Origin of the sequence: Stakelama sediminis, assembly GCF_014199335.1 — a bacterium.
GTDB classification, from domain to species: Bacteria; Pseudomonadota; Alphaproteobacteria; order Sphingomonadales; family Sphingomonadaceae; genus Sphingomonas; species Sphingomonas sediminis.
Map to the genome: position 1 here is coordinate 1 of NZ_JACIJI010000002.1, position 461,373 is coordinate 461,373.

Genomic DNA, 461,373 nt, shown 5'->3' on the forward strand with positions numbered 1-461,373 from the left:
GCATGACGCCCCATATCGGCAATTCCACGAAACCACCCGCAGACGATCCACTTATCGAGCGCCGATCCCTGTTCAGACCAACCCGGCCACCTCTGTTCAGCATAGCCACGATACCCAGCAACAGTACCGGGTTGGCGTGTCAGGACTGGTGTACGATTGACTATCGTCTGCTGCACGGTGGCGCGGCTTCGAGGCCGTCGAATACGCGACGCTCGAGTGGGGCGACTGGCTCAACCACCGCCGGCTGCTGGAACCCATCGGCAACATGCTGCCCGCCGAAGCCGAAGAATAATATTATGCTGCCGTGGACAACATCGATATGGCAGCGTCACTCACTTCCAACGGCCTCCGGCAAACCCAAGGCGGTTCATACTGCAAAATGCTGAAAAGCATTTCTCCAATGATTTAATGCGTTTTTGTGTCCTGCGCCGGGGAGTTTCATGGCGCAGGTCGATGAGAACGCAAAACTCCCGACTTCATCGTGACAGATGATGCCGGACAGGGGGCGTCGATCTGTTGGCTGTATGCCCCACAGGGATGCTTCAAAATTAATTTCGTGTTGCGTCAGCAGTCTGGGATTCAAAATAGCCTTTTGCCTGCTGCAGCGAACAGCCGACAGTCGCCGCTCTTTTGGCGGCAGCGACTGCCAACGGTCATGATGATTGCCTTACTCTTCGTCGGGGTAGGGGCCGACGCCGCCATCGGCGATGAACTTGTCGATGCGGGCATTGAGGACGGGAAGCGGGACCGAGCCCATTTGCAGTACCGTGTCGTGAAAGGCGCGGATGTTGAATTTCGGACCCAAGGCTTTTTCCGCTTTGTCCCGATCCTTCAGGATCGCCATCTCGCCGAGATAATAGGACAGCGCCTGTCCCGGCCAGGAGATGTAGCGGTCCACCTCGGTCTCGATCTCATGATCGGCAAGCGCGGTGTTGTCGTGCAGATATTGCTGCGCCTGTTTGCGGGTCCAGCCCATTGAATGGATGCCGGTATCGACGACCAGACGTGCGGCACGCCACATCTGATAGCTCAGCATCCCGAACCGCTGATAGGGCGTTTTATAGATACCCATTTCGTCGCCCAGCTTCTCGCAATAGAGCGCCCAGCCTTCGCCATAGGCGGAGATATAGGTGTCCTGACGGAATTCCGGCAGGCTCTTGTTTTCTGCCGCCAGCGGCATCTGGAACGCATGGCCCGGCGCGCTTTCATGCAGGGTCAGAGCAGGAAGGGCGTAGAGCGGGCGTGAAGGCAGGTCATAGGTGTTGACCAGATAGACCCCCGGTCCGCCGCGCCCGCTGGTGTAATAAGGCGCGATATCGGCGGGAACGGGGATGATCGCGAAGCGCCTGCGCGGTAGATGGCCGAACCATTTGCCTGCGACACCGTCAAATTCCTTGGCGATCCAGGCTGCGTCCTTGAGGAGATCCTGAGGAGTCTTGGCATAGAATTGCGGATCGGTACGCAGGAATTTCAGAAATTCGGGGAACGTGCCCTTGAACCCCGAATCCTTCATCGTCTGAAGCATTTCCGCGTGGATCTTTGCGACCTGTTCCAGCCCGATCTTGTGAATCTGTTCGGGCGTCAGATCAAGCGTGGTGAACTCCTTGATCTTCGCCTGGTAATAGGCCTTGCCGTCGGGAAGGTCATAGGCGTGGATCGAGGGTTGCGCATGCGGGATATAGTCGGTGCGCAAAAAGGTCAGCAACGTCCTGTGCGCCGGGATCACGGAATCTTCGATCGCTTTCACGGCAGCCGCACGTAACTCCGCCTGCGTTGCGGCAGGGATGGTGTCGGGCATCTTTGTGAAAGGTTTGTAGAAGATGCTGTCCTGCGGCTTGGCGATGTCGATCACCGACGTCACGGTATCGTCACGGCCCTTCAGCGTGATCCTGGGCGGCGTGAAACCCCGGGCAAGTCCGGCGCGCATATTGGCGATCTGCTGACCGAAATAACGCGGAAACTCGTTCAACTGGTGGATATAGTTGCGATAATCCTCCTCGCTGCTGAACGTCCCGCGGGCAGTGCCGGCGAGATTGCCCCAGAAGCTGGTGTCGGAATTTACCGGACGCTGATAATCCTTGAACTTCTGCTGATTGATCAGAACCGCAATCTGCGCCTTGTAGACATCGTAATTGACCTGATTGGCAGGCGACAGTTTCGCGCGATCCATGGCATCGAGTTGCTGATCGACGCTTTCCCAGCGCGCCAGCCGCTGCTTCTGCGCCGCTTCGGACACATCGGGCAGATCGGGGCTGATATGCGCCTTGTTGCTGTCTTCGTCATCGGCGAACTGATGCTGTCGCCACTCCCATTCGGACGTGTAGAGCTTTTTGAACCGGACATCTTCCGGGCTATCTGTTCTGGTCTTGGCACATGCGCAGCTTGGTTGGTCTTGCGCCAGAGCAGGCGATGCCCCGGCGAGTGTCATGGCCATAATGACGGCTCCCATGGTTGTTGCGACGATTGTGCGTTTCAAGACTTGCCCCATTTCTTGCGACCCCATCCGTATATCGTATAACCGACGACATCAACCCGGTGCGCGGTTTGGCTCTGCCGTCGTTCAATAGGCACCGACTTTGACACGGATGAGCCGGGATTCCTTGTGGAAATTGATTCCGTAATCGACTTCATCGCCGTTCAGCCAGCGATCGGCCTGCCATGCCCCGTCGTGATAGCCGCCTTCTTCGACGCGCAATAGCTGGCCGTGTTTCCTGTCCTTTGCGGTTCGTTGAAAAGAGACGCGGACATCGGTTCCGCTGACCAGAAAATGCTGTGCATCGGTTCGGATCACGAAGGCACGGCCGTCCATGTCGGGGGAGTTTGGAATGATGGCCGGCGTAGTGCCCCAGGCGGGTGGTCCGAACTCCAGCGTTACTTTCCAGTCGCCGAAATCGAGCGTCTGGCGCGGCTGGCCGGGGGTTTCCACCGCCGCCTGCAATCGCTTCTGCGCCAGGGCTTCGGCGATCCGGGTGTCGATGGAACCTAGCAACTTGTAATTGCGGGCATGGGCGGCGATCGTTTCGGTTTGGGTTTTCGAAGGCGGATTGTCGATGCCGAAGATCGAAAAGCCGATGCCGCCATGTGCCAGAATATAATAGAGTAATTTCGCGGTTTTGGGGTCGAACCCGGTTTCCGATATCCATGCCGGATTGTCGGGCCGGTCATATTGTCCCACGACCTTGCGGAATTCGGCTTCGTCGGTGGTGTAGAGGTCGGTGCCGACGAAATCGATTGCCGGGCTGACCGACCGCCAGACGTCAAAGACATTATAGGTCGCACCGCCGCTGGGATAATCCATGCCGGGATATTTCTTGTCCTTGTAGCGCAGCCAGCAATTCACATACATCGGCAGCGGATAGACGCGCTTTCCGGCCTCGGCGACGGCATTGATATAGCGTGCGGTGGCCCAGGCGTTGAACATTTCCTCGGCATTCGGTCCGAATACTTCTCGCCAGGTGCCGGGAGCGTGTTTGACGCGCCGAAGTACGGCATCCGGCACCTGTCCGTCGAACGCAGCGTCGGCCGCCGGATCATGGTCGCGCACGGTACCGAAAGTGCCGGGCTCGTTTTCCACCTGAACCAGAATGACCGTATGGCGGGTGCCGTCGACTTTCCTGAGATGCGCCATCAGGGCGGCAAAGGCGGTGCTGTCGGCACGAAGATTGGCGGGGGCGAAGGTCGAAAGGTCGTCCATCGGCTTGCCATGCGCATTGCGTTGGCGGCGATAGGTCGCGGGATCGGTTTTGATCCATTCGGGCGCATATTGCATCTGCCCGTTCTTCCATGTGCCGAACCAGAGCAGGACGAGTCGCTTGTCGGTGGCGCGTGCCTTGGCGATCAGGGCGTCGATATTGGTGGTGTCGAACTTTCCCGGCCGGGGTTCGAACTGTTCCCAGTAGATCGGCGCTTCGACGGTATTTGCGTGCAGCGCTTCGACCGCCTGCCAGGCATCGTCGAGCCGTTTCGGCCAGGCGCTCGAATTGTGGAGCTGTGCTGCAAGGATGAAATAAGGCTTGCCGTCGACCATCAGCGAAAAGCGGCCATTATCCTGCCGGACGAAGCGCGGCATCGTGGCGGCACTGGCCGGGGCGGTGGCGGGGTGCGCCGATAGTATCGCGGATGGATGCGCGCTCAGGAACAGGCCGCAGGCCAGCGCTGCAATTGATGGTCTTTTCATGGCAAGCCTCCATGCATTTCGGGCGCTGGAAAAAAGAAGGGGCCGCACAATTGGCGGCCCCCAGTATATCGGCAGGATACCGATGCGCCTCTTAGAAATCGGCGGTCAGGCTGACGAAGATCTTGCGACCCAGCGGATCATACACGCCCGGGAAGGTGTTGCCGTTGCCGAAGGATGACAGCACCGCCGTATACAGGGCGGGCGGATCCTTATCGAAGATATTGTTGATGCCTGCACGCAGCGTGAAGTGTTTCATCACGTTCACGGTCCCGGCCAGATCGAAGTAGCTATATGCCTTGATCCTTGCGCCGTAGACGAAGGTGGTGCCGGAAAGGAACGGGTTGCTCTGATTGTTGGTCAGGTCGACCGGGCCCTTATACCGCCAGTTGAGCGAAAGCGTTGCATGCGACCACGGCATTTCCCAAGTCGTGCGCAGGCTGTGTCGCCAGTGCGGGCTGGGCTGCCCACAGGTGGGACCATACAGGCCCGCGCAGTCATAGGTGCCGAGGCCCGGCAGCGGTTCCGTAATCTGATGGGCCAGATAGGTGCCGACCAGGCTGAAATTCAGCTTGCCCGCATTGCTCATCCCCAGACCAGAGAGATCGAAGGTGTAATTGCCGTTGAAATCGATCCCGTCGGTTTTGAGATAGCCGGTATTCTGCGTCGTTCCGACGACATAACCGTCGGTACCGAACAGAACGCCCGAATTCGGATCGCGATGGAAGAGGTCGCAGAAGAAGGGGTTGCCCGACTGAATGCACTGGCTGATCGTCAGGGCCGCATCGATCGAGCTGATATAGTCCTTCACCTTGATGCTGTAATAGTCGACCGACAGCGACAATGACGGCGCAAAGCTGGGCGTGAATACCGCACCGATCGTATAGGTGTCGGCCTTTTCAGGCTTAACGTCCGGGTTGCCGCCATATTGGCTGACGCAGACATCGGCGGGACATTGCGGGATGCTGCCATATTGCGCCGCCGTAACGCCGCTCGCTTCGCAGGCCGACAGGCTTGCTACAGGGTCGCTTCCTGCACAGGGGTCGTCGGCGCTGACATTGCCGAGCCCTTGCGTGCCGAACAGTTCGCTGATGTTGGGTGAACGTACCGCCCGGTTGTAACTGGCGCGGAAACGAATGTCGCGGACCGGCGCATAGGCGATTTCCGCCTTGTAGGTCGAAGTTTTATACTCCGACTGCTGATCGCCCACTCCTTTGTTGGTATAGCGCGAATAGCGGAAACCACCGTCGATGCCCAGCCGATAGGCGAAGGGCATATCCTGAATGATGGGCAGGTCGAGTTCGGTGAAGACCTCGGTCACGTTGATCGTGCCGTGCGCGTCGCTGGTGCCCTTTGACTGGGCAACGGTATCGGCCTGAAAGTCCAGATACTCGTCACGATGTTCCGCACCGACCGCAAAAGCCAGACCCTGCGTCGCCCAGGGGCTGACGACGCCATAGCTGGTCAGGTCGCCGTTCACCGTGCTGTTGAGTACCAGTTCACGGTTCACGCCGTGCGTGTAGCTCGGGACATAGAGATAGCTATACCCGGCATCGGAAATGGTGCCGTATCCGAATACGTCGACGGGTACGCAGTTCGGGTCGGTGCCGCTGATCACTGCTTCACAAGTCGGCGTGCCGTCGACATTGACGACCTGAAGGCCATTGGCGGCATTATTCTGGTCGATGTCGTTCTTGTAGCTTTCATCGAAGATCACAGCGGACCGAAGCGCGCTGAAATCATAGGTGAAGCCCGGCGCGATCTCGCCCTTAAGGCCGACGGTGAAGCGATAGTCGGTATGGCGCAGATCGTCACGGCGCGGCGCGCTGCCCGGCGAAGTCGGACGATAGCCGATAAACACGTTTTCGGTCTGCGATGTGCCGGCAGAACTTCCGCACAGAAGATTCGCCTGCTGCGCGCTCATCAGCGGATTGTCGCAGTTGATGGTGAAGGTCGTGCCCTGCCATATCGCCGAAGGCGCCACCTGCGACCAGGTGTGATCGTCCATGAACATGAAGCTGCCGTACAGCGTGAACATGTCGGACAGATCGTAATGCGCGAACGCGCCTGCCGTGTAGCGGTTATCCGACCGCTGGAAATAGTTGGTCGGCGCATAGTTATAGGCGAAGGAACTGTCATACGGCACCCAGGTCTTGCTGCCGTCCTTCATATTGTTGAGAGTCATGCCCTTGTTCGGGCCGGTCAGCAGCGTGAACAGACCATATTGGTTGTTGCTCGACCCGCCGCAGGACAGTGTGCTGTTGGCGGCATCGCCTGGGTTCAGTGCGCAGGCGGACACGTCGCGTGACGATTCCAGGATGGGATTGGAATGTCGATTGCCCATGAAGAACGTTACGTTGCCGCGATCGTCGGCAAAATTGGTGCCGATCGCTGCGCCGATTTCATAGGTGCCGCCGTCTGCCACACTTTTCGGAGCATTATCGTATCCGCTGCTCGAAATGAGGTTGCGTAAGGACGTGTCGCTATTGTTGTGCTGAAAGAAGCTGTAGGTGCTGTTGACCCGGACGCCGTTCAGGTCGTCTTTCAGAACGAAGTTGACCACGCCCGAAACGGCATCGGCACCGTACACTGCCGAAGCGCCGCCGGTCAGAACATCCACACGGTCGACGAGAAAGGTCGGGACGAAGTTCAGGTCGACCGCCTGTGTCGGCAGCAGGCGCTTGCCGTTCAGGAGAATAAGAACGCGGTTCGATCCCAGATCGCGCAGATTGATGTTGGCGGTGCCGTCGGAACCGTTCGATACGTTGCTGTTCGCATCCGGCGTGAATTGCGGTAACTGATTGAGGGTATCTTCGACCGCGGTCGATCCCTGATATTTGAATTCTTTGCTGTCGACAGCCGTGATCGGGCTGCTGCTTTCCAGATTGGGACGCCGGATCAGCGATCCGGTAACGACAATGTCCTGCGCCGCTGTGTCTGTAGTGGTGTCACTGGCGGTGGCTGTCCCCACGACGGGCGTCGCGGACGAATCGGTTTGTTGGGCAAAGGCCGGAGCGGCCGATAGTGCGGTGGTAACCAGCGCTAGTCCGGCGCTCGCAAGCAACCTTCCGCGACTGTGGAGAATCCCCTTCATCTGATGTCCCCCTTGATCCTGCTGTTTGGTGACGTGGTAAGAAAAACATGCTTCGAACAGATTATCAAATATTTTATACGATATTCAGATGATATTTTTTACATAAATGTTTCCAGCGGGTTACGAGTTCGGTCATGGACAAAAATCAGACAAAAGGAAGCCTGTGACTGTTTTTTGTGGCAGGATGGACACAGCGAATCGGCTGTATCAGAGGCGGTAAGCAAGCCATTTGCCTGTGATACGTATACCGTATAATGATATGTCCGTTACTAGGATGGAGATGCGGAAATGAGTTTGGCGATGCGGCTTGACCGACGGCGATTGCTGGCTGGAGCGGGAATGCTTGCGGTCAGTGCCGGTTTTCCCGAAATGGCGGCGAAAGCGGCTGAAGCCCGGATTCTGCCCGGCGCCGCTGCGGCGCTGCCGATGGATACTGTACGGTTGCGGCCGTCGGCCTATCTGGATGCGGTAAACGCCAATCGCACCTATCTGATGCGGCTGGAACCGGATCGCCTGCTCCATAATTATCGGCGCTTCGCCGGGCTGAAACCCAAGGGCGCATTATATGGCGGCTGGGAAAGCGAAACGATCGCGGGGGAGGCGCTGGGCCATTATCTTAGCGCGCTGGCGCTTCTCCATGCGCAAACCGGCGATACGGAAGCAGTGACCCGCATCGACTATATCCTGGCTCAGATGGACGAAGTGCAGCAGGCGCAGGGCGACGGTTATGTTGCAGGCTTTATGCGCAAGCGTAAGGACGGGACGATTGTCGACGGGAAGGAGATCTTTCCCGAGATCATGGCGGGCGAGATCCGCTCCACGGGTTTCGACCTCAACGGTGCGTGGTCGCCATTTTATAACCTGCACAAGGTCTTTGCCGGTCTCCTCGACGTGCATAAGCATGTCGGGCGCAAGCAGGCGCTGGAGATTGCGGTCAAATTCGGGGCCTATATCGACCATGTGACCGGTGGCCTGACGCCCGCGCAGATGCAGGAGGTGCTGGCGTGCGAGTTCGGCGGGATCAACGAAAGCTTCGCCGACATGTATGCGCGTACCGGCGACCCGCGCTGGAAGCGGCTGTCGGAACGGTTCTATCACAAGGCAGTGCTCGACCCGCTGACCGCGCGCAAGGATATCCTGCCCAATCTGCATTCGAACACGCAGATCCCGAAGGTCATCGGGGTCGCCCGCTATCATGAGGCAACCGGCGATGCGCGCGCGGGCATCGCACCGCGCTTCTTCTGGGACACGGTGGTCCACCATCACAGTTTCGTGATCGGCGGTAACGGCGACCGCGAATATTTCTTCGAACCCGATGCGATCGCGCAGCACATCACCGAACAGACCTGTGAGGGCTGTTCAAGCTACAATATGCTGAAGCTCAGCCGCCATATCTTTGCCTGGCAGCCCGATGGCGCGGTGTTCGACTATTATGAGCGCACGCACCTCAACCACATCCTCGCCCAGCAGAATCCGGCGACGAGCATGTTCACCTATATGACGCCGATGATGTCGGGAACGAAGCGAGACTGGTCGTCGCCGTTCAATGATTTCTGGTGCTGCGTCTGTACCGGCATGGAAAGCCATTCCAAACATGGCGATTCAATCTTCTGGGAAGGGAAGGGGGGCGATACCTTCTTCGTGAACCTGTTTATTCCCGCAACCGCGCACTGGCGTGCACAGGACGCCGATTTCACACTCGACACCCGCTATCCCTATGACGGTGCGGTGAGCCTGACCGCCAGCAGGATCGGCAGTCGTAAACCCTTTGCGATAGCATTGCGCATTCCTGCCTGGGCACCGCAAACGAAGGTGCTGGTGAACGGCAAGCCTGCATCGATGTTGCGTAACAAGGGCTATGCGGTCATCCGTCGCAGCTGGCGGACGGGTGATGTCGTGACGATGGATATTCCGCTCGATCTGCGGCTGGAGCCGACACAGGGCAATGACGAGGTGATTGCCGCATTGCGCGGGCCGATGGTGCTGGCGGCCGATCTCGGCCCCGCGGACAAGGATTGGGAAGGGGACGCTCCGGCTCTGGTCGGCAGCGATCTGACCGGCGCGTTTCAGTCCGTTTCGACCGCAGAGGTCAGTTATCGGACGCAGGGCATCGGGCGCCCGGCGGACATGACGTTTACGCCCTTTTACGGCCATTATGAGCGACGCAGCGCGGTCTATTTCCGTCGCTTCACCGATGCGGGCTGGGCAAAGGCGCAAATCGCCTATCGTGCGGAGCAGGAGCGGTTACGCGACCTTGCCGCCCGCTCGGTCGATGTCATGCATCTGGGCGAGATGCAGGCCGAACGCGACCATAAGCTACAGGCCGATATTTCCTATCCGGTCGTGTATCGCGGGCGGAACGGACGCGATGCGCGCAGCGGCGGCTATTTCGAGTTCACGATGAAGGTGCGACCCGGTCCGCTGGTGTTGGAAGCGACCTATTGGGGCGGCGAGCGCAAGCGTAAATTCCATATCCTGATCGACGGTACGCCGATCGCGACCCAGACGCTGGAAGCCGACAAACCCGGCGAATTCTTCGATGTCGATTATCCGATTCCGGAGAAACTGACCAGGGGCAAGCAGTCGGTGCAGGTCAAATTCGTGCCCGAACCCGACAAGACGGCGGGGCCGGTCTTCGGCGTGCGTATCTTCACGCCGAAGAAGCCGGACGATCGTCAGGTATAGGTCGCGGCAATCCGGAAGACGGGACCGTCGGCACCCCGCAGCAGCACGGTGTCACGGTCCTTTCCGGTCAGTCGTGCCTTGTCGCCGTTTACAGTTGCGCTGCGCAGGCGGTGTTCTTTCGGCAGACGCAGCCGAACATGGGTTTCGGCCGGAACATTGCCCTTGGACAGGTGCACTTCGGCATGTACGCTTTTGCGCGCCGGGTTTGCCTGAAGCGTGAAGTCCACCCGACCCCAGCGCGTCGGTGCCCCCTCGATCGCGATGGGTTTGCCTGAACCCAGCCAGTCCCGCGGGATCGCCCGGCCGAGATGCAGGCGGTCGGCGTCGGAATCTTCGAACACCAGCATCCAGCGTACCAGCAGCGGAATGGTAAGCTGGGCGGGGATGCAAAATAACGGCAGGTCACCACCGATCCCGGCCACCTCTGCGGCAACCCAGCTACCCGGATTGTGGGCATGATGGCGGTGCGCATAGAGGAACAGCAGATATTCCTCGATCCGGTCGAGCCGCAGCAATTGCTGCGCATAGCCATAGGTGATGAAGCCCAGCAGGTCGCGATGGGTATCGTTGGCGGGGCTGAAATTGGCGACCACGCCCAGCACCGTCCCGCCATGCTGGCGCAGGCAATCGACCGTCAGATTGGCAAGATCGTCGGGCAGCACATCGGCCTGCAGCAATTCGCAATACACACGATGCGCCCAGCCCTGTTCGGTCTCGCGATGTCCTGCCAATGCTTCACGAAAGGTATCGCTCGTCCCCGGCAACGGGCCGATATAAGGCGGTGTCAGGTCGCGGCGGATATTGGCGTTCATGCTCTCGATCAGGCGCGCCTGCAGGCGTATTGCACGGGCTTGCCAGTCTTTCGCCGCTGACGCACCCATCGGATCGATCTGCGTCCACACCGCGGCAATGTCACGCCATCCCCGGACCGCAAAGGCGCTGTTGCCGTAATAGGGTTTCCACCACATCGTCGGGTCGGGGTGAAGGCAGGCGTCGGACTCGCTCCAGCCATGAATCAGGCCATAGCCGCGATCGCTTTTCGGCAGATTCAGGCTTTCATCGTGCAGGTCCGTCAGCACCGCCACCGTCGCGGCGATCCTGTCGCGATATTTGCGTAAGATCGCGGCATCGCCGGTATAGCGCAGATAGCGCGCGAGCAGGCTGAGCGTCAGGCCGTATTGTCCGGTTTCGGGTCCGCGCATATTGACCATGCCGTTGTCGAACACGAACTCGCTGAAATAATTGTCGAGTACCGCGCGGGCCTGCGCAAAGCGGCCCCATTCCAGATTGGCGTAGAGCGAGCTGGTGAAAATGTCCTGAAACCCGTCATATTCCGGGCCGAAATAGTCCCGGTCGACCGCGCCATATTTGGGATAGGTGCCGCCGGGCCGGACGATAAGTTCCTTGGCAAAGGCATGGCGGGCCATATCCGCCCAGTCCTGTCCGGGCAGCGTCACAGGCGCCATGTCGCCCAGCGCCGTCTGCCATGCAGAAACAAAGGCAAGCAGTGCGGTATAGAACTGCTGTGCATCGGGCAGCGTCCGGCGCGGCGGGTAGGGGCTATAGCTGTGCCCGTAAGAGGTTTTCAGCGGCTTGCCGTCCTTCACCTCGATCGTGCGGTGCCAGGTCTGGACGATCAGCGGATCGGTAGCCTCGACATCGGCGAAGACCAGCAGGTCGTACCAGCGTCCGTCCTCCATGGGGATGACCTTGTGAATCGCGGGCAGCCAGCCGCCTAGCAGCCCTTCATTACGCTTCTTCGCGATTTCGTCGCCGCGCAGTTCCGGAAATACATGCGCAGGGCGGAAACACCGGTCCCGGCCATTCGGGAAGATCGGCATGGTGTCGCCTGCCTGTACGGTACCGATCAGCGTGGTCCAGGGAAGGCGCGAGCCGATTTCGCGCGGATCGAAATCGGAGGCGCAGGGAGGGGCGGCAAGGCGCACCTCCTCCTCATCCGGATCGTCACCGTGCGCCAGCAGTTTTTCGGCGAGCAGGTCCGCCCCCGCCTGCGCGATATCCCGCAGCTTCAGCCCCAGATAGGGTGGCTTGGCGGTGGCATAGGTCGGCTCGGTGCGTTTCGACAGGGAGAGTGCCTTGCCGTCGGCCACCAGCGTCATCATGCCGTCGCCGGAACGCAGGTCGTCCCACACGGTCCAGTTCCGGCCGTGCGCGCTGAACCCGGCGACGCGCGCATGGCCGTTCAACGCATTGCCGGGCAGCGGCGACAGCCTCGGCATGGCATCGGCGCCCGGCATCGTGACAATGCCGCTTGCGGCGATGCTCGCACCGAGGGCCGAAGATTTCAGGAAATCGCGGCGGTTCATTGCGCTTCTCCGGGGCGTAGTTCGACAACCGAGCCTTGGTCGGAAAGCGGGATTTTCCAACCACCTGCCTCCTGCGTCAGGGCGGATGCCGGGTGGTAGGGCTTGCCGTCACGGGTAGTCGTCGTCGCGGTCAGGATCGCATCGGCGGTATGACGGTCGCGGGGCACAAGGTGCAGGCGCACAACGCCGGTTCGGGTGTCATATTCCACCTTTTCGAAAGTGCCGGCCCGTAGCGTCAGCCACAATCCGGCGGGCGCGATGAAGATTCGCGACCGGGCGCTGTCGCGCGGTACCATGGTGACGGTATCGCCCTGATGTGACACGATGCCGCCGAAACCGACCCATCCGAAGGTCGGGTGATCGACCAGATAACTTGCCATGCCGAAACTGACGCCAAAGAAATTGGTGCCATAGTCGCCGCTATAGCCATCGAAGCGCATCATGTCGGGAAAGGAGTGGAATGCGGCCGAACCGAACCCGTCCTGCGCGATATTGGTCAGCGGTCCCATCAGTCCGCCATAGGCGACGCGCAACAGGTGGAAATCGGACGGGTTGCGGCGATAAGCGTCGAACAGCGGCAGGGCGTTATTCGACGACCCGTAATGATGAAGCTGTCGCTCGATCCGCCGGGTCTTTCCGGCATAGTTGAAGTCCCAGTATCGCCGCGCACTGCCGTTATAGCCCCAGCTTGGGATCGTCGGGTCGTAGCCCAGGATGACTTCACGCGTCTGATCGGCCTTGGCGGTATCGCCATAATAGTGCATCCACGCATAAACTTCCGGCTGGCCGGTGGAATCCCAGGGCATTTCACTGCCGAACGGATAGGGCTCGTGCGCCCAGCGATCGGCGCGTGCGCGCATGACCCGGTCGACGCGCCCTGCTTCGGCCGTCATTCCTTCGCGTTTCAGGTCGCGGAGGATGTTGACGAAAACATTGCCCTCCATCTGGCCGAACTTCGCATATTCGGGTGCCAGACGTTGCATGGCGACAGCGGTTTCTGCGGCATGGTTCAGATACCAGCGCCAGTCATGGGCATGGACCAGCCCCTGGTGATAGCGCGCCAGCCGGTACAGCACCCAATAGGCCGCCGCGACATGGACGTAGTTGAACGACCGCCCGACCGAATAAGCCTGTTTCCTGTCCCAGGCGGACCATGTGTGCCAGTCGATCGACGGATCGTAACGAAAGCCGGGAAGCGCCTTCGGATCGTAATAGAACAGGCTTTTGCGCACGCCATAGCGTTCTGCGCCCGTATTGACCTGAAGCCGCCCGTCGAGCGTCTGCGTGACGAACTGCTCGAACTTGGCGATCTCTGCCGGGTCGGGATCATCAAGCTGTTTCATGATCGCGGCGAGCCATGATCCGGCGCCGCCTTCGTCGCTCAGCCCCGCGATCCAGACGCGCTGATCCTGCAACACCTGATGCCCGGCATCATGGTCGTAGCTGATGATCGACGGCGCGCGGTGGAACGGGTCGCTCGCCCGGTCGAACCATTGCCGGGTGAACAGGAAATGGCCAAGATCGGCAACTGCCTGCCGTTCGGGTCTGGTGACGAAATAAGAGATCGTCTGCGCTTCGCCATCGGCATAGCGCACGGTCAGGCGGGCACGGCCCCATTGCTTTCCCGCCACTTTGAAATGGGCCCATCCCTTGCGCGGGAGCGCAGGCGTGACCGAAAGCGCGCCGGCCGGGTCGACGTTCATGCCCACAACGCGGTTCGGCGCTTTCAGGAACAGGTCGGCGGGCAGGTCGGTCGGCACGACATAGCCGGGAATGCCTACCGCAACCGGGCGTTTATGCCTGCTCAACGTCGCTTCGATGGCGCGGATCGTCGGCGACAATACGAAGCGCACGCCGATATTCCGGCTTTGCCCCGGCGCAAGGGTGAAGGCGGTGGGACGGTTCCATTCGCGTACACCCTTCCATTCCTTGTCGGCGAACCCGCGCGAAGCGACCATCCAGTCGTAAAAGCCTTCGAACGTCGTGCCGCGCTTTGTCGGATCGTTCAACAGGGTCGGCGCACCGTTGGGCCCGGTCTTGTCAAGGATCGGCTTATAGGCTTCGAACGGGGTATGGCGTTCGGGTAGGACCAGCAGCGCCGGTCCCTTGCCGTTGAGCCGTGTAACCTGAAGATAGCCCGCATCGCGCCCGATATAAGGATCGGCGAAGCTTAGCTGTTCATGCGCCTGCTCCAGCGTATGGCCGGTCAGGATATTGTTGAAGATCATCGGCAGGCCCAGCCCGCCCACTTCGACCGGCTGTCGCGTGCGGTTTGTAAGGCGGAATTGCAGGGCCAGCGTCCCGTCTGACAGCATCCAGCGGCGCTGTACAGTCAGCGGCATGTCGCTGGGGAAGGAGGGGGCAAGATCCGCCGCCGCCAGCACATTGCCGCCGGTCGGCAGGCGGGTGACCGTGCCTTTGCGAAAGGCGCTTGAATAATCGCGCCACGTACCCGTCGCGATGCGCAGGCGCAGATCGATATCGCCGAGATGATAATAGCCGTTACCGCGTCGCTTCGACTCCTGATCGAACGGCGCGAAATCGAAATTCTTCGCCGATTTGGGCACCAGCGACACCAATGTCTGGGTCTGCGGGTCGAGCTGCACCGTGAAGCCGGGCGTGACGATATGTATCGTCGACTCATTGCGGGGAGAGGCAGCGCCGGGCAGCAGGGCGGACGCTGCAACCGCAAAGCCGACTTTTCGAACCGAACGCCAACCAGAATACATGCCCGTCTTCCCCCGATGCCTGTTTGGGCACACTATACAAACGACTCTTGTTTTGTATACCGTATAATCAATGTTGATTTTCAAGGGGGAATGACAACGAATGTCCCGGCGTTCAATCATGTCCGTTGCGCTTGGCGGCGCGCTTACTTTTACGATGGTGCAGGCACCGTCGGCGATCGCTGCGGCACCCGATGCGAAACAATATCATGATGCGCTGACGCTGCGCGATCGATGGGAATATCTGACCCGCGACGTTGCTTTTCCGGCAAGCTGGCTTGCGGATACCCATGACTTCACCTTTCGCAAAACGGTGGCAGGCGGCTTCGCTTTTGTCCGGGAGAATGCCGATACGGGTAAGAGTGAAGCAGCGTTCGACCAGGCGGTGGTCGCGGTCGAACTGAGCAAAGCGACTGATAAGCATTATACGGCATTACGCCTGCCGTTCAGCGATTTTACGTATAGCGACGACGGCAAGGCGATCCTGTTCGACATCCATTACGATCCCTGGCGCTGTTCGCTGACCGGCGGCGGGTGCGCGGCGGTGGAGGAAAAAGACCGGCCGCGCGGTTTCGGGGTTGTGCGCGACCTGCGCGTACCCGCCAACAACACGCCGCATGTATCGCCCGATGGAAAATGGGAAGCGCTGGTACAGGGCTTTAACCTTGTCATCCGTCCGGTCGGCGGCGGCCCCGTAAAAATCCTCAGCCGGGACGGGACACAGGGTGATTTCTACGATCCCGAAACCCTTCACTGGGCACCGGATTCGCGCAAGATCGTCATCGACCGGGTGAGGCCGGGTTTTGCGCGCTATGTGACGCGGGTGCTGTCGTCTCCCAAGGATCGGCTACAGCCCGAAATTCGCAAACAGCTTTATCCCAAGCCCGGCGATGCCATCGATCTTGACCAGCCGGTACTGTTCCATGTCGCCCCTGACGGCACATCGAGTCAGATTGATATTTCCAACGCGCTGTTTCCCAATCCCTATCAGCTCACCGATATGCACTGGCGCGCGGACAGTGCGACCCTGGCATTCGAATATACACGGCGTGGACATCAGCAGGCGCGGATCATCGCGGTGAATGCCGATACCGGCAACGCACGGGCAGTCGTTTCGGAATCGGCAAAGACCTTTATCTGGCAGGATCGCGGCTATTGGCATGACGTCCATAATGACGGCAAGGAACTGATCTGGCTGTCGGAACGCGACGGCTGGGCCCATCTCTACCTTTACAACGGCGTGACCGGGAAGGTCGAAAACAAGATTACGAAGGGCGACTGGCCGGTGCGGCAGGTCATTCGCGTCGATGACGACAAGCGTCAGATCTGGTTCGCAGCCGGTGGTATGAACAAGGGCGAAGACCCTTATTTCGTACATTATTATCGGATCAATTTCGACGGAACCGGACTGACCCCGTTAACCCCCGTCCGGGCCGATCATGACGTCAGCTTCTCCTCCGACGGCAAATATTATGTCGATACCTATTCGCGGGTGGACCTGCCCAATATCGCCGAATTGCACCGCGCCGACGGTTCGCTGGTCCGTACCATCGCAAAGGGGGATATCTCCCGCCTGACCGCAGCAGGCTACAAATTCCCGCAACCGTTTGTGGCAAAGGGACGCGACGGCAAGACGAATATCTGGGGCCTGATCGTCAAGCCGCAGCATTTCGATCCGCACAAGAAGTATCCGGTGATCGAGAATATCTATGCCGGGCCGCATGACAGTTTCGTGCCCAAGACCTTCTGGCCCTTCGGCTATCATTCCGGCGGCGACAAGGTCATCGGCATGCAGGAACTGGCGGACATGGGCTTCATCGTCGTCCAGATCGACGGCATGGGGACCGCCAACCGATCCAAGGCATTTCAGGACGTGGCGTGGAAAAATCTGGAGGATTCGGGTTTTCCCGATCGTATCCTCTGGCACAAGGCGGCGGCTGCGAAATTCCCATGGTATGATATCAGCCATGGCGTCGGCATTTATGGCGGCTCGGCGGGCGGGCAGAGCACGGTATCGGGCCTGTTGTTCCATCCCGATTTCTACAAGGTCGGGGTCGCCTATGCCGGGTGCTACGACAATCGCATGGACAAGATAAGCTGGAACGAACAATGGCTCGGCTGGCCGGTCGATGACAGCTATCTGCGTGCCTCCGACGTGGTCAATGCGTCGCGGCTCAAGGGGCGGCTGCTGATGATTTTCGGGGAACAGGACAGCAATGTCGATCCCTCCTCGTCGCTGCAGCTCGTCAATGCGCTGATCAAGGCGCACAAGGATTTCGACCTGCTGGAAGTGCCCGGCGGAGAACATACGACCGGACGTTCGACCGGGCCGGTCTATTATGCCGAGCGGCGACAATTCGCCTTTTTCGTCCGCTATCTGAAGGGAGAGGCGACGCCGGACTGGAATGCGCTGCCGGACGATGTACCGGCGGACGGGACATTGCCGGGCGAGTAGCCCCGGGCGCCGTCAGTCCGCCGTGGAGGCGAGCTGGCGGCGCAGGTCGACGATGGTTTTCTTGATATGGGCGTGCATGCTCTTGGCGACGCCCTTCTTGTCGCGATCGAGCCAGAGTTTCAGCAGTTCGTCATGTTCCGCATTGGCGCGCTCGTCGCGACCCAGCGGTTCGAGATGCTTGCGCACATAGCGGTCGCTCATCACGTGCAGGCGTTCCAGCAACTGGGTGGTGATCGACTGCCCCGCCGGACGGATCAGTGCAAGGTGAAAGGCGCGGTTCAGCGCGCCGACGCCGTCGCCATTGGGCGACATGGTGTCGATGGCTTCCAGCGCGGCGACCGCCTGTGCGCGTTCCTCATCGGTGGCGTTGGCAGCAGCAAGCGCTGCGGCATCGGGTTCCAGTTTCAGGCGCAGGGCATAGACTTCCTCGGCCTCATCAGAGGACAGGGGGCGTACGAAGAAGCCCCGGTTTGCCTGAGACCGAACCAGCCCTTCCTGTTCCAAACGTGTCAGCGCCTCACGCAGCGGGATCTTGCTGACGCCCAGTTCGGATGCGAGCGCGTCCTGTCGAATAGCCTGATCGACCGGCACTTGCCCTGCGAGAATGCGATCGCGCACCAGATCGACGAGTTGATCCGACAGGTTCCGGATGACGATGCTGTTCATGGTATTTCGAGCCTTGGTGAGTTTGAGCGCCATTATACGGTATCTTTCTTACCAAAAGGCCGATACCCCAGCCATACCGTCGCGTCGAGGGTGCCCTTCATCCGAACCGGCTGAGCGAAAAGGGTTTCAGGTCGAAATCGGGCCTGTCTCCGCAGAGCAGGGCGCCCAGCGCCTGACCGCTGGTGGCGGACAGGGTGAGACCGAGATGCTGATGCCCGAAGGCATAGGCAAGCCAGGGGCGTTCTGCATCCCGTCCGATGGCCGGCAGATAGTCGGGCAGAGTCGGCCGGATGCCCATCCACTCGCTGATCGCAGTCCCGACGGGCAATTCCAGTGCTTTGACATGCGAACGCAGTCGCGCCCATTTGCGAGGGTCGGGCGGGCAGTCTGCACCGGAAAATTCAACGAAACTCGCTGCGCGGACGGAATCGGCGAAACGGGTCACGATCATTGCCCTGTCCTCGAAAACCACTGGCGGCATAGCGGGCGGCCATGCGGTTGCATCGGACTGAATATGATAGCCGCGTTCGGCAATCACCGGCGCATGGATGCCCAGTGGTGCGAGCAGGTCACGACAGGCAGTGCCGGCCGCGACGACAAGGATGTCGGCGCGAAGCACTTCGCCCGTTTCCAGCGTTGCGACGCCCTGACTTCCTTCACCTTCAATTTGCACGACTTTCGCTGAAATACGGGTTCCGCCGCATTGCCTGTAATATCGGTGCAGGTATTCCCCCAGCGCGGTCATGTCGGCGATCTGCCCGCTGCCTTCGACCCGCACAGCGCCGGCCAGTGAAGTGGATGTCAGCGCTTGCAGGTCCGCCATTTCACTGGCGGTGACACGCCGGACATGCGCGGTGCCGACGTCGCTATTCAGCCAGTGCGCCATGCCCTTGGCAGCGCTCGCCTTATCTTCCCAAACAATGAAATGCCCGTCGAGGCGCAGTAGGGATCGCCCCCCCGCCTGTTCAAGCAGCCTTTGCCATGCGGGAATGGCGGTAGCCAATGCTTCGGCAAGGGCTGCCTTGCCAGAGCGGAACCGGCTCGGGGTACTGCGTCGAAGCAGCCGCAGGGAAAAGGGCAGCCAGTATTTGATCGCGCGTCGAGGAAAGGACGCAGCTCCGCCGAAGCTGAACAACCGTCGGGGCAGGCTGTGCAATGTGGCCAGCGATGCCAGCGGGGCCGTCTGTTCGACGGCGAGATGCCCGGCATTACCCCATGATGCACCGCGCCAGGGTTGCTCCGGCGCAATCAACCGCGTCGTGATGCCGCGTTGCTGAAGCTCGATCGCACAGGCAAGTCCGACCAGTCCGTCCCCGATGACGATCGCCGTTGCCGGACAGGAGGATTTCTTTATTCCCTGTCCTGTGCCTGCTTCCGACACCGCTCGCTTATCCCGCCGCGTCGACGATATCGCGCGCAAGTTGACTGCGCGAACGCCCATAAAGGAAATAGAGGATCAGCCCTCCGATATTCCAGATGACGAAGCGTACCAGCGTTTTCTCCGGCAGGCTGATCAGCAGATACAGGCATCCCAGTATCGCCAGCGTGCCGACCACATAGGGGGCCGGACAACGGAACACGCGTTCCAGTTCCGGTGCGTTTCGGCGCAGCGCCATCATGCAGGCCCCGACGGCAATAAAGGCGAGTAGGGTTCCGGCATTGGCGAGTTCCGCAATTTCGCCCAGGCTGAAAAAGCCTGCTACCACCGCAACGAACAGACCGGTCATCGCGGTAATCAGGACAGGCGACCCGGTGCGTTTCGATACCTTTGCCAGACGGCGCGGCAACAGCCCGTCGCGTGCCATCACGAAGAAAATCCGGCTCTGCCCGTACATCATGACAAGGATGACCGAGGGTAGGGCGACCAGCGCGGCGCCCGCGACCAGATAGGCGGCGACCGGATGGTCAAGCACGCGCAGGACGAGCGCCAGCGGTTCCGCCGACCCGCCGAGTTCGACATAGGAAATCGCACCGACTGCGGCAAAGGCGACCAGAATATAGATGGAGGTGCATATCAGCATCGACCCGACAATGCCGATCTTCAGGTCGCGACCGGGATTGCGCGCTTCTTCGGCAGAGGTTGCCACCGCATCGAACCCGTAAAAGGCGAAGAACACAATCGCTGCTGCCGCCATGACGCCGCGCGTCTCTCCGTTAATGACGTGACTGCCGAAGCCATAGGGCATGAAGGGATGGAAATTGGATGCTTTGAACGCGGGCAGGGTCAGCGCCACAAATGCCGCGAGCGCGGTCAGCTTGATGATCACCAGAATGATGTTGAGCGTCGCGCTTTCGCGGGTTCCGGCCATCAGCATGCCGGCGATGGCCAGTGCGACCAGAACGGCGGGCAGGTTGATGATGCCGCCTGCATGTGGTCCGGCGAGCAGGAGATGAGGAAGCGAAATACCCATCTCCTGCAACCAGCCGACCAGATAGCCGGACCAGCCGACCGCGACGGTCGAGCAGGCAAGCGAATATTCGAGGATCAGACTCCAGCCGACGACCCATGCGACCGTTTCTCCGGCTACCGAATAGGTGTAGGTATAGGCGCTGCCCGCTCGTGGGATCAGGGTCGCCAGTTCAGCATAAGCGAGCGCTGCACAGGCGCATACCACGCCTGCGACCAGAAAGGACAGAATGACCGCCGGCCCCGCACGATCGGCGCCGACCCCTGTCAGGGTATAAATACCGGTGCCGACGATGGCGCCGACGCCCAGTGCTATCAGATGTGGCCAGCTCAGCGTGGGACGGAGACGATGTTCGGTATCGACCTGCCCGCCATATTCAATCGGTTTAACCGGACCCAATATCCCCAATGTGTCACCCTCCCTTTGGCGGTGGTATCGTTAATCAGCTTACGGAAAAGCCTTTCCAGAATGCGTCCTCGCGGTCGATCCAGATGGTGTTGAATCCGGTGGCGATTGCAGAACCCTCAATCGACGGAATGATCGCGAATTTGCCGCCCAGTTCGGTTGCTTCTTCCACCCGCCCGGTAAACCGGCTGCCGATATAGCTGGCATGGACGAAGCGATCACCGACCGCGAGCCTGCCGCGTGCCACCAGTTGCGCCATGCGGGCGGAGGTGCCGGTGCCGCACGGGCTGCGGTCGATGGCGTTGTCGCCATAGAAGACGGCATTGCGGCCATCGGCGTCGGCATTGGAGGGGCGGTCGGTCCACATCACATGACTGACGCCGCGAATGCGCGGATCGACAGGGTGTATCGGCTCGACGGCTTCGCGCATGCGTTCGCGAACGACGCGACTGAGTGCGATCAGGTCGGCCGCGCTGAAGGCGTCGAGTCCGGTATAATTGCCCTGCGGTTCGACGATTGCGTAGAAATTCCCGCCATAGGCGACATCGACGGTCAGCGGGCCCAGTCCGGGCACGTCGATTTCCACGTCCTGTTCGGCGAGATAGGACGCGACGTTGCGGAATCGCACGGAGCGCACCCGATTGCCCTCGGTCGTATATTCTGCATCCAGAATGCCTGCTGGCGTCTCAATGCGCAGACGTCCCGGCTCGCGCGGGGAGATCAGTCCGTTTTCCAGGCCGAACGTCACCATACCGATGGTGCCATGCCCGCACATCGGCAGGCAGCCGGAGGTTTCGATGAACAGGATGCCGATATCCGAATCCGGCTCGCTGGGCGGATACAGAAATCCACCCGACATCATGTCATGTCCGCGCGGCTCGAAGCACAGCCCGGTTCGAATCCAGTCGAACCGGGCCATGAAATCCTGCCGTCGCTCGGCCATATTGGCCCCGTGCAGCAACGGCGCACCACCGGCGACCAGCCGAACCGGGTTACCCGCGGTGTGGCCGTCGATGCAGAAAAACAGGTGGCGCATCGGAGTCAGACCATCTCAGTCTGTCTTTTGCTTGGCTGGGTGGCCCGGCATTGCTCGACCATCCGGGTGACTTCGGCGCGACGTTCGCCGGTCAGCGGCATCCGCGGCATGCGCACGCGCTCACTGCCGCGTCCCATGATGGTTTCGGCCAGCTTGATCGATTGCACAAGATCATGCTCGGCATCGAGGTGCAGCAACGGCATGAACCAGCGATAGATTTCGCGCGCCTCTTCCCAGTTACCGGCATCGGCGGCTGCGACCAGACGTACCGATTCCTGCGGGAATGCGCTGGTCAGGCCGGAAACCCAGCCGCTTGCCCCCAACATCAGCCCTTCCAGTGCGACATCATCCAGCCCGGCCATCACCGCATAACGGTCGCCGAACCGGTTGAGGAGGTCTGTGAAGCGGCGCGTATCGGGCGCGCTTTCCTTTACGGCGACGATGTTGCTGACATCGGACAGCGCGTCGAGCGTATCGAAATCGACATTGACGCGATAGGCGGGCGGATTGTTGTAGAGCATGATGGGAAGGCCGGTCGCTTCCGCCACCATGCGGAAATGGGCGGCCAGTTCCTCCGGTTTCGGCACATAAACCATGCCGGGCAGCAGCATTAGCGCATCCACGCCGATTTTTTCGGCGTCGCGGGCATAGGCAATCGCGGATTCGGTCGTAAATTCGGATACGCCGGCGACCAGCGGCGCACGGCCCTTCAGCGCTTCGACCGCACCGCTCAGCACCACGCGCTTTTCCTCAGCACTGAGCGAATTATTCTCGCCACAGGTGCCGAGCAGGATCAGGCCGTCGACGCCGTCATCGACCAGCGCCGTCTGAATTTTCTGGGTCGCATCGGTGTCGATCGAACCATCTTCCGCAAACTGGGTGGTTGCGGCGGGGTATACCCCCGTCCACAATGCCTTTGCCGCACTCATGTAATGATGCCCTCCGTTGAATCTGACTTTCGTATACGATATAAGATTGACCTCGACAATAGGTTTTTGAACGCAATCGTAAAGCCCGCAGAATTTGCGGATATGAGGAGATTGAATGATACACGGGATCGGTGGATCGAGCGCGGAACGCGAACTGTCGGAAATTCGCCCTTGGACGGACTGCGCTCCGGCTCCTGACGAGCAGGAATATGCTGCGCGCATGGAGCGCGCGCGGCAACTGACACGCGATTGCGGGGCTGACGCAGTGCTGGTCGGCGCGGGGGAGAGTCTGCGCTATTTTACCGGGATTCCCTGGGGGGAAACGGAGCGGCTGGTGGCGATGTTGCTGCCGGTGACCGGAACGCCGATCCTGTTCGCACCGAATTTCGAACGCGGCACGCTGGAGGCCGACCTTGCGATCGAAGCGGACTTGCGCCTGTGGGAAGAGGATGAAAATCCCGCTGCGATGATCGCGGCCGCGCTTGGCGATATCGGGGCCGATACGCTGGCGATCGATCCGGCGATGAGCTTTCTGTTCGTGGACAGGATCGCGCGGGCAGCACCCTCCTGTTCGGTATGCGCTGCGGGTCCGGTGATCGACGGATGCCGGATGTTCAAGTCGTCGGTCGAGCTGGCATTGCTGCAACAGGCCAAGTCGATGACGCTGGAGGTGCATCGCCGCGCGGCAAAAATCCTTCGGCCCGGCATTCGTGCGAGCGAGGTCGCGCGGTTTCTGGACGCCGCGCATCGTGCCATCGGTGCGCCGGGCGGCAACAGCTTTGTGATCGTGCAGTTCGGGCGCGCCACCGCCTATCCGCATGGCCTGCCCGGTGACGGGGAACTGGCCGAGGACGATCTGGTGCTGATCGACACCGGCTGCCGGGTGCATGGCTATCACTCGGATATCACCCGCACCTATGCGTTCGGAACGCCGACCGACGAGCAGCGCACGATATGGGAACTGGAGCGCGAGGCCCAATATGCCGCGTTCGAAGCGGTCGAGCCGGGTAAGCCGTGCGAAGCGGTCGATGCCGCCGCGCGTGCGGTGATTGAAAAGGCGGGGCTGGGACCGGATTATCAGCTTCCCGGCCTGCCGCATCGTACCGGCCATGGCATTGGCCTTGCGATTCATGAACCGGCCTATCTGGTGCGCGGAGACACTACGCCACTGGCACCGGGCATGTGCTTTTCCAACGAACCGATGATCGTCGTGCCGGACCGGTTCGGGGTGCGGCTGGAGGACCATTTCCACGTGACGGAGACCGGCGCGCAATGGTTTACCGAGCCGTCTCCGTCGATCGACCGGCCGTTCGGCTGAAGGTCAGTCACGAACTGTCTCAATATGCCTGCCGGATGGTTCCGGCAGGCCAGGCCAGCTTCACGGGATCGGTTGAGGGGAAGGGCCTAACGCCCAGCCTTGCCGTCCTGCGATCTCCACGGTCTGCGCAAAATGACGGCCCGCAACATCGACCGTCAGCGCATAGCGTCCCGGCGGTTCGATCTGGTCGACAATCGGAGGCACCGGCTTGTCGCCATAGGCGGTGCAGTTGCTCTCGTCCGGAGTGGGCGGCGCTTTGCGCATGTCCCAGGCAACGGTGTTGATACCTGCCTTGCCCGGTCCTTTCAGGTTGGCGACCGTTTTACCGTTTGCGTCCTTAATTATCAGCGCTGCGCCGGACGGGGCGGGCACCTTCAGATAATAACGGATCATCATCGCCGAGGGCGGATTCGGCGTGACGAGATGGTTGTCGCCGAACAGATAGTCGTTTGCACCGAAGCACCAGTGGATGCGCTGGGTGGCGGGGCGGGTGTCGAACAGATGGGCATTGCTGGCCGCAACTTCAGGCGTGAGTTGCTCCAGCGCGTCGATATTGGTGATCCAGATGCCGCGGCCATAGGAGCCGAGGACCAGATCGTGGCTGCGATGCTGCACCTTGATGTCGAAAACCGGAATATTCGGCATATTGTTGTTCATCTTCGCCCAATGGCCGCCGCCGGTGCGGGAGACAAACACGCCCTGATCGTTGCCGACGAAGATCAGGTCGGGATTGAACGGGTCTTCATAGACCACATCGATCGGCGCGTCGGGCAGGGTATCGGCGATAGAGCGCCAGGTCTTTCCATAATCGTCGGTGCGGTAGAGATAGGGGTGGAAGTCGTCGAACTTGTACCCGCTTTTCGATACATAGGCGCGCCCGGCGACGAAATGCGATGCCTGAACGCGGGTGACATAGCCGTCGCGGCGCGCGCCGAGCGCGGTCAGCTTCGCCGTCATGTCGATCCAGTGACCACCGTCGTCGGGCGTCATCTGCACATTCCCGTCGGCGGTGCCGGCCCAGATCACCCCTGCCTTCACCGGCGATTCAGAGATGGTGGAAATGGCGAACCACGGAATCCCGCCGGGCAGGCCCGCTTCGGATTCGCGCATGATCCTGTCGGCGGGATGGGTGCTGAGATCGGGGCTGATCGCCTGCCAGCTATTGCCGCGATCGGTCGAGCGCAGCAGCATCTGCCCGCCGGTGTAAAGCGTCTTCGGATCGTGCGGCGACAACACCATCGGCGGTGTCCATAAGAAGCGATAGGGCGGCTGCCCCCTGGGTGCCCTGGGCTGGATATTGGTCTCATAGCCGAGCTTCTGATCGAGCCGGGTGTGGCCGCCATATTCGCGCGTCATATAAACCCAGCGGCTGTCGGTGGGATCGACTGTAATCCATTCGCCGTCCCCGTCGCTCAGCGCCTGCCAGTCGCGCGGGGAAACGCCGAAGCGCATCGGGCTCTGTGACGGCCCGCGCCAGTGCTCATGGTCCTGAATGCCCGCGTAGATATTATAGGGCCGGTCGTTATCGACGCTGATTGTGTAGATCTCGTTCACCGGGATGGTGTTGTACGCCTTGCTGGTCTTGCCGCCGTCATAAGAGACCGCCAGCCCGCCGTCGCTGCCGGTCAGCATATGTTTCGAATTTTCCGGATCGAACCATAGCGTGCGGAAATCGCCGAACATCTTCTCCATGATCGGACCATGCCAGGTTTTGCCGCCGTCGAACGATTGCTTGAACGGCTCGCCGGTGACGATGATGTGATCGGGGTTGTTCGGATCGACGCGGATCTGGGTGAAATAATAGGGGCCTTTCGGCATCACATTGACGTCGGGCGGGTTCATCTTGCGCCAGTGCGCGCCCCCGTCGTCGGTGCGATAGATTTCGCCCATTGTCGAAACCTTGTCGTCTGGGCCGATTGGTTTGGTGGTGTTGGCGTTGTCGATCACCGCATAGACGATGTTCGGATTTTTCGGATAGAGCGACAGGCCGATGCGGCCGATCCTCCCGCCCGGCAGGCCGCCCGCGAGCCGGTGCCAGGTTTTGCCGCCATCGCTGGTTTTATAGATGCCGCTGCCGGGGCCGCCCTCCACCAACTGCCAGGGCAGGCGCGTTTTTTCATAGGTGGCGGCGTAGAGGACGTCCGGGTTCTTCGGGTCCATTATCAGATCGATCACCCCGATGTGATCGTTGATATAGAGCACCTTCTTCCACGTCCTGCCGCCATCGGTGGTGTGGAACACCCCGCGTTCGGCATTATCCGAATAGAGATGCCCCATCGCTGCGACATACACATTGTTCGGATCGCGCGGATCGATGCGGATACGCGCGATATGCTGTGTGTCGGTCAGGCCCATATGCTGCCATGTCCTGCCTGCGTCGAGCGACCTGTAGATGCCGTCGCCCGCGAACGAACTGCGGGAGGTGAAGGCATCGCCGGTGCCGACCCATATGTCGCGAGGATTGGAATGAGCCAGCGCGATGGCACCGATCGTCAGCTTGTTCTGTTTGTCGAATAATGGCGTGAAGGTCGTACCGTGGTCCGTCGTCTTCCACAGCCCGCCGGTCCAGAAGCTGACATAGATGGTGTTGCGATGGGCCTTTGCCGGGCTGTCGGGTACCGCGATGTCGGAGACCCGCGCGCTCATCCGGAACGGCCCGATATTGCGGTATTGGAAAGAGGAGAGGAGGGGTGTGTCGCGCTGCGCCACCGGTTTTTGCGGGGGCGGTGCGGCGATCGCGCACGTCAGGGCGATTACCGTTAGAGACGCTGAACCAGTCAGCAAGGACGCCATGCCCCATTTCATCGTACCATCTCCCCCGAAGATCGTCGCACGCGGGCGAATGCGCCGCATGTTTCAAGATTGATGTATATCGTATACTAATGTCAATGGCGTTATCGGGCGTAGGTGCGACAGGGCGCTGACGGATGATCCTTTTGCTGTCGGGGGAGCCGTTGCAATCGGCTGGTCGAGGTCAGTCGAGCAGCGCCAGCAAGTCTGCATAAAGCGCTTTTGGCAATGTGACACCGCCGCGTTCAAGCGACCTCTCACGCGCTTCGAAGCGGCGTTGCGACGGCAGGCGGGCACCTTGTCCGGTAATGCCCGAGAACAATGCTTCGGCCCGTTGCAAATGGGTGGCGGTGGCGTCACCCAGAAACCCAGCCGGATCGATCGCGATGATCAGTTCGCCGCCGATGGGCGACGAGCCGGCGCCGTCATCAGCCGCGAGCGATTCCGCGCTGGTCATGTCGCCGATAAGCGGCCCCGCAATCAGCTCGATCATCGCCGAAAGCGCGGAACCTTTATGCCCGCCAAAGGTCAGCATTGCGCCCGCCATCGCGGCGGCGGGGTCAGTGGTCGGCTCGCCATTTGTATCGACACCCCATCCTTCGGGAATCGGCTTGCCCGCGCGGCGGTGCAGCTCAATCTCTCCGCGTGCGACGGCGCTGGTCGCGAAATCGAAGACGAACGGCCATGGACCCGGCCTTGGCCAGCCGAACGCAATCGGATTGGTGCCGAACAACGGCCTGGTTCCCCCTGCCGGTGCCACCCAGGCATGGCTGGGCGTGCAGGCCAGCGCAACCAGCCCTTGCGCGACTATCGCTTCGATTTCCGGCCATAGTGCGGCGAAATGCACGCAGTTGCTGATCGCCATCGCGCCGATGCCGCAGGCGCGGGTCTTTTCGATCAGCAGCGGCAGCCCGCGTTCAAAGGCGAGCTGCGCATAGCCGCCGCGCGCATCGACACGCGTCAGGGCGGGGGTAAGGCTGGTTGCCATCGGTTCGGCGTCGGCAACGACCTTGCCGGTAGCAAGAGTCGCCGCACAGACGATCAGTCGATAGGCGCCGTGGCTTGCACAGCCGTCGCGTTCCCCAGCGACGATCGTTCGGGTCACCGCCTCGACATGGTCGGGCGACAAGCCACGGTGACGCAGGATGCTGCGTGAAAGATCCTCAAGTTGTCCGAAGGACAGGAACGGCGACGGGTCATTGATCATCGACAGGCCTCTGATCGTTGGGAAATTGGCTGCGGCAGGTGCGGTCAGGCGTACTGAACCGGTGGCTCCGAAGCCGTGCGGGTTGATGAAATTTCCTCAAAAAAACGCAGTAGGCTTGAGGATTGCTCGATATTAAGTATACGATATACCAACAGGTCGCAAGGGAGGGACTAATGCGGGTACGTGCATTCGGACTGGCCATATTGCTGGCGGGGCAGTTGATCCCGCTGGGCTCGACGGCGCAGGCGCAGGATCATGATGCGAACGCCGGATCGTTCGGTTTTCGCTTTCTGGGGCCGGTGGTCGGCAACCGGGTTGCTTCCTTTGCCGCGGCGCCGGGCGATCATCTTGTCTATTATGCCGGTTCATCCTCGGGCGGCATCTTCAAGTCCGAAGATGGCGGCGCGAGCTGGAAGCCGATTTTCGACAAGCAGAATGTCGCTGCGATCGGCGCGCTGGCGGTGGCACCGTCCAACCCCAGGGTCATCTATGCCGGTACGGGCGAGGCCTGGGCGATCCGTGACATCGATGTGATCGGCAACGGCATGTACAAATCCACCGATGCCGGTAAGACCTGGCAGCATATCGGGTTGGACAATAGCGGGCGGATCGGCCGCATTCTGGTCGATCCGAACAATCCAGACAGTGTCTGGGCCTGCGCACTAGGTCGACTGCCCGCGCCGCAGCAACAGCGGGGTGTGTTCCACAGTTCGGATGGCGGCAAGACCTGGAAACGGCAATTGTTCGTCGATGCCAACACCGGCTGTTCCGGTCTGTCGATGGACGCGCATGACCCAAAGACGATCTTCGCCGGCACCTGGCAGGTGAAGATGAACACCTGGGGCGAATATAGCGGCGGCCCCGGCAGCGGCGTCTATGTAACGCATGACGGCGGTGCGCACTGGCAGCATATTGTCGGCCATGGCTTGCCGACGTCGCCGGTCGGCAAGATCGACGTGGCGGTGGCTCCGACCGATTCCAGCCGCGTCTATGCGCTGATTCAAACCAACGGCCTCGGCTCGTTATGGCGTTCGGACGATGGCGGACGGAATTGGAAAACGGTGTCGTGGGACCGCAAGCTGACCGGGCGCGGCGGCTATTATATCCATTTGATGGTTTCGCCGGCCGATGCCGATCGGATCATTGTCGCCAACAGCTCGGTCAGCGAATCGACCGACGGCGGCAAGACCTTCAAGATCCGCCCCTGGGGCGGGGACTCGCATGACATCTGGTGGGACCCGAAGGATGCGAAACATTTCGTCGTCACCGATGACGGCGGCATCAACCTGACGGTGAACGGCGGCATCAGCACGCGCAAGATCACTTTCCCGATCGGGCAGATGTATCACGTCGCGGTCGATGACCAGATACCCTATGAAGTCTATACCAACATGCAGGACAATTCGACGATGCGGGGGCCGAGTATTCCGGTCAACGGATATCCGTCGGACAAGGGTTGGGACCACCATATGGGCGGATGCGAAAGCGGCTTTACGCTGCCCGCGCCGGGTGACCCGAATACCGTCTGGGCATCCTGCTATGCCAATGAAGTGACGGTGTGGGATGCCAAAACCGATCGCGCGCGGTCGGTCAGCCCGTGGCTGCACACCATGGATGCCGAGCCGGACAAGGTGCCCTATCGCTGTCACTGGACGCCGCCGCTGGCGATCGACCCCTTCGATGCCGACACGGTTTATTATGGCTGTCAGGTGATCTTCAAGACGACCGACAAGGGACAAAGCTGGAAAGTCGTCAGCCCCGACCTGTCGCATCGCGATCCGAAATATATCCACTCGTCGGGCGGTATCGTTGCCGACAATCTGGGCCAGTTTGCACCAGAGGTCGTGTTCGCGATTGCTCCGTCGAAGATCAGGCAGGGGCTGGTCTGGGCAGGCACCGACGACGGCAAAATCTGGTACACGCCCGATGGCGGCGGCAAATGGGTCGACGTGACGGCAGGGCTGAAGGGCACCGGCGTGCCCGAACTCGCCACCGTCACCAGCATCGAGCCATCCCCTTTCGATCCGGGGACGGCCTATGCCAGCTTCGATTCCCATCTCTATAACGACGATGGCAGGCCCTATATCGTCAGGACGACCGATTACGGAAAGACGTGGACGCTGATCAACGGCGACCTGCCGACATCCTCGCCGCTCGACTATGTTCGCAACGTCTCGGAAGATCCGAATGCGAAGGGGCTGCTGTTCGCAGGCACCGGGCATGCTTTCTACTATTCGCTCGACGACGGTGCGCACTGGACACATCTGCGTACCGGCCTGCCGCCGTCACCCGTTACCTGGACGGTCACGCAGAAGCGGTTCCACGATCTTGTGATCTCCACCTATGGCCGGGGCATCTATATCCTCGACGATATTTCGCCGCTGGAAGCGATGGCGAAGAACGGCCGACCGACGGCCGCAACCTTCTTCAAGCCGCGCAACACATATCTGCTGCGCAATGAAAAGGCCTATTTCACCTATTGGCTGCCCAAGGGTGCGAAGGGCGATGCCACGGTGACCATTGCCAAGGCGGACGGTACGCCGGTTCGCACGCTGCACACCGATGTGACGGGCGGCATGAATCGTGTCGACTGGAACATGCATTACGATCCGCTGGTCACCATCCGGTTGCGGACGATCCCGCCCGAAAACCCGCACATCTGGGACGATGCCCGCTTCAAGGGCAAAAAGTGGCGGCCGATCACGCATTGGGGAATGCCGAGCTATCAGCCGGGACCGCTGATCGTACCGGGTCAATACAAGGTATCGGTCAATGTCGACGGCAAGACGTTCGAACAGCCGCTTACCATCCTGCCCGACCCGAGTGCGCCGGGATCGCAGAGCGACCTGCAAAAGTCGCTCGACCTGCAACTGCGCATCCGTAAGGATGTCGACAGCGTCTCGAAAATGGTCAACCTGATCGAGCATCAGCGCCATGAACTTGAGGAATTGCGCGCCAAAGGCGGTGGCGGGCTGTCACCGGCACAAATCGACGCGATGGACGCCAAGCTGAAGTCGGTCGAGTATCAGATGTTCCAGAAGGCGCTCGCCGCCAGCGACGACAAATATTATGTCTCGGTCTGGAAGATCTATTACAACCTGTTGTGGCTCAATGCGGAGATCGGCTCGGGTGCGGGCGATGTCGCGGGCGGAGAGGGCTATGGCCCGACCGACACCACACCGCCGCTTCTCGACGGGCTGGAACAGCAGCTCGCCAAGGCAACGCAACACTATGACACGGTCATGTCGACCGATGTGCCTGCGTTCAACAAGCTGCTCGTCGCCAAAGGGCAGAAGCCTTTGATGACGGTGTTGCCCGCTGCCGATATGCGGGCGCCCGACCGCGAGGAAAGCGAGGGCTTCGATTATGCCGAGGCGGACGCGGATTGATTGACCGGCGCGCGGCCGGCCGTGCCGCGCGCCGTCTGATCGGGGGAAATTTGTGCTTGATCGAACCAGACTGGCGCTTGCAGCCGGTACCGCAATAGCCCTTATGCAGGCACCCGCATTCGCCCAGGATCAGGATGCCGGGCCACCGCCCGGTGCGCCGCAGGGGCCGTATGATATCGTTGTTATCGGCCAGCCGGTCGAGGATGCACCGGCCAAGCTCGACCATATCATGTCGGAGGTGGACGGGACGAAGATCACTGTCACCAAAAAGACGACCGTCACCAAATTGAATCTGCAGCCGACCGTTATCGACAATAACCAGAAACAGTTGTTCGTGCGCTCACCGGGCCTGTTGGTTACGGACCAGCAGACGCCCACCCAGTATAATCTGAACTATCGCGGCCTCGGCAATCCGCAGGAGTCGGAGTTTATTCTGGCGCTGCAGAACGGTCTGCCGATCTCGACCGACTGGATCGGTTTTCCGACGCTTTATTACGAACCCTTGCCGCAGGAAGTCGCCAAAATCGAACTGATCCGGGGCGGGTCCAGCCTGATGTACGGTCCCAATCCGGCACCGGCGGTCAATTTCGTGCTCAAACGGCCGCGCGCCGGTGAACCGATCGGCGCCTATAGCGAGAACAGTTTTGGCAGCGACGACCTGTTTTCAAGCTTCAACGCCATTGAAGGATCGGTCGGCAAGGTCGAATTCCGCGCCAGCTATGGCCACGTTCATGACGGCGGGCAGCGCCAGAATTCCGCGTCCGACCTCGATCAGGTGCGGACCTATCTGGCTTATCGTCCCGATGGCGGTTCTCTGTGGTATGCCGATTTCCAGTACCATAATGTCAGCGCAGGCGATCCCGGCCGGATCGGCTATCCGCAATTCCTGACCGATGCGGACTATTCGCCGACGCCGTTCAATCATGACTGGATCCGGCGCACGTCGATCACGCTTGGAAATGAGAGCGACCTTGGCAACGGCTGGAAGCTGGAGGCGAAGGGCTGGGCGGCATGGCAGACAATCCACACCCGCGCCGCCGCCAATCAGGCGCCTGGTGCTCCGCCGCCGGCCACCACAACGATCGAGGACGAGCAGTTTCACAGTCAGGGTCTGGATGTGCGGGCGGTTAAGCATTGGGGGCGCGGCAATGCGCTCACGATCGGATCGGTCGTCTATCACGACGATGCGCCTTTCCGCGAATGGACCAGTACCGATATCACGGCACCGCGCGACCTTAACGATGGTACGCCGCGGCTCGATCAGCAGCGCTACACCGCGTATCAGGCTGTGTTTGTCGAGAATGTGTTTCGGCTTCCCCATCGGTGGCATGTCGTACCTTCGGTACGGTTGGAGCATGAAGTCATCGACATCGATGAAAGCGTTCGACCACCGTTCCTGACGCGCCCACTGATCAAGGAGCATGCCTCACGCGTGGTGCCGTTGTTCGGGCTGGGGCTCGGCTTCGATTTCGGGCATCAGAACGAGACCTATTTCAGCGTCAGCAACGGCTATCGGCCGCTGCGGTTCTTCGACGTCGCATCGCCCTTCTCCAATGTCGGCCCGGGTAATGTTGCCGATCCCCAGAAATCGCTTTCCTGGGAGGTCGGGGTGCATGGCACTCCGGTAACAGGATTGTTTTATGATATCAGCCTGTTCTGGATCAACTTTCGCAACCGGATTGAGACGGTTGCGCTCAACAATACCGATCTTGTCAACGTCAATAGCGGCGACACCCGCCATCGCGGATTCGAAGGCCAGGTCTCGTATGATTTTCTCGCGCATCGTGGCGGCGATACGCATCTGATCGCTTTCGGCAATCTCAGCCTGCTGGATGCGACCTTCGTCAAAAGCGATATCGCCGGACAGGTCGGCAAGACACCCGCTTACGCGCCCGGCCTGATCGCCAAATACGGGATTACCTTCCGTCGCGATCGCCGTTTCGATGTCAGTGTCACCGGCATCAGTGTCAGTTCGCAATATTGGCAGGACTCGAACGCGCCGACCGGGTCAGGCGACAGCTATATCCCCGCGAGAATCCCCGCCTATGCCGTGTTCGATATCGCCGCCGACGTTTATCTCACAAAGAAACTGCGGCTGCTGGCGGGCGTTTCCAATATCGGCGACCGGAAATATTATGACCGGGTGTTTCTGAACGGTCTCGAACCAGCACGCGACCGCAAAGCGTATGCCGGTTTTGCCGTGGGGTTCTGAATGCAGGGCAAACGGCCTTTGCGCTTATTACTGACTGATCCGCGACCTGTCGCATCTTCACGGCATTAGAGCGGCGGGATCGCAAGGGCGACGCCGCCGCTCCCAGACCGTATTCAGGTCAATGCACGATGACTTCGCGCATGACATAGGTTCCGGAGATGTGGCGAATCTTGTTGTAAAGTTTCAGCACCGTCTCATTGTCCTTGTCGAGACTGGTTTTACCATAGGCGTCGAGGAATTTCATATATTGGGCTTTGTTTCCCGCCCATGCCTCGACCGACGGATACACGATTTCCAGCACCAGATCGAAGCTGTGATCGGTCGGTGCCGTGTTCCAGTAGATATGATAGTCCTGAATAATTCCCAGCTTTTTGGCGATTTCGCTGCTGCCGATCCAGGTTGACTTGAGACCTTGCAGATAGGTTTCGAACTGCCCCTCGTCGACGTTGACGGTGGTCATTTCGATGACCTGCGGCCCCGGTTCATAATCCTTGTAGAGTTCCATTTGGGCCGCCGCCGGGCTGGACAGCGATGTTACGGACACTGCTGCCAGTACCGGCAGGGCCAGATGCTTCCAATTCATGACAATTCCCCTGTTGTCGCGGCCACAGCACTGCGCGCCGCAGCCCTTTTCCTGACAGAGGCAAAAGGATAAATCCTGATGGAAAGGTGATGTAGCTACACCTTATGGAGTGCCACATTGATTATTTGTCATATTCGGGCATAATTTCTGCACAGCATATTGGTTTCTCTTGGGGGGAGAGACAGATGCGGCGGGCAAAATGACTTTTTCGGCAGGAGATGGGGCTCATGAGGCCCGGGCGATGCCGGGCGCTCCCCGAATTCCTCCGGATCGCTTCCGTATCGGGGCATTCGTTGTCGATCCAACTGGCAACCTGCTGGAATGTCTGGGCGTCCGCCACGCCGTCGAGCCCTTGGTGATGGACGTCTTGTGCTTTCTGGCAGGCCGTGCCGGAGAAACGGTTTCCCGCGACGAATTGATTGAGCATGTCTGGTTTTTCAATCCCTATGCCGATGAGAGCCTGACACGCGCGATTTCTCTGCTTCGCCGGATATTCCGGCATGACCCGGAAGCGGGAAACTATATCGAAACAGCGTGGAAACGCGGGTATAGATTAACTGCTCCTGTAGCGCCGCTGGTGCCGAGGCGCCGTCTTCCGGTCTGCTATCAGGCACCGTCGCTTGAAGATGAATTTGCGGTGGCGGTGTTGCCGTTCCGCCGGCAATCAATCGCGGAAGGCGACGGTTTTCTTGCCGATGGTTTAACGCGTGATCTGACAATGTTGCTCTCACGCGTCCCACGGCTGCGGGTTGCGGCGTATAGTTCGGCCCAGACCGTACGCGAAGGGGACATTCGGGCGCCAGCCATTTCCAGCCGTCTTGACGTTCGCTACCTCGTTTCCGGCTCGCTTGCGCGGCAGGGGGAGAATTTCCAGCTTCGCGTGGCGCTGATGGACGGAGTCGATGACGCCCAGCTATGGGCACAGCGGATCGACGCCAGACTGGATCAGTTCTTTTCGGTTCAGGACAGGATCGTGCTCGACGTCTCGACCTCGCTTTCCTCCGCGCTTCACCTGTCGCATGCTGCGGCGCTTCAGCAGCGCAGGCCGTTTCAGCTCAATGCCTATGAACTCGTCCAGCGCGCCGAGGCGTTGCGTCTTCACTATAATCGGGAGGCAGCGCAGGAAATTGTCGGCCTGTTGGAACAGGCGCTGGAAATCGATCCCAATGACGGTGCCGTACATGCCGCACTTGCGGTGCAGCATACGCAGAACGTCACCAGTAAGTTCTGCGACGCGCCGGCGGAGACTTTTTCGCTGGCCAAGCGTCATATCGATACCGGGCTTGCCCTTTCACCGCACGATCCGGACGTCCTGGCGGCTGCGGGAATAACCGCCACGATGATGGGCAATGCACGGCTTGCCGTGCGTCATTTGCGTGCTGCGATGGAGCAGGATCCCAACAACGCACACACGCTGGCCGTGCTGGGCTGGCAACAATGCTGGCTGACCGGCGGGGAAGAAGGCCTGCGGATGATCAAAACCGCAGAGGAACGCGCGCCGAACCATCCGCGCTTTTCGGTATGGGCCCATTATCGCGGGCATTGCGAAATCAGGCTCGGGCATGTCGAGCAGGCGATCCATGCCTATCGGGATGGGGAGCAGCGTAACCCCGGTTACAGCCTTAATCTGGTGACGCTGGCCGCTGCCCAGGCCGTGGCGGGTCAGACCGAAGAGGCGCGTGCCACCCTGATGCGGCTGAGGGCGATCGCCCCGGATTATACGCTGCAAGACTATAACAGCCTGGCCCGTCGAATGGTTTATTGGTTCGGCGACGAGATTACACGCAGGGCTATGATCTCCGCCATGGCCGAAGTCTGGCAAACTTTGCCGCCGGCCGGAGCATAAGCGGGCCTGATTGACGGCATCGTTGTTACTGTACCAGGATATCGATTTCAGCCGGTTTCCCCACGCACCAGTGTCAGTCTTCCTGCCTGCGCCCGGTCAGTACCATCATCAGCGCGGGCAGGAACAGTAGTACCAGCGGCACGGCGGCAGTCAGACCAAAGATGATCGCAGTGGCAAGCGGGCGTTGCAGCCCCGCCCCGCGACTGATGCCGAGTGCCAGCGGGCTGAGCGTCAGGATCGCGATCAGGGCCGACATCAGGATCGGCCTGAGCCGCTTCATTCCCGCTTCTTTCAAGAGGACGAAATCCACCGGGCGAGCGACATCCATTTCGGCAAAGAAGAAAACAATCAGTTCGGTGACCATGCCGACCACCATGGTCAGTCCCATCAGCGCGGAAATATCGAGTTCGATGCCGGTGATCCAAAGTCCGCACAACACCGTCGCCGCCGACAGCAGCACCGTCACCAGCGCGGCAACGGTCCAGATGATCCGTTCGTAGAGGAAGGTCAGCAACAGCGCCGATAGCAGCAGCGCGGCTGCAAAGACGATTGCCAGATCGGTGAAGCTCTTTTGCTGTTGCGCATACATGCCGCCATATTCGACGCGGATCGAACGTGGGAGGTTCAGGCCCGCAACCGTTTTGCGGACGTCTTTCATGCCCGATCCCAGATCGCGCCCTTCCAGCCGCGCGGTCACGTCGATGAACGGGGCCAGATCCTCGCGCGTCAATTGTTTTTGCCCGGCGAGGATCGATACCTTCGCAATCTGGGCGACCCGCACGCTATGCCCGTCAGGCGCGGTAATCGGCAGGTCGGCAATCTCGCTGGCGCGCTGACGCAGATCGCCGGGGCCGCGCACACGCACGTCGATCATCTGTTCGCCCACACGGATGCGCGTCGATTGTGTGCCGCCGACCAGCGCTTCCAACTGGGTCGCGACCGCGTCCGGGTCCAGCCCCTGTTGCAGTGCTGCCCCCGGATCGACCTTTACGCCAATGGCGTCACCCGCAACACGCAACCCGTCGACAACCTCCCCCACGCCGTTGATCTTGCCGATCGCGGCGCCGACTTTCTTTGCAGCATCGGCAAGCTGGGTCGGGTTGTCGCCGAACAGCTTGATCTCGATCGGCTGGGGAACCGCCGTCAGATCGCCGATCAGGTCTTCCATCAACTGTGCGGTTTCGATGTCCAGTCCGGGCACCTTTGCCTGAATCTGGTTGCGGATATCGCTCATCACCTGCCAGATGGGTTTGCGCGAACCGCTTTTCAGACGGATGAAATAATCGCCCTCATCCGCTTCGGTCAGGCCGCCGCCCAGTTGCAGGCCGGTCCGCCGCGAATAGCTTTCCACCGCCGGGTTTGCCTGAATGATCTGTTCGACTTGCTTGAGCAGACGGTTGGTATCGCTGAGCGCAGCACCCGGCTGCGCCCTATAGTCGAGGATGAAGCCGCCCTCATCCATTTTTGGCATGAAACCCGACGGTACATGCCTGTAGGAATAGAAACCGCCGACCGCGAGCACGATGGCGACGATCGCCACGATCAGCGCAGGTCGCCCGAATGTCCGGTCGAAGGCGCGTTCATAGCCATGGGTGAGGCGTCCCATGAACCCGCCCGCATTCTCCGCCGCCTCGGCATCCTTGGGGCGCAGCCAGTATGCGGCCACCAGCGGGATCAGGAAACGCGCATACAGCAGGGATATAGCAAGTGCGGCGACCATGGTAATCGCCAGCGCCTTGAAGAAACCGCCCGTCACCCCGGAAATGAAGGCGAGGGGGAGGAACACCACGATCGTCGCGCCGGTCGACCCGAACAGCGGTTTGCCCATCTCGGCCGCGGCATGGAGCAGACCGGGCGGATCGGTGGCCACGCCCTCCTGCATCCGGCGCATCATATGTTCCAGCATCACCACCGCGTCGTCGATGATCAGGCCGACCGCTGCAGCCATGCCGCCCAGCGTCATCATGTCGAAATGCATCCCCAGCGCGAACAGGATGACGCAGGTGCCCGCCAGGACGGCGGGCAACACCGCTGCCGTAATCGCCATCAGCCGCGCAGAGCGAAGGAATACAAACAGGACCAGCCCGGCCAGCACAGCGCCCAGCAGAATGGCATCGCGCACCGCATTGGCGGCGCCGGTGACCAGTTGCGACTGGTCGTAAAAAGGCGTGACCTTCACGCTGGGCGGCAGGCCGAGCGCTTTCATCTTTGCCGCAACATCGTGCGCGACCTGCACCGTGTCGCCGCTATAGGTCTGACGAACATTGACCAGCACCGCATTCTGCCCGTTCGAGGTGACGAGCGTGTAATTGGGAACGACCGATGACCGCACGGTCGCAACGCCGCCAACGGTTACCAGCCCTCCACCGGCGGAATTACCCGCGCGGATCGGCGTGGCGGCAATGTCCGCGGCGTTTTTCAGCCGGTTCTGCACCAGCAAAAGGTACAGGCGGTGGCGGTCCTGTAACCGCCCTGCACCGCGCACGACATTGGCTTTGCTCAGTGCTGCGCTGACATCGTCGGGGCTGATCCCCAGTGCGTTCAGCTTGCCGGGGTCGATATCGACCTCGAACGTGCGTGGCGATCCGCCGAGAATGTTGACGGCGGCCACCCCGGTAATACCGGTCAGCGCCGGACGGATGCGAAGCGTGGCAAGCTGTCGCAGCGCTTCCTGATCCAGTGTGGGGGAGGTCAGCGCGATGCCATAGACCGGAAAGACGGTTGGGTCGGCGCGCCAGGCGTCATAGCGCGTGCCGCTGGGCAAATCAGGTTGAATCGTCGATAGCGCTCCCTGCACCGCCAGCAGCGCCTGAGGCATGTTATGACCCCAGTCGAAATTAAGCTGGATCTCCGCCGATCCGCGGCTGGTGGTGGAGCGGATGCGGGTGACGCCCGGCACCGCCCGCAGCGCGATTTCCATCGGGCGCGTGATCGCCGCCTCCATTTGCGCGGCATCGCGTTCGCCCGCATCGATCGAAACGATGACGCGCGGATAGGCAATCTGCGGAAACAGGCTGACCGGTAGCTTGAGCGCGCCGAAGACGCCGCCGAGAGTCAGCAGTATCATCGCGAGCCAGAGCGCGCGGGCATGGCGGGACAGGTGCGACTTCATCTGGTGCGCACCTTCATTCCGTCTTCGACGCCTGTACCACCGGCAATCACCACTTTGTCGCCAGCCGCCACGCCGCTCAGGATTGCGACCCGTTTCGGCCCGCTTGCACCGGTTTGTACATCATGGCGATGCGCGATGCCGTTGCGTACGACATAGACATATGCCTGCCCGCCATCGTTGAGCAGCGCGGCATAGGGCACGGTCACGTCGCTGCCTGCCTGGGTAACCGGTACGGTGGCGGTCAGCGTCTGGCCTGGCCCGAAATGCAGGGCTTGCGGAACCCGGATATAGACCGATGCCAACCGGGTTTGCGGGTCGACCGTCGGATCGACCGACAGTATCGGCGCGTCGAAGGGCGGGCTGCCGTCGCTCGCCCGGATCGTGAGTACCGTACCGGGCGACAGCTTGCCCGCGACCGCAGGCGAAACCCCGAACCGCGCACGCAGCGTCCCGCGTCGCGATATCGTTGCAATGGTCGTACCTGCCGAGACGAGATTTCCGGGATTAGCTGTGACCGACTGCACGAACCCGGCCCCCGGCGCGCGCAGTGCGAGACCGTTTGTCTGGCTGGTCAGGCTGGCGAGCATGGCCTGTGCGCTCTGAGCAGCCTTGCGTGCGCTTTCGACATCCGCATCGCTGGCCAGTCCGTCGCTGCGCAGTCGTTGCGCGCGGGCAAGCGCTTCGCTCGCCGTCTGCGCATCGCTGCGTGCCTGAATCAACTGGGCCTGTGTCGTCGGGCTGGGCCGCAGGCGGACGACTAGCTGACCCCGGTGCACCGGCGTACCGACCGGGGCAGCGATAGCGGCGACAATCGCTTCCACCGGGGCGGACAGCGTATATTGCGCCTCGGCCCCGGTTTCGACGCTGCCATACAGCGTCATGCTTTGCGCCACCGCCTGCTTCTGCGCAGTGCCCAGCGACACCAGCGCGACAGGCGTGGGGGAATTGTCCTGCGCACCGCCGCCGGAACAGGCGGACAGGCTAATCAGACAGGCAAACACAAAGGGTCGGATCATTGCGGCCAGGTCTCCCTCGGCGCGCCCGTCAACAGTTCGAGCGCAATCATTTGCTGGACGATGTCGGTGTCGCTCTGCGCGATCAGCATCCGCCGGTCGCGCAGCGCCTGTTCGGCATTGAGCGCGCTTTCCAGCGATAGGTCGCCATGCGCTTCGGCGCGGCGCGATGCCTGCGCATAATGGCGAACCTCGGGAAGCCCCTTTAACGCGTCCGCGCGCTGGCGCATCGCCACCCGGATTCCGGCGACCGCAGCACCGATATCGGCGCGGGTCTGAAACAGCCGGGCGTCATATTCGGCCTTCAGCGCCGCACGCGTGGCGCGAGCGACTGCAATCCCGCCGCGGTTACGGTTCCATAGCGGCAGGGTGAAATCGACGGCAGGACCGACCATGAAGTTGCCCGCCGAATCGCGATTGGCATTGATCGTCAGGGTCAGGTTGGGAAACTGGTCGAGCACCGCCTTGTGCACCGATGCTTCCTGCGACTGATAGCCCGCACGCAATGCGGCAAGGTCGGTGCGATCCTTACGCGCCACCGCGAACAGTGTTGCGACCGCAGGCGGGGCGGGCGGCAGCGCGACCGGCGCCAGCGCGAAACGCGTACCCGGCGGAAAGCCGAGCAGCTTATCCAGTTCCTCGCGTGCGGCGGCGAGGTTGCCCTGCGCCGTTCGCAGCGTTTGCGCGGCATTCAGTTCGGACAGGCGCGCCGCCTGCAACCGGTCATCGGCAACATCGCCGCGTGCAGTGGCCCGCTGGATACGGGTGAGCAGCGATTGCGCAACCGTCTGGCTCTTTTGCGCAAGTGCGACAATTTCGGTCAGCCCTTCGATCCGGGCGGCCTGTATCCGCGCCTGCCCGGCGGTCTGCCATTCCGCCCAGGCGAGGTCGAGCCGGACCTGCCGGGCGTCTGCTTCCGCCCTGGCGCGCGTGACGCCACGGGTGCGCAGCGCATTGATGTCCAGCCCCAGCGCGCTGGCAAGGTCGAGAAAAGGATCGGGACCGGTAATCACCTTGTTCGCGCCCAGACTGACGCTGGGATCGGGCAACAGTCCGGCGGCAAAAACCTGCGCGTCGGTGACACCGGCGCGAACGCGCTGAGCCTTCAGGTCGGGATTATTGATGACCGCAATCGTCGCAATCGCGTCGGGCGTCAGCGGCTTGGAAAGGTCGAGCGTTACCGGCTTTAGCCATGGCCGCTGAATCGCATTTGCCTTTGCTTCGAGAACCGAAGGAACGGGCGGCGTCAGGGCCGTTCCCGCATCGTCCAGCGGACGCGAGGTGTAGGTTGCGCAGCCCGACAGGAGCAACGCCAGCGGGATCGCGCCCTTGCGCAGGATCATAGGGTCTCCTCGGGAAAGAAGATGACGGCTTCCAGTCCCGGCGCGCGATCGCGCAGCGCAAGGCGCGCCCGATGTGCGGCGGCGATGGCCGAAACCAGACTCAGGCCAAGGCCATGGCCGGGGGTCGATCGTGACGTTTCCAGCCGGACGAAACGTTGCACCACCCGATCACGCTGGTCGGCGGGAATGCCGGGGCCGGTATCGGCGACATAGACGGCAGGGCGCCCGCCCTCATGGCCGATACCGATGACGATAGCGCTGCCTTCCGGGGTATGGCGCAAGGCATTTTCAATCAGGTTGATCAGAGCCTGCGCCAGCAATTCGCGGTCGCCCTCTACACGTGCAGGGGCATCGATACGCACGCTCAGCCTCTTGCCCGCATCCTCGGCCAGCGGTTCGTGCGATTCGGCAATGTCGGTGACCAGCGTTTCGAGATCCACCGGGCCGAAATTTCGGCGCAGACTTCCTTCCTCCAGTTCGGAGATGCGCAGGATCGCATCGAACAGACGGAGCACGTCGTCGGCATTGTCGACAGCATCGTCGATCCGTACCGCCCACTGATCATCCGGGGCCGGTTCGTGCAACGCTTCCAGCCGGTTGCGCAGTCGCATCAGCGGCGTGCGCAGGTCGTGGGCGAGGTCGCTCGTCACCTGCCGCAAATTGGCGATCAGGCCGACGATCCGGTCGAGCATGGCATTGAGCGACGCCGCCACGCGGTCGAATTCATCGTCATGCGGCCCGACGATCATGCGGCGGCTGAGATCGCCACCCGCGATAGCGCCTGCGGTCGTTTCGATCCGCGCCAGCCTGCGCCGCAGATAGGCGCCCAGAATCAACGCCCCGGCAACGCCGATACACAGCACGACAATGAAAGCGATGCCGAAGATGGTCAGGATCGTCGCGTCGATCTGTTCCAGCGACTCCTTGTCGGCCGCGACCGTCAGGCGATATCCGCCGGGAAGCCCGACCGTTCTGGCCCGTGCCCTGTCCGGTCCTTCGCGCGGATCGCGAAACACAATATCGTGCCATCCCAGTGGCGGCATCGGTGTATCGAGAGCACCCGCCACGCGTTTGCCGGTCGACGCGAACACGGCATATCCCAGCGCATCCGGGCCGCCGCTTTCCCTGCCTCGAACCGCATCCATCACACCGCGCATCCCTTCGTCATACAGCTCGGCGGTAATTGCACTGCTCGCCTGTTCGATATTGGCGTCCATCTGCCGGGCAAAGGCGACATGGGCGGCGTAGAAAACCGCTATGCCGATCAGCAGCGTCGCCAGCGCAAAGGCCAGCGACGAGGCGAATGCGATGCGATAGGCCGCGCTGTTGACCAGCGTCTTCATGCGGCCCTGATCCGATATCCCACGCCGCGTTCGGTTTCGATCAGGTCGGGCAGACCGCCCTCGTTCAGCTTGGTGCGCAACCGGCTGATATGCGTTTCGACGATCTTGGTCTGCGGATCGAAATGGAAATCCCATACCCGTTCCAGCAGCATGGTGCGCGTCACAAACTCGCCTGCATGACGCATCAGTTCCTCCAGCAGGCGAAACTCCTTGGGCTGCAACAACACCAGTGCGCCGTCGCGACGAACCTCACGTGCCAGCAGATCCATTTCCAGAGACGGCGTGTTCAGGCGCGTTGCGACCGCCTGCGGCGCGCTGCGCCTGCCCAGCGCATGCACGCGCGCGGCAAGCTCGCTGAAAGCGAAGGGCTTGACCAGATAATCATCCGCCCCGGCGTCCAGTCCGGCGACGCGATCCTCAATCCGGCCTAGCGCGGTAAGCATCAGCGCAGGGGTCGTAATATCGGCAGTACGCAGCCGCTTGAGTACCGACAGCCCGTCCAGTCCGGGCATCATACGGTCCAGCACCAGAAGATCGAATTGCTCGGTCAGGCCAAGATGGAGCGCATCTTCACCATCGCGAGCGACAACGACATTATGGCCAAGTTCGCCGAGCCCTCGCTCGACGAACCCGGCCGTTTCCTTGTCATCCTCTGCGATCAGGATGCGCATCGGGCGATATCAGTCCTTCTCACCTGCGGTTTCATAGCTGCTTTCGACAATCTTGCCGCTATTGGCATCGACGCCGATTTCATGAACCCGATTGCCTTGCCTGATGTCGAAGGAATAACGCCATGCGCCATTTTCCTTTTCATAATCGGCTTCGAGCACTTTGCCCGGCGCGGCCTTCAGCGCAATGCGCTCTGCCTGAGCCTTGGTGATTCTGGCCGCGGGATGCGCTTGCGCAGCAAAGGGAAGCGCGGCCGCGATCGCGGCGACGGGAAGGATTTGCATAAACTTGTTCACGAGGGTTCTCCGTTGGAATTTGTGCAGAGCACGTGAACGGGAATAGTGCCCTATAGATTGGGGTACGGTCGCGATGGGGTTACAATTTCCCAACCTTCGCTTTCGCAGTGCGACCGACAGGCCTTCCGATGTCGATTTGCAGGGTGGGGGAATACGGAGACCGTTCCGTTTGCGTAAAAAAATTGGTGACAAGTGACGCGTTGAAACGGGGCGTCTGGAGTCGGCTTTTTCGGTGTTTCGCTTCGAAATATATCGATCCTGTGCGGGAAGTTTTACACGCTTTTAAGGATGTTCCGGATATTAGGCGACGATGCTTCAGGGCCGCGTGGAAAAATCGGATGATCGACAGGGCGGCATATTCGCTATTGCCCGTCAGGCGGTTATCTGGCGCGCGGGCTCCCAGATTGCCGGTCAGATCATCACCTGGAGCGCGACCTTCCTGGTAATCCGGATTCTCGATCCGCATGATTACGGCCTCTTCGCGATGACTCAGGTGGTGATGAGCCTGCTTAACATGCTTAACGGTGCCGGTCTCGCGAGTGGATTGATTCAGAAGCCTGAAGCTGACGAACGCTCTATCCGCCAGCTATATGGTATGCTGATCGTCCTGAATTTCGGGCTGGGTATCGTCCAGTTCGCGACTGCGCCGCTGGTCGCCGCCTATTTCCGTCAGCCGATCGTCGCCGACCTGCTGCGGGTACAATCCTTCCTTTATTTCACCACGCCCTTTGTCGCCTTTCCTTATGCGCTGCTTGCGCGTGCGATCGATTTCAAGCCACAGGCCAAGGTCTATTTCCTTTCTTCGATCACCGGTGCTGTTGCGGCACTGTGCGGCGCGCTTGCGGGATTTGGTGTCTGGACGCTGATTCTCGCGCCCGCAGTGCTGTTCACCACCCGTGCGGTCGGCATGACATGGGCCTCAGGGCACCGATATCGACCGCTGTTCAATTTCCGCGGTGCGGGCGCCCTGGCAAAGTTCGGCGGATTGATGGCGGCAGGGCAGCTTTTCTGGGTGCTGCAAAGTCAGGCCGATGTGTTCATCGCCGGGCGTGTACTGACCCCATCCACGCTGGGGCTATATACGACGGGCTTGTTTCTGACGCAGATTCTGGTTTCCAAGTTCGTCCCCGCGATCAACGACGTCGCCTTTTCCGTCTATGCACGCATGCAGGACGATCGTGAGGCAGTGGCAGTCGGCTTTGCGCGATCATCGCGCATGGTAATGCTGGTGGCGATGCCATTCTATATCGGTCTGGCGGTTACTGCCGACCCGCTGGTCGCGACGGTGCTCGGCCCGAAATGGATTGCGGCCGGACCGATCGTCCGTTTGCTGGCGCTGGCGATGCCGATGATGACGTTGCAGGTGCTGGCAAGTCCCGCGTGCAGCGCGATGGGGCGCCCCGGTCTGGTCGCGAAAATCGGCGGTGTCGGTGCCGTCCTGATGACGATGTGCTTTGCGATTGGCCTGTTCTGGGGCGTTCAGGGGCTCGCTGCCTCCTGGTTCTTCGGATATGCGATTTACCTGATCTATACCGCCATTCGCGCCTTGCCGGTGATCGGCCTTTCGGCGGGAACGCTGGGTCGTGCGATCCTGCCGCCGATTATTGCTGCGGCGGCTATGGGGATCGTGGTTCTTCTGATCGACTCGCTGTTGCCGCCGATGTCTGCGCCGCCCCGGCTTGCCATTCTGGTGACGAGCGGCGCAGCGCTGTATTTTGGCTGGCTGGCCGTGTTTGCACGCGACATTCTGTTCGAAGCGATGGCGATGGTGCGGGGACGCGCTTATGGTGGTGACGCACCGATCCCGGCCACCACCGCCGCCGGATAGTCCGGTGCAGGTTGGGAAAAGAGACAAGCGCCAATCAGGCGGAAGGTTTTTCTGATCAGTCGATTTGCTCGGAACAGTTCGGAGCGAACGGCAGCATGGACAACGCCCCACTCAAACAAACTGCGTCGAACATCGTATGGAAGTCATTTCAGATCATTATAACAATCTGAGACCGGGGATCTCGACCGGACAAAATGACTGTTCCGGGTGAAGAGGTCAAACAACAGGGGAAATGGTGGACGCACTAGGGCTCGAACCTAGGACCCGCTGATTAAGAGTCAGCTGCTCTACCAACTGAGCTATGCGTCCATCCGGGGCGCGGGGACGGTCGTCGATGCCGTTGCCGCGATCAAGAGCGGCGCGGTTAGCACCGGGATGCCGGCCTTGTAAACCCCCGATTTTCGAAAAACTGCACCTATGGCGCTTTGCCTGGTTTGCGGTTCGCCCGGTCGATCGACATCAGCATGCCGAGACACAGCAGAACCGTCATCTGCGCAGACCCGCCATAGCTGAACAGGGGCAGGGGAATACCCACCACCGGTGCCAGCCCCATCACCATGGCCAGGTTGATCGCCACATAGAAGAAGATCGTTGTGGACAACCCCGCTGCGGTCAGCCGCGCGAACTTGCCTTTGGCATTCAGGCTGACATTGATGCCCCAACCGATGATGAGGAAGAAGGCGAGGATCAGCAACCCGCCGCCGATCAACCCCCATTCTTCTGCCATGGTGGCGAACACGAAGTCGGTATGGCCTTCGGGCAGATAATCGAGATGGCTTTGAGTACCGTGCAGGAACCCCTTGCCGAGAATGCCGCCGGAACCGATCGCGATCTTCGACTGGCTGATATGATAGCCCGCGCCCAGCGGATCGCTTTCGGGATTGAGGAAGATCAGCACGCGGTTACGTTGATAGCCATGCAGCAGGAAATTGACGGCAAGCGGGATTGCGACCGCAGCAGCCAGCCCGCCGCCGACAAACAGACGCAGAGGAACGCCCGCCAGAAACATGACGGTCAGCCCGCCAAAGGTAATCATCAACGCAGTGCCGAGATCGGGTTGCAGCATGACCAGCCCGGCCGGTAAGCCGATCAGGATGGCCGCAGGCCATAGGGCATTGAAACTGCGCGTCTGACTGGCAGGAAGATAGTCATAGAAGCGCGCTATCGCGAGGACGATTGCCGGCTTCATCAGTTCCGATGGTTGCAGCCGGATAAAGCCGAGATCGAGCCAGCGCTGCGCACCGCCACGCACCGCGCCCAGCAGTTCGACCAACACCAGCAGGAGGAGCAGTCCGCCATAAACCGGAAGGGCGATATTGGCCCAGAAGCGTACCGGCACCCAGGACAACAGGATTGCCATGAACAGGAATACGCAGAAGGTGAAGCCCTGACGCGCGGCCCAGGGCGTCATGCTGCCCCCCGCGGCCGAATAGAGCACGACCAGTCCGAACCCGCCGATTGCCATCACCAGCAGAATGACGAACCAGGGAAGTTGAGCAATCGGCGCGGGGATAATACCGGGCCGGTTCATTCAGGGCGATCCCGCGATTCCGCCGCATCGGTTTCGGCGGTGCGATCTGCGGTGGCGGCGGCTTCGACCACATTATTCTGCGCGCCTTCCACGTCCAGCGGAGGCGGCGGGACAGGCGTTTTCTGTGCTACCATAAAGGCTTCGCGCTGTGCCTTCATACGGGTTGTGATATCGCCGCCCCAGGTCGGTTCCAGCTCTGCCAGCTTTTTCAGCGCGCGTTCGCGGTCGAACAGATAGGTCATGGTATCGCGTGCAATCGGGGCAGCGTCCTGATCGCGAATAATGTGACCGCCATGTTCCAGCACCACCGAAATCGCATAACGTGGATTATCGGCCGGGGCATAGCAGACGAACAGGGCATGGTCGCGCAGCTTGAACGGCAGCGACGCATTGCTGCGCACCCCCGTTGCGCGTTCGGATCGGGTGATCCTTCGCACCTGGGCTGTGCCGGTCTTCCCGGCAAGCTGAATACCGTCAAGGTTCATGCGCGCCACCCCGCCGGTGCCGCCGCCGTTCACCACCGCCCACATGCCTTCATGAACGATCTGGAGTTTCTCCGGTGAGATATCGAGCATCGCGGCGGGGCGGTGCGGGCTGTCAAGCAGGATGCGTGGCACCACCATCCGTCCGCTGGCGATGCGCGCGGCCATCACCGCGAGCTGCATCGGATTGACCAGTACATAGCCCTGACCGATCGCCGCGTTCATCGAATCGGCCACGGTCCAGCGCTTGTGGTATTTCTTCTCCTTCCACGCGCTGTCGGGCACGGTACCGTAATATTGCGAGAGGAAAGGCAGGTCGTAGCGTGCTCCCAACCCCATTTCGCGCGCAGTCGGTGCAAAGCGGTCATAACCAAGCTCGCGTGCCATTTCGAAGAAATAGATGTCGCAGCTTTGTGCAATCGCCCGGCGCATCGTAATCGGGCCATGGCCGCCGCGTTTCCAGCAGTGGAAGCGCCCTGTACCAACCTGCAATACGCCGCGGCAATCGACCGTATGTTCCGGGTCGACGCCATTTTGCAGCAGCGCCAGCGCGTGCATCGGCTTGACCGTGGAACCGGGAGGATAGAGACCCTGCAGAACCTTGTTCATCAACGGAACATGGTCGTTTTCCGACAGCATCTTCCATTCCAGCTTGCCGATGCCTTCGGAAAAGCTGTTGGGATCATAGGCCGGCATCGACACCATCGCCAGCATGTCGCCGGTCAGCACGTCCAGTGCCACCAGCGATCCTGAATTGGTGGCGAGGCGGCGGGCGGCATATTCCTGCAACCCCGCATCGATGGTCAGGCGCACCGTCTGACCGGGTGTGTCGGGTTTGGTGGCCAGTTCGCGCACCGGCTTGCCGCGCGCCGTCACCTCGACGCGCTTGGCGCCGGGTTTGCCGCGCAGCCGCTTGTCGAGCGCCTTTTCCAGCCCGTCCTTGCCCAGCTTGAAGCCCGGCGTGACGAGCAGGGGATCATGGTCTTTCTGATATTGTTCGGCCGACGCAGTGCCGACATAGCCGGTAAGGTGCGCCACCGCCGCGCCCAGCGGATAATTGCGCGCAAAACCGCGCGTCGGGGCAACGCCGGGTAATTCGGGAATGCGCAGCGACACGGTGGCGAACCGGTTCCAGTCGAGATTTTCGGCGATCTGTACCGGCTGATAGCGCGCGGAGCGTTTCAGGTCGGTATGGATGCGGTCCATATCGTCGGGGGTCAACGCCAGCAGATCGTGCAGCACCCCCAGCTCGCGATCCTTGTCCTGCATCTGGTTCGGTATGACGTCGACACGGAAATCGGTGCGGTTGTCGGCGATCGGCGCGCCGTTCCTGTCGACGATCCAGCCGCGACGGGGCGGGATCAGGGTGGTGTTCACCCGGTTGCTTTCGGACAACAACTTGTAATGCTGGTTTTCCGCAACCGACAGCCAGGCCATGCGACCGACGAGCACCGTACCGATCAGCCCCTGACCTATGCCCAGAAAAGTGGCTCGACGAGAAAAGCTAAAGGATTGAGCTGCTTCCGTAACAATCTTGAAAGGACGCTTCATCGCCGGACACCCCGCCGGTCAAGCCGGACGCAAAGCGAAAAGACAAGCGGAAACAGCAAAATCGACACGACAATCTGGAGCAGCAGTAAAGTGTCAACATGGGTACCCAATGGGGTCGCGACAAGCCTTCCGAAAATAAGGGAGAATGCAATCGCACCGCCCGCGATCATCCAGTCAAGGAGAAAGTCGCGATAGACCAGCCTGTGATCGATCATATCGGCCACCAGAAAACAGATTGTCCAGCAGAACATCGCGCTGCCCATTGGCTGCCCGCTGATCAGATCGTCGAAAAAACCATAGGCCAGCGGCGACCATGGACGAAAGCGTTCGGGTTTGAGCAGGCGCCATGCCATCAGCATCATCAGACCGAATGGCGGCAGCACCGGAAAGCTGGCGACAAAGGGAAGCAACGTCATCGCCGAACCGCCGACAATGCTGACCGGAATTGCCCAGCGCAATTTCCGTGACACATGCGGTGGATTGAGCGTGCTGTTGACCGGGCTGCTCAAGGCACATCCCCGGGCGGTGCTTCCTGATCGGTGGCTGTTTTGGTCATCTGCTGCGGCAGAAACGCCTGCTGCACGAGTGCGAAATCGACTGAGTCGGGGCTGGCAAAGACCCGGCCCTCTACCGTGTCCTTGCCATTTTCCGCTGCGCGCGCGACCGGAATGTCGGGGGGATAGATGCCACCGGTGCCCGAGGTGACGAACGTATCGCCTTTCAGAAACGGTGCATTGGCCACTGAAGCGGACTTGATATCGACAAGCCCGTCGCCGCGCCCGGAAATCAGGACGGGAAGGCCGTCGCGGATACGCCGCGCGGGTACGACGCTTTCCGGGTCGAGGACCAGCATCACCAGAGCGCTATCGGGACCGGTTTCCAGCACGCGCCCGATCAGGCCGCGCGGGCCGCGTACCGGCTGGCGCGGGCGGACGCCCTGCCGTGATCCGGCGTACAGAACGGCATAGCGCCGTGTGCTGGTGGCCGAAGAACTGACAATTCTTGCGGCAACGACCACTTGAGGGTTGCCGTCGCGTAGTTTTAGCAGCATCCGCAGGCGCTGATTTTCGAGCGTCAGCGACCGCGCGCGCTGAATCTGGTCAGCCTGCTTCGCCAGTTCGGCCTTCAACGCGCGGTTTTCCGAAATGGTGTGGAAATGTGCCCCGATTGCACCGGGAATGCCGCCGATTCCACGGCGCACATTGTCGAGCCCGGCCGACACGGGCGTGGTCACTTCGCGGATTGCCCCGCGCGCCACGGCATATGCCGGTGGATTATAGCGGGCGAGCAGGATCAGGACGAGCGCAATGACCGCGCCGACGCCGGCAACGACATAGGAGATAAACAGTCCGTATTGCGCCCGCCGCGAAAATCCCGGGCGCCGGTTGCGTGGCGCCGCCATATGCTATCCGTCCCGATCAGACTGCCAGCAGGACACCGCGATAAATCGGATCCTCCAGCGCACGTCCGGTTCCCAGTGCGACACAGGTTAGCGGATCTTCCGCCACCGTCACCGGCAAACCGGTTTCATCGCGCAAAACTTCATCGATCCCGTGGAGCAGGGCGCCACCGCCGGTCAGGACAATGCCCTGATCGACGATATCCGCCGCGAGTTCGGGAGCGGTGTTTTCCAGCGCAATGCGCACACCTTCGACAATCGTGCCGACCGGTTCGCCCAGCGCTTCGGAAATCTGACCCTGATTGATCTGGATTTCCTTCGGCACGCCGTTCACCAGATCGCGGCCCTTGATGTGGATGGTCTGACCTACGCCGTCTTCCGGCGGCTTGGCGGTGCCGACTTCCTGCTTGATCCTCTCTGCGGTCGATTCGCCGATCAGCAGATTGTGGTTGCGACGGACATAGGAAACAATGGCTTCGTCCATCTTGTCACCGCCGACGCGCACGCTGGTCGAATAAGCGAGACCACGCAGGCTGAGCACCGCGACTTCGGTGGTGCCGCCGCCGATATCGACGACCATCGATCCGATCGGTTCGGTCACCGGCATATCCGCCCCGATTGCGGCCGCCATCGGCTCCTCGATCAGGAACACCTGGCTGGCACCGGCATTGGATGCCGCATCGCGAATCGCGCGACGTTCGACCGAGGTAGAACCCGAGGGCACGCAGATGACGATTTGCGGATGACGCCAGGGCATCGGCTGCTTGCCGCCATTCACCTTGGAGATGAAGTGCTTGATCATCCCTTCGGCGACGTCGATGTCGGCGATTACACCATCGCGCAGGGGACGGATCGCCTCGATCGTGCCGGGGGTCTTGCCCATCATCAGCTTGGCGTCGTCGCCGACCGCACGCACTTTGCGCACGCCGTTCAGCGTTTCGACCGCCACCACTGACGGTTCGTTGAGCACGACACCGCGGCCGCGCAGATAGACCACCGTATTCGCGGTCCCAAGGTCGATTGCCATGTCATGCGACATGAATTTGAAAAGTCGGGAAAACACCATCTACCGTTCCGTCCGTTCCGCGCCAGCGCCCGCGCGCGGTCATTCGCACAAATCCCTTGACCGAACGCAGCCGGGGTCGGGATAGCCGACTTCGGAATTCTGGCGCAAGCGGGTCGCGGGATGGCGTCGCTTGGGCTACAGCGATGTGTATGTCAATACGCCGATTGCCCGAACAGCTCGTCAACCGCATCGCAGCCGGTGAAGTGGTGGAACGCCCCGCCAGTGCGTTGAAGGAACTTGTCGAGAACGCCATTGATGCAGGCGCCACCCGGATTGCCGTCCGTCTGGCGTCGGGCGGTATCGATCTGGTCGAAGTCACCGACGACGGGTGCGGCATGACAACGGAGGATATGGCGCTGGCGCTGGAACGCCACGCCACCTCCAAACTGCCCGATGATGCGATCGAGGCGGTGACGACGCTGGGCTTTCGCGGCGAAGCCTTGCCCTCGATCGCCAGTGTCGCGCGCCTGACCCTGGAAAGCCGCGTGCGCGGCAATGAAGGCTGGCGTCGAGTCGTCGATAATGGCGAAGTGGTGGAGGAAGGGCCCGCCGCGCTGCCGCCGGGCACACGCGTCCGAGTCGAATCGCTGTTCGCCCGCGTGCCCGCGCGTCGCAAATTCCTGCGCACGCCACGCAGCGAATATGCCGCCGCCATGGACGTGATGCGTCGCCTTGCCATGGCGCGTCCCGATATCGGGTTTTCGGTCGAACATGACGGCAGGCGCGCATTGAGTGTCCAGCCGGGTGAAACCGGGCCGGAACGTGTGGCAGGGCTGACCGACCGGGCGCTGGCGGAAAACAGTGTCGGTGTCGATCATGAACGCGAAGGGCACCGGCTGGGTGGGGTGGCCAGCCTGCCGACCTTCAACCGCGGCGTTGCCGACCATCAATATCTGTTCGTCAACGGCCGTCCGGTAAAGGACCGTCTGCTCACCGGTGCGGTGCGCGGCGCCTATGCGGAGATGCTGGCGCGGGACCGGCATGCGGTGGTTGCGCTGTTCCTCGACGTGCCGACCGAGGCGGTGGACGTGAATGTCCATCCGGCCAAGACGGAGGTTCGGTTTCGCGATCCGCAACTGGTTCGCGGCCTGATCGTCGGCGGGTTGCGCCGCGCGCTCGATGCGGCGGGGCATCGCAGCGTCCAGCGCCCTGCGCCTTCCGCGCTTGCCGCCTGGCAGCAGGAACCGATGGACGCGCCGCAACCGGGTTCGGCGGCGCCTGAACTCGGCCTGATGGACCGTCCCGCAGTCTCGTCGGTACAGGACAGGCGACCGACCTTCATGACGCCGCCGCCGCAGGCACGCGCAGAACCTGCGTATCAGCCGCCGCCCGAACATACCGATTTCCCGCTGGGGGTCGCACGCGGGCAGGTGGCCAAAACCTATATCGTTGCGGAAGCGCAGGACGGGCTGGTGATCGTCGATCAGCACGCCGCGCATGAACGGCTGGTGCTGGAGCGGATGCGCGCGGCGATGAGCGGTTCGGGCGTCAGATCTCAGGCGCTGCTGTTGCCCGAAGTGGTCGAACTCGACGAGACGGCGTGCGACCGGCTGGAGGCGCGACTGGAGGAGCTCGCCGAATTCGGGCTGGAACTGGAACGCTTCGGCCCGCGCGCGATGCTGGTGCGCGCCACGCCCGCAATGCTGGGGCAGGGGGATGTAACCGGCCTTGTCACCGATCTGGCCGACGAACTCGCCGCCTATGACGAGGCGCTCAGTCTGAAGGAACGGCTCGATCATGTCGCCGCGACCATGGCGTGCCACGGTTCGGTGCGCGCAGGGCGCATCCTCTCGGTCGCGGAGATGAACGCGTTGCTGCGCGAGATGGAGGCGACGCCGCATTCGGGCCAGTGCAACCATGGTCGTCCGACCTGGGTCAAGCTGGGCATGGCCGATGTCGAAAAGCTGTTCGGGCGGAAATGAGGGAGCGTTGATCCGGTGCCGAAACAGGCCTATATTCCCTACGAGCCGCTCAACGTGCTCAAACCCGTGGCGCCCGATGTGTGGATTGTCGACGGGCCGGAAATACGGATGCGCTATCTGGGGCTGAAACTGCCTTTTCCGACGCGCATGACGCTGGTCCGGCTACCCGATGGCGGTATCTGGGTACATTCGCCGAGTGGTAACGACCCGGCATTGATGGACGCGGTGGCGCAACTGGGGCCGGTAACGGACCTGATCGCGCCCAACAGCCTGCATTACTGGTGGCTGCCCGACTGGTATGAACGCTTTCCCGGTGCGCGGGTGCATGTCGTGGAAGGCTTGGCCAAACGCGCGCGCCGTCCGTTGCCGCCGCACAAGGCACTGACCGCCAGTCCCGACATCGGCTGGGGTGGCGCGATCGACCAGATTCGCGCGCCGGGCAGTCTGCTGACCGAAGTCGATTTCTTCCATCGACCGTCGCGCACGCTGATCCTGACCGACCTTATCGAGAATTTTGAGCCGAAGCGTGTGCGCTCGCCGGTGCTGCGCCGGCTGATGCAGTTGTTCGGCGCAGCCGATCCCGACGGCAAGGCGCCCTATGACATGCAGCTCAGTTTCTGGCGACATCGCAAGGATCTGCGCCGCGCGGTCACACAGATGCTGGCGTGGAAGCCCGAACGTATCCTGATCGCGCACGGCCGGTGGTATCCGGACAATGCGGAAGCGGAACTGCGTCGCGCTTTTCGCTGGGTGTTATAGGGCCGTCTCCGAAACGATTGCCGCAATTGCGCCACACGGTTGCAGAAGGCGTATGCGTGCAATCCGCAATTGCATTCATGGTCGCGCAACCTTTGCGGTGGGTCGCGCATTATTACCGTCAACAGTCCGGTAATAATATTTGAAAGACAGAATGTTGACCCGAAGTGAAACGCAAATTGGCAAGCTTGTTCCGATCGCGCTCGCGCTGATTCCGCTTGCTTTTGTTGTCAGCGCCTGCGTGACCTGCCCTTGAGGTCGGTGGAGCAAGGCGCAGAACGTCAAAAAAGGCCGCCCGGTCGCCCGGACGGCCTTTTTGCTGGGCCGAAGCCGCGAAGCCGGTTCAGGCTTCGCTGGTCTCGGTCGTTTCTTCGTCGGTCGGTTCGGCTTCGATCTCGCCTGCTTCCAGGTTGGGATCGCGCTCTTCGGTGAATCCGGCTTCGTCCTTTTCGAACATCGCTTCCATCACGTCGATGCCCTGCTCCTGAAGCTCGGCTTCTTCCGGCGAACGCGCGACGTTGACCTTCACCGTCACCGCCACTTCGGGGTGCAGCGCAACCTTGACCTCGTACAGGCCGATATCCTTGATCGGCTTTTCGAGAACGACCTGCGACTTCGCGACCTTGTGGCCGTCCTCGACCAGGGCCTCGACGATGTCGCGCACCGCGACCGAGCCGTACAGATGGCCGGTATTCGATGCCTGACGGATCAGCGTGATCTGCGAACCGTCAATGGTCTTGGCCTCGCCCTCGGCCGACTTGCGACGCTCGGCATTTTCAGCCTCGATACGGTCGCGATTGGCTTCGAACACCTTGCGGTTGGCTTCGTTGGCGCGCAGCGCCTTTTTGTTGGGCAGCAGGAAGTTGCGGGCAAAGCCGTCCTTTACGGAAACGACATCGCCGATGGTGCCCAGCTTCTCGATACGTTCGAGCAGAATGACGTCCATGGGTCTTGCTCCTTACTTCACAATATAGGGCAGGAGGCCCAGATGGCGGGCGCGCTTGATGGCCTTGGCCAGCTCACGCTGCTTCTTCGCGCTCACGCTGGTGATGCGCGACGGGACGATCTTGCCGCGTTCGGATACGAAACCCTGCAGCAGGCGAACATCCTTATAATCGATGACCGGCGCATTCTTGCCCGAAAAGGGGCAGCTCTTGCGGCGGCGGAAAAACGGTCGTGCCATGTGCTTGCCTCCCTATCAGTCGTTATCGCGGCCGCGGCGGCGGTCGCTCTTGCGCATCATTACCGACGGACCCTGCTCATGCTCGTCGACGCGGATGGTCATGTAGCGGATGACGTCTTCGTTGATCGCGGTCTGGCGCTCCAGCTCGGCGACGACCGAACCCGGTCCGTCGATTTCGAGCATCACATAATGCGCCTTGCGGTTCTTCGCGATCTTGTAGGCGAGGCTGCGAAGACCCCAGGTCTCGGTCTTGACGACCTTGCCTTCATTGTCCTCGATGATCTTGGTGGCGGTTTCCGCCAGTGCGTCCACCTGCGCCTGTGCCAGATCCTGGCGCGCAAGGAACACATGCTCGTAAAGAGCCATGTCCACGTCCTTCTCTTTTGGCCGATCGCTGACGTGCGCCCCGTGCGCAACGCCCCTCCGGCTGTCGTCTCAATCAAAACAATCAGGGGCGGAGGAACGATGTCCTCCACCCCGGATCGGTGCCCTATGCGTCAGAATGCCTGTTTTGGCAAGTCCTTTGCCGGGTCTTAGTTCAGTGCGTTGGCCAGTACCGCGGCGATAATGCCGCTGGTAACGCCGACCAGTACCGCGTCATTGCCCGAACGAACCCAGTGATAGCCATAGGGTGCGTTATAGAGGCGGTACGCACGCGGGTTGTTCACCACCCGATAGTTGCTGGTATAGCGCGCATCGAACCGTTCGCCGCGTTGCCAGTTGCGGGTCTGATAGCGGACCGTCTGGCTGCGATAGGCAGGCTGACGATAGGTCACCTTCTGCGGCGCACGATAGGTGTTGCGGTTAACCGTGCGGTTGATGGTGACGTTGCGCTGGTCCTTGCCGTGATACTGGCTCGTCTGCTGGGCGCGTCCCCGGTCATTGTCGTGACCGCGGGTTGCGGCGAAAGCGGGCGTCGCGAGCATCGAGGTGGCGACGGCGGCAGCGATGAAAGTCTTCATGATCTTGCTCCTCTTCGCGCCGGTCCTTTCCGGCGATGAGAACAATCTAGGGAGCGGCTGTCCCAACATTTTGTCAGCGATGATGCGAATTGATCGCAAAATGTATCAGCAGAGACGCAAGATTTTGACCTTCCCGTCCAACCGGCCTAGGTGCCGCGCCCATACGCAGCAGGAGACGATCATTGCGTGCATTTATTTTTCCCGGACAGGGCAGTCAGGCCGTCGGCATGGGCAAGGCGCTGGCAGAGGCCAGCCCTGCCGCGCGTGAAGTGTTTGAGGAAGTCGACGAAGCGCTGGGCCAGCATCTTGCGCGTCTGATGGCCGAAGGGCCGGAGGATGCGTTGACGCTGACCGAAAATGCCCAGCCCGCGATCATGGCCAATGCCATTGCCGTATTGCGTGTGCTGGAAAAGGAAGGCGGTATCCGCCTTGCCGACAAGGCCGATTTCGTCGCCGGGCACAGCCTGGGCGAATATACCGCCCTGTGCGCAGCGGGGGCGCTGGATCTTGCCAGCACCGCGAAACTGCTGAAGCAGCGCGGACAGGCGATGCAGGCCGCCGTGCCGGTAGGCGAAGGCGCGATGGCTGCTCTGCTGGGAGCCGACCGCGAAAAGGCTCAGGCGATTGCCGATACCGCTGCCGAGGGCGAAGTTTGCAGCGTCGCCAACGACAACGACCCGACTCAGGTGGTGATTTCGGGTGCGAAGGCGGCGGTCGAGCGGGCGGTGCCGCTGGCGAAGGAAATGGGCGCGCGCCGGGCGGTGCTGCTGCCGGTTTCCGCGCCGTTCCATTGTCCGTTGATGCAGCCTGCCGCCGATGCGATGGAAAAGGCGCTGGCGGCGGTCGATCTGCGCGCGCCGCTGGTGCCCGTCTATGCCAATGTGACCGCCGCGCCGGTGGCGGATGCGGATACCATCCGCACGCTGCTGGTCGAGCAGGTGACGGGCATGGTGCGCTGGCGCGAATCGGTGTTGGCAATGGTCGAGGCGGGTGTGGGCGATTTCGTCGAGCTGGGCGGCAAGGTGCTGAGTTCGATGGTCAAGCGCACCGCACCCGACACGACACAGACCAGCGTGGTGACGATGGACGATATCGAGGCGCTGATAAAGGCGCTCTGAGGAGACAGGAATAATGTTCGATCTTACAGGCATGACCGCGCTGGTGACGGGCGCTTCGGGCGGTATCGGCTCGGCGATTGCGAAGTCGCTGGCGGGGCAGGGCGCGCGGCTGGCGCTGTCAGGTTCCAATATCGACAAACTGGAGGCGTTTCGCACGGAACTGGGCGGCGATCACGTGGCGCTGCCGTGCAACCTTTCCGACGGTGCCGCAGTGGACCAGCTTGTGCCGCAGGCGGTAGAAGCGCTGGGCAAACTCGACATTCTCGTCAACAATGCTGGTGTCACGCGCGACAACCTTGCCATGCGGATGAAGGACGACGAATGGGATCAGGTGATCCGCGTCAATCTGGAAGCCGCGTTCCGGCTTGCGCGTGCCGCCGCCAAACCGATGATGCGTGCGCGGTTCGGCCGTATCATCTCGATCACCTCGGTCGTCGGCGCGACCGGCAATCCCGGTCAGGCCAACTATGCAGCGTCGAAAGCGGGGCTGGTCGGCATGTCGAAAGCGCTGGCACAGGAACTGGCCAGCCGCGGGATTACCGTCAATTGCGTCGCGCCCGGCTTTATCCGCTCGGCGATGACCGACGTACTGCCCGACGCGCAGAAGGAAGCGCTGCTCGGCAGGATTCCGACCGGCGATCTGGGCGACGGCGCCGATATCGGTGCTGCCGTGGTGTATCTCGCCAGTAAGGAAGCGGGATATGTCACCGGGCAGACGCTGCATGTAAATGGCGGGATGGCAATGCTGTAATCGCGTTTTATCGCGGGTTGCAGCATGATTTGACGGCTTTTTATTGCGCTGAAGTGCATGACGGAGAGCAGTGCCCCCCTTGTCAGGGGCTCGGCACCGCTCTAGGTGCGTTTCAGAATCGAAAAACCTTGCCAGAAGAGGAATAGGGAATGAGCGAGACCGCCGATCGGGTACGCAAGATCGTCGTCGAGCATCTGGGCGTAGAAGCCGACAAGGTGACCGAAGACGCAAGCTTCATTGATGATCTGGGCGCTGACAGCCTCGACATCGTTGAGCTGGTGATGGCGTTTGAAGAAGAATTCGGTGTCGAAATCCCCGATGATGCGGCCGAAAAGATCACGACCGTGAAGGACGCGATCACCTATATCGACGAGCATCAGGGCTGATCGAACGATACGATCACCGTCCCATATGGGCCGGGTGACATGAAAACGGCTCCCCGGCCCGGGTGAAACAACCGGGTTAGGGAGCCGTTTCAGTTTCATGGATGGTTTTGGAGAGATGGCAATGCGTCGCGTCGTCGTGACTGGACTTGGCCTTGTCACCCCGCTGGGTGGCGATGTTGAAACGAGCTGGAAGAATATTCTCGCCTCAAAATCCGGGGCGGCGACGATCACACGTTTCGACGCCACCGATTTCCAGAGCAACTATGCCTGCGAAGTAAAGCCCGCCGATCACGAATATGGCTTCGATGCCGGGAGGCGCGTCGATCATAAGATCCAGCGCCAGGTCGATCCGTTCATCGTGTTCGGCATCGATGCCGCGGGGCAGGCGATCGAAGATGCCGGCCTGACCGACATGACCGAGGAAGAGCGCTATCGCGCCGGTTGCTCGATCGGGTCGGGTATCGGCGGTCTGCCGGGCATCGAGAGCGAATCGCTGGTGCTGGAGCATAAGGGGCCGAAGCGGGTCAGTCCGCATTTCGTCCATGGCCGCCTGATCAATCTGATCTCCGGTCAGGTGTCGATCAAATACGGCCTGATGGGGCCGAATCATGCGGTTGTCACCGCCTGTTCCACCGGTGCGCACTCAATCGGTGATGCCGCGCGGATGATCGCGATGGACGATGCCGATGTGATGCTGGCTGGCGGTGCGGAAAGCGCCATCTGTCCGATCGGCATTGCGGGTTTCGGTCAGGCTCGGGCGCTGTCCACCGGCTTTCGCGACGATCCGACCAAGGGCAGCCGCCCCTATGATGCCGATCGCGACGGCTTCGTGATGGGCGAAGGTGCTGGTGTCGTCGTGCTGGAAGAATATGAGCGTGCCAAGGCACGCGGCGCGAAAATCTATGCTGAAGTCATCGGCTATGGCCTGTCGGGCGATGCCTATCACGTGACCGCGCCGCACCCGGAAGGATCGGGTGCGTTCCGCTCGATGGAAATGGCGATGAAGAAGTCCGGCCTGTCGCTGTCCGATATCGATTATGTCAACGCACACGGCACCTCGACGCCGCTGGGCGACGAGCTGGAGCTGGGTGCGGTTCGCCGCCTGTTCGGCGATGCCATCGGCACAATGTCGATGAGCTCGACCAAATCCGCCATCGGTCACTTGCTGGGTGGTGCCGGTGCGGTGGAAAGCATCTTCTGCATCCTTGCCATGCGCGACCAGATCGTGCCGCCGACGCTGAACCTCGACAATCCGAGCGAGAATTGCGCGGGCGTCGACCTCGTTCCGCACACCGCGAAGGAGCGCAAGGTGAAGGCGGTCCTCAACAACAGCTTCGGTTTCGGCGGCACCAACGCTTCGCTGGTGATGAAGGCGCTGTGAGCCGCATCATGATCGCGCGGGCCTGACTCCCATGCGAAAGATCGGCTGCCTTGGTCTGGTCCTTGCGCTTGCGGTGCTGGCCGGGCTGTTCATGGTCGTCCATGCATGGGGTGGGGCGGGGCCGTTGCCGCAGAATACGACGGTGCAGGTAAAGCGCGGAGCGACGCTCAGCGATGCCGCGCAGGCGCTGCAACAGGCGGGCGCAATCCGGTCGGCGCGCCGCTTCACGGTGCTTGCGCGCGTGCTGGGGGCGAGTGCGCCGATCCGTGCCGGGGAATATCGCATCCCCGCGCATCTCAGCCAGTCCGACATTTTGAAGATGATGCAGGGCGGCAAGACGCTGCAGCGCTTTGTCACGATTCCTGAAGGGTTTCCCGCGGTGTTGGTGCAGCAGAAGCTGATGGAAGCGCCGGGACTGACCGGGAAGGTGCCGGTGCCGATCGAGGGTACGGTGCTGCCCGACAGCTACAGCTATCAACGAGGCGATACGCGTGAAGAGGTATTGCAGCGGATGCAAAAGGCGATGGTCGACTATCTGGCCGCCGCGTGGAAAAAGCGCTCGCCGCGCACGGTGGTCAAGACGCCGCGTCAGGCGATTATCCTTGCCTCCATCGTCGAGAAGGAAACTGCCAAGCCGTCCGAACGTCCGATGATCGCTGCCGTCTATTCGAACCGGTTGCGGCTCGGGATGTTGTTACAGGCCGATCCGACTGTCATCTATCCGATTACGCTGGGCAGGCCGCTGGGGCGGCGCATCCTGCGTTCGGAACTGGAAGCGGTGAACGGGTACAATACCTATGCTTCGCCCGGATTGCCGGCGGGTCCGATCGCCAATCCGGGGCGTGCGTCGATCGACGCGGTGCTGCATCCGGCCGACAGCGATGCGCTGTATTTCGTGGCTGACGGCACGGGGGGCCATGTCTTCTCCAATACGCTGGAGCAGCACGACGCCAATGTGCAGAAATGGTATGCCATTCGCCGCAAACGCGGTGAGATGTAGGCTGATCTGACCGTATCCCGGCCTGAATCATTCAGGCCGGTTTTCAGATATTCTGTCGGTTACAGGATTTCAGGCTCCAAGTCGGGATGCCGCCCGGGCCTTCGCCTCGACTGCTTCCATGCCTGCGTCCTTGGGCGTCACCCAGCTTCCGCCGACGCACAGGACGGGATCGAAAGCGAGCCATTCGGGGGCGCTGGCTTCGGTAATGCCCCCGGTCGGGCAGAATTTGCACTGATAGAAGGGCGCGGCGAGTGCCTTGAGCGCCTTCAACCCGCCCGCGGCCTCCGCCGGGAAGAATTTGAAATGCGTCAGGCCGAGGTCAAGCCCGCGCATCAGGTCACCGGCATTGGCGATACCGGGCAGAAACGGCGTGCCCGCTGCCTGAATGGGCTTTACCACCGCTTCGGTCAGGCCTGGAGAGACGATGAATTCGACGCCTGCGTCGATCACCTGTTGCGCCTGTTCGGCATTGATCACCGTGCCCGCTCCGACAATCGCGCCCGGTACCTTTTTCATCTCCGCGATCACATCCATCGCGACCGGGGTACGCAGTGTCACTTCCAGCACGCGCAGACCGCCCGCGACGAGGGCTTCGGCAAGCGGTTTGGCCTGTGCCGCATCATGGACCGCCAGCACGGGGATGACGGGGCTGGTGCGCATGATCGTTTCGATGCTCATTGCGTATGTTCCTGTGCAAAGGCCGCTGCCGCGCCGAACAGGCCGGGTTGCGGATGGGTGATGAGTTTTACGGGGATGGACTGCATCAGCGACTGGAACCGGCCCTTGGCCGCGAACCGCTGACCAAAGCCGGATTCGAGCAGATTGTCTTTGAGGCGAAGGCCAAGCCCACCGGCAATCACCACGGCGGTCGGGCCGTGCGCAAGCGCCAGATCGCCTGCAACCGCACCCAGCGCCAGACAGAAGCGGTCGAGTGCCGCCACCGCCAGCTTGTCTTCCCCCTTGAACGCTGCTTCCCAGATCGCGCGGTCATCCTGAAACGAGACGCGCTCGCCCTCCAGCGCCGCCAGCGTTTCGTATATGCCGACAATTGCCGGGCCGGAGCACACGCGCTCGACGGAAACGCGGGTATAGGTGTTGCGCAGCCGCTTCAGTAGCTGGTCCTCAATCCCGTCGAGCGGCGAAAAGTCCATATGCCCGCCTTCGGTTTCAATGACATGATAGCCGTTCCTGACACGCAGTACCTGCGCAACGCCCAGTCCGGTTCCTGGGCCGCAAATGGTGATCGAGCCATGATCGGGCAGCGGTGCTTCGGCACCGCAGAGGTGAATGAAATAATCGTCGTCTAGTTGCGCAACGGCATGACCCACTGCCCCGAAATCGTTGACCAGCGTCCAGGTGTCGACGTTCAGCCGCGAGTTGATGAGCGGCGGACGAATGATCCAAGGATTGTTGGTCATCTTGATCAGCGTATCGTTGATCGGCGAGGCGATGGCGATGCTGATCGCGCGGGGCAGGTCGCGACCGAATTGCTTTCCCGCCGCCTGCCAGGCGAGTTGCAGGCTGGCATGCTCATGCGTTTTCAGCGTGACCGGATCGCCGAGCGATAGGACTTTGCCGTCCTCCACCTCCGCGATGGCGAAGCGCGCATGGGTTCCGCCAATATCGGCTGCGACCACTTCCATGCCATTTTCTCCTTACAGTTCTGCCGACGCCAATATTGCCGAAGCGCCCTTTTCGGCTTCATCGGCGGCACCACGCATCAGGGCAAACAGTTCACGGCCTGTGCCGGTTGCAGGCGGCGGTGCTTTTGCCAGTTCGCGCTGCGCCCATTCGGCTGGATCGACTTTGGCATCCAGCGTCCCGGCTTCGGCGTCGAGGCGGATGATATCGCCGTCGCGGATCTTCGCGATCGGACCGCCGCCCAGTGCTTCGGGGCTGAGATGAATGGCGCACGGCACCTTGCCGCTGGCACCCGACATCCGGCCGTCGGTGACCAGCGCGACGCGAAAGCCCCGGTTTTGCAGCACACTGAGCGGTGGCGTCAGCTTGTGGAGTTCGGGCATGCCATTGGCTTTCGGTCCCTGAAAGCGGACGACGACCACGACATCGCGGTCGAGCTCTCCCGCCTTGAACGCTGCCTGCACCGATGCCTGATCGGAAAAAACGCGTGCCGGTGCCTCGATCACCCAGCGATCTTCCTCGACCGCGCTTGTCTTGATGCAGGCGCGGCCCAGATTTCCGATCAGGATGCGGAAACCGCCTTCGGCCGAGAAGGGGCGGTCGACGGTGCGTACGATCTTGTCATCGCCGCTTTCCTTCGGATGCGCATTCCAGACCAGCATATCGTCCTTGATCGTCGGCTTGGTCGCATAGGCGGGGAAACCCTTGTCCGCGACCGTCAGGATATCGGAATGGATCAGCCTGCCGTTGATCAGCTCGCGGATGACGAAGGAGGGGCCACCGGCATCTTCGAACATGTTCACGTCGGCCGACCCGTTGGGATAAACGCGGGTAAGCAGCGGTACGACCTTCGACAGCCGGTCGAAATCCTCCCAGTCGAGGACGATGCCTGCCGAACGCGCAATGGCGGGCAGATGGATCAGGTGGTTGGTCGATCCGCCGGTAGCGAGCAGCACGATGGCCGCATTGATGATCGCCTTTTCATCGACGCAATGGCCGACGGGGCGATAGTCATTGCCGTCCCAGCCGATTTCGGCAAGCCGGTGCATCGCCGAACGCGTCAGTTCCTGACGCAGCTTGGTGCCCGGATTGGCGAAGGCCGCACCCGGCATATGCAGGCCCATGGCCTCCATCATCATCTGATTGGAATTGGCGGTGCCGTAAAAAGTGCAGGTGCCTTTCGAATGATAGGCGGCGATTTCGGCTTCGAGCAGTTCCTCGCGCGTCGCCTTGCCCTCGGCATAGCGTTCGCGAACCTGCGCCTTTTCCTTGTTGGGCAGGCCCGAACGCATGGGGCCGCCGGGAATCATCACCATCGGCAGGTGCCCGAACCGGAGCGCGCCGATCAGCAGGCCGGGAACGATCTTGTCGCAAATGCCGAGCAGGGCGGCCCCTTCGAACATACCGTGGCTCAGTGCCACCGCCGTCGACATGGCGATGGTATCGCGGCTGAACAGCGACAATTCCATGCCCGGAAAGCCCTGTGTCACGCCGTCGCACATCGCGGGAACACCGCCCGCCACCTGAGCGGTAATGCCCGCTTCCAGCGCCCAGAGCTTCATCTTTTCCGGGTAGCGGTAATAGGTCGCATGGGCCGACAGCATGTCGTTATAGGCAGTAACGATACCGACATTCATGCGGCGACCGTCCTTCATCGAATCGCGCTGTTCGTCGGTGCCCGCAAAACCATGGGCGAGATTGGCGCAACCGAGACGCGGCCGGTCCACGCCCGATTCACGTTCCCGGCGGATCAGGTCGAGATAGGCCTTGCGGCTTTTCTTCGACGCTTCGATCACGCGGTCGGTGACGGCGGCGATTTCGGCGTGGACGGGCATGTCAGGCACTCCAGTGAATATCGACGGGAAGTTCGGCGGCGGCGAGGACGCGACCGATGGGGTAGGGCGATCCTGCCCCCTGCGCGATCGCTTCCTCGATCACATCGCGTTTCTTCTGGCCGGTGACGGCGATCATCAGCGCGGCGGAAGCGGTGATTGCGGCAAGCGACAGGGTAACGCGGGCGACCGGAGCTTCGGGCGGCAGCGGATCGGGCATGACGCCCAGCGCGCGGCGTTCCTTCGGGCCGTTGATTGCTTCGTCGAAATCGGGGCCGGGGAAGATCGAGGCGGTGTGTCCGTCACCGCCGACACCCAGCAGGCACAGGTCGAGCGGCCAGTGAAAATCCTGCAACCGTGCATCGGCGGCACGGCCCGCGGCCTTGTAATCCTCCGCTGCCTCGCTGATGATCGGGATGACGCGCGCGCCCAGCGGGATGAAGGTCTTTCCCAGCATGGTGACGTTCGACAGGTCGTCGCCCATCGGCACGATCCGGTCGTCGCCGGGGATGATCGTCACATGCTTCCAGTTGATCTTGGCTTCCGCAAGCCGCTCGTAAATGGGGATGGGTGTCTTGCCGCCCGGCAGCGCGATGACGGCACCGCCACGGGCATCCAGAGCGCTTTCGATGATGAAGCGGATATCGCCCGCAACGGCCTCTGCCATTTCGGACGTATCGTCATAGTCCCACCATTCGATTTCGTCGGTCATGCCGGCTCCTTGTCCTATATATGGTGATGCAGGGGCAACGGTTCAGCCCCTGCCATGATCCGCCGCTGCGGGCGGTTTATTCCTGCCAGGTGACGCCGTCGCGTTCGGTCAGCGCGATTGCCGAAGACGGTCCCCAGCTTCCCGAAGGATAGGTTTTGGGCTTTGTCGCATTGGCGCGCCAGCCTTCGCGGATGCCGTCGATCCAGCGCCATTGCGCCTCCACCTCATCGCGGCGGACGAACAGCGTCGGATCGCCTTCGATCAGGTCGAGCAACAGGCGCTCATAAGCAATGCGCCGCCGGGTACCCGCAAAGGCGGTGTCGAGCGACAGGTCGAGCGGCACTTCACGCAGGCGGATACCTTCGCGGTCGAGGCCGGGCTCCTTCGCCATCACCAGCAGGCGGACATATTCCTCCGGCTGAAGGCGTATAACCAGCGTATTGGGTTGCAGCATGCCGCCACGCTCAGCGAAAATCGAATGCGGCACCGGCTTGAACTGAATGACGATTTCGGAATGCCGGACGGGCAGACGCTTGCCGGTGCGCAGGTAAAAGGGCACGCCCTGCCAGCGCCAGTTATCGACATGCGCCTTCAGCGCGACAAAGGTTTCAGTGTCGGAATCGCGGCCCAACTCGTCATCATAGCCGTTGACCAGCTCCCCCGACACCGCGCCTGAACGATATTGGCCGGTGACGGTGAAATGCGGTGCTTCCTGCGGGGTGATCGGACGCAGCGAACGCAGCACCTTCACCTTTTCGTCGCGGATCGACGTGCCGTCGAAGCGGGCGGGCGGTTCCATCGCGATCAGTGCAAGCAGTTGCAGCACATGGTTCTGGACCATGTCGCGCAGCGCGCCGGAATCGTCATAATAGCCCGCACGGCCTTCCAGCCCGACGGTTTCGGAAATGGTGATCTGGACATGATCGATGCCGCCCGCATTCCAGACCGGCTCGAACATCGTATTGCCGAAGCGCAGCGCGAGAATGTTCTGAACGGTTTCCTTGCCGAGATAATGGTCGATGCGGAAAGTGCGCTCCTCCGGAAAGGCTTCCGCGACGATATCGTTGATCTCGCAGCTCGATTCCAGATCGTGGCCCAGCGGCTTTTCCAGGCTGATGCGCACTTCGGGACCGGCAAGCCCCGCCGATTCCAGCCCCTTGATCGTGGGGCCGAACAGCGATGGAGCGGTCGACAGGAAAATGGCAAGTCCGCCGGAAATATCCCCCAGCTTGGTCGCCAGATCGTCAAACCCTTCCAGCGTCGATGCATCAAGCGGCTGGTACTGCAGTCGTTTCAGAAAGGCGGAAATAGCGGCCGCGTCCTTGCGGTCTTCCGGCAAAAACGTGTCGAGCGCTTCCTTCGCGAAATTGCGATAGGCTTCGTCGTCCAGTTCCGATCGCGCCGTACCGGTAATCGTCAGCGTGTCGAGAAGCAGGCCATCGGCATGCAGGCCATAGAGCGAGGGAAGCAACATGCGCCGGGCCAGATCGCCGGTCGCACCGAACAGCAGCAGCTTGCTCGCGGGTTGGCCCATATGCGCGTTTTTCCTTTCGGTTTGCGGATCGCTCCGGCCCTAGGCAAGCTTGCCCCAAATGGCAACGGGGCAGGGCGATGCATTCGATTTCAGCCGTCGCGGACGACTGTATCGAACATATATTATAGCGTCAGGCCGGTAGCCGGATCGAGTCCCGCCATCAGGTTGAGATTTTGCACTGCCGCCCCCGCCGCGCCCTTGCCCAGATTGTCGAGCGTGGCGATCAGGCGTGCCTGACCACGTTCCTCATTCCCGAACACACGTAATGTCATACGATCGGTACCGGCATCGGCCTCGATCATGATGGCGCTCACGCCTTCGGACGGTTCTACGTGGACAAGCGCCGAACCGGCATAGGCGTCGGTCAGTGCCTTTTCGCAGGCAGCGAGCGACGGCTTGCGGGGCAGGGCGTGGAGCGCAAGGGGCACCTCCACCAGCATGCCGCGATACGTGTCGGCGACGGCAGGCTGAAAGATCGGCGGATGTTCCAGCCGCGCATGTTTTTGCATTTCCGGCACATGCTTGTGCGCCAGCGACAGGCCGTAATTGCGAAAAGCGGATGGTGGCCCGCCTTCGCCTTCGAATTCCGCGATCATCGACCGACCGCCGCCCGAATAGCCCGACGTCGCATTAACGCTGAGCGGCCAGTCGGCGGGGATCAGGCCCAAGCGGATCAGCGGGCGCACCAGTGCCAGAAAGCCGGTCGGGTAGCAGCCCGGATTTGCGACCCGCGATGCGCCGGCGATCCGATCCGCCTGATCCGGTTCCAGTTCGGGCAGGCCATAGACCCATCCTTCGGCAACCCGGTGCGCGGTGGAGGCATCGATTACCCGTGTTTTATCGTTGTCGATCATCGTCACCGCCTCACGCGCGGCATCGTCCGGCAGGCAGAGAATGACGAAATCGGCGTCGTTCAGTGCCTCTTTGCGGGCATCGGCGTCCTTGCGCCGCGCCTCATCCAGCCGCACGATTTCGAAGCCGCCATGGCGCGTCAGCCGCTCGACGATTTCCAGCCCGGTGGTACCGACACCGCCATCGATGAAAACGCTCTGCTTCACGCGCCGATCCTCCGCTGCGCGACAACCGGGCCGAACCGCCCTGAACCGATCACCGCATCGATCGATTCGATCGTGACCGGCAAGCTATCCGCAACGGCGTGTATGACGTGATCAGAGTCGGTCAGCATGACGACGTGATTGGCGAAGAAAATCAGGTCACCGCGTTGCAGGGCAGTACCCTCCTCAAGCGGAATGCCCAGTTCCGCCGCTTGTACGTCGCAAAAGCGCGGTGCCGAAATTCCAGCTATTTCGAGCGCGAGGAAAACGAGACCGGTGCAATTCACGCCTTCGCCGGAACGTCCGCCCGTCTTTCCGGAGATGCCGACCAGCGATTCGGCGACGGCAACATAGTCGCCGCTGCGTTTCCCGGTCAGCGAGGTCAGCGCCTTCGACTCCATGACGCCGCCATCCTGCAACATTGCCTGGGCGCCGTTGATTTCGGCGGCAACGCGCGCACCCATCGGCAGAGTATGGATGACGGAGCCATCGGCGGCATTCACATGTGCGTTTGGCTGTATGACGATATGCGTCGCGGCAATTGGGTCCTGCAAAGCGTCGGCGGGAATATAGCCGACGCTGCGATCTACCTGTGCAATGCCCCATGCCTGGTCACCGACCAGTTCCAGCAGTTCAAATCCTTCACCGCAAAGCACTTCGGACAGAATGGGGGCCTCTGCTCCCGTTCCATCCCGCAACGGCGCGGAACGGGAAAGGGTGCGATACACGGCTGCGGCGTAATGCGGGGCGAAAACCCGGCTTGCCAGACGGACATCGGCGAGGTCGCGGCGGGCGGCATCGCGCCGCGCGTCAATGGGCGTCGAGCGCCCGGTCAGTGCGAAACGGTCCGGCGTTGGACCGTCGGATACTGGATTGCTGGACGTCGCCGGCGACGAAATGCCCGAACTCTGCAAGAAACTCTGCCCCTTCCGTGGTGCGTGCAATAAAGATGTTACGCTTATCGGTATCGTCACGCTGGCGGCGGAGATAGCCGAGCGCACCAAGTCTATTCAAGGCACGAGTTACCACGGGCTTGGAAACGTTCAAGGCGCGCGCGAGTCCGCGCACCGTATGGGGGCCGGGTTCAAGGTAGACGAGCATCAGAAGCGCCATCTGGCGATTTGTCAGATCGGGTTCGCCGGAGCGAACATAATCGACCAGCGTAGCCATCCAGTTGAACAGCGGTTTTTCTGCAATTGCAGTCACATTACCTACTCATACCATCATTATTCGGCCATCGTTACAGCAACGCAAAGACCGTCTTATAAAGGCTCAACGCGTGCGAACGGCGGAGGTTTCAGAAAGGGCGCGGATTGTTTGCCGGGACTTTTCGGGCGCAATGGGATTTGGGCGGTTGATTGGGAAGGCAGGCTCGCCTATGTCGCCGCTTTCCGCTGCAAATTGGTTTTGATCGTTCATGCTGTTCACCTTTCTTCTCGTCGTCCAGGCAATTATCGCGGCGCTGCTCGTGACCGTGATCCTGATGCAGAAGTCCGAAGGCGGTGGCCTGACGTCCGGGGGCAGCCCCAGCGGCCTGATGTCGGCACGCGGTGCGGCCGATTTTCTGACGCGGTCGACAGCAGTGCTGGCTACCCTGTTCGTGGCGATGAGCATTTTGCTCGCGGTGCTGGCGGCGACGCGCGAATCAACGACGATCGATACATCGCTTGCCGGTCAGTCGGGTGCCGTGACCAGTGCACCGGCCCCGCAGCAGACGGGCGCGCCTACCGATAACGCGGCTGCGGCAACCCCCGCTAATGCGGCGGCCACCGACTCCAACAGTTCGGTTCCGCTGGCGCAGTAAATCACCGCTTGACGCATTTTTTTGACGGCAGGCGGATTCGGGCGCTTGCCGAACCCTCCCTCTTGAAGCTAGGCATATACTCCCATGGCGCGGTATATATTCATCACCGGCGGCGTGGTCTCCTCGCTCGGTAAAGGTCTTATGGCGGCAAGCCTTGCCGCGTTGTTGCAGGCGCGCGGCTATCGCGTGCGCATCCGCAAGTTCGACCCCTATCTGAACGTCGACCCCGGCACCATGTCCCCCTATCAGCATGGTGAGGTCTATGTGACCGATGACGGGGCGGAAACCGACCTCGATCTCGGCCATTATGAACGCTTCACCGGCGTCTCCGCGCGTCAGTCGGACAATGTGACCTCGGGCAGGATCTACAGCCAGATCATTCAACGCGAACGTCGCGGCGACTATCTGGGCGCGACCGTGCAGGTGATTCCGCACGTGACCGACGCCATCAAGGAATTCGCGACCGCCGATACGGAGGATCTGGATTTCGTGCTGTGCGAAATCGGCGGCACGGTCGGCGATATCGAATCGCTGCCGTTTATCGAGGCGATTCGTCAGCTTCGCAATGAGCTGGGGCGGGGGCAGTCGATCAGCATTCATGTGACGCTGGTGCCGTTTATTTCCGCGGCTGGAGAGCTGAAGACCAAGCCGACCCAGCATTCGGTACGCGAACTCGCCGCGCTGGGTGTGCAGCCGGACGTGCTGGTATGCCGCTGCGAACGGCCGCTGCCGGAAAGCGAACGCGCCAAGATCGCGCTGTTCTGCAACGTGCCCAAGTCCGCGGTGATTCCCGCACTCGACGCATCGAGCATCTATGCGGTGCCGCTGCAATATCATGCGGAGGGAATCGATACGGAGGTGCTGAGCGCCTTTGGCATCGAGCCGGAAGGCTCCCCCGATCTGTCGCGCTGGACGGAGATCGTCGATCGCCAGACTCATCCCGAAGGGGAAGTGACAATCGGTGTCGTCGGCAAATATGTCGGCCTGCCCGATGCCTATAAATCGCTGAACGAAGCGCTGGTCCATGGTGGTATCGCCAACAGGGTGAAGGTCAATATCCGCTGGATCGACGCGGAACTGTTCGAAAAGGACGAAGGCGAAGTCGCGGCCGCGCTGGAGCCGTGCCATGCGATTCTGGTGCCCGGCGCGTTCGGATCGCGCGGGGCGGAGGGCAAGATCGCCAGCGTCCGCTTCGCACGTGAGCGCAACGTGCCCTATTTCGGCATCTGTTTCGGAATGCAGATGGCCTGTATCGAGGGTGCCCGCGATACGGCGGGCATCGCCAAGGCCTCTTCGACCGAGTTCGGCCCCACCGACGAACCGGTGGTCGGCATCATCACCGAATGGATGAGCGAACAGGGGCTGGAGAAGCGCGAAGAGGGCGGCGATCTGGGCGGCACGATGCGGCTGGGCGCCTATCCGGCAACGCTGGATGGCAACAGTGTGGTTTCCTCCATCTACGGCACGACCGAGATTTCGGAACGGCATCGCCATCGCTATGAGGTCAATACCGGCTATCGCGATGCGCTGGAAAAGGGCGGCCTGGTCTTTTCGGGTATGTCCCCGGACGGCACGCTTCCTGAAATCGTCGAGCGGCCTGACCATCCCTGGTTCGTCGGCGTACAGTTCCATCCCGAACTGAAGTCGAAACCGTTCGACCCGCACCCGCTGTTCGCGAGCTTCATCGCCGCAGCAGTGCGCCAGAGCCGGCTGGTTTAGGGCCTCAGCCCCGCCAGCAGAGGCGGCAGTGCGTCACGGAGCTGCGCCTCAATCGACAGGCTCGGATTTACCCAGCGCTGGACGATCAGCCCGTCGATAATGGCCAGCAGGCTGGAGGTGATCGCTTCCAGCGGCTGGTTCTGCGTGACGGTCCCGGCTTGCTGCCCTGATCGCAGAATACCGACGATCTGTGTACTGAACATATCCAGCATCGCACGATAGCGTTCGCCAAACCGCTCACCGGTGGCCTCGACACCGGAAGCCGACCAGAATTCCAGCGTCAGCGGCACGATCAGCGCATCGGCGTCCAGCTTCGCCCCGATGGCGCAGAGGACCTCCACAATCTGTTCAAGTGCGTCAGTATGGCCGGACAGAGCATCCGGTTCCAGAGTCGCCGTATCGGCAAAACTCTCAAACAAGGCGAAGAACAGCGCCTCCTTGCTGTCATAGCTCAGGTACAGCGTTCCCTTGGCAATCCCGGCCGCAGCCGCAATCTCATCCATCGTGGCATTGCGATAGCCGCGTGCGGCAAACACGTTCGCTGACGCCGACAGGATACTGCGCTGACGCTCTGCTCGATCGACCATTTTCGGGCTCACGCCAATAACCATCCTTTATTATGACTGACTGGTCAGTCATAATAGCATGAAAGTCGAGTCGAGCGCCATATCCGATTGGCGCAGCCCATTTATGCAGGAGATCATCGATGCGGATTGCGATCAGTGGCGCCGGGGTGGCAGGACCAACGCTCGCATACTGGCTTCGCAAGGGCGGGCACGAGCCATTCCTGATCGAGAAAGCGTCCGAATTGCGGACCGGCGGTTATGTCATCGATTTTTGGGGACTGGGATACCAGATTGCCGAAAAGATGGGCGTGATCGATGCTGTCCTTGCCCATGGCTATCAGGTGCAGGAGGTGCGCTTCGTCGGCGATGATGGCAGGCGGGTGAGCGGGTTTCCGGTCGACGTCCTCGCCGACATGACGCAGGGCAGGTTCACCAGCCTGCCGCGCGGCGATCTGGCCGGCACGATCTTCGACACCATACGGGCCAACACCGAAACGCGATTCGGCGACAGTATCGCCGCTATGGAAGAACATGCAGACGGCATCCACCTGACGCTGGAGAGCGGAGAAACGCGCGACGTCGATTTGCTGGTGGGTGCGGACGGACTGCATTCGAAGGTTCGGTCGCTCGCATTCGGCCCTCAGTCCGATTTTGAACGCGATCTGGGGTATGTCGTCGCTGCGTTCAATGCGCCGGATTATACGCCCCGCGATGAGGATGTGTATGTCATGCGAGCATGGCCGGGACGCAGTATCTCGCGCTTTGCTCTACGGGACGGCACTACATTGTTGCTGTTCGTGATGGCGCGCGAATGCTTGCAGCAGCCTTTTCCCCAAACGGACACAGCACGGAAACAGGCGATTCGTCAGGTGTTTGAAGGTGCGGGTTGGGAAACGGCAGCGATATTGTCGGCCATGGACCGTGCCGGAGATTTGTATTTCGACCGGGTGAGTCAAATCGAAATGCCGACATGGACAAAGGGCCGGGTGGCGCTGATCGGGGACGCCGCCGCCTGTGCGTCCTTGCTGGCCGGTGAAGGGACGGGGCTGGGCATGACCAAAGCCTATGTGCTCGCCGCCGCTTTGGCGCATGGCGATGACTATCGAAGCGCTTTCAGTCAGTATGATCGCCAGCTTCAGCCGTTTCTGCGTACCAAGCAGCGATCGGCGCGACAGTTTGCGGGCAGCTTTGCTCCCAAAACCCGGCTGGCCTTATGGACGCGCAATCTGGCCGCACGCATGCTGGCTTTGCCGGGAGCTGCAAAATTGTTGCTGGGGAACAGTGTGCAGGACGATTTCACGCTGCCTGATTTTCCGGCCCGGTAGGGATGCCACGCGAAAGGCGCCCGAACCGGTGTCCGGGCGCCCCTGGCGCGACGCGAAAGGGAGCAAGCCGCCGCGTCCAATTCAGTGCGATATCAGGCCGCGTTCGCTGCGCGATGTTCGATCGCGTCGGACGGTTCGCTGGTCTTCACCGCAATCTTTTTGGGCTTCATCGCCTCGGGAATTTCACGAACCAGTTCGACGGTCAGCAGACCATCGGCAAGCGTTGCATCTTCCACGCGGATGAAGTCGGCAAGTTCGAAACGGCGTTCGAAGCTGCGGTTGGCGATGCCGACATGCAGGAAGGAATGGTTTTCGTCCTTCTCGCTTTCGGTTTTCCTGCCGGAGATCACCAAAAGGTTCTGCTGGGCGGTGATATCGATCTCACCGGTTTTGAATCCGGCCACGGCAAGCGTGATGCGGTAGCGGTCTTCGGCAACACGTTCCAGATTGAAGGGCGGATAATTGTCGCCCGCATTCTGGCGTGCGCTGGTTTCCAGCATGTCGAACAGCCGGTCAAAGCCGATGGCCGAACGACGGAAGGGGGTCAGGTCAACTTGACGCATTTCAAAATCCTCCATTGAGCAATAGTGACGTCTTTGTCCGATCATCCGCAGAAGTGCGCGATGCCGGGATCGTAAGCGACCCGCGTTCCTGCGGCACCGCTCACGTCACAGATTTTGGAATGCACGGTTTGTTTTTCAAGGCCAGGTAAGGGCTGAGTCTGACTTCGGGCCGGCGTTTGAAATAAACCGGACATAAAGCCGGTCTATCCGGATCGTCATAATGCTCCCTATCGGGGCTGGCGGGTGATTCTTGAAATGCGAAACGCCCGGGCTGATTTTTCAACCCGGGCGTCCGCGTGACGAATGCTCGTCAGCCCCCTTGGTGGCTCCGCCTCAAAACGCCTGTGTTTGTTTATCTACAGGCGGGGCGATAAGCCTCCCCGAACCACGGCCTTTGCCATCGTTTCGTGATTCTTTTGCTACGCATGTCGCATGGCTTTGTCATGGGGATTCACGGTGTCCGCACCATATTCGCTTAAGCCTGTGTTCATTTGGCAACAGCACAGATTGCAAGCTGACGCACTGCCCTATACAGGACGGCAACCCATTCCTCGGTCCGGGAAAATTTCACGCCCATGTTCCTGACACGCTATGAGCGGATGATCGCCCGCCGCTATCTGCTGCCCGGCAGGGGGGAGGCATTCATCTTCCTCGTCGCCTCGATCAGTCTGGTCGCGGTCATGCTGGGCGTTGCCGCGCTGGTGGTGGTGATGAGCGTGATGAACGGCTTTCGCGTCGACCTGTTCGACAAGATTGTCGGGCTGAACGGACATGCCGTGGTGCAGGGTTATAACGGCCAGTTGCGCGACTGGCAGGAGATTGTGCAGGACGCGCGCAAGACCAGGGGCGTGACGACCGCCATCCCGCTCATCGAAAAGCCCCTTTTTGCGGCATTTCAGGGGCGTACGGAGGCGGTGCTGTTGCGCGGCATGCGAATGGAGGACATCGAAAAAAACGCCACTATTCGCGACAATATCAAGCAGGGCAGCCTTGCCTCCCTGAAGCCCGGCAACAAGACGATCGCCATCGGGTCCCGGCTGGCGGAGGCGCTGGGTGCGACGGTGGGTAGTCAGGTATCGCTGATCAGTGTCGAGGGGCATGCGACGCCGTTCGGGACGGTGCCCAGAATTGTTTCCTACCGGGTGGGCGCGATATTCGAGGTCGGCGTCTATGATTACGACAAGGCGTTCGTGCTGATGCCGATGCAGGATGCCCAGACGCTGCTGCTGATGGGCAATTCGGTCGGCATGGTGGAGGTCAACACCACCAACCCCGACAAGGTGGAGCAGATTCTCGCGCCCCTTGCGCAGAAATATGCCGATGTCGCGCAGGTGACGACCTGGAAGATGATGAACCGGCAATTGTTCGAGGCGCTGAAGGTCGACCGCCTCGTCACCTTTACCGTTCTGTCGATCATCATTCTGGTTGCGGTGTTCAACATCCTGTCGTCGCTCATCATGCTGGTGCGCGCGAAGACGCGGGACATTGCGATCCTGCGAACCATGGGCGCGCCCAGAAAGAGTCTGGTCAAGATTTTCATGACCGTCGGCACGACCATCGGCGCGCTGGGCATCGGCGCGGGACTCGTGCTGGGGTTTGTCTTCATCTATTTCCGGCAGGGGGTGGTGAACTTCATCGGCTTCGTCAGCGGGCAGCAGATATGGGATCCCTCGATGCGCTATCTGACGACGCTGCCTGCCAGGACCGATCCGGTGGAGGTGCTCGGCATCGTGGTGATGGCGATGGTGTTCTCGATCCTTGCCACGCTTTATCCGGCGCTTAAGGCTGCGAGCACCGACCCCGTACAGGTGCTGCGCTATGAGTGAGCCCGTTCTTGCCACCAGCGATCTGTGCCGCACCTTTGTTCAGGGGCGTGCGAGGATCGATGTGCTGCGCGGCGTCAACCTGTCGGTTGCGCCGGGGGAGATTGTCGGACTGCTCGGCCCGTCGGGTTCGGGTAAATCGACGCTGCTTCAGGCGGTAGGGCTGCTTGAAGGCGGCTTCGAAGGCTCGATCCGCATCGAGGGCAAAGAGGCCGCACGGCTGAGCAATTCGGGACGCACCGAATTGCGACGCGATGCGCTGGGCTTCGTCTATCAGTTCCACCATCTGCTGCCCGATTTTAACGCGATCGAGAATGTCGTGCTGCCCCAGCTTATTCAGGGCAAGACCCGGCCCGAATCGGTGGATCGCGCGACCAGCCTGTTGACGGCGCTGGGGCTTGGCGAGCGGCTGGAACACCGGCCCAGCCAGTTGTCGGGCGGCGAGCAGCAGCGCGTGGCGGTGGCGCGTGCGCTGGCCAATCGTCCGGCGATCGTTCTGGCGGACGAGCCCACCGGCAATCTCGATGAAAAGACCGCGGATGTCGTGCTGAATGAGTTTCTGCGCCTGGTCCGTCATGAGGGGTCCGCCGCACTGGTCGCCACCCATAACGAGCGGCTGGCGCGCCAGATGGACCGGGTGGTGCGCCTGCATGAGGGCGTGCTGTAATAAACCCGGCTTGGGAATGGGGCTGTTTTCGCCTTATGCTCCTGTCGCTGGACGATAGGAGCGAGGCATGGCTGGTCTGTTCGATATTCCCGTAACCGCTGCGGACGGCGGCGCTACCGACCTGTCGGCATGGCGGGGACAGGTGCTGCTGATCGTCAACACCGCATCGAAATGCGGGTTCACTCCGCAATATGAAGGGCTGGAGGCGTTGTACCGGGACTATCGGGATCGCGGCTTCGCGGTGCTGGGGTTTCCCTGTAATCAATTTGGAAAACAGGAGCCGGGAAATGCGGAGGAAATCTCGAATTTCTGCTCGCTAAACTATGACGTGACCTTTCCGCTGTTCGCGAAGATCGACGTCAACGGCACGCATGCCGCGCCGCTTTATACCGCTTTGAAGAAAGCGGCGCCGGGGTTGCTGGGGTCGAAGGCGATCAAATGGAATTTCACCAAATTCCTGGTCGATCGCGAGGGGCGGGTGGTCAATCGATACGCACCGAACACGAAGCCGGAAGCGGTCGCTGCCGATATCGAAGCGCTTTTGTAAATCCGTTACCGACGCGGGCGAGGGAGGGGGAAGAAGGCCCGCGCCGGTAACGGCTCACCGGCTCAGTTGCCGGGATTCCAGGGCTCGAACGCCATATCGAACGCTTCGGCAACGGCGGAATGGCGAATCTTGCCTTCCGATACGTTCAGGCCGTTGGCGAGATGGCGGTCGTCGCGCATCGCCTTTTCCGCGCCCTTGTTGGCGAGCTTCAATACGAAGGGCAGGGTGGCGTTGTTGAGCGCGAAGGCGGAGGTGCGGGCGACGGCGCCCGGCATGTTCGCCACGCAATAATGCGTCACGCCGTCGATTTCATAGACCGGATCGTCATGCGTGGTGGCACGTGACGTCTCGAAACAACCGCCCTGATCGATGGCGATATCGACCAGCACGCTGCCGCGCTTCATCAGTTTCAGCATGTCTCGGGTGACGAGCTTGGGCGCTGCTGCGCCGGGAATCAGTACCGCGCCGATGACGAGATGCGCGCGCGACAGCGCCGCTTCGATGGCGGGTTTGGAGGCATAGGCTGTCTTGATCTGGCTACCGAAATGCAGATCCAGTTCGGCCAGCCGATCGTTGTTGATGTCGTAAATGGTGACATCGGCGCGCAGGCCGGTTGCCATCTGCGCGGCGTTGATGCCTGCAACGCCGCCGCCCAGGATCGCGACGCGCGCAGGCGCCACGCCGGGTACGCCGCCCAGCAGGACGCCGCGACCGCCCTGTTCCTTTTCCAGATAGTGCGCACCGACCTGAACCGACATGCGGCCGGCAACCTCGCTCATCGGTTTGAGCAGCGGCAGGTTGCGGGAATCCGACGTTACGGTTTCATAGGCGATACAGGTCGCGCCGGACTTCAGCAAACCTTCGGTCTGCGCGCGGTCGGCGGCAAGGTGGAGATAGGTGAACAGCAGGTGCCGGGGTTCCAGCATCGCAATTTCGGAAGGCTGCGGTTCCTTCACCTTCACGATCATCTCGGCGTCGGCAAACACGCTTTTGGCATCAGGAGCAATGCGGGCGCCCGCGTCGATATAATCCTGATCTTCGAAATCGATGCCGTCGCCTGCATGGGTTTCGACAATCACTTCATGGCCCGCGCGCACCAGTTCCGAAACCGATGGCGGGGTCAGGCCGACGCGATATTCGTGATTCTTGATTTCCTTGGGAACACCGATGCGCATGATTCACCCTCGTCCTTTGAATGTTGTCACGCTGCTATATCATTCGGAGGGCCAACGAATCTGTGCAAACTTTGCTCCGGCGCAGTGAAAATGCGCATGCTTTGCCTGTTATTTTGATATATGGCAGAATAATCATGCATATAGACAAGATAGACCGGAAAATATTGCGAGCGCTTGCCCTGAATGGTCGCGCCAGTGTCAGCGATATCGCTGCCCTGGCCGGCTTGTCGCAATCCGCGTGCACGCGGCGCATTCAGGCACTTGAGTCGTCGGGCCGAATCACCGGCTATGCTGCCCGGCTGGGGCGGCGGGCGCTGGGGTTTCGACTCGTGGCGCTCGTCGATATTTCGCTCAATACGCAGGTGGAGGAGGATCTGGCGGCCTTTGAGCGCGCGATTGCCGAAATCGACGGCGTGATTGAATGCGCACTGGTGTCCGGGGCGCAGGATTACCGGCTGAAATTGCTGTGTCGCGATCTGGACGATTATGAACGTCTGCACCGCGAACATCTGGGCCGTCTGCCGAATGTCGTGACCATCTCCTCCAGCTTCGTGCTCCGCGAAGTGCCCACTCGCAAGGAAGTGGATGCACTGATCGGGGATGTGGGATAAGGGCCGTATATGGGCACGCTCGTTCATCGGGGTTTAAGGCACGCCATTGCGGAGGGCGACGGCCCGTGCTACCGCGCCGCCGGTCGGAAAAATGATGACGAGCATATCGGTCTGATGACCCGTCCAAAAGCATATCGGGCACTGTTCTGCCTGTGACATCTTCTGAAGAAACACCGTTGGAGCCGGCGGACCGCCCGGCCGGCGACCATGGCCATCACGGTCATGGCGACCAGAAGCTGTGGAAACTGTCGATCGCCGCGATCGGCGTGGTGTTCGGCGATATCGGCACCAGCCCGCTTTACGCATTCAAGGAAACCTTTGACGGTCATCACAAGCTGACGCTCGATACCGCCCATATCATGGGCGTTATCAGTCTGATGTTCTGGTCGATGATGGTGGTGGTGACGCTGAAATACGTCACTATCATCATGCGTGCGGACAATAAGGGGGAGGGCGGCAGCCTTGCCCTGCTGGCGCTGGTTTCCGGTAAGACGAAAAGCCAGCGCTGGTCGCGCGGAATCATCCTGCTGGGCGTGTTCGCAACCGCGTTGTTTTACGGCGACTCGATGATTACGCCCGCCGTATCCGTGCTGGGCGCGGTGGAGGGGCTTGCCGTTGCAGCTCCCGGCTTTGGCGGGCTGATCGTGCCGATCGCGGTCGTCATTCTGGTCTTCCTGTTTTCGATTCAGCGTAACGGCACATCGCGGGTCGGCGCCTTTTTCGGGCCGATCATGCTGGTCTATTTTTCCGTGATCGCTGTCCTGGGTGTCATCAGCATCGTCAAAACGCCGCAGGTGCTGGCTGCCCTGTCGCCACATCATGCGATTGAGTTTTTCCTGATCAGCCCGTTGCCGGCCTTTTTCGCGCTGGGTTCGGTGGTGCTGGCAGTAACGGGCGCCGAGGCGCTTTATGCCGATATGGGGCATTTCGGCCGTCCGCCGATCCGCGTTTCCTGGCTGTGGTTCGTGCTGCCCGCGCTGATGTGCAACTATATGGGGCAGGGCGCGCTTTTGATGCGCGACGGCGTGCTGGCGTTGGAAAGTCCCTTCTATCTGCTGGCACCTGATTCCTTTCGCCTCCCGCTGGTGCTGATCGCTACGGCGGCTGCCATTATCGCCAGTCAGGCGGTCATTTCAGGCGCATTCTCGGTCACGCAGCAGGCGATTCAACTCGGCTTCATTCCGCGTCTCCGCATCGATCACACCAGCGCATCAACGGCTGGGCAAATTTATATCCCGCTCGTCAACTGGCTGTTGATGGGCATGGTCATCCTGCTGGTGCTGACCTTCCAGAACACATCGAACCTGACCTCGGCCTATGGCATTGCGGTGACGGGGGCGATGTTGATCGATACCTGTCTGCTGGGGGTTGCGCTGTTCAAGCTGTGGCACTGGAAGAAGCGCTACGCCATTCCGCTGCTGGTGCTCTTCTTCATCGTGGACGGTGCCTATTTCACCGCCAACCTGACGAAGATCCCGGATGGCGGCTGGTTCCCGCTGATGGTCGGCTTCATCATCTTCGCAATGCTGACGACCTGGGCCAAGGGCCGCAAGCTGATGCTCGACCGCATGCGCGAAGCGGCGATGCCGATCAAGGTGTTCATTCAGTCGGCGGCCAATTCCGCAACCCGCGTTCCCGGCACGGCGGTGTTCATGACCTCCACGCCGGAGGGTGTGCCGCATGCGTTGCTGCATAATCTGAAGCATAACAAGGTGCTGCACGAACGTGTGATCCTGCTGACCGTGAAGATCAGCGATGCCCCGTTCGTTTCCGATGATAATCGCGCGAAAGTCGAGGATCTGGGACAGGGTTTCCACCGCATGGTGATCCGCTATGGCTTTATGCAGGATGCGGACGTTCCGGCTGCGCTGAAACGGGTGCATAGCTGTGGCGCGGAGTTCAAGATGATGGACACCAGCTTCTTCCTGGCGCGCCAGACACTGCTTCCTGCCGAGCGACCAGGCATGATGCTCTGGCGGGAAAAGCTGTTCGCCTGGATGCTGCGCAACGCCGAAAGCGCAATGGAGTTCTTCCGTCTGCCCACCAATCGCGTGGTCGAACTGGGTAGTCAGGTCGAGATTTGACCGAATCTGTACCGATCATCGTCACCGCTTTGTTCGGTGGCGAAGATCAGGCGATGTTCGACCGGCTACGGCGCGCGCATTTCCCGCCGGAACGCAATTTTCTCGACGCACATCTGACGCTGTTCCATCATTTACCGCCGACCTTGCTGCCCGAACTCAAACAGCGGCTGAATGCGGAAACGCGTGGGCAGGCGGCACCGCCATGCAGAATTGCGGGATTGCTCAATCTGGGGCGCGGCGTCGCGTTCCGCATCGAATCGGAAGGGCTGGAGGACATACGCGACCGGCTTGCAGATGCCTTCGCGCCGATGCTGACGCCGCAGGACAGCGCCGGATGGCGTCCGCACATTACCATTCAGAACAAGGTCGCCCCGGTCGATGCGCGTAGATTGCTGGCGCAATTGCAGGCCGGTTTCATACCATGGCAGGTGCGTCTTACAGGCCTGGCTGCATGGTATTATCGCGGCGGTCCCTGGGAAGCGATTTCCCGACATATGTTTGCTTGACCGAGGGCGAAACCCGCCCTATGTCGCCCGCTCGCCCACGGCGGTACCCGCCGGCGAATGATGGTGTGGCGGAGTAGCTCAGCTGGTTAGAGCACCGGAATCATAATCCGGGTGTCGGGGGTTCAAGTCCCTCCTCCGCTACCATCGTTACCCCCGATAAGGGTAGCACACGGCAAAGGTCTTTATCCCCGGCCAGATTGAGGATTGCGCAAAGATCACCCTCTAGGGTTACCGAATAGCCATCCTCTTGCGGCTGGACAATCACGCGATCAATCAGCCCTCGAATCACGTCGAATGCCTCCGTGCGATTCTCTTCGCTGGTTAGGCCCGTGTGCAGTTTTTCCAGTTCATCACGATAGCGGATGGCAAGGCTTGGATGGAGCATCGGGACAGGCTCATCCTTTACCGCCAATTCAGCTTCGAGAACCTCCCTACGCGCTTCCAGAGCGACCATTTCATCTTTCATGGGCAATGCGGGCATACCTTCGCAGATCGCATCGACCATCTGCTTGACGCGGCGGCGATTGCGTTCGAGTTCGGCCTCTTTCGAGGCTCGCGCTCGTGTTTTTTCTGTCTGTAGGGCGTTGAAGCTGCGCGTGTATTCGCGGCAAAATTCCTCATACATGGCAGGCTCCATGAGGCGCGTGCGGAGGCCTTCAAGCACCATTTCTTCGACCTCTTGGCGCTTCACCCGCATACTGTTGCGGCATTGGCCCTTGTCGAAATAGTTGGCGCATCCGATTTGCGTCGCATTCTTGACGACATAGGCGGAGCCGCAGCAGCCGCACTTGGCGAGGCCTGTCAGGAGATACTTAGGGCGGCGTGCGCGCTCGCTGGCACGCTCGCGGATGCTATCCTCTGTGAGTAGATCGAGGCTGCCTTGGCGCTCTCTAACCTTCTCCCACTGCTCATCGGTCACAATGCGCAATTCAGGCACATCGTGAATGACCCACTCACTTTGAGGATTATAGCGGGTAATGCGCTTGCCAGTTTTCGGGTCTTTGATGAATTTCTGGCGATTCCAAACAAGCCGACCGACATAGAGTTCATTGTTGATGATGCCTGCCCCACGCAGACGGTTGCCATTGATTGAGCTTGGGGACCACGCATCGCCGCGTGGCGCTTTCACGCCTTCCGCGTTCAGCCGCTTGGCAATCTCGCGAGGCGACATGCCTGCGCCGTATTCATCGAAAATCCGACGAATGATCGCAGCCTCATCTTCCTTGATGGTTCGATCACCACGGATAGGCTCGCCATTCGCATCAAACTGTTTGAGGACGGCATAGCCGTAGCCAATGCCGCCGCCCGATTTCCCGTTCTCAATGCGACCGCGCATCCCGCGTCGGATTTTCAGCTTGAGGTCTTTGAGGAACAGAGCGTTCATCGTGCCTTTGAGGCCGACATGTAATTGGTCGATAGCCCCTTCCGACAATGTATGCAGGCGGATTTCCTGAAAGGTCATATCGCGATAGACTATCGCAATGTCGGCCTGATCGCGGGAAATGCGGTCTAGCGCTTCCGAAAGCACCAACTCGAAACTGCCCGATTGCGCATCTTCAAAAAGCGATTGGATGCCGGGCCGCAGGAGACTTGCCCCAGATTCTTCCTTGTCCGCGTAGGTTTGGACAATCTCCCACCCCTGCTTTTCGGCGTATTCACGGCAAACGCGGAGCTGGTCTTCAATCGAGGATTCTTTTTGAAGTTCGCTTGAATAGCGGGCGTAAATTGCAATGCGGGTCATGGCGCGTCTTTTTCAGGTTGGCGATGGGTTTTGATATATACCTCATAATCGCACCTAGCGGCGTGCCTTGCAAGCATTCTGACCAAGGAAATCAAAGACTTTTCCGCGTTTTTCGCATCAAAATCAGCTTTTAGTCTTCCCTTGTTTTCATCGCGTTTCCGCATGACAATTTGCCTTCGCCCGAATTTGACTTCGAGCCGAAGGAATCATGCTTTGCAGGGTAATCTCGACACCTTGCCATGACCGCATACGAACTACTCTCGGACTTCAATCATCGTTTCTCCAAACCCAGACCGACCAACGCTTGTGAAACGAACTGCATCGAAATTTATGTCACCGCATATCTGGCAACGCTTTCGAGCAAAAAACGCTCACTCTTCAATTAGATCAGAAAAAGGTTAACCAGATTTTAACCTATATTCGCAAACCCGCATGAAAGCTGGCGTCGCGGTCCATCATGCCTTCAGACAAAAAAAGCGGAGCCGCTGGCCCCGCTTTAAGTTCTCGCATTGGTCGCGCCTCTAGCGTCGCGGTATGCACCTTGCCTGATAGTATTCGACCGTTCCCGGCATCTGGCGATTGCAGGTTGCATTTCCTCCGGGCTGACACTGTGCCGATACCACGTAGCCAGCAAACAGGATTGTTCCTGCCTCCATGAGTTGAATGCCAATGAAGCGGCGCCCATCGGGCGCTTCCCAAACACTGCGAGCGGCAGGGCCGTCTTTGGTCTTGGTGTTGAATAGCAGCGGGCTACCCACCGGAATCATGCCTGTGCCATTGACGCTCAAGACCGTGATTGTGCCGCGAACGGTGTCCATGACGGCGGAAAGGCTAATCCGCCCTTCCGCCGCATTGGGTGGGATAGTGCCGTCCGATTGGAGAGGCGCTCCTGCGCAATCCATCGTGACGGTGCGCGCTTGCGCGGGATGAGAAGATATGAGCGCGGCGATCACCAGCGCCGCAATCGCTGATTTTTTCATACGAGCCTCCATTGCGCGCCGACATTTTGTCGGCGCTTGAGGCCTCCCCATTGCTCTTGAATCGCGCTCCATTGCCAAGCCGTTGGAGGGCTACGGATTAGCCAAGCAGGGGCAAAGGCTGGCTAACGCGCTGACATTGCCGTGGCACTTCCATTGCACGGCGCATGACTGGAAAAGTCATGAGGTAAAGCCGCACAGAGGCAGCATGGATACGAAACCAAAGATCGCGGCGACAAAGCCATTCCCACGCGGCACCAACCCATTGCAAGCCATCGAAGGCCAGACAGGCACTTCAGTCTGGCTTCAGGCAGACCAGCACTATGCCCTTGGGCAGTTGTGGCTTGGACGTAACTCTGATGGAGAGGCGGTGGGCGTCGATGACAACAGGCATATCGTCACTGTGGCGGGAAGCCGAGCTGGCAAAGGCACATCGCTCATCATTCCGAACTTATGCCTTTGGCCCGGTAGTGCGGTCGTCATCGACCCCAAGGGGGAAAACGCGGCTTGCACGGCGCGCTATCGCGCCACTTTGCCCGATCATCGCGTTATCGTTCTCGACCCCTTTCAGGAATCCGGCGTCGCAGACGAATTGCACGGCGCTTACAATCCGCTTGATCTGATCGACGCCGCCACCGATGAGGCAATCGACCTTTCAGGCGCGCTTGCGAGTGCGATTGTCATGCGCAGCAATGACAAAGATGCGCATTGGGATGAGTCCGCAAAGCAACTGATCGAGGCGCTTCTACTGCATATTTGCGAAATCGAGCCATGCGGCGAGCGCCGCTCTCTGGCCCGTCTTTATCAGCTTCTTATGCGCGGCGACGCCGAATTTTCAGCGCAGATTGATGAAGAAGCCATATCGGCGGGCGAGGAACCGCCGCAGATGAACGGATTCCAAGCCCTTTGGCTCCACATGGCGACTTCCGAAGCCGAAAATCAGAATGTCAGGGATATCATCATTGGCGCGGCTGAAACCATCCGGGCGATGGGCGAGGCCGAGCGGGGCAGCGTCCTTAGCACGGCACGCAGGAATACCCGCTTTCTTGCAACGCCACGGATTCAGAAGGTGCTTGGCTCCACGAGCTTTGCGCTCGAAGACCTCAAGCTGCACAAGGGCGGCGTTACCCTCTATCTGTGCCTTCCGGCCCGATATCTGGCTAGCCATGCACGTTTCCTTCGCCTGATCGTGAACCAACTTCTATTCCAGATGGAGGCGGTCGGACTCGCTACACCCGCTTGCGGGCATCCCGTTCTTTTCATCTTGGATGAGTTTGCCACCCTTGGGCATATGGAGGCCATTGAAAAAGCCGCTGGCCTCATGGCTGGATACGGCATCAAACTTTGGCCCATTCTGCAAGATCTCACGCAGTTGAAGCGGCATTATCGAGAAAGCTGGGAAACCTTTCTCGGCAACGCGGGCACGCTCACCTTTTTTGGAAACACGGACTTGACCACGCTCGAATGGCTGACCAAACGAATGGGCCAAACCGAAATAACCATCGTCGATACATCGACGAGCCGCACGCACAGCCAAGGCACGTCCACACAAAGCGGAACATCGACCAGCGCCGGGGCAACGTCACAGGAAGGTGCGAGCGAGGGAGCCTCTGACATGGCCCCGATGAGTGAAATGGCGACCGTTCAAGGCGGCAGGAGCATTATGGATATGTTCCTACGGCGCGCATCCAAAACGGTTGCGACAAATTGGGGCCGCAGCTCGTCGCAGTCAACTTCCGAGACAAATGGCACCAGCCAAACGGACTCTGAATCGAACAGCACGGCTGATGGTGAAACGACGAACAGGCGGACTCAGGCCGTGCCGCTGATGAGTGCGCAGGAAATCGCCAGCTATTTTGACCGCTCGGAGGGCAGATTGATCGCGTTTTTGGGCGGTTATGGGCCTTATGCCGTGAGCCGCACCCCCTACTACGAAGACGCCATCTTTCAGGGACGCTACGACTGATAGAGGATGCGGCGCGGAATTTCGGAATAGACGCGCCGATAGGAAAGCGGTGTTGGGAAATCGAAGAAGCCGAGGTGGGTTTCATGCGATGCATAAAGCCCATCGAGCCAATCATTCGCTGCGCCACGTTCCGCAGTCTGAATCTCGGTCAGCGTCATTGTGATCTCGAACGGAAACGTCCAGCCGAACAAATCGGCAGCTCGTTCCGGGCAGAACGCATAAGCATGGTCCCATGCGAAGGAAATGATCGTCTTATCAATGGTCGGATATTGGCTGGCAAGCCAATCGAACCGCGCCCAATATCCGTCATGCATGACGTGGTGGAGACGAGCGCCGTCTGGTAGCTTTATGACGCGCTGACTGTAGCGCTTCTCATACGAATAGACGGGGTTAGCGCTCGCGGGGGTTATCTTTACCGGCTCCATTTTTCGATCTTGCCATATCGAATGCGCGCCTCGCACGGTTTGCCTCTACCTGATTGTTCTGGTTTTGATTTTTCGTCTCTTTTGTCGCGCCCACAAGGCGGGATTGCCTTGCCGCGTGAACCTGTCGATTGACGCTATTTTCGCCCATGCCCTTTGGCTGGGGCGCAAGGCTTCCCGCCGGAGCATGATCGACCTTCGCTGACTCTTTTGCCTTTGGCGTATCCTGCCGTGCGGCGTTTTCAGAAGCTGCCTTTTTGAAATCCGGCGATACGCTCATTTCACTCTTGCCCGGCAATTTCTTCACGGGACGTTCTCCCAAGCTGACAGAAAAAAGCCCCGCACAAGGGATGGCCTCGTGCGGGGCGAAGTTGGGGCAAGGCCATTGGTTTTAGGGATTGCCAAGTTGGGCCTTGAGGGTTGCGGGGTCAGGGATGCCCTGCATCGTTTGCCGGAGAATTGTGCCGTAGCCCGTCTGGCTGGCTTCATTCACCTCATCAATCAGCTCGTAACGCAGATCGTCCGCCGCGCTGCATGATTGGCGATCAAAGGCACAGGCTACGTCCAAAACGTTTGCAAGGATGGTTCGTCCAACCTGCGTGCCGCGAACTGTCTCAGACCGCTGCTGCATCACATAGCCTTCGAGGCTCATTGCCACCTGCTGGATTTGCGTCGCCCGGTCATAGAGATTTTGATATGCCGCGACCGACGAAGTGACTTGTCCTTGCAGGACTTGGAGCTGCGACTGGTATTGGTAGTCGAGCGCCTTGATTTGCTCTTGGTAAGCCAACTCGGCATCGCGCTCACCCTCTGCACGAGCCTGCGCGACGGCCCTTTCAAAGTCTGCCTGTTCGTCCATCTGCGCCTTGGCGGCTTCCGCTTCGACCGTGCCGATTGCGGTGCCGACCAGCGTTGCAGGCTTGTAAGCGTCAGGCGCGAGAACTTGTGCCCCGCCCAAGAGGGCCGCAAGAATGACGCTCTGACCGCCCAGCATGAGCATGAAGCGCACCAGCCCGCTGCCACGCGAACGTGGCAGCGGCAGGGATTGCAGGGGTGGACGTGGAGAAGGTGCCGCAGACGGCGGCATTGGGGCATTTCCGCCCGGTTTTTGGGTCATGTCATGTTCCTCAATGTGCGGAGTTGCACGGAACAGGATATGCCTCGGAGGTTTGCGCACATGATGCACGCCTGCCGGGACACGAGGCGAGCATTCATGTGTAGGTAGCTGGAAAGTTTCTGACCAGGAGCGCCCAAAGGGCGGGCGTGATTTTCTTGAAATTCGACCTGATGCCGTTACAGTGACGTTAAACGATACAGGTTATGGTAATTCAGATGGCCCGAAAGAAAGACTCGTCAGCTTCTCCGAGGAAGCCAAAAGCCTCCACCGAAAAGACTCACGGCGGAATCATCATCCCGGACTCCGCCAAGATCAAGCCGAGTGACGGTGAGACCGTCAAAGCATCGCCAAAACGCTGGCGCAAGCCGACCCTCCCGGAATTGTCCAAGACGAAGCCGGATGACGGCAAGGCAACTGGAAAGCCCGCGAAATCTCCCTCGCCTCAGGACGTGAGGGCGGGCGACCGCGTGCTTTTTGGCAAATGGACTGGTGCAGAGATCAAGCCGGATTCCGCCCTGCTTTCCATGAAGGATGCCGATATCCTTGGGGTGATCGGTGACGGGCCAATGTCCGTCGATGACGCCGAACGTCAGGTGCGTCAGAAATTGTCGGACGCCGTTGCGCCGCTTGCGCGAGAATTGATGAGCCGTCGCATGGCGACGGATGAATTTGCCGCAGAGCTGCGTCAATTCGCGCAGGCCTATTTCGAGCGTCACGACGAGGCCAATCCGCCCCCTGTGCCAGAGCAACGCTTCACGCCACGCAAGGACCAGATTTTGGATTTTCTGAAATCCGTCTGGGGTGAGTGGATTGGCAAGCGCCTGCTGACGAAGCCCCTTCTCAAGGCGCACGACGATAAGGCGTATGACGCCCTAATGAACTGGCAGCGTGCCAACAGGCTGCCAGATGACGTTCACGTGCCGACGCAGAAGGAGGCGAATGATCGCTTCCTCAAGCGCCGCTACTTCACCGTCGATGAGTGCCATCGGGTCGTCGGACTCCTGACCCGACGCGACAAGGACGGAAAACAATAACGCCAAACGTATGACGTTACTGTTGACATAATCTGTAATCGTCCGCATCTTCCATCTGCAACCAAGCAGAAGGAGATTCGGAGGAAATGGCAGAGATTCCCCAAGCCGCCGCGATTGCGATACCGTTTGAATATACGTTGGCAGAGCGTGATGCGATCCGTGCGCGCTTTCTTGACCGCAAGGCCGCTCTTGGGGTCGGAAATCCGACGCTTTCCTACACAATCTGCCGCACCGTCGCAGCCAAGCGCCTTCATGTGAAGTTTCCAGACGGAACGTGCATTCCCGAACCGAACGGACTTTCGGCACGCGATCTTGCGAACTTTGAGAATGGTCGCATGACGACACACGGCAAGCTCGTCGTCATCGACGCCTATCTTCAAATCATCGGGGCCACACCGACTACACTCATCGCGGCCTGACCGCTTAAGCCGAAAACCTATTGCCCGCTGCATGGTAGCCATGCAGCGGGCATTTTGCATCTGTGATGCTTCACACTCCCGGCACAGGTTTATCAGCCCGCGCCTCGGCCTTCCTGCCTCATGTAAGACAAGCCGCATAGCTATCGGCCCGGCAACCAACCTGCGCTTCGCTTGGCCTGCTGCAATGGGCTGCCCGCTCCATTCGGGCGGTTCCCGCCCTCCCGTGTTCCCCATGCACCTTGCCGGTCTTCCGACCGCTTAATGGGCTTGCGTCGGCTGGAAGAGCCAGTCGCGATAAAACTTGAAACCCTCGACACAGGAGATTTCCACATGACCACAGCAACGCAAAATCCCACCGCTAACAAGCGCCCTGAGTTCGCCGTAAAGGTCCGCAAAGGAAGTGGAGAGAAAGCTCGCTTCGAGCAGATCGGAGTTGTCTGGACCCGCGATAACGGCTCGATGTTTTGCCGCCTTGTCGGCAGTCAGGTTGTCACGGACGGCTTCTACATCTTCCCGATCAACCGCGAGGCGGGGCAATAGCCCCGCCGTCCGGCGGCGTCATTCGCCGCCAAGAGCATCTTCGAGGGCTTCCAGATTGGCAGCCCAGCCGCTTGGGTTTTGCTCTTTCAGCTTGCGCAAGTTTTGAAGTTTCCAGCGCGGGCCGGGTAGATCAGCCAGCCCTGCAAGCGGATAAAGGGACCAGTCAGGTTCGCAGGCATCGAAACTACGGAGGAATGAGCGATCATCCGGGGCGAGGCCACGATGGACTGCCCCGATGAGGCGGTCCATCGTGGCCTCGTGATCGTCATAGGTAAATTCTTCGAATGCCATGCCCGCGAATTGCTTTGCGAAGGTTTCGCGTTGATCGAGGCGGTTGGGTTTCAGGAGTTCCGCTATCGGGCGGTTGTGGCTGACCAGCGCTGCGATGAAGCCCAAACGAACATCGTCGCTGAAACCTTCCGTATCGAGCAGGTCGCGCACGTCGAATAGATCGCGTGGGTGCTGGCGATCAAGCGCAGCGCAAATCTTCCCGCCGAAGAGTTCGCCATGCGCAATGACAGGGACTTCGACGAATTTCCCGAATTCGTCCTGAACCCTGTCAGAGCAGGCCATCATGCGCGGGGGTTGCAGATGACCACGGAGAACCGCGTTGACCTCAATTTTGATTTGCGTGCCTTGCCGTTCACAAAGCAGTTTGACTTCGGGCGCGCTCGCGCTGCCGGACGGACGACAGCGCGTGTCAGGATATGTCGCCTCGACCTTTGCCCTGATGCGGTCAAGAGCCGCAGCAATCCCTTGGAGGTCGTCAGCACGTTCACCGGCATTGAGCCATGTGAGGTCAATATCGACCGAAAGGCGCGGCATATCCCGCACGAACAGGTTGATCGCCGTGCCTCCCTTGAGAGCAAGCCCCTCTTCCTGCCCGACCAAGGGCAGGACATCGAGCAACAGATCAACTTGGGAGTGATAGGCCTCACGCATCGGGGTTCACCAGTTCGGATGGGAGGAGAAGGCCATATTTGGCGACATACTTGCCCTTAGGCACAAGACTTCGATCACCTGTGCCAAGGTCGATCACATCGGGATTGAGGTGGCGCGTAACGGGAAGATCGGCCCGTTCCGCCAGATAGAGAAACAGGCGTTTGACCTTGACCGAATTGCAGGCCTCAAGAAGCTCCTGCATAAGCTTTGGGCGCAAAGTGACCAGCCCTTCGGTGAGCTGCGCGGCTTCAACAAGATCGACCGCTTGCGGTGTCAGGTGCAGCGTTTCCAATATCGCCCGTTCGGGGCTGGAAGCGCGCAGCTTGAAGCCCTCAACTGCCTCAAGGTCAGCCAGCCCAAGATCGGGGGGCAGAAATTTCGTTTGCGTATGGCGTATGTCCACCGACCAATCATAGGTCTTGAACCATGCAGGTAGCGCGACCTTAGGCGGAGAAAACAGAAAAACGGTCTGTTCTGCAAAGCGGAGATAGTGCGCTTTGCCCGTCATCTCCAATGCGGTGCGTGCGGCAACATGCACGTCCAGCTTGAGCTGGGTCTGGATAGTCCAGAGAGCGCCCTGCCACGTCACCGTCTCAACAGGACGCTTGTATGCGCCGCGCCCTAACGGCTCCAGCCAGCGGCTGGAGAGGTAATTTTGGGTATCTTGAGGCGATATGCCCAGCTCATTCAGACGCACGGAAGTGACGACCGTGTGCGGTCGCCACTGATCCATAAGACTCTTTATTTTTTCTGATCGAGATATACTCATAATATATCTATGGCATAAAAAACAAAGAAAAGCAAGGGCTGAGCCATCTGCCTCTTTGGAAAATCCATCATACATAAACCAAGGATATATCTACGAACGAAAAATCAAAGATGTAACCTCATGCTGCCTTGAAACCGTGCCTTGAGAGCAATCCGCTCCGCCTCGTATCGGCTAAAGAGACATGCATATGGCTAATTTTCAGGAAATATTAGGGCCATTGCATGGAAACAGAAATCCAATAAAAACAAGCGCCTATTGCAGGTGTTTTGCCACGTCCCAAAGTAGCGTGAGACAATGGGTTATGGACGTTTGCAAGCCATGTTGCGGTTAACCGCAACTGTCTTGGTCAAGGGGGCTTAAGCGCCGCCCCCGTTGACAATCCCCGGCTGGTTGTCCGCCCCGAACATTGAGTTCGTGACGGTCAATCGCACCGTATCCGGCGGTGCATCACGGCCAGAGAACATGCGTCCCTGGACCCGCATTTTTGTTTTCGCGGGGAGGTGTAGAGGAAGTGGCATCGGACAAACGAAAGCGGCAATATCTGATCGGCGTGCGGCTCTCCGAAGAGGAGCGCACCGCACTGGAAGCCTTAGCTGCTTCCCGTCAGACATCGCTTCCCGCTTTCCTTCGCGCTGCTGGCCTTCGCCAGCGCCTCGCCTCTTCCGCCGCCCCGATCACCTTCGCTGACCGGGACGAATTGCGGCGCATCAAGATGGATTTGGGGGAGGTCGCAAGTAGCCTGCAACACCTCGCCAAATCCTTTGCCGCAATCGAAGACCCCGCTTCAAACTTGGTGCTTCAGACCGAGATTGCGCTGCAAGCGGTCTGGCGCACCAACGCTCATATCCGGGAGGTGCTGGGATATGATCGTTAAAGGAAAAAGCCGCTCCAACGGCGTCCAGCTTGGCGCATACCTTCTCTCGATGGAAGTCAACGAGGAGGTCCGCGTGCTGGATATATCCGGCATGGCGACCGATGATTTGACCCAAGCCCTGATCGAAATGCAGGAGATCACCGACCGAGGGCAGCGGGGGGTCAAAGGGCTATATCACGCCGTCATCTCTCCCCAACCGGGATATGCGTTGAACGAGGAGCAATGGCTTTATGCGGCTGATGTTCTGGCGAAGCAGCTTAAGCTGCATGAGCAGCCGCGTGCCATCGTCCTGCATGAAAAAGCAGATGGGCAGGGCGGCACACGCACCCATGCCCATATCGTGTTCCAGCGAACCGACAAGGAACGGCTCATCCTCGTTCCCGATAGCTGGAACTATATCGCCCATGAAAGGGCGGCCCGTCACCTTGAGCAGAAATTCGGTCATGAGCTGGTTCCGGGAAAGCACGTCGAGCCGAAAGAGCAATCCCGCGATAAGCAGACTGCCCCAGATCACGAGCGCCATCAGGAGGCGCGTTCCGGCCTCACCAAGGAAGAGCGGATTGCACAGGTCACGGAGCTATTCCGTCAGTCTGACGGAGCCAAGGGTTTTGCGGCGTCGCTTGCGCACGCCGGCTACACCTTGGCGGTTGGCGACCGCCGCGATTTTGTCATTCTCGACAAATCCGGGCAGGTTTACGCGCTACCCCGCTGCATTGAGGGTGTCCGCACCAAAGAGCTGCGGAAATTCATGGAGCCGCTGAACGCGGGCGAGTTGCCCAACGTCGAGCAGGCCAAGCAGCTCGTCCACGATGCGCGTAGCTCTGAACAGGCGCGCAATGCGCAAAAGGACAAGGTCAAGACCGAATTTGAAAAGGCCGTGCAGCAGCCGGAAACCGCGCAGCGTGCCGAACAGAAGGTGGAAAAACCCGCCAACGGGACCAAGGAATTTGAGCGGGTCGCTCAAAACGCACCATCGCAAGCGGCTGATCGCGTCCGAGGAAAGGCCAAGCGCGACATGACAGAGGCCGCATCGGAAAATGCTGTGCAGCGCTATGCGCGCTCGCTCGCCACGCGATTGGGCAAAACCCGCCATGTGGCGCGTTCCGTCAAAGAGCGACTTGGCACGCTCTTTGGCCCCATGGCTGCGCGCCTGTCAGAGGGGATTGCCCGTATCCGCTCGCGTGTCGGAAAGGGCAAAGCCGGGGCGCGTGGCGTTTCCTTCGCACCGATGCAGGAAACCAAATCTGAAAACCGCGCTGTGTTCAATCGCGCCGCCAAGGCGTTGGACCAAGTGCGGAAGGAAAACGCCGCATCGACGGAACGCTCCGCCTCAGACAAGAAGGGGCCAAGCCATGACCGATGATTTCCTGCACCCAACGCCGGAGTATGACGCAGCGGATTGGGAGCAACGGCAATACGCCGATGGCGACGGTCAGCCGTTGGAAGTGACCCTCGAACGCTTTTATTGGCTGCATCTGGATTGGTATGACGAAAAGGGCTTCCTGTTCAGCGAGGGGGGCTTGAGCAAAATGGTCGTGCGACTCGAACGCGACCGAGGGCCGGAATCGTTGGATGACGCGCTTAGGATGTTTGTCGATCACTGGATGATTCCGACAGCGGTTCGTTCAGGCTTCCCGCCTTTCGATCAGTTGGACGAGGAAGCCCGCCTCGAAATGACCCGCGATGCGGAGATTTTTTCAGACTGACGGGAAGCGTCAAACCACAGGTCCTGATGGCTTTGCAGCTTCATGCCGCTTGGCGCGATGCAGCCCATAGGGCATCCCTTGGGAACGGGCTGTGAATGAATCGCGAGATTTCCTCAGCAAGTAATTGAGAACATTCATCGAACGGGGTATCGTTTTCGCGCTATGAATCTAATTAAATCCAAGAAGCGCGTTGCCGATCACGGGGAAGTGTTCACCCCGCCATGGCTGGTGGAGAAAATGCTCGATCTCGTTCAGGGCGAGACGGAGCGGATTGATGCACGCTTTTTGGAGCCAGCGTGCGGCAGCGGAAATTTCCTTGTTCCGATCTTGCAGCGCAAGCTCGCCGCCGTGGAGGTCAAATTTGGCAAGTCTGATTTCGAGAAGCGGCACTATGCTCTTGCTGGCCTAATGTGTTGCTATGGCATTGAGCTGCTGGACGACAACATAGCCGAATGCCGCGCTAATATGTTGGAGGTGTTTGCCGAGTATCTTGGCTTGAACGAGGCAAGTGACCTTTATCGCGCAGCCTCGTTCGTTCTGTCGCTCAATCTCATTCACGGTGACGCGATGACAATGCGCGACACTGACGGCTCGCCCATCGCCGTGGTCGAATGGGGTTACTTAGGCAAAGGCAAGTTCCAACGCCGAGATTTTCGGCTGGACGTTCTTACTGGCATGGCGAGCTTTAGTGCGGAAGGTTCATTATTTGCTAGCCTTGGGAAGCACGAGATTTTTACACCCACCCGTGTCTATTCACCAGTGACGGTGAATGAATTGGCGCAATTCGCCAACGGTGAGACTGGGGAGGCGGCATGATCGACCAAGCGGGATTTTCGTTGCGGGGTCGGAACCCCGATGTTTTGACCTGCATTGCAAATCTTTCCAACGATGAGGTTTTTACACCGCCAGAGTTCGCAAACAGAATGCTGGATACGTTGGCTGAGACTTGGGCTGCTCGGCACGAAGGTGCAATCATCTGGGCAGACCCATCGGCAAAATTCCTTGATCCCTTCACGAAGTCAGGAGTGTTCCTTCGCGAGATCACAAAGCGATTGATCGCGGGTTTGGCTGATGAAATTCCAGACCTACAAGAGAGGGTTGACCACATCCTGATAAATCAGGTCTTTGGTATTGGCATTACCAGACTCACAAGCCTGTTGGCTCGACGCAGCCTTTATTGCTCGAAACATGCAAACGGAGAACATTCCGTAGCGCAAAACCTTGAGAGCGATGAAGGAAATATTTGGTTTGAGCGCACAGAGCATAGTTGGGAAAATGCCAAATGTTCGTTTTGCGGCGCGCCTCGTGCGCTTTTTGATCGAGAAGATCAGCTTGAAAATTATGCCTATGCATTCATACACACCAACCAAATAAAAGCTCGAATTGGCGAGCTGTTCGGAGCAGATATGCAGTTTGACGTCATCATTGGAAATCCACCATATCAAATGACTGGTGGTGCGGGTGGAACTAGTGACTCTTCGATTTATCATCTGTTCGTGCAGCAGGCTTTCAATCTGGAGCCACGCTTTGTCAGTATGGTTGTGCCATCGCGCTGGATGGCAGGTGGGCGCGGCTTGGATGAGTTTCGAGCCGAGATGCTGAACAGCGGTCATATCCGCAGTTTGACTGACTTCCCAGACTCTAGCACTGCCTTTCCCGGCGTTCAGATCAAGGGTGGAATTTGCTATTTCCTGTGGGACCGCGATCACGAAGGTAGTTGCGAAGTTACGCGAATTGCGGAGGGTGTCGAGTATATCCAAAAAGGTAGAATGCTCGGCGAATTTGATGTTTTCATCCGTGACGAACGCGCTCTTGGTATTTTGCGCAAAGTGATTGCGAAGAAAGAGCCTTCTATTCTTGATCTAATTTCTGGCGACACCCCTTTTGGTATTGCTACGAACTTCCGAGATTGGGATGAAAAGCCGCGTGCAGGCAAAATCCCTCTGCACTTGATAAACAAGAGTAAACGATCTGTTGGTTATATGGACCGCGCAGGTGTTCGGAAGAATGTCACTGCCTTAGACGTTTGGAAAGTCTTGGTTCCCAAAGCCTATGGCGCTGGGGAGTCTTTCCCTCACCAAATCTTAGGCAAAGAGATTGTTGCCCCGCCTCCATCGGCTTGCACACAAACTTATCTCGTGGTTTCACCCTTCGCCTCCGAGCGGGAAGCTCAAAGTTTCGCCAGCTACTATCGCACTCGACTTTTCCGTTTCCTTGTGTCGCTTCGCAAGATCACGCAGGACGCATTGCGCTCGACCTACTCGTGGGTTCCCGCACAATCATGGGATACGACTTGGACAGACGAATTGCTCTACGACAAATACGGCATCACTGACGAAGAGATTGCATTCATCGACAGCATGATTCGTCCGATGGCGGGTGGCAATGATTAAGCCCACCATCGAGCAAATTCTCACGCCGAAGCCCGAAGCTCGCCCGCGAATATACGCTTACGCGATTGCGGACGATGCGCACGCTGGGATGCTCAAGGTCGGACAGACTGCCCGCGACGTAAAGCAGCGCATTGCCGAGCAGCTTAAGACCGCTGCGATCACCAATTATACCATTGAGCTGGACGAATGCGCAGAACGTGATGACGGGGGCATCATCACCGATCATGCTGTGCGTGATGCGCTCAAGCGCAAAGGATTTGCCAATTCCCAGCTCGAATGGATGGAATGCTCCGTCGCGGACGTGAAAACGGTCCTTGCAGAGCTTCGCACGGGGCAGATTTTCACAGGCACGCACCACGAGGATTTTCCCCCGCGTGACGAGCAGGCGCGTGCCGTTCAGCAGACCTACGACTACTATCAATCCCGCTGGCAGGAAGACGACAAGGCCGTTCCGCGCTTTCTTTGGAACGCGAAAATGCGTTTTGGAAAGACCTTCACCAGCTACCAGCTTGCCAAGAAGCTGGACGCAAAGCGGGTTTTGGTCCTGACTTTCAAGCCCGCTGTTGAAGATGCATGGCAGTCGGACCTTGAAAATCACGTCGATTTCGACGGCTGGCGCTACCTGTCGCGGAATGCCGGGGGCGACCCTCGCGACGTTTCCGCCGATACGCCGCTGGTATATTTTGGCTCATTCCAAGACCTTCTAGGCCGCGACAAGGCGGGCAATATCAAGCCGCGCAATGAGTGGATTCATACTATCAACTGGGATTTGGTCGTGTTTGACGAATACCATTTCGGCGCATGGCGTGACACGGCGAAGGAGCTTTTCGAGGGCGAAGATGCGGCAGTCGCCAAGAAGGAGGAAAGCCTCGAATATGCGTCCGATCTTGAGAATGTGAACGAGGATTTGGGCGTTCTCTCCGAAAGCGAAACCGAGTTTCTCCCGATCACGACGCGAGCCTACCTTTACCTGTCCGGCACGCCTTTCAAGGCGCTCGCCACAGGCGAGTTTATCGAAGAGCAGATTTTCAACTGGACCTACACCGACGAGCAAAGGGCAAAGGCCGAGTTTGCAGCAAAGAACCCCGGCAAACGAAATCCATACGGCGCGCTTCCGCAAATGCGCTTGCTTACTTACCAGATGCCCGATGAGCTTCTGGCTATCGCCAGTGCGGGGGAGTTTGATGAGTTCGATCTCAACGCATTCTTCGCGGCGACCGGCACGGAAGACGCGGCAGAGTTCAAGCACAAGACCGATGTGCAAAAATGGTTGGACATTATCCGGGGCGGATATGCCCAGCAGACCGTTGAGAGCCTGAAAACAGGAACACGCCCGCCTTTCCCCTATTCCGATGTGCGGCTGCTACCCTATCTCCAACATTCGTTCTGGTTCTTGCCGAATGTCGCGGCCTGCCATGCGATGGCGAACCTGCTTGCCGAAAAGCACAACGTCTTTTGGCACGACTACAAGGTGATCGTCTCGGCTGGTGCGACAGCAGGCATCGGCTTGGAAGCCTTGCCGCCAGTTCGCAAGGCGGTTGGCAGCGGGTTCGACACCAAGACCATCACTCTATCGTGCGGCAAGCTGACCACTGGCGTGACGGTCGCGCAGTGGTCGTCCATCCTTATGCTGCGCAACCTGAAATCCCCTGAAACATACTTTCAGGCGGCGTTCCGCGTGCAATCGCCGTGGTCGATCAAGAATCCGAACGGCGACAATCCCAACGAGGAAGAAATCCTCAAGCCCGTCTGTTTCGTGTTCGATTTTGCACCGACGCGGGCGCTTCGTCAGTTGTCGGAATATGGGATTGGCCTCTCCCCCGGCGAGCCGAACCCGGAAAATGCGGTGCGCGAGCTAGTCTCGTTCCTACCCGTTCTCGCCTATGATGGTGCGAACATGACGCAGATCGACGCGGGCGGCGTTCTCGACATTGCGATGGCAGGGACTTCCGCGACGCTGCTCGCTCGCAAATGGGAGTCCGCATTGCTTGTCAACGTGGACAACGACACGTTGCGCCGCGTTCTCGACAATGAGGAAGCGATGGCGGCAGTTGGGCGTATCGAGGGGTGGCGCGCACTAGGTGACAACGTCATCGAAACCATCATTAACAAGAGCGAGGCGGTCAAAGACCTCAAGAACAAGGCCAAGGAGAAAGGCGGCGAGCTGACAGCCAAAGAGAAGAAGGAGCTGACTGACGAGGAAAAGGAATACAAATCCAAGCGGAAGCTCGTTCAGGAGAAGCTGATAAAATTCGCCACGCGCATCCCGGCCTTCATGTATCTGACTGATTTTCGCGAGAACACCTTGCAGGACGTTATCACGAAATTGGAGCCTGACCTGTTCCACGCGGTGACAGGCCTAACCGTTGCCGATTTCCACCTTCTCGTGCGGCTCAAGGTTTTCAACACCGAGCGAATGAACGAAGCGGTCTTTGCTTTCCGCCGCTACGAGGACGCATCGCTCCGATACACTGGCATCGAAAGCCATGATGGCCTGACCCATTACGGCCTCTACGATACGGTCGTCGCCAAGGAATAACTCGGCGCGAAAGCTAGACGAATCCGCAACTCTGTACTATTTATGTTCTATGCCGCAAAACCTCAATCAGCCCGACGGCGAAAGGCCTGCACGTAAGCACCCCACACCTTCGGAATATATGCGCAAATTGCGTCCCGAATTGTATTCGGACACAGAAACTCGTGTCATCTACAGCGTTGATGCCCCGACGTTAGATTATTTCCTAGAGTCGCTGACATCTCGGAATGAAACCCATGAATTTGAGGTTTTTTGTCGAAAACTATGCGAGCGCGTGATTTGCCCTCATCTTCGTCCCAACTCCGGCCCAGACGGAGGCGGTGATGGTAAGACAGATACAGAAACAATCGTAGTCGCCGCTGAAGTCGCGAATTTGAGCTATTCTGGTGAGCCAAACGGTAGTGAGCGCTGGGGCTTCGCATTCAGCGCAAAGCAAAAATGGCAGGATAAGGTCCGCTCTGACGTCAAAGGGATTGCAGAGACTGGTCGCCAATATGACCGAGTCTATTGCGTAACCAGCCGCTATGCCAAAGCGAAAACTCGCGCTGACCTAGAGCAGAAGCTAGCCGACGAATACGGTTTTGCAGTGACCATCCTCGACCGATCATGGATCATTGACCAGATAGTAAACAACGATCGTGCCGATCTCGCCTTTCACTATCTGGGAATTGGTCAAGAAAACAATGACCCCCTTCGCTTGGGGTCAACCGATTATTCGCGGTCGAGGGAACTCGACGAGATCGAGAAAAATTTGGCAGACCCTGATGCTTACGCGGGAATTGAGCGGCAGCAGGTGACTGAAGCGTTAGTCGCCGCGAAATTATCGCGCAACCTTGAACGTCCGAGAATTGAGACTGATGGGCGATTTGCTCGCGCCGTGCGTTTGGCCGAGCAGGATGGTGATTATCGACAAGAGCTTTCTGCCAAGTACGAAGCCATCTGGACAGCCTATTGGTACTTCGATGATCTTCCATACCTACTTTCCAAATATGACGAATTTGAGGAATTGGCGCTTCAATCCTCGCATATGCGTAACATGGAGCTGCTAACCAACATCTTGCAGCTTCTTTTCAATAGTGTTCTCTTGGACCACGCTTCCCGCGAAGATTGCCGCTTGGATGAGCGCGCCGAAAAGGTGCGTGCAGCGTTGCAGTCAATGGCAGAAGAGCGTGACCGTCCAAACAACAGCTTGGAAGCACAAAGTTCCCTTCTGTTGCTACGACTCAACTACGTGATGGTCGACGGCGATACGTCAGATTTGCAAGAAATCTGGAAGGGCTATGGGGATATACTCGACCAAGCGGAGGGACTAGGCGAATTTCCAGCTGAACGCCTCGCTCGTCTCATCGAGATGGCGGGCAATGTCGCAGGCAATGACAGCGAATATAACGCTCTTGTCGAGAAGCTCGCGGACTTTATCGGCAAACGGGAAAGTGAGGGGCGGTCCGGCGTCATCCTTCTCAACCGTGCAAACAAGCTCGATCTGGACAGTCACTTTGACATCATCCGGCTTGCTGGCCGCGCTACGACGCGACTGACCAAGAAGGAGTACACTGCCGAGCTAGCACGGGCATTGCAGCTACTTACTATCGCATATCGCAAAGCGGATTTGCTATGGGCTGCGCGTGCGAGCTGCATTTTTGTCGCCGCCGCACTCATAATCGAGGGTGAAGAAGATGGGCAGATTCCCGTCAGCTTCGTACCAACCATGAAGATTCTGGCATGGATTTCTTTGGAACTCGGGCACCTTCCTGACACAATTTATTCTCTTCAAATGTTGAACGCGAGCTTGGCAACTCTGCCGCTCAGTGACCAGTCAAAGGAGAAGTTGAGCAAAGATATTCAGGAGCTAGACATCGCACTAGGTTCTATCCTTCTGAATGCTTCCGACGCCGATTTGGCGCGACTTGAAAATCTCCCTGATCTTCTTGAGGCTCTTGGCCTTATGACGGCGCGAATGAGTCTGCTTTATGTCCTCGGTCACGAGGACACACTTTTGTCAGATGGCAGCGTCCCTGAATCGGAGTCAATCGAGTCCCTTCGCGACATGATGAGCGTCGTGGCGAGCCAGCCTGTAGCGAGGCAGGCAGCGGCAAAGTTCATCTTCAACGATCCTCCCGAAATGATCGCTACCAACGTCATGGGCATAGCTGTTAGGATTGATGTTTCAATCGCAGATGAAGTGTCCATGCAGGTCGGTGAACTCGTCGCTGCGTCGCTTGAAGCCTTTTTTGCGACTGCTCTTCAACAGGATATAATTCCTCATACCGAGGAATTTACCATTCGGGTGTCAGTCAGCGAACAAATCGACGAACCGACCTTCGAGATTTCCAAATTGTCGTCGATAGGGGAACTCGTATGGCCTGCCAGCTTGGAACTTCATGCATACTCCAACCAAGCGATAGGGCGCGAAATACTGATGGAAGTCGCGGTAAAGACGCTCTCGCGGAACTTCATCCTTGATGATCTTTCTGGCTTCGCCGAAGCCCTATTTGCCGACGACGGCGTGCAGGAACGCATGGCGATGGTCTTAGCTGTTGGAAATAGTTACCATCGGTTCACCGATAAGCATCTGGCCCGGTTGGACGACTGGAGCGAACATATGCGCACTAAGTATGAGTGTCGTATCCGGCCAAAAATCAAAATCATACAGTTCGAGGACAAGCCTGATGATAGCGTACCCCGCGAACCGAGGGAGGTGAAATATGAGCGTCCGATTGTCGACAGCCACAAGCAAATTAAGGTTCACTCTGTCATAGATGTTCATGCTTGGGACCAAGCAAAGTGGCGAGGCGCCGGGTACATGCGGTTCGATCCCGAATATCCCCCTGTTATGGCTTTGTTGTTTGAGAATGAAGAGGCGGCACGCGCTATTTTTGCTCGCTGGCATGAGCGCGTTGGTCCAGCAGATCGCGAAAATGAAATTCGTGTCGCGATCATCCGCAGCCATGATGCGAGCAACCCTTCACATTACATCATACAGATTGCTTCTGCGCCTCCTAACCTCGATGCAATGGTTCCCGGTCAATCGTTCGTTTTGGCTAGTCGATGTTTGGAAAACACGCCTGACAACGATGTGAACCTCACTCGCTTTCTTCGCGATTACCAAACGATGGGGGCCTACTATCTCGCAGCAGGTGTTCTCCAAGGTGGGGTTGAGAACGAACCTAAATGGCTTGAAGGCATGATTCTAAAAGGCCACCTTTCTGTGAAGCGTGCCGCTGACATTCAGCCTATGGATGTCGAAATGACTGCGCTCCGCTCCGTACTTGGGGACAACGCTGCGCCGGACGGCGCTGCCGCGTAAGATGCTATCAGACAGCGGTGTTTCATGTAAGCTCATTCTAGCGCGGCGCGATTCCGCGTCTGGCGAGTTCGTCACCGATGATGCGGATTGTGAATGACGCATCGTTGAATGCCGAGCGGCAAGGTGCCTTGGCTTGGCAACGCAGGGCTTGGGCGAACAGATCGCGGAGCTGCGCGTTGGATTTTATGCTTAGATTTTCGCGTGTCAGGTAGAACATCGTCTCCTCCTTCATGTCATTTCGCAGCCCGGCATGGGCCGCGTTCGGGAGGAGCCTCATTTCGCTATGTCAGTCGTGATGCATTCCGCACGCAGTTATCGGAAGCGAAGGTTGCCGGAGCAGGCTTTACGCCTTGCATCCCTATGGCTGGCTACGAAGTAAGGTTCTGGGAGATAAGCGCGCTTTGATGGGCGCTTGAAAAGATATGGGGGAGGAAAGAGGTCTGACTGGCCTTGTGGAAATCGTCCGCCAGAAAATCATCGCCAGTGAAGCGGCATACGTTCGTATGCGGTTTGCCAAATGTTCTGTTTTGCCGTTGCCTACCGGCCTACGCTCTATGCGCATGGGCGCACCGAGCCTTTGAAAGGTCTCGGCCCATTCGGGTGACGATCACGAACGGGTGAAGTCTAGGGCGCTGCCCCCAGCGCGCTTCGGATCACGTTCCGCCCAGCTTCCTACACTGACGTTTTCGTGCAGCAGGTTCCCCGCGAACGTGCCCACTCCGCTTGCCCCCCGATGCTCGCCGCATGGGCAGGGTTTCAGAAACGCAACCTGAAACCCAAACATGACGGAGAATTGAAATGGGAGAAGCAATCGCAATCACGAAAACCGAAAACCCCCGCATCTATGTGGCCTGCCTTGCCGCCTACAATAACGGCTATTTGCATGGGCGCTGGATTGATGCCGCGCAGGATGCTTGGGCCATCTATGACGATGTTAAGGCGATGCTCGCTGCCTCGCCAATCACGGAGGCCGAGGAATGGGCCATCCATGACTATGAGGGGTTCGGCAATGTCCGTATCTCTGAATACGCGGGGTTTGCCTATGTGAGCGAACTTGCCGCCTTTATCGCGGAGCATGGCGAATTGGGCCTTTGCCTACTGGAACACTACAGCGGCGAGATCGAGGAGGCTCGCGAGGCCTTGGAAGATCGCTATATCGGCACCTATTCGAGCCTTGCCGACTATGCGCAGGAGGTAACGGAGGACTCCATCACGATACCGCAGGCGCTTGCCTACTATATCGACTGGCAGGCGATGGCTCGCGACGCGGAAATGAGCGGTGACGTGTTCACAGTTCAGACCGCTTGGGATTCCATCCATGTGTTCGCGGGGTGACGAGCATGGAACCTGACACATTTTCCTTCACATGGCAGGGCATCGAGATCGAAGCGATTTACACGCCCCGCAAATGGAGCGTTGTCGATTGTCTGGAAATCAAGAGCGTCAATCCCGCTCGCGCCCCGCTGCCAATCACCGATACGGGCTATCTGTGCTGCTACCTTGTGCCTGAATCGCAGTCCGAGCCGACTGTACCAGATGGTCGCGAAATCGTGGCGCAGGTCGTCGCCCAGCTAGACGCGCAGGCGCGCTCGCGGAAATGGCAGGCCTACGTTGAAGCCAGCAGGCAAGGCGACTTGTTCAGCTTGTGACCGCCTAAAAAACGCGGAGCGCCGTGCCCATCATCGGCACGGCGCGCTTCATCTGCGAATGGTGAAGCGCAAAGCTAACTAAGCAAATGATATAATGAAGAAAATTGGCAACAATTTTCCATATTGTAAAGGCTTGCTGTATCATTTTCCAAGAAGGTGAAATGATGGCAGTAAGAAATTCAGAGTTCAATTCAGCAAGTTCTTTAATGGCAACAGGCGATGCGGCTTCATCCAACACAATGGCTTTGGTCATTGACGTGCAGGATTTCGCTCGCATGGATGCGGCAGATGCGCGAAACTATGCCGAGCATCTCGCAAGCAACTTAACGGCGCTTCGCGAGAGCGGTGTTCCAGTCACATGGGTCACCATGCGGAAAGACGCTCAACTCTACGAGCCGACCCCTAGCGCATCGGATAGCGCGCCGCAGGTTCGCAATCTCGACCAACTTCGCGAAATGGGTTTTCACGGCATCGACGCAGATCACGAAAACAGCGAGATTTTCCGCGATTTCATCACGAATTTCGGACCGAGAACCGACGAAGCAGTTTCCGTGAAATCGGTCAAAAGCGCTCTTGTCGAGCGTGCGGACGCGGAAGGCAGACCAGATTACCAGAATGCATTGGCGGCTGAATGCGGAGAGGCGTTCGACACCTATTTTACAGGCGGCAAGACGCTTGCGGAATACATGGGAGACGTTGACAACACCATTCTGATGGGAGCTGTGTCCTCGCATTGTATTTCGGAAACGGCTGTCAGCGCCGCCATTAAAGGACGCAACCCGGTTATTGTGACAGATGCGGTTTTGAGCTGGCAAGGCGACGATGCTTTGGTCAATCCACGCAGCTCTGTGCAGCTCTGGCGTGGAACGGGTGGCGACAGCGCTAACTTCGATGCTTTTCATCAGGGAAAAATGAACGCCGCAATTTCAAGCATCGTGTCCGATGACCGCAGAGGATTCACGTCAGATCAGGTTGCGGCGATTTCAAACATTGGTTTTGTCTCGTCGGCAGCGCTAGTGCCTCAACTGCGATCAACCGGTTCAGCGTCGGGCGCTACCTATCAGCCAATTATCTGATAATTCAAATGGGAAGATGATCGCGCCGCGCCCACCATCGGCACGGCGCAATCTATTTTCGGTCCCGCTTTCGGGTTTCAAAACGGCCCAAATCAGCCATATATGCTTGGATAAGTTGGATGGCATCGCTGCCGTCAACGGTGCGGGGGTAACGATGGCAACGCTCCTCCGCTACCACTTGTATAGTCCGGGTGGATTATGTCGGACGTTTTCCAGATGCCGGCTTTAGAACGGTGGCGAGGCTGCCGGTGATTTCGATGCGGGCATGGTCGGGTGCTTGCGGGTCGTTGCTGACGTGAACAGCTTCGATCAGGCTCCGGACGACGGGAGCGATCTTTTTCGCGTGCTTGCCACCAATGATGGCATTGCCGAGCATCTTCACTCGGAGACGATGCTTTAATGTTGGCTGAGTCTGGCGGTTTTTGACTGGGATGGTGGCCGCCGGTGGGGGGGATCACCGGCGGCCGGTTCGGCTGGCCTTGAGGGCTACCAGCCGAAACTGGCGGTGACCCGGCCCGAGACGGCGGCGCGCCCTTGTTGCTGCTCGGCGCCGAGTTCTCCGCCGAGACTGAACTGGTCCTGGCCGCCGGTCAGCCGAATCCGGCCCAGCCAGCCGCTGTCACGCGTGCCGCCGGGAATGGTGAAGCTGTCGCCGGTCGTGAAGGCGGCGGTAGTGTCGGCGATGGCACCGCCGACGATTTCGCGGCGACCGCCCTCGACTTCCAGCCGCAGCCATGTTTCCTGGGGGTTGAGGCTGCCCAGATCGTAGCGCAGGGTCATGGTGCCCGAGGCGGCAAGTTCATCGCTGGTGCGTGCATCCACGCTCAGGTCATACGCATCGCCGCCGCCGCTGTCGCTATGGGCTTCTTCGTGCATCCGGAAATACTGGATGCCGCCGGTGGGACGAATGCCGATTCGCTTCGTCAGTTGCAGGTCATAGGACATCGACCCGATCAACGAATAAAGCATGCCGTGCCATTTGGAGTCGGCGACGCGGCTATAACTGTCGGTATCGAACCGACGCGTGCCGTCGAAATCCAGCCGCGCGATACCGCCACGCGCAGCCAGACCCAGGCCGCCGAACCGCGCGCGCCAGTGGATCGCCGCTTCATATTGCCCGATCGACACTTCGTCGTTTGACGAATTGTCATGATCGAGACCCAGCGCAAAGGAGAGCATACCGCCGATATAGCCCAGCCCGCCGACCTTATGCTCGGCGCCCGCGCTGGCACCCCAGCCGCCGACCGAATAGGTGGCGGTATCGCCAAGCCCCTTAGAGGTGCCCCAGCCGATCGACTGGCCCCATATGTTCCAGTGCCCGGCTTCCTCGTTGGCCGGAACCCTGTCGGTCAGGAACCGGGCACCGGCGCGTGCCGCAAGCGTCACCGATTCGAACAGGCCGCCCGCCTGTTCGGGAAGGAATTGGCGATAGTCATGCAGGAAGGTTTCGCCATCGGTTATCGACAGGAAGGTTCCGGCGATGTTTTGATCCTTGTCCAGCACATTGAATATTGCGTCATAGGCGGCGCTTTCCGCCTTGTTCATGCCCAGTTCGGTCGCGCTTTTCCGCAGGATGGACAAGGTGACGGTGCCGGCATCGGCGTCGGCCGAAACGCTGCTCTTGAACAGATAGGGCAGGACGGCGCCGGTGCTGCTCAGCGCGTCGCCTCCGGTGATCGATCCCGCCTGAACGATCACATGATCGCCCAGCGAATCGGCAATGTTGGTCAGGTGGACGAGCACCTTGGCACCGTCGGAGAAGCCGGCGTTTCCGGTGACATGGTATAGGGTGTTGGTGTCGTTGGCGCCGTCGATGGTGACCCCGATCATGCCGGTCCCGCTGACATTCAGGCTGTTCAGTGCGACGGTGCCGCTGTTCGTGGCGTCCAGCGTCCCCGAAACGGTCGCGTTCAGGCCGCTGCTACCGGTAATCTTGCCCTGCAGCACGGTGCCCTTGCCCAGCATCAGGGTATCGGCCCCGCCGCCGAAATCGACATCGGACTGCATCTGCGCACTGTCGGAAAGTGTAAGCGTATCGGCTCCGCTGCCGAAGGATACGCTGCCGTTGAGTTTGCCGTTACCCGAAAGGGCAAGCTGGTTGTCGCCGCCGCCGAAATCGACGGCGCCGTTGACGCTGCCGGCGGCGATATCGAACGTGTCTGCGCCGCTGCCGAACCGAACCTCGCCGCGGATCACCGGTGCCGACGCGTCGTCTGCATCGGGTGCCACCTGCTGCACCGTCACACCATTGCCGTTGTGGCTGAGGTCGATGGCAATGGCCTGACTGGAATCGCTGTTGCCTCCCTGAGCGGTGATGGCACCGCTGTTGGTGAGACTGGTCAGCGTGCCGGATTCGTCGTTAATCGCGATGGCGGTTGCATCGGTGTCGACGCCGGCCTGAATGGTGCCGCTGTTGGAAAGGTTGCCGGATTGCGCGCCTGCATCGATCAGGATTGCAGTGGCGACGTCGGCGGCATCGCCACCGCCCGATGCCGTGATGGTGCCGCTGTTAGTGATGTCGGGCGCAATCGCTCCATCGCCGAAGTGAATTGCCGTTGCATTGGCCGCACTGCTTGCCTGAACCGTGCCGGAGACGGACAGCCCACCCGAAAGGTCGACATTTCCTCCGGTACCGCCGACCTGAAGTGCCGTTGCGTTGATGCCGTCATATACGCCGCTGGCGGTGATCGAACCACGCACCACCAGTCCATGGCCGCCGTCATCGCCGTCGACCGCGCCGAGGGTGATATCCTTGTTCGCGGCACCGATTTCCAGTGCCGGTGCTGAACCATAGGACACGATTGCAGCGCTGCCTTCGTCCGAATCCGGAATGCCGTCGCCATCCTCGTCATCATTGTCGGAGTCGGTATCGGTCGGAGGAATATCGAGGAGCACGCCGCCGGCGACATTGCCGGCGATCCGGACGGCCGGTCCGCCGATCAGCAGGTCGTCATCGTCAAGCGTGCTGGTATCGGAAGGAGGCGTGGTATAGCGAAAACCGGTCGCCCCGACACTTCCCTGCAGCACGACGGCACCGCCGACGTCGCCGTCCACGGCGACGCCCACCGAGTCCTTGCCCTGAACCGTAACCGCACCGCTGATTTTCACGTCGCCCGATACATCGCCGGTATGGACGCCATAGCCGTTGTCGCCGGTGACGGTGATGGTGCCGCTGCTGTTGATCGAGCCGGTAAGCGGGCCGCCCAGCGCAATTCCGCCGGAGTCATTGCCGTTTACGGTGATCGAGCCGGTGTTTACGATGCTGCCGGTAAAGCCCGTGTCGGTGCGGATACCGAAGCGATCGCTGCCCTCGGCGAACGGGCCGTCCAGATCGCCGTCATCATCATTGTCGGTCGGCGTGTAGCTTTCATCCAGAATGATGTTGCCGCCATTGGTGATCGTTCCCGATCCGGCTGCCGTGGCCTCTATCCCGACGGCGCCATCGGCGTCGGTAATCTGGATCGTACCCTCATTATCGACGTCGTTGTGGCTGTTGAGTGTGACCGCACTGCCGCTGGTCGGTACTACCGATCCATCGGCAGTGATCTTGATATCGTCCTGGGCACCGTCATTGGCCGTGGCGGTTGCGACGGGTGTCGTAACCTTGGTGTCGATCGTTGTCTGCGCGGCCGCGGGCAGCGCCGCGAGCATCAGGACAGAGGTAAGGCTGGTGGTGCAAAGCAGGGTACGCATCTCGCTCCTCGAACATGGTTTCGGGAACGAGACGGAGTGCTGCGTACAAACCCGTAAAAGAAAATCTCAGAAGCTGATGTCGGTGCCGATACGCAGCGTCCGGGGACGCAATGGCGTGATCTGGTCGCCGTCGCGAACCTGAAAGGGGCTGCCCAGTGCAAAGCGGTTGCCCCGCGAATCGAAGAGATTGGTCAGGCTGGCCGACACGCCCCAGCGCTGCGTGCCGAATCGTATATCCACACCGGTGTCGAAATAATTGCCCTGCGGCTGGCTGAGGCCGGGGCCGACGCCCAGTACCGATTTACCCATATACCGGCCATAGCCGCTGACCTGCAGTGTCCGGCCATTGCCCATTGCACGGCTATATTCGATATGTGTCGTGCCACTCACGTCCGCGACATTGGGCAGCGTACTCGAACGGCTGATATCCGTTATCAGCACGCTCATCAGCAGCGGGTCGGGAATCGTTACCTTGCTGTCGTTCAGGTAGAGGGCGCCGCCGACCGTCAGGCCGGATACCGGGCGCCATGATGCGGCAACGCCCAGTGAATGCACCCGTCCGTTTCCGATATTGGCGGTTGCCGGAAATCCCAGGCCGTTGATGATATCCGCCTGAATATCGTCCCACCGCGTCAGGGCGATTGAGGCGGAAATGTCGAACGGTGCGTGGTCGCCGCCCTGCCAGCGCATTCCTGCCTCCCAGGTGCCCACCCGGTCGCCGCGGAAACGCTGAACATAATCGCGATGCAGGGCCAGTCCGCCGGGACGATATCCTTCGGCATAGCGGGCGAAGACCGACATGCCTTGAACGAGCCGGTAGTGCAGGCCGAAAGAGGGCAGGGCACGGGTTTCCGTACGACTTGCCTGCGCGTCCGGATCGATGCGCAGGGCAAAGACAGGCTGAATATCCTGCGCCTGCCCCGACAACCGGGTCCAGGTGAGCCGTCCGCCGCCGGTGATCAGCAGACCGTCGAACGGTGCCGCGCTTGCCTGTGCATAAAGCGTTACTTCATCCACCCGATTGCGGATTCCGGCCAGCGGCGCCACCCGGCTGTCATCGGTGACGTTGCGATGGACACGGCTGATGGCGGTCATGCCGTTGATCCCGACCACCCAGCCGCTACCATCGTCATTGCTGTGCGACAGCCGCGTTTCCGAATTGACCAGATGAATGCGCTGGCTCTCGTCATAGGCGCTCAGCGCCAGCGCGGCGAAGGAGAGATGCGGCGTCTTTAGCGCTTCACCATTGAGCGTGGTCGTCGCGTCGAACCGCTCGGTCAGATACTGATCGACGATGCCGGTGGTGGAGGTCAGTTGCGCCGACCCGATTTCTCCCGAAATCGTGATCGAACCGGACGCATAGTCATTGCGATAGGGCTGGGCGAGGCCGCTGGCACGGCTCAGGCCGTCGCCGTCGCGGTCCGCATATTGCGCATCGCGTCCCCGGATATGCTGGAACGTGCCTTCCAGCGTGATCGACCAGTCAGGCACCGGATCGAAGCGCAGGCTGGCGCGACCGCCGACGGTACGTACCTGATTGACGTCATGCTTTCCGCGCAGGGGGTCGTCGATATAACCGCCGTCGATTCCTGCATACCCAACCGCGCGAACGGCAAGCCGGTCCTCAACGATCGGCAGATTGACGATTGCACCGCCGTCCCCACCCGGGGCGCCATGCTGCGTAAACGAAGCGCCGGTCCAGCCCTGTCCGCCGCTGTGATCTAGGTCGGGCGGCCGGGGCACGATACGCACTATACCGCCCAGTGCTCCAGCGCCGTAAAGCGTGCCCTGCGGCCCTTGCAGCACCTCTACGCGCTTTACATCATACAGCCGCAGATCCGGGTCGGGGGCGCTATAGGTGATGCGCATATCGCCCCAATATTCGCCGACTGTGCTCTGGGTCGGTCCGGTAAAGCTGGAATCCGCAATGCCGCGAATGAACAGCTTGTTGCGACCCGGCCCCAGATGGGTCGAACTCAGGCTGGCGCTCTTCGTCAAAATCGCATCGGTCCCCCGCGCGCTATCGGCAAAGTTCAGCGAGTCGCCCGAAATAATAGTGGCGCTACCGTCATAATCGGACAGCGGGATAGCGCGTTTCGTGGCGGTGACGATGATTTCCCGTGCCGGTTGAACGGGTGCAGGGGAGAGGCGCTGGCGAACAGTCGTCATAGGACGCACCGGCTTCGGCGCAGCCTCTATGAGGAATGTTCCGGGACCGGTTTGTCGAATGCGGGCTCCCGTACCGCGTAGCAGCCGGACAAGCGCCTGATGCGCGCTCAAGTTTCCTGAAAGCGCGTGTACCCGCATTCCGGCAAGCCGCTGGTCGCGCAGTCCGATGCTCGTGCCCGTCTGCCGCCCGATTGCGAGGATCGCCTGATCAAGCCGGGTGGTGGACACTTGCACGGCGGGTTGACGTTCGCGGGCCAGCGCGGGCGATGCCATGGCTAGTGCAGCAATGGCCAGGAGCGTCGGGTCAGGGTGCCGCATGGTCCGCGCGTACCAGATTCCAGCCATTGTCCGTATGCAGCGCCCGCACTCCGAGCAGCGGTGCGACGCGCGGTACGATCGTTGCAGCGTCGCCGTTTATGGCAAGTGTGCCGGTAAAGCGGCTGTCGGCCAGCGTCGGATCGACCTGGATCGGCGTGCCCAGACTGCGTGCCATATCCTGTGCGACGCGTTGCAGCGATGCGTTATTGAAGACCAGCGTGCCATGTCGCCAGCTTCCCACCGAATCGCCGGTGACGCTGCTCAGGATTGCCCGGCTGTCGCTAACGGTGAGCGCATGGCCCGCATCGACGCGGATCGCCTGCCCTCCGGGGTCGTACATCACCGCTCCGCTGGCAACCGACACGCGCAGGGGGCCTTTGTCCTTCACCACGTCGAATACCGTACCGATATCGACAAGGCGGGCATTCCCGGCCTGAACCGTAAAGGGCCGAGCAGCGTCGTGATGCACGCGGAACAGTGCTTCGCCCCGTTCGATCGTCACGGTGCGGGAATCGGCGCTGACCGTCAGCCTTGTTCCGCCGTTGAGCGCAATGCGGGTGCCGTCGGCAAGCTGGACGGTGCGGTGCTTGCCGGGGCCGGTTTCGACGAGGCGGGTTGCGGGAGCCTGTTCGAACCGGCCGATCCCGACGGCCAGCGCAGCGCAGGCCGCGACCGCTCCCGCCGCGCCAATCCAGCGCAGCACGCCGCGTCGCGGGTGCTCTTGCTGATATGGCTGGAGGTCGGGAACCGGTTCGGCCGGAACGGCGAACAGCGCGCCGATATCCTCATCCATGTCGCACGTGGCATCATAAGCAGCGCTGTGCTGAGGATCGCTTTCCAGCCATTCGGTAAAACCGTCCCAGTCCGCGAAATCGGGATCGCGCAGACGGATCGCCCAGTGCCGGGCGGCCTCCAGGGCATCAGGGGAGAAAACGTTGCTCATCGTGGTTGCTCTGACAGGACGAAGCCGTGGCGCCTATTCCGCATCGAATTTCTCCTGAAGCCGGGCAAGCGCGCGATAGGCCTTCTGCAAATCCTTCTCCACGGTACTCACGCTGATACCCAGTTCGCTCGCGATATGCGCCTGGGTAACACCGTCGATCCGGAAGCGGCGAAACACGGTTTCCACGCGCGGCCCCAGCGCAGAAAGCGTGGCTTCCGCCTGACGCAGTCTTTCCCGCGCGATCAGCAATTGCTCGCCCCCGGGCGCTGCATCAGCGGCGCCGGGTCCGTCCTGCCAGTCCTGTTCGCGCCGCACCCGGCTGGTGCGTGCGCGATACCGGTCGCGCATCAGATTTTCGGCGGCACGATAGAGATAGGAAAGGGGTTCCTGTACCGGCCCGCCGGGAAGCGCGTGGATACGTTGCCACAGTTCCTGAACCAGATCTTCGGCTTCATCGCCCGCACCGCGCGCGGTCAGGAAACGGATCAGCCGCATCCTGTTGTCGAGCAATATTCTGCCGAGACCGTCCTGCGCGTCGCGATCCATGGCGGCTCCATCGCCTGTCGGGCGACCAATGGCAATGGCGTGGTATGAAATTAGGATGCGGTTGGAACGGAAGCGGGGATCAGGTCAGCGTTAAAGTTCGGCACCGCTTGGACGTAGCACGATTGCCCACAATCAGAAGGCATCGTTGGCTCCCATAAACGCGGGGATTCCTGACGGTCTTCGGAAAAATACGGTTCATGCCGCATCCGTCGGCTCCAGTGCGACCAGTCTGAAATCCCCGCGTTCGACTTCGCTCACCGTATGCTGCGTAAAACATAGCGGCCCGTCATCGGGGTGTTCGAACCGTCGCAAACCACCTTCGCGCGCAAGCACGGTCTGGCGCTCCCATGCACTGTCAAAATCCTCGCTGTTGGCACGGAGCCATGCCACGATGCCGGTCACGCGCGGATCGTTCAGAACGCGGCCATAGTCGCGGCGGAATTCCGCCAGAACACGGATGCAGCGGTCGGTCCAGTCAGGCAAAAGAGTGCGCGCCTGCGGACGGGTAAAGATGTAGCGCAGCAGATTAGGCTGGTCACCTTCGTCGAACAGCCCGACGAACAGACGTCGCGCTGCCGCATTGGCGCAGCATATCGTCCATGCCGCATCCAGCCCGTAGGCGGGCCAGCTCAGCCCCTGCACCAGCGCGATAATCGCCGGGGGCGCATCGGTCGTCGCTTTCGAAAAGGGATCGGCGGGATCGTGACGCCCGGCCAGAGTGAAAAGATAGGACCGTTCCGCTCGCGTCAGGGTAAGTCCATCGGCAAGCCGCGCGACCGTTTCAGCCGATGGCCGCACCTCTCGTCCCTGCTCGATCCATGCCACCCACGTCGTCCCGATACCGGCGCGTGCCGCCAGTTCCTCGCGACGCAGCCCGGGCGTGCGGCGACGGCGGCCTGGCATATCAGGTGCGATGCTTTCCCTTCGGGCACGCACAAAGCTACCCAGTGTTTTGCGGCGAGACTCATCCAGCATGGAATACATTATAACAGGATAAAAATGTCTATTGTAACAGGGTAAGTGGCGACGCACAGAGTCGGGCAAGGAGAACCCGATGACCCGCAAACACAACAGTATCGTGCGAAGCCAGTTTGGTGCAGGGGCGACCGATTATGTCACCAGCACCGCTCATGCTCAGGGCGCCGACCTTCAGCGGATAGCCGCTGTCGCCGCGATCCATCGACCACGCCATGCGCTTGATCTTGGGTGTGGTGGAGGACATGTCGCCTATGCCATGGCGCCTCATGCGGAGGAGGTAACCGCGACTGATCTGTCCCCTGAAATGCTGGCGGTGGTAGAGACAGAGGCGGCACGGCGCGGCCTGAGCAATATCCGCACCATCTGCGCCCCGGCCGAAGCGTTGCCTTTCGCCGATGCGAGTTTTGATATGGTGGCGTGCCGTTTTTCCGCCCATCACTGGCATGATGTGCCTGCCGGCCTGAATGAAGCACGGCGGGTGTTGCGCCCCGGCGGGCAGGCGATATTTGCCGATGTGATCGCGCCGCCTCCTGCGGCCGCCGATACGCATCTTCAGGCGGTCGAACTGCTGCGCGACCCATCGCATGTACGGGACTATAGCGAAGCGGAATGGAGCGCGATGCTGGAGCGCGCAGGATTTGTCACAGGCGCTGTCGGCAAAGGCCGTCTGCGCATGGAGTTTCGTGACTGGACCGCGCGCATGCGCACGTCCGAAGATCGTGCCGCAGCCATCCGTATCTTACAGAATCTGGCCAGCAGCGACGTCAGCAGCCATTTTGCAATCGAGGAAGATGGCTCGTTCACCATCGATACCATTGTGATCGAAGCAGTCAGCCCTGCTGCCGCCTGAAGGAGGTCGGGATAGGCTGAATCAGGTTGGCCGAGCTTCGTTCAAAATCGATCGGGTTGAGGCAATCCATGATCGATGGGCTATCATGAGCTGATCGCGGTCGAGCGAGTGCGGCGCATCCTGATCGTCATTTTCGCGGCACTTATTTTGGCGATGTCGACTATCATACCCGGACGTCATTCAATATTGCGGCGCTGGGTGTGATTCTGGTTTTGATCGCGCTTTATGCGACATGGTGGTGAGGTAGGATGGCGCAATTGCTGGCGATTGACTGGGGCACCACCAACCGGCGGGTATATGTGCTGGACGCGAACGGGGCTGTACTGGCCACGGATCGCGACGATCGCGGCATGCTGGCCATGGAAGGACGCGATTACGGCGCCGAACTGGATGTGCTGCGGGGGCGGTATGGCGACTTGCCGGTCCTGATCGCGGGCATGGCGGGGGCGAACCGCGGATGGCGGGAGGCGGCCTATCGCAGCTGTCCTGCCGGGATTGCCGAGCTTGCCGAAAGCATTTGCTGGATGGAGCCGGGGCGTACCGGCATCGTGCCGGGGGTTTCTTTCGACAGCGGCGAACGTGCAGATGTGATGCGCGGTGAGGAGGTGCAGGTGCTGGGGGCGGTGCAGGCCGGTATGGCCGAACCCGATGCGCTGCTCTGCCAGCCGGGAACGCATTGCAAATGGGTGGAGATGGCCATGGGGCGCATCGCTGCTTTTACCACTGCCATGACCGGCGAACTGTTCGCGCTGCTGCGTCGTGACAGCATATTGTCCGGCACGATCGCCGGTACGGTCACCGATGGCGAGGCGTTTCGTCATGGTGTCGCGCAGGCACGTCGCGGCGACCTGCTCGCCAATCTGTTCGGCGTGCGCGCGGGCGTATTGCTGGGTAAGCGCGATGCCGAAGAAAGTGCGTCCTATGCCAGCGGCCTGCTGATCGGCGCCGATGTCGCTGCGCGACCGCTGGACCGTCCCGTTACCATCCTTGCCGATCCTGAACTCGGCGGCCTGTATGCCACGGCAATCGAACTGTGCGGCGGCACCGGCAGGATCGCCGACAGCCATACGGCATTCGTGGCGGGCATCACCGCAATATGGAGAGCTTTATGACGACGTCCCGCGATTTTGCGACCGCCTTTGCCCGGTGTCCGCTGGTCGCCATCCTGCGCGGGGTACATCCCGATGAGGTGGTGCAGGTGGGCATGGTGCTGGTCGAGGCGGGATTTACGCTGATCGAGGTGCCGCTCAATTCGCCCGAACCGATCAGGTCCATCGGGCTGCTGGCAGAGGCGGTGGGCGACCGGGCTATGGTCGGCGCAGGCACCGTGCTGAATGTCGAAGAGGTGGAAGCAGTTGCCGGAGCGGGCGGTCGGATCATCGTCTCCCCCAACGTAAATACTGAGGTCATTCGTGCAACCAGGGCGCAGGGCCTGACCTCGCTGCCGGGCTATTTTACGCCGTCCGAGGCGTTTGCGGCACTGGCGGCAGGTGCTGACGCACTGAAGCTGTTCCCCGCGGAAGCGGCAAGCCCGTCCGTGCTGAAAGCCCAGTCGGCGGTGCTGCCAAAGGGTACGCGCAAGCTGGTGGTCGGCGGTATCTCCTCGGACAATATGCAACCCTGGCGCGATGCCGGCGCAGACGGCTTCGGTATCGGTTCCGCCCTCTACAAATCCGGCAAGACTATCGAGGCAATCCGCGATGACGCGAAACGCTTCATCGGCTGAATCAGCTTTATTGAGACGTTGCCACAAGGGGGATGAGGGCTGCCCGCTGGCGCGTAGCGTGATGCTGTGCGCTGCAGCGTGCTCGACCCTGTCGGCGCGTTTGTCCGGTTTTCTGATTCACCGGCAAGTATCGGCTGAAATAGGATTTTTACAGCAGCAGGATGCGCGACGGATGGGGCGTCTGATGTGCGGAGTTACGGCCATTTCGCATCACCGGTGTCCGGTCTTTCGCACATATCAGAGGAAGATTTCATTAAAAATTCAATAAAAACAACGCACTATTGATGATTTTCTCCTGCTCCCAGCGCCATTTAGCGTGAACCGCGACGAGCCCGAACAGGGCTATGTCGATCGGGAGAGGAGTATATGGCGAGCATCAGCGTATCCGGAGACGCAACCCCTGTCAGGCGCATGCCCTGGTACCGGCATTTATATGCCCAGGTGCTGGTCGCAATCGTGCTTGGTGCGCTGATCGGCTATTTCTGGCCCGATACCGGCGCATCGTTGAAGCCGCTGGGCGACGGCTTCATCAAGTTGGTGAAGATGGTGATCGCGCCGATCATTTTCCTGACGGTGGTTACCGGCATCGCGGGGATGGGTGAATTGCGCAGCGTCGGCCGCGTCGCCGCCAAGGCGTTCGGATATTTTCTCTTCTTCTCCACGCTTGCACTCATCATCGGACTGATCGTCGGCGAAGTGATTCAGCCCGGCGCGTCGATGCATATCGACCCTGCGACGCTCGATAGCGGTGCGATCGCGCATTATGCAACGGAAGCGCACAACCAATCGATCACCGGCTTCGTGCTCAACATCATTCCTACCACCCTGCTGAGCGGGCTGACCGAGGGCAGTATTCTGCAAGTGCTGTTCGTCGCCATCCTGTTCGGGATCGCGCTGGCGCTGATCGGCGAGCAGGGCAGGCCGGTGCTGACGGTGCTCGAATCCGCAACCGCCGCCATCTTCCGGCTCGTTCATATTCTGATGAAGGCAGCCCCCATCGGGGCGTTCGGCGCCATTGCCTTCACCATCGGCAAATACGGTATCGGATCGCTGGTCGGCCTCGCCGCACTGGTCGGCACTTTCTACCTGACGGCATTGCTGTTCGTGATCCTTGTGCTGGGCACGGTTGCGCGGCTGGCGGGCTTCTCCATCTTTTCTCTGCTTGCCTATCTGAAGGCGGAACTGTTGCTGGTGCTCGGCACCTCTTCGTCCGAAGCCGCGCTGCCCGCGCTGATGGAGAAGATGGAAGAGGCCGGGTGCAGCCGGTCCGTGGTCGGTCTGGTCGTTCCCACCGGCTATTCGTTCAATCTCGACGGCACCAATATCTACATGACGCTCGCATCGCTGTTCATCGCGCAGGCGACGGGTATCCATCTGTCGCTGGGTGAGGAATTACTGCTGCTGGCGGTGGCGATGCTGAGTTCGAAAGGCGCGGCGGGCGTTACCGGAGCCGGATTCATCACGCTGGCGGCCACCCTGTCGGTGGTCCCCTCGCTGCCGGTTGCGGGCATGGCGCTGATCCTCGGCGTCGACCGGTTCATGAGCGAATGTCGCAGCCTGACCAATTTTGTCGGCAATGCGGTCGCGTGCGTCGTGGTGGCGCGCTGGGAAAATGCGCTCGACCGCGACCGGTTGCGCCTCGCCCTCGCGCGCAAAACCGCCAGCGCCAACGAATAAGCAAAGGAAGGATGAAAGGTGTTCAGGAGACATTTTCTGGCCGGGTGCGCGGCATTGGCCGCGACGGTCGCCGCATCGCCCGTGCTGGCACAGGTCAGGTCCGACAGCGTCGGTACGCCGACGGTCGTCAATCTCTGGCCCGGTTCGCCGCCGGGAAGCGGTAAGCCCAGCGGTCCCGAACGGGTGGGGCGTGAAGGCGCCGGACTGGGCGCGGTGGCGAATATCTCGACCCCGCGCATGAAGATTTACCGGCCTGCCAATCCGAACGGTACGGCGGTGCTGATCATGGGTGGCGGCGGTTATTTCCGTATCCAGATCGGACATGAGTCCGATCCTGCGGCACGCTGGTTGCTGGCACTGGGCGTCACGCCGGTCGTCCTTTATTATCGTATGCCCGCCGACGGCTGGCAACGCGATGCCCCCTTTCAGGATGCGCAGCGCGCCATGCGCCTGTTGCGGTCGCGGGCATCGGAATTCGGGATCGACCCCGACAAGATCGGCGTGATGGGCTTTTCGGCCGGTGGCCATCTGGCCGCGATGACCGAAACGCGCTTTCGCCATGCCTGGTATCAGCCGGTCGATGCAGCGGACAAGCTTTCGTCCCGTCCCGATTTCGCGGCGCTGATCTTTCCGGTCATTACGTTCAAACCGCCCTATGACACCACGCGGTCGAAGCGGGAGATTGTCGGCGACACGACCGATCCGGCAACGCTCAGCGCCTATTCGCCGCAGGACCATGTGACGAAGCGGACACCGCCGACCTTTCTGGCGCAGGCTGCCGACGATCCGATCGCCAATCCGCAGAACAGCATCATCATGTTCAATGCGCTGCAAAAGGCGAAAGTGCCAGCAGAACTGCACATGTTCCAGGCGGGCGGCCATGGCTTTGGCCTGGGCGTGCCGGGAACGCTTCCCGCAGCATGGCCGCGTCTGTTCACCGCATGGGCGAAACATAACGGCTTTGCCGGGGCGCCGGCGCCGAAGCCTGCCGAAAACACACAGGATGATGAGGATAATTAAGATGCGAACCGGGAGGAAATGGGGACTGGCGGGTGCGGTAAGCGCCGTGGCACTGGTGATGAGCGCGGCACCGGCTTCGGCGCAGCAAACGCCGGATACTGCGGAACTGCTCAAGCTGGTCAAGCAACAGGCGAAACAGCTTGCCGAATTGCAGGCGCGGCTGGACAAGCTGGAGGCGCAGCAGCAGCAGACCGCTTCGGCAGCCTCCGCACCGGCACCGTCGCCAGTGCCGCAGACCGCGCAACAAACACAGCAGGCCGCCGTCGACGCGCAGGTGCAAAACGCCATTCAGGACAGCAAGTCGAGCGAGCTTGCCTCGCTTCAGGCGCAGGTCGCGCAGCTTGCCGCCAACAACAAGCGTGGTGTCGATGTGCGCTGGAGGAATGGCGGACCGGAATTCCGCTCGTCGAACGGGTTCTTCACCTTCCGTCCGCGCGGCGACTTCATGCTCGATTTTTCGACTACCAGCGGCTCGCGCTATGATGATCGCAATCTGACCGGGACGGAGGTGCGCGACATCCGGCTGGGCGCGCAGGGCAATGTCGGAAAAGTGGGATACAAGGTCGATATCGGCTTTGAGGACAATTCGGTCCATGTGAAGGAGGCCTATATCTCCTACGACTTTTTCAAGTCGGGGCCGCGCGCAGCCGAACTGTTTCTGGGGCAGAAGCTCGAAGACCGTTCTATCGACGGGTCGACGACCAAGCGCCGCCTGCCGTTCATGGAACGCAATGCCGCTTCAGCGGTCGGTGCGCCGGATATCGGCTATTTCAACCTCGGCCCGCAGTTTAAGCTGTACGGCCCGACCTGGCACGTATCGGTATCCTTCAGCGGCGATTCGATCGGCAATGGCGGCGATTACAGCGACAGCTATGCGGTGTTCGGCCGCGCACACTGGAACCCGATCAAGGGGCAGGGCGGTTTCGTCCATGTCGGCCTGTGGGGCTGGGCGGAGCGCCTTGCCGCCGATGCCGACAGCATCAACGAAGTTCCGCATCTGGTGCAGCATTTCAACGACAATATCCGCGTTTCCGCGACGCGCATCGATGGCACCGTCGGCGATCATGCCTGGGGTGGCGAACTGGGCGGTGTGTTTCACAACCTGTATGCGTTCGGCGAATATGCCAATCGCTATATCAGCGCGACCGACGACCCGAGTGCGCATCAGGTGGGATATTCGGTCTATGGCGGCTGGTTCATCACCGGCGAGCGGCCGGGCTTTTCAACGCGGTCGGGAATCTGGGGGACGACCAAGGTCAATGATCCCGTCACCGACGGCGGCCATGGCGCGATCTCGCTCAACGGGCGCTATGACAAATATGACTTCACCGATTCTCCGCGCGGCGGCTGGGGCGATTCCTGGACGCTGGGCGTGAACTGGTATCTCAACAACTGGGCCCGGCTGATGCTGAACTATGTCCATTGGCGGACCGACAATCATGTGGGTTCTTACAAGGGACGCGATACCGGCGATTCCATCGGCGTCCGCAGCCAGATTTCCTTTTAGGCCTCTCCCGGGTCAAACTCCCTGGGGCGTCGCGTTGGCGGCGCCCCTTTTTTATGCGCTGCCGTTCTTGCGGCGATACGCGTCCGGATCGATGCCATGGCGGCGCATCTTGTCGTACAGGGTTTTGCGCGGCAGCTTCAGCGCCGCCATGACGGTGCGGATATCGCCGTCGCTATGATCGAGCGTTTCGCGGATCAGCGATGCCTCAAACCGTTCCACCCGGTCAGCAAGCGAAAGCTCCGTACTTTCCTGATCCATGCCGCCTTCCGCCCAGAGACCAAGCACCGCGTTAAAGGCAAAGTTGCGCAGCTCGCGTACATTTCCGGGCCAGTCATGTTCGATCAGATAGCGGCGTATCGCGTCGGTCATCTCAAAGCTTTCCTGACCGGTCTGCTCGATCGCCGCTTCGACGAAATGGGCGAACAGCAGCGGGATATCCTCCCGCCGTTCGCGCAGCGGCGGGATACGCAGCCGCGTGACGTTGAGGCGATAGAACAGGTCTTCGCGCAGCCGGCCGGATTCGACCAGCGCCATGCTGTCCCCCTTGGCGGCGGCAACGACCCGCAGGTCGATACTGGTCGGTGCGCCGGCACCCAGCGGCATCACCTCCCGCTCTTCCAGCACGCGCAGCATCTTTGCCTGTACGGCGGGGCTCATACTGTCGATTTCGTCGAGAAACAGCGTCCCGCCGCCGGAGCGTTCGATATGCCCCTTGCGCTCCAGCCTGCCGTGCGGGACCGCGCCCTGTTCATGGCCGAACAGTTCCGCCTCGGCGATGGCTTCGGGCAGTGCGCCGCAATTGACCGCCACGAAAGGGCGGCCGCGCCTGCGTCCCTGACGGTGGAGCAGGATCGCCACCAGTTCCTTGCCGGTGCCGGTTTCGCCCTCGATCAGCACATCGAGATCGGCGCGCGCCAGTTGTCCGATGGTTTCGCGCAGGCGTACCATCTGCGGGCTTTCCCCGATCAGGGGGCTGTCGGTATGATCGACGGTCTGGCGAAGCTGCCGGTTTTCCACCACCAGCCGCCGGGTTTTCAGCGCCCGCCGCGCCGCCGCCGCGAGATGATCTGCGGCGAAGGGTTTGGTCAGAAATTCGAACGCGCCGTTGCGCATCGCGCCGATCGCCATCGGTACATCGGCATGGCCGGTGATCAGGATGACCGGAATTTCCGGGTCGATTTCGCGTACACGACCGAAAAACTCCAGCCCGTCCATACCCGGCATCCGCACATCGGTAACGACGATGCCGGGAAAGTCGATGTCGATCGCGTTCAGTGCGCTTTGGGCGTCGGCAAAGGCGCGGGCAGGCAACCCTTCCAGGTCCAGCGCCTGCACATTGGCTTCGCGCAGTTCGGCATTGTCATCGACGAAAAAGATGATGCCGTCGGTTTCGGTTTCCGTTTCACTCATACCCGTTTCAACCTGAGTTCGAATGCCGCGCCGCCAAGGGGGGAGGCAATGGTGGTTAGTTCGCCGCCGAATTCGCGGGCGATGTCCCGCGCGATGCCCAGCCCCAGTCCCAGCCCGTCCGGCTTGCTGGTGATGAACGGCGTGAACAGGTCGCGCGCAATCGCAGGGTCGATGCCCGGCCCGTTATCGGCGATGACGATGGTTGCCGCGTTGGTCGAGCTGATGCGGATCACCGGCTCATGCGTCCGTTCGAGTGCCTGAATGGCGTTCTGAAGCAGATTGACCAGTATCTGCTCTAGTCTCACCCGGTCCGCGGCCACCTGTATCGGTGCGTCGGCATCAATCCGTTCAAGCCGGATATTGGCGGCATGGATGCGGTCGCCGATCAGCAACAGGGTGCCGTCGATCACCTCGCTCAGTTCCACCGCGCCGATTGCCGGTGTGCCGCGACGGGCGAACGCGCGCAGTTCGGCGGTGATGGCGCCGATCCGTTCTGTCAGGCCGACAATATGGGTCAGATTGGTCCGTGCCTTGTCATCGGCGCCGCGTTCCAGAAACCGTCCGGCATTTTCCGCAAAGGTGCGGATGGCAGCAACCGGCTGGTTGATTTCATGCGCTACGCCTGCGGTGATCTGGCCGATCGAGCCGAGACGATTGGCCTGCGCCAGTTCTTCGCGTGCGCGGCGATAGCGGTTGTCGGCAAGCGCGCGTTCCTGAGACTCAGCCCGCAAGCGTTCGTTGGTGGTGCGCAATTCCGCGGTGCGCAGCGCCACTTCCTCCTCCAGCGCCTTGCGCGCGGCGATCTGCATGGCACGGCGCTCGCGCGCACGAAAGATCAGGCCGAGCACCAGCAGGAACAGGACGAAGGCAATGGCCAGAACCATGCGGACCAGCGCATGTGCAGCCCGGCGATCAGGACCGGCGGGCTGAAAATTGATGAGCCGCGCATGCAGCAGGGGGACCGATGTGGAACTCGCCAGATAATCGGCCTTGCCGATCCGGTATTCGCCCGCCTTCATATGGTTCACATCGAGCGGCTGGACCAGCCCCTGTCCGAATTGCAGGGTGCGTTGCAGCGCCTGCCGGGTGGCCGACGATAATGGTGCGAGAGAATGGAAACGCCAGTCGGGCCTGCTGGTGATGATAATAACGCCATGTTCGTCCGCCACGGCGGTAATGCCCGATTGGGTTGCCCAGACCTGTTCCAGAGAATCGAATTCCACTTTCACGACCAGCACGCCCAGTACCTTGCCGCCTTGTTCGACCCGGCGGGAGATATACAGACCCGGCTTGCCGCTGACGGTTCCCAGCGCGAACAACTGGGCGCTGCCGTTGCGCAATGCCTGCCGGAAATAGGGACGGAAACTGTAATCCTGCCCGATGAAACTGTCCTGTTCCTGCCAGTTGCTTGCCGCGATGGTTTTGCCCTTCCGGTCGATGAGATAGATGGCGGCGGCATCAGTGCGGGCAGCAAGAAAACCGAGCGTGTCGTCCAGCCGGGTAAGGATTTTCGGATCGGGCCGGGCCAGCGCGGCACGCACATCGGGATATTCGGGAAGTACCACCGGCAGGAGCTGGAATTTCTGCAACTCGCTGGTCAGCAATCCGGCACGGGACATGGCTGCCTGTTGCGCGGCGCTGACCGTTTCGCGCCGCGCCCGCTGATCCGCCCACTGGCTGGCCAGTATCGCGAGCACGGCGAACAGCAACAACGCCGTGGCAATCCAGATCATGGTACGGGGACGCGGCCTCCTCATGACGCCACGAAGCACGTTTTCCGAACGACAATCGATGAACGGATGCTAGCCATGCCTGCCTTTCCCCGATCGTCCGGACCGGGGTTTTCTTATTCCCGCTGGCAAGCCCCCGGACAACCCCGAACTGTACGAAAAAGCGTGGAAATCGGGTAATTATGCTGACACTCGCAGCGTCTGCGTCGGGAGCAATTTCAGCGTTCGTGCGGATCGTCGCACAAAGCGCACAACGCATATGTGACAGGTCGCACATGCAGCCATTCGGCAAAGCTTTTATCATATTGATAAATATGGAAATATCGTATTTTTCAATGTTCCTTGCGTCTTCGATCCAGCCTTTTACCCCTGATGGCGACGGATTTGGCCGTCCAAGAGTGAATGGCGATATGCCAGGCTGAATACAGGGGGGAGGGGGTTGCCGGAGAAGCACGGCAAGCACCTGCCCGTCCGAAGGGAGTTGGATGTCGCCGGATTGCCCGGTTTTGCCGCTTCCGGCCTTCGATATCTGCATTTACTGCGCGGGCAGGCCATCCCAACGAACCAATACATCGATCGCCGGGATTATCGGCGACGCAAAGGAGGGATTATGCAGGGCATTCGGACATTCATCCTTGGTACCACCGCTTTGTGCGTGCTGGCAGGAACGGCGAACGCACAGGCGGTTGAACAGCAGCCGGTTCAGACGAAGACCGATCAGGCGCAGGCCGTGACGGTTCCGGCAACGCCCGCGCCTGCCGATGCTCCCGCGACCGATCAGTCGGGCGGGAGCGACATTGTCGTGGTGGGCACGCAAATTCGCGGCAGTCAGGTCACCGAAGCGCTTCCCGTTACCGTCGTCAACGATCAGGATATCGCAGCGACCGGGGCGGTATCGGGCGACGAACTGCTGCGATCGATTCCGCAAATGGGCGCGGTCGATTTCAACTCCTCCAACGGTCCGCAGACGAGCAATACGGCGCGCGGCGACGTAAACTCGATCGACTTGCGCAATCTGGGGCCGGGCAACACGCTCGTTCTCATCAACGGGCGCCGTGTCGTCATGCACCCGGTCAGTCAGGCGGGTATCGGCAATGTGCCGGTTCTGACCTATAACGCCAATGCCCTGCCGGTGGCCGCGATCAAGCGTCTGGAAGTGCTGCGCGATGGCGCTGCGGCAATTTACGGTGCGGATGCCGTGGCCGGTGTGGTCAATGTCGTCCTGAAGGACGATTTTCAGGGTCTGGATCTGAACGCACGCTATGGTCTGGCCGAAGGCACGAACCTGCACCAGTTCAATACCAGCATGCTGGCCGGGACCAATTTCGGCGGCGGCCGCGGCAATATCACGCTGATGGCCGAATATACGCACCGGACCGCCGAACTGGCACAGGATGAGCCGTATACCGCGAGCAACGACCTGCGGCCTCTTTTTGCGGACGTGCCCGGCTATTCGGACAGCACGGCACCGGACAACCGCTCAAGCTATACGTCTTTCGCCAATTTCTCCGTGGTCGGCGGCACGGGCGTCCGGCAGAACGGCAGCACGATTACGTCGGGAGCAGGCTCCTTCCATATCCAGCCGGCGACGGTCGACGGGTGTACCAGCCCTTTACCGAACGGTATGTGCATCGCCAAGGGGTCGCTGTCCTATGGCCGCAACCGTGAGCTTCGGTTCGACAACGCTGTGGGAACCACCGTCAAACCGTCCGTCGACCGCATCAATCTGTATGCGACGGGCCATTATGATTTCACTGATCACCTGACAGGTTTTGTCGAGGCGGGATATTATCGGGCGGTAACCCACGCCATTCAGCCGCCGGTGATCGCGTTGAACGATATCACGGTTCCGGCTTCCAACTACTGGAACCCGTTCGGTGCCACGACCTTGCCCGACGGTTCGCCCAATCCCAACCGCCTTCCGGGTCTTACCAATGTGCCTGCATCGGGACTGCCGGTGACGCTGACGCGCTATCGTTTCCTCGATACCGGGCCGCAATATGTCGATGTGACAGGGCACCAGATGCGGTTCGTCGGCGGTCTGCGCGGCAATCTCGGTAATTTCGACTGGGAAACCGCGATGACCTATTCGGAAGCGAAAACGGTCGATATTTCCGACAATATCAACAGTACCCTGTTGCAGCAGCAACTCGCGCTCGCGACGCCGGATGCCTATGATCCGTTTAACGGCGGTGGATGTGACGGCAATTTCAGCGTCGGGGACTGTACGCCCAGTTCGGCCGCTTCGGTCGCGCCGTTCCTGTTCAAGATGCGGCGCGAGGACCGGACATCTCTGACCACTGCGGATGCGAAGCTTTCCAACTCGCAACTGTTTTTCCTGCCGGGAGGGGCGGTCGGCCTCGCCGTGGGGCTGGGATTCCGTCACGAAACGCAGTCGGACAATCGCGACCCCAATCTGGACGGCACGAACACCTTCACCGACTCCGTGACCGGTGAGACGAACGAAAGCAACGTGATTGCGGTCAGCCCGACGCCGGACACATTTGGTTCGCGCAACGTGATTTCGGCCTATGGCGAATTTGCAGTGCCGGTGATTTCGCCCGATATGCGCGTCCCGCTGGTGCGCAAGGTCGAGCTTCAGCTTGCCGGGAGGTTCGAGCATTACAGCGACTTCGGGTCGATCTTCGTGCCGAAGGTGGCGGGAGCATGGGATGTGATCGACGGCATCCGCCTGCGCGGATCCTGGTCGAAGGGATTCAAGGCGCCCAATCTCGAACAGCTTCATGCCGCCGAATATGGGCGGCTGGCCACCAACAACGACTATATCCGCTGCGAAGCGGATCTGCGCGCGGGGCGGATCGTGAATTTCAACGATTGTTCGGAACCGGTCGGTTATTCGATCCGGGTCGCGGGCAATCCCGACCTGCAGCCCGAACGCAGCACCGACACCTCTTTCGGTATCGTATTGCAGCCGCGGTTCATCCCCTCTCGCCTGGGTCGCCTGACAATTACGGCGGACTATTGGCAGATCAAACAAAGGGGTATCGTCGGACAGTTCGGCGGCAGCAATGCGCTGGTTCAGGATTATCTGTCGCGCCTGCAGGGTACCAGCAACGCAAATGTCGTTCGGGCGGCGCCGACTTCCGACGATGTCGCATTTTTCGCAGGCACCGGCATTACTCCCGTGGGTCAGGTGCTCAGCGTCAACGACCAGTTCGTGAACCTGTTGCCGCAAACGGTGCGCGGCATCGACCTCAACCTGATCTACGCGCTTCACGATACGCCGGTCGGCAACTTCGACCTGAAAGTGAATGTAGCGCATCTGATGAAGTTCGAGCGGGATAACGGGCCTGCGGTCGATGCGCTGTATGCCGCGCGCGATGCGGGGGTCATCGATCCGGCCACGCCGCTGACCAATTCGGAAAACCTGCTTGCCCGTGGCAGCCGCCCGAAATGGGCCGCGTCGGGTACGCTGACCTGGAGCCTGGGTCCGGTACAGGTTGGCGCTTTCGGTAAATATACCGGCGTCATCTATGACAACAGCTTCCTGTCCGATGACGGCGTGCCGTATCGGGTAGGATCGCAGTTCACCGCAAATCTGTACGTTCAGTACACCGTGAAAAATGCGACTCCGATTTCCGGCATGAAATTCCGGGTCGGTGCGCGCAACATCACCAATCAGCAGCCGCTGATTTCGCAGGGCGGATATTATGGCGCGCTGTATCAGCCCTATGGCCGCTATGTGTACGCCTCGGTCGGCCTGTCGTTGTAAGGAGAAGCGTTGAATGACTGCTTTCGGTACCCGTTTCGCCGTTACCGCCGTTGCAACGGCGATGCTGGCGGTCGCTCCCGTCAGTGCGCAGAACACGAAGGCTGCTGCCGGAGACCACCCGCAAACGGTGCTCTTTATCGGCAACAGCTTCACCTATGGCGCGCATTCGCCGGTGTGGAAATATCGCTGGTACACGGTCAACGACCTCAACGGCGGGGATGTCGGCGGCGTACCCGCGCTGTTCAAGCTGTTCACGCAGGAGGCGGGGTTGAACTATGCTGTCAGTCTGGAAACGTCGGGCGGTAAATCGCTGCAATGGCACTGGGACCACAAGCGGCAGCTTGTCGATCGGCCATGGGACCATGTGGTGCTTCAGGAATACAGCACGCTCGACAAGCAAAAGCCCGGCGACCCTGCCAGCCTCGTCACCTATTCCGGCAAGTTCGCGCAGATGTTCAAGGCGAAGAATTCCCATGTCGACGTCAGTCTGACCGCCACCTGGTCGCGTCCCGATCAGACCTATCTGAAAACCGGCGCATGGTACGGAAAGCCGATCACGCAGATGGCACTCGATCTGCGACACGGCTATGACATGGCGGCGGATGCGTCGTCCGATATCGACCGCGTCAATCCGGTGGGGCAGGTATTCAGTTGCGCGATCGCGGCAGGGGTGGGGAACCCCGATCCCTATAACGGCATCGCTTATGGCAAGGTCGATCTGTGGGCCTATGACCATTATCATGCCAGCCGCTTCGGCTATTATCTGGAGGCGCTGACGGTGTTTATCGATATTACCGGGCAGGACCCCCGTCAGTTCGGCAGTCAGGAGCAGGCGGCGCGCGAACTGGGCATATCACCCGATGATGCGGTGCGATTGCAGGACGTCGCATGGGCCCGGACGCACGGGCAGGATTGCGCAACACTGTTCAAGCCGGCGTAGCAGATCGACCCTGTCGCATGAGGGGGAGGTTTCCTGGACCCTCCCGACGCGCGGTTACACGTACATCGCTGACCGGTACATAGGGCTGTGACAGACAGCTGCGCAGGACCGTGAAGAAACTTCCATTCTTCCCATTCTCAAGCGGCGGGTTGGACTGCGGGCGAACAACATCATAGCCTATCGCCCCTGTCTGGGTAGCGTGAACAAAGGGTAGCCAGAGCAATGCTGAGGCGAGGCTGACGAAGACGAGGTAGGAGCTTTTGCTTTTGTCGTAACGGGTGGCGACTCGCCGCCAGTTTTTGAGTATGTTGAACAGTCGCTCGATCTGGTTGCGCAGATGGTATTTCCGCCGATCGTGCAGGGCCAGCGTGCGTCGCCCCTTCTTCGCCGGGATCAAGGCCTGGGTTCCAGCGATGGCGATCTCGGCGCGGATGGCGTCGGCTCAGAAAGCAGCCGTGAATTAATCCAGAACCACCCAGTCAAGCTTTGTCCACAAAATCTGATTTGGACTTCGATTTGAAGTTTACGCCTGCATTCCAATGATTTTGTTATAATTTCGGGATTATATCAGACGATCCCAGGGCTTTCTGCGTCCCAAATTTGTCAGATTACATTCATGTCCGACTTGTAATGGTGCCAGGTGAAGATCGCTGCTGCGCCGCGATGGGGGCGCCAGGGTTCGGCGAGCGCACGCACCTGTTTCTCGCCGGGGCGTTCGGCATGGCCGAGAAGGCGGCCGACCTCGATTTGTACGGCCAGGTCGCCTGCGGGCCAGATGTCGGGCCGCCCTTCCGCGAACAGCAGATAGATTTCCGCCGACCAGCGCCCGATCCCCTTGACGCTGACGAGTTGCGCAATCGCTTCCTCATCTTCCTTTGGAAGGTTGGCGAGGTCGAGCCTGCCGCTGGTCACTTCTTCGGCAAGACTGCGGGCATAGCCCAGCTTCTGTCGCGACAGTCCGGCTCCGCGCAAAGCTTCTTCGCTGGTGCCAAGCAGGCGCTCCGGATCTCCGGCATCGCCGCCGACTGCGGTTTCGAGGCGTGTCCATACTGCATTTGCCGCATGGAAACTCACCTGCTGCCCCACAATGGTGCGCAGCAATGCGGCATAGCCACGATCACGGATGCGGGGTTCGGGATAGCCGACCCGGCCAAGCGCTTCGGCAAAAGCAGGTTCAATTTCGCCAAGCGCGTCTAGCGCGGTGCGGAGCTGTTCGGCAGTCAGGCCCATCACGTTGAGTCCTTGTGTTCGGGGCCGATCATCGGCATGTCGGCGCAGATTGTTTCAGGAGGAATGTATGCCCAAGCTTATCGTCACCACCCGCGAGGGAGAAGTCCGCGAGTTGGAGGGCGAGAAAGGCCTGACGGTCATGGAAGTCATCCGGGATAACGGCGTCGACGAGTTGCTGGCATTATGCGGCGGCTGTTGTTCTTGCGCGACCTGTCATGTCCATGTCGACCCGGAATTTGCGGCCAAACTCCCGAAAATGAGTGAAGATGAGGATGATCTGCTCGACAGTTCGTCCGACCGTAACGAAACATCGCGCCTGTCGTGCCAGATTCCCTTTACCGACGATCTGGACGGGTTGCGGGTGACGATTGCTGAAGAAGACTAAATAGCATCGCCGTTCGCCGTCAGTAGGCGAAGGGCGCCAGCAACCGGACGGTCTGACCGGTCAGGGCAGCGAATCGAGCTTGAGTATCGCCATCGGGGCGTCCTTGGTCAGGGGTGTTGCTTTCCAGCGCATAACCTGTTCGCCGCCTTCTTCCTGCGCACCGGTTTCGGTGTTCTGGCTGAGTATCTGGGCATTGGTGGTCAGAGTGAAGGTGCCGTCCATGGGCGCATGCTTGCCCTTGGTTTTGCCCATGCGACCCATCCGTTTTTCCGTACCCTGATCGGCGAAGGCGGGTGCCTTTACCCGGACCTGATCCTTACCGCGCAACTCGATGGCGATGAAGGGGAACAGGATTTCGGCGTCGATGTTGAACGGATAGATGAAATTATGTGTCAGGCGGCTGGTGATCGCATAATTGATCAGGAACAGACCGGCGCCCTTATACTCGACCGAACGATAACCTGTTTCCTTGCGCAGCGCAGCCGCGACCGCTTCCATTTTCGCGGTGTCGTCCTGCGCGGAGTTGCCAGTGTCATCATCCTTCTTGCCTGCTTCCGCCATACCCTTGGCGAATTCTTTGCCCAGATCGAGCACCGTCACTTCCCCCTGATAGGTGTAGGTGAAGCTGCGGTCGGCATTGATGTTCAGCGTTGAAACGAATTTGCCCGGCGTGACGAAACAACTCGCCAGCAATAGCGGTGCGATCAGTGCGAACGCCACCCGTGTCCAGTGAAACGCCACCCGTGTCCAGTGATAGGCCATGTCATCCCCCGATCAGCCCCGTTCAGTGCCGCACGGCCACCGCATACAGCGCGATTGCGGCGGCGTTCGACACGTTCAGGCTTTCGACCTTAGGCCCGATCGGCAGCTTGGCAAGATCGTCGCAATGCGCTTCGGTATTAGCACGCATGCCTTCGCCCTCCGCGCCCAGAACGAGCGCGACCTTGCCTTCGCCGATGGATTCGGCAAGCGTGCGTGACGCATGGCCGGTAAGGCCGATCCGCCAGAAACCGGCTTCCGCAATTTCATCCATCGCACGGGCCAGATTGACCACGCGTACCCAGGGCACCGTTTCCAGTGCCCCCGATGCCGCGCGCGCCACCGTGCCCGATTCGGGCGGTGCGTGGCGGTCCTGCGTGACGATGCCCAGCGCATCGAAAGCAGCGGCAGAGCGCAGGATCGCACCGACATTGTGCGGGTCCGTCACCTGATCGAGGATCAGCAGCGGTTGTTGCGTTGCTTCGCCCTGTTCAAGCAGATCGCCCAGCCACACATCTTCCAGCGGATCGACCTCGGCCACCAGTCCCTGATGCGGTGCGTCCGACGGAACCAGCCTGGCAAGATCGCTAGGCTCGGCAAAGGTGATCGGCAGCACCGGCGGCAGGTCGAGCGCCGAAAGTGCCGCGCGCGTGCCCCATATCTTGCGCACGGTACGTTCGGGATTGGCGAGCGCCGCCAGTACGGCGTGACGCCCCCAGAACCTCGGGCGACCGGCGGGCGCATGGGACGGGCGATGACCACGCCGCGCCATTAAAACGCCTCCAGGGAACGGCGGGTCGGGAAAGTGCAAAGCGGCATGGCAGGCTCATAAAAACAGGATCGGAACATATTCACCGCCTAGATGGAGGAATTTCTGCATGCAAGTCGGGTTCAGGCGTTGACATGCGCGGCGTCACCCGGCAAGGGTCCGCCCTCGCTGTTTGGCGGCCCATTGGACAGGTGGCCGAGTGGTTAAAGGCAGCAGACTGTAAATCTGCCCGCGTAAGCGTACGCTGGTTCGAATCCAGCCCTGTCCACCACCCTCTTTCGACAGAGCGGTTTTCCCGAAATTTTCTGTCCTTCCCTGTAAGGGGAGAGCGCGCGCAGTGTCGGCGGAATGTCAGCCGTTGAGAGGAATTGCGGGGCGTAGGGCGCAATATCCCTCCGTCAGGCTTTGGCCTGCGACTTCTTTTTACGAGGAAAGGCTGATGGCCGGGTCAGGCTTGTAATGCGGCCTGTTCGGCGTCGGTGAAAACGCGGCCACGAGTGAGGAAGCGCACCTCTCGTCCATTGTCGAGGCTGAACATACCGCCGCGTCCGGGGACGACATCGAGAATGAGTTGCGTATGCGCCCAGGCCTTGCCCTGCGCTTCGCCGATATAGAGGGGGGCGCCGCCCACGGTGCCGAGCAGGATGTCGCGTTCGCTGATGCGGAAATCGTTTGCCGGGTAGCACATGGGGGAGGAGCCGTCGCAGCATCCCCCGGATTGATGAAACAGGATCGGCCCATATTCTGCCGCCAGCTCAGCGATCAGCTTCAGCGCCGCCGGGGTTGCCGTCACCCGTTCGATCGGGTCTGATGTCTGTGCCATCGTCTGCCTCCTATGCGGGAAGTATAGCACGGCGCTTCACGATGCCCGAACCCGGCCCTTCCAATGCTGAGGAGGGCCGGGCAGGGGTAATGCGTCAGCTTGCCATGTCGAGGACGATGCGCCCTTCGATCTGGCCCTTGTGCATCTTGTCGAACACGGTGTTGATGTCCTCGATCTTTGCGGTTTCGACCGTAGCCTTCACCTTGCCGTCGCCGGCGAAGTCGAGGCTTTCCTGAAGGTCGAGCCGGGTACCGACGATCGAACCGCGCACGGTGATACCGTTCAGCACCATGCCGAAGATGTCGAGCGGGAAATTGCCCGGCGGCAGGCCGTTGAGCGCGACGGTGCCACCGCGCGCGACGGTGCCGACAGCCTGCTCGAATGCCTTGGGGCTGACGGCGGTAACGAGTACGCCCTGCACACCGCCGCCGGTTTCCTTCTTGATGACGGTCGCGGGGTCTTCGTTCTTTGCATTGACGGTGATTTTCGCACCCAGCCTGCGGGCAAGATCGAGCTTTTCATCGTCGATGTCGATCGCGGCGACGTTCATGCCCATCGCCACTGCATATTGCACCGCCATATGACCAAGGCCGCCGATGCCGCTGATCGCGACCGTATCGCCGGGCTTGGTATCGGTCATCTTCAGCCCCTTATAGACCGTAACGCCCGCGCACAGCACCGGGGCAATCTCGGTAAAGCTGATATTGTCCGGCAGATGACCGACATAATTGGGATCGGCGATGACATAATCGGCAAAGCCGCCATTGACCGAATAGCCGGTATTTTCCTGACTTTCGCACAGCGTTTCCCAGCCGCCCAGACAATGCACGCAATGGCCGCATGCGGTGTAGAGCCATGGCACGCCGACCCGGTCACCTTCCCTGATATGCGTCACGCCCTTGCCGACGGCGGAAACGAAGCCGACGCCTTCATGGCCAGGAATGAAGGGCGGGTTGGGCTTAACCGGCCAGTCGCCTTCTGCAGCGTGCAAATCGGTGTGACAGACGCCGGACGCCTGTATCGCGACCTGAATCTGGCCCGGTCCGACTTCTGGAACGGGGACTTCGTCGATGGTAAGCGGCTTGCCGAATTCGCGCACGACGGCGGCTTTCATGGTTTTGGCCATGATGTAATCTCCTTACAAAAGGGAGGGGAAGAAAAATGGCGCCCCGCCGCCGGGACGGAGCGCCAGCAGGAGGATCAGAAGAAGCCGAGTTTCCTGGGGCTGTAGCTGACCAGCATATTCTTGGTCTGCTGATAGTGATCGAGCATCATCTTGTGCGTCTCGCGCCCGATGCCCGATTGTTTATAGCCCCCGAAGGCGGCATGGGCGGGATAGGCATGATAGCAGTTGGTCCAGACCCGACCTGCCTTGATTGCACGGCCGAAGCGATAACAGGTATTCGCTTCCCGGCTCCACACACCGGCACCCAGACCGTAAAGCGTGTCGTTGGCGATCTCCAGCGCCTCGTCCTCGTCCTTGAAGGTCGTGACCGACAGGACGGGGCCGAAAATTTCTTCCTGGAAAATCCGCATCTTGTTATGCCCGCGAAATACCGTCGGCTGGACATAATAGCCGTCGGACAACTCGCTGCCGAGATCGGCCGCGCCGCCGCCGATCAGCAGTTCGGCGCCTTCCTGCTTGCCGATATCGATATAGCTCAGGATCTTCTCACGCTGTTCGGAGGAGGCCTGCGCGCCGATCATGGTTTCGGGGTCGAGCGGGCTGCCCTGCTTGATCGCGGCGACGCGTTGCAGCGCACGTTCCATGAAGCGGTCATAGATCGATTCGTGCACCAGCGCGCGGCTGGGACAGGTGCAGACCTCGCCCTGATTGAGCGCGAACATGACGAAGCCCTCGATCGCCTTGTCGAAATAATCGTCGTCGGCGCGCATCACATCTTCAAAGAAGATGTTGGGCGATTTGCCGCCCAGTTCCAGCGTGACGGGGATCAGATTCTCGCTGGCATATTGCATTATCAGGCGCCCGGTCGTCGTCTCCCCGGTAAAGGCGATCTTGGCGATGCGTGGCGACTGCGCCAGCGGCTTGCCCGCTTCCAGCCCGAAACCGTTGACGATGTTGAGCACGCCTGCGGGCAACAGGTCGCCGATCAGCTCGGCCCAGACCATGATGGACGCGGGGGTCTGTTCGGCGGGTTTCAGCACCACGCAATTGCCCGCCGCCAGTGCCGGCGCCAGCTTCCATGCCGCCATCAGGATCGGGAAGTTCCACGGAATGATCTGCCCGACCACACCCAGCGGTTCGTGAAAATGATAGGCGACGGTATCATGGTCGATCTCGCCCACCGATCCTTCCTGCGCGCGGATGCACGAGGCGAAGTAACGGAAATGGTCGATGGCAAGCGGAATGTCGGCGGCCATCGTCTCGCGGATCGGCTTGCCGTTATCCCAGGTTTCGGCGGTCGCGAGCTTTTCGAGATTATCCTCCATCCGGTCGGCGATACGGTTGAGGATGCGCGCGCGGTCGGCGGGTGCGGTGCGGGCCCATGCGTCCTTCGCGGCATGGGCGGCGTCGAGCGCGGCCTCTATATCCGCGGCGTCGGAGCGCGCGATCTGCCCGACCGGCTTGCCGGTGACGGGTGAGATATTATCGAAATAGCGGCCCGATTTGGGGGCGGCCCACTGGCCACCGATAAAATTGTCATAGCGTTCGGCGAACGGCGCTTTCAGCGTGCTGCGTTCTTCCACGAGCATATCCATGCCTAACTCCTCTCCATAGGTGCAATCGACTCAGGCGCCGTAATCCGGCGTCGTGAGAAGGAGTGTCCCGCAAGTGCCGTGTGCGCGAAAGAGGCGGGGAGCTGTGGAGTGCGGCACCTGTCTCATGATTGAGACAGGTCGGGCTGGTTTCAGGGACGCAGGCCGACGCGATCCATACGGCGATAGAGCGTTGCGCGCCCGATACCCAGTAATCGGGCGGCTTCGCTGGCATTGCCCCCGGCACGCGCCAGCGCCTGACGCAGGATCGTGCGGTCGCGATCCTCGAAACTGGGTGGCTTGTCCGCGCCCATGATCTGATCGACGGGGCAGGGGCGGTCGAGCACCGCATCATCGAGACCGAGACGAAGGCGCGCCCCGCGGCTGGCACCGATTACCAGATCGTCGGTATCAACGGCGAGCAGGGCCGTGCCGGTGGGCGTGTCGTCGGCAAGGAAGATAATCCGGGCATCGGCGAAATGGCGGCAGAAATAATCGCGTTCGATCCGCCGCGCGGCATCGCGCACCAGTGCCGCGATCATATCGGCCATGGCCGGGCTATGGTCGTCGCGGCAGCTTGAGACATCCAGCGCTGCGACAAGCCGGCCATGCGGGTCATGGACAGGCGCATCCATGCAGCTCATGCCGGTATTGCGGCTGGCGAAATGCTGGTCGCGATGGATGACCACCGGCTTGCCCTCGAACAGGCAGGTTCCGATGCCGTTGGTCCCTTCGGCATCCTCGCCCCAGCGTCCGCCTTCGGCCAGTCCGACGGCGGTAAAACCGGCTTCGTCGCCATCCGATATACGCCGTTCGAGGATTACGCCGCGCGCATCGCTGAGGATCACACCGCAACCCGACCGGCCTACCGAGTGAAAGGTCTGGTCAAGTACCGGCGCGGCTACGGCCAGCAGGGCCGTATGCGTTTCGCGTAACGCAGCCAGCGTGGCGCTGTCGACGCGTTCGGGCTTGCCGTTTCCTGACGGATCGAGCTTGTGGTGCAGGGCCGAACGGCACCAGGATGCGGCGACATGGGAGGTCGCAGCGCTACTGGCGGACTGTACCGTGTCGAGCACGATATCTTCGTGTCTGGGGTCGGTTCGGTTCATCCTCAACTCCGGCATACAGCATGTGCCGAAGTTCGGAGTTCGTCAAATCCGTTGGATTTGTGCCGACCTCAATGCTGTGCGAACAGCAACCACGGCTTGGGGCCGCCGGTCGGGTGCGGCGTACCGTTCAGCCGGTCGACACGCAGGATTTTGATCGGCTTCAGGATCATCTGCCCCTTCATCACCCCGCGCCCGCCACCGCTGGGCAGGCCGAGAATCTTCTTCACGACATCCATGCCCGCAATGACATGGCCAAAGGCGGCAAAGCCCCGGAAATGCCCCTTGGCATCCAGGCCGGGATTGGCGCCGACCATGATCGAGAAATTGCCCGATGCGGAATTGGGATCAGCCCCGTGCGCCATGGAGATGGTGCCGTTGAGATGATGGATGCCGGTCTTGTCGGTCGGCTCCAGCGGCACGGAAGGCAGGATGCGTCGGGCGTCGGTGCCGATTCCGCCCTGAACGAAACCATGTTTCGGATCGCCCTTGCGGCGTGCGGTGCGATAGAAACGGGTGCCCACAAAACGCCCGTCATCGACATAGTCCATGAAGTTATGAACGGTTTTCGGTGCGCGCTTGCGATCCAGTGCGACGGTGATCGGTCCCAGCGTGGTAACGATCCGTACCTTGATGATGTCGGGTTCCGCAGGGTGCTGCGGGCGGGCCTGCGCGGCGGTGAGGGCAAGGGGTGCCAGCAGGATGGCCAGCATCGACAACAGGAAGATACGCATGGCCATCGTCTATCCGCGCATCGCGGGTACAGCGCAAGAGGGGAAAGAAGACGCCCCGGCACGCATCATGCCGGGGCGTTTGTCATAGTGCTTACTCAGCGACGGGCGCGGTGCCGTCGATGGTGAAGGCGGCACTTGCGGTGGGCGCGTCTGTGCCCGGCTGACCGCCGCCGACCGACAGCGTATAGGCGCCGCCGGCGACCACGCGCTTGCCCGCTTCGGTGACGCTCGACAGATCACGCGGGGTGAGGTCGAAATGCACCTTGCGGCTTTCGCCGGGGTTCAGATGGACGCGGGTGAAACCGCGCAGCGCCCGGATCGGCGCACCCGGCACTTTCGGGAAGCTGATATAGAGCTGGACGATCTCGTCACCCGCCCGTTTGCCCGTGTTACGCACCACCGCATCGACGCCGAGCGGTTTGCCCGCCTGAAGCGTGGAGGCGGAAAGTACCGGCTTGTCATAGGCGAACTGCGTGTAGCTTAGCCCGTATCCGAAGGGATAGAGCGGCTTGCCGGTGAAATAGCGATAGGTGCGGTTCTTCATCGAATAATCGTCGAACGGCGGCAGTTGCGCGACACTGGTGTAGAAAGTGACCGGCAGGCGACCCGACGGATTGTTCACGCCCGACAGTGTCTGGCCGATCGCGGTGCCGCCCTGTTCGCCCGGATACCAGGCGTCGAGGATTGCATCGGCGTTCTTCGCGGCCCAGTTCACCGCCAGCGCGGAGCCGTTCATCAGCACCAGTGCAAGCGGCTTGCCCGTCGCTTTGACCGCCTTGAGCAGATCTTCTTCCTGCGCAGGCATTTTCAGGTTGGTGCGGTCGCCGCCCGAAAATCCGGGAACGTCGACATTCATCTCTTCCCCTTCCAGCGCAGAACTGATCCCGGCGACGGCAATCACCATATCCGCCTTGCGCGCAGCCGCGACTGCGCGTTGTAGCGGCTGTTCGACGACGCGGTTCCATGCGAGCCGGATCACCGGCGTCTTCCCCGTCACCTGTTCGACGCGGATCGAATAGCGTTTGCCCGCATCCATATGAACGGACGCGGTTTTCGGCGTTTTGACGGAATCGGTGACCGCGACAACCTGTTTGCCGTCGATCCACAGCTTTGCGTTGCCGCCGCTCAGGCCGATGTCATAGTCTCCGGTAGCGGGCGCGGTGATGAAGCCGGTCCAGCGGGCGGAGCCTGTCTCCCCCTTGATGACGGGCTTCATGTCGCGGTTGAATTTGACTTCCTTGTCCTGGCGGGTGACGACGGGCGCGCCCTTGAAATCGCCATTGTCCCAATATTCTCCTTGCAGGCCGGGCTGACCGTCGGGACCGCTCAGCGCACTGGCCGGAACCGGTACCGTGGTACGCAGGAAGTTGGTGCCGGGTTCATAGATGATCTTCGCATTGGGGAAGGCGGCGCGAATGCCGTCCAGCGCCGTCACCGGATGCACCGGCTCGCCATTATAGTTGCCGAGCAGCACATCGACCTGATCGGCAAGCGGACCGACCACGGCAATCGTCTTCACCTGATTGGAGATCGGCAGGATGCCGTTATTCTTCAGCAGCACCATCGATTCACTGGCGAGCTTGCGCGCCAGCGCGACATGCGCGGGCGAGTTCAACGCACTGTCCGAAACCTGCGCATAGGGTACTTTCGACGCCGGGTCGAACAGGCCCAGCCGGATGCGCGCCTCGAACAGGCGGACCAGTGCCGCATCGACGACCTGCTGGCTGACCAGCCCCTGTTTCATCGCATCGAGATAGGGCTGGTAATCCTCGCCCTCGTTCTTGGGATGGTTGAACTGCGTGCAATCGACATCGACACCCAGTTTCAGCGAGGCAGCCGCTGCCTCCGCCAGCGTCTTGGTATAGTGGTGGCCGCGCTGGATATCCGCGATCGCGTCGCAGTCGGACACGACATAGCCGTTAAAGCCCCAGCGCTGTTTCAATACGTCATGCAACAGGAAATCGTTGGCACAGGCGGGTTGCCCGTTGACGGCATTATATGCGCACATCAGCGACTGAACCTTGCCGGTCTTCACCAGCGCGCGGAAGGCGGGAAGGTAGGTATCCTCAATATCGTGCTGGCTGACCTTCACGTTGACTTCGTGCCGGGTCGCTTCCGGGCCGCTGTGCACGGCATAGTGTTTGGCGGTGGCGATGGTGTGGAAATAATCGGGATTATCACCCTGCATTCCGGTCACGAAGGCCACGCCCATCTGACCGGTCAGGAACGGATCCTCACCATAGGTTTCCTGACCCCGGCCCCAGCGAGGATCGCGAAAGATGTTGATGTTGGGCGACCAGAAATCGAGGCCCTGATAAATTTTATGCTCACCGCCAGCCTTTTCGACCTGGTTGAACTTGACGCGCGCCTCGGTCGCGATGGCACCACCCATCTGCTTGATGCTCGCAGGGTCGAAAGTAGCGGCAAGGCCGATAGGCTCCGGAAAGACAGTGGCATAGCCGTTACGCGCGACGCCGTGCAGTGCCTCGCTCCACCAGTTATAGGCAGGGATGCCGAGCCGCGGGATGGCGCGCGCATCGTTGACAAGCTGCGATGCCTTTTCTTCGGGCGTCAGGCGACGGACGATATCTTCCGCGCGCTGTTGCACCGATAGCGCGGTGTTGCGGAATGCCGGAACATTGGCGGCGGGTTTCCTGTCCTGCTTGCCAGTGCAGCCCGCCATCAGAACCGATGCCAGTATCGTACTTGCAATCAATGCTCTACGCATTCCTCAACTCCCTGGATTTGGTGATTGTCTGGTATTGGTTTCAGGTGATGGCGGGCACATCGACGACGGCTGCGGGATCGACCGCGCGGCGATAGCCCCAGTCGGTGGCGATGGTCGCACCGTCCTTCGCCACCGATTCGAGCATGGCGTGCATCAGCCGCATGTCCTGCATCCCTTCTTCGCCGGGCGACACCATCGGCGCGGTGCCGCGCACGACATCGCCCATCCAGTCCATTTCACGGGCGAACTGGTCGATTTCGGTAATGTGCGGGGTCGTCAGGTTGCCACCGATCAGTGACAGTTTGTTGCCATTGTAAAAGCAGCCGGGATCAGCAACCAGTCGCGTGGTCTCTCCCACCACCTGATAGGCCATGGTGCCGGGTTGCGAAAAACTGGTCGATCCTTCGCCGATCGCGCCGGAAGGAAAGCGCATCTGCCAGTTGATCAGATCCTCGACCGTTTTGAAGCGCGGATCGTCATGGTCGGTCCGTGCCCAGGCACGTACCTCCACCGGCTCTTCGTTGAGCAGGTAACGCGCCGCGTTGATGCCGTAGATGCCCATATCGGCCAGCGCGCCGCCGCCCGACTTCGCCATGTCGAGCCGCCATGCGTCGGAGGGAATTTGCAGGCTCGTCTGCCTCCCCATATCGGTATGGACGATCCGGGGACGCCCCAGAGCCTGTTCGCGCATCAGGCGCATCGCAGTGAGATTCAGCGGTTCATACTGACAGCGATAGGCGATCATCAGGTGACGCTTGGCTGTTTTGGCGGCAGCAATCATCTGTTCGCATTCATGCACCGTTACCGCCATTGGCTTTTCACACAGCACATGCTTGCCGGCTTTCAGCGCCCGGATGGTATATTCGGCATGCATGAAATTGGGCAGGACGATATAGACGATCTGTACCGAGGGATCGTCGGCGAGACGGTCATAATTGTCGTAATTGTAAATCTGCCTGTGCGGCAGGCCGTATTGATCGGCGTAGCGTTGCGCCTTTTCGGGATGACCGCTGACCAATGCGGCAAGATGTACGCCCTTTGTGCGGGTCAGGCCGGGCAGCAACTGTCCTTCGGTCAGCAGACCGATACCGACCAGCGCGATGCCGAGCGAATCGGACCGCTTTTTCACGGGCTGCTGCAACGGTGCCGCGCGCACCATGGCGCCAGCGGCAAGCGCAGCCCCGGTCCCAATACCGAGTACCGTGCGACGTGAGAAATCTCCGGACATCCCTGCCTCCCAATATTGCGTGGCCACGTCGCAATGCGCGGCTTCTTTATGCTAGCGCTATCATGACACGGGATTTCCTGTTCGCCAAGCGATGCTTGGTGTGGCGATATTCGGCTGATATAAATAAGAAGAATATTCGATTGTTTTGACCATTCAAATCCGTTGGATTGATGATTGGGGGGCGGGTACCATACCCATCGGCAAATCGGTCGAGTGACCGGTCGTCTGAACGATTGGGAATTCATGGCTGACATCCGACACCCGCGCGGCGCGAACGCTGCTCCTTCTCAACAGGCGCTGGGGACACCTCATGCACCCGAAGAGGGCGACGGGGTCGATACCTCGCCCAAAATCGGGGACAGGATCGTCAAATCCACCTGTTACATGTGTGCATGCCGGTGCGGCATCGACGTGCATGTCCGCGACGGCAAAATCCGGTACATCAACGGGAACAAGGATCACCCGGTCAATCGCGGCGTGCTGTGCGGCAAGGGCAGCGCGGGCATCATGACGCAATACAGCCCGGCGCGGCTGAAAAAACCGCTGTTGCGAACCGGCGAACGCGGGTCGGGGGAGTTTCGGGAAATCGAATGGGACGAAGCGCTGGAGATTGCAGCCGACCGCCTGCGCCATATCCGTGCTACCGATCCCAAACGGCTCGCCTTCTTTACCGGGCGCGATCAGTCGCAGTCGCTCACCGGCTGGTGGGCGACACAGTTCGGTACCCCCAATTTCGCCGCGCATGGCGGATTCTGTTCGGTCAACATGGCGGCAGGCGGCCTTTATACGCTTGGCAGCGCCTTTTGGGAGTTCGGCGAAACCGACTGGGATAACACGAAATATTTCATGCTGTTCGGCGTGGCGGAGGATCACGACTCCAACCCGATCAAGATCGGCATCGGCAAGCTGAAGGCGCGCGGCGCGAAGGTTGTGTCGATCAATCCCTGCCGCACCGGCTATAATGCGATTGCCGATGACTGGATCGGTATCCGCCCCGGCACTGACGGGCTGTTCGTACTGGCGATCGTGCATGAACTGCTGAAGGCGGGGAAGGTCGATCTCGACTATCTGGCGCGCTACACCAATGCGCCCGCGCTGGTGATCCATGCCCCCGGCAGTGCCGAACACGGCCTGTTCGCGCGCAATGGGGTTGGCGATATTCTCGCATGGGACCGGGGACAGGGGCGTCCTCTGGCTGCTGACGATCCCGCACTGCAGCCGGCGCTTACAGGCAGCTTTACCGTCGATGGAAAGGTCTGTGTTCCTTCGTTTCAACTGCTTGCGCAACGCTATCTCGACGAACGCTATGCGCCTGACAGCGTGGCGGAACGCTGCGGTATCGCCGCCGATACGATCCGCCGGGTTGCCGCCGAACTCGCCCATGTCGCGTTTGAGGAGGAGATCGAACTGCCGGTCGCCTGGACCGACTGGAGAGGCGTGCGACATGAGACGATGAAGGGCAGGCCGGTGGCGATGCACGCGATGCGTGGCATTTCCGCCCATTCCAACGGTTTTCACACATGCCGCGCGATCCATTTGTTGCAGGTGTTGCTGGGCAGTGTCGAGGTGCCGGGCGGTTTCCGCTTTCGTCCGCCCTATCCCAAGCCGGTGCCGCCGCCCAACAAGCCGCACGGCAAGGACGGCGGCAGGCCGGATACGCCACTGGACGGCTCTCCGCTGGGTTTCGTCACCGATCCCGAAGACCTGATGGTCGATGCTGACGGCACGCCGATCCGCATCGACAAGGCGTTCAGTTGGGAAGCGCCTTTTGCCGCGCATGGGCAGATGCATCGCGTCATCCGCAATGCCTGGGCCGGCGATCCGTACCCGATCGACACGCTGTTCCTCTATATGGCGAACATGGCGTGGAACTCGTCGATGGACACGGAAAAGACCATCGCGATGCTGACCGACAAGGACGAAGACGGCACCTATAAAATCCCCTTCATCCTCTATTCCGACGCCTATAATTCCGAAACCGTGGCCTATGCCGATCTGGTGCTACCCGACACCACCTATCTGGGGCGGCATGACTGTATCAGCCTGCTCGACCGGCCGATCAGCCATGCCGACGGGCCGGGCGATGCCATACGCCAGCCGGTGATCCCGCCCGATCGCGATGTCAGACCGTTTCAGACGGTGCTGATCGATCTCGGTGCGCGTATCGGCCTTCCCGGCTTTGTCGAAGAAGATGGCAGCCCCAAATATCGCGACTATGCCGATTATATCGTCCGGCATGAACGAAAGCCGGGTATCGGCCCGCTTGCCGGGTTTCGCGGGGAAAGGGGCGAAAGTTTTGGCCGTGGTGCGCCCAATCCCGACCAGCTTGAGCGCTATATCGCTAATGGCGGGTTCTGGCATCACCGGCTGGACGCCGACCAGCGCTATTACAAGATGGCGAACCGCAGCTATCTGAATTTCGCGACGGATATGGGGTTTCTGGATGCGCCGGAACCGATCTTCTTTCAGCTTTATTCCGAACCGCTTCAACGGTTCAGGCTCGCGGCGCAGGGGCATGGTGCGATTGCGGTGCCGGAGGCTGAGCGCGAGCGGGTGGAGGACTATTTCGACCCGCTGCCCATCTGGTACCCGCCGCTCGACGAAGCGGCGGTCAATGGTGAAACCTATCCGCTCCACGCGCTGACTCAGCGGCCGATGCACATGTATCATAGCTGGGGCGGGCAGAATGCCTGGCTGCGGCAGATCACCAATCAGAATCATTTGTTCGTCCATCGCGAAACCGCACATGCCGCCGGGCTGACCGATGACGACTGGGTGTGGATCGAAAGCGCCCATGGGCGGGTGAAGGGGCAAATCAGACTGATGGACGGCGTCAATCCGCATACGGTGTGGACATGGAACGCCATCGGCAAGCGGCGGGGCGCCTGGGGCCTGAAGCCCGGTGCGGAAGAGAGCAATAAGGGCTTTCTGCTCAATCATGCGATCGGCGATCAACTGCCGCCTGATGCACGCGGGAAGCGCTATTCCAATTCCGACCCGGTGACGGGGCAGGCGGCATGGTTCGATGTGCGCGTGCGGCTGGTCAAATGTACGGCGGACGAGGCGGGGGAGACTGCGCCCCTGCTCCCGCCCGTGCCGTTACCCCCAGGTTTTTCACCGTCGCCCGACAAGCTCTCGTTCGGCGCGGAATTTGCGGACAAAGGGAAGACGAAATGACCTGCATCCCCGTCAAAACCGACAGGAAGCTGGGGCTGGCCATCGACCTGGATACCTGTGTCGGCTGCCATGCCTGTGTTACGTCCTGCAAGGAATGGAATACCGGTGCGCATAGCGCGCCGCTGACCGATTTGCTGCCCTATGACGCCGATCCCGACGGTGTGTTCTTTAACCGGGTTCATACCTATGAACAGGATACGCCCGATGGCGGGCGTACGGTCAATTTCCCGCGCTCCTGCCTGCATTGTGAGCAGCCCGCCTGTGTCACGGTATGCCCGACCGGCGCGTCGTACAAGCGGACCTCCGACGGGATCGTGCTGGTCGATCAGGACAAGTGCATCGGGTGCAAGCTGTGTAGCTGGGCGTGCCCCTATGGTGCGCGCGAATTCGACGTCGATGTGGGGGTCATGAAGAAATGCACGCTCTGCGTCGACCGTATCTATAACGAAAACCTGCCGGAGGAGGATCGCGTGCCCGCCTGTGTTGCGGCGTGCCCGACCGGTGCGCGGCATTTCGGCGATTTCGGCGACCCGGACTCGGCGATTTCGAAACTGTCCGCCGAACGCGGCGGCGTCGAACTGATGCCCGAACTCGGTTACAAACCGGTCAACCGCTATCTGCCGCCGCGTGAGCGGAAGAACCACCCGGTCAATACCGCTGCGAAACCGCTTGAGGCCGTGAAGGCAGAGGGCGGATTCCTTGGCTGGGTCGATCGTATTCTGTCGGGGAAAGACTGATGCGTCCGGCTTTCTCCGTCATCTTTTTCACAACCGCCAGCGGGGCAGGATACGGCTTGCTGTTCTGGCTGGGGCTGGCGGCACTGGCGGGCATCCTGCCGGGTGGGTTCTGGTTCGGTTTCGTCACGATGGCGCTGGCGGTCGGGCTGATTTCCGCCGGGCTGTTGTCCTCTACCGCGCATCTGGGGCGGCCCGAACGCGCCTGGCGGGCCTTTTCGCAATGGCGCAGTTCCTGGCTGTCGCGCGAAGGCGTCGCATCCGTTCTGACCTATCTGCCGATTGCGGCATTCGGGGTCGGCTGGGTGTTTCTGGGCAGGACGGGCGGCTGGGTTGTCGCTGCCGGAGCGTTGATGGCGCTGGGCGCTGTTGTCACCGTGTGCATGACCGCGATGATCTATGCCTCGTTAAAGCCGGTACGCGAATGGCATAATCCGACCACCCTGCCGGGCTATCTGCTGTTCGCGGCGATGACCGGGGCAGTGCTGCTGAACGGGGTATTGCATTTGTTCGGCCATGGCTCTCAGCCGATGGTGTTGCTCGCACTGGGCACCACCATTCTGGGCTGGATCATGAAGCGGACGATCTGGCGCTATAACGCCACGCACAGGGACGGACCAACGCTGGGTGATGCCACTGGTCTCGGCAATGCGGGCAAGGTGCGGTCTTCGCAATGGCCGCACACCGAACAGAATTATCTGCTCAAGGAAATGGGCTACAAAATCGCGCGCAAACATTCGGCAAGGCTGCGTATTATCGCGCAGGCGCTGGCCTTTGCAGCGCCGATCGCGTTGCTGGCGGTGGCGCTGATCGCGCCGGGATGGCTGTCGGTCGTGGGGTGTGTCCTGGCGGCACTGGTACAGCTTGCCGGGATGCTGGTCGAACGCTGGCTGTTCTTCGCCGAAGCGACGCATACCGTTACGCTCTATTACGGCTATGCCGACAAGGAAGCGGCTGCGTAAACGGCGCTAGAGCCAGCCTTCGAGCACCTGATCGGGCGGGCGATGGCCATCCGCCCAGACGCGGATATTGGCGATTACCTTGTCGCCGGTGGCTTCGCGGCCTTCATGCGTGGCGCTGCCCATATGCGGGGTCAGCACGACATTGGGCAGCGCGAGAAGGCGCGGATTGATCTCCGGCTCATATTTCCAGACATCGAGGCCCGCCCCGGCAAGGCGCCCGTCCTCCAGCGCCTCGACCAGCGCGTCTTCATCGACAATTCCCCCGCGAGAGGCGTTGATGACATGGACATGCGGACGCAGCAGGCCGATCCGTCGCCGGTCGATCAGATTCTCACTGTCGGCATTGAGCGGCGTGTGGATGGTGAGGATGTCGATCGCCGCCAGCATGGCGTCGAGCGATTCATGCCATTGCGCACCCAGTTGCGCCTCCAGCACGGCGGGCAGGCGGTTGCGGTTATGGTAATGGATCGACAGGCCGAAGGCGCGGGCGCGTGCCGCCACTGCGCGGCCGATCCGGCCCATGCCGACAATCCCCAGCGCCTTGCCGCCGATCCGGTGGCCCAGCATCGCGCCGGGACTCCAGCCCTTCCATCCGCCCGAACGCACCAGCTTCTCGCCCTCGGCCAGACGGCGGGGAACCGCAACGATCAGCGCCATCGTCATGTCGGCGGTGTCTTCGGTCAGCACGCCCGGCGTATTGGTGACGACGATGTTGCGCGCGCGTGCCGCCTTCAGGTCGATATGGTTCACGCCCGCGCCGTAATTGGCGATCAGCTTCATACGCTCGCCCGCCGCTTCGATCACGCCCGCGTCGATGTTGTCGGTGACGGTCGGCACCAGCACGTCGCAATCGGCGACCGCGGCGATCAGCGCGCTGCGTTCCAGCCGTTCCTCCGCGCCGGTCAGGGTGACGTCGAACAACTCGCCCATGCGCCGCTCGGTGGCTTCGGGAAGCCGGCGGGTCACGAACACCCGTGGCGGAGACTGATCGAAACGCCGTGCCATATTCGTTCGATTGGCCCGGTCGGCCCCGACAGTCAACGGTTGATAGAAACCCTTTGGGAGGAGTAAGCGCAATATCCGAACCATTGCGGGGAGTTGCTATGCGAGGTTGGATTGGGGCTGCGCCCGCGGCAATAGTGGCGGTGGTCGCGGTTGCGACGATTCCGCCCGCACAGGCGCAAACGCAAAAAGTGCCCTATTACGCCTCGATCTCCGCAGGCAAAGCGCGGATGCGGACCGGGCCGGGCCGCAACTATCCGATAAGCTGGGTGTATGAGCGCGCCGACCTGCCCATCAAGGTGGTCGAACGCTATAAGGACTGGCGCAAGATCGAGGATCCCGACGGCACCGAAGGCTGGATGCAGGTCGGCCTGCTGAGCGCGCGCCGGACGGGCATGGTGCATGGCGGAATTGCCGCGATGCGATCGTCGCCCGGCTTCTCCGCCAGTATCAACTGGCGCGCAGCACCCGGCGTGGTAGGGCGGATCAGCGAATGCAGCCGGGGCTGGTGCTATTTCGACGTACACGGACGCGGCGGATATGTCGAACAGTCGCAGCTATGGGGCGTCGATCCGGGTGAGGAGTTTTAGGGGGTGCGACGGGTCTGGTGGTGCCTGGGCTTACCGGTCAGGTTTCGCCTCAACATAGGTCGTCTCGACCTCCGGTCAGCTTGCCTAATAGCAGACGATAGGTAAGCTAGCAGGATGCTCGCTAAATTAGCCGCTTTCGCTGTGGCAGCTCTGATGTTGAGCAGTTGCTCCTATGGCTATGATGTCTTGGCAGTAGCTCGGAACGGGAAGCTCGCGTTCATCGTGGGTCCTGATTCTTCTAAACAGCCATCGTGTTTTCGGCGCGTCGAAGTCGTTGAGGAAGAGGGGGAGCATGCCACTCTTTGGCAGGAAAGCGTCAGCTATGACGATGCATGTGCAAACAGATTTCCCCTCTTGTATGGCGCAGCACTGAAAGGCCAGCATCAACGCAACAGTGACCAAATCTCCGCGAAACCGCTAAAGCGAGGCGTGGTATACGATGTTTCCGTGACGACGGGTGCTACGGGCTATGGCCGCGGCAGGTTTGTGATCCATGAAGGCGGTCGGCTCGAAAATTTGAAATTTCAAACCAGCGCCGACGAAGGGAACTAAGCAACTGGGAATCTGTAGCGCGGCTATCGCCTTAACGAGACCTGAAACTGCCATTCGCCTAACCACCCATTTGAGACATTTGTACACGCGGTGGTCTGCCTCCTACCCATAGCGCCAGCTAAGTACGGCGGCGGCGGTCAGGACGACCAGGATGACCAATACGCCGCCCATGCGTCCGTAATCGGTGAAGCGATAGCCGCCGGGCGCCATCACCAGCAGGTTGTTCTGGTGGCCGATGGGAGTCAGGAAATCCGACGATGCGCCGATCAGTACTGCCAGCAACGCCGCATCCGCCGGAATGCCGAGCAGGCGCGCCGTTTCTATCGCCAGCGGCCCCATGATGACGGCGGTGGCGACATTGTTGAGGAAGATCGACAGGAGCAGCGTGCCCGCGCACAAGGCGGCGATGGTGACGAACAACGGCTGGCCGTGCAGCACGCGGCCAAGCATATGCGCCACATCGGCCGCAGCACCGGTGGTTTCGAAACTCTGCCCCACCGGGATCATCGCCGCGAGCAGCACGATCACGCTCCAGTCGATCGAGCGATAGGTTTCCTCCGCCGGGATCAGGCGCAAGGCCGCGAGCACGATGGCCGCACCGACAAAAGAGACGGCGGGGCTGGCAAGGCCGCTGACGACCAGCACGATCGACACGGTGAATATCGCGATGATCGTTGCCGCTTTCGACCGCGCGACATTGGGCAGATCCAGCCGGTCGATCTCCAGCAGGCGCGCCTGACTGATAAATTGCGCCAGCGCTTCGGCGGGGCCGCGCAGGAACAACTGGTCGCCGGGGCGGATGGTCATGGCGGACAGCGACTGGCGTTCACGCGCGGCACGTGGCCCGACCGCGACGACACGCAACTGTCCGTCGCTCTGGCTCTTGATATGGTGATGTCCGTGGCCGATCAGGAAGGAACCGTGCGCGACCACGGTCCGCGCGGTGACTTCATTTTCGTCGGCTACATCGGGGGCGGCCAGACCGGTCCGGTCGGCGGCAACCCATTGATTAACGCGCGACAGGAGCAGCAGCCGGTCCTGCGGCTGAAGTGTGCGGCCCGCATATACGGCAAGCTGTTGCCCTGACCGCAGCACTGCCAGCAATCTGGCCGGCACGCGGCGCAGCGCAGGCAGCAGCGGTTGCAGGTCCAGCGTTGTTCCCGCCGGTACGATCAGCTCAAACACACGCCAGGGCGGCCGGGTTTCGCGAACGCCGGATCGTCGCACCGGCAACAGCCGCCAGCCCAGGAATCCCAGATAGGCAAGTCCGATCACCGAGACCGCGACGCCGACCTCCGTCATGGTGAAGAAGCCCAGCGGCGCGCCGAGCTCCTGCTCGCGGACGGAGGACAGGATCAGATTGGCGGGCGTGCCGATCAGCGTCGTCATCCCGCCGAGGATGGTGGCGAAGGCCAGCGGCATCAGCGTTGCCGCAGGCGGCAGTTTCGCCCCGCGCGCGACATCGGCGGCGATGGGCATGGTGATGACCAGCGCGGCGATATTGTTCATGAACGCCGACAGCGTGGCCGCGACGATCAGCAGCATCAGCAGCCGGATGGTGAAGCCTGCGCGGTGCGGGATCACGCGCTTGGCAATCGCCGATGCCACGCCCGACAGTTCGATGGCCCGCCCGATGACGAGGATCGCCGCCACGGTCAGCACTGCCGGGTCGGCGAACCCGACAAAGGCGTCCGCAGGCTTGACGATGCCGAGGATCAGGCACGCGAACAGCGCCAGCAACGCCACCAGATCGTGGCGGACGCGTTCCGACACGAACAGTAACAGGGCTATGCCCAGCACGAGCGCGCTCAGCGCAGCAGGCGTCATGCGGCAACTATGCGGTGGCTAACCGGTGGCGTCACCCCCCAATTCGATATCAGTGCATCAACTCGACGGCCATGGCGGTGGCTTCCCCGCCGCCGATGCACAGCGAGGCAAGGCCGCGCTTCTGTCCCGACCCTTCCAGCGCGGAAAGCAGTGTCGCCATGATCCGCGCCCCGCTGGCGCCGATCGGATGGCCCAGCGCGCAGGCACCGCCATGTACGTTGACGACATCGTGGCTGAGGCTCAGGTCGCGCATCGCGATCATCGACACGCAGGCAAAGGCCTCATTGACTTCGAACAGGTCGACATCGCCGGTGGTCCAGCCAGCCTTTTCCAATGCCTTGCGCATCGCGAATACCGGCGCGGTGGTGAAGCGGGCGGGGGCATGGGCGTGCGCGGCATGGCTGACGACCTTCGCCACCGGTTTCAGCCCCAGCCTTTCGGCAACCGAAAGCCGGGTCATCACCAGCGCCGCCGCACCGTCGGAAATCGACGATGCGTTGGCTGCGGTGATCGTTCCGTCTTTGGCAAAGGCGGGTTTGAGCGTCGGAATTTTGGCAACGTCGCCGCGTGCGGGCTGTTCGTCGAGGCGGATGGTGTTGCTGCCCTTGCGCGTCTGCACCTCGACAGGCACGATCTCGCGATCGAATGCGCCGGATTTCTGTGCCTTTTGCGCGCGCTCCAGCGAGGCGATGGCGAAATTGTCCTGCGCCTCACGCGTAAACTGATATTCCTGCGCGGTTTCCTCGGCAAAGCTGCCCATCAACCGGCCCGGTTCATAGGCGTCTTCCAGCCCGTCGAGAAACATATGGTCCATCATCCGGTCATGGCCCAGCCGCGCGCCGCTGCGATGGTGCATGGAAAGATAGGGGGCGTTGGTCATGCTCTCCATGCCGCCTGCGATCAGCATATCGACCGAGCCGGCGGCGAGCGCGTCGCTGGCCAGAATCGACGCCTGCATTCCCGATCCGCACATCTTGTTGACGGTGGTCGCCTCGACATGCTGCGGCAGTCCGGCGTTGAGCGCTGCCTGACGCGCAGGTGCCTGACCCAGCCCGGCGGGCAGGACGCAGCCCATATAGATGCGCTCGATCGCTTCCCCCGATAGCCCGGCCCGTTCGACCGCCGCACCTACCGCCGTCGCGCCCAGCGCAGTGGCGGAGGCATCCGATAGACAGCCCTGAAAGCTGCCCATCGGCGTGCGGGCATAGGACAGGATGACGACGGGATCGGACATGGCAATTCTCTCCGCTCAGCAGATTTGATTCGTTGCCGCTGACTTAGGGGCGGGCAGAGGCATTTGCAAAACAGCGGCAGCCGTTGTCGTTCGACAACCGGGCTTCCTGCCAGTATCTCTATCCGCATAACGGCAAAAGAAAGCCCGATAGAATGGAGAGGGCGCAATGACCGATACACTTGAGACTGTCCTAGGGACGCAGCGCAGCGCCTTTATGAGCCACTTGCCGGTGCCCGCCGCCGTCCGGCAGGATCGGCTGAAACGCGCCATTGCGATGGTTTCCGAGAATGCCGATGCATTATGCGACGCGCTGAGCGAGGATTTCGGCCATCGCAGCCGCGAACAGTCGATGATGACGGATATTGCTGCTTCAGTCGCGGCATTGAACCATGCGCGCAAACATCTTTCGCGCTGGATGAAGGCGGATCGCCGCCCGGTACAGTTCCCCCTCGGCCTGCTGGGTGCGCGCGGGCGGGTGGAATATCAGCCCAAGGGCGTGGTCGGCGTAATCGCGCCGTGGAATTTCCCGGTCAATCTGGTGATGACGCCGCTTGCGGGGATTCTGGCCGCCGGAAACCGGGCAATGGTCAAGATGTCTGAATATACACCGGTAACGTCCGAACTGATGGCGGAACTCGCGGGACGCTATTTCGATACCGAGGAACTGGCTTTCGTGACGGGCGGCGTGGAGGTGGGGCAGGCCTTTGCCGCCTTGCCATTCGATCACCTGCTGTTCACCGGTGCGACCGGGGTGGGGCGGCATATTCTGCATGCCGCAGCCGATAATCTGATGCCGGTGACGCTTGAACTCGGTGGAAAATCGCCGGTGATCGTCGGACAGTCCGCCGACATCGCGCGGACGACCGAACGGGTGGCGTTGGGAAAGATGCTGAACGCCGGGCAAATCTGCCTCGCGCCCGATTACATGCTGGTGCCGGAAGCTAAGGAGGCGGAGATAGTCGACGGGCTGACGCGTGCTGCCACTGCCATGTATCCGACGCTGCTCGCCAATCCCGATTATACGGCCATCATCAATGACCGGCATTATGCACGACTGACCGACTGGATCGAGGATGCGCGGGCCAGAGGCGCGCAGGTCGTGGAGGTGAACCCCGCCGGGGAGGATTTTGCCGCGTCGAACAGCCGCAAGCTGCCGCTGCATATCATTCGCGACGCCACCGACGATATGCTGGTCATGCAGGAAGAGATATTCGGCCCCGTGCTGCCGATCCGCCGCTACCGGGATATGGAGGGCGCTATAGCGGAGGTGAATGGCCGTCCCCGTCCGCTGGCACTTTATTATTTCGGGAACGACGCGAGCGAGGAGCGACAGGTGCTCGACCGGACGATTTCCGGTGGCGCAACCGTCAACGACGTTATTTTCCACGTTTCGATGGAGGAGTTGCCGTTCGGCGGTATCGGGCCATCGGGAATGGGCGCCTATCATGGGCGAACCGGGTTCGAAACCTTCAGCCATGCGCGCAGTGTCTTTCGCCAGTCGCGACTGGATGTGGCGAAGCTGGCCGGACTGAAACCGCCTTATGGCAGGACCACCAGAAGTTCAATTCGCCGCCAGATGCGATAGACGATAGCGCTACCGCCAAAAAAAAGCCGCCCCGGAGGGCGGCTATGAAAGTTTTTAGGAGAGGATGCCTGAAAGGCAGGTTCTTTTTGCGTTGCATCGAAAAATGTTGCAAGTGCGAAAGGCACGAGTGCAGTTGCAAAATATGCAATCGTGAAAGCGGTTTCTTTGCAACTCAGATTCCGCCGTCTCCATCGGTGCTTGTTCCTTTGGGCTACCGCCTCTAAGGTCCGCGCCGCTTCGCCCACATTATCACAATGAAAAGATTCGATGGCTGTATCCCGCTTTAACCGTATCCTGCTGAAACTTTCCGGCGAAGTCCTGATGGGGCAGGGACAATTCGGTATCGATCCGGCCACCTGCGACCGCGTGGCGGGAGAAGTGGCCGCCGCGAAAGAGGCGGGGCACGAATTGTGCCTGGTGGTCGGTGGAGGCAATATTTTCCGCGGGCTGGCAGGCGCGGCAAAGGGCTTTGACCGCGCGAGCGCCGATTATATGGGGATGCTCGCCACGGTGATGAACGCGCTTGCGGTGCAGAATTCGCTGGAACGCATTGGTGTCGATACGCGGGTGCAGTCCGCGATTCCGATGGCGTCGGTGTGCGAACCCTATATCCGCCGTCGTGCCGAACGGCATCTGGAAAAGGGCCGGGTCGTGATTTTTGCGGCAGGTACCGGCAATCCGTTCTTCACCACCGACACCGGCGCTGCGTTGCGTGCTGCCGAGATGCGGTGCGATGCGCTGTTCAAGGGCACCAGCGTCGACGGCGTTTATGATGCCGACCCTAAAAAAGTGCCGGATGCAACGCGCTATAACACATTGAGCTTCGACCGCGTATTGGGCGATAATCTGAAGGTGATGGACGCGGCTGCCGTTTCGTTGTGCCGCGACAATGATATTCCGATCGTCGTGTTCAATATCCGCGATGAGGGCAATCTGGCCGCGGTCTTGCGCGGTGAAGGAACATCGACAATCGTTCAGAACGACGATTGATTTTTGAGAAGATAGAAGAGGACGCATAGCATGGCCGCTTATGACAAGGCCGATCTGGAACGCCGTATGGCCGGTGCCGTCGAATCGCTGAAGCACGATCTTCAGGGGCTGCGCACCGGGCGCGCCAGCACAACGCTGCTCGATCCCGTCACGGTAGAAGTTTACGGTGCGCAGATGCCGATCAATCAGGTCGGTACGGTGTCGGCGCCCGAGCCGCGCATGTTGTCGGTGCAGGTCTGGGACAAAACGAATGTCGCTGCGGTGGACAAGGCGATCCGCTCGGCAGGTCTGGGTCTTAACCCGATCGTCGACGGCCAGAATGTTCGCCTGCCCATTCCCGATCTGACCGAGGAACGGCGCAAGGAACTGGCAAAGCTCGCCGGGCAATATGCGGAAAAAGCGCGTATTGCCGCGCGCAACGTCCGGCGCGACGGCATGGACAGCCTGAAAACCGACGAGAAGAAGGGCGAGCTGAGCGAGGATGAGCGTAAACGCCTGGAAACAGAGGTGCAGAAACTGACAGACAGCACGATTGCCGATATCGATGCAGCCTCGCAGTCGAAGGAAAAGGAAATCCTGTCTCAGTGATATCGCGTCCCGCACCAGCGCCGCTTGCCGGTGGCGACGGTGGCATTGCCGGGGCGCCCCGGCATGTTGCAATTATCATGGACGGAAACGGGCGCTGGGCAAAGGCGCGCCGTTTGCCGCGCATTGCCGGACATCGTCAGGGTGTGGAGGCGGTGCGCAAGGTATCGCGTGCTGCCCGCGAACTGGGCATCGAGGTTCTGACTCTGTACGCCTTTTCCTCCGAAAACTGGCGGCGTCCACCGGCTGAAGTCAGCGATCTGATGGGCCTGTTGCGGCGGTTCCTGCGCAATGAGGTCGAGGAACTGGTGCGCGAAGGCGTCCGGTTGCGCGTCATTGGCGATTATCGCGCGCTGTCGCCCGATCTGGTCGAGATGGTCGAGGATGTTGTCGAGCGGACCCGCGATGCCGAGGGGGCGACGCTGGTCATCGCGCTCAACTACGGATCGCAGCGCGAGATACTGGCGGCGGCGCGGCGTGTGGCGGAGGCGGCGCGCGATGGCGTGCTCAACCCCGATACACTGGACGAGGCCGTGTTCGAGACGTTTCTCGACACCCATGACCTGCCGCCGCTCGATCTGATGATCCGCACGTCGGGCGAGCAGCGGCTTTCCAATTTCCTGTTGTGGCAGGCGGCCTATGCCGAATTGCTGTTCGTCGATACGCTCTGGCCGGATTTCGACGGCGCGACGCTGGCGGCGGCGCTGTCGAGTTATGGCATGCGGCATCGCCGATTTGGAGGCTTGTGAGCGCGGCCGGCACCCCCCGTTCCGATCTCGCCACGCGTACCGTTGTCGGCGTGGCCCTGATCGCGCTCGCCGCCGCGGCACTGATTCTCGGCGGCTATTTGTTCTGGCTCGTGCTGGTGGTTGCCGGGCTGCTGATGTTGGCGGAGTGGAGCGACCTTCTCGGCGTTTCATACCGGTTCAAAAGGATCGCGCAGTTCAGCCTTTCGGTGCCGCTGGCGATCCTGTGCCCTGCCGCGGCGGGGCCGGGTTTCCTGGCGCTGGGCCTGACGTTCGGGGCGGCGTTTTTCGTTGTTATCGTGACGCAGCGGCCGATTCTGGCTGCTGGCGTGCTGTATGTCGGCCTGCCTGTGCTGGCATTGCTGGTCATTCGTGCACAGCCCGATGGCCTGTTGCTGGCCTTCTGGGCCATGGCGCTGGTCTGGGCATGCGATATCGGTGGTTACTTTGCAGGGCGGTCGATCGGCGGTCCCAAACTTGCACCATCCATCAGCCCTAACAAGACCTGGTCGGGACTGGCCGGCGGGGTGGTGGCAGCGGCGGCCTTTGCATCGGTGCTCTATCGCTTTGGGCTGCCGGTGCAACTGGCCATTGCGACGCCGCTCCTCGCGGTTGTCGCGCAGATGGGTGACCTTTACGAAAGCTGGATGAAACGCAGAGCAGGCGTCAAGGATTCGGGAACGATGCTGCCGGGCCATGGTGGATTTCTCGACAGGCTCGACGGACTGGTGCCGGTGGCGCCGATCGCGGCTCTGCTGGTGGTATTGGTACGATGAACGAACGCAAACGCATTACGATACTCGGGGCCACCGGGTCGGTCGGCACCTCGACGCTCGATTTGATCGAGCGGTCGCCCGACGCGTTCGATGTGGTGGCGCTGACGGCGTACCGCGATGTCGAAGGACTGGCCGCCGCTGCGCGGCGCACCGGCGCGCAATGGGCTGTGATTGGCGATGCGCAGCGACTGGACGCCCTGCGCGAAGCGCTTGCCGGAACTAATGTGCAGGTTGCCGCCGGGGCCGATGCGATTTGCGATGCCGCACGTCTGCCCGTCGACTGGACAATGGCGGCGATTGTCGGGTGCGCCGGGTTGAAACCGACCATGGCGGCGGTGGAGCAGGGGCAGACAGTTGCGCTGGCCAACAAGGAGGCGCTGGTATCGGCGGGCGATGTCATGCTCGCGGCGGTTCAGAAACATGGCGCAACCCTGTTGCCCGTCGATTCGGAGCATAACGCCGTATTCCAGTGTTTTGACCATGAAGCGCCTCGCCGCGTGCGCAAGGTGACGCTGACGGCCAGCGGCGGCCCGTTTCGCGAATGGTCGGCGGATGCGATGCGCGCGATCACGCCGGAGCAGGCGGTGGCCCATCCCAACTGGTCGATGGGCGCCAAGATTTCGGTCGATTCGGCGACGATGATGAACAAGGGGCTGGAACTGATCGAGGCATTCCACCTGTTCCCTGTCGACGTGGCGCAACTCGATATTCTCGTGCATCGCCAGTCAGTGGTGCATTCGATGGTGGAATATGTCGACGGGTCGGTGCTGGCGCAACTCGGCACGCCCGATATGCGCACGCCCATCGCCTATTGTCTGGCCTGGCCCGACCGTATGGCGACGCCGTGCCCGCCGCTTGATCTGGCGACGATCGGGCGCCTTGATTTCGAAGCGCCGGACCCGGCCCGTTTCCCGGCCATTCCGTTGGCCCGTGCCGCGCTGGAGGCTGGTGGCGCTCGCCCGGCAATCCTGAATGCCGCGAATGAGGTGGCCGTGGCAGCATTTTTGGAGCGGCGTATCGGATTCCTCGAAATTGCCGTAATCGTCGCCGATACATTGTCCTGCTATGATCCGGAACCGCCGGTATCGCTCGATTCGGTGCTTGCCATCGATGCCGAGGCAAGGCGGATCGCGGAACAGCGAGTAGAGGACTGCGTATCTTGAGCCAATCGCCGGGTTTCTTTCTGACGATTATCGCCTTTGCCCTGGTGCTGGGGCCGCTGGTGTTCCTGCATGAGCTGGGTCACTATCTCGCCGGACGGCTGTTCGGGGTGAAGGCAGAAGCATTTTCGATCGGATTCGGGCGGGAGATTGCGGGCTTCACCGATCGCAGGGGCACGCGATGGAAATTCGGCTGGTTGCCTTTGGGCGGCTATGTCCGCTTTGCCGGAGACATGAACCCGGCGAGTCAGCCGACGCCCGAATGGCTGGCGCTGCCCGCCGACGAACGGGCAAGAACGTTTCAGGCCAAGTCCTTGTGGCAACGCGCGATTATCGTTGCGGCGGGGCCATTTACGAATTTTCTGATCGCTATCGTTATTCTGGCAACCTTTGCCGGGGTTTACGGCGTCGATCGGACGCCCCCGGTGGTTGGCGCGGTGATGGAAGGCAGTGCCGCGGCGAAGGCCGGGCTGGAACCCGGCGACCGGATTACCGCGATCGGCGGACGCCATGTCTCCACCTACAAGGATCTGGCGCAATATACGGTGATGCGACCGGGTGAACGGGTCTCGCTGGATATTGTGCGTAACGGTAGCCCGCGCGCGATGGAAGTGACGCTGGACGTGCATCGAGAGGTGGACCGGTTCGGCAACGAATATCGCATGGGCCGCCTGGGTGTTGCCAATGGCAGCCCGGTGTTGGAAAAGGTCGGCGCCCTGGGTGCGATCGGTGCCGGAGCGAGCCAGACCGTTGACGTGATTCGCGGAACACTCGACGGGCTGGGTCAGATGATTACCGGCCGTCGTTCGATCGACGAACTCGGCGGTCCGGTTCGGATCGCCGATATGGCGGGCGAACAGCTTACATTGGGCTGGCAACCGCTGATTTTCTTCATTGCGATGATTTCGATTAATCTCGGATTCATCAACCTCTTGCCAGTTCCTGTGCTTGATGGCGGTCATTTGCTTTTCTATGCGGTGGAGGCGGTTCGTCGTCGGCCGGTCGGCCCGGAAGCAATGGAATGGGCGTTCCGGGGAGGTTTGGCTGCAATCCTGGCATTATTCCTGATCGTAACATTCAACGATCTCGACGCTTTTGGCCTCTGGCACGGCTTGGCCGGGTTGATTGGCTGACGCGGTTAGGGCAGGGCAGACGCTTCGCGTAGATGAGTGTATTTTTTTCCGACTGGGGTGGATGGTGACGACAAGCAGGTCTTCCAATTTCGGCGCGCATGCCAAGACATTTGCGCTGGCATGTACAATGCTGTCGGGGCTGGGCGTCGCCCATGCACAGACGGCAGAAACGCCACCAGCCGCAAATGGCGGGCAGCAGCAGGCAGCGCCGCAGCAGCCGGCCCAGCAGCAACCGGCCCAGCCGACCATGACGCAGGTGCCGCCCGCATCGACGCCGGGCGCGCAGCAACAGCCAGTGACGCCCGTGCTGCCCGCGCCGCAGGAGCACGTCGTCAAATCGCTTCAGGTTGAGGGCGAGCAGCGGATCGATCCGTCGACGATCCTGTCTTATACCAAGCTGCGTGTGGGACAGCCCTACACAACGGTTACGATCGATCAGGCAATCAAGGATCTTCTGTCGAGCGACTTCCTTGCCGATGTGTCGATCGAAGGCGTTGAGACGGGCAACCTGATCATTCACGTCAAGGAAAACCCGATCATCAACCGGGTCATTCTTGAAGGCAATAAGCGGCTGAAAAGCGATAAGATCCAGAAAGAGATCAAGCTCGCGCCGCGCCAGATCTTTACCCGCACCGCCGTGCGTGCAGACGTTGCACGGATTATCGAGCTCTATCGCCGTCAGGGGCGCTTCGGCGCCACTGTCGATCCGCAGATGGTCAAGCTGAGCCAGAATCGTGTCGACGTCGTCTTCGACATTCACGAAGGACCGAAGTCCAAGGTTACCGCGATCAACATCATCGGTAACCATGTCTTCTCCGATGCTAAGCTGCGTAGCGAAATGGCGACCAAGCAGGCGAAATGGTTCCGCCTGTTCAGCTCGAACACGAGCTACGATCAGGACCGTATGGCCTATGATCAGCAGAAGCTGCGTCAGTTCTATCTGACCGAAGGCTATGCCGATTTCCGGGTCGTATCGGCGGTTGCCGAACTGACGCCCAACAAGCGCGATTTTATCATCACTTATGTGGTGGAGGAAGGAAAGCGCTACAAGTTCGGGCCGATTACGGTGGACAGCGGTATCCGCACCCTGGACGGCGATAAGCTGCAAAAGGCGCTCTCGATCAAGGAAGGGCAGTGGTATAATGCGAAAGAGGTCGAGGATACCGTCGACCAGTTGACGCAGACGGCAGGGCTGGCAGGCTATGCCTTCGCCAATGTTCGCCCCAGCTTCCAGCCGGATCGCAAAGACCTGACCATGGGGATCGACTTCGTCATCGGCGAAGCCAAGCGTACCTATGTCGAAAACGTCAATATCACCGGAAACACCAATACCAAGGACAAGGTGATCCGGCGCGAGATGCGCCTGGCGGAGGGCGATCCGTTCAACGCGTTCCTCGTCAAGCGATCGGAAAACCGGATCAACTCGCTGGGCTATTTTCAGGACAAGTTCGACATTAAGCAGAAGAAGGGTTCGGCAGATGACCGGATCGACCTCGATGCGAATGTTGAGGAAAAGGCGACGGGCGAATTGTCGCTGTCGGCAGGCTATTCCAGCCTTGAACGCTTTCTGATCCAGGCGTCCATTCGTCAGCGGAACTTCCGCGGCATGGGGCAGACTGCCTATGCTACGGTCAATTATTCCTATTATTCAAAGTCGATCGAGGCAGGATTCACCGAGCCTTATCTGTTCGACAAGCCGATCGCGCTGGGTGGCACCATCTTCCGTCGTGACTATAATTCGTTCAACTATATCGGGGACAGTCGAAACACGGTCTATTCGCAGGTTTCGACTGGCTTCAATATCTTCTCCAGTATTCCTTTGACAGAATACTGGTCGCTGACGGGTCGGTACACGCTGAGCGAGGACGACGTTTCACTTGATCAGGCAACCTATTATACTAACGGTGTCTGTGACCCGTTAAAGGGTGGTCGCTATCTTTGTGAAGCGATCGGAAATCGTCTGACGTCGGCTGTCGGGTTGCAGCTTCGCTATAGCAGCCTGAACAGCTATATGTTCCCGACTGCGGGTCATTATATCCAGTTGGGCGTCGACTTTGCCGGTCTTGGCGGCGACGTGCATTATATACGTGGTCAGGCGCAGGGGCGTAAATACTGGAATCTGGGTAGCGGGTTTATCTTCAATGTGTCGGCAGAGGGCGGATATATTCATTCGCTCGACAAGTCGCCCGGTAACGGCGTCGACCCGGTACGTATTACCGATCGCTTCTATCTGGGAGAGCCGCAATTCGCCGGTTTTGATATTCGCGGTGTCGGTCCGCGCATTCAGCGCATCTATTATAATGGCGAAGACCCGGCGAGCGGCAATCAGTTGCTGGTCACCGGCAAGAACAATATTTCTGACGACCCGCTGGGTGGTAAAGCCTATTATCTGGGTAAGGCGGAATTGCAGATTCCATTGGGTTCGGCCGGATCGTCGCTTGGCTTGCGTCCGTCGATCTTCGTCCAGGTGGGTGCCTTGTTCGGCCTGACCCGACCGAAGCCGACGGCGACGTTCACGCAGGCGACCGATTCCAACGGCAATTTGCTGTACAATGCCGATGGCTCTCCATCGCTTGAACCGCTGCCGCTTACCACGACCGTAAACGGTGCTTCCGTACCTTTGTATATCAATACATATACTACGGATGCCGGAACGGCAGCGACACGCTACACGACCTGCGCCACCGGCTATGCCGACAGCTATGGTGGTACATGTTCGGGGTCGACTGCCAACGTGCTGTCGGTCGGCACGCAGCCCTTTGTCGAGCGCTATCTGGGCGATAGCGCATCGCCACGAGTCGCCATCGGCTTTGGCGTAAACTGGAATTCACCGTTCGGTCCGCTGCGCATCAACGTGGCGAAAGCAATTCTGACCCAGCCGGGCGATGATCCCAAACTGTTCACCTTCAACGTAGGAACGTCCTTCCAATGAGTATTTCCAAGAAATTGATGCTTGCCGCTGCGGCTGTTGCGCCGATGGCGCTGTCTGCCGCGGCCATTCCGGCGCATGCACAGGTGTCCGGCATCGCAACCGCCGAACCGACGGTCGCCATTGCCGATTCGAACGCGTTCAAGACCGCGAATCAGCAGATCGCGACGACCTATAAATCCAATCTGGATCAGGCTCGCGCGAAAGAGCAGACCCGTCAGACCCTGCTCGCACAGCTCGATACCAACCACGACAAGCAGGTCGACAATGCTGAGTTGCAGAAAGCGCAGCAGGAAAAGAGCCCGGTTCTGAAGCAGGTTCAGCAGATTGACGACGAAATCAACAAGCTGAACGATCCGGCAATCAAGGCGCAGGCCTATGCCATCGAGCAGATCGCCCAGAAATATCAGGTCGCTCAGGATGCAGTCGTTGCCGCGAAGAAGGTCAATGTGATCCTCTCTCCCGACTCGCTGCTTTATGCACCGGATTCGGCTAATATTACCGACGATCTGACCAAGCAGCTCAATGCGACGGTGCCGTCGGTTTCGATCGCGGTTCCCGCCAACTGGCAGCCGAGCCGTCAGATCATGAACCTGCAGAAGCAGATCCAGCAGATCCAGCAGATCGCGGCTTTGCGCGCCGCGCAGCAGCAGCAGACCACGCAGCCGGCGAAGACGTCCCCGGCGCCCAAGGGTCGATGAGCGAGGGAACCGAACCCCGCGCCGCCATCGGTCCGCTCGATATCGGGCGGGTCATGGCGGCGCTGCCCCATCGCTATCCGATGTTGCTGGTTGACCGGGTCGAGAGGCTGATCCCCGATCAGTCGATCAGGGCGATCAAGGCGGTCACGATCAATGAGGGCTTTTTTCAGGGGCACTTCCCCGGTCGCCCGATCATGCCCGGTGTCCTGATCGTAGAGGCGCTGGCACAGGCGGCGGGCGTTCTGGCGGTTGAATCGCTGGGCCTCGCCGGTACCGGCAAGCTTGTTTATTTCATGGCGATTGACGGGGCAAAGTTCCGCAAGCCCGTGGAACCGGGCGTATTGCTGACGCTGGAAGCGGAATTCGTGCAGAAGCGCGCCAAGGTGTGCAAATTCGCCGGGCGGGCATCGATCGATGAAGAGCTGGCGGCGGAAGCGAATTTCACTGCCATGATCGCGGATCCGCCAGCGGCCTGAATCATCGCTGGCTTGCAATTCTGAAGCGGTGCCTGTATCGGCGCCGCTTCATCCTTTCCGGCTGGTCGGAAACCAGCCACATGGAGTTTATTTCGATGAAAAAAGATCTTCATCCCGAATATCATACCATCAAGGTGCAGATGACCGACGGCACCGTGTTCGAAACGCGCTCCACCTGGGGCAGCGAGGGCGACACGCTGCAGCTCGACATCGATCCCAAGTCGCATCCGGCATGGACCGGCGGCAACCAGCGTCTGCTTGATGCGGGTGGTCAGGTTGCGCGCTTCAACAAGCGTTTCGGCGGGCTTTCGCTCGGCAAGAAATAATGGTTCGAACGGCGCGCTGATTAACGTGCCGTTAGCCATTGTCCGATTAGGGTTTGCGGGATGATAGAGACCGCGAAACCCGTGCGACTGGCAGCAGAATTCGAACCGGCGGATCCAAAGGACCGGCGACGCTCACGGCGTGCGCCGGTTTCCTTTGATGCCAGGCTGGGGCGTGGTGGGCTGGATCGGGCGCTGTGTCGCGTTACCGACATTTCCATGCATGGCTGCAGGGTGCAGACCTATTCCCCGATGCAGCGTAATTCGCAGATATGGCTCACGCTGCCCGGTCATGCGCCGATCGTCGCAACCGTGCGATGGGCCAATGATTTCGAAGCAGGGTGCGAATTCGAAACCGCGCTGGATGAGGCGTATTTCGATCAGTTGGCCGAGCGCGAATAATCGATCCGGCTGCACGGCAACATAATCGCTCGCCCTGTCTCAGGCCGTCAGTGTTACCGGATAGCCGAGTGCCATGACCGCAGCCGTGCCCAGCAACAGAATAGCCAGTACCGCGGAAGCTGACATCACGCTCCATCCTGCGAGCAACAGTGCAGGCGCATGGTCGCGCTCTTCTTTGCGGTTGCGTTCGACCGACATCAGAACGAACATGGCAGTCAGGCCATAAAGAAACAATGCAATCTGAATCAGCACTTTTTGTCCCCGCAACACCGTTGGCCGCCCGCACCGATACGGCAAAGTCAGTTAACGTCGGCTTGATGGCGTAGCTGTCGGGCTGATTTTTGCTGCGATGCGGCAATATTCCTTTGCCGCGCCGACAAGCAATTGTCCATGCCGTTCATTGTCATCGAACCGTTTCGCTTGAGCAAAACGCGTTGCGCGCTTAAGTCGGCAGGATGATCTCGACCAACGATATTCGCCGCTCGTTCCTCGACTATTTCGCGGGCGAGGGCCATGAAAAGGTGCCCTCGGCGCCGCTGGTGCCGCATAACGACCCGACGCTGATGTTCGTCAATGCCGGGATGGTGCCGTTCAAGAACGTCTTTACCGGGCTGGAACACCGCCCCTACAGCACTGCGACCAGCAGCCAGAAATGTGTGCGCGCGGGCGGCAAGCATAACGACCTCGACAATGTCGGCTACACCGCGCGGCACCATACGTTCTTTGAAATGCTGGGGAATTTCTCCTTCGGTGATTATTTCAAGGATCGCGCGATCGAACTGGCCTGGGGCCTGCTGACGAAGGAATGGGGGATCGATCCGGCCCGGTTGCTCGTCACCATTTATCATGATGACGATCAGGCGGCGGATATCTGGAAAAAGGTTGCGGGACTTTCCGACGACCGGATCATTCGCATCAACAGTTCGGACAATTTCTGGACGATGGGCGATGACGGTCCCTGTGGTCCGTGTTCGGAAATCTTCTACGACCATGGCGAGCATATCGCCGGTGGCCCGCCGGGAAGCCCGGACGAGGACGGCGATCGCTTCATCGAGATCTGGAACCTCGTCTTCATGCAATATGTGCAGGCAGGCGGGAAGATCGTCGGCGACCTGCCGCGGCAATCGATCGATACCGGCATGGGGCTGGAACGCATCGCCGCCCTGCTTCAGGGCAAGCACGACAATTACGACACCGATACCTTTCGGGCGCTGATCGACGAATCGGGTGCGCTCACCGGCACCCCGACCGACGGTGAGTTCAAGGCGAGCCACCGCGTCATTGCCGATCACCTGCGTTCGTCGGGTTTCCTGGTGGCAGATGGGGTGCTGCCGGCGAATGAAGGGCGCGGATATGTGCTGCGACGGATCATGCGCCGCGCGATGCGCCATGCGCATATTCTGGGTGCGAAACAGCCGCTGATGCATCGCATGGTCCCGTCGTTGATTGCGGAAATGGGGGGCGCATATCCCGAACTGCTGCGCGCGCAATCGCTGATTGAGGCGACGCTGCTGCAGGAGGAAACGCGTTTCCGCCAGACGCTCGACAAGGGGCTGAAACTGCTCGACGAAGCGACCATCGACATGGACACGGGCGATACTTTGCCCGGTGCGACGGCGTTCAAACTTTATGATACCTATGGTTTTCCATACGACCTGACCGAGGATGCGCTGCGCGGACGCGGCCTTTCGGTCGATCGCGCAGGCTTCGATGCAGCCATGGCCGAACAGAAGGCGGCGGCACGAGCGGCGTGGAAGGGGTCGGGCGAAAAGGCGTCCGACGATGTCTGGTTCGACATTGCCGACGCGGTAGGATCGACCGAATTTATCGGCTATTCGACCACGAAAAGCGATGGTCAGGTGGTCGCGCTGGTAAAGGACGGCGCGCGCGTGGACCGGGCGGGGCCGGGGGATACGGTCGTCGTACTGACCAACCAGACACCCTTTTACGGGGAGAGCGGTGGTCAGATGGGAGACGCCGGAAAAATCAGCAATGAAAAAGGCTTGGACGCGATTGTTGATGATACGTCGAAGCCGCTGGGGCGCCTCCATGCGCATCATGCGACCATCGAGACCGGTGAGATCGCGGTCGGCGATACGGTACATCTGACCGTCGATGTGGAGCGGCGCAACCGCATTCGCGCCAACCATTCTGCCACGCATCTGTTGCACGCGGCGCTGCGCAACCGGCTGGGTGACCATGTGACGCAGAAGGGGAGCCTTGTTGCACCGGATCGTTTCCGCTTCGACTTTTCGCATCCTTCGGCGCTGACGGCTGAGGAAATTGCGGATATCGAAGCGGAGGTGAACGCGCAGATCCGTCATAATGAAGCCGTGACCACGCGGCTGATGACGCCTGACGACGCCATCGAAGCAGGCGCGATGGCGCTGTTCGGTGAGAAATATGGGGATGAGGTGCGCGTACTGTCGATGGGCAGCGGTGACGGCAAATCCTATTCGGTGGAACTGTGCGGCGGCATCCATGTAAACGCGCTGGGCGATATCGCCTTGTTCAAGATCGTCAGTGAAAGCGCGGTTTCGAGCGGTATACGCCGGATCGAGGCGCTGACCGGCGAAGCGGCGCGGCAATGGCTGACCGAGCGGGAGGACAAGCTGCGCGAAGCGGCAGCGGCGTTGAAAACCGCGCCCGACGATGTGCCCGCGCGGATTACCGCACTGGTCGAGGAACGCCGCAAGCTGGAACGCGAACTGGCCGAGGCGAAAAAGGCGCTGGCGCTGGGCGGCGGCGGTTCCGGACAGGCCGCCGGACCCGAAGACGTTGCCGGTACGAAGTTTATCGGGCAGGTGCTCGACGGGCTGGAGGCAAAGGCGCTGCGCGGTGCCGTCGATGAGGCGAAAGGCCGTGTCGGTTCCGGCGTCGTTGCGCTGGTCGCGGTCAATGACGGGCGCGCTTCGGTCGCGGTCGGTGTCACTGACGACCTGACCGGCCGGTTCAGCGCGGTCGATCTGGTGCGCGCGGCGGTCGAGGCGCTGGGCGGGAAGGGCGGCGGCGGTCGCCCCGACATGGCGCAGGGCGGCGGACCCGACGGCGACAAGGGTGACGCGGCGCTGACCGCAATCCGCGATGCACTGAGCGCGGCGAAGGCACCGGCATAAGGAAGAGTATCGTAGCGGCGGGCGGATTACCCCTCCGCCGCTTCTTCTCCTTCCCCAAGCCGGATGTGCTTCAGCCGCGGCTCCCGCTCCAGTCCGGCGGCGTCCTTGATCGCCTTGCGCATCTGGTCGCGCTTTTCGTGGATCGACGCGATGACCGGGCCGACCGCGACGCCGAGATCGACCAGCACCGCTTCGGAGAGTTGCAGCGAGCTTTCCAGCGTTTCGGGCACCGCGTCGGTGGCGCCCGCCTTGTAAAGTTCGGCGGCATGGTTCCAGTCGCGGGCACGGGCGATGATCGGCAGAGCGGGCACCCAGCCACGCACCCGGCGGCACAGGCGAACCGTCAGCACCGGCTCGTCCATCGTCAAAATCAGGGCATCCGCCCGCCCCAGATTGAGCCGGTCGACCAGCTCCGGGCGCGACACATCGCCGAAGATGATGGGATAGCCGTCGCGCCGCGCTTCGTTGACGCAGTCGATATCGGCCTCGACCGCCACGAATTTGCGGTCGTGCATCCGCAGCATGTCCGCAACCGTGCGACCTACGCGACCGAAGCCGATCACCACCGTTCCCGGTCCTTCCGCCGCGACATCGGCTTCGGGCGGTAAATCCCCGCTCCAATATTCGATGCGGCGTGCGATGATCTGCCCCGCCTTGGCAAGCAGCGGTGTGATGGTCAGGCCGATTGCCGTCACCGTGGTCCAGAACGCGACGGTGGAAGGCAGGATCAGCCCGGCAGCGCCCGCCGTTCCCAGCACGATCAGCGTCGTTTCCGACGGGCTGGCCATCATCACGCCGGTTTCGGCCGCGGTGCCGGTGCGCGCGCCGGTCAGCTTGACCAGCGCCGTCGTCACTGCCGCCTTCACCACCATGACGCCGACAATGGCGATCAGGAGCATTCCCCAGTTTGCACCGATCAGCCGCAGGTCCAGCCGCATCCCGACGGTGATCAGGAACACGCCCAGCGCCAGTCCCTTGAACGGCGCGGTCATTACCTCGACCTCGCTATGATATTCGGTTTCGGCGATCAGCAGCCCTGCGAGCAGCGCACCGACGATGGGCGACAGTCCCGCCGCCGCCGTCGCCAGGCTGGCGATGATGACGACCAGCAGGCTTGCCGCAAGGAACAGTTCCGGGCTTTTCGTGCGCGCTGCCTGTCCGAACATGCGCGGCAATATCAGCCGCCCGCCGATATAGAGCAGGACCACCGTAATGCCGCCCCGGATCGCGACCTGCATTATGTTGTTCCAGCCATCGGCGTCGGCATTGGGGGCAAGCGCGCCGAGCATGAAGATGATCGGCACCAGAGCCACATCCTCGAACAGCAGCATCGCAAAGGCGGAGCGGCCCGATGCGCTCTGCGTCCCCGCCAACGGCAGGACAAGCGCGGTCGATGACAGCGCCAGTGCAAGCCCCAGCCCGATCGCGCCGCCCCATGCCTGTCCGATGAAATGCAACGCCACGCCGATGATGAGCGCAGAACCGAGCAGTTCCGCCGCGCCGACCCCGAACACCAGCGTACGCATCGCCCAGAGGCGCTTGAATGACAATTCAAGGCCGATGGAGAAAAGAAGCAGAATGATGCCGAACTCGGCAAAGGGTTCGATGCCGTGCGGATCGGAAATGGTGAAATAATACAGCCAGGGATACTGGCCCACCAAGGCCCCCAACCCCGCAGGGCCGACCAGCAGGCCGACCAGAATGAACCCGATCACCGGGCTGATCCGGTAGCGTGCAAAGGCGGGGATGACCAGCCCTGCCGCCCCTAGGATCACCAGCGCATCGCTGAGCCCGCTATTGTGGAGATCGAACATTACATGGCATCTAACCAGCGATTTGGACTATTGTCATGCTGCAATGAACGGGATCGACACAGATATCTGCATCGTAGGCGGTGGTCCTGCCGGAATGATGGCCGGATTGTTGTTCGCGCGTGCTGGCGTGAAGACGCTGGTGCTGGAAAAACATGCGGACTTTCTGCGTGATTTTCGTGGCGACACGGTGCATCCGTCGACCCTGACGCTCTTTCATGAACTGGGATTGCTGGATGCGTTGCTGAAGCGCCCGCACCAGCGCGTCGACCGGATCGGCGCACGTATTGCGGGACAGCGCGTCGAAATTGCCGATTTCACGCATTTGCCTGTCCCCGCGCCCTATATCGCGCTGATGCCGCAATGGCATTTCCTCGACTTCATCGCTGATGTGGCCGGAGCGCAGGATTGCTTTACCTTGCGCCAATCGTGCGAAGCGACCGGGCTGGTCGAAGAAAAGGGGCGTGTCAGCGGCGTTCGAACGAAGGATGGCGAAGAGATTCGGGCGAGGCTGGTGCTGGCGGCGGACGGGCGTCATTCGGTTCTCCGGCAGGCCGCGAAGCTGCAATCGACGGAGATCGGTGCACCGATGGATGTTTTCTGGTTCCGCCTGCCGAAGACGCAGGCGCCGGACAATGACTCGATGGGCGTGTTCGATACCGGCCGCATTTTCGTACTCATCGACCGTGGTGATTATTGGCAATGCGCTTTCGTCTTTTCCAAGGGCGCGGCAGAACGGATTCGGAAGGCGGGACTGGACGCGTTTCGTGAGCGGGTTCGCGACATCGGGCCGGAAACGGCGCAGGGTGCCGACCATCTCCGAAGCTGGGACGATGTGAAACTGCTGACGGTTGCGGTCGACCGCCTCGAATGCTGGCATAAGCCCGGACTGCAGATTATCGGCGATGCCGCACATGCCATGTCGCCGATCGGCGGGGTGGGTATCAATCTGGCCGTGCAGGATGCGGTGGCTGCGGCGAACCTGCTTGCCGGGCCGATCGCGGCAGGGAAGGATCCCGATCCGCTCCTCCACAAGATTGCGCAGCGCCGGATGTGGCCGACACGGATGACGCAGGGAATGCAGAGAGCGATTCAGGATCGCGTGATCGCGCCCTTGCTCACGGACGGAAAACCGCTTGAGCGACCACCGCTGGTCGCGCGGGCGTTTGATCGATTTTCGCCGCTGCGCCGTCTGCCTGCACGGATCATCGGACTGGGGTTCCGGCCAGAGCATATCGCCTCTCCGAAAGCCGGATAGGCGGCAACAAAAAAGGCCCCGGCGTTTCCACCGGAGCCTTCGCGATTTCGGCATGGGCCGGTTGGGTGCGTTCAGCCCAGACCCTGCTTTTTCATTTCGGTTTCCAGATTGACGCGGATCGCCTCAAAGAACTGTTCCGTCGTCATCCAGTCCTGATCCGGACCGATCAGAATGGCGAGATCCTTGGTCATCTGGCCACCCTGCACGGTGTCGATGCAGACTTTTTCCAGCGTTTCGGCAAACTTCGTCACGTCGGGCGTGTCGTCGAATTTGCCGCGATATTTCAGGCCGCCGGTCCAGGCGAAGATCGACGCGATGGGGTTGGTCGACGTCGCCTTGCCCGCCTGATGCTGGCGGTAATGGCGGGTGACGGTGCCGTGCGCCGCTTCGGCTTCCACCGTCTTGCCGTCCGGAGTCATCAGCACCGACGTCATCAGGCCAAGGCTGCCGAAGCCCTGTGCGACTTGATCCGACTGCACGTCGCCGTCATAGTTCTTACAGGCCCAGACGAATTCGCCATGCCATTTCAGCGCGCTGGCGACCATGTCGTCGATCAGGCGGTGCTGATATTCGATCCCCGCATCCTTGAACTTGGCTTCGAATTCGGTTTCGAAGATTTCCTGGAAGATGTCCTTGAAGCGGCCGTCATAGGCTTTCAGGATGGTGTTCTTCGTCGACAGATAGACCGGCCATTTACGCTGCAGGCCATAGTTCATCGACGCGCGCGCAAAGTCGCGGATCGATTCGTCGAGATTATACATGCCCATCGCAACGCCAGAGCTGGGGAAGTCGAACACTTCCTCCTCGATCGTCTGGCCGTCGGTGCCTTCCCATTTCATGGTCAGCTTGCCTGCACCCGGCACCTTGAAATCGGTTGCCTTATACTGATCTCCGAACGCGTGACGGCCGACGACGATCGGTTTCGTCCAGCCGGGAACGAGGCGCGGCACGTTGTTCATCACGATCGGTTCGCGGAACACCACGCCGCCCAGGATGTTACGGATCGTGCCGTTGGGCGAACGCCACATCTTTTTCAGGCCGAATTCTTCTACGCGCGCTTCGTCCGGCGTGATCGTCGCGCACTTGACGCCGACACCATGCTTCTGGATCGCCTTGGCAGCGTCGACGGTGATCTTGTCGTCGGTCTCGTCGCGCTTTTCGATGCCGAGGTCGTAATATTCCAGATCGATGTCGAGATAGGGCTGGATCAGCCGCTCCCGGATCCATGCCCAGATGATGCGGGTCATTTCGTCGCCGTCGATTTCGACGACCGGGTTTTTCACCTTGATCTTCGCCATATGCTCGCTTTCTTTGAAACCGTGGAATGTTTGATCGAGCGTCTAGGCAAGAGCCGGGACGGGATCAAGTCGCGGGCGAGCAAAAGCCGGGTATAAGGCCGTATGGATCGCCATTTGGATGATGGGGGCCGCATGATCGCTTTAACTTTCTGCAGGGCGAATGCGCCTTCATCGCGCGGCGAACCACCAGCGTTGTTGCCATGCACGCAGTTCCGGCACCGGCTTTCCGGCGCCATTGACGGCGGGGCGATAGCGAAAGCGCTGTTCGATCAGTCGACAGGTCGTTGTATCCAGTGCGGCGTTGCCACTGGAAACAGCGGTTCGGCATCCATGCGGACGGCCGTCGGTTCCAACCGTGAACTGGACGATGACGTTGCCGCTTGCACCGGCTCGACTGGCGGCGCGCGGATAATCGCGGTTGCGGATTTCACCGGCAATCTTTTCGGCGCGCATAGCGATCCCGCCGCCGTCGCCGTTCCCACCGCCTCCGCTGCCCGTGCCCGAACCCTCGCCACCGCCACCAGTGCCACGATCGGCCATGTCCGATGCGCCCGACACAGGGCTTTCGCCCGAAGCTGCCACCGGCGGTACTGTCTCGATCGGTCTGGGCGGAATCCGGACGATCGGTTTGGGTGCAACCACGGGACTGGCAAGTGCCTTTTTGGCCAGTGGTGCGGCGCGACCGGGATCGGGCTTTGCCCGTATCGGTGCCCGTGTCACAGGCGGCGGTGGCGGCGAAGGCGGAACTTCGAATGTCGCCAGAGAGGGCTGGATATGGCGCAGAATGGATGGCCGCAGACCCGCGAGCAGTACGAAACCCAGCATTGCGACAATAGCGCAGGACAGCAGCGCTGCACCGATTCGTTCTTTCCGCCGGTTCTGCCCGATCTTCATTCCAGCCATTCTATTGCGGGTTGCCTCCACGGGGAAGGAACAGGATATGCCTGACCGGATTGTATTATATCGGCACCACAGCTAGACGAAGAACATGGCATCGCTAGACAAGCCGGAAATCGGCACCACCACCGTAAAATGGCGTTTTCCCGCCATGCATCCCGAAGGACGCAAATATGTCCTGATCGCGCTCGCCCTGACACTGTTGAGCTGGTTTTTATGGGATGTTCTGACCTGGCCGATGCTGGGGCTGACGGTTTGGGTCGCGGCATTTTTTCGCGATCCAGTGCGTGTGACCCCTGCGGGTGACGATCTGGTCGTGGCGCCTGCCGACGGGCTGATCACGATGATTCAGCGCGTGCCCGTGCCGCCCGAGCTGGCCGGTGAAGACGGGCTCGGCAATGGCGAATTGGAACGGGTGTCGATTTTCATGAGCGTGTTTGACGTGCATGTGAACCGCACCGCCATTCCCGGCACGATCAAGCGCGTCGTCTATATCTCCGGCAAGTTCCTCAACGCCGATCTCGACAAGGCGAGCGAGGAAAATGAGCGTCAGCATATTCTGGTCGAGGGCAGTGACGGGCGCCGCGTCGGCTTTACCCAGATTGCAGGGCTGGTTGCGCGCCGGATCGTGACGTTCGTGAAGCCCGGTGACATTGTCGCGACCGGACAGCGGGTCGGTCTGATCCGCTTCGGCAGTCGCGTCGATGTCTATCTGCCGCCCGATGTGACGTGTCAGGTAACGCTTGGCCAGCGCAGTGTCGCGGGCGAAACGGTGATCGGCAGAGTGGGTGGCCGGACGGTCACCGGTATCGAACAGTGAGGCGACCGCGCCGTCGTCCGATGGCAGAGCGCGGGATTCCGCTGCGCGCCGTGGCGCCCAATGCCGTCACGGCGATGGCACTGTGTTCGGGGCTGACGGGAATCCGGTTCGCGATCGCGGCGGATTGGGAACGCGCGGTGCTGATGGTGTTGCTGGCCGGCGTGCTGGATGGCATCGACGGACGCATTGCCCGGCTGGTGCGTGGCGAAAGCCGCTTCGGTGCCGAACTGGATTCGCTGTCCGATGCGATTTCCTTCGGGGTGTCGCCTGCGATCATCCTGTATCTCTGGGCATTGGTGGACGTTCCGAAATTCGGCTGGATCGTTACCCTGTTATATGCGGTGTTCTGCGCGCTGCGTCTGGCCCGGTTCAATGCGCGGATCGATGTCACTGACCAGCCGCATAAATCGGCAGGTTTTCTGACAGGTGTTCCTGCCCCTGCAGGGGCGGCACTCGCGATGTTGCCGCTCTATCTGTGGATATGGACCGGGGAGCCGGTCTTTCATTCGCCGTGGCTGGTAACGCCTTGGGTCGCGTTCTGTGCGTTTCTGATGGTGTCGAGTCTGGCAACCTATTCCTGGTCTTCGCTGAGATTGCGACGGAATATCCGGTTTGAAGCGATCGTGGTGGTGGTCATTGCCGCCGCTGCGTTGATCACTGCGCCATGGCCGACGCTGACGGCACTGACATTGGGGTATCTTATTACCCTGCCGTTCAGCGTCCGTTCCTATCAGCGCATCAGGCGGCAGCGCGCCAGTATGACGAAGTCTGCTGCGCCTTTGCATGGACCGGAACAGTAACAGCTCCCCGCACGCGCATTGCCGGGCGCCGTGGCAGGGGAGGCGTCTCTATGGCACCGAAAGCCTGTTTCAGCAGTGCAATGATACGTGCCCGTTGCGGAGCGACCGTAATTGCAACGCTCCAGACTGCCACGCCAAGAGCTGAGCCAAATACCAGAAATGCGACCACTGAACCCATCTCGATCTCCATCCCGAAGTGCGGAATCCAGCGCTTACAACCTGTTATACGCTGTAACGTTCCCGTGTTCCGTTATGGACACTTTATGTTCCATTAATGTTCCCATGTCAACACTTGAACCAATCAACTTTTTCGGCTACCGGCGCAACTTCAATTCCACATGGGAAGCACCATAACCCGGTGCCCCGGTTTCGGGGTCATCGCTTCCCAGCGGACTAACCGGTAAGGAGATATCCCTATGGCGGCACCTGTCGTCACCATGCAGCAACTGCTCGAATCGGGCGCGCATTTCGGTCACCAGACCCATCGCTGGAACCCCAAGATGAAGCCGTATATTTTCGGCGCGCGCAACGGCGTTCACATCATCGATCTGTCGCAGACCGTGCCGCTGTTCGCGCGCGCGCTCGAATTCGTCAATCAGACCGTTGCCCGTGGCGGCAAGGTGTTGTTCGTCGGCACCAAGCGTCAGGCGCAGGAGCCGATTGCGGACGCGGCGCGTCGTTCGGGTCAGCATTTCGTCAACCATCGCTGGCTGGGTGGAATGCTCACCAACTGGAAGACGATTTCGGGTTCGATCAAGCGGCTGAAGAATCTGGAAGAGACGCTGAACGGTGACACCAGCGGTTTCACCAAGAAGGAAGTGCTCAACCTGACGCGTGAGCGCGACAAGCTGGAACTGTCGCTGGGCGGTATCCGCGACATGGGCGGCATCCCCGACATCATGTTCGTGATCGACGCCAACAAGGAAGAACTGGCGATCAAGGAAGCCAACACGCTTGGCATTCCGGTCGTTGCCGTGCTCGATACCAATGTCTCGCCCGACGGCATCGCCTTCCCGGTTCCGGCGAACGATGACGCCAGCCGCGCTATCCGTCTCTATTGCGAAGCGATCGGCATTGCCGCAACCCGCGGCGGTCAGGACGCCGTGGCGGCGTCGGGCGCCGATATCGGTGCGATGGCTGAGCCGCCGGCGGAAGCTGCTGCGGTTGAGGCCGAAGCAGCCGCTGCTGCAAGCGAACCTGAAACCGCGAAAGAGGGTGAGCGTCAGATCGACGCCTGAACCCCGTCGCAAACCTGAAATATGGGCGGGGTAGGGCGCTTGCCTTACGCCGCCCGAACCCATAGCGGGTATAGCAAGGAAGAATATCATGGCCCAGATCACTGCCGCTGCGGTAAAGGAACTGCGCGAGCGCTCCGGCGCCGGCATGATGGATTGCAAGAAAGCGTTGAACGAAACCGATGGCGACCTGGAAGCCGCGGTCGACTGGCTGCGCACCAAGGGGCTGGCGACGGCTGCCAAGAAGTCCAGCCGCACGGCTGCCGAAGGGCTGGTCGGCGTTGCCGTCGCCGGACCGAAGGGTGCGGCTGTCGAGGTCAATTCCGAAACCGATTTCGTTGCCAAGAACGAGCAGTTCCAGAACTTCGTCAACGAACTGACCCAGATCGCGCTGGCCGAGGGTGATGATGTCGAAGCGCTGAAGGGCGCGAAGATGCCATCGGGCAAGACCGTTGAGGAAGCGCTGACCAACAATATCGCGACGATCGGCGAAAATCAGTCGATCCGCCGCGCGAAGGTGCTGGAAGTGTCGCAGGGCGCGGTCATTCCGTATGTCCACAATGCGGCGGCGCCAGGTCTTGGCAAGATCGGCGTGCTGGTCGCGCTGGAATCGGATGCTGGTGTCGACGTGCTGGAGCCGCTGGGCAAGCAGCTTGCGATGCACATCGCGGCGGCCTTCCCGCTGGCGCTGAACGCCGAAGATCTCGATCCCGAAGTGCTGGAGCGTGAACGCCAGATTGCGACCGAAAAGGCCCAAGACTCCGGTAAGCCTGCTGACATCATCGCTAAGATGGTCGAAGGTGGCATCAAGAAGTTTGCCAAGGAAAATGCGCTTCTGTCGCAGCTCTTCGTCATGGACAACAAGACGCCGGTTGCCGACGTCGTTGCCAAGGCGGGCAAGGATGCCGGTACGACGATCACGCTGAAGGACTATGTCCGCTTCCAGCTTGGTGAAGGCATTGAGAAGGAAGAAAGCGACTTCGCCGCAGAGGTTGCCGCAACCGCCGGTGTGAAAAAGTAAGTCCGGCCTGATCTTCCGCCTTTCAAAAAGGCGGTTCGACAGAATAATACAGCCCGCAAAGAACGGAATAATCCCGTTGTTTGCGGGCTTTTTTGTGTGTTTCAGGTTATCGTGAGGGGCCGTTTGATCGGATAAAAAGCCTTATGCGCTAAGGGCTTCTTTACCACGGGCAGGATAGGACCAACCGCTTCGGGAACGGGAGGTTCATATCCTGAAACGATATCTTTCGGCGGAGCGGTCGCCTGCATTCCTGCTGTCCGTCGCAGCGGTCGCGTTATTGTTCTTTTTTCTGGCCTGGGGCGGGATTGCACTCACCCGCTATCATGCCCGGGTCGCAGCCTTGTGGCTTCCCAACGCTATCCTGCTGGCGGCTATGCTGCGGAGAAAAGGGCCGACGCGCTTCGATTATCTGGTGACATGTTTTTCGGCGAACGTGGTCGCTTCTTTGATCACATCGAGCCACTGGCATGTCGCCATTCTGCTGAGCATGACAAACATGCTGGAAGTTATGCTTGTCTGCGGTACGGTGCGGTGGCTCGGCATCAGTCAGCCAAGAATGCATAAACTGGATGATCTTGGCAAGTTGATTGGCGTTTCGGTACTTGCTTCGTTTGTTTCCGCTACTTGCGCGGCGCTTGTCCTTCACTCGGTTCGAGACGGAGGGTCTTATCAGATATGGTTGTCCTGGCTCGCTGCGGACGGTTTAGGATTATTGCTGGGAACGCCGATTGCCCTTGTTACGATTGATGCCTGGCGGCGCAGGCGTAAACCGACATCTGAAGAAGTGACTCAGGGGCTGATGCTGATCGGCGGAACCTTGGTCGTCAGCCTGACAGTGTTTCTGCAACCCCATTTCCCGTTACTCTTCATTGCTTCTTCGATGGTTGTCCTTGCCGCGTTTCGCAGTGGCATTACCGGAACTGCTCTGGCGGTCACGATCCTGTCCGCAGTGGCGGCTGTTGCGACCATGTTCGATATGGGACCGCTGGTACTTATAAAAGGGGACTTGCAGCGCCTGATAATCCTTCAGATTTTTCTGGCGACGAGTTTTCTTACCGGGTTGCCGGTAGCCGCGGCGCTTGCCGGCAAGGCCGCTATGCGGCGTCAGTTGCGGGAGAGCCGGGATTTTGCTCAGTCTATTCTGAGCAATATGCGGGAGGTTGTTTTTCGCACGGATTCCGTCGGGAGATGGATTTTCCTGAATCCGGCCTGGTCCGCCATGACAGGGTATTCGATCGAGCATAGCCTTGGCCACCAGACTACCGAATTACTTCACATGGACGATTTCCGAGCCGCGAAAAAGATTTATCCGAAAATCGTATCCGGAGAAATTTCCGAGTGTCTGCTGGAACAATGTTTTAAAAATGCCACCGGAGAATGGCGATATATTGAGACAAGCATCAAGCGTCTTGTCGATGATGACGGTCATTTCGCCGGAACCACAGGCAATATCCGCGATGTCACCGACCAGCGACTGGCGAAAGAGGCGTTGCAGGATAGCGAGCGCCGCTATCAGGCGCTGACCAACCTGGCTCCCGCGGGAATCTTTCGAACGGATGCCCACGGTGCCTGCACCTTCGTCAATCCGGCATGGCTGCATCAGTGCGGGCTCCAACAAGAAGAGGCATTGGGCCAAGGCTGGGCGACGGCGTTACACCCGGAAGACAGGGACAGGGTCTTGTCGGAATGGGTAGAGGCAGTTGCAGAATGCCGATCTTATCAGGGCGAATTTCGCTGGATTCGGTCGGGTGGGGAATGCATCTGGGTCGATGCGATTGCTGAACCGGAACTCGATTCCAGCGGGCGGCTGGTTGGTTTTACCGGCGTCACCATGGACATGACCCGGCGCAAGCAGATGACAATGGAACTGGAAGAGGCTCGCCTTTGCGCGGAAGCGGCGACGCGTGCGAAGTCTGAATTTCTGGCGAATATGAGCCATGAAATCCGCACCCCGATGAACGGCGTTATCGGTTTCGCCGATTTGCTGGTCGCAGCGGATCTGGATGAGCGTCAGCATCGCTACGCCACGATGATCGCCGATTCGGGACGGTCGATGATGGAGTTGCTCAACGACATTCTGGATATGTCGAAGATCGAAGCCGGTCAGATGGTCATCGCCGAAGATCGTGTCGATCTGAAGAAAAAACTGCAGTCGTGCATCGAACTGATGGAGCCACAGGCGAAGCAGAAAGATCTGGCGCTGGTGCTTCGCATCGATCCGTCTTTGCCGAGCCATATCAAGGGTGATCCGCTGCGTATTCGGCAGATTGTCCAGAATCTGCTTGGCAATGCCGTCAAGTTCACGGATCTGGGCGAAGTGCGCATCAATGTCCGTGGTGTCGAGACCGATGGCGTCATGAGACTGCGTATCGATGTGAGCGACACCGGTATCGGTATCGCTCCCGAGCGGATTGAAGCGATTTTTCAGCAATTTGCGCAAGCCGATACGTCAACCGCACGACGCTATGGCGGGACCGGCCTGGGGCTGACGATCAGCAACCGTCTCGCCCGGTTAATGGATGGCGAACTGACGGTCGTCAGTCGCGAAGGAGAGGGGTCGACGTTCACACTGACGCTTCCGCTGCGACCGGCTGACGCGTTGGCGATGGATGAAGCTGATAAGGATGCGCTGGATCGTCCGGATGTTTCAGCGAAAACCGCACGCATTCTGGTGGCGGAAGACCATGACATCAATCAGGCACTGATCCTGGCGATGTGCGAGCGGGCAGGGCTGGATGCGGATATCGCGGAAAATGGCAGGCAGGCGATCCGCATGGTCCGGCGGGCGGCCTATATCGGCAAACCCTATGCGCTGGTGTTGATGGACATGCAGATGCCCGATGTCGACGGGATCGAGGCGACCCGGCAGTTACGCAAGACCGGCTTTGATGCAGAGCGGCTGCCGATTGTCGCGCTGACGGCCAATGCGTTTCCTGAGGATGTCGAACGCTGTCTGAAGGCGGGGATGCAGGCCCATCTGACCAAGCCGATTGCGTTTGATCGCCTGTTGTCCACCGTATCGCGCTGGGTGCGTCAGCAACAGCCTGACGCCGCAGAGCAAAGTCGGGTTCAGGGCGGTATCGAGGCATTACGAGCCAGCTTCGTTGAGCGTAAAAAGATTGCGTTTGACCGTATCGATGCAGCATTGCGCGCGGAGCGTTTGCAACAGGCGGATATCCGCGAAATCTGCGAATTACTGCATAAGCTGGCCGGGACTGCCGGATTTTTCGGAGAGGGGGAGCTTGGCGAACGGGCAAGCGTGCTGGAACATGCTTTGCTGAAGCAGGGTGATGCCGAATGGAAAGCAACGCTGGTCGAGGGGGTTGGCAAATTGGGGTTGGCCGCATAAAGAGCATCTCGCTCGATACTGTCCTCAGCAGTTTGACCGCTTTTTGCGCGATCCGGGTTTTTCAGGGGGTGTGTGCGTAATCCGACCGGTATGGCCTGGCGCCATGCCGTCCTGTTCCTGTGACTGGGAGAGTATGTTTGGCACGTATCGTACTGATCGACGATGATCCGATGATTCATGACCTTGTCGGGCTTTCGCTGGACCAAAAGCATAGTGTGAAGGCTGTTGCGGAAGGGGAGGATGCCATTGAGGCTATCCATACCGTGCAACCCGATCTCATCATTCTCGACTGCGCGTTGCCCGACCTGCCGGGGAACGTCATTCTTTCTGATATTCGCGGGTCTGAACTGTTGAAAACCATTCCCGTCCTGGTGCTGACCGCCCGGCGCAGCGAATGGCATCGCCGCGCCATGCTCGATCTTGGTGCCGACGATTATATTTCCAAACCCTTCGATCCCGCGGAATTCGCCGGACGCGTGGACGCACTGCTGCAAAAAGGCAGTGCCGGAACGTCCGGCACCATGTGATCGGTTTTAGGCTGCCGCGCGCCGCCGCTCGGCCATTTCCGCATTCAGCATTTCCGCCAGCAGGAACGCCAGTTCCAGACTCTGCCCGGCATTCAGGCGGGGATCGCAATGGGTGTGATAGCGGTCCGTGAGTGCCTGTTCGGTGACATCGACCGCGCCGCCGGTGCATTCAGTGACGTTCTGACCCGTCATTTCGGCGTGGATGCCGCCTGCGAAGCTTCCTTCGGCCCGATGGACGGCGAAGAATGATCGGACCTCGGCAAGGATACGATCGAACGGACGCGTCTTGATGCCGGCAGCGGTCTTGATGACGTTGCCGTGCATGGGATCGCAACTCCACACCACCGGATGCCCTTCGCGCTGCACCGCGCGGATCAGGGACGGCAGATGTTTCTCCACCTGATCGTGCCCGAAGCGGGTGATGAGGGTCATGCGGCCCGGCGTGCGGTTCGGATTGAGCGTATCGAGCAGCCGGATCAGCACATCGGGTTCGAGGCTCGGTCCGCATTTCAGGCCCAGCGGATTGCCGATGCCGCGCAGGAATTCGACATGCGCCGATCCCTCAAAGCGCGTGCGGTCGCCGATCCACACCATATGCGCTGAGGTGTCGTACCAGTCGCCGGTCAGTGAATCCTGCCGCGTCAGTGCCTGCTCATACGGGAGCAGCAACGCCTCATGGCTGGTATAGAATTGCGTTGCCTGAAGCTGGGGGACGCTGTCCGCGTCGATGCCGCAGGCTTCCATGAACTCCAGCGCCTCACCGATCCGGTCGGCCATCTCGCCATATTTCTTGGTCCACGGGCTGCGTCCCATGAAGTCGTGGGTCCAGCGATGAACCTGATGCAGGTTGGCATAGCCGCCATTGGCAAAGGCGCGCAGCAGGTTGAGCGTCGCCGCCGATTGCGAATAGGCACGGATCATCCGCTCCGGATCGGGCGCACGCCCTTCGGCGGTGAAAGCGATGTCATTGACGATATCGCCACGATAGCTGGGCAATTCCACATCGCCCTGCTTTTCCATGGCCGCAGAGCGGGGCTTGGCGAATTGTCCCGCCATGCGTCCGACCTTCACCGTCGGCAGCTTGGAGGCGAAGGTCAGCACCACCGCCATTTGCAGGATCACGCGAAACGTGTCGCGGATATTGTTGGGGTGAAATTCCGCGAAGGATTCCGCGCAATCGCCCCCCTGCAACAGGAATGCTTTGCCCGCCGCCACCTGTGCCAGATCGGCGGTCAGGTTGCGTGCTTCACCCGCGAAAACCAGTGGTGGGAAGCTGCCGAGCTGAGCGGTCGCGCGGGTGAGGGCGTCAGCATCGGGATAGTCGGGAAGTTGCCGTGCTTCGGCCTGTGTCCAGCTATCGGGGGTCCAGGCGGCCATGTTCTTCTCCAGATTGCGGATATCGAGATACCAGTCCGCGTGATGCGCGATACCGTTCGCCGCGATCTGATTGACCACGGCGGCATGGGCACGCTTGCCATCTTCTTCCCAGCCCTGAACGGTGCTGCCCGGCGTATCGAACCATGCGCCGAACGCCGCGCGAGAAAGTCGGCGTTCTTCGCGGAAGCGTCTGATCTTCGATCCTGCGAGTGTTGTCATACGCGCCCCTTACCCGATCAGGGTAAGGACTTGCAACCCTATTTGGGTAAATCACCGCAATCGCACTATTCGATCAGTATCCCCGACCCAGATCGACGACATTTTCAAGTGTTCGACCGTTCAGAAAAGCATCGAGATTCCTGAGGAAAAGCGCGGCACCGTTCTGGTACATGGTGGACTGGCTGCGGCCCGACAGATGCATCGTCATGATGACGTTATGCGCCGACCACAGCTTGTCCATTTCGGGCAGGGGTTCAGGCGTCACCGTATCGAGAAAGGCACCGCCGATGCGATATTTGTTAAGCGCAGTCACCAGCGCGTTCTGATCGACGAGCGACCCGCGCGCCACATTGACCAGCCAGGCCGTCGGCTTCATCGCCGTGAGTTCGTCCTCACCAATGATGGTTTCGGTTTCCGGTGTGGCGGGGGCCGACAGGATTACCCAGTCGAATTCCGGAAGCCGTTCCCGCCACTGGTCGGGCGTCAAGGTTCCGTCCCGGCCGGAACGGGTTACCCCGGTAACATCCACCCCGAAAACACGCAGTCTTTCAGCGATCAGCCGCCCGATCGTACCGTACCCGATGACCAGCGCGCTGCTGCCCGTAAGTTCCATCGTCCCCGGCGGCTTGGTGGTCCATTCATGCCCGTCCGCCAGCCGCACCACCTCGTCGAAGCGCTTGGCGGCAACCAATATGCCCATGACGGCATATTCCGCTATTGCCGAAGAATTGAAGCCCGTGCCGTTGGTCAGTACGGTTCCGCGTTGCTGCAACAGGTCGGTATCGAACGCGTCGATGCCGGCGCGAATGGTGAACAGCCATTGCAGCTTCTCACCCATCGCAGCGACTTCTCGCGTACTGCTGACGCGCTGAAGGTCGAGCCAGCCGATATCGGCATCACCGACATGTGCTTCGGCTTCTTCCCGGTTCTGAAACCAGACAATGTCCAGACCGTCGGGCAGCTTATCCTCGATCAGCGGACGGGCGAGCGCGGGCAACAAGGCTTTCATGGCGTCATCGCTGCCACGAACCGTGCCCGGTTGCAAATGCAGTTCGGTTAATTCGTCAGGCTATGGCGTCAGCTCAGCGCCGGTTTCCAGTCCCAGCCGAGCGAATCGCCGTCCATCACCTCGACCCCCGACGCGGACAGTTCGTCGCGGATCGCGTCGGACCGGGCGAAATCCTTTGCCGCCCGTGCCTCCTTGCGTTCGGTCAGGCGGGTTTCGATCTGCTCTGCGGTCAGGACGGCATCAACGGGCCGGACGCGCAGATCGCTACGATCAAGCGTGCCCAGGTTCAGACCCAGCACTGCGTCGAATTCGCCGAGCGTCGCCAGTCGATCGGCGGGCGACAGTTTCTTGTCGGCCAGCATGGTGTCGAGCACCGGCAATGCACGCGGCGTGTTGAGATCGTCCGAAACCGCTTCGTCGAGCTGGTCGCGATAATGCTCCGCGACCTGTCCCTCACCATCCGCGCGTGCCTTCAACTGACTGACGGTCATCACCAGCCGCTTCAGCCGGGTCAGGGCCGCCGCCAGATTGTCGGTGCTGAATTCCAGTTCGCTGCGATACTGCGCCGACAGGCACATCAGGCGATAGGCAAGCGGATGTACGCCCGCGTCGATCAGCGATTGCAGCGTCGTGAACCCGCCCTTCGACTTCGACATCTTGCCGCTTCGATCGACGAGGAAATTATTGTGCATCCAGAAATGCGCGCCGGTGAAGCCCTTCGGCATATTCGCGCATCCGCACACCGACTCTTCATAGGCCTGATTCTGCGCGATTTCGTTGGGGTGATGAATCTCGCGATGATCGATGCCGCCCGTATGGATATCGAACGGCAGGCCCAGATATTTGGCGCTCATCACCGAGCATTCGAGGTGCCAGCCGGGCGCGCCCTTGCCCCAGGGGCTGTCCCATTCCATCTGGCGCTGTTCGCCGGGGGAGGATTTGCGCCAGATCGCGAAGTCCTGCGGATGGCGCTTTCCTGCCACCGGGTCGATCCGCCCTTCGGCAGCGTCGTCGGCAGTCCCTGCCAGACGGCCATAATCGGGCACGGTGGTGCTGTCGAAATACAGGCCGCTATCGAGTTCATAGCAATGTTCGGGCGCGATCTGCTTCGCAAAGTCGATCATTTCGGCGATGTGATCGGTCGCCACGGACCAGCGCGACGGTTCGCGGATATTGAGGTCGCGGATATTTTGTTTGAACGCCGCAGTGTAATGGGCGGCAATATCCCAGATGCTTTGCTGTTTCGCGCGTGCGGCGGCTTCCATCTTGTCGTCACCGGCATCGGCGTCGGACGTCAGATGCCCGACATCGGTGATGTTGATGACATGGGTGAGAGCGTAGCCCTTCCAGCTCAGCACGCGGCTCAGCGTGTCGGTAAAGACATAGGCACGCAGATTGCCGAGATGTGCGTAATTATAGACGGTCGGCCCGCAGGAATAGACGCGGACGCCCTTTTGCGCGTCGAGCGGCTCGAAGCGCTCAAGGCTGCGGGTGAGGCTGTTATAGAATGTAAGCGGTGCGCCATGCATGGCCGCGGCCTTTAGCGTGAAGCCGGGCGCGCAGGCAATGCGATAAAGGAAAAACGGGTCGCCCCCGGTTGGGACCGACCCGTTTCCCTGCTCACCCTGTCAAGCGATCAGAAGCGGAAGCGCAGGCCGACACGGCCTCCGCCGCCTTCCATATTGCCGCCATTGGCATACTGGCCTTCGATAAAGCCGCTGACGCCGGTCGCCTTGCCGATATTCACGCCCAGCGTGCCTTCGCCATAATCGCGAATTGCCGGGTTGGTATAGGTCAGCGTCTGGCCGCCGCTGGTGAAGGAGACCTTGTCCATGCCATCGAATTCATGGACATAGTTACCGCCGACATACAGCGTTGCCTTCGTCCCCATCATGTCGAACACGCTGCCGGCGCGTGCGCCCAGCTTACCGCGCAGGCCGTCATCGGGGGCGAAGTTCACGTCGACATTGCCCGACGAGAAATTGTCCAGGTCGGTATGGACATAGGACAGGGTCGCCACCGGCTCGACGAAAATCTTATCCGATCCGAAGCGGGCACCGATTTCACCGCGTGCGCCGTATGAGTCGCCGTCGAGATTCTGGCTGATATAGCCTGCCGGGTTGATCATGTTCGCCCAGTAATGGTCATATTTGCCCAGCACGTTGGCGAACAGGTTGCCGGTCGAATAGCTGGCGTACAGGCCGACATTGGCCGCATTAACCTTCAACCGGTCGGCTGAATTACGCGAATTCAGTTCGGAGAAGGTGTAGCCGCCAGTGATGCCTGCGCTGAACCCGCCACGCTGATTCACGCCGCCTGCGAAGTCGAAACCAAGCTGACCGCCGAAGAAGCTCTGGTTATAGCTGGTATCGACGTTCCGGGTCTGGCCGAAAGCGGTATAGGCATTGTCCTGATCGACGCTGTTGACCGATCCGCGAAGCTGACCCCAGACGCGTCCGCTGGACTGACCGCCGCCATAGGCCCAGTTGGCGTCACGACGTGCGCGCATCTGCGCCGACCATGCATCCGCCGAATTGAGCCAGATGCTGCGCAGCCCTTCGGCATAGCCAAGCGTATTATAGGCTGCGTCGCTCGGGCTGCCGACCAGATTATAGTCGCCCGAGGTGGGGTCATAGGCAACATCGTACCGGACCAGACCCTGTGTCTGGCTGTCGGGTGCGATAGTGAATGCGGTGGACGAAGATCCAGTGCCGCCGGTCGCCAGCGTCGTTCCCGAGGTGAAGGTAGCACCACCGATCGGGTTTACTGCGATTTCGGTGGAGCCGGTCGCAGCGCCACCTACCAGCAGCATGTCGGACGTGTTGCTGGTAGTGTTGACGTCAAGGCCCAGCATCGCGTCGCCGCTGCCGGTATAATTACCCGGCACGGTCAGTGTGTCGCCAGCGCTGTTGTTGCGCAGATCGATCGTGCCGGAGTTGTTGAGCTGTTCAAGTCCGGTCAGTGTCGCATCGCCTGCGCGCGACATGATTGTGCCGGAGTTGTTCAGCGTATCCATGCCTGCCCCGAAATCGGGGTCGGAGGTCAGGTTGAACGTGCCGGAGTTGTTCAGCGTATCGTCGCCACCGGTCAGGGTGAAGTCGGCGTTCAGCGTGCCGCTGTTGTTGATCGTCGCCGGGCCGCCGTTGAACACCAGATTGCTGCCGTTTGCGGCCGTGCCCAGCGTACCTGCATTGTTGAAGGTGCTGCCGTCGGTCGAATTAAACACGATCAGGTCGCCATTGCCGCTGACCGATCCGTTCTTGGCCAGCGTCACCGTCGCGGTATTACCCGTGACGTTGACAGCTTCCGTGCCATCCGATGCCGAGCTAACCGCTCCGTTCAAAGTCGCCGAACCATTGTTGCTGGCGTTGACGACAACGGCGCGCGCGCCGTCGCCGGTGGCGCTGACATTGTTCACTGTGGCGGAAGCATCGCCATTCGTGCCGATGGCGGTCACTGCATCGCCGGAGCCGCCAAACTCGCCATATCCCGTGGTCGTCACATTGCCGGTTGTCGTTACATTAGCAGAAGCCCCGCTGGCATAAATCGCCTCGCGGGAGGTCGGCACGTCGTCGGCAAGCGCGGCAACAGTGCTGACATTATCAGCGTTGACCGTCACTGCGCCACTGTCGGAGAGCGCATAAATTCCATAGCCGCCGCGACCGTCGGCAAGTACATCGCCTGTGGTGTTTACAGAGACATCACCGGTATCCGAAGTCGCATAAACGGCTCCAGATGCCTGACCGCTCGATGTGACGCTGCCGCCATTGACCATAACGTCGCCGCCGGTTGAACTGGCATCCACACCTGTCGCTAGCGACCCTGTCGTGGTGACGTTGCCGAAAGATACGTCCGTTCCGCCAGCACCGGATGTGGCACGGATGCCGTCCGACCCGAAACCATCCGCGCTTACATCTTGGGCATTGACCGTCGCCGCACCATTGCCGGCGGTAGCCAGAATGCCGTCCGAACTGTCGCCGCTGGTTGATACCGGGCCGCTGGCACTTACCATTACGTCACCAGTACCGCTATTGGCGCTGATTCCTGGGGCATTACCGCCTGTTGTCGTCACGCCGCCGGTCGAAACCGAGACATTGCCATCCGCTGCGTTCGCATAGACCCCCGAAGCTCCAAGTCCGGCAGTAGAAACGTCTCCAGAGTTGATCGTCAGGTTTCCGGCGCCGCTTGCGGTCGCATAAATGCCGGTAGAGTTAGGAAGGAAGAAAAAATTACTTCCGGCGGTACCGGTTGTAGTCACCTTCCCGACATTGACCATGACATCGCTGTCCGTTCCGCCCTGGGCGCGAACGCCCTGCGAGTAATCACCTGACGTTGTGACGTTACCAAGCGTCAAATCAAGGGCGCCACCGGTACTGGCAACGTCAACACCATTCGAATTATTGCCGCTGGTGCTAACGTTGGGAGATCCGGTTACGGTAATGTCATCCGTTCCGCGGATATAAATGCCGGGCGTGTTATCGCTTGTCGTGGTGATGTCGCCGGAGATATCCTGATTAACGGGGGTATTTACGCCGGTAATCACGACCGGATTGTCCTGCGCGAATGCGGGGGAAGCGCCGATCATCAATGTTGCGGCTGCTACTGCGCCAAACGCTGCCCCGCTTTTAAGATGCGCCGAAAAATGGCGTGCGCGAACCCCTGCCTCCGACATATTGTCGGAAGCGCGACCATGATTGTTGCTCAAGGATATTCTCCCACTCTTATTACTGGAAACGCCTCATCGCGTTTCTGGCGGCTCAACGTCCGAGGGGTGGTGAATGGTTCCGTGAATCCAACCAGTTGGCCGAAAAATCGGGAAAAAAATCAATACGCTTGCGGTACGAAAAGCCTTTTTCTAAGATCGTTTCGTAAGCAGACTAATCTGGTATCAAGCATAAAATACCATCAGTGCCACGGATAGTGTCACGCCATGGCAGGGCGCTGGGCCACCAGATCGATCAGCGCCGACATGCCGTGATGTCCGGCGCCCTCGCTGATCTCACGATCATATGATTCGAGATGTTCGATAGACCAGTCGCCGAAATGGTGGCGCAGCAGTTCCTCGGTATAGAGATTTTCGAGCTGTTTCGGGCCGCCGGTGGCATAGTCCAGTTGTTTCGGACGATACCCCTCCAGCAGGATCAGGCCACCCGGCCGGGTGGCACGCTTCATGCCTGAAAACATGCGTTTGCGGCCCTCGGGGGCAGTGAACTGGATGAAGATGCCGACCACCGCATCGAACGCGGCGTCGGGATAATCCCATTCGACGACATCTTCGATCCGCAGGTCCAGCGTCACGCCGCGTTCCTGCGCCAGCCGCGCCGCCTTTGCCTGACCGCGTTCGGAAATGTCGACCGATGTGACCCGATGACCCTGTTCCGCCAGCCAGACCCCGTTCCGACCCTCACCATCGGCAATCGCCAGCACTTTCGACCCGGCGGGCAGGCGATGTGCCTGCTGTGTCAGGAAGCGGTTCGGCTGGGTGCCGAATATATATTCATCCGTGTCGAACCTGCTGTTCCAGCGATCGCGACCTTCCATATCGATACTCCAGTTCACCGTGGGCCGTTTTGGGCCCGATTTTCAATGATAACCGTGGGTTCCCACCTTGCCGCGAAACACCCAATAAGCCCAGCCGGTATAGCCCAGAATGACCGGAATGATGATGACGGCACCGACCAGCATGAACAACTGGCTTTGTGCGGGCGCCGCAGCCTGGGCAATGGTGATCGACGGCGGGACGATCTCCGGAAACATGCTGATGCCAAGTCCGATATAGGCAAGCAGGAAGATGCCGAGGACCAGAAAGAACGGTGCGCGGTCACGATGCGTTTTCAGCGCCCAGAAAAACAGGCCGAACCCGATTGCGCTCAGCAACGGAACCTGTGCAGTCAACAATACGCCGGGCATCTTGAACCAGCGCTGCCAGTAATCCTGATGCAGAAAGGGTGTTGCGACACTGACGGCGATAAGCACGAGGAGCGTTGCGATGCCGAGCCGGAACGCCATGCGCCGGGCATGCGCCTGCGCATTGCCTTCGGTCTTGGCGACGAGCCAGGATGCCCCCAATAATGCGTAGCCGATGACCAGCGATATGCCGGTCAGGACACTGAACGGGCTGAGCCAGTCCGACCAGCCGCCGGCATAGGCATTATCGACCACCTTGATCCCTTGCAGGATCGCGCCGAGCATGATGCCCTGCGCCAGCGTGGCGATGAACGAGCCGATGGTGAAGGCGGCGTCCCAGATCGGCCGATGACGCGGATCGCGCCAACGAAACTCGAACGCGACGCCGCGAAAGATCAGTCCCAGCAACATCGCGATCACCAGCGGATAGGTGGCGGGCAGGATGATCGCATAGGCAAGGGGGAATGCCGCCAGCAATCCGCCGCCGCCCATCACCAGCCAGGTTTCATTACCATCCCATACCGGTGCGATCGAGTTCATTGCCTGATCGCGCTCATCCCCGACCGCAAAGCCGGGAAACAGGATGCCGATCCCTAGATCGAAGCCGTCCATGACGACATAGGCGAATACCGCGAAGGCGATAATCATCGCCCAGATGAAGGTCAGATTCAGATCATAGCTCATCGGTTCACTCCGCGGGGATCGGTTCGATGCCTGAGGCGGGCGTGATACCCGCCGCGCGCTGCGGTACGTTGGGCGGTTCCGGCTCATGCCGTTCGGGCGCCCGTTTCATCAGCTTGAGCATGTAATAGACGCCCGCGCCGAAGGTGGCGAAATAGACCAGCATGAATGCCGCCAGTGACGCCGCGACGGCTGGCGTGGCCAGCGGCGAATGCGACTGGGCGGTCAGGAAATGGCCATAGATGGTATAGGGCTGGCGACCCACTTCGGTTGTCACCCAGCCGGCGATCACCGCTACAAAACCGGCTGGTCCCATGACCATTGCCGCACGGTGCAGCCAGGGCGTGCTGTACAGTCGTTTGCGATAGCGTGCGAACAGGCTCCACAGGCCAAGGCCCAGCATCGCGAAGCCCAGCCCCACCATGATCCGGAACGACCAGAATACGATCGGAACCGGCGGCCATTCACTGCGCGGAAAATCGGTCAGGCCGGGCAGGGCGGCGGTCGGGTCATGCTTCAGGATCAGCGACCCGATATGCGGGATTTCGACCTTTGCATGAACCTTCGCATCCTTGTTGCTGGGAAATCCGAACAGCACCAGCGGTGCCCCGTCGGGGCTGGGGCGATAATCGCCCTCCATCGCCAGCACCTTGGCGGGCTGATGCTCCAGCGTGTTCAGGCCGTGCTGGTCGCCTGCAAGAATCTGGATGGGGGCCAGGATAGCGACCATCCACATCGCCATCGAAAACATCTTGCGCACACCAAGATTGGTACGGTCGCGCAACAGATGCCATGCCCCGACGCCGCCGACTGCCAAAGCGGTAGTCAGATAGGCCGCAATCACCGTGTGCACGAGGCGGTAGGGGAAGCTGGGGCTGAAGATGATGTGGAACCAGGAACCCGCGGGCACGAACTGCCCTTGCGCGTTGAGCATGAAACCGCTTGGCGTCTGCATCCAGCTATTCACCGAGATGATCCAGGTCGCCGAAATCAGCGTTCCCAGCGCAACCATGAGGGTTGCGATGAAATGCGCAACCTTGCCTACCTTATTGATGCCGAACAGCATCACGCCCAGAAAACCCGCCTCCAGAAAGAAGGCGGTCAGAACTTCATAGGCGAGCAGCGGCCCGATGATCGGTCCCGCCTTTTCCGAAAAGACCGACCAGTTGGTTCCGAACTGATAGGACATGACGATACCGGAAACCACACCCATGCCGAACACCACGGCAAAGATCTTCATCCAGTACCGATAGAGGTTGGCATAGACGCCCTTGCCGGTTTTCAGCCACAACGCCTCCAGCACCATCAGATAGCTTGCCAGCCCGATGGTGAAGGCAGGAAAGATGAAGTGGAACGACACGGTAAAGGCGAACTGAAACCGTGCCAGCAGGACCGGCAGAATAGTTTCCGACATGATGTTTCCTCAAACTGCGCTGGCGCTTTTCCAGAGCATGTAAATGGCAACGACAAAGATCAGCGTCGCAAAGACGGTGCTGAGCTTGCCCGAACCGGACAGACGACGGGCGATAACGCTTCCGGCGAAACCGCCGAGCACCCCTCCTGCGATGAAAATCCCGGCAAGTGGCCAGTCGACCAGTCCGGAAAAGGCGTAATTGGCGGCGGTCGTAAGGCCGAATGCCGTTACTGCGACCAGACTGGTGCCGACCGCGTTGATCATCGGCATGCGGGTAGAGGCGATCAGGCCGGGGACGATCAGAAACCCGCCGCCGATCCCGAAAAAGCCGGAAAACGCCCCGGTTCCCAGTCCGTAGCTCAGCACTTTCGGAGCGTTTGTACGGTCGCACTCGACACCGGAATTGCCGCTGTTCTTGCGGCCGCGCAGCATCAGAATGCCGACGACGATCATCAGCAGCGCGAAAAGGAACAGTAGCTTCTGCCCGTCAATCGCCTTGCCCAGTGTCGACCCGCCGAGTGCGCCTAGAATACCGGCCGCAGCATACATCCCGCCGCAGCGCCATTTGACGGTGCGCGCACGGGCATGGCTGATCAGTCCGGTTGCCGCATTCGCCGCCACCGCCAGTGCCGAAGTGCCGATGGCCATATGCGGGCTGGGCACGCCGACCAGATAGACCATCAGCGGCACGGCCAGAATCGAGCCGCCTCCGCCGACCAGTCCCAGCGAAAAGCCGACCAGCCCGCCCGACAATGCGCCGAGAAGATATTGGACGGGGTCGAGCATGACGATCAGTCCGCCGCCCGTGCTTCCATGCGCGGTCGCAACGCTTCCAGATCATAGCCCGCGGCCCTGGCCCGTTCGAGCAAATGTCCGACGGGATGTTCGTCGCTCTTTGCCAGCACCCAGAGCGATGCCGAGCGGGTGCCCGTGCGGCAGAAGCACAAAACGGGTTCAGGTAACCCTTTGAGCGTGGACGCAAATTTCTCGACATCATCGTCCGTGATCTGTCCGGAGATAACCGGGACATGCGCAAAGGTCAGGCCGTGCCGCTGCGACGCCTGTTCAATCTGCGCGGCGCTGGGCTGTCCTTCCTCTTCCCCGTCGGGACGATTGCTTACCACGGAGCGATAGCCCTGTCGGGCGGCCGCAGCGACGTCCTCTTCGGAGAGCTGTGCATGGACGGCAACGGACTGGGAGAGCGGCTTCGGGGGCATGAACAGGCCTTTCTCAACATAATGTAGGGTAGGGGATCAGACGGCGTTGATGGGTATCTTGATGTACCGCGTGCCGTTCTCCTCCGGTTCGGGCAGGCGACCGCCGCGCATATTGACCTGCACCGACGGCATCAGCAGCTTCGGCATATCGAGAGTCCGGTCGCGTTCGGTCCGCATGGTTACGAATGCGTCCTCGCTTACGCCGTCATGGGCATGCACATTTTCATCGCGCTCTGCACCGATGGTGGTTTCCCAGACGAATTCGTCGCGCCCATCGGCTTTGTAATCGTGACAGAGGAACAGGCGTGCCTCACGCGGCAGGGAAAGCAATCGACGGATCGAATGGTAGAGTCGGTGCGCGTCGCCGCCCGGAAAATCGGCACGTGCCGTACCAAAGTCCGGCATGAAAATCGTGTCGCCGGGAAAGACCGCGTCACCGATGATATAGGCAAGGTCCGCAGGTGTGTGGCCGGGGACGTGCAGTACGGCAGCGTGAAGATTGCCAATCTCAAAGGTATCGCCGTCATCAAACAGACGATCGAACTGCGAACCGTCGCGTTCGAATTCGGTGCCGGCGTTGAACAGCTTTCCAAAAGTCTGTTGTACGGTGATAATTTCCCGTCCGATGGCGAGCTTGCCGCCCAGTTTTTCCTGAAGATAGGGTGCCGCCGAAAGGTGGTCGGCATGGGCATGCGTTTCCAGCAGCCATTCGATCTTCAGTCCTTCCTGACGGACATAGGCAATGATCTCGTCAGCACTTTCATGCGTAGTACGACCGGAGGCGGCGTCATAGTCCAGCACCGAATCGATGATGGCCGCGTACTGCGTGGCCGGGTCGTGCACGACATGGCTGGCCGTGAAGGTGGCTTCGTCAAAAAAACTTTTCACCACCGGACGAGACAATTCTCCTGCAAGCGCACGCTCAATGAGCGAGGAGGCCTGCTGCAAGGCCGTGTCTTTGGATGATGTCGCTGAAACAGTCATATTCAGCTCCTATATATTACAATTAATGGCTATATATAATTGATTGAAATGTCGTCAAGGCTGAACCAATGCATCGCTATGCAGCTTCAACGAGGCGGCCGTAGATTGGTTTCCGGGAATCCGTCGAGGGCGAGTGACGAAGTTGTGCGAGAAATTCGATATAATTCATTATATTCAGTTATATATAGGGTTTGCACGTCCGTCTATTAGACGCGTGAATCGTGACACGCGACTCTCTGGCGAAGCCATTTGAGAATTTATCGATCACAACAATCGGTGAAATTCGATATACACACTATCGATAACTGATAATATTAGTTCATCGTAAGCGAAAGGAACTTCTGATGAACGATATTACCCGGAACGCCATGCCGCGGATCAATGAACCCGCGCCCGACTTCACGGCAAAGACGACCCACGGCATGCGCTCGCTGTCGGATTATCGCGGTAAATGGCTGATCCTCTTCTCACACCCTGCTGACTTTACACCGGTATGCACCACCGAATTCATGGGCTTCGCAAATGCTGCGGATGAATTCGCAGCGCTGAATTGCGACCTGCTGGGGCTGTCGATTGACTCGATCCACTCGCACATCGCCTGGACGCGCACGATCCGGGAGAAATTCGGTGTCGAAATTCCGTTCCCCATCATCGAGGATCTGTCGATGAACGTGGCGACCGCCTATGGCATGATCCATCCTGGTGCGTCCGACACTTCGGCGGTTCGGGCTACCTTCGTGATCGACCCCGAAGGCATTATTCGCGCCATGGTTTATTATCCGATGGCCAATGGTCGTTCGATTGCCGAATTCCTGCGGCTGGTGAAGGCGCTTCAGGCAGCCGATGAGTATAAAATCGCTACGCCTGAAGGCTGGGAACCCGGTCAAGATGTGATCGTACCGCCGCCGGCAACCACCGACGCCGCTGACGCGCGTGAAAAGGAAGGATTCGAATATACCGACTGGTTCTTCAGCAAGCGTAAGCTCTGATCGAAACCCATTTCAAAAAAAACAGGCCATCTCCGGTAACGATGCCGGGGATGGCCTTTTATGTCGTTGAGATTCGAAGGCAAAGACGCCGGCCGCAGGATGCTCAGCCCAGCGTTGAGCGCGCCCAGTTGACGATGGAGCGCTGGTCCATGGCCCCGGACTGGCGCGATATTTCCCTGCCCCCGTGAAACAGGATGAGTGTCGGGATCGAGCGGATGCCATAGCGTGCGGCGATGGCTTGTGCCGATTCCGTATCGACCTTCAACAGGCGGATCTGCGGTTCCAGTTGCGACGCAGCGGCTTCGAAGGCGGGGGCCATCATCCGGCACGGACCGCACCAGGATGCCCAGAAATCGACCAGAATGGGCAGGCTGTCCGTGCCGACAAGCTGATCGAACAGGGTTGCATCGACGGCGACCGGCTTGCCGGTGAACAGCGGTGCCTTGCACCGGCCGCAGGTGGGGTGATCGCCCAGTCGATCAGCGGGGACACGGTTGATTGCGCCACAGGCCGTGCATCGAATGCGGGCGTCGTTCATGCGGCTTTCTCTCCATCCGCGCAAATGTCGCACAGGGAGTCGAAAATACTGCGTACCTGCGGATCGACGATCGAATAGATTCGCGACTGTTTATCCGCTCTGGCCGCGACGGCACCTGCTTCACGCAGCGTTGCCAGATGTTGCGAAACCGCCGACTGGCCAAGCTGGGTAGCCTCGATCAGTTCGCCGACCGAAGCCTCCCCGGCGGAAAGGCGGCACAGGATAAGAAGCCGCGCGCTGTTTGCCATGGCGCGCAGCATATCCGCCATATGGTCGGCATTCTCCCGCATCTTATCCAGTGGCATCATCATCGGCTTCATCCTGTCACTCCCTCATCGGTTTTCCGTCATCGCGCAGCACGACGTAAATCGCCGGGATCACCAGCACCGTCAGCAAGGTCGACGATGCCAGGCCGAACAACAGCGAAATCGCCAGTCCCTGAAAGATCGGATCGGTCAGGATGACCGCGGCGCCGATCATGGCTGCGGCTGCCGTTAACGCAATCGGCTTGAACCGGATCTGACCGGCCTCCAGCAGGGTATTCCGCAACGGCTTGTCCTCGCTTCTGGCATGTCGGATAAAATCCACAAGCAGAATCGAGTTCCGCACGATGATCCCGGCCAGTGCGATAAAGCCGATCATAGATGTCGCGGTGAACGGGGCGCCGAACAGCATATGCCCCAGTACAATCCCGACCAGCGTCAGCGGCACCGGGGTCAGGATCACCAGCGGCAGTTTGAAATTGCCGAACTGTCCGACCACCAGCACATAGATGCCCAGCAGTGCCACCATGAATGCCGCGCCCATATCGCGGAACGTCACCCAGGTGATTTCCCATTCGCCGTCCCACAACAAGGTGGTGTGCTGTTCGTTATCCGGCTGACCGTGCAGGCTGATTTCCGGTTTTTCCAGACCATGCGCCTTCCAGTCGAAATGGTCGATCGCCCGGTCCACCGCCAGCATGCCGTAAATGGGTGCCTCATAGCGCCCGGCCATTTCGGCGGTCACCATCGTCGCGCCCCGGCCATCGCGGCGGAACATTGCCGGGCTACCCTTAGTCATGTCGGCGTTGACGACTTGTCCCAGGTCGATCAGCTTTGGAGTGCCGCCCTTGCTGGTCACAGCAACCGGTGTGGCGGCCAGTGCCTGCGACCATGTGCGTTGCGACTGATCCAGCGTCACCTGAATGGGCAGAGGGTCGCGTCCACCGCCTTGAGGCGCATAGCCGACCGTCTTGTCGCCAAGCAGCGCACCGATGCTGTCATACACCTGTTTTTCGGACAGGCCGTAATAATCCAGCTTGTCGCGATCGGGGATGATACGCAGTTCCGGCTGCGGCAAGCCGAAGCTGTTGTCGACATCGACGATATAGGGGATGCTTTTGAAGATCTTCTCGACCTGTTTGGCGGTTGCGCGCCGAACCGCTTCGTTCGGGCCGTAGATTTCCGCGAGCAGTGTTGCCAGCACCGGCGGTCCCGGCGGGGTTTCGACCACCTTGATCGACCCATCGGCGGGCAGCTTGATCGCCTTCAGCTTCTTGCGCAGTGCAACCGCAATGTCGTGGCTTTCGCGATGCCGCTCGCCCTTGGGCTTCAGCCGCACCATCAGGTCGCCCATCCATGGTTTGTCACGCAGGAAATAGTGGCGAACCAGACCGTTGAAATTGAACGGTGCGGCGGTCCCGGCATAGGCTTCCATCGACACCACTTCGGGAACGGTGCGGGTGATTGCCGCAGCCTGTTGCAGCACGCCAGAGGTCGCTTCCAGGCTGGTGCCTTCCGGCATGTCGACGACCAGCTCGATCTCCGACTTGTTGTCGAAGGGGAGCAGTTTCACCGTCACCAGTTCGAAATAGAACATCGAGCAGGCAACGACCGTCGCCAGACCGACGCCGATCAGGAAGAATTTTGCACTCCGTCGCGTGGCGATCACACGCCGTGCAACGCGAGCATAGATCGCGCCAAGCTTGCCGCCATGATCGTCCTCATGCTCATGTCCGTCGGCCAGCGCGCTGCGTGCGAAGCGTACCATCAGCCAGGGGGCGATGATCACGGCGACGAAGAAGGAGAACACCATCGCTGCCGAAGCGTTGATGGGGATGGGCGCCATATACGGCCCCATCATGCCCGATACGAACAGCATGGGCAGCAGCGCCGCGACCACGGTCAGCGTGGCGATGATCGTCGGATTGCCGACCTCCGCCACCGCGTCGATGGCGGCCGCGCGTCGGCTCCGCCCGTCCTTCATCGCCCAGTGCCGGGCGATATTCTCGATCATGACGATGGCGTCGTCGACCAGAATGCCGATCGAGAAGATCAGCGCGAACAGGCTGACGCGGTTAATGGTGAAGCCCATGATCTTCGATGCGAACATGGTCAGCAGGATCGTCGTCGGAATGACGATGGCAGTAACGCCCGCTTCGCGCCAGCCGATCGCAAAACCGATCAGGATGACGATCGACACCGTCGCCAGCGCGAGGTGGAACAGCAGTTCATTCGCCTTTTCATTGGCGGTTTCGCCGTAGTTGCGGGTCACATCGACGCGAACGGTGTTGGGGATCAGCGATCCCTGTAGCGAATGGACGCGCTCCAGTATCGCATCGGACACATTGACCGCATTGGCTCCCGCTCGTTTGGCGATGGCCAGGCTGACGGCAGGCGCCATGACCCATTTGCCGTTATCGCGCGACCATTGCCAGGCATGAGCCTGATCCTGCGTTGCCCCCTGCGTCACCTGAGCCACGTCGCGCAGATAGACGGGCGCGCCGGTAATCGAGCGCACGATCAGCGACCCCACCTGTTCGGCGGTGGTCAGCGATTTGCCCGCAACGACGGTGGTGGCATCGCCGTTTTCGCGAACCATGCCCGCAGGGAAGGAGCGGTTGGCCTGAGAGGCGGCACCGATCACGCTGTCCAGCGGCACCTGATAGGCGGCGAGTTTCGCCGGATCGGGGGCGATGCGGATCGCTTCCTGCTGCCCCCCGGTGATGAAGGTCAGGCCGACATTGTCCACCTTCGCCACTTCGGTGCGCAGCTTTGTCGCCAGTTCATGCAGCGATTGCTCGTTCCAGTTGCCCGGCGCCCCCGGTTTTGGGGTCAGGGTTAGCACGACGATCGGTACGTCGTTGATGCCGCGGACCGTCACCTTGGGTGGCGGAATGCCCACGGGAATGCGGTCGATATTGGCGTTTAGTTTCTCGTCGATCCGGGTGATCGCGTCTTCAGGGTCGGAACCGACCTCGAACCGCGCCGTCACCATCACACCGTTATCCTGCGCCTGCGTATAGACATGCTCGACGCCGTTGACGCTCTTGACGATGGTTTCGAGCGGCTTGCCGACAAGCTGTACCGCGTCGCTGGCCGAGAGCCCGGGGGCTGCAACCTGAATATCGACCATCGGCACCTTGATCTGCGGCTCTTCCTCGCGCGCAATCGTCATGGTGGCGATCAGGCCGACCAGAATTGCGGCAAGCAGGAACAGGGGCGTTAGCGGCGAATCGATCGTCGCCCGGGTGATGCGGCCCGAAATGCCGAGTTTCATCGGGCAGCCTCTTTGACCAGCGTGTCACCGGCGGAAACGCCCGACAGGATCTCTACCTTGCCCTTTTCGGCGGCCGGAGCGGTCTGCACCGGTACCATGGCGACTTCGCCGTTCCGGCCGCGGACATAGGTGTAATCGAGGCCGTAGCGGGTGATCACATATTGCTGCGGTACCAGCAGCGCCTTGTGCGTGCCGCTTTCGACCTTTGCCGCGATCCGGCGGCCGACGAGTCGATTGTCGATACCCGGCATCTGCGCATCGGCGCGCACCTGCCCGGCGTTGACCGACGGATATACCTTGACCACTGACCCTCGATATTCACGGTTCTGTCCGTCGATATCGGTGGCAATTACCGGCGAGCCGGGATGCACCTGTGTTGCGAGCGATTCAGGTAGTTCCAGACGCAGCACGACCGGGCCGGAGGTGATGGTGGCGATCGACATACCGGGTGACACGGCCGACCCGGCTGGAATATCCGCCCGCAGCACGCGTCCGCTGGACGGGGCGACAATCGCGCCCTGTCCGGCAACGGCATTGACTGCCGATTGCTGTTGCTGTGCGGCATTGACCTGGGCCCGCGCCGCTGCCGCTGCGGTCTGTGCCTGATCCAGACGTGCCTTTGAATAGACGCCGTTCTGATACAGGAATTTGGTGCGATCCAGTTCCGCCTGCGCCTGCGCGGCCTGTGCCTTTGCTGCCGCGGCCTGTGCACCATAGGCACCGCTTTGGTGGCTGAGCTGGGTATCGACGATCCGGCCGATGATCTGTCCCTTACGGACCATGTCGCCGTCCTTCACCGAGAAACTGGTCAGGATACCCGGAATACGGGCCATCGCCTGCGCCTGATCGACGGTCGCGATTTCAGCGCTGACAGATTTCCAGACCGGAGCGTCAACTTCCTGCACCGTATAGGCAGGGCCGGTCGTTTTAACCGTCGGTTGCGCCGATTCCTGCTCACTGCCGCCACATGCCGCCAGCGGCAACAGAGCAGCAAATGCGGCAAAGCGCCACGCCTTCGCTGGCATCCCCCCGTTCCTCCTTATCGTTCGACCGGCATGCCGGCGCGGACCCAGCCGCTGAACCCGCTTGCCAGGTGCGTTTTAACTGCGACTTGTGCCTGCTCGCAGCGGCCCAGCGCATGTGCAGAGCGTCGGCCGCCTGCGCAACTCAGCACCAGCGTCTTGCCTTTGCCATCAGGCAGGCGGGACGGATCGAAGCGGGACAGGGGCATATTGACGGCGCCGGGAATATGGCCACCGGCGAATTCATCGGGTTCGCGCACATCGACCACCAGCGCACCTTTAGCGTCCAGCATATCTTTCAGCTCTGCGGGAGAGAGTTCATTAAAATCGTGTTTTTTACCGAAACCGAACATGGCAGCCTCATCTAAATTAGCCGCTTGCACATATCGTGATATGCTTATATAAGTCAAGTCATATAGACACGCAGGGGATGTCAAATGAGCACACCGCATATCGTCGTTCTTGGCGCCGGGCTTGGCGGAACGATTGCAGCGTATGAAATTCGCGAGGCGCTGGGTAAAAAGGCGCGCATTACCGTAGTAAACAAAGGTGAAGATTACTGGTTTGCTCCATCGAATCCGTGGGTCGCGGTCGGCTGGCGCGAACCCGAGGCATTGCGCGTGCATCTTCCGCCGGTGATGGCCAAGCATGATATTGCATATAGTGGGGTCGGGGGCCGTAAGGTGCATCCCGATGCCAATCAGCTGGAGCTGAATGACGGCACGAAAATCGATTACGATTATCTCGTAATTGCAACGGGGCCTGATCTGGCTTTCGACGAAATTGAAGGGTTCGGCCCTGACCGGCATACCGTTTCGATCTGCGAAACCGGCCATGCCAAGGTCGCCTATGACAAGTTTGAAGAGCTGTGCGCCAACCCCCGGCCCGTCATCGTCGGCGCGGCGCAGGGGGCGTCCTGCTACGGTCCGGCCTATGAAATGGCGATGGTACTCGACACCGAACTCAAGCGTCGCAAGGTTCGCGACAAGGTGCCGATGACCTTCATCACGCCCGAACCTTATATCGGTCACCTCGGCCTTGACGGAGTAGGCGATACCAAGGGTCTGCTCGAAAGCGAGATGCGCGACCGGCATATCAAGTGGATCACCAATGCCAAGGTGAGCAGCGTTGAGGACGGCATGATGCATGTCGAGGAAATCAACGACGACGGTTCGGTCAGGAAAAAGCACGACATGCCTTTCGGCTGGGGCATGCTGATGCCGCCGTTTCGCGGCGTCGAAGCGGTGATGGGCGTGGAAGGCGTGTCCAATCCGCGCGGCTTCATCCTGACTGACAAGCATCAGCGCAATCCGACCTATTCGAATATCTTCGGTCTGGGCGTATGCATCGCCATTCCGCCGACCGGCCCGACGGCGGTACCCGTCGGCGTGCCGAAAACGGGCTTCATGATCGAAAGCATGGTCACGGCCATCGCCCAGAATCTGAAGGAGGTGATCGCGGGCAAGGAGCCGACTCATCAGGCGACCTGGAATGCCATTTGTCTGGCCGATTTCGGTGACGGTGGCGTTGCATTCGTTGCCAAGCCGCAGATCCCGCCCCGCAACACCAACTGGGCATCGGACGGCAAATGGGTGCATCTCGCCAAGATCGGGTTCGAGAAATATTTCCTGCGTAAAATCCGGAAGGGAGAAAGCGAGCCCTTCTATGAGAAGCTCGCGCTTCATGCACTTGGCATCAAGAAGCTGCATTTCAAATAGGGAGTTCGACCGATGAATCTGGATCGTGCCGTATTGGGCTTTGCGGGTGTGGTTGTGCTGGCCAGCGCCATCTTGTCGGTGACCGTCAATCCCTGGTGGATCGCGCTCACCATTTTCGCCGGTCTGAATATGCTTCAGGCCAGCATCACCGGCTTCTGCCCCGCCGCAATGGTGTTTCGTGCCTTCGGCGTCCGTTCGGGTTGTGCTTTTCGCTGAGGTCCGATGAAACGTCTGGCTATCTTATCGTTGGTGCTGGGCGGGGCGGCAATTGCCGTACCCGTCCATGCCCAAAGCCTCGATCAGGTCATTGCGGCAGCGATCGAGCATTCACCGGCTCTTGAAGCTGCCCGTGCGCAGGCGGACGCAGCACAGGCGGGCGTGGATGCCGCGCGTGCGGAGCGTATGCCCAAGCTTTCGGTTGAAGGACAGGTGGGTACCGGGCGCCTTGATCCGAAAGGTTATTTCGGGCTTCAGGCCGCTGACGTCACGCCGCGCAGCGCGCAGGCGACTCTGGAACTGCCGCTTTATGCCGGTGGCCGGATCGGTGCCGGGTTGCGGGAGGCGAAGGGCAATCGCGACGCTGCAAAGGAACAGGTGCGCGGCAGCGAACTGGCGCTTCGGGTATCGGTGGTTCACGCCTATACCAATGCACTCGCGGCCAGGCGGATGATTGTGCGTTATCAGAAACTGAACGCTGCGCTGGATGAGGTGGTGCGTCAGGCGAAGCTCAAATATCAATCGGGTGCCGGGACGAGCACGGAAGTGGCGCAGGCACAGGCGCGGCAGGCGGAAGCCGTGGCCGGACTTGCCGGAGCGAAAGGGCAACTGGCCGTTGCGGAAACGCAACTCGAAGCGCTTGCCGGGGTGCCGGTCACCGTATCCGACATCTTGCCCGGAGCGCCGACATTGCCGCCTTCTGCCGCAGATGCCGCGAGCCGGGCATTGACCGGTAATCCGCAAGTGCTGGCCGCCGAACGCATGGTGAAGGCAGCGTCCGCAGGCGTCGACGCGGCAAAGGCCGAGCGATTGCCGACGGTCGGTGCCTATGCGCAGGCGTCCACGATCCGCGATCAGTTCTTTCCGGGCTATGCCGCCGATAGTGCGGTGGTAGGCGTTCGCGCCAAATGGGAATTGTTCAGTGGTGGTCGCAATGGCGCAAAACAGCGCGGGGCGTCTGCCAAATTGCGGATGGCTGAAGCCAATATGCGGCAGGCACAGTTACAGGTACGACAGCAGGCGGTGGTCGATTTTCAGGCGGTGCAGACGGCGCGCGCTTTACGCGACGCTGCCGAGGCGCGTGTCACTGCGGCCGACAAGGCCCTCACTGGGACACAGTTGGAGGTCAAGGCGGGAGCCAAGACGCAGCTCGACCTGCTCGATGCCGAGCGTGAGGCGATCGAGGCGGAAAGCAACCGGGTGTCGGCAGAGGGCAATCTGCTGGTCGCCGCCTATCGCCTGCGCGCGATTGCCGGAATGGATTGAGGATGCGGGGCGGGCGTACCATTGCTCATGCCCGTATCCCACGGCGATGATCGATGCCGGTTGCCGACCACGCCCTATATGCACTGGCCTGGTTCAGCTTCGGTATCGGCCATAGCTTGCTCGCAGGCGCAACCCGACATCGCGGCACTCTAAAGCGCTTCGGTGGCGCTCATCGCCTCATGTATAATGGCGTTGCTGCGCTACACCTTGCACTCGTGCTGGGATTCGGCTGGTGGTTGCTTCATTTGTTGCCGCCGTTCCACCTGCCTCAAGCAGTGTACTGGGCTCAGAACGTCATGATCGTGATGGGGGCCGGGATAGGGCTGGCGGCGCTGCGCGGATATCGTGCGGGGCCTTTTCTGGGCTTTTCGCAACTGCGCGGTAAAGGCGATGATGACGAACCGTTGAGCGTAACCGGCATCCATCGTCTGATCCGGCATCCGCTCTATACGGCATCCATGTTGATTCTGTGGGGACTGGCGCGCAGCCAGTTCGGTGTCGCGACGGCCATATGGACGACCCTTTATTTCATCATCGGATCACGGGTTGAGGAGGCGCGGCTGACGGTACGCTACGGCGACGCCTATCGAACCTATCGTCGTACCACTCCTGCATTCATTCCTTCGCTGGGCAGAAATCGATGACGATGCAAAGTCATCCTTTGCGTGAACCGGCTTTGGCGGAAATGCATTTGCGTCAGATGCCGCCGCTGACCGTGCCCTGTCGCGTAATGCAGGTGGTTCGTCTGCCCATCCAGGCTGAAAGGGAGGCTGAACGCGAAGCGGTTTCCCATATTGCGCCGGAGCAGCATCTTGATTTGGACGCGCGTCATATATCGGGCGCGGTGAACGGGTGCTTTGCGGCATGGGAACGGCATAGCGAGGCCAGTACGGCGCTGATCGTATTGCCGGGTGGATATGATGCCACGGCCGAGCAGGGGGCGGTCGCCTGGCTGGAAGGTCTGCCGGGCAAGGTTATGCGGGCAACGCGGCTCGATATCGTTGCAGATATGGATGCTGCTGAACCGCTTGTGCAGGCAGCCCGTTTTTCGCCTTTGGAAATGGTTAGCTGCGATATTCGCGGTGGCCATATCTGGTCTGACTTCCGGCTTGGCCCCGATGAGCGGTATGGCCGGACGGTTTTTGCGGCAAGCTCTGCCCATCCATCTGATTTGGGACGGATCGTTCAGCAGCTTCAGGAGCTCGGTAATTATCGAAATCTGGCGTTGATGGGGCTTGCCACGGCGCAGCAACACGGCGCTGAAGTGACGGCTATTGAAACCGAGCTGGCAAGGGCGGTGGCGCGGTTCGGCGATGCGGACGACCGCGCGCTGCTGAATGACCTGACTTCGCTGGCCGGACGGGTGGCGGCGTTGCGAGCTCAAACCGAATATCGGATGAGTGCGACCGCTGCTTATGGCCGGATCGTGCAGGACCGGCTGGGATCGCTGGCACCCAGGAGCGTGCCGGGATATCAGAACCTTGCCGAATTCACCGAACGTCGCCTGCTGCCCGCGCTCAGAACCTGCGAATCCTTTCGTTGTCGGCTGGAGGCGGTTGCTCTGCGCATCGAACAGGCAACGGGCCTGATGCGTACGCGGGTTGATCTTGCCCTGCAGGATCAGAATGCCGCCCTGCTGCAATCGATGGAGCGCAGCGCCGCGCGTCAGTTGCGCCTGCAACATCTGGTCGAAGGGTTATCTGTGCTGGCGCTCAGCTATTATGCGATCGGTCTGGTCGGACATTTGCTGCTGGGCGCGGAGGCTCTCCACTGGTTGCATGTGAGTAGCGAGATCGTCCTGGGCGTGGCGGTCCTGCCGATCCTGCTGATGCTGGGCATGCTTGTCCGCTGGCGCTCGCATGCAGCGTCCGGTCATATCCATACCGATTAAGGCCACCGAGCCGTCAGCGATAGAGCGTGCTTGACTGCTTGGAAAAACTCCTACAAAATGATAGCGCTCACATCAGATGCGCGTGGTTAAAGACGCCGGAACAACCGGCATATCGCTTTTGGGGAGAGGGGAAATGGCAAAGCGTTTCGGACGTCTGTTGGGTACGGTTGGCATCGTCGCGGGTACGGCGATTGCAGGGGTGGCCTACGCTGCCCCCACACCAACGACGGTGCAAGCAGAAATTCACGTTTCTCAATTGCATAAACCCGTATCTCAATATGAATATGGAATGTTCATAGAGCCGATTGGCTCGCTGGTCGCGCGCACGCTATGGGCTGAAATGCTCGATGACCGGAAATTTTATTTCCCGGTCGTGGCGAAGTCGCAGGATACGAAGCCGGAGAAGCGCGACGATAGCGGACCACCGGCAAGGCCATTGCGTAAATGGCGCCCGGTCGGCGATGCATCGGCGGTTACGATGAACGGGCTGCATCCTTATGTCGGTGCACAGGATGTGCAGGTGGCGCTGGACACTGGGCAGTCGCGGGGAATCGAGCAGAGCGGTATCGGCGTTGCCAAGGGCAAGGCCTATACCGGGCATATCATTATCCGCGGGACGCCCGGCGCTGCGGTCGAAGCCACGTTGATCTGGGGTGACGGTGCGAACGATCGTCAGGTGGTCAGACTGCCGGCATTGACGTCCGAATGGCAGACGGTGCCTCTCCATTACACACCCGACGCCGACAGTAACGACGCCCGATTTGAAATCACCGGCACCGGGTCGGGGGATTTCCGTGTCGGCGTGGTGTCGCTGATGCCGGCCGACAATATCGACGGCTGGCGTGCCGATACGGTTGCGATTTTGAAAGGGCTGCATTCCGGATTCTGGCGGCTGCCGGGCGGTAATTTCCTGTCGAACTGGGACTGGCACGAGGCGATCGGGCCGCGTGACAAGCGCCCGCCGATGTTTGACCATGCATGGGGCGCGATGCAGGCCAACGACTTTGGCATGGACGAGTGGCTGGAACTGACGAAGCTGATCGGTGTCCAGCCGTATATCACGGTCAATGCCGGGCTGGGCGATGCCAACTCAGCGGCTGAGGAAGTCGAGTATATCAATGGTCCCGCCAGCAGCTATTGGGGGGCGAAGCGTGCAACGAACGGCCATCCCGCACCCTATGGCGTGAAATTCTGGAACATCGGCAACGAACCCTATGGCTGGTGGCAGATCGGCAAGACGACGCTCGACTATTTCATGCTCAAGCATAATCGCTTCGCCGTCGCGATGCGGGCAGTCGATCCGTCGATTACGCTGATCGGATCAGGAGCGATGCCCGACCAGTTGCACCCGCGCGACGCCAAGGAAAATGCCTCGCTGCAAAGCATCCAGCACAAATTCGGCACCGACGAAGACTGGACCGGCGGTTTGTTGCGGGAGGCATGGGGCAATTTCGACGGACTGAGCGAGCATTGGTACGACCACACCGAAAAGCGCCCGGATGCCCCGCCGGCCGAGGCACTGATGGAATTTGTGCGTTCGCCGTCCAATCAGGTGCGCATGAAGGCCGATGAGTGGAAAATCTATCAGCAGCGTTTTCCGAAGATGAAGGATAAGGACATATTCCTGTCCATCGACGAATATGCTTATATCGGCGCACCGCAGGATCTGAAGCTGTCGCTGGCCTATTCGATGGTGTTGCAGGAAATGCTGCGCCATACCGACTTTTTGCGTATGAGTGCCTTCACCACCGGCGCATCGACAATGGACATTACGCCGACGGCATCGATGCTCAATTCCACCGGCGAAGTATTTAAACTCTATGGCGAACATTTCGGCGCGGGCATGATCCCGGTCGATGTGACGGGCAATTCGCCGCAACCCGACCCCAAATATCCGGTCGGCTATGACCATCCGAAGGTGAAGGCGGGCAGCCCGACCTATCCGCTGGACATGGTTGCGGCGCTCAGCCCGGATCGCAAGACGCTGACCATCGCGGTGGTCAACGCCACCGAGCAGGCACAACCGGTAGCGATCAGGATCGACGGCGCGCGCGCGCACGGGCGCGGCACGGTGTGGCGCCTGACGGGTAAAAGCCTGACCGCCGCCAACAAGGTTGGGTCGCCATCGGGTGTGACGATCCGCAAGGCGAACGTCCCTGCTTTGGGCTCGACGCTGGTCGTTCCGGCAATCTCCACTTCGATCTACGAATTTCCGCTTGTGAGCGGTCATCAAGCCAACTGACGGAAGGGAAACGGGGTATGAAGGTGAAGCGGATTCTGGGCGCGGTGATCGCATCATTACTGCTGTTGCCCACGGCGGCGCTGGCACAGGCGGATACCAACAGCCCGCCACCGGTCGTCGGTGCGCCGACGGTGACCGTCCAGCATATCAAGGTCTATGCACCCTCCATCGCGGGTAATCTGGAGGGGGAATCGGCAAATCGCGATGTGCTGGTGATGCTGCCGCCGGGATATGCCAGCCACCCCGACCGGCATTATCCGGTGGTGTACGCGCTGCATGGTTATTCGATCGGCGCGGAACAGTGGACCAAGGAAATTCATGTGCCGCAAACTATCGAAAATGCCTATGGCAAGGGCGTGAAGGGCATGATTATCGTCCTTCCCGATTCCAAGACGATCTATGGCGGGTCGATGTATTCTGGCGGGTCGACGGTCGGCGACTTCGAAACCTTCATCTATCGCGATCTGGTCCATTATATCGACACGCATTACCGCACGATCCCGAACCGGGAGAGCCGCGGTCTGGTTGGGCATTCAATGGGCGGATACGGTGCCAGCCGGATCGGCATGAAGCATTCCGATGTCTTTGGCGCGCTGTATATCATGAGTCCCTGTTGTATGTCGCCGCGCGCCGTGCAGCATATGGACTCGAAGACCATCGCGGCGCTGGAAGCGGTGAAATCACCCGCTGATGCGGCAAAACTGCCTTTCATGACAAAGGCGATGCTGGCGACGGCGGCGGCATGGTCGCCGGACCCTAAAAATCCGCCGCTCTATCTCGATCTGCCGGTGAAGGACGGGAAGGATCAGCCCGATGTGCTGGCGAAATGGACGGCGAACGCACCTTTGGCCTTTGTCGATCAGTATATCGGCAATCTACGCCAGTATCGCGCGATTGCCATCGATGTCGGCGATCAGGACGGACTGCGGTTCGATGCGCGGAAGTTGCACGATATCCTTGACAGTTACGGGATCAAAAACAGCTTCGAGATTTATCCCGGCACGCATGTCAGCAACGTCGCCTATCGGTTTCAGGATCATGTTCTGCCGTTCTTCAGCAAAAATCTGAAATTCGAAGGACAGAAATGAAGAAGTGGATATCCCGGCAGTACGCAGCCGGACTGGCGATAGCGGCAATCAGTGTCGCCGGAATGGCTCCGGCAGCGGCAATCGCCGGACCGCTTTCGCCGACCGGGCGGTGGACGGCCAACGCGCAAGGCAATGCACCGGTGCCGCCGATGGGCTGGAGTTCATGGAACGCGTTCAACAGCGATATAGACGAGCAGAAGATTCTCGGCAATGCGAAGGTGCTGGTCGATAGCGGCCTGTCCCGGCTCGGCTATCGCTATGTCGATATTGATGACGGCTGGTGGCTGAAACGACGCCAGCCCGACGGTCGTATGGTTATTCGCACCAGCAGTTTCCCGTCCGCCCGACTGCCGGGCAAGGATAACAGCAGTTTTCGTCCCCTTACCGACCGGCTTCACGCCATGGGTCTGAAGGCCGGTATCTATTCCGATATCGGCCGCAATTCGTGCGGACAGATTTACACCTCTAACTTCGCCAACCAGCCCGAAGGGACGCAGGCCGAGCGTGAAGTAGGCCTGTACGGTCATGTCGCACAGGATATCAGCCTGTATTTCAAGGAATGGGGTTTTGACCTGATCAAGGTTGACGGATGCGGCATTCGCGGCCTGGCGGCGGACACGCCGCTGGTCCGTTCCGGCAGATATCGGGCGTTGAAACCGCTGGTTGACATGGACTCGCTGGGGCGCACCGATATTCCGGCGGTGCGCGCCCTGTATCAGCAGGTCGCCGACGCGCTGGCGCGCGACAATCCTGATCATGACTATGTGTATTCGATCTGCCTTTGGGGGTCGGCCAATGTTCGCGAATGGGCAAAGGATGTCGGCAATATCTCGCGAACGAGCGACGATATTTCGCCAAGCTGGTCCCGTATGCTGTCCAATCTAGATTCGGTTTCCACCCGCGCCCTTTATGCTGAACCGGGGACGTGGAACGACCCCGATATGCTGTATATCGGCAGCGGTGATTTTGATGCCGATCATCTGACCGAGGCGCGTTCGCATTTCGCACTGTGGGCGATGATGGATGCGCCGCTGATGATCGGCATGGATATGCGGAAAGTGTCGCCCGCGCTGATGGCGATACTGGGCAATGCCGATATCGTCGCGCTCGATCAGGATCCTGCCGGGAATCAGGCGGTGCCCGCCTTTATGTCCGGGGACATCCAGACGTTCGTGAAGACGCTGAACACCGGTGAAAAGGCCGTGGCGATCTTCAATCGCAGCCTGAATCCGCGCAAGGTGACATTGACGGCGGAGCAGTTGAAATACCGTCCGGATGCGGATGTTGTCCTGACCGATTTATGGTCAAAGGCGAAGACTCATTTTCGCGGGCAGACAAGCTTCCGGATCAAGCCGCATCAGACGCTGATTTTTACGGCAAAGGGTACAAGGCGCTTGCCGAACGGTCTGTATCTGTCCGAGCAGCCGGGGATGGTGAATCCGGCAGTCGATGGGGTGACGGTCCCGACGCCCGACCCGACGATCCACCGATCGGTGCCCGGCTGGGCGAGTACCACGGGCACAGGCGTCTATCCGCAATATGGCGGTTGGGGCGGCGCTCAGGCCGATCGTGCTCCCTATGGCCAGTCGCTCAGTATCGCCGGTCATGCCTATGATACCGGGATCGGTATTCTCGCCAATTCACGCATGGAGGTGCGCAACAACGGCTTTACGCAGTTTGTTGCGTCGGTCGGGGTCGATGATTCCGCGTTGCCTACCGACAGTCCTGTGGTGTTCGAAGTCTATGGCGACGGCAAGCTGCTCGCGCAGTCGCAGCCGAAGCATTTCGGGGAAGCACCCGACCGGCTGAAGGCTGATGTGCGTGGGGTTTCGATCGTCGAACTGGTAGCGCGAGCAACCGGGAAATCGCCTGCACCGGAACCAATCGCCTGGGCGAATGCGAGGCTGATCCACTGAACAGCCGATGGAATAGGGAGCGGCGCGATGAAATGGCGGTATGTGACGGCACAGGCATCGACGGTTTTTGCTTTGCCCGTTTCGGCGCAGCCCCTGCTGCACCCGATGTTTCAGGACCATGCCGTGCTTCAGCGCGATGTCGCGCTTACGATCTATGGCTCGGCTGCTCCCTACAGCCGGGTAACGGCGTCAATTGTCGGGGAAACGGGGCAGGCGACTGCCGATCCGGTGCAATGAGTGCCGACCTCTCCCAAAAACCGCCGGGGATTTGTCGGCGAGTTGCCATTTCTTCGCGTGCGACCTGAGGCAACATACCCTTGTCACGGTGGGATGGTGGCCGCGACATGGGGGTAGGGGCACATCAGGGTCGCATGATGCAAATCACGCCATTCCGACCGGTGTCCTGCATGCCGTGCCGAATACCATGTCGCCAATATCCTCAGCCCGTTCGACATTATTATCGGGAAATAACGATAAGCGATCAGGCGTGAATCAGACCGGTTGCAGGCCGTGTTCGTGAATTTTGCGGATCAGGTCGCGATGGCGGGGAAGGCCGCCGCGCATCCGTTCGGTCTGGGTCGCGTTCTCCCGCATGGCCCGTTCCGCCATGGCTGAATCGGCGGCAATGGCCTCCGGTTCGATCTCGGTTTTGAAGTTCATCCCGTACAGAACATATTGATAGCTGGCGGACGGAAACACCTCCTCCACGCGATCGAATTCGTCGTGAAACCAGGGCGATTGATATTTCCAGAGCAGCAACAGCTCCTGCAACCGGTCAGGGATGGTTTCGGGCAGGACATTGTCCCGCCAGAAGGCGCTGTCCGTGCGTTTGGTCAGGACATAGTGCAGCTTCAGAAAATCGATGATCCGCCCCCAGCGATAGTCGGTGGTGGCGTTAAAGCGCGATGCAACGATGTCCATCACTTCGCGACAGGCGGGCATTTGCTCGGCAATCAGCTTTGCCGACAATTCGATCAGCACGATTGCCGAGGCTTCGAGCGGTTCGAGGAATCCGGCGGCCAGCCCGACCGCTACGCAATTGCGCTTCCAGAAGGTTTCTCGATGGCCAGCGCGGATGCCGATCTTGCGCACCGGCAAATCCTTGCCCGCCGGGCCCAGATAGGCGCGCAGTTCCCGCTCCGCATCCTCGTCCGAAATATGGCTGCTGGAATAGACATGGCCGATCCCGCGCCGGGTGGGCAGGCCGATGTCCCAGATCCAGCCAGCAGATTGTGCGGTCGAAATCGTTTGCGACGCAATCGGGCTGGTTTCGCTTTCATAGGGAAGCTGCACCGCCAGCGCCGTGTCGCAGAACAGCACGTCGCTACAGTCGCGGAACGGGACATTCAGTGCTTCGCCGAGCAGCAGCGACCGGAATCCGGTACAGTCGATGAACAGATCGCCCGCAACCTCTCCGGCCTGTTCGGTCGTGATGCTGCGGATATCACCGTCTTCGGCGAGATTGACCTGCTGCATATCCGCAAGCACATGCCGCACGCCCAGTTTGTCGCAGCAATGCCGCTGTAGGAAGGCGCCGAGCTTCCCCGCGTCGAGATGATAGGCGTAATTGGCAACCGCGTCATATTCGGGCGTGGCGATAGTTTTCGGGGCAAGCCCGTCGTCGCAAATGCGTCCCTGCGGAGAAACGGCGTCGCAAAAGCTGCGATTGTCCCCGGTTGCAAGCCAGTGCGGGGCCAGATTGATACGCGCGAAACTCTGCGGCAGCATCAGCGGGTGATAATAGGCGTCGTTGTCGGCGCCCGTGGTCCAGCGCGCGAATTTGGCACCCTGTTTGAAGGCGGCGTCGCATTCGCGAAAAAAGTCGGTTTCGGAAACGCCGATCTTCGCCAGCGTCGAGCGTAAGGTCGGCCAGGTGCCTTCGCCTACACCGACGGTCGGAGTATTCGCGGATTCGACCAGTGTGACGGTAAACCCTTTCGCCATGCGACCGCGATGTTTCGCCGCGATCAGCCCGGCAGTCAGCCATCCGGCGGTTCCCCCGCCGACGATAACGATGTTTCGTATCGCGCGCATATTCACACTTCGCCAAAAAAGCGCCGGGGGGTCAACCGAAAGACGCCCCCGGCCCAGGGAGGATCAGAAGTGGAAACGGACACCGGCGGTAAAGCGCCGACCGTAATTATAGACGTCCAGAAGCTGGTTGCTGAACCGGCCATGCGTGCTCTGAACCTGATCAGTCACGTTCGTGATTTCACCGAACACACTGATATGATCGTTGAAATCATAACTGCTGCTCAGGTCCAGTTGCAGGCTGGGGTCGACATAAGTCGGTTCAGAACCGAACAGTCCCGTATTCTGAACCTGACCGAACTGGAGCAGATATTTAGCACGATAGTTCAGCGCAGCACGGAACTGGAAGCCATGCTTTTCATAAAAGCCGACAAAGTTTGCCGAGTTGGCCAGCCCGGTTACCGCAAAGCCGCTGAGAGAAATATCCTTCGGATCGTAAGGCTTGTTGGTGGTGACGAAGGTGGCGTTGGCATTAAAGCCAAAGCCGCTCTGACCGAATACATGTTGCCATGCAAGTTCGACACCCTTTACCGTTGCGTCCGGACCGTTGACCTGTTGCGTTACCGCAAAGACGGCTTTTTGGCCCGTGGTCGGATCGATGACATCATTGATCGTCTGGTTCTGCGTGCCACCGACAATGAAGTTCGACACGTTTTTGATGAAGAAGTCGACCGATGCGTAGGAGTTGGACTGGTAATACCATTCCGCTGCAAAGTCGAAGTTATCAGAGAGATAGGGTTTGAGCGAGGGGTTGCCGCCCGAAGCGGACAGCGCGCCAATGCGTTGTCCGGTTCCAACCGAGAGAACCGGTGAAAGAACGCTAAGGCTGGGTCTTGTAAGCGTCCTTGATGCATCGAAGCGGAGATGGAATTTATCCGTCAGTTCCAGCTTCATATCAATGCTTGGCAACAGATAGGAATAGCTGCTCTTGGTGGTTATGGGTTGCGTAGCGGACGGAACAATCGTCAGCAGCGTTGGGTCAGCCTGGCTGGTGAGGATTTGCACCGGCACCTGGCCCAGACCGCTTGACGAGATATTCGTGCTTTCTTCACGAATACCGGCATTGAAATTAAACGGCATTCCAGCAATTTCAGTCTTGAAATCGGCCCGCATGAAAAGCGACCAAGTCTTTTCAGTAATGTCACGAATGCTGCTGGGATCGAGTGCCAGATCAAACGTACCCGTGAAGGTATTTCCGACAGTTGTTCCCGAATAATTGAAGCCAGGAATGTTCATGGCCTGTGGATTTCCGAGGCTGCTTAGATAGGCCTGATATTGCGCAGGGCTGATGCGCAGCAACACTGGTGGCAATGCTCCGGAGTATCCAGGAATGAAATTATCCGTGCTGATGGTGCCCTGGAACAGGTCCCCCGGAAGCGCAACACCGCCTGCGCTACCGGAAGCCGGCCCGTAGCCAGCATATGCCTGCCAGAAATTGTTGACGAAGGTATTGCGCTGCGATTGTTTGAAATGGTCGTCCACATATTGACCGCCAAACTTCAATTGGAAATCGTCCTGTTTCCATGTCCCAATCAGGTGGAACTGCTTGAGTGAATCGCTGTTCTGCTGAGCTTGGCGAACGGTGACATGGGAGCCGATAAGAGATGTGTCAGCCCACTGATCTGCATTTCCGCCCGGACCATAGCCATGCAATTCTGGGAGAGAGTTTCTGCTATCTCCATTAATGGTAATGCCCATCGTCGGTGCCAGGGAGCCCCCGTAACCGACATCTGCGTCATCGGCAGTCGGTTCGCCGTTGGGATTCTGCGTACTCCGCGCATAGCTGGCGTCGGCATTGAAGCTAAGGTTGTCGTTGACATCCCATTTCAGGTTCAAACCAACCTGATTGGTTTCCCGAATCTGCGTGGACGTTTCCGCAGTAAAGTCGGTCTGGGTATTGGCCTGCGTGAAATCGGTAATTGTGCCGTTGCTGTCCTGAACGATGTTCCGGAAGTTGCCCTGATTAAACCAGATGCCAAATCCTACGTTATTCCGCAACAGTTTCTGGCGGGAGTAATTGTCGTCAAGGGTCACCATGACCGATTCGGAAGGATGCCATTGCAGTGCCAGACGACCGTCGACGCGCTCATCCTTACTATAGATCTGTTGCGCGCCATATTGTTGTTCAAACCATCCGACGATGGATTTGGCGTTATTGGGGTCTACCCCTGGTCCAGCATCTTGCGGGTTACAAACGGTGGCTGTCGTGCCAGCCATTTGACAGGGGGCGAATTTGTTGCCCGGCCAGCCATGCACATAGACATTGTTCGTCTGCGTATCGCGGCGAGTGTAGATCACATCTGCCAGGACACCCAACGTGTCATTGGCAAATGTATCACTTACGAGCGCGCCAATTGTAGGCGTAATTTTTCCGGAAGCGTCCTGAATATTTCCCGACGCTGTAGCCGCAGCACGGAATCCTGGATGGTCGAACGGCTTGGGAAACTCTATATTGATGGTCGCGCCGATCGAATTGCTCGACAATGTCACATCTGGCGTCTTCAAAACGGTGAGGTTTCCGATAAAGTCTGCACCCACTGTGCTGAAATCGACAGACCTGCCACCGGCGGCCGTCGAAATGCGGCGACCGTCATACAACGTCGTATTGAAGTCTCCGCCGAAACCGCGAACCGTGATGCCGGTGGCATCGCCACGGGTACCATCACGCTGAATAGAAATGCCGGGCAAGCGCTGCATTGCGGCCGCGACGTTCGAGTCCGGAAATTTGCCGATATCTTCCGACGAGATCATGTCGATCACACCAGGGGCATCCCGTTTGGCGTCCAGATTGCGCTGCAGCGATCCGATAATGCCGGTCACAACGATGTCGGGCGTGCCCGTCGTCGTTGCTGCTTGTTGCGATTTCTTCGGCAGGGTCGAGTTCTGGTCATCCGTTGTCGGCGTTGCGGCATTCTGACCGGCATCGACTGTGGCGGCGTCTTTAGCGGCGAGCGGTGCTGCCGCGACCGGGCTGGCTGCTACGCACAGGGCCACCAGGCTGGTGGCACCGGCAAGCAGCATCTTGCTGCGCCCGGCGAAACGCTCGGACATACAGTCATGATTATTGATGGTATCGTTAATCATACCCCCTCCTTTCATAAACGCCCCCCCCGAATTTTCCGGGAGTAGCATGGTTTTCGACCCATTCCCTGAGATGAAACCGTTCTTTTACGACGTTTTTGACGTCGCCTGACAGTTGCATATCGCGCTTATTACGATTTAGGTCGGAAGCAGCCATAGCCGACAAAGGTAGCGCTATCAACCATTTTTGCGGGTGTAATGGATTTTATCGATGTAATAGAGTGTAGGTGCTCGGGGGCGTTCTCAAGAGACGTGAAAAAGTCTTGGCGATGTGTCGATCTGAAGGCTGCCGCCGGATACAAAATAAAGAAAGAGGAGACAGGAATGGCCAGTCTGGAACTGCTTAATTTTGAAGACCATGGGGGCTTGCAGCTTCAGCAGCCGACAGTTGGTGATCGGCATTTCATTCAGGTCGTTGCCGATGAATTCTCGGTAGCGGCTGCACACTGCCCGCTCTTTTTTGCGAAAAATCCGGAAACGGGGCGATTTTACACGGCTGCGCTTTTCGGCTTTCACCGAAACGAAAACCTGCTGGCCGCTTCAGGAGATGCTGGCGCAAGCTTTTGTCCGCTCGACATCGTACGTGAAGGGTTTTTCGTTTCGGACGACCAGATCGCGATCGATCCGGCGCATCCGCGCTTTCACAGCGGCGAAACGCTTTTCGACGAACAGGGGGAACCGGGCGAGGAACTGCGCAAGGTCCAGCACATGCTGGGGCGGTTCAAGGCCGGCCTGGAAGAAACGGATAGATTTATCGATACCATGCTTGAGCATAGGCTGATCGAGCCGATCGATATTGCGCTGCGTTTCGACGACGGAGAGAATTTATCTCTCGCCGGATTGTACAGCATTGGACTGGATTCGCTGAACGAGCTTGACGATGCTGCCGTGCTGGCGCTGTTTCGGAAAGGCTATCTGCAACTCGCCTATGCCATGATCGGTTCGCTCAAGCGTATTCCGGTGCTTGCTGCTGTCCGGAACCGTCAGTTGGCTGGGCAGCGATCCTGATCATGACCGGCGAAACGGTGCGTGACCTCGACGCTGGCGGAATAAACGACCCCGGCTGGTTCCGACGGAACGTGGTGGCCGACGTGCAACCGGTGGTGTTGCGCGGGCTATGCCGCGACTGGCCTGTCACCAGAGCGGCAGCACATTCATGGTCTGATCTGGTCAAGTATCTGAAGCAATTCGAGCGGGGGCAGACCGCACAGGCATTCGTCGGCAGACCCGCCATCGACGGACGCTATTATTACGGCGACGGGGCGGATGGTTTCAATTTCGAGCGGGAAGAGATGACGCTCGCGCAAGGGCTGGAGCGGATGGCGCTTGCGGCGCGCGATCCAGAACTATCTTCGGTATATTTGGGGTCGCTTCCCGCCGCCGGGATGTTGCCGGGCTATGCCGAAGCCAATCCCGCCGCGATTTTGGGAACGCCGGTGGAACCACGGCTATGGCTGGGAAACCGGTCGAATGTCGCCTGCCATTTTGATACGTTTGACAATCTGGCCTGCGTTGTTGCGGGGCGGCGACGTTTCACGCTCTATCCACCTGAAGTGACGGGCAGCCTGTATGTCGGCCCACTGGATCACACCATGGCCGGGCAACCGGTTGCGATGGCAGTCGGGAGCACGCCGGGTGATCCGCGCTATCCGCGCTTCGATGCGGTGCGTGATCGGGCGTTGACGGCCGAACTCGAACCGGGCGATGCACTCTATCTGCCAAAATTGTGGTGGCATCAGGTGGAGGCGACCGGACCGCTGAACCTGCTCGTCAACTATTGGTGGGATGCCTTCAGCGCGGGGCCGGATGCGCCCTTCACGACGATGATGCTGGCGATGATCGCAATTGCCGAACGTCCCGCGCGCGAACGGCAGGCATGGCGCGCCTTTTTCGATCATTATGTGTTTCGTCCCAACGGGCATCCGCTTGCGCATCTGCCTGAGGCAAAACACGGGATATTGGGGCCGCTCAAAGCGGGCAATTATCGTCGCGTCAGGACGATGGTCATGCAGTTGTTGCGGGGCGGCTGAGGCAGGCGGGGGCTGCTCCGTTGTTGCGCGTCAAGCCAGGTGGATTGCCATTATCCGGGTCCGGCATCGAGAGTGAAGCTGTCGACATCCAGATAGCCTGAACTGTCTTTCGGATTGTAGCAGAACAGCGCGAACTGCTCGCCCTGAAACGTACCCGTGCGCCATGCAAAGGCCAGCGGAAAGGGATTGCCGATCGCCTGCCAGTGAGTACCGTCCAGGCTGTAGGTGAAATGCCCCTTGTCGGTTTTGAAATCCAGCGCGGTGCGCAGCCACACCGTGTTGCCTTGGATCGCTTTGGGTGTCGTGTGGGCGATGTCCTTCGGCCCTTCAATCGTGTCCTCCGTCAGCGTCATGCCGAGGGTCGGCGCACCAGCGGGAGTGCGACCGACCGCCAGTTGTGCGCTATACTGGCCCAGCGTGCCAAAGCCGCAACGATCGCCGGGCTTCACATGGGTAATGTCAAGTTTGACCGTACCCCTGCTGCGTGGCCCCTGCGCCTTCTGGATCAGGCTGTTGCGAGCATCCCAGAACTGGTCAGCGATGGTGGGATGCAGGCGCAGATAGCCGGGTCGTTCGGTCAGCGACCAGCGGCTGTTGTCGGGATTGTGATTCCACTGCCATTGCAGGCCAAGCGTCGGTTTAGAGAAACTGTCGGACGTTGCCGGCACGGCGATGGGGAAGCCGTCGATCGGCTTTTTCGCATGCTCGGGCACGCGACCCGGCGCGGCAGGCGTGCCCCAGACCGGCCAGCCATCCTTCCAGAATACGGGGCTGATATTCGTCATCCGCCCGATGGCCCCTGAATCGCGCATGACGAAGCCGACCCAGCGCCCGTCGGGCAGGTCTACGACCGCGCCCTGATGTCCGCCGGTCTTGTCCGAAATCTGCTCATGTGTTTTCCAGGGACCGTACAGGCTTCTGGCGCGTGATACGGTCAGCGCCATGCGCGGCGGAATGGCGTTGAACAGATAATACCAGCCCTTACGCTTGACGATCTTCGATCCTTCGGCGCCCTTGATATAATAGATTTTTTTCGCGCCGGTGACGTGACTGAGCGTCTTGTTGAGCGTCAGCAGCGTAATCGTGCCGTCGGCATTATAGGAGCTGGCGATATAGGCGCTGCCGTCGTCATCGATGAACAGGCCGGGATCGAACGCCACCCGGTCGAGTTCGTGATAGCGCCACGGGCCCTTGATGCTTTTCGCATAATAGATCCGGGTATTTTGTCCGACCGGGGTTATCGCGATATAGAAGGTACCGTCGTGCCAGCGCAGACTGGCCGCGAAAAGCCCCTTGCGATAGGCATTGCCCTGCTTGAGGTCATATTGCGGCATCCCGTCGAGATGCGGCACGACATGCGTGGCTATCGTCCAGTTGATCAGATCTTTCGAATGCAGGATCGTGATTCCGGGCACGTCGACAAAGGTGGTGGTGGCGAAATAATAATCGCTGCCGACCCGGATGATGTCGGGGTCCGGATAGTCGGCATACAGCACCGGATTGCGATAGGTGCCATCCCCCTGATCCGAATGCCATAGCTGCGCGGTTGCCGGGGTGGTCAGCATGACGGCACCCAGAAGTGGTGCGACCAGCAGCGAGCGGAACGGAAGCGATATTTTCATAGTCAAACCTCGACGAGTTGCGGGCCGCGCAGCCTTGCGGTGCGATCGGGCGATAGCTGTACCTCAACCCGGTGATCGCCAAGCCAGACAGTGCGCATGCCGGGCAGGTCGCTGGTCAGGTGCGCTTCGATCAGTTGTCCGGCACCCCATGACAGGTCGATTCGGGTACGTCCGGGCGCCCGCAGTCCGGAAATCGAACCACGTGGCCAGATACGGGGCAGGGCGGGTAGCAGCCGGATATGGTCGTCACGCGCCTGTATCAGCATTTCCGCTATTGCGCGCGTACCACCGAAGTTACCGTCGATCTGAAAAGGCGGATGCGCATCGAACATATTGGGATAGGTACGATCGGGGCCCAGCAGGAATGCGAGGATGCGATGTGCGTGATCTCCTTCACGCAGCCGCGCCCACAGGTTGGCACGCCAGGCGGTGGCCCAGCCGGTCGACTCGTCGCCGCGCATGATAAGCGATTTTCGGGCTGCTGCCACCAGCTTCGGCGTGTCTTCCATATTGATCTGATCGCTGGGGAACAGGCCGTAAAGATGGGAGACATGGCGGTGATGCGGTTCCGGTGCCTGCGCGTCCCAGTCGAATTGCCATTCCTGCAACTGCCCCTCGCTGCCGATCTTGTTGGGGGCGAGCTTTTTACGCGTGGTCCAGAGTCGGGTCGCGAAACCGGAATCGGTTTTCAGGATCGATGCGGCCCGCGCCGTCCGGTCGAACAGATCGCGTAGAATCTGCATGTCCATCGTCGGCCCCGCGCATATGGAAGCGTTATGCGGATGCACATTTTCCGGTGAGAGCGAAGGGTTGGTGACCAGATATCCGGTGCGTGGATCGTGCATGAGCGTGTCGAGAAAAAACTGACATGCGCCGCGCAGCAGCGGATAAATCGACTTCAGATATTCGGCGTTTCGACCATAATCGTAATGATACCAAAGATGCATGCACAGCCATGCACCCCCGGTTGGCCACAATCCCCATTGCGCACCGTCGATCGGTGCCGTCGCGCGCCACAAATCGGTGTTGTGGTGTACCACCCAGCCGCGTGCGCCGTACATGGTGCGCGCGGTTCTGGCTCCGGTCACGGCAAGATCACGAACCATCGCGATCAGCGGTTCGACACATTCGCCAAGCGCCAGCGGTTCGGCCGGCCAGTAATTCATCTCCGTATTGATGTTGATCGTATATTTCGATCCCCAGGGGGGATTGGTGCTGTCGTTCCAGATGCCCTGAAGGTTGGCGGGCTGACTGCCAGGACGGGAAGAGCAGATCAGCAGATAGCGCCCATAATCGAAATAAAGGGCGGCAAGGGCCGGGTCATCGCTGCTTTCGCTCATCGCAATGCGCTGATCCGTCGGCCGGTCTGCCGCGGATGTACGTCCCAGATCGAGTTCGATCCGCCGGAACAAGCGGCGGTGCGCTGCGGCGGTATCGGAGGCGATCCGGTCGAAGCTCTTGCCGCATGCCCTTGCGACCTGCCCGGCGGCGATTGCAGCCGGGTTCCCACCGGTATCGTCGAAGCGGCGGTAACTGGTGGCCATGGCGAGCAGTAATGTTACCGAATCGGCACCGCGTACCGAGAGGCGATCGCCATCGGGGTGTATCCTGCCGTTGACCGCTGCCGCTTCGAGATGTGCGACGAAGGTCAGCGCGCCTTTGACGCCCTCCTGATCGCTGTTGCGTCCAGACAGGATGAGGCTTCGCCTGGTGGCGATTGCGTGCGCCTGTGGTTGCGGAGATTTCAGCGACAGGTCGCAATTGATCGATCCGGGCCGGTCGGTCGACAACCGGATCGCTATGACCTGATCCATGGGAGAGGCGACCACTTCACGCAGGAACGTGACGCCGTTGACAGTGAAACGCGTTCTGGCAATCGCTGCGTCGAGATCCAGTTCGCGCAGATAGGCGTCGGTACCGGACGAAATGCCGGGCATGTCGATCAGCAGATCGCCGACCGTCTGATAGTTCATCTGATGAAGCGGGGTCGCCATCACCTTCTTGTTGGCAAGCGCCTGTGCCTCAGCCCAGCGGTCGGCGAAAATCAGACGCCGGACATCGGGCAGATTCGCCTTTGCCTGTGGATTAACCGGATCATAAGGGCCACCGTTCCATAATGTGTCTTCGTTCAGTTGCAGCCGCTCCTGCACGGTGCCGCCGAATATCATTGCACCGATACGGCCGTTACCGACCGGAAGGGCTTCAACCCATTTTTGGGCCGGCTGCCGATACCAGAGTCGCTTGTCGTGCGTCGGAACCGTTTTGGAAAAACTCTCTACTGGAATGGCGATCGCGCCGGTCAACGCAACCGACTCTTTCAGTACCGACCGTCTGGTTTTCAGCATCGCGCCCCTCCCGACCGGACGGGGCATCGTCATTCGGCCCGCGCTTTCGATCTTCGCGGCCTATGCCAAAATATGGTAGCGCAAACAACCGCTTTGAGCAGACGATGATCTGTTAGTTTAGGGAGAGGCCGATGCCGCTCCCACCCTGACGACCGGGGCCGCCTGTACAAGGCTCTCGCATCCGGATGTCTGATGCGGTTGATTGTTGTGCTGGAGGCCCGAGCCGGAATCGAACCGGCGTACACGGATTTGCAGTCCGCTGCGTCACCACTCCGCCATCGGGCCGGAGCAGCGGGCAATGCGTTGGCCGCGCGTCCGTGTCAACCGTTTACGTGCATTTTGCCATTATGTCCGCTTGGCGGAAGCGCATGGGCGCGATACAAGCCAGCCATCCCGATAATGTGTATTGCAACGATAACACAGTTGTGCGAACAAGGATGGCATGATGAATCAGACCCCCGACCTGTCGAGCTTTGAAGCGATGCGCCGCGCGATGGTGGCGAGCCAGCTTCGTACCACCGCTGTCAACGATTCGCGCGTTGTCGAGGCGATGGCTGTGGTTCCGCGCGAACGGTACGTGCCGGAGGCGCTGCGCGCGATCTGTTATCGCGACACGCAACTCGCACTGGCCAATGGCCGCTTTCAGAACGCGCCGATGGTCACCGGGCGCCTGCTCACAGAAGCGCGGATCAATGCTCAGGATACGGTGTTGCTGATCGGTGCGGCGGGCGGATATACTGCGGCTGTGCTGGCACTGCTCGCCAAAAAGGTCGTGGCGCTGGAAGAAGATGCCGATCTGATCGCGGATGCGAAGGCTGCACTTTCGGGTATCGCCAATGTCGAGCTGGTCGAGGGGCCGCTTAACAAGGGCTGGCAGGCCGCTTCTCCCTATGACGTGATCGTGGTCGACGGTGCCGTCGAGGTTCTGCCCGAAGCGATTGTCGCGCAGGCGAAACCCGGTGCCCGTATCACCACCGGTACGGTCGATCGCGGGGTTACGCGCCTGGCCTATGGCACGAAGACCGAAGGCGGATTCGGTCTGTTCGATTTCGCCGACGCCGATTGTGTCGTCCTGCCCGGTTTTGCCCAACCGCGTTCATTCAGGTTCTGAGACCAATGCGGGGGGGGATTTCACCATGGATGCTCGGTGCGGCGCTGGTCGCCATGACGGGCTCGGCACATGCGGAAACGCTGCGCGACGCAATGGCCCGCGCCTATAAGTCGAATCCCGATATCAATGCCGCGCGATCCGATCTGCGCGCCACGGATGAGGGCGTGCCGCTGGCGAAATCACAATCCCTGCCGCAATTGAACGCGACCGGGGGGTATACCGAAAGCATCCTGACGGCAACGAACAGCTATTTGTCCCCGCCGCGTCAGGCCGCTGCGCAGGCGCAGCTTTCCATTCCCATTTATCAGGGTGGAGCGGTCAGGAACGGCATTGCCGCCGCGGAAACCAGGGTGAAGGCGGGGCGTGCAACGTTGCGCGGCAACGAGTCGAACCTTTTTACCAACGTCGTCGCCGCGTATATGGACGTCATTCGCGATTCCGCCATCGTCAAGCTGAACGAGCAGAACGTTCATGTGCTTGAGGTTAATCTAAAGGCGACGAAGGACCGGTTTGAGGTGGGCGACCTGACCCGCACCGATGTCGCCCAGTCGGAAGCCCGGCTGGCGCAGGCGCACGGGCAGCTTCGCAATGCTCAGGCCCAGCTTATTACCAGCCGCGAAAACTATATCGCGGTGGTGGGCGTCGCCCCGGACGATTTGCAGACGCCGCCGCCTTTGCCCAATCTGCCGAACAGCCCGGCAACTGCCGTCGATGTTGCGCTCAAGGAAAATCCAAGCCTGATCGCGGCACGCCGCAACAGGAAGGCAAGCGCCTATGACGTCAGCGCGGCCAAGGCGGCACGCCTGCCCAAGGTTAGCGTAGTGGTCGGCGGAAGCTATTACAATTATCTCAATTCCTTGCCTGATCTGGCTCGCGATGCCGGGGTGGACAATTCCGGCACGGCGGCGCAGGCGGGGGTTCAACTGACCCTGCCGATTTTTCAGGGCGGACGTCCGGCCGCACAGGTGCGTCAGGCGAAGGCGCGCGAGGGCGTGGCACTCGAGCAGGAAACCTCGACCGAGCGCACGGTGATTTCGAAAACGCGTTCGGCCTATGCCGCATGGCAGTCGTCGGAGGATCTGATCAAGACCTCGCAAGTGGCGGTGAAGGCGAACCAGTTGTCGCTAAAGGGCGTGCGGGCGGAAAACAGCGTCGGAACGCGCACGATCCTCGATATCCTCAATGCCGAGCAGGAACTGCTCAACTCGCAGGTCGATCTGGTGACGGCGCAGCGTAACGCCTATGTCGCCGGGTTCGCGCTGCTCGCCTCCATGGGGAAAGCGGAAGCAAAGGATCTTGGGCTGGACGGCGGCGGCCTCTACGATCCGACCGTGCATTACAACAAGGTGCGCGGTTCGTTTTGGGACTGGAATGACGGGCCACCGGTTCAGGCAGTGGGCACCGGGACCGCCGATACCAAGCCGCAAACGGCCGATGTCGAGGGTGGCCTCGACCCGGAAATGCAGACTCCGGCAGCACAAAAACCTGAATGACGTCATTAGGCCGTAAACCCATAAACGGCAGCATCGCGGTTTGAGTCAAAATGGCGTGGTGCAAGGAGGAAAGGCGCAGGAATATGTCAATATTTCCAGACTTTTCGACGCCGTACCGGGCCATTTTGGTCAAATCCCGCAGGGACGCCCAAATGGCTTCCATCTCGAACCGAACGCCGCTTGCAAAGGCAAAGAGCCTTTGCCGCGCGTCGTTCGGCCCGATCTGTTCGCCATTTGGGCGCCTCGACGGTGCCGTTTATGGGTTCACGGCCTAATAGGGCGTTGACACGGGGGCGCTTCATCCCGCACTTGACGTCATGTGAACATTGGTCCGGCTTTTTCCGAGGATACCGGCATGGGGGATATCAGTAACGAAACGTCGATGGAGGATATCCTCTCGTCGATCAAACGCATCATCGCCGAAGAGGGCGGTAGCGTGCGCAAGTCGCGTGGTCGTGCTGCGCCCGCCGTGCAGGATGCCGTTGATGACGATGAGGGCGGCCCGGTCGACGCTCGCGATCCCGCCGACGCCGTGCTGGAACTGCGCGAAGCTGTCGAAGAGGCGGTGGCGAATCAGGATCGTCTGCCACGCCATGCCATTTCAGCGCCGCCGGTCGAAGACTATCCTCCGGTCGCGGAAGAAGAACCTGACCAGCCGGTTGAGGTGCATGAAGAAGTGCATCGTGAGGAACCGGCGAAGCCTGCTTCCCCTGAAACGATCCTGTCGCAACGAACTGCCGAGGCCAGCCGTGGTTCGCTGGAAGCCCTGTCGCGTCTGATCGTGCGTCCTGAAACGCCGGGCAGCGATACGCTGGAAGGACTGGTACGCGAAATGCTGCGGCCGATGCTGCGCGAATGGCTCGACACCAACCTTCCCGCCATGGTGGAGAAAATGGTCGCGCGCGAAATCGCCCGCATCACCGCCCGCGAAGGTGGATGTTAAAGCAACTTTTATAGTCGTTTGCGGGTTATAGACCGCATGAACGACGATCGATACGATCAGGATGCCACCAGCGGTGATATGCCTCCCGCGCCGTTGATCGAGGATTCGACGCCGCCGGCAAAGGCGCATGCCGATATATTTTTTGCGGCGGTGAAAACGACCCGTATGCCGATGATCGTTACAGATCCGGCACGCGAAGATAACCCCATTATCTTCTGCAATGCCGCGTTCGAGCGGATGAGCGGATATCAGCAGGCGGAGATTGTGGGCCGCAATTGTCGATTTCTGCAAGGGCCGGAAACCGACAAGGCAGTCATCGACCAGGTGCGTCAGGCCGTTGCGCGCCGTGAGGAACTGGCCGTCGATATCCTCAATTACCGCAAAAACGGCTCTACCTTCTGGAATGCCTTATTCGTTTCCCCGGTGTTCGGGAAAAATGGCGACCTGTTATATTATTTCGGCAGCCAGCTCGACATTTCCCGGCGCAAGGAAGCCGAAGAGGCGCTCCATCAGGCGCAGAAGATGGAAGCAGTCGGCAAGCTGACCGGCGGCATTGCGCATGATTTCAATAACCTGCTTCAGGTCATCCTCGGCTATGTCGATATGCTGGAATCGCGGATCGACGAAGATAACCGTATTGCCCGACGCGCGGTGGACGCGATCGGCACGGCGGCCAATCGCGGTGCGCAACTGACCCAGCAATTACTGGCCTTCGCTCGAAAGCAGGAATTGCGTGACCGTCTGCTCAACCTCAATACGCTGATCAGCGATTTCGAAGCGGTAGTTGAACGGAATATCGGTGATGGAGTACGGTTGCGCAGGGAGTTTTCGGACGATCTCTGGAATTGCCGGATTGATCCCGTTCAGGCGGAAATGGCGCTCCTCAATATCCTCAGCAACGCGCGCGACGCAATGGACGGCGACGGAGAGGTCGTGATCGCTACCCAGAATGTGGTGGGTAACGAAGACGGGATGCCGTCCGACCTTTCATCGGGCGAATATGTCCGGCTGACCGTCACCGACAATGGTCCGGGTATCGATGAGGCGGTCGCCGACAAGCTGTTCGACCCGTTCTTTTCGACCAAGGAAGTGGGGAAGGGCACCGGGCTGGGCCTGTCCATGGTCTATGGCTTCATGCGGCAGTCCGGCGGACTGGTCACGGCCGAAACCATGCCCGATGGCGGCGCGCGCTTCGCCCTTTATTTCCCGCGCGCACGCGGCATCATCGAACCGACGCGAGAGGCGCAGGATCACACCGTGGGCGGTGGCGAACATATCCTGATGGTCGAGGACCAGCCGCAGGTTGCCGAGATGGGACAGGCGCTGCTGGAAGATCTGGGCTATAGCGTCGTGCATGTCGCCAGCGCATCCAGAGCGCTCGATTTGCTACGCGACCGGTCGGATTTCAAGCTGCTGTTCACCGATATCGTCATGCCAGGCGGGATGAGCGGCGTCGCGCTGGCCCAAATGGTGCGGGAGGAATATCCGAAACTGCCGATCCTGCTGACCACCGGCTATTCGGATCGCGCGCTGGATGAAGACAGCCGCGCGTTCGAATTGGTGCGCAAACCCTATCGCCGCGCCGATCTGGCACAGAAGATCCGGCAACTGATCGACGGACCCACCGGCGTATCCTGATACGGGTGCTTGTCATGGCGCGCAGGCGCGGTATTGCATCGCGCCATGACCGAATTGCCCAAAACTTTCGCCCCGGCTGAAATCGAACAGCGCTGGTATACGCATTGGGAGGAGAACGGCCTGTTTCGGCCCGACCGTCCCGATGCCGATCCGTGGACGCTGGTGAACCCGCCGCCGAACGTGACCGGCAACCTGCATATCGGCCATGCGCTTGACAACACGTTACAGGACATTCTCGCCCGCCATGCCCGGTTACAGGGCAAGGATGCGCGCTGGGTGGTCGGCGTCGATCACGCCGGTATCGCCACGCAGATGGTGGTCGAGCGGCAACTGAATGCGCAACAGCAGAAGCGCACCGACTTCACCCGCGAGGAATTCGTGGAGAAGGTCTGGGCGTGGAAGGAAGAAAGCGGCGGTGCGATCACCGGCCAGTTGCGGCGGCTGGGCTGTTCGATGGACTGGGCCAACGAACGCTTCACCATGGACGAGGGCTTTTCGAAGGCCGTTCTGAAGGTGTTTGTCGACCTGTATAATCAGGGCCTGCTCTATCGCGACAAGCGGCTGGTCAACTGGGACCCCGGCCTGGGCACCGCGATCAGCGATCTGGAGGTCGAGACGAAGGAGGTGCAGGGCAGCTTCTGGCACTTCCGCTATCCGCTGAGTGACGGGTCGGGCCATATCGAGGTGGCGACGACGCGCCCCGAAACCATGCTCGCCGATATGGCGGTGGCGGTGCATCCCGACGACGAACGCTATACCGCGATGGTCGGCAAGACGGTGACGCTGCCGATCACCGGGCGTCAAATTCCGATTGTGGCCGATGAACATGCCGATCCCGAACTTGGGTCGGGTGCGGTGAAGATCACGCCGGGGCACGACTTCAACGATTTTGAGGTGGGCAAGCGTGCCGGGTTCAAGCCGGGTGAAATGCTCAACATGCTCGATGCGAAAGCGAAGGTCATCCAGACGAGCGATGGCCTGATCCCCGACGCTTTTATCGGCCTGTCGCGGGAGGATGCGCGCAAGGCGGTGGTCGCGGCGATGAAGGAAGGCGGCTTCCTGATCCCGCATGTCGATAAGGACGGCGCGGAGCATGATGCGGAGCCGCGCACGATCCAGACGCCGTTCGGGGACCGTTCGGGCGCGGTGATCGAGCCCTGGCTGACCGACCAATGGTACGTCGATGCCGAAACGCTCGCCAAACCGGCGATCGAGGCAGTGCGCTCCGGCAAGGTCGAGGTCGTGCCCAAAAGCTGGGAAAAGACCTATTTCAACTGGATGGAGAATATCCAGCCATGGTGCGTCTCGCGCCAGCTTTGGTGGGGGCATCGGATACCGGCCTGGTATGGGCCATCGCTTGAAGACGATGGTCTCAATGTTTCTGTTCTTGGTGGTTTGGCGACAATGCCTGGTCTCAAGGTTTTTGTTGCAGTGGATGAACGAGAGGTTCTTCGTCAGGCTAAAGAATATTACGGGGCTGATTGTGATGTTCAGATTGCCTCCTCAATGTCCTCAGGCAATCGAGAAATCTTAGCACATCAGACGCCAGCGAATGCAGTCCGGATTTGGCAGGACGAAGACGTCCTCGACACGTGGTTCTCCTCCGCCTTGTGGCCGTTCGCGACGATGGGCTGGCCGGACGAAGGCGAGTGGCAGCAGCGCTATCCCAACGATATCCTGATTTCGGGCTTCGACATTCTGTTCTTCTGGGATGCGCGCATGATGATGCAGGGGCTGCACTTCATGGGCGATGTGCCGTTCAAAAAGCTCTATCTGCACGGCCTTGTCCGCGCTGCCGACGGCGCGAAAATGTCGAAGTCGAAGGGTAATACCGTCGATCCGCTCGGCCTGATCGACCAGTATGGCGCCGATGCGCTGCGCTTTTTCATGGCGTCTATGGAAAGTCAGGGCCGCGACATCAAGATGGATGAAAAGCGCGTCGAGGGTTATCGCAACTTCGCGACGAAGCTGTGGAATGCCGCGCGCTTCTGCCAGTCGAACGGCATCGGGGCGAGCGCGCATATCGAGCCGCCACAGGCCGATCTTGCCGTCAACCGCTGGATCATTGCCGAGACGGTGGAGACGGTGCAGGCGCTGGACCTCGCGCTGGCCGATCTGCGTTTCGACGGTGCCGCGAACGCGATCTATCAGTTCGTGTGGAGCCGCTTTTGCGACTGGTATCTCGAACTCATCAAGCCTGTCCTGAACGAGGATGGGGCAGGGGCCGCCGAAACGCGCGCGGTCGCGGGTTGGGTGCTCGACCAGATTCTCGTCATGCTGCACCCGTTCATGCCCTTCATCACCGAGGAACTGTGGCATGCGCTTGGAGAGCGGCCCTATGACCTGATCGTCGCCAAATGGCCGATGGCGGATGCGCGTGCGCTCAACCCCGAGGCGGCGAAGGAAATCGACTGGCTGATCCGCCTCGTCAGCGAAATCCGCGCCGCACGTACCGAACTCAACGTGCCGCCGAGCGCACGCATGGCGGTGCATGTCCGCGATGCAGCAGAACAGACGACGCAGCGGTTGACGCGTCAGCAATCGGCGCTCGCGCGGCTGGCGCGTGTCGACCTGAATGACGGCGATGCTCCGGCTGGCGGCGCGGTGCAGGTGGTGTTGGATGAGGCGACTTTTGTCCTGCCGCTGGAAGGCGTGATCGACCTTGACGCCGAACGTGCACGCCTGACCAAGGCGATTGCCGCGACGGAGAAGGAGCGCGACAGCCTTGCCAAGCGTCTCGAAAACCCGAACTTCGTTGAACGAGCCAAACCCGAAGCCGTGGAAAAGGCGCGCGCCGACCATGCCGAAAAGGCCGCAGAGGCCGAACGGCTACAGGCTGCGCTGTCCCGGCTGGGATAGCGTAGCCGCTATCCGCTGATCGCGTATATGACCTGCAGCCGGACCGTCGTTTCAATCGGCGCTGGCGTGGTCTTGATCGCGACCGGCGGCGGAGGCGGCGGGGCCGGTGGAGCATGTGCTTCGGTCACGACGATATCGTTATAGGCGATACGTGCCGCGCCATTGCGGACCGACAGGATATCGCCCAGCGTGACGTGCGATCCGCCGGCAATCGCCTGCGCCTGTGCGCGTGCATCATCCATCGCCTTGGCAGTCGCGCGAGTGCGGGCCTCTTCGCTATTGTTCAGTTCATAGGACTGAACCGAGGCGTTTTCCGCCCCCAGCCGTCCCGCAAGCCCGACCGCGGTTGCCGCGTCAGCAACATCCTTGCTGCGCACCGTGGTCGACAGCGTGGCGACATATCCGGTAATCGCGCACGGTCCCGTGGAAAGCGATGCCGTGCTGTTATAGTTGCTGATCCGGCATTCCCCGGCGCGTGTGACGGCGATATTGACGGTTCCGGTTTCGACCTGCGCGCTGTTTTTCAGAACGCCGGTCACGCCATCGACAATCGCCTTCTGCTTTGCAACCAGCGCTTTGGTCGCCGCATCGGCGGTCGTGCCCTCGCCACGCACGGTAAAGCGAATGCTGGTCAGGTCGGGCGGCGTCATCACCTGCCCGGTGCCCTCCACCACGATTGTTCGCTGACGGGCACCTGCTTCCTGTGCCTGTACCGGTGTGGCCAGCATCAGTCCGACTGCCAGCAATCCGCTATATTCGATTATCGCCATCCCCCCTGACTATTGGTGGGGAACATCCTGCGTCGATCAAAGGGCGGGTGCAATGACCTCAATCACGCCTGCCGCGATTCGGGCGCGGACCGGGGTGCGCGCCAGCACTTCCCCGTCGATGGATATCGGCAGGGTAGGATGCGTGGAGACTTCCATATCCTTGCCGCGGAAATCGACGACATCCTCCCGCCGCGCGGGAAGGCGCAGCACGCTCGCCACCCAGTTCTTGACCAGTCGGCTGCGGACATTGCCGCGTACCGCCTCCACGACGATTTCGCCACTGTCCACTGTGGCGGGATCGACCAGCATCGTGCCGCCGTGAAAGGGACCGTTGGAAATCCGCACCTCGACCGCGCGCACGCTTTCTTCCCATCCGTCCCTGCGTACGGTCAGCAGAAAGGGTTTGAACTTCGCATATTGCAGCGCCGCCCAGGACAGATAGCCGACACGGCCGAGATAGCGTTTCAGCCCGTTGGGCACCGTTTCGGCAATTTGCGGGCTGATCCCGATTGCCGCGCAATTGGCGTAATAATCATCGTCGATCATGCCGAGGTCAATCCGGCGCGGTGCACCCTTCGCCAGCACCCCGACCGCGCCTTCGATATCGAGCGGGATTTCCAGTGAACGCGCAAAGCTGTTGGCCGTGCCCAGCGGCAGCACGCCCAGCATGGTGTCGGTGCCGACGAGATGGTCGACCAGCCCGCTGATCGTGCCGTCGCCGCCACCCAGAATCATCAGGTCCGGTTTCTTGTCGAGCAATGCCTGCATCGTTTCATCGAGCTTTTTCGGGTCGCGTACCGCGCGGGCATCGACCGGATAGGGCAGGGCACGCATCGCCTGACACGCCTGTTTAAACTGGGCGCGTCCCTTTCGCGACTGGGCGTTGACGATCATGGCGGCGGAATGAATTGTGCGCATTGCACTCAATAACGCATAAAAAGGAATTAGTGCCCAGTCGTACCGACTTGAAAGCGACACGCGGCAGGCGCAAACGGTCGGGTATGACTGTTTCCTATCCGCATCTTCGCCTTCGCCGTACCCGCACCGCCGACTGGAGCCGCCGGATGCACGCCGAAACCGTGCTGACGCCCGCCGACCTGATCTGGCCGCTGTTCATTACCGATGGTGTCGAGGAAGAGCCGGTCGCCAGCCTGCCGGGTGTATCGCGCTGGCCGATTGCGGGAATCGTCGAACGTGCGAAGGAAGCACGCGACCTTGGCATCCCGTGTATCGCGCTGTTCCCCAATACGCCGCACGCTCTGCGCAGCGATGACGGGCGGGAGGCGTTTAATCCCGACAACCTGATGTGTCGTGCCGTGCGGGCGCTGAAGGATGCGGTGCCGGAGGTCGGTGTGCTGACCGATGTCGCGCTCGATCCCTATACCAGCCACGGTCACGACGGCCTGATCGACGCTGCCGGCTATGTGATGAACGATGCCACCAGCGAGGTCTTGGTACGGCAGGCGCTGGTACAGGCCGAAGCGGGCGCCGACATCATCGCGCCCAGCGACATGATGGATGGCCGGATCGGTGCGATCCGTGCGGCGCTGGAAAGCGACAGTCATATCAACGTCCAGATCATGGCCTATGCCGCCAAATATGCGAGCGCCTTTTACGGGCCGTTCCGCGATGCCGTGGGCAGTCGCGGGCTGCTTCAGGGCGACAAGAAAACCTATCAGATGAACCCGGCGAACAGTGAGGAGGCACTGCGCGAGGTCGAACTCGACCTGGCCGAGGGGGCCGACAGCGTGATGGTGAAGCCGGGGCTGCCGTATCTCGACATCGTCGCGCGTGTGAAACAGGCTTTTGCCGTGCCGGTCTTCGCTTATCAGGTGTCGGGCGAATATGCGATGCTGGAGGCTTCCGTCGCCGCGGGAGCGGGCGAACGCGACGCGCTGGTGATGGAAACGCTGATGGCGTTCAAGCGGGCGGGGTGCTCGGGCGTGCTCACCTATCATGCTGCCCATGCCGCGCGCCTGATGGGCGCGTGATAGAGACCGAGCGCCTGATCCTGCGGGCATGGCGCGATGCGGATCGTGCCCCCTTTCATGCCATCTGTTCCGATCCGCGTGTCATGGTCCATCTCGGGCCGTTGTTGTCGCGGACGGAATCCGATGCGGGTATCGACCGGATGCGCGGACATCTCGCCGCCCATGGCTATTGTTTCTGGGCGGTCGAAAAGCGGGATGACGGTGCGCTTCTCGGCTTTTGCGGGTTGAAGCCCGGAGCCGAGGGAACGCCGCTGGAAGGGGAGGTCGAAATCGGCTGGCGGTTCGGCTTCGGTCATTGGGGATACGGCTATGCACGCGAAGCAGCGCAGGCGAGCCTCGACTGGGGCTGGGCGAACAGCGATGCGCAGCGGATCGGTGCGATCACGGTGCAGGCGAATGCACGAAGCTGGGGGTTGATGGAGCGGCTGGGCATGACGCGTGCGCAAGGTGGGTTTGAATATCCCGGCATGCCCGACGACAGCCCGCTTAAATCCTGTATCGCCTATTGGATCGACCAACCTGCGGGATCGTAAGCGCGGTCAGCTATCTGTAATATTTTCGAGAGTGTCGAGTTCCTGAGTCCGACTGGTGTCCTCCGCTTCGGCGTGGGCAATGGCCTGATCGAGCTTCGGATAGGGCTGATCGCCCGCCTGCGCCCGCGTAATCGCCAGTTGTTCCAGCGCGACAAACGGTTCCAGCATCGCCGCGCGATACGCGTCGAGCGTCGCCAGTGCCTGTTGCGCATTCAGCCACGCCGGAGACCCCTGATCGACATTTTGTCCTGCGGTGATGATCGGGCGGGCGTCGGCCATCGCATTGTCGAATGCGTCGGTGGCCGAATCGAACTGCTTGGTCAGTGCCGCGATCTTGTCGTCCAGCGACATGTCGGGCGTCACCACCGGTGTCGGTTCGGGCTTTGGCGGGGCAAGACTTTGCTGTTCTACCGCCCGGGGCAACAGTGACGGATAGCCCGACCGGGATGCGGCACAGCCGCCGATCAACAGGGCAGGGATCAGGACGATGCACGCGCGTTTCATGATTTCGCTCTATGCAGGTCAGAAACCTTGCGCAATGGGGTTGCATCGTTTGGAAAGCCGCTCTATGTGCCCACTTCCGCTGCGCGCCCGTAGCTCAGCTGGATAGAGCATCAGACTACGAATCTGAGGGTCGGACGTTCGAATCGTTCCGGGCGCGCCAATGAAAGCCCCGCTAAGTCAATCACTTGGCGGGGCTTTTGTTTTTCCAGACATAACGTCATTCCGACTTTTTCGAAGTGGTCTGTGCGCGGCGGTCTATCGCTCCCGCATCCGTTCGACTGAATCGAGGATGCGCACTGCGGCCATGACGACCGCCACCGGGCATGCGGCGAAGAGCAGCTTGCCGCCGATACCCGGATATTGCTGCATGTAGACCAGCCCGCGCTCTACCGCGCCCAGCGCAAGGACATAGATCACCATGAACGCTTCGAACTTGGTCTTGATGGTGAACAGGCGGGCGAGTTTACGGAACATGGCAAAAGGTTAAGCAAGGGCCGGGCCAGCCCTGCTTTTCTGCGGATTTCACATTATCAGTTATGGTTAACTGTCAAATAATCCGACAAGGTCGAGCGTTTCGAGCAGTGCCGCATGGGCGCGTTCGATACTGCCGATCAGCGCCGGGTCGTTGATCGCATCATATGCGATTTCGGCGGGCCAGTGCGCTTCCACCACCGATGTAAGGGCGTCCAGCTTTGCGTCGTCGACAAGGAAGCGCGGATCGACCATCGCGGGATCGGTGACGACCCTCAGACGCAGGCAGGCGGGGCCGCCGCCATTTGCCATGGACTGCCGTACATCGACCACTTCCAGGTGGCGGATCGGACCGTTCCCGGCGACCAGCTTTTGCAGATAGGCCCACACCGCTGGCGTCTCGCGCGCTTCTACGGGAAGGATCAGCGCCATCGCGCCATCCGGCAAAGTCACAAGCTGTGCGTTGAACAGATAGGAAGCGATGGCATCGTTCAGGCTGACCTCGGCGGCAGGCACCTCGACAATCTCGACATCGGGCATCCGTTCACGCAGATCGGTGAAGAACCGGTCGCGATTCTCGAATGCCTGCTCGTGCGCAAACAGCACGCGTTCATTGGCGACCGCGACCACGTCGTTATGGAAGGCACCGGCAGCGATTGCGGCTTCGGATTGCTGCACCAGCAGCACCGATGCCGGATCGAGGCGATGTGCCCGCGCCACCGCTGCGCTCGCCTCGATATGCTGGCGCGCGGGATAGGGGCCGCCCGCGACCCCATAGACGAACACCTCTACGCCGGGATGGTCGTGCGATGGGCACAGGCGCATATGGTTGGCCGCACCTTCGTCCCCGAACGGCGGCGGCACCGGGCCATGGACGGCAAAACCCTCACCAGCGAACGCCATGCGAAGCTGGGCCAGCGTCGAATACCATTCATGGCTGCGGTGCGGCATGGTCATCAGGTTGGCGACGGTCAGGTGACAGCGCCCGTCCACCGTATCGGGCGCGGGCGACACGGTTGCCGCATTGGCCGCCCACATCGCCGATGCCGACAGCGCCTGCGCCTGTAAATGCGGGCTTGCTTCGGCATAGCGGGTAGCCAGCGACTCCAGCCAGCCATGGTCAGGGCGCGGCGGCGGCACGAACAGCCCCTGCGTCAGGCCCAGCGCCAGATTGGCGCGCATCTTGGCGATACCTTCCAATGCGGCGGCACGCGGTTGCGACGTCCGGCCGCGATTGTTCGTGGCCGCCAGATTGCCGGGGCTGAGGCCGGCATAATTATGGCTGGGGCCGATCAGACCGTCGAAGTTGATTTCTACAAGCGCCATAGTCTCTTACCGCGCAACATGGCTGATGGTTGCGCCCGGCTCGACACCCAGTGCCTCGATCCCCGCGGCATCGACGGTCATGCCATCGCCATCATGCCCGATCCGTCCATAGGCGGCGCGGAAATCGGCCAGCTTGCCGGTCGAAAGGATCGCGTCCGCATCGCCGTCACCAACGGCGTGAATGATATCGTCCTGCGCTGCGCGGATCGTCTTCACCTGATCGGTGCGGGCCAGCATCGTCGGTCCGCCGTCGAAAATATCGACATATTGCTCATAGGCGAAACCTTCCTTTTCCAGCATCCGCATCGCCGCGCGACCCGATGGATGGGGCAGGCCGATCACCTGACGCGCGGCATCCGACAGCATGGCGATATAGACCGGGTGTTTGGGCATCAGATCGGCGATGAACTGGTTGCCGTGGATGGCGTTGAATTCGTCCGCTTCCTGAAAGCTCATGCCGAAAAAGCGGCCTGCGACCCCATCCCAGAAAGGCGATCCGCCGCTTTCGTCGATAATCCCGCGCAGTTCCGCCAGCACCCGGTCGGCAAAGCGCGCACGGTGCGCGCGGATGAAAAGATAGCGGCTGCGCGCCAGCAACATGCCCAGTCCGCCCGCGCGTTCATTGGGATGGAGGAAAAGGCCGCCGACTTCCGAACACCCCTCCAGATCATTGGTGAGGTTCAACAGTTCGGCGCGGAACGTGCGGTTCAGCGCCTCGCTATGCTTGGTCAGCGTGCCGATGCGATAGGAGTAGAAGGGCCAGCGCTGTCCGACCTGCGTGAAAATCTGGCAGGTACCGCGCACTTCGCCGGTGGCGACGTTTTCGAGTACCAGCACGAACAATTCGTCGGCCAGCGTATCGTCGGTGCGTTCGAACGCCTGATGGCTGCGCTCCAGCTTTCCGCGCAGTGCGTCGCGGTCGGGCGGCAGGTTGGTGAATCCCCCGCCGGTCAGCTTCGCCATCTCATACAGCGCCTGCAAATCGCTGTCGCGCGCAGATCGGATGCGAAAGCTCATACGTGCCCCCGTTCGGCGATACGGAGAATGGTAAGCGCCGACAGGGCAGCGCGTTCGGGCAGGCTTTCGGGGATCATGAACTCGTCCGATGAATGAATGGCGCCGCCGCGTGCACCCATGGTGTCCACCACGGGCACGCCGCAGGCGGCGATATTGTTGCCGTCGCACACACCGCCGGTGGCGCGCCATGCGATATCGAGCGACAGGTCGGCACCCACTTGTTTCACCAGTCCAAAGAGCTTTTCGGCCCCGGCATCAAGCGGTTTGGGCGGGCGGTTGAAGCCGCCATGCACTTCGATGGCGACGTCGTGTTTTTCGCGCACAGCGGCAACGGCGGTTTCGATGGCCCTGGCTGCCCGATCGATTTCCTCCTGCGCCGCGGGACGGAAGTTGACGCGCAGCACGGCGAGGTCGGGCACGACATTATTCGGGCCGCCACCGTCGATCCGCGCCGGGTTCACCGACAGGCGCGGGCTGCGCGCCTCTGCGAGCCGCAGGGCGATATCGGCGACGGCCAGAATGGCATTTCGGCCGTCATCGGGATTGCGTCCGGCGTGCGCGCTCTTGCCGCGTACCACGATCGAGAAATTGCCGGTGCCGCCGCGCGCACCCGCCAGTGTGCCGTCGGGAAGCGCAGGCTCATAGGTCAGCGCTGCCACTTTACCCTTTGCCGCGCGCGCCAGAAGCGAGGCGGAGGAGAAGGAGCCGGTTTCTTCGTCGGAGTTGATCACGACCTCATAGCCGATGCGCTCCGCAAGCGGCGTCGTCTCCACCGCCTTCAGTGCAGCAAGCAACAGCGCCAGACCGCCCTTCATATCGGCGGCCCCCGGTGCGTTCAGGCTGCCGTCGTCCAGCCAGCGGCTCTCCTGAAACGGATGATCGACCTGAAACACCGTGTCCATATGGCCGGTGAACAGCATCTGCACCGGTGCATCGGGCCGTACCATCAGATGAAGATGCCGGCCATGTTCCAGTGCTTCTACAGTACCGTCGGGCCGCACTGTTTCCACGGCATCCGGTTCAACCAGCGTCAGGGTGCCGGGAAGTGTCGAATAGGCGTCTGATATCAGTCCGGCCATCGTCGCCAGACCCTTCAAATTGCGCGTCCCGCTGTTGACGGCCACCCATTGCCGGACCTCGTCCAGCATCGGCATGTCGCCAATCCTCTCGATCGCGCTTCGTTCATTATGCGATAGCGTCATGCCCACGCTCTAGGGGGCAAACGCAATCAGGACAATGGCTGCATCAGAACTGATAGACCACTGACGCGCGACTGGTGGTATCGGTTGTCTGGCTGCCTGCCGGTGGAAGGCTTTCATACTGGACCTGATAGGAAAGCTGTCCCGATACCGGTCCGAACAATTTGGCGTTTAGCGACGATGTGGTCGCCACTGTGCTGTTGGCCGATTGAAGATAGGCCGACGCATCCTGATGAAAGCTCATCGTCGAAGATAATTTCCAGTCCATCGACAATGACCCGCGCGCGGCGATGTTCGACTGGTTCGTATCGTCGGTAAAGTTGGTGTAGCGATAGGCGGGGCCGAGTTCGAGGTCGAGTTTCAGGGAAGGGCGCTTGATGGCGCTGTAGCCAGCGCCTGAAGAAACCGAGTAGCGGTCATAAAACCCCAGAAAACGGTCGCTTTCATATTGGGTGGCGCCATAGATGTAGAGCCGTGAATTGACCTTGTAGTTCGGTTCATAGGCCACGAGATAATGTTCGCGCGAGACCACGCCGTTACTCTTTTGGTAATCCGCGAGCATATGCAATTTATGCCGCCACTTATACCCGTCGCGCTCCACGTCGATGGTGCCGGTGATGCCGATATTATTGGTGTTGCCGGTGGTCAGATAGCCGCCGAGCGTGATTTTGCCGGTGACCAGGTCGAAAAAATTTGCCTGCTGCAAATGACGCGTTGCCTTGGCAGTGCGTTTTGCGCTCCAGTCGTCAGCCAGCTTCTTCGCCGCAGCAGCTCCTTCGGGATTTACCGAACGGGCATATTTAATGATGGTCGCAACATCGCCCTCTTTTCCTGCCGCCATCGCTGCCTGCAGCATGGAGTAGATGCTGGGCGGAATGCGCGATATCAGGTCATCTTTCTCTTTCTTCCTGTCGTTGGGGCTCGCATCTGAATCACCGGTATCAGCATGGGCCAAAGGCGCCATGGTGCCGGCAAGCAGGAGAGACAAACAGAAGAGGGTCGAAGTGCGCACCGCTATTTTCTATGCCGCAGGGACGGTTTCGCCAACCCTATTCTCGCTGCAATGCGGCAAGCGGTTGCGCAAAAATTTCGAACAGCTCTTTATATAATGCCCGCTTGAAGTTGACGATGGAGACCGGCACTTCATTTGGTTCGGCCCATCGCCACGCCCGGAATTCGGGATGCGGTGTCTGAATGTCGACATCATGGTCGTCACCGAGAAAGCGAAACAGGAACCAGTGCTGGCGCTGGCCGCGATATTTGCCTTTCCAGATTTTGCCGACCAGTTCGTCGGGGAGGTCATAGGTCAGAGGTTCCGGTGCCTGCGCGACCAGTTCGACCTTGTCGGGGGCGATGCCGGTTTCCTCCTGCAATTCACGCAGCGCGGTGGCCTGTGGATCTTCGCCCGTATCGATCCCGCCCTGGGGCATCTGCCAGGCCTCCAGCGTCGAATCGAGCCGCTGGCCGACGAAGATACGTCCCTCACGATTGACCAGCATGACGCCTGCGCAGGGACGATAGGGAAGGGATTTTGGGTCGGTCATGCTGCTGCCTGTACGATTACGCGGTCCGCTTCCGCCTCGACCAGCATGTCCTTCAGTGCCCGGAGCGCGCCTGCAACATCGGCCTGACTCGACGGAATGGCCTTTCGGATGGTGATGAAGCCATGGATATTACCCTTGGCCTCCCGAAATATGGTGGCGACACCGGCCTGCGCCAGTCCGGCTGCATAGGCACGCCCCTGATCGCGGATCGGGTCCAGGCCGGCGGTCAGCACCACGGCAGGCGGCAATCCCGCCAGCGTATCGACCATCGGGGATCCGCGCCGATCGGTGGTGTCTGCCTGATACGCCTCGTCGAACCAGCGCATTGCCTCGCGGGTCAGAACATGACCCTCCGCGAACTGACTGAAAGAGGGGTAGGCGGTATTGAGGTCCGCCGCCGGATAGATCGGGAATTGCGCAATCACCGGCACCGCCGCAGGGGCGTCGCGCAACGCCATGGCGGTACTGATGGTCAGGGCGCCGCCCGCGCTGTCGCCCGCCAGCACCAGACTGGTCACGCCGCGCCCCAGCGTGTCCGATGCCTGTGCGGCCCAGCGTGCCGCCGCCTCGCAATCGTCAGGAGCCGCAGGCCATGGATGTTCGGGTGCCAGCCGATATTCGACCGAGAGCACGGGTATGTCGAGCTGGCGCGCGGCCTCCGCGCAAAAACTTGCATGGCTGTCGATATTGCCGATCACGAAGCCGCCGCCGTGGAAGAAGACCATTATCGGTCCCGGCTCCCGGCTTTCGCGTGCGTCGAACAGCCGAGTCGGAATGTCGCCCGCAGGTCCGGTCGCGATAAAGTCCTGCATCACGGCCAGATCGCCCACCGGCATATCGGCCAGATCGCGCATGGCATTATATTGCGCCCGCGCCGCCGCTGCGTCCATTTCATGCATCCGCGGTCCCGGCATCGCGTTCACATAGTCGAGAAACGCGCGGACATCGGGACGCACATAGGGTTCTGTCATCATTCTCTCCTTGGTCGCAGGCGTGGCGAAACGGATCGCAACCGCTTAGGTAGTGAGGATGATCGCCGTCGTCCATCACCCGGCCTATGTCGCACCGGCGCCCGCACGCAGCACCTATCAGTGGAACAAGAACGGTCTGGTGCGCGACCTGTTGCGCGGACTGGGCGAAACCGTGCTGTGGCATGAACCCGAAGCGATGCCGACGCGCTGGCTGGAGGCAGTGCACGATCCTGAATATGTTGCGGAGGTGCTTGCCGCATTGGTGCCTCCCCCCAAGATGCGCCGCATCGGCTTTCCAGTGACACCGGAGGTTGCCCGACGCGCGGCGATCGTTCCGGGCGGCACCTGGCTTGCCGCAAAGCTGGCGCTCGCACATGGCTATGCCGCGAACAGTGCGGGGGGCAGCCATCATGCGCTGGCCGAAACGGGGGCGGGTTATTACATCTTCAACGATCTGGCGATTGCCGCTGTCCGGCTGGTGGAGGAGGGCGATGCCGCCCGCGTGCTGATCGTCGATTGCGACGTGCATCAGGGGGACGGGACGGCCTCACTGACGGCCGGACGCACCGATATCGCCACCTATTCGATCCATGCCGAAAAGAATTTCCCGGCGCGAAAGGCGCGCTCGACACTGGATGTCCCGCTTGCCGACGGCATGGGGGATGACGCTTATCTCGCCAAACTTGCTGAAACTCTGCCGCCGCTGGTCGATCACTTCGCGCCCGACCTGATCCTGTATCAGGCCGGAGTGGATCCGTTTGAGGGCGACCGGCTGGGGCGGCTGTCGCTTACCCGGCGCGGGCTGTGGCAGCGCGATTACTCGATCGCGGCATTTGCAAAAATGCGGGGTATCCCGCTGGCCAGTGTGCTGGGCGGGGGATATGGCGTCGACGCGATGGAAGTGTCACGTCGCCACGTTGCCTCAATCCGGGCGCTTGCGTTGGGCCATGAAAAACCCGATCTTGATGCCGACAGGATTTTTCTACCTTTAGATGCGAGCGAAGCGGGCGTAGAGGGGGCGCCCATCCTTGCAAAATCATGACAAGCAGGAAGACGTTAAATGGCAACCGCCGTTCACAAGGTGACTGAAGCAGAAGCAAACGCGCATCCCCCGGCAGAAGCGATCGTCGTACGCTTCGCCGGCGATTCCGGCGACGGGATGCAGTTGACCGGTGGGCAGTTCACCCTTTCAACCGCGCTGGCCGGAAACGATCTGGCGACCTTTCCCGACTTTCCGGCGGAAATCCGCGCACCGCAGGGGACGCTGTTCGGTGTTTCGGCGTTTCAGATCAATTTCGGGTCTGCTGCGATCGAGACGGCGGGCGACCAGCCTGACGTGCTGGTGGCGATGAACCCGGCGGCGCTGAAAGTAAATGTCGAGGCGCTGAAGCCCGGCGGCCTGATCATCGCCGATGAAGGTGAATTCGGTGATCGCAACCTTGCCAAGGCGAAGTATGACGCCAATCCGCTGGAGGATGGCAGCCTGGCAAAATGGCAGTTGCTGAAACTCAATATCTCTCAGCTCACGCTCGAAGCGGTGAAGCCGTTCGGTCTCGGCAATAAAGAGGCACTGCGCTGCAAGAATATGTGGACGCTGGGCCTCGCCCTGTGGATGTTCGATCGCGAGCGTCAGCCGATTGTCGACTGGCTCAAGGCGAAGTTCGCCAAGGCACCGGAACTGGCCGAAGCCAATATCGCTGCGCTGAACGCAGGTCATGCCTATGGCGAGACGGCGGAGATGGGCGCGCTCGGCGTGGCGCAGGTGCATGTGCCCGCCGCGCCGGTCGAACCCGGCCTGTACCGTACCGTGACAGGGGCCGAGTCGATCAGCCTGGGTCTCGTTGCGGGTGCGCAGCTTGCGGGTCTGCCGATGTTCTTCGGCGGCTATCCGATTACGCCTGCGTCGGCGATCCTGCATCACCTGTCGCGGCTCAAGGAATATGGCGTCACTACCTTTCAGGCGGAGGATGAGATTGCGGCGGTCGCGGCGTCGATCGGCGCATCCTATGCCGGGTCGCTGGGCGTCACGTCATCCTCCGGTCCCGGTATTGCGCTGAAGACCGAAGCCATCGGTCTGGCGATCATGACCGAACTGCCGCTGGTGGTGGTCAATTCGCAGCGCGGTGGTCCGTCCACCGGTCTGCCGACCAAGACCGAACAGTCCGACCTCTATCAGTCGGTTTACGGCCGCAACGGCGATGCACCGATGCCGGTCGTTGCGGCGCGTTCGGCGGCCGATTGTTTCGATGCTGCGATCGAGGCGGTGCGCATCGCCACCCAATATATGACGCCGGTCATGCTGCTGACCGATGGCTATATCGCCAATGCGGCCGAGCCGTGGAAGGTGCCCGACATGGACGGCTATGAAGCTTTCCCCGTCACCTTCGAGACCGATGCGCCTGCGGAAGGCGAGAAATTCCTGCCCTATGCCCGTGACGAGAAATTGTCGCGTCCGTGGGTCAAGCCGGGAACGCCGGGACTGCTGCATCGCATCGGCGGTATCGAAAAGCAGCAGGGGACCGGCAATATCGATTATGCACCGGCCAACCATCAGGCGATGACCGAAATCCGTCGGGACAAGGTGGCGGGTATCGACGTGCCGGATCAGGAAGTGACGCTGGGCGAAGAAACCGGCAAGCTGGTGCTGGTCGGCTGGGGATCGACCTTTGGACCGGTGCATCAGGCGGTGCGGCGGGCGCGGGCGAAGGGTCTTGACGTCCATCACATCCATCTTCGCCATATCTGGCCGATGCCGAAGAATCTGGGCGACCTGCTCAGGGGCTATGAGCATATTCTGGTGCCGGAGATGAATACCGGCCAGCTCAAGACCGTGTTGCGCGATCAGTTCCTTGTCGATGCCAAACCGCTCAACAAGGTGTCGGGTCAGCCCTTCCGCATTGCCGAGATCGAAGCTGCGATTGAAGAGGCGCTGTCGGATTAACCGTCACCTCAGCGAGAGCTGGGATCTTATGCGGCACAAGAGCCGGCTTTCGCCGGCATGACGGAAATAAAGAGAAGCAACGATGAACGAGATTACCACCATCAAGCCGTCCAGCCCGAAGGACTGGGAAACCGATCAGGAAGTCCGCTGGTGTCCCGGTTGCGGCGATTATGCGATCCTGAAGGCGGTGCAGCGCACGCTGCCGCAAATCGGTGCTACGCCCGAAAACACTGTGTTCATCTCCGGCATCGGCTGCTCCTCGCGCTTTCCCTATTATATGGAAACCTATGGGTTCCACACCATCCACGGCCGTGCTCCGGCAGTGGCGACGGGCGTCAAGCTGGCCAATCCCGAACTGGACGTATGGATCATCACCGGGGACGGCGATGCGCTGTCGATCGGTGGCAACCACACGATGCACTTGTTGCGCCGCAACCTGAATTGTCAGGTGCTGCTGTTCAACAATGAGATTTACGGACTGACCAAGGGGCAATATTCGCCCACCAGCCGCGAAGGCACGCGCAGCCCGTCGACGCCGTTCGGTTCGGTCGACCATCCGGCCAATCCGTGCGCCTTTGCGCTCGGTTCCGGTGCGCGGTTCGTTGCCCGCGGTATTGATGTGCACAAAAAGCTGCCCGATGTGCTGAAGGCAGCGCATGCGCACCGGGGTGCGGCTTTCCTTGAAATCTTCCAGAACTGCATCGTCTACAATGACGATGTTTTCGCGCCCTTCACCGCCAAGCCCAATGCGGCGGCGAACCAGCTCTGGCTGGAGCATGGCGAGCCGATGCTGTTCGACAAGGGAACCAGGGGCCTGTCGTTCGATCGCGATGCACTGGCGCTTAAAGTGGTGGATGTCACCGATGGCGACTGGCAGGCGGCGGGCGTGCTCGTCCATGATCAGGCGAACCGCATGATCGCGCATCTGCTGGTGGAAATGGGTGCCGGTTTCCCCGTCGCACTGGGCGTTCTCTACGATAATCCCGCGCCGACGTTCGACAGTGCCGTCACCGATCAGAACCTGTCGGCGAGTGCAGGGAAAACACCCGACCTGCAAAAGCTAGTCGCCAAGGGCCAGACCTGGATGGTCAACAAGCAACCGCGAGTGGAGTGAGCCGGGGAACTTCCGTCATGATTGCCGCGTAGGGTTCGCATGACCACACCTGTCCTGCTCTGGTTTCGCCGCGATCTGCGCCTGTCCGACCAACATGCCCTGCTTGCGGCGGCGGGGGAGGGGCCGGTGATCCCGGTCTATGTGCTGGACGACGAAACGCCGAAGCATCGCAAGATGGGTGGCGCGTCACGCTGGTGGTTGCACCATTCGCTTGCCAGCCTCGACAAGAGTCTGCGCGACAAAGGCTCTCGACTGATCCTGCGGCGCGGCAAAGCGAATGAGGAACTGGCGAAGCTGGCGGAGGAAACCGGCGCTGGCCGGGTCCATGCGATCCGCCATTACGAACCCTGGTGGCGCAATGCCGAGCGTGCGGTGGCGAAGCAGCTCGATCTGGTTTGCCACGACGGTAATTATCTGGTTCCGCCGGGCGCGATCACCACCGGCAGTGGGACGCCGTACAAAATCTACACGCCGTTCTGGCGTGCGCTGAAAGAGCATATGCCGCCAGCCGATCCGGCCAACCGGCCGCACGACATTCCGGCGCCTTCCAACTGGCCTAAATCGGATCGGCTGGAGGACTGGGGGCTGTTGCCCACCAAACCCAATTGGGCCACCGGGTTCGAAGACTGGCAGCCGGGCGAGGAAGGCGCGCGCAACCGTATCGAGTCCTTTCTGAACCACGCCGCCGAATATGACGCACAACGCAATCTGCCGTCGGTCGAGGGCAGTTCGCGCCTGTCGCCGCACCTGCATTTCGGGGAAGTCTCTCCCGGTTATGTCTGGCACCGCAGCTGGCAAGCGGGCGGGTCGGTCGATGTGTTTCTGGGCGAACTGGGATGGCGCGATTATGCGCAGAACGTCATCCTGCAATATCCCGAATATGGTGTGAAGAACGGGCGGGATAAATATGACGCACTGGAGTGGCGGGATTTCCGCTCCTCGACCGTGCGCGACGAATTCGACGCCTGGACGAAGGGGCAAACCGGCTATCCGATTGTCGATGCCGGAATGCGCCAGCTTTGGGCGACCGGGTGGATGCACAATCGCGTCCGCATGATTGCGGCCAGCTTTCTGGTGAAACATCTGCTGATCGACTGGCGGGAGGGCGAGCGCTGGTTCTGGGATACGCTGGTCGATGCCGATTACGGATCGAATACGACCAACTGGCAATGGGTGGCGGGCACCGGGATCGACGCCAATATGTTCCAGCGGATCATGGCGCCGCTGACCCAGTCGGAAAAATTCGACGCGGCGGACTATATCCGCGAATGGGTGCCGGAACTGGCCGACCTGTCCGACGGCGCGATCCACGATCCCGAAGCGGCGGGATGCAGGCCCAAAGCCTATCCGGAAAAGCTGGTCGCGCACCGTGCGGCCCGCGAACGGGCGCTTTCGGCGGTGAAAGGGCTGTAGGCGTTCAGCCTTCGATGCGTTCGAAATGTCCGGTTGCGAAATCCTCGTTCATAAGCGTGGCGATCCGCTCACCTACAACATCGGGAGTTTTCAGCGTTTCCGGATCTTCACCGGGAAAGGCGCGGGCGCGCATTTTTGTTCGCGTGGCACCCGGATCGATGATCGCTACCCGGATCGGTGCAAGGTTGCGCACTTCTTCGCCATAGGAAAGCAGCAGATTTTCAAACGCGGCTTTCGATCCGCCATACATGCCCCAATAAGCGCGCGGCTTACGCGCCACGCTTGAGGTCAGACCGACGACGCGCGCATTATTCGACTTGCGCAGCATGGCGTCGAACGAGCCGAGCAACGCTGCCTGCGCGCTGACGTTCAGCGTATAGGTATGCGCCAGCATCTTCGGATCATAGGCGTTGACCGCGGCCAGTTCGCCCAGCGTGCCTGCGTTCAGCACCAGCATGTCGAGGGCCTTCCAGCGGCCGGAAATCGCTTCGGCAAGGCGCGCCACGCTGTCGCCTTCGACCAGGTCGAGCGGTGCGATGGTCGCGCTCCCGCCCACCTGATGGATGGCGTCTTCCACTTCCTCTAGCGCACCGGCGGTGCGGGCGGTGAGGATGACATGGGCACCCTGAGCGGCAAGGGCGGTTGCGGTGGCGGCACCGATCCCGCGGCTGGCTCCGGTGACGAGGGCGATCTGGTCGGCAAGCGGCTTTGTCATGCCAGTCGCTTGGGACAAATCGCGCCGCAACTCAAGGGGGTCAGCCGACGCGTTCCTTCAGCATCTCAAGCTGATTGACCGTCGCAACTTCATCCTGATCGGTGAGCGTGGTGGGATAGTCACCGGTGAAACAGGCATCGCAATATTTCGGCCGGATCTGCGCGCGGCCCTCTTCGCCCAGCGCCTTGTAGAGACCGTCGATGGAGATGAAGGCCAGGCTGTCCGCCTTGATATAATCGCGCATCCCGACGGTATTGTGCTTGGCGGCCAGCAGTTTGGCGCGTTCCGGCGTATCGACGCCGTAGAAACAGCTATGCCGGGTCGGCGGGCTGGCGATGCGCATATGCACTTCGGCGGCCCCGGCTTCGCGCATCATCTGCACGATTTTCAGGGATGTGGTGCCGCGCACGATCGAATCGTCGATCAGCACCACGCGCTTGCCCTTGATCAGAGCCGTGTTGGCGTTGTGCTTCAGCTTGACGCCGAGGTGGCGGACCTCATCGCGCGGCTGGATGAAGGTGCGGCCGACATAATGCGAACGGATGATGCCCAGTTCGAAAGGAATGCCGGATTCCTGCGCATAACCTATGGCGGCGGGGGTGCCGGAATCGGGAACGGGGATGACGAGATCGGCATCCACCGGATCTTCGATTGCCAGTTGTGCGCCGATTGCCTTGCGCACTGAATAGATTGACCGGTCGTCGGCAATCGAATCGGGGCGTGAGAAATAGACCCATTCGAAGATGCACGGCCGTGCGGCCTGCGGTGCGAAGGGGCGGATCGAACTGAGCTCTGTCCCCTTGACGATGACCAGTTCGCCCGGATCGACCTCGCGCTCATAGGTGGCGCCGACCACGTCGAGTGCAACCGATTCAGACGCGAAGATCACCGCGTCGCCCAGTCGCCCCATCACCAGCGGACGGATGCCCAGCGGATCGCGACAGGCAATCATGCCTTCGGGCGTCATGCAGATCAGCGAATAGGCGCCCTCAACCTGTTTCAGCGCGTCGATGAACTTGTCGAGCAGCGTGCGATAGCTGGATGTCGCGACCAGATGGATGATGGTTTCGGTGTCGGACGTCGACTGAAAAATCGACCCCGATCGTACCAGATCGCGCCGTAACCGCATGGCGTTCGACAGATTGCCGTTATGCGCCACTGCAAAGCCGCCGCTGGCAAGGTCGGCATAGAGCGGCTGCACATTGCGCAGCGCCGTCTCTCCGGTTGTCGAATAGCGGACATGGCCAACCGCGGCATGGCCGGGCAGCGCGCGAATCACGTCGTCGCGGTCGAAATTGCCCGCCACATGCCCCATCGCCCGATGGGTATGAAAATGCGCGCCGTCGAAACTGGTGATACCGGCGGCCTCCTGCCCGCGATGCTGGAGCGCGTGCAGGCCCAGGGCAGCCAGCGCCGAAGCGTCCTCTGCACCGGAAACACCGAATACGCCGCATTCTTCATGCAGCTTGTCGTCATCAAAAGGGTTGGTGGTCAGCATGCGATCCCGTCGCGTTACGTCCATGCCAGCCATATAGGGTAGCGAACGGCATTTGTCGCCCTTTTGTCATATATTCTTGAACCTCCCGGTTTTCCGAGCGTTTCAAGCCTGAATGGAAAGGAGAATTGCCATGGCAAGGGATCATGGAAGCCAGATCAAGGACGATGCGCTGTACGAAGAACTGCTCGATCGGGGCGAATCGAAAGAGAAGGCCGCCCGAATCGCGAATGCAAAAGCCAATGGCAGCCTGGATCATCGCGCCACCCGACTCGAGGACCGAACCAAAGACGATCTGTATGAAGAAGCGCAGAAGATCGGTATCGACGGCAGATCGACCATGACCAAGGGTGAACTGATCGACGCCATCCGGTCGCATTGACCGCCCGGCGGGATTTTCGTGAGCGTCTAAATACCCTACACCACGCACCATGTCGGATATTCGCGAAACCGGGCTGACGCTCGACCCCAAATATGATGCCGCCGGTCTGATCACTGCGGTCGTGACCCATGCCGAAACCGACGAGGTGCTGATGGTGGCGCATATGAATGCGCAGGCGCTGGCACTGACCCGCGACACGGGTATCGGCCATTTCTGGTCGCGCAGTCGCCAGTCGCTCTGGAAGAAGGGTGAAAGCAGCGGAAACACCCTGAACGTGCAGGAAATACGGATCGATTGCGACCAGGATGCGGTCTGGCTGCGTGTTCTTCCCGCCGGACCCGTTTGTCATACCGGTGCACGAAGCTGTTTCTATCGTCGGGTTGAAAAGGACGGGCTGGTGCGGCTGTCGTGAAAGTCCCGGCACTACTGACGGCGATGGCTATGACGCTTGCTGCCTGTTCGGGTGGCGGAGCCGACAATAAGGACGACGCTACGCCGGGTTCCTCGTCGGCAGGACTTGAGCAGGCGGCGATTGCGCGTGGCGTGATCGCCAACCCGAAAGACGCCACGCTAACCGGTCTGTATCGGCTCGACACCGACAGCGTCTGCATTGTCCCCGACGGACGGCAATACAGGATCGGCGCTTTCGTCGATTACGGTCAGGGAATTCAGTGCAGCGGCTCAGGGTCGCTGAGTCGATCCGGCCCCACGCTGCATATCCGTCTGGAAAACAGTCAGGGATGCCGGTTCGATGCACAGTTTCAGGATCATCGCATCATCTTCCCGGCGGAATTGCCCGAAGGATGCGATTCCCTTTGCAGCGCACGCGCTTCGTTCGCAGCGTTGAAGGTAAAGCAATTGAGCAACTCGCTATCCGAAGCATCGGCTCTGAAGGATGCGCGCGGTCAATCGCTATGCCCGTCCTGAGCGAAGGCTAGCAACAGCATCTTGACGTTAACGTAAAGGGAAGACATGATGGTGCCATGCCTGCCACTGAACCATCGATTCCTACGCTGGCCGCAATCGAGCCGCGACCCGACCGCGAGCATTTCCTGATCTCCGACCTGTGCGCCGAATTCGGCGTGACGGCGCGCGCGCTGCGCTTTTATGAAGATGAGGGGCTGATCGCGCCGAAGCGCAAAGGGCTGGCCCGGATCTATTCACATCGTGACCGTGCCCGGCTTGCATGGATCTTGCGCGGCAAGCGCGTCGGCTTCAGCCTCGCCGAAATCCGCGAGATGATCGACCTGTACGACATCGGCGACGATCGCCGGGTGCAACGGCAGGTGACGATCCTGCGTTGCCGGGAACGTATCGAAAAACTGGAAGAGCAGAAGCAGGATATCGACGCCGCGATCGATGAGTTGCAGCAGTTTGTCGACCTGATCGAAGGCCTGCCGCATTCCGCAACCGACAAGCGAAACTGAGGAAGAGAAGATGCCGCAATATACGCCGCCTGTACGCGATACCCGCTTCATTCTGGAGCGTGTGATCGGACTGGGTTCCCATTCCAATCTGCCGGGCTTTGCCAATGCCTCGCCCGACATTGTCAATGCGGTGCTGGAGGAAGGCGGCAAGTTCGTCGCCGAGATACTGTTCCCGCTCAATCAGAGCGGCGATCAGCAGGGCTGCACGCGTCATGACGACGGTAGCGTGACGACGCCGGAAGGGTTCAAGGCAGCCTATGCTCAGTTCGTCGAATCGGGCTGGGGTACATTGGCCGGACCGGAAGAATTCGGCGGGCAGGGAATGCCGCATGTGGTCGCCACGGCGTTTGAGGAATATCTGATTTCCGCCAATATGGCGTTCGCCATGTATCCCGGACTGACCCAGGGCGCGACCGCGGCGCTGCTCGCCAAGGGATCGGATGAGCAGAAGGCAAAATATGTGCCCAATATGATCGCGGGCAAATGGGGCGGGACGATGAACCTGACCGAGCCGCAATGCGGTACGGACCTCGGCCTCATCAAGACGAAGGCGGAGCCGCAGACCGATGGCAGCTACTCCATCACGGGCACCAAGATTTTCATTTCGTCGGGCGAACATGACCTGACCGAAAACATCATCCATCTGGTGCTTGCCAAAACTCCCGGCGCGCCCGACAGCTCGAAGGGAATTTCGCTGTTCGTGGTACCGAAATTCCTGGTCAAGGACGACGGATCGCTGGGCGAGCGCAACGCGGTGTCGTGCGGTTCGATCGAGCACAAGATGGGCATTCACGCTAACTCCACCTGCGTCATGAACTATGACGGCGCGACCGGCTGGCTGGTCGGGGAAGAGATGAAGGGGCTGGCCGCGATGTTCATCATGATGAACGCGGCGCGCCTTGGTGTCGGGTTGCAGGGGCTGGGTGTCGGCGAAACCGCTTATCAGAACGCGGTGCAATATGCCCATGACCGACGTCAGGGCAGGGCGCTTACGGGGCCGAAAGACCCGGAGGAAAAGGCCGACACGCTGTTCGTTCATCCGGACGTCCGCCGGATGCTGATGGAGGCCAAGGCACTGACCGAAGGGTTGCGTGCGCTGTGCCTGTGGGGCGCGCTTCAGGTGGATCTGTCGCACAAGGCGGAGAGTGAGGAGGAGCGGCAGCTTGCCGACGATCTGATCGGACTGCTGACCCCGGTCATCAAGGGCTATGGCACCGATAAGGGCTATGACATCGCGACCAACGCGCAACAGGTTTATGGCGGGCATGGCTACATCGCCGAATGGGGCATGGAGCAATATGTGCGCGATGCGCGTATTGCGATGATCTATGAAGGCACCAACGGCGTACAGGCGATGGACCTGGTCGGTCGCAAGCTGGCGCGCAACGGCGGCCGGGCGGTGCAGGCGTTCTTCAAGCTGGTGACGGATGAAGTCGCGGCGGCGAAGGAGGACGAGAAGCTTGCCGATTATGCCGCGGCATTGGAGAAGGCACTGGGCCAGCTTCAGGCGGCGACCATGTGGTTCATGGCGAACGGAATGCAGAACCCGAACAATGTCGGTGCCGGTGCGCATAGCTATATGCACCTGATGGGCATCGTCGCGACCGGCCTGATGTGGCTGCGCATGGCGAAGGCCGCCCATACAGCACTCGCCGAAGGAGAGGGCGACAAGGCCTTTTACGAAGCGAAGCTGGTAACGGCGCGCTATTTCGCCGACCGCATCATGCCGGATGCGGGTGCGCTGCGCCGCAAGATCGAAAGCGGCAGCGACAGCATCATGGCACTTGATCCGGAAATGTTCGTAGCGGCCTAAATGTCGGGGTCGACCTGATTGTCCGGCGTCGCCTTCTTAGCGGGAGGCGGCGCCGGTTTTCTATGTACACCGGACAGAGCCGGTACCTCTTGTGCAGCATCGTGATCGGCGCGCTTCGAGCCGGGAATATGATCGAGCGAAAAGCCGGCAGCCTTTCCCGATAAAGGGCGCACGAGGCGGTGCATGCACCGGTCGGATGCGATGGCTGGAAAGAGGGTGCAATTCCATAGCGCCTTGTCGAATCCGCCTGCTGCATCGCGCAGATAACTGAACGCCATACTGGATATAGCGGTCGGACTTACCGGGAGCGTCTTCGGGGTTTGTGCCGCACTATTCCACGCCATGAACTTGCAATATTGCCGGTCGGCACAGGCGCGTTTCGCTAATGCCCCAAGCGTTTTCGGATCATAACGCGGATCGAGTGTGACAAGAAAGACGTCTGGATTACCTGCAACCGGGACAGGAATTGCCGAAGCCGATACCGAGGCAGCATCCACTGTTTCATCATCGGGTGCGGGCGGTTTGTGCGCGTCGAATAACGAAGCCAGTGCCGGAATCCGCGGTTCTCTGCCCGCGTAACGCATCCGGAACGCGGGTGGCGTTCCCCACCATCCGGTCCATCGGAAGAACAAATGCCCGCCGACCGCGACCAGCTTGTCGAGGCTCGCACTCCAATAGGGCACGACCCAGTCGGTGTGATAATGGGTTGCCATGCCCACCGTCTTGTCGACCTTGCCGTCCAGCGCGGCCTTGGCGAGCTTGCGCGCCCTGTCCCACGCGTCGTCGGAATAATGGCGCGCCAGCGATCCGTCGCAGGTGAAGGTGAACTGGCACCCCGTACGCCGGTCGCTGCCTTCGAAGATCACGCCACAGATACTGTTCGGGAATGCGGGATGGCGCACGCGGTTGAGCACGACCTGCGCAATGGCGCGCTCGCCTGTCGGATCGTCCCCTGCTTCGTACAGCATCGCGGCCGAAAGGCAGTCGAGGGCACGCTCCTGATCGTCGCTGGCCCCGCTCAGGTGAAAGGGGGAGGCGGCTCTGATCGGCCCTTTGGCGAAGGGAACGGCAGCATTGGCGGCACGTGCCTGTTCCGGCGTCAAATCCTGAAACAGCACCGGCTCCACCGGTGGAGGAGGTGCCTGCGGGCGGATTTGTATCCGCTTGCGAACAGGCTGTTCCGATGTCGTGGCGAGGGGTTTAGGGGTATGCGTCACCAGCCATAAAGGCACGGCAATCCCGGCAAGCGCGGTTAACGACAGAATAAAGCGCAGCAAAGGAGAAGGGCCGTGTCTGTCCATGCCGGGAAGGGGCGCGGGCGGCATCTTCTCCGGAATTTCAGACGCGCCCATATCGCCGGAACGCAATGGCCTTCACCGGTTCCGTATCAGCTTTCCGGCAGGAAGTCGGGCACCGACAGATAGCGTTCACCGGTATCGTAGTTGAAGCCCAGCACGCGTGATCCCTCCGGCAGATCGGGAAGCTTTTGCAGGATTGCCGCCAGCGTCGCCCCCGAACTGATGCCGACCAGCATTCCTTCCTCGCTGGCCGCGCGGCGGGCCATGTCCTTGGCGATTTCGGGGTCGACCCTGATCGCGCCATCAATCGCCTGAGTATGGAGATTGGTGGGAATGAAGCCTGCGCCGATCCCCTGAATGGGATGCGGGCCGGGCTGACCGCCTGAAATCACCGGCGACCCTTCCGGTTCGACCGCATAGACTTTCAGATCGGGCCACGCCTTTTTCAGCGTTTCAGCGACGCCGGTGATATGGCCGCCGGTACCGACCCCCGTAATGATGACGTCGATCGGCGTATCACGGAAATCGTTCAGAATTTCCTGTGCGGTCGTATGAACATGCGCATCGACATTGGCAGAATTTTCGAACTGTTGCGGCATCCAGGCACCGGGAGTTTGCTCGACCAGTTCCTGCGCCCGTTCGATGGCGCCCTTCATACCCTTTTCGCGCGGCGTCAGGTCGAAGCTTGCGCCATAGGCCAGCATCAGGCGACGACGCTCCACCGACATGCTTTCGGGCATGACGAGGATCAGCTTGTAGCCCTTGACCGCAGCGACCATCGCCAGCCCTACACCGGTATTGCCGCTGGTCGGTTCGATGATCGTGCCGCCGGGTTTCAGCTTGCCGTCGCGTTCCGCCGCTTCGACCATCGCCAGCGCGATCCGGTCCTTGATCGATCCGCCGGGATTGGAACGTTCGGACTTGATCCAGACTTCAGCATCGGGAAACAACCGCTGCACGCGGATATGCGGCGTATTGCCGATCGTCTCCAGGATCGTGTTCGCTTTCATGCTGCCTTCTCCTCAATAGCGGTTTCTTGCAGGGCTTCGGGCGTGTCGAATGTCCGCGCCCGCATCAGTTCGGGAAACAGTTTCGCCCATGCGCCGGTCACCAATATGGCGCCGATGCCGCCGACGACAACCGCCGCCACAGGGCCGATCAGCGCGGCGAGGAAGCCGGATTCAGCTTCGCCCATTTCGTTCGAGCCGGAAATGAAGAGCGTCGATACCGCGCCGACGCGGCCGCGCATCTCATCCGGCGTATAGAGCTGGATCAGCGACTGGCGAATATAGACCGATACCATGTCGGCGGCGCCGAGCACGAACAGCGCCGCCAGTGATACCAGCACCGCGGGGGCAAAATCGCTGCCGGTGGCAGACGGGCCGAGGACCGAGGTCAGCACCGGCGCGGCAAGCCCGAAGACGATGGTGCCGATGCCGAACGCGCCCACACCGATCAGCATTTTCGGTCCCACATTGGTCTTGATCGGCTTCCACGACAAAAGCGCCGCCATTGCCACTGCACCAACGGCTGGAGCCGCGCGCAAATGGCCCAGCCCAGACGCGCCGATATGCAGGATATCGCGGGCATAGACCGGCAGCATCGCCGTCGCGCCACCCAGCAGCACCGCGAACAGATCCAGCGAGATCGCGCCCAGCACCAGCCGGTTGTGACGCACATAGGACAGACCGTCGATCATCTGTTGCCAGGGGTTGCGTTTTGTTGCGCTGGCGGCTCTCGGTACCGGCGTAATCAACATCAGCATTACTAGTGCAAAGGCGAACAATCCTGCCGAAACGGCATAGGCCAGCCAGTGCTCGATGGCATAGAGATACCCGCCCAGCGCCGGGCCGACGATCGAACCGCTTTGCCAGGCGATCGAACTCATCGCGATCGCGGTGGGGAGTACGGCAGCAGGCACCAGATTAGGCGCCAGCGCTTGTAGCGCCGGGCTGGCAAAAGCCCGAGCCACACCCAGCAGGGCTGCGATCGCGAACAGCGCGCCCAACGTGATTGTGTTTGTCCAGGTCAGCCAGGCGAGCGCGGCGGCACAAAATACTTCGAGCAGCAGGGCGCCTCGCGCGACCCAGCGGCGATCGATCCGATCCGCAACCCATCCCGCGAACAGCGTCAGCAACAACAGCGGCAAAAACTGTGCGACGCCGATCAGGCCGAGCTGAAACGCGGCGGCCTTTACGCCCATCGTTTCGCGGGCGATGTCGTACACCTGCCAGCCGATGACGATCACCATTCCCATCTGGCCCAGCGTGGTGGCGAGGCGCGCAAGCCAGTAGGCACGGAAATTGGCTATGGAAAACGGATGGGCCGACATGATTTCGCCATAAGCGCGTTACAGTGAAAAGCACAAACAGAGTTTATTGAGCGACGGCATATCGAACTTTACCGCACGACTGATTTTTCAACAGAAATCAACCCAAAATCCGGTTGAGGGGCTGGCATTGGTCGCGCCGACCTGCCAGAAAGCCAGTGCGCGCTTTTTATGAAGGGGATGGTGACGAATGCGGTTCGGGCTTTTGGCAGCGGCGGCGATGCTGGCTCTGGCGGGCTGCTCGTCACAAAATGATCCGATGTCGGTGGTTGCCAATCAGACTGCGGACAGCAGTGCCGACTGGAACGGGTTCGTCAATCATAGCATCCAGCGCTGGTTCCAGCTCGATCCTGCATTTGCCGTGTATCAGGGCAAACACGAATATGACGGCAAACTGCCCGACTGGAGCGCCAAGGGGCTGGAAGCGAAAGCCGACTTCCTGAAGAGCACCGTGCAACAGGCCCGTGCGTTCAATAATCTGACCCCCGAACAGAAATTTCAGCGCGATTACATCATCTCGGTCGCGGCGGGACAGTTGTTCTGGCTGGAAGATGCGGATCAGCCGCATCGCAATCCGGCTTACTATGTCGGCACGCTTGATCCCAACGTCTATATCGCGCGCAATTATGCCGACAAGGCGACGCGGATGCGCGCGATCATTAGCTTTTTCCAGCAGGTGCCCCAGGCCGCGCAGAATATTCGCGCCAATCTTCAGATGCCGTTGCCTGCGAGCTTCATCAAATACGGCATTGCTGCGTTCGGCGGATTCGCCGATTATTACAGCAACGATGCCAAGGCGGCATTTGCGGATGTGAAGGACCCTGCACTGCAACAGCAGTTCGATCAGGCCTCTGCCGCCGCGTCGAAGGCGATGCTGGGCCTGCAGCAATGGTTTCAGCAAAATCAGGCAACCGCGACGCAGAATTTCGCGCTTGGCCCGGAGCGTTTCGCGCGCATGCTCAAATCGACCGAGATGGTCGATGTACCGCTCGACAAGTTGCAGAAAATCGGTGAGGTCGACCTCAAGCGTAATCAGCAGGCGCTGAAGGCTGCTTGCGATCAATATGATCCGGGCAAGACCATTCAGGAATGTGTCGCCAAGATGCAGGCGGACAAACCCAAGGGCGGACCTGTAGAGGCGGCGCGCAAGCAAATCCCGATGCTGCGCAAGTTCGTTGAAGAAAAGCAACTTGTCAGCATTCCGGGCACCGAAGAGGCAAAGGTCGAGGAAAGCCCGCCCTATAACCGGCAGAATTCGGCCTATATCGATCCGCCGGGGCCGTTCGATAAGGGCGTTCCTTCGGTTTATTACATCTCACCGCCCGACCCGTCCTGGTCGAAGGAAAAGCAGAATGCCTATGTTCCGGGCAAGGACGATCTGCTGTTCACGACCGTGCATGAAGTGATGCCCGGCCATTTCGTCCAGTTCCTGCATTCCAACCGCGACCAGTTTGTGTTTGGCCGGTTGTTTGTCGGCTATGGCTTTGCCGAGGGCTGGGCACATTATGCCGAGGAAATGATGTGGGATGCAGGCCTGGGCAACGGCGACCCGGAAGTGCATATCGGCGAACTGACCAACGCCTTGTTGCGCGATTGCCGTTTTTTGTCGGCGATCGGCCTGCATGCGCAGGGGATGACGCAGGCGCAGTCGCAACAGTTGTTCGAGCAGCAATGCTATATCGATCCCGGCAATGCGGAGCAGCAGGCGGCGCGCGGTACCTATGACCCGGCCTATCTCAACTATACGCTGGGCAAGCTGATGATCCGTCGTCTGCGCGACGACTGGACCGCGACGCGCGGAGGACGCAAGGCATGGGGCGCGTTCCACGACAAGTTCCTCAGCTATGGCGGGCCGCCGATCCCGCTGGTGCGTCAGCAGATGATGGGCGAGGCAACGCCGCGAGCCGTATTCTGATGCGGCCCTGTGTGGCACGGTCTGCATGAAGGAGGATTCTTCGCGTCCGAGCGGGTAACTCCGGTCGTGGAATGGCGGCATTTGCGATTGTATTTTTGGGTGTGGGCGCGTCGATATCGACCGGATAAATTTGGACCTATGTGGATTGCAACCAACCGATACGGTGCATAAAGAGGCGCCAGCGCCGGTTTAGCTCAGTTGGTAGAGCAGCGGTTTTGTAAACCGAAGGTCGCGGGTTCGAATCCTGCAACCGGCACCAGGCGCTGCAATCGAGAATCCGAAAGCTTCGCCCATTATTTCTGGAATGCCGGTGTCGCACGCAGGTGTTTCCGGCTCGCCAATGGGGCCACGGCCCGGCTGCAATATGATATGCCCGGATCGGGAAACCGCGCTGTCGAGATAGATCGGTTCTTTGATGATGTAACCGGTTACATTTTTGCGTACTTCGCTATACGTGTAAGAGTTGAGATGCTTCAGCATGATGAGCAGGAGCATAAAGAACCAAATCGTGATCAGGAGAGTGGAATGAATCGCCTTTCGCGCAATCTGTTACCCGCCGTTGCCGTCATGGGCTGCATGGCCGCTGCACCGGTTGTAGCCCATGCCGGCACGCAAGGGCAGGTTGTGCTGAGTCCGCGTTCGAACGGTGTCGATGCGCGGCTTGGTGGGGTTGTAATGCGTGTGACGGCGCTCACCGATCAGATTGTACGCGTCCGCATGGGTCCGAAAGGTACCTTGCCGGAAAATGCGAGCTGGGCGGTTCCGGCTGCGGTTCGAAAAGAGGCGGTGCCGGTGACGGCGACTGCCGATGGTTTTACGACCGGGGATGTTCAGGTTCATATCGGCCGCGATCTTCAGATGAAGATCACTGATCGGGCAGGCCATGTCATTCTGGCCGACACAAGCCCGATCCGCTTTGACGGGTCGAGTTTTACGATCAGCAAGGCGTTGCCCGATGGCGAGCATATCTATGGCATGGGCGACAAGACGGGCGGTACGCTAGACCGCCGCAGCCATAGCTATGTCGACTGGAACACCGACTCCTACGGTTTCGACAGTTCCACCGACCCGATCTATAAGTCGATTCCGTTTTTCATCGGCACCGGTGGGGCAGGCGGAAGCTATGGTGTGTTTCTCGACAATACCCGTCGTAGCTGGTTCGATTTCGGACATAAGAGCCGCAAGGTTCTGACATTCGGCGCGCCCGATGGTCCGATTGATTATTATGTCATTGCCGGGCCGACGACACGCGACGTTGTGCGCCGCTATACGGATCTGACCGGAAAAGCGCCGCTTACACCGCTCTGGGCACTGGGATATCAGCAGTCGCGCTGGAGCTATATGTCGGCGAAGGAAGTGCGCGATATCGCTGCGACGTTGCGCAAGGACAAGATTCCGACCGACGTCATCTGGCTCGACATCGATTATCAGGACCATGACCGCCCCTTCACGGTCAATAAAAAGACCTTCCCCGACATGAAGGGGCTGGTTTCGGACATGAAGAAAGAGGGCATCCGGCTGGTTGCGATTACCGACCTGCATGTCGCAAAACTGCCGGATCAGGGCTATAAACCCTATGATACCGGAATGGCGGGCAACCATTTCGTGCATAATCCCGACGGGTCCGTTTATGTCGGTGATGTCTGGCCGGGTCCGTCGGTATTTCCGGACTTTACCGACAAATCGGCGCGTGACTGGTGGGGCACCAACTTCAAGCAATTCGTTGCGGACGGTTTTGCCGGTTTCTGGAACGACATGAACGAGCCGGCGATCTTCAACGTGCCGAGCAAGACGATGCCGCTGGATACCGTGCATCATATCGACAGCGACGATTTCAAGACGCGCAACGCTACGCACGCGGAAATTCACAATGTGTTCGGCATGGAAAATACCCGCGCAACCTATGACGGGGTTCGCAAGCTGGCACCGAATGAGCGCGCCTTTGTCATGACCCGCGCCAGCTATGCAGGTGGGCAGCGTTATGCCGCCACCTGGACCGGTGACAACAGTTCGACCTGGAATCAGTTGAAGCTGGCCGTGCATCAGATGATCAATCTGGGCCTATCCGGTTTTTCTTATTCGGGGGCCGATGTCGGCGGATTTACGGGTGGCTCCAGCCCGGACTTGATGACCCGCTGGTTTGAAATCGCGGCGTTCAGCCCGATCTTTCGCGATCATTCGGCCAAGGGGACGCCACGCGCCGAACCATGGGTCGATGGCCCTAAGCAGCTCGATATTCGCCGGAAATACGTGAATGAACGTTATCGCCTGATGCCGTATATCTATGCGGTTGCCGACAATAACGCGCGTACCGGAGATCCGCTGATGCGCCCGGTTTTCTATAACTATCCGCAGTTGCAGGACGCCACATGCGATCAGTCGATGGCATTCACGCTGGGCAGCGCGTTGATGATCGCTCCGCCCCCCAAGCCGGAGTCGCCGGAAACCTATAATGTCTGCCTGCCGGCAGGCGGGTGGTATGATTTGTGGACGGGCAAGCCGGTTACGCCGGTACAGCCTGTGAAGGACAAAGCCAAAATCGATACCATCGAAGAAACGCCGCGGCTCGATCATTTGCCGGTCTATGTTCGCGCGGGCACCATATTGCCCACGCAGCCGCTGGTTCAGAGCACGGCCGATACGCCATCGGGACCGCTGACGCTGAACGTTTATCCGGGTGAGGACTGTCACGGCACGCTGTATCTGGATGACGGGCACAGTATGGCGTTCAAGCAAGGGCATTATTTGCGCCAGCAAATCCGCTGCCGGATGACCTCGACCGGCAGCGTCGAGTTGATGTTTGGTAAGCGCGAGGGGGACTATCAACCCTGGTGGAACCAGATCAGGGTGGTTGTGCACGGTTCGGCGCGACCGCTGGAAAAGATCATTCCCGATATTGCCGAGCAGCAGACGGTCAAAATCTCTTGAGGAGCTGAAGTGCTTCGGCACTGCCGGGCGTCGATGACGGTGTCACGGCGTCCGGCAGTGCATGGCGTTTGAAGCAGACAAAGAGAAAGGGCGCCATCCGTTTGGACGACGCCCCTTCCTGCAACGGTAATCTTTTCAGGCCGAAACCGGCCCGAACAATGATTACATGTTGTCTTCGATGTTGTCGGCCGCCATCTCAGCGTTGTCGGCCTGATTTTCCAGCATCATCTGGTCAGACATGTTCGACGTGTTGTCGGCCATTGCGTCCAGATTGTCAGCGGTAGCTTCCAGATTGTCAGCCATCATCGCTGCGGTGTTGTTGGTGGTATCGGTGTGGCTGTTGCAGGCGGCCAAAGACATCAGGCCGGCGGCAGCCGCGACGAAAACGATCTTCTTCATTGCGTTGCTCCCAAAACGAATCTGTTTCGCGGCCGGCCCGAACGCCGTCGCGAAGTTGTCCCCATACCGTGCCAGCACATGCCGTCAATGGGAAATTCATCTTCGACCCGGCACGGTACACCCTTTTGGGCCTTGGATTTTCGGGTGAAGTCTCGTTTTTGAAAGAGGCCGGTCCCGCAATTGCGAAATGTGAATTCGCGATGGTCGTTTGCCAATGCCGGGTGCCGTCGCTATGTCGCGCGCGTAGTTTTCTCAATCGACAGTTCTGACGGAGTTTCCCGGCAATGGCCGCTCAATACGCCTTCGTGATGAAGGATATGACCAAGACGTTCCCCGGCGCGCAAAAGCCGGTGCTGAGCAATATCAACCTGCAATTCTATCAGGATGCCAAGATCGGCATCGTCGGCCCCAATGGTGCCGGTAAATCGACGCTGATGAAGATCATGGCAGGCATCGACACCGATTTTTCGGGCGAGGCCTGGCCGGGCGAAAATATCACCGTCGGCTATCTTGCGCAGGAACCCGAACTCGACACGTCCAAGACGGTGCTGGAAAACGTCAAGGACGGCGCTCGCGACGTTGCGGACATGGTGGACCGGTTCAACGAAATCTCGATGCTGATGGCGGACCCGCCGGAAGATGCCGATTTCGATGCGCTGATGACCGAAATGGGCGAGTTGCAGGAAAAGATCGACGCGGTCGATGGCTGGACGCTCGATAACCAGCTTGAAATTGCGATGGAGGCATTGCGGTGCCCGCCCGGTGACTGGCCGGTCGAAAATCTTTCAGGCGGTGAAAAACGCCGGATCGCGCTGACCCGGCTATTGATTCAGAAGCCGTCGATCCTGCTTCTCGACGAACCGACCAACCACCTTGACGCGGAAAGCGTCGAATGGCTGGAAAACCATCTGAAGGAATATGCCGGTGCGGTGCTGATGATCACCCACGACCGCTATTTCCTCGACAATGTGGTCGGTTGGATCCTCGAACTCGATCGCGGCAAATATTTCCCGTACGAAGGCAATTATTCGACCTATCTGGAGAAGAAGGCCAAGCGCCTCGAACAGGAATCGCGCGAGGAGTCCGGTCGCCAGAAGGCGATCAAGGATGAGCTGGAATGGATTCGCGCCGGTGTCAAAGGCCGGCAGACCAAGTCCAAGGCACGTATCGCCAAGTTCGACCAGTTGGTCGAGGCGCAGAAGGATCGTGCGCCCGGCAAGGCATCGATCGTCATTCAGGTTCCCGAACGCCTGGGCGGCAAGGTCATCGAGGCCAAAAACATTTCGAAGGCCTATGGCGACAAGCTGCTGTTCGAGGATTTGTCCTTCATGCTGCCGCCGGGCGGGATTGTCGGTGTGATCGGCCCGAACGGTGCCGGTAAGTCGACGCTGTTCAAGATCATCACCGGTCAGGAACAGCCCGACAGCGGGGAGGTCGATATCGGCCCGACCGTGCATCTGGGCTATGTCGATCAGAGCCGCGACCATCTCGATCCCAAGCACAATGTATGGGAAGAGATTTCGGACGGCCTCGACTATGTGAAGGTCAATGGTCACGACATGTCGACGCGCGCTTATGTCGGCGCGTTCAACTTCAAGGGGCAGGACCAGCAGAAGAATGTCGGCAAGCTGTCGGGCGGTGAGCGCAACCGAGTGCACCTTGCCAAGATGCTGAAGGAGGGCGGCAACGTCCTGCTGCTCGACGAACCGACCAACGACCTCGACGTCGAAACGCTGGGCGCGCTGGAAGAGGCGGTGGAGAATTTCGCGGGCTGCGCGGTGGTCATCAGCCACGATCGTTTCTTCCTCGACCGTCTGGCGACCCACATCCTGGCATTCGAAGGCGACAGCCATGTCGAATGGTTCGAAGGCAATTTCGAAGCCTATGAGGAGGACAAGCGCCGTCGTCTGGGCGATGCGGCGGATCGTCCGACACGGCTTGCCTATAAGAAGCTGACGCGCTGATCGGTAGCGCGGGGTGAACGGCCTCCGCCTCGGAATATGGAAAGGGCGTCCTGACCGGTGGCTGGACGCCCTTTTTACTTACTGCCGCTGGTCGGCGGTTTTTGCCCGGATCTTGGCAAAGGCGAAATCGGGCCGCCATTTCGGCCATTGGCGTGAATCGGCGAGCTTTTCACCGACATCGTAGAGCAGGTCGACATCTTGCGCCGCGCCGCGCAGATCCCAGTCCTTGCTCCAGCTATCGCAGGTCTGGTGATAGCATTTCATATAGTCGTCGAGCCATGCCTGACCGGCCTTCAGCCCACCTTGCCTGAGGTCGGGCGGGCCGCCCAGCGCCATGATGAGCAGTGAAGGAACACCGCGTCGGGCGACCGAGAAGTGGTCGGCGCGGAAGAATAGTCCGCGCTCGGTAAAGGTCTCCGGTACGACTGTGCGGCCTTGCGTGGCGGCAGCCTCTTCCAGGTCCTTATCGAGGGTCGAATTGCCCTTGCCGACCAGCACGACATTCTTGGCCGGACCTGCGGTTTGCAGGATATCCATGTTGAGGTCCGCCACGGTCTTGGCGAGCGGGATATAAGGATGCTCGGCATAATATTCCGATCCCAGCAATCCGCGTTCCTCTCCCGTCCATGCCGCAAACAGCAACGTACGGTCCGGCTCCGGTGAAGCCTTGAACATCCGGGCAAGCTCCAGCACGCCCGCAATGCCCAGCCCGTCGTCATTCGCGCCGGGGCGCATTGTGCGGCCTTGCGCATCGGGCTTGCCGATGCCGTATGCGTCCCAGTGCGCGCCGATCATGATGGCTTCGTCGGGATGGGTCTTGCCCGCGATCTTGCCGATGACGTTGCGGCTTTCGATGTGATGCACCGTGACGGGCAAGTCGGCATTGAACCGAAGCCCCTTCAACTCCACCGGATGGAAGGAGGCGGAACGCGCCTCAACGCGCAGCTTTGCCAGGTCCAGCCCGGCCGCCGCGAACATCCGCTTGGCAAGGTCGCCGCGAATCCAGCCCTGAAGCGGGATCGTCCTGGCATCCGGCCCGTGCAGAATGTCGTAATTCTCGCCGTTCGATGCGGATACCGTCTGCCAGCCATAGCCCGCAGCATCGGTGTCATGAATGATGAGCGCAGCCGCGGCGCCGCGACGGGCGGCCTCTTCGAACTTGTAGGTCCAGCGCCCGTAATAGGTCATGCGACGCCCGCCGAAACGGCCATAGGCGTCCTCACCCTTCACCGCCTTGAAATCAGGATCGTTGACCAGAAAGACGACAACCTTCCCGGCGACATCGACATTCTTGAAGTCATCCCAGTTCGCTTCCGGCGCGTCGACGCCATAGCCGACAAAGACCATCGGCGCATTTTTGATCGTCACCAGCTTGTCGGGGCGAACGGTGGTGAGATTGATATTGTCGCCCTGTTTAAGCGCGATTGCCTGCGTGCCCGTAATCGACAGTTTCCCGTCGGGGTTGATCTGGGTGCGGATCATCGGCACCTTCTGTGTCCACTGGCCGTCGGGTCCGGCAGGTTGCAGGCCCAGCGCCTTCATCTGCTTGATCAGATAGTCGACGGTGCGATTTTCACCCTCGGTACCGGGGCTGCGGCCCTGAAAGGGCGGCGATGCGATCGTCTTGACGATTGCCGACATGCGTGCCGGACTCGCTTTGGGCGTCTGGGCGATGGCCGGGGCGGCCAGGGCTAGTCCGGCAACGGCGAGAGAAGGAATAATGGCGCGCATCAACAAGGCTCCCAACGGATGATGCGTCCTGCCTAGCAGGATGAGGCAGGCCAATTCCACCCGATGCGTGAGATTATCTGGCCGGTGGTCGCCAGCGTCCTGACGAAAGCGGCCTCAAGCCGGTGACCGGACGATTATAGACATAGGTCCATACCGCAATGCCCCCGGCGGTGGTTGCCGGTACCCGCAGATATTCGGATAATTTGGGTTGATCTGGGCGATAATCCTCCACCGCATCAATCGCTGCGAGCAGAGTGGGATCGAGAAGCTCGAACACTTCGCCGTGCACACTGCCGTTCGCATTGCGCACCAATGCAGGATATTCCCCACAATCGAACAGCGCGCCCGTCACTGTGTCATCGCACAGATAGCGGGCGCGCTGCGCAAGGTTGCATTGATGATAATAGAAGCCGCCGCGCTGAAGCGTTCCGTAAAAGAAGAAACGCTCCATGCGCAGGGCGCGGCCTTATTCCGCCGCGACCGGCTGGATCGTCTGGGCCTTGTCGCCTTCCAATATGCTGACCAGCCAGATCGAAACCCAGGCGATCACGAAACCGGGGACGATTTCATAAAGCCAGTCGCTCCAGCCAAGCGCAATCCAGATGCCGACGGTGACGGCACCGAGGATCATGCCGACAAGTGCCCCGTTACGGGTAATCTTATCCCAGGTCAGGCTGAGGATCACCAGCGGCCCGAACGCCGCGCCGAATCCGGCCCATGCATAGGACACGATGTTGAGCACCGATGCGCCAGGGTTCCATGCAATCGCGAGCGCGATCAGCGCGACCACCAGCACTGCGATACGCCCGGCCAGCACCAGTTCTTTCTGGCTGGCGTCACGACGCAGGAAACGGCGGTAATAATCCTCCACCAGCGAGCTGGACGACACCAGTAACTGTGAGGAAATGGTCGACATGACCGCCGCCAGAATGGCCGCGAGCAGGAAGCCCGATATCCACGGGTTGAACAGCACGTCGGACAGCACGATGAAGATCGTTTCGGGGTCGTCGATTTTCACATTGTTTTCGGTTGCATAGGCAAGACCGGCAAGACCGACCGAGAGCGAACCGACGAGCGTCACGAACATCCAGCTCATGCCGATATTGCGCGAGGTCGGAATGTCCTTGCGGGAACGGATCGCCATGAAGCGGACGATGATATGCGGTTGCCCGAAATAGCCCAGCCCCCAGGCCAATGAGGATATGAGGCCGAGTGCGCCGACCCCTTTCAGCAAGCTAAGATGTGTGGGGTCCACCGAACGGATGACCTGTCCGGCATGGTCCCATCCGCCCGCGCCCTGCATCGCCACGATCGGCACCATGATCATTGCAACGAACATGATGCAGCCCTGCACGAAGTCGGTCAGGCTGACCGCCAGAAAACCGCCGAACAGCGTATAGGCAACGACGACGCCGCCGGTCAGGAAGAGGCCGAGGCGATAGCTTTCGCCGAACGCGCTGTCGAACAGCTTGCCGCCCGCCACCAGACCGGAGGCGGTATATAGCGTGAAGAAGATGATGATGACGGCTGACGACACCACCTGTACCGAAACGCCGTTGGGAAAGCGCTTGCCGAAATAGTCGGGAATGGTCAGCGCATCGCCGACCTCTACCGTGCGATCGCGCAGGCGAGGGGCGACCACCAGCCAGTTGATGAAGGCGCCGATGAAAAGGCCGACGCCGATCCACGCCTTGGACAGGCCGGCAGCGAACATCGCGCCCGGCAGGCCGAGCATCAGCCAGCCGGACATATCGGCGGCACCCGCCGACAAAGCGGTCACGCCGGGGCCCAGCGAACGACCGCCCAGCACATAGCCGTCAATATCGCTTGTCGATTTGCGCCAGGCATAAAAGCCGATGCCCAGCATCGCGATGAAATAGATCGCGAGACTTACAATTGTTCCTGTTTGCATGGCGCGCCGTGTAACAAACCAAAGCGGCTGCGGCCACCCCCTGCTTTGCGGTCAAACGGTCGGGCGGCGGCTGAACATGTCGAACCTCTCACACACGACGTCTTCGTACTTCACCGATTCGACCTGCGATCTTGGTGGACCGGTCCTGCATTTTTGTATGAGATCATTGAGTTTTTCCTCGGCTGCGGTGGCGAGGATTTCGACGCTGCCGTCGCGTCGATTGCGAACCCAGCCGGTGATTTCCAGCTCGCGTGCGGCCTGTACGGTCCAGTTGCGAAAGAAGACGCCCTGAACCCGTCCGGTGACGGTGATACGGCGCGTGATCATGCCAGCGCTTCTCCCATCTCCCGAATCGCTTCTACCTTTCTGTGAAACGGTTCCCAGTCGTCGGTCAGGTCGATCGCCGACCAGGTGGATTCGACTTCGTCGATCAGCATCGAGCAGGGGGCCTCTCCGCTCCAATAGGCATGGTCGCGGGCTTTGCGGGCGGTATATTCCGCAAGCTGTTCGCGCAGGGTATCGAAATGCTCGCCATAGTGTGACGGTATCACGCCACCGAAGCAGTCGAAAAAGAACCGGTCGATCGGCATTTGGCTGGCGCGGAGGGCTTTTTCCATCGTTTCGATCAGAATGCCGTCCGTCTCGGTTCCGCGCGGGATAACGCCCAGACGCCATAGCAAAGCCCCGCTCACTTCTGCCTGATAGCGCGGTCCGAACTGTTCCAATACGGCGATCAGCGGCTCGGCATCGACCAGCATACGAAGCGAAATGGCGAGTTGCGCCACGTCCCAGTGAATGGCTTCGGGCTGGCGACCGAATGCGTACAGTCCGGCATGATCGAAATAGGCGGCGACAAAAGCCGGATTCCAGGTCGGATTGAACCGCCAGGGCCCGTAATCGAAACTCTCGCCGGTAATGTTGATATTGTCGGAATTGAGCACGCCGTGGATGAAACCTGCCGCCATATAGCGCGCTGCAAGCCGGGCTGTCCGCGCGACCACAAGTTCCAGAAGGCGCACGGGCGGGTTCTCGCCCGGTTCCTCGCCATACAGTTCGCGCAGAACATAGGCGATCAGGCGCTCCATTGCGTCTGTATCCTGATGATAGGCGAGTCGCTGAAACGTGCCGATCCGGATATGGCTGTGGCTCAGCCGGACCAGCACCGCCGAGCGGGTAGGAGAAGGTTCGTCATTGCGTTGCAGTGCTTCGCCCGTTTCTATAAGCGAAAAGCTGCGCGACGTCGGTACCCCCAGCGCCTCCAGCATTTCGGTCGCCAATACTTCGCGCACCCCGCCTTTCAGGGTCAGGCGTCCGTCACCGAACCGGCTCCACGGCGTCTGCCCGGACCCCTTGGTGCCGAGGTCCATTAGCCGATCGTCGTCGTCCCGAAGCTGCGCGAACAGGAAGCCGCGCCCGTCGCCGATTTCAGGATTATACACCCTGAACTGATGCCCGTGATACCGCAGCGCCAACGGTTCACCGAGAGAACCGGAAAGCGGTTTGAACCGACCGAAATGATCGACCCATTCCCTGTCACTCAAGCCATCCAGACCGACCTGCGCCGCCGCCCGGTCATTGCGGAAACGCAATCTGGTTTCGGGAAAGTCGGCAGCGCGGACCATGTCGTAAAACGGATCGCCCAGGCGCATAATGCGGTTTTCGGGACGATAGGATCCCTTTTGCGATGACGATGCAGGAGAAGCTTGCGGTGCGTAGGCCATAAGGCGATATGGGGAACGATGCACGACCAGCGCAACCAACCTGTTTTCACCGATGGCTATTGGTGGTCGAACGACGGCCTTCGCCTGCACTATCGCGACTATCCTGGGAGGAAGGATCGTCCGCCGATTCTGTGTCTGCCGGGGCTGACCCGTAATGTGCGCGATTTCGAAGCGGTGGCCGAACGGCTGTCGGGCGAATGGCGGGTGATCGTGGCGGAGATGCGCGGTCGCGGCGAAAGCGCCTACGCCAAGGATCCGATGAGCTATGTACCGCTTACCTATCTTCAGGATGTGGAGGCGCTGCTCAACACGCTTGAACTGGAGCGGGTGGTGCTGTTCGGAACGTCGCTCGGCGGCATTTTGAGCATGTTGCTGACGTCTGCCGATGGAGACAGGGTTGCGGGAATTCTGCTCAACGATGTCGGGCCGGAGCTGGAAATCGACGGACTGGCGCGGATTCGTACCTATGTCGGCAAGGCGGCGACCTATCCGACCTGGATGCACGCCGCGCGTGCTACGGCGGAGGCGAATGCCGATGTCTATCCGAAATATGAGATCGAGGACTGGCTGCGCATGGCGAAACAGCTCTATCGCCTCAACCCCAATGGCCGGATCACCCTGGATTACGATATGCGGATCGCCGAACCGTTCAATGTGCCCGGCAACGAAGCCGGCCCCGATATGTGGCGCGCCTATGATACGCTGAAAGGACGGCCGGGACTGATCGTGCGTGGTGCCAATTCGGATATTCTGGGGGCCGCCACGGCGGAACGTATGGCGAACCGGTTCGAAGGGGTGGAACTGGTGACGGTTCCGGATACGGGCCATGCTCCGACACTGGACGAACCGGAAGCAGTGGCGGGAATTGATCGCCTGCTGGCACGCATTTAATCGGTACAGTGCAAGTAAAACGGATGACGGCGCGAGGTTTGACCGCTAGGCAGCATTTCCGATGACCATTCGGATTCTTCATCTGTTTTCCAGCTTCAACCTTGGCGGCAAGGAAGCGCGCGCGGTTCGCCTGATGAACGCATTCGGCGACCGGGCCTGGCATATGATCGTGTCGGGGGTGCCGGATGCGCTGAACGCGCGTGAAGCGATTGCTCCGGGTATCCGCCATGAGATTGCGCAGGATCCACCGCCGCTGACCGGCAAGCCTTCGACGAAACGCTATGAAGCGATCGCGCGGCTAATGCAGCGGTTCGATCTGGTGCTCAGCTATAATTGGGGTGCGATCGACGGGGCGATGGCGCGGCGCGTCTTTACCAAGGGGATGCCGCCGCTGATCCATCATGAGGATGGTTTCAATGAGGATGAGGCGAACGGCCTGAAGCCGGTGCGCAATATGTATCGGCGCGTGGCACTGGGGGCGGCACATGCGCTGGTGGTTCCGTCGCACCAACTGGAACAGATCGCGCTCAAAGCGTGGAAACAGCCGCGCGAGCGTATTCACCGCATTTCCAATGGCATTGCACTTGACGGCTTCGATGCCAAACCAAAGCCGTCGGCCATCCCCGGGTTCAAACGCCGTAAGGGCGAGCCGGTGATCGGGACGGTTGCGGGGCTGCGGGCGGTCAAGGATATACCGATGCTGGTGCGCGCGGCGGGCGGTATGCAGCGAGATACGCAGCTTGTGGTGGTGGGCGAGGGGCCGGAACGTCAGAAAGTCCTCGATACCGCCGAGCTGATGGCGATGGAAGACCGGTTGGTGATGCCGGGATTCCTGTCCGATCCGCAAAACTATATGGGCCTGTTCGATATCTTTGCACTGTCGTCGAAAAGCGAGCAGCAGCCGATTGCGGTGATGGAGGCCATGGCAGCCGGTTTACCGATCGTCGCCCCGCCGGTGGGCGATGTGCTGCACATGGTGTCAGAGGCCAATCGCCCTTATATCAGTCCCGACTGGAACGAGGTGCATTTGCGCGACCGGTTGCAGGTGCTTGCCGACAATCCGGACGGTTGCAAGGTCATCGGCAAGGCGAACCGGGAAAAGGCGCTTACCGAATTTGGTGAGGACGCTATGATTGCGGCATATGCCCGGCTTTATGGAGAGGCGCTCGGCAAACCCGATGCGCTGATTTGTGCATAGTATCGGCAATTTCATGCTATATGACGCGATGAAGGCGTATAATTTTCTGGAGGAACTGTGTTCAAAGGCTTGAAGCCCATTGTCTATAACGGTCAGGAAGTCTGGCCGCTGATCGAGGGCGGAAAAGGCGTTGCCGCGACCAACCACGCCAGTGCGGGCGCCTGGGCCGCCGCCGGTGGTATCGGCACCGTATCGGCGGTCAATGCCGATAGCTATGATGCCGACGGCAAGATCATCCCGCAGGTCTATCACGCACTGACACGGCGTGAGCGGCATGAGGAACTGATCGCCTATGCTATCGAAGGCGCGGTGCAGCAGGTCAAGCGCGCCTGGGAAATCGCCGGTGGCAAGGGCGCGATCAACATCAACGTGCTGTGGGAAATGGGTGGCGCGCAACGCGTGCTGCACGGTGTTCTGGAGCGTACCAAGGGATTGGTCGCGGGCGTAACCTGTGGTGCAGGCATGCCATACAAGCTGTCTGAGATCGCAGCATCCTACAATGTCAGCTATCTGCCGATTGTCAGTTCCGCGCGTGCATTCCGGGCGCTGTGGAAACGGGCCTATTCGAAAGCGTCGGAGTGGCTGGCAGCCGTTGTTTACGAAGATCCATGGCTGGCTGGCGGGCATAACGGCCTGTCTAATGCGGAAAACCCGCTGGAACCGCAGGATCCCTATCCGCGCGTGAAAGCATTGCGTGAAACGATGCGCGAAGGCGGTATTTCGGATGATGTGCCGATCGTCATGGCGGGCGGCGTCTGGTACCTGCGCGACTGGAACCACTGGATCGACAATCCCGAACTCGGCACCATCGCATTTCAGTTCGGCACCCGGCCGCTGCTGACGAAGGAAAGCCCCATTCCAGAGGAGTGGAAAGCGAAGTTGATGGAGCTGGAATCGGGGGACGTGCTGCTCCACCGCTTCTCACCGACCGGATTTTATTCCAGTGCGGTACGCAACCCCTTCCTGCGCAATCTGGAAGCGCGCTCCGATCGTCAGATCGCCTTTTCTACGCAGGAAGCGGGGGACCATACCTTCCAGCTCGATGTCGGGGTGAAGGGCAAGAATTTCTGGGTAACGCGCAACGACTTGCTGCGTGCGCGACAATGGTATGGCGAAGGGTTTACTGAAGCGCTCAAAACGCCGGACAATACGCTGGTATTCGTCACGACCGAGGAAAAGAAGACGATTCGCAAGGATCAGGCGGATTGCATGGGGTGTCTCAGTCAGTGCCAGTTTTCGTCCTGGGCGGACACTGAAACCAATTCGACCGGGCGTCTCGCCGATCCGCGCAGCTTCTGCATCCAGAAGACGTTGCAGGACATCGCGCACGGCGGCGACGTTCAGCAGAACCTGATGTTCGCCGGTCATAATGCGTATAACTTCAAAAAAGACCCGTTTTATTCCAATGGCTTTGTGCCATCGGTTAAGCAACTGGTCGATCGCATCCTGACCGGCGATTAAACAGTGGTTGGTTAGTGGGCGACGGTACCGACCACCGCGCCTGCTACACCACCGACTGCAGCGCCTTTTTCGACATTGTGGTGCGTGGCCGCAGCTACTGCGGCGCCGCCGGCACCGCCGATCGCAGCGCCGCCCAGCGTTGCACAGGCGGACAAGGACAGCGCCGAGATTCCCAAGATTCCGAGGGCTGCTATTCTACGCATCATGTCATCTCCCAGATCGGTTCAATGACAAATAATCCATGTTAAGCGATCGGGTTCCCATATGCATTTGCGGCCACGGCCTGACTGATTACAAACTTTGACCTGTCTTCAGGCTGCCTACCGCTTCTTCAAAAGGGCTGGACAAGGTCGCCATGACCAGTTCGAAAAGAAATGTCGCCATAAGCGCGACCACGACTGCAACAGCAATAAATTGCAGTTTGGCCCCCAGGTGCCGATTGCGTTCGGCCGTCCATGCAGTAGCTTTCATGACGGCCTGTCGCGGTTTGGTACGGCGATCTCCGGAACCGGGCGCGGACAGACCGATTGCAGCACCTAATGCTTCGGCTGCATTGGACAGCAGTCGGTTAATATCGATGATATCCTGTGTCCGGACCCCGCAAAACTGGCCTTTGCTCCACACCGCACGTGCGATGATCCTCGTCGTCGATTTTCGGATTTCGAGATAGGTTCCTGGTCGTGGCGCGGTTGCGCTGCGCAACAGCATACCATGTGCCGAAACATTGTGGATCAGCACGTCGGACCAGCCCTCCCGACCACGCATCCGTGCCTGTATCAACACTGTCTGACGCATTTCACGCGGTTTCATATTACCCCCTTGTTCAAGCCTCAATCGTCGGATTGAACAAGTCGGTCTATCGCCCGACCGGATTAAACGATGCGTTGATTCAAGCGCCTAATTCGTCGTTAGGAATCTTCATAACCTTTTGAAATATAATACTATAAGTAGTTATACCTAGACATCCTTCATCCTTTGAAGCGCCGATATGGAGTCACTTTCGATGTCGGCAATTCGTGATCGATGAAAAGGCATCCTAATCAAACCGCATACTGTTAGATGGGGAGGTTCTCATGCGAAATATTCTGTAAAATCATGATGATACCGGAATTCGGTTTCTATGAGGGATTTTTCCCTTTACAGAATATTTTTGTAAACAGACAAAAGGCATGCTGATGTCATCTGCAGAAGCAAAGGTGCGAAGCCCCCGCAAGCATGGCGTTATCGCGCGAAAACTCGCCATGGATATTCTGGCGGGGCGCTATGCACCCGGTCATATTCTGCCCGGTGAAATTGAATTCAGCGAACAGCTGGAAGTTTCCCGTACCGCCTATCGGGAGGCGGTGCGCATTCTCGCTGCGAAGGGACTGGTTGAAAGCCGGCCGAAGCTGGGCACAAGGGTTCTTCCGCGCGGACAGTGGAACGTGCTGGACCCTGATATTCTCGGTTGGATGTTCGAGGGGGAACCCGATGAGAAGTTCATCCACGATCTGTTCGAACTGCGGATGATCATCGAACCTGCTGCGGCCGCACTGGCAGCGGAAAAGCGGTCGGGAACACAACTTGCGATGATGGGCCATGCGCTGGAAAATATGGCCGGTCATGGCCTGGCGACGCTGGCCGGACGGGAAGCCGATCAGATATTTCACCGGATTATTCTGGAGGCGGCCGATAACGAACCGCTGGTGGCGCTGACCAGTTCGATCTCTGCCGCAATCAGTTGGACAACGTCGTTCAAGCAGCGGCATCGCAAATTGCCGCGCGATCCGGTGCCGGAGCATCGCAACGTATATGCAGCCATTGCCGATAGTGATCCGGATGCCGCGCGTGATGCGATGCGTGTGTTAATTGAGCTGGCCCTGCAGGATACCCGCGAAACACTATAGGCGCGAACTTGGGTCTGCCCCTACATTCTCCCTGTCGTTACGAACGCGCCACCGCCATGCGATCCGTGATTGCCTTTGACTGCTCATGCAATTATGTATGAGTTAAAATTGATCCTGAACATTCTCAGGATTGATGTCATTAGGGGAGAGTTGCCGGGTGCGGTTAATCCAGTTTCGCGATGATCAAAACAGAGTGGCGGTTGCTGCTCTTGACGGAAATGACGGGTGGCATGTTCGGGATGCCGGTTCAGTCTATGCACTGGCACTACAGGCGATTCGCGATGCAACCGGACTTGCGGATCTGGCGCACGCTCACCGCGGAAACCCTGTCGATCTTTTGCAACTGGCCGAAGAAGGGCGGTTGCTCGCCCCCATCGCCCATCCCGATCCGGCGCATTGCCATCTGGCGGGAACCGGACTGACGCACCTCGGTTCTGCGGAAGGGCGCGATCAGATGCACAAGGCGGCGTCCGGTGGCCATGTGACCGACTCAATGCGCATGTTCCTGATGGGGGTCGAAGGCGGCAAGACACCGGACGGATCGCCCGGTGTGCAGCCGGAATGGTTCTACAAAGGGGACGGCACGGCGCTCATCGGACCGGATGCGGACCTGCCTTCCCCGGACTTCGCTTTGGACGGCAGCGAAGAGCCGGAGATTGCCGGGATTTATATCATCGGTGATGACGGCACGCCCTATCGGCTGGGCTTTGCTCTGGCGAACGAGTTTTCCGATCACATTACGGAACGCGGCAATTATCTGTGGCTGGCCCATTCAAAGCTGCGACATGCGTCGCTGGGTGCGGAGCTGCTGCTGGGGGACTTGCCCGCAGATATTCAGGGCACCAGCCGGATCGTCCGCGATGGCGAAACGCTGTGGGAGAAGCCGTTTCTGTCCGGTGAAGCCAATATGTCGCACAGCATCGCCAATCTGGAACATCACCATTTCAAATATGGACTGTTCCGTCAGCCCGGCGATGTGCACGTCCACTTTTTTGGAACGGCAACGCTTTCCTTTGCCGACAATGTCGAGACGCGCGAAGGCGATATGTTTGAGGTCAGCGCGCCACCCTTTGCGGTGCCGCTACGCAACAAGCTCAAGCGTATGGCACCGGAAAAGGTTGAGGTAAAAGCGCTGTGAAGACGATTCGTGTTGCCATTGCCGGGATCGGCAAGATCGCCCGCGACCAGCATATACCGACGATCGCTGCCAATGACCGCTTCGAATTCGTTGCTGCCGTTACCGGCCATCAGGCCCCTGAGGGAATTCCAGGTTTTCGTTCGGTTCCCCAAATGATGGAAGCGATGCCGGATATCGATGCGATTGCGATTTGTACGCCGCCGCGTGGAAGGCAGACGCTGATCGCGGACTCGTTTGCGCACGGCCTCGACGTGATGATCGAAAAGCCGCCTGCGGCAACGATTGCAGAGGCGGCATCTTTCCTGCCGATGGCGCAAGCCGCGGGCCGTGTGCTCCATGCTACCTGGCATTCCCGCGAGGCCGCCGGTGTCCATCCTGCGAAGCAATGGCTGAAGGAGCGCACGATCCGACGGGTCGAGTGCAACTGGAAGGAAGACGTTCGTGTCTGGCATCCGGGACAGGAATGGATCTGGGAGCCCGGAATCGGCGTGTTCGATCCCGGCATCAACGCGTTGTCGGTGCTGACCAAGATTTTGCCGGAGCCAATGCAGCTCCGATCCTCTGCACTTCGGTTTCCGGCGAACAAGGCTGCGCCGATCGCAGCCGATCTGGAATATGATCATGCGGGCATTCCCGTGTCGGTGGCGTTCGATTTTGATCAGAAGGGGCCGCAAACCTGGGATATCGATATCGAAACCGATGATGGCAGCCTGAAGCTGTCGATGGGAGCATCGAAGCTGGCTATTAATGGCGAGGATGTCGATGTCGGCGAGGAACCGGAATATGCGCACCTCTATCGACGCTTCGCCGAATTGATCGATTCGCGGACAAGTGACGTCGACCTGACCCCGTTTCGCCATGTCGCGGACGCGTTCTTGCTTGGGAAGCGGACTGTTGTGGGTGCCTTTGAAGAATAATATCAACCCCCGTCATATGGTTTAGGGAGAGGAAGTATGAAATGGACAACGGGTCTGCTGGCTTTTTCGGCGGCATTTGTGATAGCGGTACCAGTAAGCGCGGAAACGCCGGCGCAGGTTTCGGTATCGATTGATACGTCCCATCCCGGCGATGTTATCCAGCCGGCGGTCGAAGGGCAGTTTGCCGAAAATCTCGGTCGCGGCCTGTATCAGGGTATCTGGGTCGGGCCGGGTTCCTCCATCCCCAATACCGATGGCTATCGCAACGATGTGATGGCGGCGCTGAAGAAACTGCACGTCCCCGTCATCCGCTGGCCGGGCGGATGTTTTGCCGACACTTATGACTGGCGTGATGGCATCGGGCCTGCCGCCAAACGACCACGCCGGATCAACGGTAATTGGGGCGGTGTCACCGATGACAACAGCTTCGGTACCAACGAGTTCATGAATTATAGCGAACGCCTGGGGGCCGACGCTTATGTCTCGCTCAACCTTGGATCATTGCCAGCCCACACCTCGGCACAGTGGGTTGAATATATGACGTCGGACAGCGATTCGACGCTGGCGCAGGAGCGGCGGGCCAATGGCCGCGACAAGCCGTGGAAAAACCTGAAATATGTCGGGTTCGGCAATGAACTGTGGGGCTGTGGCGGCGATATGAATGCCACCTATGCCACCGAACTGTTCAAACGCTATGCGGCCTTCGTCAATCCGGCCCCCGGCGCGCCGTCGTTTGTTAAGGTCGCATCCGGACCGCATGATACCCAGTATGACTGGACCGAAACGCTGATGAAAAACGGCGGCAAGCAACTCGGTGCGATCAGCCTCCATTATTACACCATTCCCGGCGACTGGGAGCATAAGGGATCGGCGACCGGATTTACCAGGCAGGAATGGGCCACCACCCTGTCAAAGGCGCGGGCGATCGACGGCATGATCGCCAGGCACAGCGCGATCATGGACAAATACGACCCGGACAAGAAGGTCGCATTATATGTCGATGAATGGGGTACCTGGTACGATCAGGAGCCGGGGTCGCATCCGGGATTCCTCTATCAGCAGAATACCTTGCGCGATGCCGAGGTGGCAGCGCTGACACTCAACATCTTTTTCCGGCACACCGACCGGGTCAAACTCGCCGCGATCGCGCAGATGGTGAACGTGCTGCAGGCGATGATCCTGACCAAGGGCGACAAGATGTTGCTGACGCCCACCTATGACGTTTTTCATATGTATATCCCGTTTCAGGGGGCGACTCCCTATCCGGCGAGCGTGAGCGGACCGGAATACAAGCAGGGCGATGTCGATTTGCCGATGGTCGATGTATCGGCGGCGAAAGGTACGGACGGCAAATTGTACCTGTCGCTCGTCAACCTGGACCCTGACCGTGCAGCGCATGTTGTAACCGGTTTGAAGGGCGCGGCCACCGGCCAGATTTTGACGGGGCCGAAAATGGATACGCACAACACTTTCAACGCGCCGAACACCATTCATCCGATGGCGTATTCGGGCAAGATGTCCGGCGGCAAACTGAGCTTCGATCTGCCGGCGAAGTCGGTGGCGGTGGTAGCCGTCACGCAGCAGTAATGCTGTCGCGGCGAACGTTTCTGGCATCGGCGAGTGCGGTCGCGCTCGCCGGTCCCCTTGCCGCGCGGGCGGCGGTGTCTATCGCGCCGGGGCGTATTCGCGCCCGACCGGTGCCGCTGGCCGATGTCCGCCTGAGTCCTGGGCCGTTTTACGACGCGGTGATGCGTAACCGCGACTATCTGCTGGCACTGGAACCCGATCGCCTGCTCCATAATTTCAGGGCGGGCGCGGGTCTGAAGCCCAAGGCGCCGGTATATGGCGGATGGGAAGCGCGCGGGATCGCGGGACACACGCTGGGCCACTATCTGTCCGCCTGTTCGCTGATGCATGCGCAGACCGGCGATGAGGCGGTGCGCGATCGTATCCGATATATCGTTGGCGAACTCAGCCTGTGTCAAAAGGCGCATGGTGACGGCTATGTCGGCGGCACCACGGTCGAACGCGACGGCAAGACGGTGGACGGCAAGATCGTCTTTGAAGAAGTCCGTCGCGGCAGGATCGAAACGCACGGCTTTGATATCAATGGCGGCTGGGTGCCCCTCTATACCTGGCACAAGGTGCATGCCGGTTTGATCGATGCGTATCAGGTGGGGCGGGTCGACGCCGCTATGCCGGTGATGCTGGGCATGGCCGGTTATCTGGCAACGATCCTGGAAGGTCTGGATGACGCACAGATGCAGAAGTTGCTCGCCTCGGAATATGGGGGCCTGAATGAAAGCTATGCCAACACCTACGCGCTGACCGGCGACGAACGCTGGCTGCGCGTTGCCGAAAAAATCTACGACCGCAAGGTGCTTGATCCGATCGAAGCACAACAGGACAAGCTGGCCGGACTACATGCAAATACCCAGATTCCGAAGATTATCGGGCTGGCGCGCATCCATGAACTGACGGGCGACCGCGCACCGGAGGTCGCGGCGACGTTCTTCCACCGCGCAGTGACGCAGCATCACAGCTATGTCATCGGCGGCAATTCCGAGCGCGAGCATTTCGGTCCGCCCGATGCGATTGCCACCTTCATCACCGACCGGACCTGCGAAGGCTGCAACAGCTATAACATGCTGAAGCTGACCCGGCATCTGTACGGCTGGGCACCCGATGCTGCGCTGTTCGACTATTACGAAAAGGTGCACCTCAACCATATTCTCGGGCAGCAGAATCCGCAGACGGGCATGTTCAATTATTTCATGTCTCTGGCGTCCGGGGCACGGAGACTGTGGTCCACGCCCGACGACAGTTTCTGGTGCTGTGTCGGCACCGGCCTCGAAAGCCATTCCAAACATGGCGATTCAATCTATTGGCACCATGATTCAACGCTGTTTGTGAACCTGTTCATTCCCTCGCGCCTGAACTGGCGCGAACAGGGACTGAAACTGGTGATGGATACCCGCTTCCCATTTTCGGAAACGGTGGAAATGACGGTTGAGCAACCCGCGAAGGGGCCGGTCGATATCGCCGTTCGTATGCCGGGCTGGTCCGAAAACCCGTCGTTGCGGGTAAACGGAGAAACGGTTTCTACAGAACGGAGCGACGGCTACGCCCGGCTTCACCGCCGCTGGCGTGCCGGGGATCGGATAGAGCTGGTTTTGCCCATGGCGCCGCGCGTTGCGCCGACGCCCGATGATCCGTCGGTCGTTGCCTATGTCAACGGGCCACTGGTGCTGGCGGCCGATCTGGGACCGGTGGATACAGAATTCACACAGCTTCCCCCTGCACTCGTGGCGGCAGATGCGCAATCGGCATTGCAGCCGACGGGAAAAGGGCTTCACCAGTTTCGCCTCGTCGGGACGAAGCCACAACCCCTGACATTGCGTCCGTTCTTTGCCGGATATGACCGGCGCTCGGCCGTGTATTTCCCGACCTTCACCCATTCCGAATGGAGCCAAAAAGCAGCGGTTTGGGAAAAGGAACAGCGTGGCCGAGAGGCACTCGCTCGTCGCACGGTTGATCTCATCCATCTGGGTGAGCAGCAACCGGAACAGGACCATCATTTCAAATCAAACAACAGTGATCTGCTTGCCTGGGGCGGACACACAGGACGGCAGGCATGGTGGGGGCAGGGGAACTATCTGGCCTTTGACATGGCAGTGAAGCCGGGACCGATGGTGTTGCGGGCGCTGTACTGGGGAGAGGAAACCGATAAGGATTTCGTCATCTCCATCGACGGGCATCAGATTGCCGTTGAAAAACGCCCCGGCCCGCCCGTGAAGCGATTTGTATCGCGCGATTATCCGATTCCCGAAACATTGACTCGGGGCAAGTCGGTCGTGCGGGTTCGCTTTGAAACGCGCGGTAGCGATGCACCGGTTTACGTGGTGCGGATGCTTCAGCCGGCGGCGGCCGACAGCGACATCTGAATTCCGCAATTGCATGCAATGGTGGTATCGCTATCATCGCAGTCGATAAGATTGCGGGGAAAGGTATTTTTCCTGCGCGAGGCTAAAGGGGAGAGGAAAAGCGATGTTATTGGCAGCCATGGCATTGGCGGCAACTGTGCCGTGCAGCGGAGCGGTTGCGGTATGCGATAGCGGCAGTCCTGCCGCGCTGACGCTCGTCGATGACGGAAGCGTGCCCACCATCGTCACCGATCCGAAAGACTCCCCGGCCGTCCTGCATGCCGCACAGGAAGTGGGTGGCGACCTTGCCTCGGTGGCGGGTAAACAGGCCCATACCGATGCCCATATTGCGGTTATCATCGGGTCGCTGGGGCACAATGCGGTAATCGACCGGCTGGTGCGTGAGAAGCGGATCGACGTCAGCGCCATTCGCGGCCGTTGGGAAGCCTATCTGCAACAGGTTGTCGACAATCCCATGCCGGGGATCAGCCGTGCACTGGTAATCGTCGGCGCGGACCGGCGTGGCGCAGTCTATGGGGCGTATGACCTTTCGCGCAGGGCAGGCGTATCGCCCTGGGTGTGGTGGGCGGATGTGCCCGTCAAAGTCCGCAAGCATCTGGTTGTGTTGCCGGGGGCGCGTACCGATGCACCGGTCGTGCGCTATCGCGGCATTTTCCTGAACGATGAAAATCCGGCGCTGTTCGGCTGGGCAAAGGCGAAATTCGGTGGAGTGAATCATCGCTTCTACGCGCATGTGTTCGACCTGTTGCTGCGGTTGAAGGGCAATTATCTCTGGCCCGCCATGTGGGGCAAATCTCTTTGGGAGGACGACCCCGAAAGCGCGGTACTGGCGCAGAAGGTGGGGGTGGTGCTGGGTACCTCGCACCACGAACCGATGATGCGCGCGCAGGAAGACTGGCATCGCGCCAGGGGCGGTGCATGGGATTATACGACCAACGGTGCCCGGCTGCGGGAGTTCTGGCGCAAGGGGATCGAGCGCAATCTGGGACGCGAGGTGCTGGTCACTGTCGGGATGCGGGGCGACGGCGACAAGCCGATGACGCAGGGGACGGCGATTCCCCTGCTTGAAAAGATCGTTCACGACCAGCGCAAGATCATCGCCGATGTGACGCAGAAACCTGCCAGCGATACGCCGCAGGTCTGGGCGCTCTATAAGGAAGTGCAGGATTATTACGACAAGGGCATGAAGGTGCCCGACGACATCACGCTGCTGTTTTCGGACGATAACTGGGGCAATATCCGCCGTCTGCCGGAACCGGATACGAAACCGCGTTCGGGGGGATATGGCGTCTATTATCATTTTGACTATGTCGGCGGTCCGCGCAACTATAAGTGGCTGAACGTGACCCAGGTCGGGCGCGTCTGGCAGCAGATGGAACTGGCCCATGCGCGTGGTGCCAATCGGATATGGATCGCCAATGTCGGCGACCTGAAGCCGATGGAATTGCCGATCAGCTTTTTCCTCGACCTCGCCTGGAACCCCAGGGCCTGGGGGCCGGATGCCGGGCGAGCCTATCTGGCGCATTGGGCGGCGCAGCAGTTCGGCCCGGAGCATGCGGCCGAAATCGCGGATATTCTGGATCGCGAAACGCGTTTTACGGCGCGACGGACGCCCGAACTCACCAACGCATCGACATGGAACGTCAATACCGAATGGCCGCAAATCATTGCAGCCTATGACAAACTCGTCGCGGACGCCGAGCGGGTGAAGCGCGATATTCCGGCCGATGCGCAGGATGCTTATTTCGAACTGGTGCTGCATCCGGTGCTGGCGACGGCCAATCTGAACCACCTCTATTACACCGTCGCGCTGAACCATCAGGCGGCGGCGCAGGGCAGGGCAGATACCAACGCGCTGGCCGATGCCGCCAAACGCTATTTTGAGCGCGATGCTCTGCTGGCTAAGCAATATGACGATACCGCCAACGGCAAATGGCCGCATATGATGGACCAGACGCATATCGGCTATACGAGCTGGCAGGAGCCGCCGAAAAACATCATGCCCAGGGTCGACCGGATTACGCTTCCCGAGGCCGGAGCGCTGGGCGTGTCGGTCGCGGGGCAGGCACTGACGGCCGGACAGCCCGCTACACCCCTGCGGATCGACCGGTTCGGTACGCTCGGCCGTCATATTACCCTGTTCGACAAGGGGCGGCAGCCGGTCGCGTTCACGGTGCGGTCGTCAACTCCCTGGCTTCACGTCGATACCGCGTCCGGTTCGATTTCGGACGTACGAACCGTCACGCTTCAGGTCGATTGGCAGCAGGCACCGAAGGGCCGGTCCAGTGCCACCTTGGCAATCCGCAGCAAGACAGGTGATTTCACCGTTCCGATTATGGTCGAGAACCCGGCTGTGCCACCTGTGGGAAGCGGTTTTGTCGAAGGGGACGGCCGGGTTGCCGTCAACGCCGACAGCGCCGAAACCGTGAACGGTGCTACCGCCCGCTGGATCAAGGTGGCCGGGCTGGGCAGGACAGGCTCCGCAATGGCGGTATGGCCGCAAACCGCCCAGCTTTCGGCCGGAAATGCGCCCGCGCTGAACTTTCCGGTCATGCTGGAGGGTTCGGGGAATCGCTTCATCACTCTGGTCGCAGCACCCTCGCTTCCGACGACGAAGGGCGGCAAAATACAGGCGCTGGTTTCGGTGGACGGCGCGCCCGGAAAGCTGTTCGACTTCAGCGATCCGTCCGACAAGGCATGGGCGAGCAGCGTGATCGCACATGCCCGCGTCGAATCGGTGCAGTTCCCCCTTTCGCCCGGACACCATATCATCCGGGTAAAGCCGCTTAGTCCCGAACTGGTGCTTGAACGGCTGGAAGTCAGTGGCAAGGCGGTCAGTCCGCTTGCGCTCGACCCGCCGCAAAGCGTCCGCCGCTGAACCGGTCGTGTCCGATGACCGGAGACTCCATCATGTCCGATCCTGTTTTTACGACCCGTCGCACAATCCTGAAAGGCTCGGCAGCCCTGACGCTGCCGCTTTCCGGAATGTCCTTTCCAGCCAGCGCAGAGGCGGTCGAACGCGACGATGAAACCAGCCTGTCGCCGCGTATCCACAGGCGCCTCGACACGGGGTGGCGGTTTCACAAGGGCGATCCCAAAGGCCATGAAGGGCTGGTCTATGACGTGCGCGACAGCCTTCCCGATACCGAAAAGGTCGATCTGGCTCAGTCTCCCGTCCGGCTGAAAAAGGATGCGTCCGGACTGACGATACTGAAACCGTGGATATTGCCCTCGGGAAATCGCTTCCTGAACGATCCTGCGGATCGTCACAAACGTCCGGCGGGGAATGTCGGTGGGGACATTCCGTTCGTGCGTCCGTCATTCAACGACAGCGGCTGGCAGCAGGTGAACCTGCCCCATGACTGGGCGATTGCCGGTCCGTTCCTGCATGACCCGGATAGTGGCGGCATGGGGCGCCTGCCAAGCTGGGGCGTGGGCTGGTATCGGCGGTGCATTGACGTTCCGACGAGCGATCGCGGCAAGTCGGTGTTCCTCGATGTGGACGGGGCGATGTCCTATGCCACGGTATGGCTGAACGGGCGTATCGTGGGCGGCTGGCCCTATGGCTATAATGGCTGGCGACTGGATCTGACGTCGTATGTTCGCCCCGGCGAAACCAATCTGCTGGTTATTCGCCTGAACAACCCACCGGCATCCGCGCGGTGGTACCCCGGCGGCGGTCTGTATCGCGATGTCTGGCTGACCGTGGTCGATCCGGTGCATGTCGGACAATGGGGTACGCATCTTACCACCCCGCTGGTTTCGGAAGGCAGTGCGACGGTCGATCTCACCGTCACCGTCGACAATGACGGGTCTGCGGATGCCGACATAAGCGTCACGACGGAACTGCGACCGGTCGATGAAGATGGAAGGCAGGGGGACGTCGTTGCCCGGATCACGCCTTCCGCAAAACGGATCGTGGCGCGCGGCAGCGCTGTTATCCGCGGTTCGGCTGCCATCGCTGGTCCGCGCTTGTGGGGGCCTTTGCCCGATCAGACACCCCATCGCTATGTTGCCATCACCACGGTTGCGAAGAGCGGCAGGGTAGTCGACCGTTATGTAACCCCCTTCGGTATCCGTGAAATCCGCTGCGATGCCGATACCGGCGTGTGGGTGAACGGAAAGCAGGTGCGTTTGCACGGCACCAACAACCATCACGACCTCGGCCCGCTGGGCGCGGCGTTCAATCGCAGCGCGGCGCGGCGGCAGCTCGAAAAGCTGCGGGAAATGGGCTGCAACGCACTGCGGATGAGCCACAATCCGCCCGATCCGGCGCTGCTCGATCTTGCCGATGAGCTGGGCTTTCTTGTTCTCGATGAGATTTTCGACGTCTGGCAGATGAAGAAGACGCCGCTCGATTTTCACCTGATCTTCGATGACTGGTATGAACAGGATTTGCGGACCATGTTGCGGCGCGATCGCAATCATCCGTCGATTTTCATGTGGAGCGTCGGTAACGAGGTCGGTGAGCAGCATAGCGGAGAAGCAGGCGCGGCCATCGGTCGCAAGCTGGTCGCCATCGCACATCAGGAAGATCCGACGCGGCCCGTCACTTCAGCTATGAACTGGGCCAAACCCGACATGCCGTTTCCGGCGGTCTTCGACACCATAGGCCTGAATTATCAGGGGATCGGCGTGCGCACGATCCCAGGACAGTTCGCGCCATTTCACGAAAAATTTCCGGACAAGATGATCTTCAGTACCGAATCCGCTGCGGCGGTCAGCAGCCGCGGGGAATATCAGTTCCCGGTGCCGGGTACGCGTAGCGCATCGGTCCGCCCCGGTGTCGGCGGCGATCCCGAAACGCATCAGGTCAGCGCGTATGAACTGTTCGCCGCCGATTTCGGAAGTTCGGCGGACATCGTGTTTTCCGCCGATGATCAACATCCCTTCGTCGCAGGTGAATTTGTATGGACGGGATGGGACTATCTCGGCGAACCGACGCCGTATTATTCCTCGCGCAGTTCCTATTTTGGAATCATCGATCTTGCCGGATTCCCAAAAGACCGGTTTTACCTGTATCGGGCACGCTGGCGGCCCGACCTGAAAACGGCGCATATCCTGCCGCACTGGACATGGCCGGGGCGGGAGGGGCAGGTCACGCCGGTTCAAGTCTTCACGGCGGCGGATGAGGCCGAATTGTTCGTCAACGGCAAGTCCCAGGGCAAACAGAAACGGGCGCCGTTCCAGTATCGTTTCCGCTGGGACTATGTGAAATACGAACCGGGCGAGTTGAAGGTCGTAACGTACAAGGACGGCAAGCCCTGGGGAACTGAAATCGTGAAGACGGCGGGTGCTCCGGCCCGGCTGGAGGCAAGCGCCAATCACAAGACAGTGGACCCGCGCGACCGCGAACTGGTGTTTATCGAAGCCCGCATTCTCGACAAGGACGGCAACCCGGTGCCGCAGGCATCGAACCGCGTGCGCTTCACCGCGCACGGGGCGGCGGAGGTGATTGCTACCGCCAATGGCGATCCGACCAGCTTCACGCCCTTTCCTTCACCGGAGCGCGCCGCCTTCAACGGCTGCGTCCTGGGCGTGGTTCGGGCGAAGGACGCTGCAACCGGTCGATTCTCGGTCGCTGTCGATTCGGCCGGGCTGGGCGGCGCGCTCGTGCCGGTGACGATCCGCAGCTAGAAAATTTTGCCCCGGATGGCGATGTTCATTCGAGGCAGGGCTTCATGCCTGCGCCTTCACCCGTTTCCGGTACTGGTGGAGCAACGGCTCGGTATAGCCATTGGGTTGCTCCACCCCTTCGAAAACCAGCGCACGCGCAGCCTGTAGCGCCAGGCTGTCCGGGTTCCCGGCCATCGGTCGATAGGCGGGATCGTCCGCATTTTGTGCATCGACCTTCTTCGCCATGCGATCGAAAGCGGCGTTGACGGCGGCTTCGCTCGCGATGCCGTGCAGCAGCCAGTTGGCCATGTGCTGGGAGGAGATGCGCAGTGTCGCGCGATCTTCCATCAAACCGATATCGTTAATATCAGGCACCTTGGAACAGCCGACCCCCTGATCGACCCAGCGGACGACATAGCCGAGAATACCTTGCGCATTGTTGTCGAGTTCGCGGGTCACTTCCTCCCCGGTCCAGTTACGGCCATCGGCGACCGGAATGGTCAGCAGCCGGTCGAGGGAAGGGATGGCTTCGTCGGCAATCTCCTGCTGGCGCGTAAAGACGTCGAGGCGATGATAATGCGTGGCATGCAGGGTCGCAGCGGTTGGGGAGGGTACCCAGGCGGTATTGGCACCCGATCCGGGGTGGCCTATCTTCTGTTCCAGCATGTCGGCCATGCGATCGGGCGCCGCCCACATCCCCTTGCCGATCTGCGCACGTTCCGACAGGCCATGGGCCAGACCGATACGGACATTGCGGTCTTCATAGGCGATCAGCCAGTCGGCGCTTTTCATTTCGCCCTTGGGGATCATCGGCCCGGCGCGCATCGCGGTGTGCATCTCATCGCCCGTGCGATCCAGAAAGCCGGTGTTGATAAAGACGATCCGGTTTTTCACGGTCTCGATACATGCGGCCAGATTGGTCGAGGTCCGGCGTTCCTCATCCATCACGCCGACCTTGACGGTGTGGCGGTCGAGACCCAGCAAATCCTCTACGGCATTGAACAATCGGTCGGTGAAGGCACATTCCTCCGGCCCGTGCATTTTCGGTTTGACGATATAGATCGAACCGGCCCGGCTGTTGCGATATTCGCCCAGCCCGCGCAGATCGTAGAGCGCAATCGTCGAGGTCAGGATCGCGTCAAGAATCCCTTCGGGCGCTTCCGATCCGTCGGGCAGGTTTACGGCAGGTGTGGTCATCAGATGGCCGACATTGCGCACGAACAGCAGCGAGCGGCCGGGCAGGGAGTAGGGCGTGCCGTCCGGCGCGAGATAATCGCGGTCGGGGTTGAGGCGGCGTGTGATGGTCCTTCCGCCCTTGTCGAAGCTCTCCTCCAGCGTGCCCTGCATCAGGCCCAGCCAGTTGCTATAAGCAGCGACCTTGTCCTCGGCATCGACCGCGGCGACCGAATCTTCCAGATCGACGATTGTGGTGATGGCGGATTCCAGCAGAACGTCGGCAATGCCCGCAGGATCGTCCCGGCCGATGGGATGACTGCGGTCGATCACGACTTCGATATGCAGCCCGTTATGTACGAACAGCAGCGAGTCGTCGCGCGTGCCGACGAATTGGCCCGGATCGGCAAGATCGGGCATGCCGCCGGAAAAATCGCTCCAGCTTCCGCTTGCCAGCGGGATGCAAGTGTCCAGAAACGCCTTTGCCCATGCGATGACCTGCGTACCGCGTTCGGCATCATAGCCGCCGGGCTTCGGGCTGCCGGGTAAGGCGTCGGTACCGTATAGCGCGTCGTACAGACTGCCCCAGCGCGCATTGGCGGCATTGAGCACGAAGCGGGCATTGAGAACCGGCACGACAAGCTGCGGACCGGCCATGGCGGCGATTTCGGGATCGACTTTCGTGGTGCCGATGGTGAACGGCTCCGGCTCCGGCACAAGGTAGCCGATATCGCGCAGAAATGCCTGATACGCGGCCATGTCGCGGATCGGGCCGGGATGCGCGCTGTGCCACTCGTCGATCCGGCCCTGAAGCGCGTCACGTTTTTCCAGCAGTGTCCGGTTTTCGGGAGTAAAGCGGGCAAAGATGTCGGCAACACCGCGCCAGAAGCCGTCGGCTTCAACCCCAAGACCGGGGAGAACCCGATCCTCGACAAATTGCGCGAGAATATCGGCAACCTGCAATCCGGCGCGTTCGACACTATGCGGCATGGGTTCCTCCACCTGAATACGATCAACACGGGTCCGGGGAGGACATATGCCGATTAGCCGCACGCGCCGGAAGAAATCAACCCTGTTGCGGCTCGAACGCGGCAGTTGCCTCTTCCAGCCGTTCCAGCATCGAGCGCAACTGTCGAACCTCCTCCGCAGAAAAGCCCGAAAACAACTGGCGTTCCAGTGCCAGTGCCTTGGGCGATACCTGTTCGTACAGATCCTGCCCCGCCTTGCTGAGCGACAGCAGGTGCGAACGCTGATCGGCGGGGTTGGGTGCGCGTTGTACCAGCCCGCGATCATGCAGTGCGGTTGCCGCGCGGCTGACCATTACCTTGTCCATACGCGTGGCGATGCCCAGCGCCTGCTGGCTCATCCCGTCGCTTTCCGCGAGTACGGCGATCAGTCGCCATTCGGCAATACGCAGGCCGAACAGCGACTGATAGGCGGTGGCGATGACGTTGGAGACGCGGTTCGACGCAATCGACAGCCGATAGGGCAGGAATCCGTCGAGATGCAGCGTCCCCGGCATGGTCTCAATAGCCCTCGGCCAGTCCCGATGGGCGACGACGGTCGTTCGCACCTTCAAGCACGCCATTCTTCCGATCGACCAGAATGGCCTCATCGGCGCCCAGCGCGGAGATGGGGGTGAAGTTATACCCCATCGCTTCCAGTTTCGATCGTGTTTCGGGCGTCAGATAGCCGGGTTCGACAACGACCGTATCGGGCAGCCACTGATGGTGGAAACGCGGTGCGTTTACCGACTGCTGCATGTTCATGCCGAAATCAATGACGTTCAGGATGGACTGCAGCGTCGTCGTGATGATCGTCGAACCGCCGGGGCTGCCCGTCACCATGAACGTCTTGCCTTCGGGATCGAGTACGATGGTCGGCGACATGGAGGATAGCGGCCGCTTGCCCGGCCCGACCGCATTGGCCTTGCCCTGTACCAGCCCGAAGGTATTGGGTACGCCCGGTTTGGACGTGAAATCATCCATCTCGTTGTTCAGGAAAAAGCCCGTGTCGCCGGCAATCTTTCCCACACCGAACAGATAATTGATCGTGTAGGTCACGCCGACCGAATTACCGGCCGCATCGACTACCGAATAATGCGTGGTGTTCGTACCTTCGGTGGCACTGACACCGCCTTTCACTTCGGAGGATGGCGTTGCCTTGTCAGATTCGATCTGCGCCCGAATCGCGTCTGCATGGGCAGGTGAGATCAGCTTGTCGACCGGATTATGGACGAACGCCGGGTCGCCCAGATCAGTATTCCGGTCGGCAAAGGCATGGCGTTCGGCTTCGACGATATAGTGCGTCGCCATGACCGAGCCATAGCCGTATTTGCTGAGCGGATAGGCTTTCAGCACCTGCAGGATTTCGCAGATGGTAGTACCGCCGGAACTGGGTGGCGGGTCGGAAACAACCGTATAACCGCGATAGTCGCAGGTAACCGGCTTGTCCCACTGTACGGTATAGTCGGCAAAATCCTTCATCGACAACAGGCCGCCATTGGCCTTGCTCGCGGCCACGACCTTTTGCGCAATCGCGCCTTTGTAAAAGGCCTGAGTGCCGCCCTTTTCAATTGCCCGAAGCGTGTCGGCAAGCTTGGTCTGCACCAGCCGGTCGCCGATCCCCCAGGGCTTGCCGTGGTTCAGAAAGATCGACGCGACATTCGGTTCGTTCGCGAAGTCCCTGGTACGGCTGTTGAGGATTTTCACATCGCCCGATTCGAGCAGATAGCCCTTGGCGGCGAGCTCGATTGCCGGCTGCATCACCTGCGACAGGGACATGGTGCCATATTTGGCCAGCGCGCTGTTGAGCCCCATCACCGTGCCGGGGACGCCGACCCCCAGATAAGTACCGGTGCTGCGGCCCTTTACGACATTGCCCTTGTCATCCTGAAACAACGTCGCGGTCGCCTTGAGCGGTGCTTTTTCGCGGAAATCGAGGAACAGATTCTGTCCATCGGCTAGATGAATAACCATGAAACCGCCGCCGCCGATATTGCCGCAGCAGGGATGTACCACCGCCAGCGCATAGCCGACCGCCACCGCAGCATCGACGGCATTGCCGCCCTCCCGCAGGATTTTCACGCCGACATCGGTGGCGAGATGCTGGGCCGTCACCACCATGGCGTGTTTGGCGATGACAGGGCGGGCAGCCTTGTAATCGGGAACGTCCGCATCGGCGCTGGTCTGATCGAGCGCGCTCTTGGAAATCTGCGCCCTGGGTGTCGCATGCGCGGTGACTGCACCGGCGGTAGTGGATAACAATATTGCTGCAAGCGCCGTGCGAATGGCCAAGGCGATCTCCTGTCGGGGGTGTTTCGATACAAAGTGCCATAGAACACTCTTGCGGCGCAGCAAAAGCCCCATGCGTAAAAACGTCGCGTCGGGAACCCCCTTCATTTTCCGCCATTGGAGCTTTGACGATGGCAAGCGATACCGATATAGTAACAAATGTAACCAGTTTTCGATGGAGAAGTCCCCATGTCCGCCGAACCTCTTGCAAACCCCATGGGTCTGAACGGTTTTGAATTCGTTGAATTCACCGGCCCCAACCCCGATGCGCTGGCCGATCTGTTCGAGAAGATGGGCTTTACCCATGTGGCGACCCATAAGACCAAGAAGGTGCGCCGCTATACGCAGGGCGACATCAACTTCCTGCTCAACATGGAGCCGTCAGGACAGGTCGCGGGTTTTCGCGAAGCGCATGGGCCGTCCGCCAATGCCATGGCGTTTCGTGTCGCCGATGCGGAAAAGGCGCTGAAACTGGCCGTGGAACGCGGCGCAACCGAGGTGAAGGGCAAGAACGGCCCGGGCGAACTCGACATCCCGGCGATTGAAGGGATTGGCGGCGCCAACCTCTATCTCGTCGATAAATATGGCGAGCAGTCGATTTACGATACCGATTTCGAACCGGTTGGTGGGGCGACGTTGAACAAGAATTCGGTCGGCCTCGAAACGCTCGACCATCTGACCCATAATCTGAAGCGTGGCCGGATGGACCATTGGGCGGGCTATTACGAAAACATCTTCAATTTCCGCGAAATCCGCTACTTCGATATTGAGGGTCAGCAGACAGGCCTGTTGTCACGCGCGATGACTGCGCCCGACGACAAGATCCGCATTCCGCTCAACGAAAGCCGCGACGATCATTCGCAGATCGAAGAATTCATCAAAGACTATAAGGGCGAGGGTATTCAGCATCTGGCACTCACCACCGACGATATCTTCGCGACCGTCGATGCGTTGCGCGCCAATGGCATCCGCTTTCAGGATACGCCCGATACCTATTACGATATGATCGACGAGCGCTTGCCCGGTCACGGTCATGACATTCAGAAGATGCGTGAACGCAAAATCCTGATTGACGGCTCGCCTGAAACAGGTGAGGGGCTTTTGCTGCAGATCTTTACCGAAAATATGGTTGGGCCGATCTTCTTTGAAATTATCCAACGCAAGGGTAATGAAGGGTTCGGTGAGGGCAATTTCAAAGCCCTGTTCGAGTCGATTGAGCTTGACCAGATTCGTCGCGGCGTGATCCCGGCGAAGAAGGAAGATGCGGAGGCCTGAGCCTTTCGCGACGAGTCAGGAGAGGCCGGCCAGGTCGTTCGCAGGAGGAAGCCTGGCAGGAAACGGCCCGTGAGCCGCCATCAACCCATCCCGGCAACGGGGCATAAAACACACAAGGGTGGTGATGGCGGCTCACATCAAAACAGCAATATCGGGAGAGCGGGACGTGTCCGACGGCGCCATGACGGGCTTTGGCAATCATTTTGCGACAGAGGCGGTTGCAGGGGCCTTGCCGGTCGGTCGCAATTCTCCGCAAAAGCCGGCCTTCGGACTGTACGCGGAACAACTGTCGGGCACCGCCTTTACTGCGCCGCGTAGCGAGAACCGCCGATCCTGGCTGTATCGGTTGCGCCCCTCCGCGGCGCATCCTCCCTTTCGTCCTTATACCGGTGCGGGATTGTTCGGGGCCGAAGCCGCGCAAGGCGCAGTCAATCCCAACCGGATGCGCTGGTCGCCACTGGATTTCGAAGGGGAGGGCGCCGACTGGCTCGACGGCCTCGCCACCATGCTGGCTAGCAATCCGCCGGATAGCCAGAGCGGGGCGACGGTCCATATCTACCGCGCGACAAAGGATATGGTCGACCGGGCTTTCGTCTCTGCTGACGGGGAGTTGATCATCGTCCCGGAACTGGGACGACTGGTCCTGTTGACCGAACTGGGGCGGATCGAACTCTCACCGGGTGAAATTGCGCTCATTCCACGCGGTGTGCGGTTTCGTGTGACGCTGCCCGACGGCAAAGCGCGGGGCTATGTCGCGGAAAATCACGGAGCGGCATTTCGCTTGCCCGATCTGGGGCCGATCGGAGCCAACGGGTTGGCCAATCCGCGTGATTTCGAAACGCCGGTCGCCTGGTTCGAAGATGTCGAAGGCAGCTTCCGGCTCGTCCAGAAATTCCTGGGATCGCTATGGGAAACCGATCTCGGCCACAGTCCGATGGATGTAGTGGCATGGCACGGTAACCTCGCTCCGTGCAAATATGATCTGTCGCGGTTCAACACGGTGAATACGGTCAGTTTCGATCACCCCGATCCGTCGATCTTCACCGTGCTGACCTCGCCTAGCGATGTGCCGGGCACAGCCAATGCCGATTTCGTGATCTTCCCCCCGCGCTGGATGGTGGCGGAGGACACGTTCCGCCCACCATGGTTCCACCGCAACGTGATGAGCGAAGCAATGGGACTGATCACCGGTGCCTATGATGCAAAGGCCGAAGGGTTCGCGCCCGGTGCGCTGTCCCTGCATAATCAGATGGCGGGGCATGGTCCCGACGTCGCGAGCTGGAAAACCGCAAGCGAAGCGGAACTGGTTCCCCACAAGATCGAGAACACCATGGCCTTCATGGTCGAGAGCCGCTGGGTGTTTCGGCCGACGCAATTTGCGCTCGATCATGCGCAGGCCGATTATGACACCGCGTGGGAAGGGTTTCCAAAGGCCTCTTTACCGACCCCGTAAGAACGCAAGCAACGGGATCAATAGCGATTCCTTCGCGGCTTCTGCTGATGGCGGCTGGGCAGGGTGTCGGCCATGGTCGCGCCGCGGCGGCCCATCGGCATCTGTTCGCCGCGGATTGAGTCCACGCCGGTCTGACGTTCAGCCTCGGCATTGATTTCGGCACCGATCAACACGGCATAGGCCGAAACATACAGCCACATCAGCAGGACGACGACAGCGCCCAGCGCACCATAGGTCGCGTTATAATTCGCGAAATTGGCAGTATATACGCCAAACAGCAACGTCGCCAGCAGCCACAGAAAGGTCGCCGCCGCCGATCCCACGGACAGCCAGCGCCATTTCGCCCGAGCCCGATCCGGAGCATAACGATAGACGACGGCAAAGCCGCTGCTGGCGATCAGCGCAGCCACCACCCAGGTTGCAATCTTGATGAGGACGACCCCGCTTTCGCCGAGGATGCCGACCCAATTCTGTAAATATCCCAGCACCACCGCCGCAACGAGGCCGACGATTGCGGCAAGTACTGCACCGAGCGTAAGGACGATGGCCAGAAGGTAGACGCGAAAGATCGACCGTTCATCATCTTCTTCATACACTACATTAAGCGCCTGAATCATCGCGCCCGCCGCGCGCATCGCACCGTAAATAGAAAAGAACAGGGCGATGAGGAGGCTGATGCCGGTCTTGCTCGCGGCAGTGGTGGTGACGCTGATCAACTGCTTCTGGATCAGCGATGCCGCATCGCTGGGCATGACGTCGAAAATGATCCGCATATGCTGGGCTACCGTGGCGGGGTCAGCGATCAGACCATAAATCATCACAATCGCGCCCAGCAGGGGAACGAAGGACAGGAATGCGTAAAAGGCAACACCCGCCGCCATCAGCGACAGATTGTGAAATCCGGTCATCATGTAGATACGACCGAATATCGCTTTCCAGGCACGCCATGGATGCTGCCAGGGATGAGTAGATTCAAATCCGGGTATGTTTTCCGTATCCGGCAAAGAAGTTGTTTCATTCATCGCTGACGTTCCCCGTTTATTCCCTGAATATCTATCGTAAATATCAACGTGACAGCGTGGATCGGGATGCATCCTCTTCAAGAAAATGAAAATCGATAATCATTTTAATGCCATGGACCCAAAACGCGATTGATTCGTTATGAACCAAATTCGGGAGGGACTGCGCGACCTCCAGCTATCATGAAACTGCGCCAGATCGGGGAATGTGTGCAAAAGGGTAAAGGGGCTCCTTTCTGGATGACATCCGCAGCATGGGTATGTGCTGCGGTTATTCCTGCAACGCCGGGAACAGCTCACGCGCTTCAATCGCAAAATGCGTCGTCACCAACCCCCACGCCTGCTCCGGCACAGACGAATACATCCGATACGAAACAGACCGTCACCGGCAAGGCTTCGCCTGCCGATCAGAACAAGCCCATTGTTTCCAACCAGGAATTTGAAAGTGCCTTGCCGCCGCTGAGCGACGATATCAATGCGCCGCTGGAAGCGATGCCAACACCCACTCCCACACCGTCTTCGACCCCAGCAGAGACGACCTCTTTAGCACAACCATCGACGACAACCGGATCATCGACGCAATCGCAGCAATCATCGCCGGATGGTCCGATCACGGTTGCCCAGCCGTTGCCCGACGAAGGGGAGCTTGAAAAACCGCTGGAACCGATTGCGACGTTCGATACGCAACCGCCGCCGACCATCGAGGGTGTGAAGCAGGGCAAAAATACCGTCATCCCTTACGATACCGTGATTCACGGACTGGATCAGGTCGGTCTGGAGGGACAATTCAAGGATCTTTCAGCGCTGGAAGACGGCAAAGGGAAGGCGGCCAACGCCACGATGATTTCGGCGCGTGCCCAGTCGGACAAGGATCTTGCCGTCCGGTTGATGCAATCGGTCGGATATTATGACGGCACGGCGATCACGACGATCGAGCCTGCAAGCGACAAGAACGACAATCGCGTGCAGGTAATTTTGACCGCTACGCCGGGCAAACTTTATCATCTCGGCACCATCAAGGTTTCCGGAGACCCCACAGTCCCTGTCGGACTGGTGCGCAAGGCTCTGCCGCTGAAGACAGGCGATCCGATCGATGCGATACGGGTACAGGCGGCGGAAGCGAATGTATCGCTGACCCTGCCGGAGGAAGGGTATCCCTTCTTCAAACTGGGTGAGCGCGATATCCTGCTCGATGACAGCGATTATACCGGCGACTACACACTGCCCTATACGTTGGGAGTGCGCGCATCATTCGGGGGCTTTGAAACCACCGGCAAAGAGGCGTTCAGCGCCAAGCATATCGCCGTTCTGGCGCGTTTCAAAAAGGGTGAATTGTACGACAGCCGCAAAGTGGACGACCTGCGCAAGGCGCTGGTCGCCACGGGGCTGTTTTCCACCGTGTCGGTCGAGCCGAAAAAGACCGGCGAAAAAGGGTCGGACGACACCGAATATGTGAACCTGATGGTCCGGCAGAGGGCAGGGCCGCCACGGACGCTTGCCGGGGAGTTGGGATACAGCACCGGCGAAGGCATCAAGTTGCAGGGGTCGTGGACGAACCGCAATCTGTTCCCGCCGGAAGGCGCGCTGATTCTGGCGGGTACGGCAGGGTCGCAGGAACAGGGGCTTTCCGGCACCTTCCGACGCTCCAATGCGGGTAAGCGGGACCGGACGGTATCGCTGACCCTGTCGGCAGATCACTCCAATTACGACGCTTATGAAGCGTTTACGGGTACGTTGGCGGGGCGTGTTTCCTATGATTCCACGCCCATCTGGCAGAAGCGGTTCACCTATGCCTATGGTTTCGAACTGACCGCGACCAACGAAGATACCTATAATTACAGTGCGGGAGAGCGGCAGCGTAAGACCTACTTCATCGCGGCCCTGCCTTTGTTCGCCGGATGGGATACCTCCGACAGTCTGCTCAATCCGACGCGCGGATTTCGGGTAAAGGCGAATGTCAGCCCCGAATCCGCCGTGAAAGGCGGGTTCCGGCCCTATGTCCGTACCATGCTGGAAACGGACGGATATCTGCACGTTTCCGACAGCCTTGTGCTTGCAGGGCGCGTGCGGGTCGGCAGCATTCTGGGCATCAGCCGCGATGACCTGCCGCCGTCACGGCGCTATTATTCAGGCGGCGGCGGATCGGTGCGCGGCTATGGCTATCAGCAACTGGGCCCGATTGCTCCGGACGGAAAACCCGCGGGTGGTCGCAGCCTGAACGAATTTTCGATCGAGGCGCGCTATCGCTTCGGTAATTTCGGCATCGTGCCCTTCGTCGATGCCGGACAATCCTATGAGAGCGTATATCCCAAACTTTCGGGGCTTCAGTTCGGCGCCGGGATCGGCGGACGCTATTACACCAATTTCGGTCCGCTGCGTATCGACGTGGCGACGCCGCTGAACCCGCGTCCCGGCGATCCTAAGGTCGCGCTGTACATCTCGATCGGGCAGGCTTTCTGATGGCGGAAGAACCTGTGTCCGTACCCGAAAGCCCGGAAGAAGGCGAAACCACCGTCGTATTCGAACGCCGTCCGCTGTGGCAGCGGATCGTAAAGTGGTTCGGGATCGTGCTTGCCGGGCTGGCGCTGCTGATCGTGCTGTTGCTGTTTGCGGTGAACACCGACCCCGGCAAACGCTTTCTGGTGGACAAGATAAACGGGTTCAGCACTGCGTCGGGCCTGCAGGTAAAGGTCGGGCGGATCGACGGCTCGATTTACGGCGCGATGACATTGCGCGACGTCCAGGTGTTGGACACCAAAGGGGTATTCGCCTCCTCGCCGAGCATTGCGCTCGACTGGCGCCCCTTTGCGTTCATCCACAAGCATGTCGATATCCGCAGCCTGACCAGTCCGTTGATCCGGTACAGCCGCAATCCGGTGCTGAAACCGACCCCGCCCAGTACCAAGAATTCACCGATTCTACCCAATATCGATATCGACGTGAACCGGCTGGCGATCCAGCAGATTGATATCGGCGCGGCGGTGACGGGACAACGCCATGTCGCGCGTCTCGCCGGAACGGTGCATATCGCCAACCGGCGCGCGCAGATCGTTACGAATATGGCGACGCTGTCGGCACCCGGTGTAGCGGGGGGCGACCGGCTGGCGCTGAAACTGGATGCGGTTCCTGACGATAATAAACTCGACGTCGATCTGAAACTGCAGGCCCCTGCAAACGGGCTGATCGGCGGGATGGCCGGGCTGAAGAAACCTCTGGCACTGTCCGTCGACGGCAATGGAAGCTGGAAGGCATGGAACGGCACCATGTCCGGTACGCTGGGCGGCTCGTCGCTGGTCGATCTGCGCATTGCCGAACAGAATGGCCGGTTTCAGGTACGCGGCAATGCGCATCCCGGTCTTTATCTGACCGGCCCGGTCGAGCGGCTGACCGCGCCGCAACTCAACATCGCGCTGGATGCCGCCGTCGATCAGCGGGTGGTCGATACGCAGTTGCGTCTGCGTTCCGATGCACTGGCTGTCTCGACTCAGGGGCAGGTCGATCTCGGCAACAGCATCTTCCATAATTTCAAGGTGCAGGCGCTGCTCCTGAAACCCGGTGCGATTGCCAGGAACCTGCGCGGCAACGCCGTGCGTGCGGCGGTGGCGCTGAACGGGCCGTTCAAAACGCCGACGGTGGATTACAAGCTGAGCGCCGCCGCGATCGGGTTCGGCGAAACCGTGGTGCAGCGGGTTGCCGCGGAGGGCAGGGCGACCGTCAATTCGGACCGTATTCTGGTTCCCATCCGGGCCAGTGCAGCGCGTGTGACCGGCGTCAATGCGGCTGCCGGGGGGCTGCTCACCAACGTAACCATCAATGGCGATCTGGCGATCAGCGGCACCACCATTCTGTCGGATAATCTCCATGTTCATTCAGACCATCTCGACGCCACGGCGATCATTGTCGCCGATACCGCAAAGGGACGCTATACTGGTGGCCTGAAAGGACGGATCAACGACTATCGCATCGACAGCGTCGGCATCCTCGACGTGCAGACCAATGCGGACCTCTACGCCGGGCGCAATGGAGGGTTTGGTGTCAGGGGCCGGATCGTCGCCCGGACACGCAAGATATTCAATCAGGGTGCGCGCAACTTCCTGGGCGGTAATGCCTATACGCGGGTGGATCTGGATTATACTCCGCAGGGGATTATCCAGTTTTCCAATCTCAGGCTGAATGCGCCGGATTTCCGGATTACCGGCGGATCGGGGCGCTATGATCCCGCAGGTGCGTTGCTGGTCAACGCCGACGCCTATTCGAAGCAATATGGCCCGCTGCAACTGCGCGCAACCGGCAGTCTGACGAAGCCCGTTATTCTGCTACGCGCGGCCAAGCCGGGTGTCGGCATCGGCCTGGCCAATCTGGAAGCGCGCATTCGCGGCAATAACGGTGCGTATGCCGTGCAGGCAAAGGGCGACACGAATTACGGTCCGTTCAATGCCGATGTTCTGGTGAGTACCGGCGGTCCCCTGACCGTCGATATTCGTAGCGGACGCTTTGCGGGTATGGATCTGGGCGGCCGGATTCGACAGACCGCCGCCGGCCCCTTTGCCGGGACGGTGACATTCAACGGCTCCGGGATCGACGGCAACGCGCAATTGAGCGCGGCAGGCAAGGTACAGCGCGCCGTCATCGCGGCCAATGCCTCCAATGCAAAGATACCGGGGACAAGCGGTATCACCATCGGTCGTGCGATCATCAACGCCACCGCGACGCTCTATCCCAACGGGCCCGAACTGGTCGGCGATGCGCAGATCGGTGCCTTTTCGATGGGGCAGAATTTCGTCATCCAGAAAGCGCGCGCCAAGATCAATTATCGCGGCGGCAGCGGCACGGCACAGCTTTATGCGACAGGGTCGTCCGGCGTACCCTTTGAAATCGCGGCGAATGCACAGCTTCAACCCAACCACTATCTCGTGGCGTTAAAGGGCAGCGGCAACGGCATCGGTTTCCATACGGTCAATCCGGCACGCATCAGCAAGGCAGCGGACGGCTATAAACTGGCGCCCACTACACTCGATTTCGATAAGGGCAGTCTGCGTCTGGCCGGAAAATTCGGCAGCGCGATGTCGGTTCAGGCGCGCTTGCAGTCGATTGATCTGACGGCGATCAACGCCTTTATCCCGGGTCTCGGCGTCGGGGGTACGGCGACCGGCAGCCTCGACTTCAGTCAGGCGAGCAGCGGAGCATTCCCGCAGGCGACGGCGCGGCTGAACATTGCGAATTTCAGCCGGTCGAGCATCGCGACGGTATCCAAGGCAGTCGATATTGAATTCCTCGGCAAGCTGACCGCCAGTGGCGGCGATGCCCGCGCGCTGATCAAGCGCGGCACGACTACGGTGGGCCGCATGGTCGCGACCCTGCAACCGCTGCCGCCGGGTACGGGATCATGGCAGACCCGGTTGATGGCGGCACCGTTGGGCGGCGGCATCCGCTATAACGGTCCGTCCGATGTGCTGTTTTCCTTTGCCGGTCTGGCGGATCAGCAATTGTCGGGACCGATTGCCGTGGCGGCCAATTTTGCCGGACGCGTCCGCTCTCCGCAGTTGAGCGGCGTCATAAAGGCCACCAATCTGATCTATGAAAACGAAACCTATGGCACGCGCCTGACCAATCTCGCGATCGACGGTCGATTCAGCAACGATCGTCTGGTGTTGCAGTCGTTGAACGCCAAGGCGGGTGACGGCACGATATCGGCGCAGGGCAGTGTCGGCCTTGCCGCGGCCAACGGATTCCCGATCGATATTACTGCAAAGCTGGACAATGCTAGGCTTGCCCAAAGCGATTCACTCGGCGCGACGGCGACCGGCCAGCTTCACGTTGTCCATCAGCCGGGGCAAAAGACGACTTCGATCAGCGGCGACATTTCCATACCGCAGGCGCGCTATGCAATTTCGCGGCAGGGTTCCGCGCAGGTGGCGCATCTCGACGGTGTGCGTCGCAAGGGACAAAAACCACCTGAACAAGCGAATGACAGCCAGAGCCTGCCCGGCCTGTTCAAGCTCGATATCCGCATCCATGCCGATAATCAGCTTTATGTTTCCGGCATGGGCCTCGATTCCGAATGGCAGGCAAACATGCATGTCGGCGGCACGTCGGCGAATCCGAACGTTACCGGCACCATGCAGGTCGTGCGCGGCACCTATTCCTTCGCCGGCAAGCGGTTCACGCTGACGCGCGGCGTCATCAGTTTCGAAGGGGGTCCGATCGGCAATCCGCAGCTCAATATTCAGGCGGATACCACCACGGACGATGTAACCGTCACCTTGAACATCACAGGTAGCGCGCAGAATCCGCAGATCAGCTTTACCTCCACGCCAGCATTGCCGCAGGATGAGGTGCTGTCGCGTTTGCTGTTTGGAAGCTCGGTGACCGACCTGTCGGCAACGCAGGCGATCCAGCTCGCGGCGGCGCTCAACTCGTTGCGCGGCGGTGGGGGCGGATTGAACCCGCTGGGCAAGCTGCGTTCGGCGCTCGGGATCGATCAGTTGAAGATTCTCGGCAGCGACAAGACGACCGGGCGCGGTACCGCGCTTGCGGCGGGCAAATACATCACCAACGATATCTATGTCGAAATCATCACCGATGCGCGCGGCTTTACCGCCACCCAGATCGAGATCTCGCTGACCAAGGCGCTCAGCATCCTGTCGCAAACCAGCTCGTTCGGCGGTTCGGGTGCGTCCCTGCGCTATTCGAAGGATTACTAACGCACTTTCCTAATGCGGACGGCTGGCATATCCTTGGACGGGGAGAGGATATGGGTATCGAACATTTCGATGTGGTGGTGGTCGGGGCCGGTCTTTCGGGCGTCGGCGCTGGCTGGCATTTGCAGCATCGGTGTCCGGATCGCAGTTATGTGATCCTGGAATCGCGTGCGGAAATGGGTGGAACCTGGGACTTGTTTCGCTATCCGGGCATCCGCTCGGATTCCGACATGCATACACTGGGCTATTCCTTTCGGCCGTGGACGGAAGAGAAAGCGATTGCCGATGGTCGGTCTATTCTGAACTATATTCGCGATACCGCGCGGGAATACGGCATCGATCGGCATATCCGCTATCAGCATCGCGTGGTGCAGGCCGAATGGTCGAGCGACGAAGCGATATGGCTCGTCGAAACCGAAGCCGGGGAAAGCGGGGAGCGTAAACGTTTCTCCTGCCGCTTTCTCTATATGTGCTCAGGCTATTATAATTACGCAAAGGGGCATGCTCCCGACTTTGCGGGCAGCGAAACCTTCAAGGGCCAGATCATCCATCCGCAATTCTGGCCGGAGCAGTGCGACTATGCGGGCAAGCGCATCGTCGTGATCGGCAGTGGCGCGACGGCGGTGACGCTGGTGCCAGAACTGGCCAGGGACGCAGGCCATGTGACGATGTTGCAGCGATCGCCTACTTATATCGTCGCACGACCTGCTCAGGATAAAGTCGCCAACTGGCTGCGCGGGCATCTGCCGCGCAAACTGGCCTATGGCGTCACCCGCTGGAAAAACGTGCTGTTGCAGCAGTTCTTCTATCGCCTCGCCCGCAAGAAACCCGAAAAAGCCAAAGAGCGCCTGATCGGCATGGTGCGCGATGCGCTGGGCCCCGATCATGATGTCGATACGCATTTCACGCCGAGCTATCACCCATGGGACCAGCGGTTGTGCCTGATCCCCGATGCGGACATGTTCGATGCAATTCGAGAGGGCAGGGCATCGGTAGAAACAGGGCATATTGAACGTTTCACCGAAAACGGCATTCTGCTCAAATCCGGAAAGCTGCTGGAAGCGGACATGATCGTCACGGCGACGGGGCTGGAGCTGCAATTAATGGGCGGGGCCGAAATCAGCGTCGACGGACACCGGGTAAATCCGGCTGAAAGGCTGAATTACAAGGGGCTGATGCTGTCCGACGTTCCCAATATGGCGTTCTGCTTTGGCTATACCAACGCATCATGGACACTGAAGGCCGATCTCAGTTCGGCCTATATGTGCCGGCTGCTCAATACGATGAAGACACGCGGGCTGAGGCAATGCACGCCGCGATTCGAAGGAAAAGTCGATACCGCTCCCCTCATCGATTTCAGCTCAGGCTATGTCCGGCGGGCGCTGGACCGACTGCCGAAACAGGGAACGGTGAAGCCCTGGCGGTTGCATCAGAACTATCTGCTCGACCTGCTGGCGCTGCGATACGGATCGGTGGACGACCATATGGCCTTTTCCAACCCCGTCCCGGAACCGGATGACAGCAATAAGAAGGTAATTGCCGCCTGAGCCTGCACGCAACGGTTTATTCTGCGGCGCAGCAACGCTAACACCGTGCAGGTGGTAGCAAAGGCAATCAGCGCAATGAACGACGCCGCGGGCAATATGCCGCGACAGTCCCGCATGGGACCACTTAATCCGCCGCCCGAAACCTTGTTGGAGGGGGCGAGCCTGTTTCTCGATTTTGACGGTACACTGGTTGAAATCGCCACGCGACCCGACGGGGTTCGCGTCGATGCAGGGTTACGCGACCTGATCCATTCCCTTGCCGGCGCGCTCGACGGTCGGCTGGCGATCGTCAGCGGACGTCCGGTTGACGCGATTGCGGAATTTCTGGGCGAAGGGTTTGCGATCAGCGGCAGTCATGGCATCGAAATGCGCTGGGCGGACGGGCATTGTGAGGCACCGCCGCGTCCCGACAGCCTGCCCCATGTCCGTGCGGAAATGCAGCGCTTTGCCGCGACCAATTCCGGGGTTCTGGTCGAGGATAAGCCGTTCGGCGCTGGACTGCACTATCGCGAGGCTCCCGAGCTTGAACCGCAGGCGCGAGCCCTTGCTGAAAGGCTGGCGCAGGAAACGGGACTTTACCTTCAGGCAGGCAAGATGGTCTTTGAACTTCGCGTCGAAGGGCATGACAAGGGAACAGCGATCACCCGGTTCATGAACAGTGCGCCCTTTCACGGCCACCGGCCGATATTTCTGGGCGATGACGTAACCGACGAGGATGGTTTTGAAGCGGTCGTGGCCATGGGCGGTGCCGGGGTGCTGATCGGTGCCGAACGGCAGACCCATGCCGAATACCGGCTGGAAGATGTAGGCATGACGCTGGCTTGGCTGGCAAAGGCGATGGAGGTGCTGCGTTGAGCCAGCCGAATATGGATTTGTGGCCGATCGGCAATTGTCAGGTGGCGGGCCTGGTCGATCGTCACGCGCGACTGGTCTGGGGATGCGTTCCCCGATTTGACGGCGATCCGGCTTTCTCCTCACTGCTGGACGGCGGCGATCCGGCAGATTCCGATTCCAATGGCCTGTGGGCAATAGAGCTGGAAGAATGTCAAAGCGTGGAGCAGGAGTATATTCGCAATACCCCGATCCTGCGCAGTGTCCTGACCGACGCGCATGGCAGCGCGGTTGAGATCATCGACTTTTGTCCACGCTTTCAGCGGCTGGGCCGGACCTATCGCCCGGTTTCCTTCACCCGGATCGTGCGCCCGGTTTGCGGTAGCCCGCGTATTCGCATGCGTTTGCGGCCCACGCGAGGATGGGGTGATCCGACGGTACGACAAACCAACGGTTCCAATCATATCCGCTATCTGCTCGACGGGCTTCAGCTCCGATTGACCACCAATGCGCCGGTCGGGCTGGTTCAGGAAGAGCGGGTGTTTCGCGTCGAGAAACCGCTCCATTTCTTCCTTGGACCGGACGAGAGTTTCGCTGGCAATATCGCCACCAGTGTCGAAGAGATGCTAAACTACACCATCCATCACTGGCAGGACTGGGCGCGAGGTCTTGCCACGCCGTTTGAGTGGCAGGATGTGGTGATCCGCTGCGCGATTACGCTGAAGCTGTGCCAGTATGAGGAAACCGGCGCGATTGTCGCGGCGCTGACAACCTCTATTCCCGAACATGCCGGGTCCGAACGCAACTGGGACTATCGCTTCTGCTGGATTCGGGACGCCTATTATACCGTTCAGGCGCTGAACCGCGTCGGCGCACTGGATGTGCTGGAGGGCTATCTCGGCTATCTGCGCAACATCGTCGATGAGGCGAAGGGCGGCTATATTCAGCCGCTCTATGGCGTATTGGGGGAATCAACCCTGGTGGAAAATGTCGCCCCCCGGCTGGCGGGCTATCGCGGGCAGGGGCCGGTACGCGTCGGCAATCAGGCATATGAACAGGTACAGCATGATGCCTATGGCCAGATCGTGCTGTCGAATGTTCAGGCGTTTTTCGATCACCGCCTGTTCCGCATGGCAGGGCGAGAGGATTTCGAATCGCTCGAACGTATCGGCGAACGGGCGTGGGAACTTTATAACAAGCCCGACGCAGGCTTGTGGGAATTGCGGACGCGGCAGTCGGTGCATACCTATTCCGCTGCGATGTGCTGGGCCGCCTGCGACCGGCTGGCCAATGCCGCCGAACGCCTGGGCATGCCTGAGCGGCAGAAATTCTGGGACGACCGCGCGTCGACCATGCGCGAAACCATCGAGCGTGAGGCATGGCGCGAAGAGACCAATCGGATGTCAGCCACCTTTTCCGGTGACGATCTGGATGCGAGCTTGCTCCAGCTTTTGGAATTGCGGTTCCTGTCGCCGGACGATCCGCGGTTCAAAGGGACTCTGGAGGCGACCGAAGCCGGGTTGCGGCGTGGATCGCACATGCTGCGCTATGCGACCGAGGACGATTTCGGCCTGCCCGAAACGGCCTTCAACGTCTGCACTTTCTGGCTGATCGAGGCACTGCATTTCACCGGACGGAACGCAGACGCCCGCGAGTTGTTTGAAGAGATGTTGGCGCGAAGGACCGCGGCCGGTTTGCTGTCGGAGGATATCGATCCCGTGACCGGGGAATTGTGGGGCAATTATCCGCAGACCTATTCTCTGGTCGGCATGATCAACTGTGCGGTCCTGCTAAGCAAACCGTGGAGTGCGATCCGATGAACCGACTGATCATTATTTCCAACCGGGTTTCCGCACCAAAGGATTCCAATTCAGGCGCGCAAGGGGGCCTGGCCGTCGCGCTGAGTGCCGCACTGCGGGAGAATGGCGGCATCTGGTTCGGCTGGTCCGGCGACACGGTGGAACAGTTTACCGGCCAGATCAATTTTGAGCGCCGGTCGGGCGTTACCGTCGCGACGGTCGATCTGGAAGAGCATGATATTGAAGAATATTATGAAGGCTATGCCAATCGCACGCTGTGGCCGTTATTTCATTATCGCATCGACCTTGCCGAATATGAGCGGGAGTTTGCCGGGGGTTATCAGCGCGTTAATCATCGCTTTGCCGACACGGTTCGGCCGCTGATCGACCCGGAGGATGTGATCTGGATTCAGGACTATCACATGTTTCCGCTGGGACAGGATTTGCGCGATCGTGGTTGTAACAACCGGATCGGCTTTTTCCTGCATATTCCCTGGCCGCCGCGCCGGTTACTGAATACCCTGCCCGAAGCGGCTGATCTGGCGAAAACCCTGTTCGCCTATGACGTGATCGGCTTCCATACTCAGGAGTGGCTGGAATCGTTCCGTGATTTTGCGACCCAGGATCTGGGGGCCGAACTGCTGGATGGCGGGCGGTTGAAACTGGGCGATCGGGTGGTGCATGCGCTTGCCGCGCCGATCGGTATTGACTGCAAGGAGTTCGTCGAAGGCGCGAACAGTCCGACCGCGCGACTCGCTTATCGCCAGATGCGGGACAGTTCCAACGGTCGCGATCTGATCGTCGGGGTTGACCGTCTTGATTATTCCAAGGGGCTGGAAGAGCGGTTTCGCGGCTATGAGCGGTTTCTGGAAACGCATCCGGAAGAGCGCAAAGAAGTTTTCTTGCTGCAAATTGCACCACCGTCGCGCGCCACGGTGGAAAGCTATCAGAAAATCCGATCGACGCTGGAAGGACTGGCCGGGCATATCAACGGCGCCTATTCGGATGTCGACTGGACGCCGATCCGATATGTCAATCAGGGCTATCCGCGCGATCAGCTTGCCGGCATTTATCGGGCCGCGCGGATCGGACTGGTGACGCCGCTACGCGACGGTATGAATCTGGTGGCGAAGGAATATGTGGCCGCACAGGATCCGGAAGATCCCGGCGTACTGATCCTGTCGCGCTTTGCCGGCGCCGCTGAACAGCTTGGCAACGGCGCGGTGCTGGTCAATCCGTACAGCGCGGAGGAAATGTCCGATGCGATCGTGCAGGCATTGCGGATGAGCCGCGACGAGCGCATCGCGCGCTGGCGCCCGATGATGGACAATGTCGAGCAGGAAGACGTGATCTGGTGGCGCAAGCGCTTTACGGATGCCCTGCTGGATACAGCTAAGGCCGAAACTGCTGCGGCATAAGGCGTTTTCTGCTTTAGACCGACTGTTCGCCGAATGCGCGGCGCAGGGCATTCATCTTGGCATGGGTGAACTGCTTCGCGATTGACGTATCCGCTCCAGCACCGTCGAAGCCGTGAAACGCCCCCGGCACGATATGCAATTCAGTTGCGACGGCATCGTCGATCAGTCGCTTGGCATAGGTGATGTCTTCATCGACGAACAGGTCGATAGAGCCGACGCCGATAAAGGCGGGCGGCAGGCCGGCCAGGCTTTTCGTGCGGGCCGGTACTGCTGTTACGGGGACGGTTGCGGTGCCGGGCTGTTGCCCCAGGAATGACCGCCATCCGAACACATTTGCCGGTACGTCCCAGCCGATGACGCCGATACCGGGCGGCGGCATCCGCGTGCTGCCGGTGCGATCGTCGAGCATCGGATAGATCAGGCACTGGAACATCACCGGCACTTCGCCGCGATCCCGAGCAACAATCGCCAGTAGCGCAGCATGACCGCCCCCGGCGCTTTCGCCCATCACGGCAATGCGTTTGCGGTCGACGCCGAGCGTCGCAGCGTGATCGTACAGCCATTTCAGAGCAGCGTAATTCTGTTCGACCGACACCCGATAGGTTGCTTCTGGCGCAAGCGCGTAATCGACGGTGACGATGGTGCAGTCGAGCGCCTTCGCCATTTCCTGTTTGGGCCTTATCTCGCTGCGGGCACTGCCCAACACGAAACCACCGCCATGGGTATGCAGGATCGCCGGGCGCTTTGTCCCGCCTGCATTGATCACATAGATGATCACGTCGGGAATGCCCTTGCCGACGGGAATGCTGTGCTTGGCAAATGGAATGTCGGGCAGGGGAGGTGCCACCGAACCATCAATCTGTTTGCGGATATTCAGATAGTTTTTGGTAAGCGGCGGGCCGTTTCGCCACGCTGCTTCCTTGCGTGCGATGGACAGAAGTTCGGGATTGACGAGAGCAAGCGCAGCCTTTGTCTTCGCATCAAGCGCTTCTGCAAACAAAGGCGAACCGTCGCCCAGCGTCGCCATCGTTCCCAACAGCGCTACGCCCCTCGCGATGTCGCGACGTGTAAATTCCGGCATTTGACCTCTCCTGTATGCTCGTCAGGGTTCGGCATATCCGACATGTAAAAACGAGCGATCATCCCGGAAACGCCAATGTCGGATGTGGTTCTTAAACCATGCCTATGGTTGCGATAACAAGACCGGAGTCAAGCCATTGAATCGGCGTGTCAAAAAGAAACATCCGACGTGGTATCCGTATGCGATAGTGAAGCCTCAATTTTAGGTGCGCCGAAAGGGTCTGGCGTAGTCTCAGCTCTTTTTAGCCTGCTTCGTCCCGGTGACGACGCGGCCGGTCCGCTGCAGCTTGCCCCAGCCGACCTGCGGGCCGCGTACCGCCTGAGCGATGGCTTTCAGCACGACATAATACATCACCTGTCGATAGCCGATCCGCTGCGGAACGAGCAGCCACAGCAGCCGCCAGCGTTCACGCCGCTCAAGTGCAAAGGCGACCGTCGCAGCGAGCAGGTCGATTGCCGTGAATACCAGCCAGTAGGCGAGCATCTTTTCGACATCGTGCGATGTCTGTGCCCAGCCGTGCGCTTCGACCGCCAGGTAGGTGGTGAAGAAACTGACCAGCAGGGCGAGGTCGATGATCGGCGATATCGCCGCCAGCACGATCTGGAACACGATCGCCTGCGGCAACCCGATCCGGGCGAGGCCGCGTGGCTTGCCGGTGGCCATCACCGCGCGATGTTTCCACAAGCATTGCAGTGTCCCGAATGCCCAGCGGAAGCGCTGCTTGGCCAGCGACCTGAAGCTTTCGGGTGCTTCCGTCCACGCTACCGCGAACTGGTCGTACCGCACCGTCCAGCCCGCGCGCTGGATCGCGATGGTCAGATCCTGATCTTCGGCCAGCGTATCGTGCGGATAACCGCCCACCGCACGGATGGCCTCAAGCCGCCAGGCACCGACTGCACCCGGCACCACGGTGATGGCGTTCAGCCTGCCCAGCGCACGCCGTTCCAGATTTTGTGCAGTGACATATTCCAGCGCCTGCCAGCGGGTGACGAGGTTGACGCGATTGCCGACCTTGGCATTCCCGGCCACCGCGCCCAGGGTTGGGTCTTCGAACCAGCGTGCAAGACGCGCGATGGTGGTCGGCTCGAACTGCGTGTCGGCGTCGAGTGCGATGACGATTTCGGATTCGACCAGCTCAAGCGCCCGGTTGAGTGCCCGGGCCTTGCCGCCATTTTCCAGCGTCAGCAGGCGGACGCGCGGGTTACCCGCAAAAGCCTCCGCAACCACGGCACTTGTACGGTCGGTTGAGCCGTCATCGACAACGATCACATCGACTCTGACCTCGGTTGACGCCAGCACCCCGTTGACGGCCCGTTCGATTACACGTTCCTCATTGAACGCAGGGATCAGAACCGTCACCGAGCGTCGGGGATCAATTTCCGGGAACACCTCGCGATTTTCGCGCCGCGCCTGAATCAATGCCAGCGCCGACAGGGTGATTGCACGCAGGATGCCGATGCTGATCGCAAAGAAGAACAGCCAGCGCAATGCAATAACGATGCCGCCGAGGATCGTAAACAGCGCCAGATCGGCCCCCGCCATCATCCGGTCACTCTGAGAAATCGGCGGCATCACCGTTTCGTGCGACAGGCCAGCCAGGGTGGAAACGGGTACGAACCGATAGCCGTGCGCGCGCAGCTGATCGATAATGATGGGCAGCGCAGCCACGGTTTGCGCGCGATTGCCTCCCCCGTCATGCAACAGAATGATGTTGCGACTGCAAGCCGCGTCGGCGTTCGGACCGCAACTGGGCGCAGCTTTCAGCACTTCATTGATGACGGTCTGGATAATCTGATCCGTGCCCGGCCGTTTCCAGTCGTTCGGATCGACGTGCAGGCCAACCTCGATATAGCCGTGTTTTTGCGCCTGAAGTGCGGGGTCGATTTCGTCGGCGGTCGTGGGTTCAGCATCGCCGAGATACGGTGCGCGGAAGAGACGCAGCGAATGGCCGGTAAAGGCCTGGAACAGGCGCTGATTGGCGTTCAGCTCCAGCATCACCTGGCGATGCGAGACATTGGCGAGGTTGGGGTGGGTATAGGTATGGCTGCCGACCTCATCCCCGTCGCGGATCATTCTTTGCAACAGGCTGCGCTGCGTAAGAGCATTTTCGCCGACGATGAAAAAGGTTGCCGGGACATGCTTTGCTTCGAGGATGGACAGGATTTTGGGCGTCCATTCCGGGTCCGGTCCATCATCGAACGTCAAGGCCAGGTCACCGCGGATATTGCCGGTTCGCTTCACCACATAGGGCGACGGCAGACGTCGAAACACGACATCGTCGATCAAGCCGTTCTTCGATGCCGTTGCCACACGGTCGCCGGATACCGGCGAAGCAGTGATTTTGAGGATTTCGCCGGCGCCTTCAATATCGACATTCGTACCGGCCGGAATGGCATCGATTGCGGATGGTGCAGGCAGTGCCCGGTGGTCGCGACCGAAAATTGACCACAGACCGGGGTCTTCCGACCCCAGTCGCCACAGGGCGACTTCATCAATCCCCGCCTGCTTCAGGAAATGTAGCTGATTATAGGCCGATGCGGCGTCGAGCAGCCAGATCACATGGCGGCTGTCGCCGTCCTGAAACGCGAATCCGGAGTTGCCGCTGGCTTTGTCCCAGCTCGGCATAGCACCCGAATCGGCCGCTTCCTGCCATGCTTCCTCGACGTTCAGAGAATCGCCGCCATGATCGTGCCAATCATAGGCATAGTTGCCGAACGCAACGACCAGTTTCGATCGCGGGATACCGCGAGAAGCGTGTGCGACCTCTTGTGCGAACCATTGCTGCGATGCGATCGGTCCTGCCGGACCGCTCGTTTCATGTTCGTCATAGGTCATCAGGAACAGCTTATCGACGACCCGGGCATAGGCGGGCAGGTTCCAGTCCGGATCGCCGACCGGTGCGGCAATCGCAACCACCCATCCATGAGGCGCGAAACGCCGATGCGCCTCGGCCAGAACATCGCGATAGTCGCGCTGTGCTGAGCGCGGCAGTTGTTCGAAGTCGAAGAATATGCCGCCTGCATGATTGCGGGTGACATAATTGCTCAACGTGTCGAGCAGGGCGTTTCGCGCGTGTGGGTCATGCAGCAGCGCGGCGGTATCCTTGCTGTCCCACTGATCGTTCAGGACATTCTGGATCATCGGAAGGATGACCGGCCTATGGACTGCCTGATTGATGATGGCACGTCCCGAATTGTCGGAAAACTGAGTAATGTGATGATCGGGGCCGGTGATCGACAGCCATCCGGGAATCAGCCAGTCGAGCTGATTGATATGCCGTTGCAGCGAAGCGGTGCTCGACGGATCCCATGGCGCGGAAAAGGCGATGGCCAGCGGAACATCGGTGGCCGCATGTTTTGCCGGACTGCTTCCAAAAATATGCCGGGCGTACCAGTCGATATTGCGTTTGGTGCGCACGAATACACTTTGATGCGGCGGCTGCAGCTTCCGCATCGCCTGCGCTTCCGACCGGAACGGCAGCAATGGCGCGTTCGGTACCGCACCGACGGATACGAAAAAGACCGCGGCTGCCAGAATCAGCAGCGCGATAAAGGCGATAACGGCAATAAGAAAACGGCGTTTTCTACGTCCGGAAGCATCGTAGAAAACCGAAAGATCAGCCATGGGGCGAGCGCCATCTCAAAAGCAACGCGCGCCCATAGCAGGCGTGGTGCCGAATGCTATTAGTTTTTTCAACCTGAATGGCGGCTGCACATGTTTTTCGTCATACCATCGGAGAAACGGGTGCCGGCAGCCAGCCTGAATACGGCTCATCGCGGTTAAAAAGCGACAAGCGGGGGAACCATGCACCCCCTCCACGGGTAGATACCATAGTGTTTTTCCGCAAATTCGAGAGGGGGCCGTCATGGCTGACAAGACCGTTCCGCATACCACCAACGACGCCGGTATTCGCGTTCAGAGCGACGAACATTCGCTGACGATCGGACGCGACGGGCCGATCGTCCTCAACGACCATTATCTGCTCGAGCAGATGGCGAACTTTAACCGGGAGCGCATTCCCGAACGTCAGCCCCATGCCAAGGGCGGCGGTGCGTTCGGCCATTTCGAAGTGACGCAGGATGTGAGCAAATACACCAAGGCAAAGGTGTTTCAGCCCGGCAGGAAAACCGATGCGCTGATCCGTTTTTCGACGGTGGCAGGCGAACGCGGCAGCCCGGACACCTGGCGCGATCCGCGCGGTTTTTCGCTGAAGCTTTATACCGAGGAAGGCAATTTTGACATGGTCGGCAATAACACGCCGATCTTCTTCATTCGCGATCCCATCAAGTTTCAGCAGTTCATCCGCAGTCAGAAACGGCGCGCGGACAATGATATGCGCGACCACGATATGCAGTGGGATTTCTGGACGCTATCCCCCGAAAGCGCGCATCAGGTCGCCTATCTGATGGGGGACCGCGGTATCCCGAAAAACTGGCGGGAGATGAACGGCTATTCCAGCCACACCTACAGCCTCATCAACGCCGATGGGGAGAAGTTCTGGGTGAAGTTCCACTTCCACACGGATCAGGGCGACGGCAACGCCTATCTGAGCCAGGAAGAGGCGGACAGGCTGGCGGGGTCGGATGGCGATTACCATCGTCGCGACCTGTTCGAAAATATCGCCAGGGGGAATTATCCCAGCTGGACGCTCAAATGGCAGGTCATGCCCTATGAGGATGCAAAGACCTATCACATCAACCCGTTCGACCTGACCAAGGTCTGGCCGCACGAGGATTACCCGCTGATAGAGGTCGGCAAGCTGGTGCTCGACCGCAATCCCACCGATTTTCATACCGAGATCGAGCAGGCGGCATTCGAACCGAACAATATGGTGCCGGGCGTCGGCCTGTCGCCGGACAAGATGCTGCTTGCCCGCGGCTTTTCCTATGCCGATGCCCATCGCGCGCGGCTGGGCGTCAATTACAAGCAAATCCCGGTCAACAAGCCGAAAAGTCCCGTTCACAGCTATAGCAAGGACGGTGCGATGCGGGTCGAGAATGTCTCCGATCCCGTCTATGCACCGAACAGCTATGGCGGTCCGGCGGCGCAGCCCGACCTCACCGGCGAGGCGGGGCTGTGGCAGGCCGATGGCGAGATGGTGCGTGAAGCCTATACGCTGCGCGAAGACGACGATGACTGGAGCCAGGCAGGCAAGCTGGTCCGCGATGTCATGGATGATGCGGCGCGCGCACGCCTTGTCGGCAATGTCGTCGGCCATCTTTGCGATGGCGTGAGTGAGAAGGTGCTGCAACGCGCTTTCGAATATTGGCGCAATATCGACGAGGAAACCGGCAAAAACATCGAGAAGGGCGTACGCGACAAGCTGGGCGGCAAGTCGGACCAGCCCGGCATGGCATCCGCCGTCAAAATCCCCGAACCGGCCGAATAAAGGCCGCGTCTCATACCCTGCAAAAGGCTGCGGATTTTTTGAGTCCGCAGCCTTTTTTCTTATCCCGCTGCCTTGGTCAGTCCGCGTGACAGTTGCAGCGCGCCGTTCAACCGTGCCTTCGGATCGCCCCATGCCCGAGTGATCACCAGCTTCATGTCGGGGCGCAGCTTTGCCGTGCCCTTCAGCCGCTCGACATAGCCGAGCAGGCCATCGACATTGGGGAATCTGTCTTCATGGAAGGTGACAAGCGCGCCGCGCGGGCCAACATCTATTTTCGCGATACAGGCGCGTTTGGCATTCAGCTTGGTCTCGATGAGGCGCAAAAGGTTTTCGGTCGGGTCGGGCAGCTTGCCGAACCGGTCGATCATCTCGGCCGCAAACGCCTCGATCCCCTGCTTGTCCTCCACCTCGTTCAGGCGGCGGTACAGACCCATGCGCAGGTCGAGATCGGGAACATAGTCTTCGGGAATCAGGATCGGCGCATCGACGGTGATCTGCGGCGACAGGTCGCGTGGGCGTTCGTCTTTCAGTCCGCCCGATTTGACGTCGAGGATCGCCTCTTCCAGCATCGACTGATAGAGTTCGTAGCCGACTTCCTTGATGTGCCCCGACTGTTCGTCGCCCAGCAGATTGCCCGCACCGCGAATGTCGAGATCGTGGCTGGCAAGCTGGAACCCCGCGCCCAGACTTTCAAGGTCGCTCAGCACCGTCAGGCGCTTGGCCGCAGCCTCCGTCATCTGCCGTTCGGGCGGTGTCGTCATATAGGCATAGGCGCGCGTCTTCGCCCGGCCGACGCGTCCACGTAGCTGGTAGAGTTGGGCCAGTCCGAACTTGTCAGCGCGGTTGATAATCATCGTATTGGCGGACGGAATATCGAGGCCGCTTTCGACGATAGTGGTGGAGACCAGCACCTCGAACTTCTTGTCATAGAAAGCGCTCATACGCTCCTCGACTTCGCTCGGGGCCATCTGGCCATGCGCGACGACATAGCGCACCTCTGGCACTTCCTCGCGCAGGAACTGCTCGATATCGGGCAGGTCGGCAATGCGCGGCGTGACGAAATAGCTCTGCCCGCCGCGATAATGTTCGCGCAGCAACGCTTCGCGCAGCACTACCGGATCCCATGGCATGACATAGGTTCTGACCGCCAGCCGGTCGACCGGCGGCGTCTGGATCACCGACAGCTCGCGCAGACCGCTCATCGCCATCTGCAATGTGCGCGGGATCGGCGTTGCGGTCAGCGTCAGGACGTGGACATCCTCTTTCAGCCCCTTCAGCCGCTCCTTGTGTGTCACGCCGAAACGCTGTTCCTCATCCACCACGACAAGCCCCAGCCGCTTGAACTCGACCGCCTTGGCGAGCAAGGCGTGGGTGCCGACGACGATGTCGATGGTCCCGTCGGCCAGCTTCTCTTTAGTTGCCTTCATCTCGGCAGCGGGCACCAGTCGCGACATGCGGCCGATTTCGATGGGAAAACCTTCGAACCGCTGGGTGAAGTTCTGAAAGTGCTGGCGTGCGAGCAGGGTGGTCGGGCACACCACCGCGACCTGCATCCCCGCCATCGCCGCGACAAAGGCGGCGCGTAACGCCACCTCGGTCTTGCCGAAGCCGACATCGCCGACAATCAGCCGGTCCATCGGCTTGCCCGCGCCAAGATCGTTCAACGCATCGGCAATCGCGCGATCCTGATCGTCGGTTTCTTCATAGGGGAAGCGATCGACGAATGCCGGATAGCCGCCCGCATCGGGTTCCGCGACCTGTGCCTGACGCAGCGCGCGCTTGGCGGCGGTGGCGATCAGTTCGCCCGCGATCTCGCGGATGCGCTCCTTCATGCGCGACTTGCGGCGCTGCCAGGCCTCACCGCCCAGCTTGTCGAGGCTGGTGCCTTCCTCGCTGGAACCGTAGCGTGAGAGCACTTCCAGATTTTCGACCGGGACGTAGAGCTTGTCGCCACCGAGATAGGTCAGTGCCACACAGTCATGCGGGCTTTGGCCGACCGGAATCGACATCAGCCCCTCATACCGCCCGATCCCATGCTCGGCATGGACGACCAGATCGCCGGGCGAAAGTGTCGCAAGCTCGTTCAGAAACGCGTCGGTCGATTTCTTGCGCTTGCGCCGACGCACCAGCCGGTCGCCCAGCATGTCCTGTTCGGTCAGAACCGCAACGTCGGGCGCGGTAAAGCCGTGATCGAGCGGGAGGACAACCAGTGCCACGCCTGCGTCGGCGGCACCCAGCGCATGGTGCCAGTCCTCAGCCTCCCGCATCCCCGTCAGGCCATGATCGGCGAGCAGTCCGGAAAGGCGTTCGCGCGCGCCGGGCGAGTAGCTGGCGAGCACCGGCTTCCTGCCGTCCTTGCGCAGTGATGCGATATGGGCAACGACCGCCTCATACACATTGGCGTTCGCCGCACGCTCCGGAGCGAAGTCGCGTGGCCCGTCCACCCCAAAGTCCAGCACGGTCGCGCTTTCCGGCTCGTGAAAAGGGGTGGTGGTATGCGCTCGTATAGTCTTCAGCCGCTCCGACCATTCATCGGGTAGCAGATAGAGCCGATCCTCACCCAGCGGACGATAGCTGCCGGGATCGCCGGATTGCGCGCGCACGCGGTTGGCGTGATAGTCGGCAATCGCTTCGAACCGGGCATCGGCGGCACCGGAATCATTGGCGTCACGCAACACCACCGCATCGTCGGGCAAGTGGTCGAACAGCGTTTCCAGCCGCTCCTCGAACAGCGGCAGCCAGTGCTCCATGCCTGCCAGTCGACGCCCTTCCGAGATCGCCTGATAGAGCGGATCACCGGTTGCGGTTGCGCCGAACAGATCGCGATAGCGTGAACGGAAGCGCTTGATGCTGTCCTCGTCGAGCAGCGTTTCAGATGCCGGGAGCAGGGTAAAGCCGTCGACCCGGCCCGTGGTACGCTGATCGGCCGGGTCGAAAGTCCGCACGCTTTCAATCTCGTCGCCAAAGAAATCCAGCCGCAACGCCTGCTCCGACCCCGACGGAAACAGGTCGACCAGCCCGCCGCGTACCGCGAACTCGCCCGCGTCATTGACGGTATCGACGCGCGTATAGCCGTTTGCCTGTAACAGCGCGGACAGCTTCTCCAGCGAAATCCGTTCATCGGGCGCCAGGCGTGCCACCAGTTGGCGGATACGAAAACGGGTCAGCGTGCGCTGCGTCGCGGCATTGACGGTGGTGAGGAACAGGCGTGGCCCCTTTGCCTTTTGCTGGAGCGCATGCAGCGCCGCCAGCCGCTCGGCCATGACACGCAGCGTCGGGCTGGCACGGTCATAGGGGAGGCAATCCCATGCCGGATAGGAAATGACTTCAAGCTCCGGCGCGAAATAGGGCGCGGTGGACGCAATCGCGCGCATTGCCGCTTCGTCGGGAGCAATGAACACCGCGCCGCCCGGCGTGGCCCGCGCCAGATCTGCAAGCAACACCGGCTGGAACCCGGCGGGGACGCCCGACAGGGTCAGCGGCTGGTCGGCGGAAAGAAGAGTTTGAAGGTCAGGCATCGGGTTTCTGTTGTCATCCCAGCGAAAGCTGGGATCGTTTTCGGATAAGCAATGCGCTTGAAATTGGGCGACCCCAGCTTGCGCTGGGGTGACGTTAAGTTGACCTATTTCGCGATCGGGACGAAATTCAGCTTGCGCATGGCAGCGATCATGTCGCCGTTAAAGCGCTTCGGCACCGGCTGCGTACCCAGCGCCCATGCCATGATATCGACGTCCTGTTCTTCCAGCAGGGTTTCGAACTGGGCGATCTCGGCATCGTTCCATGCCAGATGATGCGCGTCGAAAAACCCGCCGATCATCAGGTCCGCTTCCTTGGTGCCACGATGCCATGCACGGAATCGCAGGCGTTTAAGGCGGGTTTCGCGGTCCATCACAGCTCCAACAGCAACATGGCCGGCAGCGCAAAAGGACGCAGTCGGCTTCATCAGTGGTGGAAATAGGGAGTCTCTTCGCAAAAGGCCAGTGGCGGAGATGAGCGTCGCGTATGCGCATTTCTGTCGCCCCCGCTTTCCCCGCGCGCATGTCTGTCCTATTCGCACTCTGATGCGTCCCGAACTGCTCAACCCGCTCTTTGCCGAGATCACCGCACTGAAAGGCGTGGGCCCGGCGCTTGCCAAACCGCTGGAGCGGCTGGGGCTGGAGCGTGTGGTGGATGTCGCCTTTCACCTGCCGACCGGCTGGATCGATCGGCTGCCGCGCGACGAGCTCGACATGGCCGACGCCGGACGAGTCATCGCGATCACGCTGACGCCGACGGACTATCGTATCAGTGCCGGGCGCGGGCCGATGCGGGTGCATGCGACGGATGCTGCGGGCAATATGGTCAGCCTTGTCTATTTCGGCGGCTCTTCAGGCTGGGTGAAGAAGCTGCTGCCCCTTGGAGAGGCGCGCCGGGTTTCGGGCAAGCTCGAAACCTATGGGCAGGAACTGCAGATCATCCACCCCGATTATGTCGTCCCGCCCGCGGAAGCAGACGACCATCCGGAGCGGGAGGCGATCTATCCGCTGTCGGAGGGGATGACCTCAAAGCGGTTGGCGCAGCTTGCCGCGCAGGCGATCGAGCGGGCACCCGTCTTGCCCGAATGGATCGAGCCGGGGCTGAAGGAGCGGCATGGCTGGCCCGACTGGCGCGAGGCACTGGCGCGGATCCACGCCGACCCCGCCGATGCCAAGGCACGCGAGCGGCTCGCCTATGACGAGATTTTTGCCAACCAGCTTGCGTTGCTGCTGGTGCGCGGTGCCGCGCGGGCAAAGCGTGGACGGCCGCTGACCGGCGACGGGCGGCTGCGTGCCATGCTGAACCTGCCGTACAGCCCCACCGGCGCACAGGCACGCACGATCAGGGAGATAGAGGGCGACCTTGCCCAGCAACGCCCCATGCTGCGCCTGCTGCAAGGCGATGTCGGATCGGGCAAGACGCTGGTGGCGCTGATGGCGCTGTTGATGGCGGTGGAGGCGGATGCACAGGCGGCGTTTCTGGCCCCCACGGAAATCCTCGCGCGCCAGCATTATGAGACGCTGTCGCAGATGCTCGCCGGACTTCCCGTCAACCTCGCCATCCTGACCGGACGCGACAAGGGGAAGGGACGCGAGTCTACGCTGATGGGCCTTGCCGACGGGACGATCGACATCCTGATCGGCACGCATGCGATTTTCCAGCAGGGCGTGGAGTATCGCAACCTGGGCCTGGCTGTGGTGGATGAGCAGCATCGCTTCGGCGTTGCCCAGCGTATGATGTTGCAGGCCAAGGCAAAGGTGCCGCCGCACCTGCTGGTGATGACGGCGACCCCGATTCCGCGCACGCTGACACTTGCCCAATATGGGGAGATGGATGTCAGTCGCCTCGATGAGATGCCGCCGGGTCGCCAGCCGGTGGAAACCAGCGTCATCTCCGATGAGCGGCTGGCCGAGGTGGTGGAGGCGCTGGGCCGTCATATCGCGGGCGGGGGGCAGGCCTATTGGGTGTGCCCGCTGGTTGAGGAAAGCGCCAAGACCGATCTTGCCGCGGCGGAGGATCGCGCCGCGACGCTGACCTCCCGGTTCGCGGGGAAGGTCGGCCTTGTTCACGGTCGTATGAAGGGGCCGGAAAAGGATGCGGTGATGGCGCGCTTTTCCAGCGGGGAACTCAGCGTGCTGGTTGCAACCACGGTGATCGAGGTGGGCGTTGACGTGCCCAATGCGACGCTGATCGTGATCGAGGGTGCCGACCGGTTCGGCCTTGCCCAGCTTCATCAGTTGCGCGGACGGGTGGGGCGCGGCGGTGGTCGCTCCATCTGTCTGTTGCTGCGCGGCGGCAGCCTTAGTGAGACATCGCGCGCACGGCTTGCCCTGATGCGCGAAACCAATGACGGCTTCCGTATCGCGGAGGAGGATTTGCGGTTGCGTGGGGCCGGAGAATTGCTCGGCACGCGGCAATCGGGCGAGATGCAGTTTCGGCTGGCGACGCCCGAAAGCCTTGAAACGCTGCTGGCGGCCGCGAATGCCGATGCCCGTCTGCTGATTGATCGCGATGGCGGGCTGGAAGGCGAGCGCGGCGCAGCAGCGCGAGTCGCCCTATATCTGTTCGAACGCGACTCAGCAGTGGGCCTGTTGCGATCGGGTTAGGCCGTGAACCCATAAACGGCACTATCGAGGTTTGAGCCAAAATGACGTGGTGCAAGGAGGAAAGGCGCAGGAATATGTCAATATTTTCAGACTTTTCGACGCTGCACCGGGCCATTTGGGCCAAATCCCGCAGGGACGTCCAAATGGCTTCCATCTCGAACCGAACGCCGCTTGCAAAGGCAAAGAGCCTTTGCCGCGCGTCGTTCGGCCCGATCTGTTCGCCATTTGGACGCCTCGATGGTGCCGTTTATGGGTTCACGGCCTAGTTTAGCTCAGGCGGACCAATGCTGACAGCATGTCGAAATATTGCGCGCGATCAATGACCTGACGGAACTGGCATCCCATGCGACCGCCCAGCCACCAGCGCACTTCCGCATCGATATTGCCAAGCTTGGGCAGGCTGATTTCCACGCTATCGCCCTCCGCCAGTTCGGTGTCGCACCGCATCATCAGCCCGCAAGCGGAGATATTGACGATCAACACGGAAATCTGTTGCGCGTCCGGGCCGATCAGACGGGTGCGATACTGTACCGTATCGCGATCCACCGATCGCTCATCATCCAGCGCAAGATTGCCGTAAAACATAGCTGATTAGCCCCTGTACTCGATAGCAGGGATAGGCGGAAAATTCTGAACTGTTTGAGAAAAAACAGGTTTAACGGAAATTTGTTCTTGTTTTCTCACCGTGAATTGAATGCCGGCCGATCGTGTGAGGCGCAGGGTTCCGCAGGCATGATACATCAAAGTGCTAGTGGCACGGCCATGGTATTAAACCTTTTTAGCCATCGAAGGATTAATTCCACGCTGATAATAATATCAACCAATCGGGGCCGCAAACATTATTAGGAAGGGGGACTTCCATGGAGGTGGTTGCGGCCATATTGACATATAATCGTATTGACCTTGTTCAAAGGTGCATTTCGTCAATACTTGATCAAAAAGCGATTAAAACAAAAATTATAGTTGTTGATAATGGAAGTTCCGATGGAACCGAAAACATTATTAGCAAATATGATAGCGAGAAAGTGTATTTTCATCGGATAGATCGTAATATTGGTGCCGCGGGCGGCTTTAATACGGCCTTGAAACTTGGCTACGAAAGCGGCGCAGATTTCGTCTGGATGATGGATGACGATGTTATCTGCGACCCGAACGCACTCGAAAAGCTGCTCGAAGCTTTTTCATTGCTGCGAGAGCAAGGACAGCAAGTGCCGTATCTCGTGTCAAAAGCACACGCCCCTTCCGGCGCAGTGACCAACGTTCCTGATGTGGACCATCGCCTCAATGCTCTTGCTTACCAGCACTGGTCGCAATTTCTGGAGCACGGACTGGTTCCGGTATCGCGCGCCACCTTTGTCTCGGCGCTCTTTCCACGAAAGACGATCCAGCGTTTTGGATTGCCTTTGTCACGCATGTTCATCTGGGGGGAAGATAGCGAATATACGTTGAGGGTCACCCGAGAGGCACCCGGTTTTCTGGTTGGAAGCAGCCATGTCGAGCATGTCCGCGCGGCCGCAGGGGCACCCGATATCGTCACCGAGCAGAATGCGGTGCGCGTTGCCTGGCATCGCCACAGAATTCGGAACGACATCTATATCGACCGAAAATATCGTCGCAAACGCGCAGTTTTGCGACGGATCGTGAACAATCTGAAGCTTGTCATGCAATTGATGGCGCGTCGTGAATTTCACAAGGCGCGTATCGTGCTGACGGGGATCGTTCAGGGGATCTTCTTTAATCCCGAACCGGAACAGGTGGGCGCATGCGGCACGCAGAGGAACAGCGTGCCGACACCACCGGAAACAGCGCCGGAACGGGAAAGGATACTCCTGAAGGGGTGAGCAGCAAAGGGGCCTGACGAAATGCGAATATTGGTCACGGGAAATCTGGGATATGTCGGCCCTGCTGTCGTGCGACAGTTGCGCAGCGAATATCCTCTTGCCGAAATCCACGGCTATGACCTTGGTTTTTTTGCGCATTGCCTGACGAACGCGCAGGAAAACCCGGAACGCTATATCGACCATCAGGTCTATGCTGACGTCCGGGCAATTGATCCCGATTATCTTCGTGGTTTCGATGCGATCGTCCACCTCTCGGCGATATCCAACGATCCGATGGGCGATCGCTTTGCGCAGGTGACGCGCGCGATCAATCAGGATGCCTCCGTGTCTCTGGCGAAAGCGGCAAGTGAAGCGGGGGTCGGTCACTTTGTCTTCGCATCGAGTTGCAGCGTCTATGGGGTCGCCTCCGGTGGCGCGCGGCGGGAGGGGGATCCGCTCAATCCCATGACCGCTTATGCTTCCTCCAAGATCGGGACTGAACAGGCGCTGGCCGAGCTTGACGGCGATATGGTGATTACCTGCCTGCGGTTCGCGACTGCCTGCGGCATGTCGCCGCGGCTGCGTCTGGATCTCGTCCTCAATGATTTCGTGGCGGGCGCAATGGCGACCGGGCGGATCACGGTATTGAGTGACGGGACGCCCTGGCGCCCCCTGATCGATACGCAGGATATGGCGCGTGCCATCGCCTGGGCGTCGGGACGGGCGGCGGACAATGGCGGACGCTTCCTTGTTGTTAACGCAGGCAGCACCAAAAGCAACTATCAGGTCCGGGAACTGGCTGAGGCAGTCGGTCGGGCGCTGCCGGGAACGGCGATTTCGATCAATACCGACGCACCGGTCGACAGCCGGTCCTATCAGGTCGATTTCGGCCTGTTTGAACGGCTCGCCCCCCGACATCAGCCGCTGGTGATGCTCGAACGGTCGATCGCCGAACTTATCGCCGGATTGCGGGGTATGGGTTTTGCCGATGCGGATTTCAGGCACTCCTCCCTGATCCGGCTGCACACGCTTCAGGGGCATTTGTCTTCCGGGCGATTGTCGGAACGTCTGCAATGGCAACAGGGTGAACGAAAGGCAGCGGCATGAAGGTAGCGCTTCTTGCCGGTGGTTTCGGAACGCGGCTGAGCGAGGAAACGCAGGTCCGTCCAAAACCGATGGTGGAAATCGGCGGGCAGCCTATCCTGTGGCATATCATGAAATATTACAGCCATTACGGGCTCACGGACTTCGTGGTGCTCGGTGGCTATCGCGTCGAGTTCATCCGTGACTATTTTCTGAATTACCGGTCGAACCATTGCGACTTTACCATCGATCTGGGATCGGGCGGGGTCGACTGGGTGAGCGCGGTGAGCGAGAATTGGCGCGTGACCGTGCTCGATACGGGGCTGAATACGATGACGGGCGGCCGTATCCGGCGTGCGCGCTCGGTGCTGGGGAATGACAGTTTCTGTCTGACCTATGGCGACGGACTGAGTAATGTCGATCTGCCGCGCCTGATCGACCATCACCGCGAACAAAAGGCATGGTGTACGCTGACCGCAGTGGTGCAGCCGGGACGCTACGGTGCGCTGAAGCTCAGCGATAATTCCGGGCAGGTGCTCGGCTTTCGTGAAAAAGGCGTGGGCGATGGCGGCCTCATCAACGGCGGTTATTTCGTCTGCGAGCCGGAGATGATCGACCTGATCGACGATGACAGTTCGGTGCTGGAAGCGGAGCCGATGGAGCGGCTGATCGAGCGCGGCAAACTCGCCAGTTTCCGGCACGAAGGATACTGGCAGAGCATGGACTCGCTGCGCGACCGGCACCTGCTGGAAGCCGAATGGAAAAACGGGGCGCCCTGGCGCGTGTGGGAGTGACGCGATGATCCTGGTCGATACGGCGCTTGCAAAGCGTGAGGCGGAAGGCAATCCGATACGCGTGGCGGTGGTCGGCGCGGGGTTTCAGGGTGCTGCCATCGTGCGTCAGATCGTCACGTCAACACCGGGTATGCGGGTGGTCGGCGTTGCCAATAGAAATGGCCGGAAAGCGATATCCGCTTTCGCCGATGTGAATATCAAGCCGCTATATTGCGAAGGGCGCGGCGCAATCGAAAACGCGATTGCTGCGGGACAGCCGGTTGCCACGGAAGATGCGATTAGCCTGGCACAGGCGGATGGTGTCGACGTGGTGGTCGAAGTGACCGGCTCAATCGAATATGCTGCTCAGGTTGTCATCGCCGCAATCGATGCCGGCAAGCATGTGGTTCAGATGAACGCCGAACTGGACGGTACGGTCGGGCCGATCCTGAAATCGAGGGCGGATGCGGCCGGTGTGCTCTACAGCTTTTCCGATGGCGATCAGCCGGGGGTTCAGATGAACCTCTATCGCTTCGTGAAGGGGCTGGGTGTGACGCCGGTGCTGTGCGGCAATATCAAGGGACTGCACGATCCCTATCGTGACCCGACCACGCAACGTTCCTTTGCCGAAAAATGGGGGCAGAAGCCCGCAATGGTCGCATCCTTTGCCGATGGTACCAAGATATCGTTCGAGCAGGCGATCGTCGCCAACGGCACCGGTTTTCGGGTTGCGCGCCGGGGGATGCTCGGCCCCGATTTTTCGGGCGGCAATCCGACCGCACCGCTCGTGCCGCTTGAGGAAACGGTTTCGGCCTTTGCCGAAGTGCTGGACGCTGCCGACACAGGACTGGTCGATTATGTCGTCGGCGCGCGACCCGGGCCCGGCGTGTTCGTGCTGGGCACGCATGATGACCCGCGCCAGCAGCATTTCCTCAATCTCTACAAGCTCGGCACCGGTCCTTATTACTGTTTCTACACACCCTATCATCTCTGCCATTTCGAGGTGCCGACCGCCATCGCGCGGGCGGCGCTGTTCGGCGATGCTGTGCTGGCGCCGGCGGGTGCGCCGCAGGTAGGCGTCATCGCGGTGGCGAAGAAGCCGCTGTCTCCAGGGGAGGAGATATCCGAATTCGGCGGCCATGAATGTTATGGGGTTGCGGAGAACAGCGACGTCATGGAGCGCGATGACCTGTTGCCCCTGGGCATTGCCATTGGCGCGACCGTCATCCGTCCTGTGGTCAGGGATCAGCCGCTGCGCTTCAGCGACGTGCAACTGCCCGCCGATCGTCTGGTGGATCGCCTGTATGCCGAACAATGCGCGTTGTTCGGCCGACAGTCGGTTGCGGCCTGAAACGGGGCGGGGGCCATGCATTTTCAGTCCACGTCCTTGTCCGACGCGACGCTGATCGAACTGCAACCATTCGGCGATCAGCGCGGGATGTTCGCCCGCACCTATTGCCGTGATAAATTCATGGCGGCCGGCCTTCCGACCGAATGGGTGCAACAGAACATGTCCACCTCCGCAAACCGCGGCACGATCCGCGGCATGCATTTTCAGCGTGCGCCGCATCGCGAGGGCAAGCTGATCCGGTGCGTGCGCGGAACCATATTGGATGTCATCATCGACCTGCGCGCAGACTCGCCAAGCTATCTGCAGCATGAAGGGTTCGAACTCAGCGACGGCAACAAGCATCAGCTTTTCGTACCCCCCGGCTTCGCCCATGGCTTTCAGACGCTGACCGACGATGTCGAGGTCACGTATCTGGTCACCGAGCGCTACACGCCGTTGGCCGAAGGCGGCGTGCGGTATAACGATCCGCAATTTGCTATCGACTGGCCGCTGCCGGTTTCGACGATTTCGGACAAGGACGCCGCATGGCCCCTGTTCGATTCTCTGCACCCTCTGGCGTTGTAAGGGGGTTTCTATGGGTATCACCCGTTATGAAACGGGGTCTGAGCGGGGGATATTCCCCTGACTCTGAAAGCAGGCATCCTGAAAGGCGCCACCTGGCTGGCCATGTCACGACTGGTGCTTAATGCGCTGAGCCTCGTCAGTACGCTGGTGCTTGCGCGGCTGCTGGTACCGGCGGATTTCGGCATCGTTGCGATCGCCACCGCCGCGCTGGAATTCGTGGTGGCACTCACCGAATTGTCGCTGTCGGCGGCGCTGATCCAGCGGCGCTATCTGCAGCGGTCGCATGTCGACACCGCCTGGACGATGGCGGTGATCCGCTCGCTGGTCGTGCTGGCGGTTTTCACTGCTCTCGCCGTGCCCTTGTCTCATGCGTATGGGGATGACCGGCTGATCCCGGTATTCATCGTAACGGGCCTGACCGCGGCGACGATCGACCTGCTGAACCCGCGCGTATCGCTGCGCATGAAGATGATGGACTTTCGTCCTCAATTCACCTGTCAGATCATCAAGCGCACGGTGACCGTCATCGTGTCGATTACGCTGGCGATCCTGTTCCGCAGCTACTGGGCAATGATCCTGGGCAGTGCGGCAGGTGCGGTCATGACGGTGATCATCTCCTATATCCTGTGGCCGTATATTCCGCGCTTCACGCTGTCGCGCGCACGCGATCTGCTGGGTTTTTCAAGCTGGCTTTTCGCGGAGCAGGTGATGAACGTGCTCAACTGGCGGTTCGATCAGCTCTTGTCGGGACTGGTGCTTTCCAAACGCGAGCTGGGGCTGTTCTCGCTGGCAATCAACCTGTCGGTGATGCCCAGCCGGGAGATTACCGCACCGCTGGTTCAGGCCCTGTTCCCGGGCTTTTCAAACGTCACGGATTCGCCCGCGCGCCTGGCAAGGGGCTATATGACCGCGCAGCGCGCCATTGGCATGGTCACTATCCCGGCAGGAGTAGGGTTTGCACTTGCCGCACAACCGTTCGTCGCGCTCGCACTGGGCAGTAAATGGGCGGTGGCGGTGCCGATCATTCAGGTGCTGGCATGCAGCTTTGCTTTTCAGACGCTGACCATCGGCTTGCGTTCACTGGCGATGGCCATGGGCCATACCAGACTGCTGTTTTTTCGGGAGGCGATCAGCTTTGCCGTGCGGCTGGCATGCGTGCTGGCGGGTGTGCTGCTGGCGGGACTGACGGGGCTGGTCTGGGCCCGTGCAATCAGCGCGGTACTGGGGGTCATGATCGCGCTGGACATGGTGCGCCGGTTGCTGGGATTCGGCATTGTTGCGCAAATGGCGGCGCATTTCCGGACCTTTGTCGGCGCGATCACCATGGTGGCGGTGGTAATGGCGGCCATGCGGCTCCTGGGACAAGGGGAGGGCACCGCGCACTATGCGCTTCAGCTTTGCGTGACCATTGTCGCGGGAGCAGTCGCTTATATCGCCACCGTCGGTGCGCTGTGGATCGCGGCAGGGCGTCCGGGTGGAGCAGAGCGCGAATTGCTGAATGCCGTATCCGGCGTCCTTGGAATATTCCGTCGTCGCGTGGTGAAACCGGCATGATGCCGGATCGCGGCCAGCTTCAGAAATTGAAGTAGAGGAAGGCGCTGACGTTCGACAATTGTGTCATGGTGAACACGAACGTCACCGCGAACGCTCCTGCCCAGGGTAGGCTGGGGCGCCAGCGTACCGGCACCAGTGTTTCGGCGGAGCGAACCCGGTCGATCAGTTGCTGGCTGTTGGGCAGGAAATACAGTACCGGCCATGCGGCCAGCAACAGCAGCAATATGGGTTTTGGCGTACCCAGCCCGTTGCCTCCGCCCATCGCACCGAGAATAGCCAGTGCATCGCCAAAGCTGGTGGCGCGGAAAAAGACCCAGGATATCGTCACTGCCAGAAAGGTGATGCCTGCCGCGGGCATCACCGCCCACCATCGTTTCATCTCGGGAAGTCCCAGTTTTTTGCAGAGCGCCATCCAGACGTGATTGACGATCAGATAGACACCATGCAGCGCTCCCCAGATTACGAACGTCCAGTTGGCGCCGTGCCATAACCCGCCGAGCAGCATAGTGAGGAACAGATTGAGATAGCGCCGTGCCTTTCCCTGTCGATTGCCCCCCAGCGGGATATAGACATAGTCGCGCAGGAACCGAGACAGGGTGATATGCCAGCGCCGCCAGAAATCGACGATGCTGACCGCGCGATAGGGTGAGTTGAAATTATAGGGCAGGCGGATGCCGAACATCAGCGCCAGCCCGATCGCCATGTCGGAATAGCCGGAAAAGTCGAAATATATCTGGAAGGAATAGGCCAGCGCACCCTGCCACGCCTGCATCGCCGTCATGCCGTCAAACGAGGGTGCGTTGAAAATCCGGTCGGCAAACAGCGAGATATTGTCCGCGATCACCACCTTCTTGAACAGGCCGATGATGAAGAAGGTCAGGCCATGTGCCAGACGCCTGCCGGTCTTGCCCTCTGACGGCATGTCCTTGAACTGCGGCATCATTTCCGAATGATGGACGATGGGACCGGCAATAAGCTGCGGAAAGAAGGTGACGAACAGCGCATATTCGGTGAGCGAACTCGTCTTTACCTTGCCCTTCGAGACATCGACCAGATAGGCGATCTGCTGAAAGGTGAAGAAGGAAATACCAAGCGGCAGTGCCACAGCCAGCGCATCGAAATATTCGAACGATCGCATCAGCACGTTCATCGCGATGAACGCCGAATATTTAAAGTACGCGATGACCACCAGATTGAAGGCGATGCCGATGATCAGGATGAAGCGGCAATAGGCCGAATCGGTTCGTCGCGCGTGATGGAGCTGGCGGCTGAGATAATAATTATAGCCGATACTGGCGAGCAGGATCAGCGTGTAGCCGGGCTGCCACATCGTATAGAAAACAAAGCTGGCCGCCAGCAACCAAAGCCGCGCATAGCGTGCGGGCGCATGGTTGCGGATCGTCCAGTATCCAACCAGCGTCAGCGGCAGGAAAATCAGGATGAAGCTATAGGAATTGAACAGCATCGCCGGTCACTCGTGCATTGCAAGCGCGGTCGGAGCGAACGCCCCTTTTTGCGATAGCCATCGCGTAAACCCGGCCGTTTCCGACCAGTGAAAATGGGCAGGGTCAACGAAACGCGGGTCATGGCGATACCGGTTGCCGTCCAGCAATTTAAAGGCACCCTGATCGGCCAGATAGCGTAATTGCGATCTCCAGGCATTACTGCGCACGGCACCGGGGTCGTAGCGGTCGATCCATGCCGGCATATCGGGCATGGTAACCACGACCATGCGGATATGTCGGTGGTGAAGCCAACCGGCGAGGTCGGCGAGTTGACGAAAACATTGCGGGTCGATCACGACATCATGACGAGGGTCGGGTTCCGCTATACGCAATGGGCCGGAGCCATATGGATCCATCACCAGCGGATTTTGAATGTCGCTGCCGTCGCGCATCCCTCGAATGTGCAGAACGTCTTTCAGAAAGTTCTTTGGCCTAAAATTGCGTAAGTATATCAGTGCACTGGGTACCGTGCGGTCGAGATAGCCGCTCAGCAGTCCCCGGCTGAAAAAGCGGTCACCGGTACATTGTTGAAAGTCACGCATCGCGACGACGGTCAGAACGGTGCGTACGTTGTCGTAGCGATCGACCATGAACCGGGTAAGCTGACCCGTCTCCTCGATATCAAGGTAGCACGGTGCCGCATTGACGGGACGAAGCCGTTGTCGCGTCGAGCTATCCAGTGCGGCAAAATTCAGATTGCGCCATGTCACCGAAGACCCGACCGCGATCAGATACGGGTCGAGCGTTTTCTGATCATGCAGAAAGCGGAACTTTTCGTCGATACAGTTGGTCGCGGTGATGGGCGGGGGCGGTAACCTGCCCGCGGCGTGGAGCAATCCCATTCCGACCAGGCCGCACGCCAGGACCGAAAAAACCCCGCACGCAAGAAAAATCAGATAGCGGCTTTCCGCACCCAAGGGTTTCCAGGCGCGTCGCCAGACTGCTATGGCAAAACTGCCTGCACTACGGCTTGATGACGCCGATTTCTCTCCGCCGTTTTGCCGCCCGCCCCATTTCATCGCCCGGCCCCTTACGCAATGGATGTCGCGGCGTGGTCACGCAGTCGACACCCACCCGAATCCTGTTCCATTCGGGTGCAGGCATGGCTTTCCTTTCAATCGCTTATGTATCTTTGGTTTCGACCAACAGAGAAAGCATCCCCAAAATCGCATTGTAGCAACGTTCGCCGCGCCCCAAGGACGAATCGTTACTAAGCCATTAAACTCTAGGCGATGAATGCCGGCTTGTTTACGACGAACAAGGGGTAGCCCCCACGGGTCATGGGGGTGAGTCCGGATCGGGCCGACTCATGCACGACCTCCCCGGATAGAGCTTGTTCATACGGTGCGGCTTTGTTCCGCGGATCGTTCAGATATGCCGTAAGCCATTGTGTTTCCGTCCGCCGGAGCTGCGGTAATATTTCGAACTAGTGCATTAAAACTGTAACATTTTCCAATCAGCTTGACGCCATGGTACGGCATGGCAATAGACGCGCGACGACAGGGTTTTGTGTATGGGCGGTGCCGGGAAATTCGACCGCATATTTGTTCGAAGCGTATCGGAATTGAGTGGAGATGATCGTGCGATTGTGCGCTTGCAAAGGTTTCGCGAAAACTATCTGCGAACCGCTTTGTGCTTCGGATACGCGATTCCTGAAGGGTAAATACGCTCTGCCGACTCGAACCGCGATGCAGGGTACCGGTCCAATCCGGAGCGGTGCGTTGCCCTGATCCGCACGGATGACGTCTTGAGGAACAAATTAGTCCGTTTTGAGATGAAGGACAGGAAGAACATGAAGTTCAGATTTTTTGTCGCTGCGATGTGCGGTCTGGCGGCGCTTTCGGGTTGCAGTTCGCAAAGCGGTACGAGCAACAACGGCCAGGACAGCGCGTCGTCCAGTATTTCAGGCGCGGGTGCAACTTTCCCGGCGCCGCTTTATGCGAAATGGGCTGAAACCTATCGCGGGGCGACCAGTGTTTCCGTGAACTACCAACCGATCGGCTCGGGCGGCGGCATTAAGCAAATTGAAGCGGGTACGGTCGATTTCGGCGCTTCCGACAAGCCGTTAAAGGCCGATGTGCTTGCGCAGAACGGCCTGTATCAGTTTCCTACGGTTGTCGGCGGCGTCGTGCCAGTCGTCAATCTGCCGGGTATCAAAGCAGGACAAATTCATCTGACCGGTGCGGTGCTGGGTGATATCTATCTGGGCAAGGTGAAGAAGTGGAATGCGCCGGAAATCGCATCGCTGAACAACGGCGTGGCGCTCCCCAATCTGCCGATCACGGTGGTGCATAGGTCAGACGGTTCGGGTACGACCTTCCTGTTCACCTCCTATCTGTCGCAGGTCAATCCGGGCTGGAAGTCGAGCGTCGGCGCAAGCGATACGGTTAGCTGGCCGGTGGGCCTGGGCGGCAAGGGGAATGACGGCGTGTCGGCCTTTGTCCAGCAGACCGCAGGTTCGATCGGATATGTCGAATATGCCTATGCCAAACAGAACAAGGCTGCCTACACCTTGCTGCAGAATCAGGCCGGTCAGTATCCGGAACCGACTGCGGATGCTTTTGCTGCGGCCGCGGCGGGTGCCGACTGGTCGAAGGCGCCGGGTAACTATCTGCTGCTCGTCGATCAGCCGGGCGCGAAGAGCTGGCCGATCACGGGTGCGACCTTCATCCTGCTGCACAAACAGATGCCCGACGCTGCGAAGGCGAAGGCCGTGCTCGCCTTCTTTGACTGGGCGTACAAGAATGGCGATCAGGCAGCATCCAATCTCGATTACGTTCCGCTGCCTGCAACGGTGAAGGATATGGTGCGTCAGCAATGGGCATCGACCATTACCGCCGGTGGCAAGCCGGTCTACACGGTCGCCAAGTGATGCCGTGGAGGCGGATCGGAATCTTTCCGGTCCGCCTCGCGCGCGCGAACCAAAGCGTATGAGCCGTCCCTCTCTATTTTCTCGCGGTGCTCCCGGCGGACCGGTCGAGGCAATGTTCCGCATTGCTTGCGCCAGTGCGGCGACCTTGCTGCTTGCGTCGCTCGCCGGACTGATGGTCAGTCTGGTCATCGGTGGCTGGCCAGCGCTGTCGACCTTCGGCTTCTCGTTTCTGACGTCGAGCGTCTGGAACCCGGTCACGGATGTCTATGGCGCCGCCGGGCCGATCAGCGGCACGCTCATCACCGCGTTCCTCAGCCTGATCATCGCATTGCCGCTGGCGCTCGGCATCGCGCTGTTTCTGGTCGAATTCTGTCCGCCGATGCTGTCGCGACCGATCGCCATGGCGGTGGAGCTGCTCGCCGGTATCCCTTCGATCGTCTACGGCATGTGGGGTCTGTTCGTATTCGCACCCTGGTTTGCCCAGCATATTCAGTTGCCGCTGATGATGCATGCCCAGGACGGATCGTGGCTGGCCAGTCTGGTCGCGGGCGTTCCCAACGGCGCCAATATCTTTACCGCCAGCGTCATTCTGGCCGTGATGATCCTGCCCTATATGGCGGCGGTATTCCGTGAACTGTTCCTGACCGTGCCGCCGCATCTGCGCGAAGCCGCTTATGGGCTGGGATGCACGCCGTATGAGACGGTGCGCGCGGTGCTGATCCCCTATGTCCGGCGCGGGATGATTGGTGTGATCATGCTGGGCCTTGGCCGCGCGTTGGGCGAAACCATGGCGGTGACGTTCATCATCGGCAACGCGCACGGCTTTCCGCATTCGCTGTTCGCGTCCGGTTCGACGCTTGCCTCGACCATCGCCAATGAATTTGCCGAAGCGACGGGCGCAATGCATGGTTCCGCGCTGATGGCGCTGGGGCTGGTGCTGTTCTGTATTACCTTTGCCGTGCTGGGCATTGCACGGATGCTGATCGGGGATCAACGCGCATGAACCGCGCTTCTTCGCCACGCGCGCGGCGGCGTCAGGCCGTCAGCAAGATTTTCTCCGTCGCCTGTCTGGGCGCGACCATGGTGGCCGTGATCGCGCTGGCGCTGATCCTGTGGACGCTGGTGACCAAGGGCGCGGCGGCGCTGTCGCCGGGACTGTTTACGCAGGACCAGCCGGCACCGGGATCGGTGGGCGGATTGCGCAACGCGATCGTCGGCTCGCTGATCATGTGCGCGATCGGCATGGTCATCGCACTGGTGGTCGGCATTCTGGCCGGAACCTGGCTGGCGGAATATGGCCGCGGTACGAAGCGGGCCAGCGTGGTGCGCTTCTTCAACGACGTGCTGCTGTCGGCGCCGTCGATCCTGGTCGGCCTGTTCATCTATGAGCTGATGGTACGGCCCTTCCACGGCTTTTCGGGCTATGCCGGTGCGGTTGCGCTGGCGTTTCTGGCAACGCCGATCGTGGTGCGCACGACCGAGGACATTCTGACGCTGCAACCCGATGCACTGAGAGAGGCGGGCATGGCGCTGGGTGCCGGGCACGGCCATGTCATCCGCACGGTGCTGTGGCGCGCGGCGGGGGCGGGCATCGTCACCGGCGGCCTGCTGGGCTTTGCGCGCATTTCGGGGGAGACTGCACCGTTGCTGTTCACCTCGCTGGGCAGCCAGTTCGTACAGGCCGATCCGTCGCAGCCGATGGCCAGCCTGCCCACCACCATCTTCCAGTTTGCGCTGTCGGCATTTCCTGACTGGCAGCGCCTCGCCTGGGCAGGCGCGCTGTTGATCGCCGTCGCCGTCCTTGTCGCCAATATCGCCGGCCGCCTGCTCGGCAACCGGAGCCACCGTCCATGAATTCGCCCCAGATTTCCGGTCTTGAAGAAGACGAAGCCACCAGCATCACCCGTCCCGTGGACGAGGCGCTGCATCTCAACGTGAAGAATCTCGATTTCTTCTACGGCAAGACGCAGGCGCTGTTCGGGGTGGACCTGCCGGTCGAGCGGAAGAAGATCACCGCGCTGATCGGCCCGTCGGGCTGCGGTAAATCGACGCTGTTGCGCACGCTCAACCGGATGCACGAACTCTATCCGGGCCAGCGCGCCGAAGGGGAAGTCGCCTTTGACGGGCAGGACGTGCTGGAAGACCTTGCGGTGGCCGATGTGCGGTCGCGGATCGGCATGGTGTTTCAAAAGCCGACGCCGTTTCCCATGTCGATCTACGACAATATCGCCTATGGCGTGCGCCTGCACCGCCGGACGTCGAAGGCACAGATGAACGAGATCGTCGAAACCTCCCTGACGCGCGCGGCGCTGTGGAACGAGGTCAAGGACAAGCTGCACAGTTCGGGGCTCAGCCTGTCGGGCGGTCAGCAGCAGCGGCTGTGCGTCGCACGCGCGATTGCGGTCGAACCCGAAGTGCTGCTGCTCGACGAACCGGCCTCCGCGCTCGATCCCGTTTCGACCGCAAAGCTGGAAGAAACGCTGCACGTGCTGGCCGACGACATCACCATCGTCATCGTCACCCACAACTTGCAACAGGCGGCGCGCGTCTCCACCCATACCGGCTTCATGTATCTGGGCCGGATGATTGAGTTCGGCCCGACCAACGAACTGTTCGCAGCCCCGCGTCTGCGCCGCACCGGCAACTACATCACCGGCCGCTTCGGGTGAGGTGAGGGGGGCTTTCGCACCGCAGGTGGCTTTTCGTATTTCTCGCATTGTTCGTGAAAGCCGTTGCGGACGCTTCCGCCTTTTTTGAGAGCGCGATACGGACTGTTTTGCGCCCTCATCTCGGTCGTTGAAGCTCCGCCGCCGATCGCCCGAAAGCGGGCGTTTGTTTAGCGTGCTCGACATGGTGCAATGTCGGACTGACCAGAAAGGCAGGTTATGGCCGCGCCTCGCGAATAGCTGTCGTACATATGGCTATTCTGACGAAAACGGGCGTTGACAGCGTCTATAGAAGGATAGATGATATCGCTATCATAGGGTTGGGGAGGTGATATGAAGTCCGCGTTTGCCGTGATTGCAACGTCTTGCTTGGCGCTTGTGAGTTCTCCGTTATTTGCGGGCCAGACATCGGCTGAACATGCCGCAACGCCGACTAATCGTCTCATTGTGCTTTCGGACATTGGAGCCGATCCCGACGATACCGAAAGCATGGTGCGCCTGCTTCTCTATTCAGATGAAATCGACATCGAGGGATTAATCGCAACAACTTCAGTTTGGAAGCAGTCCAGCGTGTCGCCCGACCTGATCCGCGCTGTTGTTCGAGCCTACACAAAGGTTCAACCCAACCTTCTCAAGCACGATCCGCGCTATCCATCTGGCGCATCTATAGAAGCGTTAATCAAACAAGGCCTACCAGACTACGGGATGCGCGGCGTTGGATCGGGCAAGGACTCGCAAGGGTCTGACTGGATCATTCGCGAGCTCAAGAAAGATGATGCCAGGCCATTGTGGGTGACTGCGTGGGGTGGGGTCAACACATTGGCACAGGCACTCTATGAATTACGCAAGACTGAAACTCCGAGCGATCTTGCCCGGTTGGTCGCGAAGCTTAGAGTTTATACCATTTCAGATCAGGACGATGCTGGTCCTTGGATTCGAAAGAATTTTCCTAAGCTGTTTTACATTGTCGACCCGGGCGGCGACTATGGCCGATCGACATGGATTGGGATCAACTCCGTTGTCGACGGAATCGATAACAGCAAGATCAGCAATGCTTGGCTGGCGCACAATATTCAGCAGGGGCATGGGCCGCTCGGTGCGGCCTATCCCGATGTGTCATGGGGAATGGAAGGCGATACGCCTTCTTGGCTCAACCTTATCCCGAACGGCTTGAGCATACCCGATCGACCTGATTGGGGTGGCTGGGGTGGCCGGTACGTACTGAAGACCCCTGTAGTCCCAGTAACGGATCCGAAGACATTCCTCGATGGTAAGCCGATTCCGCAAGAAACTCGACCGATCTGGACCGGAACGACCGACACTTATACACCAGCGGTGCACCCCGACTATGGGCGATCGGCGCGAAATGGCGAGAAGAGCTTTACGGGTCCGAAAGTCACACTCTGGCGCTGGCGCGACGACTTCCAAAACGATTTTGCTGCGAGAATGCTTTGGACTACGCGTAGCTATGACGAGGCAAACCATCCTCCTCATGTGGTTCTCAATGAACCTGACCGGATCACCGTCAAATCGGGCCAGTCCTTTGGAGTCAGCGCTGAGGCGTCGAGTGATCCCGACGGTGACAGCCTGAGCTACTATTGGTTCCAATACCCCGAAGCCGGGACCTACAAAGGCAAACTCGATATCGGCGTCGAGAACGGTGCTGGTATATGGCTGACCGCGCCGAAGGTAGAACGGCCCGAAACTGTTCACCTCATAGTTCGCGTGACCGACAAGGGTTCCCCACCGCTTAGCCGCTATGGCCGCGTCGTAATTACCATATTACCATGAGAACACGCGCTCAGTTGGCTCGAATTCATCTATGCTTGATGTCGGATTTCCACCCTGAAGGAGCCGAACAGACTGGCGGTCGACGGCCTTTGAATCAGGTCGTTCTAGGATCGATTAAGCTCGCTGAACGAATGACCGGTTTCGACGATCAAGATCGAAACACCGGAAGACAGCTATGTTGGCGGCAGCCGCCGCCCGCCCGAAACGTCCAGCAGCGGCAGCTTTCTGCGATCGCCTACCCGAAAGCCGCCAGTCCGTAACCGACCCAATTCCAGCCCTCACTCCACCGTCACAAAGCTGTCCATCACTCTCTTCCGTCCGGCCTGTTCGAATTCGATTTCCAGCTTGTTGCCTTCGATTTCCTCGACGCGGCCATAGCCGAATTTCTGGTGGAAGACGCGCATTCCCACGGCAATGTCGTCGCGGCCCTTGTTGCCGAGGCTGACGGCGCTTTTGCGGCTTTCGACGATACGCTTCGGCTCGGTGGAAAAACCGCCGGTCGACGCCGCGCGCTGCCAGCCGGGGCCGCGCCCGCTGCCGCGCTTCACATTCGCGAACGGATCGGCATGTTCGGACCAGTTGGCGCGCCACAGGCTTTCGCCGCCGGACATGGTGGTTTCTTCCTCGATATGCTCGCGCGGGAGTTCGCCGACGAAGCGGCTGGGCAGGCTGCTCGTCCACTGGCCATAGATGCGGCGATTGGCGGCATGGAGGATAACCGCCTGCCGCCGCGCGCGGGTGATCGCGACATAGGCGAGGCGGCGTTCCTCCTCCAGACTGGCAATGCCGCCTTCGTCGAGCGCGCGTTGCGAGGGGAACAGCCCTTCCTCCCACCCGGCCAGGAACACGGTGTCGAATTCCAGCCCCTTGGCCGCGTGGATGGTCATGATCGTGACCTTCGCATCGTCGGCCTGTGCATCATTGTCCATGACGAGGCTGACATGCTCCAGGAACGCGCCCAGCGTCTCATATTCCTCCATCGCGCGGACAAGCTCGGTCAGGTTTTCGAGCCGTCCAGCGGAATCGGCGCTGCGATCCGCCTGCCACATGGCGGTGTAGCCGGATTCGTCGAGCATCTGCCGCGCCAGTTCGGCATGGGGCAGCTCGCGCGCCATATCGCGCCAGCGGGCAATGTCCCCGACGAATGCGCCAAGCGCGTTGCGGGCGCGGGCCTGTAGCTCATCGGTATCGAGGATGCGCGCGGCGGCGATGCTGAGGGGGATGCCCTCCGCTCGCGCAAGCTGGTGGAGTTTCGCCACCGCCTTGTCGCCCAGCCCGCGTTTGGGCGTGTTGACGATGCGTTCGAAGGCAAGGTCGTCGGCGGGCTGGTTGATGACGCGCAGATAGGCGAGCGCGTCGCGGATTTCCTGCCGCTCATAGAAGCGGAAGCCGCCGATGATGCGATAGGGCATGCCGATGGCGATGAAGCGGTCTTCGAACTCGCGCGTCTGGTGCGAGGCGCGGACGAGGATGGCGATGTCGTTGAGCGATTTGCCGCCGCGCTCGCACGTCTCGATCGCCTCGCCGACGCGGCGCGCCTCTTCGGGGCCGTCCCACACGCCCATCACGCGGACCTTTTCGCCCGCATCGAGTTCGGTCCACAGCGTCTTGCCCAGACGGCCGCTGTTCTGTGCGATGACGCCCGATGCGGCGCCGAGAATGTGCGGGGTGGAACGGTAATTCTGCTCGAGCCGGATGACCTTCGCGCCGGGAAAATCCTTTTCGAACTTCAGGATATTCGCGACCTGTGCGCCGCGCCAGCTATAGATCGACTGATCGTCGTCGCCGACCACGCAGATATTGCGGCGTTCCTGCGCCAGCAGGCGCAGCCACAGATACTGGACGGCGTTGGTATCCTGATACTCGTCGACCATGATGTAGCGGAACCGCTGCTGATACTGTTCCAGCACTTCGCGATTGCTGCGCAGGATGGTGAGGACGTGGAGCAGCAGATCGCCGAAGTCGCAGGCGTTCAGTGCCTTCAGCCGCTCCTGATAGGCGCCATAGAGTTCCTGCCCGCGGCCATTGGCATACTGTTCGGACTCACCCGCATCCAGCGCGTCGGGGGTCATCCCCTTGTTCTTCCAGCTGTCGATCAGGCCGCCGAGCTGTCGCGCGGGCCAGCGCTTGTCATCAATGCCATAGGCCTGAATGAGCTGTTTGAGCAGGCGAAGCTGGTCGTCGGTATCAAGGATCGTGAAATTGGATTGCAGGCCGACCAGCTCGGCATGGCGACGCAGCATCTTTGCGCCGATGGCGTGGAAGGTGCCGAGCCAGGGCATTCCCTCCACCGCATCGCCGACGAGGCGGCCCACGCGCTCCTTCATCTCCCGCGCTGCCTTGTTGGTGAAGGTGACGGCGAGGATTTCGGAGGGCCAGGCGCGGCGCGTGTAAAGGATATGGGCGAGGCGGCGGGTGAGCGCTGCGGTCTTTCCCGTGCCCGCGCCTGCAAGCATGAGGACGGGACCGTCCAGCGTCTCCACGGCTTCGCGCTGTTGCGGGTTCAGTCCGGTGAGATAGGGTGGCTCTTGGGGTACGGATACTGCATCGGGCATAAGTGAACAGGTAGGGAACGCAGATCAGATGGGCAAGCGGAGATGCGGTTGTGCTTGCCGGTGCATGTGCGGGAATGCAGGGGATAGCGCATGGGGCATGCACTGTCCGAAAATTACCAGGAGCGTGATAAAATGGCAGGATTGTTCTTTTGTGACGTTTCACTGACTGATATGCTTGACGGACAGGCAAAGCTGCCGCTAAGCGCGCGGCTTCACGGCGATCGTAGCTCAATTGGTTAGAGCACCGGCTTGTGGTGCCGGGGGTTGCGGGTTCAAGTCCCGTCGATCGCCCCATTACTCCTCCTCGTACCAAGCGGAAGCGAGCCTGTGCTGACCGACTGGGGCTTTCCCGATTTCGACGACCATGAAGGCGTCCATCTCTTCACCGATCCCGAATCCGGATTGCAGGCGGTCATCGCGCTGCATTCGACGCATCTTGGGCCTGCGGCCGGTGGCGTCCGATTCTGGCATTATGCGAACTCGTCCGCCGCGATTACCGATGCGCTGCGCCTTTCGCGCGGAATGAGCTTCAAGAACGCGATGGCGGGGCTGCCGATGGGCGGCGGTAAAGGCGTGGTGCTCGCCGCGAAACCGGGCGACGTCATCAGCGAGGCACAGCTTCGCGCCTTCGGTCGCGCGGTCGAATCGCTGAACGGGCAATATATCACGGCTGAAGACGTCGGCATGTCGGAAGAGCGGATGAAGATCATTCGCACGGAAACGCGCCATGTTTCCGGCCTGCCGGTCGAAGCGGGCAGCGCCGGTGGCGATCCCGGCCCGTTCACGGCATTCGGAATCTATCTGGGCGTCAAGGCAGCGGCAAAGCGTGCGCTGGGTGCTGACAGCATGCAGGGCGTGCGCGTCGCGGTTCAGGGCGTCGGCAGCGTCGGTGGCGGGTTGGCGAAGCGGCTGGCCGCAGACGGCGCGATTCTGACCCTGGCGGACGTGGATACCGCTCGCGCGGACCGTCTGGCCGAGGAACTGGGTGCTGAAACCGTAGCGCCGGATGCGATTCTGGATATCGAATGCGATATCGTCAGCCCCAACGCGCTGGGCGCCATTCTGGATGCGCAGACGATCGCTGCGCTGAAGTGCAGGGCGGTGGCGGGCGGTGCCAACAACCAGCTTGCGACCAAGGGCGACGGCGCGCGCCTGAACGATCGCGGCATCCTCTATGCCCCCGATTATGTCATCAACGCCGGCGGCATCATCAATGTAGGGCTGGAATATCTGGGGCAGGGTGATCAGGCGGAAGTCGAAGCGCGGATTGCAAAGATTCCCGAACGCCTGATCGAGGTATGGGACGAAAGCGACCGTACCGGCGAGCCCGAATCGGAAGTCGCGGACGCTATTGCAAGACGGTTGATCGGGCGCAACTGAGACGCCCTTTCCCGAATGTGCGGCAGCAGGCCGACACGCGCTTTCAAATCATCGCTCAAACCGCATTCGGCCAGGCCGCGGTGCTGTCGAACGGCATCAATACAAGTGCCGGATTCCAGCAATACAAGCTATGGTGACCTAAACTGGTGACCCCTACGGGCAAGATATCGGCGTAGGAAGACGCCCCAAAAAGTCTCAACCTATTGATATTACTGCATAGGACTGCGAATGTCAGTATCAGTGTGTTCCACGGATGTTCGCTAAATCCGATACAAAGTGTGGGACTAAATGTGGGGCTGCGAAAGGGTATCGCCTTGCCGCTTACCGCGCTCAAAGTTCGCCATGCCGGTCCCGGCCGTCACGCAGACATGCACGGGCTCTATCTGATTGTCCGCGATACCGGTACGCGGTCATGGATGCTGCGGATCCAGCATCGCGGACGGCGCAGGGATTTCGGGCTTGGCTCCGTCAATGCGGTATCGCTGGCTGATGCGCGGCTCGCGGTTGCCGATTATCGCCGGATGATCCGCAACGGCCTCGATCCGGTTCAGGAACTGGGACTGCGTCGCAGGGCGGCGCCGGACTTCGAGACAGTTGCACGCGATTGCTATGATGCAATGAAAGGCGGATGGAAGAACGGAAAGCATGCATCATGGATGCGGAGCCTTGAAAACTATGTCTTTCCGGTGATTGGCAGTACCCCAGTCGATGCCATCGACAGCGCAGCGGTATTGCGCGTGCTCGAACCGATCTGGCTGACCATTCCCGATACAGCGCGGCGAATATTGCAGCGGATCGGCACGGCGCTTGATTATGCACATATCAAAGGGCTTGTATCTGAGGAGATATCGCTGCGCTCAGTACCGCGTGGTCTGCCTCGCCAGCACCGGCAGGTAACGCATCTCGCAGCGATGCCCTATGGCGACGTGCCGGCGTTCATGCAGAAGTTAAATGCGTTGGAGAACAGCGTAGGCCGGGATGCTCTGAAGCTGACGGTGCTGACCGCTGCGCGTTCGAATGAAACGCGGTTTGCAACATGGGGCGAGTTCGATCTCGACAAGGGTATATGGTCGATTCCCGGCAGTCGCATGAAGATGCGAGAACCGCATGTCGTGCCGCTTTCGCCAGCGGCGCTTGCGCTCATACACCGTCTGCGTGAGGCGCACATCGCGCTTGAGGGAAAAATCAGCGAAAACACATGGGTGTTTGCCGGTTCCACCGGCAAGCCGATCAGCGATGCCACCATGGTGAAGGCGATACGTGCGATGGGTATCACCGGCGTCACCGTCCACGGTTTCCGGTCGAGTTTTACCGACTGGGCGGCAGAGCAGACCGACTTTCCGAAGGAGGTCGCCGACAAGGCATTGGCGCACAAGATATCGAACGCCGTAGAAGCCGCCTACCGGCGCACCGACTTTTTCGGCAAACGTCGTATTCTCATGGACCAGTGGGCTGCGTTCTTATTTAGGGGGGCGTATGCCCTGATGTGAGAGATTGCGCGCGTTATGGGCTATGATCCGGCCGAAGCGCTAGCCGAGCGCCGGTCCGAGTATCGCCATGCAAGGGCAATACTTTCTACCGCGCCAAGCGCGATGCCCCGCTCGGCCGCCGCGAGCGCGCCATGTGGCAGGCCCGGGCCGCGCGCCGTGGATGACGATCTCAACCGGCGCTACAATGACGCCCTCGACCTACTGCCGCCGCTCAGCCGCACGGTGTTCCTGCTCTCCCGCGTCGACGACCTCGCTTATGCGGATATCGCATGGCGCTGCGGTATTGATGCTGCCGAGGTTCAGCTGCGCCTCGCCGACACCCTGTTCGACATCGGCCGCGCGCTCGACGGCCACGTCACGATCGCCATGCACTTGCGCGGAGAGCTGATGATCTGGCGTGCCGCCGCCGCCCGATACCGCCTGCGCCGTCGCCACTGGCGGCTCGGCCGCTGCTACCGCGAAGCCCAGGCCAGACTCGCCCCGCGAGACCCGTGGCACCGCCGGTTCATCAACAAGATCAAAGGCTTGATGTGAGAACCGGCACCGGTGTCTCTCCACCAGTGCCGCTTATCTCCCTAAAAAACGATGTGCAGACAATGGCTTAACCCGTAGGGGGAGCCACTGCTTTTATCTTGCCTTCGTAACCAAGTCGCTCTCTTTCGCGCTCTTTTCCCTCTGCCGAAGGTAAACTGCCACTGCGACCTGAGCAGGAAGGAGGAGCAGGATTCCTCCGATTACAAGCCGGTCCATCACGCAATGGCCTGTTACCGAACATGAGGCCCAGCCGGTTGTGAGGAGAAAGAACACCGCACATGCCCAACTTAGGAGGCAGAGAATTCCGAAGATGGTCCATTTGAGAAGGCGGTTCATCCTCCCCTCCCGCACTGTGCGGCCGCTTGGCTGTATTCCTTCGCCAGATCGACGGACATCCCCATTGCCTGAGCTTCGAGAGGGCTATTGTGCGGATCACCCGTGAAGAGTGCGCCAGCTATCGATCCAATCACCCAGGCAAAGCCAAAGTTACCTGCCCCCGACTGATCCCACTGCATGGTGTGGATCGTTTCCTCGAAGAACCCCGACGTTCCTTCTCGGAAGCTGTTCCAATGACCTGGAGCAACGTATACGTTGTTTTGAATGGTGATGGCCGGATTGCCGTGAGCGAAGGCGGCCTTCGCAGCGAGACTACCGCCGTCGCCATTGTGGAAGACGACGGACCCAAGGTTAGGCCCGCCCAGCCCCTTGCTCGCCAGAAACTTCTGCATGCACGGAGATATTCTACGCGTCTGCTCCCTTTGCGGCGATGGTGGTCCATGAGTGGTAGTGATACCGATGTTATTATATTCATTAATTGTCAGAGGGTCACCATCTCCACCTATATCAATCATCCCTGTCAAAGTACAATCTGTTACATAGGATCCAGTTTTACTAACTTTTCCAGTTTTTTGATCGCGTTCATACAGAGTAATTTTTGTACATGTATTGAAATAAAACCTTCTTAGCCCGAGCGGATCGACGCCGTTGATGGGATCGCTGCCGACATAGTTATACCAGTTCATGCCGTCGCCGTATCCGATGGGATCGGTCTGCATGAACCGGCCGAGCGTGGGCGAGTAGATGCGGGCCTTATAGTAGTACATGCCAAGCTCCGGTAGCCAGGTCTGGCCGGTATACTGGAACCGCCCGACATTGGTCGAGCCCGGAATGCCGTATTCGTCATAGGTGTTGATGCCGTTGGCGATGGGCGATCCGCTGGAACTGGTCACCGCGATCACCGAACCGCGCTCGTCGGTGAGCAGCCAGCGCCGGTCGCTGGTGCCGGAGCCTTCATACCACACCACCGGCGCGCCTATACCGGGGCCGGGAACATAGCGCCTCAGCAGCGTGCCCGAGCTGTTATATTCACCGATCAGGTTAACCCCGTCATAGAGGAACCGCGTCGCGCTCGTGCTGCTGCTCGACGTCTGATAGAGCCGCAGCAGCGGATCGTAGCTCAGCGCAGCACCGCCGGGACCGGTTTTGAGCAGGTTCTCCGAACTGTAGGTATAGCTGTCGCTGCCTGAGGTGGTCAGGTTGCCGCGTGCATCATAGCCCAGCGCCGTGCTGCCCGAACTGGTATATTGATTGAGGGCGTTGCGCGCATAGTTGCGGTTGACGCTCGCATAGCCCGTCCAGGCATAGGCATCGTTCGAACTCGTCCGGCTCTTGATCTGACCCGCCGGGTTATAGGTGAAGCTTCGCGTCAGATCGTAGCTCGACCCGGCAAGGTTCTGCACCAGCTGCGACAGTCGCGAGACCGCGTCATAGCTGAGGCTGGTGGTGACCCCGTTGCCGCGCGTGATGCTGGTTTGCTGTCCCAGACTGTCATAGCCGTAGCTTGCCAGTACGCCGACGCCCGAGGTCGCACCGTTCTCGCGGATCTTCGACACTTCCCCTGTGACCAGATAATCGTAATCGACATAGAAGCCGTCGGGCCAGGTCATCTTCGTGCGACGACCGGCAGCATCATAGCTGTAATGCACCGTACCCAGCGGGCTAGTCTGGGTCAGATTGCGCCCCAGCGCGTCATAGGTGAACGACAGGGCATTCCCGCTCTGGCTCGCGCTCAGCATATTGCCGGTCAGGTCATAGCTGTAGCTGACGTCGGGCTCGCTGCCCGGCAGGTTCTTCGCCGTCACCCGGTTGAGATGGTCATAGCTATAATCAATCGTCTGCCCGTCGCGCAGCCGCCGGCTCGTCACATTCCCGTTATTGTCATAGCCAAGCTGCTCATAATCGCTCGCCGAGCTCGAGCCCGATCCTACCGAACCGGTCGGATATTGCGTCTTCACCAGACGATCGAACCCGTCATAGCTGTAGATCGTCTTGTTGCCGCTGCCGTCGGTCAACGAGGCAGTCTTTCCGTTCGGCGTGTAGGTGGCATATTCAATCGCAGCATCGGCGGTGCCGACAGCCTGCGTAACGCTGAACACATGGCCAGCAGCATCATATTGCGTCTTGGTAACCCGGTCCGGCCCGTTGCTTCCTGTCGATTGCAGGGAGCAGGCATTGGTTACCGTTCCCCATGCTGAACTGTTCATCCGGATCGCCGTGCATTCGGGGCGTCCGTTCGAGTCGTAACTATAGTCCGTGACACCATAAGTCGTGCTGCCGCCCTTCAGGACGGTGCGTACTTTCCGACCATAGCTGTCGTAGCTGAGCACTTGCGACCGATTGGAGGTGAAGTTGGAAAAGGCTGAAGCGCTTTGGCCGGCCGTCGTTCCCAGTTCGGTCTTGGCGACGCTGCCGTCTGCATTATAGGTAATGCGCTTTGCGCGGTTTGGAAGGCTCCCCGACCCATCCGGATCAGGCGAAATTGTGCCGGTTATCTCACGAGCGCCATTGTAAAAGATCGCGGTCTTATCAGCAGAGCCGGGCAACGGACCATCAATGGAGATGCGATTGCCCATCGCATCATAGCTCGCCGTCGTGACAGCGCTCAGATTATTATCCCCTGCTTTTACCGTGACACTGGTGACGTTGCCGTAGCTATCATAGCCAATTGCCTGCCGGGTTTCATCGGCGGTGCCTGTGCAGCTTGCACTGCTCCGGCATGTGGATACGCCCGTCAGTTCATACACGCCCCCGATCTGAGTATAGCTGTAACGCGTTTGCGGTCGCGTACCACTACCGGAAGGGGCTGGAAGCGTCACTGCCGTCACTCCGCCATGCGTGGCGTCATAACTGTAATTGGTAATACGACCGAGCGCATCCGTCGTACTTGTCGGATTGTTGCAGGTCACATAATTCGAACAGCTCGACGGATAGGAAGCCGACGTTCCGATATTGGACAATCCCGATCCAGGCTTGGCGTGCAGGGTTGTCGCTGTAACATTACCCCGTCCGTCCAATGTATATTCGACGTAATTGCTTTCGTCATATGTCACCCGGGTGAGCCGCTTGTAGCTGTCATAGCCGTACCGCGTTTGCTTGCCCATGCGGTCCGTAACAGAAGTCGGCCTGCCTATACCAAGATCAGATACAATCACTTTCGAGTGGCTGGCCGCGTCGGTTACCGTCATCGTGGCCGTCGAACCCGATACGGAATAGCCATATTGCGTCGTAACGCCGTCCCGGGTGACTGATGTCACATTAGTCGTCCCGCTGACCGTGAAGTTCGGCGTACTGGTGCCCGGCGGCGTAATGCTGGTCGCGGTTATCTGCCAGCTATGGCCCGTCAGGTCGGTGACGTCGACCACTCCGGAAGAGGGATAGCTGTAGGTGATTGTTCCTTCGGTAACACCGTTGCGCCTGAAGTCGGCCTTGGTCCGGTTCGAGCCTGAATAGCTAAAATGGACCGAGTAGCCGAAGCTATTGCTTACCTGCGACAATGTGTCCGGACCGAAACCAAATCCCGCAAGCCAGCTAAGCGTCAGGCTGCTGCCATTTGGATTTCGGACTTGAGTAGGAAGCAGGATGCAACCACCCGATGGGTTGGTCCAGTCACAATAATAGGTACTTGGCGATTCAGCGTCACCGCCGGTTGGATCGGTAAAGGTAATCGCCGTTCCGTCGGCCAGCCGATAAATATAGCTGTGCGTACTCAGATCCTTGGTGAGCGATGTGCCCTGCGGCACTGTCGGAGTCAGGGGGCCCGCTGTTACGCTACCCGTAAAAATATCCTGGATGTAATCTGGGCGTTTGATCTTGACCGTTACACTGGATCCACTGCGCGTCAGTAGCAGTACCAAATGGTCCCATTGTGATCCCATGCCGTTTGCACTGACCCGCATCAGTTTGAGTTCCGCATCCCCTGAACCTATCGACCCTTCAGGAAAGGACAGAATATATTCATCCCTTGTCAGATCGATATTATTCTCATCGAGATTGCGAAACTGTGCCCAGTTTTGCGCCTGCGCGGGCAAGGCCATCGTCCCACCCAAAATCGTGCCAACCACCAGAATGCCACGCATCCAAGTAATTCCACGGCGCGATCGTCTGGCTGCGCCTCTCGTCCGCATCCATGCCCCCCCTCAAATTGATTTATTAACGCCAGAATCTGCCCCAAGGCACGCCGCCTAGGAGCCGGAAGCTCCGTTGACCTTTACGTTGGTCCGGTTGTCGGCCTTGTCGTAGCTGTAATTGGCCATCACGCCGTTATTGACGGTGCCGCTGGCTTCAACCTGTATCAGGCGTCCACGTGCATCATAATGATAGGTGATGGTCTCGCTTGCATAGGCAAGTCCAAGTCCCGCAAGCATGGTCCCCACCACACCTGCGACTAATGCCGCTTTGCGCATCGGCTGCTCCCTGTTCGCGCAATGCAAAGCCCCCTAAGCATTACGTACTACTCACAATAGATGGGCATTGGCCTCTGGCAAGTCGTTTTTAACAATATCTCCATTCCGGATATTTTATTGGGATCGTTACTCTTTTCTACACGATCACAACCCCTGCTTTTCCGCTACACTGGAGATAAAGTCGAACTACGTCGGTCATACCCGCCAACCGCATTTTATCCCCCGTCGCCTGACCCGCATCCTCCAGATCGACAACTTGATCGCCGAATCGCAGACGATCATCGACCTTGATCGAGCCCTGGCAGAGACCGCCCGTCGGGCCCTCAGCGATAGTCCTCGACCTGATAGCTGATGGGATTGCGGGCCCATTGCTCGACCTCATGTTCACGCCAGCCTGCGCAGCGCCGGCTGATCCGGATCTGGCGTGGAAAGGTGCCGTCGGCGATCTTGCGATAGAGCGTCGAGCGGCTCAGCCCGGTGCGATCGAGCACGGTGTTGAGGCGGAGAATACGGTCGGGGTGCGGAGATATCATGGATGCCGGTCCTTTCGATGGCGTGTCATCGCTGCTGAGACCGCATCATCGGCATCCAGATTGGCAGGCTCAACCTCCCCGCTGCCGCCATAGGCCGACTCCAGCACCGCAAAAGTGCCCGAACGGCATTCAACGGCTCGTCTCGGAAGGTGGGCCGATTCGAAATCTCTTTCCTTCATAAAGATCGTGCAGGGCGTCTCGCGCCGGCGGCGCGACCGCGTGCTATGGCATCGGTGCCACCGGGCCGCGTGCGCGTCCCGGCCCATACGGGTAACGCCCGGCTGACGCGATGGTGTCGGGCCGTGGCCCGACCAGCGGACATCGCGCGGGCGCGATGGCGTGGCCGCGCCGGGCGCGGCATGGCACAGGGGAGCGTCGCATGCCCCTGGTCCCGCCGCGGCGGGCCGCAACCGGCTGCGCCGGTCTTCCACATCCGTTCCAGTCCTTGCGGATGCACCCCGCCGCTCCATGCGGGACTGCTGGTCTGCTCCTGCCGCTCCCCCGCGCCATTCCGGCCGGGCTGCGGTGGTAAAGGAGAAAGAACATGGCAGACAGGTCCGATCCGGCAGAACTGGTACGGGTGGAAGCAGCGCTGCGCCGGTTACCCCGTCTTGAACGCGACATCCTGCTGGCGGTCCGGCTCGACGGACTGGGTACAGCGGCAATTGCACGGCGCACGGGATTGTCTCAGGCCGAAGTGCAGCGCCTGCTGGTGCGCGCGATAGAGCATTTCACCCATGCGCTCGAGCATCCGCGCCGCCATGGCCGGTGGTGGCGGTGGCGGCGGTGGTGGCGGCGGCGGCGGTGATGAATCCATTTTGCGGGCCATATGCCGTCTCGCGGTTGGCGCAGGGCGGCAACCGGGTTAGGAACGAGCTTCCATGAAATCCGATCTCGATCATCTTCCCGATATCCAGCGCCGCGAGCTTGCCCGCGTGCGCGAAATACTGCTCGAAGAGTTCGACACCGCGATTGCGCGCGCGACCAGCCCAACCCGCCGAAACGGCAAGGTCTATAAGATCGTTCTGTTCGGTTCCTATGCGCGCAACGACTGGGTCGATGAACCCGAAAACGGCTATCAGTCCGATTATGACCTGCTGATCATCGTCAGCCATGAAGACCTCACCGACATTGCCGGTTACTGGTATGTCGCCGAAGACCGCATCCTTCGCGATGCCGCCATTGGCCGTCCGGTCAATATCATCGTGCATTCGCTCGACGCAGTGAACCAGGCGCTGTCGCGCGGTGAATATTTCTGGGTGGATATCGCGCGCGACGGCATCGCGCTCTACGAACTGCCCTGTCATGCGCTTGCCACGCCCATGCCGCTCACGCCTGCCGATGCGTACCGCATGGCGCGGGAATATTTTGATGGATGGTTTGCGAAAGCTGTTGATGCAATTGAAATTGCGGAGTTCTGCGTAGAGCAGAATAAGCTAAACGATGCCGCCTTTCTCATGCATCAGGCAACCGAGCGTCTCTACATCTGCTTTCTGCTGGTACGTACGCTCTACTTTCCGCGTTCGCATAACATCAAGTTTCTGCGTTCGCTCGCCGAGGACAAGGAACCACGTCTGGTCGCAAGCTGGCCGCGCGAGCAGCGTACCGACCGGCGCCGGTTCGAGTTGCTGAAGCGCGCCTATGTCGAGGCGCGCTACTCGGCACAGTACGCCATTGCCCGCGACGATCTCGACGCGCTCGCCGCTGCGATTGCGCAGCTGCGCGATACCGTTGAGACGCTGTGTCTCGAGCGGCTGGAAGCGCTGAAGCAGGGAGCTGAAGGGTAAGAGCGCTCCTGCTATCACCACCCCTATTCGCCCTTCTCCTTAAAGGCCCTCTGTCCTCGTCGCCGCCACACCACAAGTTGGCGTTGTCCGTCAGCGCTGCGCAAGGTTGCCGCCGCTTCGACCAGCACCCCAAGGATCACCGCCCGATCGTCATCGGTAAGCTCGACCAGCCCGGCCTTGGCGACGAGGCCGCCCAGCTCGATCAGCCGCCGGGTGCGCTCGCGCCGCTTCATCTGCCAGGCGCGACGATCATGGCGTGCCTGTTGTGCCTGAAGCCGGTTGTGCGCTGCGGTCGTCCGGCGCAACGCTGCCCGGCCTGCCGCGAGCGCCGTCGCCAGCGTCTTCGCGCTCTCCGCGAAAAAAGGCAGCGCCGCGCTTGCGCCACGCCTCCCGGGTCGGACGGGGCGCGGTGCCTGCCTCGAGTAGCGCACCGGCCAGTTCCTCGACGCTCAGCCTATCCGCACCGGTGGCCTGGACGAGTTCGCCCAGCTGGTGCTGTCTGCGGTTTTTGAGCTTCCTTGCCTTGTCGGCAAGGGTTCTGAGTTCAGCATCATAGTCCCGGGGTTTACGCATCGCAGTTGTCCTGAGTTGATCGACCACGCCCTCTCATTTATCGAGTGGGTCGATCAGCCCCAACCTTCTGAAATATCCTGACACTTCGGCGTCGCGAGAAAGATGAAATCTTTTGAGGGCGCGCTTATACGTCGTGCCGACATGCGCTTTTAAGAGTAGCTGGTATGTCGCCATGGCGATCTACCACTTCTCCGCCAAAGTCATCAGCCGCGCGTCGGGTTCGTCGGCGCTGGCGTCCGCCGCCTATCGTTCGGCATCGCGGCTGTACGATGAGCGGCTCGATCGCCACCACGACTTTGCGAACAAGGCCGGGGTCGTGCACTCCGAAGTGCTGCTGCCCGACGGTGCGCCCGAAGAATGGCACGACCGCGAGCGGCTGTGGAACAACGTCGAGGCGGCTGAGGTCAGGAAGGATGCGCAGCTTGCGCGTGAGATCGAGGTCGCCATCCCGCGTGAGCTCGATCAGGCAGAAGGTATTCGTCTGGCGCGCGACTTTGTGAACCGCGAATTTGTCGAACGCGGCATGGCCGCCGACCTTAACGTGCACTGGGACATCGGCGCGGATGGCGAGCCGAAGCCGCACGCGCATGTGATGCTGGGCATGCGCGAGGTGTCGCAAGTCGGCTTCGGCGCGAAGGTGCGTGACTGGAACCGCACCGAGCTGCTCACGCACTGGCGCGAAGCCTGGGCGGGCCACGTCAATGTCCGGCTTGCCGAACTGGATATCGATGCACGGATCGACCACCGGTCGCTGGAAGCCCAGGGCATCGATCTCGAGCCGCAGCACAAGATCGGTCCTGCGGCATCGCGGATGGCACAGCAGGGGCTGCACTCCGAACGCCTTGTCGAGCATCAGGCCATTGCTCGCGCCAATGGCGACAAGATCCTTGCGCATCCGGCGATCGCGCTCGACGCGATCACCTATAGCCAGGCGACGTTCACCACGCGCGACCTCGCGCGGTTCGTGCATCGCCATAGCGAAGGGAAAGAGCAGTTCGACCGGGTGATGGCAGCGGTGCGCGCATCGCCCGAACTGGTAAAGCTCGGTAAGGACGGACGCGGCGAAGACCGGTTCACCAGTCGCGAGATGGTCGCGACCGAGCAGCGGCTCGAGCGCGCGACAGGGCGACTGGCCGGGCGCCGCGACTATGGACTTGCCGAACGGACCGTGCAGGGGGCGCTTGCCCGCTCGGCAAGTCGCGGCCTTGTTCCGGGGGGAATGCAGCAGGCCGCGCTCGAGCATATAACCGACGGGCACGGGCTGCGCATCGTCATCGGCTATGCCGGCACCGGCAAATCAGCCATGCTGGGCATTGCACGCGACGGATGGGAACATGGCGGCTATCAGGTGGTCGGTGCGGCGCTGTCGGGGATCGCTGCGGAAAATCTCGAACAGGGTTCGGGCATTGCCTCCCACACGCTGGCAAGCCTCGAACATCGCTGGGGACAAGGCCGCGCCCTGCTCAACGATCAATCCATCCTCGTCATCGACGAAGCCGGGATGATCGGCACGCGCCAGATGGAGCGCGTACTGAGCGAAGCGGCGAAACGCCATGCCAAGGTGGTACTGGTCGGCGATCCCGAGCAACTCCAGGCGATCGAGGCCGGTGCGGCGTTCCGCTCGATCGCTGAGCGCCACGGCAGTGTCGAGATTACCGAGGTCCGCCGCCAGCGGGTCGACTGGCAGCGCGATGCCACGCGGCATCTGGCGACCGGACGGACCGGCGAAGCGCTGACAGCATATGCCGAAGCCGGTCATGTCCATGCCGGTAGGACGCGCGAACAGGCGCGTCGCGCGCTGATCGAACGCTGGGACCGCGATCGTCAGGCCTGTCCCGGGGCCAGCCGCATCATCCTCACCCATAGCAATGACGAAGTACGCGCGCTTAATGATGCCGCGCGTGCCCGCCTGCGCGCAGCCCAGATGCTCGGCGACGCGGTCGGGCTGGAAGTAGAGCGCGGCGAGCGCGTGTTCGCCAGTGGCGATCGGGTGATGTTCCTGAGGAACGAACGGAGCCTTGGCGTGAAGAACGGAACCCTCGGTACCGTCGAGACCGTGACGCCCGTTAACATGCGGGTGCGCACCGATGACGGCCGATCCATAGCGTTCGATCTCAACCACTATGCCCATATCGATCATGGCTATGCCGCTACCATCCACAAGGCACAGGGCATGACCGTCGACCGCGTCCATGTCCTCGCCACTCCCGGGCTCGATCGTCATGGGGCCTATGTCGCCCTGTCGCGGCATCGCGAGAGCGTCGAGCTGCATTATGGCGAGGATGACTTTGCCGACCGGCCGACGCTGGTGCGCATGCTCAGCCGTGAACGCAGCAAGGACATGGCGTCCGATTATGTGCGAGCGCCGGATCAGCCCCTTACACGGTCCACACCGGCGATCGTACCTCCACCACGTCGGTCGCCGACGCCGGCGTCCCGGCTTTCCGATGCGGTTCAGCGCCATGGTCGCATCGTCGAGCTGATGCGATTCACGAACCGTGTCGGCGATCCTTATACAGTAGAGCAGCGCGCCGAACTGATCGGGAGCCGCGCCGCGCTCGACGCCATCCGACCTTACGCTGCGCAGGATCTCGAAAGCGCCATGGCTGTCGACCATGGTTTAATCGGCGAGGCTGCCAGTGGGCAAACCACCAGGGTCATTCGCGCTATGCAACTCGAAATGGAGATGCGCGAAAACCCGCAGGTGCGCGCCGACATGTTTATCGCTCGGTGGCAGGACCTCGAACGACAACGTGTCGCGCTGCGGCGGGACAACGAAGACTCCAGGATCAGGGCAGTCGAGAAGACGATGACAGGCATGGCCAAAAGTCTGGAGCGCGACCCGCAACTGGAATCGATCCTGCGCATTCGCAAGGGTGAACTGGGCATCCACGCAATGCCCGATCGTCGCATTGGTCAGGCGCTCGCCGCCATGATCGGTAAAAGACGCAGTCGAGGCTTGAGCATCGGCATGTAAACGTCCCCGCGCGCGATCCCCAAATAGGGCAGCTTTGCGCCCCAATTTCGGTCATCCAAGTCTGTTCGCTGAGCACCCGAAAGCGGACATCCGTTTCGTGCCGGCGCAATGGCTATAGTGTTGGCCGTGTACGTTGAAGAGGAGCGTGCGATCAGACGCCGCGAGCGTGCCGTTGTAGTTGCCCAATGGAACCTATAGAGAACGATCTCCATCGTCGTTTGAGTAATCGAGCCGTCGCGAAGATATTTTGGGATCAGCGCTACTTTCGAAAGCGAGAAGGACAGGACGAATAGAACCGATCCGGGACAGACGGGCAGGATAGAACAGGTGAGCGATTTTACAGGCGCCCGGGGGTCCAATACCGGCGACGACTTTCATGAACTCTGGGCCGCACGGCATGCGATGCGGCTTCTCGATGATCGCGATCCGCTACAGGCAATGACGGTCGAGGGCATCGTCCCGAGTGACGCGACCGGTGTGGCAGATTCGACTTGGGACGGTGTCGATTGCGCGCTCTACGAAGGCGGACGCAGAGCGTCGGACGCCGATCGCATCGTGATCGAACAGCTCAAATATTCGGCGGCCAATCCTACGTCCAGCTGGACTGTCGCGCGGATTTGGCAAGGCGAAAAGCGCGAGGACAGCGTGCTCCATCGCTTGGCGAAAGCCTGGTCGGGGATCCGGAGATTGAAGCCCAAGGGTCCGATCGAGGTATCGCTGGTAACTAACCAACCCATTGCCGAGGCCTTGGCTGCCGCGGCGGTAAAGATCGCGGCCGGCGATGTCGCGGTGCCTCGCGACCGTCCGAAGGGGCAAGCCACGGACGAAATCAAGCTAGCCTACGCTTCCGGCTTGGCCAAAAAAGATCTGCCGCTCTTCGCCGGCGCGCTCCGCTTCGACGGCAGCACGGGGTCTCGCTTCGCCATTGAGGACAAGCTGCTCGGCGACATGGCCGGCTGGACCGATCTCGAGATGCAAACGGCGGTCGCCAAACTGCGGCAGTTCATCCGGCATCGCATGCGGCCGGAGTTCGCGGGGGAGGTGATCACCAAGGAGAAGATACTCATCGGGTTGGGCGTCGCGGACATGGGCGCGCTGTTTCCATGTCCTGCGGAACTAAAGCCGGTCGCGAACCGGGTGCCGCGGGCAAGCGTAGCCGACGCGGCCTCGAAACTTCTCGCCGGAGAGCAGCGCATCTGCCTTCACGGTGTCGGTGGAATCGGAAAGACGACTGCGCTCCAGCAGATCGAGGCGGCCCTCCCGAACCATTCGGTCATGGTTACCTTCGATTGCTATGGTGGCGGCACCTATCTCGACGCGGCTGCGCTGCGGCATCGCCCGATCGACGCTTTCCTGCAGCTAAGCAACGAGCTTGCGACCCGGCTTCGATTGCCTATCCTGCTCGGCCGGCATCAGTTCAGCGACCCGGCACGGCTGTTCTGGAATCGCCTTTGCCATGCCGCCAGGGCGCATGCGGCCGAATATCCAGATGGCTTGATCGTGATCGCAGTCGACGCGGCCGACAATTCCGTTACCGCCGCCGCCGCCCGCAAGCCGGCGGAACAGAGTTTCATTCGGGATTTTCTGGAACTGGGCGAGCTGCCAGCAAATGTGCGGTTCGTCGTCACCGCGCGCACCGGCCGGTTGCCGGAGATCGCTCTGCCTGGCAATTATGTGCCGATCGAGCTCCAGCCGTTCAGTCGTGCCGAAACCGAAGCCCATGTGCAGTCGGTCTGGAACGCGCCGGCCGAGTGGCTCGATCTTTTCCATGAGCTGACGCACGGCGTGCCGCGCGTCCAGGCCTATGCCTTGGACCTGGGCGGGGCTGCGCCAGAACTCGCCATCGACCGCCTCCTGCCCGGTGGTCGGTCGCTGGACCAGGTATTCCGCGAACAATTCCGGCTGGCGCTCGGCAAGAGCGGCAATCCGGCTGACGTCGCGAAATATTGTGCAGGACTTATTGCGCTTGCCCGCCCCGTACCGCTGACGGACTTGAGCGGCGTCCTCGATATCCCCGTCCCAGCGTTGATCGACATCTGTACCGACATGGCACCGGCGATCCGTTTGCGCGGCGACCAGGTCGGGTTTGCCGACGAGGACTTTGAGGATTTCGTGCGCAAAGAGGGCGCGTCGGCACTTAACGAGATTACGCGCCGAACCGCCGAATGGCTATTCGCGCGGTGCAAGAGCGATGCCTATGCCGCGCAGCACGTCGCGGGCGCGCTCCTGTCTGCGGACCGCGGCGCCGATCTGCTGAACTTGGTCGAGGAAGAACCGTCGCCGCCCGTGATCCTCGATCCCGTGGGACGCCGCGAAGCGGAGCTTACCCGCCTGCGTCTTGCGATTCTCGCTTGTCGCCAGGCGGGCGATGCTGCGCGCGCGATGCGATTCGTGTTGATCGGCGGAGAGGGGTTGAAGACCGAGCGCGCACTCCGTGCGCTGCTCGCAAACAATCCCGATCTTGCCGTGCGCTTTGCGCCGGAGACAGCCGGCCGGCTAATCCTGACCGACCCTGAGCAGATCGCCTATCATGGCGCCTTTCTGATCCAGAAGCAGGTCGTCGATGCCATTGCGGGCGATCACGTCTCGCTCCGCGAAGGCGGGCGCCTGATCCGCGCATGGATGGCCGAGCGCCAGGATAGCACAACCGAGCACGATCGGCGCGACTGGCGAGTCGACGTTTCCGATGTCGCGGCGAACATCGAGACCGTGCTGCGCGTAAAGGGGCCGGCAGAGGCACTGGAAGCACTTGGCACCTGGCGACCGAGGCGGCTGCGGCTGAAGGTCGCAAGGCAGCTCGTGCCCCGCCTTCTTGCGCAGGGCGAGGGCGATCTCCTTCATCGGATTCTCGCAACCGGTGTCCTGAAACCCTGGGAAGAGCCGTTCCTACTCGTGCCGATGACAATAGCCGGCGAGACTGTCGATTCGAAGCGCCTCGCGGCAGGAATCGCCGCGCTGCTGCGGCTTCGGCTCGACATTAGACGCTTCCTGTCGGGTCAGACATCGACAACGGATCTGCGTGGCTGGATTATCGATATCATTATGTCGGGGTGCGAGCTGCTGGCCACCGAGACCGCGGCGAAGACCATGGTGGATGACTTTCTCGACGCCATTTTGCAGCCTGCTAACAGACGGATCGAGAATCAATTCATCAGCGCGACCGCAAGTCTGGACTTGCTGTTTCGTGCGCATGCACTCCGTGCTGCCCGTGCCAAGGCGACGCCGATATCGACAGACCTATATGTCCCGCGTCCCGAGCCGGAAACGAAGGAAGAGAAAGAGCGTCGTGCCTGGCGCGGGGACGATGCGGACCGCAAGCTCAATGAGCTCACGAACGCGATCTTCCCGATCTACGCGGCCACTGCGACCGCGCTGGTCATCGCCTCTGACCCGGCCGCGCTCGCGGAAATGCTGGAAGCGGCAGCCAAGAAGCGCGAAGACAATAGTTGGCGTCTGGCGCGCGATTTGAGCGGAAGCGTGCTCGCCCAGGCGGCGGCGCGCACCATGATGCTTCTGGCCGCGCGCGGCGCCGATTCGAACCTGCTGCTGTCCACGGCGCGGCGCGTGCATGGACGATGGGGAACCGGAGACCTTGCCCCCGATCTCGCATTCGGAGAGCGCATCGCGCTTCGCTCGGAACTGCACGCGGACATGCTCGCCGATATCACCAAATCGGTCGTCGCAATTCGCGGACGCCGTATCGGTGCAGACGAAAAATCAAAGGCGCTGCTCGCTTATGCGCGTCTGTTAGTGCCGATCAGTCCCGACGATGCCAGCGCGATCTTCCAGAGCGCAGTGGAGGCGGCAAGCCAATTGGATCGAGAGATCATTGGACAGCTGAAACTGCTGGCGGTGCTGTTCAAGCAGGGGCGCACCGATGTGGCGGATCGACGCACAGCCGCACGCGAGCTCTCCGAAGTGCTGGCCGACGCCGCGATCCGCCTGGACGGCGAGGGAGAGCTTCCATGGGATTCCGTGATGGACGCCCTTGCCCAGCTCGACCTTCCACTCGCCCTGGCCAATGCCGCCAAATTGGAAGACGCAAACCTCGCAAGTTTTCGAGAGACGCTCGAGCCTGTCCTGAAATCAGGTTTGGCGACCGGCCTGGTTTCGCCGTCTGTCGCTATGGCGCTCGCGCTGATGATGCAGGGCGATCATGGCGTTGTCGAAGCAGCGTTGCAGCATCTCCCCTCCGATGCCCCCCTTGCAACATTTCTGGAAGAAGCGGCCTGGGATGCGCTCATCCGGCACGATCACCGTGACAACGAGAAGCTGATCGCGCGTGTTGAAAAGGTGCAATCGCCGGGATTCATGGGGAACGCGCTGCTCCAACGCGGCGCGTTCCTGGCCAAATTGCCGGAGGTAGAACAGGGTCGTGTCTCCTACGGACCGGGAGGTATCGACAGGACCTCCAAGGCCACAACGCCCCGGCCTGGCTGGGCGCGGGATGTCCTGCTCGACACCGAAAAGCTCGAACAAGAGATCAAAGCGGCGCTCAATGTCGCGCGTGCGAGCAAGAATTATATCTCTGCCTCCGAGGTTGTCGGATGGGCCGCTGGCAATGTTGGCCTGCGGGATCGCATCGCTTTTCTGGACGCCCTGTCCGGCGTGAAGATTGGCGTCGGCGTTGAAGTCGTCGAGCGGCTTTTGACCCTGTTGCCGCAATGGGATTCGCCTGCAGTTCGGCATTGGGCATCGTCGAAACTTCCGGGCGTGATCACCCGCCGGCTCCCGGATTTCATTCGCTACATCGCGCACGGCGAGACGTCGCTCCCCAAGGCGATCGAATGGACCGGGATGCCCTCCGCTTCGGTCGTCGATCTTATGCTCCGCGGGGTGGAACTGCACGGGCAAGCATTCAGCGGTGACCAAGTCTTTGCCCTGGCAGTGCTGATTGCGGGCCATCTCGAATCGCAATCGGCGGCCGGCACGGCGACCTGGTATGCGCGAAGACTGGCAGACCGTATCGATCTCGAAGACCGCGACCAAATCTGGGCGTCGGAAGACGTGCCTGTTGGCATCCCCGAGGCCGTTGCCCGCTTCTTGTATGCATGCATGGGCGATTACGATGTCCGAGTCCGATGGCGTGCCGCACACGCGATGCGGCGTCTGGCGAGGCTCGGCGCAACCGCGGAGCTGCAAGCGCTGACTTGCGAGCATGGCCGCAAGACCGAGACCGTATTTCGTTCGCCCGCTCTCGATTTCTACTGGATCGCCGCGCGGATGTGGTTCGTCATCGCGTTCGATCGCATTGCGGGCGAGGTACCGCAGGTCGCCACGCTCGCCGGCACGGAACTTCTGCGCACAGCATTGGATCAGGATTTCCCGCACATTCTCCTGACAAGCTTCGCGCGCGACGCTTGTCTCAAGCTGGCCGCAGCGAGCGTGCTTCCGCTTGATAAGGACACCCGGCACGCTCTCGAACGCGTGGGCAAATCGGCCCTCGAACCGGTCGAACGTCCGGATTGGTCTGCACGCGGCACGCGAAAACCCCTTTCGATTGACAAGGAACGACGCTTCGATTTCGATCCGATGGACACCATACCCTATTGGTACGATCGCGTGCTCGATGCCTTTGCCGATGTTTCCCAGGCGCAGCTGCTCGCCGAAGCGGAAAACTGGATCATCGACCGCTGGGGCTATGACGGAAAAATCCGCTCCTACAAAGCCGAACGCCGGGGCCACCGGTTCTCGGAGCGGGAATGGTCGCTCGCCAGCAATGGGCATGGGGCGAACCCGACACTGGAAAGGCTCAACACGTATCTCGAGTGGCACGCCCTATGGTGCGCGGTCGGTCAATTGATGAAAACCGAGCCACTCGCGGCAATCCCCGATAGCGATTGGGATGCCATGGCTCGGACGGTGTCGGGCGAAATGCTTACCCAGCCGCCGCACTGGTCCACGGACATTCGGCAACCCGTGCCGCTTCGCGAGGACTTCTGGCGCCAGTCCAGCGAGCCTCTGGGCACGTGGGTCGATCAGGTAACGGAAGCCGAGATGCGTAGTGAGCTGATGCCGGCGGATCGCCCGGAATATCTGCTGGTTGCCGGCGGTTGGCGGATCGCCACCTATGAACGTTCCGAGACAGTTGCGTTTTCGAGCGCGCTTGTGGACCCGGAGCTCGCACCATCGCTGCTGCGCACGCTCCAGACGATGGAGAGTGCCTGGGACTATGGGCTCCCGCGAGACGGAGACGAGTCGGATCATGACGAGGTCGAACACGGCCCATACCAAATGATCCCATGGCTTCGCACGATCTCGGCGGTTGGCGATATCGATGAGCTCGATCCGCTTCGCGGGAATGCCAGCCTGATCGACTGGATGCCTGGCCATCGCGTGTCCGGAGCGCTCGGCCTGGCCCGAAACCATGAAGGTAGAATCTCTTGGTCCGCGCCCGGCAAGCCGCCCATGTTCCTCTACGAGGTTTGGGGAGAGAATGAGCGCGACGAAGAACGCTATCAGGCGCAACGATTCGTGGCCGGCCGTCGGCTTTTGGTCGAGCGTGAGCAATTGCGGGAATTTCTGGCAGCCGAGGGTCTCGAGCTGGTGATCGAAGTGGAGATCAGACGTGAAGGACGTAACAGTCGACGAAGCTATGACGCGGAAGATCAAACCCCCGAGGCGGCGTACGACAGAGTCTACCGCTTCGACGGCGATGGGGGATTCCACGTCGCCGAAGGATATATTGGGCGTTGGGCGGGTGATCGTTCGGCAGCTTGAACTTGATGCGCGCGGCGAGCTTCCGACACGATGGATGGCACATCATCTCGCCGAGCTGATCGAGACCGCCGAGCGAAGCGAGGGGAGCGAACGCCAGTCGGCCGAGGATCGCGCTGTCGATCTCATTCTAAAGCTCTGGACGAATCGCCGAGCTCTCCCAATCCCGGCTGACCCCTTGGCAGGATATGGCCCGGCCATCAAAGTTCTCGCCTCTATGGTGCCCAGTGGCGATCCCTGGCGGATATATGGCCGCAGGGAGACGAGTGACGATCTACTGCGCGAGATGTACGCTGCGCTGGTACATCTGGTGATGAGCGGCCTGCTCCTAACCCGCGGCCCTGAGATCCGCGCGATCGACAATGCGGAATGGCAAGCGCTTACCGATGAAGAGCGTGAGCTTGTCGCCTTTTTTGAGCGCTGGCGGGCGTTCTTTGCGACGCCCGTGCCCAACAAGGTAGATTTGAAGAGACTCTACGAAAAATTGATCAACGGTGACTTCGAGTCATTGAAAGACCAACCAGCACCCTCAGGACAGAGGGAAGAAGTCTCGATCGATCTGGAAGGCGAGCGCCGCGCGATCTTGTCCCATGTCGAAGTTTTTCAGGAGCGCTTGGAGAAGCTCGTTGAAAAATGGCGCGCGACTCTGGCGGATGATATGGTGGGTGAAACTGATAATAGTGCGGATAACGCGTAGCATTTTTCAAACAACGGACGAACGTTTCCTCTGTCGATCAATAGGTCCTAGTGACGGTATCTTCACCGCCGAAAGTCCGCTTCGCTGGGTATCTTCCCGGCATCTGCCTTTCTGCAACCGGCCCAGTTTCAGACCATGCATTGCCTAACTCATCGCCTTAAGACTGGCGCTGAGTCGCTCATGGCCTCTTACAACGGTTCATCAAAGCCAGCACATTGTGTGGGACGAAATGTGGGCGTGGTTTCCGCCGGATCGTCAAAAATCCACGAATCTCGGCGATTTCTGCTTGACGATGGTGACCCCTACGGGACTCGAACCCGTGTTTTCGCCGTGAGAGGGCGACGTCCTAGACCGCTAGACGAAGGGGCCATACGCGATATCGCGTGGAAGCGCGCAATTAGGGCTGCGCACGCTTCCCGTCAAGCGATACGGGCTGGTTTGCTTCCACCTGCTTCAGGGTATTGTCGTCCCAGCCCCCGCCAAGTGCCTTGTAAAGCGAAGCGGTGGCTTCCTGCAGCGTGCCGTTGCTCTGCGCCAGCGCGTCCTGCTGATTCAGCAGCGACCCCCGAGCCTGCAACACCGCTGACAAATCGACGAGGCCAACATTATATTTGGCATCAACGGCATGCAGCGCGCGTTCTGCGCTATCGACGCTGACGCGCAGTTGCTTGTTACGCTGACGCTCGCCCTGAATGCGCACCAGCGCATCATCGACGTCCCTGAGCGCGCCGAGCACCGTCTTGCGATAGGCGATATAGGCCTGCTGACGTTCTTCCTGACGCTCTTTTACCTCGCCCCTGCGCTTGCCGAAATCCAGAATCGGGAAGGCGGCTTTGGCAGCCGCTGTCGCCTGCAGACTGTCGGTTGAGAACAGATTGGACAGAGCGGTCGAAATAAGCTGTGCCGCTCCGGTCAGGCTGATCTTCGGGTAGAGATTGGCAACCGCCACCCCGACGTCGGCCGTCGTCGCCGCCAGCTTGCGTTCAGCCGCCCGTACATCGGGCCGACGACGTAATAGCTCTGACGGCAAACCGGCAGGGATTGCGGGCGGGGTAATCACATCCTGATGCGGAGCACTAAGTTCGGCAATGAGTGCGCCGGGATCTTTACCGAGCAACACGGCAAGCGCGTGCATCTGAATACGTTCCTGAATCAGCAACGGCTGCAGTGAGGCGCGTGTCTGCGCCAGACTGGCCTGATCGCGTACCTGATCGGTTTCCGGGGTCAGTCCGACCTGGACCCGATGCGCCTGAAGCGAATCCATGCGTTCACGGCGGGCGATCTCTGCTCGCAGCACCGTTTCCTGTTGCTGAAGCGTGCGCAGCTTGAGGTAATTGTCGGCGACTTCTGCGGCGAGCGACACTGCGACGTCGCGCGCGTCCCATTCCGCAAGCCCGACCCGCGCAGCCGCGGCCTGGGAACTGCGCCGCCCGCCGCCGAACAGGTCAAGTTCCCAGCTTGCGTCAAATCCCGCAGAGTAGGTCTTGATACCGTCACCGGGCAGGGCAACACCCCCGCTGTTGCCGCTACCCGAGCCGCCACCGCTAAACAGCGAAGCGAGAGAAGAAAAACCGGCATTCTTTGAAAAATGAATATAGTTACCGCCAGCATCCGCGTTGATCTGTGGCAGATATTGCGCATGCGCGATGGCTTCTGCGGCGCGTGCCTGACGCAACCGCGACGCGGCCGTTTGCACATCCAGTCCTTCGGACATGGCTTCATGCACCAGCTTGTTGAGCTCCGGATCGCCGAATGCGGTCCACCAGTGCGCCAGATCGACATCATTGGCAGGAGACGCAGCTGCACCGGCTTCCGCGAATTTTGCGGGAACAGGAAGGTCCGGTGCGTGATAGTCCGGCCCGACCGTACAACCGGCAAGCGCGGTAGCACCAATCATGGCAGCGAGTAGTCTGGGGCGAAACATCAATGGGCTCCCGCAGGCGCCTTGGCACCTTTTGAATTGCGCAAAAAGAGGGCGACCGGGCTGACGACAATGACCACGATCATCATCGAATGGAAGGTGTCGAGGAACGACAACATCGAAATCTGCTGCTGGATTGTACTGTATAGCACACCGAGTTGCAGACCGCCTTCACCAAACAGACTGCCTGCCTTGTTCATCCACTCGGTATAGTTCGGATTGAGCGGGCTGAGGCCGTTTACCATATTGGACTGTTCAATCTGGTGATAATTGGCCAGCATCACCTGCGCGAGTGCAATACCCACCGTGCCGCCAAGGTTGCGCGACACGTTCAGGATGCTCGACGCCTGAGCGGTCTTGCGCTGCGGCAGGCCCATATAGGCGGCGGTGTTGATCGGGATGAACAGGAACGGCAGCGCCATCGACTGGATCATTCGTGCCATTGACGCGTCCATGAAGGTGATGTTCGCGTTGAAGGTCGAAAAATGCCACAGAGCGACTGCCTGGATGATCAAGGCCGGAAAGATCAGCCATCGCACGTCCACCTTGTCGCTCAGGCGTCCTGCGATCGGCACAGCCGCCAATGTTGCGAAACCACCGATAGTCAGCGCCATGCCGGCATCCGTCGCCGAATAGCCAAGCACTTGCTGCAATAGCTGGGGAATAAGCTGCGTTGTGCTGAACAACACCAGTCCGGTGGTGAACATCACGATGTTGGTGATCGCGAAATTACGGTTTTTCAGCAACCGAAGATCGATGATCGGATCGTCATGATTGAGTTCCCAGACCACGAGCGCGATCAAAGACGCAGCAGAAAGCACCGCGGTGATGAAGATGAAGTTGTTGGCGAACCATTCGTGCCGCTCTCCGCGGTCCAGGGTGTATTCCAGAAAACCGAGACCGAATGCGACCAGCGCAAAGCCGAGATAGTCGACCCGCAACCCGCGCTTGAGCATGGCGAGGCGTTCTTTCTGGATAACCTCCGGCTCATCGACGAAAAGCTGGATCAGGAACAGTGCGACGATCCCCACCGGCACGTTAATCAGGAAGATCCAGTGCCAGCTTGCATGATCGGTGATCAGCCCGCCGATGGTCGGACCGAATACAGGACCGACAATTACGACGATGGCAAAGGTCGCAAAGGCCATGCCGCGCTTTTCGGGTGGAAAGGTATCGGCGAGCATCGATTGTTCGACCGGCGCCAGCCCGCCGCCGCCAACGCCCTGAAATAATCGGGCTAGAATAAGCACTTCAATATTCGGCGCGATCCCACATAGGAACGACGATCCGGTGAAAAGCGCCACCGAAATCATATAATAGCGCTTGCGCCCGATCACATCCGACAACCAGCCGGAAATCGGGATAATAATCGCGTTGGCGACCAGATAACTGGTCAGCACCCAGGTAGCCTGATCGACCGAAATCGACAGGCCGCCCGCAATATGATTGAGAGACACGTTGGCGATGGAGGTGTCGAGCACTTCCATAAAGGTCGGCAAACTGATGATCGCAACGATCAGCCAGGGGCTATACGGCCCGGCAACCGATCGTTCCGAGGTCCAGTTGGCCGATTGTGCGCCGGCATCCGCCACGGTTCAGCGCACCTTTACCGTGGGCTCAACGGACATGCCGGGACCAAGCGGATATTTCATCCAGTCCGCGCCATCGTCTTTGCGATCGAAAACAATGCGTACGGGAACGCGCTGTACGACCTTCACGAAGTTGCCCGTGGCGTTCTGCGGAGGCAGAAGGGCAAATGCCTGCCCGGCACCGCGCTGGAAGGAGTCCACATGGCCATGGAATTTCAGGTCCGGAAACGCATCGACCTTGATATCGACCGGATCGCCCCGCTTCATATGGGTGATCTGCGTTTCCTTGAAATTGGCGGTAACCCAGATGTTGTCGGGAACGATCGCCATCATCTGCGTTGCCGGGGAAACGGTGCTGCCGACATTGACGCTGCGATTGACAACCTGCCCGCTGATCGGCGCGCGTATTTCAAGGTCGCCGACCGTCACATTCGCTTCGCGTACCCGCGCTTCGGCAGCGCTTTTCTGGGCCTGTGCGGCAGAAACGCCGCGCTGCGCAACCACCACATCAGCCTTCGCGCTTTCAACCTGACGTCGTGCAGCCTGTGCCTGCGCGGCCGTACTTTGCGCCTTGGCACGCGCCTGATCGAGCTGGGTTGCGGCAACCGCAGAGGAATCGATGCTCTGCAATTTTTCATACCGGGCAAGATCGCGTGCGGCAGTGCGCGCATCCGCTTCCGGCGCGGCGGCATTGGCCTGTGCCTGCCGGACCTGCGCACGCGCAGCCGTCAGGCGGCCCAGAGCCTGCTGAATCGAGGCATCGGCTTCCGATATCCCGGCCTGTGCCTGCGCGAGTTGTGCGGCGGGGCCATAGGGACGAATTTTCGCGAGCAACTGGCCGGCGGTGACATGCTTGTTGTCGGATGGCGCGACCCAGATGAGCTGCCCCGAAATCTGCGGCTGAAGGCGAACGATGTGCGCATCGATGAACGCGTCGTCCGTGGACTCATATTTACGGGCATGCGCATAATATAGCCGCCCCGCGATGAGCAGCACGGCAAGAATACCGATCAGGATGATCCAGAAAAGCGGGCGGCGGAAGAGGGGCCGCTTCTTTTCACCCGCTTCCGTTTCCGACTGCCCGGCGGCATCGTTGCGCTGTTCATGATCCTGCATGTCGTGCGATTGCCCGTTGTCGGCAGTTTGATCGGCTTCACCTGAACTCATCGTAATCCCCGGACTGTCGATATCGGCTCGCGGATAATTACTGGACGCAAGCGTTTTGCAAACGCCGACCAGCTAATGGCGATCCCTGCATTGTGCAAGTGCGTAATGAATATATTTGACCGGAGGTTCCCGTGGCAGTGGCGGACCACTTGTCGTGAAACGCAGGCCAGTCCCGAAAACCGCTTATTATCGCTTCACTTTTTCGAACAGGTCGATCAGCTCGCTGAACTTTACCTGTTGCTCGTGCGCATCACCGGCGGCGATTGCGTCCGCCACGCAACAGGCCGCATGATCCTTTAGTATTTCGCTTTCTACTTTGGCCAGAGCGGACTTCACCGCCTGAATTTGATGCAGAATGTCGATGCAATAGCGATCGTCCTCAACCATCTGCGCGACTCCGCGCACCTGCCCTTCGATCCGGCGCAGGCGATTGATGGTCGGTGTCGTGTTCTTGCTCATGCGTTCCATGCCTTGTCATACCCCATGGGGGTATATAGTGAAGCACTCGTCAGGAGAATTACAGTGAGCGCTTCTTCGAGTTTTTCCCGCCGTAGCCTTTTGCGGGCGGGGGCGATAGGTAGCCTCGCCAGCAGCGTTCCCGCATGGGCGAGGGGACTTCCTATACAGGATACCGTCATACGGCCCGGTTTCGATACCGTCAGGGGCGACGACATTCACCTGCATATAGGGACGGGATCGCGAACGGTGCAGGGGCGGCATGGCAAGGCGATGGCGGTGAACGGCAGCGTACCGGGTCCACTGGTCCGCCTGAAGGAAGGGCAGCATGTCCGTCTGCACATTCGCAACGGCCTGAATACCAGCAGTTCGATCCACTGGCACGGGTTACTGGTGCCGTTTCAATATGATGGCGTTCCCGGTGTCAGCTTTCCCGGCATTCCGGCGGGCGGCAGCTTCGTCGCGGAGTTTCCGGTGCGGCAGTCCGGCACCTATTGGTGGCACAGTCATTCCGGTCTGCAGGAACAATCCGGCCATTACGGCCCTATCGTCATTGACCCTGCCGGCGCCGATCCGGTGCAGGCGGATCGCGACTATGTGCTGATGCTGAGCGAATTCACGCCGATGGACGCGCATAGGATCATGGCGCGGCTGAAACAGGGGGAGGGCTATTTCAACTATCAGCAGACGACCGCCACCGACGACTATCCGTTAAGCGGTAAAAAGCGTCGCATGTGGGCAAAGATGCGCATGTCCGCCACGGACATTTCGGACGTCACCGGTTCCACCTACACCTATCTCGTTAACGGGCGCGGCCCGAAAGAGGGGATGGAATATGCCTTCAGGCCCGGCGAACGCATCAGGCTGCGGGTCATCAACGGCAGTGCGATGACCTTTTTCAATTTGCGCATACCCGGACTGCCGCTCACCGTGGTTGCCGCAGATGGCCAGAATGTCCGCCCGGTGCAGGTCGATGAACTTCAGATCGGCGTCGCGGAAACCTATGACCTGATCGTCGAGCCGTCGACCAGGGCGGCCTATACCATCGTTGCAGAGGCGATGGACCGTTCGGGCATGGCGGTCGCGACATTGGCGTCCTCGCCCGGTCTTCGCGCGCCGGTTCCTGCGCTGCGCGACCCGCCGCTGCTCACCATGGCGGATATGGGCATGGCGATGGGGCATAAGGACATGAAGATGGGTGCGATGTCCGACAGCATGGCGATGCCGGGCACCCCCATGTCCATGCAGGATCATCGCCCCAAAGCCAACGCTGCAAAACCCGGCATGTCGATGGCGAATGGAAGCATGTCGGGCATGGATATGCGCGACACGTCTCGTTTGCCGAAAAATGTGAAAACCGGCCCCGGTCTGGACATGGTGTCGATGCACCCGGCCGATCGGATGGGCGATCCCGGTATCGGTCTGGAACATGTCGGCCACAGCACGCTCAATTATCGCAAACTCGTCGCCCTTGAACCCAATCGGGACGTGCGGACACCGACGCGTTACAAGGAAATTCACCTGACCGGGAATATGGACCGCTATATGTGGTCGTTCGACGGCAGGAAATTCTCCGCCGTCAGCGATGATCCGATCCGCTTCGCTTATAAAGAGCGGGTGCGCGTAAGGCTCGTCAACGACACGATGATGGCGCACCCCATTCATCTGCACGGGCACTTTTTCGAACTGGTGAACGGCGCAGACGTTGCGCATCAGCCGCGCAAGCACACGGTGATTGTGCAGCCCGGCGGCAGTGCGCGGTTCGACCTGACGGCCGATGCGCCGGGTGACTGGGCGTTTCATTGCCATCTGCTGTACCATATGCATGCAGGCATGTTTCAGATCGTCTCCGTCGCCAGCCCGGGGGAGGAGGCATGAAGGCGCTGCTGACGTCTGTCCTGATCGTCTTACCGGTATCGGCGATGGCGCAGGACATGAATCATGCCGGGCATGGCACGATGCAGATGCCGGATCATAAGCCGGCCGAGAGCACGGTTCCCATCGTACAGACGCCGCCTCCGCCGAGCGCGGGCAGTGGCCCGGCCCGTGCGGCCGATGCCGTATGGGGGGCGGATGCCATGCGCGATTCCCGTAAGGCGCTACGCGAAGAGAATGGCGGAATGAAGCTGTTCTGGGTCGATATCGATCGCGCTGAATATCGGATGCGATCCGGTCGGGACGGCTATCTCTGGGATGCCCAGGGCTATTATGGCGGCGATATCGACAAGCTCTGGGTTAAGAGCGAAGGGGAGGGCAGTTTTGGCGACAAGCCCGAACAGGCGGAAGTGCAGGCCTTGTGGAGCCATGCGATCGGCCCGTGGTTCGACTTTCAAAGCGGCGTCCGCCATGACTTCGTACCGCACGGCAGAACCGATGCCGTCATCGGTGTTCAGGGACTCGCGCCCTATCAGTTCGATGTGGAGGCAAGCCTGTTTCTTTCGTCAAAAGGCGAAGTACGCGCCCGAACCGAGGCGGAGCTGGACCAGCGCATTACCCAAAGATTGATCCTGCAACCCCGTACCGAGATTAATTTTTCAGCACAGGACATTCCTGAACTAGGTGTCGGGGCAGGGCTCGACAGGGCAGAATTCGGGCTTCGGCTGCGATACGAATTTGCGCGCGAATTTGCGCCCTATATCGGCGTGTCGCAGGAATGGCGGGCAGGACGCAGCGCCACCTATGCGCGAGCGGCGGGAGACGATCCCAGCGTTACCAATTATCTTGCGGGCATTCGACTCTGGTTCTGAAGACGCTCAACCGACGTTATTGCGCCGGTGTTTTCTCCTCCGTGACCGGCACGGGGCCATTGGCTGTTGCATCGAGCGTCTGATCGCCGCCCAGAACCTGATACAGCGTGACCAGATTGTTGGCGCGCGTCAGTTCCACCTGCACCAGCGAACGCTGGGCACTGTACAGCGAACGCTGCGCGGTCAGGCTCTGCAGGAAAGTGTCAATGCCGCCGCGATAGCGCGCGTCGGAAAGCGTGTAATAATCCTGCGATTCCGATTCCAGCCGTTGCGTCGCCGCAAGCTGACCGTCGATCGTTCCGCGCCGCGCGAGGGCATCGGCAACTTCACGAAAGGCAGTCTGTATGGTCTTTTCATAGGTCGCCAGCGCGGCATCGCGCTCGGCACGTGCTTGCGCTACCCCGGCACGTCCGGCTCCGGCCTGAAAAATCGGATAACTCGCACTCGGACGAACGGACCAGTTGAACCCATCGCCATCAAACAGCCCGCGCAGCGATCCACTGGCAAGCCCGAGAACCGCAGTGAGTGAGATACGCGGGAACAGGGCTGCCCGGGCCACACCGATCTGCGCATTCATGGATTTCAGTTGATATTCGGCCTGCACCACGTCCGGCCGTCGCAAGAGGATGGTAGAGTTCAGCCCGGCAGGCAATTCCCGCAAGGTATCCGAAGCCTTGCCGATATTGTCGGGCAACAGGGACGCGTCGACATCGGTACCGACCAGTAATCGCATCAGATTGGCGTCCTGTGCCAATGCAGTCTGGCTGGCGGCAAGGTCGGCCTGCGCCTGAGAAAGGATAAGCTGTGCCTGTCGCAAATCGGTGCGCGGAGCAATCCCGCCATTGAGTCGCGATTGGGTGAGCGAGACACTTTTCTGCGCGCTTTTGACCGTTTCCTGCGCAATGCCGAGCAGACTGGAGTCTGCGGCATGTTGCAGCCAGGCATTGGCGATACTGGCGACCAGCGCGAGCCGTGTGGCGCGCGCGCCCGCCTCGGTTGCGAAATACTGGTTCAGCGCGGCATCGCTCAAGGATTTCAGGCGTCCGAACAGATCGATCTCAAAGGCGGTCGTGCCGACATCTGCGGTATAATAGGTGTTTGTTCCGCTGCCTCCAGTGATCGCGGTTCCGGTTGTGCTCCCGGTGCCTCCTGTAGCACTCGTCGTCGTCCCGCTGCTGCCATGCGCGACCGTCGCCCCGGCACTGGCATCGATTTCGGGCAGACGGTTCGCGCGCTGAATACGATATTGCGCGCGCGCCGACGCAATATTCGCCGCCGCGACCCGCAGATCGCGGTTATTGGCCAGCGCGAGCTTGATCAGCTTTTGTAGCCTGGGATCGGTGAATATCTCCTGATAGCTGACAGACGGAAGCGATGCTTCCGACTGGTGCAGATAAGCGCTGCCGACCGGCCATGACGGCGGCACTGCCGCTTCCGGACGATGATAGGCCGGCTCCAGCGAACAGGCCGAAAGGCCCACCAGCGCGATCAGGGAAATGCTGCGCCGGATCATGCGCCTGCCTCCGGTTCAGGGTTAGAAGGCGCTTCGTCGTGATGCAGTTTCTTCAGCATATCGCGCGTACCGCGACGGACCATTACGAAGAACAACGGGATATAGAAAACCGCCAGGATCGTCGCGGTCAGCATCCCGCCGATCACCGCCGTCCCGATTTCGATACGGCTATTCGCACCGGCCCCCGTCGACAATGCCAGTGGCAGCACGCCGAAGATAAAGGCAAATGAGGTCATCAGAATCGGACGAAGCCGGATACGGGCAGCCTCCAGCGCGGCATCGATGACACGCTTGCCTTGCTTTTCAGCCTGTTCAGCAAATTCAATCATCAAAATGGCGTTCTTCGCTGCCAGTCCCATGGTCGTTAGCAGACCGATCTGCATGTAAACGTCATTGTCGAGACCGCGCAGCGTCACGGCGAAAACCGCACCCACCAGACCAAGCGGAATGATCAGCAGTACCGCAACCGGGATCGACCAGCTTTCATAGAGCGCCGCAAGGCACAGGAACACCACCAGCAGCGACAGACCGTAGAGGAGCGGTGCCTGCCCGGACGACAGGCGCTCCTGATACGACAGGCCGGACCATGCAACCGAAGTGCCCGGAATTTTCGCGGCCAGGGATGCGATTTGCTGCATAGCCTGTCCGGAACTTACACCCGGTGCGGCCTGGCCTTGTATTTCATAGGAAGAAACCCCCTGAAAGCGCGAAAGCGTTACCGGGCTTTGCGTCCAGGAAGTCGTGGCGAACGAAGAGAACGGTGCCATCTGCCCGGTTGAGGACCGCACATACCATTTGTCGATATCGCTCGGCTTTTCACGAAATGGCGCATCGCCCTGCACATAGACGCGCTTGACCCTGCCGCGATCGACAAAGTCGTTGACATAACGTCCGCCCCAGGCCGCCGAGAGGGTAGTGTTCACATCGCTGGAGGATAGGCCAAGCGCATGAAGCTTCTGCTGATCCAGTGAAACATGCAGAGTGGCTACATCGGGGAGTTCACTGGGGCGCACGGCGACCAGCTTCGGATCCTGCATCGCCATACCGAGCAACTTGTCGCGGGCCGCCTCAAACTGCGCCTGCGACAGCCCGCCGGTATTTTGCAGCTCCATGGTGAAACCGTTTGACTGGCCAAGGCCACGGATCGCGGGGGGGACCAATGCGAAAACCTGTGCATCGCGATAGCCGCTGAGCGCCTTCGCCAGGCGTTGTGTAATGGCGTTGGCGCTGTTCTTTTCACCCTTGCGTTGCGACCAGTCCTTCAGCGCTACAAACCCGGCACCTGTATTCTGTCCGCCCGGCGCACCCGCGCCACCGATACCGCTGACTGTGAACACGGTTTTCACGTTATTCTTCTCATGGTTGAGAAGATAATTCTCGATCGCTTTCTGAATGACGATGGAGCGCGACTGTGTAGCACCCGGCGGAAGCCGGAACTGCACGATGGCGCTACCCTGATCTTCTGTAGGCAAAAAGCTCGTCGGAAGCCGGAAGAAAAGCAGGGCGAGCAGAGCAACGATGAGCAGATAAATCAGCAGGAATGCCCATTTGCGATTCACGATAGTCTGCACGCCATTTTGATAGCGTGCGCTCATGCTGTCGAAACCATGATTGAAGCGGTCTCTCGCGCTGGCAACTCGGGAACTGGCACGGGGGAAACGTCGGGACAGCCAACTGCTTTCGCCCTGCGCACGTTGCTTGAGCAGCGTGGCGGTCAATGCAGGGCTGAGGATCAATGCGACCAGGACGGAAAGCGCCATTGCAGTGATAATCGTCAGCGAAAACTGCTTGTAGATGACCCCTGTTGAACCGCCGAAAAACGCCATCGGCAAGAAAACGGCCGACAATACCAGCGCAATCGCGATCAACGCGGTCTGGATTTCCTTCATCGACTCAATCGTTGCCTGGCGCGGCGTCATATCGGGGTTTTCTTCGAGCAGGCGCTCGACATTCTCCACGACGACGATCGCGTCATCGACCAATAGCCCGATGGCAAGCACCAGCCCGAACAACGTCAATGTATTGATGGAAAATCCAACAATCGCAAAAACGCCGAACGTTCCCAGCAAGACCACCGGCACCGCAATGGTAGGAATGAGTGTCGCCCGCCAGCGCTGAAGAAATACGAACATCACGATCACCACAAGAATGATCGCTTCGATCAGCGTTTTTACGACTTCATCGACCGACAATTTAATGAACGCGGTTGTGTCGAAGGGGAAAGTATATTCCAGTCCCTCAGGGAAATTCTTCGCTTCCTTCCGCACCTCTGCCTTAACGGCCTGAGCCGTAGACAGGGCATCGGCGCCCGGGGCGAGCGATATGGCGATACCGGCGCCGGGATGTCGATTGACGCGCGATAAAATGCCATAGCTTTCGGACCCAAGCTCAACACGCGCAACATCGCTCAGGTGAACCACCGATCCATCGGACTGAGACTTAACGATAATATTGGCGAATTGCTTCGGTGTCTGAAGCCGGGACTGGGATGTCACTGTGGCATTCAGCATCTGGTCTGCCGGCATAGGCTGCCCACCGATTTCACCGGCGGCAACTTCGGTATTCTGCGCCTGAATGGCAGAAATGATGTCGCCGGGCATCAGCGAATAATTCGCCAGCTTTTCCGGGTTCAGCCAGATCCGCATCGCATATTGCGCACCGAAAACACGGGTGTCGCCGACGCCGGGAACCCGTCCCAACGGATCCTGAAGGTTGCTGACGAGATAGTCCGAAACGTCCCGGTTCGTCATCTTGTCGTTCTTGTCGTAAAATCCGACGATCAGCAGAAAGTCGGGGTTGGACTTCGTAACGGTCAACCCCTGTTGCTGAACCTGTTGCGGCAGACGTGACAGAGCCTGCTGAACCTTGTTCTGCACCTGGACCTGCGCGATGTCGGGGTCTGTTCCCTTCTTGAAGGTCGCAGTGATCGTCGCAGATCCCCGCGAATCCGAGCTCGAACTGAAGTATAAAAGGCCATCAATGCCCGTCAGTTGCTGCTCGATAATCTGCGTTACGCTGCTTTCCAGCGTTTCCGCCGACGCCCCCGGATAGGTTGCCCGGATGTTTACCTGCGGCGGCGCAACGTCGGGATATTGCTCGGTAGGCAGCGTCAGGATCGCACCGACGCCCGCAAGCATGATGATGATCGCGATGACCCAGGCAAAGATGGGTCGGTCGATAAATACGCGTGACAACATGGCGGATCAGCCCTCCGCCCCGGCGCCTTCGCCGTTCTTGCCGGAAGGTTGAGGCGGGGTTTGCGGGGCATTCTGCGGCACTGCCTTGATCGGTGCGCCATCCCTAATCTTGCCGGTTCCCTGCGTGATGACCTTGTCGCCGGGCTTGATGCCGCCGGTAACGACCCAATTGGAGCCGACCGCGCGGCTCGTCGTAATGGTCTTCAAGATGGCCTTGTTATTCGGCCCGACGACGAACAGGGTCGCATTCCCCTTGGGATCATGGGTAACTGCCTGCTGCGGAACAAGGATGGCGTCGGTGTCCACCGATTGCGCGAAACGCCCCGTTACGAACATGCCGGGAAGCAACATACCCTGTGGATTGGGGAAACGGGCACGCAGCGTTACCGTTCCTGTCGACTGATCGACGATCGATTCGGTAAACTCGACACGTCCCGTCATGCCGTAATCGCTGCCGTCGGGCAGTTTCAACTGAACGCTCGCCGTAGCCGGCATCACCCCGTTTTTGTCGAGCGATTGCCGCAGTTTCAGCAACGCATCCGCCGATTCCTGCATATCGACATAGACCGGATCGAGTTGCTGGATGGTGGCCAGTGCGTCGCTTTGGTTGGCGGTAACAAGCGCCCCGACGGTCGAATAGGACCGGCTGATCTTGCCGGTAATCGGAGCGGGAACGGTCGTGAATCGCAAATTGATACGCGCGGTCTGCAATGCCGCACGGGCTTGCGCTACCGCTGCCTTTGCCTGATTTGCGGCTGCAACCGCATCCGTATAGTCCTGCTGACTGACGGCCTGAATCTTCGCCAGCGGCTTGTACCGGTCGGCTTTCGCCTGCGCGGCAGCGGAAGCGGCCACGGCGCTTTGTAAATTCGCCTGTGCCTGATTGACGGAAGCCTGATAGAGGCTGGGGTCGATCCGATAGAGCGGCTGACCAGCGCGGACGACCGAGCCTTCCTTGAATAGCCGCCGCTGAATCACCCCGGAAACCTGTGGCCGAACCTGCGAAACCGAATAGGGGGAGATGCGCCCCGGAATATCGGTTTCGACCGGAACCGAACTGGCTTTTACAACGACATAGCCCACTGCAGTGGGAGCCGCCTGTTGCTGCTGCTTTTCGCTGCTGCCGCAGCTCGACAGCAACGTCAGGGCGAGCGGCATCATCAGCAGCATCGCAGTTCTGGACCGAGAAAGGCGTTGTGCAACGATCGGGGGGAGCATGTCGTGCAAATCTGTATTCCCTTTAGCATCCACGGGAGGATGGAGTGGCTGAAGTCGCGAATTGCCCAGCAATCTTAAGCTGGAATTATCGGTCCGATAGCAATGGTGCGGCACAGCATCCCGGCCCGAGTAATACAATACGCGGGTGTTCACAATCTCTCTTTTTCTAAAAACCCTGCACAATGCCGAGGGGGCTTGGCGTCGACCTCAACTCGCGGCTATCCAGCGCATATAATTTTCGGAGAGCCGGACCGATGACCCGCTTTACGGTCAATAATCAACCTGTCGCCTATCATATGGACCCGGATACGCCCCTGTTGTGGGCTCTGCGCGACGCCAGCAATCTGACCGGCACCAAATATGGCTGCGGCACGGGGGATTGTGGCGCATGTACCGTGGAAATCGACGGCAGCGCCGTGCAATCCTGCCAGGTGACGATCGGCGCCATTGAAGGGGCGTTCGTGACCACCATTGAAGGACTGTCGCGTGACCGCAGTAATCCTCTGCAACAGGCGATGATTGCCAATAACGTTTCGCAATGCGGCTTTTGCATGCCCGGAATCATTATGGCAGCGTCGGTCCTGTTGAAAAACAACCCGTCCCCGGACGACAAGGATATCGAAAAAGCCATTACGAACCTGTGTCGTTGCGGTATTTATCCGCGCCTCACTGACGCGATAAAACGTGCGGGAGCCATTATGCGGGGCGACGAACGTATTGCGCCCTCAGCCAGGCCCGGCATTGATGCCTTCCAGGCAGCGAAAAGCGTCCCGGCACTTTCCGACAGGCAGTGATCCTGACGCTATGCTTTCAACGTAATTCAGCCACTGCTCATCCAGCCTGTGCTTTATATGTTCCCATAGGCGGCAGTCTGGAGCCGCGATGGAGGGAAACAGGATGACCCGGAATTTTATATTGGCGCTGGCGGCTGCGACCATGCTGATGCCGGTTTCGGCAATCGCTAAGGATCGCCAGGACAATCGGCGTGATGCACGGTCGGAGCAGCGTCGTGACGCACACCGCAATACGGAACGTGCTCGGGAAAGGGTGCAGCGGGACGTCCAGCGTTCGCAGCGCACGAATGATTATGCGGTTGCCAGGCAACGGACAATCAACAACGCCGAAGTCCGGCGGGAGCAGCGTTTTCGTTCTCCGCAGGTTAATCGGGAACAGCCGCAATCGCGCCCGGACATGCGCGCGAATATTCAGCGTTCCGATCGTAGCTGGCAATCGCGCGATGGCGACCACAATCGTGGTGACCGCCGTGACGGGACCGATCACCGGACGGGAAATCGCGATACGAACCGCGACACGCAACGCGACTGGCGTCAGGACCGCCAACGGGACAATCGTCAGGATGCCCGGCGAGATGATCGCAGCGACTGGAGGCGCGATCAGCGCCGCTGGCAGGATGACCGGGCCGACTGGCGCGACAATGGGCGGCAATGGCAGCGCTATGACAACCGTCGTGGCTGGAATAACGACTGGCGCCGCGACCGGCGCTATGACTGGCGCGACTATCGCGCGGAAAATCGCCGCTTATACCGGCTTCCGCGTTATTATGCCCCGCGGGGATATGATTATGGCTATCGCCGGTTCTCCATTGGGGTGACGATCGGATCATGGTTCTACGGATCCAGCTACTGGATCAGCGACCCCTGGGCCTATCGTCTGCCGCCCGCCTATGGGCCGTATCGCTGGGTGCGCTACTATAACGATGCGCTGCTGGTCGATGTTCGCAGTGGCTATGTCGTCGATGTCGTGTACGACATCTTCTGGTAAGTTCAGACGTCCGTTTGACGAGAGGCTTCGGCGAAAATCCGCCGGAGCCTCTTGCATTTGACGAAACAGGCGGCAGATTGCGCGGCTGTGAGTATCTTTACCCGTCCCGCCCGCCGTACCGGTTCCGCCTCGGCTGTGCGCAAACGTATCGGAGAGAGCGTTGCGCAGCGTCTGGAATCCAATCCCGCCATCAAGAAGGCGCAGATCACCTCTGCGCAGGTATATTATTACAAAGACTATCTGAGCGCCCGCGATTGTGACCTGCTGGTACGGACCATTGATGCGGGTCGGCGGCGCTCTACCTTGCTGTCGGATAGCAGCGACCCTAACTTTCGTACCAGCGACAGTTGCGACCTTGACCGCTGGTCGCCGGAAATCCGGCCGATTGACGAACGGATCTCCAGCCTGCTGGGCATTCCGCCTGAAAATGGGGAGACCCTTCAGGGACAACGCTATGCCCCGGGACAGCAGTTTCGCGCGCACCATGACTGGTTCAGCGAAGACCAGCCTTATTGGAAGGATATGAAGGAACAGGGCGGTCAGCGTACCTGGACCGCGATGATCTATCTCAACGATGTTGAGGAAGGCGGCTCCACCTGGTTTCCCGAAGCCGGCATTCGCGTGAAGCCCAAAAAGGGCCTGTTGCTGATCTGGAATAATATGAAGCCGGACGGCAGCCCCAATCTTTCCACCCTGCATGAAGGGGTGGCGGTGGCGAAGGGCACCAAATATATCGTCACCAAATGGTTTCGTGAGGGCGCCTGGCTGCGCTAAGCCTTCTTCATGAAGGCAGCGGTTCTCAACATCACCGAATCGATACTTGGGCAGCGCTGGGCGTGGCGCGGGCTGTCGGCGGACGCGCGCGACCCGGGCTTCGCGCCCGATGATCTCGTAACGCAATTACTGCTGTCGCGTGGAGCACCGCGTGAGGAGCTTGAGGCGCATCGTTCGCCATCCATTCGGGGGTTCATGCCCGATCCGTCCGTGTTTCGCGACATGGACAAGGCTGCCGCGCGCATTGCCGACGCGGTTCAATCGGGCGAGTCCGTCACCGTCTTCGGCGATTACGATGTCGATGGCGCGACCTCCGCAGCACTGCTGATCCGGTTGCTGCGCGAACTGGAGCTGGAAGTCGGAGCCTATATCCCCGACCGGCTGATGGAGGGCTATGGCCCGTCCGGCGAGGCGCTGGTGCGGTTGAAGCAACAGGGGGCAGATCTGATCGTCACCGTCGATTGCGGTGCGCAGGCGTTCGAGGCGCTGGACATGGCGCGCGAGGCAGAAGTCGATGTGATTGTCGTCGATCACCACAAATGCGCCGCAACGCTGCCCGCCGCATGGGCGCTGGTAAATCCCAATCGTCTCGATGAAGGCGAGGGCAGGGCGCATGGGCACCTTGCGGCCGTGGGAGTTGCTTTCCTGCTTGCCGCAGCGATCGTCCGTGAACTGCGGGGGCGGGGCTATTTCGCGCAACGTAAGGAACCCCGGCTGCTGGACCTGCTCGACCTGGTCGCGCTGGGCACGGTGGCCGATGTCGCCTCGCTGAAGGGGCTGAACCGCGCCTTTGTCGCGCAGGGGCTGAAGGTCATGGCGCAGCGACGCAATATCGGCATGAATGCGCTGATCGAGGCATCTCGGCTGACGCGGGCACCGACCGCCAGTGATCTCGGCTTTGCGCTGGGACCGCGCATCAATGCGGGAGGGCGTGTCGGCCGTTCCGATCTCGGCGTGCGTTTGCTGACCACGCGCGATGCGGACGAGGCGCGCGCCATCGCCGCCGAACTCGACCAATTGAACGAGGAGCGCCGCTCGATCGAGGCGATGGTACAGGAATCAGCCGAAGGGCTTTATGTGCGCGATGCCGGACGGGCGGTGGCCGTGGTAGCCGGACAGGGGTGGCACGCGGGGGTAATCGGCATTGTCGCAGGGCGTTTGAAAGAGAAGTTCGGACGTCCGTCCATTGTCATCGCGTTGGATGAAAACGGCGTAGGAAAGGGGTCCGGGCGGTCAATCCCCGGTGTCGACCTGGGCGCTGCGGTACTTGCCGCCAAGGATAGCGGCCTGCTGATCGCGGGTGGCGGTCATGCAATGGCTGCCGGCATTACCATTGCGGCCGATCGTATCGAGGAATTTTCCGCCTTTCTCGACCAGTGGCTCGCAGATGCCGTCGAGCGCTCCATGGCAGAGCGCGCCCTGCTGCTTGACGCGGTACTCGCTCCCGGCGGGGTAAACCCGATGCTGGTCGAGGCGCTGGAAAGTGGCGGCCCCTATGGGATGGGCTGGCCAGGTCCACGGGTTGCGGCAGGACCGGTACGAGTCATCAGGGCGGATGTCGTCGGTGCCGACCATGTGCGCGCAATCGTGTCGGGCGATGATGGTCGCAGTCTGAAAGCAATGGCGTTTCGACACGCGGAAAGTCCTCTCGGGCTGGCGCTGCTCGGTGCGCCGAAGCACCGCCGTTTGTGGCTGGCAGGACGGGCAAAGCTCGACGATTGGGGCGCTCGTCCCGCGGCGGAACTGCATGTCGATGATGCCGCCTGGGTCGATTGAGGCGGCAATGGTATTTTTATTACGTTCAGTGCTTGACCCCGGCGTCGCATTTATCTAGGTCGCCGCTTCCACGCTTCGGCATGGCCCCTTCGTCTAGCGGTCTAGGACGCGGCCCTTTCACGGCTGAAACACGGGTTCGATTCCCGTAGGGGTCACCATCGTCAAGCCGGAATCGCCGGAATTCTTGGTTTTTTTGACGATCCGGTGGAAACCACGCCCACATTTCGTCCCACACAATGTGCCGGCTTTGATGAGCCGTTGTAAGAGGCCATGAGCGATTCAGTGCCAGTCTTAAGGCGATGAGTTATGGCCTGCTGCCGGTTTGCTGGACACAGAGATAAGGTGTTTTTACCTATCGGAGGTCAGAAGGAAGTTCGCTCGCGAGTTCAAGCTTAAGGCGGTGCGATTGGTCTGCGATTGGTCCGGGAGCGTGGCGTAACGATCGCCCAAGCGGCCCGCGATCTAGATTTACACGAGAACTTGGTTCGCGCAAATGGGTGAAGGAGTTTGCCGCCGATCCGGGGCATGCTTTTCCCGGTCACGGGCAGACGAAGCCGGAGCAGTTGGAGATCGATCAATTGCGCCACGAAGCGGCTTTCATGCCTAGCTCAACCGGGCACCGTCACAGCGTGCCCGCGACGACGAGATGATCGGCGCCAGTGTGCAGACCAGCCATATCGTCAGCTACCGCACATACGGCGCGCGCCGGGGCTGGCGTGATCTGCTCGCCGAAGGCATTTACTGCGGCCTGCGTCGGGTCGAACGGATGATGCGTCAGCAGGGCCTGCGGGCACGGCCACGCCGCCGCGGGCTGCCGAAGGATCAGGACGAACTTTCGGTCATCACCGGCAACGTGCTCGATCGCCAGTTTATGGGGGACGGGGCGAACCAGAAATGGGCGTAGCCTGCCTACAAGGTTCCGGCGATGCGCAGCATCGTTGGAAGGCAGGCGGAGGGGACTGACGTCACTTATATCTGGACCGCTGAAGGGTGGCTCTATGTTGCCGCGCTGATGGACCTGTTCTCGCGCCGGGTGGTTGGCTGGTCGATGAGCGACGCGATGACCGCCCAGTTCGTTACCGACGCACTGCCCGACCGGCTGAGCCACCACGTCTCCATCCTCGAGATGAATGGCGAAAGCTACCGCCTCGCTCACAGCCAGACGCGCAATGCAGCCCAAAACCCATGGCAAAATCGCATTCCGGGTGTTGGTGACCCCCGCTCGGGCTACGCTCTTACGGCGCTCGCCAACACCCGGATTAACAGGCCTGATTTGCTTCGCCCTTTGGAAGAATTTTACTCCGCTGTTGACAGCTAGAATTTGTATTAGTTATTTTTCGGCGCTATTCTTGTATCAAGGTTGATTCCTTCGCCTGATAATAACGCTTAAAATATATCTGGAGGGTAGATGCGCAATTTTTTGGTGTCGGCAGCAATGATAGCGGTAACGCCAATTATTTCGGCGGTTGGAGTTCATGCTCAGACCACGGAAAGAAGTGACTCCGATACCAGAGTAAAGGCGGATCAACTGGCAAAGGCGCTGGTTGCCAAAATGACGGTTGATGAGAAGCTTGGCCAGCTTCTAAACGCCGCGCCGGCAATCCCCCGACTTCATATTCCCGCCTATAACTGGTGGACGGAATCGCTGCATGGCGCTTTGGGGCCGGTGCCGACCACCAATTTCCCCGAACCAATCGGGTTGGGCGCCACGTTCGATACGCCGCTGGTGCATCAGGTTGCCGGTGCGATTAGTATCGAAGTTCGCGGGTTGCATACCTTACAACGGGAAAAGGGAAAGACCGGCAATATGCTGGGCGGGCTGGATACGTGGTCGCCGAATATCAACATCTTTCGCGATCCGCGATGGGGGCGCGGACAGGAGACCTATGGCGAAGATCCGTTCCTGACCGCGCAAATGGGCGTGGCATTCATTACCGGGATGCAAGGCCCCAATCCCGACCTGCCGCATGTCATCGCAACGCCCAAACATTATGACGTGCACAGCGGGCCGGAATCGACCCGGCACGTGGCCAATGTGTTCGTCACACCCCATGACCTTGTCGATACCTATCTGCCCGCATTCCGCGCCGCGATTGTCGATGCCAAGGCCGGTTCGATCATGTGCGCCTATAACAGTATCAATGGACAGCCCGCCTGTGCCAACGACATGTTGTTGAAGCACTATCTGCGCGGGAAATGGCATTTTCAGGGCTATGTAGTGTCGGATTGTGATGCGGTCGTGGATATCAGCGATACCCATCATTACGCTCCAACTGGCGCAGCCGGGGTGGCGATTGCGATGCGTACCGGCGTTGATAATGAATGCAACAACCGGACGCTATCGGGGCAGCCAGGGCTGACCAAACGGTATCAGGAGGCGTTGGATCAGGGCCTGCTGTCGATGACCGATATCGACCGTTCTCTGGTGCGTCTTTTTTCAGCGCGCTATCGCAATGGCGACCTGCCCGGTCTGGCGAACGCTCCGGTGGCGATCTCCCCTTCCGAAATCGGCACTAAGGCACACTGGCAACTTGCGCTGGAAGCCGCTGAAAAGAGCATAGTTCTGCTGAAGAACAACGGCATTCTGCCTTTCAAGCCTGCTATGAAACTCGCTGTAGTAGGCCCGTTCGGCGATGCTATTCGTGTTCTGCGCGGAAATTATTCGTCGCCCAACGCGGTGTCGCCGGTATCGGTGATCGATGGTCTCAAACAGGTTATGGACGCTGGAAAAGTCGAACTGGTGCCTTTTGGTGCGTCGATTACCGATGGCGATCCGATACCGGAATCAGTGCTGCGTACGCCCGACGGTAAACCGGGGCTGAAAACCGCGACCGAACTTAATTCCGATGCCAAGACGCTGGACAAGACTCATACGATCAAAACGGGATTTCTGGTGCCGAAGGTAAGCGGAGTCTATCGTTTTGGGATGGATGGGACTGGCGGTACGCTGGATTTCGATGGTAAGATGCTGGTTGATCGCCGAAAATCGCACTGGAACGATTTGCCGACGCTCAAGACCATAGAGTTGAAGAAGGGGCACCGTTACCCGATCCGCATCGATGCCACAGGAAATGTCGGATTAAGCTGGAAACGCATCTCGACGGATCCGTATGCTGCCCTCCAACGCGCGGTAGCTCATGCCAATGCGATCGTCGCTGTCGTCGGCCTAACCTCAGACCTTGAAGGTGAAGAGAGCGATGTAAAGGCGCCCGGCTTTTCGGGTGGTGACAAGACCAACCTGAAACTGCCCGCCGATCAGATGAAGCTGCTCGAAGTGGCGAAGGCCACCGGCAAGCCGTTAATCGTCGTGTTGATGAACGGCAGTCCTATCAACCTGTCTTGGGAAAAACAGAATGCGGCTGCGATTGTGGAAGCCTGGTATCCGGGACAAGCGGGTGGTTTGGCGATTGCCAATGTGCTTGCCGGCAAGGTCGATCCCGGTGGGCGCCTGCCGCTAACCTTCTATCACAGCATCGACGATCTGCCGCCTTTTGACGATTATTCGATGAAGGGCCGTACCTACCGTTATTATGAAGGCAAACCTGTGTATCCCTTCGGCTATGGGTTGAGCTATACGCATTTCGCCTATTCGCCGCTGACCGTGACGCCGTCCCCGGACGGGGCGGAACATGGTCTGCGCGTGACGACGGAGGTCAGCAATATTGGTGGCCGCAGCGGTGACGATGTCGCGCAGCTTTATCTTAACTTCCCCGACCTTCCCGGTACGCCGAAGATCGCGCTGCGCGGGTTTCAGCGGGTGCATTTGAAGCCCGGTGAAAAACAGAAGGTCAGTTTCGAGCTCTCCTCTCGTGATCTGAGCGCGGTAGCTACCGACGGCACGCGTGAGGTGATGCCGGGAAGCTATCGCATCACCGTTGGCTCCGGACAACCTGATACGGGTGTTCCGGTGCAGCAGGCAACATTCAGCATCAAAACCTCTGTCCTTCTGCCGCAATAAAGCAACTTGGTGTTGATTTTCACTGAGAGTTGACCGGGATTTTCATCGAGAAGTGACCCAGGTTATGGAGGTACTTATTGCCCTTTGGTACCGAGTTTGGTCAAGGGCTGGACGCTCTTCTTTTTCTGTTGGCTGCTGGCGGCGGATGCCTTGAAGCTGAAGCTGGGCACCTCCATTTACGCGCCGGATTTGATGCCGATTGCGGAGTGATTGGCGGATTGGCGCAATGGGGTCTCGATTTCCGGCGCCACTTCCAGGATTTCGTTGCCTGACCTCCAAAGTTGTCGGATTGCCCAGCGTCAAGGCGCACCTATCCTGTGGCTTTCCGGGTTTCGTGGAAGACCAGGCGGTGCATGTTGAAGGCCAGATTGGCGAGCGTGATCTTAGCTTCAGCGCAGGCAATGCCGATGGTGCGGATGAACAGGTCCATCTTCGCTTTCTGATGCGCGAACACATGCTCTACTCGAGCCCGGACCTTTGACCTGGTGGCATTACCTCGCCGGATATTCGCAGGCATCAGCCGCCCCTTGGGCTTCCTGCGGTGAATGCGGCTGGGCCGGCCATGGGATTTCAACCAGCGTTCGTAGCTCTGGCTGCGGTGGGCGGTATCCGCCCAGACATCCGAGGCGGTGTTGTCCTCACTGACAACGTCGCGCAGCATGCGCCCGTCGTAGCGCGCACCGTCGGTGACCTTGCCCTTGCGGATGAAGCCGAAGACCCGGCAGATCGAGATGCTGCTATTGTAGCCAAAGCTCGGGATCGCGGTGTCCGGTTGGGGTCGAAATCCACCTTGACCATCGGCGGTTGGCCTGCCCTTGGCGAACTTGAGAGTCCAGCGCGCGTCAGTATCCTTCTGCCGCGCCTTCGCGGGATCTCCCGGCCATATCTCGGCAGCAGTCTTGCCTTCCTTGACTGCTGCCCTCTCGGCCTCGGTATTACGCTGCTTGGGCGCGGCGACCAGCGTGGCATCGACGATGCGCGACATGGGCGTGGTAGGTTGATGGGGCGATCGGCAGCACCTTGCAGATCGGCTCGACCCCATGAACGGCACGCTGATCATCGATAAACGCGATCATCGCTTGAACGGGCGGTCGAGCTCCGCCTGAGCAAAATATGCTGACGCCCCTTCGGCAGGCTCAGGACAGGTTTGCGCAGAATCTCGTTCGCCTGACGCAACTCGCGGTTCTCGCGCTCCAGTGCCTTCAGCTGCGCCGTGACATCGCTCGGCACGCTGGCGCGGGCGCCGCTACCGACCTCCGCCTTCTTCACCCACTCGTGCAGTGTCTGCGCTGCACAGCCAATCTTCGCTGCGATCGATACCACCGCAGCCCAACGCGACGGATGGTCCTTCTCGTGTTCCAGCACCATCCGCACCGCCCGGGCACGGACCTCAGTTGAAATTTGTTCGTTGTCTTGTTTGTCATGGCCCCTTACTCTCAGGAGTTGTGGCCTCCGAAAAACCCGGCGCGGTTCACAGAAGACTCTAAAATTCGGGGGGCGTGCAGTAGCTCCAAGCTGCCCCTCACTGCGCGAAACGCCAATAATCGAAATTGACCAATGGCCCGCCGCGCGGCCCCTTGAACACGAAAAAGACGTCGTGTCGGCCCACCGCACCATTTATCGGTGTCGATACGGTTCGCCAGTCTTGCCAGCCGCCGGTATTCGGCACGTCGACCGTCCCGATGAGCGGCCCGGAATCGCTGTCGAGATGGATTTCCATTGTCGCGCCGTTCGCGCCGCTGGCCACTCTCGCGAACATGGCCTTGGCGCCTGGCGCACCGAAATCGACACCGGCGACCTTGATGTAATCCAGGTCCGTGACGTTCGTGACGTAAACCGCCGCCGCCTTGCCCTTGGCGGTCTTGATGCCGGGAACCCAGTCGATCGGTCGATCGATCGGTCGCTTCACCTTGGAGGTCCATGCCATGGTTTCGGCCTCGACACGCTTGTAAGGATCGATTGCTTCGATCTGCTCAACGCCGGTGCGGTTCCACCATGGCAGTTTCTGGATCGTGCCGTCCGGATTGTAGTGGAGTTGCGCGACGGTGATCGACCGGCGCTCGTGGTGGATCGGCGTTTCGTCGAAAGTCAGCCGGTAATTGAAGCCGAAGACATAGGATTTGCCCTTATAATCGATGATGCCGGGATGATTGCCGGTTGAGCGCTGATCGCCGTCCATGATCGAACCCTTGTAGGTCCAGGGCCCGGTCGGATGGTCGCTCATCGCGTAGCCGATCCCTTCGGGGCAGCAGGTCGAGGCGAAGGCCATGTAATAATGGGAGTAGCGATGATAGAACCACGGCCCCTCCTGATATGTGGCCGGTTTCGACGCGACCTGATGGATCTCGCCGGAATAGGAAATCATGTCCTTGTTGAGCTTGACGTACCAGAGATTGGGGTTGCCCCAGTATAGATAGGCCTGGCCGTCCGCGTCGATCGACACGGTGGGATCGATGAAGCCGGTTTTCGGTCCGACCAGCGGATGGCCGAGCACATCCTTGAACGGCCCGAACGGGCTGTCCGCGACGGCAACGGCGATCACGTTCTTCGGCGATCCGGGAACGCTGATCGGTACGTAGAGATAGAATTTGCCATTGCGCGGGATCACTTGCGGTGCCCAGGCATCGTTATGCTGGCGCGCCCAGGGGAAGATGGCGAGCGAGGCGACGGCGCCATGATCGGTCCAGTTGACCATGTCGGTCGACGTGTAAAGTCGCCAGTCGACCATCTTGAACCCGTCGGCGTCGTCCTGATCGTGGCTGGTGTAGAGATAAACGGTGCCATCATAGACCATCGGCGCCGGATCGGCGGTGAAGTTCGTCTGGATGATCGGATTTTCCGCATGGCTCGTGATTGGCAAACATGCGCTTCCTGCCGCTGCGCAAAACAGCGCCATGCGGCGTAACACGGTGGCTCTCACTCTTCCCCTCCCAATCCTTTGTCTTGCGATAATGTTAGACATATTACTTTCATCGCCGCCAGACCAAACCGCCTCCAAAGGGGCATTTCGCGACCAAAATTTGCAATTTCTCATGGTTATGTGAGGTCTGAGATATCTGCCTCTTGATTTCAGGTGGGATGAGGGGGAAAAACTCCTACCAGATATCGGCCCGGTAATCCGGCGCCAAAGATAATAAGGGGAGGGTGTATGCGCAGGCTATTGGCCGTTGGGTGCCTTGCGGCGATCTGCTGTTCGTCGGCGGCATGGGCGGACAGCGTGAAGCAGCAATTGCCGTGCGACGACGGGCTCGAGTTGCAGACCGAGGACGGCATTCTGCACATTGAGCTGATGTCGCCGACAATCGCCCATGTGACATTCGGGCGGCCGGAATATGCCGGCAATTACGATCCCGATGTCATCGCCAAGCCGGAAAAAGTGGCATACCGGGTCGCCGATGACGGTGACTCCTTCACGCTCACGACGTCCGCGCTGACGGTGAAGGTGGGCAAGGCAGATGCCGCGATCACCTTTCTCGATTCCAAGGGGCAGGTCATTCTCGCCGAGGGCGACCATAGTGTCGGCCTGGGGGTGACGCAGACGTTCAAGACGCGGGCCACGATCTACGGCCTTGGTCAGCATCAGAACGGGCTGCTCGATTATTCGGGGCATTCGATCCATCTTCAACAGGCCAACGGCGATGTCGGCATTCCGATGATCGTTTCGCCGGACGGGTTCGGTGTGCTCTGGAACAATGCCGCCGCGACCGATGTGAGCGTCAATCAACCCGACGGAAAGGCGCCGCTCGTCATCTCGTCTGAGGCGGGCCACGGGGTGGATTACGATTTCATCCTGGGCGCGAAGATCGACGACGTGATCGGCGGCTATCGATGGCTCACCGGGCAAGTGCCGATGATGGCGCGCTGGACGCTCGGCATGTGGCAATCGAAGGAGCATTACGCCACGCAGGACGAGCTGGAATCGATCCCGCGCCGCTATCGCAGCATGGGCATTCCGATCGACGCTGTGGTGCAGGATTGGCAATATTGGTTGCCCGGCCAGTGGGGCAGCCACCAGTTCGATCCGAAACGCTATCCCGATCCGAAGGCGATGGTCGCCGCCATCCATGCCATGCATGTGCACACGATCATTTCGGTGTGGCCACGCTTCGACCTGGGCACCAAAAATCTTGCCGAGCTGAAACAGGCGGATGCCGTTCTGCCCGGCGTGTTCAAGAACGTCTATCCGCCCGGTTTCGGACGCTGGTACGATGCGTGGAGCGCCAAGGGGCGGCAGATCTACTGGTCGCAGATCATGAAGAATCTGGGCGTGCTTGGTTTCGACGGCTGGTGGCTCGACGGCGACGAGGCCGAACTCGGCGGTGTACCCGGCGAAATCCGGGGGGAATCGACTGCTGCCGGGCCTGGCATCGCGGTCAACAACAGCTTCCCGCTGCTGCACACCACCGCCGTCCACGACGGCATGCGCCGCGATCAGCCGGACAAGCGCGTCTTCATTCTTTCGCGCTCCGCTTATGCGGGGCAGCAGCGCAACGGCGCGATCACCTGGTCGGGCGACACTCATGCCAGCTGGGACACGCTCGCCAAGCAGATCCCCGCCGCGCTCAATTTCTCGATGAGCGGCATTCCCTATTGGTCGGCTGATATCGGCGGATTTTTCAGTCCCGATCCGCGCAAGGACAAAGCCTATGTCGAGCTGTTCGTCAGGTGGCATCAGTTCGGTGTGTTCAGCCCGATGTTCCGCATCCACGGCTCCGGCCAGGGCAAGGAGATCTGGAACTTCGACAAGCCGACCCAGAAAATCCTGATCGACGACGTCAAGCTGCGCTACCGCCTGCTGCCCTATCTCTATTCGATGGCATGGGATGTTACGCATAATCACGGCACGATGATGCGTGCTCTGGCGTTCGATTTCGCGGATGATCCCCAAGCATTGAAGGTCACCGACGAATATATGTTCGGCAAGGCGTTTCTCGTCGCGCCGGTGCTTCAGCCGGGCGTTTCGTCGCGCAGCGTCTATCTGCCCTCGGGCAGCCACTGGTTCGATTTCCAGACCGGCAAGGCCTATGACGGTGGCCAGCGCGTCGATATGCCGACGACACTGGCGTCGATCCCGGTACTGGTCCGCGACGGCAGCATCGTTCCGTTGGGGCCGGTCAAACCCTATGCCGATGCGCCCAGCGACGCGCCGACCAAGCTGACGGTCTATCCTGGTCGCGACGGCGATTACACGCTCTATAACGATAGCGGCGACGGCTATGGCTATCAGCGCGGCGAATATGCCGTGATTGCCATGCATTGGGATGACGAGCGCCATGTTCTTTCCATTGCGGCGAAAAAGGGGCGCTATCCTGGAATGCGCGACAAGATCCGTTTCCGTGTCGTCTGCGGCGCGGCGCAGACTGGCAGTAAGAGCATCGCTATCGCATATGGAGGAACAGCCATGAGGCTGTCGATGCCGAGCTGCCGAATTCGAAATAGAGAGTGAGAAATCGGACAGGGCTGGCGTAACCCCCACGCTTATCTATCGACGGGCGACCAAACTCGCCGCGGCAGCCTTTCTCAAGGTGCTGATCAAGACGGCTCCCTACAAGATCCACACCATCCTGACCGACAATGGCGTGCAGTTCGTTCAGCGCGACCAGGGTAGCGCGCTGGGATGGATCGGCCATATCTTCGGCCGTGTCTGCGCGCAGAACGGCAATATCCCACCCGCCGAAGCCGAGGAGCGCTACTACGCCATGCTGGACGCCACTCCCATGGCAGCATAATTTAAGCCGAATGGCCTCCGGCAATCCCGGGGCGGTTCAGTGAGCGGCATGACAGCGACCCTTCACAGCCCCACATTTAGTCCCACACTTTGCATCGGATTTAGCGAACATTGGTGGAACGACATGATACCGATGTTCGTCGCTCAATGGCGCAATATCAATAGGTTGAGACTTTGTGAGTTGGCTTCCTACAAAGCAAATATGCCCGTAGGGGTCACCACTTTTGGAAGGCGCCGGATTAATCTGTCTTGCGAAGACGGATCAGCCCTTCCTGAGCCACGGATGCCACCAGCTTTCCCTCTCTTGTAAAGATACTGCCGCGGTTAAAGCCGCGTGCGTGACCGGTCCAGGGGCTGTTGCAGCTATAAAGCAACCATTGGTCGGCACGGAAGGGTTCGTGCAGCCATAATGCATGATCCAGGCTGGCGCTTTGAAATCCGGGCGTTGTCCAGGTTAGTCCGTGAGGTAACAGGCTCGTCCCCAACAGCCCCATATCGGAAGCATAGGCAAGCACTGCGCGATGTAAGGCCGGTTCGTCGGAGAGCGGGGCAACGGTGCGCAGCCAGAAATGTTGCACCGGTTCCTGTTTTTGCGGCGGCCATTGCGGATTAACGGGGCGCAGATCGATCGGGCGAGGACGTAAAAGCGCCTTGCGGAGTTTTTCGGGAATCGCTTCCGGGTCCAGCATCCGCAATTCACGCATGGATTTCAGGCTTTCCGGCGGCGGGACATCGGGCATCGTGTCCTGATGCGAAAAGCCGTCTTCCGGTTTTTGAAAAGATGCCGCCATGTTCAGGATCGGCTGCCCGCGCTGCATCGCGATGACCCGGCGGGTGGCGAAACTGCGTCCTTCAAAATCGCGGACTACGCGATAGATAACGGGATAGCGTTCATCGCCGGGCCGCATGAAATAGGCATGCAGCGAATGCGCGATTTTGCCGTCCTCGGTCGAACGCTGTGCGGCCTGAAGCGCCTGTGCCACTACCTGACCGCCAAAGACACGCCCGACACCGCCGGGTTGCCGACTGCCGCGGAACAGATCGATATCGAGTTCCTCGACATCGAGCAGCGTCGTTAGCTGCCCGACCAGTTCCTCAGCTGTGGGTTCGTCCTGCGCGTCGTTCGCTTCCGCCATTAATATCCCGATGCTTCCGCCAATAGGTTGGCATGATAATTGGCGTCGCCGAACAGTTCCGCAAGCACCCGACCACGCTTCATGTAAAATCCGATGTCATATTCATCGGTCATGCCGATACCGCCATGCATCTGGATTCCCTCCTGCACCGCAAGCGTGGTGGCGAGCCCGATCTGCGCCTTGGCGACCGACACAGCCTGCTCGGCGCCTTCCGATCCGCCATCGAGCAGTTGCTGCGCTTTCAGGATCGCAGCACGCGCAACCTCCAGTTCGGAATAGAGATGCGCCGCGCGATGCTGGAGCGCCTGAAAGCTGCCGATATGTACGCCGAACTGCTTACGTTCCCTGAGGTAGTTGACGGTCAGGTCCATCGCGCCCGAACCGACGCCCAGCATTTCGGCGGCAGCCCCCGTGCGCCCTGCGGCAAGCAGGCGGTTGAGCACCGTGCCGCCCTGGTCGACTTCCCCGATCACCGCGTCGGCATCCACCTCTACATTGTCGAAAGTCATGTGGGAGGCGAGACTGGAATCGGCCAGCCTGCGTGGGTCAACAGACATGCCTGTGCTATCCTTTGATACCGCAAAAAGGGTGATGCCCTCCTTGTCCTGCGGCGATCCGGCAGTGCGCGCGGCCACCAGAATCAAATCGGCGACATGGCCATGCGCAACGAACTGTTTGGTGCCCGACAGGCGAAAGCCGTTACCCGATCGCTCCGCCTTCATCGCGATGCAGCCGCCATGTTTGGCATGTTCGTCAATCGCCAGCGCCGCCACGCTGTCGCCCGACAGAATGGCCGGAAACCAGCGGTCGCGCTGCGCCGACCCCTGAAGCGCCGACACGGCAGCAACTGCGGTTGTAAGAAAGGGAGAGGGCGACAGGTTGCGCCCGATCTCCTCCAGCACGATGCCCGCTTCGACATGGCCGAGACCTAGCCCGTTATCGTTTTCCGGAATCAGGATACCGGTAAAGCCCATTTCCGCGAACTGCTTCCAAAGCGCGGGACTAAAGCCGGTTTCGTCGTGATCATCACGCAGCTTGCGCAGATGGCTTACCGGGGCGTGTTCGGCGACGAAATCCTTTGCCGTATCGGCCAGCATCGCCTGTTCGTCATTGAGAAAAAGCGGCATGATGTCATGTCCTCTCATCCCTCTCCCCAAAGGGGGCGAGGGGGGTTATTGATTCGGCAGTTCCAGAATGCGTTTGGCGATAATGTTGAGCTGAATCTCGCTCGTGCCGCCCTCGATCGAATTGGCCTTGGTGCGCAGCCACGCACGCGGCAGCGCGCCATTGCCCGATTCGGCACTTTCCCATTCCAGCGCATCCGAACCGCCGGACGCCATCAGCAATTCGTAGCGCGTCTTGTTCAGCTCGGTGCCGTAATATTTCATCATGCTGGGCTGGGCAGGGTGTGCCTTGCCTGCTTTCAACGCGTCAATGAAGCGTTCCGACATTGCCGCGAATGCCTTGGCCCGCACCTCGAACAGGGCGATCTGGGCGCGCAGGAGTGGATCGGCGAGCCGTCCTTCAGCATCGCGTCCAACCGTGGCAATCGCGCTTTCATGCAACGGCTTGCCGCTGTCGCGCAGACCCATGCCGGAAATCATTTCTCGTTCGTGGCCGAGCAAATATTTCGCGACATCCCAGCCGCGATTAAGTTCGCCGACCAGATTTTCCTTAGGCACCTTCACATTGTCGAAAAACGTCTCGCAAAAGGGTGAATAGCCGGAAATCAGCAAGATCGGTTTCGTCGAGACCCCTTCGGATTCCATGTCGAACAGGACGAAACTGATGCCATTATGTTTGTTCGAGCGATCCGTACGGACGAGGCAGAAAATCCAGTCCGCCTTGTCCGCATAAGAGGTCCAGACCTTTTGTCCGTTGACCAGAAAATGATCTCCCTTGTCTTCCGCCGAGGTGGCGAGACCGGCAAGGTCCGACCCGGCATTGGGTTCGGAATAGCCCTGACACCAGCGGATTTCTCCGCGCGCGATTTTGGGCAGATGTTCCAGCTTCTGCGCTTCATTGCCATATTTGAGCAGCGCCGGTCCGAGCATCGAGATGCCGAAGGAATAGAGCGGGTTTCTGCATTTCAGCCGCGCCATTTCTTCCCGCACGATTTTGGCGCGGGCCGGGTCCAGTCCGCCGCCGCCATATTCTTTCGGCCAGTCGGGCACCGTCCAGCCGCGCTCGGCCATGCGATCGAGCCACAATTTCTGTTCGGGTGATGAAAATTGCGGATTGCGCCCGCCCCAGCAGATATCCTTGTCGCTGCGCATGGGTTTGCGCATTTCCGGCGGGCAATTGGCCTCAAGCCAATCCCGCGTTTCCGCCCGGAACGCTTCCAGATCGTCGCTCATGCATCCTCTCCATTATTGCCGCAGCGCCGTCGTTGCAGCGCTGCGGCCTATCCGTCTCTTGGTTCAGGTGAAGCGTTCGCCCTTTTCGGCTTTTTCCTTCAGCAGCGCCGATATTTTGAACCCATGCTTTTCCAGACCCGCGACGATCTTTTTCAGCCCCTCGGTGTCCGCCCAGAACATCGGGCCGCCGCGATAGGGCGGCCAGCCATAGCCATAGATCCACACCACATCGATGTCGGACGCACGCTGCGCCTTGCCTTCTTCGAGGATACGGGCACCCTCATTGACCATCGGATAGAGCGTCCGTTCGATGATTTCCTCGGTCGTCACTTCATGCTGGGCGGCACCCGATTTCTTGCGGAATTCCTCGATTATTTCGGCCACGCGCGGGGAGGGGCTGGGATTGCGCTTGTCATCATAATCGTACCAGCCGGCCTTTTTCTTCTGGCCCCAGCGTTCTTCGGCACACAGCGCGTCGCGGATATTCTCGATCCGGTTGGGATCGCGGTGCCAGCCGATATCGACCCCTGCCAGATCGGACATCTGGAAGGGGCCCATCGGCATTCCGAAATCGACATGCACCTTGTCGATCTGTTCGGGTGTCGCCCCTTCCATCAGCAGCTTCATCGCCTCGACCTGACGCGGCTCCAGCATTCGGTTGCCGATAAAGCCGTGGCACACGCCCGCGACCACCGCGACCTTGCGGATCTTCTTGGCCAGAGCCATCACGGTCGCCAGTACGTCACCCGCCGTCTTATCGCCACGCACAACCTCCAAAAGCTTCATGACGTTTGCAGGTGAGAAGAAGTGCATCCCCAATACGTCCTCTGGACGCGAGGTACTGGCGGCAATTTCGTTGACGTCGAGGAAGCTGGTGTTGCTCGCCAGAATGGCGCCCGGCTTTGCGATTTTATCGAGCTTTCCGAACACCTCTTTCTTGACGTCCATATTTTCATAGACGGCTTCGATGATGAGGTCGCATTCGGCCAGATCGTTCATGTCCAGCGTGGGCTTCAGCAGGCCCATTGCCTGTTCGACCTGCTCGGCGGTGATCCGGCCCTTGGCGGCGGTCGCTTCATAATTTTTGCGCATGATGGCGGTGCCGCGATCAAGCGCTTCCTGCTGCATTTCGACGATCGTCACCGGGATACCGGCGGACAGGAAGTTCATGGTGATGCCGCCGCCCATCGTGCCGGCACCGATCACGCCGACGCGCTTGATCGGCCGCAGCTTGATGTCGGCGGGCACGTCGTCGATTTTCGACGCCTTGCGTTCTGCGAAGAAGATGTGGCGTTGCGCGGCGGACTGCACGCCCATAATCAGCTTCATGAACTGCATGCGTTCGAACTGAACGCCCTCCTCATAAGGAGTCTGGGTCGCCTTTTCGACACAGGCGATATTGGCTTCGGGCGCTTCATAGCCACGGAAGCGGCGGGCATTGGCCTTACGGAACTGCTCGAACACTGCCGGATCGTGCGTCAGCGGCTTTTCGCTTGATTTGGGTACCGGTCGAATGCCGGAAATTTCGCGGGCAAACGCAATCGCATCTTTTTCCAGCGAGTCTTCCCCGGCCAGACGGTCGATCAAACCGGCATCCCTGGCGCGATTGGCGGGGATCATCGTCCCCTTGGCAGTCATCTCCAGCGCCAGTTCGACGCCCGCGACGCGCGGCAGGCGCTGCGTTCCGCCCGCTCCGGGAAGGATGCCCAGCTTCACCTCCGGCGTGCCGAATTTCGCCGATGGCACGGCGATACGATAATGGCTGGCCAGCGCAACTTCGCAGCCGCCGCCCAGCGCGGTACCGTGCACGGCAGCCACCACCGGCTTACCGGCAGCTTCAATCATGTCGACCAGTATGGGCAGGATCGGTTCCTGCATCGGTTTACCGAATTCGCTGATATCCGCGCCTGCGAAAAAAGTCTTGCCGTCGCAGCGGATGACCATAGCGGCGATGCTGTCGTCAGCGACGCCTTCCTTAATTCCCGCTTCCAGCCCCTGCCGGACAGCGGCGCTGAGCGCGTTGACAGGGGGATTGTCCGATATGATGACGAGGATATCGTCATGGCGTTCGGTGCGGACTACGGACATGTATCTTTCTCCTTTAGGGTGGATCGCCGCTATTGCCGACTGGGCCACGGCCTCCATACCTCTGGTTCGAATCACAGTTCGGCGAACATTCTGCCTTTGCGCCCTTCTATCGCCTTGAGCATGGATTGAATCAATACTAACCTGCCTGAAATCGATCGGGGCGACAAACCCGACATTCAAGAATGGAGACAATGCCCGATGGCCGCCGAAGCTTCCAATCTGTCAAAGATGCAATGGCCAAAGCGTTCCCTAGCCGAGGTGAATGCGATGCTCACCGCGCCGGGTCAGCAGTTCGAGATGGAGACGGTGGCGATCCGCGGTGTGCCGACCCGCGTCTGGAAGAATGCACCGCCGACGCTGGGCGCGCTGATCGAATTTGCGCGCGGACATGGGGAGCGCGTTTTCACTGCGCATGAGCAGGAACGCGTCACCTATGAAGCCTTTTATCGCGCCGTTGCGGCCCTGGCCGTCGAACTGCGTAAAATGGGGGTGGAGAAGGGGGACCGCATCGCGCTGGCGATGCGGAACCTGCCCGAATGGCCGGTAATCTTCTTTGCGGCCGCATCGATCGGTGCGATTGCGGTGCCGCTCAACGCGTGGTGGACAGGGGGCGAACTGGAATATGGGCTGAAGGACAGCGGCGCGCGAATTCTCTTCATCGACGGGCGGCGTGATGAACGCCTGCTCGATCACTATGATGCGGTTCCGGGGCTTGAGAAAATCGTCGTCAATCGTGCCAAGGCGCCGCTCGGCGGTAAGCGCGTGGCATTCGAGGCTCTGATCGGCACCCCCGGTGAATGGGCGCAATTGCCGGATCAGCCGGTACCGCATGCCGATCTGGCTCCCGATGACGATGTCGTGATTTTCTATACCAGTGGCACGACGGGGTCGGCGAAGGGAGCGCTCGGCACGCATCGCAACATGATGACCAACATCTTTTCGAGCGCTTTCGTCGCAGCTCGCGCGGTGCTGCGGCGCGGAGAAATGCCGCAACCGCCGGAGCCGCGCGTTTCCCTGCTGGTCATCCCGCTGTTCCACGTTACCGCGTGCAGTGCGTTCCTGATGGGCAATGTCGCGGCAGGCGGTACGGTGATCTTCATGCGAAAATGGGATCCCGAACAGGCCATGGCGCTGATCGAGCGCGAAGGGGTGCATATGACCGGTGGCGTACCGACAATTGCCTGGCAGTTGATCGAACATCCCGCGCGTTCGCGCTATGACCTCTCGTCGCTGGAAACGATTGCTTATGGCGGTGCGCCCGCCTCCCCTGAACTTGCTCGGAGGATCGAGGAAGAGCTGGGAGCCGCGCCTGGTAACGGCTGGGGCATGACCGAGACCATGGCCACCGTCACCCAGCATTCGGGGGAAGACTATCTCAACCGCCCGGAAAGCTGCGGTCCGCCGGTGCCGGTCGCTGATCTGAAAATCATGGATATGGATGGCGTGCACGAATTGCCGTTGGGAGAAGTCGGCGAACTGTGGGCAAAGGGGCCGATGATCGTCAAAGGCTATTGGAACAAGCCGGAGGCGACGGCGGAAACCTTTGTCGAAGGATGGGTTCGCACCGGTGATCTGGCGCGACTGGATGACGAAGGCTTTTGCTATATCGTCGATCGCGCCAAGGACATCGTCATCCGTGGCGGCGAGAATATCTATTCGTCAGAGGTCGAAAATGTCCTCTATGCCCATCCCGCCGTCACCGACGCAGCGGTGATCGGCATCCCCCATCACCAGCTTGGCGAGGAGCCTGCCGCGGTCGTGCATCTCGCGCCCGGCATGGCAGCAAGCGAGGGCGAATTGCAGGATTGGGTGAAAGAACGTCTGGCGGCGTTCAAGGTGCCGGTGGCGATCCGCTTCATCGATACGGTTTTGCCGCGCAATGCCAACGGCAAAATCCTCAAGCGTGAGTTAAAGGCGCTGTTCGATACCGAAGCTGCGGCCTGAGTCGTAAAACCGGCGCCGCTCAGTCGTGAGCGGCGCCGAGCACGCTCTGCACCGCGTGCTGCCAGCCGTCGAGGCGCTTGCGGCGCTGCGACTTCACCATTTGCGGTTCGAACATATCGACACCGCCGCGCATCGCGCTCGCCTGATACAGATCGTCGAACCAGCCGCAACCGACCCCGGCCAGCATTGCCGCGCCCAGTGCCGTCGTTTCGGCGAAGCGCGGACGCTCCACGGGCAAATCGAGAAGGTCGGAGAGATCCTGCGCCATCCAGTCATTGGCGACCATGCCGCCATCGATTCGCAGGCCGGACCATGCCGCGCCGTCGGCTGCGAACACGCCCATCAGGTCGTGCGTTTGATGCGCAATCGATTCGAGCGCGGCGCGGACAATGTGCGCGCGCGTTGCGGAAAAGCTCAAACCCGAAATCGCCCCACGCGCTTCCGGCTCCCACCAGGGCGCGCCGATCCCGCTGAGCGCGGGTACGCAATAGACGCCGCCATTATCGTCAACGCTGCGCGCCAGTGCTTCGGTTTCTTCGGCGCTTTCGATCATCCCGACCGAATCGCGCAACCATTTGACGAGGCTACCCGCAACGAAGATCGACCCTTCCAGCGCATAGCTGCGCTTGCCGCCGAGTTGCCAGGCGACGGTGGAGAGCAGGCGGTTGCGTGACCGCGGCGGCGTGGTGCCGCTGTTGGTCAGGACAAAGGCGCCGGTGCCATAGGTTGCCTTGCTGTCGCCCTTGTCCAGACAGGACTGACCGATGGCCGCCGCCTGCTGGTCGCCGACGATACTGCAGATGGGCAGGGTGCCGCCCAGCACATCAGTCGTGCCGAATTGCCCGGCCGAATCGACGATTTCGGGCATCATCGACCGATCGACGCCGAACATGGACAGCAAGCCGTCGTCCCAGCTTCCGCTGCCCAGCGCCATCATCGCGGTGCGCGAGGCATTAGTCGCATCGGTGACATGTAGCCCCCCGGTCAGCTTCCAGACCAGCCAGCTTTCAACCGTACCGATGGCCAGCCGCTCCCCCGCTTCCGCCAGTTGCGGCCATTCCTGCATCGCCCAGGCGATTTTGGGGCCGGAAAAATAAGGGTCGAGCAACAAGCCGGTACGCGCCTGCACCGCGCCCTCTTCGCCGGCGGTGCGCAGGCTGCGGCATAGCGGGGCCGCGCGGCGATCCTGCCAGACGATTGCGGGTGCCAGCGGTTCGCCGGTTTCGCGGTCCCAAAACACCACCGTCTCGCGCTGATTGCTGATCCCGATGGCCGCGATCCGGTCGACGCCGCCCGCATGGTCGACCATGCGACGGGCGCACTGAAGGGTCTTGTCCCATATCTCCGCCGCATCATGCTCGACCCAGCCGGGCTGGGGATAATGTTGCGTCAGCATTTCGGCATGACTGCCCCGGCAGGCGCCGGAACGGTCGAACAACATCGCACGGGTGGAGGTCGTGCCCTCATCGAGCACCAGCAGCATTTCCGACATGGCGGCAACCCTAGCCGGGATTACAAGCCAAAGAAAAGCCGCTAGAGTTCGGTTCGGGAGAAAAAGGAACCGCGATTGAACGAACCGCTTGCCCATAAGTCCATGCAGGAAAAGCATTCGAAGCCCGAAGAGGCGGACGAAGAATTTCTGCGCAACCGGCTGCTGGCCGGGCTGACGCTCATCGCCGGGATCGGGCTGGCAATCGCGCTTCCCTTCGCATTGCAGGCGGGGTCTTCCTTTTTCCTGCCGCTGACCGCCGCGATTGTCGTGGCGATCGCATTGGTGCCGGTGCTCGAATGGCTGGAGCGCCGCCGCTTCCCCGCACCGCTGGCGGCGTTCGTCTGTGTCATGCTGTTCCTGATCGCGGTGAATGTGGCGCTGGCGTCGATCGTCGTTCCCGCATGGGGCTGGGCCAGCATTCTGCCGGACCGGATCGAGCAGATTCAGAAGAACATCTCTCCGCTCATCGATTTCTATTCGAACCTGCAGCATTTCGTGAACAAGCTGATCAAGAATGTCGCCACCGTGCCGCAGCGTCAGCCCGAAACCATTACCACGGAGCCACCGCGCTCCCTGCTCGACCTGCTCACCACGTCGGCACCTTCGGCGCTGATCGAAATGTTTTTCGCCATTCTGGTGGTGTTCTTTTTCCTGTCCGGCTGGACCCGGCTGCGGCGCAAGGCGATTACCAGCCGGTCAAGCTTTGACGGCGCACTGGCGACGGCACGGGTAATCCAGAATGTCGTGGACGACACCTCGGCCTATCTCGGCACGATCACGCTGATCAACCTGTCGCTGGGTCTGATTGTCTCGCTCGCACTATGGGCCATCGGGATGCCGACGCCGCTGATGTGGGGCGGGATCGTCGCCCTGCTCAACTACATCCCTTATCTGGGACCGATCATGGCGGCGATGCTGCTCGCGGTCGGTGGGCTGATGACGTACACCGATTTGTGGTGGGCGCTGATGCCGGCTGTGCTGATGATCGGCGCCCATCTGATCGAGGCCAATGCCATCACACCCCTGATCGTCGGCCATCGTCTGACCATCAATCCGATTCTGATTCTGGTTTCGCTCAGCTTCTGGGGCTGGGTATGGGGCACGCCAGGCGCGTTGCTGGCCGTGCCGTTGTTAATTATTATCCAGACCGTGGTGAAGGCGGCGGGCAGCCCGGATATCGCCGGTTTCCTGTTCGAACACGGTACGCTGGTCCACGATCCGCACCCGGAAGAAAAAGATGTTTTGGTTCCGCCTTCGCATTCGGGTTGACAGCCCCGAAAGCCTCCTCTAGGTGCGCCTCCTCACCGCCAAGCGGGTGTAGCTCAGTTGGTTAGAGCGCCGGCCTGTCACGCCGGAGGTCGCGGGTTCAAGTCCCGTCACTCGCGCCACTCTTCACATCGGATTTACGTTGGAGAAGGGTGGCGCCAAGCGCCGGTTCAGGCGCGCCAGCGGCCGGTTTCCATCCAGCGCAGCATCGGCTTCAACGGTGCGATCCAGATGATCCCCGTCACCACATAAACGATCAGTTGCAGTGGCCAGACGAGGCCGCCAATCACATTCGACAGGCTGGCGATCAGCGCCACCCAGATCAGGATCAGGGCAAGGATGGCGAGCACGCCTGCGGGTTTGCGCCAGCTTGGTTCAGACATGGCCTGCACGATAGGTGATCCTCCCTGTCAGGCAACTGTCGTGATACACTTATCGACGTACGACGCCCCGTTCGGTCGCTATGCCATGCAGCGGCACATCCCACGGATCGACGGGCAGTTTCTCCACCTGCTGCACCGACCAGGCGATGCCCAGACGCCATGCATCGGGGAAATCGGCAAAAGCGCGGTCGTAATGGCCGGCTCCCTGTCCCAGCCGGTTGCAGGACAAATCGAATGCGACCAGCGGCGTCAGGATGATGTCAGGGGTGACGACGGCACTATCGGCATGGGGTTGATGCAGTCCGAACGGCCCTTTGGCCAGGCCATGATCGGGATGCCATGCCAGAAAACGAATACGGCCTTCCCGGCTGGTGACATGGGGCAGCGCCAGTTCGGCACCTGCGGCAAGCACTGTTGCGTCAAACAAAACGGGGTCGGCCTCGCTGCCGACTGGGCGATAGCTGGCGACAACGATGCCCGGGCGCAGTCGCTGGAGAAAAGCATCCTGCGGTATAATGGGCGCCGGGTCGGTCGCGACAAAACGGTCGCGCTCCGCCCGCGTCCGGGTGCGAAGGGTTTGCTTGTTCATGGAGCGCTGGGGTGGCGGGACCACCATGGCCGTTGGCTCGATAATCCTCTGACGCCAGTAACGTCAGGTGGGCGCCGTGTGCATCGGGCCAGGGCCCGAACAGGGACAGCTCCCTTGGATGTTTCTATCGCCTCAGGGATAATCGCTAAAGCTCGCACCGGGCAGTTCCCGCCAACACCGATTTAGGATGGCCCCGCTTCATCCTCAAGAGCGGATGCGACCGATTCCAGACGATCGGCGAGCCGGTCGAGCAGGGCAGGGGACAAACCGGTTGCAGGGTTGCGCTCGGCTTCCGCAACCTTGTCGGCCAGAATGAGCGCGATAAGCAGCATCATTCGCTCACCCGCCACGCCCCCGGCGGCGCGCAGCGCGGTTTCGCTGTGATGTTCCAGCATCCGGGCCAGATCGCGCAGGTGCGGCTCCTCTCCGTCACGGCAGGCGATGACGTGGCTGCGCCCTGCAATGGTCAGCGTGACTTCGGCCATCAGCGCTTTGCGTCCTCTCTCGCCAGCAGTTCGTCGAGCGCCTGCACCGCCTCTTCCATGCGCTCGCGTAAGGCTGCGTGCCGCCGCGCGATGCGATCGGCGCTATAGGCGCGCGCGGCAGCCGCCTTTTCAATACGGGCCACGGCGCGCTCGATACGCTCAATCACCGGATGCGAAGCAGGATCGGACATGAATCAGACAGATACGCCGCCAACGGGGTCGCGACAAGCACCGCTCGCCGGTTGACGAAACCGACCTGTCGCCGCAAAGGCGTGGCGTCTGACGATTCGCTCCCGCAACAGTGCCGGGTTGTGATACCGTCACGCCGTTTTGGGAGGGCATATGACCGTTACCGATGTTCAGATGGCGAATGCCATCCGGGCCTTGTCGATGGATGCAGTGGAAGCTGCGAATTCCGGCCATCCGGGCATGCCGATGGGCATGGCGGATGTGGCAACGGTGCTGTTTACCCGTTATCTGAAATATGATCCCGCCGATCCCCGCTGGCCCGACCGTGACCGCTTCATCCTGTCGGCGGGCCACGGGTCGATGCTGCTCTACTCCCTGCTGCACCTGACCGGTTATGCCCAGCCTATGCTGGAGGATATCCGCAATTTCCGGCAGCTTGGCAGCCCGTGCGCGGGGCATCCGGAAAATTTTGAACTTCCCGGTGTCGAATGCACCACCGGACCGCTGGGGCAGGGGCTTGCCATGTCGGTCGGCATGGCGATGGCCGAACGCCATCTGAACGCCGTGTTCGGGGACGACCTGGTCGATCACCGGACCTGGGTGATTGCCGGTGACGGCTGCCTGATGGAAGGCATTAATCATGAGGCGATCGGCCTGGCCGCGCATCAGAAACTCGGACGGCTGACCGTCTTGTGGGACGATAACCGCATCACCATCGACGGCGCGGTGGACCTGTCGTCGAATGAGGATGTGGTTGCGCGCTATGCGGCAACCGGCTGGCATGTCGTCGAGTGCGACGGCCATGACTATGCCGATATCGCGCGTGCGCTGGAGGCCGCGACCGCCGATGACCGGCCTTCGCTGGTGCGGTGCCGCACGATCATCGGCAAGGGTGCACCCAACAAGCAGGGGACGTCAAAGACTCACGGCTCTCCACTGGGAGCTGACGAAGTCGCTGCCGCGCGCAAGGAACTGGGCTGGGACTATCCGCCCTTTGAAATTCCGGACGATATCCGCGCGGCATGGCTGGACGCAGGCAAACGCGCCGCCGCACCACATAGTGACTGGAATATGCGTCTGGCCACAGCGCCGGATCGCGCCGAGTTCGAGCGCCGCATGGCAGGCGACCTGCCCGAAGGGTTTTCGCTCAACGACTATATCAAGGGCCTGCTTGCCGACCCGAAAAAGGTGGCGACACGCAAAGCATCCGAAATGGCGCTGGACGTCATTAACGCGACGCTTCCCGAAACGATGGGCGGCTCGGCGGATCTGACGCCGTCGAACAATACGCTGACCAAGGGATTGGAGACGTTCGATCGCGACAACCGCGCCGGTCGCTATGTCCATTACGGCATTCGCGAATTCGGCATGTCGGCGGCAATGAACGGCATGGCCCTGCATGGCGGCGTCATCCCCTATGGCGGCACCTTTCTGGTATTTTCCGATTATGCCCGTCCGGCAATCCGGTTGTCGGCGCTGCAATATGCGCGCGTCGCCTATGTCATGACGCACGACTCAATCGGGCTGGGAGAAGACGGACCGACGCATCAGCCGGTCGAACATGTCATGAGCCTGCGCCTCATTCCCAATCTCGACACTTATCGCCCGTGCGACGTGGTTGAAACGGCGGAATGCTGGGAACTGGCGGTGTCGCGGGCCGATGGTCCCTCTCTGCTTGCCCTGTCGCGACAGGGATTGCCCCAGTTGCGGGAAGCTGCGGCGGAAAATCGTTGTGCGCGCGGTGCCTATCGTCTGAAAGCGGCGGACGCAGAACGCCGCGTGGTCCTGATCGCAAGCGGATCGGAAGTAGAAACCGCTGTCGGGGTTCGCGAACAACTGGAATCCGCCGGCATCGGCGCGGATGTGGTCTCAATGCCCTGCTGGTCGCGTTTCGATGCGCAGACCGCCGATTATCGCGCCGATACTCTGCCCGATGGCGTCTTGCGCGTCTCCATCGAAGCAGGAACGACAATCGGCTGGGAACGCTATACCGGGCTCGACGGGCTGCGCTTCGGACTCGACGGGTTCGGCGCGTCGGCACCAGCCGGCGACCTTTTCAGGCATTTCGGCCTCACCGTCGATGCCATCACGGCACAAATCCGCGCCAGACTGGCCGTATAAACAGACGACCCTCGCCGGAGCTAATTCGGCATAGCCATGGAACCAGCGCTCATGCGGCCTATATGCCGTTCCGACAGAGCGTTAGACAGGAGATGAGTTGATGACGAAGATTGCAATCAACGGGTTCGGACGTATCGGGCGACTGGTCGCGCGGGCAATATTGGAGCGTTCCGATTGCGGGCTTGAACTCGTGACCATCAACGACCTGTCGGATGCCAAACACAACGCCTGGCTGTTCGAGCGCGATTCGGTGCATGGCCGCTATCCCGGTGAAGTCGGGGTGGACGGGACCGACATCGTCGTGGACGGTAAGAAGATCAAGGTAACGGCGGAACGCGACCCGGCCAACCTGCCGCACGCCGCAAACGGTGTCGAACTGGTACTGGAATGCACCGGTTTCTTCACCGATCGCGCAAGCGCGCAGAAGCATATTGATGCTGGTGCGAAAAAAGTGCTGATTTCCGCGCCGGGCAAGAATGTCGACCTGACCGTTGTTTATGGCGTCAACAATGACAAGCTGACCGCCGAGCACAAGATCGTTTCCAACGCATCTTGCACCACCAACTGCCTGGCCCCTGTCGCCAAGGTCATGAACGACGAAATCGGTATCGAACGCGGCCTGATGACCACGGTTCATGCCTATACCAACGATCAGAAAATCCTCGACCAGATCCATCCGGACATGCGTCGCGCGCGCGCCGCCGCCATGTCGATGATCCCGACCACTACGGGCGCCGCCCGCGCGGTGGGTGAGGTGCTGCCCGAACTGAAGGGAAAGCTCGACGGTTCGGCAATTCGCGTGCCAGTTCCCGACGGCAGCCTGATCGACCTGACCTTCCAGCCGAAGCGCGAAACCACGAAGGAAGAGGTCAACGCGCTGCTGAAGGCAGCGTCGGAAAGCGGCCCGTTAAAGGGCGTGCTGGCCTATACCGACGATCCCATCGTGTCCGCCGATATCGTCCATACCCCGGTCAGTTCGACCGTGGACAGCCTTGAAACCGCGGTGATGGACGGCAAGCTCGTCCGCGTGGTGAGCTGGTACGACAATGAATGGGGCTTCTCCAACCGCATGGTCGACACCGCCAAGGCAATGGCCGAGCTGGGCTGAGCCTGTTTTGGCACGTCTTGCCGGTATCGCCCGCCACGCCCGCCCGCGCGGGCCGATGGAACCGCTGGAAACGGTAGAAGTTACCGTGGAAGGCGGGCTGGAAGGCGATTGCCGGGGACGGGTGAAACCCGGCGGTCGCGGACGGCGGCAGGTCTCGCTGATTGAAGCGAAAGACTGGGCCGCCGCGACCGGTGAAATCGGGGTTCATCTTCCCTGGTGGAGCAGGCGCGCCAATCTGCTGGTCGAGGATTTCGATCTGCCAAAGGAACCGGGCACCCGTATCCGGATCGGCGACGTGCTGATCGAAATTACGATGGAATGCGATCCGTGCAAACGCATGGAGGAAATCGCACCGGGCCTGATGACAACGCTGACTCCGGACTGGCGCGGTGGCGCTCTGGGGCGCGTGATTGAGGGCGGGACGCTGAATATCGGCGATACAATAGGGATTGAAGCATGACGCACGCATTCAAAACGCTCGACGATATGGGCGACATTCGCGGCCAGCGGGTGCTGGTTCGCGAAGACCTGAACGTCCCCATGGCCGATGGTGCGGTGACCGATGCCACCCGGCTGAAGGCTACCCTTCCCACCGTCACCGAACTCGCCGATGCGGGAGCGATCGTGCTGGTGCTCGCCCATTTCGGACGGCCCAAGGGCGAGCGCAAACCGGATATGTCGCTGGCAATGATTACGCGGCCCTATTCGCAGCTTTTGGGTCGTCCGGTGCGGTTCATCGACTGGGACGGTGCCGAAGAGGCGATCGCCACGCTGGAACCCGGCGATATTGCGGTGCTGGAAAATACCCGCTTCTTCGCTGGTGAAGAGAAAAACGATCCGCAACTTGCGGATTCATGGGCGAAACTGGGTGACCTCTATGTCAACGATGCCTTTTCCGCTGCCCATCGCGCGCATGTTTCAACCGAAGGGCTCGCCCACCGTCTTCCGGCCTTTGCCGGGCGCGCGATGCAGGCGGAGCTGGACGCGCTCGACAAGGCGCTGGGAAATCCGGAACATCCGGTAGCAGCCGTGGTCGGCGGAGCGAAGGTCTCGACAAAGCTCGATGTGCTGCGCCATCTGGTGAACAAGGTCGATCACCTCATCATCGGCGGCGGCATGGCGAACACCTTCCTCGCCGCGCGCGGTGTCGATGTCGGAAAAAGCCTGTGCGAACATGACCTGACCGGGACGGCGGAAGCGATCATGGAAGCCGCCGATCAGGCGAACTGCACGGTCCATCTGCCCTATGACGTGGTTGTCGCGAAGGAGTTCAAACCCAATCCGCCGACGCGCACCGTCAACGTGCATGAAGTCGCCGATGACGAGATGATCCTCGATATCGGGCCTGCCGCGACCGAAGCGCTGGGCGATGCGCTCAAGACCTGCCGCACGCTGGTCTGGAACGGTCCGCTGGGTGCATTCGAAACGCCGCCTTTCGATACCGCCACGGTGGTACTTGCCAAAACGGCGGCAGCGCTGACCAAAGAAGGCTCGCTGGTTTCGGTTGCGGGCGGCGGGGATACCGTGGCTGCGCTTAATCAGGCAGGGGTGGCCGACGATTTCACCTTCGTGTCCACCGCAGGCGGAGCCTTCCTCGAATGGATGGAAGGCAAGGAACTGCCCGGTGTAAAAGCGCTCAGCGCCGACTGACGCTCCGTCGGTCGAACAGCAACATGACGATCAGTGCTGCTACGCCGAGACCGGCGCCGATCATGCTGGACAACCTGAAACCGCCGGTTTCGTAACTTGCCGATCCGATCAGCGAACCGCTTGCGCCGATGACGAACATGATCGTCATATAGCTGGCATTGATCCGGCCACGCGCTTCTTTCGACAACGAAAAGATGATCCGCTGACCCGTGATCTGGTTCAGTTGCACCGAAGCATCCAGTGTGAAGGCTGTGATCGCGAACAGGACGACGCTGCCTAAGGCAACCATGGCGTCGGCTATAAGAAACGACACTGCAAGCAACAGAAATGCCGCCAAAGTTACCATGCGTTCCTTGCCTTTGTCGGCTAGCGACCCCGCGAGCGGGGCGGCAAGCGCTCCGCCCGCTCCGGCAAGCGCAAACCATGCCACATCGTCCTGAGACAAATGGAACTGACGCAAGAGAGCCAGCGGTGCGACCGTCCAGAACAGATTGAAGGCCGTAAACAACAACATCTGATAGGTAGCGCGTAGCCGCAGTTGCGGTTCGTCGCGGACCAGACGTGCCATCGATATCAGGATTTCGCCGAAGCCGTGGCGGCTCTCCGGCCTGCGTTCAGGAAGTACTTTCCACAGGCAGAGCAGGATCGCCGTCATGACAATTGCGGAAAAATAGAAAATCGCTCGCCAGCCCAGCCATTCGGCCATGAAACTGGCCGCCGGACGCGCGAGCATGATGCCGGTCAGCAATCCGCTCATCACCAGCCCGATGGTGCTGCCCGTACGTTCGGGACGGCTGAGATGCGTTGCCAGCGGAATCAGTATCTGCGCTCCGGTTGCGCAAATACCGGTCAGCAATGTCGCCGTTAGAAAGGTGATGGCATTCCCCGACAGCGCCGTTCCGATACTGCCGATGACAGTCCCTGCGCAGGTTATCAGGATCAGTCGACGGTTCTCAAAGCGATCCGACAATGGGACGATCAGCGCCAGGCCCACGCCATAGCCCAATTGTGCAATCGTCACGAGCGATCCGGCGAGTTCAGGTGAAATCGACAGATCCGGGCCGATCATATCGAGCAGCGTCTGCGCATAGTATAGATTGGCAACCATCGCTCCGGTTGCGACGGCCATCAGCAAGGTGAGGGCCCGACTGATGTCGCGCCCCTCCGAACGATTGGGCATAGCTGTCCGTTAAAATATATCTGGTTGAACCATCCTAACCAGCATTAGCAGGTACGGGTTCCCTCAAAAGAGGGACGAGGATCTGGTTCAAGGCGTCAAGGTCGAAGGCGGCAGCCTTGGCATAGCGAATCCGGCCATCGCGTCCGATAACATAATTGGTCGGCACCCCGCCCAGCGTCGTATAGGGGCCGCTGATCCGCCGAACAGCCGGGATAGACATGATACTGAACAGCTTGCGCAATGTATACAGTGGAACGGAATCCTCGGTAGTAATCGCAAATACCCGCAGGCCGTGACTTTTTTGAAGCTTATAATAAGTGTCCAGCGTCGGCAGTTCATGACGGCAGGGCGCGCACCAGGTCGCCCAAAAATTCAGTACGACGACCTTGCCGCGTAAATCGGACAGTTTCACCGTTTTTCCGTCGACCAGGCGCAGCTTGAAATCGGGGGCCATCTGCCCAACTTTCAACGTCCGGGCGCTTGCCGTTGTGCCAACCGCCATCAACGCAAACAGTAAAATGATAACGAACTTTTTCATTGAACTACCCCCTTTGGATGGTTCTGGCGACGCCGGACATTCTGGTCAATGGCCTTGGTCATTGCGGCACGGCGCGGGGCTGGTTATGGCCCGGCAAAAGGATGGGCAGGGCCAGCCACCGGTCACCCTGTTCAGAACGAATTCCATTGGGTGTTCAACTGGGGAAGACAGATGCAGCATGCTCAAATGACCGAGAAGATGGCGAATGGTGACGGCTTCATTGCCGCGCTGGATCAGAGCGGCGGTTCCACGCCAAAGGCACTGCGCGGCTATGGCATCGAAGAAAGCGCCTATTCGAATGACGATGAGATGTTCGCGCTGATCCATGCCATGCGCAGCCGGATCATTACGGCCCCCTCCTTCAACGGCGACAAGGTGGTGGGTGCGATCCTGTTCGAGCGCACCATGAACGGCAACGCCGATGGCAAGCCGGTACCGCAGATCCTGCACGATCGTGGCGTGGTACCGTTCCTGAAGATCGACAAGGGGCTGGAGGACGAGTCCGACGGCGTTCAAATGATGAAGCCGATGCCGGGGCTCGACGAATTGCTTGCCCACGCGAAGGAACTGGGCATTTTCGGTACCAAGGAACGTTCGGTGGTGCATGCTGCTTCAAAAAGCGGCATCGCGGCGATTGTCCGTCAGCAGTTTGAGGTGGGAATGCAGGTGGTTCGCGCCGGGCTGATGCCGATTCTCGAACCGGAAGTTTCGCTCAAGAGCCCGGATCGTGACGCAGCGGAAAAAATCCTGCTGGAGGAAATCCGTGCGCAGCTTGATGCGCTTCCCGATGGGACTCAGGTCATGCTGAAGCTGACGATCCCTGCGACGCCCGATCTCTACAAACCGCTGGTCGACCATCCGGCCGTATTGCGGGTGGTGGCGCTTTCAGGCGGCTATAGCCGGGATGAGGCGTGCGACCATCTCAAGCAGAATCACGGCATGATCGCCAGCTTTTCGCGTGCGCTACTCGAAGATTTGCGGGCGCAGATGAGCGACGAAGAGTTCGACGCCGCGCTGGCAAGTGCGATCGATCAAATCTATCAGGCATCGACACAAAAGAGTTGAACGCTCATGTCAGGGCCGCTCGCGCGTAATGGGCGGTCCTGAATTTCTTAAAGGCTTTTCGATGTCCGACGACACTCTCGACCCGCTGTCTCCCGATTTCGCGGAACAGTTCGAACGCGATGACGCGCGAGGTCCATGTCAGCTATACCTGATTTCGCCACCGGATCCGGGTGCCAATTTCGCAGACCGGCTTGATCGTGCGCTGGATGCGGGGCCGGTTGCGGCGTTTCAGTTCCGCGTAAAGGATATCGATCAGCACGCCGCGGCGCGGCTCGCCGAACCGCTTCAGGCGATTTGTTCCAACCACGACGTTGCCTTCATCGTCAATGACAGCGTGGCGCTTGCCAAACGGCTTGGCGCCGATGGCGTGCATCTGGGGCAGGAGGACGGCGACCCGAGAGAGGCACGCGAAATCCTCGGTCCCTCGGCACAGATCGGCGTAACCTGTCATGACAGCCGCCACCTTGCGATGGAGGCCGGGGAAGCCGGGGCTGACTATGTCGCATTCGGCAGTTTCTATCCGACCACGACAAAGGCAGTACGGCATCATCCCGATCCGTCGATCCTGTCCTGGTGGGCGACCCTGTTCGAGCTGCCCTGCGTCGCCATCGGCGGCATTACACCCGACAATGCACAGCCGCTGATTGATGCCGGTGCCGACTTTCTGGCGGTATGCGCAAGCGTCTGGAATACCGACGAGGCGCGTGCAGTAGAGGCGTTCGCTGAACGGTTGGCGCAATCCGGCGGCTGAGGGCACCCCCGCTTGCGGCTTTGGCCAGTCACGGCTAAAGGCGCGCACCAGCACTTTCTCAATTCAGGGTTTTGATCGCTATGAAGATCAGCGGCGTGGACATTCGTCCCGGCAACATTATCGAATATGAAGGCGGCATCTGGCGTGCGGTCAAGATCCAGCACACCCAGCCCGGCAAGGGCGGCGCCTATATGCAGGTCGAGATGAAGAACCTCATCGACGGTCGCAAGACGAACGTCCGTTTCCGTTCGGCCGAAACCGTGGAGCGCGTGCGGCTCGACACCAAGGATTTCCAGTATCTGTTTCAGGACGGCGATATGCTGACCTTCATGGACAAGGATACGTACGAGCAGATCACGCTGCCGACCGACCTGCTGGGCGATGCCGCCGCATTCCTTCAGGACGGCATGGACGTGGTCATGGAACTGTACGAGGAGAAGCCGATCAGCGTGCAGCTTCCCGACCAGATCGAAGCCGAAATCGTCGAAGCCGACGCCGTGGTGAAGGGGCAGACAGCTTCGTCAAGCTATAAGCCCGCGATCCTCGACAACGGCGTGCGCATCATGGTGCCGCCGCATATCACCGCAGGCACGCGCGTGGTCGTCGATGTCTATGAACAGGCTTATGTGAAACGGGCGGACTGATTTTTATGCGTACAACCCTATTTCTTCTCGCCGCATCGGTTGCGCTGGCTTCTCCGGCCGTCGCCAAGGAAGCCACCAAGAAACCCACTACGGCCGAACTTCAGAATGCTCAGCAGACACTGAGCCTACTGGTAAGCGCGCTTAATTCGAAAGAAGTGCCGCAAGAGACGAAAAACGGCCTGTTCGGTTGTTTGTATCAGAATTCGCTGGGAGCCATCGCAGGTGATTCAGCGGCAGTTCTTCAGAAGAACAAGCAGATCGACCGCAAGAATCCCAATGCGCGCCTGCTGATTCTCGCCAAGATTTGCGGTGCGCCGGTTCCTGCGGGAAAAAGCGACGCCCGCGACAAGCCGAAGGGCCGCTGATGGTATCGCATTCCGGTCTGCTGACAGTGATGGAGCGCGCGGTACGCAAAGCCGCACCGCGCCTGCGTCGCGACTTCAACGAAGTTCAGCATCTTCAGGTGAGCCGCAAGGGGCCTGCGGATTTCGTATCCATGGCCGACAAGCGTGCCGAACAGACGATCGTCGAGGAATTGCGCAAGGCACGTCCCGACTGGCGGATGCTGTTGGAAGAGGGCGGCGAACTGGATGGCGATCCCGACAAGCCGCGCTTTATCGTCGATCCGCTCGACGGCACCAGTAACTTCCTGCACGGCATTCCGCATTTCGCGATCTCGATTGCGGTCGAGGACCCGCACGGCGCACAGGGCAAGCCGGAGATCACCACCGGCCTGATCTATCAGCCGCTGACGGATGAAAGCTTCTGGGCGGAAAAGGGCAGGGGGGCCTGGCTGCATGACGGGCGCCTGCGCGTTTCGGCGCGACGTGACCTGTCCGAAGCGCTGATTGCGACCGGCATTCCGTTTCTGGGGCATGGCGATTTCATTACCTGGAACCGTATTTTCGGGGCAGTTGCACCGCAGGTGGCGGGTATCCGCCGATTCGGATCGGCCGCGCTTGACCTTGCATGGGTCGCGGCGGGACGGTTTGACGGGTTCTGGGAATCGGACCTGAAACCGTGGGACGTTGCTGCCGGAATGCTGCTGGTGAAGGAAGCCGGTGGCTTCGTTACCGATTTCCGTGGTGCCGACCGGGCGATGGAGCGCAACGAATATCTGGCAGCCAATGATGTGCTGCATTCAAAGCTTCATAAGCTCGTGGCAGGCGCGTTGCGCAACCGTTGATGGAGGCGTCCGGCCTATGCCGGACGACCTCTCGCGAATCAGTCCGAATTGTCGCTGCCGCTATGACCGTCCGATTCGCTGTTCCAGCCGATATGGTCGCGAAACTGAGCCAGCAGGCGTACCCATAGCTGAAAATCGGCAATGAAATTATCCCGGGCGATGCCGCCATCCGCAAGGTTCAGATCCATTTCGAGACGTGGATCATCCTGATCGTCGATATAGGCCTTCGCGAAACGTTTGGTCTGATTCCAGCGATTGATGAGCTCCAGTGAACGCGGCGTCGATACCGAAAAGCCTGCATAAAACTGGATCGTACGGCACGCTTTTCCGGCGATGCAATTGTTCATGAAGATGGTGAAGGGCAGGCCCTGCATGTCCGATTGCAGGAAGGGCGCGCCATCCTGTTGCTTACCGGCCTGAACCTTATACCCTTCGCCGCGCACGATATTCGCGATGACGATCGGATCGGCTGTTATATTCCGCCCGGCAACCCGTGCCCAGGAGGACGAGGGTTTCGCCATATTCTCGACAGGCACCTGCTGCGCCGATGCAATTGCCGGGAAACCCGCTAGAATCAGGACCAAAGCGTTGCGCAGCACCGGTATCTCCCACACTGGTATATGCGTCGCTTACCGTGTCCGGGAGCGTTTCGCCAAGGGATATCCAGATTTGCCATAGGGTTGATCGTCGAAATTGGCATTCAACTACGAGATTCTGCGTACGCACCCTTGCCCAGCGCGGGGCACCGTCTTAGAAGCGCCTCATCCTTTTTTCCGCAACCGCGAGAAGACGCTTGGTCGACCTGTCGCAATATCTGCCGATCCTCCTGTTTCTGGGGGTGGCGCTTATCCTTTCGGTGGCATTTGTCGTGTTGCCGATGATCGTTGCCCGCCTCACCGGCGCGCATAAGCCCAATCCGGAGAAGCTGTCCGAATATGAATGCGGATTTCCCGCATTTGAAGATCCGCGCAATCAGTTCGACGTGCGTTTCTATCTGGTCGCCATTCTCTTCATCGTCTTCGATCTCGAAGCGGCCTTCCTCTACCCCTGGGCGGTCAGCGTTTTCGATATCGGCTGGACCGCCTGGATTTCGATGATGATCTTCATTGCCGAGCTTGCGCTTGGCCTTGCCTATGCCTGGAAAGTGGGAGCGTTGGAGTGGGAGTAGAACTGAGTCCCCCCGCACCGGGAACCGCGCCCGATCAGCAGTTCTTCAACGACCTGAACGGGGAACTGACGGACAAGGGTTTTCTGGTCACCTCGACCGAGGAACTGTTTCACTGGGCGCGTACCGGCAGTCTGTGGTGGATGACGTTCGGCCTCGCCTGCTGCGCGGTCGAAATGATTCACGTCAATATGCCGCGCTATGACATGGAACGGTTCGGCGCCGCACCGCGCGCATCGCCGCGCCAGTCGGACGTGATGATCGTCGCAGGCACGCTGTGCAACAAGATGGCGCCGGCGCTGCGGCGGGTATACGACCAGATGTCGGACCCGAAATACGTCATCTCGATGGGTAGCTGCGCCAATGGCGGCGGTTATTATCACTACAGCTATTCGGTGGTGCGTGGGTGCGACCGGATCGTGCCGGTCGACATTTATGTGCCGGGCTGTCCGCCGACCGCGGAAGCGCTGCTGTACGGCGTGATGCAGTTGCAGCGGAAAATTCGTCGTTCGGGGAGTATCGAACGGTGAGGGCGCCTGCTCCGAAATATACCGCCAATGACGGCGTAATCGCGACGGCGCAGGCTGCGCTGGGCGATATGCTGGTTGAGGCTGTCGACAAGGTGGGCGAAGTCTCGCTGACCGTCGATCGCGACCGGCTGGTCGAGGCGATGACGGCGCTGCGCGATGATCCCATGCTGCAATATCAGCAGCTTATGGAAATTGCGGGTGTCGATTATCCCGAGCGCGAAGAACGGTTCGACGTTTGCTATCACTTGCTGAGCGTAACGAAGAACCACCGCATCCGCGTGCGCGTGATGACGGACGAGGAAAAGCCGGTGCCGTCGGTGACGGGCATCTGGCCGGTGGCGGGCTGGCTGGAGCGCGAAGTGTACGACATGTACGGCGTGCTGTTTTCCGGCAACCCGGATCTGCGCCGCATCCTGACCGATTACGGCTTTCGCGGCCATCCGCAGCGCAAGGACTTTCCGCTCACCGGCTATGTCGAGCTGCGCTATTCGGAAGAGGCGAAGCGCGTTGTCTATGAGCCGGTCGAACTGGCGCAGGATTTCCGCACCTTTGATTTCATGAGTCCATGGGAAGGTGCGAAATACGTCCTGCCCGGCGATGAAAAGGGGGGCGAACCGGAAGCCAAGGGTGCGCCGACGCCGCTCAAGGCGGATGAGATTAAAAAAACGGACGACGCCAAGGCAGAAGCCGATACATCGAAGCCCAAATCGACCGACAGCCCGAAGGAATCGGGTGCCGGTCAGTCGCATCCGGGCAACCAGCCTGAAGAAAAGCCCGGCAGCCCCGACGTGGCGCCGGGCAAGGGGCAGAATCAATGACCGATTATATCGAAGAGGTTCTGCACAATCGCGAGGCACAGGAAACTGGGTCAGGCGATGTGGAAATTCAGAACTATACGATCAACTTCGGACCGCAGCATCCGGCCGCGCACGGTGTGCTCCGGCTTGTCATGGAGCTGGACGGCGAGATTATCGAGCGGCTCGACCCGCATGTCGGCCTGCTCCATCGCGGCACCGAAAAGCTGATCGAATACAAGACCTATGCGCAGGCGCTCCCCTATATGGATCGCCTCGACTATTGCTCGCCGCTGTGCATGGAGCACAGCTATGTGCTGGCGGTCGAAAAGCTGCTCGATCTGGAAGTGCCGCTGCGTGCGCAATATTTGCGCGTGTTCTTTGCGGAACTGACGCGCATCTGCAATCACATGCTGAACCTGGGTTCGCATGTGATGGATGTGGGCGCGATGACGCCGAACCTGTGGATGTTCGAAATCCGCGAAGACTGTCTGAATTTTTTTGAGCGGGCTTCCGGTGCGCGGATGCACTCCAACTATTTCCGCGTCGGCGGGGTGCATCAGGATGTGCCGCTGAAGCTGCTCACCGACATTGCCGACTGGCTCGATACGCGCCTGCCGAAACTGTTCGGCGATGCAATCAGTCTGGTCGCGGAAAACCGCATCTTCAAACAGCGTAATGTCGATATTGCGGTGGTCAGTCGTGAAGATGCGCTTGCCTGGGGCTTTTCGGGGCCGATGATCCGTGCCGCCGGTATTCCCTGGGATCTGCGTAAGTCGCAGCCATATGACGTCTATGACCGGATGGAATTCGACATTCCCGTCGGCACACGGGGCGATTGCTATGATCGCTTCATGGTTCGTGTCGAGGAAGTCTATCAGTCGGCGCGCATTATGAAACAGTGTCTGGCCGAAATGCCCGAAGGCCCGATCATGACTACCGATCGCAAGGTCGGCCCGCCCAAACGCGGCGAGATGAAACAGTCGATGGAAGCGCTGATCCACCACTTCAAGCTCTATACCGAAGGCTATCATGTGCCCGCCGGGGAAGTGTATGTTGGCACCGAAAGCCCCAAGGGCGAGTTCGGCATCTACATGGTCTCGGACGGGTCGAACAAACCTTATCGCTGCAAGATCCGTCCGACGGCGTTCTCGCATTTGCAGGCCGCCGATTTCATGTCGAAGGGCCATATGCTCGCCGACACCACCGCTATCTTGGGTGCGATGGATATCGTGTTCGGGGAGTGTGACCGGTGAACATATCCAATCGCAAACTGACAATTATCGCTGTGGCGGCATTCGCAGCAACGGCAGGGGCCGCAATGGCAATTCTGTTTCCCTCGCATGGCAGTGACCAGACACATCATGGTCTGGATTTCATCCCGATTGCCGCGGCACTGGTAGCGATTTTCGCAGCCCGCAAACACCGCGCTGCCGGAACGGAGAGGTCAACCAATGGCCGCTAAAACCATCCCCGATACGCCGGAAATCCGCGAGCGCTGGGGCGCTTTTGCGTGGACCGAGGACAATGCCGCCAAGGCGAAGGAAGTGCTGTCGCGCTATCCCGAGGGGCGGCAGCAGTCGTGCACTATTCCCTTTCTCGACCTCGCCCAGCGTCAGGTCGGTGCGGAAACCGATACGCAAGGGTGGCTGCCCATCCCGGTGATCGAATTCGTCGCGCGCGAACTGGATCTGCCCTATGTCCGCGTGCTGGAGGTCGCGACCTTCTACACGATGTTCAACCTGAACCCGGTCGGCAAATATCATGTGCAGGTATGCGGCACGACGCCGTGCTGGCTGCGCGGGTCCGACGATGTGTTCGCGGCGTGCAAGAACAAGGGGCTTTCGAAGGGGCATACGACGCCCGACGGCCTGTTCACGCTGACCGAGGTCGAGTGCATGGGCAATTGCGCCAATGCACCGATGGTGCAGATCAACGACGATAATTACGAAGATCTGGATTACGACACCACAAGCGCGATCCTGCAGGCGCTGGCAGAGGGTAAGCAGCCCAGGCCGGGGCCGCAGGTCGATCGTCAGACCTCTGCACCGGAGGGCGGACCGACCAGCCTGACGGCGATGATCGACGAAAACCACGACTATCGGAAGGAATGGGCATCGTGAATCTGCTGATCGCCCTTGCGATCGGAATTCTCGCGATCGTGCTGCTGGTGCTGGTCATCAAGATCGCACTCGGCCTGATCGTGATCGCTGTCGGCCTTGCGCTGGCGGTGTTTGCCTATTTCATCCTCGAAAAGCTTATTGGGAAAGGGCGCTAGATGCTCGCCGACAAGGACCGCATCTTCACCAATGTCTATGGCTTTCAGCCCTGGACGATCGACGCCGCGATGAAGCGGGGCGACTGGGACAATACCAAGGCGCTGATCGAGATCGGTAACGACACGATCATCGACCGTATCAAGGCTTCGGGCCTGCGCGGGCGCGGCGGTGCGGGTTTCCCCACCGGCGTCAAATGGGGCTTCATGCCCAAGGAGCCGAAGCCCGAACGGCCGAACTTCCTCGTCATCAACGCCGATGAATCCGAACCCGGTTCATGCAAGGACCGCGAGATCATCCGGCACGATCCCCACAAGCTGCTCGAAGGAGCGCTGATTGCGGGTTTCGCGATGCGTGCGCGGGCTGCGTACATCTATATTCGCGGTGAATATATTCGCGAAGCCGAAGTGCTGTTCGCAGCCATTGCCGAAGCCTATGACAAGGGCTTTCTCGGCAAGAATGCCTGCGGTTCAGGTTATGATTTCGATGTCTTCTGCCATCGTGGTGCCGGCGCCTATATCTGCGGCGAAGAAACCGCGATGCTCGAAAGCCTGGAGGGCAAGAAGGGGCAGCCGCGCCTGAAGCCGCCGTTCCCGGCCGGAGCGGGTCTGTATGGCTGCCCGACCACGGTCAACAATGTCGAATCGATTGCGGTGGTGCCGACGATCCTGCGCCGTTCGCCGGAATGGTTTGCAGGCTTCGGGCGCGAAAACAACAAGGGCACCAAGCTCTTCCAGATTTCGGGCCATGTCGAAAAACCGTGCGTCGTCGAAGAGGCGATGAGCATTCCCTTCCGCGAACTGATCGAAAAACATTGCGGTGGGATTCGCGGCGGCTGGGACAATCTGCTTGCGGTCATTCCCGGCGGATCGTCGGTCCCGCTGGTCCCGGCCAAGCAGATCATGGACTGTCCGATGGATTTCGACGGGCTGAAGGAACTCGGCTCGGGGCTGGGCACGGCGGCGGTCATCGTCATGGATAAGTCGACCGACATTGTTCAGGCGATCAGCCGGATCAGCTATTTCTACAAACATGAAAGCTGCGGTCAGTGCACGCCGTGCCGCGAAGGCACCGGCTGGATGTGGCGGGTGATGGAGCGGCTGCGCACCGGCGACGCCGATATTTCCGAAATCGACACGCTGTTCGAAGTCACGAAGCAGGTTGAGGGTCACACCATCTGCGCGCTCGGCGACGCGGCCGCCTGGCCGATCCAGGGCCTGATCCGACATTTCCGTCCCGAACTCGAACGCCGGATCATGGAAAAGAACGGCGGTGGCGACACCCCGATGATGGAGGCCGCGGAGTGAGGTACTCGGTTCTGGTTGTTTCTGCACTATGCGGTTTGTCCGCAACAGCACTTGTTGCGTATCCGGTAAAGGCTGCTGCGCTGGCGACGACACCCGCTGCGTTGAAAGCAATTTATCAGTTCGGTGGCTGCGTGGCCGATCACAGCCGCGAGAAAGCGTCTGCCGCTCTCAAACTTGATTTTCGTACAGGGGCATATTCGCGCGCGTTGCATGTGCTTGCGAAAAACAATGTCGATTGCAGCCGCGATGCAAAGTGGTTCAAGGTTCGGTCCAGTTCGCTTTTCTTCGCCGGTGCGTTGGCGGAAAAGTTACTGAGCGAAGGTCCGGATTCACTCGACTCGCGGTTGACGCACGCCGCCGAAGGGCCACCGACACAGCCGCGCAGTAATTTCGATGCGATGGCGATCTGCATTGTGCGCTCCTCCCCCGATGGCGTGAGCACACTTTTCCGATCTGCCGTCGCTTCGGCCGAAGAAAAGCATGCGTTAGCTGCGCTTCAGCCAACAATTAACGCCTGCCATAAATTTGCCCCCAGAATTGATGCGTCGGATGCAGCAATGCGCGCTGTGCTGGCAACGGCCGCCTATCGCGTCGTCAATGGCGAAGCGCCAAACGGTAAGGCAGCATAGGTCATGCAGACGCAAATGTTTAAGGGTTCGAACAAGAGGGTCGCCGCCCGAAAGACCGGCGCGACGGAGCTTTACCAATATGCCTAAAGTCAAAGTCGATGGTGTGGAGATTGAGGTGCCTCAGGGCGCCACCGTGCTGCAGGCGTGCGAGCTTGCCGGCAAGGAAATCCCGCGCTTCTGCTATCATGAGCGCCTGTCGATCGCGGGCAATTGCCGGATGTGTCTGGTCGAGGTGAAGCCCGGACCGCCCAAGCCGCAGGCTTCGTGCGCGCTTCCGGCCGCCGATAATCAGGAAATCCGCACCGACAGCCCGATGGTCAAGAAGGCGCGCGAGGGGGTGATGGAGTTCCTGCTCATCAACCACCCGCTCGATTGCCCGATCTGCGATCAGGGCGGCGAATGCGACCTGCAGGACCAGTCGATGGCCTATGGCCGCGGCCATTCGCGCTATACCGAGAACAAGCGCGCGGTGACCGAAAAATATATGGGACCGATCGTCAAGACGGTGATGACGCGCTGCATCCAATGCACGCGATGCGTCCGGTTTGCCGAGGAAGTTGCGGGTGTCGAGGAAATCGGCGCGATCTATCGCGGCGAGGACATGCAGATCACCAGCTATCTGGAAGAAGCTGTGACCAGCGAGCTTTCAGGCAATGTCGTCGATCTGTGCCCGGTCGGCGCACTGACCAGCAAACCCTATTCGTTCGAAGCGCGTCCGTGGGAACTCAACAAGACGCTGGCGATCGACGTGATGGATGCCGTCGGCACCAATATCCGGCTCGACAGCCGGGGCCGTCAGGTGCTGCGTGCGCTGCCCCGCATCAATGAGGACGTCAATGAGGAATGGGCGACCGACAAAACCCGCCATGCGGTCGACGGTCTGGTGCGTCGTCGTCTCGACAAGCCCTATGTGCGCCGTGACGGCAAGCTGGTGCCCGCGACCTGGGAAGAAGCGTTCGACGCCATCGCCGCAGTGAATGCCGGTTCGAGCGTTGCTGCGATTGCGGGCGATCTGGTCGATTGCGAGACGATGTTCGCTGCCAAGGCGCTGGTCGGGGCAATGGGATCGTCGCTGCTCGAAGGGCGTCAGACCGGAATGGATTATGACGTCACCAATCTGGCGGCGGTCAATTTCAACACCACTATTGCGGGTGCCGAAGAAGCCGATGTGGTGCTACTGGTTGGCACCAATCTACGCTGGGAAGCGCCGCTGGTGAACACCCGCATTCGCAAGGCGGTGCGCAAGCATGGCGCGAAAGTGTTCGGCATCGGTCCCGAAACCGATCTGACTTACAAGACCGAATGGCTGGGCGACGATCTCGCGCTGCTCGGCAAGCTGCCCAAGGAAGTCGCGGAAGCGTTCGACAAGGCCGAAAAGCCGATGGTGATCGTCGGTGGCGCGGCGCTGAAGGGTGGCCATGGCGCGGCACTCAATCTGGTCAAGTCGCTCAATCTGGTGCGCGACGGCTGGAACGGGTTCAACGTCCTGCATTTCTCTGCCGCACGGATGGGCGGACTGATGCTCGGCTATGCGCAGCCGGGCGGGATTGCCGATATCGTTGCCGCCAGGCCGAAACTGGCCTTCTTCCTGGGCGCCGACGAGGTGGATTTCTCGACCTTTGCCGATACGTTCAAGGTGTTCATCGGCCACCATGGCGACAAGGGCGCGCATGCGGCGGACGTCATCCTGCCGGGCGCGAGCTATGCCGAAAAACCCGGCACCTATGTCAATCTGGAAGGTCGCGTCCAGCGCGGTGACCGTGCGGTGTTCGCTCCGGGCGATGCGCGCGAGGACTGGACGATCCTGCGCGCGCTGTCCGAAAAGCTGGGTCACACCCTGCCGTTCGATACGTTTGCGGAACTACGCGCGGCGATGGCCGGAGACGCACCTGCACTGGCGCACGAAGGTCTGGCGAATTTCGACTGGAATCCACCCGCACTTGATGCCAAGGGGTCGGGTACCGTGACCTATCCGATTTCCGACTTTTACCTCACCAACGCCATTTGCCGCGCCAGCCCGACAATGCAGCGCTGCTCGGCCGAACTGGTGCATGGCCAGGACTTTGCGGAGGCTGCCGAATAATGATCGCATTCTTCCAATCCTGGGGCATGTCCTATGACTGGGCATGGTTCATCGCGACGATCATCGGCATTCTGGTAATCGCGCTGCCGGTAATGCTGGCGGTGGCGATGATCATTTATGCCGACCGCAAGATCTGGGCGGCGATGGCGCTGCGCCGCGGCCCGAACGTCGTTGGCCCTCTGGGCCTGTTGCAGAGCTTTGCTGATGGCCTGAAGGTCTTTTTGCAGGAAACGATCGTCCCGACCAGCGCCAATAAGGGGCTGTTCCTGCTCGCGCCGATCATCACCTTTACGGTGGCGCTGATCGTCTGGGCGGTGATCCCGTTCCAGGCTGGCGTGGTGCTGTCGAACATCAATGTCGGCCTGCTCTACGTGCTCGCGGCGTCGTCGCTGGGCGTGTACGGCATTATCCTCGCTGGCTGGGCATCCAACTCGAAATATCCGTTCTACTCGGCCATTCGCGCGGCCGCGCAGATGGTCAGCTATGAAGTCTCTATCGGTTTCGTGCTGATCTCGGTGGTGTTGTGGGCCGGATCTTTCAACATGACCCACATCGTCGAGATGCAGACCAATGTCTGGAATTTCCGCTGGCTGCCGGTCAACGGGTTTGCGTTCAACCCGCTGCTGTTCCCGATGGCGGTGGTGTTCTTCATCTCCTCGCTGGCGGAGACGCAACGCGCGCCGTTCGACCTGACCGAGGCGGAATCGGAACTGGTCGCAGGCTATCAGACCGAATATTCTTCGATGGCGTTCGCACTCTACTGGCTGGGCGAATATGCCAATGTCATCCTGATGTGTGCGTTGAACGCGATCCTGTTCTGGGGGGGCTATCTGCCGCCGTTCGACTGGGGATGGATGTATCACGTTCCCGGCATTATCTGGCTGCTTGCCAAGATGTGCTTCTTCTTCTTCGTATTCAGTTGGGTGAAGGCCACCGTTCCCCGCTACCGCTACGATCAGCTGATGCGGCTGGGCTGGAAAATCTTCCTGCCGTTGTCGCTGCTGTTCGTGTTCCTGGTGTCGGGCTATCTGATGCTTACCCGTTATGGAGTTGCCGCATGAGTGCAGCGCAATTCGTTCGCACCTGGACCCTGTGGGAGTTCGTCAAGGCGCATTTGCTGACCTTGAAATATTTCTTCAAGGCAAAGGCGACGATCAACTATCCGTTCGAGCATAATCCGGTCAGCCCGCGGTTTCGCGGCGAGCACGCGCTGCGCCGCTATCCCAATGGCGAGGAACGCTGCATCGCGTGCAAGCTGTGTGAGGCAATCTGCCCGGCGCTGGCGATCACCATCGAGGCGGAACCGCGCGATGACGGCTCCCGGCGCACCACGCGGTACGACATCGACATGACCAAGTGCATTTATTGCGGTCTGTGTCAGGAAGCGTGCCCGGTGGATGCGATTGTCGAAGGGCCAAATTACGAATTCGCAACCGAAACGCGTGAGGAGCTGATCTATCACAAGGATAAGCTTCTTGAGAACGGCGACCGCTGGGAACGCGCCATTGCCGCAAACCTTGCCGCCGATGCGCCGTACCGCTAAGCCGCAGCCAACTTCCGGGGACTTCCTGATTCCGTGATCCAAGCAATCGCCTTTTACCTCTTTGCGATCGTCGTGCTGGTATCGGCCGCCATGACGATTTCCTCCCGCAACCCGGTGCACTCCGTGCTCTGGCTGATCCTGGCGTTTTTCAACGCGGCGGGGCTGATGGTGCTGGTCGGCGCCGAGTTCATCGCGATGCTGCTCGTAATCGTCTATGTCGGCGCGGTCGCGGTGCTGTTTCTGTTCGTGGTGATGATGCTCGACATCGACTTTACCGAACTGCGCGCCGGGTTCGTCCGTTATTTCTGGATCGGGTTCGCGCTGGCTCTGGCGCTGGTCAGCGAAATCATCATCGCCGTAAAGGCCTGGTCGGTTGGCGGCATCGACATCGCCAACCGCGTCGCGCCGGTCAATCCGGATGTGCCGAATATTCAGGCGATCGGCCATCTGCTCTACACCCGCTATCTGTTCGTGTTCGAAGGGGCAGGGCTGGTACTGCTGGTCGCGATGATCGGCGCAATCGTGCTGACCATGCGCCATCGTCCGGATGCGCGCAAACAACGCATCCATGCGCAGGTGTCTCGCCGCGCCAAGGATGCCATTCGTAAAGTAGATGCGCCCGTCGGGCAGGGGGTCGAGCTGTGATCGGTCTGGTTCACTATCTGGTCGTATCGGCCATCCTGTTCACCATGGGGGTGCTGGGCATCTTCGCCAATCGCAAGAACCTGATCGTCATTCTGATGGCGATTGAGCTGATCCTGCTTGCGGTCAACCTGAACCTCGTCGCCTTTTCGGCGTATCTGCACGATCTGGTCGGGCAGGTGTTCGCGATGTTCGTATTGACGGTGGCGGCCGGTGAGGCGGCGATCGGGCTGGCGATCCTGGTGATCTATTTCCGTGGCCGGGGTTCAATCTCGGTCGATGATGTCAACCGGATGAAGGGGTGAATGGTGGTTGTCGCGACGCATAGGGAGCGTGGGCTAGCGTGATCCAGCTTATTGTATTCCTGCCACTGCTTGCCGCTGCATTTGCGGGGCTGAGCAACCGGGCCTTTGGCACCACGCTGCCTAAGCTGGTGACGACAGGCGCGTTGTTCATCGCCTGCGTGCTGAGCTGGCTGACCTTCATTCCATTTCTGGAAGGAACGGCGACGTCGCATGTCGCGCCGGTCCTCAACTGGATGCAGTCCGGTTCGCTGGACGTCGCATGGCAGTTGCGTGTCGACACGCTGACGGCGGTGATGCTGGTGGTGGTGACCACCGTTTCCGCGCTCGTTCATCTGTATAGCTGGGGCTATATGGACGAAGACCCGGATCAGCCGCGCTTCTTCGCCTATCTGTCACTGTTCAGCTTTGCGATGCTGATGCTGGTGACGGCTAATAACCTGATCCAGATGTTCTTCGGCTGGGAAGGTGTGGGTCTTGCCTCCTACCTGCTGATCGGTTTCTGGTTCCGCAAGCCCAGCGCCAATGCCGCGGCGATCAAGGCATTCGTCGTCAACCGCGTCGGCGACCTTGGCTTCATGCTCGGCATTTTCGGCACCTTCCTGGTGTTCGGCACGGTGTCGATCCCCGACATTCTGGCGGCCGCACCGCATATGGCTGGGTCGACCATCGGCTTCCTGTGGTTCCGCGCCGATACGACGACCGTGCTCTGCCTGCTGCTGTTCATCGGCGCGATGGGTAAGTCGGCACAGATCGGTCTGCACACCTGGTTGCCGGACGCGATGGAAGGTCCGACCCCGGTTTCCGCGCTGATCCACGCCGCGACCATGGTGACGGCGGGCGTATTCATGGTCTGCCGCCTGTCGCCGCTGTTTGAAACCAGCCATACCGCCATGGCGTTCGTGACCGCGATCGGTGCCATCACCTGCTTCTTCGCCGCGACGATCGGTACGGTGCAGCGCGATATCAAGCGCGTGATCGCGTATTCGACCTGTTCGCAGCTTGGGTACATGTTCTTCGCCGCCGGTGTCGGTGCCTATGGCACGGCGATGTTCCACCTGATGACCCACGCCTTCTTCAAGGCGCTGTTGTTCCTGTCCGCCGGTTCGGTGATCCATGCGATGCATCATGAACAGGACATGCGTTATTATGGCGGTTTGCGGAAGCATATCCCCGTGACCTTCTGGGCGATGATGGCGGGCACGCTGGCGATTACCGGCGTCGGCATCTTCGGCATCGGTTTTGCTGGCTATTATTCCAAGGATGCGATCATCGAGAGCGCCTATGCGGCGGGTCCGGGTGGCTATTTCGCCTATTGGATGGGCGTGATCGCCGCGTTGCTGACCAGCTTCTATTCCTGGCGCCTGATGTTCCTGACCTTCTGGGGCAAGCCGCGCTGGGAACAGTCGGAGCATATTCAGCACGCATTGCACGATGCGCATGGCCACGGCCATGACCATGACCATGCTGGTCACGATCATCATGACGCGCCGGAAGGCACGGGTGGATACAAGCCGCATGAAAGCCCGGTCGTCATGCTGATTCCGCTGATCGTGCTGTCGATCGGTGCGGTGTTCGCGGGTGCCGCGTTCCATCACTTCTTCAGCGATCCGGGCGCAGGGGAGCGCTTCTGGAAGGGTAGCCTCTTCTTCAACGAGCATCTGGCACACGCGACGGAAGAAATTCCGGCCTGGGCGAAATATGGTGCGACGGCGGCGATGCTGCTGGGCCTGATCCCCGCATGGTTCGCCTATATCCGCTCGACCGATCTTCCGGCGAAGTTCGCGGATCAGTGGCGGGTGCTTTACCTGTTCCTGCTCAACAAATGGTATTTCGACGAACTCTATAACTGGCTGTTCGTCCGTCCCGCCTTTGCCATCGGCCGTCTGCTGTGGAAGCGCGGGGACGAGGGCACGATCGATCGCTTCGGACCAAATGGTTCGGCTGCGATCGTCGCGCTGGGCAGCCGGATCGCGGGGCGTCTGCAATCGGGATATGTATATAGCTATGCTTTTGTCATGTTGATCGGGCTTACCGCCGCGATCACCTGGGTCATCGCGGGTTGAGGGCGGGCAGATGAACGGTTTTCCCATCCTCTCGATCATGCTGCTCGTGCCCGCCGTGGCGGCGATCGGCTGTCTGTTCCTCGATGCCAGGGGCGCACGCTGGCTGGCGCTGATCGCAACGCTGATCGATCTCGTGCTGGGCATCGTGCTCTGGACGAATTTCGATATCGGCGGCGCGCAGTGGCAGTTCGTCGAACATTCGAATGCACTGTTTGGCACCTTTACCTGGTCGCTCGGCATCGACGGCTTCGCGCTGATGCTGATTATGCTGTCGGTGTTCCTGATGCCTATCTGTATAGGCGCGAGCTGGGAATCGATTACCGAGCGCGTACCCGAATATATGGCAGCGTTCCTTGCCACCGAAGTATTGATGATCGGCACCTTCGCGGCCCAGGATCTGTTCCTGTTCTACATCTTCTTCGAAGGCGGCCTGATCCCGATGTATCTGATCATCGGCATCTGGGGCGGCCCGAACCGGATTTACGCCAGCTATAAATTCTTCCTCTACACGTTGCTCGGATCGGTGCTGATGCTGATCGCGATGCTGTGGATGGCGCATCAGGCAGGCACGACCTACATTCCGGACCTCATGAACCACAATTTCCCGGTTCATGCGCAAACCTGGCTATGGCTGGCATTCTTCGCTTCGTTTGCGGTGAAGATGCCGATGTGGCCGGTACATACCTGGCTTCCCGACGCGCACGTTCAGGCGCCGACGGCGGGTTCGGTCATTCTGGCAGGTGTGTTGCTGAAACTCGGCGGATACGGGTTCCTGCGCTTTTCGCTGCCGATGTTCCCGGAGGCGTCGTCGCATCTGATCTGGCTGATCTTCGGTCTGTCGGCGGTGGCGGTGATCTACACCTCGCTGGTCGCGCTGGTGCAGCAGGATATGAAAAAGCTGATTGCCTATTCATCCATTGCGCACATGGCCATCGTCACCATCGGTCTGTTCGCCTTCAACCAGCAGGGTATCGAAGGCGGGATGATGGTGATGCTGGGCCATGGTCTGGTGTCAGGCGCGCTGTTTCTGTGCGTCGGCGTGATCTATGACCGGCTGCATACGCGAGAGATTGACCGCTATGGCGGCCTTGCCATCAACATGCCGCGTTATGCCGTGCTGTTCCTGCTGTTCACCATGGCCTCGATCGGCCTGCCGGGCACCAGCAACTTTGTCGGCGAACTGCTCAGCCTGATGGGCACCTATCAGGTATCGACCTGGATCACGCTGCTGTGCACGACCGGGATCATTCTGGGCGCTGCCTATATGCTGTATCTCTATCGCCGTGTCGTGTTCGGCGATCTGACCAAGGACGATGTGAAGGCGATGCCTGATCTGTCGATGCGCGAAATAGCGCTGCTCGTGCCGATCGCGGCTGTTGTATTGTGGATGGGCGTCTATCCCGAAAGCTTCCTTGCGCCGATGCGTCAGGATGCGAAAATTCTGGTGGCTCGCGTCGACCGAGCCAAACCGGTCGGCGACTCACAGCCCACACCGGGTAATCCGCAGGCAATGGCGGACCATGCCATGGCCGCTGCTCATGGGGAGGCGCACTGATGTCTTATGCGTCTCAACTGATGATGACCCTGCCAGAGGTGATCCTGTCGATCGGCGCGATCGTGCTGATGCTGGTCGCCGCGTGGGGCGGTAAGGGCAGCGCGCGCGCAATCGGATGGGTGTCGGTCGCGCTGCTGATCGGCGCGGGCATTTCCCTGATCGGTCCTGCTACCGGTGGTGGTCATGCCTTTTATGGCCTGTACCGTGCGGATGCGTTCAGCGGTTTTGCCAAACTGCTGATCTATATCGGTGCCGCGGTGTCGATCATCATGGCCCCCGATTATTTCCAGCGTACCGCCGGCGATGATATGCGCCCCGAATATCCGGTGCTGATCCTGCTTGCAGCGGTCGGCATGGGCGTGATGGTGTCGGCAAGCGACTTGCTGATGCTCTATGTCGGTCTCGAACTGCAAAGCCTTGCGGCTTATGTGCTTGCGGCATTCATGCGGCAGGACAATCGTTCGGCGGAAGCGGGCCTGAAATATTTTGTGCTGGGTGCACTGGCGAGCGGCATCCTGCTCTATGGCATCAGTCTGGTATACGGCTTTACCGGCACCACGCTGTTTGACGTGATCGCCAGCCGCTATGCCGCAGGGCCATCAATGGGTCTGTTGTTCGGGCTGGTGTTCGTATTCGCCGGACTGGCGTTCAAGATCTCGGCGGTGCCGTTCCACATGTGGACGCCTGACGTCTATGAAGGCGCACCGACGCCGGTCACCGCCTTCTTCGCCACCGCACCGAAGGTCGCCGCGATGGGGCTGGCCGTGCGGGTTGCGATCGAGGCCATGGGTCCGGCTGTGGACCAGTGGCGGCAGATCGTGATCTTTGCCGCGCTTGCTTCGATCATCCTCGGCGCCGTCGGTGCCATCGGTCAGAGCAACATCAAACGCCTGCTTGCCTATTCTTCGATCAACAATGTCGGCTTTATGCTGATCGGGCTGGCCGCCGGAACCGCGCAGGGCGTGGCATCGGTGCTGATCTATCTGACGATTTACGTCGCGATGACGCTGGGCAGCTTCCTGATCGTCCTGCAGATGCGCCGGGAAGACGGCAGTTTCGTCGAAACGATCGAGAGCCTGTCGGGCATGTCGCGGACTCGCCCCGGTCTGGCGCTGGCACTGGCGATGTTCATGTTCAGCCTCGCCGGTGTACCGCCGCTCTTCGGTTTCTATGCCAAGTTCGCGGTATTCTCGGCAGCGGTAAATGCCGGTTTCTATCCCCTGGCCGCAGTCGGTATCGCCGCTTCGGTGATCGGTGCCTATTACTATCTGCGCATCGTCAAGGTGATGTATTTCGACGATCCGGCACCGTCTTTCGTTCCGGTGTCCAATCGATTGGAGGGTGGCCTGATCGCCTTGTCGGCACTGTTCATCTCCCCGCTCGGATATCTGCTGATTCCGGCGATTTCGGGGTGGGCGACGGTCGCGGCAAGGGCGTTGTTCTGACCATCGCTATCCGTTCGGTTGCTGAAACCGGCTCAACCAATGCCGATGTGATTGCGCTGGCCGCAGCAGGAGCCGCCGAAGGCTTCTGGCTGCGGGCCGACCGACAAACGGGAGGCAGAGGTCGTCAGGGACGGCAATGGGAGTCGCCCAGCGGAAATTTGTACGCCAGCACGCTGGTCCGCCTTCGCCCGACCGACCCGCCCGCGCCGACACTGGGATTGATGGCAGCGGTCGCGCTGGAAGAGACGCTGGCGGTGTTTCTCGGAGAAGGCCGTGCGACCATCAAATGGCCGAACGATCTTTTGATTGATGGAGCGAAGCTGTCGGGAATCCTGCTTGAACGCAGCGGCTATGCCGTGGTGATCGGCTTCGGCGTCAACCTTGCCCATTACCCGCAAGGGCTGGAACGCCCGGCAACCAGCCTTTCCGCACAGGGCGTGGCAATCGAGCCGCAACCGTTCCTTGAAGTGCTGGCCGAGATGGTGGAACGCTGGGTTCGGCGGTGGCGTGACGAAGGACTTCCACCGGTTCGCGAGCGCTGGCTTGCCCATGCCCATGCAAAGGGCAGTGCGTTAAACGTGCGCCAGTCGGATGGAAGCATGATCGAGGGGCTGTTTGACGGGCTGGACCATAGCGGTGCGCTGATCCTGCGCTTGGCCGACGGCTCGCGGCATGTCATGCATACCGGTGACGTGTTTCTGATCTGAAGCTTTCAAGAAGGAGAGGGCAGTGCTGCTCGCCATCGATGCCGGCAACACCAATATCGTCTTCGCGCTGATTGATGACTGCGACACGATCCGCACGCGCTGGCGCATCACCACCGATCCGCGCAGAACGGCGGACGAATACGCCGTGTGGCTCAGCCAGTTGCTGGCGCTGGAGGGGTTCTCGCGCTCGGACGTCAGCCATGTGGTCATCGGCACGGTGGTGCCGCGCGCCCTCCACAATCTTCAGGTGCTGGCGCGCAAATATTTCGATTCCGAACCGGTGATAGCGGGCGTGGGCGGATGGGGCTTCTCGCTGGATGTCGACGAGCCGCAGAGTCTGGGCGCCGATCGTGCACTCAACATGATTGCAGCGCATGCCAACCATGCAGGCGACCTGATCATCATCGATTTCGGGACCGCAACAACGTTCGACCTGATCGATTATCACGGTGCCTATAAAGGGGGGATCATCGCGCCCGGCATCAACCTGTCGCTCGATGCGCTGGTCAGTGCGGCCGCGAAACTGCCGCGCATTGCCATCGAAGCTCCAGCCGACCCCAGTGTCGTCGGGCGTAATACCGTCGATCAGATGCACATAGGCATCTATTGGGGCTATATCGGCATGATTGAGGGGCTTGTCGCACGGATGAAGGCAGAGGCCGGCCGTCCGGTCAAGGTGATTGCCACAGGCGGGCTTGCCATCCTGTTCGAAAAGCATACCGATGTGTTCGATACGATAGAGCAGGATCTGACCATTCAGGGGCTGGCCATGTGGTGGAAGAAATTTCGATAAGCGGACCGGCAACGGCGCATAACAAACAGGAAAACAGTGACTCCAGCGAATGAATTGATCTTTGTCGCGCTCGGCGGTTCGGGCGAGATTGGCATGAACGTCAACCTTTATGGTTGTCAGGGCAAATGGGTGATGGTCGATTGCGGCATCACCTTTGCCGACCCCTATTATCCCGGCGTGGATGTCGTACTGCCGGACCTGCGCTTTATCGAGGAGCGTCTCGACGATCTGCTCGGGATCGTGCTGACGCATGGGCATGAGGATCATATCGGCGCGCTGCCCTATTTCGCCGCCGATCTTGGCGTACCTCTCTACGCCACGCCGTTCACTGCCGGACTGATCCGCGGTAAGCTGGAAGAGGAAGGCATTGCCGATCAGGTCGAACTGAACGTTATCGAGAATGAGGGCAGTTTCGATCTGGGGCCGTTCGGCTTTCGCTATGTCCCGCTCGCGCATTCGATTCCTGAGGGCAATGCGCTGATGATCGAAACCCCCTACGGCAATATCTTTCATACCGGCGACTGGAAGCTGGATGAGGAACCGCTATTGGGCGCGCCCTCGACGGCTGAGGAGTTGCGCGCCATCGGCGATGAAGGCGTGCTGGCACTGGTGTGCGATTCCACCAATGTCTTCAATGAAAAGGCGTCCGGGTCGGAAGGCGAAGTCCGAACCGGGCTGGATGAAGTGATTTCCCAGGCCGAAAACCGGGTGCTGGTGACGACTTTCGCTTCCAATGCCGCGCGATTGAAGACGCTTGGAGAGGTCGCGGTCGACACCGGACGGCAACTCTGTGTCGCCGGGCGCTCGCTCGAACGTATCCTTCGCGTGGCAAAGGCGAGCGGTTATCTGCGCGACTTTCCGCAAACCATCGATTTCGACACCGCCATGCGCCTGCCGCGCGGGAAAGTGATGATCGTCGCGACCGGCGGGCAGGGTGAGCCGCGCGCCGCCCTGTCGCGCGTCGCCGACGGGACGCATCCGATCAAGCTGGACGCGGGCGACCTGGTTGTCTTCTCTTCGAAGCAAATCCCCGGCAACGAAATGGCGATTGGCCGTATTCAGAACATGCTGGCATCAAAGGGGGTGCAGATGGTCACCGACCGTCAGGCCTTTGTGCATGTGTCGGGACATCCCGGCAGACCGGAACTGGCGGAAATGTATAGCTGGATTCGGCCTGAGATCCTGCTGCCGGTGCATGGTGAATTCCGCCACATGGCCGAACAGGCCCGGTTTGGACTGGCACAGGGCATCCCCGGTGCAGTGGTGCAGTCGAACGGCGACATCATCCGCCTCGCCCCCGGCACGCCGGAGCGGGTCGGCCATGCGGAGTCCGGAAGGCTGGTGCTTGACGGTGACGTCATCCTGCCCGCCGATGGCGCAACGCTGAACGAACGGCGCAAGCTTTCGATCAACGGACAGATTTCAGTGGCCGTAGCCCTCGATCCCGATGGATCGCTGATCGGAACGCCGCAAATCCGCCTGTCGGGCGTACCGGTGGAGGAAGAACGTCAGGCCTTTATCGACGAAGCTACCGCAGCGGCAGCGCAGGCAGTGGCTGACAAGGACGCTCCCGACGAAGCGATGCGCGAAGCGGTACGCCTTGCCGTGCGGAGAACGGCCACCCGCTGGACGGGTAAAAAGCCGGTGGTCGATGTGCTGATCGTCCCTGTCTGATGCCATGAATATCGCCAGCGCCGTCGCGATATTCTTTCTGTTCTGGGTGCTGTCGGCACTGATCGTCCTGCCGTTCATCAACGCCAGCGAAAAACGTGACGCCGACTCCCCGCTCGTGCCGGGGCAAGCCGACAGTGCGCCCGGACGCTTTCCGGTCGGCCGCATCCTGCTGCGCGCAACGATATTGGCGGTCGTTCTATATGCGATTTTCGCGCTGAATTATGAATTCGGCTGGGTAACGGCCAACATGCTGGACTATTACCACTAAGCGACCTGCATGCGTTAGCTGCGCAGGCGCTCGATCGCCTGAGCCATCGCGACGTACAACTTGCCCATATCCGACGACAGCAATGTCACACCCAGCGGTGATCCGTCCCGCAGTGACAAAATCTGACGCAGCATTGCCTCAAAATCATGAATGTAGCGATTGACCTGCTCGCGGAACTCGCTGTCTTCATTATAAAGGCGTGCGACTTCCCTTGCTTCACCCGGTTCGAGCAAACGTACCGCGCGCCGCGTAAACACGCCGCGATCCCCCTTCAGATAGGCCGCCCAGGCGCTGTCGGACACATCGTGCGAGAAACTCTTGGCAATATCGATTGATGCAGAATTCAGCGCTTCGATCAACAGAGAGACGCGACGCGCGAAATTATCACGGTCGCTGGCTTCGCGTTCGGCACGCGCTTCTTCCAGCCGCGTTTCGACCACGGCGGTCTGTTCGGAAATGGCAGCCATATGCCGGCTGAGGCGCTGGCTGGCCTCGCTCGCGGCCGCAACCGCCTCTTCGGTGCTGCGATGGAGTTCCGCAAGCTGACGCCCCACCGTGACTTCGGTTGCGCGGGTCAGCGCGTCGGCACCCTCCTGTTCCAGCTTGCGTGCGGCCGCCGGAATCACGCTGGCAAGGGTGTTGCGTGCCTGATCGCTGGCGGTTGTCGCGGTTTCACGAATACGCATCAGCGCATCGACCAGTTGCGGTGCCGCTTCATCGGCAAAGCGCTGCGTACTGGCGACCGTGGCGTCGACGATCTGCTGCACGTTGGCGATACGATCATGCCCGACATCCAGATTTTCGAGCAGCGATTTAGTGATCGTCGCCAGCGTATCGCGCTGATTGGCCACCACCTCCGCAATCGCCTCGATCGCGTCATGGGTGCTTTCAGCCGCCGTGACCAGCGCCAGCAGTTCCGGTTTCGATGCGGCGACAACGGTACGGCTCTCACCGATCCGCGCGTCGAGCCTGTCGAGCGCTTCGGGCATGGTTTCGTCCATTTCGCGCGCAGCCGCATCCAATGCGGTCAGCAGGCGTTCGGCCGTATCGATGACGCTGTGCGCAGTCTCGTCGCCGATGCGCATCGACTCCGCCATAGCGTCGGCGGTTCCGGCAAGCGCGCTGATCGACGCCGCCAGTTCCTGCGAACGCTGCGTTCCGGTTTCATGCAGTATGCCGATTTTGCCATCGACGGCATCAATTCCGGTCTCAATCGACGCAAACAGGTCGGCGCTGCGCTGATGCTGTGCACCCAGTTGCTCGGTGACACGCGCGATGGCTTCGTCGACCGCCTCGATCCGGCTGGCGAGTGCAGCGACACCTTCCTGACCGGCGCGTTCGAGCGCGTCCTGATTGGATCGCAACATGGCCACCATCGCTTCGCCCTGCGCGGTGATCCCCTTGCGCGCTTCGTCGACTGCCTGAGCGGTGCGATCAAGTACGGCGTCCACTTCGCCGGACATCTGTTCGGTGACCTGTTCAAGCCGGGCACCGGCGGCTTCGCTGGTTGCCTCCATCCGCGCGATATGCGCGGCCAGCCGTTCCGCGGCACCGCCGGCCATTTCATGCGCCTCGCGTCCACGCTGGGAAAGCGCCGCAAGCTGCGCCTCCAACGCGGCTGCGTGTTGTCCGGCGGACAGCCCGGTGTCGTCGAGCCGCTGCGCCAGTGCGTCGGTTTCGCTCTGCGCTTTGGGAAGCGATGCCAGCAGGATTTCGAGCGATTTCCGACTCTGGTCGGTCGCACTGGTCAGGTTGTTTGCCGAACGGTCGATCAGCTTCGCCTGATCGGCCATGCCGTTGCTGACCGCTTGCAGACGTTCGGCGGCATCGTCGCCCAGTGCCAGCAGCTCATTGGTCTGCTTCGCCAGCTCGGCACGGTTGTTTTCGATTTTTCGGGAAAGGGCGGCAACCATGCGTTCAAGGCTGTTCGCCTCTGCGCGCATAGCGCGGGCGGTTACACCGAAACGGTGGGCTTCTGCACGACTGGTCCGCATGGCGAGCAGCCAGATAATGCCGAGCAGGGCAGGGGGAACGCAAAGTGCGGCGATGAACTCGGCCAGCGTGATCGGGTCGAGCGGCTGCCGCAGGCTGGGCCATGCGAGCATGACCATCCCGACAAGCCATGCCAGTACCGCAACCACCGCCAGGGATGGCAATAACCAGCCGCGGCCGCGCGCATCAGCATCGATATTCGCTTCCAAAAGTTCCCATTCATCGACGAACTCCGAAGGTTGAGCCTGAGTGGTCTCCGCTTCGACATGCGCTTCGTGATTCTGCTCCGCCTGTTCGGCGCCGTGCAGCCCGACGATTTTCGATCCCCCGTTCATGCAACTATGTTTACCATGTTTCCGAAAAGGACAAAGCCCTTTGCGAAACGTTAAGCACCATGGGGTAGTCTTGGAGTCATGGCGTATGATCCCGGAGCAATCGATGCGACGTTGGCGGCAGCAGTCGGGGATGAACCCGGCCTGATCGCCGAACTTCGTGAAGCGTTCATGGACAGCGCCCAGCGGACGCTGGACGTTCTGGATGCGACAGACACGCAAGATAGCTGGCGTGCTGCTGCCCTGCGGCTCAAAGGGCTGGCGGCAAGTTTCGGTGCGGTCCGGCTGATGGCGCTTGCCGAACAGGCCGCAAACGGCCCGGTCGGCGATGAAGCCATGCTGCACAAGCTACACCGGGCGGTTGAGCGCCTCTAAATCCGGCGTTACGCGCGTAATTCAGTGCCAGGCGGGGGCAAACTCGCCATCGTCGCCCATGACGTGCAGCACGCCATCACGAATCGCGAAATAGCTGCCGTGCAGTAGCAGCTTGCCTGCCTCCAGCCGTTCGTTGACGAACGGGAAGCTGCGCAGATTGTTGAGCGAAACGCGTACCGTTTCCAGTTCCAGCGCGCGGGTCGCTTCGGGACCGGTGCCATGCTCGGCGATCACCTTTGCACGGGCTTCGTCGAGCATATCGACCCAATGAGCGATAAAGCCGCCTTCCCCCGGTGCGGCATCGGCAAAAGCGTTGGTCAGCGACGCATGTACGCCGCCACAGGAGCCGTGGCCCATCACGACAATGTGCTTCACTTCAAGTTGCGTGACCGCGAATTCCAGTGCTGATGACACACCATGCCGGCCGCCGCCTTCCTCAAACGGCGGCACCAGATTGGCGACATTGCGCACGACAAAAATCTCGCCGGGAGAGGTGTCGAAAATCTGTGCGGGATCGACTCGGCTGTCGGAACAGGCGATGACCATGACCTGAGGTGACTGGCCTTCGCGCAGTTCGGCCCAGCGTTCGCGCTGGGTACGCCATTCGGAGTCACGAAATCGGCGATAGCCGGCGAGCAAATTCTTAAATCCGTCCATAAGAGTGCTGATACACCGCGCGTCGGGACTGGCAAGACCGGATCAGGATCGCTATCTCGCTTCCCATGACCGAAGTTACCGAACTTGCTCGTCCGCCGCGTCAGCGCAAACCCGACTGGATTCGGGTCAAAGCTCCCACTTCGGAAGGGTTTGCCGAAACGAAACGGCTGATGCGCGAAAAGAATCTCGCAACGGTGTGCGAAGAGGCCGCCTGCCCGAACATCGGGGAGTGCTGGACGAAAAAGCACGCAACCGTGATGATTCTTGGCGATACCTGCACGCGAGCCTGCGCCTTCTGCAATGTGAAGACCGGTATGCCGCGCATGGTCGACCCCATGGAGCCGCAGCATGTCGCCGATGTCGCGGTGCAGATGGGGCTTCAGCATATCGTCATCACTTCGGTGGATCGCGACGATCTGCCCGATGGCGGTGCCAGCCAGTTCGTGAAGGTCATCCGGGCACTGCGCGAACAGGCGCCCGATACCACGATCGAGATTCTGACGCCCGATTTTCGCAATAAGGTCGATCGCGCGCTGGAAATGATCGTTGAGGCACGTCCCGATGTGTTCAATCACAATCTGGAGACGGTACCGCGGCTCTATCCCACCATTCGCCCCGGCGCGCGCTATTATGCGTCGCTGCGCCTGCTGGAAACGGTGAAGAAGCTCGATCCGTCGATCTTCACCAAATCGGGCATCATGCTCGGGCTGGGCGAACAACGGCTGGAAGTGCATCAGGTGATGGACGATATGCGCTCCGCCGATATCGATTTCCTGACCATGGGCCAGTATCTGCAACCCACGCCACGCCATGCAAAAGTGGCTGATTTCGTTACGCCGCAGGCATTCGATGCCTATGCCGCGATTGCCCGGGCAAAGGGCTTTCTGCTGGTGGCGTCCTCACCGCTGACGCGTTCCAGCTATCATGCCGGCGACGATTTCGACCGTTTGCGCGCGGCGCGTGAAGCCAGGCTCGCGAGCGCCAAACCGCAAGCCTGATGCCCAAGCATACCGAAACCCGGCATCTGCCTTATAGCTGCGAACAGATGTTCGATCTGGTCGCGGATGTCGGGCGCTATCCCGAATTTCTGCCCTGGATCAGCGCGATGCGCGTGCGCAGTGACAGCGACACCCAGATGGTCGCCGATATGATCGTCGGGTTCAAAGGGCTGCGTGAAACCTTCACCTCAAAAGTGAACAAGCAGCGTCCTGAACATATTCATGTCGAATATCTCGACGGACCGCTGAAATATCTGCACAATGACTGGAAATTTCGTCCCGCGGACGGCGGTGGCTGCCTGGTGGATTTCTGCGTCGATTTCTCGTTCAAGAACCGGATGTTCGAAATGCTGGCGGGCCAGGTGTTCGACCGTGCACTGCGTAAGATGATCGGTGCGTTCGAAACCCGCGCCAATGCGCTTTACGATTCCTCGCCCGACGGCTCCGATCCGGGCATCAATAAGTCGAGTGCGCATAACGCCGCCTGAAGGCGGATGGAGCCGCGACCTTCATCGTCGAAATTATGGGCATCGGCGACCACCTGTTGCGGGTCCGCCCCGCGTTCGGCGCGCGCGAATACGACCGTTCCGACCGGCTTTTTCTCCGTACCACCGTCCGGACCGGCAATGCCCGTGATCGCCACCGCAACGTCCGCGTGCGAATGCTCCAGCGCGCCCTGCGCCATGCTCCAGGCAACTGCCACCGATACCGAACCGAAGGTTTCGAGCAAATCGAGGCTGACATCCAGAATGCCCAGCTTCGCATCATTCGAATAGGTGATGAAACCGGCTTCCAGCACATCGGACGAACCGGGAATTTCGGTCAGAGCCGCAGCAACCAGCCCGCCGGTGCAGCTTTCGGCAAGCGCGATGCGTCGTCCATCCTTTCGGTTGGCCTCGATTACCCTGCGCGCGGCCTCGACAAGCTTTTCGGGAAGTACCGTATCCACTTTATTCCCCTGTGTTGGTCGGGCAGATCTGAAACGCTGCCTCATCCTTATGTTTGCGTGCGCCTACTTCAATTGCCGTCACAATGACACTGGCAAGATTCGCGGGCGGCAAAGGTTCCAGATTACGCAAAATCTTGCTGGCGGCCGGGCAATCTTCCGGTTGCAGTTCCTTGGTGACCAGACCGCTCATCAACGTCTGTATCATCGGCAGTGCAAAACCCGATTGCGCCAGCACCGCGCCCTGCGGCCCGGCCAGCGCGCCCAGCGCCGTGCGCGCCTTGGGAAGGGCCGCATTCTGTGCTGCGCGAAGCCGGTTCATGTACCCGGCATTCAAATTCGACAGATAGGCATTGCGCGGCAATCCGGGCATGCAAATCCGCTGCGCGGTCGTCAGCATGTCGGGCAGCACCACCGTCACCAGAGCCTGGGCCTGATCCTCCGGAATGCATGCCCCCGCAGCGATTTGCGCCATGCCGGGATTGGGAAAGCTTACCATACCCAACAGCGCGATTGCTGCGGAAATACTCCGCTTCATGCCTGATCCTCCGGAATCCTGACGGTGGCGACTGCCTGTGCGGCGATTCCTTCGCCGCGTCCTGCAAAGCCCAACCGCTCCGTCGTCGTTGCCTTGATGCTAACCTTCGCCGGTTTAACCCGCAACAGGGCAGCGATCCGGTCGCGCATGGCGTCGCGGTACGGGCCGATTTTTGGCGCCTCACAAATCAGGGTCAGGTCGATAAAATCGATCCGTCCGTGCTGTTGCTCGATCAGATTGACGGCATGCTCAACGAATTTGTGAGAAGCAGCGCCTCGCCATTGCGGATCGCTCGGCGGGAAATGCGTGCCGATATCGCCTGCACCGATCGTGCCGAGCAGAGCATCCGTCATCGCATGGAGGGCGACATCGGCATCGCTATGCCCCGACAGGCCCTTATCATGCGGGATTTGCACGCCACCCAGCCACAAATCCTCTCCGTCCACCAGCCGATGAACATCGAACCCCATTGCGGAACGGCTGATCATGGTGATTTCTCCCGTCTTTCCCCGCGCATCCGCCAGATCGCTGGCGAAGGTAATTTTCTCCAGCCGGGAATCGCCTTCAACCATCACGACGTCAGCACCATGGGCACGCACCATCTGCGCATCGTCGGTCGCTTCGCGATCTTCCGGCCAGGTACGATGCGCCGCCAGCACCGTAGCGAAATCGAAAGCCTGCGGGGTTTGTACGCGCACCAGATCGTCACGGGGAACGACGTCGCCCAGCGTACCGGTCGACCGTGCCAGCGTATCGGCCATACGCAGAACCGGCACGCAGCCGGAATGCGTTTCCAGTGCGGCGAGCAACCGATCAATGACCGCGGACGGCAGGAAAGGGCGGGCGGCGTCGTGGATCAGGACTCGCGCACATCCGCCGGTTGATGCGATGTGCTCCAGACCAGCGCGTACCGAATCGCGTCGTGCAGCCCCACCGATGACCGGTTCGATGCCCGGCAAGGCTTCCTGAAACATCGCCTGCTGTCCGTCGCCGATAACAACCACAACCCGGTCCACGCCGGGATGCGCGCAAAAGGCGTCATAGCTGTGGCGCAACATCGGCTGGCCCGCCACCGACGCGAATTGCTTCGGCAGGGTGTCACCGGTGCGCAGTCCCCTTCCGGCGGCGACGATCAGCGCAATGGTTTCGGTTGAAATCATTGCGCTGCGTTAGCGCAAGCCGCGCGTGCCCGCCAGCCTTGCGGAATGCGTGATAGTGCCGTATCTGCTGCCCAAAATTTAGGCACATTTATGCAAAAAATCGCCCCCATCCAGATCGGCTCCGTGCGGATCGACATCCCGGTATTGCTCGCGCCGATGACCGGCGTGACCGACCTGCCGTTTCGGCGTGTCGTGCGTCGTTTCGGCTCTGGGCTGAATGTGACCGAAATGATCGCCAGTCAGGCCGCGATCCGCGAAACCTATCAATCGGTGCGCAAGGCCGCATGGGATCCGATCGAGGAACCCGTGTCGATGCAGCTTGTCGGCTGCGACCCGCAGGCGATGGGCGAAGCGGCGAAACTCAACGAGGATCGCGGCGCGGCGATCATCGACATCAATATGGGCTGTCCGGTGCGCAAGGTCGTCAACGGCTGGGCCGGATCGGCGCTGATGCGCGATCCGAAACTGGCGGCAGAACTGATCGCAGCGACGGTCAAAGCGGTATCGGTGCCGGTGACACTGAAAATGCGCATGGGATGGGATCATGACAGTCTGAATGCCCCTGAACTGGCACGCATTGCCGAGGATCTGGGCGTGCAGATGATTACCGTGCATGGCCGGACTCGCTGCCAGCTGTACAAGGGTACCGCCGACTGGAAATTCATCCGCAAGGTGAAGGATGCGGTATCGGTGCCGGTGATCGTCAATGGCGATATCTGTTCGATCGAGGATGCTCGCACCGCGCTCGAACAATCCGGTGCCGACGGGGTGATGATCGGCCGCGGCGCCTATGGGCGACCATGGCTGTTGCGGCAGATGATGGACGATCTGAGCGAAGGCGCTGCGCGTCCCGATCCGACGCTGGACGAACAGTATCGCGTTATTGTCGATCATTATCACGATATGCTGAACCATTACGGCAAGGAAGTCGGCGTCAATATGGCGCGCAAGCATATCGGCTGGTACACGCGCGGCCTGCACGGATCGGCGGAGTTCCGTAATCGCGTGAATCAGGTGCCGGACCCCGACGATGTGCTGGCAATGCTTGCCGAATTCTATGCGCCCTGGCGAAACCGCGCCGCGGCCTGAAAGCAATGGTGGTCGCCAAGGGCTTAGGGAAGCCCGGTTTTGCAGAATTATTCGCCGGCTTGCCGGTGGCGGTGCTGGTGCTGGATGCGGAACGGTGCGTCGCGCATGCCAATACGGCGTGCGAATTGCTGCTCAACCGTTCCGAGCGCGGAATGCGCGGCAAAAAACTCGAAGCCATCCTGATGCCTCCGGCCGGATATGCCGACCGCCGGCCATCGCTGGGTTTTGCCGCCTTCGATTGCGATATTGCGCTGGCGCGGGGCGGCACGTTGCACGTCGACTTCATCGAGACGCTGATAGCGGAATATCCGGGCTGGAGCACAATCGCCATCCACCACGCCGCTGCCGGAAGGCGGCTGAGCCATGGCATTGATCGCACCGCAGGTGCGCGTGCGGCAATCGGCGCGGCGGCGATGCTGGCGCATGAGATCAAGAATCCGCTGTCGGGCATACGCGGCGCCGCCCAGCTTCTGGCATCCGGTGGTCCTTCAGAGGATCTCACCACCCTGATCACGACCGAAGTGGATCGCATTGCCGCACTGATCGACCGGATGGAGGATTTCACCGACACCCGCCCGCTCGATTTACGGGCCACCAGCATCTATCCGCTGATCGGCCATGCCAGATCGGTTGCGCAAGCAGGCTTCGCCAAGGGCATTCAGGTGCATGAGCAATTTGACCCTTCGCTACCGCCTGTGCTGGTTGATCGCGATGCTCTGCTTCAAATCCTGCTGAACTTGCTGAAAAACGCCACCGAGGCGTGCCGTGACGAACACAGTCCGCAGATCACCATTGCCACCGCCTATCGCCACGGCATGTCGATCAGCGTCGGTCCCGGCCTGCCGCGCCGTCCCTTGCCGATCGAAATTGCGATTTGCGACAACGGACCGGGTGCGCCTGCGGACATTGTGCCGCATCTTTTCGAACCCTTCGTTTCTGGTCGACCGGAGGGGAAGGGGCTTGGCCTGCCGCTTGTCGACAAGCTTGTGCGGGAAATGGGGGGCATCGTCGAATATATGCGGGAAACCGAACCGGAACCGAGAACTGCGTTCCGCCTCTATCTGCCGAGGACAGGAACATGAGCGGCGATCTCCTGCTCGTAGATGATGATGCGGCGATCCGTACCGTCATCGTCACATCCCTGCGCCGTGCCGGTTTCGATATCCGCGTGGCTTCGTCGCTGGCGGAAATGGAGCGCGAACTGAAGCGCGCACGTCCCGACCTTCTGATTACCGATGTTGTCCTGCCGGATGGGGACGGGCTGGACAGGGCGGCAGCGCTGACGGAAAGTGACCCGGGTCTGCCGATCATCGTTCTTTCCGCCAAGAATACCCTTTCAACGGCGGTTCGGGCCAATGAAGTGGGTGCGTTCGAATATCTGCCGAAGCCGTTCGATCTGGATGCGCTGACGGCGGCAGTGCGTGGTGCGCTGGATCGTAGTGTCGGGGATGCCGAAGAACAGGAGACATTCGCCGAAGACGCTGTCCCGCTCATCGGGCGATCGCCGGCGATGCAAGAGGTCTATCGCATCATTGCCCGCATGGTCTCCAACGACCTGACAGTGCTGGTTACCGGCGAATCGGGTACCGGCAAGGAACTGGTCGCCCATGCCATTCACGACCTTGGCCATCGCCGTCGCGAGCCGTTCATCGCCCTCAACATGGCGGCCATCCCCCGCGAATTGATCGAGGCCGAACTGTTCGGGCACGAACGCGGCGCCTTTACCGGTGCACAGGCGCGCGTAGCGGGTAAGTTCGAGCAGGCGTCCGGCGGCACCCTGTTCCTCGATGAAATCGGGGACATGCCGATGGAGGCGCAGACGCGATTATTGCGGGTTCTCCAGTCCGGGGAGTTCACGACCGTCGGGGGAGCACGCACCATTCGGGCGGATGTCCGTATTATCGCCGCAACCAACAAGGACTTGCATCAGCGCGTCGAAGCCGGGCAGTTTCGGGAAGACCTGTTCTATCGACTGAACGTCGTGCCGATCAACCTGCCCGCGCTGCGCGATCGCAGGCAGGACATTGCCTTGCTCGCCCGCCATTTTCTGGACCGCGCGGCAGAAGAAGGTCTTCCGCGCAAGCGCATCGACCCCGCAGCGCTAAGCTTATTGGAAGAGCATGGCTGGCCGGGCAATGTCCGCGAGCTTCAGAATGTGATGCGCCGAATCGCGGTACTCGGCAGAGATGACGTGATCGATGCGGAAGAAATCGCCGCGATGTTGGGTGCAGGCGAGGGGGGAAGTGCAGTCGAGCCCCTGCTTCCCACCAAAAATATTGCAGATGCCGTGCGTGCGCATCTGCGTCATATTGAACGCGAAAATCCGGCGTTGCTGAGCAATGGCGGATTATACGACCATATGATCGCACAGGTGGAACGGCCGCTGATCGAAACCATGCTCGCCCGGCATGACGATAATCAGTTGCGCACCGCGCAAGCGCTGGGAATCAACCGCAACACGCTTCGCAAGCGCCTCGACCTGCTGGGTATCGAGGCCGGAAAACGCGCCGAAACGAAGGACTGAATTGCATTATCCTGCAATTATGTGTTTTCCGCGCAACGCAGTTGTTGTAACCCGGCAACGATGAATTCGGAAAGTTCGATTACTGCCGATCAGAGCGTGCCGCGTCGCGGCCTGCCGATCATGCCCTTGATCGAACTTGCGGTGCTGGCTTTTGCGATCGTTGCTGCCGTCGGCACCTATATCCTGCTATCCGAACAGGATTCACCGAAATTGCTGACGCCGCCACTGGTGGCACTGCTGCTGATCGCCAACATGCTGCCCTGGATGGCGCTGCTCGTGTTGTTCGGGCGGAGGGTGGCGATGCGCCGCGCGGCGGAGTCTGCAATCGGAGGCAATGGGCGGTTGCATGTCCGGCTGGTGGCGATCTTTTCGCTGATCGCCGCAGTGCCGATGGTGCTCGTCACCATCTTTGCCTCGCTGTTGTTTCAATATGGGGTGCAGTTCTTCTTTTCCGATCATGCCCAGGGGATGCTGGAAAACGCCTCTGCGCTGGCCCAGGAAAATTACAGTTGGGAAGTGAGTCGCGTGAACCGCGAAACGCTGACCATGACGAAGGATCTGAACTACTATCTCGAAAGCTACAGCTATGACAGCAAGGAGTTCGTTACCGGCTTTGGCTATCAGATTTACCGGCGCGAACTGAACCAGGGCAGGATTGTCCGCGCCGTACCGGGCAAGGAAATTCAGACACTCGCCATTGCCAACCCTGATGAGAGTGAAGACGAAAACCCGGTGACGCCTGCCATGATCGCGCAACTGCGTGCCGGCAAGCAAAGCGTCATCATCACCCGTCCCGACAGCGTCAATGTCGTCACGACGCTCAACAAGGACGACAATACCTATCTCTATACCCGGCGGATTTTTGAGAAGGAACTGGCGTCGCAAATCCGTCGCGGACGCACCATCGTCCATGATTATCAAACGCTGCGAACCCAGGCACGCAAGCTTCAGATCCGGTTCAATGCCGCACTGTTCGCCGCTTCGCTGCTGATTGTCGGCCTGGCCGTGTTTGTCGCGCTTCAGGTGGCCGACCGGCTTGTGCGTCCCGTCAGCGATCTGGTGGATGCGGCGCGGCGCGTGGCGGGCGGCGATATGGATGCCCGGGTTCCCGCACCGCAATCGGTGGATGAAATCGGCACACTCGCCAATGCGTTCAACCGGATGACCGGACGATTGCAGGAACAGACCAACGCTCTTGTCGCTGCCAATGCTCAGGCGGAAAGTCGGCGTGCATTGATCGAAGCGGTGATGTCGGGTGTACGCGCGGGCGTGATTTCGATCGGTGAGGATCGTAACGTCCGCCTGATCAACCGCTCGGCGATGGAATTGCTGCGAACCGGTGAGGAACCGCCGGTCGGCATGAAGCTGCATAGTATCGCGCCGGAGCTTGATGCCCTGCTCGACGACGATGCCGGAGAGGCAATCGTTCAGATGACGGTCGGCGGGGAGGCAAAGACGCTTGCCGTCAAGATCACCCATGATGAGAGCAACCGTATCCTGACGTTCGACGACATCACCCAGCAACTGCTCGATCAGCGTCGTGCGGCATGGTCGGACGTTGCCCGACGCATTGCGCACGAGATCAAGAACCCACTGACTCCGATCCAATTGGCTGCAGAGCGGCTGCAACGGCGCTATGGCGGCAAGATTGACGCTGACGACACAACTTTCGGCCGGCTGACCGAAACGATTGTCCGTCAGGTCGGTGACTTGCGGCGCATGGTGGACGAATTTTCCTCTTTCGCCCGGATGCCGAAACCGGTGTTCCGCGATGAGCTGATCGGCGATATTGTGCGCCAGACCGTCTTTTTGCACGAAGTTGCGCATCCCGATATTCGCTTCACCGTCGAACAGCAGGAACCGCCGCTGCATCTGATCTGCGACCGTCGTCAGCTTGGACAAGCGATGACCAATGTCGTAAAAAATGCCGTCGAAGCGGTGGGCACGCGGCCCGATACCAGCATTGCGGGAGCAATAGAGGTCAAGATCACGTCCGACGCGCAAAACGGCAAGGTTTGCGTCGCCGTGATCGATAACGGCATCGGCTTGCCGGTCGAACGCGACCGGATCGTCGAACCCTATATGACAACACGCGCGCGTGGCACCGGACTCGGCCTCGCGATCGTCAAGAAGATCGTCGAAGAACATTTTGGAACAATAGAATTTTCTGACCGGCCGGAAGGGGGCACGATTGTGCGGCTGGTCTTTGATGCGCACTTGCTTGCCGGTCTTGCCGAAAGCCGGCGTGACGACCGCAGCGAACCGCAAACCGCGCACCCATCCCTTACCCGTAGCAAGAGTGTTGACCAATGAGCCTTGATATTCTGGTAGTCGATGACGAGCGCGACATTCGTGAGCTGGTCGCTGGCGTCCTGGAGGATGAAGGATATGAAACGCGCAGTGCCGCCGACAGCGATGCCGCGCTGGAGGCGATAGCGCAACGCCGGCCTTCGCTCGTATTGCTCGACGTATGGCTGCATGGATCACGGCTGGACGGACTTGATCTGCTTGATGAAATCAAGCGCCTGGATCCGTCGGTTCCGGTGCTCGTCATCTCCGGACACGGCAATCTGGACACCGCGGTAGCGGCCATCCGAAAAGGCGCGGCCGATTTTATCGAAAAGCCGTTTGAAGCAGAACGGTTGCTGCTGCTCGTTCAGCGGGCAACGGAAACGGAGCGATTGCGGCGTGAAGTCGCATCGCTGCGTGCCACTGCCGGGCATGAAGATGACCTGACGGGCGGTTCGACGGCGATCAACGGCGTTCGCGCCACGCTCAAACGCGTCGCGCAAACCGGCAGCCGCGTATTGATCAGCGGCGGGCCCGGCACCGGCAAGGAGGTCGCCGCACGGCTGCTGCATGGCTGGAGCCAGCGCAATCAGGGGCCCTTCGTGATCGTCAGCGCCGCACGAATGACACCCGAGCGCGTCGAAGAGGAATTGTTCGGGGTAGAGGAGGGCAGTGACCTTGTCCGCCCCGGTCTTCTTGAACAGGCACATGGCGGCACGCTGTTCCTAGACGAAATCGCCGACATGCCGCTGGCTACACAGGGGAGGATTCTGCGTGTCCTGACCGATCAGAGCTTTACGCGGGTCGGCGGTCAGCGCGTGGTAAAGGTCGACGTCCGGGTGGTTTCGGCCACGGCGCGCGATCTGAACGACGAAATCGCGGAAGGACGTTTTCGCGAAGACCTGTTCTACCGGTTGAATGTGGTGCCGGTTACCATTCCTCCCCTTGCCGAAAGACGGGAAGATATCCCCCCGCTGGTTGAGCATTTCACCGCGCAATATGCGGCTTCGCGACGGGTACCTACGCCGGAAATCGCCGATGACGCCATGGTGGCGCTGCAATCCTATGAATGGCCGGGCAATGTCCGGCAACTTCGCAATGTGGTCGAACGCACGATCATTCTGGCGCCCGGCGATCGTATCGGCCGGATTGATGTCGACCTGTTGCCGCCGGAAGTGACCGGGGGGGCGGGGGACAGTAACGGCGGAATTACCGACGCGTCGATCATGGGGGCACCGCTGCGCGAAGCACGCGAAACCTTTGAACGCGAATATCTGCGCGTGCAAATCAGGCGATTTTCCGGAAACATTTCGCGCACTGCGCATTTTATCGGCATGGAACGATCCGCACTCCACCGGAAGTTGAAATTGCTCGGCATCAATGAAACGCGCAAGGACGACTGACCGTCATGGTGGACGTCGGCGCTTGTAATCCCTAAAAAGGGTATGGGCGCCGGACGGGTGCTGACAACCGACGCCGGGTAGCGGCGCACAATCGCGGAAAACCGTTCCGCCAAAAATGAAGGCTGAGAATATGGCCGAAAAACAGACTTCCCTTCAGGATCTTTTTCTCAACGCCCTGCGCCGTTCGAAAACGCCGGTGACCATGTTCCTGGTCAAGGGCGTGAAGTTGCAGGGTATCGTGACATGGTTCGACAATTTTTCGGTGCTGCTGCGCCGGGATGGCCAGTCGCAACTGATCTACAAACATGCAATTTCAACGATCATGCCATCGGGGCAGGTGGATTTCGGCGACATTATCGATCGAGTCGCCGATGCCCAGAAGCGCGGCAATCCGACATTGCAGGAAATCTTCCTCAACGCGGTGCGCAAGGGCGACGAATCCGTCACCATGTTCCTGATCAACGGCGTCATGCTGCAGGGGCAGATTGCCGCCTTTGACCTGTTCTGCATGTTGTTGCAGCGCGATGGTATGTCGCAGCTTGTCTATAAACATGCCGTGTCGACCATTCAGCCGGCCAACCCGCTGAATCTCGCCGAAGAACAGGCGAGCTCGGACGAGGATTGAGCACCGGGTTCGATCGCGAAGCCGACGACTTTGCTCGCGGCGCGCGCGCCGTCATCGTCTATCCCGAACTGGGCGATTCGGCGCGCGATAGCGATGCACGTCTTGAAGAAACCGCAGGCCTTGCCGAAGCCATTGGTATCGAGGTGGTTGAAAAGCGCGCTTTTGCGGTTCGTGCACCCAAGCCGGCTACCCTGCTGGGCAGCGGTCAGGTGGAAAGTCTGCATGAACTGATCGAGGAGCAGGGCGCACAGCTTGCCGTATTCGATGCCTCACTCAGCGCGGTGCAGCAGCGTAATCTGGAAGATGCGCTGGGCTGTAAGGTCATCGACCGGACGGGACTGATCCTCGAAATCTTCGGTGAGCGGGCGCGCACAGCCGAAGGGCGGCTACAGGTGGAACTCGCGCATCTGGATTATCAGGCCGGTCGTCTGGTGCGAAGCTGGACCCATCTCGAACGGCAGCGCGGCGGATTCGGCTTTCTGGGCGGTCCCGGCGAAACCCAGATCGAGGCCGACCGTCGCCTGATCCGCGATCGCATGGCGCGTTTGCGGCGCGAACTCACGCAAGTCAGCCGCACACGCAGCCTGCACCGCGATCGCCGCCAGCGCGCACCCTGGCCGGTGATTGCACTGGTCGGCTATACCAACGCCGGAAAGTCCACGCTTTTCAATCGCCTGACCGGTGCTGACGTCATGGCGGAAAACCTGCTTTTCGCGACGCTGGACCCGACATTACGCCAGATTCAGCTTCCCGGCATCGACAAGGCGATCTTGTCCGACACAGTAGGCTTTGTGTCCGAACTGCCCACTCAGCTTGTCGCCGCGTTCAAGGCGACGCTGGAAGAAGTGGTATCGGCCGACCTGCTGGTCCATGTCCGCGACATTGCCCATCCTGATACCGAGGCACAGCGTGATGACGTCGAATCGGTGCTGAAGGAAATCGGCGTAGCCGAACAGACGCCGCGGATCGAAGCCTGGAATAAACTCGACCTGCTTGACGAAGAGCAGCGAGCGGAAATCCGCGAATTGGCAGCACATCGTCCGGACGTCGCGCTGGTGTCAGCGCTCAGCGGGGAAGGGGTGGATGCCCTGCTTGACCGGATTGCCGACAAGCTGACCGCCGGACATCGTCGATATACGATTACACTGCCCTCCGCAGATGGGGCCGCAGCGGCATGGCTGCACGCGCATGGTGAGGTGTTGTCGCAAGAGATTGCGGGCGACGATGCGCTATACGAGGTGCGTATGGCGCCGATGGACTATGAACGCTTCATCCGCCGGAACGCTTGACTTCCTGCCACAGCGCTTCCTTCGCATCGAGATCGAGGCCCGGAAAATCCTTCCCCGCGCGGGTTTCCATCGCCCGAAAACGCCGTTCGAACTTACCGTTGGCGCTTCGTAGCGCAGCCTCGGCATCAACGCCGAGATGCCGCGCCCAGTTCACCACCGCAAACAACAGATCGCCGACCTCTTCGGTAATATCGTCCGGAGTGGTTGCGTCCTCAACCTCATTCAGTTCTTCAGCGATTTTTGCACGCGCGCCGGAGGCATCGGGCCAGTCAAACCCGGTCCGGGCCGCGCGTTTCTGAAGCTTTTGCGCACGCATCAACGCCGGCAGACCCTGTGCGACACCGTCCAGAGCACCATGCTCTGCCCTGGCGCCCCGCTCTGTGGACTTGATTTGTTCCCATCCGGGGGAGGCGTCCGCATCCCCGAAAATATGCGGATGACGGCGTTCCATCTTATCGCTGATCGCGTTGACGACATCGGCAAAAGCGAATTGTCCGGCTTCCTGCGCCATGCGGGCATGAAACACGACCTGAAGCAGCAGGTCGCCGAGTTCGTCTTTCAGAGCGTCCGGATCATTCCGGTCAATGGCATCGACCACTTCATAGGCTTCTTCGATCGTGTACGGTGCAATCGTCTCGAACGTCTGCACACGGTCCCATTCGCAGCCGGTTTTCGGATCGCGGAGCTTTGCCATGATGCGGAGCAGGCGTTCAGTCATCGCAGGAGCCTCTTCTCACACTTATAAGTCAGTTCGATAATATACATTATGTTAAATTCAATCGCTGTCGGATTTATCGGGTTCAAGGATCAGGACGCCCTTTTCCACCCGCCAGGAACCCAGCCGTGAGAGGAAATTCATGCCGATGACATCCAGTCCCTGAAAGCTTGGCGCGACGACCACATGCAGGTCGTGCATTTTCAGGCTGCCCAGCGTCATGGTTTTGACCGTCGCCCGTCTGGCCGCGACGGTACCGTTCGCGGTCTCGATCAGCACCGGATAGCCGCTGTCGCTGACATCCACTCCGGCGGCCGCAGCAGTTTGCGGCGAAATCGCCGTCATGGTCGCACCGCTGTCGATCAGCATGCGACGCTCCACACCGTTCAACCGGACCTGTGCCCAGAAATGGCCGTCGACGGATTGACGAATGCGCGTTGTATCGCCTTGCACGCTTTGATCGCTCAGGCCGATCCGTCCCGCCAGATCGACAAGCTGCTGCCGGTTATCAACGATAACAAAGATCAACCCGCCGATAATGACCCAGCCAAGCAGATTGCGCACGATCGCTCGGAAGGAAAGCCTGCGCGCGCCAAGCGAGCTCACTACCAATATCAGGACCAGCACATAAAATACGACGTTGAGCGACTGATTATCCGTCACGCCGCCAGTACCAGTCCGTCATAGCCCGGTTCCACCCCATCGGGCAGTTCGGCACATAGCGTGGCATAGTCCATGCTGTTGTCCATGTGCATCAAAGCAACGCGACCGGGACGAAATTCGTCAATCCAGCCCAGCACCTCCGGCAGATTCGGATGGGTTGGATGCGGGCGTCGCCTCAGCGCGTCGACTACCCATATATCCAAATCCTTATAAATTTCTTTCATATCCTCCGTCATGATATTGAAATCAGTGGCATACCCAATCGATTTTCCACCGCATTCAAAACGCAGGCCGGAAGAAAATATAGTACCATGCGGCTGATCCGCGACACGAACTACAATGTCGCCGATCGTGATAATGTCGGGCAACGGCTCCGCGGCAATACTTGGCCGATACCCGTGTCTGCCATTGAACGCATAGCCAAACCGCTGATCCAGCAGTTTCAGCGTTTGCGGGCGGGTCAGCCCACGAACCGGTTCGCCTTTAACGTGCATAACCTGACGCAGATCGTCGATGCCGTGGCAATGGTCGGCATGATCGTGCGTCCAGATCACCGCGTCGAAATCGTCGATTCCGGCGGCGAGCAATTGTTCCCGCATATCCGGGCTGGTGTCGATCAGAATATGCGTGGTATCGGTCGAGACCAGCATCGACGCACGGGTTCGCCGGTTTTTCGGCTCTTGCGGGTCGCAAACACCCCAGTCATTACCGATCCTCGGCACACCGGACGAGGTTCCGGACCCGAGGATACGGATTTTCACGCGACGGTTTTCGCAAATAAAGTGTGGAAGTTACGGCGCGTCGTTTCCGCCAGTTCTTCCGGGTCGTCGCCACGCAATTCGGCAAGAAAGCGACAGGTGTCCGCGACAAAGGCGGGCTCGCCGGTTTTCCCGCGATGCGGCACCGGCGCCAGAAACGGCGCATCGGTTTCGATCAGCAGACGTTCGACGGGCAGCGTCTTCGCCGTTTCCTGCAGGTCTTTGGCGTTCCTGAACGTCACGATGCCGGAAATGGAAATATACATGCCAAGGTCCAGCGCGATCTTCGCAAATGCCGCGCTGGCGGTGAAACAATGGATCACGCCGGGAAAAGCGCCCTTCCCCATCTCTTCGCGCAAAATCAGCGCCGTATCTTCCTCGGCCTCACGCGTGTGGACGATGACCGGCAACTGCGTCTGACGACATGCCGCCAGATGGCTGCGAAAGCTGCTTTGCTGCCTCTCGCGGTCGGAATGATCGTAATAATAGTCGAGGCCGGTTTCCCCGATACCGACGATCCGCGGATGGGCTGCACGCTTTACCAGCTTCGCGGTATCGACATCGGGATGGGCATCGGCTTCATGCGGGTGAATGCCGACCGTAGCCCAGACATCGCCCTCGCGCTCCGCAGTAGCGACCACATCGTCCCATTCGCTTTCGCGCGTGGCGATATTGAGCATCGCGACCACTCCGGCATTACGGGCATTGCCCAGTACCTCGTTCTGCCGGTCGCCAAGACCTTTATAATTCAGATGACAATGACTGTCGGCCAGCCTCATGCCGCCGGTTCCTCCGTCTTTTCCGCAAGCGTCAGTCTGGGGAAGATGGGGGCTGGCGGATCAATCTTGAACCCCGATGCCGCTTTGCGTTCATACCAGCCGTCATCCGCCAGCGCGGCGTGATCGCGTTCGTCCGCCCCGATCTGATCGAGCAGCTTCGCCGCAGATGTCGGTACCACCGGCAGAATGGTAATCGCCAGCAACCGGATTGCCCGGATCAGCGTGCCCAGCACCGCGTGCATCCGGTCGGGATCGGTCTTGCGCAACTTCCACGGTGCCTGCGTATCGATATACTGGTTGCACGCGAACACGCCCGCCATCCAGCTTTCCAGCGCCTGTGACAGCGCCAGATCCCCAAATGCCGAGCAGAAACCGTCACACGCCTTACGCACTTCATCGAGCAGTGCGGCATCGGCCGGATCGCCCTTTCCCGCTTGCGGGAATGCGCCCTCAAGGTTTTTAGCGATGAACGATATCGTCCGCTGGCCCAAATTACCGAAGCTATTGGCCAGATCGGCATTGGCTCGGGTGACTATGGCTTCATCCGAATAGCTACCGTCCTGCCCGAAGCTAACCTCGCGCAGTAAATAATAGCGCAGGGAATCGACGCCATACAGGTGTGCCAGCGCCATCGGATCGATGACGTTACCCGTGGATTTCGACATCTTCTCGCCACGGTTGAGCAAAAAACCGTGCCCGAATACCTGTTTGGGCAGCGGCAGCTTCGCCGACATCAGGAAAGCTGGCCAATATACGGCATGAAACCGGACGATATCCTTCCCGATCAGATGCAGATTCGCCGGCCACCATTTTGAAAATTCTTCTGAATCATTTGGATAGCCGACACCGGTAAGATAGTTTGTGAGCGCGTCGACCCAGACATACATGACATGGCCGGGACTGTCCGGCACCGGCACGCCCCAGTCGAAACTGGTACGCGACACCGACAGATCGACCAGCCCGCCTTCGACGAAACGCAGCACTTCGTTGCGGCGGCTTTCCGGACGGATAAAATCCGGATGGGCGGCATAGAAATCGAGCAGCGGCTGCTGATATTTGGACAGGCGGAAAAACCAGGTTTCCTCCGCGGTCCATTCGACCGGCGTTCCCTGCGGAGAGAGTTTCTGCCCCCCCTCTCCTTCGCTCAGTTCCTTTTCCTCGTAAAAGGCTTCGTCGCGGACCGAATACCAGCCTTCATAGCGGTCAAGATACAGGTCGCCCGCATCCGCCATCGCCTTCCAGATCGTCTGGCTGGCGGTATAATGATCCGCCTCTACCGTCCGAATGAATCGATCACACGAAATATCAAGAGATTGCGCCATCTCATGAAAATATCCTGACATTTCGTCGGCCAGTTCGCGTACCGGTACATTGCGGTCGCGGGCGGTCTGCACCATTTTCAGGCCATGCTCATCGGTGCCGGTCTGGAACCGCACTGCGCGTCCCGTCTGGCGCTGGAAACGCGCAATCGCGTCGGCGGCAATCATTTCATAGGCATGGCCGATATGCGGCCTGCCGTTGGGATAATGGATTGCGGTGGTGATATAATAGGGATCGGCCATGGCCATGCTCCCTAAAGCGGATTGGTGGCCGCGTGAAGCCGCTCCACGCAATTAACCGGTCCTGACCCTGGCCAGTCGGGCGATCACGCCGCCCATTTCGAATACCGTCGCAGTCGCGTCGAGCGACTGGCGCAGCGCGGTATCGGACAGGCTGCGGGCACTGGCATAGGCATCGAGCGCCGATCGCAGCGCCTCCCCGTGCAGCCCCCTGGCCTGCTCCGCCACAAAGGACGGAGCACGCGCCAGAAAGGCTTCATAACGCGGCTGTGCAGCCTTGGCGCCAAGTGCGCTGCCCAATCGCGCGCGGATGGCATTGGACGGATCGCCGCTTGTTGCGATTTCCGCCATTTCCCGGTCGAGGGCAGCGATGTCGAGTCCGGCGAAGGTCAGTGCCCGCCCCGGAGCCCCCTGCCCCGCGCGAACCAGCGCATCGACCTCCTCCGCCGATGTTCCCTCAAGCATCTCACGCAGAACGTCTGTCATCAGCGCGTCGGGCAGCGGATCAAACCGCAACACGCGGCACCGCGACCGGATCGTCGGCAATAACCGCCCCGGCGCATGGCTGATCAACAGGAAGATTGTGCCCGCAGGCGGTTCTTCCAGATTTTTCAGCAGCGCGTTGGCGGCGGCGCGTTCGCAGTCGTCGATCGAATCAATGATGATAATCCGACGCGCCGAATGGCTCGGCCGTGTGGCGAACATCGGTTGCAGCGCCCGCACCTGCGCAATGGGGATGGAACGCGCAATGTCGCGATCCGGCTTGTCCGGGTTCCTGGGCAAGCGATGGAGAATGCGAAAGTCCGGATGACTACCCGCCACGATCTGGCGGGCAATGGGATGCTGACTGACATCCGTGGCAGGGTCCAGCGGCACCGACGGATCGGCGGCATGGACCAGAATATGGGTGGCGGCATCTGTCGCAAAGCTGGCCTTTCCAACCCCCATCGGGCCGGTGAACAACCAGCAATGATGCATGGCTTCACTACGCGCCGCGTTGAAAAAGGCCGTGCGAGCCGCGTCGTTGCCGCGCACTGACGTCATGGCAGCAGGTCGGCAAGCGACTCCATCAGCCGCGCCGTAACGCTTTCCGGCGCGCCGGTTGCGTCGATCCGTCGAACTCGGTGAGGTTCGGCATCGGCAATGCGCTCGAATGCGGCGGCAACGCCCGCATGAAAGGCGTGATCGCGCGCGGCAAAGCGATCATTGTCCGCGCCGTCGCGCTGCGTCGCACGTGCTGCCCCCTCCTCCTGTGGAATGGTCAGGACAAACGTCCGGTCGGGCAATAATCCCTTCGACCCAAAGGCGTGCAGCGCCAGAATGGCCGAGTCATCAATCCCCTGCGCTCCCTGATAGGCGCGCGTCGAATCGACATAGCGATCACAGATCACCCAGCTTCCCGCTTCGACGGCGGGACGGATTTTCTTTTCGACATGATCGGCACGTGCGGCGGCGAACAGCAGGGCTTCCGCATGCGGGCTCCAGCGCGCGACATCGCCCTGCATCAGCAGCGCACGAATAGCCTCCGCGCCTTCGCTGCCGCCGGGTTCGCGGGTGATGATCGTATGCAGCCCTCGCGCTTCCAATGCTTCGGCAAGCCGTACCGCCTGAGTCGACTTGCCGGCACCTTCACCGCCTTCGAGGGAGAGGAAGCGACCCCTCACCCGAACAGCGACATCAATCCTGCCCAGGCGCGTCCGAAAAAGCCTGCCTTACCGACATCTTTTTCAGCCACCAGCGGCAGCGTTTGCGTACCGGTGCCGGGCACGTCGACCACCAGATCGGCGATATGCTGACCCGCCTTGATCGGTGCCTTGACCGGCCCCTGATAGACGACCTTGGCGGTCATGTCGGGGGTCACGCCGTTCGGAATAGTGACGACCAGATTGTCGGGCGCGACCAGTCCGACCGTGCTCGACGAACCCATTTGCACATCCGCATCCGCGACATGCTTACCCTTGGCGACAATCGGCTTGTCTTTCCATGCACGGAAACCCCAGTCCATGAAGCGGACGGATTCCTTGATACGATTATTATAGGTATCGATCCCGGCCATCACCATGACGATACGGCGACCATTCTGTTCGGCTGAACCGGTGACGCCGAAGCCAGCTTCTTCCGTATGCCCGGTCTTCAATCCGTCGGCACCGTCCACATGACCCAGCAGCGGGTCGCGATTGCCCTGGGTGATCGGCTCGCCGCTTGCCGTTTTACCCCAGGTGAAATCCGGCTTCGCGTAAAATTCCTTATACAGCTTGGGATAGTCGCGGATCGTCGCCTCGGCGAGCTTGGCCAGATCGCGCGCAGTGACATAGGTGCGGTCATTGTCGGGCCAGCCGTTTGCGGTACCGAAATAGCTGTTTGTCATGCCCAGCTCTTTCGCCTTTTGATTCATCAGCGATGTGAAGGCATCTTCGGTTCCCGCAATACCCTGCGCCAGTACGACACAGGCGTCGTTACCCGAAACCGTGATGATGCCGGACAGCAGATTGGCAACGCTCACCTTTTCATTGGGCGACAGGAACATGGTCGATCCCGCTTGCGGACCATGCCATTTTTCCCAGGTTTCGGGGCGCACCGTGAATTTCTGATCGAGCTTCAGGTCGCCCTTCTTGATCAGCCCGAACGCGACATAAACGGTCATCATCTTTGCCAGCGACGCGGGCGGCATGCGTTTATCCGGCTGTTTGGCATACAGGATCGCGCCCGAATTCATATCCTGCATGAACGCGATCGGCGCCGGCGTCTGGAACGGCGGAGCAGCCGCATAGGTCGGCATGGAAACCAGGCTGGCGGCAAGGGCGGCGGTAAGCAGTTTCTTCATGGGTATCAGGTTCCGAACGCGAAAGGGGTTACTTACTTGGTGCTCAGGATCGTGGCATCGCGAAAGCCGAGTTGAACAGCCTTGTGCCGGGCTGCGTCGGCCTTCGCCTTATCCGCATACGGCCCCATGCGCACCCTGTGCAAGCCATTCCCGCTAACCACAAAGCCATCGAGCTTTTTGGCGAGGGCATTGGCGCTTTCGACATGCGAGAACGTCGCCGCCTGCACATAAAAGCGTGGCTGCGGAACCGCGGGCGTTGATTTGGCCGGTTTGGTTTCCGTACCATCCTTGCCCCCCATCTCTGAAACGCCCTTCAATACGGGGGCAAGTGCACCATTTGCTGGTTTAGATGCGGGCGACGGCTTGGAAGCGGGCGGCGCGCTTTTTGCGGCTGTAGCTGACCGCGGTTTTTCAGATGGTTTGGGCGTGGCTGGCTCGGCACTGTTCGATTGTAGCGCTGGCTTTGCCGGGGGAACCTTTGAGGGCGAGCCGTCCGTATGATCGCTGTTCCCGGATGCTCCCGGCAGTGTCGGCGTCACGCTGGCCGGGATAGGAACGGTGCGAATGCCGGTATTGGTGCTGACCGCAGAGCCGTGATCGGATGGCAGCTTTTTGCGCAGTACCCGTAAAAGGGCTGCGGGGGCATCCATACGCGCCGAAGCGGCCTGGCCTGAGTTCAGGACAGCGCGCTCCTGTGCCGGTGGCATCACTTTGCGCACGCGTACCGGTTGCGAATCACCCGGCGCAAAGCCAAGCGCATCGGCCGCTGCCGGAGACAGGTCGATCAGGCCGCTGCCTGATGCAGGCCCCTTCGCCATAACCTTGATCAATATCGTCTTACCGCCGCCCAGTTCGGTAACTTCCGCAAAGCTGCCGATGGGCAAGGTGTTGGATGCCGCGTACATGGCCTGATTGCCGAAATTGGCGGCTGTCTGTGACGAGATGGCATAGCCCACCTCGTCATAACGATGCTCACCCGGCACCGCTTCCGAAGATCCGCGCGGCCCCGAACCGGCATCGGCCGGATAATGCGCCGCCGGTGCCGATACAGTCGGTGCAGGATAGCTTGTACCCGCATTCGTTTGTGCATTGGCGAGGGAACAGCAGGCAGCAGAGGCCCAAAAAACGCCCGCTGCTCCTGCCATCTGGCGGCGGCTAATTCTTGACTGCATCGGCTAGCAACCCCACGGATAAGGCATAGAAATTGGAACAGTTGTAATCCAGAATGACGTCGTAATTACCGGTCAGCAGATAGGCGGTTTTGCCGGGGCCGTCAGGCTCCATCAACGTCGCCAGAATATTGTTGGCAGGCCAGCGACCGCTCTCCGGCACCAACCCCATCCGCCGCCACTCCGCCATGGTATGCCAGGCGCTGTGGCGCGCAAATACCCGCGGACAGCGCGGCGAAACCGTTTTGCTCTCCACTGCCGCGCGGTCGAAATCGTCGGGAACGCGTACCGCGATACCCCAGGGCTGCCCCGCGCGCCATCCGGCATTCTTCAGATAATTGGCAATCGACGCCAGCACATCGGCATTGTCGTTCCAGATGTCGACACGCCCGTCGCCGTCACCGTCTTTCGCAAGCCTGAGATAAACGGACGGCAGAAACTGCGGCCCACCGGTCGCCCCCGCCCAGCTTCCTTTCAGCTCGTCACGGGGAAACCCCATATCCATCAGCTTCAGCGTGGCAATGAATTCGCGTTCGAACAGCGGTCGACGGCGCCCCTCATAGGCAAGCGTGGCGAGTGAGCGCAGCAGGTCGAACCCGCCGGTATAGCCGCCGTAATTGGTTTCATGACCCCAGATCGAAACCATGATCGATTCCGGTACGCCGGTTTCCTTTTCGACATGGCGCAGGAAATGACGCTCTTCCTGATAGGCGGCGCGTCCCCGGCGAATACGCGCCGCGTCAACATGCTTTTCACGATAGGGGGCGAAGGGTGGTATCGGCGCGTTCGGGTTACCGCCCGGCTGATCGCGGTCCAGTTCGATCACGCGGGGGTTCATCGTCAGGTCGGGAAAAACACTGGCGATCGTTCGCGCCGAAATTCCCGCAGCCTCGGCTTTTGCCTTCAGACCGGGTAGATATTGCTGAAATCCCTGCTCATCCTGAGCATAGGCCGGGGATGAACATAGCAATGCTGCACACGCAACGATGAGGAAGCGGAGAAGCGGGCGAACGGTTAAGCGAATACGCGGCATGGTGATTCCTTGCCACAGCTACGTGCGCGCATGAACCCCCACATTCAAAGGGCTTGCACAAAATGCGATGAACCCCCTAAGCGCATCCCAGCGGATGGGTGGCCGAGCGGTTTAAGGCACCGGTCTTGAAAACCGGCGTGGGTTCACGCTCACCGTGGGTTCGAATCCCACCCCATCCGCCACTTCAGTCCCTGATTGGGCACCGCCCTGCGTCGGCGGCCTGTCGCTCCCCTGCCCCCGTCCGACGCGCGGATTTGATCGCGGTCAAAGACCCTGACATTCGTCAAAGCCACTGTAGCAGCGCATAAAACTTCTGGAGCGCTGATGTCTCTGCCGGCTTTCCCTTCGCGCACAAACTCCGGTCTTCTGGGCCAGGATCATCGCATTCAGGAGGCGGTTTGCCGGGAGCTGGAGGCGATAGCGGATGCGTTGCCCACGCTACCCGACACTGCTCGTATCGAACGTCTTTCGCAGCTTGTTCAGCAAATCACGACCGAACAATTCGATCGCGCGGAGTCCGCTTTTGAACAATGCGCTGCGGACGGTCTGGTTACGCAAAGCCAGTTAAATCGTTTGCGCGACATGCAATCCCTCGACGCTATGCACGCGCAGGATATGATGGAAACGCTCCGCCACCGCGCGCAGCACCGCATGAAGGGACCGCATACCGATCTGGGCTATATGTTGCGATGCTTTTTCGACGGATGCCGCCGCGCGATCGCGTTCAAGGAGGCGATGCTCTGGCCGAAATGCATGATCAGTCCGATCATTCCGGATCGGCCAGATGCTCCAGTCTCGCACGATCCAGAACCCGGAAATGACGATTGCCCTTCTCAAAGGACACCACCCCATCCCGTCTGAGACCGGTGAGCTGCCGACTGACCGTTTCTATCGTCAGCCCCAGATAATCGGCCATCTCTCCCCTGCTGATCGGAAGGTCGATTTCAACCGGCCCTTCCGCATCGGGCGCCATGCGATCACACAGATCGATCAGAAAGCCCGCGATTTTCTCACCTGCATTACGCCGGCCAAGGGCGAGCAGCCGTTGCTGCGCCTGCGTCAGCGAGGCCATGGTCCGGCGCAGCAGCAGCTTTTCCATACGCGGATGTTCATCCATCGTTCGCTGAAAGGATTCGCGGGGGAACAGGCACAGGTCCGTATCGCTGACCGCGGTAATGGTCAGCGGCGCTTCTTCGGCAAAGGGTTCGCCGACAAAATCGCCCGGATGCAACAACCCGACAATCTGTTCACGGCCGTCGGGTGTGGATGCCGTCACTTTCAGGACGCCGGTGACGATATTGGCGCAAAAGCTGTTCGGATCACCCGACCAGGTCACTACCTGACCGCCGGGATAGATTTTACGGCGACCGATGGCGCTCAGCGCCACCAGTTCCTGATCCTCCATGGCCGAACACAGCGCCGTGTCGCGTACCAGGCAATCCAGACAACGTTCGGGAACAGCAGACATGGTTTGTCTATGCCTTCTCGTCGGGGCGATGTCAGCCGCAAAATGCGCAACCGCAATTTGAGCATCGTCAAACGGAGATTTGCGCAAGCGCAATGAAACGGTTCAGCGACAGGTTCAATCGCGTCTCACAGACACGATGGAGATACCGATGAAAATCCTTCTTTCGCTTGCCGTAGGAGCCGCCCTTCTCGCTCCGGCATCCGCCTTCGCCCAGACCGCATCCGATCATCAGGGCATCGCGGCAGGCGATGTGCTGATCCGGCTACGCGGTATCCTGGTGGCCCCAAATGAAAGCTCTGGCGGCATCAATCCGACCTTTCCCGGCGAGCATGTGAAGGTCGACGATTCCTTCATGCCGGAAGTCGACGTTACCTATATGGCGACCGACAATGTCGGATTTGAACTGATCGCATCGACCACCAAGCATACGGCGTCGGGCACCAGCGGCACCACGGGATCGATCGGCAAGCTTGCTTCGACCTGGGTTTTGCCGCCGACGCTGACGGCGCAATATCATTTCAATCCGCATGGCACGGTGCGGCCCTATGTTGGGGCTGGCGTCAACTATACCATCTTCTGGAACGAAAAAGCTTCGAAAGGTCTGGAAGCCGCGGTCGGACCGACCAGAGTGCATATGTCGGACAGTGCAGGCTGGGCGGCACAGGCAGGTATCGATATCGACCTGAATCCGAAGGTTTTTCTAAACCTCGACGTCAAATATATCGACATCGACACCACCGCACGTCTGGATACGACCGCGCTGGGTACGGAAAAGGTGCGCCTCCACCTTGACCCCCTCGTCTTTGGCGTGGGCGTCGGCATGAAATTCTGACCTTTAAAAATAGCAGTCACCCTCCCCTGGGCCGGTAGAATGCCGGCCCATTTTTTGTGCGCACGGCACTATGGCATGCGCCGAACGGATATGTCAGACCCGATGAAGCGTTGGCACGACGTAACGACGCACAGATAAGAGGGCTGATATGGCGAAAGATGCACTTGGCAAAACCCTGTTCGAAGATCATCCGCTCAGCCGCAATATTCTTTTCTGGACCTCCCTTGTCCTGACCGGCGTATTGCTGGTCCTCGGCATTTATCTCGACGATGGTTTTTTGTGGGGCTGGATCGTCACGCTGCCGGTGCTGGTGCTGACCGTGATCGATCTGTTCCAGCAACAGCATTCGCTGCGCCGTAATTATCCCGGATCGGCGCGATTCCGCTGGTTCTTCGAATGGCTGCGTCCCTATCTGCGATCCTATATCGTCGAAGCCGATCTGGAAGGGCGCCCGTTCAATCTCGATCAGCGCGCGCTGGTCTATGCGCGGGCAAAGGATCAGGTCGATGCCCATCCTTTCGGTACGGAACTCGACGTCTATTCGGGCGAATATGAATGGCTTGCGCATTCGATCGCGCCCAACGACGCCGCGGAAAAGGACAGTCGGGTACAGGTCGGTACCGATCAGTGTTCAAAGCCCTATGCAGCTTCGCGCCTGAACATCTCAGCAATGAGTTTCGGAGCATTGGGTGCGAACGCCATTGAGGCGTTGAATCTCGGCGCGAAACAGGGCGGTTTCTATCACGACACCGGCGAGGGAGGCATTTCCCCCTATCACCGCAAACATGGCGGCGACCTCGTCTGGGAGCTCGGGTCAGGCTATTTCGGTTGCCGCGATAGCGACGGTAAATTCGATGCGGAGCGTTTTCGCGACGCCGCACAGTCGGATCAGATCCGCATGACCGAAATCAAGCTCAGCCAGGGTGCAAAGCCCGGTCATGGCGGCATGTTGCCGGGACCGAAGGTGACGCCCGAAATTGCCAAGACGCGCCATGTCGAACCATGGCAGGATTGCCTCTCACCACCGGGGCATTCAGCCTTTTCCACGCCGGTAGAGATGCTGGAATTTGCAGCACGGATGCGGGATCTGTCCGGCGGCAAGCCGGTCGGCGTGAAATTGTGCGTCGGCTATCCGCACGAACTGTTTGCGGTGATAAAGGCGATGCTGAAAACCGGCATCCTGCTGGACTTCATCGTTATTGACGGCGCCGAAGGCGGCACCGGCGCGGCACCGACCGAACTATCGGATCGGGTGGGAATGCCGCTGCGCGAAGGGCTGGCGCTCGCCCGCAATGCGCTGGTCGGCACCCGCCTGAAGGACAAGGTGAAGCTGGCCGCATCCGGTAAGGTGGTATCGGGGGCGGCGATCGCGATGAATGCGGCCCTTGGCGCCGACTGGTGCAATGCCGCGCGGGGGTTCATGTTCTCACTGGGCTGTGTCCAATCGATGCGCTGCCATACCGGCACCTGTCCCACCGGCATTGCAACGCAGTCCGAAGCACGTCAGCGCGGGCTGGTCGTACCAGACAAGGCGCAGCGCGTGATGCGCTTTCACCGGGCAACACTCAACGCGTTGCACGACATCACGGTTGCTGCGGGCCTGTCTTCTCCGGATGAATTTCAGCCATGGCATCTGCGCCAGCGGGTCAGCGTCGCGGAAATGAAGTCGATGGACCAGATTTACCGCTTCGTTCAGCCGGGAGAACTGCTCGATGATCCCGACTCCACCCCTTATGCAGACTGGTGGCGAATGGCGGATGCCGACAGCTTTCGCGCCACGCGCGAGCATGTCCCCGCGTGACCGCAACCGTCAGCGAACTGCCGCTTGCCGGTGTGGAACTGGGTGGGACCAAATGCATCTGCACGCTGGCTTATGGCCCGGAAGCCATTGTCGATCAGCATAGCATCGCCACGACCACGCCTGACCAAACGCTTCCGGCACTCCGCGCCGTCCTTGACCGATGGTGGAAGGAAAACCGATTTGCCGCGATCGGTATCAACAGCTTCGGCCCCGTGCAGTTACACCCGGATTCGCCCGCCTATGGCCATATCGCCAAAACGCCGAAGCCCGGCTGGTCCGACGCCGATATCGTCGGGAGCCTGACCGGCGCGTATCCGGTACCGTTCGGGTTCGATACCGATGTGAACGGAGCGGCACTTGCCGAAATGCGTTGGGGATGCGCTCAGGATATTGAGGACTTCGCTTATATCACGGTCGGCACCGGAGTCGGGGTCGGACTGATCGTCAACGGCAAACCGACGCGCGGCATGCTGCACTGCGAACTCGGGCATTTGCGTACCCCGCGCCTCCCCGAGGACGATGCGCCGAGCGCATGCCCCTTTCATAGCGATTGCGTGGAGGGATTGGCGTCGGGACCGGGCATCGCTGCGGCGCTGCAAGGGTACCCTATCGACAGTTTAAACGCCAATGCACCGGTCTGGGATCGCGTAGTAAGATCCATTACATGCCTTTGCCACGCACTGGCGACCAGTACCGGGCCTATGCGGATCGCCATCGGCGGCGGCGTGTTCACGCGCCAGCCTCATCTGCTACCGCGCGTCCAGACGGCGTTGATCGAGAGCCTGAACGGCTATCTGCCGCTACCCACCGGCACCGAATATATTGTCTCGCCGGACCTGGGCGATCAGGCCGGGCCGATGGGTGGTATCGCCCTGGCGCTGGATGCGCTGGCAGGATAGCTACAACACTCCGGTAGGAGCGGCATCAGGCTGCCGTCAGATATCTTCGGCGGAAACATATTCTGCGACATCGATTTCACCGACCATTTTCGCCACGGTGGTCGTCACGGTCAGGTCACCGGTAATGTTGGTCGCCGTCCGCATCATGTCCATGATCCGGTCGATGCCCGCGACAAAGGCGATGGTTTCCAGCGGCACGCCGACCACACCGAACACCAGCGTCATCATGATCAGGCCGGCACCCGGAATGCCTGCGGCCCCGACCGATCCCAGCGTCGAGGTGACAGCGATCAGCAGATAATCGGTGAAGGTCAGGTCGATGCCGAAAATCTGCGCGCCGAACATGGTTGCCAGCCCCAGATACATTGCGGTTCCATCCATGTTGATGGTTGCGCCCAGCGACAGAATGAAGCTCGACACACTGCGCGAAACGCCCAGATTTTCCTGCGCACATTGCATGGTAACGGGCAGCGTAGCGCTGGAAGAGGCCGTGGAATAGGCTACCGCCTGCGCGTCGATCACGCCGCGGAAAAAGTCCCCGATCGGCAGCCTGGCGACGAATTTCAACATGCCCGCATAAACGACGCCGATAATGATCAGACAGCCGAGATAATTGGTCAGCACCAGCTTGCCGAGCGGCAACAGCGCATCCAGCCCGTAGCTTCCCGCGACCCACGCGATCAGTGCAAATACCCCGAACGGCGTCAGTTCCATCACGATCATCGTGACATTCTGCATGACGATCGCTCCGGCATCGACACCGCGCTGGATCGGCAAGCCCGCCTCTTTCGCCATGACGATGCCGATCCCGAACAGGATCGAAAAAACGATGAGTTGCAGCACATCGCCACTGGCCATCGCGGCGACCGGATTGTCAGGCACCATCGACAGGATCATGTCGGTCGCGCCCGGCGGTGCCTTATCGGGAACACTGCCCGCCGCTGGACTGAGATGCAGCCCCGCACCCGGCTGGATCACCGCACCCAGCAACAGGCCGAGCGAGACGGAAATCAGGCCGGTAATCAGGAACAGGCCGACCGCACGACCACCGACCCTGCCCAGCTTGCGCAAATCGCCGATCGCGGCAACGCCTGCGACCAGCGAAAAGAAGATCAGCGGCACGACCAGCATCTTGATCGCGCGGATGAAAAGATCGCCGATCCATTTGATCGACTCAGCCCCCGGCCCCCATAGCAGTCCGACAATAACCCCAAGCACCAGCGCGCCGATTACGCGCTGCCACAGCGGAATACGAAACCAGAATTTCATTACGCGAACAGTCCCCCTTGCCCGGCCTTTTCGGTCAGTCGGCTCTAGGCATACGCATAAGGGCCGCCCTTGGCGAGGGCAGCCTGATAGGCCGGTCGGGCATGAATGGTTTTCAGCCATGCAATCGTCGCGGGACGCGTCTCGTCAAGACCCGCTCGGGCATAGGCCGCTTCAAGCGGAAAGCTCATCATGACGTCGGCTGCGGTAAAATGATCGCCGGCAAACCACGGACGGGACGCCAGCTCCGATTCGACATAATCGAGATGGACATCGATCATCGGCTGAATCCGCTTTTGTGCAGCCTTGCCGAACAGAGGAACCCGGCTCAGCACCAGCTTCACCAGCAGCGGCGGCATCAGAGACCCCTCGGCATAATGCAGGAAATGACGGTAGCGCAGCACCGATTCGCGATGTGCGGGCGGCCCCAATTTGCCATCCGCCTTTTCCACCAGATATTCTATGATTGCCCCGGTTTCGGCGATAACATGTGTATCGTCCTGAATGACCGGCGACTTGCCCAACGGATGCACGCGCTTCAATTCGGGCGGTGCCAGCATTGTTTTCCGGTTTCGCTCATACCGCTGGACTGCATAGTCCAGCCCCAGTTCCTCCAGCAGCCAGAGGATGCGCTGGGAACGCGAATTTTCCAGGTGATGGACGATGATGCTCATGGCTTTTACCTATGATCCGATATGGTACCGATACAGGAATAGGAACTGCCGAGAGCATGCGAAAGGCCCGGCATTCAATCGAACGCCGGGCCCTGGTTGTTTCCTTTACCGGACGAGGGAAATATCCCGTCCGAACGCCGTAAAAACGTTCAGTCTTCGGCGTCCGGCCCCGTCATCATTTCCTCAGCCACCTTTTCCTCGCGACCGCGGATTGCCGCTTCCAGCTTGTCGCACAGTTCCGAGTTCTCCTTGAGGAACTTCTTCGCATTCTCCCGACCCTGCCCGATGCGGACGCTGTCGTAGGAGAACCAGGCACCGGCTTTCTCGACCAGTCCCGCCTTGACGCCGAGATCGAGGATTTCGCCGATTTTCGACACGCCCTCGCCATACATGATATCGAATTCGACCTGCTTGAACGGCGGAGCGACCTTGTTCTTGACCACCTTTACGCGCGTCGAGTTGCCGATAATGTCGTCGCGGTCCTTGATCTGGCCGGTACGGCGAATGTCGAGGCGAACCGAAGCATAGAATTTCAGTGCGTTGCCGCCGGTGGTGGTTTCCGGGTTACCGTACATCACCCCGATCTTCATGCGGAGCTGGTTGATGAAGATCACCATACAGCGCGACCGGCTGATCGATCCCGTCAGCTTACGCAGCGATTGCGACATCAGGCGGGCCTGAAGGCCGACATGGCTGTCGCCCATCTCTCCTTCGATTTCGGCACGTGGCGTCAGCGCCGCTACCGAATCGACCACCAGCACGTCGATGGCGTTCGAACGCACCAGCGTATCGGTGATTTCCAGCGCCTGTTCGCCCGTATCGGGCTGCGACACGATCAGTTCGTCGATATCGACGCCCAGCTTCTTGGCATAGACCGGATCGAGTGCATGTTCGGCATCGACGAACGCCGCTGTCCCGCCTGTTTTCTGCGCTTCGGCAATGACATGCAGCGCCAGCGTCGTCTTGCCCGAACTTTCCGGGCCGTAGATTTCAATGACGCGACCACGCGGCAATCCGCCCACACCCAGCGCGATGTCGAGGCCAAGCGAGCCGGTTGAGATCGCCTCCACCTGCATCGTTTCCTTCGACCCCAGCTTCATCGCCGAGCCTTTGCCGAACGCGCGGTCGATCTGCGCCAGTGCGGCGTCCAGCGCCTTTTGCCGGTCCGAATTTCCTGCCATCTTGTTGTCGATTACCTTCAGCTGTGCGGTCATGGAATAAGGCCTCTTCGCTAGAGCAAGTCCGATACGCATTCAACGTCTGTCGAAGCATGTACCGCATTTGTTCCAAAAGAACAAGAGGAGAACTTTATGGCGCGTGCAGGCCTGTGTCAGAGCAGCGCATCAAGCGCCTCTTCAACCGCTTCCAGCGTAAAAGGCTTGGGTAATATGGGCCGATCGCGAAACTCCGGATCGATCATGTCCCCCGCCCCGCCGGTCGCGAGCACGAAAGGAATGTTCTTCTCCGCCAGCGCACTTGCCACCGGCCAGCATTTCTCTCCGCCACGCAGATTGACGTCCAGAATCACGGCATCCATTCCGCCTGCTTCAACGGCATCGAGAGCATCCGCCACGGAATCCACGCTTCCGATTGCCCGCTTACCGAGAATATCAAGGAAATCCTCGATCATCATCGCGATCAGCGGTTCGTCCTCTACGATCAGTATCTTTTCAACGTTCGCCATGCGCGCCGTCAAAGCATAGTTGGCGCGCCCCGCCAAGCAGGATTAGCCCTCCGCCAGAATGTCGCGCGCAGCCTCCGCAAGCTGCTGCACGGAAAAGGGTTTGGGCAGAAAGGCAACATTGTCGATGTCGATCGACTTGCGCAATTGTTCCTCGGCATAGCCTGACATGAACAGAATCGGCAGATCGGGAAAGCGTTTGCGGAAATGCCGGGCCATGGTCGGGCCATCCATCGCGGGCATCACGACGTCGGAGATCAGCAGGTCGATCGCCAGTTCATCGCTCAGCAGCTCGACCGCAGCTTCGCCATTTTCGGCGGTGATGACCGTATAGCCCTGACGCGTCAGCGCGCGTTCGGCGATTGCACGCACCATATCCTCATCCTCGACCACCAGAATGGTGCCGCTACCCCACAGGTCGCCCGCTTTCGGCTTCTGGCTGAGCGGCGTGGCAGCCTTGTCGCCCGACGTCGCGCGATGAACCGGCAGATAGATGGTGAAGATCGCCCCCTGGCCTAGGGGCGATTCGGCGAAGATATAACCGCCCGACTGTTTGACGATGCCATAGACGGTCGAAAGCCCTAGTCCGGTCCCCTTCCCGACCTCCTTGGTCGTGTAGAAGGGTTCGAAAATCTTGCCGAGCGCTTCGGGCGGGATGCCGCTTCCGGTATCGGAGATAACCAGCGCGGTATAATCCGCGACCGGCAGCACGTCATCGCCCATATGACGCACATCGGCGGCGGCAACCGCGCGGGTGCGGATGGTGAGCGTTCCGCCGCCATTGGGGTGTTTCGACAGCATGGCATCGCGTGCATTGACCGCAAGGTTGACGATCACCTGCTCCAACTGGCCGGGATCGGCACGCACCGCGCCCAGATTGCGGCCATGCTGGACCACTAGTTGCACCGTCTCACCCAACAGCCGTTTGAGCAGGTTGGATACTTCCGACACGACATCGGGCAGTTGCAGCACCTGCGGGCGTAGCGTCTGTTGCCGCGAAAAGGCGAGCAATTGCCGGGTCAGGCTGGCGGCGCGGTTCGAATTGGCCCGAATTTGCTGAATATCGTCATAATCGCTGTCGCCCGGCGCATGGCGCATCATCATCAGGTCGCAATGGCCCAGAATGGCGGTCAGGATATTGTTGAAGTCGTGCGCCACTCCGCCGGCAAGTTGCCCCACCGCCTGCATTTTCGTCGCCTGCGCCACCTGACGCTTCAGCCGGTTTTCTTCGCCCGAATCCTTCAGCGTCAACAATACCGCAGCATCGCCCAGCCCGCGCGCGCCCGCCACCGTCATCGCCACCGGCTCTTCGCTGCGCCCCTTCAGGCGGATGGTGATGTCGGTGGCGTGCGATGCCCCATTGGCGAAACGACGAACGAGGTCGGCCAGCGCTGCCTTGTCCTCGCGCACCACCAGATCGCCGGGATAAAGCGGCGGATTGGCGGTGTTGACGTCGGCCGAGCGCGTGAAAGCGTCGTTCATGTAGAGGAAGCGGCCATCGCGATCGATCAGCGCCATACCGACCGGCATCAGCGACACCAGCGCGCGGACATTGGCACCCGCATGCATCGGCTGCGCCTCTACACCCGCATTTTCTTCGTCGATCAGCGCCAGCAGGATCGGCCCGTCCTCCTTCTCGTCAAGGGGAACCTGCAACAACCGCAGAGGCGTACCGTCCATGCCTTCGCGCTCGAAGCGCACAAGACCGCGATGATCGGTAATCAGAAACCGGGCGAAATCCCGGCCTTCGATGGATGCCGTCTCGCTTCCCATCGCGCGCATCCGGAACACGGTATTGGCGGCGCGTATCCGGCCATCTGGCTCGATCGCCACTGCCATGATGCCCGCGACGGCGAGCCGCTGCCCGGCAGCGCCCGCGATCATCGCGTCGAGCTGGCGTGGAACAGCGCCGCTGACACCGCGCTCAAAGCGCCAGACGAGCATCTCGCCAGCTTTTTCCATTCGGACGACCATCGGCGTCCCGTCCGTGAGCGCAATCGTCACCGACTTCTGTCCGTCCTGCCATGTGGAACGGGCTGCGCGGGACAACAGCCGTTCGCCCTCTCCGGCCAATGGCAACGCCGGTGGCGTGGGGCAGCCCTGGAAAACGGCCTCATAGGCACCATTGGCGCATATCAGGCGACCGGCACGATCGGTTACGGCCACCGGGTCGCCGCTTGCTGCGATCAGCGCATGGGTGAGCGTCCAGTCGATGCCCGGTT

At 60.3% G+C, this 461,373-nt stretch carries 368 protein-coding genes, 11 tRNA genes, 1 other RNA gene, 3 pseudogenes and 1 other annotated feature (1 of these 384 only partly in view); of the genes and pseudogenes, 203 read left to right on the top strand and 180 right to left on the bottom strand.

Annotated elements, in window-relative coordinates:
- Positions 1 to 667: 667 nt before the first annotated feature.
- The 3 genes from FHR23_RS06760 to FHR23_RS06770 form a co-directional block, all read right to left on the bottom strand.
- Positions 668 to 2,449 (bottom strand): DUF885 domain-containing protein, encoded by a 1,782-nt coding sequence (locus FHR23_RS06760; RefSeq protein WP_221227441.1) that lies wholly within the window; start codon positions 2,447 to 2,449, stop codon positions 668 to 670.
- 111 nt (positions 2,450 to 2,560) lie between these two features.
- Positions 2,561 to 4,177: a DUF5597 domain-containing protein gene (locus tag FHR23_RS06765; protein ID WP_184002251.1), complete on the bottom strand. Its 1,617-nt coding sequence runs from the start codon at positions 4,175 to 4,177 to the stop codon at positions 2,561 to 2,563.
- Between the two features lie 91 nt (positions 4,178 to 4,268).
- Positions 4,269 to 7,268: a TonB-dependent receptor domain-containing protein gene (locus FHR23_RS06770; RefSeq protein WP_184002253.1), complete on the bottom strand. Its 3,000-nt coding sequence runs from the start codon at positions 7,266 to 7,268 to the stop codon at positions 4,269 to 4,271.
- A gap of 288 nt (positions 7,269 to 7,556) precedes the next feature.
- Here FHR23_RS06770 and FHR23_RS06775 point away from each other — a divergent pair, with 288 nt between their 5' ends.
- Positions 7,557 to 9,953 carry a glycoside hydrolase family 127 protein gene (locus FHR23_RS06775; RefSeq protein WP_246359760.1) on the top strand — a complete coding sequence of 799 codons (2,397 nt, stop codon included), beginning with the start codon at positions 7,557 to 7,559 and terminating at the stop codon, positions 9,951 to 9,953.
- Here the strand turns inward: FHR23_RS06775 and FHR23_RS06780 are convergent.
- Together FHR23_RS06780 and FHR23_RS06785 are read right to left on the bottom strand one after the other, a co-directional pair.
- Positions 9,944 to 12,280, bottom strand: coding sequence for a Tat pathway signal protein (locus tag FHR23_RS06780; RefSeq protein ID WP_184002255.1), 2,337 nt, complete (start codon positions 12,278 to 12,280; stop codon positions 9,944 to 9,946). The genes FHR23_RS06775 and FHR23_RS06780 overlap by 10 nt on opposite strands.
- Entirely contained in the window at positions 12,277 to 15,009 is a 2,733-nt protein-coding gene (locus tag FHR23_RS06785; RefSeq protein WP_184002257.1) for a DUF5695 domain-containing protein, read from the bottom strand. Before FHR23_RS06785 ends, FHR23_RS06780 begins: the two co-directional genes overlap by 4 nt.
- A 118-nt stretch (positions 15,010 to 15,127) precedes the next feature.
- On the opposite strand from FHR23_RS06785, the gene FHR23_RS06790 reads away from it, so the two are divergent.
- Positions 15,128 to 17,461 (top strand): S9 family peptidase, encoded by a 2,334-nt coding sequence (locus tag FHR23_RS06790; RefSeq protein ID WP_246359761.1) that lies wholly within the window; start codon positions 15,128 to 15,130, stop codon positions 17,459 to 17,461.
- A gap of 12 nt (positions 17,462 to 17,473) precedes the next feature.
- On the opposite strand, the gene FHR23_RS06795 is transcribed toward FHR23_RS06790, so the two are convergent.
- From FHR23_RS06795 to FHR23_RS06815, 5 genes are all read right to left on the bottom strand, one after another.
- The gene (locus tag FHR23_RS06795; RefSeq protein WP_246359762.1) at positions 17,474 to 18,160 is read right to left on the bottom strand and encodes a GntR family transcriptional regulator; all 687 of its coding nucleotides are present in this window, start codon (positions 18,158 to 18,160) and stop codon (positions 17,474 to 17,476) included.
- 64 nt (positions 18,161 to 18,224) lie between these two features.
- A complete protein-coding gene (locus tag FHR23_RS06800; protein ID WP_343043050.1) occupies positions 18,225 to 19,508 on the bottom strand; it encodes an NAD(P)/FAD-dependent oxidoreductase in 1,284 nt (427 codons plus the stop codon).
- A 7-nt stretch (positions 19,509 to 19,515) separates the two neighbouring features.
- Positions 19,516 to 20,943, bottom strand: a complete 1,428-nt coding sequence (locus tag FHR23_RS06805) for an amino acid permease (RefSeq protein ID WP_184002263.1) — start codon at positions 20,941 to 20,943, stop codon at positions 19,516 to 19,518.
- 34 nt (positions 20,944 to 20,977) lie between these two features.
- Entirely contained in the window at positions 20,978 to 21,976 is a 999-nt protein-coding gene (locus FHR23_RS06810) for a 4-hydroxyproline epimerase (RefSeq protein WP_184002265.1), read from the bottom strand.
- A 5-nt stretch (positions 21,977 to 21,981) separates the two neighbouring features.
- Positions 21,982 to 22,905 carry a dihydrodipicolinate synthase family protein gene (locus tag FHR23_RS06815; RefSeq protein WP_184002267.1) on the bottom strand — a complete coding sequence of 308 codons (924 nt, stop codon included), beginning with the start codon at positions 22,903 to 22,905 and terminating at the stop codon, positions 21,982 to 21,984.
- 115 nt (positions 22,906 to 23,020) lie between these two features.
- On the opposite strand from FHR23_RS06815, the gene FHR23_RS06820 reads away from it, so the two are divergent.
- The gene (locus tag FHR23_RS06820) at positions 23,021 to 24,223 is read left to right on the top strand and encodes a M24 family metallopeptidase (protein WP_184002269.1); all 1,203 of its coding nucleotides are present in this window, start codon (positions 23,021 to 23,023) and stop codon (positions 24,221 to 24,223) included.
- Between the two features lie 60 nt (positions 24,224 to 24,283).
- Here FHR23_RS06820 and FHR23_RS06825 read toward each other — a convergent pair whose 3' ends face one another.
- Positions 24,284 to 27,016 (bottom strand): WD40/YVTN/BNR-like repeat-containing protein, encoded by a 2,733-nt coding sequence (locus FHR23_RS06825; RefSeq protein ID WP_184002271.1) that lies wholly within the window; start codon positions 27,014 to 27,016, stop codon positions 24,284 to 24,286.
- Between the two features lie 181 nt (positions 27,017 to 27,197).
- Positions 27,198 to 28,220, bottom strand: a complete 1,023-nt coding sequence (locus FHR23_RS06830; RefSeq protein WP_184002272.1) for an Ldh family oxidoreductase — start codon at positions 28,218 to 28,220, stop codon at positions 27,198 to 27,200.
- A 173-nt stretch (positions 28,221 to 28,393) separates the two neighbouring features.
- Between FHR23_RS06830 and FHR23_RS06835 the strand changes: the two genes are divergently transcribed.
- Both FHR23_RS06835 and FHR23_RS06840 read left to right on the top strand, forming a co-directional pair.
- Complete coding sequence (locus FHR23_RS06835) at positions 28,394 to 31,609, top strand: WD40/YVTN/BNR-like repeat-containing protein (protein ID WP_184002274.1); 3,216 nt, start codon at positions 28,394 to 28,396, stop codon at positions 31,607 to 31,609.
- A gap of 52 nt (positions 31,610 to 31,661) precedes the next feature.
- Entirely contained in the window at positions 31,662 to 33,821 is a 2,160-nt protein-coding gene (locus FHR23_RS06840; protein ID WP_184002276.1) for a TonB-dependent receptor domain-containing protein, read from the top strand.
- A gap of 118 nt (positions 33,822 to 33,939) precedes the next feature.
- On the opposite strand, the gene FHR23_RS06845 is transcribed toward FHR23_RS06840, so the two are convergent.
- Entirely contained in the window at positions 33,940 to 34,404 is a 465-nt protein-coding gene (locus tag FHR23_RS06845) for a hypothetical protein (protein WP_184002278.1), read from the bottom strand.
- A gap of 241 nt (positions 34,405 to 34,645) precedes the next feature.
- On the opposite strand from FHR23_RS06845, the gene FHR23_RS06850 reads away from it, so the two are divergent.
- Entirely contained in the window at positions 34,646 to 36,250 is a 1,605-nt protein-coding gene (locus tag FHR23_RS06850; protein WP_184002280.1) for a winged helix-turn-helix domain-containing protein, read from the top strand.
- 73 nt (positions 36,251 to 36,323) lie between these two features.
- Here FHR23_RS06850 and FHR23_RS06855 read toward each other — a convergent pair whose 3' ends face one another.
- Genes FHR23_RS06855 through FHR23_RS06880 form a run of 6 tightly spaced genes read right to left on the bottom strand, consistent with a single transcriptional unit; the run spans position 36,324 to position 44,026 of the window.
- Entirely contained in the window at positions 36,324 to 39,362 is a 3,039-nt protein-coding gene (locus FHR23_RS06855; protein WP_184002282.1) for an efflux RND transporter permease subunit, read from the bottom strand.
- The gene (locus FHR23_RS06860; RefSeq protein ID WP_184002284.1) at positions 39,359 to 40,378 is read right to left on the bottom strand and encodes an efflux RND transporter periplasmic adaptor subunit; all 1,020 of its coding nucleotides are present in this window, start codon (positions 40,376 to 40,378) and stop codon (positions 39,359 to 39,361) included. Before FHR23_RS06860 ends, FHR23_RS06855 begins: the two co-directional genes overlap by 4 nt.
- Entirely contained in the window at positions 40,375 to 41,718 is a 1,344-nt protein-coding gene (locus tag FHR23_RS06865; RefSeq protein ID WP_184002286.1) for a TolC family protein, read from the bottom strand. The genes FHR23_RS06860 and FHR23_RS06865 overlap by 4 nt, the downstream gene beginning before the upstream one ends.
- A complete protein-coding gene (locus FHR23_RS06870) occupies positions 41,715 to 43,061 on the bottom strand; it encodes a sensor histidine kinase (RefSeq protein WP_184002288.1) in 1,347 nt (448 codons plus the stop codon). The genes FHR23_RS06865 and FHR23_RS06870 overlap by 4 nt, the downstream gene beginning before the upstream one ends.
- Positions 43,058 to 43,732 (bottom strand): response regulator transcription factor, encoded by a 675-nt coding sequence (locus FHR23_RS06875; protein WP_184002290.1) that lies wholly within the window; start codon positions 43,730 to 43,732, stop codon positions 43,058 to 43,060. The genes FHR23_RS06870 and FHR23_RS06875 overlap by 4 nt, the downstream gene beginning before the upstream one ends.
- A 9-nt stretch (positions 43,733 to 43,741) precedes the next feature.
- A complete protein-coding gene (locus tag FHR23_RS06880; RefSeq protein ID WP_343043051.1) occupies positions 43,742 to 44,026 on the bottom strand; it encodes a PepSY domain-containing protein in 285 nt (94 codons plus the stop codon).
- Positions 44,027 to 44,336: 310 nt separating this feature from the next.
- Here FHR23_RS06880 and FHR23_RS06885 point away from each other — a divergent pair, with 310 nt between their 5' ends.
- Entirely contained in the window at positions 44,337 to 45,854 is a 1,518-nt protein-coding gene (locus FHR23_RS06885; RefSeq protein WP_184002292.1) for a lipopolysaccharide biosynthesis protein, read from the top strand.
- 233 nt (positions 45,855 to 46,087) lie between these two features.
- Here FHR23_RS06885 and FHR23_RS06890 read toward each other — a convergent pair.
- The 6 genes from FHR23_RS06890 to FHR23_RS06915 form a co-directional block, all read right to left on the bottom strand.
- Positions 46,088 to 46,163, bottom strand: a tRNA-Lys gene (locus FHR23_RS06890).
- Positions 46,164 to 46,269: 106 nt separating this feature from the next.
- Entirely contained in the window at positions 46,270 to 47,385 is a 1,116-nt protein-coding gene (gene rodA, locus FHR23_RS06895) for a rod shape-determining protein RodA (protein WP_184002294.1), read from the bottom strand.
- Positions 47,382 to 49,418 (bottom strand): penicillin-binding protein 2, encoded by a 2,037-nt coding sequence (mrdA, locus tag FHR23_RS06900; protein ID WP_184002295.1) that lies wholly within the window; start codon positions 49,416 to 49,418, stop codon positions 47,382 to 47,384. The genes rodA and mrdA overlap by 4 nt, the downstream gene beginning before the upstream one ends.
- Positions 49,415 to 49,927: a rod shape-determining protein MreD gene (mreD, locus tag FHR23_RS06905; RefSeq protein WP_184002296.1), complete on the bottom strand. Its 513-nt coding sequence runs from the start codon at positions 49,925 to 49,927 to the stop codon at positions 49,415 to 49,417. Before mreD ends, mrdA begins: the two co-directional genes overlap by 4 nt.
- Positions 49,924 to 50,820 carry a rod shape-determining protein MreC gene (locus FHR23_RS06910; RefSeq protein WP_184002297.1) on the bottom strand — a complete coding sequence of 299 codons (897 nt, stop codon included), beginning with the start codon at positions 50,818 to 50,820 and terminating at the stop codon, positions 49,924 to 49,926. The genes mreD and FHR23_RS06910 overlap by 4 nt, the downstream gene beginning before the upstream one ends.
- A gap of 16 nt (positions 50,821 to 50,836) precedes the next feature.
- Positions 50,837 to 51,883: a rod shape-determining protein gene (locus FHR23_RS06915; RefSeq protein ID WP_184002298.1), complete on the bottom strand. Its 1,047-nt coding sequence runs from the start codon at positions 51,881 to 51,883 to the stop codon at positions 50,837 to 50,839.
- 149 nt (positions 51,884 to 52,032) lie between these two features.
- On the opposite strand from FHR23_RS06915, the gene mutL reads away from it, so the two are divergent.
- Together mutL and FHR23_RS06925 are read left to right on the top strand one after the other, a co-directional pair.
- Positions 52,033 to 53,805, top strand: a complete 1,773-nt coding sequence (gene mutL / locus FHR23_RS06920) for a DNA mismatch repair endonuclease MutL (RefSeq protein ID WP_184002299.1) — start codon at positions 52,033 to 52,035, stop codon at positions 53,803 to 53,805.
- A 15-nt stretch (positions 53,806 to 53,820) separates the two neighbouring features.
- Positions 53,821 to 54,564 (top strand): DUF4336 domain-containing protein, encoded by a 744-nt coding sequence (locus FHR23_RS06925; RefSeq protein ID WP_184002300.1) that lies wholly within the window; start codon positions 53,821 to 53,823, stop codon positions 54,562 to 54,564.
- Between the two features lie 340 nt (positions 54,565 to 54,904).
- Here FHR23_RS06925 and rplI read toward each other — a convergent pair whose 3' ends face one another.
- The 4 genes from rplI to FHR23_RS06945 all read right to left on the bottom strand — a co-directional run bounded on the left by rplI (position 54,905) and on the right by FHR23_RS06945 (position 56,706).
- A complete protein-coding gene (rplI, locus tag FHR23_RS06930; RefSeq protein ID WP_184002302.1) occupies positions 54,905 to 55,507 on the bottom strand; it encodes a 50S ribosomal protein L9 in 603 nt (200 codons plus the stop codon).
- A 12-nt stretch (positions 55,508 to 55,519) separates the two neighbouring features.
- The gene (gene rpsR, locus FHR23_RS06935; RefSeq protein WP_184002304.1) at positions 55,520 to 55,744 is read right to left on the bottom strand and encodes a 30S ribosomal protein S18; all 225 of its coding nucleotides are present in this window, start codon (positions 55,742 to 55,744) and stop codon (positions 55,520 to 55,522) included.
- 15 nt (positions 55,745 to 55,759) lie between these two features.
- Positions 55,760 to 56,110, bottom strand: a complete 351-nt coding sequence (gene rpsF, locus FHR23_RS06940) for a 30S ribosomal protein S6 (protein ID WP_184003195.1) — start codon at positions 56,108 to 56,110, stop codon at positions 55,760 to 55,762.
- Positions 56,111 to 56,277: 167 nt separating this feature from the next.
- Positions 56,278 to 56,706: an RcnB family protein gene (locus FHR23_RS06945; protein WP_184002306.1), complete on the bottom strand. Its 429-nt coding sequence runs from the start codon at positions 56,704 to 56,706 to the stop codon at positions 56,278 to 56,280.
- Positions 56,707 to 56,888: 182 nt separating this feature from the next.
- Between FHR23_RS06945 and fabD the strand changes: the two genes are divergently transcribed.
- The 5 genes from fabD (at position 56,889) to mltG (ending at position 61,342) form a co-directional block, all read left to right on the top strand.
- Positions 56,889 to 57,824, top strand: a complete 936-nt coding sequence (fabD, locus tag FHR23_RS06950) for an ACP S-malonyltransferase (RefSeq protein WP_184002308.1) — start codon at positions 56,889 to 56,891, stop codon at positions 57,822 to 57,824.
- Positions 57,825 to 57,837: 13 nt separating this feature from the next.
- A complete protein-coding gene (fabG, locus tag FHR23_RS06955) occupies positions 57,838 to 58,575 on the top strand; it encodes a 3-oxoacyl-[acyl-carrier-protein] reductase (RefSeq protein WP_184002310.1) in 738 nt (245 codons plus the stop codon).
- Positions 58,576 to 58,724: 149 nt separating this feature from the next.
- Complete coding sequence (locus FHR23_RS06960) at positions 58,725 to 58,961, top strand: acyl carrier protein (protein ID WP_184002312.1); 237 nt, start codon at positions 58,725 to 58,727, stop codon at positions 58,959 to 58,961.
- A 121-nt stretch (positions 58,962 to 59,082) separates the two neighbouring features.
- Positions 59,083 to 60,342 (top strand): beta-ketoacyl-ACP synthase II, encoded by a 1,260-nt coding sequence (gene fabF, locus FHR23_RS06965; protein ID WP_184002314.1) that lies wholly within the window; start codon positions 59,083 to 59,085, stop codon positions 60,340 to 60,342.
- Between the two features lie 31 nt (positions 60,343 to 60,373).
- Positions 60,374 to 61,342 carry an endolytic transglycosylase MltG gene (gene mltG / locus FHR23_RS06970; RefSeq protein WP_184002316.1) on the top strand — a complete coding sequence of 323 codons (969 nt, stop codon included), beginning with the start codon at positions 60,374 to 60,376 and terminating at the stop codon, positions 61,340 to 61,342.
- Between the two features lie 69 nt (positions 61,343 to 61,411).
- On the opposite strand, the gene eda is transcribed toward mltG, so the two are convergent.
- From eda to FHR23_RS07015, 9 genes are all read right to left on the bottom strand, one after another.
- Positions 61,412 to 62,020, bottom strand: coding sequence for a bifunctional 4-hydroxy-2-oxoglutarate aldolase/2-dehydro-3-deoxy-phosphogluconate aldolase (eda, locus tag FHR23_RS06975; protein WP_184002318.1), 609 nt, complete (start codon positions 62,018 to 62,020; stop codon positions 61,412 to 61,414).
- Positions 62,017 to 62,985 (bottom strand): glucokinase, encoded by a 969-nt coding sequence (glk, locus tag FHR23_RS06980; protein WP_184002320.1) that lies wholly within the window; start codon positions 62,983 to 62,985, stop codon positions 62,017 to 62,019. The genes eda and glk overlap by 4 nt, the downstream gene beginning before the upstream one ends.
- Before the next feature lie 12 nt (positions 62,986 to 62,997).
- Positions 62,998 to 64,818: a phosphogluconate dehydratase gene (edd, locus tag FHR23_RS06985; RefSeq protein ID WP_184002322.1), complete on the bottom strand. Its 1,821-nt coding sequence runs from the start codon at positions 64,816 to 64,818 to the stop codon at positions 62,998 to 63,000.
- 1 nt (position 64,819) lies between these two features.
- Positions 64,820 to 65,527 carry a 6-phosphogluconolactonase gene (gene pgl / locus FHR23_RS06990; protein ID WP_184002324.1) on the bottom strand — a complete coding sequence of 236 codons (708 nt, stop codon included), beginning with the start codon at positions 65,525 to 65,527 and terminating at the stop codon, positions 64,820 to 64,822.
- Positions 65,528 to 65,603: 76 nt separating this feature from the next.
- Positions 65,604 to 67,061, bottom strand: a complete 1,458-nt coding sequence (zwf, locus tag FHR23_RS06995) for a glucose-6-phosphate dehydrogenase (protein WP_184002326.1) — start codon at positions 67,059 to 67,061, stop codon at positions 65,604 to 65,606.
- 122 nt (positions 67,062 to 67,183) lie between these two features.
- Complete coding sequence (argC, locus tag FHR23_RS07000; RefSeq protein ID WP_184002328.1) at positions 67,184 to 68,119, bottom strand: N-acetyl-gamma-glutamyl-phosphate reductase; 936 nt, start codon at positions 68,117 to 68,119, stop codon at positions 67,184 to 67,186.
- Entirely contained in the window at positions 68,116 to 69,030 is a 915-nt protein-coding gene (locus FHR23_RS16760; RefSeq protein WP_184002330.1) for an NlpC/P60 family protein, read from the bottom strand. Before FHR23_RS16760 ends, argC begins: the two co-directional genes overlap by 4 nt.
- Positions 68,927 to 69,286 (bottom strand): MarR family transcriptional regulator, encoded by a 360-nt coding sequence (locus tag FHR23_RS07010; RefSeq protein ID WP_184003197.1) that lies wholly within the window; start codon positions 69,284 to 69,286, stop codon positions 68,927 to 68,929. The genes FHR23_RS16760 and FHR23_RS07010 overlap by 104 nt, the downstream gene beginning before the upstream one ends.
- Before the next feature lie 102 nt (positions 69,287 to 69,388).
- Positions 69,389 to 69,535 carry a hypothetical protein gene (locus FHR23_RS07015; protein WP_184002332.1) on the bottom strand — a complete coding sequence of 49 codons (147 nt, stop codon included), beginning with the start codon at positions 69,533 to 69,535 and terminating at the stop codon, positions 69,389 to 69,391.
- Position 69,536: 1 nt separating this feature from the next.
- Here FHR23_RS07015 and secG point away from each other — a divergent pair, with 1 nt between their 5' ends.
- Both secG and pyrG read left to right on the top strand, forming a co-directional pair.
- Positions 69,537 to 69,920, top strand: coding sequence for a preprotein translocase subunit SecG (gene secG, locus FHR23_RS07020; RefSeq protein WP_184003199.1), 384 nt, complete (start codon positions 69,537 to 69,539; stop codon positions 69,918 to 69,920).
- Between the two features lie 84 nt (positions 69,921 to 70,004).
- On the top strand, positions 70,005 to 71,639 hold the full coding sequence (gene pyrG / locus FHR23_RS07025) for a CTP synthase (protein ID WP_184002333.1): 1,635 nt from the start codon (positions 70,005 to 70,007) through the stop codon (positions 71,637 to 71,639).
- Here pyrG and FHR23_RS07030 read toward each other — a convergent pair.
- On the bottom strand, positions 71,636 to 72,238 hold the full coding sequence (locus FHR23_RS07030) for a TetR family transcriptional regulator (RefSeq protein ID WP_184002335.1): 603 nt from the start codon (positions 72,236 to 72,238) through the stop codon (positions 71,636 to 71,638). The genes pyrG and FHR23_RS07030 overlap by 4 nt on opposite strands.
- 107 nt (positions 72,239 to 72,345) lie before the next feature.
- On the opposite strand from FHR23_RS07030, the gene FHR23_RS07035 reads away from it, so the two are divergent.
- A complete protein-coding gene (locus FHR23_RS07035; RefSeq protein WP_184002337.1) occupies positions 72,346 to 73,530 on the top strand; it encodes an FAD-binding domain in 1,185 nt (394 codons plus the stop codon).
- A gap of 92 nt (positions 73,531 to 73,622) precedes the next feature.
- Here FHR23_RS07035 and FHR23_RS07040 read toward each other — a convergent pair whose 3' ends face one another.
- Positions 73,623 to 74,093, bottom strand: coding sequence for an Hsp20 family protein (locus FHR23_RS07040; RefSeq protein WP_184002340.1), 471 nt, complete (start codon positions 74,091 to 74,093; stop codon positions 73,623 to 73,625).
- Positions 74,094 to 74,668: 575 nt separating this feature from the next.
- Here FHR23_RS07040 and FHR23_RS07045 point away from each other — a divergent pair.
- The 3 genes from FHR23_RS07045 (at position 74,669) to FHR23_RS07055 (ending at position 77,130) form a co-directional block, all read left to right on the top strand.
- Positions 74,669 to 75,919 carry a lipoprotein-releasing ABC transporter permease subunit gene (locus FHR23_RS07045; RefSeq protein WP_184002342.1) on the top strand — a complete coding sequence of 417 codons (1,251 nt, stop codon included), beginning with the start codon at positions 74,669 to 74,671 and terminating at the stop codon, positions 75,917 to 75,919.
- Complete coding sequence (locus tag FHR23_RS07050) at positions 75,912 to 76,583, top strand: ABC transporter ATP-binding protein (protein WP_184002344.1); 672 nt, start codon at positions 75,912 to 75,914, stop codon at positions 76,581 to 76,583. Before FHR23_RS07045 ends, FHR23_RS07050 begins: the two co-directional genes overlap by 8 nt.
- 67 nt (positions 76,584 to 76,650) lie before the next feature.
- Entirely contained in the window at positions 76,651 to 77,130 is a 480-nt protein-coding gene (locus FHR23_RS07055) for a glutathione peroxidase (protein WP_184002346.1), read from the top strand.
- 62 nt (positions 77,131 to 77,192) lie between these two features.
- Here the strand turns inward: FHR23_RS07055 and ald are convergent, their stop codons facing one another.
- Positions 77,193 to 78,305: an alanine dehydrogenase gene (gene ald / locus FHR23_RS07060; RefSeq protein WP_184002347.1), complete on the bottom strand. Its 1,113-nt coding sequence runs from the start codon at positions 78,303 to 78,305 to the stop codon at positions 77,193 to 77,195.
- Positions 78,306 to 78,439: 134 nt separating this feature from the next.
- On the opposite strand from ald, the gene FHR23_RS07065 reads away from it, so the two are divergent.
- The 4 genes from FHR23_RS07065 (at position 78,440) to FHR23_RS07080 (ending at position 81,650) form a co-directional block, all read left to right on the top strand.
- Positions 78,440 to 78,916: an Lrp/AsnC family transcriptional regulator gene (locus FHR23_RS07065; RefSeq protein ID WP_221227421.1), complete on the top strand. Its 477-nt coding sequence runs from the start codon at positions 78,440 to 78,442 to the stop codon at positions 78,914 to 78,916.
- Positions 78,917 to 79,092: 176 nt separating this feature from the next.
- Positions 79,093 to 81,000, top strand: a complete 1,908-nt coding sequence (locus tag FHR23_RS07070) for a potassium transporter Kup (RefSeq protein ID WP_246359763.1) — start codon at positions 79,093 to 79,095, stop codon at positions 80,998 to 81,000.
- Positions 80,997 to 81,506 (top strand): 2'-5' RNA ligase family protein, encoded by a 510-nt coding sequence (locus tag FHR23_RS07075; protein WP_246359764.1) that lies wholly within the window; start codon positions 80,997 to 80,999, stop codon positions 81,504 to 81,506. Before FHR23_RS07070 ends, FHR23_RS07075 begins: the two co-directional genes overlap by 4 nt.
- Positions 81,507 to 81,573: 67 nt before the next feature.
- Positions 81,574 to 81,650: transfer RNA gene (locus FHR23_RS07080), tRNA-Met, on the top strand.
- Here the strand turns inward: FHR23_RS07080 and FHR23_RS07085 are convergent.
- From FHR23_RS07085 to FHR23_RS07095, 3 genes are all read right to left on the bottom strand, one after another.
- On the bottom strand, positions 81,607 to 83,247 hold the full coding sequence (locus FHR23_RS07085; protein WP_184003205.1) for a recombinase family protein: 1,641 nt from the start codon (positions 83,245 to 83,247) through the stop codon (positions 81,607 to 81,609). The genes FHR23_RS07080 and FHR23_RS07085 overlap by 44 nt on opposite strands.
- Complete coding sequence (locus FHR23_RS07090; RefSeq protein ID WP_184002351.1) at positions 83,244 to 83,411, bottom strand: hypothetical protein; 168 nt, start codon at positions 83,409 to 83,411, stop codon at positions 83,244 to 83,246. Before FHR23_RS07090 ends, FHR23_RS07085 begins: the two co-directional genes overlap by 4 nt.
- Positions 83,412 to 83,768: 357 nt before the next feature.
- On the bottom strand, positions 83,769 to 84,227 hold the full coding sequence (locus FHR23_RS07095) for a hypothetical protein (RefSeq protein ID WP_184002353.1): 459 nt from the start codon (positions 84,225 to 84,227) through the stop codon (positions 83,769 to 83,771).
- Positions 84,228 to 84,432: 205 nt separating this feature from the next.
- Here FHR23_RS07095 and FHR23_RS07100 point away from each other — a divergent pair, with 205 nt between their 5' ends.
- Positions 84,433 to 86,190, top strand: a complete 1,758-nt coding sequence (locus FHR23_RS07100; protein WP_184002355.1) for a type IV secretory system conjugative DNA transfer family protein — start codon at positions 84,433 to 84,435, stop codon at positions 86,188 to 86,190.
- Here FHR23_RS07100 and FHR23_RS07105 read toward each other — a convergent pair.
- The 3 genes from FHR23_RS07105 to FHR23_RS07115 form a co-directional block, all read right to left on the bottom strand.
- Positions 86,181 to 86,615 carry a hypothetical protein gene (locus FHR23_RS07105; protein WP_184002357.1) on the bottom strand — a complete coding sequence of 145 codons (435 nt, stop codon included), beginning with the start codon at positions 86,613 to 86,615 and terminating at the stop codon, positions 86,181 to 86,183. The two genes, FHR23_RS07100 and FHR23_RS07105, sit on opposite strands and share 10 nt — an antisense overlap.
- Entirely contained in the window at positions 86,581 to 86,919 is a 339-nt protein-coding gene (locus FHR23_RS07110) for a hypothetical protein (RefSeq protein WP_184002359.1), read from the bottom strand. Before FHR23_RS07110 ends, FHR23_RS07105 begins: the two co-directional genes overlap by 35 nt.
- An 84-nt stretch (positions 86,920 to 87,003) precedes the next feature.
- Positions 87,004 to 87,729, bottom strand: a complete 726-nt coding sequence (locus tag FHR23_RS07115; protein ID WP_184002361.1) for a hypothetical protein — start codon at positions 87,727 to 87,729, stop codon at positions 87,004 to 87,006.
- 215 nt (positions 87,730 to 87,944) lie between these two features.
- On the opposite strand from FHR23_RS07115, the pseudogene FHR23_RS16575 reads away from it, so the two are divergent.
- From FHR23_RS16575 to FHR23_RS07130, 3 genes and pseudogenes are all read left to right on the top strand, one after another.
- Positions 87,945 to 88,283, top strand: a pseudogene (locus FHR23_RS16575) (hypothetical protein); the annotation flags it as partial.
- 566 nt (positions 88,284 to 88,849) lie between these two features.
- Positions 88,850 to 89,182, top strand: coding sequence for a hypothetical protein (locus tag FHR23_RS07125; protein WP_184002365.1), 333 nt, complete (start codon positions 88,850 to 88,852; stop codon positions 89,180 to 89,182).
- 330 nt (positions 89,183 to 89,512) lie between these two features.
- Positions 89,513 to 89,722, top strand: a complete 210-nt coding sequence (locus FHR23_RS07130) for a hypothetical protein (RefSeq protein WP_184002367.1) — start codon at positions 89,513 to 89,515, stop codon at positions 89,720 to 89,722.
- Positions 89,723 to 89,740: 18 nt separating this feature from the next.
- Here the strand turns inward: FHR23_RS07130 and FHR23_RS07135 are convergent, their stop codons facing one another.
- Together FHR23_RS07135 and FHR23_RS07140 are read right to left on the bottom strand one after the other, a co-directional pair.
- Positions 89,741 to 90,664 carry a nucleotidyl transferase AbiEii/AbiGii toxin family protein gene (locus FHR23_RS07135; protein WP_184002369.1) on the bottom strand — a complete coding sequence of 308 codons (924 nt, stop codon included), beginning with the start codon at positions 90,662 to 90,664 and terminating at the stop codon, positions 89,741 to 89,743.
- Positions 90,657 to 91,433 carry a type IV toxin-antitoxin system AbiEi family antitoxin gene (locus tag FHR23_RS07140; RefSeq protein WP_184002371.1) on the bottom strand — a complete coding sequence of 259 codons (777 nt, stop codon included), beginning with the start codon at positions 91,431 to 91,433 and terminating at the stop codon, positions 90,657 to 90,659. The genes FHR23_RS07135 and FHR23_RS07140 overlap by 8 nt, the downstream gene beginning before the upstream one ends.
- A 511-nt stretch (positions 91,434 to 91,944) precedes the next feature.
- Between FHR23_RS07140 and FHR23_RS07145 the strand changes: the two genes are divergently transcribed.
- From FHR23_RS07145 to FHR23_RS07175, 7 genes are all read left to right on the top strand, one after another.
- On the top strand, positions 91,945 to 92,307 hold the full coding sequence (locus FHR23_RS07145; RefSeq protein WP_184002373.1) for a plasmid mobilization protein: 363 nt from the start codon (positions 91,945 to 91,947) through the stop codon (positions 92,305 to 92,307).
- Positions 92,297 to 93,670 carry a relaxase/mobilization nuclease domain-containing protein gene (locus FHR23_RS07150; protein ID WP_184002375.1) on the top strand — a complete coding sequence of 458 codons (1,374 nt, stop codon included), beginning with the start codon at positions 92,297 to 92,299 and terminating at the stop codon, positions 93,668 to 93,670. Before FHR23_RS07145 ends, FHR23_RS07150 begins: the two co-directional genes overlap by 11 nt.
- Positions 93,660 to 94,013 carry a hypothetical protein gene (locus FHR23_RS07155; protein ID WP_184002377.1) on the top strand — a complete coding sequence of 118 codons (354 nt, stop codon included), beginning with the start codon at positions 93,660 to 93,662 and terminating at the stop codon, positions 94,011 to 94,013. The genes FHR23_RS07150 and FHR23_RS07155 overlap by 11 nt, the downstream gene beginning before the upstream one ends.
- 162 nt (positions 94,014 to 94,175) lie before the next feature.
- Positions 94,176 to 94,829: an N-6 DNA methylase gene (locus FHR23_RS07160; protein ID WP_184002379.1), complete on the top strand. Its 654-nt coding sequence runs from the start codon at positions 94,176 to 94,178 to the stop codon at positions 94,827 to 94,829.
- Positions 94,826 to 96,406: an Eco57I restriction-modification methylase domain-containing protein gene (locus tag FHR23_RS07165; protein WP_184002381.1), complete on the top strand. Its 1,581-nt coding sequence runs from the start codon at positions 94,826 to 94,828 to the stop codon at positions 96,404 to 96,406. The genes FHR23_RS07160 and FHR23_RS07165 overlap by 4 nt, the downstream gene beginning before the upstream one ends.
- The gene (locus FHR23_RS07170) at positions 96,399 to 98,945 is read left to right on the top strand and encodes a GIY-YIG nuclease family protein (protein WP_184002384.1); all 2,547 of its coding nucleotides are present in this window, start codon (positions 96,399 to 96,401) and stop codon (positions 98,943 to 98,945) included. Before FHR23_RS07165 ends, FHR23_RS07170 begins: the two co-directional genes overlap by 8 nt.
- Before the next feature lie 118 nt (positions 98,946 to 99,063).
- The gene (locus FHR23_RS07175; protein ID WP_221227422.1) at positions 99,064 to 102,249 is read left to right on the top strand and encodes a hypothetical protein; all 3,186 of its coding nucleotides are present in this window, start codon (positions 99,064 to 99,066) and stop codon (positions 102,247 to 102,249) included.
- 37 nt (positions 102,250 to 102,286) lie between these two features.
- On the opposite strand, the gene FHR23_RS07180 is transcribed toward FHR23_RS07175, so the two are convergent.
- A complete protein-coding gene (locus tag FHR23_RS07180; protein WP_184002388.1) occupies positions 102,287 to 102,466 on the bottom strand; it encodes a hypothetical protein in 180 nt (59 codons plus the stop codon).
- 581 nt (positions 102,467 to 103,047) lie between these two features.
- Between FHR23_RS07180 and FHR23_RS07185 the strand changes: the two genes are divergently transcribed.
- The 3 genes from FHR23_RS07185 to FHR23_RS07195 all read left to right on the top strand — a co-directional run bounded on the left by FHR23_RS07185 (position 103,048) and on the right by FHR23_RS07195 (position 104,974).
- A complete protein-coding gene (locus FHR23_RS07185; RefSeq protein WP_184002390.1) occupies positions 103,048 to 103,584 on the top strand; it encodes an antirestriction protein ArdA in 537 nt (178 codons plus the stop codon).
- Positions 103,585 to 103,589: 5 nt separating this feature from the next.
- A complete protein-coding gene (locus FHR23_RS07190; protein WP_184002392.1) occupies positions 103,590 to 103,898 on the top strand; it encodes a hypothetical protein in 309 nt (102 codons plus the stop codon).
- Between the two features lie 104 nt (positions 103,899 to 104,002).
- Entirely contained in the window at positions 104,003 to 104,974 is a 972-nt protein-coding gene (locus tag FHR23_RS07195; protein WP_184002394.1) for an isochorismatase family protein, read from the top strand.
- 196 nt (positions 104,975 to 105,170) lie between these two features.
- On the opposite strand, the gene FHR23_RS07200 is transcribed toward FHR23_RS07195, so the two are convergent.
- The 6 genes from FHR23_RS07200 to FHR23_RS07225 all read right to left on the bottom strand — a co-directional run bounded on the left by FHR23_RS07200 (position 105,171) and on the right by FHR23_RS07225 (position 113,546).
- A complete protein-coding gene (locus FHR23_RS07200; protein ID WP_184002396.1) occupies positions 105,171 to 105,356 on the bottom strand; it encodes a hypothetical protein in 186 nt (61 codons plus the stop codon).
- Positions 105,357 to 105,460: 104 nt separating this feature from the next.
- The gene (locus FHR23_RS07205) at positions 105,461 to 108,667 is read right to left on the bottom strand and encodes an autotransporter outer membrane beta-barrel domain-containing protein (protein ID WP_184002398.1); all 3,207 of its coding nucleotides are present in this window, start codon (positions 108,665 to 108,667) and stop codon (positions 105,461 to 105,463) included.
- A gap of 66 nt (positions 108,668 to 108,733) precedes the next feature.
- Positions 108,734 to 111,181: a TonB-dependent receptor gene (locus tag FHR23_RS07210; RefSeq protein WP_221227423.1), complete on the bottom strand. Its 2,448-nt coding sequence runs from the start codon at positions 111,179 to 111,181 to the stop codon at positions 108,734 to 108,736.
- Entirely contained in the window at positions 111,141 to 112,097 is a 957-nt protein-coding gene (locus FHR23_RS07215) for a FecR family protein (RefSeq protein ID WP_184002402.1), read from the bottom strand. The genes FHR23_RS07210 and FHR23_RS07215 overlap by 41 nt, the downstream gene beginning before the upstream one ends.
- A 33-nt stretch (positions 112,098 to 112,130) precedes the next feature.
- Positions 112,131 to 112,643 (bottom strand): RNA polymerase sigma factor, encoded by a 513-nt coding sequence (locus FHR23_RS07220; RefSeq protein WP_184002404.1) that lies wholly within the window; start codon positions 112,641 to 112,643, stop codon positions 112,131 to 112,133.
- A 195-nt stretch (positions 112,644 to 112,838) separates the two neighbouring features.
- Positions 112,839 to 113,546, bottom strand: coding sequence for a helix-turn-helix transcriptional regulator (locus FHR23_RS07225; protein WP_246359766.1), 708 nt, complete (start codon positions 113,544 to 113,546; stop codon positions 112,839 to 112,841).
- A gap of 151 nt (positions 113,547 to 113,697) precedes the next feature.
- On the opposite strand from FHR23_RS07225, the gene FHR23_RS07230 reads away from it, so the two are divergent.
- The 6 genes from FHR23_RS07230 (at position 113,698) to FHR23_RS07255 (ending at position 120,401) form a co-directional block, all read left to right on the top strand.
- The gene (locus FHR23_RS07230; protein WP_184002408.1) at positions 113,698 to 114,471 is read left to right on the top strand and encodes a class I SAM-dependent methyltransferase; all 774 of its coding nucleotides are present in this window, start codon (positions 113,698 to 113,700) and stop codon (positions 114,469 to 114,471) included.
- Positions 114,472 to 114,719: 248 nt separating this feature from the next.
- Positions 114,720 to 115,583, top strand: coding sequence for a 2-dehydro-3-deoxygalactonokinase (locus FHR23_RS07235; protein WP_184002410.1), 864 nt, complete (start codon positions 114,720 to 114,722; stop codon positions 115,581 to 115,583).
- A complete protein-coding gene (locus FHR23_RS07240) occupies positions 115,580 to 116,197 on the top strand; it encodes a 2-dehydro-3-deoxy-6-phosphogalactonate aldolase (protein WP_184002412.1) in 618 nt (205 codons plus the stop codon). Before FHR23_RS07235 ends, FHR23_RS07240 begins: the two co-directional genes overlap by 4 nt.
- 366 nt (positions 116,198 to 116,563) lie before the next feature.
- Entirely contained in the window at positions 116,564 to 117,874 is a 1,311-nt protein-coding gene (locus tag FHR23_RS07245; protein WP_184002414.1) for a dicarboxylate/amino acid:cation symporter, read from the top strand.
- A gap of 18 nt (positions 117,875 to 117,892) precedes the next feature.
- On the top strand, positions 117,893 to 118,894 hold the full coding sequence (locus FHR23_RS07250; RefSeq protein ID WP_184002416.1) for an alpha/beta hydrolase fold domain-containing protein: 1,002 nt from the start codon (positions 117,893 to 117,895) through the stop codon (positions 118,892 to 118,894).
- Between the two features lies 1 nt (position 118,895).
- A complete protein-coding gene (locus FHR23_RS07255) occupies positions 118,896 to 120,401 on the top strand; it encodes an OprO/OprP family phosphate-selective porin (protein ID WP_221227424.1) in 1,506 nt (501 codons plus the stop codon).
- A 51-nt stretch (positions 120,402 to 120,452) separates the two neighbouring features.
- On the opposite strand, the gene FHR23_RS07260 is transcribed toward FHR23_RS07255, so the two are convergent.
- Together FHR23_RS07260 and FHR23_RS07265 are read right to left on the bottom strand one after the other, a co-directional pair.
- On the bottom strand, positions 120,453 to 121,811 hold the full coding sequence (locus FHR23_RS07260) for a sigma-54-dependent transcriptional regulator (protein ID WP_184002419.1): 1,359 nt from the start codon (positions 121,809 to 121,811) through the stop codon (positions 120,453 to 120,455).
- On the bottom strand, positions 121,808 to 123,544 hold the full coding sequence (locus tag FHR23_RS07265; protein WP_184002421.1) for a sensor histidine kinase: 1,737 nt from the start codon (positions 123,542 to 123,544) through the stop codon (positions 121,808 to 121,810). The genes FHR23_RS07260 and FHR23_RS07265 overlap by 4 nt, the downstream gene beginning before the upstream one ends.
- Before the next feature lie 607 nt (positions 123,545 to 124,151).
- On the opposite strand from FHR23_RS07265, the gene FHR23_RS07270 reads away from it, so the two are divergent.
- Positions 124,152 to 127,274 carry a TonB-dependent receptor domain-containing protein gene (locus tag FHR23_RS07270; RefSeq protein ID WP_184002423.1) on the top strand — a complete coding sequence of 1,041 codons (3,123 nt, stop codon included), beginning with the start codon at positions 124,152 to 124,154 and terminating at the stop codon, positions 127,272 to 127,274.
- 13 nt (positions 127,275 to 127,287) lie between these two features.
- Positions 127,288 to 128,214, top strand: a complete 927-nt coding sequence (locus FHR23_RS07275) for a PEP-CTERM sorting domain-containing protein (protein ID WP_184002425.1) — start codon at positions 127,288 to 127,290, stop codon at positions 128,212 to 128,214.
- Between the two features lie 603 nt (positions 128,215 to 128,817).
- Here the strand turns inward: FHR23_RS07275 and FHR23_RS07285 are convergent.
- Positions 128,818 to 129,444 carry a DNA-3-methyladenine glycosylase family protein gene (locus tag FHR23_RS07285; RefSeq protein WP_184003209.1) on the bottom strand — a complete coding sequence of 209 codons (627 nt, stop codon included), beginning with the start codon at positions 129,442 to 129,444 and terminating at the stop codon, positions 128,818 to 128,820.
- 67 nt (positions 129,445 to 129,511) lie between these two features.
- Here FHR23_RS07285 and FHR23_RS07290 point away from each other — a divergent pair, with 67 nt between their 5' ends.
- Positions 129,512 to 129,829 (top strand): 2Fe-2S iron-sulfur cluster-binding protein, encoded by a 318-nt coding sequence (locus tag FHR23_RS07290; protein ID WP_184002429.1) that lies wholly within the window; start codon positions 129,512 to 129,514, stop codon positions 129,827 to 129,829.
- Positions 129,830 to 129,889: 60 nt separating this feature from the next.
- On the opposite strand, the gene FHR23_RS07295 is transcribed toward FHR23_RS07290, so the two are convergent.
- Positions 129,890 to 130,591: a hypothetical protein gene (locus FHR23_RS07295; protein ID WP_184002431.1), complete on the bottom strand. Its 702-nt coding sequence runs from the start codon at positions 130,589 to 130,591 to the stop codon at positions 129,890 to 129,892.
- Between the two features lie 22 nt (positions 130,592 to 130,613).
- Complete coding sequence (gene rlmB, locus FHR23_RS07300; RefSeq protein ID WP_184002433.1) at positions 130,614 to 131,360, bottom strand: 23S rRNA (guanosine(2251)-2'-O)-methyltransferase RlmB; 747 nt, start codon at positions 131,358 to 131,360, stop codon at positions 130,614 to 130,616.
- Between the two features lie 182 nt (positions 131,361 to 131,542).
- Here rlmB and FHR23_RS07305 point away from each other — a divergent pair.
- Positions 131,543 to 131,628 (top strand) — tRNA-Tyr (locus FHR23_RS07305).
- Between the two features lie 177 nt (positions 131,629 to 131,805).
- Here the strand turns inward: FHR23_RS07305 and FHR23_RS07310 are convergent.
- From FHR23_RS07310 to FHR23_RS07340, 7 genes are all read right to left on the bottom strand, one after another.
- Complete coding sequence (locus FHR23_RS07310; RefSeq protein ID WP_184002435.1) at positions 131,806 to 132,180, bottom strand: DUF779 domain-containing protein; 375 nt, start codon at positions 132,178 to 132,180, stop codon at positions 131,806 to 131,808.
- A gap of 94 nt (positions 132,181 to 132,274) precedes the next feature.
- Entirely contained in the window at positions 132,275 to 133,306 is a 1,032-nt protein-coding gene (adhP, locus tag FHR23_RS07315; RefSeq protein ID WP_184002437.1) for an alcohol dehydrogenase AdhP, read from the bottom strand.
- 74 nt (positions 133,307 to 133,380) lie between these two features.
- Complete coding sequence (gene adh / locus FHR23_RS07320; RefSeq protein WP_184002439.1) at positions 133,381 to 134,901, bottom strand: aldehyde dehydrogenase; 1,521 nt, start codon at positions 134,899 to 134,901, stop codon at positions 133,381 to 133,383.
- Between the two features lie 149 nt (positions 134,902 to 135,050).
- Complete coding sequence (locus tag FHR23_RS07325; RefSeq protein ID WP_221227425.1) at positions 135,051 to 136,007, bottom strand: GAF domain-containing protein; 957 nt, start codon at positions 136,005 to 136,007, stop codon at positions 135,051 to 135,053.
- Between the two features lie 68 nt (positions 136,008 to 136,075).
- Positions 136,076 to 136,738: a peptidylprolyl isomerase gene (locus FHR23_RS07330; RefSeq protein WP_184003210.1), complete on the bottom strand. Its 663-nt coding sequence runs from the start codon at positions 136,736 to 136,738 to the stop codon at positions 136,076 to 136,078.
- Between the two features lie 91 nt (positions 136,739 to 136,829).
- A complete protein-coding gene (locus FHR23_RS07335) occupies positions 136,830 to 139,466 on the bottom strand; it encodes a glycoside hydrolase family 3 C-terminal domain-containing protein (protein WP_184002443.1) in 2,637 nt (878 codons plus the stop codon).
- Positions 139,467 to 139,506: 40 nt separating this feature from the next.
- Positions 139,507 to 140,694, bottom strand: a complete 1,188-nt coding sequence (locus FHR23_RS07340) for a Gfo/Idh/MocA family protein (RefSeq protein WP_184002445.1) — start codon at positions 140,692 to 140,694, stop codon at positions 139,507 to 139,509.
- A gap of 243 nt (positions 140,695 to 140,937) precedes the next feature.
- On the opposite strand from FHR23_RS07340, the gene FHR23_RS07345 reads away from it, so the two are divergent.
- From FHR23_RS07345 to FHR23_RS07355, 3 genes are read left to right on the top strand one after another with little or no spacing between them, the layout of a single operon-like run.
- Positions 140,938 to 143,871, top strand: coding sequence for a molybdopterin oxidoreductase family protein (locus FHR23_RS07345; RefSeq protein ID WP_184002447.1), 2,934 nt, complete (start codon positions 140,938 to 140,940; stop codon positions 143,869 to 143,871).
- Complete coding sequence (locus FHR23_RS07350) at positions 143,868 to 144,608, top strand: 4Fe-4S dicluster domain-containing protein (RefSeq protein WP_184002449.1); 741 nt, start codon at positions 143,868 to 143,870, stop codon at positions 144,606 to 144,608. The genes FHR23_RS07345 and FHR23_RS07350 overlap by 4 nt, the downstream gene beginning before the upstream one ends.
- Entirely contained in the window at positions 144,608 to 145,567 is a 960-nt protein-coding gene (locus tag FHR23_RS07355) for a dimethyl sulfoxide reductase anchor subunit family protein (RefSeq protein WP_184002451.1), read from the top strand. Before FHR23_RS07350 ends, FHR23_RS07355 begins: the two co-directional genes overlap by 1 nt.
- Before the next feature lie 6 nt (positions 145,568 to 145,573).
- On the opposite strand, the gene FHR23_RS07360 is transcribed toward FHR23_RS07355, so the two are convergent.
- Positions 145,574 to 146,572 (bottom strand): 2-hydroxyacid dehydrogenase, encoded by a 999-nt coding sequence (locus tag FHR23_RS07360; protein ID WP_184002453.1) that lies wholly within the window; start codon positions 146,570 to 146,572, stop codon positions 145,574 to 145,576.
- A 98-nt stretch (positions 146,573 to 146,670) separates the two neighbouring features.
- Here FHR23_RS07360 and FHR23_RS07365 point away from each other — a divergent pair, with 98 nt between their 5' ends.
- Entirely contained in the window at positions 146,671 to 147,159 is a 489-nt protein-coding gene (locus FHR23_RS07365; protein WP_184002455.1) for an SH3 domain-containing protein, read from the top strand.
- A gap of 654 nt (positions 147,160 to 147,813) precedes the next feature.
- Here FHR23_RS07365 and FHR23_RS07370 read toward each other — a convergent pair.
- Both FHR23_RS07370 and FHR23_RS07375 read right to left on the bottom strand, forming a co-directional pair.
- Positions 147,814 to 149,538 carry an SLC13 family permease gene (locus tag FHR23_RS07370; protein WP_184002457.1) on the bottom strand — a complete coding sequence of 575 codons (1,725 nt, stop codon included), beginning with the start codon at positions 149,536 to 149,538 and terminating at the stop codon, positions 147,814 to 147,816.
- 49 nt (positions 149,539 to 149,587) lie between these two features.
- A complete protein-coding gene (locus FHR23_RS07375; RefSeq protein ID WP_184002460.1) occupies positions 149,588 to 150,772 on the bottom strand; it encodes an acetyl-CoA C-acyltransferase in 1,185 nt (394 codons plus the stop codon).
- 166 nt (positions 150,773 to 150,938) lie between these two features.
- Between FHR23_RS07375 and FHR23_RS07380 the strand changes: the two genes are divergently transcribed.
- The 12 genes from FHR23_RS07380 (at position 150,939) to FHR23_RS07435 (ending at position 162,578) form a co-directional block, all read left to right on the top strand.
- Positions 150,939 to 152,357, top strand: a complete 1,419-nt coding sequence (locus FHR23_RS07380) for a coniferyl aldehyde dehydrogenase (protein ID WP_184002462.1) — start codon at positions 150,939 to 150,941, stop codon at positions 152,355 to 152,357.
- 267 nt (positions 152,358 to 152,624) lie between these two features.
- Positions 152,625 to 153,347, top strand: coding sequence for a UMP kinase (gene pyrH, locus FHR23_RS07385; protein ID WP_184002464.1), 723 nt, complete (start codon positions 152,625 to 152,627; stop codon positions 153,345 to 153,347).
- Positions 153,348 to 153,377: 30 nt separating this feature from the next.
- A complete protein-coding gene (frr, locus tag FHR23_RS07390; RefSeq protein WP_184002466.1) occupies positions 153,378 to 153,935 on the top strand; it encodes a ribosome recycling factor in 558 nt (185 codons plus the stop codon).
- Positions 153,935 to 154,681, top strand: a complete 747-nt coding sequence (locus tag FHR23_RS07395) for an isoprenyl transferase (protein ID WP_343043089.1) — start codon at positions 153,935 to 153,937, stop codon at positions 154,679 to 154,681. The genes frr and FHR23_RS07395 overlap by 1 nt, the downstream gene beginning before the upstream one ends.
- Positions 154,678 to 155,454, top strand: coding sequence for a phosphatidate cytidylyltransferase (locus tag FHR23_RS07400; protein ID WP_184002468.1), 777 nt, complete (start codon positions 154,678 to 154,680; stop codon positions 155,452 to 155,454). The genes FHR23_RS07395 and FHR23_RS07400 overlap by 4 nt, the downstream gene beginning before the upstream one ends.
- Entirely contained in the window at positions 155,451 to 156,617 is a 1,167-nt protein-coding gene (locus FHR23_RS07405) for a 1-deoxy-D-xylulose-5-phosphate reductoisomerase (protein WP_184002470.1), read from the top strand. The genes FHR23_RS07400 and FHR23_RS07405 overlap by 4 nt, the downstream gene beginning before the upstream one ends.
- Complete coding sequence (gene rseP, locus FHR23_RS07410; RefSeq protein ID WP_184002472.1) at positions 156,614 to 157,747, top strand: RIP metalloprotease RseP; 1,134 nt, start codon at positions 156,614 to 156,616, stop codon at positions 157,745 to 157,747. The genes FHR23_RS07405 and rseP overlap by 4 nt, the downstream gene beginning before the upstream one ends.
- A 61-nt stretch (positions 157,748 to 157,808) precedes the next feature.
- Positions 157,809 to 160,679, top strand: coding sequence for an outer membrane protein assembly factor BamA (bamA, locus tag FHR23_RS07415; protein ID WP_184002474.1), 2,871 nt, complete (start codon positions 157,809 to 157,811; stop codon positions 160,677 to 160,679).
- Positions 160,676 to 161,377 (top strand): OmpH family outer membrane protein, encoded by a 702-nt coding sequence (locus FHR23_RS07420; protein WP_184002476.1) that lies wholly within the window; start codon positions 160,676 to 160,678, stop codon positions 161,375 to 161,377. The genes bamA and FHR23_RS07420 overlap by 4 nt, the downstream gene beginning before the upstream one ends.
- A complete protein-coding gene (gene fabZ / locus FHR23_RS07425) occupies positions 161,374 to 161,853 on the top strand; it encodes a 3-hydroxyacyl-ACP dehydratase FabZ (protein ID WP_184002478.1) in 480 nt (159 codons plus the stop codon). Before FHR23_RS07420 ends, fabZ begins: the two co-directional genes overlap by 4 nt.
- A gap of 95 nt (positions 161,854 to 161,948) precedes the next feature.
- Positions 161,949 to 162,179, top strand: coding sequence for a 50S ribosomal protein L31 (gene rpmE, locus FHR23_RS07430; RefSeq protein WP_184002480.1), 231 nt, complete (start codon positions 161,949 to 161,951; stop codon positions 162,177 to 162,179).
- A 60-nt stretch (positions 162,180 to 162,239) separates the two neighbouring features.
- The gene (locus tag FHR23_RS07435; protein ID WP_184002482.1) at positions 162,240 to 162,578 is read left to right on the top strand and encodes a PilZ domain-containing protein; all 339 of its coding nucleotides are present in this window, start codon (positions 162,240 to 162,242) and stop codon (positions 162,576 to 162,578) included.
- A 39-nt stretch (positions 162,579 to 162,617) separates the two neighbouring features.
- On the opposite strand, the gene FHR23_RS07440 is transcribed toward FHR23_RS07435, so the two are convergent.
- Entirely contained in the window at positions 162,618 to 162,830 is a 213-nt protein-coding gene (locus FHR23_RS07440) for a hypothetical protein (RefSeq protein WP_184002484.1), read from the bottom strand.
- Between the two features lie 203 nt (positions 162,831 to 163,033).
- Here FHR23_RS07440 and alaS point away from each other — a divergent pair, with 203 nt between their 5' ends.
- Positions 163,034 to 165,694 (top strand): alanine--tRNA ligase, encoded by a 2,661-nt coding sequence (alaS, locus tag FHR23_RS07445; RefSeq protein WP_184002486.1) that lies wholly within the window; start codon positions 163,034 to 163,036, stop codon positions 165,692 to 165,694.
- 26 nt (positions 165,695 to 165,720) lie between these two features.
- Here the strand turns inward: alaS and FHR23_RS07450 are convergent, their stop codons facing one another.
- Positions 165,721 to 167,508 (bottom strand): cation:proton antiporter domain-containing protein, encoded by a 1,788-nt coding sequence (locus FHR23_RS07450; protein WP_184002488.1) that lies wholly within the window; start codon positions 167,506 to 167,508, stop codon positions 165,721 to 165,723.
- Between the two features lie 43 nt (positions 167,509 to 167,551).
- On the opposite strand from FHR23_RS07450, the gene FHR23_RS07455 reads away from it, so the two are divergent.
- Positions 167,552 to 168,763, top strand: a complete 1,212-nt coding sequence (locus tag FHR23_RS07455) for an FAD-dependent oxidoreductase (RefSeq protein WP_184002490.1) — start codon at positions 167,552 to 167,554, stop codon at positions 168,761 to 168,763.
- A 71-nt stretch (positions 168,764 to 168,834) separates the two neighbouring features.
- On the opposite strand, the gene FHR23_RS07460 is transcribed toward FHR23_RS07455, so the two are convergent.
- The gene (locus FHR23_RS07460; RefSeq protein ID WP_184002492.1) at positions 168,835 to 170,061 is read right to left on the bottom strand and encodes an NADP-dependent isocitrate dehydrogenase; all 1,227 of its coding nucleotides are present in this window, start codon (positions 170,059 to 170,061) and stop codon (positions 168,835 to 168,837) included.
- Positions 170,062 to 170,229: 168 nt separating this feature from the next.
- Positions 170,230 to 170,955 (bottom strand): energy transducer TonB, encoded by a 726-nt coding sequence (locus FHR23_RS07465; RefSeq protein WP_184002494.1) that lies wholly within the window; start codon positions 170,953 to 170,955, stop codon positions 170,230 to 170,232.
- Between the two features lie 94 nt (positions 170,956 to 171,049).
- On the opposite strand from FHR23_RS07465, the gene FHR23_RS07470 reads away from it, so the two are divergent.
- The 6 genes from FHR23_RS07470 to FHR23_RS07495 all read left to right on the top strand — a co-directional run bounded on the left by FHR23_RS07470 (position 171,050) and on the right by FHR23_RS07495 (position 178,710).
- The gene (locus FHR23_RS07470) at positions 171,050 to 171,778 is read left to right on the top strand and encodes a phosphatidylserine decarboxylase (protein WP_184002496.1); all 729 of its coding nucleotides are present in this window, start codon (positions 171,050 to 171,052) and stop codon (positions 171,776 to 171,778) included.
- A 20-nt stretch (positions 171,779 to 171,798) separates the two neighbouring features.
- Positions 171,799 to 172,578, top strand: a complete 780-nt coding sequence (locus FHR23_RS07475; protein ID WP_184002498.1) for a CDP-alcohol phosphatidyltransferase family protein — start codon at positions 171,799 to 171,801, stop codon at positions 172,576 to 172,578.
- A 416-nt stretch (positions 172,579 to 172,994) separates the two neighbouring features.
- Positions 172,995 to 173,816: a 30S ribosomal protein S2 gene (gene rpsB, locus FHR23_RS07480; protein WP_184002500.1), complete on the top strand. Its 822-nt coding sequence runs from the start codon at positions 172,995 to 172,997 to the stop codon at positions 173,814 to 173,816.
- 88 nt (positions 173,817 to 173,904) lie between these two features.
- Positions 173,905 to 174,834 carry a translation elongation factor Ts gene (gene tsf / locus FHR23_RS07485; RefSeq protein WP_184002502.1) on the top strand — a complete coding sequence of 310 codons (930 nt, stop codon included), beginning with the start codon at positions 173,905 to 173,907 and terminating at the stop codon, positions 174,832 to 174,834.
- A 277-nt stretch (positions 174,835 to 175,111) separates the two neighbouring features.
- Positions 175,112 to 178,183: a PAS domain S-box protein gene (locus FHR23_RS07490; RefSeq protein ID WP_184002504.1), complete on the top strand. Its 3,072-nt coding sequence runs from the start codon at positions 175,112 to 175,114 to the stop codon at positions 178,181 to 178,183.
- A gap of 137 nt (positions 178,184 to 178,320) precedes the next feature.
- Positions 178,321 to 178,710, top strand: coding sequence for a response regulator transcription factor (locus tag FHR23_RS07495; protein WP_184002506.1), 390 nt, complete (start codon positions 178,321 to 178,323; stop codon positions 178,708 to 178,710).
- Between the two features lie 6 nt (positions 178,711 to 178,716).
- On the opposite strand, the gene FHR23_RS07500 is transcribed toward FHR23_RS07495, so the two are convergent.
- The 10 genes from FHR23_RS07500 to FHR23_RS07545 form a co-directional block, all read right to left on the bottom strand.
- Positions 178,717 to 180,306, bottom strand: coding sequence for a class II 3-deoxy-7-phosphoheptulonate synthase (locus tag FHR23_RS07500; RefSeq protein ID WP_425506351.1), 1,590 nt, complete (start codon positions 180,304 to 180,306; stop codon positions 178,717 to 178,719).
- A 73-nt stretch (positions 180,307 to 180,379) separates the two neighbouring features.
- The gene (locus FHR23_RS07505) at positions 180,380 to 181,315 is read right to left on the bottom strand and encodes a D-2-hydroxyacid dehydrogenase (protein WP_184002508.1); all 936 of its coding nucleotides are present in this window, start codon (positions 181,313 to 181,315) and stop codon (positions 180,380 to 180,382) included.
- A gap of 68 nt (positions 181,316 to 181,383) precedes the next feature.
- Positions 181,384 to 182,844, bottom strand: coding sequence for a cysteine--tRNA ligase (gene cysS / locus FHR23_RS07510; RefSeq protein ID WP_184002510.1), 1,461 nt, complete (start codon positions 182,842 to 182,844; stop codon positions 181,384 to 181,386).
- Between the two features lie 107 nt (positions 182,845 to 182,951).
- A complete protein-coding gene (locus tag FHR23_RS07515; RefSeq protein ID WP_184002512.1) occupies positions 182,952 to 186,020 on the bottom strand; it encodes an autotransporter outer membrane beta-barrel domain-containing protein in 3,069 nt (1,022 codons plus the stop codon).
- Between the two features lie 218 nt (positions 186,021 to 186,238).
- On the bottom strand, positions 186,239 to 186,874 hold the full coding sequence (locus FHR23_RS07520) for an SAM-dependent methyltransferase (protein WP_343043056.1): 636 nt from the start codon (positions 186,872 to 186,874) through the stop codon (positions 186,239 to 186,241).
- A 24-nt stretch (positions 186,875 to 186,898) separates the two neighbouring features.
- Positions 186,899 to 187,906, bottom strand: a complete 1,008-nt coding sequence (gene cydB / locus FHR23_RS07525; RefSeq protein WP_184002514.1) for a cytochrome d ubiquinol oxidase subunit II — start codon at positions 187,904 to 187,906, stop codon at positions 186,899 to 186,901.
- Between the two features lie 4 nt (positions 187,907 to 187,910).
- Positions 187,911 to 189,317, bottom strand: a complete 1,407-nt coding sequence (locus tag FHR23_RS07530) for a cytochrome ubiquinol oxidase subunit I (protein WP_184002516.1) — start codon at positions 189,315 to 189,317, stop codon at positions 187,911 to 187,913.
- A 9-nt stretch (positions 189,318 to 189,326) separates the two neighbouring features.
- The gene (locus tag FHR23_RS07535) at positions 189,327 to 190,103 is read right to left on the bottom strand and encodes a sulfite exporter TauE/SafE family protein (RefSeq protein WP_184002518.1); all 777 of its coding nucleotides are present in this window, start codon (positions 190,101 to 190,103) and stop codon (positions 189,327 to 189,329) included.
- A gap of 5 nt (positions 190,104 to 190,108) precedes the next feature.
- Positions 190,109 to 190,534, bottom strand: a complete 426-nt coding sequence (locus FHR23_RS07540; RefSeq protein WP_184002520.1) for a protein tyrosine phosphatase family protein — start codon at positions 190,532 to 190,534, stop codon at positions 190,109 to 190,111.
- Between the two features lie 36 nt (positions 190,535 to 190,570).
- A complete protein-coding gene (locus FHR23_RS07545; protein WP_184002522.1) occupies positions 190,571 to 191,518 on the bottom strand; it encodes an MBL fold metallo-hydrolase in 948 nt (315 codons plus the stop codon).
- 344 nt (positions 191,519 to 191,862) lie between these two features.
- Between FHR23_RS07545 and FHR23_RS07550 the strand changes: the two genes are divergently transcribed.
- Positions 191,863 to 192,507: a peroxiredoxin gene (locus FHR23_RS07550; RefSeq protein ID WP_184002524.1), complete on the top strand. Its 645-nt coding sequence runs from the start codon at positions 191,863 to 191,865 to the stop codon at positions 192,505 to 192,507.
- Between the two features lie 103 nt (positions 192,508 to 192,610).
- Here the strand turns inward: FHR23_RS07550 and trxC are convergent, their stop codons facing one another.
- Genes trxC through FHR23_RS07575 form a run of 5 tightly spaced genes read right to left on the bottom strand, consistent with a single transcriptional unit; the run spans position 192,611 to position 197,960 of the window.
- On the bottom strand, positions 192,611 to 193,045 hold the full coding sequence (gene trxC, locus FHR23_RS07555) for a thioredoxin TrxC (RefSeq protein ID WP_184002527.1): 435 nt from the start codon (positions 193,043 to 193,045) through the stop codon (positions 192,611 to 192,613).
- Positions 193,042 to 193,356: an ArsR/SmtB family transcription factor gene (locus FHR23_RS07560; RefSeq protein ID WP_246359767.1), complete on the bottom strand. Its 315-nt coding sequence runs from the start codon at positions 193,354 to 193,356 to the stop codon at positions 193,042 to 193,044. The genes trxC and FHR23_RS07560 overlap by 4 nt, the downstream gene beginning before the upstream one ends.
- 13 nt (positions 193,357 to 193,369) lie before the next feature.
- On the bottom strand, positions 193,370 to 196,585 hold the full coding sequence (locus tag FHR23_RS07565) for an efflux RND transporter permease subunit (protein WP_184002531.1): 3,216 nt from the start codon (positions 196,583 to 196,585) through the stop codon (positions 193,370 to 193,372).
- Positions 196,582 to 197,610 carry an efflux RND transporter periplasmic adaptor subunit gene (locus tag FHR23_RS07570; protein ID WP_184002533.1) on the bottom strand — a complete coding sequence of 343 codons (1,029 nt, stop codon included), beginning with the start codon at positions 197,608 to 197,610 and terminating at the stop codon, positions 196,582 to 196,584. Before FHR23_RS07570 ends, FHR23_RS07565 begins: the two co-directional genes overlap by 4 nt.
- Positions 197,611 to 197,624: 14 nt before the next feature.
- A complete protein-coding gene (locus FHR23_RS07575) occupies positions 197,625 to 197,960 on the bottom strand; it encodes a rhodanese-like domain-containing protein (RefSeq protein ID WP_184002535.1) in 336 nt (111 codons plus the stop codon).
- Between the two features lie 84 nt (positions 197,961 to 198,044).
- On the opposite strand from FHR23_RS07575, the gene FHR23_RS07580 reads away from it, so the two are divergent.
- The 9 genes from FHR23_RS07580 to FHR23_RS07620 all read left to right on the top strand — a co-directional run bounded on the left by FHR23_RS07580 (position 198,045) and on the right by FHR23_RS07620 (position 208,181).
- The gene (locus FHR23_RS07580; RefSeq protein ID WP_184002536.1) at positions 198,045 to 199,325 is read left to right on the top strand and encodes an NAD(P)/FAD-dependent oxidoreductase; all 1,281 of its coding nucleotides are present in this window, start codon (positions 198,045 to 198,047) and stop codon (positions 199,323 to 199,325) included.
- Positions 199,326 to 199,337: 12 nt separating this feature from the next.
- Entirely contained in the window at positions 199,338 to 199,541 is a 204-nt protein-coding gene (locus FHR23_RS07585; protein ID WP_184002538.1) for a YgaP family membrane protein, read from the top strand.
- A gap of 6 nt (positions 199,542 to 199,547) precedes the next feature.
- The gene (locus FHR23_RS07590) at positions 199,548 to 200,807 is read left to right on the top strand and encodes a TolC family protein (protein ID WP_184002540.1); all 1,260 of its coding nucleotides are present in this window, start codon (positions 199,548 to 199,550) and stop codon (positions 200,805 to 200,807) included.
- A 53-nt stretch (positions 200,808 to 200,860) separates the two neighbouring features.
- The gene (locus FHR23_RS07595) at positions 200,861 to 201,451 is read left to right on the top strand and encodes a methyltransferase family protein (protein ID WP_184002542.1); all 591 of its coding nucleotides are present in this window, start codon (positions 200,861 to 200,863) and stop codon (positions 201,449 to 201,451) included.
- Entirely contained in the window at positions 201,448 to 202,698 is a 1,251-nt protein-coding gene (locus FHR23_RS07600; RefSeq protein WP_184002545.1) for a DUF3422 domain-containing protein, read from the top strand. The genes FHR23_RS07595 and FHR23_RS07600 overlap by 4 nt, the downstream gene beginning before the upstream one ends.
- Before the next feature lie 289 nt (positions 202,699 to 202,987).
- Entirely contained in the window at positions 202,988 to 204,940 is a 1,953-nt protein-coding gene (locus FHR23_RS07605; RefSeq protein WP_184003218.1) for an alpha-L-arabinofuranosidase C-terminal domain-containing protein, read from the top strand.
- A 17-nt stretch (positions 204,941 to 204,957) separates the two neighbouring features.
- On the top strand, positions 204,958 to 206,028 hold the full coding sequence (locus FHR23_RS07610; protein ID WP_184002547.1) for an alpha/beta hydrolase: 1,071 nt from the start codon (positions 204,958 to 204,960) through the stop codon (positions 206,026 to 206,028).
- A complete protein-coding gene (locus FHR23_RS07615) occupies positions 206,025 to 207,944 on the top strand; it encodes an NPCBM/NEW2 domain-containing protein (protein WP_184002549.1) in 1,920 nt (639 codons plus the stop codon). The genes FHR23_RS07610 and FHR23_RS07615 overlap by 4 nt, the downstream gene beginning before the upstream one ends.
- Before the next feature lie 27 nt (positions 207,945 to 207,971).
- The gene (locus tag FHR23_RS07620) at positions 207,972 to 208,181 is read left to right on the top strand and encodes a hypothetical protein (RefSeq protein WP_184002551.1); all 210 of its coding nucleotides are present in this window, start codon (positions 207,972 to 207,974) and stop codon (positions 208,179 to 208,181) included.
- Between the two features lie 255 nt (positions 208,182 to 208,436).
- Here FHR23_RS07620 and FHR23_RS07625 read toward each other — a convergent pair whose 3' ends face one another.
- Positions 208,437 to 209,978, bottom strand: coding sequence for a tryptophan halogenase family protein (locus FHR23_RS07625; RefSeq protein WP_184002553.1), 1,542 nt, complete (start codon positions 209,976 to 209,978; stop codon positions 208,437 to 208,439).
- Between the two features lie 63 nt (positions 209,979 to 210,041).
- The gene (locus FHR23_RS07630; RefSeq protein WP_246359768.1) at positions 210,042 to 213,059 is read right to left on the bottom strand and encodes a TonB-dependent receptor; all 3,018 of its coding nucleotides are present in this window, start codon (positions 213,057 to 213,059) and stop codon (positions 210,042 to 210,044) included.
- Between the two features lie 195 nt (positions 213,060 to 213,254).
- On the opposite strand from FHR23_RS07630, the gene FHR23_RS07635 reads away from it, so the two are divergent.
- Together FHR23_RS07635 and FHR23_RS07640 are read left to right on the top strand one after the other, a co-directional pair.
- Positions 213,255 to 214,064: a SapC family protein gene (locus FHR23_RS07635; protein ID WP_246359769.1), complete on the top strand. Its 810-nt coding sequence runs from the start codon at positions 213,255 to 213,257 to the stop codon at positions 214,062 to 214,064.
- Positions 214,065 to 214,066: 2 nt separating this feature from the next.
- On the top strand, positions 214,067 to 215,086 hold the full coding sequence (locus FHR23_RS07640; protein ID WP_184002555.1) for a cupin-like domain-containing protein: 1,020 nt from the start codon (positions 214,067 to 214,069) through the stop codon (positions 215,084 to 215,086).
- Positions 215,087 to 215,136: 50 nt separating this feature from the next.
- Here FHR23_RS07640 and FHR23_RS07645 read toward each other — a convergent pair whose 3' ends face one another.
- The 3 genes from FHR23_RS07645 to FHR23_RS07655 all read right to left on the bottom strand — a co-directional run bounded on the left by FHR23_RS07645 (position 215,137) and on the right by FHR23_RS07655 (position 219,338).
- Complete coding sequence (locus tag FHR23_RS07645; RefSeq protein WP_246359770.1) at positions 215,137 to 216,708, bottom strand: glycoside hydrolase family 43 protein; 1,572 nt, start codon at positions 216,706 to 216,708, stop codon at positions 215,137 to 215,139.
- Positions 216,709 to 216,710: 2 nt separating this feature from the next.
- Positions 216,711 to 219,053 (bottom strand): glycoside hydrolase family 95 protein, encoded by a 2,343-nt coding sequence (locus FHR23_RS07650; protein ID WP_184003226.1) that lies wholly within the window; start codon positions 219,051 to 219,053, stop codon positions 216,711 to 216,713.
- 211 nt (positions 219,054 to 219,264) lie between these two features.
- A tRNA-Cys gene (locus FHR23_RS07655) sits at positions 219,265 to 219,338 on the bottom strand.
- A gap of 157 nt (positions 219,339 to 219,495) precedes the next feature.
- Here FHR23_RS07655 and FHR23_RS07660 point away from each other — a divergent pair.
- The 5 genes from FHR23_RS07660 to FHR23_RS07680 all read left to right on the top strand — a co-directional run bounded on the left by FHR23_RS07660 (position 219,496) and on the right by FHR23_RS07680 (position 227,097).
- Complete coding sequence (locus tag FHR23_RS07660; RefSeq protein WP_184002557.1) at positions 219,496 to 220,164, top strand: protein-L-isoaspartate O-methyltransferase family protein; 669 nt, start codon at positions 219,496 to 219,498, stop codon at positions 220,162 to 220,164.
- A gap of 5 nt (positions 220,165 to 220,169) precedes the next feature.
- On the top strand, positions 220,170 to 221,657 hold the full coding sequence (locus FHR23_RS07665) for a TolC family outer membrane protein (RefSeq protein WP_246359771.1): 1,488 nt from the start codon (positions 220,170 to 220,172) through the stop codon (positions 221,655 to 221,657).
- Between the two features lie 355 nt (positions 221,658 to 222,012).
- Entirely contained in the window at positions 222,013 to 222,600 is a 588-nt protein-coding gene (locus FHR23_RS07670) for a DUF2497 domain-containing protein (RefSeq protein ID WP_184002559.1), read from the top strand.
- A 36-nt stretch (positions 222,601 to 222,636) separates the two neighbouring features.
- On the top strand, positions 222,637 to 224,238 hold the full coding sequence (locus tag FHR23_RS07675) for a histidine kinase famiy protein (protein WP_221227427.1): 1,602 nt from the start codon (positions 222,637 to 222,639) through the stop codon (positions 224,236 to 224,238).
- Between the two features lie 45 nt (positions 224,239 to 224,283).
- Entirely contained in the window at positions 224,284 to 227,097 is a 2,814-nt protein-coding gene (locus tag FHR23_RS07680) for a valine--tRNA ligase (RefSeq protein ID WP_184002564.1), read from the top strand.
- Positions 227,098 to 227,105: 8 nt separating this feature from the next.
- Here the strand turns inward: FHR23_RS07680 and FHR23_RS07685 are convergent, their stop codons facing one another.
- Entirely contained in the window at positions 227,106 to 227,867 is a 762-nt protein-coding gene (locus FHR23_RS07685) for an SIMPL domain-containing protein (protein ID WP_184002567.1), read from the bottom strand.
- Positions 227,868 to 227,903: 36 nt separating this feature from the next.
- Entirely contained in the window at positions 227,904 to 228,785 is an 882-nt protein-coding gene (locus tag FHR23_RS07690) for a diacylglycerol/lipid kinase family protein (RefSeq protein WP_246359772.1), read from the bottom strand.
- Positions 228,786 to 228,868: 83 nt separating this feature from the next.
- On the opposite strand from FHR23_RS07690, the gene hemB reads away from it, so the two are divergent.
- Positions 228,869 to 229,858: a porphobilinogen synthase gene (hemB, locus tag FHR23_RS07695; protein ID WP_184002569.1), complete on the top strand. Its 990-nt coding sequence runs from the start codon at positions 228,869 to 228,871 to the stop codon at positions 229,856 to 229,858.
- Positions 229,855 to 230,391 (top strand): GNAT family N-acetyltransferase, encoded by a 537-nt coding sequence (locus tag FHR23_RS07700; RefSeq protein ID WP_184002571.1) that lies wholly within the window; start codon positions 229,855 to 229,857, stop codon positions 230,389 to 230,391. The genes hemB and FHR23_RS07700 overlap by 4 nt, the downstream gene beginning before the upstream one ends.
- Before the next feature lie 6 nt (positions 230,392 to 230,397).
- On the opposite strand, the gene FHR23_RS07705 is transcribed toward FHR23_RS07700, so the two are convergent.
- Positions 230,398 to 230,895 (bottom strand): hypothetical protein, encoded by a 498-nt coding sequence (locus tag FHR23_RS07705; protein ID WP_184002573.1) that lies wholly within the window; start codon positions 230,893 to 230,895, stop codon positions 230,398 to 230,400.
- An 83-nt stretch (positions 230,896 to 230,978) separates the two neighbouring features.
- Between FHR23_RS07705 and FHR23_RS07710 the strand changes: the two genes are divergently transcribed.
- Positions 230,979 to 231,055 (top strand) — tRNA-Arg (locus FHR23_RS07710).
- A gap of 95 nt (positions 231,056 to 231,150) precedes the next feature.
- Here the strand turns inward: FHR23_RS07710 and FHR23_RS07715 are convergent.
- From FHR23_RS07715 to FHR23_RS07745, 7 genes are all read right to left on the bottom strand, one after another.
- Entirely contained in the window at positions 231,151 to 231,369 is a 219-nt protein-coding gene (locus FHR23_RS07715) for a hypothetical protein (RefSeq protein WP_184002575.1), read from the bottom strand.
- A gap of 66 nt (positions 231,370 to 231,435) precedes the next feature.
- The gene (locus FHR23_RS07720; RefSeq protein ID WP_184002577.1) at positions 231,436 to 232,692 is read right to left on the bottom strand and encodes an N-succinylarginine dihydrolase; all 1,257 of its coding nucleotides are present in this window, start codon (positions 232,690 to 232,692) and stop codon (positions 231,436 to 231,438) included.
- A gap of 6 nt (positions 232,693 to 232,698) precedes the next feature.
- Complete coding sequence (locus FHR23_RS07725) at positions 232,699 to 233,709, bottom strand: arginine N-succinyltransferase (protein WP_184002579.1); 1,011 nt, start codon at positions 233,707 to 233,709, stop codon at positions 232,699 to 232,701.
- Positions 233,706 to 234,911 (bottom strand): hydrolase, encoded by a 1,206-nt coding sequence (locus FHR23_RS07730; protein WP_184002581.1) that lies wholly within the window; start codon positions 234,909 to 234,911, stop codon positions 233,706 to 233,708. Before FHR23_RS07730 ends, FHR23_RS07725 begins: the two co-directional genes overlap by 4 nt.
- A gap of 43 nt (positions 234,912 to 234,954) precedes the next feature.
- Positions 234,955 to 235,920, bottom strand: a complete 966-nt coding sequence (locus FHR23_RS07735) for a DUF481 domain-containing protein (RefSeq protein WP_343043060.1) — start codon at positions 235,918 to 235,920, stop codon at positions 234,955 to 234,957.
- A gap of 37 nt (positions 235,921 to 235,957) precedes the next feature.
- A complete protein-coding gene (locus FHR23_RS07740) occupies positions 235,958 to 236,452 on the bottom strand; it encodes an RNA pyrophosphohydrolase (protein ID WP_184002583.1) in 495 nt (164 codons plus the stop codon).
- Complete coding sequence (locus FHR23_RS07745) at positions 236,449 to 237,423, bottom strand: alpha/beta hydrolase (RefSeq protein ID WP_184003236.1); 975 nt, start codon at positions 237,421 to 237,423, stop codon at positions 236,449 to 236,451. Before FHR23_RS07745 ends, FHR23_RS07740 begins: the two co-directional genes overlap by 4 nt.
- A 58-nt stretch (positions 237,424 to 237,481) precedes the next feature.
- Between FHR23_RS07745 and FHR23_RS07750 the strand changes: the two genes are divergently transcribed.
- The 4 genes from FHR23_RS07750 (at position 237,482) to FHR23_RS07765 (ending at position 242,891) form a co-directional block, all read left to right on the top strand.
- Positions 237,482 to 238,465, top strand: a complete 984-nt coding sequence (locus FHR23_RS07750; protein WP_184002585.1) for a histone deacetylase family protein — start codon at positions 237,482 to 237,484, stop codon at positions 238,463 to 238,465.
- An 18-nt stretch (positions 238,466 to 238,483) separates the two neighbouring features.
- A complete protein-coding gene (locus FHR23_RS07755) occupies positions 238,484 to 240,364 on the top strand; it encodes a 2-oxoacid:acceptor oxidoreductase subunit alpha (protein ID WP_184002587.1) in 1,881 nt (626 codons plus the stop codon).
- 82 nt (positions 240,365 to 240,446) lie between these two features.
- The gene (locus FHR23_RS07760; RefSeq protein WP_184002589.1) at positions 240,447 to 241,478 is read left to right on the top strand and encodes a 2-oxoacid:ferredoxin oxidoreductase subunit beta; all 1,032 of its coding nucleotides are present in this window, start codon (positions 240,447 to 240,449) and stop codon (positions 241,476 to 241,478) included.
- Positions 241,479 to 241,517: 39 nt separating this feature from the next.
- Positions 241,518 to 242,891, top strand: coding sequence for a cryptochrome/photolyase family protein (locus FHR23_RS07765; protein ID WP_184002591.1), 1,374 nt, complete (start codon positions 241,518 to 241,520; stop codon positions 242,889 to 242,891).
- 4 nt (positions 242,892 to 242,895) lie between these two features.
- On the opposite strand, the gene FHR23_RS07770 is transcribed toward FHR23_RS07765, so the two are convergent.
- On the bottom strand, positions 242,896 to 243,606 hold the full coding sequence (locus tag FHR23_RS07770; RefSeq protein WP_184002593.1) for an SDR family NAD(P)-dependent oxidoreductase: 711 nt from the start codon (positions 243,604 to 243,606) through the stop codon (positions 242,896 to 242,898).
- Positions 243,607 to 243,646: 40 nt separating this feature from the next.
- A complete protein-coding gene (gene purF / locus FHR23_RS07775) occupies positions 243,647 to 245,104 on the bottom strand; it encodes an amidophosphoribosyltransferase (protein ID WP_184002595.1) in 1,458 nt (485 codons plus the stop codon).
- Between the two features lie 130 nt (positions 245,105 to 245,234).
- Here purF and FHR23_RS07780 point away from each other — a divergent pair, with 130 nt between their 5' ends.
- The 5 genes from FHR23_RS07780 to FHR23_RS07800 are packed head-to-tail and all read left to right on the top strand — an operon-like array spanning position 245,235 to position 248,723.
- Positions 245,235 to 245,483: a Rho termination factor N-terminal domain-containing protein gene (locus FHR23_RS07780; protein WP_184002597.1), complete on the top strand. Its 249-nt coding sequence runs from the start codon at positions 245,235 to 245,237 to the stop codon at positions 245,481 to 245,483.
- 49 nt (positions 245,484 to 245,532) lie between these two features.
- Positions 245,533 to 245,895: a phosphoribosyl-AMP cyclohydrolase gene (gene hisI, locus FHR23_RS07785; protein WP_184002599.1), complete on the top strand. Its 363-nt coding sequence runs from the start codon at positions 245,533 to 245,535 to the stop codon at positions 245,893 to 245,895.
- Between the two features lie 23 nt (positions 245,896 to 245,918).
- On the top strand, positions 245,919 to 246,410 hold the full coding sequence (locus tag FHR23_RS07790; RefSeq protein ID WP_221227428.1) for a hypothetical protein: 492 nt from the start codon (positions 245,919 to 245,921) through the stop codon (positions 246,408 to 246,410).
- Between the two features lie 56 nt (positions 246,411 to 246,466).
- Entirely contained in the window at positions 246,467 to 246,910 is a 444-nt protein-coding gene (locus FHR23_RS07795) for a MerR family transcriptional regulator (protein WP_184002603.1), read from the top strand.
- 10 nt (positions 246,911 to 246,920) lie between these two features.
- A complete protein-coding gene (locus FHR23_RS07800) occupies positions 246,921 to 248,723 on the top strand; it encodes an acyl-CoA dehydrogenase C-terminal domain-containing protein (RefSeq protein ID WP_184002606.1) in 1,803 nt (600 codons plus the stop codon).
- Here FHR23_RS07800 and FHR23_RS07805 read toward each other — a convergent pair.
- The 3 genes from FHR23_RS07805 to FHR23_RS07815 all read right to left on the bottom strand — a co-directional run bounded on the left by FHR23_RS07805 (position 248,720) and on the right by FHR23_RS07815 (position 252,353).
- Positions 248,720 to 250,048: a cell wall hydrolase gene (locus FHR23_RS07805; RefSeq protein ID WP_246359773.1), complete on the bottom strand. Its 1,329-nt coding sequence runs from the start codon at positions 250,046 to 250,048 to the stop codon at positions 248,720 to 248,722. The two genes, FHR23_RS07800 and FHR23_RS07805, sit on opposite strands and share 4 nt — an antisense overlap.
- Positions 250,049 to 250,110: 62 nt before the next feature.
- Positions 250,111 to 251,031, bottom strand: coding sequence for a cysteine synthase A (gene cysK, locus FHR23_RS07810; protein WP_184002607.1), 921 nt, complete (start codon positions 251,029 to 251,031; stop codon positions 250,111 to 250,113).
- Positions 251,028 to 252,353: an MFS transporter gene (locus tag FHR23_RS07815; RefSeq protein WP_184002609.1), complete on the bottom strand. Its 1,326-nt coding sequence runs from the start codon at positions 252,351 to 252,353 to the stop codon at positions 251,028 to 251,030. Before FHR23_RS07815 ends, cysK begins: the two co-directional genes overlap by 4 nt.
- 187 nt (positions 252,354 to 252,540) lie before the next feature.
- Here FHR23_RS07815 and FHR23_RS07820 point away from each other — a divergent pair, with 187 nt between their 5' ends.
- The 3 genes from FHR23_RS07820 (at position 252,541) to FHR23_RS07830 (ending at position 257,193) form a co-directional block, all read left to right on the top strand.
- Complete coding sequence (locus tag FHR23_RS07820) at positions 252,541 to 254,265, top strand: DUF885 domain-containing protein (protein ID WP_184002611.1); 1,725 nt, start codon at positions 252,541 to 252,543, stop codon at positions 254,263 to 254,265.
- Between the two features lie 183 nt (positions 254,266 to 254,448).
- Positions 254,449 to 254,524 (top strand) — tRNA-Thr (locus tag FHR23_RS07825).
- A gap of 266 nt (positions 254,525 to 254,790) precedes the next feature.
- Positions 254,791 to 257,193 carry a glycoside hydrolase family 31 protein gene (locus FHR23_RS07830; protein ID WP_184002613.1) on the top strand — a complete coding sequence of 801 codons (2,403 nt, stop codon included), beginning with the start codon at positions 254,791 to 254,793 and terminating at the stop codon, positions 257,191 to 257,193.
- 162 nt (positions 257,194 to 257,355) lie between these two features.
- On the opposite strand, the gene FHR23_RS07835 is transcribed toward FHR23_RS07830, so the two are convergent.
- Entirely contained in the window at positions 257,356 to 257,592 is a 237-nt protein-coding gene (locus FHR23_RS07835; protein WP_184002615.1) for a hypothetical protein, read from the bottom strand.
- A gap of 284 nt (positions 257,593 to 257,876) precedes the next feature.
- Between FHR23_RS07835 and ettA the strand changes: the two genes are divergently transcribed.
- Positions 257,877 to 259,556, top strand: coding sequence for an energy-dependent translational throttle protein EttA (ettA, locus tag FHR23_RS07840; RefSeq protein ID WP_184002617.1), 1,680 nt, complete (start codon positions 257,877 to 257,879; stop codon positions 259,554 to 259,556).
- 78 nt (positions 259,557 to 259,634) lie between these two features.
- Here the strand turns inward: ettA and FHR23_RS07845 are convergent, their stop codons facing one another.
- The 5 genes from FHR23_RS07845 to FHR23_RS07865 all read right to left on the bottom strand — a co-directional run bounded on the left by FHR23_RS07845 (position 259,635) and on the right by FHR23_RS07865 (position 264,920).
- The gene (locus FHR23_RS07845; protein ID WP_184002619.1) at positions 259,635 to 261,287 is read right to left on the bottom strand and encodes a M28 family metallopeptidase; all 1,653 of its coding nucleotides are present in this window, start codon (positions 261,285 to 261,287) and stop codon (positions 259,635 to 259,637) included.
- Positions 261,288 to 261,360: 73 nt separating this feature from the next.
- On the bottom strand, positions 261,361 to 261,738 hold the full coding sequence (locus FHR23_RS07850; RefSeq protein WP_184002621.1) for a gamma-glutamylcyclotransferase family protein: 378 nt from the start codon (positions 261,736 to 261,738) through the stop codon (positions 261,361 to 261,363).
- A gap of 15 nt (positions 261,739 to 261,753) precedes the next feature.
- Entirely contained in the window at positions 261,754 to 263,199 is a 1,446-nt protein-coding gene (putP, locus tag FHR23_RS07855; protein WP_184002623.1) for a sodium/proline symporter PutP, read from the bottom strand.
- 51 nt (positions 263,200 to 263,250) lie between these two features.
- The gene (locus FHR23_RS07860) at positions 263,251 to 263,526 is read right to left on the bottom strand and encodes an acylphosphatase (protein WP_184002625.1); all 276 of its coding nucleotides are present in this window, start codon (positions 263,524 to 263,526) and stop codon (positions 263,251 to 263,253) included.
- Positions 263,523 to 264,920, bottom strand: coding sequence for a protein adenylyltransferase SelO family protein (locus FHR23_RS07865; RefSeq protein ID WP_184002627.1), 1,398 nt, complete (start codon positions 264,918 to 264,920; stop codon positions 263,523 to 263,525). Before FHR23_RS07865 ends, FHR23_RS07860 begins: the two co-directional genes overlap by 4 nt.
- A gap of 18 nt (positions 264,921 to 264,938) precedes the next feature.
- Between FHR23_RS07865 and FHR23_RS07870 the strand changes: the two genes are divergently transcribed.
- From FHR23_RS07870 to FHR23_RS07880, 3 genes are all read left to right on the top strand, one after another.
- Positions 264,939 to 265,811, top strand: coding sequence for an alpha/beta fold hydrolase (locus FHR23_RS07870; RefSeq protein WP_184002629.1), 873 nt, complete (start codon positions 264,939 to 264,941; stop codon positions 265,809 to 265,811).
- Positions 265,812 to 265,872: 61 nt separating this feature from the next.
- Complete coding sequence (locus FHR23_RS07875) at positions 265,873 to 267,009, top strand: glycosyltransferase family 4 protein (RefSeq protein WP_184002631.1); 1,137 nt, start codon at positions 265,873 to 265,875, stop codon at positions 267,007 to 267,009.
- Positions 267,010 to 267,066: 57 nt separating this feature from the next.
- Complete coding sequence (locus FHR23_RS07880; protein WP_184002633.1) at positions 267,067 to 268,470, top strand: nitronate monooxygenase; 1,404 nt, start codon at positions 267,067 to 267,069, stop codon at positions 268,468 to 268,470.
- An 11-nt stretch (positions 268,471 to 268,481) separates the two neighbouring features.
- Here FHR23_RS07880 and FHR23_RS07885 read toward each other — a convergent pair whose 3' ends face one another.
- Both FHR23_RS07885 and FHR23_RS07890 read right to left on the bottom strand, forming a co-directional pair.
- A complete protein-coding gene (locus FHR23_RS07885) occupies positions 268,482 to 268,676 on the bottom strand; it encodes a hypothetical protein (protein WP_343043061.1) in 195 nt (64 codons plus the stop codon).
- Between the two features lie 85 nt (positions 268,677 to 268,761).
- Entirely contained in the window at positions 268,762 to 269,280 is a 519-nt protein-coding gene (locus FHR23_RS07890; RefSeq protein ID WP_184002635.1) for a PilZ domain-containing protein, read from the bottom strand.
- Between the two features lie 359 nt (positions 269,281 to 269,639).
- On the opposite strand from FHR23_RS07890, the gene FHR23_RS07895 reads away from it, so the two are divergent.
- The 7 genes from FHR23_RS07895 (at position 269,640) to galB (ending at position 281,992) form a co-directional block, all read left to right on the top strand.
- The gene (locus FHR23_RS07895) at positions 269,640 to 270,356 is read left to right on the top strand and encodes a FadR/GntR family transcriptional regulator (RefSeq protein ID WP_184002638.1); all 717 of its coding nucleotides are present in this window, start codon (positions 269,640 to 269,642) and stop codon (positions 270,354 to 270,356) included.
- 133 nt (positions 270,357 to 270,489) lie between these two features.
- A complete protein-coding gene (araD1, locus tag FHR23_RS07900) occupies positions 270,490 to 271,494 on the top strand; it encodes an AraD1 family protein (RefSeq protein WP_184002640.1) in 1,005 nt (334 codons plus the stop codon).
- Positions 271,491 to 272,411, top strand: coding sequence for a Gfo/Idh/MocA family oxidoreductase (locus FHR23_RS07905; RefSeq protein ID WP_184002641.1), 921 nt, complete (start codon positions 271,491 to 271,493; stop codon positions 272,409 to 272,411). The genes araD1 and FHR23_RS07905 overlap by 4 nt, the downstream gene beginning before the upstream one ends.
- Before the next feature lie 36 nt (positions 272,412 to 272,447).
- Positions 272,448 to 273,998: an alpha-N-arabinofuranosidase gene (locus tag FHR23_RS07910; protein WP_184002643.1), complete on the top strand. Its 1,551-nt coding sequence runs from the start codon at positions 272,448 to 272,450 to the stop codon at positions 273,996 to 273,998.
- A complete protein-coding gene (locus FHR23_RS07915; protein ID WP_184002645.1) occupies positions 273,998 to 276,355 on the top strand; it encodes a glycoside hydrolase family 127 protein in 2,358 nt (785 codons plus the stop codon). Before FHR23_RS07910 ends, FHR23_RS07915 begins: the two co-directional genes overlap by 1 nt.
- 103 nt (positions 276,356 to 276,458) lie before the next feature.
- Positions 276,459 to 279,233 carry a glycosyl hydrolase 115 family protein gene (locus tag FHR23_RS07920; RefSeq protein ID WP_184002648.1) on the top strand — a complete coding sequence of 925 codons (2,775 nt, stop codon included), beginning with the start codon at positions 276,459 to 276,461 and terminating at the stop codon, positions 279,231 to 279,233.
- Between the two features lie 32 nt (positions 279,234 to 279,265).
- Complete coding sequence (gene galB / locus FHR23_RS07925) at positions 279,266 to 281,992, top strand: beta-galactosidase GalB (RefSeq protein WP_184002650.1); 2,727 nt, start codon at positions 279,266 to 279,268, stop codon at positions 281,990 to 281,992.
- Positions 281,993 to 282,034: 42 nt separating this feature from the next.
- Here the strand turns inward: galB and FHR23_RS07930 are convergent, their stop codons facing one another.
- The 3 genes from FHR23_RS07930 to ggt all read right to left on the bottom strand — a co-directional run bounded on the left by FHR23_RS07930 (position 282,035) and on the right by ggt (position 286,440).
- Positions 282,035 to 284,134 carry a malate synthase G gene (locus FHR23_RS07930; protein WP_184002652.1) on the bottom strand — a complete coding sequence of 700 codons (2,100 nt, stop codon included), beginning with the start codon at positions 284,132 to 284,134 and terminating at the stop codon, positions 282,035 to 282,037.
- Positions 284,135 to 284,210: 76 nt separating this feature from the next.
- Positions 284,211 to 284,666 carry a MarR family winged helix-turn-helix transcriptional regulator gene (locus FHR23_RS07935; RefSeq protein WP_184002654.1) on the bottom strand — a complete coding sequence of 152 codons (456 nt, stop codon included), beginning with the start codon at positions 284,664 to 284,666 and terminating at the stop codon, positions 284,211 to 284,213.
- Between the two features lie 4 nt (positions 284,667 to 284,670).
- Entirely contained in the window at positions 284,671 to 286,440 is a 1,770-nt protein-coding gene (gene ggt / locus FHR23_RS07940) for a gamma-glutamyltransferase (protein WP_246359775.1), read from the bottom strand.
- A 186-nt stretch (positions 286,441 to 286,626) separates the two neighbouring features.
- On the opposite strand from ggt, the gene hppD reads away from it, so the two are divergent.
- Positions 286,627 to 287,712 (top strand): 4-hydroxyphenylpyruvate dioxygenase, encoded by a 1,086-nt coding sequence (gene hppD, locus FHR23_RS07945; protein ID WP_184002656.1) that lies wholly within the window; start codon positions 286,627 to 286,629, stop codon positions 287,710 to 287,712.
- 181 nt (positions 287,713 to 287,893) lie between these two features.
- A complete protein-coding gene (gene hmgA, locus FHR23_RS07950; protein ID WP_184003243.1) occupies positions 287,894 to 289,165 on the top strand; it encodes a homogentisate 1,2-dioxygenase in 1,272 nt (423 codons plus the stop codon).
- A 17-nt stretch (positions 289,166 to 289,182) separates the two neighbouring features.
- Here the strand turns inward: hmgA and FHR23_RS07955 are convergent, their stop codons facing one another.
- Positions 289,183 to 290,076, bottom strand: a complete 894-nt coding sequence (locus FHR23_RS07955) for a YihY/virulence factor BrkB family protein (protein ID WP_246359776.1) — start codon at positions 290,074 to 290,076, stop codon at positions 289,183 to 289,185.
- A 348-nt stretch (positions 290,077 to 290,424) separates the two neighbouring features.
- Here FHR23_RS07955 and FHR23_RS07960 point away from each other — a divergent pair, with 348 nt between their 5' ends.
- From FHR23_RS07960 to FHR23_RS07985, 6 genes are all read left to right on the top strand, one after another.
- A complete protein-coding gene (locus FHR23_RS07960) occupies positions 290,425 to 292,644 on the top strand; it encodes an autotransporter assembly complex protein TamA (RefSeq protein ID WP_184002660.1) in 2,220 nt (739 codons plus the stop codon).
- Positions 292,644 to 296,888 (top strand): translocation/assembly module TamB domain-containing protein, encoded by a 4,245-nt coding sequence (locus FHR23_RS07965; protein WP_184002663.1) that lies wholly within the window; start codon positions 292,644 to 292,646, stop codon positions 296,886 to 296,888. The genes FHR23_RS07960 and FHR23_RS07965 overlap by 1 nt, the downstream gene beginning before the upstream one ends.
- Before the next feature lie 50 nt (positions 296,889 to 296,938).
- On the top strand, positions 296,939 to 298,432 hold the full coding sequence (locus FHR23_RS07970) for a flavin-containing monooxygenase (protein ID WP_184002665.1): 1,494 nt from the start codon (positions 296,939 to 296,941) through the stop codon (positions 298,430 to 298,432).
- Between the two features lie 75 nt (positions 298,433 to 298,507).
- The gene (gene otsB, locus FHR23_RS07975) at positions 298,508 to 299,287 is read left to right on the top strand and encodes a trehalose-phosphatase (protein WP_246359777.1); all 780 of its coding nucleotides are present in this window, start codon (positions 298,508 to 298,510) and stop codon (positions 299,285 to 299,287) included.
- An 11-nt stretch (positions 299,288 to 299,298) separates the two neighbouring features.
- Positions 299,299 to 301,083, top strand: a complete 1,785-nt coding sequence (locus tag FHR23_RS07980) for a glycoside hydrolase family 15 protein (RefSeq protein WP_184003246.1) — start codon at positions 299,299 to 299,301, stop codon at positions 301,081 to 301,083.
- Positions 301,080 to 302,480, top strand: a complete 1,401-nt coding sequence (locus FHR23_RS07985; RefSeq protein ID WP_184002667.1) for an alpha,alpha-trehalose-phosphate synthase (UDP-forming) — start codon at positions 301,080 to 301,082, stop codon at positions 302,478 to 302,480. Before FHR23_RS07980 ends, FHR23_RS07985 begins: the two co-directional genes overlap by 4 nt.
- Positions 302,481 to 302,493: 13 nt before the next feature.
- Here FHR23_RS07985 and FHR23_RS07990 read toward each other — a convergent pair whose 3' ends face one another.
- Positions 302,494 to 303,561, bottom strand: a complete 1,068-nt coding sequence (locus FHR23_RS07990; RefSeq protein ID WP_184002669.1) for an alpha/beta hydrolase — start codon at positions 303,559 to 303,561, stop codon at positions 302,494 to 302,496.
- A gap of 231 nt (positions 303,562 to 303,792) precedes the next feature.
- Complete coding sequence (locus FHR23_RS07995) at positions 303,793 to 307,185, bottom strand: glycosyltransferase (protein WP_184002671.1); 3,393 nt, start codon at positions 307,183 to 307,185, stop codon at positions 303,793 to 303,795.
- A gap of 241 nt (positions 307,186 to 307,426) precedes the next feature.
- On the opposite strand from FHR23_RS07995, the gene FHR23_RS08000 reads away from it, so the two are divergent.
- A complete protein-coding gene (locus tag FHR23_RS08000; protein WP_184002673.1) occupies positions 307,427 to 308,950 on the top strand; it encodes a catalase in 1,524 nt (507 codons plus the stop codon).
- Between the two features lie 59 nt (positions 308,951 to 309,009).
- On the opposite strand, the gene mfd is transcribed toward FHR23_RS08000, so the two are convergent.
- Together mfd and FHR23_RS08010 are read right to left on the bottom strand one after the other, a co-directional pair.
- The gene (mfd, locus tag FHR23_RS08005; protein ID WP_184002675.1) at positions 309,010 to 312,468 is read right to left on the bottom strand and encodes a transcription-repair coupling factor; all 3,459 of its coding nucleotides are present in this window, start codon (positions 312,466 to 312,468) and stop codon (positions 309,010 to 309,012) included.
- Between the two features lie 104 nt (positions 312,469 to 312,572).
- Positions 312,573 to 312,839, bottom strand: coding sequence for an FAD assembly factor SdhE (locus tag FHR23_RS08010; protein ID WP_184002677.1), 267 nt, complete (start codon positions 312,837 to 312,839; stop codon positions 312,573 to 312,575).
- A gap of 172 nt (positions 312,840 to 313,011) precedes the next feature.
- On the opposite strand from FHR23_RS08010, the gene recG reads away from it, so the two are divergent.
- Positions 313,012 to 315,072: an ATP-dependent DNA helicase RecG gene (gene recG, locus FHR23_RS08015; protein ID WP_184002679.1), complete on the top strand. Its 2,061-nt coding sequence runs from the start codon at positions 313,012 to 313,014 to the stop codon at positions 315,070 to 315,072.
- A gap of 267 nt (positions 315,073 to 315,339) precedes the next feature.
- Here the strand turns inward: recG and FHR23_RS08020 are convergent, their stop codons facing one another.
- Positions 315,340 to 315,657: a PilZ domain-containing protein gene (locus FHR23_RS08020; protein WP_184002681.1), complete on the bottom strand. Its 318-nt coding sequence runs from the start codon at positions 315,655 to 315,657 to the stop codon at positions 315,340 to 315,342.
- A 275-nt stretch (positions 315,658 to 315,932) separates the two neighbouring features.
- Here FHR23_RS08020 and FHR23_RS08025 point away from each other — a divergent pair, with 275 nt between their 5' ends.
- The 6 genes from FHR23_RS08025 to FHR23_RS08050 all read left to right on the top strand — a co-directional run bounded on the left by FHR23_RS08025 (position 315,933) and on the right by FHR23_RS08050 (position 322,217).
- A complete protein-coding gene (locus FHR23_RS08025) occupies positions 315,933 to 316,913 on the top strand; it encodes a glycosyltransferase (protein ID WP_184002683.1) in 981 nt (326 codons plus the stop codon).
- Between the two features lie 21 nt (positions 316,914 to 316,934).
- Complete coding sequence (locus tag FHR23_RS08030; protein ID WP_184002685.1) at positions 316,935 to 317,999, top strand: NAD-dependent epimerase/dehydratase family protein; 1,065 nt, start codon at positions 316,935 to 316,937, stop codon at positions 317,997 to 317,999.
- Complete coding sequence (rfbF, locus tag FHR23_RS08035) at positions 317,996 to 318,769, top strand: glucose-1-phosphate cytidylyltransferase (RefSeq protein ID WP_184002687.1); 774 nt, start codon at positions 317,996 to 317,998, stop codon at positions 318,767 to 318,769. Before FHR23_RS08030 ends, rfbF begins: the two co-directional genes overlap by 4 nt.
- A gap of 4 nt (positions 318,770 to 318,773) precedes the next feature.
- Positions 318,774 to 320,099: an NAD(P)H-dependent oxidoreductase gene (locus FHR23_RS08040; RefSeq protein ID WP_184002689.1), complete on the top strand. Its 1,326-nt coding sequence runs from the start codon at positions 318,774 to 318,776 to the stop codon at positions 320,097 to 320,099.
- Between the two features lie 15 nt (positions 320,100 to 320,114).
- Positions 320,115 to 320,663 (top strand): dTDP-4-dehydrorhamnose 3,5-epimerase, encoded by a 549-nt coding sequence (rfbC, locus tag FHR23_RS08045; RefSeq protein ID WP_184002691.1) that lies wholly within the window; start codon positions 320,115 to 320,117, stop codon positions 320,661 to 320,663.
- A 78-nt stretch (positions 320,664 to 320,741) separates the two neighbouring features.
- Entirely contained in the window at positions 320,742 to 322,217 is a 1,476-nt protein-coding gene (locus FHR23_RS08050) for a lipopolysaccharide biosynthesis protein (protein ID WP_281377207.1), read from the top strand.
- 19 nt (positions 322,218 to 322,236) lie between these two features.
- Here FHR23_RS08050 and FHR23_RS08055 read toward each other — a convergent pair whose 3' ends face one another.
- Together FHR23_RS08055 and FHR23_RS08060 are read right to left on the bottom strand one after the other, a co-directional pair.
- Positions 322,237 to 323,682, bottom strand: a complete 1,446-nt coding sequence (locus tag FHR23_RS08055) for an MBOAT family O-acyltransferase (RefSeq protein ID WP_184002695.1) — start codon at positions 323,680 to 323,682, stop codon at positions 322,237 to 322,239.
- 6 nt (positions 323,683 to 323,688) lie between these two features.
- The gene (locus FHR23_RS08060) at positions 323,689 to 324,564 is read right to left on the bottom strand and encodes a hypothetical protein (RefSeq protein WP_184002697.1); all 876 of its coding nucleotides are present in this window, start codon (positions 324,562 to 324,564) and stop codon (positions 323,689 to 323,691) included.
- A gap of 950 nt (positions 324,565 to 325,514) precedes the next feature.
- Here FHR23_RS08060 and pstS point away from each other — a divergent pair.
- The 5 genes from pstS (at position 325,515) to FHR23_RS08085 (ending at position 331,051) form a co-directional block, all read left to right on the top strand.
- Positions 325,515 to 326,594, top strand: a complete 1,080-nt coding sequence (gene pstS, locus FHR23_RS08065) for a phosphate ABC transporter substrate-binding protein PstS (RefSeq protein ID WP_246359778.1) — start codon at positions 325,515 to 325,517, stop codon at positions 326,592 to 326,594.
- Between the two features lie 112 nt (positions 326,595 to 326,706).
- Positions 326,707 to 327,597, top strand: a complete 891-nt coding sequence (gene pstC, locus FHR23_RS08070) for a phosphate ABC transporter permease subunit PstC (RefSeq protein WP_246359779.1) — start codon at positions 326,707 to 326,709, stop codon at positions 327,595 to 327,597.
- Complete coding sequence (gene pstA / locus FHR23_RS08075) at positions 327,594 to 328,448, top strand: phosphate ABC transporter permease PstA (protein WP_184002701.1); 855 nt, start codon at positions 327,594 to 327,596, stop codon at positions 328,446 to 328,448. The genes pstC and pstA overlap by 4 nt, the downstream gene beginning before the upstream one ends.
- A complete protein-coding gene (gene pstB, locus FHR23_RS08080) occupies positions 328,445 to 329,263 on the top strand; it encodes a phosphate ABC transporter ATP-binding protein PstB (protein WP_184002703.1) in 819 nt (272 codons plus the stop codon). The genes pstA and pstB overlap by 4 nt, the downstream gene beginning before the upstream one ends.
- Positions 329,264 to 329,593: 330 nt before the next feature.
- Entirely contained in the window at positions 329,594 to 331,051 is a 1,458-nt protein-coding gene (locus tag FHR23_RS08085) for a nucleoside hydrolase-like domain-containing protein (protein ID WP_184002705.1), read from the top strand.
- Positions 331,052 to 331,329: 278 nt separating this feature from the next.
- On the opposite strand, the gene FHR23_RS08090 is transcribed toward FHR23_RS08085, so the two are convergent.
- Entirely contained in the window at positions 331,330 to 333,606 is a 2,277-nt protein-coding gene (locus FHR23_RS08090) for an ATP-dependent helicase (protein WP_184002707.1), read from the bottom strand.
- Positions 333,607 to 333,823: 217 nt separating this feature from the next.
- On the opposite strand from FHR23_RS08090, the gene FHR23_RS08095 reads away from it, so the two are divergent.
- From FHR23_RS08095 to FHR23_RS08110, 4 genes are all read left to right on the top strand, one after another.
- Positions 333,824 to 333,900 (top strand) — tRNA-His (locus FHR23_RS08095).
- A 33-nt stretch (positions 333,901 to 333,933) separates the two neighbouring features.
- Positions 333,934 to 334,986, top strand: coding sequence for a Glu/Leu/Phe/Val dehydrogenase dimerization domain-containing protein (locus tag FHR23_RS08100; protein ID WP_184002709.1), 1,053 nt, complete (start codon positions 333,934 to 333,936; stop codon positions 334,984 to 334,986).
- Positions 334,987 to 335,276: 290 nt separating this feature from the next.
- Entirely contained in the window at positions 335,277 to 336,476 is a 1,200-nt protein-coding gene (locus tag FHR23_RS08105) for a tyrosine-type recombinase/integrase (RefSeq protein ID WP_343043067.1), read from the top strand.
- Between the two features lie 156 nt (positions 336,477 to 336,632).
- Positions 336,633 to 337,010: a sigma-70 region 4 domain-containing protein gene (locus FHR23_RS08110; RefSeq protein WP_221227429.1), complete on the top strand. Its 378-nt coding sequence runs from the start codon at positions 336,633 to 336,635 to the stop codon at positions 337,008 to 337,010.
- A gap of 332 nt (positions 337,011 to 337,342) precedes the next feature.
- Here the strand turns inward: FHR23_RS08110 and FHR23_RS08115 are convergent, their stop codons facing one another.
- From FHR23_RS08115 to FHR23_RS08125, 3 genes are all read right to left on the bottom strand, one after another.
- Positions 337,343 to 341,425, bottom strand: a complete 4,083-nt coding sequence (locus FHR23_RS08115) for an RHS repeat domain-containing protein (RefSeq protein WP_184002713.1) — start codon at positions 341,423 to 341,425, stop codon at positions 337,343 to 337,345.
- A 105-nt stretch (positions 341,426 to 341,530) separates the two neighbouring features.
- A complete protein-coding gene (locus tag FHR23_RS08120; protein ID WP_184002715.1) occupies positions 341,531 to 341,713 on the bottom strand; it encodes a hypothetical protein in 183 nt (60 codons plus the stop codon).
- 362 nt (positions 341,714 to 342,075) lie between these two features.
- Positions 342,076 to 342,285, bottom strand: a complete 210-nt coding sequence (locus FHR23_RS08125) for a helix-turn-helix transcriptional regulator (protein ID WP_184002717.1) — start codon at positions 342,283 to 342,285, stop codon at positions 342,076 to 342,078.
- A gap of 544 nt (positions 342,286 to 342,829) precedes the next feature.
- Here FHR23_RS08125 and FHR23_RS08130 point away from each other — a divergent pair.
- Both FHR23_RS08130 and FHR23_RS08135 read left to right on the top strand, forming a co-directional pair.
- On the top strand, positions 342,830 to 343,093 hold the full coding sequence (locus tag FHR23_RS08130; RefSeq protein WP_184002719.1) for a sigma factor-like helix-turn-helix DNA-binding protein: 264 nt from the start codon (positions 342,830 to 342,832) through the stop codon (positions 343,091 to 343,093).
- Between the two features lie 73 nt (positions 343,094 to 343,166).
- On the top strand, positions 343,167 to 344,072 hold the full coding sequence (locus tag FHR23_RS08135) for a HEPN domain-containing protein (protein ID WP_184002721.1): 906 nt from the start codon (positions 343,167 to 343,169) through the stop codon (positions 344,070 to 344,072).
- Between the two features lie 23 nt (positions 344,073 to 344,095).
- Here FHR23_RS08135 and FHR23_RS08140 read toward each other — a convergent pair whose 3' ends face one another.
- Positions 344,096 to 344,440, bottom strand: a complete 345-nt coding sequence (locus FHR23_RS08140) for a conjugal transfer protein TraD (protein ID WP_425506358.1) — start codon at positions 344,438 to 344,440, stop codon at positions 344,096 to 344,098.
- Positions 344,322 to 344,645, bottom strand: coding sequence for a conjugal transfer protein TraD (locus tag FHR23_RS08145; protein ID WP_184002723.1), 324 nt, complete (start codon positions 344,643 to 344,645; stop codon positions 344,322 to 344,324). The genes FHR23_RS08140 and FHR23_RS08145 overlap by 119 nt, the downstream gene beginning before the upstream one ends.
- Positions 344,646 to 344,817: 172 nt before the next feature.
- Between FHR23_RS08145 and traA the strand changes: the two genes are divergently transcribed.
- The 3 genes from traA (at position 344,818) to FHR23_RS08160 (ending at position 355,036) form a co-directional block, all read left to right on the top strand.
- Entirely contained in the window at positions 344,818 to 347,622 is a 2,805-nt protein-coding gene (traA, locus tag FHR23_RS08150) for a Ti-type conjugative transfer relaxase TraA (protein WP_184002725.1), read from the top strand.
- 327 nt (positions 347,623 to 347,949) lie between these two features.
- On the top strand, positions 347,950 to 354,342 hold the full coding sequence (locus tag FHR23_RS08155; RefSeq protein WP_184002727.1) for a hypothetical protein: 6,393 nt from the start codon (positions 347,950 to 347,952) through the stop codon (positions 354,340 to 354,342).
- The gene (locus tag FHR23_RS08160) at positions 354,323 to 355,036 is read left to right on the top strand and encodes a hypothetical protein (RefSeq protein WP_184002729.1); all 714 of its coding nucleotides are present in this window, start codon (positions 354,323 to 354,325) and stop codon (positions 355,034 to 355,036) included. The genes FHR23_RS08155 and FHR23_RS08160 overlap by 20 nt, the downstream gene beginning before the upstream one ends.
- A 293-nt stretch (positions 355,037 to 355,329) precedes the next feature.
- On the opposite strand, the gene FHR23_RS08165 is transcribed toward FHR23_RS08160, so the two are convergent.
- The 5 genes from FHR23_RS08165 to FHR23_RS08185 form a co-directional block, all read right to left on the bottom strand.
- A tRNA-Glu gene (locus tag FHR23_RS08165) sits at positions 355,330 to 355,405 on the bottom strand.
- Positions 355,406 to 355,433: 28 nt separating this feature from the next.
- The gene (locus tag FHR23_RS08170) at positions 355,434 to 356,960 is read right to left on the bottom strand and encodes an efflux transporter outer membrane subunit (RefSeq protein WP_184002731.1); all 1,527 of its coding nucleotides are present in this window, start codon (positions 356,958 to 356,960) and stop codon (positions 355,434 to 355,436) included.
- Positions 356,960 to 358,549: a DHA2 family efflux MFS transporter permease subunit gene (locus FHR23_RS08175; protein ID WP_184002734.1), complete on the bottom strand. Its 1,590-nt coding sequence runs from the start codon at positions 358,547 to 358,549 to the stop codon at positions 356,960 to 356,962. The genes FHR23_RS08170 and FHR23_RS08175 overlap by 1 nt, the downstream gene beginning before the upstream one ends.
- Positions 358,550 to 358,552: 3 nt before the next feature.
- Complete coding sequence (locus FHR23_RS08180; protein ID WP_184002736.1) at positions 358,553 to 359,713, bottom strand: HlyD family secretion protein; 1,161 nt, start codon at positions 359,711 to 359,713, stop codon at positions 358,553 to 358,555.
- A gap of 186 nt (positions 359,714 to 359,899) precedes the next feature.
- Positions 359,900 to 360,172 carry a metal-sensitive transcriptional regulator gene (locus FHR23_RS08185; RefSeq protein ID WP_184002738.1) on the bottom strand — a complete coding sequence of 91 codons (273 nt, stop codon included), beginning with the start codon at positions 360,170 to 360,172 and terminating at the stop codon, positions 359,900 to 359,902.
- Between the two features lie 24 nt (positions 360,173 to 360,196).
- On the opposite strand from FHR23_RS08185, the gene FHR23_RS08190 reads away from it, so the two are divergent.
- Positions 360,197 to 362,047 (top strand): copper resistance system multicopper oxidase, encoded by a 1,851-nt coding sequence (locus FHR23_RS08190; protein WP_184002739.1) that lies wholly within the window; start codon positions 360,197 to 360,199, stop codon positions 362,045 to 362,047.
- The gene (locus FHR23_RS08195) at positions 362,044 to 362,916 is read left to right on the top strand and encodes a copper resistance protein B (protein WP_184002742.1); all 873 of its coding nucleotides are present in this window, start codon (positions 362,044 to 362,046) and stop codon (positions 362,914 to 362,916) included. Before FHR23_RS08190 ends, FHR23_RS08195 begins: the two co-directional genes overlap by 4 nt.
- Before the next feature lie 16 nt (positions 362,917 to 362,932).
- Here the strand turns inward: FHR23_RS08195 and FHR23_RS08200 are convergent, their stop codons facing one another.
- From FHR23_RS08200 to FHR23_RS08210, 3 genes are read right to left on the bottom strand one after another with little or no spacing between them, the layout of a single operon-like run.
- Positions 362,933 to 364,429 (bottom strand): efflux transporter outer membrane subunit, encoded by a 1,497-nt coding sequence (locus tag FHR23_RS08200; RefSeq protein WP_184002744.1) that lies wholly within the window; start codon positions 364,427 to 364,429, stop codon positions 362,933 to 362,935.
- Positions 364,426 to 367,626, bottom strand: coding sequence for an efflux RND transporter permease subunit (locus FHR23_RS08205; RefSeq protein WP_281377203.1), 3,201 nt, complete (start codon positions 367,624 to 367,626; stop codon positions 364,426 to 364,428). Before FHR23_RS08205 ends, FHR23_RS08200 begins: the two co-directional genes overlap by 4 nt.
- A 6-nt stretch (positions 367,627 to 367,632) precedes the next feature.
- Positions 367,633 to 368,787, bottom strand: coding sequence for an efflux RND transporter periplasmic adaptor subunit (locus FHR23_RS08210; protein ID WP_246359782.1), 1,155 nt, complete (start codon positions 368,785 to 368,787; stop codon positions 367,633 to 367,635).
- Between the two features lie 311 nt (positions 368,788 to 369,098).
- Here FHR23_RS08210 and FHR23_RS08215 point away from each other — a divergent pair, with 311 nt between their 5' ends.
- The 8 genes and pseudogenes from FHR23_RS08215 (at position 369,099) to FHR23_RS08255 (ending at position 377,406) form a co-directional block, all read left to right on the top strand.
- Positions 369,099 to 369,638 (top strand): (2Fe-2S)-binding protein, encoded by a 540-nt coding sequence (locus tag FHR23_RS08215; RefSeq protein ID WP_184002749.1) that lies wholly within the window; start codon positions 369,099 to 369,101, stop codon positions 369,636 to 369,638.
- A 103-nt stretch (positions 369,639 to 369,741) separates the two neighbouring features.
- Positions 369,742 to 370,626 carry an RcnB family protein gene (locus tag FHR23_RS08220; protein WP_184002751.1) on the top strand — a complete coding sequence of 295 codons (885 nt, stop codon included), beginning with the start codon at positions 369,742 to 369,744 and terminating at the stop codon, positions 370,624 to 370,626.
- Positions 370,627 to 370,713: 87 nt separating this feature from the next.
- Entirely contained in the window at positions 370,714 to 371,400 is a 687-nt protein-coding gene (locus FHR23_RS08225; RefSeq protein WP_184002753.1) for a 2OG-Fe(II) oxygenase, read from the top strand.
- 9 nt (positions 371,401 to 371,409) lie between these two features.
- Positions 371,410 to 373,176, top strand: a complete 1,767-nt coding sequence (recJ, locus tag FHR23_RS08230) for a single-stranded-DNA-specific exonuclease RecJ (protein ID WP_184002755.1) — start codon at positions 371,410 to 371,412, stop codon at positions 373,174 to 373,176.
- Between the two features lie 82 nt (positions 373,177 to 373,258).
- Positions 373,259 to 373,334: transfer RNA gene (locus FHR23_RS08235), tRNA-Glu, on the top strand.
- 179 nt (positions 373,335 to 373,513) lie between these two features.
- Positions 373,514 to 374,287 (top strand): annotated as a pseudogene (locus FHR23_RS16585) (IS3 family transposase); the annotation flags it as partial.
- Between the two features lie 297 nt (positions 374,288 to 374,584).
- A complete protein-coding gene (locus FHR23_RS08250; RefSeq protein ID WP_425506352.1) occupies positions 374,585 to 377,134 on the top strand; it encodes a glycoside hydrolase family 3 C-terminal domain-containing protein in 2,550 nt (849 codons plus the stop codon).
- Positions 377,135 to 377,211: 77 nt separating this feature from the next.
- Positions 377,212 to 377,406 (top strand): hypothetical protein, encoded by a 195-nt coding sequence (locus FHR23_RS08255; RefSeq protein WP_184002761.1) that lies wholly within the window; start codon positions 377,212 to 377,214, stop codon positions 377,404 to 377,406.
- A 38-nt stretch (positions 377,407 to 377,444) separates the two neighbouring features.
- Here FHR23_RS08255 and FHR23_RS08260 read toward each other — a convergent pair whose 3' ends face one another.
- From FHR23_RS08260 to FHR23_RS08270, 3 genes and pseudogenes are all read right to left on the bottom strand, one after another.
- The gene (locus FHR23_RS08260) at positions 377,445 to 378,194 is read right to left on the bottom strand and encodes a transposase (protein WP_425506353.1); all 750 of its coding nucleotides are present in this window, start codon (positions 378,192 to 378,194) and stop codon (positions 377,445 to 377,447) included.
- Positions 378,106 to 378,502 (bottom strand): annotated as a pseudogene (locus FHR23_RS08265) (transposase); the annotation flags it as partial. The gene FHR23_RS08260 and the pseudogene FHR23_RS08265, both read right to left, overlap by 89 nt.
- Positions 378,136 to 378,252 (bottom strand) — a sequence feature (AL1L pseudoknot). It overlaps the preceding pseudogene by 117 nt.
- Positions 378,503 to 378,656: 154 nt before the next feature.
- Positions 378,657 to 379,994 (bottom strand): glycoside hydrolase family 43 protein, encoded by a 1,338-nt coding sequence (locus FHR23_RS08270; protein ID WP_246359785.1) that lies wholly within the window; start codon positions 379,992 to 379,994, stop codon positions 378,657 to 378,659.
- A gap of 288 nt (positions 379,995 to 380,282) precedes the next feature.
- Here FHR23_RS08270 and FHR23_RS08275 point away from each other — a divergent pair, with 288 nt between their 5' ends.
- Together FHR23_RS08275 and FHR23_RS08280 are read left to right on the top strand one after the other, a co-directional pair.
- Positions 380,283 to 382,580: a glycoside hydrolase family 31 protein gene (locus tag FHR23_RS08275; RefSeq protein ID WP_184002763.1), complete on the top strand. Its 2,298-nt coding sequence runs from the start codon at positions 380,283 to 380,285 to the stop codon at positions 382,578 to 382,580.
- A gap of 79 nt (positions 382,581 to 382,659) precedes the next feature.
- On the top strand, positions 382,660 to 382,863 hold the full coding sequence (locus tag FHR23_RS08280; RefSeq protein ID WP_246359823.1) for a hypothetical protein: 204 nt from the start codon (positions 382,660 to 382,662) through the stop codon (positions 382,861 to 382,863).
- Between the two features lie 238 nt (positions 382,864 to 383,101).
- Here the strand turns inward: FHR23_RS08280 and FHR23_RS08285 are convergent, their stop codons facing one another.
- The 4 genes from FHR23_RS08285 to FHR23_RS08300 form a co-directional block, all read right to left on the bottom strand.
- Entirely contained in the window at positions 383,102 to 383,998 is an 897-nt protein-coding gene (locus FHR23_RS08285; protein ID WP_184002765.1) for an acyl-CoA thioesterase, read from the bottom strand.
- Complete coding sequence (locus FHR23_RS08290) at positions 383,998 to 385,125, bottom strand: acyl-CoA dehydrogenase family protein (protein WP_184002767.1); 1,128 nt, start codon at positions 385,123 to 385,125, stop codon at positions 383,998 to 384,000. The genes FHR23_RS08285 and FHR23_RS08290 overlap by 1 nt, the downstream gene beginning before the upstream one ends.
- A 45-nt stretch (positions 385,126 to 385,170) precedes the next feature.
- Positions 385,171 to 386,355 (bottom strand): acyl-CoA dehydrogenase family protein, encoded by a 1,185-nt coding sequence (locus tag FHR23_RS08295; protein WP_184002769.1) that lies wholly within the window; start codon positions 386,353 to 386,355, stop codon positions 385,171 to 385,173.
- A gap of 63 nt (positions 386,356 to 386,418) precedes the next feature.
- Complete coding sequence (locus tag FHR23_RS08300) at positions 386,419 to 388,443, bottom strand: 3-hydroxyacyl-CoA dehydrogenase NAD-binding domain-containing protein (RefSeq protein ID WP_184002771.1); 2,025 nt, start codon at positions 388,441 to 388,443, stop codon at positions 386,419 to 386,421.
- A 198-nt stretch (positions 388,444 to 388,641) separates the two neighbouring features.
- Here FHR23_RS08300 and FHR23_RS08305 point away from each other — a divergent pair, with 198 nt between their 5' ends.
- The gene (locus FHR23_RS08305) at positions 388,642 to 390,387 is read left to right on the top strand and encodes a class I adenylate-forming enzyme family protein (protein WP_184002773.1); all 1,746 of its coding nucleotides are present in this window, start codon (positions 388,642 to 388,644) and stop codon (positions 390,385 to 390,387) included.
- Positions 390,388 to 390,406: 19 nt separating this feature from the next.
- Here FHR23_RS08305 and FHR23_RS08310 read toward each other — a convergent pair whose 3' ends face one another.
- Positions 390,407 to 391,879 carry an FGGY family carbohydrate kinase gene (locus FHR23_RS08310; protein WP_184002775.1) on the bottom strand — a complete coding sequence of 491 codons (1,473 nt, stop codon included), beginning with the start codon at positions 391,877 to 391,879 and terminating at the stop codon, positions 390,407 to 390,409.
- Between the two features lie 102 nt (positions 391,880 to 391,981).
- Between FHR23_RS08310 and FHR23_RS08315 the strand changes: the two genes are divergently transcribed.
- Positions 391,982 to 393,148, top strand: a complete 1,167-nt coding sequence (locus tag FHR23_RS08315) for an AI-2E family transporter (RefSeq protein ID WP_184003260.1) — start codon at positions 391,982 to 391,984, stop codon at positions 393,146 to 393,148.
- A 42-nt stretch (positions 393,149 to 393,190) separates the two neighbouring features.
- A tRNA-Asp gene (locus FHR23_RS08320) sits at positions 393,191 to 393,267 on the top strand.
- A gap of 48 nt (positions 393,268 to 393,315) precedes the next feature.
- Here the strand turns inward: FHR23_RS08320 and FHR23_RS08325 are convergent.
- The 5 genes from FHR23_RS08325 to FHR23_RS08340 all read right to left on the bottom strand — a co-directional run bounded on the left by FHR23_RS08325 (position 393,316) and on the right by FHR23_RS08340 (position 394,793).
- Positions 393,316 to 393,528 carry a DUF2842 domain-containing protein gene (locus tag FHR23_RS08325; protein WP_184003262.1) on the bottom strand — a complete coding sequence of 71 codons (213 nt, stop codon included), beginning with the start codon at positions 393,526 to 393,528 and terminating at the stop codon, positions 393,316 to 393,318.
- Between the two features lie 49 nt (positions 393,529 to 393,577).
- Complete coding sequence (locus tag FHR23_RS08330) at positions 393,578 to 394,117, bottom strand: 5-formyltetrahydrofolate cyclo-ligase (protein WP_184002776.1); 540 nt, start codon at positions 394,115 to 394,117, stop codon at positions 393,578 to 393,580.
- 13 nt (positions 394,118 to 394,130) lie between these two features.
- Positions 394,131 to 394,288: non-coding RNA, 6S RNA (ssrS, locus tag FHR23_RS16810), on the bottom strand.
- 11 nt (positions 394,289 to 394,299) lie between these two features.
- Positions 394,300 to 394,602, bottom strand: a complete 303-nt coding sequence (locus tag FHR23_RS08335; RefSeq protein ID WP_184002778.1) for a cell division protein ZapA — start codon at positions 394,600 to 394,602, stop codon at positions 394,300 to 394,302.
- Positions 394,602 to 394,793: a hypothetical protein gene (locus tag FHR23_RS08340; protein WP_184002780.1), complete on the bottom strand. Its 192-nt coding sequence runs from the start codon at positions 394,791 to 394,793 to the stop codon at positions 394,602 to 394,604. The genes FHR23_RS08335 and FHR23_RS08340 overlap by 1 nt, the downstream gene beginning before the upstream one ends.
- Before the next feature lie 151 nt (positions 394,794 to 394,944).
- On the opposite strand from FHR23_RS08340, the gene tkt reads away from it, so the two are divergent.
- The 4 genes from tkt to FHR23_RS08360 all read left to right on the top strand — a co-directional run bounded on the left by tkt (position 394,945) and on the right by FHR23_RS08360 (position 399,670).
- Positions 394,945 to 396,912: a transketolase gene (gene tkt / locus FHR23_RS08345; RefSeq protein WP_184002782.1), complete on the top strand. Its 1,968-nt coding sequence runs from the start codon at positions 394,945 to 394,947 to the stop codon at positions 396,910 to 396,912.
- Between the two features lie 97 nt (positions 396,913 to 397,009).
- Positions 397,010 to 398,020 carry a type I glyceraldehyde-3-phosphate dehydrogenase gene (gene gap, locus FHR23_RS08350; RefSeq protein WP_184002784.1) on the top strand — a complete coding sequence of 337 codons (1,011 nt, stop codon included), beginning with the start codon at positions 397,010 to 397,012 and terminating at the stop codon, positions 398,018 to 398,020.
- 7 nt (positions 398,021 to 398,027) lie between these two features.
- Positions 398,028 to 398,480, top strand: a complete 453-nt coding sequence (locus tag FHR23_RS08355; protein WP_246359786.1) for an MOSC domain-containing protein — start codon at positions 398,028 to 398,030, stop codon at positions 398,478 to 398,480.
- Positions 398,477 to 399,670, top strand: coding sequence for a phosphoglycerate kinase (locus FHR23_RS08360; protein ID WP_184002786.1), 1,194 nt, complete (start codon positions 398,477 to 398,479; stop codon positions 399,668 to 399,670). The genes FHR23_RS08355 and FHR23_RS08360 overlap by 4 nt, the downstream gene beginning before the upstream one ends.
- Here FHR23_RS08360 and FHR23_RS08365 read toward each other — a convergent pair.
- Positions 399,657 to 400,850, bottom strand: coding sequence for an MFS transporter (locus FHR23_RS08365; protein WP_184002788.1), 1,194 nt, complete (start codon positions 400,848 to 400,850; stop codon positions 399,657 to 399,659). The two genes, FHR23_RS08360 and FHR23_RS08365, sit on opposite strands and share 14 nt — an antisense overlap.
- A 34-nt stretch (positions 400,851 to 400,884) precedes the next feature.
- Positions 400,885 to 401,388: a TlpA family protein disulfide reductase gene (locus tag FHR23_RS08370; RefSeq protein ID WP_425506354.1), complete on the bottom strand. Its 504-nt coding sequence runs from the start codon at positions 401,386 to 401,388 to the stop codon at positions 400,885 to 400,887.
- Between the two features lie 171 nt (positions 401,389 to 401,559).
- Here FHR23_RS08370 and FHR23_RS08375 point away from each other — a divergent pair, with 171 nt between their 5' ends.
- The 5 genes from FHR23_RS08375 (at position 401,560) to FHR23_RS08395 (ending at position 405,034) form a co-directional block, all read left to right on the top strand.
- Positions 401,560 to 402,453, top strand: a complete 894-nt coding sequence (locus FHR23_RS08375; protein ID WP_184002790.1) for a fructose bisphosphate aldolase — start codon at positions 401,560 to 401,562, stop codon at positions 402,451 to 402,453.
- A gap of 61 nt (positions 402,454 to 402,514) precedes the next feature.
- Positions 402,515 to 403,204 carry a thiamine phosphate synthase gene (gene thiE / locus FHR23_RS08380; RefSeq protein WP_184002792.1) on the top strand — a complete coding sequence of 230 codons (690 nt, stop codon included), beginning with the start codon at positions 402,515 to 402,517 and terminating at the stop codon, positions 403,202 to 403,204.
- 80 nt (positions 403,205 to 403,284) lie between these two features.
- Complete coding sequence (gene efp / locus FHR23_RS08385; RefSeq protein ID WP_184002794.1) at positions 403,285 to 403,848, top strand: elongation factor P; 564 nt, start codon at positions 403,285 to 403,287, stop codon at positions 403,846 to 403,848.
- A 5-nt stretch (positions 403,849 to 403,853) separates the two neighbouring features.
- Positions 403,854 to 404,213: a hypothetical protein gene (locus FHR23_RS08390; protein ID WP_184002797.1), complete on the top strand. Its 360-nt coding sequence runs from the start codon at positions 403,854 to 403,856 to the stop codon at positions 404,211 to 404,213.
- The gene (locus FHR23_RS08395) at positions 404,213 to 405,034 is read left to right on the top strand and encodes an inositol monophosphatase family protein (RefSeq protein ID WP_184002799.1); all 822 of its coding nucleotides are present in this window, start codon (positions 404,213 to 404,215) and stop codon (positions 405,032 to 405,034) included. Before FHR23_RS08390 ends, FHR23_RS08395 begins: the two co-directional genes overlap by 1 nt.
- Before the next feature lie 38 nt (positions 405,035 to 405,072).
- Here the strand turns inward: FHR23_RS08395 and FHR23_RS08400 are convergent, their stop codons facing one another.
- A complete protein-coding gene (locus FHR23_RS08400; protein WP_184002803.1) occupies positions 405,073 to 405,633 on the bottom strand; it encodes a YbjN domain-containing protein in 561 nt (186 codons plus the stop codon).
- Positions 405,634 to 405,827: 194 nt separating this feature from the next.
- On the opposite strand from FHR23_RS08400, the gene FHR23_RS08405 reads away from it, so the two are divergent.
- From FHR23_RS08405 to FHR23_RS08505, 20 genes are all read left to right on the top strand, one after another.
- Positions 405,828 to 406,202: an NADH-quinone oxidoreductase subunit A gene (locus FHR23_RS08405; protein ID WP_184002805.1), complete on the top strand. Its 375-nt coding sequence runs from the start codon at positions 405,828 to 405,830 to the stop codon at positions 406,200 to 406,202.
- A complete protein-coding gene (locus tag FHR23_RS08410) occupies positions 406,193 to 406,729 on the top strand; it encodes an NADH-quinone oxidoreductase subunit NuoB (RefSeq protein ID WP_184002807.1) in 537 nt (178 codons plus the stop codon). Before FHR23_RS08405 ends, FHR23_RS08410 begins: the two co-directional genes overlap by 10 nt.
- Positions 406,726 to 407,547 carry an NADH-quinone oxidoreductase subunit C gene (locus FHR23_RS08415; RefSeq protein WP_184002809.1) on the top strand — a complete coding sequence of 274 codons (822 nt, stop codon included), beginning with the start codon at positions 406,726 to 406,728 and terminating at the stop codon, positions 407,545 to 407,547. Before FHR23_RS08410 ends, FHR23_RS08415 begins: the two co-directional genes overlap by 4 nt.
- Positions 407,544 to 408,779 carry an NADH-quinone oxidoreductase subunit D gene (locus FHR23_RS08420; RefSeq protein ID WP_184002811.1) on the top strand — a complete coding sequence of 412 codons (1,236 nt, stop codon included), beginning with the start codon at positions 407,544 to 407,546 and terminating at the stop codon, positions 408,777 to 408,779. Before FHR23_RS08415 ends, FHR23_RS08420 begins: the two co-directional genes overlap by 4 nt.
- 198 nt (positions 408,780 to 408,977) lie before the next feature.
- Positions 408,978 to 409,646 (top strand): complex I 24 kDa subunit family protein, encoded by a 669-nt coding sequence (locus tag FHR23_RS08430; RefSeq protein WP_184002815.1) that lies wholly within the window; start codon positions 408,978 to 408,980, stop codon positions 409,644 to 409,646.
- Positions 409,643 to 409,801: a hypothetical protein gene (locus FHR23_RS08435; protein ID WP_184003327.1), complete on the top strand. Its 159-nt coding sequence runs from the start codon at positions 409,643 to 409,645 to the stop codon at positions 409,799 to 409,801. The genes FHR23_RS08430 and FHR23_RS08435 overlap by 4 nt, the downstream gene beginning before the upstream one ends.
- A complete protein-coding gene (gene nuoF / locus FHR23_RS08440) occupies positions 409,802 to 411,106 on the top strand; it encodes an NADH-quinone oxidoreductase subunit NuoF (protein WP_184002817.1) in 1,305 nt (434 codons plus the stop codon).
- A 35-nt stretch (positions 411,107 to 411,141) separates the two neighbouring features.
- On the top strand, positions 411,142 to 411,735 hold the full coding sequence (locus tag FHR23_RS08445) for a hypothetical protein (protein WP_221227431.1): 594 nt from the start codon (positions 411,142 to 411,144) through the stop codon (positions 411,733 to 411,735).
- A 79-nt stretch (positions 411,736 to 411,814) separates the two neighbouring features.
- Complete coding sequence (gene nuoG, locus FHR23_RS08450) at positions 411,815 to 413,818, top strand: NADH-quinone oxidoreductase subunit NuoG (RefSeq protein ID WP_184002821.1); 2,004 nt, start codon at positions 411,815 to 411,817, stop codon at positions 413,816 to 413,818.
- Entirely contained in the window at positions 413,818 to 414,879 is a 1,062-nt protein-coding gene (gene nuoH / locus FHR23_RS08455; protein WP_184002823.1) for an NADH-quinone oxidoreductase subunit NuoH, read from the top strand. The genes nuoG and nuoH overlap by 1 nt, the downstream gene beginning before the upstream one ends.
- A complete protein-coding gene (gene nuoI, locus FHR23_RS08460) occupies positions 414,876 to 415,361 on the top strand; it encodes an NADH-quinone oxidoreductase subunit NuoI (protein ID WP_184002825.1) in 486 nt (161 codons plus the stop codon). Before nuoH ends, nuoI begins: the two co-directional genes overlap by 4 nt.
- Positions 415,362 to 415,394: 33 nt before the next feature.
- Positions 415,395 to 416,006 (top strand): NADH-quinone oxidoreductase subunit J, encoded by a 612-nt coding sequence (locus FHR23_RS08465; RefSeq protein ID WP_184002827.1) that lies wholly within the window; start codon positions 415,395 to 415,397, stop codon positions 416,004 to 416,006.
- Positions 416,003 to 416,308 carry an NADH-quinone oxidoreductase subunit NuoK gene (gene nuoK, locus FHR23_RS08470; RefSeq protein ID WP_184002829.1) on the top strand — a complete coding sequence of 102 codons (306 nt, stop codon included), beginning with the start codon at positions 416,003 to 416,005 and terminating at the stop codon, positions 416,306 to 416,308. The genes FHR23_RS08465 and nuoK overlap by 4 nt, the downstream gene beginning before the upstream one ends.
- A gap of 38 nt (positions 416,309 to 416,346) precedes the next feature.
- A complete protein-coding gene (nuoL, locus tag FHR23_RS08475; protein WP_184002831.1) occupies positions 416,347 to 418,371 on the top strand; it encodes an NADH-quinone oxidoreductase subunit L in 2,025 nt (674 codons plus the stop codon).
- 10 nt (positions 418,372 to 418,381) lie between these two features.
- On the top strand, positions 418,382 to 419,926 hold the full coding sequence (locus FHR23_RS08480) for an NADH-quinone oxidoreductase subunit M (protein WP_184002833.1): 1,545 nt from the start codon (positions 418,382 to 418,384) through the stop codon (positions 419,924 to 419,926).
- The gene (nuoN, locus tag FHR23_RS08485) at positions 419,926 to 421,371 is read left to right on the top strand and encodes an NADH-quinone oxidoreductase subunit NuoN (RefSeq protein WP_184002835.1); all 1,446 of its coding nucleotides are present in this window, start codon (positions 419,926 to 419,928) and stop codon (positions 421,369 to 421,371) included. The genes FHR23_RS08480 and nuoN overlap by 1 nt, the downstream gene beginning before the upstream one ends.
- Positions 421,372 to 421,373: 2 nt before the next feature.
- Positions 421,374 to 422,078, top strand: coding sequence for a biotin--[acetyl-CoA-carboxylase] ligase (locus FHR23_RS08490; protein ID WP_184003268.1), 705 nt, complete (start codon positions 421,374 to 421,376; stop codon positions 422,076 to 422,078).
- Positions 422,079 to 422,100: 22 nt separating this feature from the next.
- Positions 422,101 to 422,871, top strand: coding sequence for a type III pantothenate kinase (locus FHR23_RS08495; protein WP_184002837.1), 771 nt, complete (start codon positions 422,101 to 422,103; stop codon positions 422,869 to 422,871).
- 36 nt (positions 422,872 to 422,907) lie between these two features.
- Complete coding sequence (locus FHR23_RS08500) at positions 422,908 to 424,545, top strand: MBL fold metallo-hydrolase (RefSeq protein ID WP_184002839.1); 1,638 nt, start codon at positions 422,908 to 422,910, stop codon at positions 424,543 to 424,545.
- Between the two features lie 4 nt (positions 424,546 to 424,549).
- Positions 424,550 to 424,813 carry a DUF1467 family protein gene (locus FHR23_RS08505; RefSeq protein WP_184002841.1) on the top strand — a complete coding sequence of 88 codons (264 nt, stop codon included), beginning with the start codon at positions 424,550 to 424,552 and terminating at the stop codon, positions 424,811 to 424,813.
- 14 nt (positions 424,814 to 424,827) lie between these two features.
- Here FHR23_RS08505 and FHR23_RS08510 read toward each other — a convergent pair whose 3' ends face one another.
- Entirely contained in the window at positions 424,828 to 427,140 is a 2,313-nt protein-coding gene (locus tag FHR23_RS08510) for a coiled-coil domain-containing protein (protein WP_184002843.1), read from the bottom strand.
- 78 nt (positions 427,141 to 427,218) lie between these two features.
- On the opposite strand from FHR23_RS08510, the gene FHR23_RS08515 reads away from it, so the two are divergent.
- A complete protein-coding gene (locus FHR23_RS08515; protein ID WP_184002845.1) occupies positions 427,219 to 427,512 on the top strand; it encodes an Hpt domain-containing protein in 294 nt (97 codons plus the stop codon).
- 21 nt (positions 427,513 to 427,533) lie between these two features.
- Here the strand turns inward: FHR23_RS08515 and FHR23_RS08520 are convergent, their stop codons facing one another.
- Positions 427,534 to 428,169, bottom strand: a complete 636-nt coding sequence (locus tag FHR23_RS08520) for a carbonic anhydrase (protein WP_184002847.1) — start codon at positions 428,167 to 428,169, stop codon at positions 427,534 to 427,536.
- Between the two features lie 65 nt (positions 428,170 to 428,234).
- Between FHR23_RS08520 and lipA the strand changes: the two genes are divergently transcribed.
- Both lipA and FHR23_RS08530 read left to right on the top strand, forming a co-directional pair.
- Complete coding sequence (lipA, locus tag FHR23_RS08525) at positions 428,235 to 429,167, top strand: lipoyl synthase (RefSeq protein WP_184002849.1); 933 nt, start codon at positions 428,235 to 428,237, stop codon at positions 429,165 to 429,167.
- The gene (locus FHR23_RS08530; RefSeq protein WP_184002851.1) at positions 429,167 to 429,655 is read left to right on the top strand and encodes a type II toxin-antitoxin system RatA family toxin; all 489 of its coding nucleotides are present in this window, start codon (positions 429,167 to 429,169) and stop codon (positions 429,653 to 429,655) included. The genes lipA and FHR23_RS08530 overlap by 1 nt, the downstream gene beginning before the upstream one ends.
- On the opposite strand, the gene FHR23_RS08535 is transcribed toward FHR23_RS08530, so the two are convergent.
- The 3 genes from FHR23_RS08535 to FHR23_RS08545 are packed head-to-tail and all read right to left on the bottom strand — an operon-like array spanning position 429,589 to position 431,811.
- Positions 429,589 to 430,161: a CinA family protein gene (locus FHR23_RS08535; protein ID WP_184002853.1), complete on the bottom strand. Its 573-nt coding sequence runs from the start codon at positions 430,159 to 430,161 to the stop codon at positions 429,589 to 429,591. The two genes, FHR23_RS08530 and FHR23_RS08535, sit on opposite strands and share 67 nt — an antisense overlap.
- Positions 430,118 to 430,651: a hypothetical protein gene (locus FHR23_RS08540; protein ID WP_184002855.1), complete on the bottom strand. Its 534-nt coding sequence runs from the start codon at positions 430,649 to 430,651 to the stop codon at positions 430,118 to 430,120. Before FHR23_RS08540 ends, FHR23_RS08535 begins: the two co-directional genes overlap by 44 nt.
- Positions 430,648 to 431,811 (bottom strand): bifunctional 2-C-methyl-D-erythritol 4-phosphate cytidylyltransferase/2-C-methyl-D-erythritol 2,4-cyclodiphosphate synthase, encoded by a 1,164-nt coding sequence (locus FHR23_RS08545; protein ID WP_184002857.1) that lies wholly within the window; start codon positions 431,809 to 431,811, stop codon positions 430,648 to 430,650. The genes FHR23_RS08540 and FHR23_RS08545 overlap by 4 nt, the downstream gene beginning before the upstream one ends.
- Before the next feature lie 90 nt (positions 431,812 to 431,901).
- On the opposite strand from FHR23_RS08545, the gene dusB reads away from it, so the two are divergent.
- From dusB to hflX, 7 genes are all read left to right on the top strand, one after another.
- The gene (dusB, locus tag FHR23_RS08550) at positions 431,902 to 432,900 is read left to right on the top strand and encodes a tRNA dihydrouridine synthase DusB (protein ID WP_184002859.1); all 999 of its coding nucleotides are present in this window, start codon (positions 431,902 to 431,904) and stop codon (positions 432,898 to 432,900) included.
- A 5-nt stretch (positions 432,901 to 432,905) separates the two neighbouring features.
- Positions 432,906 to 433,982, top strand: a complete 1,077-nt coding sequence (locus tag FHR23_RS08555; RefSeq protein ID WP_184002861.1) for a two-component system sensor histidine kinase NtrB — start codon at positions 432,906 to 432,908, stop codon at positions 433,980 to 433,982.
- Complete coding sequence (ntrC, locus tag FHR23_RS08560; protein ID WP_184002863.1) at positions 433,979 to 435,424, top strand: nitrogen regulation protein NR(I); 1,446 nt, start codon at positions 433,979 to 433,981, stop codon at positions 435,422 to 435,424. Before FHR23_RS08555 ends, ntrC begins: the two co-directional genes overlap by 4 nt.
- A gap of 60 nt (positions 435,425 to 435,484) precedes the next feature.
- Positions 435,485 to 437,737: a sensor histidine kinase gene (locus FHR23_RS08565; RefSeq protein WP_184002865.1), complete on the top strand. Its 2,253-nt coding sequence runs from the start codon at positions 435,485 to 435,487 to the stop codon at positions 437,735 to 437,737.
- A complete protein-coding gene (gene ntrX / locus FHR23_RS08570) occupies positions 437,734 to 439,116 on the top strand; it encodes a nitrogen assimilation response regulator NtrX (protein ID WP_184002867.1) in 1,383 nt (460 codons plus the stop codon). Before FHR23_RS08565 ends, ntrX begins: the two co-directional genes overlap by 4 nt.
- A gap of 130 nt (positions 439,117 to 439,246) precedes the next feature.
- Positions 439,247 to 439,741 carry an RNA chaperone Hfq gene (hfq, locus tag FHR23_RS08575; RefSeq protein WP_246359787.1) on the top strand — a complete coding sequence of 165 codons (495 nt, stop codon included), beginning with the start codon at positions 439,247 to 439,249 and terminating at the stop codon, positions 439,739 to 439,741.
- Positions 439,738 to 441,030 (top strand): GTPase HflX, encoded by a 1,293-nt coding sequence (gene hflX, locus FHR23_RS08580; RefSeq protein WP_184002871.1) that lies wholly within the window; start codon positions 439,738 to 439,740, stop codon positions 441,028 to 441,030. The genes hfq and hflX overlap by 4 nt, the downstream gene beginning before the upstream one ends.
- Here the strand turns inward: hflX and mazG are convergent.
- Genes mazG through FHR23_RS08630 form a run of 10 tightly spaced genes read right to left on the bottom strand, consistent with a single transcriptional unit; the run spans position 441,011 to position 450,530 of the window.
- Positions 441,011 to 441,748: a nucleoside triphosphate pyrophosphohydrolase gene (mazG, locus tag FHR23_RS08585; protein WP_184002873.1), complete on the bottom strand. Its 738-nt coding sequence runs from the start codon at positions 441,746 to 441,748 to the stop codon at positions 441,011 to 441,013. The genes hflX and mazG overlap by 20 nt on opposite strands.
- Before the next feature lie 57 nt (positions 441,749 to 441,805).
- The gene (locus FHR23_RS08590; RefSeq protein ID WP_184002875.1) at positions 441,806 to 442,408 is read right to left on the bottom strand and encodes a TIGR02281 family clan AA aspartic protease; all 603 of its coding nucleotides are present in this window, start codon (positions 442,406 to 442,408) and stop codon (positions 441,806 to 441,808) included.
- On the bottom strand, positions 442,405 to 443,169 hold the full coding sequence (locus tag FHR23_RS08595) for an MBL fold metallo-hydrolase (protein ID WP_184002877.1): 765 nt from the start codon (positions 443,167 to 443,169) through the stop codon (positions 442,405 to 442,407). The genes FHR23_RS08590 and FHR23_RS08595 overlap by 4 nt, the downstream gene beginning before the upstream one ends.
- Positions 443,166 to 443,945: a TatD family hydrolase gene (locus FHR23_RS08600; RefSeq protein ID WP_184002879.1), complete on the bottom strand. Its 780-nt coding sequence runs from the start codon at positions 443,943 to 443,945 to the stop codon at positions 443,166 to 443,168. Before FHR23_RS08600 ends, FHR23_RS08595 begins: the two co-directional genes overlap by 4 nt.
- On the bottom strand, positions 443,942 to 445,507 hold the full coding sequence (gene metG, locus FHR23_RS08605; RefSeq protein ID WP_184002881.1) for a methionine--tRNA ligase: 1,566 nt from the start codon (positions 445,505 to 445,507) through the stop codon (positions 443,942 to 443,944). Before metG ends, FHR23_RS08600 begins: the two co-directional genes overlap by 4 nt.
- A gap of 51 nt (positions 445,508 to 445,558) precedes the next feature.
- A complete protein-coding gene (locus FHR23_RS08610; protein ID WP_184002883.1) occupies positions 445,559 to 446,548 on the bottom strand; it encodes an AAA family ATPase in 990 nt (329 codons plus the stop codon).
- Entirely contained in the window at positions 446,545 to 447,168 is a 624-nt protein-coding gene (gene tmk / locus FHR23_RS08615; protein ID WP_184002885.1) for a dTMP kinase, read from the bottom strand. The genes FHR23_RS08610 and tmk overlap by 4 nt, the downstream gene beginning before the upstream one ends.
- Positions 447,165 to 448,328, bottom strand: a complete 1,164-nt coding sequence (locus FHR23_RS08620) for a D-alanyl-D-alanine carboxypeptidase family protein (protein ID WP_184002887.1) — start codon at positions 448,326 to 448,328, stop codon at positions 447,165 to 447,167. Before FHR23_RS08620 ends, tmk begins: the two co-directional genes overlap by 4 nt.
- Before the next feature lie 32 nt (positions 448,329 to 448,360).
- Positions 448,361 to 449,500 (bottom strand): SPOR domain-containing protein, encoded by a 1,140-nt coding sequence (locus FHR23_RS08625; RefSeq protein WP_184002889.1) that lies wholly within the window; start codon positions 449,498 to 449,500, stop codon positions 448,361 to 448,363.
- Positions 449,484 to 450,530 (bottom strand): lytic murein transglycosylase, encoded by a 1,047-nt coding sequence (locus tag FHR23_RS08630; protein WP_184002891.1) that lies wholly within the window; start codon positions 450,528 to 450,530, stop codon positions 449,484 to 449,486. Before FHR23_RS08630 ends, FHR23_RS08625 begins: the two co-directional genes overlap by 17 nt.
- 92 nt (positions 450,531 to 450,622) lie before the next feature.
- On the opposite strand from FHR23_RS08630, the gene FHR23_RS08635 reads away from it, so the two are divergent.
- Positions 450,623 to 450,712 (top strand) — tRNA-Ser (locus FHR23_RS08635).
- A 584-nt stretch (positions 450,713 to 451,296) separates the two neighbouring features.
- Here FHR23_RS08635 and FHR23_RS08645 read toward each other — a convergent pair.
- Positions 451,297 to 451,998, bottom strand: a complete 702-nt coding sequence (locus FHR23_RS08645) for a Crp/Fnr family transcriptional regulator (protein ID WP_184002895.1) — start codon at positions 451,996 to 451,998, stop codon at positions 451,297 to 451,299.
- Positions 451,999 to 452,146: 148 nt separating this feature from the next.
- Here FHR23_RS08645 and FHR23_RS08650 point away from each other — a divergent pair, with 148 nt between their 5' ends.
- From FHR23_RS08650 to FHR23_RS08660, 3 genes are all read left to right on the top strand, one after another.
- A complete protein-coding gene (locus tag FHR23_RS08650; protein ID WP_425506355.1) occupies positions 452,147 to 452,830 on the top strand; it encodes an OmpW/AlkL family protein in 684 nt (227 codons plus the stop codon).
- A gap of 148 nt (positions 452,831 to 452,978) precedes the next feature.
- Positions 452,979 to 454,631, top strand: coding sequence for an FMN-binding glutamate synthase family protein (locus FHR23_RS08655; protein WP_184002899.1), 1,653 nt, complete (start codon positions 452,979 to 452,981; stop codon positions 454,629 to 454,631).
- The gene (locus tag FHR23_RS08660; RefSeq protein WP_184002901.1) at positions 454,628 to 455,530 is read left to right on the top strand and encodes an ROK family protein; all 903 of its coding nucleotides are present in this window, start codon (positions 454,628 to 454,630) and stop codon (positions 455,528 to 455,530) included. The genes FHR23_RS08655 and FHR23_RS08660 overlap by 4 nt, the downstream gene beginning before the upstream one ends.
- 36 nt (positions 455,531 to 455,566) lie before the next feature.
- Here FHR23_RS08660 and FHR23_RS08665 read toward each other — a convergent pair whose 3' ends face one another.
- From FHR23_RS08665 to FHR23_RS08685, 5 genes are all read right to left on the bottom strand, one after another.
- Positions 455,567 to 456,799 carry a dicarboxylate/amino acid:cation symporter gene (locus FHR23_RS08665; RefSeq protein ID WP_184002903.1) on the bottom strand — a complete coding sequence of 411 codons (1,233 nt, stop codon included), beginning with the start codon at positions 456,797 to 456,799 and terminating at the stop codon, positions 455,567 to 455,569.
- 44 nt (positions 456,800 to 456,843) lie between these two features.
- Positions 456,844 to 457,470: a glutathione S-transferase family protein gene (locus FHR23_RS08670; RefSeq protein ID WP_184002905.1), complete on the bottom strand. Its 627-nt coding sequence runs from the start codon at positions 457,468 to 457,470 to the stop codon at positions 456,844 to 456,846.
- Between the two features lie 149 nt (positions 457,471 to 457,619).
- Positions 457,620 to 458,684: a recombinase RecA gene (gene recA, locus FHR23_RS08675; protein ID WP_184002908.1), complete on the bottom strand. Its 1,065-nt coding sequence runs from the start codon at positions 458,682 to 458,684 to the stop codon at positions 457,620 to 457,622.
- Positions 458,685 to 458,800: 116 nt separating this feature from the next.
- On the bottom strand, positions 458,801 to 459,154 hold the full coding sequence (locus tag FHR23_RS08680) for a response regulator (protein WP_184002910.1): 354 nt from the start codon (positions 459,152 to 459,154) through the stop codon (positions 458,801 to 458,803).
- Between the two features lie 42 nt (positions 459,155 to 459,196).
- Positions 459,197 to 461,373, bottom strand: the 3' portion of a protein-coding gene (locus FHR23_RS08685) for a hybrid sensor histidine kinase/response regulator (RefSeq protein ID WP_425506356.1). 166 nt of this gene lie beyond the right edge of the window; 2,177 of the gene's 2,343 nt are visible here — the last part of the coding sequence; the start codon falls outside the window, past its right edge; it ends in the stop codon at positions 459,197 to 459,199.

Excerpts from the sequence above, each read along its gene's own strand:
- FHR23_RS07610 (WP_184002547.1), top strand. The coding sequence starts at position 204,958 with ATGAAGGTGAAGCGGATTCTGGGCGCGGTGATCGCATCATTACTGCTG.
- FHR23_RS07935 (WP_184002654.1), bottom strand. The coding sequence starts at position 284,666 with ATGCCGGGGACGCTGCATCTCGACGGATTCCTGCCCTATCGGCTGTCG.
- FHR23_RS06790 (WP_246359761.1), top strand. The coding sequence starts at position 15,128 with ATGTCCGTTGCGCTTGGCGGCGCGCTTACTTTTACGATGGTGCAGGCA.
- FHR23_RS07895 (WP_184002638.1), top strand. The coding sequence starts at position 269,640 with ATGCTGATGTCATCTGCAGAAGCAAAGGTGCGAAGCCCCCGCAAGCAT.
- cysS (WP_184002510.1), bottom strand. The coding sequence starts at position 182,844 with ATGCATGGCGCACCGCTTACATTCTATAACAGCCTCACCCGCAGCCTT.
- FHR23_RS07755 (WP_184002587.1), top strand. The coding sequence starts at position 238,484 with ATGGCAACCGCCGTTCACAAGGTGACTGAAGCAGAAGCAAACGCGCAT.
- mutL (WP_184002299.1), top strand. The coding sequence starts at position 52,033 with ATGTCAATACGCCGATTGCCCGAACAGCTCGTCAACCGCATCGCAGCC.
- FHR23_RS07920 (WP_184002648.1), top strand. The coding sequence starts at position 276,459 with ATGTTATTGGCAGCCATGGCATTGGCGGCAACTGTGCCGTGCAGCGGA.
- recJ (WP_184002755.1), top strand. The coding sequence starts at position 371,410 with ATGAAGGCAGCGGTTCTCAACATCACCGAATCGATACTTGGGCAGCGC.
- FHR23_RS08555 (WP_184002861.1), top strand. The coding sequence starts at position 432,906 with ATGGTGGTCGCCAAGGGCTTAGGGAAGCCCGGTTTTGCAGAATTATTC.
- FHR23_RS07460 (WP_184002492.1), bottom strand. The coding sequence starts at position 170,061 with ATGGCGAAGATCAAGGTGAAAAACCCGGTCGTCGAAATCGACGGCGAC.
- pstB (WP_184002703.1), top strand. The coding sequence starts at position 328,445 with ATGAATTCGCCCCAGATTTCCGGTCTTGAAGAAGACGAAGCCACCAGC.
- FHR23_RS07115 (WP_184002361.1), bottom strand. The coding sequence starts at position 87,729 with ATGACCCAAAAACCGGGCGGAAATGCCCCAATGCCGCCGTCTGCGGCA.
- FHR23_RS07685 (WP_184002567.1), bottom strand. The coding sequence starts at position 227,867 with ATGGCGATAATCGAATATAGCGGATTGCTGGCAGTCGGACTGATGCTG.
- FHR23_RS07185 (WP_184002390.1), top strand. The coding sequence starts at position 103,048 with ATGGGAGAAGCAATCGCAATCACGAAAACCGAAAACCCCCGCATCTAT.
- FHR23_RS08300 (WP_184002771.1), bottom strand. The coding sequence starts at position 388,443 with ATGTCCGTAGTCCGCACCGAACGCCATGACGATATCCTCGTCATCATA.
- FHR23_RS07260 (WP_184002419.1), bottom strand. The coding sequence starts at position 121,811 with ATGAGTGAAACGGAAACCGAAACCGACGGCATCATCTTTTTCGTCGAT.
- FHR23_RS07325 (WP_221227425.1), bottom strand. The coding sequence starts at position 136,007 with ATGAACCGAACCGACCCCAGACACGAAGATATCGTGCTCGACACGGTA.
- FHR23_RS07640 (WP_184002555.1), top strand. The coding sequence starts at position 214,067 with ATGACCGGCGAAACGGTGCGTGACCTCGACGCTGGCGGAATAAACGAC.
- FHR23_RS07125 (WP_184002365.1), top strand. The coding sequence starts at position 88,850 with ATGGCAGAGATTCCCCAAGCCGCCGCGATTGCGATACCGTTTGAATAT.
- fabG (WP_184002310.1), top strand. The coding sequence starts at position 57,838 with ATGTTCGATCTTACAGGCATGACCGCGCTGGTGACGGGCGCTTCGGGC.
- FHR23_RS07830 (WP_184002613.1), top strand. The coding sequence starts at position 254,791 with ATGAATCGCCTTTCGCGCAATCTGTTACCCGCCGTTGCCGTCATGGGC.
- FHR23_RS07040 (WP_184002340.1), bottom strand. The coding sequence starts at position 74,093 with ATGCGTCAAGTTGACCTGACCCCCTTCCGTCGTTCGGCCATCGGCTTT.
- FHR23_RS07055 (WP_184002346.1), top strand. The coding sequence starts at position 76,651 with ATGGCTGGTCTGTTCGATATTCCCGTAACCGCTGCGGACGGCGGCGCT.
- glk (WP_184002320.1), bottom strand. The coding sequence starts at position 62,985 with ATGGAAGTGGTCGCAGCCGATATTGGCGGAACCCATGCGCGCTTCGCC.
- FHR23_RS06910 (WP_184002297.1), bottom strand. The coding sequence starts at position 50,820 with ATGGCGGCGCCACGCAACCGGCGCCCGGGATTTTCGCGGCGGGCGCAA.
- FHR23_RS08680 (WP_184002910.1), bottom strand. The coding sequence starts at position 459,154 with ATGGCGAACGTTGAAAAGATACTGATCGTAGAGGACGAACCGCTGATC.
- fabZ (WP_184002478.1), top strand. The coding sequence starts at position 161,374 with ATGAGCGAGGGAACCGAACCCCGCGCCGCCATCGGTCCGCTCGATATC.
- FHR23_RS07275 (WP_184002425.1), top strand. The coding sequence starts at position 127,288 with ATGACTGCTTTCGGTACCCGTTTCGCCGTTACCGCCGTTGCAACGGCG.
- pyrG (WP_184002333.1), top strand. The coding sequence starts at position 70,005 with ATGGCGCGGTATATATTCATCACCGGCGGCGTGGTCTCCTCGCTCGGT.
- FHR23_RS08650 (WP_425506355.1), top strand. The coding sequence starts at position 452,147 with ATGAAAATCCTTCTTTCGCTTGCCGTAGGAGCCGCCCTTCTCGCTCCG.
- FHR23_RS07760 (WP_184002589.1), top strand. The coding sequence starts at position 240,447 with ATGAACGAGATTACCACCATCAAGCCGTCCAGCCCGAAGGACTGGGAA.
- FHR23_RS07505 (WP_184002508.1), bottom strand. The coding sequence starts at position 181,315 with ATGAAAGCCTTGTTGCCCGCGCTCGCCCGTCCGCTGATCGAGGATAAG.
- FHR23_RS07065 (WP_221227421.1), top strand. The coding sequence starts at position 78,440 with ATGCATATAGACAAGATAGACCGGAAAATATTGCGAGCGCTTGCCCTG.
- FHR23_RS07930 (WP_184002652.1), bottom strand. The coding sequence starts at position 284,134 with ATGCCGCATAGTGTCGAACGCGCCGGATTGCAGGTTGCCGATATTCTC.
- traA (WP_184002725.1), top strand. The coding sequence starts at position 344,818 with ATGGCGATCTACCACTTCTCCGCCAAAGTCATCAGCCGCGCGTCGGGT.
- FHR23_RS08205 (WP_281377203.1), bottom strand. The coding sequence starts at position 367,626 with ATGTTGTCACGCGTATTTATCGACCGACCCATCTTTGCCTGGGTCATC.
- FHR23_RS08375 (WP_184002790.1), top strand. The coding sequence starts at position 401,560 with ATGCAGCATGCTCAAATGACCGAGAAGATGGCGAATGGTGACGGCTTC.
- FHR23_RS07240 (WP_184002412.1), top strand. The coding sequence starts at position 115,580 with ATGACGACGTCCCGCGATTTTGCGACCGCCTTTGCCCGGTGTCCGCTG.
- adhP (WP_184002437.1), bottom strand. The coding sequence starts at position 133,306 with ATGGCCAAAACCATGAAAGCCGCCGTCGTGCGCGAATTCGGCAAGCCG.
- FHR23_RS08360 (WP_184002786.1), top strand. The coding sequence starts at position 398,477 with ATGACGCACGCATTCAAAACGCTCGACGATATGGGCGACATTCGCGGC.
- rfbC (WP_184002691.1), top strand. The coding sequence starts at position 320,115 with ATGCATTTTCAGTCCACGTCCTTGTCCGACGCGACGCTGATCGAACTG.
- FHR23_RS07010 (WP_184003197.1), bottom strand. The coding sequence starts at position 69,286 with ATGGCTACGCTGGTCGATTATGTTCGCTCCGGCGAACCCGATCTGACA.
- FHR23_RS07175 (WP_221227422.1), top strand. The coding sequence starts at position 99,064 with ATGCGCAAATTGCGTCCCGAATTGTATTCGGACACAGAAACTCGTGTC.
- FHR23_RS07995 (WP_184002671.1), bottom strand. The coding sequence starts at position 307,185 with ATGGCTGATCTTTCGGTTTTCTACGATGCTTCCGGACGTAGAAAACGC.
- FHR23_RS07790 (WP_221227428.1), top strand. The coding sequence starts at position 245,919 with ATGGCTATGACGCTTGCTGCCTGTTCGGGTGGCGGAGCCGACAATAAG.
- trxC (WP_184002527.1), bottom strand. The coding sequence starts at position 193,045 with ATGAACGACGCCCGCATTCGATGCACGGCCTGTGGCGCAATCAACCGT.
- FHR23_RS07095 (WP_184002353.1), bottom strand. The coding sequence starts at position 84,227 with ATGAAAAAATCAGCGATTGCGGCGCTGGTGATCGCCGCGCTCATATCT.
- FHR23_RS07455 (WP_184002490.1), top strand. The coding sequence starts at position 167,552 with ATGAACGGGATCGACACAGATATCTGCATCGTAGGCGGTGGTCCTGCC.
- FHR23_RS08000 (WP_184002673.1), top strand. The coding sequence starts at position 307,427 with ATGGCTGACAAGACCGTTCCGCATACCACCAACGACGCCGGTATTCGC.
- FHR23_RS08315 (WP_184003260.1), top strand. The coding sequence starts at position 391,982 with ATGCAGGAAAAGCATTCGAAGCCCGAAGAGGCGGACGAAGAATTTCTG.
- FHR23_RS07690 (WP_246359772.1), bottom strand. The coding sequence starts at position 228,785 with ATGCGCACAATTCATTCCGCCGCCATGATCGTCAACGCCCAGTCGCGA.
- pgl (WP_184002324.1), bottom strand. The coding sequence starts at position 65,527 with ATGACCGACGAAATCGAATGGTGGGACTATGACGATACGTCCGAAATG.
- mfd (WP_184002675.1), bottom strand. The coding sequence starts at position 312,468 with ATGCCTGACCTTCAAACTCTTCTTTCCGCCGACCAGCCGCTGACCCTG.
- FHR23_RS06820 (WP_184002269.1), top strand. The coding sequence starts at position 23,021 with ATGATACACGGGATCGGTGGATCGAGCGCGGAACGCGAACTGTCGGAA.
- ettA (WP_184002617.1), top strand. The coding sequence starts at position 257,877 with ATGGCCGCTCAATACGCCTTCGTGATGAAGGATATGACCAAGACGTTC.
- nuoG (WP_184002821.1), top strand. The coding sequence starts at position 411,815 with ATGCCTAAAGTCAAAGTCGATGGTGTGGAGATTGAGGTGCCTCAGGGC.
- FHR23_RS07795 (WP_184002603.1), top strand. The coding sequence starts at position 246,467 with ATGCCTGCCACTGAACCATCGATTCCTACGCTGGCCGCAATCGAGCCG.
- FHR23_RS06845 (WP_184002278.1), bottom strand. The coding sequence starts at position 34,404 with ATGAATTGGAAGCATCTGGCCCTGCCGGTACTGGCAGCAGTGTCCGTA.
- mrdA (WP_184002295.1), bottom strand. The coding sequence starts at position 49,418 with ATGAAGCGTCCTTTCAAGATTGTTACGGAAGCAGCTCAATCCTTTAGC.
- FHR23_RS08540 (WP_184002855.1), bottom strand. The coding sequence starts at position 430,651 with ATGAAGCGGAGTATTTCCGCAGCAATCGCGCTGTTGGGTATGGTAAGC.
- FHR23_RS07625 (WP_184002553.1), bottom strand. The coding sequence starts at position 209,978 with ATGCGCGCGATACGAAACATCGTTATCGTCGGCGGGGGAACCGCCGGA.
- FHR23_RS07730 (WP_184002581.1), bottom strand. The coding sequence starts at position 234,911 with ATGACGCTATCGCATAATGAACGAAGCGCGATCGAGAGGATTGGCGAC.
- FHR23_RS08335 (WP_184002778.1), bottom strand. The coding sequence starts at position 394,602 with ATGGCCGAAGTCACGCTGACCATTGCAGGGCGCAGCCACGTCATCGCC.
- FHR23_RS07155 (WP_184002377.1), top strand. The coding sequence starts at position 93,660 with ATGACCGATGATTTCCTGCACCCAACGCCGGAGTATGACGCAGCGGAT.
- FHR23_RS07915 (WP_184002645.1), top strand. The coding sequence starts at position 273,998 with ATGCTGTCGCGGCGAACGTTTCTGGCATCGGCGAGTGCGGTCGCGCTC.
- fabF (WP_184002314.1), top strand. The coding sequence starts at position 59,083 with ATGCGTCGCGTCGTCGTGACTGGACTTGGCCTTGTCACCCCGCTGGGT.
- FHR23_RS07130 (WP_184002367.1), top strand. The coding sequence starts at position 89,513 with ATGACCACAGCAACGCAAAATCCCACCGCTAACAAGCGCCCTGAGTTC.
- pstS (WP_246359778.1), top strand. The coding sequence starts at position 325,515 with ATGAAGTTCAGATTTTTTGTCGCTGCGATGTGCGGTCTGGCGGCGCTT.
- FHR23_RS07800 (WP_184002606.1), top strand. The coding sequence starts at position 246,921 with ATGCCGCAATATACGCCGCCTGTACGCGATACCCGCTTCATTCTGGAG.
- FHR23_RS08040 (WP_184002689.1), top strand. The coding sequence starts at position 318,774 with ATGATCCTGGTCGATACGGCGCTTGCAAAGCGTGAGGCGGAAGGCAAT.
- FHR23_RS07535 (WP_184002518.1), bottom strand. The coding sequence starts at position 190,103 with ATGCTCGACCCCGTCCAATATCTTCTCGGCGCATTGTCGGGCGGGCTG.
- FHR23_RS07035 (WP_184002337.1), top strand. The coding sequence starts at position 72,346 with ATGCGGATTGCGATCAGTGGCGCCGGGGTGGCAGGACCAACGCTCGCA.
- araD1 (WP_184002640.1), top strand. The coding sequence starts at position 270,490 with ATGTCATTAGGGGAGAGTTGCCGGGTGCGGTTAATCCAGTTTCGCGAT.
- FHR23_RS07150 (WP_184002375.1), top strand. The coding sequence starts at position 92,297 with ATGATCGTTAAAGGAAAAAGCCGCTCCAACGGCGTCCAGCTTGGCGCA.
- FHR23_RS08145 (WP_184002723.1), bottom strand. The coding sequence starts at position 344,645 with ATGCGTAAACCCCGGGACTATGATGCTGAACTCAGAACCCTTGCCGAC.
- FHR23_RS07745 (WP_184003236.1), bottom strand. The coding sequence starts at position 237,423 with ATGACAGAACCCTATGTGCGTCCCGATGTCCGCGCGTTTCTCGACTAT.
- FHR23_RS06780 (WP_184002255.1), bottom strand. The coding sequence starts at position 12,280 with ATGAACCGCCGCGATTTCCTGAAATCTTCGGCCCTCGGTGCGAGCATC.
- FHR23_RS07590 (WP_184002540.1), top strand. The coding sequence starts at position 199,548 with ATGAAACGTCTGGCTATCTTATCGTTGGTGCTGGGCGGGGCGGCAATT.
- FHR23_RS07090 (WP_184002351.1), bottom strand. The coding sequence starts at position 83,411 with ATGCGGAAACGCGATGAAAACAAGGGAAGACTAAAAGCTGATTTTGAT.
- FHR23_RS08535 (WP_184002853.1), bottom strand. The coding sequence starts at position 430,161 with ATGAGGCAGCGTTTCAGATCTGCCCGACCAACACAGGGGAATAAAGTG.
- rpsF (WP_184003195.1), bottom strand. The coding sequence starts at position 56,110 with ATGGCTCTTTACGAGCATGTGTTCCTTGCGCGCCAGGATCTGGCACAG.
- FHR23_RS06815 (WP_184002267.1), bottom strand. The coding sequence starts at position 22,905 with ATGAGTGCGGCAAAGGCATTGTGGACGGGGGTATACCCCGCCGCAACC.
- nuoH (WP_184002823.1), top strand. The coding sequence starts at position 413,818 with ATGATCGCATTCTTCCAATCCTGGGGCATGTCCTATGACTGGGCATGG.
- FHR23_RS06860 (WP_184002284.1), bottom strand. The coding sequence starts at position 40,378 with ATGATCCGACCCTTTGTGTTTGCCTGTCTGATTAGCCTGTCCGCCTGT.
- eda (WP_184002318.1), bottom strand. The coding sequence starts at position 62,020 with ATGAGCATCGAAACGATCATGCGCACCAGCCCCGTCATCCCCGTGCTG.
- FHR23_RS06885 (WP_184002292.1), top strand. The coding sequence starts at position 44,337 with ATGCTTCAGGGCCGCGTGGAAAAATCGGATGATCGACAGGGCGGCATA.
- FHR23_RS07720 (WP_184002577.1), bottom strand. The coding sequence starts at position 232,692 with ATGGCGCTTGTAGAAATCAACTTCGACGGTCTGATCGGCCCCAGCCAT.
- ntrC (WP_184002863.1), top strand. The coding sequence starts at position 433,979 with ATGAGCGGCGATCTCCTGCTCGTAGATGATGATGCGGCGATCCGTACC.
- FHR23_RS06765 (WP_184002251.1), bottom strand. The coding sequence starts at position 4,177 with ATGAAAAGACCATCAATTGCAGCGCTGGCCTGCGGCCTGTTCCTGAGC.
- FHR23_RS07650 (WP_184003226.1), bottom strand. The coding sequence starts at position 219,053 with ATGCTGAAAACCAGACGGTCGGTACTGAAAGAGTCGGTTGCGTTGACC.
- dusB (WP_184002859.1), top strand. The coding sequence starts at position 431,902 with ATGCAAAAAATCGCCCCCATCCAGATCGGCTCCGTGCGGATCGACATC.
- FHR23_RS06775 (WP_246359760.1), top strand. The coding sequence starts at position 7,557 with ATGAGTTTGGCGATGCGGCTTGACCGACGGCGATTGCTGGCTGGAGCG.
- FHR23_RS07290 (WP_184002429.1), top strand. The coding sequence starts at position 129,512 with ATGCCCAAGCTTATCGTCACCACCCGCGAGGGAGAAGTCCGCGAGTTG.
- FHR23_RS07870 (WP_184002629.1), top strand. The coding sequence starts at position 264,939 with ATGCACGACCAGCGCAACCAACCTGTTTTCACCGATGGCTATTGGTGG.
- edd (WP_184002322.1), bottom strand. The coding sequence starts at position 64,818 with ATGCCCGTCCACGCCGAAATCGCCGCCGTCACCGACCGCGTGATCGAA.
- FHR23_RS08515 (WP_184002845.1), top strand. The coding sequence starts at position 427,219 with ATGGCGTATGATCCCGGAGCAATCGATGCGACGTTGGCGGCAGCAGTC.
- FHR23_RS08250 (WP_425506352.1), top strand. The coding sequence starts at position 374,585 with ATGCGCAATTTTTTGGTGTCGGCAGCAATGATAGCGGTAACGCCAATT.
- FHR23_RS07475 (WP_184002498.1), top strand. The coding sequence starts at position 171,799 with ATGGCAGAGCGCGGGATTCCGCTGCGCGCCGTGGCGCCCAATGCCGTC.
- rpmE (WP_184002480.1), top strand. The coding sequence starts at position 161,949 with ATGAAAAAAGATCTTCATCCCGAATATCATACCATCAAGGTGCAGATG.
- FHR23_RS07740 (WP_184002583.1), bottom strand. The coding sequence starts at position 236,452 with ATGACCGACCCAAAATCCCTTCCCTATCGTCCCTGCGCAGGCGTCATG.
- tsf (WP_184002502.1), top strand. The coding sequence starts at position 173,905 with ATGGCCCAGATCACTGCCGCTGCGGTAAAGGAACTGCGCGAGCGCTCC.
- efp (WP_184002794.1), top strand. The coding sequence starts at position 403,285 with ATGAAGATCAGCGGCGTGGACATTCGTCCCGGCAACATTATCGAATAT.
- FHR23_RS07255 (WP_221227424.1), top strand. The coding sequence starts at position 118,896 with ATGCGAACCGGGAGGAAATGGGGACTGGCGGGTGCGGTAAGCGCCGTG.
- FHR23_RS07725 (WP_184002579.1), bottom strand. The coding sequence starts at position 233,709 with ATGAGCTTTCGCATCCGATCTGCGCGCGACAGCGATTTGCAGGCGCTG.
- FHR23_RS07985 (WP_184002667.1), top strand. The coding sequence starts at position 301,080 with ATGAACCGACTGATCATTATTTCCAACCGGGTTTCCGCACCAAAGGAT.
- FHR23_RS07100 (WP_184002355.1), top strand. The coding sequence starts at position 84,433 with ATGGATACGAAACCAAAGATCGCGGCGACAAAGCCATTCCCACGCGGC.
- FHR23_RS06960 (WP_184002312.1), top strand. The coding sequence starts at position 58,725 with ATGAGCGAGACCGCCGATCGGGTACGCAAGATCGTCGTCGAGCATCTG.
- FHR23_RS08025 (WP_184002683.1), top strand. The coding sequence starts at position 315,933 with ATGGAGGTGGTTGCGGCCATATTGACATATAATCGTATTGACCTTGTT.
- FHR23_RS08085 (WP_184002705.1), top strand. The coding sequence starts at position 329,594 with ATGAAGTCCGCGTTTGCCGTGATTGCAACGTCTTGCTTGGCGCTTGTG.
- cysK (WP_184002607.1), bottom strand. The coding sequence starts at position 251,031 with ATGAAAGCGAACACGATCCTGGAGACGATCGGCAATACGCCGCATATC.
- FHR23_RS07405 (WP_184002470.1), top strand. The coding sequence starts at position 155,451 with ATGAACGAACGCAAACGCATTACGATACTCGGGGCCACCGGGTCGGTC.
- nuoI (WP_184002825.1), top strand. The coding sequence starts at position 414,876 with ATGAGTGCAGCGCAATTCGTTCGCACCTGGACCCTGTGGGAGTTCGTC.
- FHR23_RS07270 (WP_184002423.1), top strand. The coding sequence starts at position 124,152 with ATGCAGGGCATTCGGACATTCATCCTTGGTACCACCGCTTTGTGCGTG.
- FHR23_RS08060 (WP_184002697.1), bottom strand. The coding sequence starts at position 324,564 with ATGGGATTGCTCCACGCCGCGGGCAGGTTACCGCCCCCGCCCATCACC.
- FHR23_RS07105 (WP_184002357.1), bottom strand. The coding sequence starts at position 86,615 with ATGGAGCCGGTAAAGATAACCCCCGCGAGCGCTAACCCCGTCTATTCG.
- FHR23_RS07960 (WP_184002660.1), top strand. The coding sequence starts at position 290,425 with ATGACATCCGCAGCATGGGTATGTGCTGCGGTTATTCCTGCAACGCCG.
- bamA (WP_184002474.1), top strand. The coding sequence starts at position 157,809 with ATGGTGACGACAAGCAGGTCTTCCAATTTCGGCGCGCATGCCAAGACA.
- putP (WP_184002623.1), bottom strand. The coding sequence starts at position 263,199 with ATGCAAACAGGAACAATTGTAAGTCTCGCGATCTATTTCATCGCGATG.
- FHR23_RS08180 (WP_184002736.1), bottom strand. The coding sequence starts at position 359,713 with ATGAGTTCAGGTGAAGCCGATCAAACTGCCGACAACGGGCAATCGCAC.
- FHR23_RS07470 (WP_184002496.1), top strand. The coding sequence starts at position 171,050 with ATGGCATCGCTAGACAAGCCGGAAATCGGCACCACCACCGTAAAATGG.
- hmgA (WP_184003243.1), top strand. The coding sequence starts at position 287,894 with ATGACGGGCTTTGGCAATCATTTTGCGACAGAGGCGGTTGCAGGGGCC.
- FHR23_RS08260 (WP_425506353.1), bottom strand. The coding sequence starts at position 378,194 with ATGATCAGCGTGCCGTTCATGGGGTCGAGCCGATCTGCAAGGTGCTGC.
- FHR23_RS07680 (WP_184002564.1), top strand. The coding sequence starts at position 224,284 with ATGACCGAATTGCCCAAAACTTTCGCCCCGGCTGAAATCGAACAGCGC.
- FHR23_RS07705 (WP_184002573.1), bottom strand. The coding sequence starts at position 230,895 with ATGAAACGCGCGTGCATCGTCCTGATCCCTGCCCTGTTGATCGGCGGC.
- frr (WP_184002466.1), top strand. The coding sequence starts at position 153,378 with ATGGCCGCTTATGACAAGGCCGATCTGGAACGCCGTATGGCCGGTGCC.
- FHR23_RS07595 (WP_184002542.1), top strand. The coding sequence starts at position 200,861 with ATGCCGGTTGCCGACCACGCCCTATATGCACTGGCCTGGTTCAGCTTC.
- FHR23_RS07085 (WP_184003205.1), bottom strand. The coding sequence starts at position 83,247 with ATGACCCGCATTGCAATTTACGCCCGCTATTCAAGCGAACTTCAAAAA.
- FHR23_RS08545 (WP_184002857.1), bottom strand. The coding sequence starts at position 431,811 with ATGATTTCAACCGAAACCATTGCGCTGATCGTCGCCGCCGGAAGGGGA.
- hisI (WP_184002599.1), top strand. The coding sequence starts at position 245,533 with ATGTCGGATATTCGCGAAACCGGGCTGACGCTCGACCCCAAATATGAT.
- FHR23_RS07330 (WP_184003210.1), bottom strand. The coding sequence starts at position 136,738 with ATGCGTATCTTCCTGTTGTCGATGCTGGCCATCCTGCTGGCACCCCTT.
- FHR23_RS07660 (WP_184002557.1), top strand. The coding sequence starts at position 219,496 with ATGATGAATCAGACCCCCGACCTGTCGAGCTTTGAAGCGATGCGCCGC.
- FHR23_RS07765 (WP_184002591.1), top strand. The coding sequence starts at position 241,518 with ATGACCACACCTGTCCTGCTCTGGTTTCGCCGCGATCTGCGCCTGTCC.
- FHR23_RS08020 (WP_184002681.1), bottom strand. The coding sequence starts at position 315,657 with ATGTTTTACGGCAATCTTGCGCTGGATGATGAGCGATCGGTGGATCGC.
- FHR23_RS06945 (WP_184002306.1), bottom strand. The coding sequence starts at position 56,706 with ATGAAGACTTTCATCGCTGCCGCCGTCGCCACCTCGATGCTCGCGACG.
- hemB (WP_184002569.1), top strand. The coding sequence starts at position 228,869 with ATGACTGTTTCCTATCCGCATCTTCGCCTTCGCCGTACCCGCACCGCC.
- FHR23_RS08275 (WP_184002763.1), top strand. The coding sequence starts at position 380,283 with ATGCGCAGGCTATTGGCCGTTGGGTGCCTTGCGGCGATCTGCTGTTCG.
- FHR23_RS08430 (WP_184002815.1), top strand. The coding sequence starts at position 408,978 with ATGGCCGCTAAAACCATCCCCGATACGCCGGAAATCCGCGAGCGCTGG.
- FHR23_RS07575 (WP_184002535.1), bottom strand. The coding sequence starts at position 197,960 with ATGTTCGGTTTCGGTAAAAAACACGATTTTAATGAACTCTCTCCCGCA.
- FHR23_RS07220 (WP_184002404.1), bottom strand. The coding sequence starts at position 112,643 with ATGGATCGCGACGCGCAGGACGGTCTCGGCAGAATATTGCTCGACAAC.
- FHR23_RS08330 (WP_184002776.1), bottom strand. The coding sequence starts at position 394,117 with ATGAACAAGCAAACCCTTCGCACCCGGACGCGGGCGGAGCGCGACCGT.
- FHR23_RS07380 (WP_184002462.1), top strand. The coding sequence starts at position 150,939 with ATGACCGATACACTTGAGACTGTCCTAGGGACGCAGCGCAGCGCCTTT.
- rpsB (WP_184002500.1), top strand. The coding sequence starts at position 172,995 with ATGGCGGCACCTGTCGTCACCATGCAGCAACTGCTCGAATCGGGCGCG.
- FHR23_RS08310 (WP_184002775.1), bottom strand. The coding sequence starts at position 391,879 with ATGTCGGAAATGCTGCTGGTGCTCGATGAGGGCACGACCTCCACCCGT.
- FHR23_RS07970 (WP_184002665.1), top strand. The coding sequence starts at position 296,939 with ATGGGTATCGAACATTTCGATGTGGTGGTGGTCGGGGCCGGTCTTTCG.
- FHR23_RS08130 (WP_184002719.1), top strand. The coding sequence starts at position 342,830 with ATGGCAGACAGGTCCGATCCGGCAGAACTGGTACGGGTGGAAGCAGCG.
- FHR23_RS07540 (WP_184002520.1), bottom strand. The coding sequence starts at position 190,534 with ATGCCCCCGAAGCCGCTCTCCCAGTCCGTTGCCGTCCATGCACAGCTC.
- FHR23_RS07355 (WP_184002451.1), top strand. The coding sequence starts at position 144,608 with ATGCGTCCGGCTTTCTCCGTCATCTTTTTCACAACCGCCAGCGGGGCA.
- FHR23_RS07665 (WP_246359771.1), top strand. The coding sequence starts at position 220,170 with ATGCGGGGGGGGATTTCACCATGGATGCTCGGTGCGGCGCTGGTCGCC.
- FHR23_RS08185 (WP_184002738.1), bottom strand. The coding sequence starts at position 360,172 with ATGAGCAAGAACACGACACCGACCATCAATCGCCTGCGCCGGATCGAA.
- FHR23_RS08665 (WP_184002903.1), bottom strand. The coding sequence starts at position 456,799 with ATGAAATTCTGGTTTCGTATTCCGCTGTGGCAGCGCGTAATCGGCGCG.
- FHR23_RS06835 (WP_184002274.1), top strand. The coding sequence starts at position 28,394 with ATGCGGGTACGTGCATTCGGACTGGCCATATTGCTGGCGGGGCAGTTG.
- FHR23_RS08290 (WP_184002767.1), bottom strand. The coding sequence starts at position 385,125 with ATGCCGCTTTTTCTCAATGACGAACAGGCGATGCTGGCCGATACGGCA.
- tkt (WP_184002782.1), top strand. The coding sequence starts at position 394,945 with ATGACCGTTACCGATGTTCAGATGGCGAATGCCATCCGGGCCTTGTCG.
- FHR23_RS08610 (WP_184002883.1), bottom strand. The coding sequence starts at position 446,548 with ATGACGTCAGTGCGCGGCAACGACGCGGCTCGCACGGCCTTTTTCAAC.
- ald (WP_184002347.1), bottom strand. The coding sequence starts at position 78,305 with ATGCGCATCGGTGTTCCCAAGGAAATCAAGAATCACGAATATCGCGTC.
- alaS (WP_184002486.1), top strand. The coding sequence starts at position 163,034 with ATGATCTCGACCAACGATATTCGCCGCTCGTTCCTCGACTATTTCGCG.
- FHR23_RS08325 (WP_184003262.1), bottom strand. The coding sequence starts at position 393,528 with ATGTCTGAACCAAGCTGGCGCAAACCCGCAGGCGTGCTCGCCATCCTT.
- FHR23_RS07980 (WP_184003246.1), top strand. The coding sequence starts at position 299,299 with ATGGATTTGTGGCCGATCGGCAATTGTCAGGTGGCGGGCCTGGTCGAT.
- FHR23_RS07910 (WP_184002643.1), top strand. The coding sequence starts at position 272,448 with ATGAAATGGACAACGGGTCTGCTGGCTTTTTCGGCGGCATTTGTGATA.
- cydB (WP_184002514.1), bottom strand. The coding sequence starts at position 187,906 with ATGAGCTATGATCTGAATCTGACCTTCATCTGGGCGATGATTATCGCC.
- FHR23_RS08200 (WP_184002744.1), bottom strand. The coding sequence starts at position 364,429 with ATGATCCGGCGCAGCATTTCCCTGATCGCGCTGGTGGGCCTTTCGGCC.
- zwf (WP_184002326.1), bottom strand. The coding sequence starts at position 67,061 with ATGGGCCAACCCGCGAGCAAGCTGCTGCTGTTCGGTGCGACCGGCGAT.
- FHR23_RS07180 (WP_184002388.1), bottom strand. The coding sequence starts at position 102,466 with ATGTTCTACCTGACACGCGAAAATCTAAGCATAAAATCCAACGCGCAG.
- FHR23_RS08480 (WP_184002833.1), top strand. The coding sequence starts at position 418,382 with ATGAACGGTTTTCCCATCCTCTCGATCATGCTGCTCGTGCCCGCCGTG.
- FHR23_RS07245 (WP_184002414.1), top strand. The coding sequence starts at position 116,564 with ATGGCGAGCATCAGCGTATCCGGAGACGCAACCCCTGTCAGGCGCATG.
- FHR23_RS08135 (WP_184002721.1), top strand. The coding sequence starts at position 343,167 with ATGAAATCCGATCTCGATCATCTTCCCGATATCCAGCGCCGCGAGCTT.
- FHR23_RS07235 (WP_184002410.1), top strand. The coding sequence starts at position 114,720 with ATGGCGCAATTGCTGGCGATTGACTGGGGCACCACCAACCGGCGGGTA.
- FHR23_RS08390 (WP_184002797.1), top strand. The coding sequence starts at position 403,854 with ATGCGTACAACCCTATTTCTTCTCGCCGCATCGGTTGCGCTGGCTTCT.
- FHR23_RS07675 (WP_221227427.1), top strand. The coding sequence starts at position 222,637 with ATGAACGACGATCGATACGATCAGGATGCCACCAGCGGTGATATGCCT.
- FHR23_RS08210 (WP_246359782.1), bottom strand. The coding sequence starts at position 368,787 with ATGATGCCGCTCGCCCTGACGTTGCTGTCGAGCTGCGGCAGCAGCGAA.
- FHR23_RS07875 (WP_184002631.1), top strand. The coding sequence starts at position 265,873 with ATGACCATTCGGATTCTTCATCTGTTTTCCAGCTTCAACCTTGGCGGC.
- pyrH (WP_184002464.1), top strand. The coding sequence starts at position 152,625 with ATGGCTGTATCCCGCTTTAACCGTATCCTGCTGAAACTTTCCGGCGAA.
- FHR23_RS06785 (WP_184002257.1), bottom strand. The coding sequence starts at position 15,009 with ATGTATTCTGGTTGGCGTTCGGTTCGAAAAGTCGGCTTTGCGGTTGCA.
- FHR23_RS07805 (WP_246359773.1), bottom strand. The coding sequence starts at position 250,048 with ATGCCGCCCGCGCCCCTTCCCGGCATGGACAGACACGGCCCTTCTCCT.
- pstC (WP_246359779.1), top strand. The coding sequence starts at position 326,707 with ATGTTCCGCATTGCTTGCGCCAGTGCGGCGACCTTGCTGCTTGCGTCG.
- rfbF (WP_184002687.1), top strand. The coding sequence starts at position 317,996 with ATGAAGGTAGCGCTTCTTGCCGGTGGTTTCGGAACGCGGCTGAGCGAG.
- FHR23_RS07350 (WP_184002449.1), top strand. The coding sequence starts at position 143,868 with ATGACCTGCATCCCCGTCAAAACCGACAGGAAGCTGGGGCTGGCCATC.
- recG (WP_184002679.1), top strand. The coding sequence starts at position 313,012 with ATGCGTCCCGAACTGCTCAACCCGCTCTTTGCCGAGATCACCGCACTG.
- nuoN (WP_184002835.1), top strand. The coding sequence starts at position 419,926 with ATGTCTTATGCGTCTCAACTGATGATGACCCTGCCAGAGGTGATCCTG.
- FHR23_RS06870 (WP_184002288.1), bottom strand. The coding sequence starts at position 43,061 with ATGAAGACGCTGGTCAACAGCGCGGCCTATCGCATCGCATTCGCCTCG.
- FHR23_RS08295 (WP_184002769.1), bottom strand. The coding sequence starts at position 386,355 with ATGAGCGACGATCTGGAAGCGTTCCGGGCGGAAACGCGGGATTGGCTT.
- FHR23_RS07845 (WP_184002619.1), bottom strand. The coding sequence starts at position 261,287 with ATGCGCGCCATTATTCCTTCTCTCGCCGTTGCCGGACTAGCCCTGGCC.
- FHR23_RS07585 (WP_184002538.1), top strand. The coding sequence starts at position 199,338 with ATGAATCTGGATCGTGCCGTATTGGGCTTTGCGGGTGTGGTTGTGCTG.
- FHR23_RS08625 (WP_184002889.1), bottom strand. The coding sequence starts at position 449,500 with ATGCAGTCAAGAATTAGCCGCCGCCAGATGGCAGGAGCAGCGGGCGTT.
- FHR23_RS08510 (WP_184002843.1), bottom strand. The coding sequence starts at position 427,140 with ATGAACGGGGGATCGAAAATCGTCGGGCTGCACGGCGCCGAACAGGCG.
- FHR23_RS06855 (WP_184002282.1), bottom strand. The coding sequence starts at position 39,362 with ATGAAGTCGCACCTGTCCCGCCATGCCCGCGCGCTCTGGCTCGCGATG.
- FHR23_RS07335 (WP_184002443.1), bottom strand. The coding sequence starts at position 139,466 with ATGCGTAGAGCATTGATTGCAAGTACGATACTGGCATCGGTTCTGATG.
- FHR23_RS08220 (WP_184002751.1), top strand. The coding sequence starts at position 369,742 with ATGACCCGGAATTTTATATTGGCGCTGGCGGCTGCGACCATGCTGATG.
- FHR23_RS07215 (WP_184002402.1), bottom strand. The coding sequence starts at position 112,097 with ATGAGCAACGTTTTCTCCCCTGATGCCCTGGAGGCCGCCCGGCACTGG.
- adh (WP_184002439.1), bottom strand. The coding sequence starts at position 134,901 with ATGGATATGCTCGTGGAAGAACGCAGCACGCTGAAAGCGCCGTTCGCC.
- FHR23_RS08090 (WP_184002707.1), bottom strand. The coding sequence starts at position 333,606 with ATGCCCGATGCAGTATCCGTACCCCAAGAGCCACCCTATCTCACCGGA.
- FHR23_RS07955 (WP_246359776.1), bottom strand. The coding sequence starts at position 290,076 with ATGATGACCGGATTTCACAATCTGTCGCTGATGGCGGCGGGTGTTGCC.
- FHR23_RS08030 (WP_184002685.1), top strand. The coding sequence starts at position 316,935 with ATGCGAATATTGGTCACGGGAAATCTGGGATATGTCGGCCCTGCTGTC.
- FHR23_RS06875 (WP_184002290.1), bottom strand. The coding sequence starts at position 43,732 with ATGCGCATCCTGATCGCAGAGGATGACAAGGAAACGGCCGGGTTCGTC.
- FHR23_RS07990 (WP_184002669.1), bottom strand. The coding sequence starts at position 303,561 with ATGCCGGAATTTACACGTCGCGACATCGCGAGGGGCGTAGCGCTGTTG.
- FHR23_RS07715 (WP_184002575.1), bottom strand. The coding sequence starts at position 231,369 with ATGTTCCGTAAACTCGCCCGCCTGTTCACCATCAAGACCAAGTTCGAA.
- FHR23_RS07615 (WP_184002549.1), top strand. The coding sequence starts at position 206,025 with ATGAAGAAGTGGATATCCCGGCAGTACGCAGCCGGACTGGCGATAGCG.
- mazG (WP_184002873.1), bottom strand. The coding sequence starts at position 441,748 with ATGACTGAACGCCTGCTCCGCATCATGGCAAAGCTCCGCGATCCGAAA.
- FHR23_RS07750 (WP_184002585.1), top strand. The coding sequence starts at position 237,482 with ATGATCGCCGTCGTCCATCACCCGGCCTATGTCGCACCGGCGCCCGCA.
- FHR23_RS07375 (WP_184002460.1), bottom strand. The coding sequence starts at position 150,772 with ATGTCCGATCCCGTCGTCATCCTGTCCTATGCCCGCACGCCGATGGGC.
- hfq (WP_246359787.1), top strand. The coding sequence starts at position 439,247 with ATGGCCGAAAAACAGACTTCCCTTCAGGATCTTTTTCTCAACGCCCTG.
- FHR23_RS07310 (WP_184002435.1), bottom strand. The coding sequence starts at position 132,180 with ATGGCACAGACATCAGACCCGATCGAACGGGTGACGGCAACCCCGGCG.
- FHR23_RS08170 (WP_184002731.1), bottom strand. The coding sequence starts at position 356,960 with ATGTTTCGCCCCAGACTACTCGCTGCCATGATTGGTGCTACCGCGCTT.
- FHR23_RS06830 (WP_184002272.1), bottom strand. The coding sequence starts at position 28,220 with ATGATCAATGACCCGTCGCCGTTCCTGTCCTTCGGACAACTTGAGGAT.
- FHR23_RS07605 (WP_184003218.1), top strand. The coding sequence starts at position 202,988 with ATGTTCATAGAGCCGATTGGCTCGCTGGTCGCGCGCACGCTATGGGCT.
- FHR23_RS07885 (WP_343043061.1), bottom strand. The coding sequence starts at position 268,676 with ATGATGCGTAGAATAGCAGCCCTCGGAATCTTGGGAATCTCGGCGCTG.
- purF (WP_184002595.1), bottom strand. The coding sequence starts at position 245,104 with ATGCTGACCACCAACCCTTTTGATGACGACAAGCTGCATGAAGAATGC.
- hppD (WP_184002656.1), top strand. The coding sequence starts at position 286,627 with ATGTCCGCCGAACCTCTTGCAAACCCCATGGGTCTGAACGGTTTTGAA.
- rlmB (WP_184002433.1), bottom strand. The coding sequence starts at position 131,360 with ATGGCGCGGCGTGGTCATCGCCCGTCCCATGCGCCCGCCGGTCGCCCG.
- FHR23_RS07550 (WP_184002524.1), top strand. The coding sequence starts at position 191,863 with ATGAACGATATTACCCGGAACGCCATGCCGCGGATCAATGAACCCGCG.
- FHR23_RS06825 (WP_184002271.1), bottom strand. The coding sequence starts at position 27,016 with ATGGCGTCCTTGCTGACTGGTTCAGCGTCTCTAACGGTAATCGCCCTG.
- FHR23_RS07265 (WP_184002421.1), bottom strand. The coding sequence starts at position 123,544 with ATGATCTGGATTGCCACGGCGTTGTTGCTGTTCGCCGTGCTCGCGATA.
- FHR23_RS07890 (WP_184002635.1), bottom strand. The coding sequence starts at position 269,280 with ATGAAACCGCGTGAAATGCGTCAGACAGTGTTGATACAGGCACGGATG.
- FHR23_RS06810 (WP_184002265.1), bottom strand. The coding sequence starts at position 21,976 with ATGCGCCACCTGTTTTTCTGCATCGACGGCCACACCGCGGGTAACCCG.
- FHR23_RS06850 (WP_184002280.1), top strand. The coding sequence starts at position 34,646 with ATGCCGGGCGCTCCCCGAATTCCTCCGGATCGCTTCCGTATCGGGGCA.
- FHR23_RS07815 (WP_184002609.1), bottom strand. The coding sequence starts at position 252,353 with ATGTCGGCCCATCCGTTTTCCATAGCCAATTTCCGTGCCTACTGGCTT.
- FHR23_RS07190 (WP_184002392.1), top strand. The coding sequence starts at position 103,590 with ATGGAACCTGACACATTTTCCTTCACATGGCAGGGCATCGAGATCGAA.
- FHR23_RS07045 (WP_184002342.1), top strand. The coding sequence starts at position 74,669 with ATGTTCCTGACACGCTATGAGCGGATGATCGCCCGCCGCTATCTGCTG.
- FHR23_RS07600 (WP_184002545.1), top strand. The coding sequence starts at position 201,448 with ATGACGATGCAAAGTCATCCTTTGCGTGAACCGGCTTTGGCGGAAATG.
- thiE (WP_184002792.1), top strand. The coding sequence starts at position 402,515 with ATGTCCGACGACACTCTCGACCCGCTGTCTCCCGATTTCGCGGAACAG.
- rplI (WP_184002302.1), bottom strand. The coding sequence starts at position 55,507 with ATGGACGTCATTCTGCTCGAACGTATCGAGAAGCTGGGCACCATCGGC.
- FHR23_RS07285 (WP_184003209.1), bottom strand. The coding sequence starts at position 129,444 with ATGGGCCTGACTGCCGAACAGCTCCGCACCGCGCTAGACGCGCTTGGC.
- metG (WP_184002881.1), bottom strand. The coding sequence starts at position 445,507 with ATGGCCGATCCCTATTATATCACCACCGCAATCCATTATCCCAACGGC.
- FHR23_RS08630 (WP_184002891.1), bottom strand. The coding sequence starts at position 450,530 with ATGCCGCGTATTCGCTTAACCGTTCGCCCGCTTCTCCGCTTCCTCATC.
- FHR23_RS08505 (WP_184002841.1), top strand. The coding sequence starts at position 424,550 with ATGAATATCGCCAGCGCCGTCGCGATATTCTTTCTGTTCTGGGTGCTG.
- FHR23_RS07835 (WP_184002615.1), bottom strand. The coding sequence starts at position 257,592 with ATGAAGAAGATCGTTTTCGTCGCGGCTGCCGCCGGCCTGATGTCTTTG.
- FHR23_RS07345 (WP_184002447.1), top strand. The coding sequence starts at position 140,938 with ATGGCTGACATCCGACACCCGCGCGGCGCGAACGCTGCTCCTTCTCAA.
- FHR23_RS07850 (WP_184002621.1), bottom strand. The coding sequence starts at position 261,738 with ATGGAGCGTTTCTTCTTTTACGGAACGCTTCAGCGCGGCGGCTTCTAT.
- FHR23_RS08125 (WP_184002717.1), bottom strand. The coding sequence starts at position 342,285 with ATGATATCTCCGCACCCCGACCGTATTCTCCGCCTCAACACCGTGCTC.
- FHR23_RS07780 (WP_184002597.1), top strand. The coding sequence starts at position 245,235 with ATGGCAAGGGATCATGGAAGCCAGATCAAGGACGATGCGCTGTACGAA.
- FHR23_RS07015 (WP_184002332.1), bottom strand. The coding sequence starts at position 69,535 with ATGAACGATCAAAACCAATTTGCAGCGGAAAGCGGCGACATAGGCGAG.
- FHR23_RS08195 (WP_184002742.1), top strand. The coding sequence starts at position 362,044 with ATGAAGGCGCTGCTGACGTCTGTCCTGATCGTCTTACCGGTATCGGCG.
- galB (WP_184002650.1), top strand. The coding sequence starts at position 279,266 with ATGTCCGATCCTGTTTTTACGACCCGTCGCACAATCCTGAAAGGCTCG.
- FHR23_RS07465 (WP_184002494.1), bottom strand. The coding sequence starts at position 170,955 with ATGAAGATCGGGCAGAACCGGCGGAAAGAACGAATCGGTGCAGCGCTG.
- FHR23_RS07570 (WP_184002533.1), bottom strand. The coding sequence starts at position 197,610 with ATGCCAGCGAAGGCGTGGCGCTTTGCCGCATTTGCTGCTCTGTTGCCG.
- FHR23_RS07370 (WP_184002457.1), bottom strand. The coding sequence starts at position 149,538 with ATGACGCCTGCTGCGCTGAGCGCGCTCGTGCTGGGCATAGCCCTGTTA.
- ntrX (WP_184002867.1), top strand. The coding sequence starts at position 437,734 with ATGAGCCTTGATATTCTGGTAGTCGATGACGAGCGCGACATTCGTGAG.
- FHR23_RS08055 (WP_184002695.1), bottom strand. The coding sequence starts at position 323,682 with ATGCTGTTCAATTCCTATAGCTTCATCCTGATTTTCCTGCCGCTGACG.
- FHR23_RS07210 (WP_221227423.1), bottom strand. The coding sequence starts at position 111,181 with ATGGCTGGAATCTGGTACGCGCGGACCATGCGGCACCCTGACCCGACG.
- FHR23_RS07340 (WP_184002445.1), bottom strand. The coding sequence starts at position 140,694 with ATGTCCGGAGATTTCTCACGTCGCACGGTACTCGGTATTGGGACCGGG.
- FHR23_RS07140 (WP_184002371.1), bottom strand. The coding sequence starts at position 91,433 with ATGAGTATATCTCGATCAGAAAAAATAAAGAGTCTTATGGATCAGTGG.
- FHR23_RS08395 (WP_184002799.1), top strand. The coding sequence starts at position 404,213 with ATGGTATCGCATTCCGGTCTGCTGACAGTGATGGAGCGCGCGGTACGC.
- FHR23_RS08120 (WP_184002715.1), bottom strand. The coding sequence starts at position 341,713 with ATGCTTGCGGGACTTGGACTTGCCTATGCAAGCGAGACCATCACCTAT.
- nuoF (WP_184002817.1), top strand. The coding sequence starts at position 409,802 with ATGCTCGCCGACAAGGACCGCATCTTCACCAATGTCTATGGCTTTCAG.
- FHR23_RS08190 (WP_184002739.1), top strand. The coding sequence starts at position 360,197 with ATGGGGGTATATAGTGAAGCACTCGTCAGGAGAATTACAGTGAGCGCT.
- FHR23_RS08370 (WP_425506354.1), bottom strand. The coding sequence starts at position 401,388 with ATGAAAAAGTTCGTTATCATTTTACTGTTTGCGTTGATGGCGGTTGGC.
- FHR23_RS08620 (WP_184002887.1), bottom strand. The coding sequence starts at position 448,328 with ATGAAGAAACTGCTTACCGCCGCCCTTGCCGCCAGCCTGGTTTCCATG.
- FHR23_RS07365 (WP_184002455.1), top strand. The coding sequence starts at position 146,671 with ATGCGAGGTTGGATTGGGGCTGCGCCCGCGGCAATAGTGGCGGTGGTC.
- FHR23_RS08565 (WP_184002865.1), top strand. The coding sequence starts at position 435,485 with ATGAATTCGGAAAGTTCGATTACTGCCGATCAGAGCGTGCCGCGTCGC.
- FHR23_RS08305 (WP_184002773.1), top strand. The coding sequence starts at position 388,642 with ATGGCCGCCGAAGCTTCCAATCTGTCAAAGATGCAATGGCCAAAGCGT.
- FHR23_RS07965 (WP_184002663.1), top strand. The coding sequence starts at position 292,644 with ATGGCGGAAGAACCTGTGTCCGTACCCGAAAGCCCGGAAGAAGGCGAA.
- FHR23_RS07565 (WP_184002531.1), bottom strand. The coding sequence starts at position 196,585 with ATGAAACTCGGCATTTCGGGCCGCATCACCCGGGCGACGATCGATTCG.
- FHR23_RS07435 (WP_184002482.1), top strand. The coding sequence starts at position 162,240 with ATGATAGAGACCGCGAAACCCGTGCGACTGGCAGCAGAATTCGAACCG.
- FHR23_RS08010 (WP_184002677.1), bottom strand. The coding sequence starts at position 312,839 with ATGGACCGCGAAACCCGCCTTAAACGCCTGCGATTCCGTGCATGGCAT.
- FHR23_RS07160 (WP_184002379.1), top strand. The coding sequence starts at position 94,176 with ATGAATCTAATTAAATCCAAGAAGCGCGTTGCCGATCACGGGGAAGTG.
- mltG (WP_184002316.1), top strand. The coding sequence starts at position 60,374 with ATGCGAAAGATCGGCTGCCTTGGTCTGGTCCTTGCGCTTGCGGTGCTG.
- FHR23_RS06770 (WP_184002253.1), bottom strand. The coding sequence starts at position 7,268 with ATGAAGGGGATTCTCCACAGTCGCGGAAGGTTGCTTGCGAGCGCCGGA.
- FHR23_RS08420 (WP_184002811.1), top strand. The coding sequence starts at position 407,544 with ATGACCGATTATATCGAAGAGGTTCTGCACAATCGCGAGGCACAGGAA.
- FHR23_RS06865 (WP_184002286.1), bottom strand. The coding sequence starts at position 41,718 with ATGATCCTGCGCAAGGGCGCGATCCCGCTGGCGTTGCTCCTGTCGGGC.
- FHR23_RS08530 (WP_184002851.1), top strand. The coding sequence starts at position 429,167 with ATGCCCAAGCATACCGAAACCCGGCATCTGCCTTATAGCTGCGAACAG.
- FHR23_RS07860 (WP_184002625.1), bottom strand. The coding sequence starts at position 263,526 with ATGATCACGCGCCGTATCACCGTCACCGGACGGGTTCAGGGCGTCTTC.
- FHR23_RS07230 (WP_184002408.1), top strand. The coding sequence starts at position 113,698 with ATGACCCGCAAACACAACAGTATCGTGCGAAGCCAGTTTGGTGCAGGG.
- FHR23_RS07620 (WP_184002551.1), top strand. The coding sequence starts at position 207,972 with ATGAAATGGCGGTATGTGACGGCACAGGCATCGACGGTTTTTGCTTTG.
- FHR23_RS07545 (WP_184002522.1), bottom strand. The coding sequence starts at position 191,518 with ATGACTGTTTCAGCGACATCATCCAAAGACACGGCCTTGCAGCAGGCC.
- FHR23_RS06795 (WP_246359762.1), bottom strand. The coding sequence starts at position 18,160 with ATGGCGCTCAAACTCACCAAGGCTCGAAATACCATGAACAGCATCGTC.
- pstA (WP_184002701.1), top strand. The coding sequence starts at position 327,594 with ATGAACCGCGCTTCTTCGCCACGCGCGCGGCGGCGTCAGGCCGTCAGC.
- rodA (WP_184002294.1), bottom strand. The coding sequence starts at position 47,385 with ATGAACCGGCCCGGTATTATCCCCGCGCCGATTGCTCAACTTCCCTGG.
- FHR23_RS07820 (WP_184002611.1), top strand. The coding sequence starts at position 252,541 with ATGCGGTTCGGGCTTTTGGCAGCGGCGGCGATGCTGGCTCTGGCGGGC.
- FHR23_RS07530 (WP_184002516.1), bottom strand. The coding sequence starts at position 189,317 with ATGTCGGAAACTATTCTGCCGGTCCTGCTGGCACGGTTTCAGTTCGCC.
- FHR23_RS07635 (WP_246359769.1), top strand. The coding sequence starts at position 213,255 with ATGGATTTTATCGATGTAATAGAGTGTAGGTGCTCGGGGGCGTTCTCA.
- FHR23_RS07645 (WP_246359770.1), bottom strand. The coding sequence starts at position 216,708 with ATGAAAATATCGCTTCCGTTCCGCTCGCTGCTGGTCGCACCACTTCTG.
- FHR23_RS06915 (WP_184002298.1), bottom strand. The coding sequence starts at position 51,883 with ATGGTGTTTTCCCGACTTTTCAAATTCATGTCGCATGACATGGCAATC.
- FHR23_RS07205 (WP_184002398.1), bottom strand. The coding sequence starts at position 108,667 with ATGCGTACCCTGCTTTGCACCACCAGCCTTACCTCTGTCCTGATGCTC.
- FHR23_RS07630 (WP_246359768.1), bottom strand. The coding sequence starts at position 213,059 with ATGATTAACGATACCATCAATAATCATGACTGTATGTCCGAGCGTTTC.
- FHR23_RS07865 (WP_184002627.1), bottom strand. The coding sequence starts at position 264,920 with ATGGCCTACGCACCGCAAGCTTCTCCTGCATCGTCATCGCAAAAGGGA.
- lipA (WP_184002849.1), top strand. The coding sequence starts at position 428,235 with ATGACCGAAGTTACCGAACTTGCTCGTCCGCCGCGTCAGCGCAAACCC.
- FHR23_RS07560 (WP_246359767.1), bottom strand. The coding sequence starts at position 193,356 with ATGATGATGCCACTGGATAAGATGCGGGAGAATGCCGACCATATGGCG.
- FHR23_RS07500 (WP_425506351.1), bottom strand. The coding sequence starts at position 180,306 with ATGACAACACTCGCAGGATCGAAGATCAGACGCTTCCGCGAAGAACGC.
- FHR23_RS07770 (WP_184002593.1), bottom strand. The coding sequence starts at position 243,606 with ATGACAAAGCCGCTTGCCGACCAGATCGCCCTCGTCACCGGAGCCAGC.
- FHR23_RS07450 (WP_184002488.1), bottom strand. The coding sequence starts at position 167,508 with ATGTTCGATCTCCACAATAGCGGGCTCAGCGATGCGCTGGTGATCCTA.
- FHR23_RS07050 (WP_184002344.1), top strand. The coding sequence starts at position 75,912 with ATGAGTGAGCCCGTTCTTGCCACCAGCGATCTGTGCCGCACCTTTGTT.
- FHR23_RS07580 (WP_184002536.1), top strand. The coding sequence starts at position 198,045 with ATGAGCACACCGCATATCGTCGTTCTTGGCGCCGGGCTTGGCGGAACG.
- FHR23_RS08285 (WP_184002765.1), bottom strand. The coding sequence starts at position 383,998 with ATGGCGGAAGCGAACGACGCGCAGGACGAACCCACAGCTGAGGAACTG.
- FHR23_RS07135 (WP_184002369.1), bottom strand. The coding sequence starts at position 90,664 with ATGCGTGAGGCCTATCACTCCCAAGTTGATCTGTTGCTCGATGTCCTG.
- FHR23_RS08670 (WP_184002905.1), bottom strand. The coding sequence starts at position 457,470 with ATGAGCATCATCGTCCATCACCTGGAAAATTCGCGTTCCCAGCGCATC.
- FHR23_RS08520 (WP_184002847.1), bottom strand. The coding sequence starts at position 428,169 with ATGGACGGATTTAAGAATTTGCTCGCCGGCTATCGCCGATTTCGTGAC.
- FHR23_RS07225 (WP_246359766.1), bottom strand. The coding sequence starts at position 113,546 with ATGCCAGGCCGCCGTCGCCGCACGCCCGGGCTGCGTCGCGAGGAACTG.
- FHR23_RS08215 (WP_184002749.1), top strand. The coding sequence starts at position 369,099 with ATGACCCGCTTTACGGTCAATAATCAACCTGTCGCCTATCATATGGAC.
- FHR23_RS07170 (WP_184002384.1), top strand. The coding sequence starts at position 96,399 with ATGATTAAGCCCACCATCGAGCAAATTCTCACGCCGAAGCCCGAAGCT.
- FHR23_RS07295 (WP_184002431.1), bottom strand. The coding sequence starts at position 130,591 with ATGGCCTATCACTGGACACGGGTGGCGTTTCACTGGACACGGGTGGCG.
- FHR23_RS07165 (WP_184002381.1), top strand. The coding sequence starts at position 94,826 with ATGATCGACCAAGCGGGATTTTCGTTGCGGGGTCGGAACCCCGATGTT.
- FHR23_RS07670 (WP_184002559.1), top strand. The coding sequence starts at position 222,013 with ATGGGGGATATCAGTAACGAAACGTCGATGGAGGATATCCTCTCGTCG.
- FHR23_RS06760 (WP_221227441.1), bottom strand. The coding sequence starts at position 2,449 with ATGGGAGCCGTCATTATGGCCATGACACTCGCCGGGGCATCGCCTGCT.
- FHR23_RS08365 (WP_184002788.1), bottom strand. The coding sequence starts at position 400,850 with ATGCCCAATCGTTCGGAGGGGCGCGACATCAGTCGGGCCCTCACCTTG.
- FHR23_RS08655 (WP_184002899.1), top strand. The coding sequence starts at position 452,979 with ATGGCGAAAGATGCACTTGGCAAAACCCTGTTCGAAGATCATCCGCTC.
- rpsR (WP_184002304.1), bottom strand. The coding sequence starts at position 55,744 with ATGGCACGACCGTTTTTCCGCCGCCGCAAGAGCTGCCCCTTTTCGGGC.
- FHR23_RS07360 (WP_184002453.1), bottom strand. The coding sequence starts at position 146,572 with ATGGCACGGCGTTTCGATCAGTCTCCGCCACGGGTGTTCGTGACCCGC.
- FHR23_RS08340 (WP_184002780.1), bottom strand. The coding sequence starts at position 394,793 with ATGTCCGATCCTGCTTCGCATCCGGTGATTGAGCGTATCGAGCGCGCC.
- FHR23_RS08645 (WP_184002895.1), bottom strand. The coding sequence starts at position 451,998 with ATGTCTGCTGTTCCCGAACGTTGTCTGGATTGCCTGGTACGCGACACG.
- FHR23_RS07420 (WP_184002476.1), top strand. The coding sequence starts at position 160,676 with ATGAGTATTTCCAAGAAATTGATGCTTGCCGCTGCGGCTGTTGCGCCG.
- FHR23_RS08600 (WP_184002879.1), bottom strand. The coding sequence starts at position 443,945 with ATGAGGCTGGCCGACAGTCATTGTCATCTGAATTATAAAGGTCTTGGC.
- recA (WP_184002908.1), bottom strand. The coding sequence starts at position 458,684 with ATGACCGCACAGCTGAAGGTAATCGACAACAAGATGGCAGGAAATTCG.
- FHR23_RS08115 (WP_184002713.1), bottom strand. The coding sequence starts at position 341,425 with ATGCGTGGCATTCTGGTGGTTGGCACGATTTTGGGTGGGACGATGGCC.
- otsB (WP_246359777.1), top strand. The coding sequence starts at position 298,508 with ATGAACGACGCCGCGGGCAATATGCCGCGACAGTCCCGCATGGGACCA.